At 67.1% G+C, this 444,341-nt stretch carries 414 protein-coding genes, 4 tRNA genes, 5 pseudogenes and 1 riboswitch (2 of these 424 only partly in view); of the genes and pseudogenes, 227 read left to right on the top strand and 196 right to left on the bottom strand.

Going from position 1 to position 444,341, the window contains the following annotated elements; all coding sequences use genetic code 11:
* The 3 genes from ACEOAB_RS26355 to lnt all read left to right on the top strand — a co-directional run.
* Nucleotides 1-727, top strand: the 3' portion of a protein-coding gene (locus ACEOAB_RS26355) for a GNAT family N-acetyltransferase (RefSeq protein WP_007836121.1). 2 nt of this gene lie to the left of the window's left edge; 727 of the gene's 729 nt are visible here — the last part of the coding sequence; the start codon is cut by the window's left edge — 1 of its three bases falls inside, at nucleotide 1; its stop codon occupies nucleotides 725-727.
* Between the two features lie 99 nt (nucleotides 728-826).
* The gene (locus ACEOAB_RS26350) at nucleotides 827-1,705 is read left to right on the top strand and encodes a CorC family transporter (RefSeq protein WP_007836122.1); all 879 of its coding nucleotides are present in this window, start codon (nucleotides 827-829) and stop codon (nucleotides 1,703-1,705) included.
* Nucleotides 1,705-3,270, top strand: a complete 1,566-nt coding sequence (gene lnt / locus ACEOAB_RS26345; RefSeq protein ID WP_413749193.1) for an apolipoprotein N-acyltransferase — start codon at nucleotides 1,705-1,707, stop codon at nucleotides 3,268-3,270. Before ACEOAB_RS26350 ends, lnt begins: the two co-directional genes overlap by 1 nt.
* Nucleotides 3,271-3,276: 6 nt before the next feature.
* Here lnt and ACEOAB_RS26340 read toward each other — a convergent pair whose 3' ends face one another.
* From ACEOAB_RS26340 to ACEOAB_RS26315, 6 genes are all read right to left on the bottom strand, one after another.
* Nucleotides 3,277-4,656 carry an FAD-binding oxidoreductase gene (locus ACEOAB_RS26340; protein ID WP_413749192.1) on the bottom strand — a complete coding sequence of 460 codons (1,380 nt, stop codon included), beginning with the start codon at nucleotides 4,654-4,656 and terminating at the stop codon, nucleotides 3,277-3,279.
* Between the two features lie 9 nt (nucleotides 4,657-4,665).
* On the bottom strand, nucleotides 4,666-5,472 hold the full coding sequence (locus tag ACEOAB_RS26335) for an ABC transporter permease (RefSeq protein ID WP_413749191.1): 807 nt from the start codon (nucleotides 5,470-5,472) through the stop codon (nucleotides 4,666-4,668).
* The gene (locus ACEOAB_RS26330) at nucleotides 5,469-6,299 is read right to left on the bottom strand and encodes an ABC transporter ATP-binding protein (protein WP_413749190.1); all 831 of its coding nucleotides are present in this window, start codon (nucleotides 6,297-6,299) and stop codon (nucleotides 5,469-5,471) included. The genes ACEOAB_RS26335 and ACEOAB_RS26330 overlap by 4 nt, the downstream gene beginning before the upstream one ends.
* 12 nt (nucleotides 6,300-6,311) lie before the next feature.
* A complete protein-coding gene (locus ACEOAB_RS26325; RefSeq protein ID WP_413749189.1) occupies nucleotides 6,312-7,295 on the bottom strand; it encodes an ABC transporter substrate-binding protein in 984 nt (327 codons plus the stop codon).
* Nucleotides 7,296-7,369: 74 nt separating this feature from the next.
* Complete coding sequence (locus ACEOAB_RS26320) at nucleotides 7,370-8,233, bottom strand: creatininase family protein (RefSeq protein WP_413749188.1); 864 nt, start codon at nucleotides 8,231-8,233, stop codon at nucleotides 7,370-7,372.
* Nucleotides 8,234-8,250: 17 nt separating this feature from the next.
* A complete protein-coding gene (locus tag ACEOAB_RS26315; protein WP_413749187.1) occupies nucleotides 8,251-9,522 on the bottom strand; it encodes an amidohydrolase family protein in 1,272 nt (423 codons plus the stop codon).
* A 409-nt stretch (nucleotides 9,523-9,931) separates the two neighbouring features.
* Between ACEOAB_RS26315 and ACEOAB_RS26310 the strand changes: the two genes are divergently transcribed.
* From ACEOAB_RS26310 to ACEOAB_RS26290, 5 genes are all read left to right on the top strand, one after another.
* Nucleotides 9,932-10,429: a Csu type fimbrial protein gene (locus tag ACEOAB_RS26310; protein WP_413749186.1), complete on the top strand. Its 498-nt coding sequence runs from the start codon at nucleotides 9,932-9,934 to the stop codon at nucleotides 10,427-10,429.
* A gap of 10 nt (nucleotides 10,430-10,439) precedes the next feature.
* The gene (locus ACEOAB_RS26305; protein WP_413749185.1) at nucleotides 10,440-11,168 is read left to right on the top strand and encodes a fimbrial biogenesis chaperone; all 729 of its coding nucleotides are present in this window, start codon (nucleotides 10,440-10,442) and stop codon (nucleotides 11,166-11,168) included.
* Nucleotides 11,119-13,527 (top strand): fimbria/pilus outer membrane usher protein, encoded by a 2,409-nt coding sequence (locus ACEOAB_RS26300; RefSeq protein ID WP_413749184.1) that lies wholly within the window; start codon nucleotides 11,119-11,121, stop codon nucleotides 13,525-13,527. Before ACEOAB_RS26305 ends, ACEOAB_RS26300 begins: the two co-directional genes overlap by 50 nt.
* Nucleotides 13,524-14,552, top strand: coding sequence for a Csu type fimbrial protein (locus ACEOAB_RS26295; protein WP_413749183.1), 1,029 nt, complete (start codon nucleotides 13,524-13,526; stop codon nucleotides 14,550-14,552). The genes ACEOAB_RS26300 and ACEOAB_RS26295 overlap by 4 nt, the downstream gene beginning before the upstream one ends.
* A gap of 252 nt (nucleotides 14,553-14,804) precedes the next feature.
* The gene (locus tag ACEOAB_RS26290; protein WP_495653201.1) at nucleotides 14,805-15,197 is read left to right on the top strand and encodes a hypothetical protein; all 393 of its coding nucleotides are present in this window, start codon (nucleotides 14,805-14,807) and stop codon (nucleotides 15,195-15,197) included.
* A gap of 76 nt (nucleotides 15,198-15,273) precedes the next feature.
* On the opposite strand, the gene ACEOAB_RS26285 is transcribed toward ACEOAB_RS26290, so the two are convergent.
* Nucleotides 15,274-15,951, bottom strand: coding sequence for a TetR/AcrR family transcriptional regulator (locus ACEOAB_RS26285; RefSeq protein WP_157609054.1), 678 nt, complete (start codon nucleotides 15,949-15,951; stop codon nucleotides 15,274-15,276).
* A gap of 150 nt (nucleotides 15,952-16,101) precedes the next feature.
* On the opposite strand from ACEOAB_RS26285, the gene ACEOAB_RS26280 reads away from it, so the two are divergent.
* Nucleotides 16,102-17,172: an asparaginase gene (locus ACEOAB_RS26280; protein ID WP_056595776.1), complete on the top strand. Its 1,071-nt coding sequence runs from the start codon at nucleotides 16,102-16,104 to the stop codon at nucleotides 17,170-17,172.
* 85 nt (nucleotides 17,173-17,257) lie between these two features.
* Here the strand turns inward: ACEOAB_RS26280 and ACEOAB_RS26275 are convergent, their stop codons facing one another.
* Complete coding sequence (locus ACEOAB_RS26275) at nucleotides 17,258-17,977, bottom strand: phosphatase PAP2 family protein (protein WP_495653200.1); 720 nt, start codon at nucleotides 17,975-17,977, stop codon at nucleotides 17,258-17,260.
* A 263-nt stretch (nucleotides 17,978-18,240) separates the two neighbouring features.
* Between ACEOAB_RS26275 and glyQ the strand changes: the two genes are divergently transcribed.
* The 6 genes from glyQ to ACEOAB_RS26245 all read left to right on the top strand — a co-directional run bounded on the left by glyQ (nucleotide 18,241) and on the right by ACEOAB_RS26245 (nucleotide 24,338).
* Nucleotides 18,241-19,149: a glycine--tRNA ligase subunit alpha gene (gene glyQ, locus ACEOAB_RS26270; protein ID WP_056595769.1), complete on the top strand. Its 909-nt coding sequence runs from the start codon at nucleotides 18,241-18,243 to the stop codon at nucleotides 19,147-19,149.
* Between the two features lie 25 nt (nucleotides 19,150-19,174).
* Complete coding sequence (locus ACEOAB_RS26265; RefSeq protein WP_056595765.1) at nucleotides 19,175-19,726, top strand: metal-dependent hydrolase; 552 nt, start codon at nucleotides 19,175-19,177, stop codon at nucleotides 19,724-19,726.
* Nucleotides 19,727-19,821: 95 nt separating this feature from the next.
* Nucleotides 19,822-21,954 carry a glycine--tRNA ligase subunit beta gene (glyS, locus tag ACEOAB_RS26260; RefSeq protein WP_056595763.1) on the top strand — a complete coding sequence of 711 codons (2,133 nt, stop codon included), beginning with the start codon at nucleotides 19,822-19,824 and terminating at the stop codon, nucleotides 21,952-21,954.
* Nucleotides 21,955-21,991: 37 nt separating this feature from the next.
* Nucleotides 21,992-22,570: a D-glycero-beta-D-manno-heptose 1,7-bisphosphate 7-phosphatase gene (gmhB, locus tag ACEOAB_RS26255; RefSeq protein ID WP_056595754.1), complete on the top strand. Its 579-nt coding sequence runs from the start codon at nucleotides 21,992-21,994 to the stop codon at nucleotides 22,568-22,570.
* Nucleotides 22,570-23,337, top strand: a complete 768-nt coding sequence (locus tag ACEOAB_RS26250) for a lysophospholipid acyltransferase family protein (RefSeq protein WP_007836158.1) — start codon at nucleotides 22,570-22,572, stop codon at nucleotides 23,335-23,337. The genes gmhB and ACEOAB_RS26250 overlap by 1 nt, the downstream gene beginning before the upstream one ends.
* 17 nt (nucleotides 23,338-23,354) lie before the next feature.
* Entirely contained in the window at nucleotides 23,355-24,338 is a 984-nt protein-coding gene (locus tag ACEOAB_RS26245) for a M48 family metallopeptidase (protein ID WP_413749701.1), read from the top strand.
* 18 nt (nucleotides 24,339-24,356) lie between these two features.
* On the opposite strand, the gene ACEOAB_RS26240 is transcribed toward ACEOAB_RS26245, so the two are convergent.
* The 4 genes from ACEOAB_RS26240 to ACEOAB_RS26225 form a co-directional block, all read right to left on the bottom strand.
* Nucleotides 24,357-25,127, bottom strand: a complete 771-nt coding sequence (locus ACEOAB_RS26240) for an SDR family oxidoreductase (RefSeq protein ID WP_413749702.1) — start codon at nucleotides 25,125-25,127, stop codon at nucleotides 24,357-24,359.
* Nucleotides 25,128-25,202: 75 nt separating this feature from the next.
* Entirely contained in the window at nucleotides 25,203-26,123 is a 921-nt protein-coding gene (locus tag ACEOAB_RS26235; RefSeq protein ID WP_413749703.1) for a pseudouridine synthase, read from the bottom strand.
* Complete coding sequence (locus tag ACEOAB_RS26230; RefSeq protein ID WP_413749704.1) at nucleotides 26,120-27,427, bottom strand: leucine-rich repeat-containing protein kinase family protein; 1,308 nt, start codon at nucleotides 27,425-27,427, stop codon at nucleotides 26,120-26,122. The genes ACEOAB_RS26235 and ACEOAB_RS26230 overlap by 4 nt, the downstream gene beginning before the upstream one ends.
* A gap of 9 nt (nucleotides 27,428-27,436) precedes the next feature.
* Nucleotides 27,437-28,507, bottom strand: coding sequence for an MBL fold metallo-hydrolase (locus tag ACEOAB_RS26225; protein WP_413749705.1), 1,071 nt, complete (start codon nucleotides 28,505-28,507; stop codon nucleotides 27,437-27,439).
* A gap of 107 nt (nucleotides 28,508-28,614) precedes the next feature.
* Between ACEOAB_RS26225 and ACEOAB_RS26220 the strand changes: the two genes are divergently transcribed.
* The 7 genes from ACEOAB_RS26220 (at nucleotide 28,615) to iaaH (ending at nucleotide 37,045) form a co-directional block, all read left to right on the top strand.
* On the top strand, nucleotides 28,615-29,034 hold the full coding sequence (locus ACEOAB_RS26220; RefSeq protein ID WP_056595736.1) for a MerR family transcriptional regulator: 420 nt from the start codon (nucleotides 28,615-28,617) through the stop codon (nucleotides 29,032-29,034).
* A 27-nt stretch (nucleotides 29,035-29,061) separates the two neighbouring features.
* Nucleotides 29,062-29,850, top strand: a complete 789-nt coding sequence (gene can / locus ACEOAB_RS26215; protein WP_413749706.1) for a carbonate dehydratase — start codon at nucleotides 29,062-29,064, stop codon at nucleotides 29,848-29,850.
* 29 nt (nucleotides 29,851-29,879) lie between these two features.
* A complete protein-coding gene (gene aceK, locus ACEOAB_RS26210; RefSeq protein WP_413749707.1) occupies nucleotides 29,880-31,700 on the top strand; it encodes a bifunctional isocitrate dehydrogenase kinase/phosphatase in 1,821 nt (606 codons plus the stop codon).
* A gap of 46 nt (nucleotides 31,701-31,746) precedes the next feature.
* Nucleotides 31,747-32,931, top strand: coding sequence for an acetyl-CoA C-acyltransferase (locus ACEOAB_RS26205; RefSeq protein ID WP_413749708.1), 1,185 nt, complete (start codon nucleotides 31,747-31,749; stop codon nucleotides 32,929-32,931).
* An 88-nt stretch (nucleotides 32,932-33,019) separates the two neighbouring features.
* Complete coding sequence (locus tag ACEOAB_RS26200) at nucleotides 33,020-34,267, top strand: glutamate carboxypeptidase (RefSeq protein WP_413315558.1); 1,248 nt, start codon at nucleotides 33,020-33,022, stop codon at nucleotides 34,265-34,267.
* 36 nt (nucleotides 34,268-34,303) lie between these two features.
* Entirely contained in the window at nucleotides 34,304-35,434 is a 1,131-nt protein-coding gene (locus tag ACEOAB_RS26195) for an acyl-CoA dehydrogenase family protein (protein ID WP_413751225.1), read from the top strand.
* Between the two features lie 90 nt (nucleotides 35,435-35,524).
* Nucleotides 35,525-37,045, top strand: coding sequence for an indoleacetamide hydrolase (gene iaaH / locus ACEOAB_RS26190; RefSeq protein ID WP_495653199.1), 1,521 nt, complete (start codon nucleotides 35,525-35,527; stop codon nucleotides 37,043-37,045).
* A gap of 10 nt (nucleotides 37,046-37,055) precedes the next feature.
* On the opposite strand, the gene ACEOAB_RS26185 is transcribed toward iaaH, so the two are convergent.
* Nucleotides 37,056-37,805 carry a helix-turn-helix transcriptional regulator gene (locus ACEOAB_RS26185; protein ID WP_495653198.1) on the bottom strand — a complete coding sequence of 250 codons (750 nt, stop codon included), beginning with the start codon at nucleotides 37,803-37,805 and terminating at the stop codon, nucleotides 37,056-37,058.
* A gap of 238 nt (nucleotides 37,806-38,043) precedes the next feature.
* On the opposite strand from ACEOAB_RS26185, the gene ACEOAB_RS26180 reads away from it, so the two are divergent.
* From ACEOAB_RS26180 to ACEOAB_RS26165, 4 genes are all read left to right on the top strand, one after another.
* Nucleotides 38,044-38,478 carry a YchJ family protein gene (locus ACEOAB_RS26180; RefSeq protein ID WP_007827801.1) on the top strand — a complete coding sequence of 145 codons (435 nt, stop codon included), beginning with the start codon at nucleotides 38,044-38,046 and terminating at the stop codon, nucleotides 38,476-38,478.
* 223 nt (nucleotides 38,479-38,701) lie between these two features.
* A complete protein-coding gene (gene thiC / locus ACEOAB_RS26175; RefSeq protein ID WP_495653197.1) occupies nucleotides 38,702-40,588 on the top strand; it encodes a phosphomethylpyrimidine synthase ThiC in 1,887 nt (628 codons plus the stop codon).
* Nucleotides 40,589-40,640: 52 nt separating this feature from the next.
* The gene (locus ACEOAB_RS26170) at nucleotides 40,641-41,333 is read left to right on the top strand and encodes an HAD family hydrolase (RefSeq protein WP_056595713.1); all 693 of its coding nucleotides are present in this window, start codon (nucleotides 40,641-40,643) and stop codon (nucleotides 41,331-41,333) included.
* 21 nt (nucleotides 41,334-41,354) lie between these two features.
* Nucleotides 41,355-41,684 (top strand): thioredoxin family protein, encoded by a 330-nt coding sequence (locus tag ACEOAB_RS26165; protein WP_413750549.1) that lies wholly within the window; start codon nucleotides 41,355-41,357, stop codon nucleotides 41,682-41,684.
* Nucleotides 41,685-41,699: 15 nt separating this feature from the next.
* Here the strand turns inward: ACEOAB_RS26165 and ACEOAB_RS26160 are convergent, their stop codons facing one another.
* Complete coding sequence (locus tag ACEOAB_RS26160) at nucleotides 41,700-42,728, bottom strand: AraC family transcriptional regulator (protein WP_056595711.1); 1,029 nt, start codon at nucleotides 42,726-42,728, stop codon at nucleotides 41,700-41,702.
* A gap of 139 nt (nucleotides 42,729-42,867) precedes the next feature.
* Between ACEOAB_RS26160 and ACEOAB_RS26155 the strand changes: the two genes are divergently transcribed.
* The 16 genes from ACEOAB_RS26155 (at nucleotide 42,868) to ACEOAB_RS26080 (ending at nucleotide 60,408) form a co-directional block, all read left to right on the top strand.
* Complete coding sequence (locus ACEOAB_RS26155; protein ID WP_413750550.1) at nucleotides 42,868-44,040, top strand: isovaleryl-CoA dehydrogenase; 1,173 nt, start codon at nucleotides 42,868-42,870, stop codon at nucleotides 44,038-44,040.
* 151 nt (nucleotides 44,041-44,191) lie between these two features.
* Nucleotides 44,192-45,865: an AMP-binding protein gene (locus ACEOAB_RS26150; protein ID WP_056595706.1), complete on the top strand. Its 1,674-nt coding sequence runs from the start codon at nucleotides 44,192-44,194 to the stop codon at nucleotides 45,863-45,865.
* Nucleotides 45,862-47,487, top strand: a complete 1,626-nt coding sequence (locus ACEOAB_RS26145; protein WP_056595704.1) for a carboxyl transferase domain-containing protein — start codon at nucleotides 45,862-45,864, stop codon at nucleotides 47,485-47,487. The genes ACEOAB_RS26150 and ACEOAB_RS26145 overlap by 4 nt, the downstream gene beginning before the upstream one ends.
* A gap of 36 nt (nucleotides 47,488-47,523) precedes the next feature.
* Complete coding sequence (locus ACEOAB_RS26140) at nucleotides 47,524-48,687, top strand: hypothetical protein (protein WP_413749692.1); 1,164 nt, start codon at nucleotides 47,524-47,526, stop codon at nucleotides 48,685-48,687.
* A complete protein-coding gene (locus ACEOAB_RS26135; protein WP_413749693.1) occupies nucleotides 48,684-49,475 on the top strand; it encodes an enoyl-CoA hydratase/isomerase family protein in 792 nt (263 codons plus the stop codon). The genes ACEOAB_RS26140 and ACEOAB_RS26135 overlap by 4 nt, the downstream gene beginning before the upstream one ends.
* 9 nt (nucleotides 49,476-49,484) lie before the next feature.
* Nucleotides 49,485-50,156, top strand: a complete 672-nt coding sequence (locus ACEOAB_RS26130; protein WP_056595695.1) for a DUF4126 domain-containing protein — start codon at nucleotides 49,485-49,487, stop codon at nucleotides 50,154-50,156.
* On the top strand, nucleotides 50,149-52,152 hold the full coding sequence (locus ACEOAB_RS26125) for an acetyl/propionyl/methylcrotonyl-CoA carboxylase subunit alpha (RefSeq protein ID WP_413749694.1): 2,004 nt from the start codon (nucleotides 50,149-50,151) through the stop codon (nucleotides 52,150-52,152). The genes ACEOAB_RS26130 and ACEOAB_RS26125 overlap by 8 nt, the downstream gene beginning before the upstream one ends.
* Before the next feature lie 69 nt (nucleotides 52,153-52,221).
* Nucleotides 52,222-53,184: a DUF4349 domain-containing protein gene (locus ACEOAB_RS26120; protein ID WP_413749695.1), complete on the top strand. Its 963-nt coding sequence runs from the start codon at nucleotides 52,222-52,224 to the stop codon at nucleotides 53,182-53,184.
* Between the two features lie 100 nt (nucleotides 53,185-53,284).
* Nucleotides 53,285-54,205, top strand: coding sequence for a 2-hydroxyacid dehydrogenase (locus ACEOAB_RS26115; RefSeq protein ID WP_056595689.1), 921 nt, complete (start codon nucleotides 53,285-53,287; stop codon nucleotides 54,203-54,205).
* Between the two features lie 92 nt (nucleotides 54,206-54,297).
* Nucleotides 54,298-55,047, top strand: a complete 750-nt coding sequence (locus ACEOAB_RS26110; RefSeq protein ID WP_413749696.1) for an IclR family transcriptional regulator — start codon at nucleotides 54,298-54,300, stop codon at nucleotides 55,045-55,047.
* Nucleotides 55,044-55,433 (top strand): cupin domain-containing protein, encoded by a 390-nt coding sequence (locus ACEOAB_RS26105; RefSeq protein ID WP_130428240.1) that lies wholly within the window; start codon nucleotides 55,044-55,046, stop codon nucleotides 55,431-55,433. Before ACEOAB_RS26110 ends, ACEOAB_RS26105 begins: the two co-directional genes overlap by 4 nt.
* A 27-nt stretch (nucleotides 55,434-55,460) precedes the next feature.
* On the top strand, nucleotides 55,461-56,480 hold the full coding sequence (locus tag ACEOAB_RS26100) for a Bug family tripartite tricarboxylate transporter substrate binding protein (protein ID WP_413749697.1): 1,020 nt from the start codon (nucleotides 55,461-55,463) through the stop codon (nucleotides 56,478-56,480).
* Between the two features lie 130 nt (nucleotides 56,481-56,610).
* Entirely contained in the window at nucleotides 56,611-57,837 is a 1,227-nt protein-coding gene (locus ACEOAB_RS26095; RefSeq protein ID WP_413749698.1) for a CaiB/BaiF CoA transferase family protein, read from the top strand.
* Entirely contained in the window at nucleotides 57,834-59,003 is a 1,170-nt protein-coding gene (locus tag ACEOAB_RS26090) for an acyl-CoA dehydrogenase family protein (RefSeq protein ID WP_413749699.1), read from the top strand. The genes ACEOAB_RS26095 and ACEOAB_RS26090 overlap by 4 nt, the downstream gene beginning before the upstream one ends.
* A gap of 10 nt (nucleotides 59,004-59,013) precedes the next feature.
* Nucleotides 59,014-59,319, top strand: coding sequence for an acylphosphatase (locus ACEOAB_RS26085; protein ID WP_495653196.1), 306 nt, complete (start codon nucleotides 59,014-59,016; stop codon nucleotides 59,317-59,319).
* Between the two features lie 168 nt (nucleotides 59,320-59,487).
* Nucleotides 59,488-60,408, top strand: coding sequence for a hydroxymethylglutaryl-CoA lyase (locus ACEOAB_RS26080; RefSeq protein WP_056595665.1), 921 nt, complete (start codon nucleotides 59,488-59,490; stop codon nucleotides 60,406-60,408).
* A gap of 15 nt (nucleotides 60,409-60,423) precedes the next feature.
* Here ACEOAB_RS26080 and ACEOAB_RS26075 read toward each other — a convergent pair whose 3' ends face one another.
* From ACEOAB_RS26075 to nirB, 4 genes are read right to left on the bottom strand one after another with little or no spacing between them, the layout of a single operon-like run.
* On the bottom strand, nucleotides 60,424-62,166 hold the full coding sequence (locus ACEOAB_RS26075; RefSeq protein WP_413749019.1) for a bifunctional protein-serine/threonine kinase/phosphatase: 1,743 nt from the start codon (nucleotides 62,164-62,166) through the stop codon (nucleotides 60,424-60,426).
* 10 nt (nucleotides 62,167-62,176) lie between these two features.
* Nucleotides 62,177-62,989, bottom strand: a complete 813-nt coding sequence (locus ACEOAB_RS26070) for a formate/nitrite transporter family protein (RefSeq protein WP_413749020.1) — start codon at nucleotides 62,987-62,989, stop codon at nucleotides 62,177-62,179.
* A 53-nt stretch (nucleotides 62,990-63,042) separates the two neighbouring features.
* Entirely contained in the window at nucleotides 63,043-63,384 is a 342-nt protein-coding gene (gene nirD / locus ACEOAB_RS26065; RefSeq protein WP_495653195.1) for a nitrite reductase small subunit NirD, read from the bottom strand.
* Between the two features lie 20 nt (nucleotides 63,385-63,404).
* Nucleotides 63,405-65,936 (bottom strand): nitrite reductase large subunit NirB, encoded by a 2,532-nt coding sequence (gene nirB / locus ACEOAB_RS26060; RefSeq protein ID WP_413749021.1) that lies wholly within the window; start codon nucleotides 65,934-65,936, stop codon nucleotides 63,405-63,407.
* Nucleotides 65,937-66,333: 397 nt separating this feature from the next.
* Here nirB and ACEOAB_RS26055 point away from each other — a divergent pair, with 397 nt between their 5' ends.
* From ACEOAB_RS26055 to ACEOAB_RS26035, 5 genes are all read left to right on the top strand, one after another.
* Entirely contained in the window at nucleotides 66,334-66,822 is a 489-nt protein-coding gene (locus ACEOAB_RS26055) for a YbaK/EbsC family protein (RefSeq protein ID WP_056515999.1), read from the top strand.
* On the top strand, nucleotides 66,819-67,076 hold the full coding sequence (locus ACEOAB_RS26050) for a DUF1289 domain-containing protein (protein ID WP_413749022.1): 258 nt from the start codon (nucleotides 66,819-66,821) through the stop codon (nucleotides 67,074-67,076). The genes ACEOAB_RS26055 and ACEOAB_RS26050 overlap by 4 nt, the downstream gene beginning before the upstream one ends.
* On the top strand, nucleotides 67,073-67,717 hold the full coding sequence (locus tag ACEOAB_RS26045) for a 2-hydroxychromene-2-carboxylate isomerase (RefSeq protein ID WP_413749023.1): 645 nt from the start codon (nucleotides 67,073-67,075) through the stop codon (nucleotides 67,715-67,717). The genes ACEOAB_RS26050 and ACEOAB_RS26045 overlap by 4 nt, the downstream gene beginning before the upstream one ends.
* Nucleotides 67,718-67,887: 170 nt before the next feature.
* Nucleotides 67,888-69,582, top strand: a complete 1,695-nt coding sequence (locus ACEOAB_RS26040; protein WP_007827871.1) for an MFS transporter — start codon at nucleotides 67,888-67,890, stop codon at nucleotides 69,580-69,582.
* A 119-nt stretch (nucleotides 69,583-69,701) separates the two neighbouring features.
* Complete coding sequence (locus tag ACEOAB_RS26035) at nucleotides 69,702-69,845, top strand: hypothetical protein (protein WP_413749024.1); 144 nt, start codon at nucleotides 69,702-69,704, stop codon at nucleotides 69,843-69,845.
* Between the two features lie 18 nt (nucleotides 69,846-69,863).
* Here the strand turns inward: ACEOAB_RS26035 and ACEOAB_RS26030 are convergent, their stop codons facing one another.
* Nucleotides 69,864-70,979, bottom strand: a complete 1,116-nt coding sequence (locus ACEOAB_RS26030) for an ABC transporter substrate-binding protein (protein ID WP_495653194.1) — start codon at nucleotides 70,977-70,979, stop codon at nucleotides 69,864-69,866.
* A 178-nt stretch (nucleotides 70,980-71,157) separates the two neighbouring features.
* Here ACEOAB_RS26030 and uvrA point away from each other — a divergent pair, with 178 nt between their 5' ends.
* Entirely contained in the window at nucleotides 71,158-76,989 is a 5,832-nt protein-coding gene (uvrA, locus tag ACEOAB_RS26025; RefSeq protein ID WP_413749026.1) for an excinuclease ABC subunit UvrA, read from the top strand.
* Between the two features lie 35 nt (nucleotides 76,990-77,024).
* Here the strand turns inward: uvrA and ACEOAB_RS26020 are convergent, their stop codons facing one another.
* The 7 genes from ACEOAB_RS26020 to gabT all read right to left on the bottom strand — a co-directional run bounded on the left by ACEOAB_RS26020 (nucleotide 77,025) and on the right by gabT (nucleotide 85,388).
* Entirely contained in the window at nucleotides 77,025-78,503 is a 1,479-nt protein-coding gene (locus ACEOAB_RS26020; protein ID WP_413749027.1) for an NAD-dependent succinate-semialdehyde dehydrogenase, read from the bottom strand.
* A gap of 296 nt (nucleotides 78,504-78,799) precedes the next feature.
* On the bottom strand, nucleotides 78,800-79,759 hold the full coding sequence (gene speB, locus ACEOAB_RS26015; RefSeq protein ID WP_413749028.1) for an agmatinase: 960 nt from the start codon (nucleotides 79,757-79,759) through the stop codon (nucleotides 78,800-78,802).
* 11 nt (nucleotides 79,760-79,770) lie between these two features.
* A complete protein-coding gene (locus tag ACEOAB_RS26010) occupies nucleotides 79,771-80,589 on the bottom strand; it encodes an ABC transporter permease (protein WP_056595636.1) in 819 nt (272 codons plus the stop codon).
* Nucleotides 80,590-80,611: 22 nt separating this feature from the next.
* A complete protein-coding gene (locus ACEOAB_RS26005; protein ID WP_413749029.1) occupies nucleotides 80,612-81,835 on the bottom strand; it encodes an ABC transporter permease in 1,224 nt (407 codons plus the stop codon).
* 54 nt (nucleotides 81,836-81,889) lie between these two features.
* Nucleotides 81,890-82,918, bottom strand: coding sequence for an ABC transporter substrate-binding protein (locus ACEOAB_RS26000; protein WP_495653193.1), 1,029 nt, complete (start codon nucleotides 82,916-82,918; stop codon nucleotides 81,890-81,892).
* A gap of 55 nt (nucleotides 82,919-82,973) precedes the next feature.
* Nucleotides 82,974-84,068: an ABC transporter ATP-binding protein gene (locus ACEOAB_RS25995; RefSeq protein ID WP_369648969.1), complete on the bottom strand. Its 1,095-nt coding sequence runs from the start codon at nucleotides 84,066-84,068 to the stop codon at nucleotides 82,974-82,976.
* A 27-nt stretch (nucleotides 84,069-84,095) separates the two neighbouring features.
* Entirely contained in the window at nucleotides 84,096-85,388 is a 1,293-nt protein-coding gene (gabT, locus tag ACEOAB_RS25990) for a 4-aminobutyrate--2-oxoglutarate transaminase (RefSeq protein ID WP_056595623.1), read from the bottom strand.
* Between the two features lie 163 nt (nucleotides 85,389-85,551).
* Here gabT and ACEOAB_RS25985 point away from each other — a divergent pair, with 163 nt between their 5' ends.
* The 4 genes from ACEOAB_RS25985 to ACEOAB_RS25970 all read left to right on the top strand — a co-directional run bounded on the left by ACEOAB_RS25985 (nucleotide 85,552) and on the right by ACEOAB_RS25970 (nucleotide 90,300).
* A complete protein-coding gene (locus ACEOAB_RS25985) occupies nucleotides 85,552-86,964 on the top strand; it encodes an aminotransferase-like domain-containing protein (protein WP_495653192.1) in 1,413 nt (470 codons plus the stop codon).
* 135 nt (nucleotides 86,965-87,099) lie between these two features.
* Nucleotides 87,100-88,149, top strand: a complete 1,050-nt coding sequence (ocd, locus tag ACEOAB_RS25980; RefSeq protein ID WP_056595617.1) for an ornithine cyclodeaminase — start codon at nucleotides 87,100-87,102, stop codon at nucleotides 88,147-88,149.
* Nucleotides 88,150-88,156: 7 nt separating this feature from the next.
* Nucleotides 88,157-89,197 (top strand): histone deacetylase family protein, encoded by a 1,041-nt coding sequence (locus ACEOAB_RS25975; RefSeq protein ID WP_056595614.1) that lies wholly within the window; start codon nucleotides 88,157-88,159, stop codon nucleotides 89,195-89,197.
* Between the two features lie 128 nt (nucleotides 89,198-89,325).
* On the top strand, nucleotides 89,326-90,300 hold the full coding sequence (locus ACEOAB_RS25970; RefSeq protein WP_056595611.1) for a Bug family tripartite tricarboxylate transporter substrate binding protein: 975 nt from the start codon (nucleotides 89,326-89,328) through the stop codon (nucleotides 90,298-90,300).
* A 36-nt stretch (nucleotides 90,301-90,336) separates the two neighbouring features.
* Here ACEOAB_RS25970 and ACEOAB_RS25965 read toward each other — a convergent pair whose 3' ends face one another.
* Nucleotides 90,337-91,176 carry an HAD-IIB family hydrolase gene (locus ACEOAB_RS25965; protein WP_413748768.1) on the bottom strand — a complete coding sequence of 280 codons (840 nt, stop codon included), beginning with the start codon at nucleotides 91,174-91,176 and terminating at the stop codon, nucleotides 90,337-90,339.
* Nucleotides 91,177-91,270: 94 nt separating this feature from the next.
* On the opposite strand from ACEOAB_RS25965, the gene ACEOAB_RS25960 reads away from it, so the two are divergent.
* From ACEOAB_RS25960 to ACEOAB_RS25950, 3 genes are read left to right on the top strand one after another with little or no spacing between them, the layout of a single operon-like run.
* Complete coding sequence (locus ACEOAB_RS25960; RefSeq protein ID WP_413748769.1) at nucleotides 91,271-92,266, top strand: ABC transporter ATP-binding protein; 996 nt, start codon at nucleotides 91,271-91,273, stop codon at nucleotides 92,264-92,266.
* Entirely contained in the window at nucleotides 92,263-93,114 is an 852-nt protein-coding gene (locus tag ACEOAB_RS25955; RefSeq protein ID WP_056595602.1) for an ABC transporter permease, read from the top strand. Before ACEOAB_RS25960 ends, ACEOAB_RS25955 begins: the two co-directional genes overlap by 4 nt.
* Nucleotides 93,115-93,119: 5 nt before the next feature.
* Nucleotides 93,120-93,923, top strand: a complete 804-nt coding sequence (locus tag ACEOAB_RS25950; protein WP_413748770.1) for an ABC transporter permease — start codon at nucleotides 93,120-93,122, stop codon at nucleotides 93,921-93,923.
* 65 nt (nucleotides 93,924-93,988) lie between these two features.
* Here ACEOAB_RS25950 and ACEOAB_RS25945 read toward each other — a convergent pair whose 3' ends face one another.
* From ACEOAB_RS25945 to phaP, 3 genes are all read right to left on the bottom strand, one after another.
* Entirely contained in the window at nucleotides 93,989-95,662 is a 1,674-nt protein-coding gene (locus ACEOAB_RS25945; RefSeq protein ID WP_495653191.1) for a peptide chain release factor 3, read from the bottom strand.
* 111 nt (nucleotides 95,663-95,773) lie between these two features.
* The gene (locus ACEOAB_RS25940; RefSeq protein WP_235508035.1) at nucleotides 95,774-97,708 is read right to left on the bottom strand and encodes a serine protease; all 1,935 of its coding nucleotides are present in this window, start codon (nucleotides 97,706-97,708) and stop codon (nucleotides 95,774-95,776) included.
* Between the two features lie 231 nt (nucleotides 97,709-97,939).
* Nucleotides 97,940-98,434, bottom strand: a complete 495-nt coding sequence (gene phaP, locus ACEOAB_RS25935; protein ID WP_056595593.1) for a TIGR01841 family phasin — start codon at nucleotides 98,432-98,434, stop codon at nucleotides 97,940-97,942.
* A gap of 196 nt (nucleotides 98,435-98,630) precedes the next feature.
* A riboswitch (S-adenosyl-L-homocysteine riboswitch) is annotated at nucleotides 98,631-98,699 on the top strand.
* 65 nt (nucleotides 98,700-98,764) lie between these two features.
* Here phaP and ahcY point away from each other — a divergent pair.
* From ahcY to ACEOAB_RS25915, 4 genes are all read left to right on the top strand, one after another.
* A complete protein-coding gene (gene ahcY / locus ACEOAB_RS25930; RefSeq protein WP_413748772.1) occupies nucleotides 98,765-100,204 on the top strand; it encodes an adenosylhomocysteinase in 1,440 nt (479 codons plus the stop codon).
* 10 nt (nucleotides 100,205-100,214) lie between these two features.
* A complete protein-coding gene (locus tag ACEOAB_RS25925) occupies nucleotides 100,215-101,009 on the top strand; it encodes a TlyA family RNA methyltransferase (protein ID WP_056595587.1) in 795 nt (264 codons plus the stop codon).
* Between the two features lie 10 nt (nucleotides 101,010-101,019).
* Nucleotides 101,020-101,844: a methylenetetrahydrofolate reductase [NAD(P)H] gene (gene metF, locus ACEOAB_RS25920; protein ID WP_056595584.1), complete on the top strand. Its 825-nt coding sequence runs from the start codon at nucleotides 101,020-101,022 to the stop codon at nucleotides 101,842-101,844.
* Nucleotides 101,845-101,906: 62 nt separating this feature from the next.
* A complete protein-coding gene (locus tag ACEOAB_RS25915) occupies nucleotides 101,907-102,527 on the top strand; it encodes a septal ring lytic transglycosylase RlpA family protein (protein ID WP_056595581.1) in 621 nt (206 codons plus the stop codon).
* A 12-nt stretch (nucleotides 102,528-102,539) separates the two neighbouring features.
* Here the strand turns inward: ACEOAB_RS25915 and ACEOAB_RS25910 are convergent, their stop codons facing one another.
* A complete protein-coding gene (locus ACEOAB_RS25910; RefSeq protein ID WP_413748773.1) occupies nucleotides 102,540-103,490 on the bottom strand; it encodes a 23S rRNA (adenine(2030)-N(6))-methyltransferase RlmJ in 951 nt (316 codons plus the stop codon).
* A 197-nt stretch (nucleotides 103,491-103,687) separates the two neighbouring features.
* Here ACEOAB_RS25910 and rplM point away from each other — a divergent pair, with 197 nt between their 5' ends.
* From rplM to mdtD, 4 genes are all read left to right on the top strand, one after another.
* On the top strand, nucleotides 103,688-104,119 hold the full coding sequence (gene rplM, locus ACEOAB_RS25905; RefSeq protein ID WP_007827946.1) for a 50S ribosomal protein L13: 432 nt from the start codon (nucleotides 103,688-103,690) through the stop codon (nucleotides 104,117-104,119).
* A 12-nt stretch (nucleotides 104,120-104,131) separates the two neighbouring features.
* Nucleotides 104,132-104,524 carry a 30S ribosomal protein S9 gene (gene rpsI, locus ACEOAB_RS25900; RefSeq protein ID WP_007827948.1) on the top strand — a complete coding sequence of 131 codons (393 nt, stop codon included), beginning with the start codon at nucleotides 104,132-104,134 and terminating at the stop codon, nucleotides 104,522-104,524.
* Nucleotides 104,525-104,739: 215 nt separating this feature from the next.
* On the top strand, nucleotides 104,740-105,105 hold the full coding sequence (gene erpA, locus ACEOAB_RS25895) for an iron-sulfur cluster insertion protein ErpA (protein WP_007827949.1): 366 nt from the start codon (nucleotides 104,740-104,742) through the stop codon (nucleotides 105,103-105,105).
* Nucleotides 105,106-105,186: 81 nt separating this feature from the next.
* The gene (mdtD, locus tag ACEOAB_RS25890; RefSeq protein WP_413748774.1) at nucleotides 105,187-106,611 is read left to right on the top strand and encodes a multidrug transporter subunit MdtD; all 1,425 of its coding nucleotides are present in this window, start codon (nucleotides 105,187-105,189) and stop codon (nucleotides 106,609-106,611) included.
* A 6-nt stretch (nucleotides 106,612-106,617) separates the two neighbouring features.
* Here the strand turns inward: mdtD and ACEOAB_RS25885 are convergent, their stop codons facing one another.
* Nucleotides 106,618-107,742: an anhydro-N-acetylmuramic acid kinase gene (locus ACEOAB_RS25885; protein ID WP_413748775.1), complete on the bottom strand. Its 1,125-nt coding sequence runs from the start codon at nucleotides 107,740-107,742 to the stop codon at nucleotides 106,618-106,620.
* Nucleotides 107,743-107,777: 35 nt separating this feature from the next.
* A complete protein-coding gene (locus ACEOAB_RS25880) occupies nucleotides 107,778-109,124 on the bottom strand; it encodes a M23 family metallopeptidase (protein WP_007827955.1) in 1,347 nt (448 codons plus the stop codon).
* A 160-nt stretch (nucleotides 109,125-109,284) separates the two neighbouring features.
* Here ACEOAB_RS25880 and tyrS point away from each other — a divergent pair, with 160 nt between their 5' ends.
* Nucleotides 109,285-110,517, top strand: a complete 1,233-nt coding sequence (gene tyrS / locus ACEOAB_RS25875) for a tyrosine--tRNA ligase (protein ID WP_413748776.1) — start codon at nucleotides 109,285-109,287, stop codon at nucleotides 110,515-110,517.
* A gap of 7 nt (nucleotides 110,518-110,524) precedes the next feature.
* Here tyrS and ACEOAB_RS25870 read toward each other — a convergent pair whose 3' ends face one another.
* The gene (locus ACEOAB_RS25870; RefSeq protein ID WP_413748777.1) at nucleotides 110,525-111,145 is read right to left on the bottom strand and encodes an OmpA family protein; all 621 of its coding nucleotides are present in this window, start codon (nucleotides 111,143-111,145) and stop codon (nucleotides 110,525-110,527) included.
* Nucleotides 111,142-111,648: a FecR family protein gene (locus ACEOAB_RS25865; RefSeq protein WP_056595561.1), complete on the bottom strand. Its 507-nt coding sequence runs from the start codon at nucleotides 111,646-111,648 to the stop codon at nucleotides 111,142-111,144. Before ACEOAB_RS25865 ends, ACEOAB_RS25870 begins: the two co-directional genes overlap by 4 nt.
* A gap of 151 nt (nucleotides 111,649-111,799) precedes the next feature.
* On the opposite strand from ACEOAB_RS25865, the gene ACEOAB_RS25860 reads away from it, so the two are divergent.
* Both ACEOAB_RS25860 and dtd read left to right on the top strand, forming a co-directional pair.
* Nucleotides 111,800-112,717, top strand: a complete 918-nt coding sequence (locus tag ACEOAB_RS25860; protein ID WP_056595558.1) for a cation diffusion facilitator family transporter — start codon at nucleotides 111,800-111,802, stop codon at nucleotides 112,715-112,717.
* Complete coding sequence (gene dtd / locus ACEOAB_RS25855; protein ID WP_413748778.1) at nucleotides 112,714-113,157, top strand: D-aminoacyl-tRNA deacylase; 444 nt, start codon at nucleotides 112,714-112,716, stop codon at nucleotides 113,155-113,157. Before ACEOAB_RS25860 ends, dtd begins: the two co-directional genes overlap by 4 nt.
* A gap of 10 nt (nucleotides 113,158-113,167) precedes the next feature.
* Here dtd and ybeY read toward each other — a convergent pair whose 3' ends face one another.
* The gene (gene ybeY / locus ACEOAB_RS25850; protein WP_413748779.1) at nucleotides 113,168-113,635 is read right to left on the bottom strand and encodes an rRNA maturation RNase YbeY; all 468 of its coding nucleotides are present in this window, start codon (nucleotides 113,633-113,635) and stop codon (nucleotides 113,168-113,170) included.
* Nucleotide 113,636: 1 nt separating this feature from the next.
* The gene (locus tag ACEOAB_RS25845; protein WP_413748780.1) at nucleotides 113,637-114,593 is read right to left on the bottom strand and encodes a PhoH family protein; all 957 of its coding nucleotides are present in this window, start codon (nucleotides 114,591-114,593) and stop codon (nucleotides 113,637-113,639) included.
* 20 nt (nucleotides 114,594-114,613) lie between these two features.
* Here ACEOAB_RS25845 and ruvA point away from each other — a divergent pair, with 20 nt between their 5' ends.
* Nucleotides 114,614-115,186 (top strand): Holliday junction branch migration protein RuvA, encoded by a 573-nt coding sequence (ruvA, locus tag ACEOAB_RS25840; RefSeq protein WP_007827972.1) that lies wholly within the window; start codon nucleotides 114,614-114,616, stop codon nucleotides 115,184-115,186.
* A 278-nt stretch (nucleotides 115,187-115,464) separates the two neighbouring features.
* Here the strand turns inward: ruvA and ACEOAB_RS25835 are convergent, their stop codons facing one another.
* Genes ACEOAB_RS25835 through ACEOAB_RS25805 form a run of 7 tightly spaced genes read right to left on the bottom strand, consistent with a single transcriptional unit; the run spans nucleotide 115,465 to nucleotide 121,935 of the window.
* The gene (locus tag ACEOAB_RS25835) at nucleotides 115,465-116,058 is read right to left on the bottom strand and encodes a YdeI/OmpD-associated family protein (protein ID WP_413751291.1); all 594 of its coding nucleotides are present in this window, start codon (nucleotides 116,056-116,058) and stop codon (nucleotides 115,465-115,467) included.
* On the bottom strand, nucleotides 116,055-117,011 hold the full coding sequence (locus tag ACEOAB_RS25830; RefSeq protein WP_413751290.1) for a phosphatidate cytidylyltransferase: 957 nt from the start codon (nucleotides 117,009-117,011) through the stop codon (nucleotides 116,055-116,057). The genes ACEOAB_RS25835 and ACEOAB_RS25830 overlap by 4 nt, the downstream gene beginning before the upstream one ends.
* Nucleotides 117,008-117,685: a lysophospholipid acyltransferase family protein gene (locus ACEOAB_RS25825; protein ID WP_056595915.1), complete on the bottom strand. Its 678-nt coding sequence runs from the start codon at nucleotides 117,683-117,685 to the stop codon at nucleotides 117,008-117,010. Before ACEOAB_RS25825 ends, ACEOAB_RS25830 begins: the two co-directional genes overlap by 4 nt.
* A 44-nt stretch (nucleotides 117,686-117,729) precedes the next feature.
* The gene (locus ACEOAB_RS25820) at nucleotides 117,730-118,176 is read right to left on the bottom strand and encodes a hypothetical protein (protein WP_495653190.1); all 447 of its coding nucleotides are present in this window, start codon (nucleotides 118,174-118,176) and stop codon (nucleotides 117,730-117,732) included.
* Nucleotides 118,166-119,515 carry a phosphatase PAP2/dual specificity phosphatase family protein gene (locus tag ACEOAB_RS25815; protein ID WP_495653189.1) on the bottom strand — a complete coding sequence of 450 codons (1,350 nt, stop codon included), beginning with the start codon at nucleotides 119,513-119,515 and terminating at the stop codon, nucleotides 118,166-118,168. The genes ACEOAB_RS25820 and ACEOAB_RS25815 overlap by 11 nt, the downstream gene beginning before the upstream one ends.
* A complete protein-coding gene (locus ACEOAB_RS25810; protein ID WP_413750865.1) occupies nucleotides 119,512-121,278 on the bottom strand; it encodes a bifunctional alpha/beta hydrolase/class I SAM-dependent methyltransferase in 1,767 nt (588 codons plus the stop codon). The genes ACEOAB_RS25815 and ACEOAB_RS25810 overlap by 4 nt, the downstream gene beginning before the upstream one ends.
* Before the next feature lie 39 nt (nucleotides 121,279-121,317).
* On the bottom strand, nucleotides 121,318-121,935 hold the full coding sequence (locus ACEOAB_RS25805; protein WP_413750864.1) for a CDP-alcohol phosphatidyltransferase family protein: 618 nt from the start codon (nucleotides 121,933-121,935) through the stop codon (nucleotides 121,318-121,320).
* A 99-nt stretch (nucleotides 121,936-122,034) separates the two neighbouring features.
* Between ACEOAB_RS25805 and ruvB the strand changes: the two genes are divergently transcribed.
* The 3 genes from ruvB (at nucleotide 122,035) to ACEOAB_RS25790 (ending at nucleotide 125,144) form a co-directional block, all read left to right on the top strand.
* Complete coding sequence (ruvB, locus tag ACEOAB_RS25800; protein ID WP_413750863.1) at nucleotides 122,035-123,099, top strand: Holliday junction branch migration DNA helicase RuvB; 1,065 nt, start codon at nucleotides 122,035-122,037, stop codon at nucleotides 123,097-123,099.
* 4 nt (nucleotides 123,100-123,103) lie between these two features.
* Nucleotides 123,104-124,072 (top strand): CDF family Co(II)/Ni(II) efflux transporter DmeF, encoded by a 969-nt coding sequence (gene dmeF, locus ACEOAB_RS25795; protein ID WP_413750862.1) that lies wholly within the window; start codon nucleotides 123,104-123,106, stop codon nucleotides 124,070-124,072.
* A 202-nt stretch (nucleotides 124,073-124,274) separates the two neighbouring features.
* Nucleotides 124,275-125,144 carry a UDP-2,3-diacylglucosamine diphosphatase gene (locus ACEOAB_RS25790; protein WP_495653188.1) on the top strand — a complete coding sequence of 290 codons (870 nt, stop codon included), beginning with the start codon at nucleotides 124,275-124,277 and terminating at the stop codon, nucleotides 125,142-125,144.
* A gap of 9 nt (nucleotides 125,145-125,153) precedes the next feature.
* Here the strand turns inward: ACEOAB_RS25790 and ACEOAB_RS25785 are convergent, their stop codons facing one another.
* Nucleotides 125,154-125,390, bottom strand: a complete 237-nt coding sequence (locus ACEOAB_RS25785; RefSeq protein ID WP_413751314.1) for a hypothetical protein — start codon at nucleotides 125,388-125,390, stop codon at nucleotides 125,154-125,156.
* Nucleotides 125,391-125,646: 256 nt separating this feature from the next.
* Between ACEOAB_RS25785 and ACEOAB_RS25780 the strand changes: the two genes are divergently transcribed.
* Both ACEOAB_RS25780 and ACEOAB_RS25775 read left to right on the top strand, forming a co-directional pair.
* The gene (locus ACEOAB_RS25780; RefSeq protein ID WP_495653187.1) at nucleotides 125,647-126,759 is read left to right on the top strand and encodes a CaiB/BaiF CoA transferase family protein; all 1,113 of its coding nucleotides are present in this window, start codon (nucleotides 125,647-125,649) and stop codon (nucleotides 126,757-126,759) included.
* Nucleotides 126,760-126,792: 33 nt separating this feature from the next.
* Entirely contained in the window at nucleotides 126,793-127,941 is a 1,149-nt protein-coding gene (locus ACEOAB_RS25775; protein ID WP_413749628.1) for an acyl-CoA dehydrogenase family protein, read from the top strand.
* 9 nt (nucleotides 127,942-127,950) lie between these two features.
* On the opposite strand, the gene ACEOAB_RS25770 is transcribed toward ACEOAB_RS25775, so the two are convergent.
* From ACEOAB_RS25770 to ACEOAB_RS25755, 4 genes are all read right to left on the bottom strand, one after another.
* Entirely contained in the window at nucleotides 127,951-128,328 is a 378-nt protein-coding gene (locus ACEOAB_RS25770) for a hypothetical protein (RefSeq protein ID WP_413749629.1), read from the bottom strand.
* A 73-nt stretch (nucleotides 128,329-128,401) separates the two neighbouring features.
* Nucleotides 128,402-129,190: an AP2 domain-containing protein gene (locus ACEOAB_RS25765; protein WP_413749630.1), complete on the bottom strand. Its 789-nt coding sequence runs from the start codon at nucleotides 129,188-129,190 to the stop codon at nucleotides 128,402-128,404.
* Nucleotides 129,191-129,351: 161 nt separating this feature from the next.
* The gene (locus tag ACEOAB_RS25760) at nucleotides 129,352-130,158 is read right to left on the bottom strand and encodes an AP2 domain-containing protein (protein ID WP_056595508.1); all 807 of its coding nucleotides are present in this window, start codon (nucleotides 130,156-130,158) and stop codon (nucleotides 129,352-129,354) included.
* 209 nt (nucleotides 130,159-130,367) lie between these two features.
* Entirely contained in the window at nucleotides 130,368-133,037 is a 2,670-nt protein-coding gene (locus tag ACEOAB_RS25755; protein WP_413749631.1) for a winged helix-turn-helix domain-containing protein, read from the bottom strand.
* Nucleotides 133,038-133,139: 102 nt separating this feature from the next.
* Here ACEOAB_RS25755 and ACEOAB_RS25750 point away from each other — a divergent pair, with 102 nt between their 5' ends.
* Together ACEOAB_RS25750 and ACEOAB_RS25745 are read left to right on the top strand one after the other, a co-directional pair.
* Nucleotides 133,140-133,922, top strand: coding sequence for an SDR family NAD(P)-dependent oxidoreductase (locus ACEOAB_RS25750; protein ID WP_413749632.1), 783 nt, complete (start codon nucleotides 133,140-133,142; stop codon nucleotides 133,920-133,922).
* Nucleotides 133,923-133,954: 32 nt separating this feature from the next.
* On the top strand, nucleotides 133,955-135,133 hold the full coding sequence (locus ACEOAB_RS25745; protein WP_495653186.1) for an acetyl-CoA C-acetyltransferase: 1,179 nt from the start codon (nucleotides 133,955-133,957) through the stop codon (nucleotides 135,131-135,133).
* A gap of 87 nt (nucleotides 135,134-135,220) precedes the next feature.
* Here ACEOAB_RS25745 and ACEOAB_RS25740 read toward each other — a convergent pair whose 3' ends face one another.
* Genes ACEOAB_RS25740 through ACEOAB_RS25725 form a run of 4 tightly spaced genes read right to left on the bottom strand, consistent with a single transcriptional unit; the run spans nucleotide 135,221 to nucleotide 138,480 of the window.
* Entirely contained in the window at nucleotides 135,221-136,120 is a 900-nt protein-coding gene (locus ACEOAB_RS25740) for a DMT family transporter (RefSeq protein WP_413749634.1), read from the bottom strand.
* Nucleotides 136,121-136,156: 36 nt separating this feature from the next.
* Nucleotides 136,157-136,933, bottom strand: coding sequence for a helix-turn-helix domain-containing protein (locus ACEOAB_RS25735; RefSeq protein WP_413749635.1), 777 nt, complete (start codon nucleotides 136,931-136,933; stop codon nucleotides 136,157-136,159).
* Between the two features lie 24 nt (nucleotides 136,934-136,957).
* Nucleotides 136,958-137,752 carry a phosphodiesterase gene (locus ACEOAB_RS25730; protein WP_413749636.1) on the bottom strand — a complete coding sequence of 265 codons (795 nt, stop codon included), beginning with the start codon at nucleotides 137,750-137,752 and terminating at the stop codon, nucleotides 136,958-136,960.
* A 56-nt stretch (nucleotides 137,753-137,808) separates the two neighbouring features.
* Nucleotides 137,809-138,480, bottom strand: coding sequence for a nitroreductase (locus ACEOAB_RS25725; RefSeq protein WP_413749637.1), 672 nt, complete (start codon nucleotides 138,478-138,480; stop codon nucleotides 137,809-137,811).
* A gap of 121 nt (nucleotides 138,481-138,601) precedes the next feature.
* Between ACEOAB_RS25725 and ACEOAB_RS25720 the strand changes: the two genes are divergently transcribed.
* A complete protein-coding gene (locus ACEOAB_RS25720; protein ID WP_413749638.1) occupies nucleotides 138,602-140,242 on the top strand; it encodes a 3-(methylthio)propionyl-CoA ligase in 1,641 nt (546 codons plus the stop codon).
* Nucleotides 140,243-140,531: 289 nt separating this feature from the next.
* On the opposite strand, the gene ACEOAB_RS25715 is transcribed toward ACEOAB_RS25720, so the two are convergent.
* The 3 genes from ACEOAB_RS25715 to ACEOAB_RS25705 all read right to left on the bottom strand — a co-directional run bounded on the left by ACEOAB_RS25715 (nucleotide 140,532) and on the right by ACEOAB_RS25705 (nucleotide 143,019).
* The gene (locus ACEOAB_RS25715; protein ID WP_495653185.1) at nucleotides 140,532-140,978 is read right to left on the bottom strand and encodes a hypothetical protein; all 447 of its coding nucleotides are present in this window, start codon (nucleotides 140,976-140,978) and stop codon (nucleotides 140,532-140,534) included.
* 395 nt (nucleotides 140,979-141,373) lie between these two features.
* Nucleotides 141,374-141,450 (bottom strand) — tRNA-Met (locus ACEOAB_RS25710).
* Nucleotides 141,451-141,504: 54 nt separating this feature from the next.
* Nucleotides 141,505-143,019, bottom strand: coding sequence for a VWA domain-containing protein (locus ACEOAB_RS25705; RefSeq protein ID WP_495653184.1), 1,515 nt, complete (start codon nucleotides 143,017-143,019; stop codon nucleotides 141,505-141,507).
* Between the two features lie 135 nt (nucleotides 143,020-143,154).
* On the opposite strand from ACEOAB_RS25705, the gene ACEOAB_RS25700 reads away from it, so the two are divergent.
* The gene (locus ACEOAB_RS25700; RefSeq protein WP_007828902.1) at nucleotides 143,155-143,820 is read left to right on the top strand and encodes a sigma-70 family RNA polymerase sigma factor; all 666 of its coding nucleotides are present in this window, start codon (nucleotides 143,155-143,157) and stop codon (nucleotides 143,818-143,820) included.
* Complete coding sequence (locus tag ACEOAB_RS25695) at nucleotides 143,817-145,013, top strand: hypothetical protein (RefSeq protein WP_495653183.1); 1,197 nt, start codon at nucleotides 143,817-143,819, stop codon at nucleotides 145,011-145,013. Before ACEOAB_RS25700 ends, ACEOAB_RS25695 begins: the two co-directional genes overlap by 4 nt.
* 21 nt (nucleotides 145,014-145,034) lie before the next feature.
* Here the strand turns inward: ACEOAB_RS25695 and ACEOAB_RS25690 are convergent, their stop codons facing one another.
* The 4 genes from ACEOAB_RS25690 to ACEOAB_RS25675 all read right to left on the bottom strand — a co-directional run bounded on the left by ACEOAB_RS25690 (nucleotide 145,035) and on the right by ACEOAB_RS25675 (nucleotide 149,638).
* Nucleotides 145,035-145,814 (bottom strand): enoyl-CoA hydratase, encoded by a 780-nt coding sequence (locus ACEOAB_RS25690; RefSeq protein WP_413332466.1) that lies wholly within the window; start codon nucleotides 145,812-145,814, stop codon nucleotides 145,035-145,037.
* A gap of 107 nt (nucleotides 145,815-145,921) precedes the next feature.
* Nucleotides 145,922-147,748 (bottom strand): M61 family metallopeptidase, encoded by a 1,827-nt coding sequence (locus ACEOAB_RS25685; RefSeq protein ID WP_413750695.1) that lies wholly within the window; start codon nucleotides 147,746-147,748, stop codon nucleotides 145,922-145,924.
* The gene (locus ACEOAB_RS25680) at nucleotides 147,748-148,470 is read right to left on the bottom strand and encodes a DsbC family protein (protein ID WP_413750696.1); all 723 of its coding nucleotides are present in this window, start codon (nucleotides 148,468-148,470) and stop codon (nucleotides 147,748-147,750) included. The genes ACEOAB_RS25685 and ACEOAB_RS25680 overlap by 1 nt, the downstream gene beginning before the upstream one ends.
* A 40-nt stretch (nucleotides 148,471-148,510) precedes the next feature.
* Nucleotides 148,511-149,638 carry an FAD-dependent monooxygenase gene (locus tag ACEOAB_RS25675; protein ID WP_413750697.1) on the bottom strand — a complete coding sequence of 376 codons (1,128 nt, stop codon included), beginning with the start codon at nucleotides 149,636-149,638 and terminating at the stop codon, nucleotides 148,511-148,513.
* A 117-nt stretch (nucleotides 149,639-149,755) separates the two neighbouring features.
* Here ACEOAB_RS25675 and ACEOAB_RS25670 point away from each other — a divergent pair, with 117 nt between their 5' ends.
* Entirely contained in the window at nucleotides 149,756-150,634 is an 879-nt protein-coding gene (locus ACEOAB_RS25670; protein WP_413750698.1) for an MOSC domain-containing protein, read from the top strand.
* A 22-nt stretch (nucleotides 150,635-150,656) separates the two neighbouring features.
* Here ACEOAB_RS25670 and rbsD read toward each other — a convergent pair whose 3' ends face one another.
* Genes rbsD through ACEOAB_RS25640 form a run of 6 tightly spaced genes read right to left on the bottom strand, consistent with a single transcriptional unit; the run spans nucleotide 150,657 to nucleotide 156,708 of the window.
* Nucleotides 150,657-151,049: a D-ribose pyranase gene (gene rbsD / locus ACEOAB_RS25665; protein WP_413750699.1), complete on the bottom strand. Its 393-nt coding sequence runs from the start codon at nucleotides 151,047-151,049 to the stop codon at nucleotides 150,657-150,659.
* A complete protein-coding gene (rbsK, locus tag ACEOAB_RS25660) occupies nucleotides 151,046-152,011 on the bottom strand; it encodes a ribokinase (protein ID WP_495653182.1) in 966 nt (321 codons plus the stop codon). The genes rbsD and rbsK overlap by 4 nt, the downstream gene beginning before the upstream one ends.
* Nucleotides 152,008-153,105, bottom strand: coding sequence for a LacI family DNA-binding transcriptional regulator (locus ACEOAB_RS25655; RefSeq protein ID WP_413751120.1), 1,098 nt, complete (start codon nucleotides 153,103-153,105; stop codon nucleotides 152,008-152,010). Before ACEOAB_RS25655 ends, rbsK begins: the two co-directional genes overlap by 4 nt.
* A gap of 32 nt (nucleotides 153,106-153,137) precedes the next feature.
* Nucleotides 153,138-154,127, bottom strand: coding sequence for an ABC transporter permease (locus ACEOAB_RS25650; protein WP_413751121.1), 990 nt, complete (start codon nucleotides 154,125-154,127; stop codon nucleotides 153,138-153,140).
* On the bottom strand, nucleotides 154,124-155,716 hold the full coding sequence (locus ACEOAB_RS25645; RefSeq protein ID WP_495653181.1) for a sugar ABC transporter ATP-binding protein: 1,593 nt from the start codon (nucleotides 155,714-155,716) through the stop codon (nucleotides 154,124-154,126). The genes ACEOAB_RS25650 and ACEOAB_RS25645 overlap by 4 nt, the downstream gene beginning before the upstream one ends.
* Nucleotides 155,717-155,754: 38 nt before the next feature.
* Nucleotides 155,755-156,708, bottom strand: coding sequence for a sugar ABC transporter substrate-binding protein (locus tag ACEOAB_RS25640; RefSeq protein WP_413750012.1), 954 nt, complete (start codon nucleotides 156,706-156,708; stop codon nucleotides 155,755-155,757).
* Between the two features lie 208 nt (nucleotides 156,709-156,916).
* Between ACEOAB_RS25640 and ychF the strand changes: the two genes are divergently transcribed.
* Together ychF and ACEOAB_RS25630 are read left to right on the top strand one after the other, a co-directional pair.
* Nucleotides 156,917-158,008, top strand: coding sequence for a redox-regulated ATPase YchF (gene ychF / locus ACEOAB_RS25635; RefSeq protein WP_007838310.1), 1,092 nt, complete (start codon nucleotides 156,917-156,919; stop codon nucleotides 158,006-158,008).
* Nucleotides 158,009-158,189: 181 nt separating this feature from the next.
* The gene (locus tag ACEOAB_RS25630) at nucleotides 158,190-158,864 is read left to right on the top strand and encodes a glutathione S-transferase (RefSeq protein WP_413750011.1); all 675 of its coding nucleotides are present in this window, start codon (nucleotides 158,190-158,192) and stop codon (nucleotides 158,862-158,864) included.
* Here the strand turns inward: ACEOAB_RS25630 and ACEOAB_RS25625 are convergent, their stop codons facing one another.
* Complete coding sequence (locus tag ACEOAB_RS25625; RefSeq protein ID WP_007838306.1) at nucleotides 158,865-159,329, bottom strand: YqaA family protein; 465 nt, start codon at nucleotides 159,327-159,329, stop codon at nucleotides 158,865-158,867.
* Nucleotides 159,330-159,504: 175 nt separating this feature from the next.
* Between ACEOAB_RS25625 and dusB the strand changes: the two genes are divergently transcribed.
* From dusB to purH, 3 genes are read left to right on the top strand one after another with little or no spacing between them, the layout of a single operon-like run.
* Entirely contained in the window at nucleotides 159,505-160,569 is a 1,065-nt protein-coding gene (dusB, locus tag ACEOAB_RS25620; protein ID WP_056595435.1) for a tRNA dihydrouridine synthase DusB, read from the top strand.
* 17 nt (nucleotides 160,570-160,586) lie between these two features.
* Nucleotides 160,587-160,823: a Fis family transcriptional regulator gene (locus ACEOAB_RS25615; protein ID WP_007838304.1), complete on the top strand. Its 237-nt coding sequence runs from the start codon at nucleotides 160,587-160,589 to the stop codon at nucleotides 160,821-160,823.
* A gap of 16 nt (nucleotides 160,824-160,839) precedes the next feature.
* Nucleotides 160,840-162,447, top strand: coding sequence for a bifunctional phosphoribosylaminoimidazolecarboxamide formyltransferase/IMP cyclohydrolase (gene purH, locus ACEOAB_RS25610; protein ID WP_413750010.1), 1,608 nt, complete (start codon nucleotides 160,840-160,842; stop codon nucleotides 162,445-162,447).
* A 116-nt stretch (nucleotides 162,448-162,563) separates the two neighbouring features.
* On the opposite strand, the gene ACEOAB_RS25605 is transcribed toward purH, so the two are convergent.
* The 3 genes from ACEOAB_RS25605 to thiD all read right to left on the bottom strand — a co-directional run bounded on the left by ACEOAB_RS25605 (nucleotide 162,564) and on the right by thiD (nucleotide 165,470).
* A complete protein-coding gene (locus ACEOAB_RS25605; protein WP_413750009.1) occupies nucleotides 162,564-163,037 on the bottom strand; it encodes a hypothetical protein in 474 nt (157 codons plus the stop codon).
* 168 nt (nucleotides 163,038-163,205) lie between these two features.
* Nucleotides 163,206-164,492: a glutamate-1-semialdehyde 2,1-aminomutase gene (gene hemL / locus ACEOAB_RS25600; RefSeq protein WP_413750008.1), complete on the bottom strand. Its 1,287-nt coding sequence runs from the start codon at nucleotides 164,490-164,492 to the stop codon at nucleotides 163,206-163,208.
* A 21-nt stretch (nucleotides 164,493-164,513) separates the two neighbouring features.
* Nucleotides 164,514-165,470 (bottom strand): bifunctional hydroxymethylpyrimidine kinase/phosphomethylpyrimidine kinase, encoded by a 957-nt coding sequence (gene thiD, locus ACEOAB_RS25595; RefSeq protein WP_413750007.1) that lies wholly within the window; start codon nucleotides 165,468-165,470, stop codon nucleotides 164,514-164,516.
* 111 nt (nucleotides 165,471-165,581) lie between these two features.
* Between thiD and ACEOAB_RS25590 the strand changes: the two genes are divergently transcribed.
* From ACEOAB_RS25590 to ACEOAB_RS25565, 6 genes are all read left to right on the top strand, one after another.
* Nucleotides 165,582-165,752 (top strand): rubredoxin, encoded by a 171-nt coding sequence (locus ACEOAB_RS25590; protein ID WP_007838397.1) that lies wholly within the window; start codon nucleotides 165,582-165,584, stop codon nucleotides 165,750-165,752.
* Between the two features lie 84 nt (nucleotides 165,753-165,836).
* Nucleotides 165,837-166,235: a response regulator gene (locus ACEOAB_RS25585; protein ID WP_007838399.1), complete on the top strand. Its 399-nt coding sequence runs from the start codon at nucleotides 165,837-165,839 to the stop codon at nucleotides 166,233-166,235.
* Nucleotides 166,235-166,600 (top strand): response regulator, encoded by a 366-nt coding sequence (locus tag ACEOAB_RS25580; RefSeq protein WP_007838401.1) that lies wholly within the window; start codon nucleotides 166,235-166,237, stop codon nucleotides 166,598-166,600. Before ACEOAB_RS25585 ends, ACEOAB_RS25580 begins: the two co-directional genes overlap by 1 nt.
* Before the next feature lie 19 nt (nucleotides 166,601-166,619).
* Nucleotides 166,620-167,153, top strand: coding sequence for a chemotaxis protein CheW (locus tag ACEOAB_RS25575; RefSeq protein WP_495653180.1), 534 nt, complete (start codon nucleotides 166,620-166,622; stop codon nucleotides 167,151-167,153).
* A gap of 42 nt (nucleotides 167,154-167,195) precedes the next feature.
* The gene (locus ACEOAB_RS25570; RefSeq protein ID WP_413750921.1) at nucleotides 167,196-169,502 is read left to right on the top strand and encodes a methyl-accepting chemotaxis protein; all 2,307 of its coding nucleotides are present in this window, start codon (nucleotides 167,196-167,198) and stop codon (nucleotides 169,500-169,502) included.
* A 31-nt stretch (nucleotides 169,503-169,533) separates the two neighbouring features.
* Entirely contained in the window at nucleotides 169,534-175,641 is a 6,108-nt protein-coding gene (locus tag ACEOAB_RS25565; RefSeq protein WP_495653179.1) for a hybrid sensor histidine kinase/response regulator, read from the top strand.
* A gap of 29 nt (nucleotides 175,642-175,670) precedes the next feature.
* Here ACEOAB_RS25565 and ACEOAB_RS25560 read toward each other — a convergent pair whose 3' ends face one another.
* A complete protein-coding gene (locus tag ACEOAB_RS25560; protein ID WP_413750600.1) occupies nucleotides 175,671-176,753 on the bottom strand; it encodes a helix-turn-helix transcriptional regulator in 1,083 nt (360 codons plus the stop codon).
* Nucleotides 176,750-177,865: a helix-turn-helix transcriptional regulator gene (locus tag ACEOAB_RS25555; RefSeq protein WP_495653178.1), complete on the bottom strand. Its 1,116-nt coding sequence runs from the start codon at nucleotides 177,863-177,865 to the stop codon at nucleotides 176,750-176,752. Before ACEOAB_RS25555 ends, ACEOAB_RS25560 begins: the two co-directional genes overlap by 4 nt.
* 233 nt (nucleotides 177,866-178,098) lie before the next feature.
* Between ACEOAB_RS25555 and ACEOAB_RS25550 the strand changes: the two genes are divergently transcribed.
* The gene (locus ACEOAB_RS25550; RefSeq protein WP_413750598.1) at nucleotides 178,099-179,730 is read left to right on the top strand and encodes a hypothetical protein; all 1,632 of its coding nucleotides are present in this window, start codon (nucleotides 178,099-178,101) and stop codon (nucleotides 179,728-179,730) included.
* Nucleotides 179,727-180,125 (top strand): hypothetical protein, encoded by a 399-nt coding sequence (locus ACEOAB_RS25545; RefSeq protein WP_413750597.1) that lies wholly within the window; start codon nucleotides 179,727-179,729, stop codon nucleotides 180,123-180,125. The genes ACEOAB_RS25550 and ACEOAB_RS25545 overlap by 4 nt, the downstream gene beginning before the upstream one ends.
* Here ACEOAB_RS25545 and ACEOAB_RS25540 read toward each other — a convergent pair.
* Nucleotides 180,076-181,623 (bottom strand): cryptochrome/photolyase family protein, encoded by a 1,548-nt coding sequence (locus ACEOAB_RS25540; protein WP_413750596.1) that lies wholly within the window; start codon nucleotides 181,621-181,623, stop codon nucleotides 180,076-180,078. The two genes, ACEOAB_RS25545 and ACEOAB_RS25540, sit on opposite strands and share 50 nt — an antisense overlap.
* On the opposite strand from ACEOAB_RS25540, the gene ACEOAB_RS25535 reads away from it, so the two are divergent.
* The 6 genes from ACEOAB_RS25535 to ACEOAB_RS25510 all read left to right on the top strand — a co-directional run bounded on the left by ACEOAB_RS25535 (nucleotide 181,624) and on the right by ACEOAB_RS25510 (nucleotide 186,703).
* Entirely contained in the window at nucleotides 181,624-182,223 is a 600-nt protein-coding gene (locus tag ACEOAB_RS25535) for a YqgE/AlgH family protein (RefSeq protein ID WP_413750595.1), read from the top strand.
* Nucleotides 182,224-182,341: 118 nt separating this feature from the next.
* Complete coding sequence (ruvX, locus tag ACEOAB_RS25530) at nucleotides 182,342-182,776, top strand: Holliday junction resolvase RuvX (RefSeq protein ID WP_495653177.1); 435 nt, start codon at nucleotides 182,342-182,344, stop codon at nucleotides 182,774-182,776.
* Nucleotides 182,777-182,915: 139 nt separating this feature from the next.
* Nucleotides 182,916-183,416 (top strand): bifunctional pyr operon transcriptional regulator/uracil phosphoribosyltransferase PyrR, encoded by a 501-nt coding sequence (gene pyrR / locus ACEOAB_RS25525; protein WP_413751244.1) that lies wholly within the window; start codon nucleotides 182,916-182,918, stop codon nucleotides 183,414-183,416.
* Entirely contained in the window at nucleotides 183,416-184,378 is a 963-nt protein-coding gene (locus tag ACEOAB_RS25520; protein WP_056595398.1) for an aspartate carbamoyltransferase catalytic subunit, read from the top strand. The genes pyrR and ACEOAB_RS25520 overlap by 1 nt, the downstream gene beginning before the upstream one ends.
* A 139-nt stretch (nucleotides 184,379-184,517) precedes the next feature.
* Nucleotides 184,518-185,804, top strand: a complete 1,287-nt coding sequence (locus ACEOAB_RS25515; protein WP_495653176.1) for a dihydroorotase — start codon at nucleotides 184,518-184,520, stop codon at nucleotides 185,802-185,804.
* A 152-nt stretch (nucleotides 185,805-185,956) separates the two neighbouring features.
* A complete protein-coding gene (locus tag ACEOAB_RS25510) occupies nucleotides 185,957-186,703 on the top strand; it encodes a lysophospholipid acyltransferase family protein (RefSeq protein WP_413750363.1) in 747 nt (248 codons plus the stop codon).
* A gap of 312 nt (nucleotides 186,704-187,015) precedes the next feature.
* On the opposite strand, the gene ACEOAB_RS25505 is transcribed toward ACEOAB_RS25510, so the two are convergent.
* A complete protein-coding gene (locus ACEOAB_RS25505; protein ID WP_056595394.1) occupies nucleotides 187,016-187,375 on the bottom strand; it encodes a hypothetical protein in 360 nt (119 codons plus the stop codon).
* 283 nt (nucleotides 187,376-187,658) lie between these two features.
* Here ACEOAB_RS25505 and ACEOAB_RS25500 point away from each other — a divergent pair, with 283 nt between their 5' ends.
* From ACEOAB_RS25500 to ACEOAB_RS25470, 7 genes are all read left to right on the top strand, one after another.
* Nucleotides 187,659-188,015, top strand: coding sequence for a cupin domain-containing protein (locus ACEOAB_RS25500; RefSeq protein ID WP_413750362.1), 357 nt, complete (start codon nucleotides 187,659-187,661; stop codon nucleotides 188,013-188,015).
* A 239-nt stretch (nucleotides 188,016-188,254) separates the two neighbouring features.
* Entirely contained in the window at nucleotides 188,255-189,916 is a 1,662-nt protein-coding gene (locus tag ACEOAB_RS25495; protein ID WP_413750361.1) for an ABC transporter substrate-binding protein, read from the top strand.
* A gap of 12 nt (nucleotides 189,917-189,928) precedes the next feature.
* Entirely contained in the window at nucleotides 189,929-190,882 is a 954-nt protein-coding gene (locus ACEOAB_RS25490; RefSeq protein ID WP_413750360.1) for an ABC transporter permease, read from the top strand.
* 19 nt (nucleotides 190,883-190,901) lie between these two features.
* Nucleotides 190,902-191,801 (top strand): ABC transporter permease, encoded by a 900-nt coding sequence (locus ACEOAB_RS25485; RefSeq protein WP_413750359.1) that lies wholly within the window; start codon nucleotides 190,902-190,904, stop codon nucleotides 191,799-191,801.
* A 4-nt stretch (nucleotides 191,802-191,805) separates the two neighbouring features.
* Entirely contained in the window at nucleotides 191,806-192,846 is a 1,041-nt protein-coding gene (locus ACEOAB_RS25480) for an ABC transporter ATP-binding protein (protein WP_413750358.1), read from the top strand.
* Nucleotides 192,847-192,863: 17 nt separating this feature from the next.
* Entirely contained in the window at nucleotides 192,864-193,853 is a 990-nt protein-coding gene (locus ACEOAB_RS25475) for an ABC transporter ATP-binding protein (RefSeq protein ID WP_413750364.1), read from the top strand.
* A 31-nt stretch (nucleotides 193,854-193,884) separates the two neighbouring features.
* Entirely contained in the window at nucleotides 193,885-195,063 is a 1,179-nt protein-coding gene (locus tag ACEOAB_RS25470; RefSeq protein ID WP_495653175.1) for an amidase, read from the top strand.
* Nucleotides 195,064-195,073: 10 nt separating this feature from the next.
* Here the strand turns inward: ACEOAB_RS25470 and ACEOAB_RS25465 are convergent, their stop codons facing one another.
* Nucleotides 195,074-195,589, bottom strand: a complete 516-nt coding sequence (locus ACEOAB_RS25465) for an ureidoglycolate lyase (RefSeq protein ID WP_413748949.1) — start codon at nucleotides 195,587-195,589, stop codon at nucleotides 195,074-195,076.
* Nucleotides 195,590-196,640: 1,051 nt separating this feature from the next.
* Nucleotides 196,641-196,715, bottom strand: a tRNA-Arg gene (locus ACEOAB_RS25460).
* A gap of 236 nt (nucleotides 196,716-196,951) precedes the next feature.
* On the opposite strand from ACEOAB_RS25460, the gene ACEOAB_RS25455 reads away from it, so the two are divergent.
* The 3 genes from ACEOAB_RS25455 (at nucleotide 196,952) to ACEOAB_RS25445 (ending at nucleotide 200,157) form a co-directional block, all read left to right on the top strand.
* Complete coding sequence (locus tag ACEOAB_RS25455) at nucleotides 196,952-197,971, top strand: Bug family tripartite tricarboxylate transporter substrate binding protein (RefSeq protein ID WP_413748950.1); 1,020 nt, start codon at nucleotides 196,952-196,954, stop codon at nucleotides 197,969-197,971.
* A gap of 107 nt (nucleotides 197,972-198,078) precedes the next feature.
* A complete protein-coding gene (locus ACEOAB_RS25450; RefSeq protein ID WP_413748951.1) occupies nucleotides 198,079-198,600 on the top strand; it encodes a tripartite tricarboxylate transporter TctB family protein in 522 nt (173 codons plus the stop codon).
* 24 nt (nucleotides 198,601-198,624) lie between these two features.
* A complete protein-coding gene (locus ACEOAB_RS25445; protein WP_413748952.1) occupies nucleotides 198,625-200,157 on the top strand; it encodes a tripartite tricarboxylate transporter permease in 1,533 nt (510 codons plus the stop codon).
* A gap of 297 nt (nucleotides 200,158-200,454) precedes the next feature.
* Here ACEOAB_RS25445 and ACEOAB_RS25440 read toward each other — a convergent pair whose 3' ends face one another.
* A complete protein-coding gene (locus tag ACEOAB_RS25440; protein WP_056595369.1) occupies nucleotides 200,455-201,063 on the bottom strand; it encodes a Crp/Fnr family transcriptional regulator in 609 nt (202 codons plus the stop codon).
* 152 nt (nucleotides 201,064-201,215) lie between these two features.
* On the opposite strand from ACEOAB_RS25440, the gene oxc reads away from it, so the two are divergent.
* The 11 genes from oxc to ACEOAB_RS25385 all read left to right on the top strand — a co-directional run bounded on the left by oxc (nucleotide 201,216) and on the right by ACEOAB_RS25385 (nucleotide 213,472).
* On the top strand, nucleotides 201,216-203,048 hold the full coding sequence (oxc, locus tag ACEOAB_RS25435) for an oxalyl-CoA decarboxylase (protein ID WP_413748953.1): 1,833 nt from the start codon (nucleotides 201,216-201,218) through the stop codon (nucleotides 203,046-203,048).
* Nucleotides 203,049-203,076: 28 nt separating this feature from the next.
* Nucleotides 203,077-204,351 carry a formyl-CoA transferase gene (gene frc / locus ACEOAB_RS25430; protein WP_007831046.1) on the top strand — a complete coding sequence of 425 codons (1,275 nt, stop codon included), beginning with the start codon at nucleotides 203,077-203,079 and terminating at the stop codon, nucleotides 204,349-204,351.
* A gap of 154 nt (nucleotides 204,352-204,505) precedes the next feature.
* Nucleotides 204,506-204,952 (top strand): PAS domain-containing protein, encoded by a 447-nt coding sequence (locus tag ACEOAB_RS25425; protein WP_413748954.1) that lies wholly within the window; start codon nucleotides 204,506-204,508, stop codon nucleotides 204,950-204,952.
* A complete protein-coding gene (gene frc, locus ACEOAB_RS25420) occupies nucleotides 204,949-206,196 on the top strand; it encodes a formyl-CoA transferase (protein ID WP_413748955.1) in 1,248 nt (415 codons plus the stop codon). The genes ACEOAB_RS25425 and frc (ACEOAB_RS25420) overlap by 4 nt, the downstream gene beginning before the upstream one ends.
* 198 nt (nucleotides 206,197-206,394) lie before the next feature.
* Nucleotides 206,395-206,712, top strand: a complete 318-nt coding sequence (locus ACEOAB_RS25415) for an HAD family hydrolase (protein ID WP_056595361.1) — start codon at nucleotides 206,395-206,397, stop codon at nucleotides 206,710-206,712.
* A gap of 35 nt (nucleotides 206,713-206,747) precedes the next feature.
* Nucleotides 206,748-207,920, top strand: a complete 1,173-nt coding sequence (sucC, locus tag ACEOAB_RS25410; RefSeq protein WP_413748956.1) for an ADP-forming succinate--CoA ligase subunit beta — start codon at nucleotides 206,748-206,750, stop codon at nucleotides 207,918-207,920.
* 326 nt (nucleotides 207,921-208,246) lie between these two features.
* Nucleotides 208,247-209,146, top strand: coding sequence for a succinate--CoA ligase subunit alpha (sucD, locus tag ACEOAB_RS25405; protein WP_413748957.1), 900 nt, complete (start codon nucleotides 208,247-208,249; stop codon nucleotides 209,144-209,146).
* A gap of 52 nt (nucleotides 209,147-209,198) precedes the next feature.
* Complete coding sequence (locus ACEOAB_RS25400) at nucleotides 209,199-209,975, top strand: fumarylacetoacetate hydrolase family protein (protein WP_413748958.1); 777 nt, start codon at nucleotides 209,199-209,201, stop codon at nucleotides 209,973-209,975.
* A 52-nt stretch (nucleotides 209,976-210,027) separates the two neighbouring features.
* Nucleotides 210,028-211,041: a 2-dehydropantoate 2-reductase gene (locus ACEOAB_RS25395; protein ID WP_056595354.1), complete on the top strand. Its 1,014-nt coding sequence runs from the start codon at nucleotides 210,028-210,030 to the stop codon at nucleotides 211,039-211,041.
* Nucleotides 211,038-212,459 carry a pyruvate kinase gene (pyk, locus tag ACEOAB_RS25390; RefSeq protein WP_056595352.1) on the top strand — a complete coding sequence of 474 codons (1,422 nt, stop codon included), beginning with the start codon at nucleotides 211,038-211,040 and terminating at the stop codon, nucleotides 212,457-212,459. Before ACEOAB_RS25395 ends, pyk begins: the two co-directional genes overlap by 4 nt.
* A 65-nt stretch (nucleotides 212,460-212,524) precedes the next feature.
* The gene (locus ACEOAB_RS25385; protein WP_413748959.1) at nucleotides 212,525-213,472 is read left to right on the top strand and encodes a LysR family transcriptional regulator; all 948 of its coding nucleotides are present in this window, start codon (nucleotides 212,525-212,527) and stop codon (nucleotides 213,470-213,472) included.
* Nucleotides 213,473-213,514: 42 nt separating this feature from the next.
* On the opposite strand, the gene ACEOAB_RS25380 is transcribed toward ACEOAB_RS25385, so the two are convergent.
* On the bottom strand, nucleotides 213,515-213,676 hold the full coding sequence (locus ACEOAB_RS25380; RefSeq protein WP_007834182.1) for a hypothetical protein: 162 nt from the start codon (nucleotides 213,674-213,676) through the stop codon (nucleotides 213,515-213,517).
* Nucleotides 213,677-214,354: 678 nt separating this feature from the next.
* On the opposite strand from ACEOAB_RS25380, the gene oxlT reads away from it, so the two are divergent.
* From oxlT to ACEOAB_RS25350, 6 genes are all read left to right on the top strand, one after another.
* Nucleotides 214,355-215,647: an oxalate/formate MFS antiporter gene (oxlT, locus tag ACEOAB_RS25375; RefSeq protein WP_413748962.1), complete on the top strand. Its 1,293-nt coding sequence runs from the start codon at nucleotides 214,355-214,357 to the stop codon at nucleotides 215,645-215,647.
* 286 nt (nucleotides 215,648-215,933) lie between these two features.
* A complete protein-coding gene (locus ACEOAB_RS25370; protein ID WP_413748960.1) occupies nucleotides 215,934-216,461 on the top strand; it encodes a formate dehydrogenase subunit gamma in 528 nt (175 codons plus the stop codon).
* Nucleotides 216,458-218,017, top strand: coding sequence for a formate dehydrogenase beta subunit (locus ACEOAB_RS25365; protein WP_413748961.1), 1,560 nt, complete (start codon nucleotides 216,458-216,460; stop codon nucleotides 218,015-218,017). The genes ACEOAB_RS25370 and ACEOAB_RS25365 overlap by 4 nt, the downstream gene beginning before the upstream one ends.
* A gap of 353 nt (nucleotides 218,018-218,370) precedes the next feature.
* Nucleotides 218,371-221,247, top strand: coding sequence for a formate dehydrogenase subunit alpha (gene fdhF, locus ACEOAB_RS25360; protein WP_413750981.1), 2,877 nt, complete (start codon nucleotides 218,371-218,373; stop codon nucleotides 221,245-221,247).
* Nucleotides 221,248-221,251: 4 nt separating this feature from the next.
* The gene (fdhD, locus tag ACEOAB_RS25355; RefSeq protein WP_413750980.1) at nucleotides 221,252-222,112 is read left to right on the top strand and encodes a formate dehydrogenase accessory sulfurtransferase FdhD; all 861 of its coding nucleotides are present in this window, start codon (nucleotides 221,252-221,254) and stop codon (nucleotides 222,110-222,112) included.
* Nucleotides 222,113-222,143: 31 nt separating this feature from the next.
* Nucleotides 222,144-222,452, top strand: a complete 309-nt coding sequence (locus ACEOAB_RS25350; protein ID WP_056595343.1) for a formate dehydrogenase subunit delta — start codon at nucleotides 222,144-222,146, stop codon at nucleotides 222,450-222,452.
* 9 nt (nucleotides 222,453-222,461) lie between these two features.
* Here ACEOAB_RS25350 and ACEOAB_RS25345 read toward each other — a convergent pair whose 3' ends face one another.
* The 6 genes and pseudogenes from ACEOAB_RS25345 to ACEOAB_RS25320 form a co-directional block, all read right to left on the bottom strand.
* The gene (locus tag ACEOAB_RS25345) at nucleotides 222,462-222,761 is read right to left on the bottom strand and encodes a hypothetical protein (RefSeq protein ID WP_056595341.1); all 300 of its coding nucleotides are present in this window, start codon (nucleotides 222,759-222,761) and stop codon (nucleotides 222,462-222,464) included.
* Nucleotides 222,762-222,859: 98 nt separating this feature from the next.
* On the bottom strand, nucleotides 222,860-226,951 hold the full coding sequence (locus ACEOAB_RS25340) for a translocation/assembly module TamB domain-containing protein (RefSeq protein WP_495653174.1): 4,092 nt from the start codon (nucleotides 226,949-226,951) through the stop codon (nucleotides 222,860-222,862).
* Between the two features lie 8 nt (nucleotides 226,952-226,959).
* Nucleotides 226,960-228,891, bottom strand: a pseudogene (locus ACEOAB_RS25335) (autotransporter assembly complex protein TamA).
* Between the two features lie 62 nt (nucleotides 228,892-228,953).
* Entirely contained in the window at nucleotides 228,954-230,141 is a 1,188-nt protein-coding gene (locus ACEOAB_RS25330; protein ID WP_413750434.1) for a vWA domain-containing protein, read from the bottom strand.
* A 17-nt stretch (nucleotides 230,142-230,158) separates the two neighbouring features.
* Nucleotides 230,159-230,746 carry a GNAT family N-acetyltransferase gene (locus ACEOAB_RS25325; protein WP_413750433.1) on the bottom strand — a complete coding sequence of 196 codons (588 nt, stop codon included), beginning with the start codon at nucleotides 230,744-230,746 and terminating at the stop codon, nucleotides 230,159-230,161.
* Nucleotides 230,747-230,762: 16 nt separating this feature from the next.
* On the bottom strand, nucleotides 230,763-231,617 hold the full coding sequence (locus ACEOAB_RS25320; RefSeq protein WP_007835007.1) for an AAA family ATPase: 855 nt from the start codon (nucleotides 231,615-231,617) through the stop codon (nucleotides 230,763-230,765).
* 160 nt (nucleotides 231,618-231,777) lie between these two features.
* Between ACEOAB_RS25320 and ACEOAB_RS25315 the strand changes: the two genes are divergently transcribed.
* Nucleotides 231,778-232,470 carry a c-type cytochrome gene (locus ACEOAB_RS25315; protein WP_413750432.1) on the top strand — a complete coding sequence of 231 codons (693 nt, stop codon included), beginning with the start codon at nucleotides 231,778-231,780 and terminating at the stop codon, nucleotides 232,468-232,470.
* 69 nt (nucleotides 232,471-232,539) lie between these two features.
* On the opposite strand, the gene pcaG is transcribed toward ACEOAB_RS25315, so the two are convergent.
* Nucleotides 232,540-233,151, bottom strand: coding sequence for a protocatechuate 3,4-dioxygenase subunit alpha (gene pcaG, locus ACEOAB_RS25310; protein ID WP_413750431.1), 612 nt, complete (start codon nucleotides 233,149-233,151; stop codon nucleotides 232,540-232,542).
* Between the two features lie 174 nt (nucleotides 233,152-233,325).
* Nucleotides 233,326-234,051 carry a protocatechuate 3,4-dioxygenase subunit beta gene (pcaH, locus tag ACEOAB_RS25305; protein ID WP_495653173.1) on the bottom strand — a complete coding sequence of 242 codons (726 nt, stop codon included), beginning with the start codon at nucleotides 234,049-234,051 and terminating at the stop codon, nucleotides 233,326-233,328.
* Between the two features lie 107 nt (nucleotides 234,052-234,158).
* Here pcaH and ACEOAB_RS25300 point away from each other — a divergent pair, with 107 nt between their 5' ends.
* On the top strand, nucleotides 234,159-235,148 hold the full coding sequence (locus ACEOAB_RS25300; protein WP_495653172.1) for a LysR substrate-binding domain-containing protein: 990 nt from the start codon (nucleotides 234,159-234,161) through the stop codon (nucleotides 235,146-235,148).
* A 104-nt stretch (nucleotides 235,149-235,252) separates the two neighbouring features.
* Here the strand turns inward: ACEOAB_RS25300 and ACEOAB_RS25295 are convergent, their stop codons facing one another.
* Nucleotides 235,253-235,687 (bottom strand): DUF1841 family protein, encoded by a 435-nt coding sequence (locus ACEOAB_RS25295; protein WP_007838777.1) that lies wholly within the window; start codon nucleotides 235,685-235,687, stop codon nucleotides 235,253-235,255.
* A 305-nt stretch (nucleotides 235,688-235,992) separates the two neighbouring features.
* On the opposite strand from ACEOAB_RS25295, the gene ACEOAB_RS25290 reads away from it, so the two are divergent.
* From ACEOAB_RS25290 to ACEOAB_RS25260, 7 genes are all read left to right on the top strand, one after another.
* Complete coding sequence (locus tag ACEOAB_RS25290) at nucleotides 235,993-239,307, top strand: hypothetical protein (protein ID WP_495653171.1); 3,315 nt, start codon at nucleotides 235,993-235,995, stop codon at nucleotides 239,305-239,307.
* An 85-nt stretch (nucleotides 239,308-239,392) separates the two neighbouring features.
* Nucleotides 239,393-239,899, top strand: coding sequence for a peptidoglycan-associated lipoprotein Pal (gene pal, locus ACEOAB_RS25285; RefSeq protein ID WP_413751195.1), 507 nt, complete (start codon nucleotides 239,393-239,395; stop codon nucleotides 239,897-239,899).
* A gap of 109 nt (nucleotides 239,900-240,008) precedes the next feature.
* Nucleotides 240,009-243,119: a glutamate ligase domain-containing protein gene (locus ACEOAB_RS25280; RefSeq protein WP_495653170.1), complete on the top strand. Its 3,111-nt coding sequence runs from the start codon at nucleotides 240,009-240,011 to the stop codon at nucleotides 243,117-243,119.
* On the top strand, nucleotides 243,116-243,283 hold the full coding sequence (locus tag ACEOAB_RS25275; protein WP_413749233.1) for a hypothetical protein: 168 nt from the start codon (nucleotides 243,116-243,118) through the stop codon (nucleotides 243,281-243,283). Before ACEOAB_RS25280 ends, ACEOAB_RS25275 begins: the two co-directional genes overlap by 4 nt.
* Before the next feature lie 75 nt (nucleotides 243,284-243,358).
* Nucleotides 243,359-245,176 carry a peptidase domain-containing ABC transporter gene (locus ACEOAB_RS25270; protein ID WP_413749232.1) on the top strand — a complete coding sequence of 606 codons (1,818 nt, stop codon included), beginning with the start codon at nucleotides 243,359-243,361 and terminating at the stop codon, nucleotides 245,174-245,176.
* A gap of 45 nt (nucleotides 245,177-245,221) precedes the next feature.
* Complete coding sequence (locus ACEOAB_RS25265) at nucleotides 245,222-246,538, top strand: HlyD family type I secretion periplasmic adaptor subunit (protein WP_413749231.1); 1,317 nt, start codon at nucleotides 245,222-245,224, stop codon at nucleotides 246,536-246,538.
* A complete protein-coding gene (locus ACEOAB_RS25260; protein ID WP_413749230.1) occupies nucleotides 246,535-248,097 on the top strand; it encodes a TolC family protein in 1,563 nt (520 codons plus the stop codon). The genes ACEOAB_RS25265 and ACEOAB_RS25260 overlap by 4 nt, the downstream gene beginning before the upstream one ends.
* A gap of 122 nt (nucleotides 248,098-248,219) precedes the next feature.
* Here the strand turns inward: ACEOAB_RS25260 and ACEOAB_RS25255 are convergent, their stop codons facing one another.
* The 16 genes from ACEOAB_RS25255 to ACEOAB_RS25180 form a co-directional block, all read right to left on the bottom strand.
* Nucleotides 248,220-249,638, bottom strand: a complete 1,419-nt coding sequence (locus ACEOAB_RS25255; RefSeq protein ID WP_413749229.1) for a sigma 54-interacting transcriptional regulator — start codon at nucleotides 249,636-249,638, stop codon at nucleotides 248,220-248,222.
* A 53-nt stretch (nucleotides 249,639-249,691) separates the two neighbouring features.
* Nucleotides 249,692-251,587: a TadG family pilus assembly protein gene (locus ACEOAB_RS25250; protein WP_413749228.1), complete on the bottom strand. Its 1,896-nt coding sequence runs from the start codon at nucleotides 251,585-251,587 to the stop codon at nucleotides 249,692-249,694.
* A gap of 13 nt (nucleotides 251,588-251,600) precedes the next feature.
* A complete protein-coding gene (locus ACEOAB_RS25245) occupies nucleotides 251,601-252,092 on the bottom strand; it encodes a TadE/TadG family type IV pilus assembly protein (protein ID WP_413749227.1) in 492 nt (163 codons plus the stop codon).
* 5 nt (nucleotides 252,093-252,097) lie between these two features.
* Entirely contained in the window at nucleotides 252,098-252,568 is a 471-nt protein-coding gene (locus ACEOAB_RS25240) for a TadE/TadG family type IV pilus assembly protein (protein WP_413749226.1), read from the bottom strand.
* A gap of 30 nt (nucleotides 252,569-252,598) precedes the next feature.
* Nucleotides 252,599-252,988, bottom strand: coding sequence for a DUF3613 domain-containing protein (locus ACEOAB_RS25235; protein ID WP_413749225.1), 390 nt, complete (start codon nucleotides 252,986-252,988; stop codon nucleotides 252,599-252,601).
* A complete protein-coding gene (locus ACEOAB_RS25230) occupies nucleotides 252,985-253,920 on the bottom strand; it encodes a tetratricopeptide repeat protein (protein ID WP_413749224.1) in 936 nt (311 codons plus the stop codon). The genes ACEOAB_RS25235 and ACEOAB_RS25230 overlap by 4 nt, the downstream gene beginning before the upstream one ends.
* On the bottom strand, nucleotides 253,917-254,876 hold the full coding sequence (locus ACEOAB_RS25225; protein ID WP_413749223.1) for a type II secretion system F family protein: 960 nt from the start codon (nucleotides 254,874-254,876) through the stop codon (nucleotides 253,917-253,919). The genes ACEOAB_RS25230 and ACEOAB_RS25225 overlap by 4 nt, the downstream gene beginning before the upstream one ends.
* Nucleotides 254,873-255,877: a type II secretion system F family protein gene (locus tag ACEOAB_RS25220; RefSeq protein ID WP_413749222.1), complete on the bottom strand. Its 1,005-nt coding sequence runs from the start codon at nucleotides 255,875-255,877 to the stop codon at nucleotides 254,873-254,875. Before ACEOAB_RS25220 ends, ACEOAB_RS25225 begins: the two co-directional genes overlap by 4 nt.
* Complete coding sequence (locus ACEOAB_RS25215; protein ID WP_413749221.1) at nucleotides 255,870-257,186, bottom strand: TadA family conjugal transfer-associated ATPase; 1,317 nt, start codon at nucleotides 257,184-257,186, stop codon at nucleotides 255,870-255,872. Before ACEOAB_RS25215 ends, ACEOAB_RS25220 begins: the two co-directional genes overlap by 8 nt.
* Nucleotides 257,187-257,192: 6 nt before the next feature.
* Nucleotides 257,193-258,476 carry a CpaE/TadZ family protein gene (locus ACEOAB_RS25210; protein ID WP_413749220.1) on the bottom strand — a complete coding sequence of 428 codons (1,284 nt, stop codon included), beginning with the start codon at nucleotides 258,474-258,476 and terminating at the stop codon, nucleotides 257,193-257,195.
* 41 nt (nucleotides 258,477-258,517) lie between these two features.
* Nucleotides 258,518-259,891 (bottom strand): type II and III secretion system protein family protein, encoded by a 1,374-nt coding sequence (locus ACEOAB_RS25205; protein WP_413749219.1) that lies wholly within the window; start codon nucleotides 259,889-259,891, stop codon nucleotides 258,518-258,520.
* A 51-nt stretch (nucleotides 259,892-259,942) separates the two neighbouring features.
* Nucleotides 259,943-260,941: a Flp pilus assembly protein CpaB gene (gene cpaB / locus ACEOAB_RS25200; protein ID WP_413749218.1), complete on the bottom strand. Its 999-nt coding sequence runs from the start codon at nucleotides 260,939-260,941 to the stop codon at nucleotides 259,943-259,945.
* An 82-nt stretch (nucleotides 260,942-261,023) separates the two neighbouring features.
* A complete protein-coding gene (locus ACEOAB_RS25195) occupies nucleotides 261,024-261,527 on the bottom strand; it encodes an A24 family peptidase (protein WP_413749217.1) in 504 nt (167 codons plus the stop codon).
* On the bottom strand, nucleotides 261,524-261,706 hold the full coding sequence (locus ACEOAB_RS25190) for a Flp family type IVb pilin (RefSeq protein WP_413749216.1): 183 nt from the start codon (nucleotides 261,704-261,706) through the stop codon (nucleotides 261,524-261,526). The genes ACEOAB_RS25195 and ACEOAB_RS25190 overlap by 4 nt, the downstream gene beginning before the upstream one ends.
* Before the next feature lie 421 nt (nucleotides 261,707-262,127).
* Nucleotides 262,128-263,552, bottom strand: a complete 1,425-nt coding sequence (locus ACEOAB_RS25185) for a L,D-transpeptidase family protein (RefSeq protein WP_413749215.1) — start codon at nucleotides 263,550-263,552, stop codon at nucleotides 262,128-262,130.
* Nucleotides 263,552-264,649 (bottom strand): nuclear transport factor 2 family protein, encoded by a 1,098-nt coding sequence (locus ACEOAB_RS25180; RefSeq protein WP_495653169.1) that lies wholly within the window; start codon nucleotides 264,647-264,649, stop codon nucleotides 263,552-263,554. The genes ACEOAB_RS25185 and ACEOAB_RS25180 overlap by 1 nt, the downstream gene beginning before the upstream one ends.
* A 127-nt stretch (nucleotides 264,650-264,776) precedes the next feature.
* Between ACEOAB_RS25180 and ACEOAB_RS25175 the strand changes: the two genes are divergently transcribed.
* The 10 genes from ACEOAB_RS25175 to ACEOAB_RS25130 all read left to right on the top strand — a co-directional run bounded on the left by ACEOAB_RS25175 (nucleotide 264,777) and on the right by ACEOAB_RS25130 (nucleotide 274,919).
* Nucleotides 264,777-265,739: a LysR family transcriptional regulator gene (locus tag ACEOAB_RS25175; protein WP_413751144.1), complete on the top strand. Its 963-nt coding sequence runs from the start codon at nucleotides 264,777-264,779 to the stop codon at nucleotides 265,737-265,739.
* 129 nt (nucleotides 265,740-265,868) lie between these two features.
* On the top strand, nucleotides 265,869-266,381 hold the full coding sequence (locus ACEOAB_RS25170; RefSeq protein WP_413751142.1) for a cupin domain-containing protein: 513 nt from the start codon (nucleotides 265,869-265,871) through the stop codon (nucleotides 266,379-266,381).
* A gap of 19 nt (nucleotides 266,382-266,400) precedes the next feature.
* On the top strand, nucleotides 266,401-267,408 hold the full coding sequence (locus ACEOAB_RS25165) for a hydroxyquinol 1,2-dioxygenase (RefSeq protein WP_413751141.1): 1,008 nt from the start codon (nucleotides 266,401-266,403) through the stop codon (nucleotides 267,406-267,408).
* A 131-nt stretch (nucleotides 267,409-267,539) separates the two neighbouring features.
* Nucleotides 267,540-269,003 (top strand): aldehyde dehydrogenase family protein, encoded by a 1,464-nt coding sequence (locus ACEOAB_RS25160; RefSeq protein WP_413751127.1) that lies wholly within the window; start codon nucleotides 267,540-267,542, stop codon nucleotides 269,001-269,003.
* 44 nt (nucleotides 269,004-269,047) lie between these two features.
* Nucleotides 269,048-270,301, top strand: a complete 1,254-nt coding sequence (locus tag ACEOAB_RS25155; RefSeq protein WP_413751125.1) for an ABC transporter substrate-binding protein — start codon at nucleotides 269,048-269,050, stop codon at nucleotides 270,299-270,301.
* 12 nt (nucleotides 270,302-270,313) lie between these two features.
* Complete coding sequence (locus tag ACEOAB_RS25150; protein WP_413751126.1) at nucleotides 270,314-271,033, top strand: ABC transporter ATP-binding protein; 720 nt, start codon at nucleotides 270,314-270,316, stop codon at nucleotides 271,031-271,033.
* Between the two features lie 130 nt (nucleotides 271,034-271,163).
* Nucleotides 271,164-271,880, top strand: a complete 717-nt coding sequence (locus tag ACEOAB_RS25145; protein WP_413750621.1) for an ABC transporter ATP-binding protein — start codon at nucleotides 271,164-271,166, stop codon at nucleotides 271,878-271,880.
* Entirely contained in the window at nucleotides 271,873-272,736 is an 864-nt protein-coding gene (locus ACEOAB_RS25140) for a branched-chain amino acid ABC transporter permease (protein ID WP_413750620.1), read from the top strand. The genes ACEOAB_RS25145 and ACEOAB_RS25140 overlap by 8 nt, the downstream gene beginning before the upstream one ends.
* A gap of 14 nt (nucleotides 272,737-272,750) precedes the next feature.
* Entirely contained in the window at nucleotides 272,751-273,764 is a 1,014-nt protein-coding gene (locus ACEOAB_RS25135) for a branched-chain amino acid ABC transporter permease (protein WP_413333660.1), read from the top strand.
* 147 nt (nucleotides 273,765-273,911) lie between these two features.
* Nucleotides 273,912-274,919 (top strand): Bug family tripartite tricarboxylate transporter substrate binding protein, encoded by a 1,008-nt coding sequence (locus ACEOAB_RS25130; protein ID WP_413750619.1) that lies wholly within the window; start codon nucleotides 273,912-273,914, stop codon nucleotides 274,917-274,919.
* 129 nt (nucleotides 274,920-275,048) lie between these two features.
* Here ACEOAB_RS25130 and ACEOAB_RS25125 read toward each other — a convergent pair whose 3' ends face one another.
* Nucleotides 275,049-275,834: an IclR family transcriptional regulator domain-containing protein gene (locus tag ACEOAB_RS25125; RefSeq protein ID WP_413750618.1), complete on the bottom strand. Its 786-nt coding sequence runs from the start codon at nucleotides 275,832-275,834 to the stop codon at nucleotides 275,049-275,051.
* A 129-nt stretch (nucleotides 275,835-275,963) separates the two neighbouring features.
* On the opposite strand from ACEOAB_RS25125, the gene ACEOAB_RS25120 reads away from it, so the two are divergent.
* The 5 genes from ACEOAB_RS25120 (at nucleotide 275,964) to ACEOAB_RS25100 (ending at nucleotide 280,645) form a co-directional block, all read left to right on the top strand.
* The gene (locus ACEOAB_RS25120) at nucleotides 275,964-276,665 is read left to right on the top strand and encodes a 3-oxoacid CoA-transferase subunit A (protein ID WP_056520167.1); all 702 of its coding nucleotides are present in this window, start codon (nucleotides 275,964-275,966) and stop codon (nucleotides 276,663-276,665) included.
* Nucleotides 276,662-277,309: a 3-oxoacid CoA-transferase subunit B gene (locus ACEOAB_RS25115; protein ID WP_413750617.1), complete on the top strand. Its 648-nt coding sequence runs from the start codon at nucleotides 276,662-276,664 to the stop codon at nucleotides 277,307-277,309. Before ACEOAB_RS25120 ends, ACEOAB_RS25115 begins: the two co-directional genes overlap by 4 nt.
* 48 nt (nucleotides 277,310-277,357) lie before the next feature.
* Entirely contained in the window at nucleotides 277,358-278,563 is a 1,206-nt protein-coding gene (gene pcaF, locus ACEOAB_RS25110) for a 3-oxoadipyl-CoA thiolase (RefSeq protein WP_495653168.1), read from the top strand.
* On the top strand, nucleotides 278,563-279,540 hold the full coding sequence (locus ACEOAB_RS25105) for a Bug family tripartite tricarboxylate transporter substrate binding protein (protein WP_413748581.1): 978 nt from the start codon (nucleotides 278,563-278,565) through the stop codon (nucleotides 279,538-279,540). The genes pcaF and ACEOAB_RS25105 overlap by 1 nt, the downstream gene beginning before the upstream one ends.
* Nucleotides 279,541-279,643: 103 nt before the next feature.
* Entirely contained in the window at nucleotides 279,644-280,645 is a 1,002-nt protein-coding gene (locus ACEOAB_RS25100; protein ID WP_413748580.1) for a Bug family tripartite tricarboxylate transporter substrate binding protein, read from the top strand.
* A 6-nt stretch (nucleotides 280,646-280,651) separates the two neighbouring features.
* Here ACEOAB_RS25100 and ACEOAB_RS25095 read toward each other — a convergent pair whose 3' ends face one another.
* A complete protein-coding gene (locus tag ACEOAB_RS25095) occupies nucleotides 280,652-281,230 on the bottom strand; it encodes a DinB family protein (RefSeq protein WP_413748579.1) in 579 nt (192 codons plus the stop codon).
* Between the two features lie 102 nt (nucleotides 281,231-281,332).
* Here ACEOAB_RS25095 and ACEOAB_RS25090 point away from each other — a divergent pair, with 102 nt between their 5' ends.
* Nucleotides 281,333-282,034, top strand: a complete 702-nt coding sequence (locus ACEOAB_RS25090) for a TetR/AcrR family transcriptional regulator (RefSeq protein WP_413748578.1) — start codon at nucleotides 281,333-281,335, stop codon at nucleotides 282,032-282,034.
* Between the two features lie 12 nt (nucleotides 282,035-282,046).
* Nucleotides 282,047-282,409 carry a hypothetical protein gene (locus ACEOAB_RS25085; RefSeq protein ID WP_413748577.1) on the top strand — a complete coding sequence of 121 codons (363 nt, stop codon included), beginning with the start codon at nucleotides 282,047-282,049 and terminating at the stop codon, nucleotides 282,407-282,409.
* A 26-nt stretch (nucleotides 282,410-282,435) separates the two neighbouring features.
* On the opposite strand, the gene ACEOAB_RS25080 is transcribed toward ACEOAB_RS25085, so the two are convergent.
* From ACEOAB_RS25080 to rtcR, 7 genes and pseudogenes are all read right to left on the bottom strand, one after another.
* Nucleotides 282,436-282,666 carry a hypothetical protein gene (locus ACEOAB_RS25080; RefSeq protein WP_056595272.1) on the bottom strand — a complete coding sequence of 77 codons (231 nt, stop codon included), beginning with the start codon at nucleotides 282,664-282,666 and terminating at the stop codon, nucleotides 282,436-282,438.
* A gap of 134 nt (nucleotides 282,667-282,800) precedes the next feature.
* Entirely contained in the window at nucleotides 282,801-283,748 is a 948-nt protein-coding gene (gene lhpI / locus ACEOAB_RS25075) for a bifunctional Delta(1)-pyrroline-2-carboxylate/Delta(1)-piperideine-2-carboxylate reductase (protein ID WP_413748576.1), read from the bottom strand.
* An 8-nt stretch (nucleotides 283,749-283,756) separates the two neighbouring features.
* Nucleotides 283,757-284,617: an alpha/beta hydrolase gene (locus tag ACEOAB_RS25070; RefSeq protein ID WP_413748575.1), complete on the bottom strand. Its 861-nt coding sequence runs from the start codon at nucleotides 284,615-284,617 to the stop codon at nucleotides 283,757-283,759.
* A complete protein-coding gene (locus ACEOAB_RS25065; RefSeq protein ID WP_413748574.1) occupies nucleotides 284,614-285,186 on the bottom strand; it encodes a 3'-5' exonuclease family protein in 573 nt (190 codons plus the stop codon). The genes ACEOAB_RS25070 and ACEOAB_RS25065 overlap by 4 nt, the downstream gene beginning before the upstream one ends.
* Before the next feature lie 6 nt (nucleotides 285,187-285,192).
* Entirely contained in the window at nucleotides 285,193-285,522 is a 330-nt protein-coding gene (locus ACEOAB_RS25060; RefSeq protein ID WP_413748582.1) for a low molecular weight protein tyrosine phosphatase family protein, read from the bottom strand.
* A 60-nt stretch (nucleotides 285,523-285,582) separates the two neighbouring features.
* Nucleotides 285,583-286,050 (bottom strand): annotated as a pseudogene (locus ACEOAB_RS25055) (2'-5' RNA ligase family protein); the annotation flags it as partial.
* Nucleotides 286,051-286,066: 16 nt separating this feature from the next.
* On the bottom strand, nucleotides 286,067-287,677 hold the full coding sequence (rtcR, locus tag ACEOAB_RS25050) for an RNA repair transcriptional activator RtcR (protein WP_413748573.1): 1,611 nt from the start codon (nucleotides 287,675-287,677) through the stop codon (nucleotides 286,067-286,069).
* A gap of 214 nt (nucleotides 287,678-287,891) precedes the next feature.
* Between rtcR and ACEOAB_RS25045 the strand changes: the two genes are divergently transcribed.
* The 7 genes from ACEOAB_RS25045 (at nucleotide 287,892) to ACEOAB_RS25015 (ending at nucleotide 296,275) form a co-directional block, all read left to right on the top strand.
* Nucleotides 287,892-289,445, top strand: a complete 1,554-nt coding sequence (locus ACEOAB_RS25045; RefSeq protein ID WP_413748572.1) for a vWA domain-containing protein — start codon at nucleotides 287,892-287,894, stop codon at nucleotides 289,443-289,445.
* Between the two features lie 787 nt (nucleotides 289,446-290,232).
* The gene (locus ACEOAB_RS25040) at nucleotides 290,233-291,456 is read left to right on the top strand and encodes an RtcB family protein (RefSeq protein WP_413748571.1); all 1,224 of its coding nucleotides are present in this window, start codon (nucleotides 290,233-290,235) and stop codon (nucleotides 291,454-291,456) included.
* 96 nt (nucleotides 291,457-291,552) lie between these two features.
* A complete protein-coding gene (locus ACEOAB_RS25035) occupies nucleotides 291,553-292,197 on the top strand; it encodes a zinc-ribbon domain containing protein (RefSeq protein WP_413748570.1) in 645 nt (214 codons plus the stop codon).
* A 5-nt stretch (nucleotides 292,198-292,202) separates the two neighbouring features.
* Complete coding sequence (locus tag ACEOAB_RS25030) at nucleotides 292,203-293,162, top strand: ribonuclease Z (protein ID WP_413748569.1); 960 nt, start codon at nucleotides 292,203-292,205, stop codon at nucleotides 293,160-293,162.
* Nucleotides 293,163-293,188: 26 nt separating this feature from the next.
* Nucleotides 293,189-294,037: a nucleotidyltransferase domain-containing protein gene (locus tag ACEOAB_RS25025; protein WP_413748568.1), complete on the top strand. Its 849-nt coding sequence runs from the start codon at nucleotides 293,189-293,191 to the stop codon at nucleotides 294,035-294,037.
* The gene (gene rtcA / locus ACEOAB_RS25020; protein ID WP_082572134.1) at nucleotides 294,030-295,067 is read left to right on the top strand and encodes an RNA 3'-terminal phosphate cyclase; all 1,038 of its coding nucleotides are present in this window, start codon (nucleotides 294,030-294,032) and stop codon (nucleotides 295,065-295,067) included. The genes ACEOAB_RS25025 and rtcA overlap by 8 nt, the downstream gene beginning before the upstream one ends.
* Nucleotides 295,068-295,213: 146 nt before the next feature.
* Entirely contained in the window at nucleotides 295,214-296,275 is a 1,062-nt protein-coding gene (locus ACEOAB_RS25015; protein ID WP_413748567.1) for a maleylacetate reductase, read from the top strand.
* 27 nt (nucleotides 296,276-296,302) lie between these two features.
* On the opposite strand, the gene ACEOAB_RS25010 is transcribed toward ACEOAB_RS25015, so the two are convergent.
* Both ACEOAB_RS25010 and ACEOAB_RS25005 read right to left on the bottom strand, forming a co-directional pair.
* Complete coding sequence (locus ACEOAB_RS25010) at nucleotides 296,303-296,659, bottom strand: hypothetical protein (protein ID WP_056595258.1); 357 nt, start codon at nucleotides 296,657-296,659, stop codon at nucleotides 296,303-296,305.
* 111 nt (nucleotides 296,660-296,770) lie between these two features.
* Nucleotides 296,771-298,429 carry an adenylate/guanylate cyclase domain-containing protein gene (locus ACEOAB_RS25005; RefSeq protein WP_495653167.1) on the bottom strand — a complete coding sequence of 553 codons (1,659 nt, stop codon included), beginning with the start codon at nucleotides 298,427-298,429 and terminating at the stop codon, nucleotides 296,771-296,773.
* A gap of 29 nt (nucleotides 298,430-298,458) precedes the next feature.
* On the opposite strand from ACEOAB_RS25005, the gene ACEOAB_RS25000 reads away from it, so the two are divergent.
* Nucleotides 298,459-299,208, top strand: coding sequence for a Crp/Fnr family transcriptional regulator (locus tag ACEOAB_RS25000; RefSeq protein WP_413748566.1), 750 nt, complete (start codon nucleotides 298,459-298,461; stop codon nucleotides 299,206-299,208).
* A 12-nt stretch (nucleotides 299,209-299,220) separates the two neighbouring features.
* On the opposite strand, the gene ACEOAB_RS24995 is transcribed toward ACEOAB_RS25000, so the two are convergent.
* The gene (locus ACEOAB_RS24995) at nucleotides 299,221-299,688 is read right to left on the bottom strand and encodes a DoxX family protein (protein ID WP_413748565.1); all 468 of its coding nucleotides are present in this window, start codon (nucleotides 299,686-299,688) and stop codon (nucleotides 299,221-299,223) included.
* Nucleotides 299,689-299,803: 115 nt separating this feature from the next.
* Nucleotides 299,804-300,733: a LysR family transcriptional regulator gene (locus ACEOAB_RS24990; protein ID WP_413748564.1), complete on the bottom strand. Its 930-nt coding sequence runs from the start codon at nucleotides 300,731-300,733 to the stop codon at nucleotides 299,804-299,806.
* A 171-nt stretch (nucleotides 300,734-300,904) separates the two neighbouring features.
* On the opposite strand from ACEOAB_RS24990, the gene ACEOAB_RS24985 reads away from it, so the two are divergent.
* Nucleotides 300,905-301,744 carry an intradiol ring-cleavage dioxygenase gene (locus ACEOAB_RS24985; RefSeq protein ID WP_413748563.1) on the top strand — a complete coding sequence of 280 codons (840 nt, stop codon included), beginning with the start codon at nucleotides 300,905-300,907 and terminating at the stop codon, nucleotides 301,742-301,744.
* 74 nt (nucleotides 301,745-301,818) lie between these two features.
* Nucleotides 301,819-302,577, top strand: coding sequence for a sulfite exporter TauE/SafE family protein (locus tag ACEOAB_RS24980; protein WP_007833149.1), 759 nt, complete (start codon nucleotides 301,819-301,821; stop codon nucleotides 302,575-302,577).
* Between the two features lie 100 nt (nucleotides 302,578-302,677).
* Here ACEOAB_RS24980 and ACEOAB_RS24975 read toward each other — a convergent pair whose 3' ends face one another.
* The 4 genes from ACEOAB_RS24975 to ACEOAB_RS24960 all read right to left on the bottom strand — a co-directional run bounded on the left by ACEOAB_RS24975 (nucleotide 302,678) and on the right by ACEOAB_RS24960 (nucleotide 305,506).
* Nucleotides 302,678-303,037, bottom strand: a complete 360-nt coding sequence (locus tag ACEOAB_RS24975; RefSeq protein ID WP_007833150.1) for a DUF1428 domain-containing protein — start codon at nucleotides 303,035-303,037, stop codon at nucleotides 302,678-302,680.
* A 73-nt stretch (nucleotides 303,038-303,110) separates the two neighbouring features.
* Nucleotides 303,111-304,580, bottom strand: a complete 1,470-nt coding sequence (locus tag ACEOAB_RS24970; protein WP_413748562.1) for a DHA2 family efflux MFS transporter permease subunit — start codon at nucleotides 304,578-304,580, stop codon at nucleotides 303,111-303,113.
* A gap of 35 nt (nucleotides 304,581-304,615) precedes the next feature.
* Nucleotides 304,616-305,035: a VOC family protein gene (locus ACEOAB_RS24965; protein ID WP_056595237.1), complete on the bottom strand. Its 420-nt coding sequence runs from the start codon at nucleotides 305,033-305,035 to the stop codon at nucleotides 304,616-304,618.
* A gap of 33 nt (nucleotides 305,036-305,068) precedes the next feature.
* Nucleotides 305,069-305,506 carry a VOC family protein gene (locus ACEOAB_RS24960; protein WP_056595235.1) on the bottom strand — a complete coding sequence of 146 codons (438 nt, stop codon included), beginning with the start codon at nucleotides 305,504-305,506 and terminating at the stop codon, nucleotides 305,069-305,071.
* Nucleotides 305,507-305,638: 132 nt separating this feature from the next.
* Here ACEOAB_RS24960 and ACEOAB_RS24955 point away from each other — a divergent pair, with 132 nt between their 5' ends.
* Entirely contained in the window at nucleotides 305,639-306,292 is a 654-nt protein-coding gene (locus ACEOAB_RS24955; protein WP_056595233.1) for a TetR/AcrR family transcriptional regulator, read from the top strand.
* A 21-nt stretch (nucleotides 306,293-306,313) separates the two neighbouring features.
* Here the strand turns inward: ACEOAB_RS24955 and ACEOAB_RS24950 are convergent, their stop codons facing one another.
* The 10 genes from ACEOAB_RS24950 to ACEOAB_RS24905 form a co-directional block, all read right to left on the bottom strand.
* Nucleotides 306,314-306,805 (bottom strand): MarR family winged helix-turn-helix transcriptional regulator, encoded by a 492-nt coding sequence (locus tag ACEOAB_RS24950; RefSeq protein WP_007833157.1) that lies wholly within the window; start codon nucleotides 306,803-306,805, stop codon nucleotides 306,314-306,316.
* Nucleotides 306,806-306,864: 59 nt separating this feature from the next.
* A complete protein-coding gene (locus ACEOAB_RS24945; protein WP_413748561.1) occupies nucleotides 306,865-308,589 on the bottom strand; it encodes an acyl-CoA dehydrogenase family protein in 1,725 nt (574 codons plus the stop codon).
* 14 nt (nucleotides 308,590-308,603) lie between these two features.
* Complete coding sequence (locus ACEOAB_RS24940) at nucleotides 308,604-310,343, bottom strand: tannase/feruloyl esterase family alpha/beta hydrolase (protein WP_495653166.1); 1,740 nt, start codon at nucleotides 310,341-310,343, stop codon at nucleotides 308,604-308,606.
* Between the two features lie 33 nt (nucleotides 310,344-310,376).
* Entirely contained in the window at nucleotides 310,377-311,114 is a 738-nt protein-coding gene (locus ACEOAB_RS24935; RefSeq protein WP_413748560.1) for an ABC transporter ATP-binding protein, read from the bottom strand.
* 1 nt (nucleotide 311,115) lies between these two features.
* Nucleotides 311,116-312,927, bottom strand: coding sequence for a branched-chain amino acid ABC transporter ATP-binding protein/permease (locus ACEOAB_RS24930; protein ID WP_413748559.1), 1,812 nt, complete (start codon nucleotides 312,925-312,927; stop codon nucleotides 311,116-311,118).
* A 345-nt stretch (nucleotides 312,928-313,272) separates the two neighbouring features.
* Complete coding sequence (locus ACEOAB_RS24925) at nucleotides 313,273-314,313, bottom strand: branched-chain amino acid ABC transporter permease (protein ID WP_413749403.1); 1,041 nt, start codon at nucleotides 314,311-314,313, stop codon at nucleotides 313,273-313,275.
* A gap of 28 nt (nucleotides 314,314-314,341) precedes the next feature.
* On the bottom strand, nucleotides 314,342-315,481 hold the full coding sequence (locus ACEOAB_RS24920; protein WP_413749404.1) for an ABC transporter substrate-binding protein: 1,140 nt from the start codon (nucleotides 315,479-315,481) through the stop codon (nucleotides 314,342-314,344).
* A gap of 32 nt (nucleotides 315,482-315,513) precedes the next feature.
* Nucleotides 315,514-316,299, bottom strand: coding sequence for an SDR family NAD(P)-dependent oxidoreductase (locus ACEOAB_RS24915; protein WP_413749405.1), 786 nt, complete (start codon nucleotides 316,297-316,299; stop codon nucleotides 315,514-315,516).
* A gap of 22 nt (nucleotides 316,300-316,321) precedes the next feature.
* A complete protein-coding gene (locus ACEOAB_RS24910; protein ID WP_413749406.1) occupies nucleotides 316,322-318,190 on the bottom strand; it encodes a feruloyl-CoA synthase in 1,869 nt (622 codons plus the stop codon).
* Between the two features lie 28 nt (nucleotides 318,191-318,218).
* Entirely contained in the window at nucleotides 318,219-319,004 is a 786-nt protein-coding gene (locus ACEOAB_RS24905; protein WP_413749407.1) for a crotonase/enoyl-CoA hydratase family protein, read from the bottom strand.
* Nucleotides 319,005-319,161: 157 nt separating this feature from the next.
* On the opposite strand from ACEOAB_RS24905, the gene ACEOAB_RS24900 reads away from it, so the two are divergent.
* Genes ACEOAB_RS24900 through ACEOAB_RS24890 form a run of 3 tightly spaced genes read left to right on the top strand, consistent with a single transcriptional unit; the run spans nucleotide 319,162 to nucleotide 323,247 of the window.
* A complete protein-coding gene (locus tag ACEOAB_RS24900; protein ID WP_413749408.1) occupies nucleotides 319,162-320,373 on the top strand; it encodes a thiolase family protein in 1,212 nt (403 codons plus the stop codon).
* A 3-nt stretch (nucleotides 320,374-320,376) separates the two neighbouring features.
* Nucleotides 320,377-321,624 (top strand): thiolase family protein, encoded by a 1,248-nt coding sequence (locus tag ACEOAB_RS24895; protein ID WP_413749409.1) that lies wholly within the window; start codon nucleotides 320,377-320,379, stop codon nucleotides 321,622-321,624.
* 51 nt (nucleotides 321,625-321,675) lie between these two features.
* Nucleotides 321,676-323,247 (top strand): acyl CoA:acetate/3-ketoacid CoA transferase, encoded by a 1,572-nt coding sequence (locus ACEOAB_RS24890; RefSeq protein WP_056595215.1) that lies wholly within the window; start codon nucleotides 321,676-321,678, stop codon nucleotides 323,245-323,247.
* A gap of 64 nt (nucleotides 323,248-323,311) precedes the next feature.
* On the opposite strand, the gene ACEOAB_RS24885 is transcribed toward ACEOAB_RS24890, so the two are convergent.
* The 7 genes from ACEOAB_RS24885 to kefF all read right to left on the bottom strand — a co-directional run bounded on the left by ACEOAB_RS24885 (nucleotide 323,312) and on the right by kefF (nucleotide 330,686).
* The gene (locus tag ACEOAB_RS24885) at nucleotides 323,312-323,815 is read right to left on the bottom strand and encodes a MarR family winged helix-turn-helix transcriptional regulator (RefSeq protein ID WP_056595213.1); all 504 of its coding nucleotides are present in this window, start codon (nucleotides 323,813-323,815) and stop codon (nucleotides 323,312-323,314) included.
* 127 nt (nucleotides 323,816-323,942) lie between these two features.
* Nucleotides 323,943-324,410, bottom strand: a complete 468-nt coding sequence (locus ACEOAB_RS24880; RefSeq protein ID WP_413749410.1) for a MarR family winged helix-turn-helix transcriptional regulator — start codon at nucleotides 324,408-324,410, stop codon at nucleotides 323,943-323,945.
* Nucleotides 324,411-324,483: 73 nt separating this feature from the next.
* Nucleotides 324,484-325,449, bottom strand: a complete 966-nt coding sequence (locus ACEOAB_RS24875) for a PDR/VanB family oxidoreductase (protein WP_056595211.1) — start codon at nucleotides 325,447-325,449, stop codon at nucleotides 324,484-324,486.
* Nucleotides 325,446-326,501 (bottom strand): aromatic ring-hydroxylating dioxygenase subunit alpha, encoded by a 1,056-nt coding sequence (locus ACEOAB_RS24870; RefSeq protein ID WP_413749411.1) that lies wholly within the window; start codon nucleotides 326,499-326,501, stop codon nucleotides 325,446-325,448. The genes ACEOAB_RS24875 and ACEOAB_RS24870 overlap by 4 nt, the downstream gene beginning before the upstream one ends.
* A 41-nt stretch (nucleotides 326,502-326,542) precedes the next feature.
* Nucleotides 326,543-327,880 carry an MFS transporter gene (locus ACEOAB_RS24865; protein WP_413749412.1) on the bottom strand — a complete coding sequence of 446 codons (1,338 nt, stop codon included), beginning with the start codon at nucleotides 327,878-327,880 and terminating at the stop codon, nucleotides 326,543-326,545.
* A 223-nt stretch (nucleotides 327,881-328,103) separates the two neighbouring features.
* On the bottom strand, nucleotides 328,104-329,966 hold the full coding sequence (gene kefC, locus ACEOAB_RS24860; protein ID WP_056595205.1) for a glutathione-regulated potassium-efflux system protein KefC: 1,863 nt from the start codon (nucleotides 329,964-329,966) through the stop codon (nucleotides 328,104-328,106).
* Nucleotides 329,967-330,686, bottom strand: coding sequence for a glutathione-regulated potassium-efflux system oxidoreductase KefF (gene kefF / locus ACEOAB_RS24855; RefSeq protein ID WP_413749413.1), 720 nt, complete (start codon nucleotides 330,684-330,686; stop codon nucleotides 329,967-329,969).
* 93 nt (nucleotides 330,687-330,779) lie between these two features.
* Here kefF and ACEOAB_RS24850 point away from each other — a divergent pair, with 93 nt between their 5' ends.
* Together ACEOAB_RS24850 and ACEOAB_RS24845 are read left to right on the top strand one after the other, a co-directional pair.
* Nucleotides 330,780-331,400 (top strand): ParA family protein, encoded by a 621-nt coding sequence (locus ACEOAB_RS24850; protein ID WP_413749414.1) that lies wholly within the window; start codon nucleotides 330,780-330,782, stop codon nucleotides 331,398-331,400.
* An 80-nt stretch (nucleotides 331,401-331,480) separates the two neighbouring features.
* Nucleotides 331,481-331,942 (top strand): MaoC family dehydratase, encoded by a 462-nt coding sequence (locus ACEOAB_RS24845; protein WP_056595199.1) that lies wholly within the window; start codon nucleotides 331,481-331,483, stop codon nucleotides 331,940-331,942.
* A gap of 19 nt (nucleotides 331,943-331,961) precedes the next feature.
* Here ACEOAB_RS24845 and trmL read toward each other — a convergent pair whose 3' ends face one another.
* Both trmL and ACEOAB_RS24835 read right to left on the bottom strand, forming a co-directional pair.
* The gene (gene trmL, locus ACEOAB_RS24840) at nucleotides 331,962-332,423 is read right to left on the bottom strand and encodes a tRNA (uridine(34)/cytosine(34)/5-carboxymethylaminomethyluridine(34)-2'-O)-methyltransferase TrmL (protein ID WP_413749415.1); all 462 of its coding nucleotides are present in this window, start codon (nucleotides 332,421-332,423) and stop codon (nucleotides 331,962-331,964) included.
* Nucleotides 332,424-332,454: 31 nt separating this feature from the next.
* Nucleotides 332,455-333,159 carry a ComF family protein gene (locus ACEOAB_RS24835; RefSeq protein WP_056595196.1) on the bottom strand — a complete coding sequence of 235 codons (705 nt, stop codon included), beginning with the start codon at nucleotides 333,157-333,159 and terminating at the stop codon, nucleotides 332,455-332,457.
* 53 nt (nucleotides 333,160-333,212) lie between these two features.
* Between ACEOAB_RS24835 and ACEOAB_RS24830 the strand changes: the two genes are divergently transcribed.
* From ACEOAB_RS24830 to ACEOAB_RS24795, 8 genes are all read left to right on the top strand, one after another.
* On the top strand, nucleotides 333,213-334,127 hold the full coding sequence (locus ACEOAB_RS24830; RefSeq protein ID WP_495653165.1) for a class I SAM-dependent methyltransferase: 915 nt from the start codon (nucleotides 333,213-333,215) through the stop codon (nucleotides 334,125-334,127).
* 199 nt (nucleotides 334,128-334,326) lie between these two features.
* On the top strand, nucleotides 334,327-334,803 hold the full coding sequence (locus ACEOAB_RS24825) for a DUF2244 domain-containing protein (RefSeq protein ID WP_056595854.1): 477 nt from the start codon (nucleotides 334,327-334,329) through the stop codon (nucleotides 334,801-334,803).
* Nucleotides 334,804-334,862: 59 nt separating this feature from the next.
* On the top strand, nucleotides 334,863-336,041 hold the full coding sequence (gene coxB, locus ACEOAB_RS24820; RefSeq protein WP_056595193.1) for a cytochrome c oxidase subunit II: 1,179 nt from the start codon (nucleotides 334,863-334,865) through the stop codon (nucleotides 336,039-336,041).
* A 43-nt stretch (nucleotides 336,042-336,084) separates the two neighbouring features.
* Nucleotides 336,085-337,725: a cytochrome c oxidase subunit I gene (ctaD, locus tag ACEOAB_RS24815; protein WP_056595191.1), complete on the top strand. Its 1,641-nt coding sequence runs from the start codon at nucleotides 336,085-336,087 to the stop codon at nucleotides 337,723-337,725.
* 14 nt (nucleotides 337,726-337,739) lie between these two features.
* Nucleotides 337,740-337,856, top strand: coding sequence for a cytochrome oxidase small assembly protein (locus tag ACEOAB_RS24810; RefSeq protein ID WP_007836360.1), 117 nt, complete (start codon nucleotides 337,740-337,742; stop codon nucleotides 337,854-337,856).
* 29 nt (nucleotides 337,857-337,885) lie between these two features.
* Complete coding sequence (locus ACEOAB_RS24805) at nucleotides 337,886-338,539, top strand: cytochrome c oxidase assembly protein (RefSeq protein WP_413749607.1); 654 nt, start codon at nucleotides 337,886-337,888, stop codon at nucleotides 338,537-338,539.
* Nucleotides 338,536-338,751 carry a DUF2970 domain-containing protein gene (locus tag ACEOAB_RS24800; RefSeq protein ID WP_007836356.1) on the top strand — a complete coding sequence of 72 codons (216 nt, stop codon included), beginning with the start codon at nucleotides 338,536-338,538 and terminating at the stop codon, nucleotides 338,749-338,751. Before ACEOAB_RS24805 ends, ACEOAB_RS24800 begins: the two co-directional genes overlap by 4 nt.
* A 63-nt stretch (nucleotides 338,752-338,814) precedes the next feature.
* Nucleotides 338,815-339,696: a cytochrome c oxidase subunit 3 gene (locus ACEOAB_RS24795; protein WP_056595187.1), complete on the top strand. Its 882-nt coding sequence runs from the start codon at nucleotides 338,815-338,817 to the stop codon at nucleotides 339,694-339,696.
* Nucleotides 339,697-339,776: 80 nt separating this feature from the next.
* Here ACEOAB_RS24795 and ACEOAB_RS24790 read toward each other — a convergent pair whose 3' ends face one another.
* A complete protein-coding gene (locus tag ACEOAB_RS24790) occupies nucleotides 339,777-340,007 on the bottom strand; it encodes a twin transmembrane helix small protein (protein ID WP_056595186.1) in 231 nt (76 codons plus the stop codon).
* Between the two features lie 27 nt (nucleotides 340,008-340,034).
* Here ACEOAB_RS24790 and ACEOAB_RS24785 point away from each other — a divergent pair, with 27 nt between their 5' ends.
* From ACEOAB_RS24785 to ACEOAB_RS24760, 6 genes are read left to right on the top strand one after another with little or no spacing between them, the layout of a single operon-like run.
* Complete coding sequence (locus tag ACEOAB_RS24785; RefSeq protein WP_413749608.1) at nucleotides 340,035-340,886, top strand: SURF1 family protein; 852 nt, start codon at nucleotides 340,035-340,037, stop codon at nucleotides 340,884-340,886.
* Nucleotides 340,873-341,553: a redox-active disulfide-containing membrane protein gene (locus ACEOAB_RS24780; protein WP_413749609.1), complete on the top strand. Its 681-nt coding sequence runs from the start codon at nucleotides 340,873-340,875 to the stop codon at nucleotides 341,551-341,553. Before ACEOAB_RS24785 ends, ACEOAB_RS24780 begins: the two co-directional genes overlap by 14 nt.
* 17 nt (nucleotides 341,554-341,570) lie before the next feature.
* Complete coding sequence (locus ACEOAB_RS24775; protein ID WP_413749610.1) at nucleotides 341,571-342,791, top strand: COX15/CtaA family protein; 1,221 nt, start codon at nucleotides 341,571-341,573, stop codon at nucleotides 342,789-342,791.
* Nucleotides 342,788-343,693, top strand: a complete 906-nt coding sequence (cyoE, locus tag ACEOAB_RS24770) for a heme o synthase (RefSeq protein WP_413749611.1) — start codon at nucleotides 342,788-342,790, stop codon at nucleotides 343,691-343,693. Before ACEOAB_RS24775 ends, cyoE begins: the two co-directional genes overlap by 4 nt.
* A 10-nt stretch (nucleotides 343,694-343,703) precedes the next feature.
* Entirely contained in the window at nucleotides 343,704-344,321 is a 618-nt protein-coding gene (locus tag ACEOAB_RS24765; protein ID WP_413749612.1) for an SCO family protein, read from the top strand.
* Between the two features lie 10 nt (nucleotides 344,322-344,331).
* Nucleotides 344,332-345,159 (top strand): DNA alkylation repair protein, encoded by an 828-nt coding sequence (locus tag ACEOAB_RS24760; RefSeq protein ID WP_413749613.1) that lies wholly within the window; start codon nucleotides 344,332-344,334, stop codon nucleotides 345,157-345,159.
* A gap of 44 nt (nucleotides 345,160-345,203) precedes the next feature.
* Here the strand turns inward: ACEOAB_RS24760 and rpoH are convergent, their stop codons facing one another.
* Together rpoH and ACEOAB_RS24750 are read right to left on the bottom strand one after the other, a co-directional pair.
* Nucleotides 345,204-346,145, bottom strand: a complete 942-nt coding sequence (rpoH, locus tag ACEOAB_RS24755) for an RNA polymerase sigma factor RpoH (RefSeq protein WP_413749614.1) — start codon at nucleotides 346,143-346,145, stop codon at nucleotides 345,204-345,206.
* 97 nt (nucleotides 346,146-346,242) lie between these two features.
* Nucleotides 346,243-346,707, bottom strand: coding sequence for an Mpo1 family 2-hydroxy fatty acid dioxygenase (locus ACEOAB_RS24750; protein WP_056595170.1), 465 nt, complete (start codon nucleotides 346,705-346,707; stop codon nucleotides 346,243-346,245).
* 182 nt (nucleotides 346,708-346,889) lie between these two features.
* Between ACEOAB_RS24750 and ACEOAB_RS24745 the strand changes: the two genes are divergently transcribed.
* From ACEOAB_RS24745 to ACEOAB_RS24735, 3 genes and pseudogenes are all read left to right on the top strand, one after another.
* Nucleotides 346,890-347,609: a response regulator transcription factor gene (locus ACEOAB_RS24745; protein WP_413749615.1), complete on the top strand. Its 720-nt coding sequence runs from the start codon at nucleotides 346,890-346,892 to the stop codon at nucleotides 347,607-347,609.
* Nucleotides 347,606-349,440, top strand: a pseudogene (locus ACEOAB_RS24740) (ATP-binding response regulator). Before ACEOAB_RS24745 ends, ACEOAB_RS24740 begins: the two are co-directional and overlap by 4 nt.
* A 169-nt stretch (nucleotides 349,441-349,609) precedes the next feature.
* On the top strand, nucleotides 349,610-350,662 hold the full coding sequence (locus ACEOAB_RS24735; RefSeq protein WP_495653164.1) for a hypothetical protein: 1,053 nt from the start codon (nucleotides 349,610-349,612) through the stop codon (nucleotides 350,660-350,662).
* 87 nt (nucleotides 350,663-350,749) lie between these two features.
* Here the strand turns inward: ACEOAB_RS24735 and ftsY are convergent, their stop codons facing one another.
* Nucleotides 350,750-351,970: a signal recognition particle-docking protein FtsY gene (ftsY, locus tag ACEOAB_RS24730; RefSeq protein ID WP_495653163.1), complete on the bottom strand. Its 1,221-nt coding sequence runs from the start codon at nucleotides 351,968-351,970 to the stop codon at nucleotides 350,750-350,752.
* 29 nt (nucleotides 351,971-351,999) lie between these two features.
* Between ftsY and ACEOAB_RS24725 the strand changes: the two genes are divergently transcribed.
* The gene (locus ACEOAB_RS24725; RefSeq protein ID WP_495653162.1) at nucleotides 352,000-353,439 is read left to right on the top strand and encodes a M16 family metallopeptidase; all 1,440 of its coding nucleotides are present in this window, start codon (nucleotides 352,000-352,002) and stop codon (nucleotides 353,437-353,439) included.
* 18 nt (nucleotides 353,440-353,457) lie between these two features.
* Nucleotides 353,458-354,828 (top strand): M16 family metallopeptidase, encoded by a 1,371-nt coding sequence (locus ACEOAB_RS24720; protein WP_413750969.1) that lies wholly within the window; start codon nucleotides 353,458-353,460, stop codon nucleotides 354,826-354,828.
* 10 nt (nucleotides 354,829-354,838) lie between these two features.
* On the opposite strand, the gene ACEOAB_RS24715 is transcribed toward ACEOAB_RS24720, so the two are convergent.
* The gene (locus ACEOAB_RS24715) at nucleotides 354,839-355,753 is read right to left on the bottom strand and encodes a LysR family transcriptional regulator ArgP (RefSeq protein ID WP_056595159.1); all 915 of its coding nucleotides are present in this window, start codon (nucleotides 355,751-355,753) and stop codon (nucleotides 354,839-354,841) included.
* Nucleotides 355,754-355,828: 75 nt separating this feature from the next.
* On the opposite strand from ACEOAB_RS24715, the gene ACEOAB_RS24710 reads away from it, so the two are divergent.
* The 7 genes from ACEOAB_RS24710 (at nucleotide 355,829) to pcp (ending at nucleotide 360,950) form a co-directional block, all read left to right on the top strand.
* Nucleotides 355,829-356,464 (top strand): LysE/ArgO family amino acid transporter, encoded by a 636-nt coding sequence (locus ACEOAB_RS24710; RefSeq protein ID WP_413750970.1) that lies wholly within the window; start codon nucleotides 355,829-355,831, stop codon nucleotides 356,462-356,464.
* A 34-nt stretch (nucleotides 356,465-356,498) separates the two neighbouring features.
* Nucleotides 356,499-357,152: an RsmD family RNA methyltransferase gene (locus ACEOAB_RS24705; protein ID WP_495653161.1), complete on the top strand. Its 654-nt coding sequence runs from the start codon at nucleotides 356,499-356,501 to the stop codon at nucleotides 357,150-357,152.
* Between the two features lie 43 nt (nucleotides 357,153-357,195).
* Nucleotides 357,196-357,699, top strand: a complete 504-nt coding sequence (gene coaD / locus ACEOAB_RS24700; RefSeq protein ID WP_007836315.1) for a pantetheine-phosphate adenylyltransferase — start codon at nucleotides 357,196-357,198, stop codon at nucleotides 357,697-357,699.
* Between the two features lie 147 nt (nucleotides 357,700-357,846).
* Nucleotides 357,847-358,494, top strand: a complete 648-nt coding sequence (gene pxpB / locus ACEOAB_RS24695) for a 5-oxoprolinase subunit PxpB (protein WP_495653853.1) — start codon at nucleotides 357,847-357,849, stop codon at nucleotides 358,492-358,494.
* Complete coding sequence (locus ACEOAB_RS24690) at nucleotides 358,491-359,489, top strand: 5-oxoprolinase subunit C family protein (protein ID WP_495653160.1); 999 nt, start codon at nucleotides 358,491-358,493, stop codon at nucleotides 359,487-359,489. The genes pxpB and ACEOAB_RS24690 overlap by 4 nt, the downstream gene beginning before the upstream one ends.
* A 35-nt stretch (nucleotides 359,490-359,524) precedes the next feature.
* A complete protein-coding gene (pxpA, locus tag ACEOAB_RS24685; protein WP_413751333.1) occupies nucleotides 359,525-360,265 on the top strand; it encodes a 5-oxoprolinase subunit PxpA in 741 nt (246 codons plus the stop codon).
* Between the two features lie 25 nt (nucleotides 360,266-360,290).
* Nucleotides 360,291-360,950: a pyroglutamyl-peptidase I gene (gene pcp, locus ACEOAB_RS24680; RefSeq protein ID WP_056595148.1), complete on the top strand. Its 660-nt coding sequence runs from the start codon at nucleotides 360,291-360,293 to the stop codon at nucleotides 360,948-360,950.
* A gap of 14 nt (nucleotides 360,951-360,964) precedes the next feature.
* On the opposite strand, the gene ACEOAB_RS24675 is transcribed toward pcp, so the two are convergent.
* Nucleotides 360,965-361,675, bottom strand: coding sequence for an alpha/beta fold hydrolase (locus ACEOAB_RS24675; RefSeq protein ID WP_495653159.1), 711 nt, complete (start codon nucleotides 361,673-361,675; stop codon nucleotides 360,965-360,967).
* 41 nt (nucleotides 361,676-361,716) lie between these two features.
* Between ACEOAB_RS24675 and ACEOAB_RS24670 the strand changes: the two genes are divergently transcribed.
* Nucleotides 361,717-362,418, top strand: a complete 702-nt coding sequence (locus ACEOAB_RS24670; protein WP_413751181.1) for a histidine phosphatase family protein — start codon at nucleotides 361,717-361,719, stop codon at nucleotides 362,416-362,418.
* A 16-nt stretch (nucleotides 362,419-362,434) separates the two neighbouring features.
* Here ACEOAB_RS24670 and ACEOAB_RS24665 read toward each other — a convergent pair whose 3' ends face one another.
* From ACEOAB_RS24665 to ACEOAB_RS24655, 3 genes are all read right to left on the bottom strand, one after another.
* Nucleotides 362,435-364,030, bottom strand: coding sequence for an N-acyl-D-amino-acid deacylase family protein (locus ACEOAB_RS24665; RefSeq protein ID WP_413751180.1), 1,596 nt, complete (start codon nucleotides 364,028-364,030; stop codon nucleotides 362,435-362,437).
* A gap of 149 nt (nucleotides 364,031-364,179) precedes the next feature.
* The gene (locus tag ACEOAB_RS24660; protein ID WP_495653158.1) at nucleotides 364,180-365,556 is read right to left on the bottom strand and encodes a tetratricopeptide repeat protein; all 1,377 of its coding nucleotides are present in this window, start codon (nucleotides 365,554-365,556) and stop codon (nucleotides 364,180-364,182) included.
* Between the two features lie 43 nt (nucleotides 365,557-365,599).
* Nucleotides 365,600-365,998 (bottom strand): tautomerase family protein, encoded by a 399-nt coding sequence (locus ACEOAB_RS24655; RefSeq protein ID WP_413751003.1) that lies wholly within the window; start codon nucleotides 365,996-365,998, stop codon nucleotides 365,600-365,602.
* A 112-nt stretch (nucleotides 365,999-366,110) separates the two neighbouring features.
* Here ACEOAB_RS24655 and ACEOAB_RS24650 point away from each other — a divergent pair, with 112 nt between their 5' ends.
* A complete protein-coding gene (locus ACEOAB_RS24650) occupies nucleotides 366,111-366,971 on the top strand; it encodes a LysR family transcriptional regulator (RefSeq protein ID WP_056595139.1) in 861 nt (286 codons plus the stop codon).
* Between the two features lie 44 nt (nucleotides 366,972-367,015).
* Nucleotides 367,016-367,642, top strand: a complete 627-nt coding sequence (locus ACEOAB_RS24645; protein ID WP_413751002.1) for a YitT family protein — start codon at nucleotides 367,016-367,018, stop codon at nucleotides 367,640-367,642.
* Between the two features lie 9 nt (nucleotides 367,643-367,651).
* Here the strand turns inward: ACEOAB_RS24645 and ACEOAB_RS24640 are convergent, their stop codons facing one another.
* From ACEOAB_RS24640 to ACEOAB_RS24610, 7 genes are all read right to left on the bottom strand, one after another.
* Complete coding sequence (locus ACEOAB_RS24640; protein WP_495653157.1) at nucleotides 367,652-369,052, bottom strand: amidase; 1,401 nt, start codon at nucleotides 369,050-369,052, stop codon at nucleotides 367,652-367,654.
* Nucleotides 369,043-370,530 (bottom strand): ABC transporter substrate-binding protein, encoded by a 1,488-nt coding sequence (locus tag ACEOAB_RS24635; RefSeq protein ID WP_413751089.1) that lies wholly within the window; start codon nucleotides 370,528-370,530, stop codon nucleotides 369,043-369,045. Before ACEOAB_RS24635 ends, ACEOAB_RS24640 begins: the two co-directional genes overlap by 10 nt.
* Before the next feature lie 214 nt (nucleotides 370,531-370,744).
* The gene (locus tag ACEOAB_RS24630; RefSeq protein ID WP_413751090.1) at nucleotides 370,745-372,238 is read right to left on the bottom strand and encodes an ABC transporter substrate-binding protein; all 1,494 of its coding nucleotides are present in this window, start codon (nucleotides 372,236-372,238) and stop codon (nucleotides 370,745-370,747) included.
* 111 nt (nucleotides 372,239-372,349) lie between these two features.
* The gene (locus ACEOAB_RS24625; RefSeq protein ID WP_495653156.1) at nucleotides 372,350-373,177 is read right to left on the bottom strand and encodes an ATP-binding cassette domain-containing protein; all 828 of its coding nucleotides are present in this window, start codon (nucleotides 373,175-373,177) and stop codon (nucleotides 372,350-372,352) included.
* Nucleotides 373,174-374,163 carry an ABC transporter ATP-binding protein gene (locus ACEOAB_RS24620; protein ID WP_413748133.1) on the bottom strand — a complete coding sequence of 330 codons (990 nt, stop codon included), beginning with the start codon at nucleotides 374,161-374,163 and terminating at the stop codon, nucleotides 373,174-373,176. Before ACEOAB_RS24620 ends, ACEOAB_RS24625 begins: the two co-directional genes overlap by 4 nt.
* Before the next feature lie 8 nt (nucleotides 374,164-374,171).
* The gene (locus ACEOAB_RS24615; protein ID WP_413748132.1) at nucleotides 374,172-375,050 is read right to left on the bottom strand and encodes an ABC transporter permease; all 879 of its coding nucleotides are present in this window, start codon (nucleotides 375,048-375,050) and stop codon (nucleotides 374,172-374,174) included.
* Nucleotides 375,047-375,997: an ABC transporter permease gene (locus tag ACEOAB_RS24610; RefSeq protein WP_413748131.1), complete on the bottom strand. Its 951-nt coding sequence runs from the start codon at nucleotides 375,995-375,997 to the stop codon at nucleotides 375,047-375,049. Before ACEOAB_RS24610 ends, ACEOAB_RS24615 begins: the two co-directional genes overlap by 4 nt.
* A 103-nt stretch (nucleotides 375,998-376,100) precedes the next feature.
* Between ACEOAB_RS24610 and ACEOAB_RS24605 the strand changes: the two genes are divergently transcribed.
* A complete protein-coding gene (locus ACEOAB_RS24605; RefSeq protein ID WP_056595128.1) occupies nucleotides 376,101-376,376 on the top strand; it encodes a YfhL family 4Fe-4S dicluster ferredoxin in 276 nt (91 codons plus the stop codon).
* On the opposite strand, the gene ACEOAB_RS24600 is transcribed toward ACEOAB_RS24605, so the two are convergent.
* The 8 genes from ACEOAB_RS24600 to ACEOAB_RS24565 all read right to left on the bottom strand — a co-directional run bounded on the left by ACEOAB_RS24600 (nucleotide 376,373) and on the right by ACEOAB_RS24565 (nucleotide 382,922).
* Entirely contained in the window at nucleotides 376,373-376,789 is a 417-nt protein-coding gene (locus tag ACEOAB_RS24600) for a hypothetical protein (protein ID WP_413748130.1), read from the bottom strand. The genes ACEOAB_RS24605 and ACEOAB_RS24600 overlap by 4 nt on opposite strands.
* 120 nt (nucleotides 376,790-376,909) lie before the next feature.
* Complete coding sequence (gene pth, locus ACEOAB_RS24595; RefSeq protein ID WP_007834381.1) at nucleotides 376,910-377,542, bottom strand: aminoacyl-tRNA hydrolase; 633 nt, start codon at nucleotides 377,540-377,542, stop codon at nucleotides 376,910-376,912.
* A gap of 79 nt (nucleotides 377,543-377,621) precedes the next feature.
* Entirely contained in the window at nucleotides 377,622-378,305 is a 684-nt protein-coding gene (locus ACEOAB_RS24590; RefSeq protein WP_007834380.1) for a 50S ribosomal protein L25/general stress protein Ctc, read from the bottom strand.
* Between the two features lie 86 nt (nucleotides 378,306-378,391).
* Nucleotides 378,392-379,366, bottom strand: a complete 975-nt coding sequence (locus ACEOAB_RS24585; RefSeq protein WP_056595121.1) for a ribose-phosphate pyrophosphokinase — start codon at nucleotides 379,364-379,366, stop codon at nucleotides 378,392-378,394.
* Nucleotides 379,367-379,506: 140 nt separating this feature from the next.
* Nucleotides 379,507-379,583 (bottom strand) — tRNA-Gln (locus ACEOAB_RS24580).
* 70 nt (nucleotides 379,584-379,653) lie between these two features.
* On the bottom strand, nucleotides 379,654-380,550 hold the full coding sequence (gene ispE, locus ACEOAB_RS24575) for a 4-(cytidine 5'-diphospho)-2-C-methyl-D-erythritol kinase (protein ID WP_056595119.1): 897 nt from the start codon (nucleotides 380,548-380,550) through the stop codon (nucleotides 379,654-379,656).
* Nucleotides 380,547-381,068, bottom strand: a complete 522-nt coding sequence (locus ACEOAB_RS24570; protein ID WP_056595117.1) for a lipoprotein insertase outer membrane protein LolB — start codon at nucleotides 381,066-381,068, stop codon at nucleotides 380,547-380,549. Before ACEOAB_RS24570 ends, ispE begins: the two co-directional genes overlap by 4 nt.
* Nucleotides 381,069-382,922 (bottom strand): tetratricopeptide repeat protein, encoded by a 1,854-nt coding sequence (locus ACEOAB_RS24565; RefSeq protein WP_056595115.1) that lies wholly within the window; start codon nucleotides 382,920-382,922, stop codon nucleotides 381,069-381,071.
* Nucleotides 382,923-383,003: 81 nt separating this feature from the next.
* Here ACEOAB_RS24565 and mutM point away from each other — a divergent pair, with 81 nt between their 5' ends.
* From mutM to mutY, 3 genes are all read left to right on the top strand, one after another.
* Nucleotides 383,004-383,816: a bifunctional DNA-formamidopyrimidine glycosylase/DNA-(apurinic or apyrimidinic site) lyase gene (mutM, locus tag ACEOAB_RS24560; protein WP_056595113.1), complete on the top strand. Its 813-nt coding sequence runs from the start codon at nucleotides 383,004-383,006 to the stop codon at nucleotides 383,814-383,816.
* Between the two features lie 89 nt (nucleotides 383,817-383,905).
* Complete coding sequence (locus ACEOAB_RS24555; protein ID WP_413314418.1) at nucleotides 383,906-385,867, top strand: dynamin family protein; 1,962 nt, start codon at nucleotides 383,906-383,908, stop codon at nucleotides 385,865-385,867.
* Between the two features lie 34 nt (nucleotides 385,868-385,901).
* A complete protein-coding gene (mutY, locus tag ACEOAB_RS24550; protein ID WP_413748129.1) occupies nucleotides 385,902-386,936 on the top strand; it encodes an A/G-specific adenine glycosylase in 1,035 nt (344 codons plus the stop codon).
* Between the two features lie 4 nt (nucleotides 386,937-386,940).
* Here the strand turns inward: mutY and rapZ are convergent, their stop codons facing one another.
* From rapZ to ACEOAB_RS24530, 4 genes are read right to left on the bottom strand one after another with little or no spacing between them, the layout of a single operon-like run.
* Complete coding sequence (gene rapZ / locus ACEOAB_RS24545; protein WP_056513372.1) at nucleotides 386,941-387,819, bottom strand: RNase adapter RapZ; 879 nt, start codon at nucleotides 387,817-387,819, stop codon at nucleotides 386,941-386,943.
* A complete protein-coding gene (gene recN, locus ACEOAB_RS24540; RefSeq protein WP_413748128.1) occupies nucleotides 387,816-389,498 on the bottom strand; it encodes a DNA repair protein RecN in 1,683 nt (560 codons plus the stop codon). Before recN ends, rapZ begins: the two co-directional genes overlap by 4 nt.
* A 1-nt stretch (nucleotide 389,499) precedes the next feature.
* Nucleotides 389,500-390,411 carry an NAD kinase gene (locus ACEOAB_RS24535; RefSeq protein ID WP_007834361.1) on the bottom strand — a complete coding sequence of 304 codons (912 nt, stop codon included), beginning with the start codon at nucleotides 390,409-390,411 and terminating at the stop codon, nucleotides 389,500-389,502.
* A 10-nt stretch (nucleotides 390,412-390,421) separates the two neighbouring features.
* The gene (locus ACEOAB_RS24530; RefSeq protein ID WP_413748127.1) at nucleotides 390,422-390,685 is read right to left on the bottom strand and encodes a hypothetical protein; all 264 of its coding nucleotides are present in this window, start codon (nucleotides 390,683-390,685) and stop codon (nucleotides 390,422-390,424) included.
* Between the two features lie 133 nt (nucleotides 390,686-390,818).
* Here ACEOAB_RS24530 and ACEOAB_RS24525 point away from each other — a divergent pair, with 133 nt between their 5' ends.
* The 15 genes from ACEOAB_RS24525 to ACEOAB_RS24455 all read left to right on the top strand — a co-directional run bounded on the left by ACEOAB_RS24525 (nucleotide 390,819) and on the right by ACEOAB_RS24455 (nucleotide 401,075).
* Nucleotides 390,819-391,130, top strand: a complete 312-nt coding sequence (locus tag ACEOAB_RS24525; protein WP_413748126.1) for a single-stranded DNA-binding protein — start codon at nucleotides 390,819-390,821, stop codon at nucleotides 391,128-391,130.
* Between the two features lie 11 nt (nucleotides 391,131-391,141).
* Nucleotides 391,142-391,333, top strand: coding sequence for a hypothetical protein (locus tag ACEOAB_RS24520; protein ID WP_413748125.1), 192 nt, complete (start codon nucleotides 391,142-391,144; stop codon nucleotides 391,331-391,333).
* Nucleotides 391,334-391,380: 47 nt separating this feature from the next.
* The gene (locus ACEOAB_RS24515; protein WP_495653155.1) at nucleotides 391,381-391,560 is read left to right on the top strand and encodes a hypothetical protein; all 180 of its coding nucleotides are present in this window, start codon (nucleotides 391,381-391,383) and stop codon (nucleotides 391,558-391,560) included.
* Between the two features lie 112 nt (nucleotides 391,561-391,672).
* On the top strand, nucleotides 391,673-391,822 hold the full coding sequence (locus ACEOAB_RS24510; RefSeq protein ID WP_413748123.1) for a hypothetical protein: 150 nt from the start codon (nucleotides 391,673-391,675) through the stop codon (nucleotides 391,820-391,822).
* Nucleotides 391,823-391,928: 106 nt separating this feature from the next.
* Complete coding sequence (locus ACEOAB_RS24505) at nucleotides 391,929-392,927, top strand: rolling circle replication-associated protein (RefSeq protein ID WP_413748122.1); 999 nt, start codon at nucleotides 391,929-391,931, stop codon at nucleotides 392,925-392,927.
* Nucleotides 392,928-393,031: 104 nt separating this feature from the next.
* Nucleotides 393,032-393,187 carry a hypothetical protein gene (locus ACEOAB_RS24500; protein WP_413748121.1) on the top strand — a complete coding sequence of 52 codons (156 nt, stop codon included), beginning with the start codon at nucleotides 393,032-393,034 and terminating at the stop codon, nucleotides 393,185-393,187.
* 185 nt (nucleotides 393,188-393,372) lie between these two features.
* Entirely contained in the window at nucleotides 393,373-393,603 is a 231-nt protein-coding gene (locus tag ACEOAB_RS24495; protein WP_413748120.1) for a hypothetical protein, read from the top strand.
* A 1,288-nt stretch (nucleotides 393,604-394,891) separates the two neighbouring features.
* Nucleotides 394,892-395,152, top strand: a complete 261-nt coding sequence (locus ACEOAB_RS24490) for a hypothetical protein (RefSeq protein ID WP_413748119.1) — start codon at nucleotides 394,892-394,894, stop codon at nucleotides 395,150-395,152.
* Nucleotides 395,152-395,505 carry a hypothetical protein gene (locus ACEOAB_RS24485; RefSeq protein ID WP_413748118.1) on the top strand — a complete coding sequence of 118 codons (354 nt, stop codon included), beginning with the start codon at nucleotides 395,152-395,154 and terminating at the stop codon, nucleotides 395,503-395,505. Before ACEOAB_RS24490 ends, ACEOAB_RS24485 begins: the two co-directional genes overlap by 1 nt.
* Entirely contained in the window at nucleotides 395,502-396,395 is an 894-nt protein-coding gene (locus ACEOAB_RS24480; protein WP_413748117.1) for a zonular occludens toxin domain-containing protein, read from the top strand. Before ACEOAB_RS24485 ends, ACEOAB_RS24480 begins: the two co-directional genes overlap by 4 nt.
* A gap of 460 nt (nucleotides 396,396-396,855) precedes the next feature.
* Nucleotides 396,856-397,449, top strand: a complete 594-nt coding sequence (locus ACEOAB_RS24475; protein WP_413748116.1) for a recombinase family protein — start codon at nucleotides 396,856-396,858, stop codon at nucleotides 397,447-397,449.
* A 50-nt stretch (nucleotides 397,450-397,499) separates the two neighbouring features.
* On the top strand, nucleotides 397,500-398,507 hold the full coding sequence (gene hrcA / locus ACEOAB_RS24470) for a heat-inducible transcriptional repressor HrcA (RefSeq protein ID WP_007834354.1): 1,008 nt from the start codon (nucleotides 397,500-397,502) through the stop codon (nucleotides 398,505-398,507).
* A gap of 30 nt (nucleotides 398,508-398,537) precedes the next feature.
* Nucleotides 398,538-398,614: transfer RNA gene (locus ACEOAB_RS24465), tRNA-Ile, on the top strand.
* 508 nt (nucleotides 398,615-399,122) lie between these two features.
* Nucleotides 399,123-399,887, top strand: a complete 765-nt coding sequence (locus tag ACEOAB_RS24460; protein WP_413748115.1) for a DUF5677 domain-containing protein — start codon at nucleotides 399,123-399,125, stop codon at nucleotides 399,885-399,887.
* A gap of 138 nt (nucleotides 399,888-400,025) precedes the next feature.
* Nucleotides 400,026-401,075, top strand: a complete 1,050-nt coding sequence (locus tag ACEOAB_RS24455) for a CHAT domain-containing protein (protein ID WP_413748114.1) — start codon at nucleotides 400,026-400,028, stop codon at nucleotides 401,073-401,075.
* A 104-nt stretch (nucleotides 401,076-401,179) separates the two neighbouring features.
* On the opposite strand, the pseudogene ACEOAB_RS24450 reads toward ACEOAB_RS24455, so the two are convergent.
* From ACEOAB_RS24450 to ACEOAB_RS24425, 6 genes and pseudogenes are all read right to left on the bottom strand, one after another.
* Nucleotides 401,180-401,275 (bottom strand): annotated as a pseudogene (locus ACEOAB_RS24450) (aminotransferase class I/II-fold pyridoxal phosphate-dependent enzyme); the annotation flags it as partial.
* Between the two features lie 880 nt (nucleotides 401,276-402,155).
* Nucleotides 402,156-402,776: a TetR/AcrR family transcriptional regulator gene (locus tag ACEOAB_RS24445; protein WP_413748113.1), complete on the bottom strand. Its 621-nt coding sequence runs from the start codon at nucleotides 402,774-402,776 to the stop codon at nucleotides 402,156-402,158.
* A 9-nt stretch (nucleotides 402,777-402,785) separates the two neighbouring features.
* Nucleotides 402,786-403,418 carry a TetR/AcrR family transcriptional regulator gene (locus ACEOAB_RS24440; RefSeq protein ID WP_413748112.1) on the bottom strand — a complete coding sequence of 211 codons (633 nt, stop codon included), beginning with the start codon at nucleotides 403,416-403,418 and terminating at the stop codon, nucleotides 402,786-402,788.
* Nucleotides 403,415-404,884 carry an AdeC/AdeK/OprM family multidrug efflux complex outer membrane factor gene (gene adeC / locus ACEOAB_RS24435; protein ID WP_495653154.1) on the bottom strand — a complete coding sequence of 490 codons (1,470 nt, stop codon included), beginning with the start codon at nucleotides 404,882-404,884 and terminating at the stop codon, nucleotides 403,415-403,417. The genes ACEOAB_RS24440 and adeC overlap by 4 nt, the downstream gene beginning before the upstream one ends.
* A gap of 10 nt (nucleotides 404,885-404,894) precedes the next feature.
* Nucleotides 404,895-408,056 (bottom strand): efflux RND transporter permease subunit, encoded by a 3,162-nt coding sequence (locus ACEOAB_RS24430; RefSeq protein ID WP_413748110.1) that lies wholly within the window; start codon nucleotides 408,054-408,056, stop codon nucleotides 404,895-404,897.
* An 18-nt stretch (nucleotides 408,057-408,074) separates the two neighbouring features.
* Nucleotides 408,075-409,283 (bottom strand): efflux RND transporter periplasmic adaptor subunit, encoded by a 1,209-nt coding sequence (locus ACEOAB_RS24425; RefSeq protein ID WP_413748109.1) that lies wholly within the window; start codon nucleotides 409,281-409,283, stop codon nucleotides 408,075-408,077.
* A 143-nt stretch (nucleotides 409,284-409,426) separates the two neighbouring features.
* Here ACEOAB_RS24425 and ACEOAB_RS24420 point away from each other — a divergent pair, with 143 nt between their 5' ends.
* Nucleotides 409,427-410,053 (top strand): TetR/AcrR family transcriptional regulator, encoded by a 627-nt coding sequence (locus ACEOAB_RS24420; RefSeq protein WP_413748108.1) that lies wholly within the window; start codon nucleotides 409,427-409,429, stop codon nucleotides 410,051-410,053.
* Nucleotides 410,054-410,109: 56 nt separating this feature from the next.
* On the opposite strand, the gene ACEOAB_RS24415 is transcribed toward ACEOAB_RS24420, so the two are convergent.
* The 13 genes from ACEOAB_RS24415 to mdlC all read right to left on the bottom strand — a co-directional run bounded on the left by ACEOAB_RS24415 (nucleotide 410,110) and on the right by mdlC (nucleotide 422,200).
* Nucleotides 410,110-410,817: an SGNH/GDSL hydrolase family protein gene (locus ACEOAB_RS24415; RefSeq protein ID WP_413748107.1), complete on the bottom strand. Its 708-nt coding sequence runs from the start codon at nucleotides 410,815-410,817 to the stop codon at nucleotides 410,110-410,112.
* A 743-nt stretch (nucleotides 410,818-411,560) separates the two neighbouring features.
* Nucleotides 411,561-411,815, bottom strand: a complete 255-nt coding sequence (locus tag ACEOAB_RS24410) for a hypothetical protein (protein ID WP_413748106.1) — start codon at nucleotides 411,813-411,815, stop codon at nucleotides 411,561-411,563.
* Between the two features lie 15 nt (nucleotides 411,816-411,830).
* The gene (locus tag ACEOAB_RS24405) at nucleotides 411,831-412,148 is read right to left on the bottom strand and encodes a sensor histidine kinase (RefSeq protein ID WP_413748134.1); all 318 of its coding nucleotides are present in this window, start codon (nucleotides 412,146-412,148) and stop codon (nucleotides 411,831-411,833) included.
* Complete coding sequence (locus tag ACEOAB_RS24400; protein WP_413748105.1) at nucleotides 412,145-412,912, bottom strand: histidine kinase dimerization/phospho-acceptor domain-containing protein; 768 nt, start codon at nucleotides 412,910-412,912, stop codon at nucleotides 412,145-412,147. Before ACEOAB_RS24400 ends, ACEOAB_RS24405 begins: the two co-directional genes overlap by 4 nt.
* A 2-nt stretch (nucleotides 412,913-412,914) precedes the next feature.
* Entirely contained in the window at nucleotides 412,915-413,610 is a 696-nt protein-coding gene (locus ACEOAB_RS24395) for a response regulator (protein ID WP_413748104.1), read from the bottom strand.
* Between the two features lie 201 nt (nucleotides 413,611-413,811).
* Entirely contained in the window at nucleotides 413,812-414,063 is a 252-nt protein-coding gene (locus ACEOAB_RS24390) for a dehydroquinate synthase/iron-containing alcohol dehydrogenase family protein (RefSeq protein WP_413748103.1), read from the bottom strand.
* A 58-nt stretch (nucleotides 414,064-414,121) separates the two neighbouring features.
* On the bottom strand, nucleotides 414,122-414,430 hold the full coding sequence (locus ACEOAB_RS24385; RefSeq protein WP_413748102.1) for a Dabb family protein: 309 nt from the start codon (nucleotides 414,428-414,430) through the stop codon (nucleotides 414,122-414,124).
* 38 nt (nucleotides 414,431-414,468) lie between these two features.
* Nucleotides 414,469-415,317, bottom strand: coding sequence for an intradiol ring-cleavage dioxygenase (locus tag ACEOAB_RS24380; RefSeq protein ID WP_413748101.1), 849 nt, complete (start codon nucleotides 415,315-415,317; stop codon nucleotides 414,469-414,471).
* Nucleotides 415,318-415,328: 11 nt separating this feature from the next.
* Nucleotides 415,329-416,294: a Bug family tripartite tricarboxylate transporter substrate binding protein gene (locus ACEOAB_RS24375; protein WP_413748100.1), complete on the bottom strand. Its 966-nt coding sequence runs from the start codon at nucleotides 416,292-416,294 to the stop codon at nucleotides 415,329-415,331.
* Between the two features lie 70 nt (nucleotides 416,295-416,364).
* Entirely contained in the window at nucleotides 416,365-418,053 is a 1,689-nt protein-coding gene (locus tag ACEOAB_RS24370) for an FAD-dependent oxidoreductase (RefSeq protein WP_413748099.1), read from the bottom strand.
* A 32-nt stretch (nucleotides 418,054-418,085) separates the two neighbouring features.
* Nucleotides 418,086-419,051 carry a Bug family tripartite tricarboxylate transporter substrate binding protein gene (locus tag ACEOAB_RS24365; protein ID WP_413748098.1) on the bottom strand — a complete coding sequence of 322 codons (966 nt, stop codon included), beginning with the start codon at nucleotides 419,049-419,051 and terminating at the stop codon, nucleotides 418,086-418,088.
* A 20-nt stretch (nucleotides 419,052-419,071) separates the two neighbouring features.
* Entirely contained in the window at nucleotides 419,072-420,523 is a 1,452-nt protein-coding gene (locus ACEOAB_RS24360; RefSeq protein ID WP_495653153.1) for an aldehyde dehydrogenase, read from the bottom strand.
* Nucleotides 420,524-420,571: 48 nt separating this feature from the next.
* Nucleotides 420,572-422,200, bottom strand: a complete 1,629-nt coding sequence (gene mdlC / locus ACEOAB_RS24355; protein WP_413747676.1) for a benzoylformate decarboxylase — start codon at nucleotides 422,198-422,200, stop codon at nucleotides 420,572-420,574.
* An 86-nt stretch (nucleotides 422,201-422,286) separates the two neighbouring features.
* On the opposite strand from mdlC, the gene ACEOAB_RS24350 reads away from it, so the two are divergent.
* The 11 genes and pseudogenes from ACEOAB_RS24350 (at nucleotide 422,287) to ACEOAB_RS24300 (ending at nucleotide 431,626) form a co-directional block, all read left to right on the top strand.
* The gene (locus ACEOAB_RS24350; protein ID WP_413747677.1) at nucleotides 422,287-423,192 is read left to right on the top strand and encodes a LysR family transcriptional regulator; all 906 of its coding nucleotides are present in this window, start codon (nucleotides 422,287-422,289) and stop codon (nucleotides 423,190-423,192) included.
* 80 nt (nucleotides 423,193-423,272) lie between these two features.
* Nucleotides 423,273-424,187: a LysR family transcriptional regulator gene (locus ACEOAB_RS24345; protein ID WP_413747678.1), complete on the top strand. Its 915-nt coding sequence runs from the start codon at nucleotides 423,273-423,275 to the stop codon at nucleotides 424,185-424,187.
* Between the two features lie 153 nt (nucleotides 424,188-424,340).
* The gene (gene madL / locus ACEOAB_RS24340; protein ID WP_413747679.1) at nucleotides 424,341-424,757 is read left to right on the top strand and encodes a malonate transporter subunit MadL; all 417 of its coding nucleotides are present in this window, start codon (nucleotides 424,341-424,343) and stop codon (nucleotides 424,755-424,757) included.
* Nucleotides 424,758-424,762: 5 nt separating this feature from the next.
* The gene (gene madM, locus ACEOAB_RS24335) at nucleotides 424,763-425,527 is read left to right on the top strand and encodes a malonate transporter subunit MadM (RefSeq protein ID WP_413747680.1); all 765 of its coding nucleotides are present in this window, start codon (nucleotides 424,763-424,765) and stop codon (nucleotides 425,525-425,527) included.
* 9 nt (nucleotides 425,528-425,536) lie between these two features.
* Nucleotides 425,537-427,219, top strand: coding sequence for a malonate decarboxylase subunit alpha (mdcA, locus tag ACEOAB_RS24330; protein WP_413747681.1), 1,683 nt, complete (start codon nucleotides 425,537-425,539; stop codon nucleotides 427,217-427,219).
* A 14-nt stretch (nucleotides 427,220-427,233) separates the two neighbouring features.
* Nucleotides 427,234-427,566 carry a malonate decarboxylase acyl carrier protein gene (mdcC, locus tag ACEOAB_RS24325; protein ID WP_413747682.1) on the top strand — a complete coding sequence of 111 codons (333 nt, stop codon included), beginning with the start codon at nucleotides 427,234-427,236 and terminating at the stop codon, nucleotides 427,564-427,566.
* On the top strand, nucleotides 427,563-428,441 hold the full coding sequence (locus ACEOAB_RS24320) for a biotin-independent malonate decarboxylase subunit beta (RefSeq protein WP_413747683.1): 879 nt from the start codon (nucleotides 427,563-427,565) through the stop codon (nucleotides 428,439-428,441). The genes mdcC and ACEOAB_RS24320 overlap by 4 nt, the downstream gene beginning before the upstream one ends.
* A gap of 14 nt (nucleotides 428,442-428,455) precedes the next feature.
* Entirely contained in the window at nucleotides 428,456-429,157 is a 702-nt protein-coding gene (mdcE, locus tag ACEOAB_RS24315) for a biotin-independent malonate decarboxylase subunit gamma (protein ID WP_413747684.1), read from the top strand.
* Nucleotides 429,158-429,164: 7 nt separating this feature from the next.
* The gene (mdcG, locus tag ACEOAB_RS24310; protein WP_413747685.1) at nucleotides 429,165-429,857 is read left to right on the top strand and encodes a malonate decarboxylase holo-[acyl-carrier-protein] synthase; all 693 of its coding nucleotides are present in this window, start codon (nucleotides 429,165-429,167) and stop codon (nucleotides 429,855-429,857) included.
* A pseudogene (locus ACEOAB_RS24305) lies at nucleotides 429,854-430,718 on the top strand (triphosphoribosyl-dephospho-CoA synthase). The gene mdcG and the pseudogene ACEOAB_RS24305 overlap by 4 nt, the downstream one beginning before the upstream one ends.
* Nucleotides 430,715-431,626, top strand: a complete 912-nt coding sequence (locus ACEOAB_RS24300) for an ACP S-malonyltransferase (RefSeq protein WP_413747687.1) — start codon at nucleotides 430,715-430,717, stop codon at nucleotides 431,624-431,626. The pseudogene ACEOAB_RS24305 and the gene ACEOAB_RS24300 overlap by 4 nt, the downstream one beginning before the upstream one ends.
* Nucleotides 431,627-431,687: 61 nt before the next feature.
* On the opposite strand, the gene ACEOAB_RS24295 is transcribed toward ACEOAB_RS24300, so the two are convergent.
* The 9 genes from ACEOAB_RS24295 to ACEOAB_RS24255 form a co-directional block, all read right to left on the bottom strand.
* Nucleotides 431,688-432,464: an enoyl-CoA hydratase/isomerase family protein gene (locus tag ACEOAB_RS24295; protein WP_413747688.1), complete on the bottom strand. Its 777-nt coding sequence runs from the start codon at nucleotides 432,462-432,464 to the stop codon at nucleotides 431,688-431,690.
* Nucleotides 432,465-432,489: 25 nt separating this feature from the next.
* Nucleotides 432,490-433,482 (bottom strand): Bug family tripartite tricarboxylate transporter substrate binding protein, encoded by a 993-nt coding sequence (locus tag ACEOAB_RS24290; RefSeq protein ID WP_413747689.1) that lies wholly within the window; start codon nucleotides 433,480-433,482, stop codon nucleotides 432,490-432,492.
* Between the two features lie 61 nt (nucleotides 433,483-433,543).
* Nucleotides 433,544-435,121: an AMP-binding protein gene (locus ACEOAB_RS24285; protein ID WP_413747690.1), complete on the bottom strand. Its 1,578-nt coding sequence runs from the start codon at nucleotides 435,119-435,121 to the stop codon at nucleotides 433,544-433,546.
* Between the two features lie 201 nt (nucleotides 435,122-435,322).
* Entirely contained in the window at nucleotides 435,323-436,108 is a 786-nt protein-coding gene (locus ACEOAB_RS24280; protein ID WP_413747691.1) for an IclR family transcriptional regulator, read from the bottom strand.
* Nucleotides 436,109-436,266: 158 nt separating this feature from the next.
* Entirely contained in the window at nucleotides 436,267-437,265 is a 999-nt protein-coding gene (locus ACEOAB_RS24275) for a transketolase family protein (RefSeq protein ID WP_413747692.1), read from the bottom strand.
* On the bottom strand, nucleotides 437,265-438,104 hold the full coding sequence (locus ACEOAB_RS24270) for a transketolase (RefSeq protein ID WP_413747693.1): 840 nt from the start codon (nucleotides 438,102-438,104) through the stop codon (nucleotides 437,265-437,267). Before ACEOAB_RS24270 ends, ACEOAB_RS24275 begins: the two co-directional genes overlap by 1 nt.
* A gap of 143 nt (nucleotides 438,105-438,247) precedes the next feature.
* Nucleotides 438,248-440,137 carry a TRAP transporter large permease gene (locus tag ACEOAB_RS24265; protein WP_413747694.1) on the bottom strand — a complete coding sequence of 630 codons (1,890 nt, stop codon included), beginning with the start codon at nucleotides 440,135-440,137 and terminating at the stop codon, nucleotides 438,248-438,250.
* Nucleotides 440,138-440,260: 123 nt separating this feature from the next.
* Nucleotides 440,261-441,289 (bottom strand): TRAP transporter substrate-binding protein, encoded by a 1,029-nt coding sequence (locus ACEOAB_RS24260; protein ID WP_413747695.1) that lies wholly within the window; start codon nucleotides 441,287-441,289, stop codon nucleotides 440,261-440,263.
* 40 nt (nucleotides 441,290-441,329) lie between these two features.
* Complete coding sequence (locus tag ACEOAB_RS24255; RefSeq protein ID WP_413747696.1) at nucleotides 441,330-442,079, bottom strand: SDR family NAD(P)-dependent oxidoreductase; 750 nt, start codon at nucleotides 442,077-442,079, stop codon at nucleotides 441,330-441,332.
* Between the two features lie 184 nt (nucleotides 442,080-442,263).
* Here ACEOAB_RS24255 and ACEOAB_RS24250 point away from each other — a divergent pair, with 184 nt between their 5' ends.
* A complete protein-coding gene (locus tag ACEOAB_RS24250; RefSeq protein ID WP_413747697.1) occupies nucleotides 442,264-443,148 on the top strand; it encodes a LysR substrate-binding domain-containing protein in 885 nt (294 codons plus the stop codon).
* Between the two features lie 86 nt (nucleotides 443,149-443,234).
* Here ACEOAB_RS24250 and ACEOAB_RS24245 read toward each other — a convergent pair whose 3' ends face one another.
* Nucleotides 443,235-444,341 carry the 3' portion of a porin gene (locus ACEOAB_RS24245; RefSeq protein ID WP_413747698.1) on the bottom strand. 12 nt of this gene lie beyond the right edge of the window, so only the last 1,107 of its 1,119 coding nucleotides appear in the window; the start codon falls outside the window, past its right edge — the gene reads right to left on this strand; its stop codon occupies nucleotides 443,235-443,237.

Here is a 444,341-nt window from a genome sequence, read left to right as displayed (position 1 = left end):
GCTTACCGCCAAGACCCTTCTCAAAGCGTCTCTCGGCCTCGGCTCTTTCCTGAAGGCGCCGATGGTTGAGGCGCAACCACGCGCAGTCAGCGCGCCTCAGCCCGTCATGGTGCCGATCCGCTCGATCGGCCCGCGCGAACGCGAGCGCATCGCCCGCCACCTGCTCGAACTCTCCCCGCACGACCGCTATTTGCGCTTCGGCTATGCAGCGGGCGACGAGCAGGTCCAGAGCTACGTCGATGGGCTCGACTTCGAGCGCGACGAACTCTTCGGCATCTACAACCGCCGCCTCGACCTGATCGCGATGGCGCACCTGGCCTTCGCGCCCGGCGACCAGCACAGCGACTGCGCCGAATTCGGCGTGTCGGTCTCGGCGCATGCCCGCGGCCGGGGCTACGGCGCCCGCCTGTTCGAGCGCGCCGTGGTCGTGGCCCGCAACGAAGGCGTCGGCATGCTCTTCATCCATGCGCTCAGCGAGAACGCCGCCATGCTGAAGATCGCTCGCAACGCCGGCGCGACTGTGGTGCGCAGCGGCTCGGAAGCCGAGGCCCACCTCGAACTGCCGAGCGCCACCTTCGACAGCCGGATGAGCGAGATCGCCCTGGAGCACTACGCCGCGGTCGACTTCGCGCTCAAGAGCCGCGCCAAGCAGTTCTGGGCCTTCCTGGCGAGCGTGCAGGAAGTGCGCAGCGGCATGCGCGACGCCCGCAAGAAATCCGCCCCCTGAGGCTTGGCGGCGGCCCCAACGGCCGGCGGGGGCCATGCGGTAGAGCGTGTCACACGCAATCCGGTATCCTTGTCCCTTCCTCAACTAAGCCCTCCCGCAGTGGCCGACCCTCACCCTGAACGCGCTCCCGTCGAACGGGAAGACAAGCGCGGCTTTCTCCAGAAGCTCGCCGAATTCATCCACCCCGGTCCCGACTCGCGCGACGAGCTGATCGAAACCCTGGCCGATGCCGAGGACAACGAGGTGATCGGCGCCGAATCGCGCGTGATGCTCGAAGGCGTGCTGCGCATGGCCGACATGACCGCGGGCGACGTGATGGTTGCCGCGCCGCGCATGGACCTGGTGAACATCGACGCGCCGTTCGACGCACTGCTGCACCTCATCATCGACACCGCGCACTCGCGCTTCCCGGTGTACGAGGGCGAAAAAGAAAACATCATCGGCATCCTGCTCGCGAAGGACCTGCTCAAGCTGCAGCGCGCGCCGGGCCTGAACATCCGCGCCCTGCTGCGCCCGGCCACCTTCGTGCCCGAGAGCAAGGGCCTGAACGACCTGCTGCGCGAGTTCCGCGGCAACCGCAACCACCTGGCCATCGTCATCGACGAGTTCGGCCGCGTGGCCGGCCTCATCACCATCGAAGACGTGCTCGAGCAGATCGTCGGCGAGATCGAGGACGAGTTCGACATCGCCGAGGACGAAGGCGACATCTTCGGCCTGGCCGACCACACCTACCGCGTCTCGGGCGACACGCCCATCGAGCGCGTGGCCGAGGCCTTCGGCATCGTGTTCGACGAAGAACAGCTGAGCGAAGACTTCGACACCATCGGCGGCCTGATCGCGCACGAGATGGGCCATGTGCCCAAGCGCGGCGAGCACCACGCCATCGGCGGCTTCGACTTCGTGGTGCTGCACACCAAGGGCGGCGCGGTGCGCTGGTTCAAGGTGTCCCCGGCCCGCGGCGGCGACGCGGCCGACTGATGCGCGGCGCGCCGGCTTCTCCTTCCGCCAACCTGTTCCGCCTGCTCGGCTTCGGTGCCGCCGGGCTCGCGCAGGCGCTTTCGATGGCATCGCCCGTGGGCGGCAAGCCGCTGTGGTGGCTGCAGCTGCTGTCGCTCGGCGCGTTCGTGTGGCTGCTCGACGGCCTGCGCGCGCAGGGCGCGGGCTGGCGTCGCGCAGGCCTGCATGGCTGGCTGTTCTCGACTGCCTGGCTTACCGGCAGCTTCTGGTGGCTCTTCATCTCGATGCACACCTACGGCGGGCTGCCGGCGCCGCTCGCGGCCATCGCCGTGCTGGCACTGGCCGCGGCGCTCGGGCTGTACTACGCGGTTGCGGCTGCGTGGTTCGTGGTTCGCGGACCGCAGGGGCGGGTGACAGGCGCGCTCGTCTTTGCGGCGTTGTGGACGCTGGCCGAGCTCGTGCGCGGCAGCTGGTTCACGGGTTTCCCGTGGGGCGCCGGCGGCTACGCGCATGTCGAAGGTCCGCTGGCCGCGCTGGCGCCGTGGGTCGGCGTCTACGGCATCGGCGCCGCATCGGCGCTGGTCGTCGCGCTGGTCGCGCTGCACCGGCCGCCGCGCGCCGCCGAGCTCGTGCAGGGCCTGGTGCTGATCGCGCTCGTGTTCGCGGCGCCGCAACTGGTTGCGCCGCTGCGCAGTGACGTACAAGGCGCCAAGGGCTCGGCCGGCAATCTCCAGCTTGCGCTCCTGCAAGGCAACATCCCGCAGGACGAGAAATTCATTCCCGGCGGCGGCATCGAAACCGCGCTGCGCTGGTACGGCGAGCAATTGCGCGATGCCAAGGCATCGCTCGTCGTGACGCCCGAGACTGCCTTGCCGCTCTTGCCGCAGCAGCTGCCGGCCGGCTATCTCGAAGCGATCGAGGCGCGCTACAGCCAGGGCACGCAGGCCGCCATCGTCGGCCTGCCGATGGGAGGGCAGGGCACGTACAGCAATGCAGTGCTCGGCTTCCAGCCCGGCGCCGCGCGGCCCTACGTCTACAGCAAGCACCACCTGGTGCCCTTCGGCGAATTCATTCCCCCGGGCTTCCGCTGGTTCATCCAGATGATGAACATCCCGCTCGGCGACTTCGCACGCGGCGGGCTCGCGCAGGCGCCGTTCGTCTGGCAGGGCCAGCGCATCGCGCCGAACATCTGCTACGAAGACTTGTTCGGCGACGAGATCGGCGCGAACTTCACGGACGAGGCCACGGCCCCCACCATCCTGCTCAACGTGAGCAACATCGCGTGGTTCGGCGACACGGTGGCCATCGACGAGCACCTGTCGATCTCGCGCATGCGCGCGCTCGAATTCGCGCGGCCCATGGTGCGCGCCACCAACACGGGCGCCACGGTCGTGATCGACGCCGAAGGCCGCGTGGCGCACGAACTGCCGCGCCTCACGCGCGGCGTACTCGAAGCCAGCGTCGAAGGCCGGCGAGGCCTCACGCCCTATGCCCGCTGGGTGGCGCCGTTCGGCCTCTGGCCGCTCTGGTTGCTGGCCATGGCCATCGTGGCGGTGGCCTGGGTGCAAGGCCGCCGCCAGCGCTGAAGCTCGTCAGGCGGCCGGCGCAGCCTTCACAGGCCAGTCGCGCAGCTTGCCCGGGTTCAGCAGCCCCAGCGGGTCGAAGCGCTTCTTCACCTCGATGACCTCCGGCGGCAGCGGCCCGCCGGCCTTGCCGTCTTCCACGATGTTCACGTGCGGGTTGTTGATATGCACGCTGTGCTCGCGGTGGATGCGCATGATCTCCTGCAGCCGCTCCTCGGTGCTGAAGCGCACCAGCTGCAGGCCGCTGCAGGTCATGAGGCCGGCCACGTTGCGCAGGAACTCGACATGCATCATCACCTCGCCGTGCTCGCCGCCCAGCAGCTTCTCCATCTCGATGACCTGCTCGACATGCCTGCCGGGGATGAAGCCGCTCTGCAGGTAGGTCAGGTTCGGGTCGATCTTCAGTGCGTGCAGCGTCGTGTGGTTCCAGGTGAATTCCATCAGCGTGCGGTTGCTCTTCTGCACCTCGGCCGCCGTCTTGCGGTAGCTCACCGTGCCGCCGTGCGCCTCCGCCAGCTGGAGCATCGCGGGCTCGCACGATTCGGCCACCAGCGACAGCACCGTGTGGCAGCCCTTGGGCAGATGCGCGGCCAGCTGCGCGAGATGGTCGGAGATGGGCGCCGCGAAGAAGGTCACGCCGCGCTTCACGATGCCCGGCGCGTGCGCCAGCTTGTCGGCGAAGTTCAGCGCGCTTTCGAAGTCGTCGAAGGTCACCAGCGTTTCCAGCCACGGATGCGCCGGTGCCAGCGTGATCTCCAACTCCAGCACCAGGCCGTTGGTGCCCCACAGGTGGTGCATGCGCATCGCCTCGGCGCCGCGCAGCTCCACCACTTGCGGCTCGGCCTCGATGGTCATCGCGCGGATGCCGATCACGTTGCCCGGCGCGCCCAGCGGCCCGTAGTTGATGGAGCCCACGCCGCCGAAGCCGCCGCCGAAGAGGCCGCCCAGCGTGGCGCTGCGGTAGGTCGATGGGACGCAGCGCAGTTCCTGCCCCGTGGGCTTTGTCTGCTTCTCCAGCTCGCCCAGGCGGATGCCGGCCTGCGCGCGCGCCACGCCGGGGCGCACCCACAGGCAGGTGTTGTAGCCGGTCATGTCGAGCACCACGCCGCCGGCCAGCGGCGTGGTCTGGCCGTAGTTGCCGGTGCCGCTGCCGCGGATGGTGATGGGCACACAGCGGCGCGCGCAGGCGCCGACCACCGCGCGGATCTCTTCCTCGGTGCGCGGGCGCACGACCACGTCGGCGCGCTTGTCCTTGAGCTGGCGCACCAGGACGGGGCTGAACCACGAGAAGTCGGAGGACAGCCGGGTGACGCGGCTCTCGTCCGTGATCCAGTCGAGATGGGGCAGTTCGAGCAGCAGTTGCTCGATGGCGGAAGCAGGGGCATTCATGGTCAAGGTTCAATCCTGTGAAAGTTCGCTCGCATGCCACGAGCCCAGCGCCACCTTGGAGAGCCAGGCCATCAGCACGAAGAGCGCGACACCGGTGAGGGAAATGAGCAGCAGCGCGGCGAACATGCGCGGGATGTTCAGCTGGAAGCCCGCCTGCAGGATCTGGTAGGCCAGCCCCGCGCCCGAGCCGCCCGTGCCCGCGACGAATTCCGCCACCACCGCGCCGATCAGCGCGAGGCCGCTCGAAATGCGCAGCCCGCCGAAGAAATACGGCAGCGCGCTCGGAATGCGCAGCCGCACCAGCTGCTGCCAGCGCGTCGCGCGGTTGAGCTTGAAGTAGCTCTGCAGGTCGGGGTCGATGCTGCGCAGGCCAAGCGTGGTGTTGCTGATGATCGGGAACAGCGCCACCAGTGCCGCGCACACCGTCATCGCCGCGACCGGGTTCTTCACCCAGATGATGATCAGCGGCGCGACCGCCACGATGGGCGTGACCTGCAGCAGCACCGCGTACGGAAAGAGCGCGGTCTCGATGCGCTTGCTCTGCACGAACAGGAACGAGATCAGAACGCCCGCCACCGTGGCCAGCAGGAACGACAGCACCGTGATCTTCAGCGTGACCAGCAGCGCATTGCCCAGCGGCGCCCAGTCGGTCACCAGCGTCTGCATCATCAGGTAGGGCGAGGGCACAAGATAGGGCGGCAGCTCCATGGCCACCACCATCCATTGCCACAGCGCGACCAGCACCACACCGATCAGCACCGGGTACAGAACGCGCTGCACGCGCGGCTGGCTCAGGAGGGGAGTGTTCTTCTTCATCGTGCGGTCTCCTCGTCGGCACTGCTGGCGCGCAGCAGGCTGTCCTGCAGCTGCTTCGCGTAGCGCGCGAACTCGGACGTCACCATGAAATCGGCGCTGCGCGGATAAGGCTCGTCGATGCGGAACTCCTCCACCACCCGACCCGGCCGCGCCGCCATCATCACCACGCGGCTCGACAGGAACACCGCCTCGTGGATCGAGTGCGTCACGAAGATCACAGTGAGCTTCTTCTTGCGCCACAGCTCCAGCAGATCGGCATCGAGCTTGTGGCGAGTGATCTCGTCGAGCGCGCCGAAGGGCTCGTCCATCAGCAGCATGTCGGGCTGCGTGACGAGGCCGCGCGCGATCGACACGCGCATCTGCATACCGCCCGAGAGCGCGCGTGGCAGCGCATCGGCAAACTTTTCGAGCCCCACCAGCGCGAGCGATTCCGTCACCCGCGCATCGGCTTCCTTGCGCGGCACGCCGGCCAGGTCCAGCGGCAGGCGCACGTTGGTCTGCACGCTCGCCCACGGCATCAGCGTGGGCGACTGGAACACGAACGACAGCTTGTGCGGGCAGCTGTGGATCTGCGCCACCGGCTTGCGCCACACCAGCAGTCGGCCGTCGCTGGGTTCGAGCATGCCTGCGACCATCTTCAGCAGCGTGCTCTTGCCGCAGCCCGAGGGACCGAGCAGGGTGACGAATTCGCCTTCGGCGATGGACAGGTCCACCGGCAGCAGCGCCTGCGTGCCGTTGGGGTAGGTCTTCTCGGCCGAGAGAACTTCCACCGCGGGCACGGCGGGCTCCGTTGGCGGCGCGAGGGTGTTGGGTTCGATGCGATTCATGAAGCGGAAGACTCAGGGCAGAACCTTGGCGTCCTTGACGAATTCGGTCGTATAGGTCTTCGCCAGTTCCACCTTGGCCGGGTCGAGCAGCTTGGCCGTCACGAGGAAGTCGTAGCTCGCCTTGGAGCGCGCATCCGTCATCACGCCGATGCCCAGTTTGGCCGCATCCCCGCCGGTGACCATGCCCATTTCCTTGAGCTTGGCGACGCTGTACGCCAACTGGTCGTCGGTCATGTTGGGGTTGTCCTTCTTGATCAGCGCGTTGGCGGGTGCGGGGTCGGCCAGGTAGCTCTTCCAGCCTTCGGCCGAGGCCTTCACGAAGGCGGCGACCTGCTTGCTGCGCTCCTTCACCGTCTTTTCCATGCACGACACGGTTGTGGCGTACGCCGGGAAGCCGTGGTCGCTGAACATCAGCACGGTGCTCTTCACGCCGGCCTTCTGGATGGCGTAGGGCTCGGAGGTCAGGTAGCCCTGCTGCGCCGCATTCTTGTCCGCCACGAAGGGCTGGATGTTGAAGGTGTAGGGACGCGTCTGCTCATCGGTGAAGCCGAACTTCGCTTTCAGCCACGGCCAGTAGCCGCGCTGCGCCTGCGCGCCGATCAGCAGCGTCTTGCCCTTCAGGTCCTCGAACTTCTTGACGTCGTCGTGCGCGATCAGCACCTGCGGATCTTTCTGGAAGAAAGCCGCCACGTTGACCACCGGCACGCCGCCTTCACGCACCTGCATCATCTGGATGTCGCTCGAACCCATGATGCAGTCGGCCTGCCCGGCGGCCATCATCTGCGTGATGTTGACCTGCGGGCCGCCCATCTTGATGGTCACGTCGAGGCCGTATTTCTTGTAGATGCCCAGCGCCTGCGCCTGGTAGAAGCCGCCGTGCTCGGCCTGCGCGTACCAGTTGGTCATGTAGGTGAACTTGTCCTCGGCCTGCGCGGGCGCGGCGGCGAGGAAGGCGATGGCGGCGGCGCCGGCCAGGGACAGTGCGAAGGAGCGCATGGTGGGAACCTCTCGAAGGCTGGGGAGTTGAAGAAGAAGCGAGAAAAGCGGAGGGGCCGTTGCAAGAAGCAGGCTCAGGCGGGTTCGAAGCTCTGCTGGATGAAGCCCTGCTGGTGCCCACGCTCCCAGGTGGCTTCTTCGCGCACCAGCCAACGCAGCGCATGCAGTTCGGTCAGCGCCTGTGCCCAGCTGTCGGAGAGCGTGTCGAGGATTTCTTCGCCCTGTTCGCGCGTGGCGGTGGTGGGGTCGCCGATCACGCCGCTCGGGCCGAAGTCGCGCGAGGTCCATGCGCAGGCCGGGCGGCCGTCGGCCGACAGCAGCTTGATCGGGAAGGGCGGCGGAAAGTTGGCAACCGCGTGCTCCATGTGCACCGTCTCGGGCGCGAGCGCGAGCATCAGCGCGGTCTCGGAATGGCCCGCGTGCATCGCGAGCTTCTTCTCCTGCTCGCTCACCTGCTTGCTGGCCGCGCTCGGCAGGCGCGACACGCCGTGCGGCACCACCACGAAGTCGCCATGGCGCAGGCGCAGCTCGCGCGCTGCCATCTCCAGCACCTGCGGCTGCCCGCCGTGGCCGTTGGCGAACAACAGCTTGCGAAAGCCCGAGCGATAGACCGACTCGCCGATCTCGATCACGGTCGAAAGCAGCGTGGTGCCGGTCAGCGTCATCGTGCCGGGGAAGTGCAGATGCTCCTCCGATTTGCCGTAGGTGATGGTCGGCAGCGCGAAGGCGCGCACCTCGGCGGGGAGCTTTTCGAGCGCCTTGCCCATCACGCCCGAGCAGATCACGCTGTCGACCGAGCAGGGCAGGTGCGGCCCGTGCTGCTCGATGGCGCCGCAGGGCAGCACGATGACGGTGTTCTCGCGGTCGGGCAGCGCGGCGATTTCGGTCCAGCTCAGGTAGGGCAGGAAGCGATGGGGCGGGATGTATCCGTGGAGCATGGGAGTCCTTGTGTGCGTTACCGGGGAAGGAAGGGCGTCGCGTCGCCGCGCGTCACGCGGCCATCGCGCAGCACCACGCGGGTGGCGGTGCGCGACGGCCAGCCATGGCGGTCGGCCTGCGTGAACAGCACCAGGTCGGCGGGGCGGCCGACCAGCGTGGGCCTGGCTGGTGTGGGCGCGCGCTGCAGCCAGTCGCTGCGGCACAGCGCCTGCGACCAGGTGTCGAAGGGCTCGTCGAGCTGCGCCACGAGTGCGGCCGTGCCCAGCGCCTCTACGGGGTCGAAGCTGCCGAGCCGGCAGAAGGGGTCCTGCACGTTGTCGCTGGCGAACAGCAGCGGAATGCCGCGCTCGCGCGCTTCCTTCACCAGCGTGATGCCGCGTTGGCGCGGCGTGCGGCCGGTCACGGCGTCCTGCAGCAGAAGGTTGGTCGCGGGCAGCGAGACGACCGTGATCGGCGCGCGCGCCACCGCATCGAGCGTGGTGAAGGCCTGCGCCTCGGGCTGTGCCGCGAGCGCGCAGATGTGGCCGCAGACCACGCGGCCTTCGTAGCCGATCTCGCGCAGGATGCGGGCCGTGGTCTGCAGGCCCACGGCCGACGCGTTGAGTTCCTCGTCCACGTGCAGGTCGATGTCGAGCTCGCAGGCCTGCGCCGACAGCAGCAGGTTGCGCAGCGCGTTCTCGCTCCAGTTGGTGGAGTGAACGAAACCGCCGAGCAGCGCATGCGGCCCGGTGGCCTTGACCTGCTTCGCGAGCCGCATCGCCTGTGCCGCGTCTTCGAACAGCGGCAGCTTGATGAGGCTCACCTGTTCCAGCCGCAGCCTGCCGGCCCATTCCTGTGCCAACTCGGCCATCACCGGCCAGGCCATCGGCACGGTATCGGGCTCCCACCAGTCGACGTGCGTACGCAGGTGTGTGGTGCCGCATTCCCAGGCCCACTGCAGGCCGCGCGCGGCGCGTTCGCGCACATCGGCGGGCGTCCAGTGCACACGGTCGCCCAGCATTGCGTCGATGGCACCGAGCAGGCCGGGCTGCACCTGCTTCATGCGTGGCAGGGTGAAGGCCTTGTCGAGGTGCGTGTGGGCGTCGACGAAGCCGGGCAGCGCCAGCGTGCCGGCGAGATCCCAGCCCGTTGCCGGGGCGTCGATCCCCATCGCAGGGCGCACCGACTGCACGCGGCCGGCCTCGATCGCGATGCGCGCCAGCACGGGCACACCGTTGCCTTGTGGCCAGTTCACCGGCAGCAGCCAGCGCGGCAGGCGCACGTTGTCGAGCAGGGCGGGAGCGTTCATGCCACCTCGTGCGCGGCGGCGCGCAGATTCGGCACCTCTTGGTGCGGCGCAGCATGGAAGCTGGTTTCGACCGGGTGGCCGCAGGCGATGAGCACGTGCATGTTGTGTTTGACCGATTAATCAGAGCAAGTGGTCAGGTAATGCAAGCGACGTGCCAGTGCGGGCGCACCGGTTTGGTTCTATGGGTGGTCGAGTTGCGCGATGGCCTCAAAAATCGGCTCCACCTCAGTTGTGTTTCGTAACAGAAGTCACATAAATCGGCGAAAACGCAACGGATCAGCGGGCGGCCTCGACTCTTTACGTAACATCGGCGCACTCTTTTTATAGTTTGTTAACTAAAATCCACATTTCCAAAAATGTGAACTTTGGACCTCAGTTACTCTTCTTCATTGATCTGTAGGCACTCCTCATGAAAAAACTTTCTTACATCTTCGCAGCCATTCTTGCCGTCACGGCCACCAGCGCAGTTCTGGCAGCCACGAGCCCGGCCACTGCCACGTTCCAGGTCCTCATCACCGTGGCAAAGGCCTGTTCGGTCACCGCGGGTGCGACGTCGAACATCAACTTCGGCACGGTGGATTCCACCGCCACTGCCCTGTCCGCTACCAACAACATCAGCGTGACCTGCTCCAAGTCGACGCCCTACAACATCGGGATGCTGCCGTCGAACAACCTCACCCTCGGCGCCGGCGTGATGAGCCCTCTCGTGGCCGGCCCGGACACCATTCCCTACCAGCTCCGCTCGGTGAGCCCGACGGGTGCGATCTGGGGTAGCACCGGTACGGACACCGTGGCCGGCACCGGCACCGGCGCGGCTCAAACGATCCCGGTGTACGCCACGGTCGCAAGCGTCAACGTGACGCCTGGTGCCTACGCTGACACCGTGACCGTCCAGGTCAACTACTGATCGATTGCCCATGCGACACCTGCTGCGTTGCACCGTTGTCCTCGCGCTTGCCTTCGTGCATGCGGTCGCCTCGGCGAGCGGACTGCAGGTTTCTCCGGTCACGCTGACGCTGCAGGCCACGCAGAACGCCGATGGTCTCTGGCTTAGCAACAGCGGCGACGACGTGGTGCACGCCCAGGTGCGGGTCTATCAGTGGTCGCAGGAAAACGGTGCCGAAAAGCTGACGCCCTCGCGCGAACTCCTCGTGAGCCCGCCGGTGGTGCAGTTGGCCCCGTCAGAACGACAGCTGATCCGTGTCATCCGCGCCGCAGCTCCTGCCGGGGCGGTCGAAAACTCGTATCGGGTCATCATCGACGAGCTGCCGGTCGAGGTGAAGGAAAAGAAGGGCCTGCAGCTCGTACTGCGCTATTCGGTGCCGATCTTCATCGCCGCCGCGGGCGCGCAGCCGACTGCGCCTCAGCTCAAATGGTCGCTGCGCGCCGAGGGCCGCCAGGCGGTGCTCGAAGTCGCCAACAGCGGCGGCATGCACGCCCAGCTTGCCGATCTGGATTTTGTCGATGCCACCGGCCGACGCACCTCGGTGCATGCCGGCCTGATGGGCTATGTGCTCCCGGGCGTGAGCATGCGTTGGCCCCTGAAGACACCCGCGGAAGCCTTTGCTTCCGGCGGCGTTCTGGAAACGAAGATCAATGGCAACGCGACGCAGGAAAAAATTCCGCCGCTTCAACGCGTCCGCTGAGCACCTGTTGCCACTGCTGCTTCTTTCCGGTCTGATGCCGCTGGCTGCTCAGGCCCAGAGCGCCGCAGCCGGATCGGGCTCATGGCTGGTCGCATCCGCTGCGGAAGGCGACCTTTCCGGGCCTAGCGGCAGCGAGCTCTATCTGGAGTTGAGCCTCAACGGCAACCCCCAGGGACTGGTGCATTTCGGCCTGCGCAGCCGGGAGCTCTGGGCCAGCGCCACCACGTTGCGGCAGCTGGGCTTCGTGCTGCCGGCGGGCGTGTCCGATCCGGTGAGGCTCAAAAGCCTCCCCGGGGTGCAGGTGAAGTACGACGCCGCAAACCAGAGCGTCGCGATCAATGCTTCCGCCGATGTGCTGCGCCTGCCGACGACGGTGGTTGACACGTCGACGGTCATCGCGCCGAAGGCCAGCGCTTCGCCCGGCTTGTTGCTCAACTACGACCTCTATGGCACGCAGGGCCGCAACAACACGTCCAGCTTCAACGCACTGACTGAACTGCGCGCGTTCAGCGGAAGCTCGGTGTTCAGCAGCACGCAAATGACGCGCGCCACCCGCCTCGACGGCGAGGCCTGGCAGCACGACTCGGTCCGGCTCGACACCACCTGGAGCAAGTCATTCCCCGATGACATGCTGACCCTTCGCGTGGGCGACACCACCACGGCCTCGCTGCCGTGGTCGCGCTCCACGCGGATTGGCGGTATCCAGCTGTCGCGCAATTTTGCGCTGCAGCCCTATCGCACTACCACGCCGCTGCCGGCTTTCCTGGGAGCGGCCGCGCTGCCTTCGCAAGTGGAGCTCTATATCAACGGCCTGCGCCAGTACACGGGCCAGGTCCCGGCGGGGCCCTTTCAGCTCAACACGGTTCCGAGCATCAGCGGCGCGGGCAATGCCCAGGTGGTTCTGACCGACGCCTTCGGCCGCGCGACGACGCTGGACTTCTCGCTGTACGACACGCAGCGGCTGCTGGAGAAGGGCCTGTCCGACTGGTCGATCGACCTAGGCATGGTGCGCAAGAACTACGGCCTGCGCTCGTCCGACTACGGCAACGATCCCGCCGCCACTGGCACCTGGCGCTACGGTGTGAGCAACAGCTTCACGCTGGAGACGCATGGCGAAGCCACCAAGGGACTGGTCAAGGGCGGGGTCGGCGGCGCATGGCTGCTCGGCCAGAGCGGCGTGCTGACGGGCGCCGTGGCGCGCAGCAGCTACCAAGGCCAGACGGGCTCGCTGCTGAACCTAGGGTACAGCTGGCGCGACAACCATTTCAATTTCGCGGTCGAAGGTACCCGCACGCGCGGCGAATACCGCGATGTCGCATCGCTGTACGGCAGTGCGCCGGCAAGCGGCTCGGGCCGTGCATCCGTCGGCTACACCACCAACGGCCTCGGTAGTTTCGGTCTCAGCTACCTTTACCTGCGCTATCCCGCGCAGCAGCCGACGCGCCTGGCCAGCGTCTACTGGTTCACCGCACTGGGACGCGGCGCCTCGGTGAATGTGAGTCTCAACCAGAATCTCGATGACCGGCGAGAGCGCAGCCTCTTCGTCGGCTTCACCTGGGCGTTGGACGGCAAGGTCACGGCCAGCACCGGGATGCAGCGCGACCGCGACAGCACCATCTACACCGCCGACGCGCAAAGCTCAATGCAGGGCGATGGCGGCATCGGCTGGCGCGCCGGCCTGCGTCAGGGCGGCGGCCAGAGCGGCGGGCAGGCCCAGGTCGACTACCTGGGCCGCTACGGCCGCGCCATGGCGGGCATCAGCGTGCTTGGCGACAGCCGCTACGCCTACGCCGGCGCCACCGGGTCGATCGCGTTCATGGGCGGCCAGCCCTTCGCGGCCCGGCACATCGACGACGCCTTTGCGGTGGTCTCCACCGACGGCATCGCCGGCGTGCCGGTGAGGCTGGAGAACCGGGACATCGGCACCACGGACGACCATGGCATGCTGCTGGTGGCGCCGCTGCGCGCCTACCAGAAAAACCAGCTGTCCATCGATCCGATGCAATTGCCCGCCGACGTGAGGATCGAACGCGTGAAAACCATTGCTACCCCGAGCGACCGTGCCGGCACCCTGGTGCGCTTCGGCATCACGCCGGTGAACGCGGCCGCGCTCCTGCTGGTGGACGAGGCGGGCAAGCCCCTGCCGGTGGGCAGCCGGGTGCGCATCAACAGGCAAGGCGAGCCGGCGCTGGTCGGCTTCGACGGCGCGGTGTACCTCGAGTCGGTCGAGGCGCGCAACACGCTCGACGTGCAGACGCCCGGCGGCCACTGCCGGGCCAGTTTCGACTATCGCAAGGACGGCGCCGGAATTCCACAGATCGGCCCGCTGCGCTGCGCCACGGAGGCCAAGACGCCATGAGTCATTTTCTGACCCGCACGTTGCAGGCCCTGCGCCTGCCCTTGTTCTGCGTGCTGCTGTGGTGGCTGCCGGTGGGCACCGCGCAGGCGCAGGTCAGCTGCACGGCGACGATGACAAACGTGGCTTTCGGCACGGTCGATCTGGTCGATGGGAGTGCGCCATCCACCACCGCCACGCTGAGCTACACCTGCACCAACACCGGCAGCACCGCCACGTTCGCCAGGGTCTGCTTCAACATTGGCGACGGCGACGAAGGCCTCACCAACTTCAATCCGCGCGTCATGAGAGACAGCGCCTTGAACGGCTTGAGGTTCCAGCTCTACCAGGGGACGACGGGCGGCACGATCTGGGGTTCGATTGGCAACACGACGGTGCCAAGCCCCTTCGCGGTCAACATAAGTATTCCTCGCCGCAGTGGTGGCGTTTCGGGAACCACGTCGGGAAGCGCCACCATGGCCGGGCAAATACTCGGCCTCCAGAGCACGGCACCTCCAGGCGCGTACCAGGACAACTTTGGCACCGTGCACACCTCGATCACGCTCACGTCGAACACGGGCTCCGCGCCGACGACCTGCGGCACAGCAGTGTCGGACACCTTCCCCTTCGTGGTCAGCGCAACCATCGCCAAGAGCTGCCTGGTCACGGCCAATCCGTTGAACTTCGGCACCGTCGAAGGCCTGCCGGGCGCCGCCAATTCCGATCAGACCAGCACGATCAGCGTCACCTGCACGACACCCACCGCCTACACGGTCGCGTTGTTGCCATCCAATGGCGCGACGACCGGCGCAGGGGTGATGTCGCCGACGGGGGGCGTGCCCGGCAACACGGACACGGTGGCTTACCGGCTCTACCGCGATGCCGCCCGCTCGAGCCCCTGGGGCAGTGTCACGGGCACCAACACCGTCGCCGGAACCGGCACCGGAGCGGCCCAGACGCTGACCGTGTACGGCCGCGTTCTGGGCACCAGCGCCAACGTGCGGCCGGACAGCTACCGTGACGTCGTGACGGTCAACGTCACCTACTGAGCTGAACTCAGCTGCGCCGGCGGCTGCACCGGCACGAAAAAGCCTGCTGGCAAATTGCGGGCAATGCGCGAAGAATAGCGCCCGGGTTACCCTCATTTTCCCGCGACTCTGCCGATAGACCAGGCTGGGCATCGATGCGATGCTCTCCACCAGGCTGCGACGAGAGGAGTTCTCATGTCCGGAAACATGCGTCCTGCAAGGGCGACTGCGTTGCGGTCGCCGCGAACGGCTCCATCACTGGCCGCCGTTGGCATGCTGCTCTTGCTGTCCTTGCAACCGCGGATCAGCTCCGCGGAGCCGATGCGCCCTATGAACAGCGCGACGGGCCGGTTTAGCCTCACGATGGTCGTTCTTCCGACCTTCAAGGTGCTCGAGGTCACGCCAGCGAAGGGCGGGTATGAGTACCGCGTCTGGACCAACATGGCGTCGGTGCTCATCAAGGGTCGCGAGTACCGGTTCGACAGGATCGGAGAAACGAGGTTCACGGTGGCCGGCAACGATGCCGATGGCCGCGACAGCCTCAGCCCAGCCTGGCGCGGGGCGGTCGGTGCGATGGCTGCGGCCGCCGGCGGCGCTCCGCCGCAGGCGGCAACGGCGGCGACCGGCGACGGCAGCAATGCGATGCGGGTGATGGTGACTTACTAGGCAGCAAGCAAAGCGAAAGCACCGATTCGGGTGATTGGCATCGAGCGCCCAGCCAACCTTGACCTGTGCGCGGCGCTCAGCCCTCGATGCCGCACCCGTTCAACACGAAGGCCACGAGTTCCCGCGCGATGGGCTCGCGATCGATCGGCGCGTCGGGCGGCAGGCCGAGCATCACGCGCGTCTGGATCGCGTAGTCGGCATAGCTCTGGGTCATGGCCCAGATGTGCATCAGCAGGATGCGCGCGTCGAGCGGGCGCATCTGCCCGCGCGCGATCCAGCCGTTGATCACGTCGATCTTCTTCTGCGTCCAGGCCCGTGCGTTGGGCCAATAGCGGTCGAGGTTGCGCCCGCCGTCGAGGATCTCGCGCGTGAAGATGCGCGACATCTCGGGGCTGTCGAAGGCGTGGTCGAGCTTCTTGCGGATGTAGCCGCCGAGCACCGTGGCCGGGTCGCTCGCGTCCTCGAAGGAGAACACCACCTTCCACGCGTGCAACACCTGCATCAGCAGTTCTTCGTAGAGCTCTTCCTTGCCGGCGATGTAGTAGTGAAGCTGGGGCTTGGTGAGGCCGGCGCGCGCCGCGATGGCCTGGGTCGAGGTGCCTTTCAGCCCGTGCAGGCTGAACTCGGTGACCGCCGCGGCGCGGATCGCCGCCATGATGCGTTCGCGCCCGGGCCGCGCGCGCGACAGCGGGCCGTCGGGGGCGGGCATTTCCTGGGCGGTCGAAACGGGGAGGGCGGCTGGATCGGCGGTCATGGTGGCGGGAAGGCGCGGTGCGCGCGGCCGATGGTAATCCCTCGCGCATGACCACATGCCATGCCGGCATGAACGCGCAGGGCATGCGGGCACGATTCATGTATCTTCCTCGCCGCCTCGAAAGATTCCACTTCAACACAGGAGTTCTCCATGTACCTTTCCCCCCGTTTCCGTGCCTTCGCGGCCGGCGCCGCAATGCTGGCGGCCAGCGCGCTCGCGCAGGCGCAGCAGGCATTGCCCAACGTGGTGATCCTCGCCACCGGCGGCACCATCGCCGGGGCCGGCGCCTCGGCCGTCAACAGCGCCACGTACGCGGCCGCCAAGGTCGGCGTCGAGAAGCTGATCGCCGGCCTGCCGGAGCTCTCCAAGGTGGCGAACGTGCGCGGCGAACAGGTGTTCCAGGTCGCATCGGAAAGCCTCACCAACGACAACCTGCTGACGCTGGCCAAGCGCGTGTCGGCACTGTCGAAGCAAGCCGACGTGGACGGCATCGTCATCACGCACGGCACCGACACGCTCGAAGAAACCGCCTACTTCCTGACGCTGACGGTCCATACCAGCAAGCCGATCATCGTGGTCGGCTCGATGCGTCCGGGCACGGCGCTGTCGGCCGACGGCGCGCTCAACCTGTACAACGCGGTGAACGTGGCGGGCAGCAAGGACGCGATGGGCAAGGGCGTGCTGGTGACGATGAACGACAACATCGACACCGGCCGTGACGTGAGCAAGAACGTCAACATCAAGACCAACGCCTTCTCCAGCCAGTGGGGTCCGCTGGGCATGATCGTCGAGGGCAGGAACTACTGGTTCCGCGCACCGGTCAAGCGCCACACCATGAACTCGGAGTTCGACATCGACAGCATCAACGCGCTGCCGCCGGTCGAGATCGCGATGGGCTACGAAGGCGTGTCGTCGGTGGCCATCGACGCGATCGCCAAGAGCGGCGCCAAGGCGCTGATCCACGGCGGTACGGGCAATGGCTCGGTGGCCGACCGCATCGTGCCGAACCTGCAGAAGGCGCGCGCCGACGGCGTGATCGTGATCCGCAGCGCCCGTGTGCCCGACGGCTTCGTGATCCGCAATGCCGAGCAGCCCGACGACAAGTACGACTGGGTGGTGGCGCACGACCTGCGTCCGCAGAAGGCCCGCATCCTGGCAATGGTCGCGCTGACCAAGACCAGCAACACCAAGGAACTGCAGCGCATCTTCTGGGAGTACTGATCTCTCCCCAGGGCGCGTTCGGTGCCTTGGCTGAATCGGGCCGCAGCGGTGAAAGCCGCTGCGGCCTTTTCGTTGGCGGGTCCGCTCAGCGCGGGCCGCGATGGTGCCGCGCGTACTCGATGCTCGCGATGCAGATTGCCAGCCACGCGCCGCCCGAGCACAGCCCTGCGAGCACGTCGCTCGGGAAGTGCGCCCGCACGAAGATTCGGCTGCAGGCCACGGTGATCACCACCGCCGTCGCCGCCATCACCGACGGCACCCGCCAGCGCGGCGACAGCATGCGCAGCCCGAGGTAGCCCAGCATGCCGTAGAGCACCATCGCGCCCGAGCTGTGGCCGCTCGGAAAGGAATAGCCCGACACCTGCGCGACGCCGAAATCGTGCACCGGCCGCGTGCGCTCGAAGATGAGCTTGAGCGTGTGGTTCAGCCCTGCGTTGCCGACGACGGCCGCGACCCAGCCGACTGCGAAGCCGCGGTGCTCGCGCAGCCACAGCGCCACCGCCACGACGGTGCACAGCAGCACCGCGACGATCGGGTCGCCCACGTGGGTGAGCCACGAGAACATTTCCCGCACGCCCGCCGGTGTGTACGTGCCCACGGCGCGGCTGATCGTCTCATCGAGCAGGCCCATCGGCCGGCCATTGCCGAGGCCTTCCGCCACTTCGGCGAACATCCAGGCCAGAGCGACCACCGACGCCGCGCCGATGGCCAGCCCGCCGAACAGCAGGCCCGTGCCCGGTTCGGGCTGTGCCGCATGCCGGCGCCGCAGGTGCTCGAAGCCCCAAGCCGCGAGGCCGGCTGCCACGGTCAGCACCGCCAGAAGAACAGGAATCCGGGCCAGGCCTGGGCGCCGAGGTGCTCTCCCAGGGCGATCAATGCGGCATCTTCAACGGACATGGGCGGGGCGGGCGGACGGCAGGTGCAGGCGAATCACGGCGTGTCGGCGGGGGTTTCAAAGGGGAGGTCGAGCATAGCGGGCCGTTCCTGACCGTCCACTGCCTCGTAAAATAGCCGGTTCGTTGCGCCGCGGGTCCTTCTCCCGCCGGGCGGCCGCCTTCACGCAGAGCCATGCTGACCTTCCAACAAATCATTCTCAAACTGCAGTCGTACTGGGCCGACAAGGGCTGCGCGCTGCTGCAACCGTACGACATGGAAGTGGGCGCGGGCACCTCGCACACCGCCACCTTCCTGCGCGCGCTCGGCCCCGAACCCTGGAAGGCCGCCTACGTGCAGCCCAGCCGCCGCCCCAAGGACGGCCGCTACGGCGAGAACCCCAACCGCCTGCAGCACTACTACCAGTACCAGGTGGTGCTCAAGCCGGCGCCCAGCAACATCCTCGAGCTCTACCTGGGCAGTCTCGAAGCGCTGGGCTTCGACCTGAAGAAGAACGACATCCGCTTCGTGGAAGACGACTGGGAGAACCCCACGCTCGGCGCCTGGGGCCTGGGCTGGGAGGTGTGGCTCAACGGCATGGAGGTGACGCAGTTCACCTATTTCCAGCAGGTCGGCGGTATCGACTGCAAGCCCATCACCGGCGAAATCACCTACGGCCTGGAGCGCCTGGCGATGTACCTGCAGGGCGTGGACAACGTCTACAACCTCACGTGGACGGATGGCCTCAGCTACGGCGACGTCTACAAGCAGAACGAGGTCGAGCAGTCGACCTACAACTTCGAGCACAGCGACGCCGAGTTCCTGTTCACTGCCTTCGCCGCGCACGAGAAGCAGGCCAAGAACCTCATGACCGAGCAGCTCGCGCTGCCGGCCTACGAGCAGGTGCTCAAGGCTGCGCACAGCTTCAACCTGCTGGACGCGCGCGGCGCCATCAGCGTGACCGAGCGCGCCGCCTACATCGGCCGCATCCGCAACCTCGCGCGCGCCGTCGCGCAGAGCTACTACGACAGCCGCGAGCGCCTGGGCTTCCCGATGGCGCCTCGCGAATGGGTCGCGCAGATTCCTCCGAAGAAGGCTGCCTGAAGCAGCTTCGCGCACCTCCTTTCCCATGCCCACCGTCTTCACCCACGTCGCCGTTCCCGTCTGCGCAGCCATTGCGCTGGGCACGCGGCGCGTGCCGGTGTCGGCGCTGCTCGCGGGCATGCTCGCGTCCATCGTGCCCGACTTCGACGGCCTGGCCTTCAAGCTCGGCATCGCCTACGGCGGCATGGCGGGCCACCGCGGCTTCACGCACACGCTGGTGTTCGCGCTGCTGTTGGGCCTTGCGGGCTGGTGGCTCGCGCCGCGCTGGGGCATGCGCCGGGCGGCGGGCTGGGCGTGGATTGCGCTGTGCACCGTGTCGCATCCGCTGCTGGACATGCTGACCAACGGCGGCATCGGCATCGCCTTCTTCTGGCCGTTCAGCGACGTGCGCTATTTCAGCCCGTGGCGGCCCATCGAGGTGTCGCCGATCGCCCTGAAGAAGTTCTTCTCGCCGCGCGGCGCGCAGGTGCTGTTCAACGAGATGGCCACCGTGTGGGCGCCGCTGCTGGCGACCGCGGTGCTCGCGCTGGTTGCGCGTCGTTCCGTGGAGCGGCGCCACGGCGCCGTTGCCGCATGAATTCGGTCTTTTCTTCTTTCCCCTCCACGGTGCCGCTTCGCTGCGTGCCCGTGACCGGTGCCGCTCGCGGCCCATTTCCAACAACGCTCTGAGCCATGTCGTCTGCCAGCCTTCTTGTCGAACTGTTTGTCGAGGAATTGCCGCCCAAGGCGCTGAAGAAGCTCGGTGATGCCTTTGCCGGCGTGCTGCGCGACCAGCTCGTGGCGCAAGGGCTCGCCGCATCCGGCGCCGTGCTCACCGCCTATGCCTCGCCGCGCCGCCTGGCTGCGCACCTCACGCACGTTGCCGAGCGCGCCGCCGACAAGGCCGTGTCGCAAAAGCTCATGCCTGTGGCCGTGGGCCTCGATGCCTCGGGCCAGCCCACGCCCGCGCTGCTCAAGCGCCTGGGCGCATTGGGCGCCGATGCTTCCGCCGTGCCCGGCCTGAAGCGCGCCATGGACGGCAAGGCCGAAGCCCTGTTCTACGAAAGCACCGCCAAGGGCGCCACGCTGGCCGAAGGCCTGCAGAAGGCGCTGGCCGAAGCCATTGCCAGGTTGCCGATTCCCAAGGTCATGAGCTACCAGCTCGAAGAAGGCAGCGAGCTGCCCGGCTGGACCAGCGTGAGCTTCGTGCGCCCGGCGCACGGCCTCGTCGCGCTGCACGGCGACACCGTGGTGGCCATCGAGGCGCTGGGCCTGAAGGCCGGCCGCGAGACGCACGGCCATCGCTTCGAGGCGGCGGTCGATCCGGTCGTGCTGCGCGATGCCAACAGCTATGCGCTGCAGATGCAGGAAGACGGCGCCGTCATCGCGAGCTTCGAGGCGCGCCGCGCCGAAATCGCGCGCCAGCTGGCTGCGGCGGCAGTGGAGGTCGGCGGCGGCTCGGTGCCGATCCACGACGACGCGCTGCTCGACGAAGTGACCGCGCTGGTCGAGCGCCCCAACGTGCTGGTCTGCAGCTTCGAGCGCGAGTTCCTCGAAGTGCCGCAGGAATGCCTGATCCTCACGATGAAGGCCAACCAGAAATACTTTCCGCTGCTCGATGCGTCGAGCAAGCTCACCAACAAGTTCCTGGTGGTCAGCAACATCAGCCCCGACGATGCGAGCGCGGTCGTCGAAGGCAACGAGCGCGTCGTGCGCCCGCGCCTGGCCGACGCCAAGTTCTTCTTCGACCAGGACCGCAAGAAGTCGTTGGCCTCGCGCGTCGAGTCGTTGGGCAAGGTGGTCTATCACAACAAGCTTGGCACGCAGGGCGAGCGCGTGCAGCGCGTGATGCACATCGCGCGCGGCATTGCAGAGAAGCTCGGCGATGTATCGCTGGCCGCGCACGCCACGCAGGCCGCTCAACTCGCCAAGGCCGATCTCGTGACCGACATGGTCGGCGAGTTCCCCGAGCTGCAGGGCACCATGGGCCGCTACTACGCGCTGCACGACGGCCTGGACGCCTCGGTGGCCGACGCCATCGAAGACCACTACAAGCCGCGCTTCGCCGGCGACGAGCTGCCGCGCAACAGCGTGGGCCTCGTGGTCGCGCTGGCCGACAAGCTCGAGACGCTGGTCGGCATGTTCGGCATCGGCAACCTGCCCACCGGCGACCGCGACCCGTTCGCGCTGCGCCGCCATGCGCTGGGCGTGCTGCGCATGCTGATCGAGAAAGACCTCGCGCTGGGGCTCGACGCCCTGCTGCAGGACGCCGCCGCGCAGTTCAAGGCCATCGACGGTTTCGACGGCGGCAAGGCCACGGTCGAGCTGCAGGACTTCATCCTCGACCGCCTCGCCGGCAGCCTGCGCGAGCAGGGCGCCAGCGCGCAGGAAGTCGATGCCGTGCTGGCACCGCGCCCGCAGCGCTTGGGCGAAGTGCCCAAGCTGCTGGCCGCTGTGCGCGCTTTTGCCGCCTTGCCCGCCGCCGCCGCGCTGGCCGCCGCGAACAAGCGCATCGGCAACATCCTCAAGAAGGCCCCCGAGGCCGACGCGCATGTCAGCGAACTGCTGCTGCACGAGCCGGCTGAGAAGGCGCTGCATGCGGCCATGGCGCAGGTCGTGCCCGCCGCCAACGCGCAATTCGAGGCCGGCGACTACACCGCCTCGCTGCAGACGCTGGCCGCGCTGCGCGAGCCGGTCGACGCCTTCTTCGACGGCGTGATGGTCAACGCCGAGCAGGCCGACCTGCGGCTCAACCGGCTGGGCCTGCTGATGTCGCTGCACGCCGCGATGAACCGCGTGGCCCAGCTCGAGCGGCTGGCTGTCTGACCACATCCACGGCGTCTCCCAAAGGAGCGGCACTGCCATGAAACTCGTCATCCTCGACCGCAACGGCACGATCAACGTGCACCGCGAAGACTTCGTGAAGAGCGACATCGAGTGGACGCCGCTGCCTGGTGCGCTCGAGGCCGTGGCGCGGCTCAACCATGCGGGTTGGCACGTGGTGGTGGCTTCCAACCAGTCGGGCCTGGGCCGCGGCCTGTTCGACATGGCCTCGCTCAATGCGATGCACGCCAAGATGCACAAGATGCTCGCGGCGGTGGGCGGCAAGGTCGATGCCGTGTTCTATTGCCCGCACAGCCCCGACGAGGACTGCGACTGCCGCAAGCCCAAGCCGGGCCTGTTCCTGCAGATCGGCGACCGCTACGGCATCGACCTCAAGGGCATCCCGACCTGCGGCGACAGCCTGCGCGACCTGCAGGCGGGTGCGGCCGCCGGCTGCGAGCCGCACCTGCTGCTCACGGGCATGGGGGCGGCCTGCCGCGGCATCGATCCGCTGCCTGCCGAATATCCGGCGAACACGTTGGTCCACGACGATCTCGCCGCTTTTGTCGATTTCTTGCTTGCGCGCGAAGCGCGGGCCGTACTGCAGGTGACTGTCTGATGGCGTTTTTTCGTTCCGTTCTCCACGCGCTGTGGATGCTCGTCACCGTGATCCCGTGGGGCATCATCATGTGCGTCAGCTCGCTGTGGAAGCGCGGCATTCCGCTCTACTGGATGGCGGAACGCTGGCTCGGCTGGGCCATCGGCGGCGCGCGCGTGCTGCTGGGCATCAAGACCCGCGTGAGCGGCATGGAAAACCTGCCGACTGACAAGCTTGCGGGCGCGGTGCTGCTGGTGAAGCACCAGTCCACGCTCGAGACCTTCCTGATGCCCACGCTGATGCCGCACCCGCTGGCCTACGTGTTCAAGAAGGAGCTGATCTACGTGCCCTTCTTCGGCTGGGCGATGGCGCGGCTGGACATGATCCACATCGACCGCAGCCAGCGCGCGCAAGCCTTCAACAAGGTGGTGAACCAGGGCCGCAAGCTGCTTGCGCAGGGCATCTGGATCATCATGTTTCCCGAGGGCACGCGCATCCCGCGCGGGCAGAAGGGCACCTACAAGAGCGGCGGCACGCGGCTCGCCTGCGAGACCGGTGTACCGGTGATTCCCGTTGCAGTGACTTCGGCCAAGGTGTGGCCGCGCAAGGCCTTCATCAAGCGCCCGGGCGTGGTCGACGTGTCCATCGGCCCGGCCATTTCGAGCGTGGGCCGCAAGCCCGACGAGCTGATGCGCGAGGTCGAGGCCTGGATCGAGGCCGAGATGCGCCGCCTCGATCCAGAGGCTTATGTCGACAGCCCGCAGTCTGCGCAAGAAGCGGTGAGCTGAGGAACAGAGAGCCCGGCATGGGAGGACTGCTTCAGTTCACGATGGACCTGTTCGAGGGGCTGGGCAGCGAGTTCGCGTCGCCGGCACCCGCCCCGGCGCGGCCGCGCAGGGCGAAGAAGCCGAAGCCTGCGGCACCGCCCGCGACTCTTCTGGCTCCTCCTGCCATGGCGCCTTCGGCGCTGGACGATGAACACGCCGTACCCTCGCCGCCGGCGGTTCCGCTTGCCGAGACGCTGGCGCTCGCGAACTTCGCGCACCCTCAAGCCTCGCGCGAGGTGGTGCTCGGCTCTGCGCGCGTGGCCTATGAATTCAAGCGCGGCAAGCGCAAGACCATCGGCTTTCTCGTCGGTGCCGAAGGCCTGTCGGTGCGCGCGCCGCGCTGGGTGGCGCTGCGCGATGTCGATGCGGCCATCCGCGAGAAGTCCGACTGGATCCTGCGCAAGCTCGCTGAAACGCAGCAGCGTCATGCGCGCGTCGAAGCCACGCGCATCGAGTGGAGGGACGGGGCCGGTTTTCCGTTCCTTGGCGAGCCGGTGGTGATCCAGCTCGACCCGAAGCACGGCTTCGCCAGCGTCGGCGGCACGCTCGATGCCGGTGACGGCACGGAGCCGCGCATCCTGCGGCTGGCGGTGGCACAGAACGCGGCGCCTTCGCAGATCCGCGATGCGGCGCAGGCCTGGCTCATGCGGCAGGCGCGGCGCCTGTTCATCGAGCGGCTCGATCATTTCGCGCCGCTGCTGGGCGTGCGCTGGCAGAAGCTGTCGCTGTCGAACGCGGCCACGCGCTGGGGCAGCGCAAGTGCGGACGGGTCGATCCGGCTCAACTGGCGGCTCATTCATTTCCGCATGCCCGTGATCGACTACGTGGTCGCGCACGAACTGGCCCACCTGCGCGTGATGGACCATTCGCACCGCTTCTGGGAAACGGTCGGGAGCGTGATGCCTGACTACGACCTGCTGCGCCAGCAGCTCAAGGACGAAGCGGTTCCCCGCTGGTCCTGAGGCATTTCTCGGGCGCGCTCAGCGCGCGTGCGTAACGCCTCCGTCCACCACCAGCGTCGACCCCATCACATAGTCCCCAGCCCGGGAGGCAAGGTAGATGGCCGCACCCGCCATGTCTTCCGGCGTGCCGATGCGCCCCGCGGGGATGCGGCCCTTGACCTCGTCCCCGTGGTCGCGAGCGTCCTTGTTCATGTCGGAGGCGAATGCGCCGGGTGCAATTGCACTCACTGCGATGCGGTCCTGCGCCAGCCGCAAGGCCATGCGGCGCGTCAGCTGGATCAGCCCCGCCTTGCTCGCCGCATAGGAGTACGTCTCCTGCGGATTCACGGAAATCCCGTCGATCGATGCGATGTTGATCACCTTCGCCAGGTGATCCGTGGCGGCCTTCTTCAACATCGGCGTCAACGCCTTCGTCAGGAAGAACGGCGTCTTCAGGTTGAGGTCTACCACCTTGTCCCAGCCGTTTTCGGGAAACTCTTCATACGGCGCGCCCCAGGCGGCCCCGGCGTTGTTCACCAGGATGTCCAGCGAGCCTTCGTGCTTCGCATAGGCCTCGACCAGCGCCTGCGCGCCTTCGAGCGTCGACACGTCCGCCGGCAGCGACACGCAATGCCCGAAGGCCGACAGCTCCTTCGCCGTCTGGTCGCAGGCCGCGGCCTTGCGCGCCGAGATGTACACGCGCGCGCCCTGGGCCAGGTAGCCCTCGGCGATCATGCGGCCGATGCCGCGCGAGCCGCCGGTGATCAGCGCCGTGCGGCCCTTCAGCGAGAAGAGTTGGGTGGTGTCCATGGTGCGGGTGTCTCCTGAATGAATGAGCGATCGGGTCCAGGAAACGAGCTTAGTGCGCGCCGCGCCGCGCGGGCGTCACCTCGGTGTCAGCGTCAGGCTTCGGGGGCTCGTGAAGCTGCGCAGGTCGCCGCTCACCGGGTCGAGGAACGCGACCGACCTCGCCAGCAGCTGCAAGGGCTTGCCGAAATCGTCTGCGCCTTCGGGCAGCAGCACGGGATAGATCGGATCGTTCACGATCGGCATGCCCAGCGCCATGCAGTGCACGCGCAACTGGTGCTTGCGGCCCGTCACGGGCGAGAGCTTCAGCAGCGCGCGGCCGTCGCGCACCTCTTGCACCTCGATGCGGGTTTCGGAGTTGGGCTCGCCGGGTTCTTCGCGCACGCGCATGAAGTGGTCGTCGTCGACCAGCCGGCTGCGGTAAGTGGCGGGCACCGACGAAACGCCTTCGCGCCACGGCACCACGGCTTCGTAGTGCTTGGCGATGCGGCGCTCCGGAAACATCTGCTGGTAGGCGCCGCGCGTGGCGGGCCGCACCGAGAACAGCACCAGCCCCGAGGTGCTGCGGTCGATGCGGTGCAGCGGCACGAGGTCGTCGAGCGCCAGCTTGCGCTTGAGCCGCACCAGCAGGCTCTCCTGCAGGTATTTGCCGGTGGGCGTGACGGGCACGAAGGGGGGCTTGTCGACCACCAGCAGTTCGTCGTCCCGGAACACGACCTGCTCTTCGAACGGGATGCGCGCTTCGTTGTCGAGCGTGCGGTAGTAGTACACGCGCAGCGGCGATTGATAACGGCGCGCCACCGTCACGGGCACGCCGTGCTCGTCGATGACGTCGTTCGCCTCGATGCGTTCGAGCCAGGCTTCGCGCGTGATCGCGGGAAAGCGCTCGATCAGGAATTCGGCAATGGTCGGCCAGGGGCCGTGGACCAGGCCCACGCAGCTCGGTCCGACGCCGTCGCGCGTGGGCAGCGGCAATTGGGGCGGTCGGCGCCGGGTCATTGCGGGAGTGCTCGCCGCAGCACGGATAGGGCTTCGGCGAACGAAGGCCTCGACGCCGCGTCGGGCTGCAGGCAGCGGTCTTTCAACGTCGACACGGCCTGCGGCGGTGCGTCGTTGCAGCGTTCGAGCAGCTCTTCCAGCAGGCAGCCGAAGGCGCGCATCTCCAGGCCTTGGAACGCACGCGCCTGCGCTGCATCGGGCGCGCCCGTCATCCACGCCGCGCCGAAGTCGCCGAGCCGGCCGCCATCTTCCGGATGCCAGAGGATGTTGTGCGCATAGAGATCGCCGTGAAGAATTCCTTGCGCATGCAGATGCTGCATGGCCGACGCGATGTCGCGTGCGATGCGCAGCGCCACATCGGACGTCCACCGCGCTTCTTCTGCATAGACATCGCGCGTACACGACGCAAGGCTCGGCGGCCCCGCGAGCGTGGCGAACGATGGATCGACCAGCGCCATCACCAAGCCTTCGATGCCTTCGGGATGGCCGTCGATGCGGCTCTGCGCGGCGATCAGCGTGGGATGCACGCCAGCGGCGATGCAGGCCGCCATCTCGCTGTGCGGCCAGCCGTCGCTGGTGACCACGCCCTTGAAGAGCTTGACCGCCACCGGCTGCGATGCGGTGCCGAGCGTCGCCTGATGGATCACGCCCGATGCGCCTTCGCCGAGCTTCCTGCCCAGCGCCAGTTCACGCCAGTCGACGTGCGGCACCGACTGCGCGGTGATCGCCGCGTCCTCGGCCTGCGTGTCGAAGGGGTTGCCCGCGCAGGCGAGCCACGACAGGCGCGGCAGCGAAGGCAGCCATGCGGGCAGCGTCTCGAAGCGGTTGGCCGAGATGCGCAGCAGTTCGAGCTGCCCGAGGCTGGCCATCGAGGGCGGCAGCGCGCGCAGGCGGTTGCCCGCGAGCATCAGCTTCTGCATTCGCGTGCAGTTGCCGAGCGAATCGGGCAGTTCATCGATTTGATTGTCCGTGAGGATCAGCCAGCGCAGCGAGGGCGGCAGCGAGGCCGACGGCACGGTGCGGATCCGGTTGGCCTTGAAGCCGACGATGTCGAGGCCATGGCACTGGCCGATGGCTTCAGGCAGCGTGGTGAACCGGTTGTCCGAGCAGAACAGCACGCGCAGCCTGTGCAGCCGGTGGAGGTCGTCGGGAAGCGTGTCGAGTGCATTGCCCGACAGGTTCAGCACCTCGAGCGAATCGGCGAGTTCGAAGATCTCTCGCGGGAACTCGGTGAGTCCGCTCGAGAGATCGATTCTTCTTGCGCCTGCCAGCCGGCCCGCGCGCAGCTGAGCCAGCGTGTCCATCCGGCGAGTCTAAGCCGTCGCGGCCTTGGGTCCGAAGCGGTAGATGCCGTCTTTGCCGAGTTCGCGCTTCACCTGGCCAGCGAACCACAGCAGGTGCAGGTGGGCCACCGTTTCGCCCATGGCGAAGGTCATCTGGTGCAGGTCGAGTTCGCGCTTGAACAGGATCGGCAGGCCTTCGGCAGCGGTCAGGGCGCGCGCCGTGCAGGCTTCGAGCAATTCGGCCAGCCGGTCGCGGTGGTGCTCCTGCAGCTGGTCGACGCGGCGGTGGATGCCGCGGAACGGCTTGCCGTGCGAGGGCAGGCCCAGCGTGTCGGCCGGCAGCGCCTTGAACTTGTCGATGCTGTCGAGAAACAGGCGCAGCGAGTTCGCCTCGGGCTCGCCCGCGTGCACGCTCACGTTGGTGGAAATGCGCGGCAGCATCATGTCGCCGCCCAGCAGCAGCTTGAGTTCGTCGCAGTACAGCGCGATGTGCTCGGGCGCATGTCCGTAGCCGCTGATGCAGCGCCAGGCGTGGCCGCCGATCACGACGTCGTCGCCGTCGAGCATGCGAACGAAGCGGTCTGGCACCGAGGGCACCATGTTCGCGTAGTAGTTGGTGCGTGCGCGGATCTTGGCGAGCGACTCGGCGTCGGTTAGGCCGTGCGAGCCGAAGAAGGTCGCGGCCGCATCGCCGCCCGCCAGGGTGTCGCCATTGGTGCTGAGCACGCGGGCCACGTGGTAGTCGGTGGAACTGATCCACAGCGGCGCGTTCCAGCGCGAGCAGAGCCACTCGGCCAGGCCGATGTGGTCGGGGTGCATGTGGGTGACGATGACGCGCAGGATCGGCATGCCCTGCAGCTGCGTCTCGAAAATCTGCTCCCACTGCGCGCGGGCTTCGTCGTGCGCGATGCAGCAGTCGACCACTGTCCAGCCCTCGACGCCGTCGAGACTGTCGCGCAGCAGCCAGAGGTTGATGTGGTCGAGCGCAAAGGGCAGCCGCATGCGGATCCAGCGCACGCCGGGCGCCACTTCCAGGGCTTCGCCGGGCTCGGGGAGCGTGTCGCCGAGGGGGTAGTGGAGTTCGCGTTCGAGGAGGTTCATGTAAGATTGACGTTTACGTAAACGTCATAGGTTGGTGGCACCATTGTAGGGATCGCCGCGCAAACCTGCTGTCGCCCCCGTAACGCCCTTTCGCCACCACCGCCGCCATGCCTGCGCAAACCTTCACCATCAGCCAGCTCGCGAAGGAGTTCGATCTCACGACGCGGGCCATCCGCTTCTACGAGGACATGGGCCTGCTCACGCCCGAGCGCGCCGGCCTGCAGCGCGTGTACAGCGCGCGCGATCGGGCGCGGCTCACGCTCACGCTGCGCGCCAAGCGCCTCGGGCTGAGCCTGACGGAGGCGAAGGAAATCCTCGACATGTACGACAGCCCGCGCGACACCGTGCCGCAGCTGGAAAGATTCCTCGGCGTGCTGGGCACCCACCGGGCCCAGCTCGAAGCGCAGCTGACCGAATTGCAGGCCAACCTCGCGGAAGTGCGCGAGCACGAGAAAAAGGGACGGGCCACCCTGGCCAAGGCACAAAAGGCGAACAAGGCGGTCAAGCCCGCGGAAGCCAAGGCCTGAAACACGACTCATCGACAATAGCCGACTATGTCCGACAACACCGATAACCTCGACGACCTCTTTGCCCACAACCGTGCCTGGTCCGCGCAGATGGAGCGCGACCGGCCCGGTTTCTTCACCAGCCTGGTCAAGCAGCAGACGCCGCGCTACATGTGGATCGGCTGTTCCGACAGTCGCGTGCCAGCCAACCAGATAACCGGCCTGGAGCCGGGCGAAGTGTTCGTGCACCGCAACGTGGCCAACATCGTGGTGCACTCCGACCTCAACGCGCTCTCGGCGATCCAGTTCGCGGTCGAGCACCTGAAGGTCGAGCACATCATGGTCGTGGGCCACTACGGCTGCGCCGGCGTGAAGGCCGCACTCAGCGGCGCGCGCATCGGCCTGGCCGACAACTGGATCCGCCACATCCAGGACGTGCGCGACCGCCACGCCGTGATGCTCGAGAGCCTGCCCGAAGATGCACGCGTCGACGCGCTGTGCGAACTCAACGTGGCCGAGCAGGTGGTCAACGTGGCCGTCAGCACCGTCATGGTCGACGCCTGGGCGCGCGGCCAGAAGGTCCGCATCCACGGCTGGACCTTCGGCGTGCACGACGGCCTGCTGCAGGACCTCGGCCTGAGCGTCGACGGCGCCAAGCCGCTCGATGCGGTCTACAAGGCCGCGGTGCAGCGCATCCGCTACAAGTGGAGCAAGCCCGGCGAAGTGATCCAGTCGCTGACGCTGCAAGGCACGCAGGTGAACCAGGCGGTGCAGGAGGCGCAGGCCATGACGCCGCAGCCCGAGGCCGACGGCACGGCCGACCCCGCCGTGGCCTGAACGGCCGTCCTCCATCGGCTCGCGTCGCCATGTTTCCGCAGCGCCTCGATTCGCCGCTGGCCTATGACATCGCGAAGGCGATGATGGACGGCTTCAACCGGCACTACCGGTTGTTCCGCGCTGAATCGGCGCGCGCCAAGCACCGTTTCGAAACCGCCGACTGGCACGGCCAGCAGCGCGCGCAGCGCGAGCGCATCGAGTTCTACGACCTGCGCGTGGGCGAAGCCGTGGCCCGGCTCGAAAAGGAGTTCAAGGCCGGCGAGCAGCCGATGGACGTTTGGCACCAGGTCAAGCTGCACTACATCGGCCTGCTGGTGGACCACCACCAGCCCGAGCTGGCCGAGACCTTCTTCAACTCGGTGACCACGAAGATCCTGCACCGCGCGTACTTCCAGAACGACTTCATCTTCGTGCGCCCGGCCATCAGCACCGAATACATCGAGCCGCGCGGCGCGCCCACCTACCGCCCGTACTACCCCAAGCCCGACACGCTGGCCGACACCATCGAGCAGATGCTCGACGACTTCGAGCTGCTCGGCAGCTATGCCAACAAGCGGCGCGATGCGCAGCGCGTGGCACACGTCATCCTGAACCGCTTCCACCAGGTCAAGCTGCGCGCCAACTTCCAGCTGCAGGTGCTGTCGGGCCTGTTCTTTCGCAACAAGGGCGCGTACGTGGTCGGAAAGATCATGAACGGCTTCACCGAGATTGCGTTCTCGCTGCCGATCCTGCACGACAGCCACGGCAAGTTCTACATCGACGCGGCGCTGTTCGGCGAGGACGACATGCAGATGCTGTTCAGCTTTGCGCGCGCCTACTTCATGGTCGACATGGAAGTGCCCTCGGCCTGGGTGCAGTTTTTGCGCTCGCTCATGCCGCGCAAGCCGCGCGCCGAAATCTACAACGCGCTCGGCCTTGCCAAGCAGGGCAAGACGCTGTTCTACCGCGACTTCCTCTCGCACCTGAACTATTCGAGCGATCGCTTCCGCATTGCGCCGGGCATCAAGGGCATGGTCATGCTGGTGTTCGACCTGCCGTCGTTCCCGTTCGTGTTCAAGGTCATCAAGGACTTCTATCCGCCGCAGAAGGACACCACGCGCGAGCAGATCAAGGGCAAGTACATGCTCGTGAAGCAGCACGACCGCGTGGGCCGCATGGCCGACACGCTGGAGTACAGCGACGTGGGTTTTCCGCTCGACCGCTTCGAGCCCGAGCTGATCGAGGAGATCAGGAAGTTCGCGCCCAGCCAGCTCGAGCTCGGCGACCGCGACAGCAACGGGGAAATGGAAGTCGTGCTCAAGCACGTCTACATCGAGCGGCGCATGATCCCGCTGAACATCTACCTGCAGGAAGCCTTCGACACGCTGGCCAGCCCCGAAAGCCCGGCACACGCCACGCGTGCGAAGGACCAGCTCGAGCGCGCCGTGATCGAGTACGGCAACGCCATCAAGGACATGGTCGCCGCGAACATCTTCCCGGGCGACATGTTGTGGAAGAACTTCGGCGTCACGCGCGGCGGCAAGGTCGTGTTCTACGACTACGACGAGATCGAATACGTCACCGACTGCAAGTTCCGCAAGGTGCCCACACCGCGCAACGAAGAGGACGAGATGAGCGGCGAGGTCTGGTACTCGGTGGGCCCGAAGGACGTGTTCCCCGAAACCTTCGAACCCTTCCTGCTCGGCAACGACGACGTGCGCGCCGCCTTCATGGCGCACCACGCCGACCTGCTCGACGCCGCCTTCTGGCAGCACCACAAGGAACGCATCCAGGCCGGGCAGATGCTCGACGTGTTTCCGTACGAAGAGTCGCAACGCTTCCAGCACGAGGGGCACGCGACGCATTTTTGACCGATCGTTTTTCGATTCCGCTTTCACATACCTGAAGGAGAACTCCATGTCCGAATCCATCGTCATCGTCGGCGCCGCCCGCACCCCCATGGGCAGCTTCCAGGGCGACTTCTCTTCCCTTGCCGCGCACGACCTCGGCGGCGCCGCCATCAAGGCCGCCGTCGAGCGCGCCGGCATTGCCCCGGACAGCGTGGGCGAAGTGCTGTTCGGCAACTGCCTGATGGCCGGCCAGGGCCAGGCGCCGGCGCGTCAGGCGGCCTACAAGGGCGGCCTGCCCGACAGCGCGGGCGCCGTCACGCTCAGCAAGATGTGCGGCTCGGCCATGAAGGCCGCGATGCTCGCGCACGACCTGCTGCTCGCTGGCACGCACGACGTGATGATCGCGGGCGGCATGGAAAGCATGACCAACGCGCCCTACCTCATGCTCAAGGGCCGCGGCGGCTACCGCATGGGCCACGACCGCATCTTCGACCACATGATGCTCGACGGCCTCGAGGACGCCTACCAGCCGGGCCGCTCGATGGGCACCTTCGGCGAAGACTGCGCGGCCAAGTACAAGTTCACGCGCGAGCAGCAGGACGCATTTGCCATCGCCAGCGTCGAGCGCGCCAAGAAGGCCACCGACACTGGCCTCTTCAAGGACGAGATCGCGCCCGTCACCGTCAAGGGCCGCGGCGGCGACACGGTGATCTCCATCGACGAGGGCCCGGGCAAGGTCAAGCTCGACAAGATCCCCACGCTCAAGCCCGCGTTCAAGAAGGAAAACGGCACCATCACCGCCGCATCGAGCTCGTCGATCAACGACGGCGCCGCCGCGCTGGTGATGATGACCGAGTCGCATGCGAAGAAGATCGGCGCCAGGCCCATCGCCCGCCTCGTCGGCCATGCCACGCACGCGCAGCAGCCCGAGTGGTTCTCCACCGCACCCGTCGGCGCGGTCGCCAAGCTCTTCAAGAAGACCGGCTGGACCGTGAAGGACGTGGACCTCTGGGAGGTGAACGAAGCCTTCGCCGTGGTGCCGATGGCGCTGATGCACGAACTCGACGTGTCGCACGAGATCGTCAACGTGAACGGCGGCGCCTGCGCGCTGGGCCACCCGATCGGCGCGAGCGGCGCGCGCATCATGGTCACGCTGATCCATGCGCTGAAGGCGCGCGGCAAGAAGCGCGGCGTGGCCACGCTGTGCATCGGCGGCGGCGAAGGCACCGCCGTGGCACTCGAATTGCTATAAGGGCAATGGCCGGCAGGCGCCCGGGGGACGGGCGCCTGCCGGCTTTCTCGTTCAAATACTTCAAACAATGCGTAGAGCAGGAGATTTCATGCGCCCATCCATCCACCGTACCGCCATTGCCGCCGTGCTGGCCACCGCTTTCGTGGCGAGCGCCGCCTGGGCGCAGAAGCGCGACAACGTGTTGTTCCAGGCTGCCACCGACGAGCAGCCCGCGGTGATCAAGACGCTGGAGAAGCTCGTCAACATCGAGACCGGCACCGGTGATGCAGAGGGCATCGCCGCCGCCGGCAACTACCTCGAGGGCGAACTCAAGAACCTGGGCTTCACGGTCACGCGCAGCAAGTCGGCCGGCCTCGTGGTGGGCGACAACATCGTGGGCAAACTCAAGGGCCGCGGCGGCAAGAACCTGCTGCTGATGTCGCACATGGACACCGTGTACCTGAAGGGCACGCTCGCGAAGGCGCCGTTCAAGATCGAAGGCGACAAGGCCTACGGTCCCGGCATCGCCGACGACAAGGGCGGCAACGCCGTCATCCTGCACACGCTCAAGCTGCTCAAGGACTACGGCGTGCGCGACTACGGCACCATCACCGTGCTGTTCAACACCGACGAAGAGAAGGGCTCCTTTGGCTCGCGCGACCTGATCCAGGAAGAAGCCAAGCTGGCCGACTACGTGCTGTCCTTCGAACCCACCAGCGCCGGCGACGAGAAGCTCTCGCTCGGCACCTCGGGCATCGCCTACGTGCAGGTCAACATCACGGGCAAGGCCTCGCACGCCGGCGCCGCGCCCGAGCTGGGCGTGAACGCGCTGGTCGAGGCGTCGGACCTCGTGCTGCGCACCATGAACATCGACGACAAGGCGAAGAACCTGCGCTTCAACTGGACCATCGCCAAGGCCGGCAACGTGTCGAACATCATCCCGGCCAGCGCCACGCTGAACGCCGACGTGCGCTATGCGCGCAACGAGGACTTCGACGCCGCCATGAAGACGCTGGAAGAGCGCGCGCAGCAGAAGAAGCTGCCCGAGGCCGACGTCAAGGTGGTCGTCACGCGCGGCCGTCCGGCCTTCAACGCGGGCGAAGGCGGCAAGAAGCTGGTCGACAAGGCCGTGGGCTTCTACAAGGAAGCCGGCGGCAACCTCGGCGTGGAAGAGCGCACCGGCGGCGGCACCGACGCGGCCTATGCGGCGCTGTCGGGCAAGCCGGTGATCGAAAGCCTGGGCCTGCCAGGCTTCGGCTACCACAGCGACAAGGCCGAGTACGTGGACATCAGCGCCATTCCGCGCCGCCTGTACATGGCCGCGCGTTTGATCATGGACCTGGGCGCCGGCAAGTAAGCGCGACTCGAAAAAAGACAGACAGGAGACAACGCCATGCTGCTCAGCCCCGACCAGGAAGCCATCCGCGACGCGGTACGCGACTTCTCGCAAGCCGAACTGTGGCCCCACGCCCCGAAGTGGGACCGCGAGCACAGCTTTCCCAAGGAGGCTCACCAAGGCCTTGCGGCACTGGGGGCTTACGGCATCTGCGTGCCCGAGGAAGACGGTGGCGCCGGCCTCGACTACCTCACGCTCGCGCTGGTGCTGGAAGAAATCGCGGCCGGCGACGGCGGCACCAGCACCGCCATCAGCGTGACCAACTGCCCGGTCAACGCCATCCTCATGCGCTACGGCAACGCGCAGCAAAAAAAGCAGTGGCTCGAACCGCTCGCGCAAGGGGAGATGCTTGGCGCCTTCTGCCTTACCGAGCCGCAGGCCGGCAGCGACGCATCGAGCCTGCGCACCACGGCGCGCAAGGACGGCGATGCGTACGTGATCGACGGCGTGAAGCAGTTCATCACCAGCGGCAAGAACGGCCAGGTCGCCATCGTCATCGCGGTGACCGACAAGGGCGCGGGCAAGCGCGGCATGAGCGCCTTCATCGTGCCGACCGACGCGCCGGGCTACAACGTCGCGCGCCTGGAAGACAAGCTGGGCCAGCACAGCAGCGACACCGCGCAGATCAACTTCGACGGCTGCCGCATTCCGCGCGAGAACCTGATCGGCGCCGAGGGCGAGGGCTACAAGATCGCGCTCGGCGCGCTCGAGGGCGGGCGCATCGGCATCGCCGCGCAGAGCGTGGGCATGGCGCGCAGCGCCTTCGACGTGGCGCTGGCCTATGCCAAGGAGCGCCAGGCCTTCGGCGGCTCGATCTTCGACCAGCAGGCCGTGGGCTTTCGCCTGGCCGAATGCGCGACGCAGCTCGAAGCTGCGCGCCAGCTGATCTGGCATGCCGCGAGCCTGCGCGATGCGGGTCGGCCCTGCCTGAAGGAAGCGGCCATGGCCAAGCTGTTCGCGAGCGAGATGGCCGAGCGCGTGTGCAGCGCCGCTATCCAGACGCTGGGCGGCTACGGCTACGTGAACGACTTTCCGCTGGAGCGCATCTACCGCGACGTGCGCGTGTGCCAGATCTACGAAGGCACGTCGGACATCCAGAAGCTGTTGATCCAACGCGCGCTCGCGTGAGCGACGCCGCCTGTCTGTCATCGGTTTGGATGACAGACAGGCGCCCCGCGCCAGCGCACCATGGCTGCCTCTTTCACGGAGTGCCTTGCCATGACTTCTGCCACCCCTGTCTTCCGCGCCGCATGGCTTGCGGCATTGCCGCTCGCCGCCGCGCTCGGCCCCTGCGCCAATGCCCAGCCCGCCGCCACCGATATCGCCACGCTGACCGCGACCGAAGCCGTGCGGCAGTTGTGCGCCGGCACCGTCACCAGCGAGCAATTGGTGTCGGCCTACCTCGCGCAAGCCAAGGCCAAGGCGAACCTCAACGCCTTCGTCACGCTCGACGAAGCCGGCGCCCTGGCGGCCGCGCGCGCCGCCGATGCACTGCGCAAGCGCGGCGGCGCCTGCACGCCGCTGGCCGGGCTGCCGGTGGCCATCAAGGACAACATCCAGGTGCGGGGCCTGCCCGCGACAGCCGGCACGCCCGCACTCAAGGGCTTCGTGCCGACCGCCGACGCGCCGGTGGTCGCCAGGCTGCGCGCGGCCGGCGCCGTCGTGCTCGGCAAGACGAACATGCAGGAGCTGGCCTTCGGCGTCACCGGCTACAACCCCGCGTTCCAGACCGGCCCCGAGGTGGGCGTGCGCAACGCCTACGACCCGAGCCGCATCGCGGGCGGCTCGTCGTCGGGCAATGGCGCCGCGCTGGGCGCACGCATGGCGCCGGCCGCGCTGGGCACCGACACGGGCGGGTCGGTGCGCATTCCGTGCGCGTTCAACGGCTGCGCGTCGCTGCGCCCCACGGTGGGCCGCTATCCGCAGCAGGGCATTGCGCCGATCTCGCACACGCGCGACACCGCGGGGCCGATGGCGCAGTCGATGGCCGACGTGGCGCTGCTCGACAGCATCATTGCCGGCGGCGCTCCGCTGAAGCCCGCCGATCTGAAGCGCGTGCGGCTCGGCGTGGTGCCCGCCTTCCAGGCCGGCCTCGATGCCGACACGCGCACCGCCACCGACGCCGCTTTCGAGAAGCTGCGCGCGGCCGGGGCCACGCTGGTGGACCTGGACATGCCCGGGCTGATGGAGCTCAACGGCGCGGTCGGCTTCCCGCTCGCGCTCTACGAGGCGTACGACGACATGGCGGCCTACCTCGCGAAGTACCGCACGGGCATCGACATCGCGCAGCTCACGGCCGGCATTGCGAGCCCCGACGTCAAGGGCACCTTCGAGGCCTTCGTTGTCCCGCGCAAGCTGCCCGCCGCCAATGGCGTGGTCGACGCCAGGCCGGCCTACGAGCACGCGATGCGCGTCGCTCGCCCCGCGCTGCGCAAGCTCTACCGCGACACCTTCGCGAAGCACAAGCTCGATGCGCTGGTGTTCCCGACGGTGCCCGGCGTGGCACTGGCCGCGACGCCCGAAGCCAGCAGCCCCGAGAACTTCGGCGCGCTGATCCGGAACACCGACCCCGGCAGCAACGCCGGCATTCCGGGCGTGCAGCTGCCCTCCGGCCTTGGCGCCAACAGCGGCCTGCCCGTGGGCCTGGAGCTGGACGGGCCGGCCGGCAGCGACCGCAGGCTGCTGGCCGTGGGCCTCGCGGTGGAAAAAGTACTGGGCCGCCTGCCGGCGCCGAAGTAAGCGCGCCGGGTCAGCGCGCGGGCGGCACCGCCCAGCCCGCCAGCGCCGAGCGGCGCTCGATGCCCAGCTTGTCGAAGATGCGCCGCAGGTAGGTTCGCACCGTGGGCACGCCCACTGCGAGGCGACGCGCGATCTCCTTGTCGGTGAGCCCTTCGCGCACGCAGCGGGCCACCTCCTGCTCGCGTGCGCTGAGCAAAGTCCATGCGGCGGGCGCGGGCACTGCCGTGGCCGAAGCCGCCGCGCGCTGCGCCCGCTGCAGGGCGCCCGCGAACGCCGGCTCGATCAGGTCCAGCAGCGCCTTCTCGTGGTCGCCGAAATCGCCCCGGCCCTTGCGGCGCCAGATGCGCAGGTCGCCCAGTGCGCGCCCGCCCTCGAAGGCGTGCAGGTTCATGCCCCAGTGCAGCCCGTCGCGCGCGAGAAAGTCGTTGAAGAAGGGGGTGCGCATCAGTTCGCGCTGCGGCATCACCTCCGTCACGCGCGTGGCGCGGCGGCGCGACTGCAGCACGAAGGTGATCGGGTCGTGGTGCTGGTGCCACTGCGCGTAGCGATCGAGGTTGGCAGGATCCATGTGCAGCGCCACGCGCGCGTCGAAGTTGCCGCTCCCGGCATCCCATACGAAGGAGGCGAACTGGTCCGCGTGCAGCAAGTCGAGCAGGGCCCGGCCCAGGCGCTCGCGGATCTCCTGCTCGCCGTGGTCGTCTTCCGCCAGCAGCGCGAAAACGCCGCGCAGGGCGTGCTGTTCAGTGCCTGTGAGGTACATCGCCGGCTTTCTCGATGGGGTCGTTGCAACGCTGCGTTCAGGGCGCCTTGCACTGCACCGCGCAGCAGGGGTTCGCGAGGGCGTTTGATTGATGACAGACCCTAGCGTCCAGCAAGCGCCGCGCCAAGGGTGAATGCCCGCAGGAACCCCGCGCGGCAGGGCAAACGCGCCTGATCGACCCGTTTCGGGGCTTGCCCTGTCGGCACCCGGGCCGCGAGGTGTTCCAATAGCGGTCTCCATGAGCGCCATCGATCCCACCACCGGACCTTGCCCCTGCGGCCGCACCGACCGCCGCGACAAGCCCATCGGCTACGCCCTGTGCTGCGGCCGCTACCTCGACGATTTCCAGAATACGCCCGCGCCCGACGCCGAATCGCTGATGCGCTCGCGCTATTCGGCCTTCGTGCTGGAGCGCGGCGACTACCTGCTCGCCACCTGGCATGCATCGAAGCGGCCAGCCTCGATCGAGTTCGAGCCGGGCGTCAAATGGCTGGGGCTGGACATCCGCTCGCGCTCGGTGCTCGACGCGGACCATGCCGAGATCGAGTTCGTCGCGCGCCAGCGCAGCGCGGCCACGGGCGCCGCCACGCGCCTGCACGAGCGCAGCCGCTTCGTGCGCGAAGATGGTCGCTGGTACTACCTGGACGGCGACCTGCAGCAGCCCCTGGGTTGACGCGACGAGCCCAGGCCCGCACAATCGGCCCCGCTCCGGGGTGTACGCATGAGGCGTGCTGAGATGGCAAAGCAGCCGACCCGCGAACTTGATCCGGGTCATACCGGCGTAAGAAGAGCTGCACTCCCTGGCTTCGGTCCGTCACTCCCCCTTCCGTGACGGGTTCCTCCAAAGCCCACCGAGCGATTGCGGAGCACCCTTTCCTCAACAAGGAGTGCCCGCCATGAATGCCCCCGACAAGTTCACCTCCCTGCTTTCGCTCACGCGCGAACCCTTTCCCGCGTCGCACAAGTGCCTGATCCCGGGCAGCCGGCCCGACCTGAACGTGCCCGTGCGCGACGTGCTGCTGACCAACGGCGAGACCGTGTCGCTCTACGACACCTCCGGCCCGTACACCGATGCCAAGGTCGAGATCGACGTGCGCCGCGGCCTGCCTGGCGTGCGCGATGCGTGGATCGCCGAGCGCAACGACACCGAGATCTACGAAGGCCGTTCGCACCAGGCGCTCGACGAAGGCCTGAAGCACGCGCATGACCACGACGCCCAGCGCCTGGCCGAACTGCGCGCCGGAGCTTCCGCGCTGCAGCGCACGCCGCGCCGCGCCAAGTCGGGTGCCAATGTCACGCAGATGCACTACGCGCGCCGCGGCATCGTCACGCCCGAGATGGAATACGTGGCACTGCGCGAGAACGGCAAGCGCGAGTGGATGGCCGAATACCTCGCCAACGAGGCGCGCGCGAAGCGCGTGGCCGGCAACCCGATGGGCGCGCAGATTCCGCGCATCATCACGCCCGAGTTCGTGCGCGACGAGGTGGCGCGCGGCCGCGCGATCATTCCCGCGAACATCAACCACCCCGAAGTCGAGCCGATGGCGATCGGCCGCAACTTCAAGGTCAAGATCAACGCCAACATCGGCAATTCGGCCGTCACGTCGAGCATCGAGGAAGAGGTCGAGAAGCTCGTGTGGGCGATCCGCTGGGGCGCCGACAACGTGATGGACCTTTCGACCGGCAAGAACATCCACACCACGCGCGACTGGATCGTGCGCAACTCGCCGGTGCCCATCGGCACCGTGCCGATCTACCAGGCGCTCGAGAAGGTGGGCGGCGTAGCCGAGGACCTGACCTGGGAGATCTTCCGCGACACGCTGATCGAGCAGGCAGAGCAGGGCATCGACTACTTCACCATCCACGCGGGTGTGCGGCTGCCGTTCATCCACCTGACGGCCGACCGCATGACGGGCATCGTCTCGCGCGGCGGCTCGATCATGGCCAAGTGGTGCATCGCGCACCACAAGGAGAGCTTTCTCTACGAGCGCTTCGAGGACATCTGCGACATCATGAAGGCGTACGACGTGAGCTTCTCGCTGGGCGACGGCCTGCGGCCGGGCTCGGGCGCCGATGCCAACGACGAAGCGCAGTTCGCCGAGCTGCGCACGCTGGGCGAGCTCACGCAGGTCGCATGGAAGCACGACGTGCAGACCATGATCGAAGGCCCGGGCCACGTGCCGATGCACATGATCCAGGCCAACATGGACGAGCAGATCAAGCACTGCCACGAGGCGCCGTTCTATACGCTCGGCCCGCTGACCATCGACATCGCGCCGGGCTACGACCACATCTCGAGCGCCATCGGCGCCGCGATGATCGGCTGGGCCGGCACCGCGATGCTTTGCTACGTGACGCCCAAGGAACACCTGGGCCTGCCCGACCGCGACGACGTGAAGCAGGGGATCATTGCCTACAAGATCGCCGCGCATGCGGCCGACGTGGCCAAGGGGCACCCGGGCGCGCGCTGGCGCGACGACGCGCTGAGCAAGGCGCGTTTCGAGTTCCGCTGGCAGGACCAGTTCAACCTGGGCCTCGATCCGGACACGGCGCGCGAATTCCATGACGAGACGCTGCCGAAGGACTCCAGCAAGGTCGCTCACTTCTGCTCGATGTGCGGCCCGAAGTTCTGCTCGATGAAGATCACGCAGGAGGTGCGCGAGTACGCCGCGAAGAAGGGCGTGGCCGAGGCCGAGGCCCTGGCCGACGGGATGGAGCAGAAGTCCAGGGAATTCATGGCGGGCGGGGGCGAGATCTACATCCCGATCAAGCCGGCGGCCTGAGCGCGCCCGGGGTCGTTGCTACCATGGGGAACTCCTCGAACCTTGCAGCGCAATGACCCCATTCCCCTTCTCCGCAGTTCTCTTCGACTGCGACGGCGTTCTCGTCGATTCCGAACCCATCACCAACCGCGTGCTCGCCGAAATGCTCGGCGAGCTCGGTTGGCACATCACCACCGAAGAGTCGATGAACACCTTCACCGGCAAGGCCGTGAAGGACGAAGCCGCCCTCATCGAATCGAAGACGGGCTTCGCCATCACCGCCGAGTGGCTGAAGACGTTCCGGGCGCGCCGCAACGAAGCCCTCGAACGCACGCTCACGGCGATACCCAACGCCCCTGCGGCCATCCGGGACATCCATGCAAGGCTCAAGGGCCGCATTGCCTGTGCCTCGGGTGCCGACCGCCACAAGGTCGAGCTGCAGCTGGCCAAGGTCGGCCTGCTCGACTGCTTCGAGGGCCGCATCTTCAGCGGCCACGAGATGCCGCGCTCCAAGCCGCATCCCGATGTCTACCTTGCCGCCGCCGAAGCCCTCGGCGTCGATCCGAGGCGCTGCGCCATCGTCGAAGACACCGTCACCGGTGCCATGGCGGGCGTGGCCGCCGGTGCCACGGTGTTCGGATACAGCACGGGCGAATCGGGCCACAGCGGCCCCGGCCCGTTGCTGAGCGTCGGCGCGGTCAAGGTGTTCAGCGACATGGCCGAACTGCCGGCGCTGCTTTCGGGCTATGGCCTGCAGGCGGCCTGAGTTTCTGGTGGAATGAAGGGCATGAATTCCGAATACAAGACCGAGCAGCCCGATCGCAGCGAAATCGATGCACTCACCGGCCCCGCCGTGGTCGAGTTCGGCACCAACTGGTGCGGCATCTGCAAGGCCGCGCAGCCGAACATCGCCGAGGCCTTTGCCAAGTACCCGAGCGTGCGCCGCATCAAGGTGGAAGACGGAAGCGGCCGTCCGCTGGGCCGCTCGTTCAACGTGCGGCTGTGGCCCACGCTGGTGTTCATGCGCGACGGCAAGGAGGTTGCGAAGCTGGTGCGACCGGAGGACAGCCAGTCGATTGCCGACGCGCTCGCACTGATCGACGCTCCGGCCACCTGAGCACGGCAGGGCTGTCTACAGCCCCTGCTGCCGGAAGTCGCGCGGCGCGTGCCCTGTCCATTGCAGGAATGCGCGCGAAAAACTCTTCTCGTTGCGAAACCCCACTGCCAGCGCCACCTGCTTGATGGGGCGCGTGGTGCGTCGCAACTGTTCGACGGCGACCTCGTGGCGCACCTCGTTCTTGAGCACCTGCAGCGACGTGCCTTCCTCGTGCAGCTGCCGGTGCAGCGTGCGGCTCGACACGTTGAGCAGCGCGGCCAGCGCCTCGGCCGTGGTGGCCTCGCTCGCGCGCGAACGCAGCAGCTCGCGCACGCGCTGGCCCAGCAGGCGGTCGCGCCGGTACTGCAGGATGGTCAGCGGCAGCGCCCGCTTGAGCATGGTGCGTAGCGCGCGTTCGTCGCGCTGCAGCGGCAGGGCGAGATAGCGTTCGTCGAAGCTGATGCCGGCCTTGGGCGCGTCGAAGCGAACCTCGGGCGTGAACATCGGCGCGTAGGCGTCGCGATGCGGCGGCGCGGCGAACGGAAAGGTCGCGCTGCGCAGCGAGATGCGCGAGTCGATGGCCCAGCACATGTAGCCGTGCATGAAGCGCAGGCTGGTCACGAGGCAGAACTCGCGGAAGGCATCGTCGAGCGGGCGGTTCTCGGTGATGCGCAGCGTGGCCACGCCGCCGGCCACTTCGAGCGCCAGGCCGATGTCTTCGGTCAGCAGCCGGTGGTGGCGGCACCAGCGCTTGATGGCCACGCCCAGGTCGGGCGAGGTCAGCGAGGCGCGGCACAGCATGCCGTAGCTGCCCCAGGGCAGGCGCCGCGAAAACCAACCCAGCGCCTCGTCGTCGAGTTCCTGCATGGCGTGCTCCGACAGCGCCTCGAACTGCGCGGCCGTCACCCGCGCGCCCGGCCGGGCCAGATCGCGCGGCGTGATCTGTGCCGCTTTCAGGGCCTCGGCCGGGTCCTTGCCGTATCGCTCGTAGCCCTGCACGATGGCTCGCACGAAGGCCATCGGCGTGACGGCGCGGGCAGGTCTCAGGAAGGACGGGGACGACATGGATATGCGGATCAGGTGTGGCGCAATTTGCAACCATTGTGGCGCCAATTGCGGAACAGCGAGGCGTAAGCTGCGATCTTTCGCAAGCGCCATCCAGCGCGGATAGCACTGCGCAGACCCTTCAGAGGAGACAAGACACATGCACGATCCCGGCCTGAACTTCGACCTGGGCGAGGACATCGACTCGCTGCGCAGCGCGATCCAGGACTTCGCCGCCCACGAGATCGCACCCCGCGCCGCCGACATCGACCGCGACAACCTGTTCCCGCACGACCTCTGGCAGAAGCTCGGCGAGCTCGGCCTGCACGGCATGACGGTGAAGGAAGAGTACGGCGGCACCGAGCTGGGCTACCTGGCGCACATCGTGGCCATGGAAGAAGTCTCGCGCGCCTCGGCCTCGGTGGGCCTGTCGTACGGCGCGCACTCCAACCTGTGCGTGAACCAGATCCACCGCAACGGCAGCGACGCGCAGAAGAAGAAGTACCTGCCCAAGCTGGTGAGCGGCGAGCACGTCGGCGCCCTGGCCATGAGCGAGCCCAATGCCGGCTCCGACGTGGTGAGCATGAAGCTCAAGGCCGAGAAGAAGGACGGCTATTACGTGCTCAACGGCGGCAAGATGTGGATCACCAACGGCGGCGACGCCGACACGCTGGTCATCTATGCCAAGACCGAACCCGAGATGGGCGCGCGCGGCATGACGGCCTTCATCGTCGAAAAGAACTTCAAAGGTTTTTCGGCCGGCACCAAGCTCGACAAGCTCGGCATGCGTGGCTCCAACACCTTCCCGCTGTTCTTCGACAACTGCGAAGTGCCCGAAGAGAACGTGCTCGGCGGCGAAGGCATGGGTGCGAAGGTGCTGATGAGCGGCCTCGACTACGAGCGCGCCGTGCTCTCGGGCGGCCCGCTCGGCATCATGGCCGCGTGCATGGACGCGGTGCTGCCCTTTGTGCACGAGCGCAAGCAGTTCGGCCAGAGCATCGGCGAGTTTCAGCTGATGCAGGGCAAGCTGGCGGACATGTACTCGACCTGGCAGGCCACGCGCGCCTATGTGTATGCCGTGGGCAAGGCCTGCGACCGCAACGACCATGCGCGCACCTTCCGCAAGGACGCGGCCGGCGCCATCCTGTACTCGGCCGAGAAGGCGACGTGGATGGCCGGCGAGGCGATCCAGGCGCTGGGCGGCGTGGGATACACGAAGGAGTTTCCGGTGGAGCGGCTGTGGCGCGATGCGAAGCTGTATGAGATTGGGGCGGGGACGAGCGAGATCAGGCGGATGCTGATCGGGCGCGAGTTGTTCGCGGAGACTGCATAGGCTGTTTTTCTCCCTCCCCTTCCGGGGGAGGGCAGGGGTGGGGGCAAGCGGCGTTCGATGAAGCACTGCGCCGAACAGGCGCCGCCAGCCCCCATCCCAACCTTCCCCCAGAGGGGGAAGGAGCAAGACAAGGAGACAAGGAAATGAACACATGACCGCCGCACTGACCGAGAGCTACGGCAAGGGCGCCACAGACGTCCCCCTCATCGAACAACCCATCGGCGACTTCTTCGACGACATGGTCGCGAAGCAGCCCGAGCGCGAAGCCCTCGTCAGCCGCCATGAAGGCCAGCGCTTCACCTACCGCGAGCTGCAGACCGAATCGAACCGCCTCGCCAGCGCCTTGCTGAACCTCGGCCTCGCCCCCGGCGACCGCGTCGGCATCTGGTCGCACAACAACGTCGCGTGGGTGCTGATGCAGATCGCCACCGCCAAGGTCGGCCTGATCCTCGTCAACATCAACCCCGCCTACCGGACCTCCGAGCTCGAATACGCGCTCAACAAGGTCGGCTGCAAGGCGCTGGTGACGATGGCGCAGTTCAAGACCAGCGACTACCTCGGCATGCTGCGCGAACTCGGCCCCCAGCGCCTGCCGCAATTGCTGCACACCTTCTGGATCGACAAGCCCGGCCAGGGCGACGAGCAGCCCGGCATGCAGCGCTTCTCGCAGCTGCTCGCGAGCGGCGATGCCGCCGACCCGCGCGTGGCACAGGCGCAGAAGACGCTGAAGGCCGCCGACCCCATCAACATCCAGTTCACCAGCGGCACCACGGGCTTTCCCAAGGGCGCGACGCTCACGCACCGCAACATCCTGAACAACGGCTTCTTCATCGGCGAGTGCATGAAGCTGTCGCCCGTCGACCGGCTGTGCATTCCGGTGCCTCTCTATCACTGCTTCGGCATGGTGCTGGGCAACCTCGCCTGCCTCACGCACGGCTCGGCCATCGTGTACCCGAACGACGGCTTCGACCCGCTCACCGTGCTCGAGACGGTGCAGGCCGAGAAGTGCACCGGCCTGCACGGCGTGCCCACGATGTTCATCGCCGAGCTCGACCATCCGCGCTTCAAGGAGTTCGACCTGTCCACGCTGCGCACCGGCATCATGGCCGGCTCGCCGTGCCCGATCGAGGTGATGAAGCGCGTGGTCAGCGAGATGCACCTGAGCGAAATCACCATCGCCTACGGCATGACCGAGACCAGCCCCGTGAGCTGCCAGAGCAGCACCGACACACCGCTGGACCGCCGCGTGTCGACCGTGGGTACCGTGCAGCCGCACCTCGAAGTGAAGATCGTCGACGCCGAGACCGGCGCGATCATGCCGGTCGGCAAATCGGGCGAGCTCTGCACGCGCGGCTACTCGGTGATGCACGGCTACTGGGAAGACGAGCCGAAGACGCGCGAAGCCATCGACGCCGAGCACTGGATGCATACCGGCGACCTCGCCACCATGGACGCCGAGGGCTACGTCAACATCGTCGGCCGCATCAAGGACCTGGTGATCCGCGGCGGCGAGAACATCTACCCGCGCGAGATCGAAGAATTCCTGTATCGCCACCCGAAGGTGCAGGACGTGCAGGTGGTCGGTCTGCCCGATAAAAAGTACGGCGAAGAACTCTGCGCCTGGATCATCGTCAAGCCCGGCCAGACCGCGACCGACACCGAGATCCGCGATTTCTGCAAGGGCCAGATCGCGCACTACAAGGTGCCGAAGTACATCCAGTTCGTCACCGAGTTCCCGATGACGGTGACCGGCAAGATCCAGAAATTCAAGATCCGCGACGCCATGACCGAGCAACTCGGCCTTCAGCAAGAAAAGACAGCATGAGCCAACTCGAAACCAAACTGAATGCCCGTTCGGCCGACTTCCAGGCCAATGCCACCGCCATGCGCGCGCTGGTCGACGACCTGCGCCAGCAGTTCGCCAAAGTGGAGCAGGGCGGCGGCGAAGCCGCGCGCGCCAAGCACACGTCGCGCGGCAAGCTGCTGCCGCGCGACCGCGTCGCAGAGCTGCTCGACCCGGGCACGCCCTTCCTCGAGATCGCGCCGTTGGCCGCGCATGCGATGTACCTTGACGCCAAGGGCGTCGAATCGGCGCCGGGCGCCGGCCTCATCGCCGGCATCGGCCGCGTGAACGGGGTCGACTGCATGATCGTGTGCAACGACGCGACGGTGAAAGGCGGCACCTACTACCCCATGACCGTCAAGAAGCACCTGCGCGCACAGGAGATCGCCGAGCAGAACCGCCTGCCGTGCATCTACCTCGTCGACTCGGGCGGCGCCAACCTGCCGAACCAGGACGAGGTGTTCCCCGACCGCGACCACTTCGGCCGCATCTTCTTCAACCAGGCCAACATGAGCGCCCAGGGCATCCCGCAGATCGCGGTGGTCATGGGCTCGTGCACGGCGGGTGGCGCCTACGTGCCGGCGATGAGCGACGAATCGATCATCGTGAAGAACCAGGGCACCATCTTCCTGGGCGGCCCGCCGCTCGTGAAGGCTGCCACCGGCGAGGTCGTGACGGCCGAAGACCTGGGCGGTGGTGACGTGCACACGCGTCTGTCTGGCGTGGTCGACCACCTCGCGCAGAACGACCTGCATGCGCTGGCGCTCGCGCGCTCGGCGGTGGCCAACCTCAATGCGAAGGCCGCGGCGGCAACGCCCACGAACACCCCGGTGCGCGCACCTGCATTCCCGCGCGAAGAACTCTACGGCGTGATCCCCACCGACACGCGCAAGCCCTTCGACGTGCGCGAGATCATTGCGCGCATCGTCGACGTCAGCGAGTTCCACGAGTTCAAGGCCCGCTTCGGCGCCACGCTGGTCTGCGGCTTCGCCGAGATCGAGGGCATGCCCGTGGGCATCGTCGCCAACAACGGCATCCTGTTCAGCGAGTCGGCGCAAAAGGGCGCGCACTTCATCGAACTGTGCTGCCAGCGCAAGATCCCGCTGGTGTTCCTGCAGAACATCACCGGCTTCATGGTGGGCCGCAAGTACGAGAACGAAGGCATCGCGCGCCACGGCGCCAAGATGGTGACGGCCGTGGCCACGGCCAACGTGCCCAAGTTCACCATCATCATCGGCGGCAGCTTCGGCGCCGGCAACTACGGCATGTGCGGCCGCGCGTACAGTCCGCGCTTCCTCTGGATGTGGCCCAACGCACGCATCAGCGTGATGGGCGGCGAACAGGCCGCGAGCGTGCTGGCCACGGTGAAGCGCGACGGCATCGAGCTCAAGGGAGGCAGCTGGAGCAAGGAAGAAGAAGAAGCCTTCAAGGCGCCTATCCGCCAGCAGTACGAAGACCAGGGCCATCCGTACTACGCGACCGCGCGGCTGTGGGACGACGGGATCATCGATCCGGCGGATACGCGGCGCGTGCTGGCGCTGGGCCTCGCGGCCGCGCGCAACGCACCTGTTCCAGAGCCGAAATTCGGTATCTTCCGCATGTAAGTTGGCCTCCGCCGGCTTCGAACAGGAAGTGATCCCATGATCTCGAAACCCCTTGGTACAAGTCAGCTGGGAGTCGGCTTTCTCGTGCTTTCTGCTTGCCTGGCGACATTGGCCATGCCCGCGCTTGCCCGCGACACGCGGCTGGTGTTGCCCATCTATCCGGTGATGCAGCAGCCCGCCACGCGCGAAGCGATAGGCAACGACGTGCAGCTTCGCTTCGCGGCCACGCCGCAGCCCCTGGTATCGCAGTCGCCGATGCTCAAGGCCGAAAGCTATGCCCGGCCGTACTCCACCACGCAGCGCTACGGCGACGGCCGGCCGGTGATCCGCAGCGACGAAGAGACCTGCCGCGAGGCCATGCGCAATACGCTGGTGGCGCTGGCCCAGGCGGCACGGGCGCGTGGCGTGCACACGGTGACGCAGGTCGAGAGTTTTTACGAAGGCGCCGTGCTGTCGACGCCCGGTGCCTATGAATGCCATGCGGGCACCGGCAGCGCTGAAGTGCATCTGCGAGGCGTGGCGGGGGGCGATGGCGGTGCGGTGGCGACAGCAGGTGTCGGGGTCGACGACGTCGATGCCGTTCCGGGGCTGAACGCGGAAGGTCGTGCGGCGTATCAGAAATTCCTGCAGGCCAAGCCGCCGCGGGTCCTTGTCATCCGGCGGTCCGGCGACAGTTCCTGGGTCCACTGGGCCGATGGCCTGGTGCCGCGCGACATCAACCGGCCGTCGGACCCGACGCAGCGGGCGCTGGAATATTGCACAGAGCGCCACCAGGGCGAGTGCAGTGTCTACGCGGTGGATTACACCGTGGTCTATCAGAAGCCCAAGCCTGCTGCCGCTGATCGCAAAGTGGCAACCGAGGGTCCTGTCGCCAACCTCTACAGGTTGCCGACCGACAGCCACTTTGCCGACGTCAACGATCCCTCCGTGGTGCCCGTGCGTGAGCAGAGCAGGGACCGCTACCTTGGATTCCTTGCCTTGCCCATGCCGCGCGCCTTTGCCGTTGCGGCCGATGGCAGCGCGGCCTTCGCTTCCGGTGGCGCGGCGATGGCCGATGTCCTGAACACCTGCGAACGCGAAGGAAAGACCTGCTGGCTCTATGCCGTGGACGATCGCGTGGTGTGGAAGTCCGACCCGCGCCAGCGCATCGGCCGCGTCAACCAACTCTCCAGGATTCAACAGGACGCACGTACTCCATGAGTGATTTCGAAAAACTCGATCTCCAAATAGAAGGCGCCGTCGCCCGCATCTGGCTCGACCAGCCCGACGCCCGCAACGCCTTCGACGATGTCGTCATCGCAGAGCTGACGCAGGCCTTCACCGAAGCCGGCGCCGCGCCGCAGGTGAAGGCCATCGTGCTCGGCGCGAACGGCCCGGCCTTCTGTGCGGGCGCGAACCTCAACTGGATGCGCCGCATGGCCGACTACACGCGCGACGAGAACATCGCCGACGCGGGCAAGCTGGCCGCCATGCTGCGCACCATTGCCGAGTGCCCCAAGCCCACCATCGCGCGCGTGCAGGGCGACGTGTACGCGGGCGGCATGGGGCTGGTCGCGGCCTGCGACATGGCCGTGAGCGTGGACAGCGCGTGGTACTGCCTGAGCGAAGTGAAGATCGGCCTCGTGCCCGCGACCATCAGCCCGTACGTGCTGCGCGCCATGGGCACGCGCGCGTCGCAGCGCTACTTCCTCACGGCCGAGCGTTTCACCGCGGCCGAAGCGCATCGCATCGGTTTCGTGCATGAAGTGGTTGCCGCCGATGCGCTCGATGCCAAGGTCGACGAACTCGTGAAAGCGCTGACCGGTGCAAGTCCGGCCGCCGTGCGCGCGTGCAAGCAACTGATCGCCGACGTGGCCGGCCGCGAGATCGACGACGCGCTGATCGCGAAGACCGTCGAAGGCATTGCCGGCATCCGCGCGAGCGAGGAAGGCCGGGAAGGCGTGCAGGCTTTCCTGCAGAAGCGCAAGCCGTCCTGGCTGGGCCGCTGAGCACACGCGATGAACGCACTCGACATGCCCCAACTGCTCGCACTGGCCGCCGCCATCGGCTGGGCGAGCGGCGTGCGGCTCTACCTCGTCGTGCTGCTGACCGGACTTGTCGGCTACTTCGGCTGGGTGCCATTGCCGAGCGGGCTGCAGTTGCTGGCGCACCCGGTGGTCATCGCGGCCAGTGGCTTCATGGTGTTCGTCGAATTCTTCGCCGACAAGATCCCCGGCCTCGATTCGCTGTGGGACGTGGTGCACACCGCCATCCGCATCCCGGCCGGCGCGGCGCTCGCGGCCAGCGTGTTCGGCGCCGACCATGGCGTGATGGCCATCGTCGCCGCGCTGCTGGGCGGCAGCTTCGCGGCCACGGCGCACGCGGCCAAGGCGACGACGCGCGCGGCCATCAACACCTCGCCCGAGCCGTTCTCGAACGTGGGTGCTTCGCTGGTCGAAGACACGATGGTGCCGGCGGGGCTGTGGCTCGCGGTGGCGCATCCGCTGGTCTTTCTGGTGCTGTTCGTCTTCGTGCTGGTGCTCAGCGTGTGGCTGATCCGCAAGAGCTGGCGTTTTCTCAAGGCGCTGTTCACCCGCGTGGCCCGCATCTTCAGCGGCCGACCCGATCCGGGCGTCGTGCCCGCGTTTCAACTGAAAAAGAATCCTCCGGGAGACACTCCGAATGTTTAAGAAGATCCTCATTGCCAACCGTGGCGAGATCGCCTGCCGTGTCGCTGCAACGGCCCGCCGCATGGCCATTCGCACGGTCGCCGTGTACTCCGATGCCGACGCGCATGCCAACCACGTGCGCGCCTGCGACGAGTCGGTGCATCTCGGCGGCAGTGCCCCGAAGGACAGCTACCTGCGCTGGGAAAAGATCCTCGAAGCCGCCAAGGCCACGGGCGCCGAGGCCGTGCATCCGGGCTACGGCTTCCTGAGCGAGAACGAAGAGTTCGCGCAGGCCTGCACCGACGCCGGCCTGGTCTTCATCGGCCCGCCGCCTTCGGCCATCAAGGCGATGGGGCTGAAGGCCGAGTCGAAGCAGCTGATGGAAAAGGCCGGCGTGCCGCTGGTGCCCGGCTACCACGGCCACGACCAGAACCCGCAGCTGCTGCAGCGCGAGGCCGACCGCATCGGCTACCCGGTGCTCATCAAGGCCAGCGCGGGCGGCGGCGGCAAGGGCATGCGTGCGGTCGACAAGGCGGAAGACTTCGCCGCCGCGCTCGCCTCGTGCCAGCGCGAAGCCATCAACAGCTTCGGCGACGACGCGGTGCTGATCGAGAAGTACGTGCAGCGCCCGCGCCACATCGAGATCCAGGTCTTCGGCGACACGCACGGCAATTACGTGTACCTGTTCGAGCGCGACTGCTCGGTGCAGCGCCGCCACCAGAAGGTGCTCGAAGAAGCGCCCGCGCCGGGCATGACCGAGGCGATGCGCAAGCAGATGGGTGAGGCCGCCGTCGCTGCGGCGCGCGCCGTGAACTACATCGGTGCCGGCACGGTCGAGTTCATCGTCGAGCAGCGCGAAGGCGGCGAGATGAACTTCTTTTTCATGGAGATGAACACGCGGCTGCAGGTCGAGCATCCCGTCACTGAAGCGATCACCGGCCAGGACCTCGTCGAATGGCAGCTGCGCGTGGCCTCGGGCGAGACGCTGCCCGCGAAGCAGGCGGAGCTGCAGATCCACGGCCACGCCATCGAGGCGCGCATCTGCGCCGAGAACCCCGACAACAACTTCCTGCCCGCCACCGGCACGCTGCGCGTGTACCGCAAGCCGCAGGCGACCGCCTTCCAGCGCAGCCGCGTGCGCATCGACGACGGCGTGCGCGAGGGCGGCGAGATATCGCCTTTCTACGACTCGATGATCGCCAAGCTCATCGTGCACGGCAGCACGCGCGAAGAGGCGCTGGCCCGGCTCGACGCCGCGCTGGCGCAGGTGCAGATCGTGGGCGTGTCGACCAACGTGCAGTTCCTGCGCGGCATCCTGGCGACCGAATCGTTCTCGAAGGCGAACCTCGACACCGCGCTGATCGAGCGCGAGCGCACCGTGCTGTTCGACCGCGAGCCGCTGGGCCTGCCGCTGGCCGCAGCCGCCGCGATCACGCGCACGCTGATCACCGAGTGGCCCGCGAAGATGCCCGATCCTTTTGCGCGGCGCGACGGCTGGCGCTCGCTGGGCGAGTACCGGCGCCACTTCGACTTCGAGTTCCGCGGTGCCGAACAGACGGCGCTGCTGACCTACAAGCGCGACGGCGGCCTGTGGCTCGAAGCCGGCGGCGCCGAAGGCCCGCTGGTCATCGGCCAGTTCCCCAGCGGTGAATTCGAGGTCGAATTCGGCGGCACGCGCCAGACGCTCGACGTGCACGTCGACGGCGCCACCGCCCACGTCTTCGCCTCGAAGGGCGCGACGAAGATCACCGCCATCGACCGCCTCGCGCACGCGGGCGACACCCATGCCGAAGGCGGCCGGCTCACGGCACCGATGCCCGGCAAGGTCGTGTCCTTTGCCGTCAAGGCCGGCGACAAGGTCAGCCGCGGCCAGCCGCTCGCGGTAATGGAGGCCATGAAGATGGAGCACACCATCGCGGCACCGGCCGACGGCACGGTGGATGAACTGATGTTCGCGCCAGGCGAGCAGGTGGCCGAAGGCGAGGAATTGTTGCGAATGAGTGCCGCCGCAGCCTGAAAAATAGTTAACCCCCTTTCGGGCGCCCGCCCGTATCAGCCGCGGTAGTCATCACTCAAGGGATATCCCATGACCTATCGCACGCTGTCCGGCGCGCCTCGTTTGCTGTCTGCCCGCCACCGCTCGGGCATCGTCTTGCTGGCCCTGGCGGCCGCCTTGTCGCTCGCCGGCTGCAACCGCACCCACGACGAGGCGGCCACGCTCGCCGAGCCGGCTCCGCCGCCCGCGCCGATGCAGGCCGTAGCCAGCTATGCCGGCGGCATGGCCAGGAAGGAGCAGCGCATGCGGGCGGCCGAAACGGCTTCCGCGGATCAGGCCCAGGGCGGTCAGGACACCCCGCTGCAGCGCTTCCTGGCCGTGCGGCAAGACCTGAACGTCGAGGTGCCGTCCGAGCAGCTGGCCGATGCCTGGGGCAAGGTGCGCGACCTCTGCGGCTCGCTGAAGTGCGAGCTGCTGTCGTCCTCCCTGCTGCGCGAGACGCCGCAGCAGCCCGGCAACGCCATGCTCGAGATGCGCGTGGAGCCCGCCGACGTCGACAAGCTGCTCGGTGGCTTGGCCGGCGTGGCGAACGTGGTCTCGCACACCACCACCAGCGAGGACAAGACCGCCGAGGTGATCGACGTCGAAGCCCGCATCAGGAACCGTACCGAGTTCCGCGACAGCCTGCGCGTCATGCTGCGCGACACCGTCACCAAGCGCACCATGGCCGACCTGCTGGCGATCCAGCGCACGCTGTCGGACACGCAGGCCGAGCTCGACGCCATTGCCACGCAGCGCAAGGTGCTGGCGCAGCAGACCAGCAAGCAGCACATCCAGATCCAGTTCACGCCCAGGCGCGCACTGGTGAGCGGCGGCGACGGCTACAGCCCGATGGGGAGGGCGCTGCGCAACGCGGGCGCGGTGCTGGCGGAGAGCGTCGGCTCGCTGATCACCTTCATCGCGGCGGTGTTGCCCTGGCTGGTGCTGGTGGTGCTGCCGATGGGATGGCTGGTGCGGGTGCTGTGGCGCCGTCGCCGCATCAAGGCGGGTTGACCCCCGGGGTCAGCCCACCACCACGTCGCTGACGTCGTCCCTGATCTCCTTCGCGGGCGGCCCGAACGCCGCGCCAGCGCCTTCACTAAGATTCGTCCCCATGCGAATCACCGTCTACCTCACCGACAACCGCCCCGACCCCTGGATCGAGGGCCTCAAGGCCGAATTACCCGATGCCGTCATCGAGGCCTGGAAGCCCGGCGCACCGCAGGCCGACCATGCCGTGGTGTGGGCGCCACCGCAGGAGTTTCTCGACGAGCAGCCGAAGCTGCGCGGCATCTTCAACATCGGCGCGGGCGTCGATGCGCTGCTCAAGCTGAAGGTGCCGGCGCACACGCGCATCGTGCGGCTCGACGACGCGGGCATGTCGGTGCAGATGGCGGAGTACGTCTGCCACACGCTCATTCGCCACTTCCGCGAGTTCGACGCCTACGAAGCCGATGCGAAGCAGGGCAAGTGGAGCTACCGCAAGCCGAAGCTGCGGCGCGACTTCCCGGTCGGGATCATGGGTCTGGGCGTGCTCGGCGAGCGCGTGGCCAAGGCGGTCGCGCAGTTCGAGTTTCCGGTGCTGGGCTGGAGCCGTTCGCCGAAGGAGATCGACGGCGTGCGCGTGTTCAGCGGCGAGGCGCAGTTCGACGAGTTCCTGTCGTCCACGCGCGTGCTCGTGAACCTGCTGCCGCTGACGGAGGCGACGCGCGGCATCCTCAACCGCAGCACGCTGGGCAAGCTGAAGCCCGAGGGCTACCTGATCAGCATCGCGCGCGGCGCGCACCTCGTGGAAGGCGACCTGATCCCGATGCTCGACGCCGGCCAGCTCGCGGGCGCGACGCTCGACGTGTTCCAGGTCGAGCCGCTGCCGGTCGACCACGCCTTCTGGCGGCATCCCAAGATCACCGTGACGCCGCACGGCTCGGCGCGCACGCTGCGCGAGGAGTCCATTGCGCAGATCGCCGGGAAGATCCGGGCGATGGAGCAGGGCTTGCCGATCGCCGGCGTGGTCGATCCGGCGCGCGGGTACTGACGCCGGCGTCACCTTTTGCGAGCCCGCCGTGGCGCAAGGCGGGCAGGGGAAACCCCGAAGCGCCGATTTTTCATAAGCATGAAAATATTTTCATGACTGTGAAAACTGCATTCCGCGTGATCGAGATCGTCGAGCTCTTCGCTCGCGAGAAGCAGCCGCTGGCGCTGTCCGAGATGGCGCGCCTGCTCGACATGCCGGTGTCGAGCTGCCTGGGCCTGATCCGCACGCTCGAAGAGCAGGGCTACATGTACGAGACCGGCCGCCGCCAGGGCTACTACCCGACGGGCCGGCTGCTCGCGATGGCGCAGGTCATCGCCGCCCACGACCCGGTGCTCGACCGGGTGAAGGCCACGCTCGAGGAGTTGCGCGATGCTGCGCGCGAAACCGTGGTGTTCGCCAAGTTCCGCGATGCGGGCCTGGTGGTGTACCTGGAAGTGCTGAGCGCGCCGCAAAGCATCCGCTACACGGCCGAGTCGGGCGAGACGCGCCCGGCATACGCCAATTCGCTGGGCCGTGCGTTGCTCTCCACGCTCGCGCCCGAAGCGCGCCGCAAGCTGCTCGACGGCATGGTGCTCGCGCCGCTGACCGACGCCACGCTCACCACCGCCGATGCCATCGAAGCCGAACTGCAACGCTCCGCCGCGCGCGGCTGGTACGGCAACCTCGGCGAAAGCATTCCCGACCTGATCGGCCTCGCCTGGCCGCTGCACATCGGCGGCGAGGCCTATGCGATCTCGGTCGCCGGTCCGCGCTACCGCATGGAGGCGCGCATCGAGGAGATCGCGGCGATGCTGCGCTCGGCCTGCCTCGCCATCGAACCCAAGACCGAAAGCACCCGATGACCGCAAGCACCCCCCGCTACTTCGTCCGCGAGGATGAGATCGCCGGCTACCACCCGGCCAACCACACCGGCACGCTCAACAAGCGCCTGATCGGCCCCGAGACCGTGGGCGCGAAGCAGCTCGAAGTGCTGGTCGGCCACATCCAGAAGGGCAAGGGCGCGCTGCCGCACGCGCACCCGGGCATCGAGCAGGTCTGCTACATGCTCGAAGGCCGTGCAGTCGCCGAGGTGGGCGGCCAGCGGCAGGAGCTGCACCCTGGCGACAGCTGCTTTTTCCCGGCCGACGCGATGCACACCTTCACGGTGGTGAGCGACGAGCCGGTGCGCGTGCTGGTGATCTACAGCCCGCCGTACGAGGAATTGCCGGAGCGCGTGATCCGGCCCTGAAGCGACAACAACCCGGAGACAAACCACATGCAGACGACGAAGAACGCGACTGAAGAAAAAACAGTCGCGGTGGCGAACCGCCGCCGTTTCATTTCCATCGGTGCCGCCACGGGCCTCGCCAGCGCCGTGCCCTGGGCCTTCGCGCAGGACGGCTACCCGAAGCAGCCGATACGCATCGTCGTGCCCTTCGCGGCCGGCAGCGGCACCGACGCTGTGGCACGCATCACCGCGCAGATGCTCGGCGAGGCGCTCAGGGGCTCGGTCATCGTCGACAACAAGGCCGGTGCCAACGGCGTGATCGGCGCGGAGGCCGTGGCCAAGGCACCGCCCGACGGCTACACGCTGTTCATGACGACCAACACCACGCACTCGGCCAACCCGAGCCTGATGAAGTCGCTGCCCTACGACCCGGTGAAAGATTTCGCGCCCGTGAGCCGCATGGGCAACCTGCCGTTCATGCTCGTGGTGAACAACGACCTGCCCGTGAAGAGCGTGGCCGAGCTGCTGGCCTGGGGCCGCGCGCATCCAGGCAAGCTGACCTATGCGAGCGGCAACAGCACGGGCATCGTGAGCGGCGCCACGCTGTCGCGCATGAGCGGCGTGCCGATGCTGCACGTGCCCTACAAGAGCACGCCGCCGGCCATTGCCGACCTGATCGGCGGGCAGGTGTCGATGATGGTGGTCGACCTGGCCGCGGGCCTTGCGACGGTGAGGGCCGGCAAGATGCGCGCGATTGCGGTCACGACGCAGGAGCGCACCAAGCTCTTCCCCGAGCTGCCGCCGCTGGCCGATACGCCCGAGCTGAAGGGCTTCGACATCACCTCGTGGAATGGCGTGTTCGCGCCGGCCGGCACGCCGCGCGACATCGTGCTGAAGCTCAACAAGGCGCTGTCGGAGATGGCGAACGGCGCGGCCTTCCGCGAGCGCGTGAGCAAGCTGGGCTTCGATGCATTCGGCAGCACGCCCGAGGAGCTGGGGGCGTTCACGGTGTCGGAGCTGGCGAAGTGGAGGAAGCTGATCCAGGCTGCGGGGATTCAGCCCGAATGAACCCGCTTTCGAGTTTGTATTTCTCCCTCCCCTCCCGGGGGAGGGCAGGGGTGGGGGCAAGCGGCGTACCCATGGGGCGCTCTGCCTGCCCCCATCCCAGCCTTCCCCCAGCGGGGGAAGGAGCGAAGACATGAACACCTCAGGACCTCTCCAAGGCATCCGCATCCTCGACCTCACGGCCGTGGTGATGGGCCCCTACGCCACGCAGACGCTCGGCGACCTCGGTGCCGACGTCATCAAGGTCGAGCCGCCCGGCGGCGACAACCTGCGCGCTGTCGGCCCGATGCGCCACCCCGGCATGGGCGCGATGGCGCTGCACCTGAACCGCAACAAGCGTTCGATCGTGCTCGACCTCAAGCAGCCCGAAGGGCGCGAGGCCTGCCTGAAGCTCGCGGCCGGCTGCGATGCATTGATCTACAACACGCGGCCGCAGGCGATGGCGAGGCTCGGGCTCGGCTATGACGCCGTGGCCGAGGCCAATCCGAAGATCGTCTACCTCGGCGCGTTCGGCTATGGCGAGCAGGGGCCCTACGCCGGCAGGCCCGCCTACGACGACCTGATCCAGGGCGCGGCAGGCGTGGCCTCGCTGTTCGCGCAGCAAAGCGGTGGCGAACCGCGCTATGCACCCGTCACGCTCGCCGATCGCGCCGTCGGCCTGCAGGCCGCCATCGCGCTGCTCGCTGCCGTGCTGCACGCGCAACGCACGGGCAAGGGCCAGGCGGTCGAGGTGCCGATGTTCGAGGCGCTTTCGCAGTTCGTCATGGGCGACCACCTCGGCGGCCGCAGCTTCGAGCCGCCGCTCGGCCCCACTGGCTACGCGCGCCTGCTCGCGCCGCATCGCAAGCCCTATGCAACATCGGACGGCTACCTCAGCGTGCTCATCTACAACGACAAGCACTGGCAGGCCTTCTTCGACCTGATCGGCCGGCCCGAGCTGCACAGCTCGCCGATGTTCGGCACGCACACCGCGCGCGCCGCGAACATCGGCGCGGTGTACGCCTTCGTCGCCGAAGCGATGGCCACGCGCACCAGCGACGAATGGTTCGCAGCGCTCGATGCCGCCGACATCCCCGTCGCGCGCCTTCACAGCACCGAGAGCCTGCTCGACGACCCGCACCTGCGCGCCGTCGATTTCTACCCCGAGCTCGACCACCCGACCGAGGGCCGCATCCGCACCCTCGCGCCGGTCGGCCGATACGGCGCCACGCCCACCGCCATCCGCCGGCCCGCGCCGCGCATCGGCGAGCAGAGCGTGGAGCTGCTGCGCGAAGCGGGATATGGCGACGAAGCCATTGCCCGCATGCTCGAACGCGGCGTCACGCTGCAACCCGACCCACCGACGGACACCGAAGAATGAACTTCTCCCTGAACGAAGACCAGCGCTCGCTGGTCGCGGCCATCGAACGCCTCTGCGAAGACTTCCCCGCCGACTACTGGCGCGACCACGACGATCGCGCCGTGTTCCCGCACGAATTCCACCGCGCCGTTGCAGAGAGCGGCTGGCTCGGCATCGCGATGCCCGAGGCGCAGGGCGGCGCGGGGCTCGGCATCACCGAGGCGGCGCTGATGATGCGTGCCATCAGCGCGTCGGGTGCGGGCATGTCGGGTGCGTCGTCGGTGCACATGAACATCTTCGGGCTCAACCCGGTGGTGGTGTTCGGCAGCGAGGCGCAGCGCCAGCGCTTCCTGCCGCCACTGATCGCGGGCGCCGAGAAAGCCTGCTTCGCCGTGACCGAGCCCGACGCGGGGCTCGACACCACCAGCCTCAAGACGCAGGCGGTGCGCCAGCCCGGCGGCAGCTACCTGCTGCACGGCCGCAAGATCTGGATCTCGACCGCGCAGGTCGCCGACCGCATGCTCATCCTCACGCGCACCACGCCGATCGACCAGGTGAAGAAGCCCACGCAAGGCCTCACGCTGTTCTACACGGCGCTGGACCGCAGCAAGGTCGAGGTGCGCGAGATCCACAAGCTCGGCCGCGCGGCAGTGGACTCGAACATGCTCTTCATCGACGGGCTCGAAGTGCCGGAGGAAGACCGCATCGGCGAGGAAGGGCGCGGCTTCGAGTACATCCTGCACGGGCTCAACCCCGAGCGCATATTGATCGCTGCGGAAGCCATCGGCATCGGCCGCGCGGCGTTGCGCATCGCCTCGCAGTACGCGCAGGAGCGCATCGTGTTCGGCCGGCCCATTGGGCAGAACCAGGGCGTGGCGCATCCGCTGGCGCGGGCCTGGGCCAACCTCGAGGCGGCCGACCTGATGATGCTCAAGGCCGCCACGCTGTACGACGCGGGCGAGCCCTGCGGCATCGAGGCCAATGCCGCCAAGTACCTCGCGGCCGAGGCGGCGCACGATGCCTGCCAGAACGCGATCCTCACGCTGGGCGGCATGGGCTATGCGAAGGAATACCATGTGGAGCGCCTGCTGCGCGAGAGCTACATTCCGCGCATCGCACCGGTGAGCCCGCAGATGATCCTGAACTTCATCGCGGAGAAGGCACTGGGGCTGCCCAAGTCGTACTGATCGCAATGCCATGAACAACGACGCCATCGTCACCCGCCACCTCGTCATCCGCGGCCTCGTGCAGGGCGTGGGCTATCGCTGGTCGATGGTGCAGGCTGCGCAGCGGCTCGGCGTGCACGGCTGGGTGCGCAACCGCCGCGACGGCAGCTTGGAAGCGCTGGCGATCGGCGAGGCTGGCGCGGTCGAGGCGCTGGTCCGTTGGGCGCAGCAGGGGCCGGACGGCGCGCGCGTGGATGCGGTCGATGTGGACGAGCGCCTCGACGCCGTTGCAGCGGGCGGCATGCCCGGCGGTTTCGAGCAAAGGGGAACCGTCTAGCGCCCGCTTCGGTCTGCGTCCGAGCCCGGGCGCCGTGCGGTTGGCACCATTTGCAACCCCGCAGGCGCGCATTGCTACCTTCCGCGGCCTGTGTGCCCGGCAGGGCATTTCCATGTGTCGGACAATGGCCGACGGTCTTTCATCCTCCCGCGACACAAGAGACATGCCATGAAACTCCCCACCCGCGTCAAGCTCGTCGACGTCGGCCCGCGCGACGGCCTGCAGAACGAAAAGCAGCCCGTCTCGGCCGAAGTCAAGATCGGCCTCGTGCACCGCCTGCAGGACGCGGGCCTGAAGGAGATCGAGGTCACCAGCTTCGTCTCGCCCAAGTGGGTGCCGCAGATGGCCGACAACGCCGAGGTGATGCATGGCATCCAGCGCAAGCCCGGCGTGCGCTACTCGGTGCTCACGCCCAACATGAAGGGCTTCGAGGCCGCCATCGCGGCGCCGCGCGAGGAATGGCCCGACGAGATCGTGGTGTTCGGCGCCGCGAGCGAGGCCTTCAGCCAGAAGAACATCAACTGCTCGATTGCCGAGAGCATCGAGCGCTTCGCCCCCGTGGTGGCCGCGGCGCTGGAGAAGGGCATCCACGTGCGCGGCGCGATGTCGTGCACCGTGGGCTGCCCGTATGAAGGCGAGATCGCGCCGGCCAAGGTCGGCTACCTCGCGCAGCTGATGAAGGGCATTGGCGTGCAGCGCGTGGACGTGGCCGACACCATCGGCGTGGGCACGCCGCGCAAGGTGCAAGGGGCGATGGAGGCCACGCTGGCGCACTTCGATGTGGACGCCATTTCCGGCCACTTTCACGACACCTACGGGCAGGCGCTGGTCAACACGCTGGCGGCGCTCGAGCTGGGCGTGTGGAACTTCCAGTCGTCCTCGGCCGGCCTCGGCGGCTGCCCCTACGCGAAGGGCGCAACGGGCAACGTGGCGACCGAGGACGTGGTCTACATGCTGCACGGCATGGGCATCGAGACCGGCATCGACCTCGACAAGCTGATCGACGCGGGCGTCTACATCAGCGAGGCGCTGGGGCGCGAACCGAACTCGCGCGCTTCGAAGGCGATCCGCACCAAGCGCGCCGACTGAGCGGTTTCGTCTTCTTCAGTGCCCGAAGGCGCGCAGCCCGAGCAGTACGATCACCGCCGCGGCCAGCAGCACCGTCGTGCATTGCCAGAACAGCACCGGCCGGCGCTCGATCAGTGCGGGTGAGCGCGCGCGAAGAAACTCCGGCCCCGGCGCCCTGAGGTCGTGCGCGAATTCGGACACCGCCTCCTGCCGCTTCGCCGCCTGCGGGTGCAGTGCCTTCTGCAGCACGGCATCGACCCACGCGGGCAGGTCGGGACGGAAATGCCGCACCGGCACATAGCGCAGCCGGCCGACATCGGCGGGTGAGCGGATGCGCGACGCCTGCAGCCCGTAAGGCAGCTGGCCGGCGAGCATCTGGTAGGCGATCACCGCCAGCGAGAACAGGTCGGAGCGGGCCGTGCCGCCATGGCCGATGAAGTATTCCGGCGCGGTGTATTGCAGCGTGCCTTCGATGGCGAGCGCCCGGCGCTCGCCGCTGCCGTCGGACAGGCCTGCGACGTGGGTGGCGGCGAGGTCGATGATCTTCACGGTGCCCGTGCGGTCGATCATCACGTTCTCGGGGCGCATGTCCTGGTGCAGCATTTCCTTGCCGTGCAGCGCCTGCAGGCCCCGCGCCAGCTGCTCGACGATGCCGCGCACGCTGTCCAGCGCGGGCCGGGGGTGGTCGACCATCCACTGCGCCAGCGTCTGGCCGTCCACGTACTCCATGGCCACGTACAGGTGGCCGCGCGTGCGCTCGACGGCGCTGGCCTTGAGCACGTGCGGGCTGTCGATGCGCCGCGCCACCCATTCCTCGAGCACGAAGCGGTCGAGGTAGTCGGGGTCGCCGCGCAGGTCGATTGACGGGAGCTTCAGCACCGCCGGCTGGCCGGTGGCCTCGTCGGTGGCCAGGTACACGTGGCTGCGCGCGCTCATGTGGATCTCGCGCACGAGCGTGAAGCCCTCGAAGCGGTCCCTCGGCGCGAGGGCCGGCGGCAGCGCCAGGCCTTCGCGCTGCAGCTGCGCATGCGGCGCGTCGGCTTCGGGAAGCTCGTCGATGCGCAGCAGCTGGACCGTGCTGTCGTCGTCGCTGCCCTTGGCCTGCGCGGCTTGCGCCAGCAGGCGGGCCGCCGCGTCGAAATCGTCCCCGCAGCGGCCGAGCACGTCGTTCACCGTGCCGATGTCGAGATGCGCGTACGCGCCATCGGTGGCCAGCAGGTAGACCTCGCCCGCCTCCGCCTGCCAGCAGCGGTAGTCGATCTCCACATTGGCGCCCGCGCCCAGCGCGCGGCCCAGGTACGACTCGGCCGACGACACGTTGACGCGGTGGTCTTCCGTAAGCTGTTCCAGTGCGCCGGCGTGCAGCCGGTAGATGCGCGCATCGCCGACGTGCAGCAGGTGCGCGTCGCGGCCCTTGAGGATCAACGCGCTGAAGGTGCAGACGTAGCCGCTGTCCTTGTCGAAGCGCGCGTCGCTGCGCATCGTCTGCGCATGCAGCCACGAGTTGGTGGCGTCCAGCACCCTCTGCGCGGAGCGGCGCACCGACCACGCGTCGGAGGTTGCGTAGTAGTCGTCGAGAAAACCCCGCACGGCCGCCGCGCTCGCCACCTGGCTCACGCGGCTGGAGCCGATGCCGTCGGCGAGCGCCACCGCGATGCCCTTGGAGGCGCGCAGCGCTCCCTCGGGCAGCATGGCGCCGTGGAAGTCCTGGTTGACCGGCGATTTGCGCCCTGCCAGCGAATGCTGGCCAAGCGTCACGCGCAATGCCTTGCGCGGCATCCAGGCCGGCTCAGCTGGCGGCGCGCTTGGGCGCCGTCTTGTAGTGCGTGGAGTAGAGCGTCAGCCCGACGAAGGTCAGGCCGCCGACGAGGTTGCCCAGCACCGTGGGCAGCTCGTTCCAGATCAGGTAGTCCATGATCGTGAACTTGCCGCCCAGCATCAGGCCGGTGGGGAACAGGAACATGTTGACGATCGAGTGTTCGAAGCCCATGTAGAAGAAGACCATGACCGGCATCCACATGCCGATCGCCTTGCCCGACACGGTGGTCGACATCATGGCCGCCACCACGCCGGTCGACACCATCCAGTTGCACATCACGGCGCGGATGAACAGCGTGAGCATGCCCGCGGCGCCATGCGCGGAGTAGCCGATGGTGCGACCTTCGCCGATGTGGCCGAGCTTCTCGCCGATGGCGTTGGGCGCCTCGCTGAAGCCGAAGGTGAAGATGACGGCCATGAACACCGCGACCGTCATCGCGCCCGCGAAGTTGCCGGTGAACACCAGTCCCCAGTTGCGCATGACGCCGCCCCAGGTGGCGCCGGGACGCTTGTCGAACACGGCCAGCGGTGCCAGCGTGAACACGCCGGTCAGCAGGTCGAAGCCCAGCAGGTACAGCATGATGAAGCCCACCGGGAACAGCATCGCGCCAACGAGCGCATTGCCGGTGTTCACGGTGATGCTCACGGCAAAGGCCGCCGCCAGCGCGAGGATCGCGCCCGCCATGTACGAGCGGATGAGCGTGTCGCGCGTGGACATCAGCAGCTTGGATTCACCGGCGTCGACCATCTTGGTGACGAACTCGGCGGGGGCTAGATAGGCCATTCTGGTTCCTTGGAAGCGATAAAGACGAAACTGAAAAAAGGGAGACTGGGACCTCAAGCCAGCGCGACGAGCACGCGGCCTTCCTGCACGCGCACGGCATGCGCGCGCACCGAGTGCTCGGGCGCTTCCAGGCATTCGCCGCTGCGCAGGTCGAAGTGGTTCTTGTAGCGCGGCGAAGCCACGACGATGCGCTCGCCCAGGCTGCCGACCAGCCCGCGCGACAGCACGCTGGCCCCCGCCTTCGGGTCGACGTTGTCGATGGCGAACAGCGCCTGCTCATGGCCCACGCTGAAGATCGCGACATGCACGCCGTCGACCAGCGCGCACACGCCGGTGTCGGGCAGGATGTCGGTGGCCGCGCACACCGGGGTCCACTGGAGGTTGTCTTGGGTCATGGGATTTCCTTGGATGTTCTTCAGGCCATCGAGACGTCGGAGGCGGCTTCGCCGCGCTCTTCCGCGCGGGCGGGGCGGATCTGGCCGCGCTCCTGCACGAACACGATGTGCTCGTCCGGCTTCTCGCTGTTGACGAAGGAGCGGAAGCGCTGGCGCGTGACCGGGTCGTTCACCGCGGTCTTCCATTCGCACTGGTAGGTGTCGACGACGCGCTGCATCTGCGTTTCCAGCTCGTCGCCCAGGCCCAGCGTGTCCTGCAGCAGCACGCCCTTGAGGTAGTCGAGGCCGCCCTCGAGGTTCTCGCGCCACGTGCTGGTGCGCTGCAGGCGGTCGGCCGTGCGCACGTAGAACATCAGGAAGCGGTCGATCAGCCGGATCAGCTCGGCCTTGGTGAGGTCGCTCGCGAGCAGTTCGGCATGGCGCGGCTTCATGCCGCCGTTGCCGCACACGTAGAGGTTCCAGCCCTTGTCGGTGGCGATGATGCCGACGTCCTTGCCTTGCGCTTCCGCGCATTCGCGGGTGCAGCCCGACACGCCGAACTTGATCTTGTGCGGCGCGCGCAGGCCCTTGTAGCGGTTCTCCAGTTCCACGGCCAGGCCCACGCTGTCGTCCACGCCGTAGCGGCACCAGGTGGAGCCGACGCAGCTCTTCACCGTGCGCAGCGACTTGCCGTAGGCATGGCCCGACTCGAAGCCGGCCGCGATCAGTTCTTCCCAGATCGCGGGCAGCTGCTCGACGCGCGCACCGAACATGTCCACGCGCGCACCGCCGGTGATCTTGGTGTACAGGCCGTATTTCTTCGCCACCTGCCCCACCGCGATCAGCCCGTCGGGCGTGACCTCGCCGCCCGGCATGCGCGGCACCACCGAGTAGGTGCCGTCCTTCTGGATGTTGCCGAGGAAGTAGTCGTTGCTGTCCTGCAGGCTGGCCAGGTCCTTCTTCAGCACGAACTCGTTCCAGCAGGACGCGAAGATGCTCGCGGCCGTCGGCTTGCAGATGTCGCAGCCCAGGCCCTTGCCGTGCTTTGCCAGCAGGTCGGCGAAGCTGCGGATCTCGCCCACGCGAATCAGGTGGTACAGCTCCTGGCGCGAGTAGGGGAAGTGCTCGCACAGGTGGTTGTTGACCGCCATGCCGCGCTTGGACATCTCCATCTTCATCACCTGCGTGACCAGCGGCACGCAGCCGCCGCAGGTGGCGCCGGCCTTGGTGCAGGCCTTCAGCTCGGCGACGGTGCACGCGCCCTCGCCCACGGCCTCGCAGATCCGGCCCTTGGTGACGCTGTTGCACGAGCAGATCTGCGCGCTGTCGGGCAGCGCATCGACGCCCAGGCCCGGCTTGGCCTTGCCGTCGCTCGACGGCAGGATCAGGAACTCGGGGTCGGCAGGCAGCGCGATGCCGTTGAGCGCCATCTGCAGCAGCGTGCCGTACTCGGTGGCGTCGCCGACCAGCACCGCGCCCAGCAGCTGCTTGCCGTCCTCGCTGACGACGATCTTCTTGTAGATCTGCTTGCGCTCGTCGACGTACTGGTAGGCGCGCGACTTCGGCGTCTTGCCGTGCGCGTCGCCGATGCTCGCCACGTCCACGCCCATCAGCTTGAGCTTGGTGCTCATGTCGGCGCCGGTGAAGGCGGCGTCGTCCTGGCCGGCGATGTGTTTGGCGGCCACGCGGGCCATGTCGTAGCCCGGCGCGACGAGGCCGAAGGTCTGCTCGTTCCACGACGCGCATTCGCCGATCGCGTAGATGTTGCGGTCGCTGGTGCGGCAGTGGCTGTCCACCGCCACGCCGCCGCGCGGGCCGACGGCCAGCACGCTCTGGCGCGCCAGTTCGTCGCGCGGACGGATGCCGGCGGAGAACACGATCATGTCGGTTTCCAGGTGCGTGCCGTCGGCGAACACCATGCGGTGGCGGGCGGTCGCACCGTCGGTGATCTCCACCGTGTTGCGGCCGGTGTGCACGTGCAGGCCCATCGCCTCGATGCTGTTGCGCAGGGCGCGGCCGCCGCCTTCGTCGACCTGCACGGCCATCAGGCGCGGCGCGAACTCCACCACGTGGGTTTCGAGGCCCATGTCGCGCAGCGCCTTGGCGCATTCCAGGCCCAGCAGGCCGCCGCCGACGACCACGCCGCTCTTCGAGCGGGCGCCGCAGGCCTTCATGGCCTCGAGGTCCTCGATGGTGCGGTAGACGAAGCAGTTCGGGCGGTCGCGGCCCGGCACGGCGGGCACGAAGGGGAAGGAGCCCGTCGCAAGCACCAGCTTGTCGTAGTGCACCACTTCGCCGTCGGCCGTGGTGACGGTGTTGTTGCGCCGCTCGATGGCCACCGCCCGCGCGGCCAGGCGCAGCGTGAAGCCGCTGCGCTCGAAGAAGCCCGGCTCGACGAGCGACAGGTCTTCCGCCGTCTTGCCGGCGAAGAACTCGGAGAGGTGAACCCGGTCGTACGCCGGGCGGGGCTCCTCGCAAAGCACGGTGACTTGTGCGTTCGCGACGCCGAGCTCGTGGAGCTGCTCGAGGAACTTGTGGCCGACCATGCCGTGGCCGATGACTGCGATCTTCATTGGGGGTCCTGCACGCAGCCGGCCCTGGAAGCTGCGGCCCGCCGGTCACTGTCTGGGCAGACAGCGGCAGTGGGCCTCCGCGACGGAACGGATGCGAAATTGGGTTGGAGCAGACGAGCTCGCGGCTTGCCGGCCGCCAGCTCGCTTGAACCCCGCCGTCGTTAGCGGAGGCACTGTGAACCGGGGGATGAGCAATATCCATGCCGGATCAAAAAAGCGCCGCGGCCACCCTGGCCGGCCGGTTGCGCACCGAAACCGCCCCGGGCCCGGCGCCGGACGCACGGGCGTCGTGCGCCGTGGCGTCGCGAGGCTCTCCGCATTGGTGCGCCCGGGCGGCGGCGCAGGCTTTTCCGTATGCTCTGGGACCTCGATGAACCCTGAACCTGCTGAACCTGCCATGTGCGGCTCCGAACTCCATTCCCTTCCCGACGGTGTCCAGCGCGTCTCGCGCGTACTCCAGGACGCCGGCCATCCCCATTCGCCGCGCATGCTCGACGACGCCTGCCGCACCGCGCAGCAGGCGGCCGACGCCCTCGGCATCTCGGTCGGCCAGATCGCCAAGAGCATCATCTTCCGACGCAAGAGCGACGAGGCGGCGGTGCTGGTCATCACCTCGGGCGACAAGCGCGTCGACGAGAAGAAGGTCGATGCGCTGGTCGGCAAGACCGGCCGCGCCGACGCCGACTTCGTGAAGGCGCGCACCGGCTTCACCATCGGCGGCGTCTCGCCGGTCGGGCACGTGACCAAGCCCGTGGTGCTGATCGACCGCGAACTGTTCCGCTTCGAGGAGATCTGGGCGGCCGCGGGCCATCCGCATGCGGTGTTCCAGCTGCGCCCGCACGATCTCGAGAAGCTCACCGGCGCGCCGGTGGCGGACGTGGTGTGAACTTCGACGAGGCCGAGACCTTGGCCGAGCGCGCCGTGGCCGTGCAGGCCATGGCCGAAGACGTGCCCTCGCCGTGCTCCTCCGTGTGCCGAATGGACCGCCTCAGCGGCTTCTGCGAAGGGTGTTTGCGCACCATCCCCGAGATCGCCGGCTGGAGCCGGATGGAAGACGAAACGCGGCGCCACGTGTGGCGCGCGATAGAGTTGCGTGCGCGGGCCGGCATCTGGCGCGCTCCCGGAGACAACACCGCATGAAGCACATCGACTTCTATCTCGACTTCATCTCGCCCTACGCGCACCTCGCGTTCGAGCACCTGCCGGAGGCGCTCGAAGGCCTGAGCTGCAGCGTGGCCTACAAGCCCGTGCTGCTGGGGGCGCTGCTCAAGCAGCACGGCCAGCTCGGGCCGGCGGAGATTCCGTCGAAGCGCAGCTGGACCTACCGCCACGTGCTCTGGCTGGGCCACACGAACGGCATCGAGATCGAGATGCCCGCCTCGCACCCTTACAACCCGCTGCCTCACCTGCGGCTGGCGGTGTCGACGAGCGACGACGGCAGCATCAGCCGCCTCGTGGCGGAGACCATCTTCCGCCATGTGTGGCGCGGCGGCGAAGACGCGGGCGACGCCGCGCGCCTTGCCGCGCTCGCCGCGCAGCTGGCGCCGAAGCGCGACGCGAACAGCGACGAGAGCAAGGCCCTGCTCAAGCGCAACACCGACGAGGCCCTGCAGCTCGGCGTGTTCGGCACGCCCGCCTATGTGGTCGACGGCCGCCTGTTCTGGGGCTTCGACGGCCTGCAGATGCTGCGCGCCTACCTGTCGGGCGATGCGTGGTTCGACGGCCCGCAATGGACGTCGGCGGACCAGCGCCCGTCCCTGCTGCGCAGCAGCAAAAACTGAGCGACCCCCGGATTTCTTACAACCTGAAACGCGCCCCACGGGTTTCACCTTAAACCGTAAGCGCCGGTTCAGTTTCGCGCAAGGCTCGGGTCAGTCGCGCCTCCAAGAATGCCTCACGGTCCCGAAACTGTCGGGCGCCGCATGAACGCACACACACAGGAGACGACGCAATGGCAGCCACACTAGATTCACGGGGAGTGCCGCATCCGGCCCCCCGGCCCATGTCCTCGGAGGAGAAGAAGGTCATCTTCGCCTCCTCGCTCGGCACCGTGTTCGAGTGGTACGACTTCTATCTCTACGGTTCGCTCGCCGCGATCATCGCGAAGCAGTTCTTCAGCGGCCTCGATGCGGGCGCGGCCTTCATCTTCGCGCTGCTGGCGTTCGCCGCGGGCTTCCTGGTGCGTCCGTTCGGCGCCATCGTGTTCGGCCGCCTGGGCGACATGATCGGGCGCAAGTACACCTTCCTGGTGACGATCCTGATCATGGGCCTGTCGACCTTCATCGTCGGCCTGCTGCCCAGCTACGCGACCATCGGCGTCGCTGCGCCGGTGATCCTGATCGCGCTGCGCATGCTGCAGGGCCTCGCGCTCGGCGGCGAGTACGGCGGTGCCGCCACCTACGTGGCCGAGCACTCGCCGCACGGCAAGCGCGGCGCCTACACCTCGTGGATCCAGACCACCGCCACGCTCGGCCTGTTCCTGAGCCTGCTGGTGATCCTGGGCGTTCGCGAAGGCATGGGCGAAGCGGTGTTCAACGACTGGGGCTGGCGCATTCCGTTCCTGGTGTCGATCCTGCTGCTCGGCGTGTCGGTGTGGATCCGCCTGTCGCTGTCCGAGTCGCCGGCCTTCCAGAAGATGAAGGCCGAGGGCAAGACCTCGAAGGCGCCGCTGTCCGAATCCTTCGGCCAGTGGAAGAACCTCAAGATCGTGATCCTGGCGCTGGTCGGCCTCACGGCAGGCCAGGCGGTGGTCTGGTATTCGGGCCAGTTCTATGCGCTGTTCTTCCTGACGGCGCAGCTCAAGGTCGATGCGACCACGGCCAACCTGATGATCGCCGCCGCGTTGCTGATCGGCACGCCGTTCTTCGTGGTCTTCGGAACGCTGTCCGACAAGATCGGCCGCAAGCCGATCATCATGGCCGGCTGCCTGTTGGCCGTGGTCACCTACTTCCCGGTCTTCAAGATGCTGACCGAAGCCGCCAACCCCGACCTGGCCCGTGCACAGGCCACGGCCGGCGTCACGGTGACGGCCGACCCGGCGACCTGCTCGTTCCAGGGCAACCCGGTGGCCCGCGAGATCGACTTCAGGAGCTCGTGCGACATCGCCAAGCGCTACCTGGTGCAGAACTCGGTGAGCTATGAGAACGTGGCCGGCGCGCCGGGTTCGAAGGCCGTCGTGAAGATCGGCGACAAGTCGGTCGAGGCGCCCGTCGGCAACGTCGTGAACTCCAAGTTCGACGAGGGCTCCGCCAAGGAAATCGCCGCCTTCAAGAAGAGCGTGGCCGAAGACCTGAAGGTCGCGGGCTACCCGGCCAAGGCCGACCCCGCGAAGATGAACAAGGTGCTGACAGTGCTGCTGCTGTTCTGGCTGGTGCTGTTGGTGACCATGGTCTACGGCCCGATCGCCGCGATGCTGGTGGAACTCTTCCCCACGCGCATCCGCTATACCTCGATGAGCCTGCCGTACCACATCGGCAACGGCTGGTTCGGCGGCCTGCTGCCGACCACCGCTTTCGCCATCGTGGCCTCCACCGGCAACATGTACAACGGCCTCTGGTATCCGATCATCATCGCCGGCGTCACGCTGGTGGTGGGCACGCTCTTCATTCGCGAAACGAAGAACGTGGACATCTACGCCAACGACTGATCGCTGCTCGCGCAGAGGAGGGCGCCATCCGCCCTCCGTTCAACAAAGAGGCTTCATGCCAACCGCATGAAGCCTTTTTCTTGAGCCCCTTGAATCAACCTCGTCAGGAGACAACACCCATGTGGAAACTCGTCGTCGGCTTCATCGTCTTTGCCGCCATCGCTCTGTTCGTGATTTCCAAGGCCGGCGACAAGGTCGACATGTCGGGCGAGAAGCACGGCGGCGACGCGGCGCACGAAACGGCGCCAGCCGCGCCGAAGTAAGAAGGCGCCGCGCGGCGGTCAGCGCTTGAACTTGCCGTCGCTGATGATCGACAGGTCCGCGAAATCGATGCCGCTGTGGTCCTGCGGCGAGTAGCTCACTTCGAGCCCGCCGCCGAGGTCGTAGCCCCGCAGGCTGTCGAGCGCCGCCACGATCTTTGCGCGCGTGGGCTTGGGCCCCGCGCGGCGCAGCGCCTCCACCAGCACCTTCGCCTCGGCGAAGCCTTCGAGCGTGGCCGGCGACAGTTCGGCCTGGCCCTTGGCCTGCGCGAGGGCCAGGGCTTCCTTCACCATCGGCTGGCCGAGTGAGCGCTCGTTCGGGAACACCTGCGTCACGATCACGCCGCGGCTCGCGTCGCCCAGCTGCTTGATGAAGCCCGACGAAGCGTTGTTCGACAGCGTGACCACCTGCGCCGCGGAGCCCGCGGCGCGCAGCGCCTTGATGCCGTCCACCACGGCGACGCCCGAGCCGATCCACACCACGGCCTGTGCATCGGCATCCTTGATGGCCGGCACGATGGACTTGTAGTCGGGCTTCTCGCGGTCGGCCGGAATGGTCACGACCGGCTTGGCCTTGCCCTTGGTGAAGCCGGTCATCGCGCCCTCGAGCGCGTCCGCGCCGAACGAGTCGGTCACATGCACCACCGCGATGCGCGTGAGGCCGATGGTCAGCAGGTGCTGCACCGCCTTCTCGGCCTCGCGCTGGTAGGTGGCGCGCACGTTGAACACGTGCTTCTGCAGCGGCTTGTGCAGCACCATCGCGCCCGTCGAGGGGCCGATGAGCGCCACGTCGTACTTGTCGAGCCACGGGATGATGGCCTGCGAGTGCGGCGTGCCGCGGCTCATGAAGAGCGCCAGCACCTTCTTGTCCTCGATCAGCACGCGGGCGTTCTCGCTGGCGCGCTTGACGTCGAAGGCGTCGTCCATGCGGATCATCTCGATCTTCTCGCCGTGGATGCCACCCTGGGCATTGACCGCATCGATCACCAGCTGGGCGCCGCCGATGGTCTCGTTCACGCCCGCGGCCACCGAGCCGGTCATGCCGGCGGTCTGGCCGATCAGGATCTGCGCCGGAGCTCCGGCCGCCGACAGTGCCAGCAGCGCGGCGGCACACAGCGTGCGCGTCATCTTCTTCATGAAAACGTCTCCTCTCGACATGCTTGGAAGCAATCGAAAACAAATGTGCTATTTGTTTCTAAAAGTGTCTTCGACTCCATCCGGACAAACCCCTGCGAAGCCACCGACCTTGTGAAGTAGTGCACGAACCCGTCATGGGCCACTCCCTAGAATGTTTGCCCCACCCCCCAAGGCACTCATGACACAGGGCTCCATCCGGATTCGCGGCGCGCGCCAGCACAACCTCCAGAACCTCGACCTCGACATCCGCACAGGCGAGATGACCGTGGTCACCGGGCCCAGCGGCTCGGGCAAGTCGAGCCTCGTTTTCGACACCCTCTATGCCGAAGGCCAGCGGCGCTACGTGGAGACCTTCTCCGCCTACGCGCGCCAGTTCCTGGACCGCATGGACAAGCCGGCCGTCGACAAGGTGGAGGGCGTGCCGCCCGCCATCGCCATCGACCAGACCAACCCGGTGCGCTCCTCGCGCTCCACGGTCGGCACCATGACCGAGCTGAACGACCACCTGAAGCTGCTGTTCGCGCGCGCGGCCGACCTGTTCGACCGCGAGACCGCGCTGCCGGTGCGCCACGATTCGCCCGACAGCATCTACGCGCAGATCGTCGAGCGCGCGGCCGCGGCGGGCGATCCGCGCCTCGTGGTCACCTTTCCGGTCGAGCTGCCCGCGAGCACCACGGCCGAGGAAGTGACGCAATGGCTGTCGGCCAGCGGCTTCACGCGCGTGCAGGCCGAGCGCGAGGTGGCCACGCCCACCGGTCCGCGCAAGGTGCTCGACGTGGTGGCCGACCGCTTCCGTGCATCGGGTGCCGAGCGCGCGCGCGTGGTCGAGGCGATCGAGGTGGCGCTCAAGCGCGGCAGCGGGCGCGTCACCGTGCATGCGACCGGTGCCGAAGAGAACGCACCGACCGACGTGTGGAAGTTCTCCACCGGCCTGCACTGCCCCGAGAGCGACATCCGCTACGCCGACCCGATCCCGTCGATGTTCTCGTTCAACTCGGCCGTGGGCGCGTGTGACACCTGCCGCGGCTTCGGCCGCGTGATCGGCGTCGACCTGGGGCTCGTGATTCCGAACGACAAGCTCACGCTGCGCGCCGGCGCGATCAAGACCATCCAGACGCCCGCGTGGAAAGAAGCGCAGGACGACCTCATGCGCCACGCCGAGGCGGCAGGCATTCCGCGCGACACGCCGTGGAACAAGCTCACCGAGGAGCAGAAGCACTGGGTGATCGAGGGCACGCCCAACTACAAGGAAGGCAACTGGAACAAGCAGTGGTACGGCGTGCGGCGCTTCTTCGGCTACCTGGAGAGCAAGGCCTACAAGATGCACATCCGCGTGCTCTTGTCGAAGTACCGCAGCTATACGCAATGCCCGACCTGCAGCGGCGCGCGCCTGAAGCTCGACAGCCTGATCTGGCGCATCGGCAGCAAGGAAGATGCAGACGCGGTGTTGCCGCCCGAGAAGCGATTCATGCCCACGGGGGCGAAATGGACGCGGGCGCAGCTGGAGGCACTGCCGGGGTTGTGCCTGCATGACCTGATGCTGTTGCCGATCGAGCGGCTGCGGCGGTTCTTTGACAGGCAGCAGCCCTCACCCCAACCCTCTCCCGCAAGCGGGAGAGGGGGCAAGACCGAACAGCCGGCCGAGGGGGGCGATTTGCTCCCTCTCCCGCTTGCGGGAGAGGGTAGGGGTGAGGGCGAAACCCAGGCCCTCAAACTCCTCTTCGAAGAAATCACCACCCGCCTGCGCTACCTGCACGACGTCGGCATCGGCTACCTCACGCTCGACCGCCAGAGCCGCACGCTGAGCGGCGGCGAGGTGCAGCGCATCAACCTCACGACCGCGCTCGGCACCTCGCTGGTCAACACGCTGTTCGTGCTCGACGAGCCCAGCATCGGCCTGCATCCGCGCGACATGAACCGCATCACCGAGGCCATGCTGCGCCTGCGCGATGCGGGCAACACGCTGGTCGTGGTCGAGCACGACCCGGCCGTGATGCTCGCGGCCGACCGCGTGATCGACATGGGCCCCGGCCCCGGCGCACGCGGCGGGCAGATCGTGTTCGACGGCACCACCGACCAGCTGCGCGACGCCGACACGCTCACCGGCCAGTACCTGGGCGGGCGCAAGAAGATCGGCATGGGCTTCAAGCGGCTCGTGAGCGAGAACACGCACCGGCTCATCCTGGAAGGTGTGCGCGAGCACAACCTGAAGAACGTCACGGTCGAGTTCCCGCTCGCGCGGCTGGTGTGCGTCACCGGTGTCAGCGGCTCGGGCAAGTCGACGCTGATCCAGGACGTGCTGGCGCCTGCACTGATGCGCCACTTCGGCAAGGCCACGGAAACGCCCGGCGCGCACGACCGCTTGCTTGGCGCCGATCACCTCGGCGACGTGGTCTTCGTCGACCAGTCGCCGATCGGCAAGACCGCGCGTTCCAACCCCGCGAGCTACGTAGGCGCCTGGGACGCGATCCGCGAGATCTTCGCGACGGCCACGCTGTCGCGCCAGCGCGGCTACACCGCGAGCAAGTTCAGCTTCAACTCCGGCGACGGGCGCTGCCCGACCTGCGGCGGCTCGGGCTTCGAGCACGTCGAGATGCAGTTCCTGTCCGACGTCTACTTGCGCTGCCCCGACTGCGACGGCAAGCGCTACCGCCCCGAGATCCTCGAAGTGCGCGTGGAGCGCAAGGGCAAGAGCTACAACGTGGCCGACGTGCTCGACCTCACCGTGGCCGAAGCGGCGGCAGTGTTCGAGGCCGACCGCGACGTGCTGCGCGTGCTGCAGCCGATCTCCGACGTGGGCCTGGACTACGTCAAGCTCGGCCAGCCCGTGCCGACGCTCTCCGGCGGCGAGGCGCAGCGCCTGAAGCTCGCGGGCTTCCTGGCAGAGGCGGCGAAGAGCGCGACCGCGAGCAAGCAGTCGGTGGCGCGCCGGGGCACGCTGTTCCTGTTCGACGAGCCGACCACCGGCCTGCACTTCGACGACATCGCGCGCCTGATGCGCGCGCTGCGCAAGCTGCTCGACGCCGGCCATTCGCTGATCGTGATCGAGCACAACCTCGACGTGATCCGCGCCAGCGACTGGTGCATCGACCTTGGCCCCGAAGGCGGTGAGGGCGGCGGCATGGTGGTGGCCCAAGGCACGCCCGAGCAGTTGCGCGAGAACCGCGCCTCGTTCACCGGCGCCGCGCTCGCCGACTACGAACTCGCGATCGGCCCCGATGCCTACAAGGTGGCCGAGCGCGCAGCGCGCCGCTACATCGCCAACGCGAAGAAGGCGCCGGGCGCCGATGCGGTGCAGATCGTCAATGCGCGCGAGCACAACCTGAAGAACCTCAGCGTCGACATTCCGCGCGGCAAGTTCAGCGTGGTGACTGGCGTGAGCGGTTCGGGCAAGTCGACGCTCGCCTTCGACATCCTGTTCAACGAAGGGCAGCGCCGATACCTTGAATCGCTCAACGCCTATGCGCGCAGCATCGTGCAGCCGGCGGGCCGGCCCGAGGTGGACGCGGTCTACGGCATTCCGCCGACCGTGGCCATCGAGCAGCGCCTGTCGCGCGGTGGCCGCAAGAGCACGGTGGGCACCACCACCGAGGTCTGGCACTTCCTGCGCCTGCTGTACGTGAAGCTGGGCATCCAGCACTGCATCCACGACGGCGCCGCGGTGCAGCCGCAGACGCCCGACAGCATCGCCGCGCAGCTGATGCGCAACTTCAAGGGCCAGCACATCGGCCTGCTCGCGCCGCTGGTGAGCAACCGCAAGGGCGTGTACACCGAGCTGGCCGACTGGGCACGGCCGCGCGGGTTCACGCACCTGCGCGTGGACGGCGACTTCCTGCCGACGACAGGATTCCCGCGCATCGACCGCTTCAAGGAGCACAGCATCGAACTGCCGGTGGCCAGCCTCGACGTGCTGCCCGCGAAGGAAACCGAACTGCGCGAGGCGCTTGCAAAGGCGCTCGAACACGGCAAGGGTGTGGTGCATGTGCTGAGCGAACTCGACGGACTCAAGGCCGCGATGATGGCCGGCGTGTCGGCCTCGGGCATCGGCCGTGTGAACGTGTTTTCCACGCTGCGCGCCTGCCCCGTGTGCAGCACCAGCTACGCCGAGCTCGACCCGCGCCTGTTCAGCTACAACAGCAAGCATGGCTGGTGCCCCGACTGCGTGGGCACTGGCGTCAAGCTCAGCAAGGACCAGCGCAAGGTCTTCGACGATTCCATCCGCGACGACGACAACAAGGGCCGCGAACAGACCTTCGCCGAGCCCGAGGTGGAAGACCTGGCCGACACCGCCTGCCCGACCTGTGAGGGCACGCGCCTGAACGCCACGGCGCGCGCCGTGAGCTTCGGCGCATCGCCGGCCGACGGCCTGAGCGGCATCGGCATCACCGAGCTTGCGCGCATGAGCGTGACCGAGGTGCGGCAATGGTTCGAAGGGCTGGCGCTCGCGGGCCGTGAAGCCGAGATCGCGCGCGACCTCGTGCCCGAGATCAGGAGCCGTCTGGAGTTTCTGGAAGAGGTGGGCCTGGGCTATCTCACGCTCGACCGCGGTGCGCCCACGCTCTCCGGCGGCGAAGCGCAGCGCATCCGCCTGGCGGCGCAGCTCGGCAGCAATCTCCAGGGCGTGTGTTACGTACTCGACGAGCCGACCATCGGCCTGCACGCGCGCGACAACCAGATCCTGCTCGACGCGCTGCACAAGCTCGGCGACAAGGGCAACACGCTGGTGGTGGTGGAGCACGACGAGGACACCATCCGCCGCGCCGACCACATCATCGACATCGGCCCGAGCGCGGGCAAGCGCGGCGGGCGGCTGGTGGCCGAGGGGACGGTGGCCGACATTCAGCAGGCGAGCGATTCGCAGACCGGGCGCTACCTGCGCGATGCGATCAAGCATCCGCTGCACGAGCGGCGCCTGGTTCCATCGCCCGACCCGAAGGCCGAAGAGAGCGGCCAATGGCTCACCGTGCACGGCGCCGACCTGCACAACCTGCAGGACGTGACGGCCACGCTGCCGTTGCACCGCCTCGTGGTGGTCACCGGCGTCAGCGGCTCGGGCAAGTCGACGCTCGCGCGCGACGTGCTGCTCGCCAACGTGCAGGGCATCGTGGTGCAGCGCATGACCAAGGCGGGCCGCGACGCCGATGCGGCGGGCAAGCGCCCGGCCTGGGCCGGCTGCAACAGCGTCGAGGGTTACGAGACCATCGACCGCGTGCTCGAGGTCGACCAGACCCCCATCGGCAAGACGCCGCGCAGCTGCCCGGCCACCTACATCGGCTTCTGGGACACCATCCGCAAGCTCTTCGCCGACACGCTCGAAGCGAAGGCGCGCGGCTACGGCCCGGCGCGCTTCAGCTTCAACACCGGCGAAGGCCGCTGTCCAGGCTGCGAGGGCGCAGGTGTGCGCACCATCGAGATGAGCTTCCTGCCCGACGTGAAGGTGCCCTGCGAGGTGTGCCACGGCGCGCGCTTCAACCCGGAGACGCTGGCCGTGAGCTGGCGCGGCAAGAGCATCGGCGACGTGCTGAAGATGGAAGTCGACGAGGCCGTCGAGTTCTTCGCGAGCATGCCCAACATCGCGCATCCGCTGCAGCTGCTGAAGGACGTGGGGCTCGGCTACCTCACGCTGGGCCAGCCCTCGCCCACGCTGTCGGGCGGCGAGGCGCAGCGCATCAAGCTGGTGACCGAGCTCAGCAAGGTGCGCGACGACATCACCCGCCGCGGCCAGAAGGCGCCGCACACGCTGTACGTGCTCGACGAGCCGACCGTGGGCCTGCACATGGCCGACGTCGAGAAGCTGATCCACGTGCTGCACCGGCTGGTGAACGGCGGCCACAGCGTGGTGGTGATCGAGCACGACCTCGACCTGATCGCCGAGGCCGACTGGATCCTCGACCTCGGGCCCGAAGGCGGCAACGCCGGCGGGCGCATCGTCGCGGCGGCGCCGCCCGAAGAGGTGGTGCGGCTCGGCACGCACACCGGGGTGGCCCTGGCGCCGGTGCTGGCGCGATAGGGCAGGGCGGGGCCTGCCCCCGCCCTCCTCTCTTCCTACTTCTGGATGTCGCCCAGGCAGAGGTACTTGATCTCCACGTAGTCGTCCATGCCGTGGTGCGAGCCCTCGCGGCCCAGGCCCGACTGCTTCACGCCGCCGAACGGCACATGCTCGGTGGCGATCACGCCGGCGTTGATGCCGACCATGCCGTATTCCAGCGCTTCCGCCACGCGGAAGATCCGGCCCACGTCGCGGGTGTAGAAGTAGCTCGCGAGGCCGAACTCGGTGTTGTTCGCCGCGTCGATGCCGTCCTGCTCGGTCTTGAAGCGGAACACGGGCGCGAAGGGGCCGAAGGTTTCTTCGCGCGCGCACAGCATGTCGGAAGTGGCTTCGGCAACGACGGTCGGCTCGAAGAACTGGCCCTGCATCCGGTGGCCGCCCGCGAGCACCTTGCCGCCCTTGGCGACGGCATCGTCGACGTGGCGCTGCACCTTGTCGAGGGCCGCATCCTCGATCAGCGGGCCCTGCACCACGCCGTCCTCGAAGCCGTTGCCGACCTTGAGCGCCTTGACCTTGGCCGCGAATTTCTCGACGAAGGCGTCGTAGATGCCGTCCTGCACATACAGCCGGTTCGCGCACACGCAGGTCTGGCCGGCATTGCGGTACTTGCTGGCCATGGCGCCCTCGACCGCAGAGTCCACGTCCGCATCGTCGAACACCAGGAAGGGCGCGTTGCCGCCCAGTTCGAGCGACAGCTTCTTGACCGTCGGCGCGCACTGGCTCATCAGGATGCGGCCCACCTCGGTGGAGCCGGTGAAGCTCAGGTGGCGCACGACGTCGCTCTCGCACAGTGCCTTGCCGATCGCGATGCTGTTCTGGCTGTCGGCTGTGAGCACGTTGAGCACGCCCGGCGGAATGCCCGCGCGCATAGCCAGTTCGGCCGCAGCCAGTGCGGTGAGCGGCGTGAGTTCGGCCGGCTTGATGACCACCGTGCAGCCTGCGGCCAGCGCCGGTGCCACCTTGCGGGTGATCATCGCGAGCGGAAAATTCCACGGCGTGATGGCCGCGCACACGCCGATGGCCTGCTTCATCACCAGCAGGCGGCGGTTGTTGTCGAACTGCGGCAGCACCTCGCCGTTCACGCGCTTGGCCTCTTCGGCGAACCACTCGACGAAGCTCGCGGCGTAGGCGACCTCGCCCTTGGCCTCGGCGAAGGGCTTGCCCTGCTCGGCGGTCATGAGGCGGCCGAGGTCTTCGGTGTTGGCGGTCAGCAGGTCGAACCATTTGCGCAGCACGATGCTGCGCTCCTTGCCGGTCTTGCCGCGCCAAGCGGCGAGCGCCTTGTCGGCCGCGGCAATGGCGAGCTCGGCGTCCGCGCGCGTGAGGTTGGCCACGTCGACCAGCTTCAGTCCGGTGGCGGGGTCGTTCACGTCGAAGCGGGCCGCGCCCTTTGCCCACTCGCCCGCGATCAGGGCGTCGGTCTTGAGCAGGGTCGGGTCGTTCAGCAGTGCGAGGGGGGATGTTTTCATGTTCATGGTTGTCTACGTTCTATTTGGGTTGAAGTGAGGTTGGAGGTGCGATCACGCCGACGGGGTACCTTGCTCCGCGAATGTCCTCCGGCCTGCGGCCTCCCCCTTTATTTCGCTGCGCAAGGCACCCCATCGGCGTGATCGTGTTCGGAGCGGTCGTTGATCGGCTGTACACCAGCAGCGCGTCCAGTGCGCAGGGCACCGGGTACTCCCCGCAGCGAAATAAAGGAGGAGGCCGAAGGCCGGGGGACATTCGCGGAGGGGAGTACCCGGTGTCCTGTGCACGCCCCCCGAACAGTCCCTCACCGAAACGGCACCCCCGGAAGCACACACAGCATTTCATAAAGCAGATTGGCCCCGAGCAGCGCAGTGTTCCCACTGATGTCATAGGGCGGACTGACCTCCACCAGATCGGCGCCCACCACGTTCAGGCCACGGCAGCCGCGCACGATCTCCAATGCCTGCGGCACGGTGAGCCCGCCGATCTCGGGCGTACCGGTGCCGCCGGCAAACGAAGGATCGATGCCGTCGATGTCGAAGCTGATGTAGACCGGCTGCGTCGGCCCGATGCGCTCGCGCACCTGCGCCATCAGCGGCGCGAGCGACTGGTACCAGACCTCGTGCGCCTGCACCACCGTGAAGCCTTGCTCGCGCGGCCAGTCGAAATCGTCCGCTGCGTAGCCGGTGCCGCGCAGGCCGATCTGCCAGACCTTGTCGCAGGCCAGCAGGCCCTCCTCGACGGCGCGACGGAACGGTGTGCCGTGCGCGATGCGCTCACCGAACATGTCGTCGTTCACGTCCGCATGCGCATCGACGTGCACCAGCGCGACCGGGCCGTGCTTGCGCGCCACCGCGCGCAGGATCGGCAGCGCGATGGTGTGGTCGCCGCCCAGCGTCAGTGGCGCGCAGCCGGCGGCCAGCACCGAGTCGTAGAAGGTCGAAATGATGTCGAGCGATTTGTCGAGCGAATAGGTGTTGATCGGCACGTCGCCCAGGTCGGCCACGTTCAGCTTGTCGAAAGGCGCCGCGCCGGTGGCCATGTTGTAGGGCCGCAGCAGCGCCGATTCGGCGCGGATCTGGCGCGGCCCGAAGCGTGCACCCGGGCGGTTGGAAGTGCCGATGTCCAGCGGCACGCCGATGAACGCCGCGTCCAGCCCCTCCGGCGAGGTTGCGGCCGGCAGCCGCATCATCGTGCCAGGGCCGGCGAAGCGCGGCATCGTGTTGCCGCCGAGCGGCTGGTTCGGTGTCGTGGTGATCGGCATGGCGTATGGGTTCAGCGCCGCCGCCCGCGCAGCCATTCGAGCGCGAGCAGCAGCGTGGTGGTGAAGATGATCAGCAGCGTCGCCACGGCGGCGATGGTGGGCGAGATGTTCTCGCGGATGCCCGTGAACATCTGGCGCGGCAGCGTGACCTGGTCGGGCCCCGCGAGGAACAGCGTGACCACCACTTCGTCGAATGAGGTGGCGAAGGCGAACAGCGCGCCCGAGATCACGCCCGGCGCAATCACCGGCAGCGTGACGCGCATGAAGGTCCGCAACGGCGTCTCGCCCAGGCTCAGCGATGCGCGCACCAGGTTCTGGTTGAAGCCGGCCAGCGTGGCGAGCACCGTGGTCAGCACGAAAGGTGCGCCCAGCGCCGCGTGCACCACGATCAGCCCGAAGTAGGTGTCGGCCAGCCCGATGGGTGCGAAGTAGAGGTACGTGGCGACGCCCACCACCACGATCGGCACCACCATCGGCGAGATCAGCACGCTCATGAGCAGGCCCTTGAAGGCGAAGCTCGTGCGCGACAGGCCCACCGCCGCCAGCGTGCCCAGCACGGTGGCCAGCACCGTGGCGGCCGGCGCGACGATGAAGCTGTTGCGCGCCGCGCGCGCCCACTCGGGCGACTCGAAGAGGTTGCGATACCACCGCAGCGACCAGCCCGGGATCGGGTAGGCCAGAAACGAGCTGTCGGAGAACGACAGCGGAATCACCACCAGGATCGGCGCCAGCAGGAAGGCCAGCACCGCGACGCAGCCGGCGCGCACCAGCCACCAGCCGAGCTTGTCGGCGAAGGTGGCATAGGCCGGGAATTGGGGAAGCTTGAACATGCTTGTCTGTCTTTCGTGCCGCTCATCCGAGGCTCAGCTCGGCCTTGCCGATGCGGCGGTAGACGGCGTACAGCAGCAGCGTGGCGACCAGCAGCACGGCGCCCAGCGCGCAGGCCATGCCCCAGTTGATTTCCACGTTGGTGTAGCGCGCGATGTAGTAGCTCAGCATCTGGTCGTCCGCGCCGCCGAGCAGCGCCGGCGTCACGTAGTAGCCGATCGCCAGGATGAAGACCAGCAGCGCGCCGGCTCCGATGCCTGGATAGGTCTGCGGCACGTACACGCGGAAGAAGGCCGCCAGCGGCGAGCTGCCCAGCGAGACGGCCGCGCGCAGGTAGGTGGGCGGCACGCTCTTCATCACGCTGTAGAGCGGCAGGATCATGAAGGGCAGCAGGATGTGCACCATCGCGATGATCACGCCGGTGCGGTTGAACAGCAGCGCCAGCGGATGGTCGGTCAGGCCGATGCCCATGAGGCCGCGGTTGACCAGCCCTTCGGATTGCAGCAGCACGATCCACGCCGCCACGCGCACCAGGATGGAAGTCCAGAACGGCACCAGCACCAGGATCATCAGCACGTTGGCCTTGCGCGCCGGCAGCGTCGACAGCCACCAGGCCAGCGGATAGGCCAGCAGCAGGCAGAAGAAGGTGACCACGGCACTGATCTGGAAGGTGCGCAGCAGGATGCCCGCAAAGGCGCGCTGGTCGGCGGGCATGCGCTCCACCTCGCCGGCCACGTCGCGCCGCAGGTCGACCGAGGCTAAGAGGTAGTCGGGCGTCCAGCGGGAGCCGTTCTTGGCGATTGCCTGCCAGTACGGCGCCTCGCCCCAGCGCGGGTCGAGCTCCAGCATGCGCGCCTTGACTTCTTCCGGCGTGCCGGTGATCGGCAGCGCCCGGAAGGTGCCCATCACCAGCGAGCGGGCGCCTGCGATCTCGGTGTTGAGGCGGCGCGCCAGGGCGCCGGCGTCGGAGCTGTCGGGCAGCTGGCCGAGGTCGGCCGCGATGGCGGCATAGGCCGCCGGCGCGGGCGCCTCCTTGCGGTTCCAGCCGTCGAGCGCACGCACGGTGCGCGGCAGCGCATTGGCCACCTCGGGGTTCTCGACCGCGCGCTGCAGCAGCGCCACGATGGGCACCAGCAAGGTCAGCAGCAGGAACACCAGCAGCGGCACCGTGAGCGCAAAGGCGCGCCATTTGCGGCGGGCCTCGGCGCGCGCCAGCGCACGCCGAAGCTCGCCGGGCGGAGCCTGCATCGAAACCTGGGGGACAGACGTTGCCGCGTGCATGGCCTTTTTCGCGCCGCTCGTTTACTGCGTGGCCCAGGAGGCGAAGCGCTTCTCGAGCGCCTCGCCCTGATCGGCCCAGAAGCTGACGCTGAACTGCAGCGCATCCTTGGCGTTGGCCGCCGAGGTCGGCAGGTCGGCCAGCACCTTGGGGCTGAGCGAGGCCAGCGCCTTGGTGTTGGTGGGGCCGTAGGCGATGCTCTGGGCATAGACCGCCTGGTTGGCCGGCTGCATCGTGAACTGGATGTACTTCAGCGAGGCTTCCTTGTTCGGCGCGCCCTTCGGGATCACCAGGTAGTCGAGGTCGTAGATGCCACCCGGCCAGTAGATCTTGAGGTCGCGGCCTTCGCGGTTGGCCGCGTCGATGCGGCCGTTGTACACCGTGGTCAGCACCACGTCGCCGGCCACCAGGAACTGCGGCGGCTGCGCACCGGCTTCCCACCACTGGATATTCGGCTTGAGTTCGGTGAGCTTCTTGAACGCGCGGTCGGCGCCTTCCTTGGTGGCGAGCACCTTGTAGACATCGGCCGGCTTCACGCCGTCGGCCATGAGCGCGAACTCGAGGTTGTAGCGCGCACCCTTGCGCATGCCGCGCTTGCCGGGGATCTTCTTCACGTCCCAGAAGTCGGCCCAGCTGGTGGGCGCGGTCTTGAGCTTCTCGCCGTTGTAGGCCATCACGGTCGACCACACGAACAGGCCCACGCCGCAGTCGGTGACGGCGGCCGGCAGGAAGTCGGCCTTGTTGCCAATCTTGGAGTAGTCGAGCTTCTCGAACAGGCCCTCGTCGCAGCCGCGCACCGCGTCGGGCGATTCGACCTCGACGACGTCCCAGGTGACCTTCTTCGTCTCGACCATGGCCTTGATCTTGGCCTGTTCGCCGTTGTATTCGACCGGGATGATCTTGGTGCCGGTCTTCTCGTAGGGCTCGTAGTAGGCCTTCTTCTGGGCATTGGCGTTGGCGCCGCCGAAGTTGACCACGGTGAGCTGCTGCTGGGCGAGGGCCGGCAGCGCGAAGCTGGCGGCGACGATGCAGGCGAGGAATGTCTTTTTCATGATGGAAATCTTCCTGGGTGATGAAAGGAAACGAGGAAACAACAACGGACCGGGATCAGGGGGCGTAGATGCGCGCATGCGCGGTGGGGAATTCGAGCACCACCGCTTCGCCGGCCCGCGGCGCAGCGGCGCCGTCGAGGCCGTCCAGCGGCAGCTTCACGGTGGCTTCGGTCTGGCCGCCGCCGACGCTGCACAAGAGCCGCAGGTGGTCGCCGTAGTAGATGACGCGTGCCACCTCGGCGGCGAGCATGTTGGTGCCCTGCGTCTCCGGGCGGCGGTGCAGCACCACGCGTTCGGGGCGGATGCAGGCCTCCACGGCCGCACCCGCGGCCGCGCCGCCGACGTTGAGCCCGCGCAGCACGCGGCCGTCGGGCAGCTTCATCTCGGCGTGCTCGCCGCCGCGGTCCAGCTGGCCCTTGAGCACGGTGCTGTCGCCGACGAAGCCGGCCACGAAGCGGTTGGATGGCGTCTCGTAGAGCCTGTCGACCGTGTCCAGCTGCTGGATCACGCCTTCGTTGAACACCGCCACGCGGTCGCTCATGGTGAGCGCCTCGCCCTGGTCGTGCGTCACGTAGACGAAGGTCACGCCGAGCTGGCGGTGCAGGTCCTTGAGCTCGAGCTGCATGTGCTCGCGCAGCTGCTTGTCGAGCGCACCGAGCGGCTCGTCCATCAGCACCAGCTGCGGCTCGAACACCAGGGCGCGCGCCAGCGCCACACGCTGCTGCTGGCCGCCCGAGAGCTGGCCGGGCAGGCGGTCGGTCATGCCGCGCAGCTGCACCATGTCGAGCGCGCGCTGCACGCGGCGCTGCTGCTCGTCTTTCGAAACCTTGCGCACGGTGAGCGGATAGGCCACGTTCTGGCCCACGCTCAGGTGAGGAAACAGCGCGTAGTTCTGGAAGACCATGCCGAAGTTGCGCTTGTGCGGCGGCGTGCGGGTGATCGGCTTGCCGTCGAGCAGGATCTCGCCCGAGGTCGGCGACTCGAAGCCCGCCAGCATCATCAGCGTGGTGGTCTTGCCCGACCCCGAAGGCCCGAGCAGGCTCAGGAACTCGCCGCGGTGGATGTCCAGGTCGAGCTGGCGCACCACCAGGTGTTCGCCGTCGTAGGTCTTCTGGACGCGCTGGAAGCGCACCAAGGGTTCTGCTGTCATGGAGGATTCCGGGAAAGGATCGGTCGATCAGCGCAGCGCGGCGAAGCTGTCCGCGAGAAGCGCCAGGCCTTCGTCCACAAGCAAGTCGGATGCCGTGAGCGGCACCAGTACACGAATTACATTGCCGTAGGTGCCGCATGACAGCAGGATTAACCCGCGCCGCGCCGCCTCCGCGACCACCTGGCGGGTCAGTGCGGCATCGGGCCGCGCGGTGTCGCCCTCTTCGAACAGCTCGATGGCCACCATGGCGCCGAGCCCGCGCACGTCGCCGATGGCCGGCTCGCCGGCCGCGATGCGGCGCAGGCCGGCCGTGAGCCGTTCGCCCAGCGCCCGGCTGCGCGCGAGCAGCTGCTCGTCGTCGAACACTTTCAGCACCGCGAGCGCTGCGGCGCAGCCGATGGGGCTGCCGGCATAGGTGCCGCCCAGGCCGCCGGGCGCGGGAGCGTCCATCACCTCGGCGCGGCCCACCACGCCGGAGATCGGGAAGCCGCCCGCCATCGACTTGGCGGTGGTGATCAGGTCGGGCGCGACGGGCCACTGCTCGCTGGCGAACCAGGTGCCGGTGCGGCCGGCGCCGGTCTGCACCTCGTCGGCAATGATCAGGATGCCGTGGCGGTCCGCCAGCGCGCGCAGGCCTTCGATGAAGTCGTTGGGCGCCACGTAGAAACCGCCCTCGCCCTGCACCGGCTCCAGGATGAAGGCCGCCACGCGTTCGGGCTCGATATCGTTCTTGAACAGCAGCTCGACCGAGTGCAGGGCATCGTCCACGCTCACGCCGTGCAGCGCGTTCGGGTACAGCGCATGGAACACCTCGCCCGGGAAGGGGCCGAAGCCGATCTTGTAGGGAGCCACCTTGCCGGTCAGGCCGAGCGTCATCATCGTGCGGCCGTGGTAGCCGCCGGTGAAGGCGATGACGCCGGGGCGCCGCGTGTGGGCGCGGGCGATCTTGACCGCGTTCTCCACCGCCTCGGCACCGGTGCTCAGGAAGATCGACTTCTTCGCGAACGCGCCGGGCGCCAGCGCGTTCAGGCGCTCGGCCAGCTCCACGTAGGGCTCGTAGGCCACCACCTGGAAGCAGGTGTGCGAATAGAGATCGACCTGCGCCTTCACGGCGGCACTGATCTCCGGGTGGCAGTGGCCGGTGTTGAGCACCGCGATGCCGCCGGCGAAGTCGATGTAGCGGCGGCCCTCGACGTCCCACAGTTCAGCGTTGGCGGCGCGGCTGACGAAGATTTCATGGGCCTGGCCGACGCCGCGGGCGACGGCCGCGCTGCGGCGGGCCATGAGGGCGGCATTGCTGAGATGGGGTTCGCGTTGCATGGTACGACCTGTGCTTTGAAGGAGGAATGCCGGCACTCTAGGTCGCGCGAATCGATCCAGCCATGTACACCGGAAGTGATCGCCCGGAAGACTGTACTGGTCTTGTATCCTGTACATACTTTCCTCAATATGGTGCAGCCCGGACTGCCGGAGACGCCCCCCGATGCTCATTCTTCGTCCCGAACAGCCGACGCCGCTGGTAAGCCAGATCGTGGAAGGGCTGCGCGGACTGATCGGCTCCCAGAAGCTCAAGGCCGACAGCAAGCTGCCGTCGATCCGCGCCTTTGCCGCGGCGCACGGCGTCAGTGTTTTCACGGTGGTCGAGGCCTACGACCGGCTGGTGGCGCAGGGCCTGCTGGTCTCGCGCGCCAACGCCGGTTTCTTCGTCAAGCGGCGCAGCGACGAGAGCGCCGCCGGTGCGGCCAGCACGCCCCGCCCGGACCCGCGCTTCGACGCCCGCTGGTATCTGCAGCAGATCTTCGAGAACCGCAACCTGCCGCTCAAGCCCGGCTGCGGCTGGCTGCCGCACGACTGGCTGTTCGAGGACGGCATGCGCCGCAGCCTGCGCCACCTCGCCTCCGAAGGCACCGACATCGGCGGCTACGGCCTGCCCTTCGGCCACATGGCGCTGCGCATGGCGACGGCCGAGGCGCTGTCGGAGCAGCAGATCGTGGTCGATGCCGCCCAGGTCCTGCTGACCCAGGGTTCCAGTCAGGCGCTGGACCTGGTCGCGCGCCGGCTGCTCAAGCCGGGCGATGCGGTGCTGGTGGACGACCCGGGCTATCCGAACCTGATGTTCATGCTGCGCTTCCTGGGCGTGGAGATCATCGGCGTGCCGCGCATCCCTTCGGGCTACGACATGCCCGCGCTCGAGGCGCTGCTCGCGCAGCACCGGCCCAAGGCCTTCTTCACCCAGCCCCGGCTGCAGAGCCCGACCTGCTCGATGGCCTCGCTGCCGCAGCTGGTGCAACTGCTGCAGCTGGCCCAGGCGCACGACTTCACGCTGGTCGAGAACGACATCTACGCCGAGATGGACGCGTCGATGCGCCCCTCGCTCGCCAGCCTGGGGCAGCTGCGCCGCGTGGTCTACGTGGGCAGCTATTCGAAGACCATCTCGCCGAACATCCGTGTCGGCTACGTGGTCGCGCAGCCGGAGCTGCTCGACGAGCTGGCGCAGCTCAAGATGGTCTCGGGCCTCACGTCGTCCGACATCACCGAGCGCCTGGCCTTCGGCACCGTGACCGACGGCCGCTGGCGCAAGCATCTCAAGGCGCTGCGCGAGGCGCTCGCGCAGGCGCATGGCAGTGTCGCGCGGCGGCTGAGCGGACTGGGCTTCGAGCTGTTCCATGAGCCTGCGGCCGGCATGTACCTGTGGGCCCGGCACCCCGACATTGCCGACAGCTCCGAGCTCTCGCGGCGCGCCGCGGCCGAGGGAATCATGCTCGGCCCGGGCCAGCTGTTCCTGGTCAACCCGCATCCCACCGGCTGGCTGCGCTTCAACGTGGCCTTCAGCGAGGACGAGCGTCTCTGGCGCTTCCTGGAGCGCAGCATCGAAGAACAGCGCAGGTACGACTGACGTTGCTCGCAATGCCGCGCAAGCAGGCGCACAATGGCTTCAACCCTTGGCGCAGGCGCATCCTGAACCAGCCATGGTGGAGTAAACATGTGAGGGGATGAAGCGCCGCGACAGGGCTACGCAAGGAGCCATGTCATGACCCGCTTCATCGATGTTCACAGCCTGGTCCGCCTGGTGGACGAGACCGGCGTTCCGCAGTTCCTCACGGCCCTGGCCGACGCGCTGCGCGACGACTTCCTGCGGTGGCGTGAGTTCGACAAGAAGGCGCGCGTGGCCAGCCATTCGCACCTCGGCGTGATCGAACTCATGCCGGTGGCCGACGACGGCGCCTATGCCTTCAAGTACGTCAACGGGCATCCGAACAACACCCAGCTCGGGCTGCCGACCGTCATGGCTTTCGGTGTGCTGGCGGAAGTCGATACGGGCTACCCGGTGCTGCTTTCGGAACTCACGCTCACCACCGCATTGCGCACGGCCGCAACTTCGGCGATGGCGGCCATGGCACTGGCGCGACCCGGTTCGCGCAGCCTCGCGCTGATCGGCAACGGCTCGCAGAGCGAGTTCCAGGCGCTGGCCTTCCATGCGCTGCTGGGCATCGAGCAAGTGCGCGTGTACGACACCGACCCGCACGCCACCGACAAGCTGGTGCGCCACCTGTCGGTGTGCACGCCGCTGGACATCGTGCGCGCCCGCTGCGTGGCGGATGCCGTGCGCGGCGCCGACATCGTCACCACCGTCACCGCCTGCCAGGGGCGCGCGACCGTGCTCACGCCCGAGATGATCGAGCCGGGCATGCACATCAATGCGGTGGGCGGCGATTCGCCCGGCAAGACCGAGCTGCACCCCGACGTGCTGCACAAGGCGCGCGTGTTCGTCGAGTACGAGCCGCAGACCCGCGTGGAGGGCGAGATCCAGCAGGTGGGGGCCGACTTTCCGGTGCACGAGCTGTGGCGCGTGCTGCTCGGCGAAGTGCCCGGCCGCGAAACTCCCGAGCAGGTCACGCTGTTCGACTCGGTCGGCTTCGCGCTGGAAGACTACACGGCGCTGCGCTACATACAGCGCATTGCGACCGAACGCGGCGTCGGCCAGCAGATCGCGCTGGTGCCCGAGCTCGACGACCCGAAGGACCTGTTCGGCCTCACGGCCTCGGGTCGGCGCCGTACAGTGCTGCGGCGTGCGGCATGATGGCGGCATGCTCACGATCTACAACGACCAGCACGTTCTTCACCATGGCAAAGTCGAAATGTTCCGCGGCGAACTCGTGCCGTGCTTCGAGGTTCCGGCCCGCGTCGACCATGTGAAACACGAGCTGGAGCGCCGCCGCCTCGGCGCGCTGCAGGCGCCCGATGCCTTCGACGAGGCGCTGCTGGCGAAGGTGCATGCGCCGCGCTACCTGGACTTCATTGCGCATGCGTGGGATGAGTGGGTGGCGCTCGACCCGTCCAACGTGTCGCGCGATGCGCTGCCTTCGTACTGGCCCACGCGCGGCATGCGCACCGATGTGCTGCCCAAGAGCTTTCCGGCGCGCATGGGGCTGTTCTCGTTCGATGCCGGCACGCCGCTGATGGCGGGCAGCTGGGCCGCGGCGCGACACGGTGCGGCCTGCGCGTGGACCGCGGCGCAGCGCGTCGTTGGCGGCGAGCGCGCCGCCTTCGCGCTCACGCGGCCACCGGGCCACCATGCGGGCGCCGATTTCTTCGGTGGCTACTGCTTTCTCAACAATGCCGCGGTCGCGGCGCAGGCGCTGCGCGATGCGGGCGTCGAGCGCGTGGCCGTGCTCGACGTGGACTACCACCACGGCAACGGCACCCAGGCCATCTTCTACGAGCGCAGCGACGTGCATTTCGCCAGCCTGCACGGAGATCCGCTGACCGACTATCCGTACTACCTGGGCCATGCCGACGAGCGCGGCGCGGGGCAGGGCAAGGGCTTCAACCACAACCTGCCGCTGCCGCGCGGCACGGACTTCACAGCGTGGCGCGCGGCGCTGAAGACCGCGCTCGACCGCATCGCGGCGGTGAAGGCCGGCGCGCTCGTGGTCTCGCTCGGCGTCGACACCTTCGAGGGCGACCCGGTCGCGGGCTTCAGGCTCGGGAGTGACGACTATCTGCGCATGGGCGAAGACCTCGCGCGCGCGGGCCTGCCCACGGTGTTCGTCTTCGAGGGCGGCTATGCGGTGGCCGAGGTGGGCATCAACGCGGTCAACGTGCTCGAAGGCTTCGAACAGGCGTAGCTGACGCGCAGGCGACTCCGGTGTGACGATGGCCCGGGTTTCCCCGGGGAAATCAGGGGAGCCCCGATTGCCTTCGCCAACGGGGCGAGGCCCAATTGGCGGTTTCAAAGTCAGGACCCCCGTCAGCCATGCTCCGCCGCTCCACCTTTCTCCGTACCGCCGCCACGCTCACCGCCTGCGGCCTCGCCTTTCCGATGGCGGCCTTCGCGCAGGGTTTTCCCACCAAGCCCATCAAGCTGATCGTCGCGTTTCCGGCCGGCGGCCCGACCGACATCACCATGCGCCAGCTCGCCGACAACGCGAGCAAGATCCTCGGCCAGCCGGTCATCGTCGACAACAAGCCCGGCGCCGCCGGCACGCTGCCCGCGCAGGCGCTGCAGACCTCGCAGCCCGACGGCTACACCGTCGCGCAGATCCCGCTGGGCGTGTTCCGCATGGGCTACACCACCAAGATCAACTGGGACCCGCTCAAGGACATCACGTACGTCATCAACGTCACGGGCTATGCCTTCGGCATCGTGGTGCCCGCCAACAGCCCCTTCAAGACCTGGGCCGACTTCGTCGCCTACGCCAAGGCCAACCCCGGCAAGCTGACGTACGGCTCCACCGGCAACCTCACCAGCCCGCACCTGACGACGGAGATCGTCGCGCAGAAGGCCGGCATCGAGCTGCAGCACGTGCCCTACAAGGGCAGTGCCGACCTGATGCTCGCGGTGGTCAGCGGCCAGCTCATGGCTGCCGCCGACAGCACCGGCTTTGCGCCGCAGGTCGAGGCCGGCAAGCTGCGCGTGCTGAACACCTGGGGCGAGAAGCGCCTGGCCAAGTTCCCCGATGCGCCCACGCTCAAGGAGCTTGGCTACGACGTGGTGCAGAACTCGCCCTTCGGCATCGGCGCCCCCAAGGGCACGCCGCCCGAGGTGGTGAAGAAGCTGCACGACGCGTTCAAGCAGGCGATGGAAGAGCCGAGCTACGTGGCGGCGCTGGGGCGCTACGACATGCTGCCTAACTACATGAGCTCGGCGCAGTACACCAAGTTTGCGCAGGACACGGTGGTGCGGGAGAAGGTGGTGATCGAGAAGCTGGGCTTGGCGAAGGAGAAGTAAGCCTGCGGCTTTAGTCCGGATCGCCCGTCAGCCGGGTCAGCCAGCCGTGTCGAGGCGCGGGCGCGCCAGGATGATCGCGCGCGCTGCCTCGGCAAACCCCGCACCGCGCTCGCCCTGCGTCACATAGCGCGGCAGGTGTTCCAGCTGCGGCACGAAGCGCGCGACGTTCGCCACGCCAATGCTGTGCGCGAAGCTGCGGAACATCAGCTGGTCGTTGGTGGAGTCGCCCACGTAGGCCCAGCGGTCCATCTCGCCGTCGAGCGCGCGGCCCCACAGTTCGCGCACGATCCAGCGCGCGCCTTCCAGCTTGTCGTTGTCGCCGTACCAGCCGTTGACGTGGATGCTGCTGACGGTGGCGTGCATGCCCTCGCCGCGCATCAGCGCCACCACCTGCGCGATCGTGGCGTCGCTCAGCTGCACGAATTCGCTGTGGTCGATGGCGATGTCGGTCTCGCGCCCCGGCGAGTCGGTGGCGCGGCCCACGCCCGGCAGCTCGCGCTCGATGCGTTCCAGCACCGCCTGCATGCGCGCGAAGTTGGCGACGCGCGTGGGCTCGTCCTGCTGGTAGCGCTTCTCGACGCGGCCGTCGGCCGAGGGCAGCAGCGCCACCGCGCCGTTCTCCGCCACGATGGCATCGACGGGCCAGGCGTTGACGAAGGGCAGGCTCCAGCCCACCGGCCGGCCCGTGATCGCCACCACCGAAAGCCCCGCCGCCTTGAGATCGCCCAGCGCGCGCAACGCATCGGGCGTGATGGCGCCCTCGTGCGTCAGCGTGTCGTCGATGTCGGTGAAGACGCCGACGAGCGCGCCACGCGCGGCCTCGGGCCATCGGGTCAGCGGAAGAAGATGGTGCGGCGAGGAGGGCAGGGAAGGCATGGAGCGGGGAATGCTGGGAGAGCGGCGATCGTACCGGCGCTTTCGTGTAGCATCCCGCCCCCGCCGCGCCATCGAGGCCGGAGCGGCGCCTTCCATGCCTCACATCCTCGTCGACCACCTCCGCAAGACCTATCGAATCTCCGAGCGCGATCCCGGCGTGATGGGCGCGCTGCGCGGGCTCGTGCAGCGCCGGCACCGCACGGTGGAGGCGCTGTCGGGCGTGTCGTTCTCGCTGGAGCGCGGCGAGCTGCTGGGCTTCATCGGGCCGAACGGCGCGGGCAAGTCGACCACCATCAAGATCCTCTCGGGCATCCTGCGGCCAGACGGCGGACGCGTGGAGATCGACGGCCGCGATCCCTTCGCCGACCGCGAGCGCCACGTGGCGCGCATCGGCGTGGTCTTCGGCCAGCGCACGCAGCTGTGGTGGGACCTGCCCGTGGGCGACGGCTTCGACCTGCTGCGCGACATCTACCGCGTGGACCCCGCGCGCTACCGCCGCATGCGCGACGAGCTGGTGGCGCTGCTGAACCTGGAGCGCGTGCTCGCGCAGCCGGTGCGCCAGCTCTCGCTGGGCCAGCGCATGCGCGCGGAGATCGCTGCGGCGCTGCTGCACGAGCCCGACATCCTGTTCCTCGACGAGCCGACCATCGGGCTCGATGCACCGTCGAAGCTGGCGGTGCGCGACTTCGTGCGCCGCGCCAACCGCGAGCGCGGCACCACCGTGCTGCTGACCACGCATGACATGCACGACATCGAGGCGCTGGCCCGGCGCGTGATCATCATCGGCCACGGCCGCGTGCTGGCCGACAGCCCGGTCGAGGCGCTGCGCGCGCAGGTGATGGCGGAGCGGCGGCTGGTGGTCGATTTCGCGCAGGATGCCGAGCTGCCGGAACAGGTGGCCGGCGCGAGGGTGCATTCGCGCGACGGGCAGACGCTGGTGCTCGACTTCGATCCGGCGCAGACCGCCGCGCCAGCCTTGATCGCGCGCATCGCGGCCGCGCACGCGGTGGAAGACATTCGCCTGGAAGGCCTGGCGATCGAAGCCGTCATCGCGCGCTTCTATGCCATGCACGGAGCGGCCGAGGCATGACGGCGACCAGCCCGCGCGATCTTGCGCGGCCCTACCTCGCGGCCTTCGCGTCGCGCTTCCTGCAGATGCTGCAGTACCGCACCGCCGCGCTCGCCGGTTTCGCCACGCAGTGCTGGTGGGGCGGCATCAAGGTGATGGTGTTCGCGGCCTTCTACGGCCACGCGGCCACCACGGGCGCGAGCAGTTCGATGTCGCTCGCGCAGGCCATCACCTATACGTGGCTCGCGCAGGGATTGCTCGTGCTGCTGCCCTGGCTGGGCGACCCGGAAGTGGGGCAGGCGGTGCGCACCGGCGCCGTCGCCTACGACCGGCTTCGGCCCGTCGATGCCTATGCGCTGTGGTTCGCGCGCAGCGCCGGGTGGATTGCGGCGCGCGTGCTGCCGCGTATTGCGCTGATGGCGGTCTTCGCGATGGTCGCGCTGCCGCTGGCCGGCCTGGGCGAATGGGCATGGCAGCTGCCGGCGGGTGTGGCAGCGGGGCTCGCCTTCGCGCTGTCGGCCGTCCTCGCGCTGCTGCTCTCGACGTCGATGGTGATGCTGCTGAACGTGGCGGCCACCGCCGCGCTCAACGAACGAGGCATCAGCGCGGTGGCCACGCCGGTGGTCATCGTGCTCTCGGGCAACCTGCTGCCGCTCGCGATGCTGCCCGATGGCTGGCAGACCGCGCTGCTGATGCAGCCGCTGGCCGGGCTGATGGACATTCCGGCGCGCTTGTACTTCGGGCAGCTGCAGGGCTGGCAGGCCGTCGGCGGGCTGGGGTTGCAGGCTTTCTGGATCGCGTTACTCGTGTCCTTCGGCCATTTCGCGATGGGACGCACGATGCGCGGCCTCCAGGTACAGGGCGGGTGAGCGCGATGGGATCGCTTCCGCTCTTCTTCCGGCTGGTGGGTGCGTCCATCGGTGGACAGGCGCGCTACCCGGCCTCGGCGCTGATGTTGACCGTTGGCCAGTTCCTCGGCACCGGCATCGAGGTGATCGCCGTGTGGGCGCTGTTCCACCGCTTCGGCGACGTGCAGGGCTGGCGCATCGGCGAGGTGGCGCTGTTCTACGGCCTGGTGAACTGCATGTTCGCACTGGCCGATGCTCTGGGCCGCGGCTTCGACGTGCTCGGCACCGAGTTCCTGCGCACCGGGGCCTTCGATCGCCTGCTTCTGCGTCCGCGTCCGCTCGCGCTGCAGCTGATGGGCAACGACTTCCGCTTGAGCCGCATCGGCCGCTTGCTGCAGGGCCTGGCGGTGGTCGCGTTCGCCACGCACCAGGCCGGCATCGCGTGGACGCCGGGCGCCGTAGCGATCGCGCTGTTCGCCATGGCCGGTGGCGTTGCGCTGTTCCTCGGCATCCTGGTGCTGCAGGGCACGCTGTCGTTCTGGACCGTGGAGAGCCTGGAGATCGCCAATGTGCTGACTTACGGCGGTGTGCAGGCGGCGCAGTACCCGCTGGCGCTGTATGCGCAGTGGTTCCGCCGCGTGCTGACCTTTATCGTGCCGCTGGCCTGCGTGGCCTATTACCCGGCGCTGTCGATCCTGGGCAAGCCCGATCCGCTGGGCGCGCCGGTGTGGGTGGGCTGGGTGTCGCCGCTCGCGGGGTTCGTGTTTCTCGCGGCGGCGTTCGGGGTGTGGCGCTTCGGGTTGCGCCGCTATGCGTCGACTGGCAGCTGAGTGGATCTTTGCGTACTTCGCGGGACCTTAGCGTCCCCTCTGCGTCCGAAGTCCGCTCTCGCCTTCTACCCCGCGCTCTGCAGCGCCAGCCCCGCGTGCTCGCGCAGCGGATGGAAGTGGATCTTCGGAAAGCGCTCCTGCGCCAGCCGCACGTCGTAAGGCGAGGTGCACAAAAAGGCCAGCGTGTCGGCCGCATCCTTGGCCATGCGCACCGGGTAGGCATTGACGAACTCGCGCAGCTCGGCCGGCGTGTCGGCCGTGATCCAGCGCGCGCCTGTGTACTGGCAGCCTTCGAGCCGCACGTCGGCGTCGTACTCGGCCTTCAGCCGGTGCTGCACCACTTCGAACTGCAGCTGCCCCACGGCACCCAGCAGCATCGGCCCGCCGACCTCGGGACGGAACACCTGGATCGCACCTTCCTCGCCGAGCTGGGCCAAGCCCTGCTGGAGCTGCTTGGTGCGCAGCGGGTTCTTGAGGATCACGGTCATGAACAGCTCGGGCGCGAAGAAGGGCAGCCCGGTGAACTGCAGGCTCGCGCCGTCGGTGATGGTGTCGCCCAGCTGCACGCCGCCGTGCGTGGTGAAGCCCACGATGTCGCCCGCGTAGGCCTCTTCCACCGCCTCGCGGCGCTGGCTCATGAAGGTCACGACGCTGGTGGGGCGCAGCTCCTTCGCGGTGCGCTGCACCTTGAGCTTCATGCCCGGCGTGTACTTGCCCGAGGCCATGCGCACGAAGGCGATGCGGTCGCGGTGGTTGGCGTCCATGTTGGCCTGCACCTTGAAGACCACGCCCGCGAAGTCCTTGTCCTCGGGCTGGATCTCTTTCACCACCGGCTGGCGGTTGACCAGCGTGGTGCTGGTGCGCGACTGCGGCGAGGGGGCCAGGTCGACCAGCGCGTCGAGCACTTCCATCACGCCGAAGTTGTTCACGCCCGAGCCGAAGAACACCGGCGTCTGCTTGCCGGCCAGGAAGGCCTCGCGGTCCCAGGTGGGGGAGGCGCCGGTGGCCAGTTCCATGCTTTCCATGGCGTGCTCGAAGTCGGCGCCGAAGCGCTTGACGAGCGTGTCGCGTTCGCTCAGCGGAATGGTCTCGAAGTCGTGCGGCAGCCGCTCGCTGCCCGACTCGAACACCGTCATCGCCTGCGTGCGCAGGTTCATGATGCCGCGGAAGCTCTTGCCCTGGCCCACGGGCCAGGTCATGGGCACGCAGGGCATGCCGAGTTCGCGCTCCACCTCGTCCAGGATGTCCAGCGGCTCGCGCACTTCACGGTCCATCTTGTTGACGAAGGTGATGATGGGCGTGTCGCGCTGGCGGCAGACCTCGATCAGCCGGCGCGTCTGCGCTTCCACGCCGTTGGCCGCGTCGATCACCATCAGCGCCGAGTCGACGGCGGTGAGCACGCGGTAGGTGTCTTCCGAGAAGTCCTTGTGGCCGGGCGTGTCGAGCAGGTTGATCACGTGCTCGCGGTACAGCATCTGCATGACCGACGAGGCCACCGAGATGCCGCGCTGCTTTTCGATTTCCATCCAGTCGGAGGTGGCGTGGCGCGAGGCCTTGCGCGCCTTGACCGAGCCGGCGATCTGGATCGCGCCGGAGAACAGCAGCAGCTTTTCAGTCAGCGTGGTCTTGCCGGCGTCAGGATGGGAAATGATCGCGAAGGTGCGGCGGCGGCGGGTTTCGGCAAGGAAGGGGGATGACACGGGAACTCCAGGGAACCCGCGATTTTCGCAGATGTGCATCTGCCAGCGGCGAGCCCGTGCTGGATTCCCCGCTCAAGGCCTGCCGTGGCAGTGAATTTCATGATCGAACACCCGATCCGGTGGCGCCGCGTAGCCGCGGCGCTACGTGGATCAAAGGTTCGTCCAACCGAAATACGCAATCCCTTCGTAGGTGTACATCGGAAGATTCTGTTGGACGCTGTCCCGCTCGCTTGCGTTGATTGTGTAGAAGTGAGTTTGGACCTTCGTTTGGTAGAACCGGAACATCGGGGTGGCACCGCCGGCCTGCGAGGTGTTGGCGTACCAGGCCACGCCCTCGTACGAATACCAGGGCAAGGTCGCCTGCACATTAGCGCGCTCCTGCTCGCTGATCGTGTAGAAGTGCGCGCCGGTGCGCGTGTTGTAGAACCTATAAACCGGGCTGGTGCCTGATGCTGCGGCAGCAAACGCGAAGAAGGCAGGACCTTCGTAGTTGTACTCAGGCAGCTTTGTGATGACGAGGTCGCGCTCCGGCACGTTGGAGGTGTAGAAGTGCGCGCCTGTTCTGGTGTTGTAGAAGCGGTAGATGGTCGTACGCACCGTCGTGGAAGGTGCGTTGAGCCACGGCTGCAGCGCGGCGTTGAAGGGGAGATCGAAGCGCCCGTAGAAGTCATACCCGCCGGGCTGGCTGCACGAAGACGCTCCGCCCCACAATTGCCCGACGAGATAGTCTTTGCCATTGAGTCTCCGGAACAGCCCCGACCCACTACTGCCGCCCTCGGTCACGCCCCGATTCCATCTCACTGCCAGAAACTTGCCGTTGCTTCCTGTTGAAGAAGAGCAACTCGAATTTGCACAAGCCGCGGTTCCGAGATAGTCGCCTTCACTGTACTTCTGCAAATCACCTTTAGGGTGATGCACGCCATAGACGCCCTGAATGCCGTCGAATGAACTGGGGTCGAACGGGCTTGAACCGGCAAACAGCGCACCGGCCGGCGGTTGCGAATTCAGCCGCATGAAGGACGTGTCGGTCGTCGACTCCGCATAGAGCAGCGTGGCGCCGGAGGTCATGGCGGTCAGCGCAGGACTGACCTGCGTGCTGTTGCAGCTGGCGGACTTGTAGGACCAGTAGGTGTAGAGAGTCGATGCGACCGTCTGGTTGGAAATGCAATGGTTTGCGCTCAGGAAATATGGCGTGCCGGTCGACATGCGGTCGTTGAGCAAGGTGCCGGTGCATACATAGTTGCTCCCGTTGTCGATGAAGTCCATCAACGCCACGGACTTGCTGAGGGTGTTGTATTGGGAGGCGCAGGTAACGTCCTGATTGCATGAGCCGGCTTCACCCACTTTTTCCAGCGAGTCCTGCTTGGTGATGTCGATGGACACATGCGACAGCATGGGCACCGCCACCTTGACCGCTTCGAGCACGGCGTTGGGTGGGACCTCGATCTCGACGGTGAGAGCTTCACCGCCCATGTTGGGCGACCAATAGGTGCGCGCGTTGTCGCTCGAATCGCCTGCGTCGAGATTGCGCTGAATGGCCGTGAGGATTTCCTGCGCGGACACCTCGTAGATCTTTGGACTCGCGTCGCCGTAGAAGCGCACCATGGTGCCCGGGGGAAGGCTCTCGACACGCAGGCCGATGCGAACACCTCTTGCATTCGGTGATGCGAATCGCAAAGCGGCCACTTTGCCTCCCCGTTCCGAAGGCGTCCAACTCATCATGCTGGACACCGCCTGGACGTTCGCAGTTTCAGCGATCCGGCGTGCAACACCGATCTTGGTGGGAGTGCCGAAGATCGCGGGGGCCGACTTCAGGGGAACGGCGCTCTCTGGCGGAAGTGCTGGCAGAACCACATGCCGTGGCGTCGGGGCGCGTCCCACGGGACGGTCCTTGAAGGGGCTGACGTCGGTTGCCGCGAGTTCCGGCGACTGCACCCTCGACTCGATCAGTGCGGGGGCAGCGCTGGCGGGAGGGCTCGGCTCCGCAGTCTTGACTGCCGTGTCGGAGCCCGACACCGCGGCGGATGGGACAGATCCACCGCCGCTGCTTGATCCTCCACATGCGGTCAGCAGAACTGACAGCATGACCGTGCTCAAACTTATTCCGACGCTTGCGCGCATACCTTGCCTCCCTGGACGTTACGTATTGACACGCAATTGTCCGGTAAGGCAAGGCCTTTCTTTAAAATTCGCTGTGTGTCTGCTGTGCAAATGGCACGGAAATGCGAAATTTCGCCACAAATCCGTGCTTGGATCGCCCGATCAGGTGGCGCTGTCTAAAAAGAACCAAAACTAAATAATTACTACATCAAGGTTCTATTTGCGCTGAAGCATCTTGGTTACTTCGTCCACATTGGCCTGTATGCGCTGGCGCACCAGGTCGAAGGCATCGGCCTGCGACTTGGCGGCGAGATTGGCCAGTTCCTTGATGTCGTCGATCGCGCGCTGGAACGATTGGCGGCCGAGTTCGTCGAGCTTGGCGAGGTTGGCCTTGGCATCCTTGCCGGGCATTTCCTTGGCGGCCGTCTGCCACTCGGCAATGGCGCTCTTGATCATTTCCGTCTGTCGCTGCACCACGGTCTGCAGTCCCTGGTAGGACTTCTCATTCGCCTGCATCAGCGCCTGAAGGTCCTTTTGTCCGCTTTCGAGCAGTTTGCTCGCGCCACCGGTCAGATTGAGTTCTTGCAGGCGGTCGGTCATGGCCTTGAGGTTCTTCAGCGGGTTGAGCATCTCGGCGGCATTGGGAGCCTCCTTGGTGTTGCTGCTGCTGGCAGTGGTCTTCTTCGCGGCGGCTTTCTTGGCAGTGGCCATGGGCGCTATCTCCTGGTGTCGTGTGAACGGGGAAGGGTGACAAGAACCGGTGCCACGATACGCCGGGCAGGCATCGCGGGGGGGGCCAGTCAGGAATATTTGCCTGCGGGATTTCCCTTGGTCGTGGCGAACGTGCTTTACCTGATGTGGGATACCCGAGCGGTTGGCTGGCCCTGTTGCCCCGTCTACAATCCGCCGTTCCGAGGAGCGTTGCAGCGCCGTCAGGCGTGAGGCTCGGACCACATCGCAACCACGCTCACCCGCTGTTCTCGCGGTGAGTCTTTCCCCGTAGGCAGTGGCATCTTTCAAACCAGTTTTGTTGGAGTTCCCATGAGCGCTGTTCTCAAGCCCACCCCCGTTTCGACCGCCGACCAGGCGATTGCCGACCTGTCCCTCGCTGCCTGGGGCCGCAAGGAAATCAAGATCGCGGAAACCGAGATGCCCGGCCTGATGGCCATCCGCGAGGAGTTCTCGAAGGCGCAGCCGCTCAAGGGCGCGCGCATCACGGGCTCGCTGCACATGACCATCCAGACGGCCGTGCTGATCGAGACCCTGCAAGCCCTGGGCGCCACCGTGCGCTGGGCCTCGTGCAACATCTTCTCGACGCAGGACCACGCCGCCGCGGCCATCGCCGCCGCAGGCACGCCGGTGTTCGCCATCAAGGGCGAGTCGCTGAAGGACTACTGGGACTACACGCACGCCATCTTCGACTTCGGCCCCAAGGGCTCGAAGGGCGAAGGCCCGAACATGATCCTGGACGACGGCGGTGACGCCACGCTGCTGATGCACCTGGGCCAGCGCGCCGAGAAGGACCTGGGCGTGCTCGCCAACCCGACCAGCGAGGAAGAGCGCATCCTGTTCGCCGCCATCAAGGCCAAGCTGGCCGTGGACGACACCTGGTACACCCGCAAGTCGGCCGAGATCATCGGCGTGACCGAAGAGACGACCACCGGCGTGCACCGCCTGAACGAAATGTCGGCCAAGGGCACGCTGCTGTTCCGCGCCATCAACGTGAACGACTCGGTCACCAAGAGCAAGTTCGACAACCTGTACGGCTGTCGTGAATCGCTGGTCGACGGCATCAAGCGCGCGACCGACGTGATGATCGCCGGCAAGGTGGCCTGCGTGGCCGGCTACGGCGACGTGGGCAAGGGCTCGGCCCAGGCGTTGCGTGCATTGAGCGCGCAGGTGTGGGTGACCGAGATCGACCCGATCAACGCGCTGCAGGCCGCGATGGAAGGCTACAAGGTCGTGACGATGGAATACGCCGCCGACAAGGCCGACATCTTCGTGACCACCACGGGCAACAAGGACGTCATCACGCACGACACCATGGTCAAGATGAAGGACCAGGCCATCGTCTGCAACATCGGTCACTTCGACAACGAGATCGACGTCGCTTCGATCGAGAAGTACGAATGGGAAGAGATCAAGCCGCAGGTCGACCACATCACCTTCCCGGACGGCAAGAAGATCATCCTGCTGGCCAAGGGCCGCCTCGTGAACCTGGGCTGCGGCACGGGCCATCCGAGCTTCGTGATGTCGTCGTCGTTCGCCAACCAGACCATCGCCCAGATCGAGCTGTTCACCAAGCCCGATGCCTACCAGGCCGGCAAGGTCTACGTGCTGCCCAAGCACCTCGACGAGAAGGTCGCGCGCCTGCACCTGAAGAAGGTCGGCGCCATGCTCACCGAGCTGACGGACGCACAGGCCGCCTACATCGGCGTGAGCAAGAGCGGTCCGTACAAGCCGGACACGTACCGCTACTGATCGACAGCGCATGCGCGCCGATCAACTGTTGGTAGAGCGCGGCCTGGCCGCGTCGCGTTCGCAGGCCGTCCGGCTGATTGCCGGCGGCTTGCGCTGGCGCGACGCAGGCACCAGCGACGCGTGGCGCTCCGTCGCCAAGAACAAGGACGACGTGCCCGAATCGGCCGAGCTCGAGCTGGTCGATGCGGCCGAGGCCCGGTATGTGTCGCGCGGCGGGCTCAAGCTCGAAGGTGCGCTCGCCGTGAGCGGCGTCGATCCCTCCGGCAAGCTGTGCCTCGACGTGGGCCAGTCGACCGGCGGGTTCACCGACTGCCTGCTGCAGCGCGGTGCCGCCAAAGTGGTCGGCGTGGATGTCGGCCACGGGCAGCTGCATGCGAAGCTGCGCGAGGACGAACGCGTGGTCCCCATCGAAGGCGTCAATGCACGCGCGCTCTCGGCCGACGACTTGCAGGAGGAGGGCGGGGAACCATTCGATCTGCGCTTCGACCTGATCGTCGGCGACCTGTCGTTCATCTCGCTCACGCTGGTGCTGCCGGCGGTCGTCGAGTTCCTGGCCGACGACGGCCACCTGCTGATGTTGGTGAAGCCGCAGTTCGAGCTGCAGCCCGGCCAGGTCGGCAAGGGCGGCATCGTGCGCGACGAGTCGATGTACGCGGTGGTCGAGAAGCGCCTGCACGATGCCTGCGAGGCGCTGGGTCTGCGGGTGCTGCAATGGTTCGACAGCCCGATCGCCGGGGGCGACGGCAACCGCGAGTTTTTCATTCACGCCGTTCGCGCTGTTCACGACGCGAACGACGGTTCCTAAGGAGACGCAGGTGCGCCTTCCGTTGAGTTTCGAATTCTTCCCGACCAAGACGCCCGAGGGCGCAGTCAAGCTGCGCGCTGCGCGGCAGCAGCTGTATGTGCGCAAGCCGCAGTTCTGCTCGGTCACGTACGGCGCGGGCGGTTCCACGCACCAGGGCACTTTCGGTGCGGTGCAGGAGATCCTGTCCGAAGGCGTGGACGCTGCGAGCCACTTCTCGTGCATCGGCGCCACGCGCGCCACGGTGCGCGAGCAGCTCGCCGAACTCAAGGCCATGGGCGTCAAGCGCCTCGTGGCCCTGCGCGGCGACCTGCCGAGCGGCTATGGCATGGGCGGCGAGTTCCTGTACGCGAGCGACCTCGTTGCCTTCATCCGCGAAGAGACCGGCCGCGACTTCCACATCGAGGTGGCCTGCTACCCCGAGGTCCATCCGCAGGCACGCTCGCCCGAAGCCGACCTGCAGGCCTTTGCGACGAAGGTGAAGGCGGGCGCCGACTCTGCGATCACGCAGTATTTCTTCAGCCCCGAGGCCTACTTCCGCTTCGTCGACGACGTGCGCAAGCTGGGGCTCGACACGCCGATCGTGCCGGGCATCATGCCGATCACGAGCTCGACGCAGCTCATGCGTTTTTCCGACGCCTGCGGCGCCGAGATTCCGCGCTGGGTCCGTTTGCGGCTGCAGGGCTTCGGCGACGACACGGCGTCGATCAAGGCCTTCGGCCTCGACGTGGTCACCGACCTGTGCGCGCGTCTGCAGGAAGGCGGCGCGCCGGCGCTGCACTTCTACACGATGAACCAGTCGGCGGCCACGCTGGCTGTGCTGGAGCGCCTCGATTGAGTGGGGGCGCGGGACTTCGTGCCGTCCTCGTCGCTGCGACCTGCGTTCTCGCGGGTTGCGCCATGCCACCGGCGACCGACGCCGAAGGCGGGGCGACGGCGAAGCTGACGCCCTTGCGTCGCGCCATCGCGGTACCGCCGGGCGCGGCGGCGCGTTCGAGCGTGCCGTCGGTGCGCTATGACCTTGCGGTGTCCGGCACGGGCGAACTGCCGCCGGACGACGGCGTGCCCGGCGATGAGGGCACGCGGGAAATCTTCGAGCGCGGCGGTGCCTCCTGGTACGGCATTCAATTCCATCAGCGCAAGACCGCCAACGGCGAGCGCTTCGACATGGCGGCCATGACGGCGGCCCACAAGACCCTGCCCTTCAACACGCGCGTGTGCGTGCGCAGCCTCGTCAACGGCAGCGAGGTGCTGGTGCGCATCAACGACCGCGGACCGTACGCGGCGGGTCGCGTGATCGACCTGAGCCGCGCGGCGGCCGACCGCATCGGCCTGACGAGCATGGGCATCAAGCAGGTGGCGTTGACGGTCGTCGATCGCGAGGGGATGCGTTGCGGCGGATTGCCGGTGGAGGCGGGCGACGTGCTGGCGTCCGCAACAGTACCGGCTGCGCCGCAACGGGCGAGGGCTCCGGCGCCCGCACGCCGCAAGGCGGTCGTGCCGCCCCGCCGCCAGAGATAGGGGCCGGAAGGCTCAGCCGCCCGAATCGAGCGAGAAGGCGGCGTGCCGGTCTTGCGCCAGGCGCTCTGCCAACTGCGGCAGCGCGGCCGCCAGCAGCGGCTTCAGCGTGTACGGCGGATTGATCAGGAACATGCCGCTGGCCGGCAGCCCCGGCCGGTGCGTTTCGCCCGATGCGTCCGTCGTGATCTTGCTGGACTTGACCGTCAGCGTGGCGTGCAGCCACGACTTACCGGCTTTCGTTGCCATGGTCTTGAGCCGGCGCGGCAGGTCGTGCGCCTCGGGGCGCGGAATGATCGGATACCAGACCGCGTAGGTGCCGGTGGCGAAACGCTTGAGTGCCTCGGCCGCGAAGTCGAGCACGCGGCCGTAGTCGGTCTTCATCTCGTAGCTCGGGTCCATCAGCACCAGCGCGCGGCGCGAGGGCGGCGGCAGGAACTTGGTGGCGCTGCCGAAGCCGTCTTCGTTCAACACGGCGATCTGGCGGCCGGCCTCTAGCTGGGCGATGTTGGCGCTCAGCGCGCGGGCGTCGGTCGGGTGCAGCTCGAACAGCTTGAGCTTGTCGTGGTCGCGCAGCAGGTGCTGCACGATGAATGGCGAGCCGGGATAGACGCGGGCGCCGCCGTTGGGATTGAAGTCGTGAATCACTTCCAGGTAGCGCGCAATGGCGTCGGCGACTGGAATTTCGGCTTCTGGCGCTACTTTTTTGGTAGCGGACTTCGCAGCAGGGGTTGGCGCATCGGGCGTTTTCTTGCCCGAAAGAAGCCGCAGGATGCCGTCGGCCGCTTCGCCGCTGGTGCCGGCGTAGTCGCCGTCGAGCCGGTACAGGCCGGCGCCGGCGTGAGTGTCGACGACCGTCAGGGCTGCCTCTTTTTCAAGCAGATGGTCGAGCGTGGCAATCAGCACCGTGTGCTTGAGCACGTCGGCGTGGTTGCCGGCATGGAAGGCGTGGCGGTAACTGAACATAGGGGGAGGATGGTAACGGTGTTGGGCCCTGCATATGCGAATTTGCCAGCACAGGGCCATTCTTTATATAATCGCGGGCTTCGCAGCGTTTTTGTGGCCCCGCGGCGAGGACTTTAAACCCACCTAAGAGATTCCCGTCAGAGGAACGCCGACCGTGGAAAAGGGCCCGCCAAACCCTCTTTTCAAGAGAAAAACTCATGACCAAAACGTTCAGCGCCAAGCCCGCTGACGTGACGCACGAGTGGTTTGTGATTGACGCGACCGACAAGGTCCTCGGACGAGTAGCCAGCGAAGTTGCTCTCCGTTTGCGCGGCAAACACAAGGCCATTTACACGCCTCACGTCGATACCGGTGACTTCATCGTCATCATCAACGCCGCGCAACTGCGCGTCACCGGCGCCAAGTCGATCGACAAGGTGTACTACCGTCACTCGGGCTACCCGGGCGGTATCACGGCGACGAACTTCCGCGACATGCAGAACAAGCACCCAGGCCGCGCCCTGGAAAAGGCTGTCAAGGGCATGCTGCCCAAGGGCCCGCTCGGTTACGCGATGATCAAGAAACTCAAGGTGTACGGTGGCGCTGAGCACCCGCATACCGCCCAACAGCCCAAAGTGCTGGAACTGTAAGGAGCCTTGAGAATGATTGGTGAATGGAACAATGGCACCGGCCGTCGCAAATCCAGCGTCGCCCGCGTGTTTCTGAAAAAAGGCACCGGCAAGATCACGGTCAACGGCAAGGACATCCAAGAGTTCTTCGGCCGCGAAACCTCGATCATGATCGCCAAGCAGCCCCTGGCGCTGACCAACAACCTCGAAGCTTTCGACGTGATGGTCAACGTGAACGGTGGCGGCGAATCGGGTCAAGCCGGCGCCACGCGCCACGGCATCACCCGTGCGCTGATCGACTACGACGCGACGCTCAAGCCCGTGCTGAGCCAAGCCGGCTTCGTGACGCGCGATGCGCGTGAAGTCGAGCGTAAGAAGGTCGGTCTGCACTCCGCCCGTCGCCGCAAGCAGTTCAGCAAGCGCTGATCTGTTCACTGCGAACACAAAGCCGCCTTCGGGCGGCTTTTTCGTTGCCGGGGCCGCCTTCGGGTGGCTTTTCGCTGGAGCTGCCTCTTGGTGCAGGGGGCGTCCGACCCCACTTGCATTGGGGTACACGCCACACCCGGCCTGCCGGGAATGCGGCATTGCAGTAGCATTCGTTTCATTGGCCGCATGTCCGGCCCCCTAGGAGTTATCACCCCATGAGCGCCGTTGCCGAAAACATCCAGACCCAGATGCCCGAGCCGATCGTCTTCACCGACAGCGCGGCCGCCAAGGTCGCCGACCTGATCGCCGAGGAAGGCAATCCCGACCTGAAGCTGCGCGTGTTCGTGCAGGGCGGCGGCTGCTCCGGTTTCCAGTACGGTTTCACCTTCGATGAAATCACCAACGAAGACGACACCACCATGACCAAGAACGGCGTCTCGCTGCTGATCGACGCCATGAGCTACCAGTACCTGGTCGGCGCCGAGATCGACTACAAGGAAGACCTGCAGGGCGCCCAGTTCGTGATCAAGAACCCGAACGCCACCAGCACCTGCGGCTGCGGATCGAGCTTCTCGGCCTGATGCCTGGATGCTGCTGACCCGGCTTCCCCCCAAAAGCCGCCTTCGGGCGGCTTTTTAATTCCTGCTTCTTTCCTCTTGCCCATGACCCTCAAGGCCGAGGCCGCCGTCGATCCCGTTCGAAAGAGCCTGCTGTGGCTCGTCGCCGTCGGCTTCTTCATGCAGACGCTGGACGCCACCATCATCAACACGGCGCTGCCGTCAATGGCCGCGAGCCTCGGCGAAAGCCCGCTGCGCATGCAGTCGGTGGTGGTGGCCTATGCGCTCACCATGGCGATGTTGATTCCCGCCTCGGGCTGGATCGCCGACCGCTTCGGCGCCCGGCGTGTCTTCTTCTCGGCGATCGTGCTGTTCGCCGCTGGATCGGTGCTGTGCGCGCTCTCGCACGGGCTGGGCCAGTTGGTGGCTGCGCGGGTGGTGCAGGGCCTGGGCGGCGCGCTGCTGCTGCCCGTGGGGCGTCTGGCGCTGCTGCGCACCGTGCCGCGCGGAGGGTTTCTGCAGGCGATGAGCTTTGTCGCCATTCCGGGGCTCATAGGGCCCCTGCTGGGCCCCACGCTGGGCGGATGGCTGGTGCAGTACGCCTCGTGGCACTGGATCTTCCTGATCAACGTGCCCGTGGGGCTGCTGGGCTGCATTGCCACGCTCAAGTACATGCCCGACCTGCGCGGTGCCGTGCAGAAGCGCTTCGACGGTGTTGGCTACGCGATGCTGGCCTTCGGCATGGTGGCGATTTCGCTCTCGCTCGACGGTGCGGGCCTGCGCCAGGGCGGCGTGATGGTCCTGCTGATCTTCGGTTTCGCCAGCATCGTCGCCTATTGGCTGCGCGCCGCGCGCACGCCCGAGCCGCTGTTCGCGCCCTCGCTTTTCCGTGTGCCGACGCTCAGCATCGGCCTGATCGGCAACCTGTTCTCGCGGCTGGGCAGCAGTTGCATGCCCTTCCTGGTGCCGCTGCTGCTGCAGGTGTCGATGGGCTATTCGCCGGTGCGCGCCGGTCTGATGATGCTGCCGATCGCCCTGGCGGGCATGGCCATGAAGCGCTTCGCCACGCAGCTGATCACGCGCCACGGCTACCGCAAGGTGCTGGTGGCCAACACCATCCTCGTGGGCTGCACGATGGCCAGCTTCGGGCTGACGGCGCCGGGCCAGCCGATGGCGCTGCATGTGCTGCAGCTGCTGGCTTTCGGCGCGGTCAATTCGCTGCAGTTCACTGCGATGAACACAATTACGCTGAAGGACCTGGACGGCAGCATGGCCAGCAGCGGCAACAGCCTGCTGTCGATGGTGCAGATGCTCGCGATGAGCCTGGGCGTTGCCGCCGCGGGCGCCGTGCTGACGGGCTACAACGGCATTTTCGGCACTGAGACGCCGGCGCACACGCTGGATGCTTTTCAGGCTACTTTCGCAAGCATGGGGCTGATCACGGTGGCTTCTGCACTGATCTTCTGGCATCTGCCGTCGGAAGTGCGCGCGACACGCCCTGCGCAGCCGGAGGTTTCCGGCCAGGGCTGATCTGTTTCAGGCCGGGTAGATCGCGCCGAGCACCCGCGGCCCGCGGGCGCCGGTGACGCTGGCCAGGTTGCCCGCCTCGCGCCGGAGGGTGGCGCGGGCCAGCCATGCAAATGCCGCCGCCTCGACCTGCTGGGGCGGCAGGCCGTGTTCGGTCGAGGCCGCTACGTCGACGCCGGGCAGCAGCGCGCGCAGGCGGTCCAGCAGGTGGTCGTTCAGGGCACCGCCTCCGCAGACGATCAGCAGCTCGCTATCTTTTCCATAGCTACTTACATCTGCTGCACAGGCACGAGCGGTCAGTTCGGCCAATGTCGCCTGCACATCTGCAGGCGCCATCGCCACCGTGCCCAGCTGCGCGGCCAGCCAGGTCGGATTGAACAGGTCGCGCCCGGTGCTTTTCGGGGGTGCCTTGGCGAAGTACGGGTCCGCCAGCATTTGCGCCAGCAGATCGGGCAGCACCTGTCCGCTGGCGGCCCATTGGCCGCCACGGTCGAAGGGCTGGCCCTGGTGGGTCTGGCACCAGTGGTCCATCAGCGCATTGCCCGGACCGCAGTCGAAGCCGAGCACGCTGATGCCGCTGGCCGCATTGGTGGCCGGCAGCAGGCTCAGGTTGGAAATGCCGCCGATGTTCAGCACCGCGACCGTCTCGTCGGCCCGTGCGAACAACGCATGGTGGAAGGCCGGCACCAGCGGCGCGCCCTGGCCGCCGGCCGCGAGGTCGCGGCTGCGGAAATCGCCGACCACGTCGATGCCGGCCAGTTCGGCCAGCAGCGAGGGGTTGTTGACCTGGAGGGTGTAGCCGACCTCGTCGAACTCGAGCGGCTGGTGGCGCACCGTCTGGCCGTGCGCGCCGATGGCGGCGACGGCGCTGGCGTCGGTGCGGCTGTCCGCCAGCAACTGGGCGACGACGTCGGCGTACGCCCGGGCCAGTCCGTTGCCCGCCAGTGCCGCACGGTGCAGTTCGTTGTCGCCGGGCGTGTTCAGCGCGAGCAGTTCGGCACGCAGGGCCACGGGAAATTGCGCCGTGGCGTAGGCCCGCACCGCGATGCGGCCGCCGGAAAAGTCGGCCAGCACACCGTCGACGCCGTCGAGCGAGGTGCCCGACATCAGGCCGATGAAGAGTTTGGCGGCCATCTCTGGATCAGGTCTCGAGATGCCGCCCGGCGGAATCAGTCGGCGCTGGCCTGGATGACCGAGAAGGCGGCTGCCAGCTCGGTGCGCGCGCCCACGGCGATGCGTTCGAAGGCCGGACGCAGCGCCGCGGTGATCGGCGCGCCGCCTTCCTGGGCGATGGATGCCGGGTCTTGATAGACGCCGCCCACGCGGAATTCGAAGTGCAGGTGCGGGCCGGTGGCCCAGCCGGTGGAACCCACCGCGCCCACCGTCTGGCCCTGGCTCACCGCCTGGCCGGCCTTGACGTCGATGCGGCTCAGGTGCGCGTAGGCCGTCTGCTGGTTGTTGCGGTGATTGATGATGACGATGTTGCCGTAGCCGTTCTGCGTGCCGGCGAAATCGACCGTGCCGTCGCCGACCGAGCGCACCGAGGTGCCCGTGGGCGCCGCGTAGTCGACGCCGTTGTGCTGGCGCCAGCTGTTCAGGATCGGGTGCATGCGCATCGCGAAGCCGCTGGACACGCGCGAAAACTCGACCGGCGTCGCCAGGTAGGCCTTGCGCAGGCTGTCGCCGTTCGGGCGGTAGTAGCTGCCCTTTTGGCCCGCGCCCGGGGGCTGGAACCAGACGGCCTGGTGGATCTTGCCGTTGTTCTCGAACTCGGCCGACAGCACGCGGCCGCTGCGCAGCGCCTGCCCGTCGGCCTCGAAGGTCTCGTACACCACGGCGAAGCGGTCGCCCTTGCGCAGGGCGCGAACGTCGACGTCGCCCGCGAAGATGTCGGCCAGCTGGCTCGCCACCGCATCGGGAATGCGCGAATCGTCGGTGGCGGCGAACAGCGAGGTGCGGATGGTGCCGCTCGCCAGGCGCGTACCCGGCGTGAGCGTGTCGCGCTCGGTCACGCCGGCGAAGCCGGTGGGTGTGCGCTCGATGACGAAGCGCTTGAAGCCGCCGTCGCCGTCGGGAATCCAGCGGGCGCTGAGCTTCTTGAGCTGGTTTTCCTGCGTCGCCTCGGCCGTCACGGTGCGGCCGGCGCGCGAGAACAGCGCGTTGCGGGCTTCGACGCTGCCGCGCACGAAGGCGGTGGCCGCCGGGTCGGAGATGCCGAGGCGCTTCATCAGGGCTTCGGCAGTGTCGCTCGAACGTGTAACGTCGGTGCGGAACAGGGTGAAGCTGAAGTTTTCGAGCGATTCGCCCTGGTCGGCGAACGACACCGGCGCCGTCGCTTCGAGGATCTGGTGGACCGGGAGGTCGGAGGCGTCAGGGCCCAGCGATGCCACCGCGAGGGTGCCGGCGCTCAGCAGCGCCGCCGCGATGAGCGCGGTGATCTGCTTGGGATACGTCCGGAATGTATAGGCCACGCGAGAAGCGAGAAGCTCCTCGGCGGCAAGGATGCCGTTGATCAAACTTTGAATTCCAGCTCAGGTTCTGCAAATCCGCCCTGCAAGGCCCAGTACGTTCAGGGCGGCAGCAGACGGTGCGGAAAAAAGCGCCGCTTAGAATTCGGCGCTTGACAAGTCGGGCTGAGTATAGCTTCGGCACCCCCAAAGTCAGCTAAAAAAGCCCATGAACGCCGAATCTGTTACATCCACCACCCTCTCAAATAGTGTAGGACGCGCGCTCGAAATATCCCTCCGGGGCGCCGACGAGCTGCTGCCGCAGGACGAGTGGGTGCGCAAGCTGCAGCGTTCGGAGGCCACCGGGACGCCGCTGCGGATCAAGCTGGGGCTGGATCCGACCGCTCCGGACATTCATATCGGCCACACCGTGGTGCTCAACAAGATGCGCCAGCTGCAGGACCTGGGCCACCGGGTGATCTTCCTGATCGGCGACTTCACCACCACCATCGGTGACCCCTCCGGCCGCAACAGCACCCGTCCGCCGCTCACCCGCGAGCAGATCGAGGCCAACGCCCAGACTTACTACAGGCAGGCCAGCCTGGTGCTGGACCCCGAGAAGACCGAGATCCGCTACAACTCCGAATGGAGCGACCCCCTGGGCGCCCGCGGCATGATCCAGCTCGCCGCCAAGTACACGGTGGCCCGGATGATGGAGCGCGACGACTTCAGCAAGCGCTTCAAGACCGGCCAGTCGATCTCGGTGCACGAATTCCTCTACCCGCTGATGCAGGGCTACGACTCGGTCGCGCTCAAGAGCGACCTCGAGCTGGGCGGCACCGACCAGAAGTTCAATCTGCTCGTCGGCCGGCATCTCCAGCAGGAATACGGGCAAGAACCGCAGTGCATACTCACTATGCCGCTGCTGGAAGGGCTTGATGGCGTCGAAAAGATGTCCAAGAGCAAGAACAACTACATCGGCATCAGCGAGGACGCCAACACCATGTTCGCCAAGGTGCTGTCGATCTCCGACGACCTGATGTGGCGCTGGTACACGCTGCTGAGCTTCCAGTCGCTGGAGCAGATCGCGGCGCTGAAGGCCGAGATCGAGGGCGGCCGCAATCCGAAGGACGCCAAGGTCGCGCTGGCCAAGGAAATCACCGCGCGCTTCCACAGCGCGGCGGCGGCCGATGCCGCCGAGCAGGATTTCATCAACCGCAGCAAGGGCGGCGTGCCGGACGAGATTCCCGAGGTGGCGCTGTCGGGCGCTCCACTGGGCATTGCCCAGCTGCTCAAGCAGGCAAACCTCGCTTCTTCGGCGTCGGAAGGCAACCGCCTGATCGACGGCGGGGGCGTGCGGATCGATTCCGCCGTGGTCAGCGACAAGGCCCTGAAGCTGCCCGCGGGCAGCTACGTGGTTCAGGTCGGCAAGCGCAAGTTCGCCCGCGTGACCTTGAGCTGAGCGCCGCTCAGCGCACCTCGATGGTGACGCGCCGGTTGCGCGGCTCGTCCACCTCGTCGGCGGTGGGAATGGCGAGGTCGCGCTCGCCTCGGCCCACAGCCTCGATGCGATTGGCCGGGAACTGGCGCTCCACGAAGAGCTGGACCACTTCCTGCGCCCGGCGGCGCGACAACTGGTCGTTCTGCTCGCCGCTGCCCTTGGTGTCGGTATGGCCCGTGACCACGATGTCGCCGCCGCTGCGCGCCAGGGCAGCTGCCAATGCCTCGGTCATGATCTGCTGCGATGCCGGGGTCAGCGTTGTGCCGCCGACATCGAAATACACCGTGTAGCGCTGCGGCGGGGGCGGACGCATGTCGAACAGCGGCTTGTTTTCGGCCTGTACCTTGGCCGGATCGACCTGGTCGACCGTCGGGGCGCCGCTCGCGCCCACTGCGGCCGTGGCGCGCTGGTAGGGCTTGGAGAGCACTTCCTCGCCATCCTTGGCGCGCACCACCACCGCCGACGGCTTGCCGTCGGCCTGCGACAGCAGCACCACCCGCGTGCCCGGCGTCGAGCAGGCGGCAAGAAGCGCGGCTGCCAGCGTGGCGATGAAGAGGGATGCGGGGCGGGACCTGGAGGCGATGCTCATGGCTTGCCGTCGGCTTGCACGATGAAGTCGGTGCCGCGAATGCCGATGGTGGCCGTCTGCGTTTCGACCCGGACCGCGTCGGGGTTGGTCTTGCCGATCAGGCCCGTGATCATGCGCATGGAGCCGCGCAGCAGCGAGACCAGCATGCCGCCTTCGTACGTCGTGCCGTCGAAGTGGAATTCCTTCAGGTCGAGGCGCGACGAGGGACCGACCACCAGCGTCGTGTCGTCGCGCAGCACCACGGAGGCCGACGAATCGGGGCCGGTCACGATGCGGTCCACGGTGCCCAGCGCATCGCCCGGGCTGGCGGGGCGCGTGGCGCCGGTGCCACTGAGCAGTTGCACGTTGCCGCGCACGGATTTCACGAAGCCCGCCTGGGGATCGGCCTTGGCCGGGGCCGCCGGCGCAACCGCGGGCGAGGCAGCGGGAGTCTGGGCTTGTGCCAGAGCGGCCGAGCCCACAATGGCCAGGCCGCTCAAGGCGGTCACGAGTTTTTTCATCATCAGGGGCTCTCTGCGAAACGGTGTTCCGCAATGGTCGCGAATACTAATGCGAAGGCGTTACATGAGGACACGAGGCCGATAATTCAGGCAGTTCTTGCGGCCTTTTACCGCTTTTCGTGTGGCCTATTGCCCAATTCTCGATGGTTTTTACATGACGTTTACCCCTAAGACGCTGCTGCGCGTTTCTGTCGCCGTGGCCTTGATCACCATCGTGCTCAAGGGCCTGGCAGGCTACATGACGAACTCGATGGGCCTGATCTCCGACGCGATGGAGTCCTTCGTGAACCTGGCGAGCGCCATGTTCGCGCTCGCCATGGTGACCATCGCCGAGCGGCCAGCCGACGACGACCATCCCTACGGCCATCACAAGGCCGAATACTTCTCCTCGGGCTTCGAGGGCATCCTGATCGTGGGCGCGGCCATCGCGATCCTCTGGGTCTCGGTGCAACGGCTGCTGACGCCGCAACCGCTCGAGCAACTGGGCTGGGGCCTGGCTCTGTCGGTGGTCAGTTCGGGCTTCAACGCCGGCCTGGCCTTCCTGCTGTTCCGCGCGGCCCGCACGCATCGCTCGATCGCGCTGGAGGCCGACGGCCGCCACCTGATGACCGACGTGTGGACTTCCGCCGCGGTGGTCGTCGGCATCGTCTGCGTGCAGTTCAGCGGCTGGCTCTGGCTCGATCCGGTGCTGGCCATCGGCGTGGCGCTCAACATCGTGCGCGAGGGCGTCAAGCTGGTGTGGCGCTCGTCGCAGGGGCTGATGGACGAAGCGCTCGACCCCGAGACCCTCGCCACCGTGCGCGCCACGCTCGACGCCTTTGCTGCCCGCATGCCCGAAGGCACGCGGCTGCGCTTCGACGACATGGTGACGCGCAGCGCCGGCCAGCGCCGCTTTGCCGACCTGCACATGCACGTACCCGGCCACTGGACCCTGCAGCACGCCGCCAGCATGCGCGACGAACTGGAGCAGGCGCTGATGGACGCGGTGCCCGGCCTGCGCGTCACGATCCAGCTCCTGCCCCTGACCATGGAAGCCCGCGCCACCCAGGCCGGCGAACATCACCCTCTATGAAAGCTGTTCTTCAACGCGTGGCGAATGCGCGCGTCGACATTTCCGGCCGCACCGTCGGCGCCATCGATTCGGGCCTGCTCGTGCTGTTGTGCGCCGAGCGCGGCGACACCGATGCGCTGGCCGACCGCATGCTCGCCAAGATCCTCAAGCTGCGCATCTTTTCGGACGAGGCCGGCAAGATGAACCTCAGCGTGCAGGACATCGGCGGCGGCCTGCTGGTGGTGAGCCAGTTCACGCTGGCGGCCGATGCCAGCGCCGGCAACCGCCCCAGCTTCACCCAGGCCGCGCCGCCCGACGAGGGGCGCCGGCTCTACGAGTATTTCGTGGCGCAGGCACGCGCCGCGCACCCGGTGGTGGCCACCGGCGAGTTCGGCGCCGACATGCAGGTGCACCTGCTGAACGACGGGCCTGTCACCATCCCGCTGCAGATGGCGGCGTAGCGGACGCCGTCTACCTGCCGTACGGACTGCGGATGCCCAGCTCCGCGAGGATCTCGATCTCGTAGGCTTCCATCTCGTCGGCGTCGGCCTCGCTGGTTTCGTGGTCCCAGCCCTGCGCATGCAGCGTGCCGTGCACCAGCAGGTGCGCGTAGTGGTCGGCGAGCGTCTTGCGGTTTTCCTTCGCCTCGCGCGCCACCACCGGCGCGCACAGCACGAGGTCGGCCATCACCAGCGGGCTTTGCGCGTAGTCGAAGGTCAGCACGTTGGTCGCGTAGTCCTTGCCGCGGAACTCGCGGTTCAGGCGCTGGCCCTCGTCGGCGTCGACGATGCGCACGGTGATCTCGCCGTCGATGTCGAGCGCGTGGCGGATCCAGCGCGTCACGCTGTGGCGCGGCAGCGCGGCGCGGTGGCGCTCCACGCCCTTGAAGCGCCCGAACTGCAGCGAGAGCGAAAGTGCGGGGAGCCTGGAGGCGGCCATCTCAGTGGACTCCCGCGCGCTTGCGCTGGCCGTCGTAGGCATCGACGATCTTCGCCACCAGCGGATGCCGCACCACATCGGCACTCGTGAAGTGCGTGATCGCGATGCCGTTCACCCGCTTGAGCACGCGCTCCGCATCGATCAGGCCGCTCAGCTGCTGCTTGGGCAGATCGATCTGGCTCACATCGCCCGTCACTACCGCCTTGGCACCGAAGCCGATGCGCGTGAGGAACATCTTCATCTGCTCGACCGTGGTGTTCTGCGCCTCGTCGAGGATCACGAAGGCGTTGTTCAGCGTGCGTCCGCGCATGAAGGCCAGCGGCGCGATTTCCAGCGCGTTGCGCTCGAAGGCCTTCTGCACCTTCTCGTAGCCCATCAGGTCGTAGAGCGCGTCGTACAGCGGGCGCAGGTAGGGGTCGACCTTCTGCGTCAGGTCGCCCGGCAGGAAGCCGAGCCGCTCGCCCGCTTCCACCGCGGGCCGCGTCAGCACGATGCGCTGCACGGTAGCGCGCTCGAGCGCATCGACAGCGCAGGCCACCGCGAGATACGTCTTGCCCGTGCCCGCAGGGCCGATGCCGAAGGTGATGTCGTGCTTCGCGATGTTGTCGAGGTAGATCGCCTGCGTGGGGGTGCGCGCGCGCAGGTCGGTGCGGCGGGTGACGAGCATCGCGAGGTCGTCGTCGCCGTCGAGCATCGAGCCGTCGCCGGCCAGCGTGAGTTGCACCACGGCCGGATCGATGACGCGCTGGGCGATTTCGTACAGCGCCTGCAGCACGTCCATTGCGCGCTGCGCGGAAGCCTTGGGGCCGTCGACCTTGAACTGTTCGTGGCGGTGCGCGATCTTCACGCCCAGCGCTTCTTCGATGCGGCGCAGGTGCGCGTCCAGAGGTCCGCACAGGTGGCCGAGGCGCGAGTTGTTCAGTGGGGTAAAGGTGTGTCGCAGAATCACGCCGGACATTTCAAGGAAAAAGGGCACCCATGATAGGCAAACTGACCGGCACACTCGCTGAGCGCAATCCGCCGCAGGTGGTGGTGGACTGCAACGGCGTCGGCTACGAGGTCGATGTGCCGATGAGCACGTTCTACAACCTCCCCGGCACCGGCGAGCGCGTGTCGCTGCTCACGCACTTCGTCGTGCGCGAGGACGCGCAGATTCTCTATGGCTTCGGCACGGCCGAGGAACGGGCGGCTTTTCGCCAGCTCATCAAGATCACCGGCGTGGGGCCGCGCACGGCCCTGGGCCTGCTCTCGGGCATGAGCGTGGGCGAACTGTCGCAGGCGATCACGACGCAGGAGCTCGGGCGGCTCGTGAAGATCCCGGGCATCGGCAAGAAGACCGCCGAGCGGCTGCTGCTCGAGCTCAAGGGCAAGCTCGGCGCCGACATCGGCCTGCCTGCGCACGCGGCGTCGGACGCGCAGGCCGACATCCTCCAGGCGCTGGTTGCGCTCGGCTACAGCGACAAGGAGGCTGCGCTCGCGCTCAAGGCGCTGCCGAAGGATGCGACCGTGAGCGAAGGGATCAAGCTGGCGTTGAAGTCGCTGGCTAAGTGAGCGCGATTCAGGGCGCGTTCACGCCGACGGGGTACCTTGCTCCGCGAATGTCCCCCGGCCTGCGGCCTCCTCCTTTATTTCGCTGCGCAAGGCACCCCATCGGCGTGAGCGATGGACGCAGCGGTCGAACCGCCGGCATAAGCAGAGCGTCCATGTGCGAATGGCACCGGGTGCTCCCCGCAGCGAAATAAAGGAGGAGCCGAAGGCGGGGGACATTCGCGGAGGGGAGTACCCGGTGCCATTCGCACGCACCCTGAATCAAGCACACGCCAAAACACTCAGGGATGGATCTTCTCGCCCTTGGCCAGCATCTCCACGAACTGCGCAATGCGTCGCGCCCGCGTCTCGGGCTTCTTCGCGCCCTGCGTGCGGAACAGCACTGCGTAGCGGTTGCGCGAATCGAGCGTGGCGAAGAACTTCGCGGCCTTCTTGTTGGCATCGAGCGCAGCCTGCAGGTCGGGCGGCACCGTCGCCGCGCTGACGCCCTCGTAGGCCGCGTCCCAGCGGCCGTCGGCCTTCGCGCGCTCGATCTCGGCATGGCCGGCCGGCTGCATGCGGCCTTCCTCGATGAGCTTCAGCACCTTGGCGCGGTTGATCTGCGACCAGATGCTGCGCTTGGTGCGCGGCGTGAAGCGCTGCAGGAAGTACTGCGCGTCCTCGCTCTTGCGCTGGCCGTCGATCCAGCCCCAGCACAGCGCTTCTTCCAGTGCGGTGGGGTGGTCGATGGAGGCGAGGCCGCTGTCTTTCTTCGCGATGCGCAGCCACACGCCGGCGGCGGTGGCATGGTGGCGCTTGAGCCAGCGCGCCCACGAGGCGGCATTGGTGCATTCCACGGGCGTGTCGTGCGCAACACGCTCTTCCGCCTTGCTCACGGCACCCACCAATAGCGCAGCGCGTGAAAGTAGATCGGCGCCGCGAAGATCACCGAGTCGAGCCGGTCGAGCATGCCGCCGTGGCCCTCGATCATCGAACCCCAGTCCTTCACGCCGCGGTCGCGCTTGATGGCCGACATAACGAGGCCGCCGAAGAAGCCCATCAAGCAGATGGTGAGCGCCATCAGCGCCGCCTGCCACGGGTTGAACGGCGTGGCCCAGTACAGCGCCGCGCCCAGCGCGGTGGCGCTCGCCACGCCGCCGACCAGGCCTTCCCAGGTCTTGGAGGGCGACAGCTCCGGCGCCACCTTGCGCCTGCCGAAGAGCTTGCCCCACACGTACTGCAGCACGTCGCTGCCCTGCACCACGATCACGAGGAACGCGATCAGCAGCAGGTTGCGGCCCTCGAAGCCCGGGATCTGCAGCGTGAGCAGCGCGGGCACGTGGCTGATGCAGAACACGCACACCATCAGCCCCCACTGGATCTTCGAGGTGCGCTCCAGGAAGCGCTGCGTGTCGCCGCCCATCGCCGCCAGGATGGGCAGCAGCAGGAAGGCGTAGACCGGGATGTAGATCGAATACAGCCCGTACCAGTCGATCCAGATCAGGAAGTACTGCCCCGGCAGCGCGACGAAGAAGGCCAGCGCGATCGCCGCGTGGTCGCCGCGCCGCGTGTAGGCCAGGCTGATGAACTCGCGCAGCGCATAGAACGAGATCAGGTAGAACAGCACGATCACGCCGCCCTTGCCGAAGGCGAAGGCAACGCCGATCACCGCCACCATCACCCACCACGCATTGACGCGCGAGTTGAGGTTGTCGATCACCGAATGCGGCTGGCCGCTCGCCACGCGCCACTTGAGCAGCGCGCCGATGGACGAGGCCAGCACCAGCACCCCGAAGACGCCACCGAAGAGCCTGAGCGTGGTCCACGCGAAAGGAGAGAGCTCGATCATGCGGCCGTCCCTCCGTCTTGCCGGCCGTTGAGTTCGACGCGGTCGTATTCGGGTCGCAGGTCGAGCATTGCCGCGCGCGCGCGGGCCAGGAACGACACCTTGTCTTCATCTTCCGCCAGCGTGATCGGCGTGCCGAAGCGCACCGTGCAGGCCAGCGGAATCGGCACCAGCACGCCCTTGGGCAGCACACGCTTCAGGTTCTCGATCCACACCGGCACCAGCCGCACGTGGGGGCAGGCGCGCGCCAGGTGGAACAGCCCGCTTTTCAGCGGCAGCAGGATGTCTTCGCCCGTGTTGCGCGTGCCCTCGGGGAACATGATGAGCGAGTCGCCGCCCTCCAGCGCCTCCTTCATCTGGTCGACCGGGTTGCCGCCCTGGCCCGAGCCGTCGCGCCGGATCATCAGCGCGTTGAACACGTCCTTGCCGATGAAGTTGCGCAGCTTCGAGGCCTCCCAATAATCCTGCCCCGCCACCGGCCGCGTGAGTCCGCGCAGGTCGGGCGGCAGCGTGGCCCACAGCAGCACGAAGTCGCCGTGGCTCGTGTGGTTGGCGAAGTACAGCGTCTGCTCGGCCTTCGGCGTGGTGCCCGACCAGATGGCGCGCACCCCGGTCAGCAGCCCGGCGGCGCCGATGATGAGCTTGCCGGCCACGACGGCGAGGCCGCGCCGCAGCACCGTGCTGTCGGGAGTGTTGTCGTTGTTCTTGTTTTCTTCTGTGGTCAAGACAAGTCCTGTGTCATCAAGGCAAGTAGGAACAGGGCGCTCTGGCAGGCCACCACGATGGCGTGGCGCTGCATGAGCTGGCGGGTGCCCTGCACGCGGTCGTCGAGCGGGCGGGGGGCGTGCTGCGACGGCGGCGGCTCGCGCAGCCCCAGCGCCGAGAGCGCGCGGTCGAGCGCATCGAGCGAGGCGACGGTGCCGCGCGCGAGGCCGTCGAACAGCGCCTCGTCGAAGCGCAGCCGGAACGCGAAGTAGCGCTCCAATGCGCCGAGGATCACGACCGCGCCGAAGCCCATGATGGACGTGGTCGAGAGCGAGCGCAGCGTCAGCGCGAGCACCAGCGCCGAGATGCAGGTGAGCGCGAAGCCCCAGAGGGCCAGTAGCGCGATGGCGCGCAGCAGGCCCGCCAGCGCGGTGCAGGTGGTTCGTTCGTTGTCATCGGTCATGGGGCGGCACCTCCGGCAAAGGCTTGAAGGGCTCCAGCGACAGGCGCCACGCACCTCGCAGTACGATCTGCGGCCGTGCGCGGCGCACCGCGTCTTCGGCCTGGGCGACACCGCCGGCCGCGCCATAGCGGCCCAGCCAGGCAATCGCCGCAGCCGCGCTGCGCGAGAAGCCGAGCGCGCAGCAGACCCACACTGTCGCACCATCCGCACTGCGGCGCTGGCTTTCGATGACGGACGCCGCGCGCTGCAGGCGCACGGTGGGCGGCACCGTGAGGTCGAGCAACGGCACGCAGCGCGCATGCGGCACGCCGGCCGGCATCTGCAGCTCGGCGCACAGGCTCACCAGCCGGGGCTGCCCGGCGGCCAGCCATTCGGCGTGCGTCGGGCGGCGGCCGAGCCGCAGGCCGGGCACCACTTCGACCGAGGCCGGCAGCCTGCGCGTCCAGAGCCAGGCGTTGACGGCGGCGCCGAGCCGGTAGGGCGCCAGCATCCAGCGCGCTGGCCAGCCCATGCGGCCCCGGCCGTCCATTTGAAAGCCGCGTGCGCCGAAGCCGGCGTAGTTCAGTGCCACCAGCGCGAGCGATGCGGCCGGCCATGCGAGCCACAGCGCGACGCCGCCGCCACGCAGCGCGGCAGCCAGGAACAGCGCCGCGCCGGCCGCATAGAACCCCGCCAGCTTCCAGCGCTGGGCGTCCCGCGTGCAGCGCCATGCGCGCGGCATCGACACCACGCGTTCCAGCGGCCACAGCCACACGCAGAACAGGCCGAGCAGTGCGCCGGTCGGAATGTCGATGAAGTGGTGCTGCCACGTCGTGAGCACCGAGGCACAGATGGCGAAGGCCCACAGGTGCAGCACCAGCCGTGCCCACAGGGGCCGAATGAACTGGCGATACCAGTCCCACAGGATCACCGCCAGCGCGATGTGCAGCGAGGGTGCCTGGTTGAACGGCTGATCGAAGCCGCGCAGCGCATTGAACAGGAAGGCCGGTGCCCCCTCGACCGGCGGCTGCCCGAAGCTGAAGTGCAGCGGCCAGACGATGAAGCAGCTGCAGGCGATGAGCGTGGCAGTCACCAGCCGCAACGCATGCCGGTCCAGTGTGTGCTTGCTGCGCGCGAGGAACAGCGACAGCGCGTAGAAGACGTTGATCGTCCAGTACGGAAAGATCGTCCACGGCCAGAACGGCACCTGCCGCTCCCACTCGAAAGCCATCGACGGCACGTTGGCGCGCGTGGTGGCCCACCAGTTGGCGAGGCCATAGGCCGCATAGAACAGCGGCCCCAAGAACACCAGCCATGCGGCCGCGCGCTTCCAGGGCCGTCGTGCCGCAGGGGCGGTCATTGCGCGACGCGCACCGCCAGCGACACCGTGAAGATGCCCCACTCGTCGACCCGCTGGTCGATCTTGCGGAAGCCCGCTTCCTCCACCAGCTGGTCCATCTCGTGCTGCGTGCGGCGGCGCATCACCCAGGCTTCGCCCTGGCGGTGGCTGGTGAGGGCGCGCGCGATCATCTCGAGCTGCGGGTGCCAGGGCTGCCCGGTGTAGACGAGATAGCCGCGGTCTTCCACCGCATCGCCCACGCCTGCCAGCGAGCGGCGCACCATCTCGTTGTCGGGGAACAGCTCGTACAGGCCCGACACCACGGCCAGCGTGGGGCGCGGCGCCACGGTGGCGAGGCTCATGCGGTCGAAGGCGTCGGCCTGCACGAACTGCGCGACGTCTTCCAGGCCCTTCTCGGCGATGAGTGCGCGGCCGTCGCGCACGTTGATGTCGCTGTAGTCGCGCAGCAGGATCGAGCTGGCCTTCACGGGGCTTGCGAGCACCGCATCGAGCACGTAGCGGCCATGGCCCGCGGCGATGTCCATCACGCGCACCTCGCGGTGCATTTCGGCCAGGCGCTCCATGGAGATGCGGATCAGCTCCTCGACGTGGATCTTGCGCTGGCGGATGCCGCGCCAGCCGATGGAGTTCAGGTAGGTGTTGTCGATGGAGCGGCCGATGGCCGAGCTGCCCTGCGGGTGGTTGCGGTACACGTAGTCGAGCGTGCTGCCCGAGTCGAAGCCGGTGGCGTGGCCCAGCTTGATGCCTTCGGACATCGTGCCGCCCAGCTTCAGCCCGGCGCGGGTCATCGCCCAGTAGGCGCCGCGCGGCGACAGGGGCGACAGCGGCTCGGCCAGCGCGCGCGACTCGTCGGCCGTGTCGCCGCTCAGGTGCGCCTCGCGGCGGTCGACCGGAACGGCCGGCTCGTCGAAGCGCTGCAGGATGAATTCGCGGATCGAGGCCACCGCCGGCGCACGGTCCTTCTCGCCCAGCGTGTCGTGGAAGAAGCCCGGCAGCTCGGTCTTGGTTTTCACCGCGCTGCCCAGCCGCTCGAAGAACTGGTGCTGCGGCTTGTGGTGCACCACCCAGTCGGCGCCCGAGATCAGCAGCTGCACCGGCAGCGTGATCGCATTGGCGTCGGCCACCACGCGGTCGGCCGCCTCGTACAGGCCGAGCAGGATGTTGACCGCGATGGGGCGGGAGATCAGAGGGTCGCTCTCGTAGCTCGCGATGCGTTCCGGGTCGTGCGTGAGGAACTTCGCCTTCACGTAGCTGTTGACGAAGAACAGGCCGCGCAGCTTGTGCATCAGCCCGAGCCCGGCGCGCGCGAACGGCACGTACAGCTTCACCTTGAAGGCCGGCGAGGCGAGCGTGAGGCCGCGCACCTTGGGTGCGTAGTCGTGCGCCCAGGTGGCGATCAGCACGGCGCCCACGCTCTGCGCGACGACGTGGATGTCTTGCTCGGGCACGCCGTGCGCGCTGCCGATGTGCTGCACGAAGGTCTGCACGTCGCGCACCGAGGTGCCGAAGCTGGGGCTGTAGCCGCGCTGCCCGGGCGAGCGGCCGTGGCCGCGCGCGTCCCAGGCGAAGAAGTCGAAGTCGGGCAGGTTCAGCTCGTCGACCAGGTGCGCCATGCGCGCACCGTGCTCGTGGCCGCGGTGAAACAGCACGATGGCGCCGCGCCGCGTGGCGCCGGTGGCCGGCCAGTGGCGGTAGAAGAGCGATTCGCCGTCGTGCGTCTGGAAGTGATGCTCGGCGGCAAGGCGTGGAGTGGTTTCGGTCATTGAATCCCTGTGGTCCTTGGTCCTTGGTTCTTGTCTTGTTCAGTGGCGGCCGGCCGTGTCGGCCTCGGCCAGCGCGCGGCGGATGCGGTTGACGGTGGTCCAGGCCACCAGCGCGGCCAGCAGCGGCATCAGCCAGGCCGTCCAGCCCGGCAGGGGCCAGCCCAGCGCCACGTAGAGGCCGAGCGCGCCGAACACGAAGGCCCGGTCGCTCTTGCCCAGCGGGCCGTCGTAGCGGCGCGAGGCGCCCACCGTGGGGCCCAGTGCGCCAGCGAATTCGCTCAGCCCGGCCAGCACGATCACCGCGCCGACCCAGAACGGGCTGAACGGCGCCACCAGCGCAAAGGGCAGGTAGAGCGCGGCGTCGGAGACCACGTCGGTCAGTTCATTGAGGAAGGCGCCCAGCCTGCTCTGCTGGTTGTGCTCGCGCGCCAGCATGCCGTCGATGGCGTTGAAGGCCATGCGCAGGAACATCCACAGCGGAATGAGCGCGAAGGCGCGCAGAGAAGGCGCTGCGAAGAACAGCCAGAGCCCGAGCGCGACCGACACCACGCATGCCGCCAGCGTGACCTGGTTGGCGGTGACGCCCATCGCATGCAGGCGGACCACCAGCGGCCGCAGCAGGGCCTGGAAACGCGGCTTCAGTTCGTAGATCGACACGTGCTGGCTTCCCCTCGTTTGTTATATGGCCGGATACACGGCCGGAGCATTCTGCCAGTGTGGCAGGCACTAAACTCGCCTTCGAAGAACCCCCTCGCAATGACCATCCAGACTGACGACTTCGCGCCCGCCCCCCAACGCGTGGTGTCCGCTGCCCCCGCTTCGCCCAACGAAGAGGCAATCGAACGGGCCCTGCGCCCGAAGCTGCTCGACGAGTACGTCGGCCAGGCCAAGGTGCGCGAGCAGCTCGAGATCTTCATCGGCGCCGCGCGCAAGCGCCAGGAGGCGCTCGACCATGTGCTGCTGTTCGGCCCGCCCGGCCTGGGCAAGACCACGCTGTCGCACATCATCGCGGCCGAGCTGGGCGTGAACCTGCGCCAGACCTCGGGCCCGGTGCTCGAGAAGCCCAAGGACCTGGCGGCGCTGCTGACCAACCTCGAGCCGAACGACGTGCTCTTCATCGACGAGATCCACCGGCTGAGCCCGGTCGTCGAGGAAATCCTGTACCCCGCGCTGGAGGACTACCAGATCGACATCATGATCGGCGAGGGCCCCGCGGCGCGCAGCATCAAGCTCGACCTGCAGCCCTTCACGCTGGTGGGCGCCACCACGCGCGCCGGCATGCTGACCAACCCGCTGCGCGACCGCTTCGGCATCGTCGCGCGGCTGGAGTTCTACACGCCCGAAGAGCTGGCGCTCATCGTGCATCGCAGCGCCGGCCTGCTCAAGGTCGAGACCGACGCGGCCGGCGGCTTCGAGATCGCGCGCCGCTCGCGCGGCACACCCCGCATCGCCAACCGCCTGCTGCGCCGCGTGCGCGACTACGCGGATGTGAAGGGCAATGGCCGCATCACCGAAGACATCGCGCACAGGGCGCTGGCCATGCTCGACGTCGACCCGCAGGGCTTCGACCTGATGGACCGCAAGCTGCTCGAAGCCGTGATCCATCGCTTCGATGGCGGTCCGGTGGGGCTCGACAACGTCGCGGCCAGCATCGGCGAGGAGCGCGACACCATCGAGGACGTGATCGAGCCCTACCTCATCCAGCAGGGCTACCTGCAGCGCACGCCGCGCGGGCGCATCGCCACGCTGGCCGCGTACCGGCACCTGGGCGTGGCGCCGCCTTCGGGCCGCGCCGAGGGCCCCGATCTTTTCGGAGCTTGAACTCATGCACACCCATGACCTGAGCGCCTGGCAGCACGACCATCATTTCGGCGCCGACACCGCTTCGGCCGAGCGCAGCACGCGCCTCGTGATGTGGATCACCGCCGTGATGATGGTGGTCGAGATCGGCGCCGGCTGGTGGTTCAACTCGATGGCGCTGCTGGCCGACGGCTGGCACATGAGCTCGCATGCGCTGGCCATCGGGCTGAGCGCGTTTGCGTATGCGGCCGCACGCCGTTATGCGCGCGACCCGCGCTTCGCCTTCGGCACCTGGAAGATCGAGGTGCTCGGCGGCTTCGCGAGTGCGCTGGTGCTGCTGGGCATCGCGGCGCTGATGGTGGTGGGCTCGCTGGAGCGGCTGTGGTCGCCTTCGGCGATCCACTACCCCGAAGCCATTTCGGTGGCGGTGCTGGGGCTGGCGGTCAACCTGGTCTGCGCGCGGCTGCTGGGCGGGGCGCATCACCACCATCATCACGGGCACGACCACGGACATGGGCATGACCACGACCACGACCATGCACACGGCGATCACGGCCACGATCTGAACCTGCGCTCCGCCTACCTGCATGTCGTGGCCGATGCCGCCACTTCGGTGCTGGCCATCGCGGCGCTGCTCGGCGGCTGGTTCTACGGCTGGGCCTGGCTCGACCCGGCGATGGGCATCGTCGGCGCGGTGCTGGTGGCGGTCTGGGCCAAGGGGCTGCTGAAGCAAACCGGCAAGGTGCTGCTCGACCGCGAGATGGACCACCCCGTCACCGAAGAAATCCGCGAAGGCGTCGAGACGATGCTGGCCGATTCGGAGACGCGCGTGGCCGATCTGCATGTGTGGCGCGTGGGGCGCGACGCGTATGCCTGCGCGCTGACGGTGGTGACGCATTCGATGACGCTGACGGCCGACGAGGTGCGCGCCTGCTTCTCGATGCACGAGGAAATCCGCCACTCGACGGTCGAAATCCAGCGCTGCGTGGATTGAGCAGGTCTTACTCCTTCCCCTTTCGGGGGAAGGTTGGGATGGGGGCAGGCAGAGCGTGCCCGGTGGTGGCGCCGCTTGCCCCCACCCCGGCCCTCCCCCAGCGGGGGAGGGAGAAATGCGAAGTCAACGTCCGGCCACGCGTCACCGGAATGTCACGGCAGCGCCATCATGCGGTCACGCCGCGGTGGGAGCCTACCCGTCCATGCAACGCGACGACGCTTTCCTCCGCGCATGGCGCGACACCGCGACCCGGGCCCTCGACCCGGAGGACGACGATCGCGCTCGTCCACCCCTGCAATTCCGCACCCTGTGGATCTCCGACCTGCACCTGGGCACGCCCGGCTGCCAGGCGCGTGCGCTGCTCGACTTCCTGAAGCACACCGAGTGCGAGACCCTGTTCCTGGTCGGCGACATCATCGACGGCTGGCAACTCAAGCGGCACTGGTACTGGCCGCAGGCGCACAACGACGTGATCCAGAAGCTGCTGCGCAAGGCGCGCAAGGGCACGCGCGTGATCTTCATCCCGGGCAACCACGACGAATTCGCGCGCAAGTACCTGCACCACAACTTCGGCGGCATCGACGTGGCCGAGGAATGGATTCATGAAACCGCCGACGGCCGAAAGCTGTGGATCATCCACGGCGACCTGTTCGACGGCGTGATCCAGTGCGCCAAGTGGCTTGCCTACGTGGGCGATTCGCTCTACGAGTTCACGCTCAAGCTCAACCGTCACCTCAACTCGCTGCGCGCGCGCATGGGGCTGCCGTACTGGTCGCTCTCGAAGTACCTCAAGGGCAAGGTCAAGCGCGCGGTGAGCTACGTGGGCGACTTCGAAATGGCCGTGGCCCGCGAGGCCCGCAAGCGCGGTGCGCAGGGCGTGGTCTGTGGCCACATCCACCACGCCGAGATGCGCGACATCGACGGCATCCTCTACTGCAACGACGGCGACTGGGTCGAGAGCCTGACGGCGCTGGCCGAGCATGCCGACGGCACGCTGGAAATCATCGACTGGGCGAAGCACATGCCCGTGCCGGCGAAGGCCGTGCCGCAGCGCGAAGCCGTCGCGGCCTGAGCGACGCGCTCAGCCCTTGCGGGCCGGACTGCTCGCCGTGTGACCGAGCTGGTCGCGCCAGGTGTCGTAGTGCCTGAACATGCTCTTGCCCAGTTCGTCCATCCACAGCCACCAGGCCAGGGCGAGGTTCTCGGGCCCAGGGGGCTCCGCCGCTTCCCGCAGCGCAGGGGCCGGCGGTTCGGGCAGTTCGTAGTCGCACAGCCGTTCGACGCTGGCGTGCGAGAAGCCGGGAATGACAGAGCTCAAGGTTGCTTCCTTCGAAGGGGGCGCACTTTCTGTGACGCCCGGAACACTCCCGTACGAATTGAAACATCGGCCTGCGCGCCGGACCATCGGACTATCCCGAATAAATGAAAACAAAAGTCTTTGCTGAGGATTGACGCGAAGCGCGGCTCGTCGCGTGCGCATTCGTCGCTTCCGACGATGCCTGCAGGGCGCCTGCGCGCCAAGATGGCGCTACACGGCAGGCGTTCGTTCCGCGCGGAGCCGAAGGAGACGAGGCATGGCGGGTCCACTGCAGGGGTTGCGGGTCATCGAGATGGCGGGCATCGGCCCCGGGCCGTTCTGCGCGATGCTGTTCGCCGACATGGGCGCGGAGGTGATCCGCATCGCCCGCCCGGGCACGCAGCCCGATGCGCACGACATCCTCGCGCGCGGCCGCAGCACGCTGCAGGCCGACCTGCGCGCGGAAGGCGCGGCGCAATCCGTGCTCGACGCCGTCGAGAAGGCCGACGTGCTCATCGAAGGCTTCCGCCCCGGCGTCATGGAGCGGCTGGGCCTCGGCCCCGCGCCCTGCCACGCGCGCAACCCGCGCCTGGTCTACGGCCGCATGACCGGCTGGGGCCAGCACGGCCCGCTGGCGCATGCCGCGGGGCACGACATCAACTACATCGCCATCAGCGGCGCACTGCATGCCATCGGCCGCGCGGGCGAGCCGCCCGTGCCGCCGCTCAACTACGTGGGTGACTTCGGCGGCGGCGCGATGCTGCTGGCCTTCGGCATCCTCGCCGCGCTGCATGAGGCGAAGCAGTCGGGGCAAGGGCAGGTGGTCGATGCCGCCATGACCGATGGCGCGGCGCTGCTGTCGGCCATGATGTACGGCCTCAAGTCGGCCGGCCGGTGGAGCAACCAGCGCGGCGAGAACATGCTCGACGGCGGCGCGCACTTCTACGACACCTATGCCTGCGCCGACGGCAGGTACGTGGCGGTGGGCGCCATCGAACCGCAGTTCTACGCGCTTCTGCGCGAGCGCTGCGGCATTGCCGACGACCCCGCCTTCGACGCGCAGATGGACGCCGACCGCTGGCCGCTGCTCAAGCTGCGCATGGCCGACCTGTTCCGCACCCGCACGCGCGACGAGTGGTGCGTGCTGCTCGAAGGCAGCGACGCCTGCTTCGCACCCGTGCTCGACTGGGACGAGGCCCCCAAACATCCGCACAACGTGGCGCGCGGCACCTTCGCCACAGTGGGCGGCGTGGTGCAGCCCGCGCCAGCGCCGCGCTTCAGCCGCACCGCGCCGGTCGTGCCGCCGGCCGCCGCGCGCGACGACGGCGAGACCGTGCTGCGCCGATGGGGTGTGGCGGCCCACGCCATCGCACCGCTGTGCGCTTCCTGACGAAGCAAACCGACGACAACGAAGAAAGGCGACATGGCCATCGATTTCCGCCGCTCCTGGAGCGATGAAGACCTGGAGCTGTACCGCGACAACGTGGTGCGCTTCATCGAAACCGAAGTGCTCCCGCACGACGAGGAAGCGCGCAGGCGCGGCCACGTGGGCCACGAGGTCTGGCGCAAGGCCGGCGCGCTCGGCTTGCTGTGCGCGGACATTCCCGAGCAATACGGCGGCGCCGGCGGCGACTTTCGCCATGAAGCCGTGTTCTACGAGGAGATGTCGCGCCGCGCGCTCACCGGCATGGCGACCTCGGTGCACAGCATCGTGGCGCACTACTTCCTCAACCACGGCACCGAGGTGCAGAAGCGCAGCTACCTGCCGCGCATGGCGCGCGGCGAGCTGGTCGGCGCCATCGCCATGACCGAGCCCGGCGCCGGCTCCGACCTGCAGGGCGTGCGCACCCGTGCCGGGAAGACGGACGGCGGCTACCTCATCAACGGCTCCAAGACCTTCATCACCAACGGCTTCCTTGCCGGCGTGGTGCTGGTGGTGGCCAAGACCGATCCGTCGCAGGGCGCCAAGGGCACGTCGATCCTCATCGTCGAGACCGAGGGCTGCCAGGGCTTTCGCGTGGGCCGCGTGCTCGACAAGATCGGCATGAAGGCGCAGGACACCTCGGAGCTGTTCTTCGACGACGTGCGCGTGGGTGCCGACGCCCTGCTGGGCGGCGTGGAAGGGCAGGGCTTCTTCCAGCTCATGGGCGACCTGCCGTACGAGCGCACCATCATCGGCCTGAGCGCGCTGGCCACCATGGAGGGTGCCTACCAGGCCACGCTGGACTACGTGCGCGACCGCAAGGCCTTCGGCAAGCCGATTGCCGAGTTCCAGAACACCCGGTTCAAGCTGGCCGAGATCGCCACGCAGATCAAGGTGGGCCGCGCCTTCATCGACCGCTGCGTGGAAGACCTCGTGGCCGGCAGGCTCGACACCGCCACTGCCTCGATGGCCAAGCTCTGGGGCTCGGAGGCGCAGGGCCGCGTGGTCGACGAGTGCCTGCAGTTGTTCGGCGGCTACGGCTTCATGAACGAATACATGGTGGCGCGCATGTACGCCGACGCGCGGGTGCAGCGCATCTACGGCGGCACCAACGAGATCATGAAGGAGGTGATTTCGAGGGCGCTGTGAGCAGCGCGTTCAGGACAGCCGCCGGATCTCCGCCCGCGCAATTTCGCGGTGGTGGTACGACGGCGAGAGGCCGATGAACTGCGTGTACTTCTCGCGCGCCGCATCGGGATGGCCCGCGTCTTCCAGCTCCAGCGCTTCCAGCGTGAACTGGGTGAAGAGCCGGTTGGAATCGTTCTCGCGCGGCGAAGCGGCCAGCGACCCGGGCTGCAGCTCGGGCTGCGCGGTGTAGATCTTCCGCTGTACCTCGATCACCTCGATCAGCGCGCGGCCGATACGCTGGATGTTCTCGTCCACGGGACCGAGATCGGTCGTCCGCACATCCGCCGCGGCCTGGTCCAGCAGGTGCGAGGCCACGCGCAGCAAGCGGTGAAGCTGCTTGTATTTCATGGGTGGGCAGCTCCGTGCATGCGGCTGCTACCGGTCTTCGCCGCTTTCGCCAAGCCGTTTTCTTGCAGGACTCTCATCCGCCGGCCCGTTTCGCGCCGGAGGCCGTGCGCTGCGAGGCCGCAGTCGCCGCGGCTTCCTCGGCGCGCTGCTTGTCGGCGAGCTGGCGCTCCCGCTCGGCGATGGCCAGGCTCTTGGCCACGTCGGTGCCGTGCACCTTCACCGAGAACGCCTTGCTCACGCTGCCCTTGCCCGTGGTGTAGGTGATGGCCAGCCAGTAGCCGGGATGGCTCGGCTTGGGTGTCTTGAAATGGACACCGCTCACGCCGCTGGTGTTGTTGCGCCGGGTGATCTCCGACTTCGAGCGCTTGGCCGTGCGCGGCCCGGGCGCATGGGCCGACAGCCCCATGCGGATCGCCTCCTCGGCCGGGTGTATGCGCGCCAGCCCCGTCATGCGCTTGAGCTGCTGCGCGCGCTCCTGGACCGCCAGCGCCTGCGCGGAGTCGCCCAGCTCCGCAACCGGGAAGTCGGTGCGAAGGATCTCGTCCGGCGCGATGTAGGTCTTGGCCATCCACGCCCGCACCCGGCCGCCCGGCGCCAGGTGGTGGAACACGCCTGGCACGCCGGTGCTGTTGTTGACGCGGCGCTTCTCGGCTCGCACGCGGCGCGCCTGTGGCGGCACGTTGCGCACGATGAAGTCGCGCCAGTCCTGCGCATGGAGCAGCGCCTGCTCCGCGCCGCCATAGCTGGCCTTGCCGAACAGCCTGTGGTGGCGAACACCGTTGCGTACGATGGAAACTTCGAAACCCCAGGACCTGGAGTAAATGCCGTACATGGCTGCCGGATTGGGGATTCCTTTGGGCATTCTCGACGTGATGCTGCTGCTCTCAGCGGTGCTGATTCCGATGGACTCCCCGAGTTGCCTGCCGCTCCTTGGCGCACGCATTTCGCAGCTATTTTGGCCGAAGCGCAATGACAACTCCGCGGAGGCAGTCATGCACGGGACAATGCAGTAAAAGGGCCTCATCACTGCTGCGGCCTCGTCTCGACGGCCGCCTGGCCGTGCCGGCTGGCCTCCCGCCGGCGGGAAGGGGCGAGCGTGCCGGTATCAGGCATCAGCTTCTGCTCGAGCTGGCGCTCGCGCTCCTCGATGGCCAGCAGCTTGGCCTTCTCGGGGCCGTGCTCCTTGATGGAGAAAGCCTTGCTCACGCTGCCCTTGCCCGTGGTGTAGGTGATGGCGAGCCAGTAACCCGGATGGCCGGGGTTGGGCACCTTGAAATGCACGCCACTCACGCCGCTGGAATTGGTGCTGCGCTTGATCTCGGACTTCGAGCGCTTGGGCGACAGCAGCCCGGCGGGAAAGGCCGGCGGGCTCTTGCGGATCGTTTCCTCGGCCGGATGCAGCCTGGCCAGCCCGGCCATGCGCTCCAGCTGCCGTGTCCGCTCCTCGACGGCCAACTCCTGCGCGGCCTCACCCACCGCGTTCACCGGAAAGTCGGTGCGCAGGATCTCGTCGTGCCCGATGTAGGTCTTGGCGACCCAGGCCCGCACCCTGCCGTCCGAGGCGACCTGGCGGAAGACGCCGGACACGCCGGTGGTGTTGTTGATCCGCAGCTTCTCGGCCCGGGTGCGCCGCGGCACCGGCGGCACGCTGCGCACGATGCCGTCGCGCCAGTCCTGCGCCTGCAGCAGCGCCTGCTCCTCGCTGCCGTAGCTGGCGCGGCCGAACTGCTTGTAGTAGCGCGTGCCGTTGCGCACGATCGACACCTCGAAGCCCCAGGCACGGCGATAGATGCCGTACATGGCGGCAGGATTCGGGGTTCCTTTGGGCATGGTGGCTCCGGCTTTCGCCGCTCCCTTACTCGCTATCTGTTGCCTGCCGTCGCGGCAGTTGGAAGACTCTGACCTCTGGAGGAATCCTAGGGATTGGCCAATGGCCGGGGAATCACCGGAATCGGTAGTAATCGGGGGCGCCGGCGTGAGTCATGCTGGACAAGGTTGCCGGCCCTGCAAAACGGCGGCGACGGACGGGCAGTGTCCGCCTAGCGGATCACCCCGAGCTTGCGCGCAATCGCCACCGCCTGCGTCCGGCTCTTCGCATCGAGCTTCATGTTGATGTTGCGCAGGTGCGTGCGCACCGTGCTGTCCGACACGAACAGCTTTTCCGCCATCGCGTTGTTCGAGTACCCTTCGGCCAGCAGCTGCAGCACGCGGATCTCCTTGCGGGTCAGCGGCTCCTTCATCGCATCGGCCGCGGGTGCTTCCACCTCGCCACTGCCGGCCGGCCCGGCCGCCTGCAGCAGCCGTTGCAGGTGATCGGCGAGTATCGGATCGCTGCTGCCGCGCGTGCTCTCCTGCATGGCCGCCGCATACCGGTGCAACAGCGTGCCCACCACCGGGCCTTCGTCGAGGATCAGCCGCATGAATCCTTCCTGGCTCGCCGCCTGCAGCACCTCGCCGATCTGCTCGATCGCGGCGGCCGCATCGCCGATGCGTTGCAGCGCCAGCGCGCGCAGCACCCTGAGCTTGAGCGCGCGCCGGTTGCGGGCCGAGGCCAGCGCCGCATGCAGTTCCGCGTCGAGCGCGCCCAGTGCTGCGCGCGCATCGCCGAAGGCGATTTCCCAGCGGGCCTTTGCCAGCGCGAGGTAGTCGAGGTCGTGCGCAGGCAGGCGCTGCCGCCGCTCGCTGTCCCACAGCGCGGGGTCGTCGGCGCGCAGCAGTTCGTCGCGCGATGCGGGACCGTTGCCCTGCAGAAGCAGCATGCGCGAGCGCTCCAGCTTCGCGCCCGCCACCACGCGCGGCAGCTGGCGGTGGTGGCCCAGGTATTCGAGCTCGGTCAGCGCCTGGAACGCGGTGTCGATGTCGCCCGCATGGAACGCGAGCCGCGAGCGCATCACGTGGCTCAGGATCATGTGGTCAGGCAGGCCCACGTCGCGCGCCAGCGGCAGGTACACGTTCAACAGATGCTCGGCCTGCACCAGCTGGTTGGTCTCGTACACGGCGCCCGCGTACAGCACGCCCGCCCATGCATTGCCATGGCTGTGGTTGTACGACACCGCATGCGTGGAATCGACCGCCATGCGCAGCCGCGCGGTGGCCTGCCGCAAGCGGCCTTCCTGCAGGTCGAACAGGCCGGCCAGCGACTCGGTGTACATGCGGTTGAAGGTGCTGTTGCCCTGCTCGCGCCGCGCCGCGTCGAGCAGGCGCCGCGCCTCATGCGGGTCGCCGCGCACGGCCAGGATATGGGCCATGGCGTTGAGCAGCACGCTGTCCGCGAAGGCCAGGCCGGTGGGCAGGCGCGCCAGGCTCTGTCGGCCGGCCTCGTAGGCTTCGTCGTGGCGGTCCTGCATGGCCAGCAGCAGGGGCACCAGCGTGTGAGCGCTTGCGCGCACCTCGGCAATGGGGCTGTCGAGGCAGCCTGACTTTTCGAGCTGCCGCATCGCGTCCCACGGGCCGTGCGTGAAGCAGGTGGCCCACAGCGAGATGGGCTGCAGGAACGGATGCTCGCGCAGCTGGTGTTCGGGAATGGCGGAGAACCAGCGTGCCAGCATGCGCATGCGGCCCTGCTCCAGGAACTGCGTCGCGTAGCTGTCGAGCAAGGTCAGCGCATACGGATGGTCGCCGCCTTCGATCGCGTGATCGATGGCGGGCACGGGGCGGTCGTGCGACTCGTACCAGCCCGAAGCCGCGAGGTGCAGACGCTCCAGCTCGCCGGGCAGTTCGCGCGCCAGTTGCGCGCGCAGGAAGTCGGCAAACAGGCTGTGATAGCGCCATGCACCGCCGTCGCCGCTCACGGGCGTGAGGAACAGGTTCGACGCGGCCAGCCGTTCGAGGATGGCTGCGCAGTCCACGCGCGGGCACAGCGCCTGGCACACCGATGCATCGAGCTGCCGCAGGATACTGGTGCGCAGCAAGAAGTCGCGGATGTCCTGCGGCTGGTGCGCGAGCACGTCTTCGGCCAGGTAGTCGGCCACGGCGCGGTCCGAGCCCGAGAAGCGTTCGACAAAACCGGCGCCGGTGCCATGCCGCTCCAGCGCCATCGACGCGAGCCAGATCGCGGCCACCCAGCCTTCGGTCTTGCGGTGCAGCTGCGACAGCATCTCGGCCGGCAGCGCCTGGGCCGCATGGGGCCGGCGCAGGCCGAAGAAGGCGCTGGTCTCCTCGAGGCTGAAGCGCAGGCGGTCGGTGTCGATCTCCATCAGCTGGCCGCGCGCGCGCAGCCGCCCCAGGCCCAGGTCGGGCAGGCTGCGCGAGCCGATCACGATCTGTCCGCCGCGCGGCAGGTGCTCGACGATCTCGCGCACCACGCCCAGCACCGCCGGCTCCTGCACCCTTTCGAAGTCGTCGAGGAACAGCGTGAAAGGCGAGTCGTGCGCGGCCAGTGCGGCCACCGCATCGAAGGGCGCGTTGGCGCGCGGCTCTTCCACGCCCATGCGCTGCACGGCTTCGGCCAGGCAGTGGAGAAAGCGCGAGACGTCGTTGTCGGCGCGGTCCAGCGTGAGCCATGCCGTGGCCACGCCCTGCGCCTCCCTGCGCTCACGGATCTGCGCCATGGCCGTCGTCTTGCCGAAGCCGGCCGGCGCCCGCACGAGCACCAGCTTCACGGCCGCCGCAGCGATCTCCTCGCCGATGGCTGTGCGCTGCACCTGCGTGGCGACGAAGGCCGGCGGGTTGAGCTTGGTTTCGAGAATCCGGGGTGTGGGGGACTGCATGCGGAGGCGAAATCCCGTCGTTTCCGACGATGTGTGCGGTCGATTCTGCTTCCTAAACTGGCGGGGGACAAACCCGAAAAGACACCTCAAGGACACCCAGAGATGCAACTCGATTTCAGCATTGCCGCCATCGTCACCGGCGGTGCCTCGGGCCTCGGCGCCGCCACCGCGCGCCGCCTTGCCGGCCATGGCGTGAAGGTCGCCCTGTTCGACCTCAACGCCGAACAGGGCGAGGCCCTGGCGAAGGAACTGGGCGGCGTGTTCTGCAAGGTCGACGTCACCTCCGAAGAGCAGGTCGATGCAGCGTTCGCCAGGGCGCGCGCGGCACACGGCCAGGAGCGCGTGCTCGTCAACTGCGCCGGTACCGGCAATGCGGTGAAGACCGCGAGCCGCGACAAGACGACGGGCGAGATCAAGCACTTTCCGCTCGCGAACTTCGACCGCATCATCCAGATCAACCTCGTCGGCACCTTCCGCTGCATCGCCAAGTCGGCGGCCGGCATGCTCACGCTCGACATGCTGGAAGACGGCGAGCGCGGTGCCATCGTCAACACCGCCTCGGTGGCCGCGCAGGACGGGCAGATGGGGCAGGCCGCCTACACCGCATCCAAGGCCGGCATCGTCGGCATGACGCTGCCCATCGCGCGCGACCTCATGGGCGAGGGCATCCGCGTGAACACCATCCTGCCGGGCATCTTCGACACGCCGCTGCTGCAGGGCGCACCCGACAACGTGAAGGCCGCGCTGGCGGCTTCGGTGCCGTTTCCCAAGCGGCTGGGCAAGCCGGCGGAATACGCGACGCTGGCGGAGCTGATGATCACCAACGGCTATTTCAACGGCGAGAGCGTGCGGCTCGATGGGGCCATTCGCATGGCGCCGCGCTGACCCGAACCACCTTGAGAACACAGGAGAACCCCATGCCCGAAGCATTCATCGTCGCCGCCGCCCGCACCGCCGGAGGCCGGCGCAACAGCCGCCTTGCCGGCTGGCACCCGGCCGACCTCGCCGCGCAGGTGCTCGATGCCCTGGTGGCGCGCACCGGTGCCGACCCCGCGCTGGTCGAGGACGTCATCATGGGCTGCGTCGGACAGGCCGGCGAGCAGGCATCGAACATCGCGCGCAACGCGGTGCTGGCCTCGCACCTGCCCGAATCTGTGCCGGCCACCTCGGTCGACCGGCAGTGCGGCTCGTCGCAGCAGGCGCTGCATTTCGCGGCGCAGGCCGTGATGTCGGGCAGCATGGACATCGTCATCGCCGCCGGCGTGGAAAGCATGACGCGCGTGCCGATGGGCCTGCCCACCACGCTGCCGCTGAAGAACGGCCTGGGCTTCTACGTGAGCCCTTCGATGCAGAAGCGCTACCCCGACGTCCAGTTCAGTCAGTTCACCGGCGCCGAGATGATCGCCAGGAACTACGGCATCGAGAAAGACGAGCTCGACCGCTATGCGCTCGAAAGCCACCGGCGCGCCATCGCGGCCACCCGGGCCGGCCACTTCGAACGCGAAATCGTGCCCGTGGCGGTGCGCCTGGCCGACGGTTCCGAGACCGGCGAGCAGCACACCACCGACGAAGGCATCCGCTACGACGCCACGCTGGAGAGCATCGCGGCCGTCAAGCTCATCGCCGAAGGCGGGCGCTGCACGGCGGCCACCGCCAGCCAGATCTGCGACGGCGCGAGCGGCCTGATGGTGGTGAACGAGAACGGCCTCAAGACGCTGGGCGTGGAGCCGCTGGCGCGCATCCACCACATGAGCGTGATGGGCCACGACCCGGTCATCATGCTGGAGGCGCCGCTGCCCGCCACGCAGCGCGCGCTGAAGAAGGCGGGCATGAAGATCGACGACATCGATCTCTACGAGGTGAACGAGGCCTTCGCGCCGGTGCCGCTGGCCTGGCTGCAGGTGCTCGACGCCGACCCGGCCCGGCTGAACGTGAACGGCGGCTCGATCGCGCTGGGCCATCCGCTCGGCGCATCGGGCACCAAGCTGATGACCACGCTGGTCCACGCGCTGGGCCAGCGCGGCAAGCGCTATGGCTTGCAGACCATGTGCGAAGGCGGGGGGATGGCCAATGTGACCATTGTCGAGCGGTTGTGAATGCGAAGGCGATAAGACAGGACCAGGAGGTTGGCGGCTTGGCGGCCTTGGTCATCCGAGGCGCCGGGGGAAAGCTGGCTCAGGTTTTCATGCCTCCTTCGCACCCCATCGAACCACACCACTCGCCAGCACGATTCCCGGCACCACCAGCGCCAAAGCCAGCAGCACCGCACCGGTGACCGGCTCGTTCATGCAGGCCGCCGCGCCCAGCGTGGTCAGCACCGGCACCAGCGCCGCCGATAGCGAGGCACGTGGTGCCCCCAGCCGCACGACGGCCACCATGTAGACAACCAGCCCGAGCAGTCCCGCGACCACGCCTTGCGTCGCGGCTTGCAGCGCGACATCGGGCCATGGCGCACTGAGCAGCCGCGGCGCACCGACGGTCGACAGCAACAGCACAGGCAACAGCAGCAGCGCCGACCATCCGTTCACGAACGCCGCGCCCTGCCACGGCGTGAGCCTGCAGTGCGCGAACGCGAGCGAGTGCACCGCCCACAGCATGGCCGCGGTCAGAAAGAGCAGGTCACCGCGCCAGTCGAGCGAGCCGCCGCGAAAACTCCCTGCGGCAAACAGCGCCATGCCGATGGCAATGCACACCAGCCCGGCCAGCCTGATGCCTTCGACCTTCTGCCCCTTGTGCACCCACGCGCCGATGGCGGTGAAGAGCGGCAGGCTGCCCGCCATGAAGATGCCCATGTGGCTCGCGGGCGCCCATTGCGCACCGGCCAGCACCAGCAGCCCGAAGGGCAGGCCGCCGCCGACGACGAGCAGCACGAGCGCAACGCGCGAGGCCTTCGGTGCGATGCGCCTCTTCTTGCCGAACCACAGCGGCGCCAGCAACAGGGCAGGAATGCCATAGCGCATCAGCGCCAGCTCCATTGGCCCGAGCGTGGTGGTCACGCCGTGGCGCGAGACGAGTTGCCAGGCGCTGCCGATGACGGCTGCGGCCAGCGCGGCGAGCAGGCCGGCGAAAAGATTGCGATCCATCGCGGCGAGTCTCGCGATCGCGCCGCGCGGCGGCTATCAAATTCGTGCGCTGGCCAGCATGCGGCGGGCCTCGCCCAGCGTGACGCCCACATCGCGCCGGAACACCGCGCCCAGGTGGCTCTGGCTGCAATAGCCGAGGTCGTGCGCGATGCCCGCGAGGTCGCGGTCGCCATCGGCCAGCCGCTCCATGGCGGCTGCGAGCCGCAGATGCTGCCGGTACTGATGAAGGCTCAAGCCAGTCTGCTGCCGAAAGCTGCGCGCCAGGTGAAACGGCGAGAGCGAGACCGCATCGGCCACATCGCGCATCGAAAGCTTCGCCTCGCAGTCGGCGGTTTCCGCGAGCAGCCGCTTGACGCGTGCGATCGCACCCGTCAACGGCGCCTGCCGGAGCGATATGCCGAGTTCATCGACCAGCGAAACGATGGCATCTGCACCCGCATCGCCCGCGCGAAGCTGCCGCTGCGCCGAATGAACGCGGTACAGCGACCGAGGCGACAGCAGACAGAACGTCGGCGCTGCATCCGCGCGGGACAACTGGTGACGGCTGACCACCATGCTGTGCCTGGCCGCGCGTGCCGCGAGCCGCAGCTGATAGACCATCGCGTCGCCGAAGTGCATGGCGGTGAGTCCGTCGACCAGCCATGTGCTGTCGCCCGAGCGTACGTCGAGCACGGTGCGGCCTGTCGGGAAAATGATGCGTCGCGATTCCAGGGTGTAGGGCGCGCTCCAGTCGGGCCCCTGCTGCGAATGGGAACGCACGTGCTCGACCGTGAATTCGTGTCCGGTGTAGAGGAGGGTGCGTTCCTGGGGCATGGCGGGATTTTGCGCGCCGAGCCATCACGCAAACGGAAACGGTCCCTCCATCGTCCCGATGTGGCTCACATGGCTCACCATGCCGTGCGCTTCGCTCCACAGATGCAGCATGCAGCCCGGTCGGCCCATGTACGAGGCCGGCGCCGCGCTGGCGTCCAGCTGCAGCGCGATCTCCGTCGTGCTGCTCGGGCACGAACACACGACCGTACCCGCCCAGCGCCGCAGCATGGTGCGGTGCACGTGGCCGCACAGCACCAGCTCGATGTTGTCGACGCTGCGCACGATGGCTTCGAGCGGCGCGGTGTCCATGTAGCGGTACGCGTCCATGTAGGGAATGCCGCTCGCGAAGGGCGGGTGATGGAGCATCAGCAGCGTCGGCTTGATGCGGTCGGCTTCGAGCGTGCGGCGCAGCCACGCCAGGCCCTGCGCATCGACATTGCCATGGTGAAGCCCGGGAATGCACGAATCCAGCGCCACGATGCGCACGGGATGGTCGTCAATGCAGTAGTGCAGCGCACCTTCGGCCGGCAGGTAGGCATGGTCCGCGAAGGCTGCACGAAAGTTCTCGTGGTGGTCGTGGTTGCCGGGGATCACGAGATACGGAATCGACAGCTTCGCGAGCAGGCGCCGCACCTGCGCGTATTCCTCGGGCCGGCCTTCGTCGACGAGATCGCCTGTCAGCAGCACCAGGTCGGGCCGGCGATCGAGCGCGTGCAGGTGGTCGATGGCTTCCTCGAACATGCGGTTCGAATCGGCCACGCCCTGGTAGAGCTGGCCGGCGGGGCGGACGTGGGGGTCGGAGATCTGTGCGATGAGCATGCGGCGCCTTGCTTGCGGATGCCACATCATCAAGCACGATCCGTTCCCCCGCGGATTCAGATACCGACGAACTCCGCCACGTCGGCCAGCGGCGCGCGTTCGGTCACCAGCGCATCGAGCGGCCGGCTGCGGTTCGCATAGCCGATGGCCATGCCCGTGAACAGCATGCGTTCGGGCGGCAGCGCGATGAAGCGGCCGACGGTCTGCGGGTAGATCGCCCAGCATTCCTGCGGGCAGCTGTCGAGCCCTTCGCCGCGCAGCAGCAGCATCACGTTCTGCAGCATCATTCCCAGGTCCGACCACTGGGGCGGGCCCATGCGGCGGTCGACGCTGCAGAACAGCGCGAGCGGCGCGCCGAAGAACTGGTAGTTGCGCGCAAACCATTCGCGGCGCGCGGCCTTGTCCTCGCGCGGAATGCCCAGGCGCGCATACATCGCCTCGCCGACGGCGAAGCGGCGGTCGCGGTAGGGCGCGACGAGCTCGCGCGGGTAGATGTCGTACTCGCTGCCTTCGCCGGCAGGTGCCTCCTGCACGCGCGTGCGCATGATCGCCTTGAGTTCGGCAAGCCTTTCGCCGCCCACCACGTGCAGGTGCCAAGGCTGCAGGTTGCCGCCCGAAGGTGCGCGCAGCGCCTGTTCGACAACGCGGCGGATGACGTCGCCGGGCACCGGCGTGTCGAGAAAATCGCGCACCGAGCGGCGGGTGGCGATGGCGTCCTGAACGTTCATGCAAAGGTCCTCTTGAGGGATGGTAGGGGCAACCTTCGAACGCCCTCAATCGTCCGTTTCGACGATGCGTCGCGGCATGGCGCCTGCCTAGCATCGCCACCGCGTACAGGAGACAAGACCCATGTTCGGATTGATGCAAGACCGCCCGCTGCTGATCTCGTCGCTCATCGACTACGCAGCGACGTTTCATCCGAAAGCCGAAATCGTCGGCCGCACCGTGGAGGGGCCGGTGCACCGCACCAACTACGCGGAAATACAGCGCCGCGCCAAGCAGGTGGCCAATGCGATGAAGGTGCTGGGCATCGAACCGGGCGACCGCGTCGGCACGCTCGCGTGGAACACCTGGCGCCACCTCGCGCTGTACTTCGGCGTGTCGGGCACGGGCGCGGTGCTGCACACGGTGAACCCGCGGCTCTTTCCGGAGCAGATCGACTACATCGTCAATCACGCCGAAGACAAGGTGATGTTCTTCGACACCACCTTCGCGCCGCTGGTCGAGAAGCTGGCGCCGCAACTCAAGTCGGTGCGCGCCTTCATCGCGATGACCGATCGCGCGCACATGCCTGTCATCGATGTGCCCAATCTGCTGTGCTACGACGAGCTCGTCGGCGCGCAGAGCGAGACCTATACCTGGCCCGAGTTCGACGAGCGCACCGCCTCGTCGCTTTGCTACACCTCGGGCACCACCGGCAACCCGAAGGGCGTGCTGTATTCGCATCGCTCGACCGTGCTGCACTCGCTGATGGAATGCGCGCCGGACACCTTCGGCGTCAACTCGCAGATGACGCTGCTGCTCGCGGTGCCCATGTTCCACGCCAACGCATGGGGCATGCCCTATGCGGCAGCCATGACCGGCATGAAGCTCGTGATGCCCGGCCCGCACATGGACGGCCAGAGCCTGTACGAGCTGATGCGCGACGAGAAAGTCGGCTTCTCGCAGGCCGTGCCCACCATCTGGCTCATGCTGTTCCAGTACTTCGATGCGCACCCTGAAATCGACACGCGCGCCATCGGCCTGAAGCGCATCGGCGTGGGCGGCGCGGCCACGCCGCGCAGCATGATCGAGCGCTTCGAGCGCGACTTCGGCGCTGACTTCGTGCAGGGCTGGGGCATGACCGAGACCAGCCCCATCGGCGTGATCGGCAACCTGCTGCCCAAGCACCTGTCGTTGCCCAAGGATGAGCAGACGCGCGTGAAGATGCGCCAGGGCCGAGGCGTGTGGGGCGTGGAACTGAAGATCGTCGGCGAGGACGGCCAGCGCCTGCCGCACGACGGCAAGGCCTTCGGCCACCTGCACGTGCGCGGCCCGTGGATCGCGAGCGGTTACTTCAAGAGCGAGGGCGGCCCGGTGCTCGATGCCGAGGGCTTCTTTCCGACCGGCGACGTCGCCAACATCGACGAGGACGGGTATGTGCAACTGGTCGACCGCGCGAAGGACGTCATCAAGTCCGGCGGCGAATGGATTTCTTCCATCGAACTCGAGAACGCCGCGAGCACGCACCCGGCCGTTGCCGAGGCGGCCGTGATCGGCATCGCGCACCCGAAGTGGCAGGAGCGACCGCTGCTCATCGTGGTCAGGCGCGCGGGTGTCGAAGTCACTCGCGAGGAACTGCTTACTTTCCTCGCGGAGCGCGTCGTGAAGTGGTGGCTACCGGATGACGTGGCTTTCGTCGACAGCCTGCCGCATACAGCCACCGGCAAGCTGCTGAAGACGAAGCTGCGCGAACAGTTCAAAGGTTACGTCGCGACGACATCTCTTTGACAGTTCGATGACTTGTTCGGGTTTTCTGTGGACAACTCTGTGAGTTGTGGGTGGAGGTGAAGAGGCGAAGCGAGAGCTGGCGTGGGTTCCCATCACGTTGCCTGTTGAATAGGCATCGCGCTGGCGGGGAAGAGGAAAGGGCGCGGATGCATGCAAAGAGAGACGGGCATGCGAGGGGCGATGCGCGCGGCGTTAGGCATTTCGTACTGATTTGACGAGGAGGGCTCGCGCCGCCGCCTTCGATTGACAGCGGATGCCACTCACCCTGCGTATTCCCGATACCGCGAAACTACTTGGTGCCCCGCGCAAGCTGCGCTCGTCCGAACGGCGTGATGCGCCGGATCACCGCCAGCTCCTGCGGCTCGCTGCCGCTCTTCCACGCCAGCGCGGGGCTGATCGCCGCATCGATGAACCCGGCCTGCTTCAGCGCTTCGATACAGTCGATCTCCTGCGGGTCCTGCACGCGAAGCGGGAATGTCGAGCGTTCGATCGTGCGCAGGTAGTCCAGGGGCTCGAGGCCCGTTCTTGCGGACCTCGGCGCGGCCGCTGCCTTGCCGCGGCCGCGCAGGTTGCCGATCTCGGCATGCCCCTCGTCGGTGATGCAGACCACCAGCGCCGCCTGCGCCAGCCTGTAGCTGCCCCCGGTGTCGAAAGCCGGGTCGATGGAGGCCTCGATGAGGCCGGTCGCTTTCAGGACGGAAACGCGTCGCACGTCCTGCGCGTCGGTCACATGCATCGGCAGGCGAGCATGCTCCAGCTGGAGAAGGTAACTGAGTGGCACCGAAGATCCCCTGTCTACGTCCCCCTCCGCTATCGATGCCGCGTCATGCCGCCCAGAACAGGGACTGCAAGAACTTCCCCTGATTCCTGGACAACTCAAGCGCCCCCGAACAAACCACCCCTTCGGGAAGGTGGTGGCCGAGAAGGGTTTGATTGTGAATATTTATTCTTTCCGGCGATTCTTGTGGACTACCCGTGCGGGCGCCATCACCGAAACTGGGTATGCCCATTGGCCAGCTGGCGGGCATCCGGGGGCGTCCGCAGCCGGCGCTGCCGGGCTGGAGAATCAGGCGTGCCCCACAAGGAAAAAAGCCTTGCAAGTCGTTGACTTGCAAGGCTTTTCCGTTTTGTTGGTGGCTCTTCACGGACTCGAACCGCGGACCTGTGGATTATGATTCCATCGCTCTAACCGACTGAGCTAAAGAGCCGTCAGTGCAGTTTTGCACCGAGCCCAAAATTATAGCCCAGGCTGAGGGCCAAGTTCAACCACCCGCGGGCAACCTGCCCAATTCTTCGGAAACGAGCCTCACGATCAGCTTGTCCAGCGTCTGCACCGAGTAGTTGCCGACGTCGTGCACGGTCTGCGTTCCGGGGCCGCTGGCCGGGTTCGCCGCCTCCTTGTAAGTGAGGAACACGAAGCGCCCGCCGGTGTACTGCGCGATCTGGCGCTGGATGTATTCCCCCTGCGGGTCGAGCCCAGAGGCGCCTACGCTGAACACCTTGATGCCCTTGCCCAGCGCGGCGACCATGTCGTCGTCGTATTGCGGGCCGCCGTAGTCGAGGTGCGGCGGTGCATCGGCCAGCAGCACCACGAGGCGGGTGGTGCCGCTGCCGCGCCAGCTCAGCTTGTGAACCGTTTCGTTCAGGGCTTCGTTCATCGCCTCGGGGTAGTCGCCGCCGCCCGCGGCGCGCAGGGCGTCGAGCACGCCCTGGAAGGCGTTCAGGTCATTGGTGAAGTCGTGGCGGCGCACCAGGAAGTCGTCGGTGCGGTCGCGGTACGCCACCAGGCCGAAGCAGGTGTCGGGGCGGCTCGGCAGCCTGGCCACCTGGTCGGCGATGGTGCGCAGGGTGGTCTTCAGCTTGGCGATCTCGTCGTCCATCGAACCGGTGGCGTCGATCAGGAAGACCAGGTCGAGCCGGGCTCGCGCGGGTGCGGCGCCCGGCTTGCCAGGGAGCACGACGTCGACGGCATTCTTTTGGCCGCGCTGCAAGAAGGCGGTGCTCTGGCGGCCGTTCTTGCGCACGGTCACTTCGTACACCTCGCTCCGGGCCTTGTCGAAGGCGTTCGGATGCAGCCATGCGCGCCCGCCCGCGTCGGTGCGCGCCCACATGGCGGCGCCGTTCGCGGCCTGCACGGCCACTTCGGCGTCGGGCACGACGGCGCCGCGCGCATCGCGCACCTGGAGCAGGTAGCGCGCGCTGATGTCGCGCTCGCGGTGGACGACCTGGGTGCGGCCGCGGAAGGCCAGGTATTCGCCGAAGTCGGCGTTGTCGTCGACCATGCCGGCGGTGACGGGTTCGTTGGCGGGGCGCGGTGCCTGCGCAGGCGGCTGGATGGCGATGCGCGGCGCGGCAGGTGCAGCAGGCGAGGGCATGGCCGAAGCCGCGGGTGGGGCTTCGACGATCGGCGCGGGAGAGGCGGCCAATGCGCCCGCGGCTTCTGCGCGCGACGGCTTGCGCAGTGCATCCGGCGGCGTGGCCGCGTCGGCGAGTGCGCGTCTCTCCCGCAGCGCGTGGCCTTCGAACTGGGCGTTGCGCTGCAGGCCCGGCGTCTCGTGCGTCTGGATCGGCCGGGCGCAACCGGTGGCCGATGGCGCCTCGAAATTCGGCACGGCAAGCGTTGCCTGCGTGCGGCTGTCGGGCGCGGGCGTCGGCCATCTGACAGGGCCATCGGCCATGGCCGGGGGCTCGGTGGCGCCGCAGGCCGTCAGGAGCAGTTGGGCGCACAGCAGCACGACGAGCGGGCGGCGGAAGCGGGGAGCGAAGGCGTGGATCATGGAAGGACTCCGGGTGGTTGGGTGCAGGCTGATACGGCGGGCCGCCGCCAACGGGGTTGAGCCCCGCCGCTTTTTTTGCCGCCCTGAACCCCGATGCCTTCCGCCGCCCGTACAAGCTCGGGTGAAAATCCGCCGATGTCCGCGCTTCCCCGCGCCCCTTCCGCCAAGAACGCCCCCGAGCGCCAGGCCATGCCCGACGACCAGTTGATGCTGGCCTACGCGCAGGGCGACGCCGCGGCGTTCGATGTGCTCTACGCGCGCCACGAAGGTGGGCTGTTCCGCTTCGTCAAGCGGCTGCTGGGCGCGCGGCTGGCGGCGCAGGCCGACGAGGTGTTCCAGGACACCTGGGTGCGGATCATCTCGGCGCGCGAGAGCTTCTCGCCGCAGGGCGCGACGTGGCGCACCTGGGCCTTCACCATCGCGCACAACCTCGCGATGGACCGGCTGCGCGTGAGCGGGCGCGAAGTGGCGCTCGATGCGCATGCGGACGACGACAGCGACCCCGTCCCCACGCTCGACCGCGGCGTGCGCGGCGCGGTCGATGCGGCCGCGCATCCGTCGGCCGAAGAGCTCGCGTTCTGGCGCGCCGCGGGCCGCCGCCTGCTGGCCTGCCTCGACGAACTGCCGCCCGAGCAACGCGCCGCGTTCCTGCTGCACCATGAAGACGGCCTGACCGTCGAGGCGCTGGCCGCGAGCCTGGAGATCGGATTCGAGACCGTGCGCAGCCGCCTGCGCTACGGCCTGCAGAAGCTGCGCGCCTGCATGGAGCGCTACCTGTCGGTGCTGGAGCAACGGGCATGAGCGGCAACACCACCGGTTTCGAAGACGGCCGCGATGACGACCTGCGCGACCCGGCGCTGCGCCGTGCGCTGGACCACGCGCCCGACGGCGAGGCCACGCCCGATCCGCGCACGCGCGACGCGATCCTGAAGATGGCGCACAACCTGGCTGCGGCGCCGGTGTCGACTGCGGGCACGGCCGCCAACACCGCGAGTGCTCGGCCGTGGTGGCGCCGCCTGTTCGGCAGTGGCGCAGAGCCGCATCCGCGCATGCCGTGGAACGCGGCCTTCGCGACGGTGCTGGTGGTCGCGTTCATCACCGTGCTGTGGCGCAGCGAACCGGTGCCCGATGCGCGGCTCGACGGGGAGGCGCGCGTCGGCGGGGCCGCCGCGCCCGCGGCCGACGCACCTGCGGCTCCTGCAGCGCCTGCACCCGCGACGGCTGCCGCACCTGAACCCGCGGCGGCGCCGCCGGCCGCGGCGAAGCAAGCCCCGCCGGCACCGGCCGCGCCTGCTGCCGAACAGCGTGCCAAGGTGCCGCGCGACGCGGCGCCTGCCAAGGAAGCGGCACGCGCCCAGTCATCGCGCAGGGAGGCGGCGCCCGCGCCCACGCCCGTGGCACCGGCGCCTCCCGCCATCGTCGCCGAGCAGGCCGTACAAGCGCCCACGCAGGACGAGCGTCGCGAAGAGCGCATGGAAAGCGAACGCCGGCGCGCCTACGCCCCCGCACCGGCCGCGCCCGCTCCATCCGTTGCATCGCCACCGGCCGCCGCCCCGCTCTCCCGCCAGTCGCAGGACGCCTCGGCGCTTGCCAGCCAGAGCGGTGCCGGCGGGCAAGCCTCCGGCGCGTTGCAGGACGCTTCGCCGCGCGCGGCGAAGGCAGCGGCGTCTCGGGTCGACGGGCCGCCGTCCTTCTCCGCGCTGGAGCGCTGGACATCGTTCAGTTCGGACGCCGGCGCGCGGCGTGCGCGGGGCGACGTCGAAGGCTTGCCTGCCCTGGTGGGCACGGTGGCGCGCTCGGCCACGACACCCGATGCACCGCTCGGTGCCCCGGTGGAGGCGCGACTGTCGCTCTATCGCGGCGACACGCTCATCGCCGTGCTCGAGATTGCGGGCGACCAGGTGCGCTGGACGCCGCAACCCGGCGGCACTGCGCTGGTCGGCACGCCGCCGGCGCAGGCGCTCGATGCGCTGCGCGCGCTGCTGGCGCGCTGAACCGGAGGCCCGATCGGGCGATCAGGCGTTCTTGAAGTCCGGTGCGCGCTTGTTCAGGAAGGCGTCCATGCCTTCCTTCTGGTCGGCCGTGGCGAACAGCGCGTGGAACAGCCGGCGCTCGAACATCACGCCGTCGCTCAGCCCGCCCTCGAAGGCGCGATTGACCGATTCCTTGGCCGCCATCACCGAGACCTGCGAGTAGCCGCAGATGATCAGCGCCGCGCCCAGCGCCTCGTCGGCGAGCTTCTCGAACGGCACCACGCGGCTCACGAGGCCGGCGCGCTCGGCTTCCGCGGCGTCCATCATGCGGGCGGTGAGCACCATGTCCATGGCCTTGCTCTTGCCCACCGCGCGCGGCAGGCGCTGAGTGCCGCCGGCGCCGGGGATCACGCCGATCTTGATCTCGGGCTGGCCGAACTTGGCGTTGTCGGCCGCGATGATGAAGTCGCACATCATCGCCAGCTCGCAGCCTCCGCCCAGCGCAAAGCCGGCCACCGCGCCGATCACCGGCTTGCGGATCGAGCGGATGGTTTCCCAGTTGCGCGTGATGTAGTCGCCCTTGTAGGTGTCGATGAAGCTGTACTTGGCCATCGCCGCAATGTCGGCACCGGCCGCGAAGGCGCGCTCGCTGCCCGTGAGGATGATGCAGCCGATGGCGTCGTCGGCATCGAAGGCCTTGAGCGCCTGGCCCAGCTCGGTCATGAGCGCGTCGTTCAGCGCATTCAGGGCCTTCGGGCGGTTGAGGGTGATGATGCCGACCTTGCCAGCTTCGGTCCGCACTTCGATGTTTTCGTAGCTCATGGTGTCTCCGGGGGAAGGGAAAAAACGCGTTTCACTATACCCAGCATGGCCCGGAGTTCCCGATGCGGGAACGCCGACCCAGCGCGGGGGGAGGACAAAGAGGCGAGTTAACTGCCCAGCCAGTTCGCCACCTTGGCGGCGTCGTGCGAGAACAGGCGCCAGGTAGTCGCACCGACGGGCAGCACCAGCGGCAGCCTGATCAGCTTGCGGTCGCGCGCCACGATGGCCGTGCACTTCGTCGCATCGCCCAGGTACAGCGCGAGGTCGTCGAGCTTCGCGATGCGCCAGGCCTGCGCCGGCCGCTGCTGGCCCTTCCTGCCGACGGCGGGCAGCTCGATGCCGATCCACTCGTCGTTCGCGGAAAAACCGGCCTTCTCGGCCGCGCCACCGCGCAGCACCACCTTCACCTGCACGCTGCCATTGGCCTCGGCCACGCGCAGGCCCAGCGCCTGCGCCTGCTGCGAGGGGTCTTCGAGCGTGGCCACGCCGTGCGCGCGCAGCAGCTGCGCGAGCGGGAGATCCTCGGTCGAATGCACCCAGCGCGCGAGTTCCGCCGCATACGAGCGGCCGCTCACAGCCTCGAGCGCGGCGGCAATGTCGGCCTCGCTGATCGGGCCGCCGCCGCTGTGGGTCCACAGGTGGCGCATCACGTCGTCGAGCGTGCCCTTGCCTTCATGGCGCAAGGTGAGGTCGAAGCACAGCGCCACCAGCGCGCCCTTCGTGTAGTAGCTCACCGTGCTGTTGGGCGTCTGCTCGTCCTGTCGGTAGTACTTGACCCAGGCGTCGAAGCTCGCGTCGGCCACCGGCTGCACCAGCCGGCCCGGCGTCTGCATGACCTGGTTGATGGTCTTGTTGAGCAGGCGCAGGTAGGCCGCATCGTCGATGCGCCCGGCGCGGCGCAGCAGCAGGTCGTCGTAGTAGCTGGTGAAGCCCTCGAAGAACCACAGCAGCTGCGTGTAGTTTTCCTGGCTGTAGTCGTAGCGCACGAACTCGGCCGGCCGCATGCGCTTGACGTTCCAGGTGTGGAAGTACTCGTGGCTGATGAGCCCCATCAGCGTGATGTAGCCATCGGGCTGCTTCTTCTTCTCGCCGCGCTGCGGCAGGTCGCGGCGGTTGCAGATCAGCGCGGTCGAATGGCGGTGTTCGAGCCCGCCGTAGCCGTCGTCGACCGCATTGAGCATGAACACGTAGCGGTCGATCGGCGGCTTCGGCCCACCGCGCTTGCCGACCTTGTCGCCGTGCCAGAAGCGCATCTCGGCTTCGCAGATGGCCTTGGTGTCGGCGATCAGCTTGTCGCCATCGAACGAGGCCGCGGCACCCGCGATCACGAAGCGGTGCGGCACGCCGCAGGCTTCGAACTCGGCGCTCCAGAAGGCGCCCAGCTCGACGGGGCTGTCGGCCAGTTCGTCGTAGCCCGAGGCCTGGTAGCTGCCGAAGCCTTGCTTGTCGGCCTTCAGCGGCACCAGGGCCGTGGCGCACGACCAGCGTGCGGCGTCATCGGCCAACACGGGTGCGACGATCTCCAGCGCATGCGGCGCCTCGGTCTGGCCTTCGACACGCAGGCACACGCTGGTGCCGTTGAAGAAGCCGCGCTCGGCATCGAGCCAGGCGGTACGCACCGAGTTGTCGTAGGCGCAGACCCGGTAGTGCAGCACCAGCGGCTGCCCGGGCGTGCACTCGACGAGCCAGCTGCATTTGTCGAGCTGCGTGAGTGCCGGCTTGCGTCGGCCCTGCGTGGCGCGCAGGCCCTGCAGGTTCTTGGCGAACTCGCGCACCAGGTAGCTGCCCGGAATCCACACCGGCAGCGACACGCGCTGCTGTGCCGCGGGCGCATCGATGGTGAGCGTGATGTCGAAGAGGTGTGCGTGAAGATCCGCACATTCGACGCGATAGCGCACGCCTGCGGCGCGCTGCGCGGGAGCCTTCGCCGCCATCAGCTGGACGAAGCGGCGAGCTGCTTCTCGACCTGCTCTGCGGGAATGGCGCCGGGCGTGCGGGTGCCGTCGCTGAAGATCAGCGTGGGCGTGCCGGTGATGTTGTACTTGCGGCCGAACTCGACGTTGCGCTGCAGCGCGGTCACGTCGCAGCTGCTGGCCGCGGTGGTGGGTTTGGTGCTGGCTTCCATCCAGTCGCCCCAGGCCTTGCCCTTGTCCTTGCTGCACCAGATGTCGCGCGACTTGACGTTCGAGTCGGGGCCCAGCACCGGGTACAGGAACAGGTACACGGTCACGTTGTCGACCGTCTTCATGTCCTTCTCGAAGCGCTTGCAGTAGCCGCAGTTCGGGTCTTCGAACACCGCGAGCTTGCGCTTGCCGTTGCCGCGCACGATCTTGATCGAGTCTTTCAGCGGCAGCTGGTCGAAGGCGACGGCGCTGAGCTTCTCCACGCGCTCTTCGGTCAGGTTCTTGCGCTGCTTGACGTCGATCAGGTTGCCCTGGATCAGGTAGTTGCCCTGCTCGTCGGTGTAGAAGATCTGCGCGCCGTTCACGCGCACTTCGTAGACGCCCGGGATCGGCGACTTCGAGACTTCGTCGATCGCCGGGAACTGCGGAATGCGCGCCGGCAGGTTCTTGCGGATCTCGGCTTCGCCGGCGGTGGCGGCCACGACCGCGCCCAGCGTGCAGGCGGCGAATAAGAGGTTGCGTACGAGTGTCATCGGGAGATCCGTTGGTTCGATTCGAGAATAAGTGGGAGCGTCAGGCCTTCAGGCCCATGGCTTGCGCCGTGATCCAGTGCTTGACGAGGCGCGTGCGGTCGAAACCGCGCATGCCCCAGTTGCGCAATGCAGGAAGCGGGCCGAGGTTGTGCGAGAAAAGCTGCTGCAGTCCGTCGGTCGCAAGGCTCATCTGCAGCACATCGGAGCGGCGGGCGCGCTCGTAGCGGCGCAGCAGGCGGGCATCGCCCACGCTGCGCCAGTAGTCGCGGTTCCTGATCACCTCGGCCAGCTCGGCCGCGTCGGCCAAACCCAGGTTCAGGCCCTGGCCGGCCAGCGGGTGCACCGTGTGGGCGGCGTCGCCCGCCAGGGCCCAGGAGCGGGTCGGCTGGTCGGGCATGGCACCGGTCCAGCGGTCGGCGATGGCGCGCGCCAGCGGCCATGCGCCGCGCTCGCTCGTGAGCTTGAGCGCGCCGAGCGCGTTGTGGCTGGCTTCGGTGACGGCGGCGTTGAATTCGTCGTTGCCCTGTGCGAGCAGGTCGGGCGCGCGCAGCTGGTCGATCGACCACACCAGCGCGACCGTCTTGCCGTGCGTGCCGCCGAGCGGCAGCAGCGCGAGCACCTCGCCCCTGTCGTTGAACCATTGGCGCGCTATGCCGTCGTGCGACTGCTCGGCCTCCATGCGCGCCGCGATCGCGTGCTGCGGATAGCGCGTGACCTCGTAGCTCACGCCGAGGGCCTCGCGCGTGGTGCTGGCCTTGCCTTCGCACACCACGGTGAGCGGGGCGGCGACGGGCTCGGCCACGACCTCGATCTGGGGCTGGAAGCGCACCGCGTCGGCCAGTTGCTGCTCGAGCGCGGGCACGTCGACGATCCAGGCCAGCGCATCGACCTTCTGGCGTGCGGCGCTGAACTGCACCCGTCCGCCTTCGTCGCCGTGCACCAGCATTTCGCGCACAGCGGTGGCGTGGGCCGCGTCGGGCCAGGCGCGCAGCGATTCGAGCAGCGCGCGCGAGGCGGTGTTGAGCGCATACGCACGGATGTCTTCCTTGCCCTGCGTGGCCGGCGGCACCACCAGCGCGACGCGCACGCGTTCGCGCGCGAGCAGCAGGGCCAGCGTGCGGCCGACGATGCCGGCGCCGCGAATGCAAACTTCAGGAGGGAGGGCCATCGAACGATTGTAGGAGTTGCCCGTCCAGGGCGGGGCGTGGGCCTTTTCCTGCGGCGGGGAGTTTTCGGGGCGCCTCGATGCCGGACAATTGCCGCCGAATTCCAAGGAACCCCCACCGTGTCCCAGTCTTTCGACCTCGAAGCCACCATCGCGCGCCTGTTCATCTACCCGGTCAAGTCCTGCGCCGGGGTCGAGCTTCCCGAAATGCTGCTGACCGAGACCGGGCTGGAGTTCGACCGGGCCTGGATGGTGGTCGATGCCCAGGGCGAATTCGTCACCCAGCGGCAGCTGCCGCGCATGGCGCTGATCAAGCCGCAGATGAAACAGATGGAAGTGGTGCTGCGCGCCCCCGGCATGCTGGCGCTGCACCTGGCCTTCGACCGGGTCGAGAAGCCGGTGCGTGTGCGCGTATGGAAGGACGAGGTGGCCGCCTACGACATGGGCGACATCGCCGCCCAGTGGTTCAGCGATTTCCTCTCGGAGCCCGGCAGGCCGCAGACCCTGCGCCTCGTGCGCTTCGATCCCGAGCACAAGCGCCTGTCGAGCATGAAATGGACCGACGGCGTCGAGGCGCAGACCCAGTTCGCCGACGGCTACGCGCTGCTGGTGGCGAGCGAGGGCTCGCTGGCCGAGCTCAATGAACGCCTCGCGGCGCAGGGCCACGGCGCCGTGGGCATCGAGCGCTTCCGTCCCAACGTTGTGCTGGGCGGCATCGAGTCGCACGACGAGGACCGCATCGACGCGCTGCACATCACGACCGGCGAAGGCGAGGCCGAACTGCGCCCCGTCAAGCCCTGCACGCGCTGCCCGATCCCGGACATCGACCCGGCCACCGCCCTCAGCAGCCCCGAGGTCGGCGACACGCTGCGCACCTACCGCGCCGACGCGCGCGTGGATGGCGGCATCACCTTTGGCATGAACTGCATCGTGATCCAGGGTGTGGAGCACATGCTCAAGGTCGGCCAGTCCGTGGGCGCGAACTACAAGTTCGAATGAGCGAAGGCGCTCGAGCGGCGCCTCAGAACTTCACTCCGGCGATCAGGATGATGTTCGCGTAGGGCGTGCATTCGCCCGTGCGCACCATGGCGCGGGCCTTGGCGGTGCGGCGCTTGAATTCCTCGTGCGACACGGTCTGGGGCTCGATGCCCAGCGACTGCGGATACCAGGCCGGCAGCTTCTTCGCATCGCCCAGCGCCTCGTCGGCCACCACGATGCTCTCTACCTGCATCTCTGACAGCACGGCATTCAGCACGTCGGTGAGCAGCGGCACGCCGCGCGCCACGGCAAGGTCGATGCGGCGCGGGCCATCCGGAATCGGCAGGCCGGCGTCGCCGAGCACCAGCATGTCGCCGTGGCCCAGCGAGGCGATCACATGGGAGAGTTCGGCGTGCAGCAGGGCGGTGCGTTTCACAGCGTGATCCAGTCTGGAGGCAAGGGGCTGCGCAGCACGGCGTCGCGCTGCGGGATGGAAGGCTGGGCGCCGGGCTGCTGGATGCACAGCGCCGCGGCGCGGATGCCCAGGCGCACGGCCTCGTCGAAGGACTGGCCCTCGCCCAGCGCGACCGCGAGCGCACCCAGGAAGGTGTCGCCGGCGGCCGTGGTGTCGACCGCCTGCACCTTCGGCGCGGGATGGTGGCGCGCGCCGTCGGCATCGACGGCCACGGCGCCGCGCGAACCCAGCGTGACGACCACGCGCGCGATGCCCTTGGCGCGTAGCGCCTGGCCAGCCTGCGCCGCTTCCTGCGGGCTGTCGGCGGACTGGCCGCACAGCGTCTGCGCCTCGATCTCGTTGACCACCAGCGTGTCGATCAGCGGCCACAGCGGCTCGGCGATCGCCTGCACCGGCGAGGGGTTCAGCAGCACCCTGCAGCCCGCGCCGTGCGCTACGGCGATGGCGCGTGCGACCTGTCCCATGGGGGTCTCGAATTGCGTGACGAGGAAGGCGGCGCCCTGCACCTGCTGTTTCAGCGCGGCTTCGTCCACCTCGACCCGGGCGTTGGCGCCGGGAATCATCACGATGCGGTTCTGCCCGCTGTCTTCCACGAGGATCAGCGCCGTGCCGGTGGGCTCGCCGGCCACGGTGCGCAGCGCGGCGGTGTCGATGCCGTCGTTCTGCAGCGCGTTGCGCAGCGCCGTGCCGTGCGCGTCGTCGCCGACGCAGCCGATCATCTGCACTTGTCCGCCTTCACGCGCGCAGCTCACCGCCTGGTTGGCACCCTTGCCGCCGGGAATGGTGGCGATCGAATGGCCGAGCAGGGTTTCGCCCGCGGCTGGCGCATGCGGTACGCGCAGCACCAGGTCCATGTTGAGGCTGCCGAGCACCACGATGCGCGGCGCCGGGGAGGGGCTGCTGGAAGAAGGCTTCGGGCTCACGGGGTGCGGGACTTTCGGGTTGGCGTTGCAGGCGTTTCGGTCGCAAGGGGCGCGGCGGGCTCGCGGAAGCTCGCATGCCGCGCGGTCGAGGCGCGCACGCGCAGCTCGGGCTGCAGCACCACCTTGCGCGCGTCGCGCCGCTTGCCACCGACGCGTTCGAGCAGCATGTCCACCGCCAGTGCGCCGATGCGCTCCTTGGGCTGCGCCACGGTGGTGAGCGGGGGGCTTGTGTAGGCGGAGAGTTCGATGTCGTCGAAGCCGACGATCGAGAGTTCGTCGGGCACGCGCACGCCGCTTTCATGCGCAGCGCGCAGCGCGCCGATGGCCATCAGGTCGTTGCAGACGAACACGGCCGAGGGCTTCTGCTCGGTGCGCAGGATGGCGTGCATGGCCTCGTAGCCGCCCTGGCTGGTGAAGCCGCCGCGCCACAGCAGCGCGTTGGCGTTCGCGATGTCGGGCGTCGCGCCGGTCTCGGCCAGCGCCATGCGCCAGCCTTCGATGCGCTGCTCGCTCGGCATCACGCCCGCGGGCCCGCCGATGCAGGCGATGCGCTTGTGGCCCAGCGACAGCAGGTGCCGCACCGCGAGCAGGCCGCCCTGCATGTGGGCGGTTTCCACCAGGTCGCAGGCCGGGTCGTCGATCTCGCGGTCGACCAGCACGGTCGGAACGCGCAGGCCGTGCAGCTGTTTCGCCAGCGAATCGTCGTCGGCGGTGCCCGCGCCGGTCGACACCACGATCAGCCCGTCGATGCGGCGCTCGGCCAGCACCTTCAGGTAGACGCTCTGGCGGTGCGGTTCGTCATCGGTGTTGCACAGCACCAGCGTGTAGCCGGCGCCGAAGCAGCGGTCTTCCACGATGCGCACGATCTCGGCGAAGTAGGGGTTCGAGCTGTTGGGAATCAGCATGCCCAGCGTCGAGGTGGTGTTGCTCTTCAGGCTGCGCGCCATCGCATTGGGCACGTAGCCCAGTTCGCGGATGGCAAGCTCCACGCGCTCGCGCACCTTGGCGCTCACGTGGCGCGTGTCGTTGACCACGTGCGACACGGTGGTGACGGAAACGTCCGCCTTCAGTGCGACGTCCTTGATGGTGGCCATGGCTTTTGTGTTCCTCGTGAGGCGGGATGCTGTCAGGCCAGGCGGCGATCCGCGCGGCGCTGGCGCAGCGTGTCGATGATCACGGCCACCACGATCACGGCGCCGGTGATGATGCGTTTGCTCGGCTCGCTGGCGCCCACCTGCGCCAAGCCGGCTTCGAGCACCGCGATGATCAGCACGCCGAAGAAGGTGTTGATCACCGAGCCGCGCCCGCCCATGAGGCTGGTGCCGCCGATGACCACGGCCGCGATCACCTGCAGCTCGATGCCGACGCCGGCGTTGGGGTCGGCCGCTTCGAGCCGGGCCGACTGCATCAGGCCCGCGAGCCCGGCCAGCAGGCCGGTGGCGGCGAACACGATGATGCGGATGGGGCGCGGGTCCACGCCCGCCAGGCGCATCGCTTCTTCGTTGGTGCCGATGCCCACCACGTGGCGTCCGAACACCGTGCGCGTGAGCACCATCTGCGCGACCACCACCAGCACCACTGCGAGCACGAAGGCGGCCGAGATGCCGCCGATCCACGGGGCGGCCAGGCCCGAGATGGCGTCGCCCACGTACTGCGTGCGCGAATCGGTCACGAGGTAGGCGCCGCCGCGCACCGCTTCGAGCATGCCCAGCGAGACGATGAAGCTCGGCAGCCGCCAGGCGACCGACACCGCGCCGGTGACCGTGCCGCAGACGAGCCCGGTGGCGAGGCCGAGCACGGCGGCCAGCGGCACCGAGAGCTTCCATTCGAGGATGGCGGCCGCGGTGACAGCCGCGCTGAGCGCCAGCACGGAGCCGACGGACAGGTCGATGCCCGCGATGATCAGCACGAAGGTCATGCCGACGGCCATCACGGCCAGGGCGGGGATTTCATTCGCGATGGAGACGAAGGTCTCGCGCGTCAGGAAGTATTCGCTGAGCGTTCCGAACAGCGCGATCATGCCCACGAGCACGACCGTCAGGCCCAGGTAGGTGCCGAGCTGGCCCTTGAGCGCGGACGGCGAAGCGGAGGAGGTCGGGGTGGCGGCAGCGTTCATGGTGTGTCGGCGGTGGCCGGGGTCGGATCGGAAACGGCGGATACCGTCGGCGGGTTGGCGGCGCGTCCTGTCGCGTCGCTGAATGCGGCGGCCAGCAGCGATTGCTCGCTCCACGCGCCGCGCTCGAACACCGCGACCAGCCGGCCCGCGCTCATCACGCCGATGCGGTCGCACATGGCCATCAGTTCGCGCAGGTCGCTCGACACCATCAGCAGTGCCTTGCCGGCGTCGGTCATGCGGTCGAGTTCGGCGTACAGGTCGGCGCGCGCGCCCACGTCCACGCCGCGCGTGGGTTCGTCCAGCAGCAGCACCTTGCATTCGCGGTGCAGCCAGCGCGCGAACACCACCTTCTGCTGGTTGCCGCCGCTCAGCGTGGCAACCGGTTGTTCGATGCTGCGCGAGCGGACGCGCAGCAGCTCCACCAGCTTCTGCGCAATGCTGCGCTCCTTGGCGCGCTGCAGCCAGCCGGCATGGGAGATGGCGCCGAGGTCGCTCAGCGTGGCATTGACGCGGATCGACTGCGGCAGCAGCAGTCCCTGCGACTTGCGGTCTTCGGTGACCAGCCCGATGCCGGCGCGGATGGCCTGCATCGGCGAGCGCCAGCCCTTGCGCGCGTGCTGCGTGGGCTGGCCGTTTTCATAAAGGGAGATCTCGCCGCGGTCCGCGCGGTCGGCGCCGAACAGCAGGCGCACCAGTTGGGTCCGGCCCGAGCCGACCAGGCCGGCCAGGCCCATGACTTCGCCCGCGCGCAGGTCGATGTCGACGTCGCGCACGGCCTGCGCCCGGCCGATGCTGCGCGCGCTCAGCAGCACCGGGCCCGCCACGCGGCGGTCGCGGCCTTCATGCTCGTGCACCGCGCGGCCCACCATGCGCTGCACCAGCTCGGATTCGCGCACGCCGGCCATGGCGCGCACGTCGACCAGCCGGCCGTCGCGCAGCACCGCCACGCGGTCGGCGATGCGCTGCAATTCTTCAAGACGGTGCGACACGTAGACGATGGCCACGCCGCGCGCCTTCAGCAGGTCGATCTGCTCGAACAGGTGCGCGGTTTCGCGTGGCGTGAGCATGGCGGTGGGCTCGTCGAGCACCAGCACGCGCGTGTCGTCCTGCAGGTTGCGCGCGATCTCGACCATCTGCTGCTGGCCGATGCCCAGCCGCGCCACGGGCGTGGCCGGGTCGATGTTCTGCATGCCGATCTTGGCCAGCTGCTGCGCGGCCAGCTCGTGCAGCTTGCCGCGGCGGATCCAGCCGGTCTTGTTGGGCAACCGGTCGAGCAGCAAGTTCTCGGCCACCGACAGCGTGGTGACGAGGCCGAGCTCCTGCATGACCATGCGCACGCCCAGCCGCTCGGCATCGCGGCGCGAGCCGGGCGCAAAAGGCTGGCCGTCGAGCAGCATCCGGCCGCGCGTGGGCTGCACCAGGCCGCAGACGATCTTCGACAGCGTGCTCTTGCCGGCGCCGTTCTCGCCCGTGAGGGCCAGCACTTCACCGGCGTTGAGCACGAGCGAGACGTCGTCCAGCACCGGCGCCGCATAGTCCTTGCCCATGGCGCTCAGCGAGAGCACGGGCTGGGCCGTTGTGAGGTTCATGGCGGCGGATGCTGTCAACGTCTGCTCTTTCTGGTTTCTTACTTTGAGTCTTTGGTGACGAGCACGACGTCGGTCTTCACCTCCGCAGGCATCTCCGACTGTTTCTTCTTGTCGGCGATGGCCTTCAGCGCGGTCTCGATGCCGAACACGGCCTGCTTGGCGGCGAACTGGTCGGCGGTGGCGAGCACGCGGCCGTCCTTGAGCATCGGCTTGATGGCGCCGATGTTGTCGTAGCCCACCACCAGCACCTTGCCGGTCTTGCCCGCAGCCTTGACCGCGGCCACGGCGCCGAGCGCCATGCTGTCGTTGCCGGCCAGCAGCGCCTTCAGGTCGGGGTGCTCGCGCATCATGCCGGCGGCCACCGTGTTGCCCTTGTCGATTTCCCACTGGCCCGACTGCACGCCCACCACCGTTGCGCCGGCGGCCTTCATGGCATCTTGATAGCCCAGCGTGCGCTGCTGTGCATTGAAGGTGGTCGACACGCCCTCGATGATGCCGACCTTGTCGCCGGCCTTCAGCTCCTTGGCGAGCGCGTCACCCACCAGCTTGGCGCCGGCGCGGTTGTCGGGGCCGACGAACGGCACCTGGATGCCCTTTTCCTTGAGCGCGGCCGCGTCGAGCTGGTTGTCGATGTTGACCACCAGGATGCCCTTGTCGATGGCGGCCTTGATCACCGGCACCAGCGCCTTCGAATCGGCCGGCGCGATGACCAGTGCATTGATCTTCTGCGCCACCATCTGCTCGACCATCTTGATCTGGGCGGCGGTGTCGGTCTCGTCCTTGATGCCGTTGGCCACCAGCGTGTATTCGGAGGCATGGGCCTTCTGGTGCGCCTTGGCGCCGTCTTCCATGGTGCGGAAGAACTCGTTGGCCAGCGACTTCATGACCAGCGCGACCTTGGGCTTGTCCTGCGCGAAGGCGGGGGTTCCGGCAATGGCGCCCAGCAGCGTGAGGGCGGCAGCGCTTTGCAGGGTACGGCGGGTGAACTTCATGGTGAATGTCTCCTGGGATGGTTGATCAGAGCGGTACGCCGGTCTTTGCCGGGGGCTCCGATGTTAGCCGAGGGAAACGTTTGCGCAAACGTTTGCTAATCGGGGCTAACCCTGATGTTTTGGGGTAGGGAAGGAGGGCCCGAAGCCCTGCCGGACCGGCCTGCAATCCCGCTCGCCTAAAATTGGCGGTTACCCAAGAGGACCCCCCATGAGTTTGCAATGCGGCATCGTCGGCCTGCCCAACGTCGGTAAATCCACCCTTTTCAATGCGCTGACCAAGGCCGGCATCGCGGCCGAGAACTATCCGTTCTGCACCATCGAGCCCAACGTGGGCGTGGTGGAAGTGCCCGATCCGCGGCTCGCGCAACTGAGCGAGATCGTCAAGCCCGAGCGCATCGTGCCCGCCATCGTCGAGTTCGTCGACATCGCCGGCCTGGTGGCCGGTGCCAGCACGGGCGAAGGCCTGGGCAACAAGTTCCTGGCGCACATCCGCGAGACCGACGCCACCGTCAACGTGGTGCGCTGCTTCGACGACGAGAACGTGATCCACGTGGCCGGCAAGGTCGACCCGATCTCCGACATCGAAGTGATCCAGACCGAACTCTGCCTGGCCGACCTCGCCACGGTCGAGAAGGCGCTGCACCGCCACACCAAGGTGGCCCGTTCCGGCGACAAGGACGCGCAGAAGCTGGTGGGCCTGCTCGAACGCTGCCAGGCCGCGCTGAACGAGAACACGCCGGTGCGCGCGCTGGAGTTCACCAAGGAAGAGCAGCCGCTGGTCAAGAGCTTCACGCTGATCACCGCCAAGCCCGCGATGTTCGTGGGCAACGTGGCGGAAGACGGCTTCGAGAACAACCCCTACCTCGATCGCCTGCGCGAGTACGCCGCCAAGCAGGGCGCGCCCGTGGTCGCCATCTGCGCCAAGATCGAAGCCGACCTGGCCGAGATGGACGATGAAGACAAGAAGATGTTCCTCGCCGAGATCGGCCAGGAAGAGCCCGGCCTGAATCGCCTGATCCGCGCCGCCTTCAAGCTGCTGGGCCTGCAGACCTACTTCACCGCCGGCGTGAAGGAAGTGCGCGCCTGGACCATCCATATCGGCGACACCGGCCCGCAGGCGGCCGGCGTGATCCACGGCGACTTCGAGAAGGGCTACATCCGCGCCCAGACCATCGCGTTCGAGGACTACATCGCCTTCAAGGGCGAGCAGGGTGCGAAGGACGCGGGGAAGATGCGTTCGGAAGGCAAGGAATACGTTGTCAAGGATGGCGACGTGATGAACTTCCTGTTCAGCTCGTAATAGGGCTCGCCCCCAGGCTGCGCGCACTTCGTGTCGCTTCGCCTTCCCCCTGCCGGGGGCGACACCTGAGGCCCGGCGGAGCCGGTTCCTCGGTGTCTCGCGAAAGGGCTCCGTGGGCTTTCGAGGATGTTGTTGGATAGACTCCGCGCGCCCTCTCTTTCCTCCACAAGGCCCGCCCCCCATGTTCACCGTCCACCACCTCAACAACTCCCGCTCGCAGCGCGTGCTCTGGCTGCTCGAAGAGCTCGAGCTGCCCTACGAGATCGTCCACTACCAGCGCGATCCGCAAACCAGTCTGGCGCCTGCTTCGCTGCGGGCCATCCATCCGCTGGGCAAGTCCCCGGTCGTCACGACGCAGGACGGGCTCACGCTCGCGGAGTCGGGCGCGATCATCGAGACGCTCATCGAGCGCCATGGCAATGGCCGCCTCGCGCCCGCGGCGGGTTCGCCCGAGGCGATGCGCTATCGCTACTGGCTGCATTTCGCCGAAGGCACGGCGATGTCGCCGCTGCTGCTGAAGCTGGTGTTCGACCGCATCGAGACGAGCAAGATGCCCTTCTTCGCGAAGCCCATCGCCAAGGCCATCGCGGCAAAGGCGAAGTCGGCGTTCATCAACCCGAACATCGCGAACCACCTGAACTACATGGAGGCCGAGCTCGGCAAGAGCGAGTGGTTCGCGGGCGATGCCTTCACAGGCGCCGACATCCAGATGAGCTTCGTGGTCGAAGCCTCGCAGGCCCGCGGCGGGCTCGATGCGAAGCGACCGAAGCTGATGGCGTACCTGGAGCGCATCCACGCGCGTCCCGCGTACAAGCGCGCGCTCGAGCGCGGCGGCCCCTACGCTTTGTTGAACTGATCAGAAGACCTGCAGCAGCGCCACCGTCATGGTGATGTAGCGCAGGAATTTCCCGATCGCCATGTAGGCCACGCAAGGCCAGAACGGCAGCTTGAGCCAGCCCGCCACCGCGCACAGCGGATCTCCCACCAGCGGCAGCCAGCTCAGCAGGCAGGCCTTCGGGCCGAGCCGCTCCAGCCAGCCCAGAACTCGCACATGGTGTTTCGAGTGCGAGTATTTGTCGGCCACCTTGTGCGCGCCGTAGCCCATCCACCAGTCGACCGCGCCCCCCAGCGTGTTGCCGATGGTGGCCACAGCGATGGCTGGCCAGAACATGTCGGGGTTGAGCTTGAGCAGCCCGAAGAGAAAGGGCTCGGAGCCCACCGGCAGCAGCGTGGCCGAGACGAAGGCCGCGACGAAGAGGGTCGACAGACCGTACTGCGGCAGCGCCAGCAGCGCCATGAGGGAGTCGAGCCACGCTTGCATAAGGTGGGCGAAGTATAGGCAGTGCTCACCTCGCAATTCCGTGGGAGAAAGCCCCGGATCGCACCGGTGTTTACACGGGTACCCAGGCCGCAAATCGTTTCAGTCGCTGAAATGCGGCGTGGCTACAATCGTGCCTCATTTTTCAGCAGCCGAACTCGCACCGCTCCCCTTCCAAATGACCTTGCAGATCGGCACCCACACGCTGGAAAACCGCCTGTTCGTCGCGCCCATGGCCGGCGTGACGGACCGGCCCTTCCGCATGCTGTGCCGCCAACTCGGCGCCGGCTACGCGGTCAGCGAGATGGTCACGTCGCGCAAGGAACTCTGGGGCACGCTCAAGACATCGCGCCGTGCGAACCACGACGGCGAACCCGGCCCCATCGCGGTGCAGATCGCCGGCACCGACGCGGCCATGATGGCCGAGGCCACGGTCTACAACATCGAGCGCGGCGCACAGATCATCGACATCAACATGGGCTGCCCGGCCAAGAAGGTCTGCAACAAGTGGGCCGGTTCGGCGCTGATGCGCGACGAGCCGCTGGCGCTTGAAATCGTGCAGGCCGTGGTCGATGCCGCGCAGCCTTTCAACGTGCCGGTCACGCTCAAGATGCGTACCGGCTGGAGCGAAGAGCACCGCAACGCGGTGAAGCTCGCGCGCGATTTCGAATCGGCCGGCGTGCAGATGCTCACGGTGCACGGCCGCACACGCGAGCAGGGCTACAAGGGCTTCGCCGAGTACGACACCATCGCCGCCGTGAAGGCCGCGGTGCGCGTGCCGGTGGTGGCCAACGGCGACATCCGATCGCCCGAGAAGGCACGCGACGTGCTTGCGGCCACTGGCGCCGACGCGGTGATGATCGGCCGCGCCGCGCAGGGCCGGCCGTGGATCTTCCGCGAGATCGCGCATTTCCTGGAGACCGGTACGCACCGCGCGCCGCCGCTGGTGGCCGAAGTGCGCCGCTTGCTGCTCGACCACCTGGTGGAGCACTATGCGCTGTACGGCGACTACAGCGGTGTGCGCACGGCGCGCAAGCACATCGGCTGGTACGTGCGCACGCTGCCCGACGGCGAAGCGTTCCGCGCACGCATGAACACCATCGAGGACTGTGCCGAGCAGCTGCGCGCGGTCGGCGGCTATTTCGACGGGCTGGCGGACCGCATGGACCGCATGCCCGTGCAGCACCTGGCGGACGAAGAGGCGTCGTCGGGTGAAGAGGAGGCGGCTTGCGCCGTCGATTGAGAAAAAGAGAAGAAGCAATGAGCAAGAAACATATCGAGGACTGCGTACGCACCAGTCTGGACAGCTACTTTCGCGACCTGCGCGGCACCGAACCCGACGGCATGTACGAAATGCTCGTGCGCGTGGTCGAGAAACCCCTGCTCGACGTCGTCATGACGCGCGCGGAAGGCAATCAATCCAAAGCCGCGCAATGGCTGGGCCTGAATCGCAACACGCTTCGCAAGAAGCTGGTCGAACACAAACTTTTGAAATAACTCCACGGCATATCCCATGGCCCAGACCGCACTCATCTCCGTTTCCGACAAAACCGGCATCCTTGAATTCGCCCAGGCGCTGCATGCGCTGGGCATCAAGCTGCTGTCCACCGGCGGCACCGCCAAGCTGCTGGCCGATGCCGGCCTGCCCGTCACCGAAGTTGCCGACCACACCGGCTTTCCTGAGATGCTCGACGGCCGCGTGAAGACGCTGCACCCGAAGATCCACGGCGGCCTGCTCGCGCGCCGCGACCTGCCCGCGCACGTGGCGGCCATCAAGGAACACGGCATCGACACCATCGACCTGCTGGTGGTCAACCTGTACCCGTTCGAAGCCACCGTGGCCAAGCCCGGTTGCACGCTGGAAGACGCGATCGAGAACATCGACATCGGCGGTCCGGCCATGGTGCGCAGCGCGGCCAAGAACTGGAAAGACGTGGGCGTGCTGACCGACGCATCGCAGTACGCCGTGGCGCTGGCCGAACTGAAGGCCGGCGGCAAGCTCAGCGACAAGACCAAGTTCGCGTTCTCGGTGGCCGCGTTCAACCGCATCGCCGACTACGACGGCGCCATCAGCGACTACCTCTCGGCCATCGACTTCGAGGCCAGCATCGGCCAGCCAGCGCCCAAGCGCTCGTTGTTCCCGGCGCAGAGCAACGGCCGTTTCGTGAAGGTGCAGGACCTGCGCTACGGCGAGAACCCGCACCAGCAGGCTGCGTTCTACCGCGACCTGTACCCGGCACCCGGTTCGCTCGTGTCGGCCAAGCAGCTGCAGGGCAAGGAGCTCAGCTACAACAACATCGCCGACGCCGATGCCGCATGGGAATGCGTGAAGAGCTTCGACGTGCCTGCCTGCGTGATCGTGAAGCACGCCAACCCGTGCGGCGTCGCCATCGGCAAGGATGCGGCCGAGGCTTACGGCAAGGCCTTCAAGACCGACCCGACCTCGGCCTTCGGCGGCATCATCGCCTTCAACCGCCCGGTGGACGGCGCGACCGCGCAGGAAATCGCCAAGCAGTTCGTCGAAGTGCTGATGGCGCCCGGCTACACGCCCGAGGCGCTCGAAGTGTTCCAGGCCACCAAGGCCAAGCTCAACGTGCGCGTGCTCGAAATCGCGCTGCCCAAGGGCGGGGCCACCGACTGGGACAACGGCCGCAACGCCATGGACGTGAAGCGCGTCGGCTCGGGTCTCCTGATCCAGACCGCCGACAACCACGAGCTCGCCGCCAGCGACCTGAAGGTGGTCAGCAAGAAGCAGCCCACGCCGCAGCAGCTGCAAGACCTGCTGTTCGCCTGGAAGGTCGCGAAGTACGTCAAGAGCAACGCGATCGTGTTCTGCGCCAATGGCATGACCATGGGCGTGGGCGCGGGGCAGATGAGCCGCCTCGATTCTGCGCGCATCGCCAGCATCAAGGCCGAGCACGCCGGCCTGTCGCTGAAGGACACGGCCGTGGCGAGCGACGCCTTCTTCCCGTTCCGCGACGGCCTCGACGTGGTGGTCGATGCGGGCGCGAGCTGCGTCATCCAGCCGGGCGGCTCGATGCGCGACCAGGAAGTGATCGATGCCGCCGACGAACGCGGTGTCGTGATGGTGCTGTCGGGCGTTCGTCACTTCAGGCATTGAAGGGCTTCTTCAGCTTCTTCGAAAACACCGCGGAACCGGCTTTGCCGGGCCGCAGGTGTTGCCTCCGGTAGGGGGGTGGCGAAGCGACACGAAGTGCGCGTAGCCTGGGGGCGAGCCTATTCTCCGAACCGGTACTTCAGCTGGAAGGTGAGCGCGCCGTACAGCCGGTTCTTGATCGTCGGCACGTAGGCGATGTTCAAGCCCCAGTTCCTGCCTTCGATGGCGGCCACCGGAAGGATGGCCGGGAACCAGTTGCTGTTGCGGTAGTTGGGGTAGCCGTCGAAGCCGCCGACCACGGCGCCGAACTTCACGCCGTAGAACTCGAAGGGCAGCACGTACAGCCCGAGGTAGTTCGATTGCCTGCGGTCGCTGTTGTGGAAGGTGCCCGCCGTGATGCGGTACGTGTCGTTCAGCGGGTACTCGAAGCCGAGGCCTTGGTTGACGTTCTCCAGCCCCTTGCTGCGGTCGAAGTGCGCCGAGTAGAAGCCGGGGTTGACCCAGATGTTCTTCGGCTCGAAGGCGTCCTGTGCGCACGCGAGTGCCGGAAGAAGAAGGGCCGCCAGCATCGGCAGCGTGCGCAAGGGGATCATGGGCCGGAACGTCTTCGGTGTCTGTGTGCGCGGGCCACTTCGATGGCGGGCGCACTTTTCTTGGAATCCCTGGTGCCGCAACCCGAGAAGCCGCCTTCGCCGAGTGCCGGCGCAATATACCCGGCGCACTTACGAAATTCGTGACACCGCGCCGCGATGCGCGCGGCCTCAGCGCTTCCTGAAGATGTCCCGCGCGGCCTCGACGGTGGCGGCGATGTCGTCGTCGGTGTGGGCCGCGCTCACGAAGCCCGCTTCGTAGAGTGCTGGCGCGATGTACACGCCGCGGTCGAGCAGGCCGTGGAACAGCGCATTGAATTTGGCGTTGTCGGTGGTCATGACGGTCGCGTAGTTCTGCGGCAGGTCCTTCATGAGGAAGAAGCCGAACATGCCGCCTTCGCTGTCGGCATTGAAGGGCTGGCCTTCGGCCGCGGCTGCGGCCTTCAGGCCGTCGACCAGCGAGCGCGTCTTCTTGCCGAGCGCTTCATAGAAGCCGGGCTTGGCGATCTCCTTCAGCGTGGCGAGGCCGCAGGCCGTGGCCACCGGATTGCCCGACAGCGTGCCGGCCTGGTAGACCGGGCCCAGTGGCGCGAGCTGTTCCATGATCGCGCGCGGACCGCCGAAGGCCGCGAGCGGCATGCCGCCGCCGATGACCTTGCCGAGCACCGTGAGGTCGGGCTTGATGCCGAGCACGCCCTGCGCGCCGTACAGGCCCACGCGAAAGCCGGTCATCACTTCATCGAATATCAGCAGCGCGCCGTGCTGGGTGCACAGCTCGCGGCAACGCTGGGCGAATTCGGGCGTCGCGCGCACGAAGTTCATGTTGCCTGCGATGGCCTCGATCATCAGGCAGGCGATGTCGTTGCCGTGCAGCGAGAAGGCTTCTTCGAGCTGCTGCAGGTTGTTGTACTCGAGCACGATGGTGTGCTGCACCACCTCGGGCGGCACGCCGGCCGAGGTCGGGTTGCCGAAGGTGGCGAGGCCGGAGCCGGCCTTCACCAGCAGCGCATCGGCATGGCCGTGGTAGCAGCCTTCGAACTTGACGATGCTCTTGCGGCCGGTGGCGCCGCGCGCGAGGCGCAGCGCGCTCATGGCGGCCTCGGTGCCCGAGCTCACGAGCCGCACCATTTCCATCGACGGCACCAGAGCGAGGATGGCCTCGGCCAGCTCGATCTCGCGCTCGGTCGGCGCGCCGTACGAGAAGCCTTCGAGCACGGCTTTCTGCACCGCCTCCACCACGGCGGGGTGGCCGTGGCCCAGGATCATCGGACCCCAGGACCCGATGTAGTCGATGTAGCGCTTGTCGTTGGCGTCCCAGAAATAGGCGCCCTGCGCGCGCTGGATGAAGCGGGGCGTGCCGCCCACGGCCTTGAAGGCGCGCACGGGCGAGTTCACGCCTCCGGGGATCACGGCGCGGGCGCGCTCGAAGAGGGTGTCGTTGCGGTCAGTGTTGGGCATCGGAGGCAAATGGGTGGTTATTCAGTGTCGGGTGTCGTGGGGTGGGAGGGCGAAGTCCGGTTCGGCGTCCGGGTCTTCATCATCGTCCTCGGGCTCGGCCCAGAACAGGCGGTCGGGCAGCACATGGCCCATGCCGGGTCGGAAGCCCGCGTCGAGGCATCGGTCCATGTAGGCCAGCGCTTCGCTGGTCGCGGCCACGAGGTCGGTGCCGCTGGCCAGCAGGGCGGCCAGGGCGGCCGACAGGGTGTCGCCGGCGCCGGCGAAGACGGCCTCGAGCCGCTCGTATTTTTCGCTGGCGAGCACTGACTGCGGGGAGGCCAGCACGTTGTCGATGAACTGCTCGGGCAGCATCAGGCCGGTCACGAGCGTATAGGGCACGCCGAACTCGCCGGCGGCCTTGGCAATGTCGCGCGCAGTGGGTGGCCGCTCCCCGTTCCAGTCCGGAAGCAGCCAGCGCCACAGCGTACTGTGGTTTCCTACCAACACTGTGGTTTGCGGCAAAACAAGTTCCCGAAAAGCGTCCAGATAGGGCTCGATCAGGTTCTCGTCCCACCACGAAAGGTTGGGCATGTAGGCCACCACGGGCACCTCGGGATAGTCGGCGGCGGTCTCGGCGATGGTGCTCAGGGCCTCGGTGGTGCCGGCAAAGCCCACCTTGATCAGCTGGACTTCCACGTCCTCCAGGATGGCGCGCGCCTGCTCGGCGATGGCCTCTTCATCGAAGGGAAAGTGGTCGAAAATCTCGGCCGTGTCCCTGGCGTAGGCCCCTGTGACAACGGGCAGGATGTGTGCGCCCACCGACGCCATGGCGAGGGCGTCGGCGCCCAGTCCGCCCGCCCCGCTGGGATCGCTGGCATTGAACACCAGCACGCAGGGGGGATTCAGGTCGCGTTCGGCGATCGATTCGTCGTCCTGCGAGGGGTCGTTAAGATCGCCCGGTTTGCGGGTGTTGTCTGCGGAATGTAAGTAGATGGTCATAAGCCGGGCGGAATCCCCTGGATGGTGGCATAGGCGCGACGTTTACCGTCCGTCAGTGAGATACGCATAGATACACTCGTTGCATTTAATGAACAAGGACTTTAAGCTCCGATGAATACGAAAACTTGGATGTGCCTGATTTGTGGGTGGATCTATGACGAAGCAGTGGGTGTACCGGAAGACGGTATCGCGGCAGGCACGGCCTGGGCCGATGTGCCGATGAACTGGACCTGTCCTGAGTGCGGTGCGCGCAAGGAAGACTTCGAAATGGTTGAAATCTGAAAGCATGGCATAGATAGAGCTACGCGGTCTGCGTCGGTGTTCGGCGCGGCGGGCTTCCAAGTCTCATGAGCAGGAGCGTTTGCAATGGGCCCGAATGGATCAGGTTACAAGGTGCTTGTCATCGACGACAGCAACACCATCCGGCGCAGTGCCGAGATTTTTTTGAAGCAGGGTGGGCATGAGGTTCTTCTCGCGGAGGACGGCTTCGACGCGCTCTCCAAGGTCAATGACCACAAGCCGCATCTGATTTTCTGCGACATCCTGATGCCGCGGCTCGACGGTTACCAGACCTGCGCCATCATCAAGCGCAACGCCAATTTTTCCAACGTTCCGGTCGTCATGCTGTCTTCGAAAGACGGTGTCTTCGACAAGGCACGCGGCCGCATGGTCGGTTCGCAAGACTACCTGACCAAGCCTTTCACCAAAGACCAGCTGCTGCAGGCCGTGCAGCAGTTTGGCATCGTTCAACAGGAAGCGCAGTAATGCCCATTCGAAAAATCCTCGTCGTCGACGACTCCAAGACGGAACTGATGTTCCTGACCGACCTCCTCCAGAAGAACGGCTTTGCCGTCAAGACGGCCGAAAACGCCGACGACGCCATGCGTCGCCTGGAGGAAGAGCAGCCCGACCTGATCCTCATGGACGTCGTGATGCCCGGCCAGAACGGCTTCCAGCTCACGCGCGCCATCGCCCGCGACCCGAAGTACGCAGCCATCCCGATCATCCTGTGCACCAGCAAGAACCAGGAAACCGATCGCGTCTGGGGCATGCGCCAGGGCGCGCGCGACTACATCGTGAAGCCGGTCAACGCGACCGACCTGATGTCCAAGATCAGCGCGCTGGCCTGAGCGGAAGTCTGCTGAACCCATGGCGAATCGCGACGCTCTGAGAGCCTTCCAGTCCCGGCTGGCGAGCCGCCTGCAGGCGGCTCGCACGACGGGCGTGGCCGCCACGTGGCTGGCGGTCGAGGCGGGCGAGGGCAAATACCTCTTCCCGCTGGGACACGCCGGCGAAATCTTTCCCTGGACGCCGCCACAGCCCGTGCCCTACACGGAGCCGTGGTTCCTCGGCGTTGCCAACCTGCGCGGCGGCCTCTATGGCGTCGTGCAGCTGTCGGCATTCGCCACCGGCGTTCCGGGCGCGCTGGCCGCCACCGAGGCGGCCCGCATCCAGTCGCGGCGCGTTGCTTTCAACGAGCTGCTCGAAGTCAACTGCGCTTTGCTGGTCGATCGACTGGCGGGGTTGCGGGGTGCGGAGGCCTTCACGGCCTCCGAGCCTCCTGGCGCAGAAGCACCTGCCTGGCATGGGCATCTGTTTACCGACGCGGCGGGAGAACGCTGGCAGGAAGTCAACCTGCAGGCGCTTTCCCAGCAACCCCAGTTTTTGAGCATTGGTGCGTAGTGCCCCCGCACGCCGTACCGGAAACTATCTGAAGGACCGACCGTGAGCTCGATCGCCGACAAGTTCAAGAAATTACTGCCCGTGACCAACGGGAACGACAATGCCCGCGTCGATGGCTCCGGTTCCACGTTGTCTATCGACGACGTAGACACCGTCCAGGTCCCGGACGAGAAAACCGTGCGCCTCGCCAAGAAGGGGGCCGCGCCCGCGGACACCGGCTTTAGCGACCTCGACCTGTCGGGCGACGCCGCCAACGAGCCGGGCGCTGCGGCTGCCGAAGCGGTGCCCGACACCACCGGCGGCCGCGCGGGCTCCAATCCGGCGCGGCAGCAGCGTATCCTGGCCATCATGCTGGCCGTCGCGGTGCTGTTGCTGTTGCTGGTGGCCGGCTCCGCCATTCTTCGCGCGGACCGCCTGGCGCAGCAGGTGGCTGCCACCGGCCAGTCGCTGATGCAGTCGCAGCGCCTTGCCAAGTCGATCTCGCAGGCCCTCGTCGGCAGCGCCTCGGCGTTCGTCGAAGTGAAGGACAGCGCCGACGACCTCTCGCGCCGCGTCGCGGGTCTGACCAACGGCGACGACTCGTTGCACCTGGAGCGAGTGGGCAACCAGTACGACGAGGAGATGAACAAGATCAATCCCCTCGTCACTCGTGCCGATGCCAGCGCCAAGGCCGTGCTGGCCCAGCGCCAGATCCTGACGCAGGTGGGTGCCGCCTTGCGCGACATCAACCAGCAGTCGTCCACGCTGCTCGAAATGACGGAAACCGTCGCGTCGCTGAAGATGCAGCAGAACGCCACGCTGCCCGAGATCTCGGCCGCCGGCCAGCTCGTGATGCTGACGCAGCGCATCGGCAAGTCGACCAACGAGTTCTTCACGGTCGAGGGTGTGAACCCCGACGCCGTGTTCCTGCTCGGCAAGGACCTGAACACCTTCCAGGAAACCACCCGCGGCCTGCTCGACGGCAATGCGCAGCAGCGCTTCCCCGGCTCGAAAGACCCGCAGACGCGCCAGCAGCTCGAAGCCATCCTGAAGACCTACGAGCAGATGCGCACGCAAGCTTCCGCCATTCTGGGCAACCTGCAGGGCCTGGTGGCGGCGCGCGAAGCGCAGGCTTCGATCCTGACCGACAGCGAGCCGCTGCGTAAGTCGCTCGGCGACCTGCAGGACAAGCTCTCCGCACGCACCGGCCTCGGCGCCGGAACGATCGTGCTGCTGTTCGTGCTGTCGCTGGCCGCCCTGGCACTCGCCGGTGCCATCGGTTTCGTGCAGGTGCGCGAAGGCCGCGAACGCGCCGCCAACGCCGAGCGCGAACGTCTGGCTGCCGAGCAGTCCTCCGAAGAGGTGGGCCGCATCAACAACGCCAACCAGGCCGCCATTCTTCGCCTGATGAACGAACTGCAGACAGTGGCCGAAGGCGACCTGACGCAGGAAGCCACCGTGACCGAGGACATCACCGGCGCCATCGCCGACTCGGTGAACTACACGGTGGAAGAACTGCGCTTGCTGGTGGGCAACGTGCAGAACACGGCGACCCGTGTGGCGCAGACGACGTCTCAGGTGGAAAGCACCTCGACCGAACTGCTGGCCGCCTCGACCGAACAGCTGCGCGAAATTCGCGAAACCGGCCAGTCGGTGCTGACCATGGCCGAGCGAATCAACGGCGTGTCCACGCAGGCGCAAGAGTCCGCCACGGTGGCGCGCCAGTCGCTGCAAGCCGCGTCCTCGGGCCTGCAGGCCGTGCAGAACGCCATCGGCGGTATGAACTCCATCCGCGACCAGATCCAGGAAACCTCCAAGCGGATCAAGCGCCTGGGCGAGTCGTCGCAGGAGATTGGCGAAATCACCGAGCTGATCTCGGACATTACCGAACAGACGAACGTGCTGGCGCTGAACGCTGCCATCCAGGCCGCATCGGCCGGTGAAGCCGGCCGAGGCTTCTCGGTGGTGGCGGAAGAAGTTCAGCGACTGGCCGAACGCTCCGCAGACGCCACGCGCCAGATCTCGGCGCTGGTGAAGGCGATTCAGACCGACACGCAGGATGCGGTGGGCGCCATGGAGCGTTCCACGCAGGGTGTGGTCGAAGGGGCCAAGCTGTCCGACAACGCGGGTACCGCGCTGTCCGAGATCGACCGCGTGTCGCGCCGTCTTGCCGACCTCATTGAGCAGATTTCGCAATCCGCCTCCCGCGAAGCCGATTCGGCCAACGTGGTGGCCGCGAACATCCAGCACATTTTTGCCGTGACGGAACAGACCGGCGAAGGCACGCGCACCACCGCCCAGCAGGTGCGCGAGCTGTCGCAGATGGCCGAAGAACTGCGCCGTTCGGTGGCCCGTTTCAAGATTGCCTGACCCCGATAGATAAGAACGGCGAGCACCCAACGTGTCGATTCAAACCCCTGCCACGGCCCCCCCCGCCGGCAACATGCCGGCCACCGAAGACCTCGGGCCGCTGGCCTGGGTGCTGGGAGAAATTCAGAAATCCCTTGACGGTGTAGGCAAGTCGCTGCGGCGCATCGTTCGCGACGTGGACGCTGCTGCGGCCGAGCCCGAGAGCGGCCCGCTGCAGATGGCCCGCCAGCAACTGCACCAGGCCGTTGGCGCCCTCCAGATGGTGGGACATCCCTCGCCCGCTCTGGTGCTTGGCGCCATCGAGTTCGCGGTGCAGGGCTTCATTGCCGAACCGCAGCGCTGCACCGATGCCGCAGTGCTCAAGATCGAGCGTGCCGGCTTCGCCGTCGTCGACTTCCTGAACGCCTTGCTGGCTGGCAAGCCCGTGTCGTCGGTGGCGCTGTTTCCCCAGTACCGCGACGTGCTGGAACTGGTCGGCAACGAGCGCGTGCACCCCGCCGACCTGTGGAGCACCGCGTGGCGCTGGGTCGAGATCAAGCCCGCCCTCACGCAGGCCGCCGTGGCCTACGACCCGGCCGTGCGTTCGCGGCTCGACCGCGAAGTGCTGCAGCTGGTCAAGACCGGCGACGTGCACGCCGCGCGCCGGCTGCATGCGCTGTGCCTGGGACTCGGACGCGGCGCGCTGCTGCCCCGCGTCGCCAGCTTCTGGACCCTGGCCGCCGGCTTCTTCGAAGCCCTGGCCACCGGCCTGATCGCGCCCGACGCCTACGTCAAGCGCGCCGCCTCGCGCGTGCTGCTGCAGTACGCCACGCTCGCGCGCGGCGACAGCCTCGTGTCCGACCGCCTCGGCCAGGACCTGCTGTTCTTCTGCGCCCAGGCCGTGCCCACCGGCAGCGACGACGCCGCCACGCTGCGCACCGTGCGCAATGCCTGGGGCATCGCCAGCGAGCCGCGCGTCGACTACACCGTCGAGCAGTTCGGTCGCTTCGATCCGCTGGTGCTGCAACAAGCCCGCAAGCGCATCGAGACCGCCAAGGAAATGTGGTCGGCGCTCTCGGGCGGCGACATCACCCGCACGCGCCAGGTGGCCGACACCTTCGCGCAGCTCGGCGAATCGCTGCAGAAGCTGCATCCGCCGAGCCTGCCGATGGTGCTGGCCCTGACCCACGCGGTCGAAGCCTCCGTGCGCACAGGCCAGGCGCCCGGTACCGAACTCGCGATGGAAGTCGCCACCTCGGTGCTGTACCTGGAAGCCGCGCTCGAAGACCTCGACCCGAGCGATCCGCAGCTCACGGCCCGCACGCTGCAGCTGGCGGGGCGCATCGAACGCGTGCGCGCGGGCGGCCATTCCGAGCCGCTCGAGCCGTGGATGGAAGACCTCTACCGCCGCGTGAGCGACCGCCAGACCATGGGCACCGTGGTCGACGAGCTGCGCAGCCACCTGAGCGAGCTCGAGAAATCGCTCGACCAGTATTTCCGCCGCCCGGCCGAAAAAGGCCTGCTGCGCACCGTGCCGACGCAGCTCCTGCAGATGCGCGGCGTGTTCTCCGTGCTCGGCCTCGACCAGGCCGCGCTCACCGTGCAGCGCATGCGCGACGACGTCGAGGCGATGCTCGTCAGCACCTCGCCGGCCGAGGAAATGGCCGGCTTCGACGCGCTGGGCAACAACCTCGGCGCGCTCGGCTTCCTGATCGACATGCTGGGCTACCAGCCCGCGCTGGCCAAGCGCCTGTTCGTGTTCGACGCCGAAGCCGGCGAACTCAAGCCGCTGATGGGCCGCCAGGCCACCGACAGCACGGCCGCCGCCCCGAGCCAGGCTCCGGCCGCCGAAGCCGTGCTCAGCATCGAGGAAGTCGACGCCCAGATCGCCTCGAAGCTTGCCGCACTGGCCACGCCTAACCGCAAGGCCAAGGTCTCGCCGATCGAGGAATTCAGCAACAAGGCCGACAGCTGGACGAACAAGATCACCGGCCCGAGCGCGCTGCCCGACACCGAAGTCACCGAGCTCGAAGAAGACGACCTGCAGAACATCTTCCTCGACGAAGCCCGCGAAGTGGTGGAGAACGGCCTGGCCGCCATCGCCGAACTCGCCAGCTACCCGGACGACACCGAAGAACTCACGATCCTGCGGCGCGCCTTCCACACGCTCAAGGGCAGCTCGCGCATGGTCGGTCTCACCGACTTCGGCGATGCCGCCTGGTCGCTCGAACAGGTGCTCAACACCTGGCTGGCCGACCAACGGGCCGCTACGCCGGAACTGCTGTCGGGCACCGAGCGCACGCTGAAGGAATTCGGCCAATGGGTCGAAGCCATCGCTTCGGGTTCCGCGCACGGCTGGCAGTCCACGCAGTTCAGCCGCGTGGCCAACGCGCTGCTGGCTGGCGAGCCCGTGCCCCCGCCGGTGCGCATGGCCGACGCCGAGGCCCTGGCGGTCGCCGCGCGCCACATCGCAGCCGAAGAACCCGTGACCGCGCCCGCACCCCTTCTCGAGGTTCCGGCGCCGGTGGCGGCGGAGTTGCCGCCGCTGCAGCTGCCGGATCTGCCCGATCTGTCGCTGGCCCCGGAAGTACCTGCGCCCGCACCCGCTGCGGCGCCCGAAGCGCCGCTCGAAACCGTGGCGTGGCAGGAGCCCGCTGCGCCGGCCGCGCCCGCCGCGCCCGAGACCGACGACGATTTCGCGTCGACCGATTTCATCGACTTCGAGTCGAAGCAGACCACCGAGCCCGCGGCGCTGACAGCCCTGCCGAGCGGCGAGGAGTTCGATTTCCTCTCGCCCGCGCAGACGCCCGTGGCCGCCGAGCCGAAGCTGGCGGAAGCGGAGCCCGTGATCGAAGTCGTCGAAGCGGTCGAGGCCACCGTGCCGACCACCGCCGGCCTGCCCGACCTCGATTGGGAGCCCGCGCCGCTGCCCGTGCAGGCTGCCGCCGAGCCGGAAGTCATCGAAGCCGCGGCGCTGCCGTCGCTCGAGGAAGAACCGGTCGTCGAGCCCGAGCTGCAATCGGTCGCCGAACCGGAACCCGAACTGCCCGCCCCGGCGGTTGCCGAGGTGATCGCGCCCATCTTCGAAGCGCCGGTGGCGCCTGCCGAAGCCCAGATCCTGGTCGCCGACGAAGCGCCCGAGCCCGTCGCTGCAGCGGCCACGCCTGTCGTGTCCGCCGAACCGCAGGAAGAAGCCGCGGAAGACATCGCAGCCGCGGCTGCGAGCGCCGAAGACCAGGTCAAGGTCATCGGCCCGCTGCGCATCGGCATCCAGCTCTACAACGTCTACCTCAACGAGGCCGACGAATGGTCGCGCCAGCTCGCCACCGACGTCGGCGAATGGGCGCTCGAATCTCACGAACGCCTGCCCGACTCGACCGTCGCGCTGGCCCACTCGCTGGCCGGCAGCTCGGCCACGGTCGGCTTCCACAGCCTGTCGGGCATGGCCCGCCTGCTCGAAGCCGCGCTGCAGCACCTGCAGATGCTGGGCAGCGGCACGCGGGAGCAGGGCATGGTGCTGGTGGCCGCGGCCGACGAGCTGCGCCGCCTGCTGCACCAGTTCGCCGTCGGCTTCCTGCGCGACCCGGCCGAAGGCACGCTGCAGGCGCTGCGCGACATCGCCAATTCGCCGATGCCGACCGAACTTGCCATGCGCGCCGAGACCCGGCCGCTGCACCAGGTGGTGGCTGCCGAATCCGTCGCCGACGTGGCGCTGGACGATTCCGAAGACGCCATCGACCTGGCCGACGCGGTCGACGTCGACCTGTTCCCGATCTTCGAGGAAGAGGCGGCCGAACTGCTGCCGCAGCTCGGCGAGGCGCTGCGCCAATGGGCGCACCACCCCGACGACGCTGCTCCGCGCGCCTCGGTGCTGCGCACGCTGCACACGCTCAAGGGCAGCGCACGGCTGGCCGGCGCCATGCGCCTGGGCGAGCGCGCGCACCGCATGGAGTCCGAGATCGAAATCCTGGGCTCCCAGGGAGCGGTACGCGCCGACATCGAAAAACTGCTGGCGCGCCTCGACACCCTGCAGGCCACCTTCGACGCATTGCGTGCGGCCGACGACGCCACGCAGGTCGAGCTGGCCCAGATCGTGGCCGCAGCCACCGCCACCGCGCCTGCCGCCCAGCCGCTGCAGGTTGCGGCCGAAGCCGGCGTGCCCGCGAACGACGAAATCGCCGCTCCCGTGGCGAGCCTCGAAGACCAGCCTGGCGTCCCCGCGACGCTACAGCCGCGCCCCGCGCCCGCGCTGCTCACGCCGCTGCGCGCCGCAACGGGCCAGGCCGTGCGCATCCGCACCCAGCTGCTCGACCGCCTGGTCGCGCAGACCGGCGAGGTCATCATCACGCGTTCGCGCCTGGAGGCCGAGCTGGGCCAGCTGCGCGGCTCGCTGTCCGACCTCACGGGCAACCTGGACCGCCTGCGACAGCAGCTGCGCGACATCGAAGTGCAGGCCGAAAGCCAGATGCAGTCCCGACTGGCGCAGGCCAAGGATTCGCAGCAGAGCTTCGACCCGCTCGAGTTCGACCGCTTCACCCGCGTGCAGGAACTCACGCGCATGATGGCCGAGTCGGTTAACGACGTGGCCACCGTGCAGCGCACGCTGCAGAAGACGGTGCAGGCCACGGAAGACGACCTCAGCGTGCAGGCGCGCCAGACGCGCGAACTGCAGCGCGGCCTGCTGCGCACGCGAATGGTGGAGTTCGAGGGCATCTCCGACCGCCTCTACCGCGTGGTGCGCCAGGCCTCGAAGGACACCGGCAAGCAGGTGCGCCTGGACATCGTCGGCGGCTCCATCGAAATGGACCGCGGCGTGCTGGACCGCATGACGCCCGCCTTCGAGCACCTGCTGCGCAACTGCGTGGCGCACGGCATCGAGAGTGCGGCGGTGCGCGAGAAGGCCGGCAAGGACGCCAGCGGCCTGATCGTCATCGACCTGCACCACGAAGGCAACGACGTCTCGGTGAGCTTCCGCGACGACGGCGCTGGCCTCGACAACAAGCGCATCGCAGAGCGCGCCCGCGTCCTCGGCCTGCTCGAACACGACAAGGAACTGTCGGCCGAGGAAGCCACCGAGCTGATCTTCAAGCCCGGCTTCTCGACGGCAGGGCAGGTCTCCGAACTGGCCGGCCGCGGCATCGGCATGGACGTGGTGCGCGCGCAGATCGCGGCGCTCGGCGGCCGCATCGAAACGCACAGCAACCCCGGCCAGGGCACCACCTTCAAGCTGGTGCTGCCGTTGACCACCGCCGTGACGCACGTGGTGATGCTGCGCGCGGGCGAAGTGTCGATCGGCGTGCCGTCGAACCTGGTGGAACTGGTGCAGCGCGTGGGCGGCACCGACCTCGAGGCGGCCTACCTGCACAACAGCCATCCGTTCGGCAGCGAGCAGGTGCCGTTCTACTGGGCCGGCGCGCTGCTGCAGGCCTCGACCCGCAGCGAACACGCGGCGGCCAGGAACAACACGATCGTGGTCGTGCGAAGCGCGGCGCAGCGCGTGGCCCTGCACGTGGACGAAGTGCTGGGCAACCAGGAAGTCGTGGTCAAGAACCTCGGCCCGCAGCTCGCGCGGCTGCCTGGCCTGGCCGGCATCTCGGTGCTGGCGTCGGGTGCGGTGGCGCTGATCTACAACCCGGTGGCGCTGGCCTCGGTGCATGGCGAACAGGCGCGCGAGCGCCAGGCCGCCGCGCTGGCAGCGCCGGCGCACGGTGCCGCGGCCGAACACGGCGCGCCGCAGCAGCCGCTGCCGACGCTGGCCCCGGTGGCACCGCAGGTCCCGCTGGTGCTGGTGGTGGACGACTCCATCACCGTGCGCCGCGTCACGCAGCGCCTGCTGCAGCGCGAAGGCTATCGCGTGTCGCTCGCGGCCGATGGCCTGCAGGCGCTCGAACGGCTGCAGCAGGAGCGTCCGGCGGTGGTGCTGTCGGACATCGAGATGCCGCGCATGGACGGCTTCGACCTGGCCCGCAACATCCGCGCCGACGATTCGATGACCGGCCTGCCGATCATCATGATCACCTCGCGCATCGCCGAGAAGCACCGCGAATACGCGCGCACGCTGGGCGTGAACCACTACCTCGGCAAGCCGTACTCGGAAGAGGAACTGCTGCGCCTGGTGCGTGCGTACACGAGCGAGCCCGCCGCATTGGCGGCGGCCTGAGTCCCGCCCCGCGGCCGGTCTTCCGAAGCCTAGGGCGCGAGCAGCGCCTTGCGCACGAGGTCGACCTGCCGCGTGCAGTCCATCTTCGCCATCAGCGAAGTGACCTGGCTGCGCACGGTGTGCACCGACACGCCCTGTGCGCCGGCATGCTGCTTGGGTGATTGGCCCGCCACGAGTGCAGCCAGCACGCGCGCCTCGGCGGGCGTGATGCCAAAGGTGCTGCAGAGACTGTTCATGGAGGGTGCTTCCTGCGAACGGCCGAAGCGGATGCGTGCCAGCACCAGTACCTCTTCACCCAGGCTCAGTTGCGGCGCGGCGCGTGCCAACTCCAGATGTTCCCGGCCGGCCGGTCCACCGGGAATGGAGAGGCAGATCAACTGAGGCGATTGCGCGGCCTGTGCAAGGCCGGCTGCCAGCACCTGCTGCGCCTGCGCCGACGGATGCCAAAGCCGCTGGCCGCGCAGACGCAGCGAGCGGTTCGTGCCGAAGAACTCCTGCGCGCCGGCCGAAGCGCGCAGCACCGTGCCCATGGGTGTCGCAAGAAAGATCGCTTCGCCGAAGGCAGCGAATGCAGATTCGGCGTCTCCGAGCCACTGCCGGGCCCGCACGTCGCGCCGCACCAATCCTTGCCACAGCGCGTGGGTGACGCGCCGGATCCGCGTGCTGTCCAGCAGTTGGCGCGCGGAGGCGGCCGTGTTGCGTTGCACCGTCAGGCCGCCGCGGCGCTGGGGACCCTGGTCGACGATGCAGGCCAGCATCTGGCGCGCGTCGTGGCGGCACATGAAGTCGGCGTAGTAGGCATTGCGCGAGAGAAAAGTCGACGAGAACAGCTCGTGCGTGTCGAACCAGCTTCCCGGCGGCGCGCCGAGGGTCGGAGGAATCAGGATGTCGTGTGCGCAGAAATGCTGCGCATATTCGCGCTGGGCGGCGGCCGAGACGTTGACCTGCTGAAAGCTCAGCAGTTCGTTGCCGTTCTCCAGCAGGATGAAGGTGGCGCTGTCGCCGCCTACCACCTGCTGCACGCCTTGCAGCAGATCGGTCCATGGCGGATGAGGATCGTCCAGGTGCGCGATCGCATCGAGCGCGCGGCGCAGCGCGACGTCCCGGCTCACTCGGTCCTCCCGGTATCCAGCAACGGCGATGGCGCGAAAAGGCCCTTGCGCACGAGGTCGACCTGCCGTGTGCACTCCATCTTGGCCATCAGCGAAGTGACCTGGCTGCGCACGGTGTGCACCGACACGCCCTGTGCGCCGGCATGCTGCTTGGGCGACTGGCCCGCCATGAGCGCCTTCAACACGCGTGCCTCGGCGGGGGTGATGCCGAAGGCGCTGCAGAGGCTGTCGACGGCTGGCAGCAAATGCATGCCGTCGTCGTGCATGCGGATGAAGACCAGCGACTCCTTGCCCAGGCTGAGCTGGGGCACGGCGGGCACGAGTTCCAGGCGGCAAAGGCCGCCCTTGTCATCGGGGATGGAAAGGCGGACCGGCTGACGGGCCTGTGGCGCTCGCGCAAGCGCCGAGCGCAAGGCGCGCTGTACCTCGGCGCGCGGATGCCAGAGCCGGCCACCGCGCAGGCGCAGCGAGTGCCCCCGGCCAAAGAGCTCCAGGGCTCGGCCCGAGGCGCGCAGCACCGTGCCCAGCGGCGTGGCCAGGCAGATGGCTTCGCTGAAACCATCGAACGCCGACTCGGCGGTGTCGAACCACTGGCGCGACATCGCATCGCGCTGCGCGATCCCCTGCCGCAACGCACTGGTGGCCCGATGCACGGTGGTGCTTTCAAGCGCCCGCCGCGCGTGGCCGGCCGGCATGTTGCGCTGGACAGTCAAGCCGCAGCGCCGCTGGGAGTTGTCTTCGATGATGAAGGTCAGCAGCTGCCGCATCCGGTGCTGGGACATGAAGTCGACGTAGAAGGCTTCCTTCGACAGCAGGGAGGGGGAGAACAGCTCCTGCGTGTCGAACCAGGTTCCGGGCGCTGCGCCAGCGGTCAGTGATGCCGCGATGTCGTAGGCGAAGTAGTGCTCGGTGTACGCGCGTTCGGTGGCCGGAGAGACGTCGTGCTGCTGGAAATCCAGCAGCTCACCGCCGCCATCGAACAGGATCAGCGTGGCGCTGTCACCGCCGATCAGCTGCTGCATGCCCTGCAACAGAGCGGTCCACGGTGGCTCCCGATCACTCAGATGCGCGATCGCATCGAGCGTGCGCTGCAGCGCGAGATTCCGATTCATGCGATTCCCCCCTGGCGGAAACGAGCGTGATCTTTTAGTTATCTTTTGTTTGCATGATGCGCGCCCCCTCAGCCGGGTGTCAACGCGAGGGTTACCTGCTACGGCTTTGCAGGTCGCCGTGCATCGTGCATTTGCACGATGCGCCGTGCAGAACGTCCTCCCACACTGCAGAGAACAAAGGTTCGCTTTTCGGTCGGACCTTGGCACTCGACACAACCTGGAGGAAAAAGACCATGTCCATTCGATTCACCAGAGCGGCCGTTCCTTCGGCCTGCGCAGGCCTTCTGCTGGCGTTGTCCGCCTGTGGCGGCGGGGGCGGCGGCTTGCCGCCGTTCGGCCCCGGCGGCGCCAACCCGCCATCGTCGCCATCGTCGCCATCGTCGCCATCGCCAGTCGCCGTATCAGGCAAGGTGATGGTGCAAGGCCCGGTCACCGGAGCGCTGGTCTGCGTGGACCGCAACCGCAGCGGAACCTGCGACGACAGCGAGCCTGCGGCGGCCAAGACCGGCGACGACGGCGCCTACAGCATCGGCTACACGCCGGCCGACGAAGCCGAGGCGGCCGAGCTCGCCGCCGCGCCGCTGCTCGCGCAGGTGGACGGCAGCAATCCCTCGCTGCCGACCTTCTCCAAGGCCTTCACCATGAGCGCGCCTGCCGGACACCGCGCGCAGGTCAATCCGCTGACCTCGCTGCTGCAGGCCGGTGTGGCGGCGGGCCTGTCGCTCGAGCGGGCCGAGGCGCTGGTGCTGCAGCAGCTGGGGCTGCCGGAAGCAGCCCAGTTGTACGACTACCAGGGCGTGACCGTGACCGATCCGGCCCGCTTTGAAGACAACGCCTTCACCGCCGCGCTGATCACGGCCGACGCGCTGCACAGTGGGGTGACATTGCGCGTGGTCGATCCGGCCACCATCACGCCGGTGGCCTCGGATCAGCTGGCGCGGCTGGATTTCGCGCGTGCCGACCACTACATCGCGCGAACCTATCCGACCGACGGGGTGCCCGATCCGGCCACCGGCAAGGTGAAGCTCACCGACCGGCGCGAAGGTTTGACCAACGGCGCGCCGACCACCCACGACACGCTCTACGGCCTCATGCAGCTGGGCGCCAACGGCTGGGTGCGCTGCGACGAGAACGCGGCGTTCACTACCACCCTCGGCACGCCGAGCCGCAGCGACTATTGCGCGGGCACCACGCGCACCTTCGGCCACACCGCAGTCACCGACATCTCCGGCCGCAAGATGGCCGAGGTGGTGGCCGAGATGCAGGCGGCCGACGGCAACAGCATCTTCGGCGTCGTTCCGTCGGTGGCTTTCGCCAACCCTGACGCCACCTTCCCGGCCGGATCGCAGCTGCGCCACCGCCGGGGGGTGGACCTGACGCAACCCCTTTCGATCAATCTCGCCAACCCCAACGAGAAGACCGGCTTCACCTCGCTGGAGGCGTTGATGGCGGCCTTCCCGGCCGCCGGCGTCAGCCTGCCCGCCGGCACGGGCACCACCAGCATGGGGGTGCTGGACCAACAGCAGACGCGCATCCTGCGCGTGGCGTTCACCGGTGTCGGCACGGTGCAGTACTACGCCTGCAACTTCCATCCGGCCACCAGCACCTACGACACCTGCGCCGCCACCGAGACTGGCACGGTGGAGGTCCGCACCGAGGGCGGTGTGCGCGTGCTGGTCTTCAACGGCGGCCATCCGCCGACCGCCGTGGGGTCGCTGCGCACCTTCGGCGAGTACGGCGGTGCGGTCTATGTGGTGCGCGGAACCAAGTCCGACGCCCGATACAACGTCAACACCGCCCGCCGCCTCAATGGCGTGGCGTGGGAGGCGATGAAGCCCCAGCTGGGCATCGGGAGCGCCGCATGACGCGCAGCTTGTGGCGTGCCGCGGCCTGCGCCGGCGCGCTGGCGACCGCAATGGCCACCGGACCTGCCGCCGCGCAGGCGGGCGAAGGCCTGGAGGGCGAATGGAAGGGGCGCATCACGATCAAGAGCGGCCGCCAGTTCGATGCGGACCTGCAGTTGCAGGCCACAGGCGGAATCTGGCGAACCATCCTGCAGAGCACTAGCGACCCCTGCATCGGCATCCCGACGCCGATGCAGTGGCGGCGCCTGGACAGCGGCGCCTACGAGCTGCACTTCCAGTCGAGCAAGGCGCTTACAGGGTGCCGTGACAACGTCATCACCTTCCAGCGCATCGATGCGACCACGCTCAAGGGCCGTTCCGACGCCGGCGTGGAGATCGTGCTGACGCGCCGCTGAGCGGCGGCTGGTCCGTGCCGCGCGCCGCCGCGTAGCGCTGCAGTGTCTTCTCGCGCGCCTCGGCGTGATCTACCACCGGCTTGGGGTAGGTTTCGCCGAGCGTGATGCCCGCCGCCTCCAGCTCCACCGGCGATGCCAGCCACGGCGCATGGATCGCCGCATTCGACAGCCCCGCGAGCTGCGGCAGGTAGCGCCGGATGAACTTGCCGTCGGGGTCGAAGCGCTCGCTCTGCGTCACCGGGTTGAAGATGCGGAAGTAGGGTTGCGCGTCGCAGCCGCTGGAGCTGGCCCACTGCCAGCCGCCATTGTTCGAGGCCAGCTCGAAGTCGTTCAGGTGCAGCGCGAAGTAGGCCTCGCCGCGCCGCCAGTCCAGCCCCAGGTCCTTGCACAGGAAGCTGGCCACTACCATGCGCAGGCGGTTGTGCATGTAACCGCTCTGGTTGATTTGCAACATGGCGGCGTCCACCAGCGGATAGCCGGTGCGGCCCTCGCACCAGGCGTCGAACAGCTGGTCGGCGTGCTTGCCGTGGTGCCACTGGATCCGGTCGTACTCGGGCCGGAAGCTCTTCGACTCGCCGCCCGTGTGCACGTGCGGAAAGTGCGCCAGGATCTGGAAGTAGAACTCGCGCCAGATCAGCTCGCTCAGCCAGACCGCCGCCCCGGCATTGCCCTGCAGCGAGAGCTGGTGCGCCAGGCTCGCCAGCTGCCGGATCGACACCGTGCCGAAGCGCAGGTGCACGCCCATGTAGCTGGGCCCGCGCACCGCCGGGAAGTTGCGCGCCTCGGCGTAGCGGTCGATACGCTCGAAGAAGTCCTCGAACAGCAGGCCCGCGCCGCGCGTGCCGGTGGGAATCTCCAGCGCCGAGAGGTTGCTTTTCTTGAAGCCAATCTCCCGCAGCGCGGGCACTGGCTCTCCGTAGGCCTGAGGCGAGGGCGCCAGCGCGTCGGCGTGGCTGCGCACCGGGTACGGCTTGAGGAAGAACGAATCGACCTTCGCCAGCCAGGCCCGCTTGTAGGGCGTGAACACCGTGTAGGGCTGGCCGGTCTGGGTCAGGACCTCGTCGCTGTCGAAGACGGTCGAGTCCTTGTAGGTGTGGAAGGCCACGCCGGCATTGGCCAGCGCCCCGAACACCCTGGCGTCGCGCTCCAGCGCGTCGGGCTCGTCGTCGCGGTTGGCGAACACCGCCTGCACGCCGAGCTCGCGGGCCAGCGCCGGAATCTCCTGCACCGCCGCGGCATGCCGCACGACCAGCCCGCCGCCCAGTGCGCGCAGCTCGGCTTCGAGCTCCACCAGCGATTCCCGGATGAATTCCACCCGGCGGTCGACCGAGGGCAGGGCGTCGAGGATGGCCTTGTCGAACACGAAGGCGCAGACCACCTGGCGGCAGGCCCGCAGCGCCCGATACAGGGCCGCGTTGTCGTCCACCCGGAGGTCGCGGCGGAACCACATGAGCCCTTTGGGATAGGTCTTGTCGACGGCCAGTAAAATCGGGGGCATATGGCCGCCGATTCTGCCCCGATGAACCTCACGCATCACTTTCTGATAGCGATGCCCGGGATGGAAGACAAAACTTTCAACCGCAGCGTCGTGTACCTCTGCGAACACAGCGAGCGCGGAGCGCTCGGCCTCGTGATCAACAAACCCAGCGACATCAACCTCAAGGTGCTGTTCGAGAAAATCGAGCTCCACCTGGCCCGCCCCGAACTGGGCGAGGCCCCCGTCTTCCAGGGCGGCCCGGTGCAGACCGAACGCGGCTTCGTGCTGCACGAGCCGGTCTTCACGCAGGCCGAGAAGCCCGAGGAATCGGTCTACGCCTCGACCATGACCATTCCCGGCGGGCTCGAGATGACCACCTCCAAGGACGTGCTGGAGGCCCTGGCCACCGGCGCCGGTCCGCGCAAGGTGCTGGTCTCGCTGGGCTATTCGGCCTGGGGCGAAGGCCAGCTTGAGTCCGAACTGGCCGAGAACAGCTGGCTCACCGTGGGCGCCGACCCGGCCGTGATCTTCGACACCCCGGTCGAGCAGCGCTACGACAAGGCGCTGATGCTGCTCGGTCTGGAGGCCTGGAAGCTTTCCCCGGACGCGGGTCACGCATGATGAACCTGGCTCGCCCCCAGGCTGCGCGCACTTCGTGTCGCTTCGCCAACCCCCTACCGGGGGCGGGCCGGCCGCTTCGGGCGGCCGTGCGCGGCGGCCCCCTGTGAGCGGACCGGCGATGTCTGACAGCGCTCGGCCCCCAGCACCTGCCGTTGTCCCCGCCAATTTCCAGAGCTTCCTGGGCTTCGACTTCGGCGCCAAGCGCACCGGCGTGGCCAGCGGCAATCGGCTGCTGCGCACCGCCAGCCCGCAGGCCACCATCAAGGCCGAGGGCGCCGATGCCCGCTTCGCGCAGGTCGAGGCGCGCATCAAGGAATGGCAGCCCGACGCGCTGGTGGTCGGCGTGCCGTACCACCGCGACGGCGCCCCGCACGAGAACACCCGCCGCGCGCAGAAGTTCGCGCGCCAGCTGCGCGGGCGTTTCAATCTGCAGGTGTTCGAGGTCGACGAGCGCTACAGCACCACCGAGGCGCTGGCCTCCGGTGCGCGCGATGCCGATGCCGCCTCCGCCTGCATCATCCTGGAGCAATTCTTGAGGAGTCTCCCGGAATGAAGCTCTCCCCCAGGCTTCGCGCACTTCGTGTCGCTTCGCCAACCCCCTCGCCGGGGGCAACACCGGTGGCCCGGCAAAGCCGGTTCCACGGTGTTCCCCGAACTTTCCATTCCCCTTGCCTTGCCGTGGAGCAATCATCGTGAGTCCTGTCGTTCCTGACGCCGAGGCGTTGTATCTCGATCTGCTGGCCGGCGTGAAGCCGCTGATGCGCCCCGAAACGAAGCTGGTGGGCGTCACTTCCGGCGGCGCCTGGCTGGTCGAGCGGCTGCAGAAGGACCTGGGCCTGCCCGGTGCGCCCGGCATCATCTCGTCGGCCATGCACCGCGACGACTTCGCGCGCCGCGGGCTCTCGGCCAGCGCGCAGACCGCGCTGCCCTTCGACGTGAACGGCGCCGACGTGCTGCTGCTCGACGACGTGCTCTACACCGGTCGCACCATCCGCGCGGTGCTCAACGAGCTGTTCGATTTCGGCCGTCCAGCCAGCGTGCGGCTCGCGGTCCTGGTGGATCGCGGCGGGCGCGAGCTGCCGGTGGCGGCCGACTTCGCCGCCACCACGCTGACCCTGCCGAATACGCAACTGCTCGCCCTTGCACGCGCCGAAGATGGCGCCTTCAGCCTCAAGGTGGAGGAAAACCGCTGATGCTCTACAAGCGAAACCCCCAGCTCAACAAGAACGGCGAGCTGATCCACCTGCTGTCGATCGAGGGCCTGCCCAAGGACATCGTCACGCACATCCTCGACACGGCCGCCAACTTCACCAGCGTGAGCGATCGCGAGGTGAAGAAGGTGCCGCTGCTGCGCGGCAAGAGCGTGTTCAACCTGTTCTTCGAGAACAGCACGCGCACCCGCACCACCTTCGAGATCGCGGCCAAGCGCCTCTCCGCGGACGTCATCAACCTCGACATTGCGCGCTCCTCGGCCACCAAGGGCGAGTCGCTGCTCGACACCATCGCCAACCTGAGCGCCATGGCCGCCGACCTGTTCGTGGTGCGCCACAGCGAGTCGGGCGCGCCGTACCTGATCGCGCAGCACGTCGCGCCGCATGTGCACGTGGTGAACGCCGGCGACGGCCGCCATGCGCACCCGACGCAGGGGCTGCTCGACATGTACACGATCCGCCACTACAAGAAGGACTTCGCGAACCTCACGGTCGCGATCGTCGGCGACGTGCTGCACTCGCGCGTGGCGCGCTCCGACATCCATGCGCTCACCACGCTCGGCTGCGCCGAAGTGCGCGTGGTCGGCCCCAAGACGCTGGTGCCCGGCGACATGGCCGGCATGGGCGTGCGCGTGTGCCACACGCTCGAGGAAGGCATCAAGGACTGCGACGTCGTCATCATGCTGCGCCTGCAGAACGAGCGCATGAGCGGCGCGCTGCTGCCCTCGTCGCAGGAGTTCTTCAAGACCTTCGGCCTCACGCAGGAAAAGCTGCAGCTGGCCAAGCCCGACGCCATCGTGATGCACCCGGGTCCCATCAACCGCGGCGTGGAGATCGACTCCGCCGTGGTCGACGGCAAGCAGAGCGTGATTCTGCCGCAGGTCACCTTCGGCATCGCGGTCCGAATGGCCGTCATGAGCATCGTTGCAGGTAACGAAGCATAGACATGTTGCTCGTCCCCAGTCTTCGCGCACTTCGTGTCGCTTCGCCAACCCCCTACCGGGGGCAACACCGGTGGCCCGGCGAAGCCGGTTCCACGGTGTTTCCCGAAAAGGCCATGACTGTCACCGGAAGTACAGACGCATGAACATCCACATCACCAACGGCCGCGTCGTCGACCCCGCATCGGGCACCGACAAGAAGGCTGACATCGCCATCGCCGACGGCAAGATCGCCGGCATCGGCAGCAGCATTCCGGCCGGCTTCAAGGCCGAGCGCACCATCGACGCCACGGGCTGCATCGTCGCCCCCGGCCTCGTCGACCTCGCCGCGCGCCTGCGCGAGCCCGGCTACGAACACGAGGGCATGCTCGAAAGCGAAATGGCCGCGGCCATCGCCGGCGGCGTTACCAGCCTCGTGTGCCCGCCCGACACCGACCCGGTGCTCGACGAGCCCGGCCTGGTCGAGATGCTCAAGTTCCGCGCCGAGAAGCTGCAGCGCGCGCGCCTGTTCCCGCTCGGTGCGCTCACGCGCGGCCTGGCCGGCGGCGTGCTGACCGAGATGGCCGAACTCACCGAAGCCGGCTGCATCGGCTTCAGCCAGGCCGACGTACCGTTGGCCGACACGCAGGTGCTGCAGCGCGCGCTGTCGTACGCCAGCACCTTCGGCTACACCGTGTGGCTGCGCCCGCAGGACCGCGACCTCGGCAAGGGCGTCGCGGCCAGCGGCCCGTTGGCCACGCGGCTGGGCCTTGCGGGCGTGCCCGTGTCGGCCGAGACCATCGCCATCTTCACCATCGTCGAGCTCATGAAGGCCACCGGCGCGCGCGTGCACCTGTGCCGCATCTCCAGCGCGCGCGGCGTGGCGCTGGTGCGCGAAGCCAAGGCGCAGGGCCTGCCGCTCACCTGCGATGTCAGCATCAACTCGTTGCACCTGGCCGACACCGACATCGGCTACTTCGACAGCCGCGCGCGCCTGAATCCGCCGCTGCGCCAGCAAGGCGACCGCGATGCGCTCTCTGCTGCGCTGGCCGACGGCACCATCGACGCGCTGGTGTCCGACCACACGCCGGTCGAGGCCGACGCCAAGACGCTGCCCTTCGCCGAGAGCGAACCGGGCGCGACGGGCCTCGAACTGCTGCTGCCGCTCGCGTTGCAGTGGGGCGAGCGCAGTGGCGCGGGCACGGCGCGCGCCATCGAGGTCATCACCTCGGCGCCGGCGCGCCTGCTGGCCGCCGCCGACGCGGGCACCGGCATCGGCCGCCTCGTCGAAGGCGGCGTGGCCGACCTGTGCGTGTTCGACCCGGCGCTCGAATGGCAGGTGCAGCCCGACGCGCTCAAGAGCCAAGGCAAGCACACGCCGTTCGCCAGCTACCCCATGCAGGGCCGTGCGCGCCACACGCTGGTGGCAGGCCGCGTCGTCCACGGCTAGAAATGAAGCTCACCCCCAGTCTTCGCGCACTTCGTGTCGCTACGCCAACCCCCTTGCAGGGGGCAACACCAGCGGCCCGGCAGAGCCGGTTCCGCGGTGTTCCGCGACCATGCGTCGACACTGAAGCAAGCAGCTGAGAGGGCGCACGTCTGATGTTTCATTCGCTGAAAGCCTGCTGGCGTCTCCTGCATGCGATTGCGCATGCGCTGGCCGGCTGGTGGACGATCCGCTTCACCTTCCCCGGCCTCTCGCAGCCCGAGCGCAATGCACGCGTGCAGGCCTGGTCGAAGCGCATGCTCGAGATCATGGGCATCACGCTCAAGGTGCAGGGCGCGCCGCCGCCCGAGGGTCCGGTGCTGCTGATCTGCAACCACCTCTCGTGGCTCGACATCACCTGCATCCACGCGGCGCGCCACGTGCGCTTCGTGTCGAAGTCGGACGTCAAGAACTGGCCGCTGATCGGCACGCTGTCGAATGGCTCCGGCACGCTCTACATCGAGCGCGAACGCCGCCGCGATGCGCTGCGCGTGGTGCACCACATGACCGAGGCCCTGTGCAACGGCGACCTGATCGGCGTGTTCCCCGAAGGCACGACCAGCGACGGCCGCGGGCTGCTGCCGTTCCACGCCAACCTGCTGCAGGCGGCCATTTCGTCGGGCGCACCCGTGCTGCCCGCCGCACTGCGTTTTGCCGATGCGGCCACCGGCGAGACCAGCCAGGCCCCGCGCTACATCGACGACGACAGCCTCGCTGCGTCGTTGTGGAACACGCTGCGTGCGCCGCCGCTGCTGGCCATCGTGCGCTTCGGCGAACCGCAGCATCCGCACGGCCGCGAGCGCCGCGCCTGGGCCCAGTCGCTGCATGAAGATGTGCAGCAGCTGCGCCGCGAGACGCACTGACGAGAAAGACAAAAAAAGCGCCCCGCGAGGGAGGCGCTTAACGGCGCACGGATGCGCCGTGAGGAGGAACCGATCCGTTTCTTCTTCGGCTTCGCTTTTCTTCTTGTTTCGTCAAAGAATCCCGAAGATCTTCAGGCCGATGATCACGACCAGGGGCACGCCGCACAGCCAGAGGATGATGCTTTTCATGATCAGGTCTCCTTGAAACAAGCAGGCCTGCAGATTGGCCGCGGCGCAGCCTCACCGGTGCGGGAGAAAGCAAACCATGCGCGTGGGCGGGTGCCTACACGACGAACACCCCGGTCGGATCAGTTAGCGTTCTTCGTAATAGCGGCGGCGCTGTTCGCGCTCCCATTGCCGGCGACGCCATTCACGGCGCTCGGCGCGGCGTTCTTCCCAGCGCGAGTCGGGCTCGTAGTAGACCGGAGGCGGAACCGAGTACGCGGGCTGCTGGTAGCGCACCGGCGGCGGGGCTTGGTAGTAGGTGGGCGGCGGCGTATAGACGGGCGCCGGCTCGTAGTAGACCGGCGGCGGCTCGCTGACGACTGCGCCCGGCACGCCGATGCCGATGGACCAGCTTGTTTCTGCATTGGCTGATGCGGCCATGCCCAAGGTACCTGCGGCGACGACGCCGGCAGCGGCCAGCTTGAGAACAGTTCTGCGAAAAGTCATTGGGGACTCCTGGAGGGCGGGAAAAATAAGCCCTCATGGGTGTCCAACGCGCCGCCCCCCGCTACCGCGCACGTCGCTGCTGTGAAGAACGTTCCCAGATGTGACGAGCCGTCGCGATCGATGCAGCGGTCGTCAGTCCGTAGCCGCTGCGTGCAGGCAGATCGCGCTGCAGCGGGCCGCCGATCGCGCATTTGCCACCGAATCCGGTACCGACTTCGGCACCCACGCGGAAGCGCACGACCCTAGCATGAAGGATCCCGTGTTCAACTTCACCAGACTTTTCATGTCAAACAATCTGCTCGTCAACTTCAACCTCGACCAACTCGGCGAACCGCGCGAATACCGGCCGCCGGCCGAACGCGTCATCGAAGGCGACATCGTGTGCCGCAACTGGGACGTCGACAGCGCCAAGGACGGCAAGGTGCGCGCTGGCGTGTGGGAGTCGACACCCGGTGTGAACCACTCCATCAAGGGTGAGACCTGGGAGTTCTGCCTGATCCTGTCCGGCCTGATCGAGATCACGGAGGAAGGCCAGAGTCCAGTGACTTATGGAGCCGGCGACTGCTTCATCATGAAGCCCGGCTACGTCGGCACCTGGCGCACCATCGAAACGGTGCGCAAGGTGTGGGTCATGGCTTGAGGGGGAGGGAGCCGAGCGTGTGGATTGCGGCAATCTTTGACGCGATACCACCGCCGCCCAGTGCGAACCAACGTGTGCCCGCGCGTAGGCGCACGGCCACGCACTCACCACCCGCCTGACCCGGCACCTCGCGCGCCCGTCGGTCGTGGACATGGATCCAGGGACTGATCGCCTGTTGGCACATGTCGTGCTTGGGCGTTTCTTTCGTCCTTTCGCCATTCCACCCAACGGAGTTCCATGTGAAGCGTGCTGCCCCTGCCCTGTTCCTGAAGCCCCTGGCCGCCTGCGCGGCAATCGCGACCCTGGCCCTGGCCGCCCCCCATGCGATGGCCCAGGAAAAGACGCTGCGCATCGCCATGACGGCAGCCGACATTCCGCGCACGCTGGGCCAGCCCGACCAGGGCTTCGAGGGCAACCGCTTCACCGGCATTCCGATCTACGACTCGCTCACGCAATGGGATCTGTCGAAGGCCGACGCACCGAGCGTGCTGACTCCCGGCCTCGCCATCTCGTGGGCGGTAGACGCCAAGGACAAGACCAAGTGGGTCTTCAAGCTGCGCCCCGGCGTCAAGTTCCACGACGGTTCGACCTTCACCGCCGACGCCGTGGTGTGGAACGTGCAGAAGGTGCTCGACAAGGACGCCCCGCAGTTCGACCCCAGCCAGGTCGGCGTGACGGCTTCGCGCATGCCCACGCTCAAGTCGGCGCGCAAGATCGACGACACGACGGTCGAGCTCACCACCAGCGAGCCCGACGCCTTCCTGCCGATCAACCTCACGAACCTGTTCATGGCTTCGCCCGCGCAATGGCAGAAGAAGTTCGATGCCGCCGCAGGCGCCACGCCCGCAGACAAGGCCAAGGCCGCCTGGACCGCCTTCGCCGCCGACCCCGCCGGCTCGGGCCCGTTCAAGGTCGCGCGCTTCGTGGCACGCGAGCGGCTGGAGCTGGCCGCCAACAAGGCCTACTGGGACGCCAAGCGCCTGCCGAAGATCGACAAGGTCGTGATGCTGCCGATGCCCGAAGCCAATGCGCGCACCGCTGCGCTGCTGGGCGGCCAGGTCGACTGGATCGAGGCGCCCGCGCCCGACGCCATGGCGCAGATCACGCAGCGCGGCTTCAAGATCTATTCGAACGCGCAGCCGCACGTGTGGCCATGGCAACTTTCGTTCGCCGAAGGCTCGCCCTGGCTCGACAAGCGCGTACGCCAGGCCGCCAACCTGTGCATCGACCGCGGCGGCATGAAGCAGCTGCTGGGCGGCATGATGGCCGAGCCCAAAGGCACGGTGCCGCCGGGCCACCCGTGGTTCGGCAAGCCGAGCTTCGACATCCGCTACGACGTGAAGGCCGCGCAGGCCCTCATGACGCAGGCCGGCTACTCCGCGGCCAAACCGATCAAGGTGAAGGTGCAGATATCGGCCTCGGGCTCGGGCCAGATGCAGCCGCTGCCGATGAACGAGTTCGCGCAGCAGTCGCTCAAGCAGTGCTACTTCGACGTGCAGTTCGACGTGATCGAATGGAACACGCTCTTCACCAACTGGCGCAAGGGCGCGAAGGACCCCTCGGCCAATGGCGCCAATGCGGTCAACATCAGCTTCGCAGCGATGGACCCGTTCTTCGCGATGGTGCGCTTCGTGAGCACCAAGGCCTTCCCACCGGTGTCGAACAACTGGGGCTACTACGGCAGCCCCGAGGTCGACAAGCTGGTGGCCGATGCGCGCACCAGCTTCGACGACAAGGTGCGCGACGCCGCGCTCGCAAAGCTGCACACGCACATCGTGGACGACGCACCGTTCGTGTGGATCGCGCACGACGTGGGGCCGCGCGCACTCTCGTCCAGGATCAAGAACGTGGTGCAGCCGAAAAGCTGGTTCATCGACATCGCCACCATGACGATGGACTGACCCCAGCCACCCATGTTCGCCTACCTCCTGCGCCGCGTGATCTACGCCGTGCCGATCATGATCGGCGTGGCCCTCGTGTGCTTCCTGCTCGTGCACATCGCGCCCGGCGATCCGCTGGTGTCGATCCTGCCGCCCGACGCCTCGGCGGACCTGCAGGCGCAGCTGCGCGAGCTGTACGGCTTCAACCGATCGCTGCCCGAGCAGTTCGCGATGTGGCTGTGGCGCGCGCTGCATGGCGACCTGGGCGTGTCCATCGCGAGCAATCGCGCGGTGGCCGGCGAGGTGTTCACCGCCGTGGGCAACACGCTGCGGCTCGCGGTGGTGGCCACCTTCATCGGCTTCGTGCTGGGTTGCCTCTTCGGCTTCGTGGCGGGCTACTTCCGCGGCTCGTGGGTCGACCGGCTGGCCTCGATGTTCTCGGTGCTGGGCGTGAGCGTGCCGCACTACTGGCTGGGCATGGTGATGGTGATCGTGTTCTCGTCGCAGCTCATGTGGCTGCCGGCCACCGGCGCGGGACCCAGCGGCTCGGACGACTGGGCTTGGGACTGGGCGCACCTGCAGTTCCTGCTGCTGCCGGCGCTCACGATGTCGGTGATTCCCATGGGCATCATCGCGCGCACGGTGCGCGCGCTGGTGGCCGACATCCTCGACCAGGAGTTCATCGTGGGCCTGCGCGCCAAGGGGCTCACGCAGCTCGGCGTGTTCCGCCACATGGTGAAGAACGCGGCGCCCACGGCGCTGGCGGTGATGGGCCTGCAGCTGAGCTATCTGCTCGGCGGCTCGATCCTCATAGAGACCGTGTTCTCGTGGCCGGGCACCGGTTTCCTGCTCAACTCGGCCATCTTCCAGCGCGACCTGCCGCTGCTGCAGGGAACGATCCTCGTGCTGGCGCTGTTCTTCGTGCTGCTGAACCTGCTGGTCGACGTGCTGCAAACCTTGCTCGATCCACGCATCGCGCGTGCCTGAAGAAGAAAGCCGCCAAGCAATGTCCACCGTGCTTCCCATCTCTTCCGCCGTTGCCGTCGAACCCTTGCCGGCCCAGCGCTCTCGCGGCTACTGGGCCTCGGTGTGGCTGCGTCTGCGGCGCGACCCGGTCGCCGTCGGCGCGGCCATCGTCGTGTTGCTGCTGATAGCGCTCGCCGTCTTCGGCCCATGGCTCGCGCCGTCCGACCCGTACCAGTCGTCGATGCTCAAGCGCCTCAAGCCCATAGGCACCGAGGGCCTTCCGCTGGGCAGCGACGAGCTGGGCCGCGACATGCTCTCGCGCCTCATCGTCGGCGCGCGGCTGTCGCTGTTCATCGGCATCACGCCCGTGCTGTGCGCCTTCGTGCTGGGCACGATCATCGGCATCGTCGCCGGTTATGCGGGCGGGCTGACCAACACGCTGATCATGCGCACCATCGATGTGTTCTACGCCTTTCCCTCGGTGCTGCTGGCCATCGCTCTGTCGGGCACGCTGGGTGCGGGGGTCGTCAATTCGTTGATCTCGCTGACCATCGTGTTCATTCCGCAGATCGCGCGCGTGGCCGAGAGCGTCACCACGCAGGTGCGCACTCGCGACTACGTGGAAGCGGCGCGCGCTTCGGGCGCCAGCCCCTTCACCATCGTGCGGGTGCATGTGCTGGGCAATGTGCTCGGGCCGATCTTCGTCTACGCCACCAGCCTGATCGCGGTGTCGATGATCCTGGCCTCGGGCCTGTCGTTCCTGGGCCTGGGCGTGAAGCCGCCGGAACCCGAATGGGGCCTGATGCTCAACACGCTGCGCACTGCGATCTACGTGCAGCCATGGGTCGCTGCGTTGCCGGGCGCGATGATCTTCATCACTTCGATCTCTTTCAACATCCTGTCCGACGGACTGCGCTCGGCGATGGACAACAAGGGGTGAAGCCATGGACGCACTGAAGGACCTCGGCGGTCCCGCCCAACCGCTCCTCACCATCAAGGGCCTGGTCAAGCACTTTCCGCTCAAGAAAGACCCGCTCGGCCGCGGCGGTGGTGTCGTGCGCGCGGTCGACGGCGTGGACTTCGAGGTGCTCAAGGGCGAAACACTCGGCGTGGTCGGCGAGTCGGGCTGCGGCAAGTCGACCACTGCCCGCCTGCTGATGCAGCTGATCGAGCCGACGCGCGGCGAAGTCGTGTTCGACGGCCGTGAAGTCGGCAGCCGGGACTTGCCGCTGAAAGAATTCCGCCGCCAGGTACAGATGGTGTTTCAGGACAGCTACGCCTCGCTCAACCCGCGCCTCACCATCGAAGATTCGATCGCCTTCGGGCCGCAGGTGCACGGAGTGTCGCGGCGCGAATCGGTGGAACGTGCGCGCGACCTGCTCGCCCGTGTGGGCCTGTCGCCGCAGCGCTTTGCCGAGCGCTACCCGCATGAACTCTCGGGTGGCCAGCGGCAGCGCGTGAATATCGCGCGGGCCCTCGCATTGCAGCCGCGCATGGTGATTCTCGACGAGGCCGTCTCCGCGCTCGACAAATCGGTGGAGGCGCAGGTCATCAACCTGCTGCTCGACCTGAAGGCCGAGTTCGGGCTGACCTACGTGTTCATCAGCCACGACCTCAACGTGGTGCGCTACGTGAGCGACCGCGTCATGGTGATGTACCTTGGCCAGGTGGCTGAGATCGGCCCGGCCGATGCGCTGTACGACGCACCCGCTCACCCCTACACGCGTGCGCTGCTTTCGTCCATGCCGTCGATGGACCCGGACCACCGCACCGAAGAAGCCGCGCTCGCGGGCGATCCGCCGAACCCCATCAACCCGCCCTCGGGCTGCCGTTTTCATCCGCGCTGTGCGCTGGCCGCACCGGTGTGCGGCAAGGTCGTTCCCGAGCGCATCGTCACCAGCTCGCGGCACGCGGTGAGCTGCCTGATCCACGAGGCGGGCAGCGGGCATCCGATGGCCACTGAAGCCCGGAGGGAAGCAGCTTGAGCGACAACACCGAACCGATGGTCCGCCTGCGCGACCTCAGCGTCACCTTCAGCGGCGGCCGCAAGCCGGTGCACGCCGTCAGCGGCGTGAGCCTCGAAGTGCAGCGCGGCGAGGTCGTCGCACTGATCGGCGAATCGGGCTCAGGCAAGAGCGTGACCATGCGCACGCTGCTGCGCCTGCACCCCGAGCGCCGCACCCGCATGGGCGGCACGGTGCAGGTGGCCGGGCGCGACGTGCTCGCGATGTCGCAGCGCGAGCTGGCCGACTTCCGCGGCAAGGTCGCGTCGATGATTTTCCAGGAGCCGCTGCTGGCGCTCGACCCGGTGTATTCGGTGGGCGCGCAGATCGTCGAGTCGATCCGCCGGCACGAATCGGTCACGCAGGCCGAGGCGCAACAACGCGCGCTGGCGCTGTTCGAGCGTGTGCGCATTCCGAGCCCCGAACGGCGCCTGCAGGCCTATCCGCACGAGATGTCGGGCGGCATGCGCCAGCGCGCCATGATCGCGCTGGCACTTGCCTGCAAGCCCCAGCTGCTGCTGGCCGACGAGCCCACCACCGCGCTCGACGCCACGGTGCAGATCCAGATCCTGCTGCTGCTGCGCGAGCTGCAACGCGACCTGGGGCTGTCGGTGATCTTCGTCACGCACGACATCGGCGCCGCTGTCGAGGTGGCCGACCGCATCGCCGTGATGTATGCGGGCCGCATCGTCGAGGAAGGCACTGCGCGCGAGCTGATCCGCTCGCCGCGCCATCCGTACACGATTGCACTGCTCAAGAGTCGCGCGCATGGTGCGCTGGCGCGTGGCACGCGGCTGGAAACCATCGGCGGCGCGCCGCCCGACCTGTCCGCGTTGCCGCCCGGCTGTGCCTTTGCCGAACGCTGCGCGCTCGCGAGCGATGCCTGCCGCGCGGCGCAGCCGCCGGTGCTCGAGCTTGCACCCAGTCATCGCGTGCGCTGCATTCATACCGATGCGGCGGCGGCCATCGCGCCGGTGCTCGTCGCCTGACTGACAACCTCCACACGTCCCATCCATCGCCATGCCCCTGCACGACCCCGCCCACGCCTTCGTTCCGTACCCCGATGCGCCAGTGCCGCGCGCTGCGACCGGTCCGCTCGTCGACCTGAGCTTTGCAGCAAAAGACCTGTTCGATGTGGCCGGCTACCCCACGGGCGGCGGCAACCCCATCGTGCTGGCGATGTCGGGCATCAAGACCCGTACCGCGCCCACGGTGCAGAAACTGCTCGATGCCGGTGCGCGCTTCGCCGGCAAGACCGTGACCGACGAACTCGCGTTCTCGATGAACGGCAACAACGCGCACTTCGGCGCACCGGTCAATGGCGGCGCGCCGCTGCGCATCACGGGCGGCTCGTCGTCGGGCTCGGCCTCGGCGGTGTCGTCGAATCTGTGCGACTTCGCGCTCGGCACCGACACCGGCGGCTCGGTGCGTGCGCCGGCCAACCACTGCGGCCTGTACGGCCTGCGTCCGACGCACGGCCGCGTGAGCCTCGAAGGCGCGCTCGACCTGGCGCCGAGCTTCGACACCTGTGGCTGGTTTGCGCGCGACGTCGGCACATTCGCGCGCGTGGCCGATGTGCTGCTGGGTGCCGATGCGGCCGCCTTGCCCGAGCGCGTGCGGCTGCTGCGGCCCGATGACGTGTGGGCGCTGGCCGTGCCCGCCGCGGCCGATGCGCTCCAGGGCGCGGCCGGCCGTGTGCAGGACCTGCTCGGCCCCGCGCAGGGCACGACGGTGGCGCTGGAATCCTTCGACGCGATGTACTGGCACTTCCGCTACCTGCAGTCGCGCGAGGCCTGGCTCACCGACGGACCAATGATCGAGCGCTACGCGCCGCCGCTCGGCCCGGGCGTGGCCGAGCGCTTTGCGTGGTCGCGCGAAGTGACCGACGCGCAGGTGACGACCGCGCGCATTTTCCGTACGGCCTTTCGCGCGCACCTGACCCACCTGCTCGGCACCGACGGCGTGCTGCTCCTGCCGACCATGCCCGACATCGCACCGCTGCGCAGCGACAGCGAGGCTTCGTTGGAGGACTACCGCAACCGCGCGATCCGCATGTTGTGCATTGCGGGCCTGGCGGGCTTTCCGCAGCTGTCGATTCCGCTGGCCACGCGCGAGGGTGCGCCGCTGGGCATTTCGCTGCTCGGGCCGGCCGGGTCGGACCGGTCGCTGGTTGCGCTGGCACAGCGCATCGTGGGCTGAAGCCGGGGCTTCAGAGCCGCACGCTGCCGCTCTGCCGAAGAAGGCAGATGTCGCAATCGATGCCGACCCCTGCGCGTTCGATCACCACGAAGTCGCCCGCATCCACCGCCAGCAGCGCGTGATGCCAGGTGCCGGGCGCAAGCACCACGCCCTGGCGCCCGTCGGTGACGAAGGCCGCGAGTTGCTCCGCTGACGTGGGCGCCTCGCCCGCGCGGGCGACCACGATCACGAAGCGCCTGTCGCCGAGCGGCACGAAGGTCTGGCTGCCGAGCGCGTGGCGCTCCATCTCCGATACCTCGTGCGGAAAGCGCCGCGCCTGCGCGCGGAACAGCGCCAGCATCGGCCGGCCGCCTTCGGCGTCGAGCCGCAGGTCGTCGAGCAGGTCGAAGCGCCGCGCATTGCCGCCGTTGATGGGTCGGCCTTCGACGGCGGGCGCCTCGATCACGATGCCATACGGCGCGAAGGCTTGGGCATTCAACGGCTTCGCCACGAGTGCCACGGCGCCTGTTGGGAGGTCATTGTTCATGTCTCGATTGCAGCAGAAATGTGGCCCACGCAGGTCATGTGCCGGGTGACGAGCGTGCCTGCCAGCAACGCAGAAGCGTTCGAGCGCTTCGACTTGGAACTCATACAAGGGGCCTGCGACGGAAGCGCCGCCGCGCCTTTTCCCAGATGCGCCAAGCAAGGTAGAGGGCCATGACAATTCCTGAGGACCGGCACGGTGCCGACTGCGCCCAACATGGCATTCGGGGAGGCGCCCGGTATCCTCAAAAAGCGATTCCGGCTGAGAGGGACTTTCCTACGATGCCCGGCGGCAGGCGCTTTGTCATGAGCGGTAGCAGGAGCGGCGGGACGTTTGTCTCCGTGGAGAAGGGGCGAATCGCTCATGTGCGCATGTGGTGCAGCTTCTACAGTGACTTGACGGCGAAACGCTCTGTGCCCAGACGGTTGAAAGCGGTGCCGGTTCGTCGACACATTGGAGAAGCGCATGGAATCGCACAGTCTGCCACCAGGAACTTTCTTCATGAACCTGCTGCGTGAAGACGCAGGCATGTCGTCCACGGAGTTCGCCATCGCCGGCGCGCTCGTGGTGTTTATCTGTTTGCTCCTGCTATTGGTTGTGCGGCTCAGCAGCTGGGCGTAAAGCCGTCTTGCTTGCGCCCACGGATTGCAAGGCTTCGATCTAGAGACCATGCCCGCTGTCTTGATGGATTCCGATTTGCCCGAAGGCTGGAGCTGCTCGGTAGAGCTCGAGATTTCTCTTGATGGCGCCTACACCGCACGGGCCGAACTCCGGCACGAAATCACGCGATGCTGCGTGCTGTTGGTTACCCAGCAGCCGACACGTGAAGCCGCACTCGAATGCATGAAGTCGCGTGCCTCTCGCTTCATAGAGGAATGGAATGCAAGATCGCCATAGCATGGTGTTACGCGACGCGGCATCCGAAGGCGGTAGCACGTACCGCTGAAGCGTGGGAACGGGGGGCTTTCGAGAAGGCAGGTGGAGGCAACGGAGTGGCTGTTCGTCCCCCGTCTGTCCCGCCAAACAAAAAAGCCGTTGAAAATCAACGGCTTTCTGGTGCCTTCGACAGGAATCGAACCTGTATCTGAGTCTTAGGAGGACCCCGTTCTATCCATTGAACTACGAAGACGGATGGAGGCGCAGGAAGCTGAAAGCCCGCTGCGCGCTGCGCGCTGCGATTTTATAGGGTTCCCGATGACGGGATGCGCCGGCCCCGCCAGCGCGGGCTTACCCCGATACGAAATCTTCGAAAAGTTGACCGCGATCAAGCCGGCGTGAATCGGTGGCGCGCACCATCGTGCCCGTTGCATCTCTGCTCAGATCCAAGAACAAAAAAGAGCGAAACACTACACAGGAGACAACCTGATGAAGAAGTTCGCTTCGCACGTTCTGGGTCGCGCGACAGCCGCTGCCGCGGCGGTCCTGGCGCTGGCAACCGCCGCGCCTGCCCTCGCATGGGAACCCACCAAGCCGGTGGAGTTCGTGATTCCCGCTGGCACCGGCGGCGGCGCTGACCAGATGGGGCGGCTGCTGCAGGGCATCGTCATCAAGTACAAGCTGATGAAGGAGCCGCTGATCGTCGTCAACAAGTCGGGCGGCGCGGGCGCCGAGGGCTTCCTGGCGGTGAAGGAGGCCAAGGGCGATCCGCACAAAATCGTCATCTCGCTGTCGAACCTGTTCACCACGCCGATGGCCACCGGCGTGCCCTTCAACTGGAAGGACATGACGCCGGTTGCGATGCTGGCGCTCGACCAGTTCGTGCTCTGGACCAACGCGGCCGAGCCCTACAAGAACGCCGGCGAGTACGTCACGGCGGTGAAGGCCGCGGGGCCGAGCAAGTTCAAGATGGCCGGTACCGGCTCGAAGCAGGAAGACCAGATCATCACGGTGGCGCTCGAGAAGGCCACCGGCACCAAGTTCATCTACGTGCCGTTCAAGGGCGGCGGCGAGGTGGCGGTGCAGCTGGTGGGCGGGCATGTGCAGTCGACGGTGAACAACCCGATCGAGGCGGTGGCGCAGTGGCGCGCGGGCAAGCTGCGCGCGCTGTGCGTGTTCGACGACGAGCGCATGCCGTTCAAGGCCAAGGTCACCGACACGCAGTCGTGGAACGACATCCCCACCTGCAAGGAGGCGGGCGTGCCGACCCGATACACGATGCTGCGCGGCATCTTCATGCCGCCCGGCGTCACGCCCGATCAGCTCACGTTCTACAAGGACCTGCTGACCAAGGTGGCCGCGACGCCGGAGTGGAAGGAGTACATGGAGAAGGGCGCCTTCAACCCGACCTTCATGACCGGCGACGCCTTCGCGAAGTGGCTCACCGAGGCCGAGGCCACGCACCGCACGCTGATGTCCGAGGCGGGCTTCCTCGCGAGCGCCAAGTAGGCCGCACCGGCAGCGCACGCTGCCGCCGGAGGCCGGCGGCCCGACGGACTGCGGGCGTGCCGCATCCGTCCCTTCCTTCTCTCACACACAACCACGATGGGGGCTCCATGGAGCACGACGAAACATCCGAGGGCGCGGCGCGTCCGGGCATCTCCACGCACCTGGTCGAAGCAGCGGTGGCGTTGCTGCTGCTGGTGATCGGCCTGGTGGTGGTCTTCGAGGCGCGCAAGCTCGGCGCGGGCTGGACGAGCGACGGTCCCGGTGCGGGCTACTTCCCGTTTTTCATCGGCGTGATCATCACGATCTCCGGCGCCGGCATCCTCTACCAGTCGTTGCTCGGCAAGAACCGCAACACCGCGGTCTTTGTCGACTCGGTGCAGCTCAAGCGCGTGCTGTCGGTGCTGGTGCCGGCCACGGTCTACGTGCTGGCGATCTCCGTTCTCGGCATCTATGTGGCGTCGGCGGTCTACATCGCGCTGTTCATGGTGGTGCTCGGCAAGTACGCATGGACCAAGAGCGTGCTTGCCGCGCTGGCTGTCAACACGCTGTTCTTCTTCATGTTCGAAGTCTGGTTCAAGGTGCCGCTGTTCAAGGGCGCACTCGATCCGCTTCGGTTCCTCGGCTACTGAACCCGTTCAAGGAGCACAAGCGAAATGGAAGAAATCGGTGCCCTCATGCAGGGCTTCTCGGTGATCCTCACGCCGATGAACATCGGACTGATGTTCGTCGGCATCATCCTCGGCGTGTTGATCGGCGTGCTGCCCGGGCTGGGCGGCGCCAACGGCGTGGCGATCCTGCTGCCGCTCACCTTCACGATGTCGCCGACCTCGGCGATCATCATGCTGTCGTGCATCTACTGGGGGGCGCTGTTCGGCGGTGCCATCACCTCGATCCTGTTCAACATACCGGGCGAGCCGTGGTCGGTGGCCACCACCTTCGACGGCTATCCGATGGCGCAGAACGGGCAGGCCGGCGCCGCGCTGACGACAGCCTTCACCTCGTCGTTCGTGGGCGCCTTTCTCGCGGTGGTGATGATCACCTTCCTTGCGCCGCTGGTCGCGAAGTTCGCTCTCAAGTTCGGCTCGCCCGAGTTCTTCGCCGTGTACCTGCTGACCTTCTGCAGCTTCGTCGGCATGGGCAAGGGCTCGCCTTTCAAGATCCTGGCGTCGATGGCGCTGGGCTTCGCGCTCGCGAGCGTGGGCATGGACACCGTCACCGGCCAGCTGCGCCTGACCTTCGGCCAGCCCGAGTTGATGCGCGGCTTCGACTTCCTGATCGCGGTGATCGGCTTGTTCGGCATCGGCGAGATCCTGCTGTCGATGGAAGAGGGCCTGAAGTTCTCGGGCAAAAGCGCCAAGATCGATCCCAAGGTCGTGTGGCAGACCTGGAAACAGTTGCCCAGGTACTGGCTGACCTCGATCCGCAGTTCGCTGATCGGCATCTGGATGGGCATCACGCCCGGCGGCGCAACGCCGGCCTCGTTCATGAGCTACGGGCTCGCGAAGAAGATGTCGAAGAAGGGCGCCAGGTTCGGCACCGGCGAGATGGAAGGCGTGGTCGCGCCCGAGACCGCGGCACACGCGGCGGGCACGAGCGCGCTGCTGCCGATGCTGGCGCTCGGCATTCCCGGTTCACCGACCGCCGCGGTGCTGCTGGGCGGCCTGCTGATCTGGGGCCTGCAGCCAGGGCCGCTGCTGTTCGTGGAGCAGAAGGACTTTGTCTGGGGCCTGATCGCCAGCATGTACCTCGGCAACATCGTCGGCCTGATCGTGGTGCTCAGCACGGTGCCGCTGTTTGCGTCGATCCTGCGCATTCCGTTCTCGATCATCGCGCCGGTGATCATCGTGATCTGCGCCATCGGTGCCTACACCGTGCACAACGCGATGCTCGACATCTGGTTCATGCTCGGCTTCGGCGTGATGGGCTATCTCTTCAAGAAGCTCGACTTTCCGCTGGCGCCGCTGGTGCTTGCGCTGGTGCTCGGCGACAAGGCCGAAGACTCGTTCCGCCAGGCCATGCTGGTCTCGCAGGGCGACGTGATGGTGATGTTCTCGAACCCGCTGGTCGGCGGCATCACGACGCTGGCGCTGGTGCTGCTGTTCTGGCCGCTGATCTCGAAGGCGCTGGCCGTGATCAGGAAGCCGAAGAAGCCCGACGAGTTTGCGGTCGAGCGGCCGGTGGACTGACCAGCAACTTGTCTGTGATCGCGCTGACCCAGGTTCGGGGCGCGCTCACGCCGACGGGGTGCCTTGCTCCGCGAATGTCCTCCGCCCTTCGGGCTCCCCCTTTATTTCGCTGCGCAAGGCACCCCATCGGCGTGATCGATGGACGCAGCGGTCGAACCGCCGGCACGAGCAGAGCGCCCATGTGCGAATGGCACCGGGTGCTCCCCGCAGCGAAATAAAGGAGGAGCCGAAGGCGGGGGACATTCGCGGAGGGGAGTACCCGGTGTCATTCGCACACCCCCCGGACAACCGAGAGGGCTAAATCTTTCCGCGTTTCCGAAGCCGACTAAGGGTTTCCGCCGAGAGATTGAGATAAGAAGCCAGCTCCTTGCTCGGAATCCGGTCCTCCAGCTCAGGGTGCTTTCTCATGAACCGGTGCACCCGCCCCGCGGCATCGAGCAGGTGCAGCGTGATCGTGTGAGCCATGATCTCGCTCATGCCACGCATCACCAGGAACTCGAACAGCTCCTTGGTTTCAGGATGCTTGTTCAGGAAGGCGATCCATTCCTTCAGCGGCAGGCTCGCGACCCGCGCCTTCGTCACGCAGACGATGCCGTAGGGCGTCGGCGTGCCCAGCCGCAGCGCGGCGTAGCTCGTCTCCATGTCGTTCTCGTCGGCGAAGCGCAGGATCATTTCCTTGCCCTCCGGGTTGCTCACCACCCGCTTGAGGATGCCGTCGAGGATGAAGTACTGCTCCATCTCGCGCACCCCCTGGTGCAGAAGGAACTCGCCCTTGTTGCCGTCCACGATGACGAGGTGGGCTTCCAGTTCGGCGCGGTCGGCTTCGCTCAGGTCCTTGAGCAGGACGTTCTGCCGGAGCTGGGCACGAATGATGTTTTTCTCCGGATGGTTTTCCAACAACGTCATGGTCACCGTCTTGCTCGATTTCGCTGCCGCCGCCGTTCATCGGGGTCGGCGCCGTTTTCGGGAAAGTTGACCGAGGTCAACGGCCGAAAGCTTGGGCCCGAATCATAGTCGCGGCTCGGGCCTTGGCCATTCACCCATGCAGAAGGAGAGACATGTCTTCAGTCAGAACAGAGAAAGAGGCAGCCACCACGCTGGAAGATGCCCTCAAGCCCACGAAAACCCGCGATGCCGACGGCGAAGCGGTGGTTCGCGCCTTCAAGGGCGGCGCGACCGAAGACAGCGCGCCGGCGGCCGAGACCATCGACGGCTTCCACCTGGTCATCGACGCGCTCAAGCTCAACGACATCGACACCATCTTCGGCCTGCCCGGCATCCCGATCACCGACCTCACGCGCATGGCACAGGCCGAAGGCCTGCGCGTCATCTCCTTCCGCCATGAGCAGCACGCCGGCAATGCCGCCGCCGCCGCTGGCTTCCTCACGCAGAAGCCCGGCATCTGCCTGACCGTGTCGGCCCCCGGCTTCCTCAACGGCCTGACCGCGCTGGCCAATGCCACCACCAACTGCTTCCCGATGATCCTCATCAGCGGCTCCAGCGAGCGCGAGATCGTCGACCTGCAGCAGGGCGACTACGAAGAGATGGACCAGCTCGCCATCGCCAAGCCGCTGTGCAAGGCCGCCTTCCGCGTGTTGCATGCCGAGGACATCGGCGTGGGCATTGCGCGCGCCATCCGTGCGGCGCTGTCGGGCCGCCCTGGCGGCGTGTACCTCGACCTGCCGGCCAAGCTGTTCGCGCAGACCATGGATGCCGCAGCCGGCAAGAAGTCGCTCATCAAGGTGGTCGACCCCGCACCGCGCCAGATCCCCGCGCCCGACGCCGTGAAGCGTGCGCTCGACCTGCTCAAGGGCGCCAAGCGGCCGCTGATCCTGCTCGGCAAGGGTGCTGCCTACGCGCAGGCCGATGCCGACATCCGTGCGCTGGTCGAGAAGACGGGTATTCCCTATCTGCCGATGTCGATGGCCAAGGGCCTGCTGCCCGACACGCACGTGCAGTCGGCTGCAGCCGCGCGCTCCTACGTGCTGCAGGAGGCCGATGTGGTGCTGCTGGTCGGTGCGCGCCTCAACTGGCTGCTCTCGCACGGCAAGGGCAAGACCTGGGCGCAGGACAAGGGCGCCAAGAAGTTCATCCAGATCGACATCGCGCCGACCGAGATCGACAGCAACGTGGCCATCGAGGCGCCGGTAATCGGCGACATCGGCTCCTGCGTGGCCGCGTTGCTGGCCGGCATCGACGCCAAGTGGGCCAAGCCCCCGGTCGAGTGGACCGGCGCCATCGCCGATCGAAAGGACAAGAACCTCTCGAAGATGGCCGCGACGCTGGCCGCGCGGCCCTCGCCGATGAACTTCCAGAGCGCGCTCAGCGTGATCCGCGACCAGGTGAAGGCGCGGCCCGATGCCATCGTCGTCAACGAAGGCGCCAACACGCTGGACTTCGCGCGCAGCATCGTCGACATGTACGAGCCGCGCAAACGCCTCGACGTGGGCACCTGGGGAATCATGGGCATCGGCATGGGCTTCTCCGTGGCCGCGGCGGTGGTCACCGGCAAGCCGGTGATCGCCATCGAGGGCGACAGCGCCTTCGGCTTCAGCGGCATGGAGGTGGAAACCATCTGCCGCTACAACCTGCCGGTGTGCGTCGTCGTCTTCAACAACAACGGCGTCTACCGCGGCACCGACGTGAACCCGAGCGGCACCGCCGACGTGGCGCCCACCGTGTTCGTCAAGAACGCGCGCTACGACAAGCTGATGGAAGCCTTCGGCGGCGTGGGCGTGCACGCCACCACCGCCGACGAGCTGCAGAAGGCCCTGGCCGAGGCCGTCGCCTCGGGCCGGCCGACTCTGATCAACGCCGTCATCGACGAAACCGCGGGCACGGAAAGCGGACGCATCACGAGCCTGAACCCCAGCACGGCGAAGAAGAAGTAACTCAATTCCATCCAAGGAGATTTCCCAAATGAGCAGCATCAAACCCCTCAACGGCATCAAGATCATCGACTTCACGCACGTGCAGGCCGGTCCTGCCTGCACGCAGATGCTGGCCTGGTTCGGCGCCGACGTGATCAAGGTGGAGCGTCCGGGCGCCGGCGACGTCACCCGCAGCCAGCTGCGCGACATTCCGAACGTCGACGCGCTTTACTTCACCATGCTCAACAGCAACAAGCGCTCGATCACGCTGGACACGAAGAAGCCCGAGGGCAAGATCGTGCTGGAAAAGCTGATCCGCGAATCCGACGTGCTGGTGGAAAACTTCGGCCCCGGCGCGCTGGACCGCATGGGCTTCACCTGGGAACGCCTCCAGGAGCTGAACCCGAAGATGATCGTCGCATCGGTCAAGGGCTTCAGCGAAGGCCACCACTACGAGGACCTGAAGGTGTACGAGAACGTGGCGCAGTGCGCCGGCGGCTCGGCCTCCACCACCGGCTGGTGGAAGGGCGAGAACTCCGCCCCGACGATCTCGGCCGCCGCGCTGGGCGACTCCAACACCGGCATGCACCTGGCCATCGGCATCCTGACCGCCATCATCGGCCGCCAGCAGACCGGCAAGGGCCAGAAGGTGGCCTGCTCGATGCAGGACGCCGTGCTCAACCTGTGCCGCGTGAAGATGCGCGACCAGCAGCGTCTGGACAGCGTGGGCTACCTCGAGGAATACCCGCAGTACCCGCATGAAATGGGGGCCTTCGCCGACAAGGTCGTGCCGCGGGGCGGCAACGCCGGCGGCGGCGGTCAGCCCGGCTGGATCCTGAAGTGCAAGGGCTGGCAGACCGACCCCAACGCGTACATCTACTTCACGGTGCAGGGCCACGCCTGGGAGCCGATCTGCGAGGCGCTGGGCAAGCCCGAGTGGAAGACCGACCCCGACTACATGACGGCCAAGGCCCGCCAGCCGCACATCGAGCAGATCTTCGCGACCATCGAGGACTTCATCAAGGACAAGACCAAGTTCGAGGCGGTGGACATCTTCCGCAAGTACGACATTCCCTGCGCCCCGGTGCTGTCGATGAAGGAGCTGCTGCATGACGAGTCGCTGCGCAAGAGCGGCTCGATCGTCGAAGTGCCGCACAAGGAACGCGGCAGCTACTGGACCATCGGCAGCCCGATCAAGTTCTCGGACCTCAAGCCCGAAGTCACCGCCTCGCCCCTGCTGGGCGAGCACACCGACCAGGTGCTGGCGGAACTGGGCTACACCCAGCAGCAGATCGACAACCTGAAGGAATCAAAAGCCGTGTAGTTGGCTCACCCCCAGGCTTGCCCACTTCGTGTGGCAGCGCCTACCCCCTTCGAGGGGGTGACACCTGCGGCCCGGCGGAGCCGGTTCCGCGGTGTCTCTGGAAGGGCAGTGGCACTGCGGGGTTCTGGATTGAAATGAAGCGCCAGAGGTAAACATGCAAGCGAACGTCGATTTCAAGCAGCTCGTCGAAGGCGCCGGCGATGCCATCATGGTGTGCGATGCGCAGGGCGCTATCACGCTGTGGAACCGGGCCGCCGAGCGCATCTTCGGTTTCACCGAGGCCGAGGCGCTCGGCCAGTCGCTCGACCTGATCATTCCCCAGCGCCAACGCCAGCGGCACTGGGACGGCTATCACAAGACGATGGACACCGGCATCACCAAGTACGGCGCCGACCTGCTGCGCGTTCCCGCGCTGCACAAGGACGGGCACACGCTGTCGATCGCCTTCACGGTGTCGATGCTGTTCTCCGACGCTCGCGAGGTCACGGGCATCGTCGCCATCGTGCGGGATGAATCCGTGCGCTTTGCCGAGGAGCGCAAATTGCGCGCCCGTCTGGTAGAAGTCGAAGCCGCGATGGTTAAAGAAGGAGACAGTCAATGAGCAAGGCACTCGAAGGCGTTCGCATCCTCGACTTCACCCACGTGCAGTCGGGCCCCACCTGCACCCAGCTGCTGGCGTGGTTCGGCGCCGACGTGATCAAGGTCGAGCGTGCAGGTGAAGGCGATGCCACGCGCGGCCAGCTGCGCGACATTCCCGGCGCGGACAGCTTGTACTTCACGATGCTGAACCACAACAAGCGCTCGATCACGCTGGACACCAAGAACCCCAAGGGCAAGGAGGTTCTCGACAGCCTGATCAAGACCTGCGACGTGCTGGTCGAGAACTTCGCGCCCGGCGCGCTCGACCGCATGGGCATCACCTGGGCCCACATCCAGAAGATCAACCCGCGCATGATCGTCGCTTCGGTCAAGGGCTTCGGGCCCGGCAAGTACGAGCACTGCAAGGTCTACGAGAACGTGGCCCAGTGCGCCGGCGGCGCGGCCTCGACCACCGGCTTCGAGGACGGCCCGCCGCTGGTGACCGGCGCGCAGATCGGCGACAGCGGCACCGGCCTGCACCTCGCGCTCGGCATTCTTGCCGCGCTGTTCCAGCGCAACTCTTCCGGCCGCGGCCAGCAGGTGCTCGCGCCGATGCAGGACGCCGTGCTCAACCTCTGCCGCGTGAAGATGCGCGACCAGCAGCGGCTGGAGCGCACCGGCACCATGCACGAATACCCGCAGTACCCCGACGGCAAGTTCGGCGACGCCGTGCCGCGCGCGGGCAATGCCTCGGGCGGCGGCCAGCCGGGCTCGATCCTCAAGTGCAAGGGCTGGGAGACCGACCCCAACGCATACATCTACTTCATCACGCAGGCGGCCGTGTGGCCTGCGGTGTGCAAGGTGATCGGCGAGGAGGGCTGGATCACCGACGAGGCCTACGCCACGCCAGCCGCGCGCCTGCTGCACCTGAAGCCGATCTTCGCGCGCATCGAGCAGTGGACCATGACCAAGGACAAGTTCGAGGCCATGGAGATCCTCAACGAGTACGACATTCCCTGCGGGCCGATCCTCTCGATGAAGGAGATCGCCGAGGACGAGTCGCTGCGCGAAACCGGCACCATCGTCGAGGTCGACCACCCGGTGCGCGGCAAGTACCTGACGGTGGGCAATCCCATCAAGATGTCCGACAGCCCGACGGTGGTGACGCGCTCGCCGCTGCTCGGCGAACACACCGAGGAAGTGCTCAGGCAGCTCGGTTACGACGCGGATGCCCTGGCGACCCTGCGGGCCGAACGCGTGATCTGAGGCGCGGCACAGGCCCGCCACCGGAGTTGTGAGAGCGCTGCCTGCGGGTGGCGCGGTAGGCCCCTGGGCGCGTGTATTCCTGGCCTCCATCTATAACTCTTGATGAATGATTTCTATAAATTAGTTTAATTTTTATTAATTCATCGACAGTCCTACATTTGAATCTGCCGAGTCCGGCATCAATTCAAGGAGAAGGTCATGGAAAACCATTCGCCCGTTCAATACTGGCGCGACGAAATCGAGCGTAATGCCTATAACGCGGCATTTTTCGAATTGGGGCTGCGCTGGCATTGGGACGGCGAAACCTACGACCGCCTGATGGACCTGAGCCAGAACGCCAACGAGCGGATCGGCCATTACCTGAAGACCCATCAGCCGCACCTCCTGAGGGCATACGACGCCGAATTCCTGGCGGTGGTGATCGAGCAGAAGAAGGAAATCCACAGAAAGCGGGAAATGGCTTCGTCGAGCTATTTCAATTGGGCTGAAAGCCACGGCGTCGAGCTCGGTGCCTGAAATAAATACATTCAATCCAGCAGTCGAGCTCGGCCATGAACATCCACGAATACCAGGGTAAAGACGTCCTGCGCCAATACGGCGTGGCAACGCCCCGCGGATTCGTCTGCCGCTCGCCCGACGAGGCGGCGGATGCGGCTACCCGGCTCGGTGGCCGGGCCTGGGTGGTCAAGGCGCAGATTCATGCGGGCGGCCGGGGCAAGGGCGGCGGCGTGAAGCCCGCATGGTCCGTCGCCGAAGTGCGGCGGCACGCGGACCAGATGCTCGGCATGACGCTGAAGACCCACCAGACCGGCCCCGAGGGTCGCGTGGTGAAGCAGCTGCTGGTCGAGGAGAGCGTCGAGATCGACAAGGAGCTGTACCTCGGCTTCGTGGTCGATTGCAACTCGCAGCGCGTGGCGTTGATGGCTTCGAGCGAAGGCGGCACGGACATCGAGGAGGTGGCTGCGCGCACGCCCGAGAAGATCCACAAGCTCTTCATCGATCCGGACGCCGGCCTGCGCATTGCCGAGGCCGACGGCATCGCGCGCCGCATCGGCATCGACGAGCGTTCGGTGGTGCAGGCGCGCGTGTTCATGCAGAACCTCTACCAGGCCTTCGATGCCAGCGACGCGTCGCTGGCCGAGATCAATCCGCTGGTGCTGACCCGCGACGGCCGCGTGATGGCGCTCGACGCGAAGTTCGACTTCGACGCCAACGCCCTGTACCGCCAGCCCGGGATCGCCGCGATGCGCGACTTCGACGAGGAAGACCCGGTGGAGGTCGAAGCCTCGAAGTTCGACCTCTCGTACATCGCGCTCGACGGCGACATCGGTTGCCTCGTCAACGGCGCCGGCCTCGCGATGGCGACGATGGACGCGATCAAGCTCTACGGCGGAACGCCCGCCAATTTTCTCGACGTGGGCGGTGGTGCGACAGCCGAAAAGGTGACCGAAGCCTTCAAGCTGATGCTGCGCAACCCGAAGCTCAAGGCCGTGCTGGTCAACATCTTCGGCGGCATCATGAAATGCGATGTCATTGCGCACGGCGTGGTTGCTGCAGCGCGAGAAACCGGGCTCACCGTGCCGCTGATCGTGCGCATGAAGGGCACCAACGAGGACCTGGGCCGGACCATCCTCGCGCAGTCGGGCCTGTCGATCATCAACACCGACGACATGGCCGAGGCTGCGCAGCGGGCCATTGGGGCTGCTCGGAACTGGGAGCGCTAGGAAATGAGCTCCTGTCTCTTGATGCGATGCATTTCGGGGTGCGATCACGCCGACGGGGTGCCTTGCTCCGCGAATGTCCCCCGCCCTTCGGGCTCCTCCTTTATTTCGCTGCGCAAGGCACCCCATCGGCGTGATCGTTGGACGCAGCGGTGGTTGATCGGCGAGCACCGGCAGCGTGTCCTCGTGCGCAGGGCGTCGGGTGACTCACGCAGCGAAATAAAGGAGGAGGCCGCAGGCCGGGGGACATTCGCGGAGGGAGTTACCCGATGGCCTGCGCACGCACCCCGAAACAGGAGCACAGGCAAACGCACGATGGAGCAAACGGCATGTCCATCCTGATCAACAAGCACACCCGCGTGATCACGCAGGGCATCACCGGCAAGACTGGCAGCTTCCACACGGCCCAGTGTCTCGAATACGGCAACGGCCGGCACTGCTTCGTCGCGGGCGTGAACCCTCTGAAGGCAGGCGATTCGCTGGCCGGCATTCCGATCTTCGGCACCGTGAAAGAGGCCAAGGCCCGCACCGGCGCCACCGTCTCCGTGATCTACGTGCCACCACCTTTCGCCGCTGCGGCCATCGACGAAGCGGTCGATGCCGAGCTCGAACTCGTCATCTGCATCACCGAAGGCATTCCGGTGCGCGACATGATCCGCACGCGTCACCGCATGCAGGGCCGCAAGACGCTGCTGCTCGGACCCAACTGCCCCGGCCTCATCACGCCAGGCGAAATCAAGATCGGCATCATGCCCGGCCACATCCACCAGCGCGGCCGCATCGGCGTGGTCTCGCGCTCGGGCACGCTCACCTACGAGGCCGCAAGCCAGCTCGCGAGCTTCGGCATCGGGCAGTCGACCGTGGTCGGCATCGGCGGCGATCCGGTCGGCGGGCTGCGGCACATCGACGTGCTGCGGATGTTCAACGACGACCCGCGCACCGACGCCGTGATCATGGTCGGCGAGATCGGCGGCGATGCCGAGGAGCAATGCGCGTACTGGATCCGCGACCACATGCGCAAGCCCGTCGTCGGCTTCATCGCGGGCGCCAGTGCGCCGCCCGGCAAGCGCATGGGCCATGCGGGCGCCATCGTTTCCGGCGGCCGCGGCACCGCGCAGGAAAAGTTCGCGGTCATGAAGGAATGCGGCATCCACGTCACGCGCAATCCGGCGGAGATGGGAAAGCTGCTCGCCTCGCTCGTGATCCCCGACTACCTGCCGTTCGACTGACTGACTGACTGACGGCCGGCCCGAATCCTCCATCCAGAAAGCAGACAACAACATGCAACAGCCACAGAAGAAATGGGTCCGCTTCGAACACGCCGGCGGCATCGGCTTCGGCACGCTCGAAGGCGATGCGGTGCACGAGCGTCGGGGCGACATGTTCGGCAGCTCCGAGCCCACGGGCCGCGTGTTCGCGCTGGCGGGGCTCCAGCTGCTCACGCCCACCGAGCCGACCAAGGTGATCGCGCTGTGGAACAACTTCCATGCGCTCGGCGCCAAGCTGGGCCTGCCGGTGCCGGCGGAGCCGCTGTACCTGCTGAAGACGCCCAACTCCTACCTCGCTCCCGGCGCGCCGATCCGCAAGCCGCTGTGCGACGGCAAGGTGGTGTTCGAGGGCGAGCTCGGCATCGTGATCGGCAAGACCGCCACCGCCGTCTCCGAGGCCGACGCGCTCGACCATGTGTTCGGCTACACCTGCGCCAACGACGTGACCGTGGCCGACATCCTGAACCGCGACGCCTCGTTCGCGCAGTGGGTGCGCGCCAAGGGCTTCGACACCTTCTGCCCCATGGGCCCGGTTGTGGCCACCGGCCTCGACGCCGCAACACTCACCGTGACCACGCTGCTCAACGGCGAGGTGCGGCAGAACTATCCGATCAGCGACATGCGCTTCTCGGTGCAGCAGCTCGTGAGCCTGATCTCGCAGGACATGACGCTGCACCGCGGCGACGTGATCCTCTGTGGCACATCGGTCGGCGTCGGCTCGATGAAGCCTGGCAGCCTCGTCGAGATCGAGATCGGCGGCATCGGAAAACTCAGCAACCGCTTCGGCTGACAACGCGCATGCCGAAGCGGCCGCGCAAGGAATTCAACTCTTGGGGATCGATATGAAGATTGCAATCATCGGCGCGGGCGCCATCGGTGGACTGGTCGGCGCGAAGCTCGCGCTGGCCGGCGAGGACGTGACGTTCATCGTGCGCGGCGCCAACCTCGAAGCCATCGGCAGGAACGGCATCAAGCTGGTCTCGGCCGAGGGCGAAGAACAGGTGGCGCGCAACGTCAAGGCCACCGACCGCTACGACGAGGCGGGTCCGCAGGACATCGTCGTGCTCGCCATGAAGGCCCACCAGGTCGAGGCGGTGGCGAACGACGTGCCCAAGCTGTTCGGCCCCGACACCGTTGTCGTGACGATGCAGAACGGCATCCCGTACTGGTACTTCCACCAACATGGCGGCGCTCTCGCAGGCACGCCGGTGCGCAGCGTCGATCCCTCGGGGCTCGTGGCCGCGAAGATCCCCGCGCAGCGCGTGATCGGCTGCGTGGTCTACCCGGCCTCGGAGCTGATCGCGCCCGGCGTGGTCAAGCACATCGAAGGCGAGCGCTTCCCGGTCGGCGAGCTCGACGGCTCGGCCAGCGAGCGCGTGAACCGCGTTGCCGCCTGCTTCACCGGCGCCGGCTTCAAGGCGCCCGTGCTCGACAACATCCGCGCGGAGATCTGGCTCAAGCTCTGGGGCAACCTGACCTTCAACCCGATCAGCAGCCTCTCGCATTCGACGCTGGTCGACATCTGCCAGTACCCGCCCTCGCGCGATCTCGCCGCCGCGATGATGCGCGAGGCCCAGGCCGTCGCGCACAAGCTCGGCATCGAGTTCCGCGTGACGCTCGAAAAGCGCATCGCGGGCGCAGAGAAAGTCGGCAAGCACAAGACTTCGATGCTGCAGGACGTGGAAGCCGGGCGCGCACCGGAGATCGATGCGCTGGTGGGCGCCGTGGTCGAACTGGCCCGGCTGACCGAGACCTCGACACCGCACATCGACACCGTCTACAGCCTGGTCAAGCTGCTCGCGCGAACGATGGAAGACCAGCGCGGCCGCGTCAGGCTCCACGAAATCGCAGCATGAGACGCACACGCAGCGCCAAGATCGTCGCGACGCTCGGCCCGGCCACCACCGACGAGCCGGCCATCCGCGCGCTGTTCGAGCGTGGCGTGGACGTGTTCCGGCTCAACTTCAGCCACGGCACGCAGCACGACCATGCGCGCCGGCTGGAAACCATTCGCCGCCTCGAGAAGGAATTCGGCCGGCCCATCGGCATCCTGCTGGACCTGCAGGGGCCGAAGCTGCGGCTGGGCGCTTTCGAAGGCGGCCGCGCGCAGCTCGATGCGGGCGCGCGCTTCCGGCTCGACATGGACAGCAAGACCAGCGGCAGCGCACGCCGCGCGCCGCTGCCGCATCCGGAAATCTTCGCCGCGCTGCAGGAAGGCACCGAGCTGTTGCTCGACGACGGCAAGCTGCGGCTGCGCGTGGACAGCCACGGCGCCGACTTCGCCGAGACCACGGTGCTGGTCGGCGGACCGATCTCGGATCGCAAGGGCGTCAACGTGCCCAGCGTGCTGCTGCCGATCTCGCCACTGACGCCGAAGGACCGCGACGACCTGGCTTTCGGCCTGTCGATCGGTGTCGATTGGGTTGCGCTGTCGTTCGTGCAGCGGCCCGAGGACATCGAGGAGGCGCGCGCCATCATCGGCACGCGCGCCTGGATCATGGCCAAGCTCGAGAAGCCCGCGGCCATCGAGCATCTCGACGCCATCGTCGCGCTGTGCGACGGCATCATGGTGGCGCGCGGCGACCTCGGCGTGGAGCTGCCGCCCGAGCAGGTGCCCGAGCTGCAGCGCCTGATCGTGCGCGCCTGCCGCAAGGGCGGCAAGCCGGTGGTGGTGGCGACGCAGATGCTCGAATCGATGATCGCATCGCCGGTGCCCACGCGCGCCGAGGTGTCCGACGTTGCAACGGCCATCTACGACGGCGTCGATGCGGTGATGCTCTCGGCCGAATCGGCCTCGGGCAGGTACCCGCTCGAGGCGGTCGCGATGATGGACCGCATCATCGCGCGCGTCGAAGCCGATCCCTCGTACCGCGCGGGCATCGACGCCACGCACGACGCGGCGCTGTCGACCACGGCCGACGCGGTCTGCGCCTCGCTGCGCCAGGTGGCCGCGCTGCTCGCGCCGGCCGCCACCGTGACGTATACCTCTTCGGGTTTCACAAGCCTGCGCGCTGCGCGCGAGCGCCCGGCCGTGCCCATCCTGAGCCTCACGCCCGACACCGCCGCAGCACGCCGCATGGCGATGGTCTGGGGCGTGCATGCGGTGCTCGTCGACGACGTGCATGACGTGGCCGAGATGATCGAGTGCGCCTGCCGCACGGCCCGCGCCGAAGGTTTTGCGAAGGCGGGCGACGACGTGGTGGTGGCGGCGGGCCTGCCCTTCGGTCAATCGGGCACGACGAACCTGCTGCACGTCGCGCGGATACCCGACTGAGCGCAGGCCATCGGCGCAGGCGCGCTGTACGATGCCGCTCGACTGCAGCCACCTGTTCTCCCCCGATGAAGCATGCGACCCTGCGCCAGTTGAAGGTCTTCGAAGCCGTGGCGCGGCTGCTGAGTTTTTCGCGAGCGGCCGAGGAGCTCCACCTCACGCAGCCCGCCGTCTCCACGCAGGTGCGCAAGCTCGAGGAACACGCCGGCAATGTGCTGTTCGAGCAGTTCGGCAAGAAGATCTACCTCACGCCCGCTGGCACCGAGCTGCTGCAGATCAGCCGCGCCATCATCCAGCAGTTCGAGGCGGCCGAGAACGCGATGATGCAGTTCAAGGGCGTCTCCGGCGGCAAGCTCAACGTGGGCGTGATCAGCGCGGGCGACTACTTCTTTCCGCGCCTGCTGGTCGAGTTCGCGAGCCGGCACCAGGGCGTGACGCTGAACTTCACGGTCCACAACCGCGCGCAGCTGCTGACGCACATCGCCGAGAACCTCACCGACCTCGCGATCATGGTGCGCCCGCCGACCGATCTCGACACCGTCAACCAGCCGTTCGCTCCGCACCCCTACGTGATCGTCGCGGCGCCGGGCCATCCGCTGGTGGGCGTGAAGAAGATCCCGCTCCAGCGGCTGATGCGCGAGCCCTTCGTGGTGCGCGAGAAAGCGTCCGACACCTGGCATTCGATGGAAGACGGCTTCGGCGGCGATCTCAGCGGCATCAACATCGCGATGGAAATCCGCAGCACCGAGACCATCAAGCAGGCCGTGATCGCAGGCATGGGCGTGAGCTTCGTGTCGGCGCACACGGTGAGCCAGGAGCTGCGCGCCGGCAGCCTCTGCGTGCTCGATGTCGAGGGCTTTCCGCTGATGCTCAACTGGTACGTGGTGCACCGTCGCAGCAAGCGCCTGCCGCCGGTGGCGCAGGCCTTCAAGGACTTCCTGCTGAGCGACGGACCGTCGCTGATCGCGCAGATCGTTCCATTCGAAAGCCCCAAAAGCAAAGAGCGCGGCGAGTAACTCGCGCGCGCTCTTCGGAGAGGATCGGTTCGGTGTGGAAGCTCAACGCCGTGCAGCCGGCGAACGCTGCATCAGCGCGGCACGCGCGGCCTTGTAGAAGATCACGATGGGCATTGCGGCGATGAGGTCGCGCAGTGCATCGTTGGCAGTGGACGAAGAGGCGGGAGTGCGCAGGGCGCTGGAATTCAGGGTGGTGTGGCTCATTGAGGGCTCCAAAGGTTTGAAACTGAAAGACCGAAGGGATTACCCTGAATTTTAGGGTTTACCCTAGACGAGAGCAAACGCCATTTTCGCGTTTCTTGACCTAGGTCAATTTTTTCAACACCAGGCAGGTTCTCGCACAACGCGCAGCGTGGCCGTACGAGCGCTTCGCAAGCGGGCCTGCACCAGCGCAGAACGCGCATCGCGAAAGTCATCGCACGAGCCGTCGAAGTTCCGCGAAGACCTTTGCGATCCAGCTGGGCAATTTCTCTTCCATGCACACCATGCCGCGGCATCGCGAGATGCATGTCGGATGCAACGCAATGCGCGCGTGCGAAGAGGCCTCCTGCTAGGGATATCACGGGGGTCTTGCGAGTCCGCGATTCGTGTGAACTTGACTGAGGTCAAGAGTTTTTGAGTCGCTCCGACCGACAGTCATTCACGCGCAAAACCAGGTGATCTTCATGCGGTGTATCGATGTCAAGGAAGCCTCGTTGCCTGTCGATGCGTACCGATCGCGTGGCGTGTGTGGCGCATGGCGCAGCACCCCGTTTTACTTCCGCTGTTTGCACCGATCGCTCGATTGATTTATCTGCATTCGAAGTCTGTCGGACCTCACCGAAAACCAAGGACAACACCATGAATCGGCCCACCTCCACGATCGCAGGTTCCACCCCCGCGATGTTCCCTCCCTCCGAAACCCATGGCGCCACCGCGAGCCGATCCGAGGCATACCGATGGGGCCAGCTGCTGATCGGCATCGTCTGCATGGCGATGATCGCCAACCTGCAATACGGCTGGACGCTCTTCGTCAATCCGATCGCCGAGAAGCACGGCTGGAGCCGCGCCGCGATCCAGGTGGCGTTCACCATCTTCGTGCTCACCGAGACATGGCTGGTGCCGATTGAGGGCTACCTCGTCGATCGCTTCGGACCGCGTCCCGTGGTGCTGGTGGGCGGCCTGCTGTGCGGCCTCGGCTGGGTGCTCAACTCGGAGGCCGATTCGCTCACGTTGCTCTACATCGCGGCGGCCGTCGGCGGTATCGGCGCGGGCGCGGTCTACGGCACCTGCGTGGGCAATGCGCTCAAGTGGTTCCCCGATCGCCGGGGGCTTGCTGCGGGCATGACCGCCGCGGGCTTCGGCGCGGGCTCGGCGCTCACGATCATCCCGATCTCCGCGATGATCAAGTCGAGCGGCTACGAAGCGGCCTTCCTGTATTTTGGGATCGGGCAGGGACTCATCGTGTTCCTGCTCGCATGGATGCTGACCCGTGCGCCCCACCATGCCAAGGCGTCGAACAGCCGCAACGTGCAGCAGGCAGGCCGCGACTATGCGCCCTCGGAAGTGCTGCGCTCGCCCGTGTTCTGGGTGATGTACGCGATGTTCGTGATGGTGGCCGCCGGCGGCCTGATGGCCACGGCGCAGCTCGCGCCCATCGCGAAGGACTTCAAGATCATGGACGTGCCGGTCAACATCATGGGCCTGGTGCTGCCCGCGCTGACCTTCGCGCTCGCCATCGATCGCGTGCTCAACGGCCTCACGCGGCCCTTCTTCGGCTGGGTGTCCGACAAGATCGGCCGTGAGCAGACGATGTTCATCGCCTTCGCGATGGAGTCGGTCGGCATCCTGATGCTCTACCACTACGGCCAGAACCCGATTCTCTTCGTCGTCCTGACCGGCATCGTGTTCTTCGCCTGGGGCGAGATCTACAGCCTGTTCCCCTCGACCTGCGCCGATACCTTCGGCTCGAGGTATGCGGCATCGAACGCCGGCATGCTCTACACCGCGAAGGGCACCGCCTCGCTGCTGGTGCCGCTGTCGAGCGTGCTCGCCGCCGCCACCGGCAGCTGGCAGGCCGTCTTCATCGCCGCCAGCGCGGTCAATGCGCTTGCTGCGCTGATGGCGTGGTTCGTGTTGCGGCCGATGCGCCGCAAGCACATCGAGGCCAGCCGCGCTACCACCACCATCGAGTAAGCCGTCGTTCTTCCGATGCACGCGGCCCTGCCATGAAGATGGCAGGGCTTTTTGCCGATGGGGCCGCAGGGTTTGTGCGCATTGGCACCGCGCTTGTTTCCGCGGAAATTGACTTGCGTCAAGGCCCCTATCGCTCGATTCATCGACATTGATCCTCAAGCGGATGAGCGCGGGATTCACGTCGGATTTCATGACGGCGGCCCGTGACGAAACCACGATGAAAACGGCTCCGCCGGCAGCAAGACAACGGCGGCGCAGGCGGCAACGGACCAGACCGGACGGGACCATGAAACTACAACAGGCGCAGCAGGGACACGAGGTACCGCATCCGGCCTCAGCTCCCATCGACAAGGACAAGGAACTCGCCGCCGTGCAGCGCAGCCTGCTGCAGCATGCGGACGAACCCGGCGCGCTGCTGCCGATCCTGCACGACGTGCAGGACGCGCTGGGCTACATCCCCGCCCACACGGTGCCGGTGATCGCCGAGGCGCAGAACCTCTCGCGTGCGGAGGTGCACGGTGTCATCACCTACTACCACCACTTTCGTGCCGAGCCCGCGGGCCGCCACGTGATCCAGATCTGCCGCGCCGAGGCCTGCCAGTCGATGGGCGCCGATGCGCTGCTCGCCCACGCGGAGCTGCGCCTCGGATGCAGCGCGCACGGCACCTCGAAGGACGGCGCCTTCACGCTGGAGCCCGCGTTCTGCCTCGGCCTGTGCGCCTCGTCGCCCGCGATGACGCTCGACGACCAGCCGCATGCACGCATGACACCCAGGGCATTCGACGCGCTGATCGCGCAGGACAACAACCCATGAGCACCATCACCGTCTACGTCCCGCGCGACTCGGCCGCGCTCGCAGCCGGCGCCGACCGCGTGGCCCAGCGCATCGCGAAGGAGGCCACGGCGCGCGGCATCATGCTCGAGCTCGTGCGCAACGGTTCGCGCGGCATGTTCTGGCTCGAACCGCTGGTCGAGGTGAACACCCCGACCGGCCGCATCGCCTACGGACCGGTGACGCCCGACGACGTGGCCGGCCTGTTCGACGCCGGCTTTCTCACGGGCGGCAAGCACCCGCTCGCGCTCGGTCCGACCGAGGACATTCCCTACCTCAAGAAGCAGGAGCGCCTGACCTTCGCGCGCATGGGCGTCACCGACCCGGTGTCGCTGACCGACTACCAGGCCTACGAAGGCTTCGCCGGCCTGCGCCGCGCGCTGGCGCTCGCGCCCGAGGAGATCGTGCAGCAGGTGCTCGATTCGGGCCTGCGCGGGCGCGGCGGTGCGGCCTTTCCCGCCGGCATCAAGTGGAAGACGGTGCTGGGCACGGCCGCCGCGCAGAAGTACATCGTCTGCAACGCCGACGAGGGCGACTCGGGCACGTACTCCGACCGCATGACGATGGAGGGCGACCCCTTCATGCTGATCGAGGGCATGACCATCGCGGGCCTCGCCACGGGCGCGACGCAGGGCTTCATCTACGTGCGCTCCGAGTACCCGCATGCGATCGCCACGCTGAACGAGGCCATCCGCATCGCCGAGGCGGCGGGCTTCCTCGGCGACAACATCCTGCGGTCGGGCAAGCGCTTCTCGCTCGCGGTGCGCAAGGGCGCTGGCTCGTACGTGTGCGGCGAAGAAACGGCGCTGCTCGAAAGCCTCGAAGGCAAGCGTGGCATCGTGCGCGCCAAGCCGCCGCTGCCGGCCATCGAGGGCCTGTTCGGCCAGCCCACGCTGATCAACAACGTCATCACGCTGGCCAGCGTGCCGCTGATCCTGGCGCGCGGCGCAGCCTTCTACCGCGACTACGGCGTGGGCCGTTCGCGCGGCACGCTGCCGATGCAGCTGGCCGGCAACATCAAGTACGGCGGCCTGGTCGAGAAGGCCTTCGGCGTCACGCTGCGCGAGCTGCTGTACGACTACGGCGGCGGCTCGGCCTCGGGTCGGCCGATCAAGGCGGTGCAGGTGGGTGGACCGCTGGGCGCCTACCTGCCCGAATCGCAATGGGACCTGCCGCTCGACTACGAAGCCTATGCGGCCGTCGGCGGCACGGTGGGCCATGGCGGCATCGTGGTGCACGACGACACGGCCGACCTGTCGAAGCTCGCGCGCTATGCCATGGAGTTCTGCGCGCTCGAATCCTGCGGCAAGTGCACGCCCTGCCGCATCGGATCGACGCGCGGTGTCGAGGTGATCGACAAGATCCGCGCGGACCAGAACCGCGTACAACAGGTCATCCTGCTGCGCGACCTCTGCGACACCATGGTCCACGGATCGCTGTGCGCCATGGGCGGCATGACGCCGTTCCCGGTGCTTTCCGCGCTCGACCATTTTCCGCAGGACTTCGGTCTTGTGGTCCCCGATCGCAAGGCTGCTTGAGATGACGCCTTGCTTCCTGATTCTTCATGGGTGTTCGGGGCGCGCTCACGCCGACGGGGTACCTTGCTCCGCGAATGTCCCCCGGCCTGCGGCCTCCTCCTTTATTTCGCTGCGCAAGGTACCCCGCCAGCGTGATCGATCAGAGCACTTGTTGATCGGCCAGCACAAGAGCAGCGCTGGTTGTGCACAGGGCATCGGGTGCTCCCCGCAGCGAAATAAAGGAGGAGCCGAAGGCGGGGGACATTCGCGGAGGGGAGTACCCGGTGGCCTGTGCACGCGCCCCGAACGCAAATGCTCCGAACGCCAGCCCACTGAATAAAAGCCCACCGAGGCACAGAGAGAAAGCAAAAGACATGTTGGACCATCTGAAAGAAACCGACTACGGCACCCCCAAGCGCGAATCGACGCGCGAGGTCACGCTGGAAATCGACGGTACCGAAGTCACCGTGCCCGCCGGCACCTCGCTGATGCGCGCCGCGGTGGATGCCGGCATCAACGTGCCCAAGCTCTGCGCCACCGACAGCCTGGAGCCCTTCGGCTCATGCCGGCTGTGCCTCGTCGAGATCGAGGGCCGCAAGGGCTTTCCGGCCTCGTGCACCACGCCCGCCGAAGCCGGCATGAAGGTTCGCACCCAGACGCCGAAGCTGCAGGACCTGCGCAAGGGCGTGATGGAGCTCTACATCTCCGACCATCCGCTCGACTGCCTCACCTGCTCGGCCAACGGCAACTGCGAACTGCAGGACATGGCGGGTGTCACCGGCCTGCGCAACGTGCGCTACGGCTTCGACGGCGCCAACCACCTGAACGACCAGAAGGACGAGTCCAACCCGTACTTCAGCTATGACCCCTCCAAGTGCATCGTGTGCAACCGCTGCGTGCGCGCCTGCGAGGAAACGCAGGGCACCTTCGCGCTCACCATCAGCGGCCGCGGCTTCGAGTCGCGCGTGTCGCCGGGCCAGGACGAAGCCTTCATGGATTCGGAATGCGTAAGCTGCGGCGCCTGCGTCGAGGCCTGCCCCACCGCCACGCTGCAGGAAAAGTCGGTCATCTGGCTCGGCCAGCCCGAGCACAGCGTGATCACCACCTGCGCCTACTGCGGCGTGGGCTGCGCCTTCAAGGCCGAGATGAAGGGCAACGAGGTCGTGCGCATGGTGCCGTGGAAGGACGGCAAGGCCAACGAAGGCCACTCCTGCGTCAAGGGCCGCTTCGCCTGGGGCTACGCCACGCACCAGGACCGCATGCTCAAACCGATGATCCGCAAGAACATCAGCGACCCATGGCAGGAAGTGAGCTGGGACACCGCGCTGAACTACGCCGCGAGCGAGTTCAAGCGCCTGCAGGCCAAGTACGGCAAGGACTCGATCGGCGGCATCACCTCCTCGCGCTGCACCAACGAGGAAACCTACCTCGTGCAGAAGCTGGTGCGCGCCGCCTTCGGCAACAACAACGTCGACACCTGCGCGCGCGTGTGCCATTCGCCCACGGGCTATGGCCTGAAGCAGACGCTGGGCGAATCGGCGGGCACGCAGACCTTCGCATCGGTGGACAAGGCCGACGTCATCATGGTGATCGGCGCCAACCCGACCGACGGCCACCCGGTGTTCGCGTCGCGCATGAAGAAGCGGCTGCGCCAGGGCGCGAAGCTGATCGTGGTCGATCCGCGCCGCATCGACATCGTGAGGTCGCCGCACATCAAGGCCGCGCACCACCTGCAGCTGCGGCCCGGCACCAACGTGGCGGTGGTCACGGCGCTGGCGCACGTCATCGTCACCGAAGGCCTGATGGCCGACGACTTCGTGGCCGAGCGCTGCGACCTGGCCTCGTTCAAGGAATGGAAGTCGTACGTCGAGCGCCCCGAGCAGTCGCCCGAAGCCACCGAAGCCGCCACCGGCGTGCCGGCCGCCGAACTGCGCGCGGCCGCGCGGCTGTTCGCCACGGGCGGCAACGCCGCCATCTACTACGGCCTCGGCGTGACCGAGCACAGCCAGGGCTCGACGACCGTGATGGGCATCGCCAACCTCGCGATGGCCACCGGCAACGTCGGGCGCGAGGGCGTGGGCGTGAACCCGCTGCGCGGCCAGAACAACGTGCAGGGCTCCTGCGACATGGGCTCCTTCCCGCACGAGCTGCCGGGCTATCGCCACGTGTCGGACAGCACCACGCGTTCGGCCTTCGAGGCCGCATGGGGCATACAGATCGACCCCGAACCGGGCCTGCGCATTCCCAACATGTTCGATGCCGCGATCGGCGGCAGCTTCAAGGGCCTGTACTGCGAGGGCGAGGACATCGTGCAGTCGGACCCCAACACCCAGCACGTGGCCGCCGCGATGATGGCCATGGAATGCGTGGTGGTGCAGGACATCTTCCTCAACGAAACCGCCAAGTACGCGCACGTGTTCCTGCCGGGTTCCTCGTTCCTTGAAAAGGACGGTACCTTCACCAACGCCGAGCGCCGCATCTCGCGCGTGCGCAAGGTGATGCCGCCGAAGGCCGGCTATGCCGACTGGGAAGTGACCGTGAAGCTCGCGCAGGCCCTCGGCTATCCGATGGACTACAGCAGCCCCGAAGAGATCATGGACGAGATCGCCGCGCTGACGCCGACCTTCCACGGCGTGAGCTACCAGCGCCTCGACGAGCTCGGCAGCATCCAGTGGCCCTGCAACGACGCCGCGCCCGAGGGCACGCCCACCATGCACATCGACCGCTTCGTGCGCGGCAAGGGCAAGTTCATCGTCACGCAGTACGTGGCGACCGACGAGAAGGTCACGCGCATGTTCCCGCTGCTGCTGACCACGGGGCGCATCCTCTCGCAGTACAACGTGGGCGCGCAGACCCGGCGCACCGAGAACAACCAGTGGCACAGCGAAGACCGGCTGGAGATCCATCCGCACGATGCCGAGGAGCGCGGCGTGAAGGACGGCGACTGGGTCGGCATCCAGAGCCGTGCGGGCGAGACGGTGCTGCGCGCGACGGTGTCCGAGCGCATGCAGCCGGGCGTGGTCTACACCACCTTCCACTTCCCCGAGTCGGGCGCCAACGTCATCACCACCGACAACTCCGACTGGGCCACCAACTGCCCCGAGTACAAGGTGACGGCCGTGCAGGTGGCGCCGGTGATGCAGCCCTCGGCCTGGCAGCAGGAGTACAGCCGCTTCAACAAGGTCCAGCTGGACCTTGCGACGGCCGGCTCGGCGCAGGCTCCGCGCAACGAGACGATCCCCGCCAAGTAGCGCCATGGACATCGCCACCTTGCCCGCCGCGGACGGCGCCGACACCTTCTGCGAGGGCGCGCGCCTGCTGCCCGTGCACGGCGTGCGCGGCGGCGAGGCCTATGCGGTGCAGGACTGGGTGGCCGAGGAAGTGCCGGTGGCGCTGGAGTTCAACGGCATCTCGCATGCGGTGATGCTCGCGACGCCGCTGGACCTGGAAGACTTCGCGCTCGGCTTCTCGCTCAGCGAGGGCATCCTCGACCACGCGCACGAACTCTATGCGGTGGAGACGGGCGAATCGGAGCTCGGCATCACGGTGCGCCTGCAGGTGGCGAGCGCCGCCTTCGCGCGCCTGAAGCAGAGGCGCCGCACGATCGCGGGCCGCACCGGCTGCGGCCTGTGCGGCACCGAGAGCCTGGCGCACGTCTCGCGCGAGCTGCCGGTGCTCGCGGATCCGGCAGGGCTGCTCGAACGGCAGGCCATCGCGCGCGCGATGCTGCAGGTTCAGTCGTTGCAGACGCTGCAGCAGGCCACCGGTGCGGTGCACGCCGCGGCCTGGTGCTCGGCCGATGGCGAGGTGCAGTGGCTGCGCGAGGACGTGGGCCGCCACAACGCGCTCGACAAGCTGATCGGCGCACTCGCGAACAACGACGTCGACGCATCCGCCGGCTTCATCGCCGTGACCAGCCGCGCCAGTTTCGAGATGGTGCAGAAGACGGCGATGGCCGGCGTGCCGCTGCTGGCTGCGGTGTCCGCGCCGACTTCGTTCGCGGTGGCCACGGCCGAGCGCGCGGGGCTCACGCTGGTCGGTTTCGCGCGCAAGGACGACCTGGCGGTCTACAGCCACCCCGGGCGCCTGGCGGCGGCCGGGTACGGCGCGCACTGAAGCAGTCATCCAATCATTCCAAAGGCAGTGCATGCACGATCACGATCCGACGGCGCAACTGGTCAAGATGGCCAACCAGATCGGCACCTTCTTCCAGGCGCAATCGCCGAGCGACGCCACCATGGCCACGAACGCGATCGCCGCGCACCTGAAGTCGTTCTGGGCGCCGAGCATGCGCGTGCAGCTGATCCGCGCGCTCGAAGCGGGCGCTGCAACGGGACTGCTGCCGATCGTCGCATCCGCGGTTCGCGGCCACCGCGCGAATCTGCTGCCCGGCGGGGCGCGCGAGGCCGGCGAGGCGAAGGAGCAGTTTCCGCAGGGCGGCGGCGACGCGGGTTGAGCGCGAGGCCTAGACGCCCCAGCTTCGGCCGGCCATGCGTTCTGCCTGCGACTTGAGCAGCGCCTCATAGCACAGGCACAGCGGCATGGCGACGAACACCATGCCCGCGACGTAGATCACCAGGCTCATCACGGGGAACTCGTTGCCGCCCCAATGAGGGATCGACGTGGCCAGTGCCGCGAGGGCGACGGCCGCGATCACCGCATGCAGCGCGCTGCGCACGAGCGTGATCCGCGCCGACGCTGGCGGGCTGGATGTCTGACGGTCCGCTGCCGGGCTGTGGTCGCCCTTGTCTCCATCGTTGTTCATCGTCGCTCCTCGGTGAAGGCGTCGGCGATTCTTGATCGCGGCCGGGGCCGGGTCAAGATCGAAGTCCCTTGCCCGGCCGCTCGCGGCAGGCTCGGTCGTCAGTCGTACTTCACCGTGTAGATCAGGTCCAGCCCGCTCGTCTGCCCCGCCTGGCCCCGCAGCGTGAGCCGGGTCGTCAGGTCGTAGAAGATGAAGAGCGTGCCGAAGGTCCCGCCGATGCTGCGTTCGTAGGTGAGGTAGAAATCCTTCGACAGCCGCTTGCCCAGCGTCACGGCCGACTCGCGCAGGTCGCCGCCGCTGCCCGGTCCCTTGAAGCCGAGCTCGTCCAGCCCGAAGCGGCTGGCCAGGCTGCCGCCGCTGCTGCTGCTGCCGATCTTGCCGATGAGCGAGAGCGCGGCCTGCTGCAGCAGCGCCGATTCGCCACCACTGGTGGCCGAGGCCCGGCCCAGGATCACCCACGACAGCGTCTCGGCGTCGGACAGCGCGGGCTCCGAGTAGAGCTTCACGCGCGGCGATTGCGCGGTGCCGGTGATCTGCACGCCCGCGCGCTGCGACAGGTTCGGTCGGATCGCGAGGATGTCCAGTGCCGGGTTGTCGAACGGTCCGTTGAAGCGCGCGAGGCCGGTCTCCACGTCGAGCTGCTGGCCGTAGGCGCGGTACTGGCCCTTCACCGTCTTGACCTCGCCCGTGATGCGCGGCGGCGCATTGAGCCTGGTGCTGCGGATCTCCAGGTTGCCTTCGAGCCGCGTGGTGATGCCGCGGCCCTGCACGGCGAAGTCGTCGCCCAGGTCGAAGTCGACGGCGATGTCCGGCGGCTTGGCGGTCTGGGGCTTGGCAGCCTGTGCGTTGGCGCTGGCGGATTCGCGCTGCGCCGCCTCGGCCGCCTCGGCGGCCTCGCGGTCCTTGGCGGCGGAGCGCACGACGACGTCGCTGCCCAGGCTGGGCGCGGTCTCGTCGGGCAGGATGATGACGGCGCGGTCGGTCTTGAGCTTGCCGCGCACCCGGAACTGGCCGTTGTCGAGCTGCGCCTGCAGGTCGCCCGAGAGCGTGACCTGCCGGTCGGTGCTCACCAGCACGCGCAGCGCGCGCAGCTGGCCCTGCAGGGCCATGCGGATGCCCGAGGCGCTGCCGCTCGCGGGGCCCCAGCCGAGGTTGCCGCTGGCCGAGAGGGTGCCGCCGTCGGTGCGGGCCTCGCTGGCGGCGGTGCTGCGGTTGCCGCTCTGGCCGCCGATGCGCACGGAGCTGCCGGCGCCGCCCTTGAGCGTGAATTCGGTGATGTCGACGCGCTCGCCCGAGAGCGTGGCGCGCAGGCGGCCGTCGTGCAGGTCCAACCCTTCGACCGGCGCGCGCAGTGCGAGCTTGTCGGCGCCCATCGTGCCGTTCCAGCGCGGCACGGCGCGGTTGCCCGACAGCGTGGCGCTGGCGTCGAGCGTGCCCGCAATGCGCCAGCCCGGCGGCGCGAGCATCGACCACACACCGAGGTTTGGCAGCGCGGCCTTGATGGTGCCGCCCAGCGGTGCGTCGGGTGCCCACTGCCAGCCACCGGCGCGCTGCTGCACGCGGGTGTCGATGGCGGCGTCGATCTTGCCGGCGCGTTCGCTGTCCCACACGAGGACGGCGCGCACGGCGTCACCTTCGGCATCGAGCCGCAACTCGGCCTGGCGCAGGCCGGCCGGCGTGCTGGGCGCGTCGCCGCTCGCGGAAGCCGCGTTCATCGTGCGCTCGCTCGCGGTGCCCGTGCCGGTGCTGGTGATGCGCGTGACCAGCGCAGCCTCGCCGGCCTGCACGCGGATGTCGCCGCTCTGGCGCGCGAGGCGGGCCTTGGCGTGCAGCGTGTCGCCGGCGTCGATGTCCCAGTCGCCGTTGAACAACAGGTCGCCGCTGATGCCGTATTCGCCCAGCGTGGCGTTCGCGCCGAACGCGCCGGCCCAGGCCATCGGCAGGCCCTGCAGCTGGCCCTTCGACTGCACGCGGAACACGCGGTTGGGCGCGGCGCCGCTCTGGCTGAAGCGCAGCGGCTGCCAGTCGATGCGCACGGTGCCGGGCACGGGGCCACGCAGCGTGGCCGCGGCGGCGGAGGCTTCGACGTCGAGGCGGGGTGATGCGTTGCCGGTGCTGCTGCGGATGGTCGCGGTCACTTCGCGGCTCAGTTCCAGCATCCAGGGAGCGCCGGGGCGGGCGCTGTCCTGCGCCTGCAGCTTCAGGCTGGCGAGCGCCGCGCGCCATTGGCCGGTGCCTGCGATGCCGCCGCTGGCGCGGGTGTCGATGGCGAACTTCTGCGTGCCGGTGGCGGCTTCGCCCTTCAGCGTGAGCGCGGCCTGCGCGAGGCTGCCGGCGAGGTCGGCGTGCAGGTCGCGCAGCTGCAGGTTGGTGGCGGTGCCGCCGGGTTGCTCGGAGGGCAGGCTCAGGTCGAGTCGCGGCACGCCGAGCACGGCCTTGATGCTGGGTTCGATGCTGCCGCGCGGCGCAGGCGCGTTGGGGCTCTGCAGCCGGCGCTGGAACGTTCGCCAGCCGCCCTGCCAGTTCGCATCGAGTTTCGCGGAGCCCTTGGCGCCCGCGTTCGCGAACACGCCGGACAGCCCCGGCAGGCTCTGCACCCAGCGCTGCACGGCGTCGGCGTCGTCGATGGCGGCCTTGATCTCGCCGCCGCCCGAATCGGGCGCGATGCGGCCTTCGACCTGCGCGCCGCCGCCCGGCAGCGCGAGGGCCAGCTTGCCGCTCGCAGCCTGCTCGGCCACGCGCACCTGCAAGCGGCCGTTGACGCTGGCGCGCTGGGCCTCGATGCGCAGCGTGCGCAGGTCGAGCACCTGGTCTTTCCACTGGCCCTGCGCCAATGCGCGGTCGAGCGCGAAGCCGGGCAGGGCCTTGCTGCCGGCGCCGCCTTCGGCGCGCAGGGCGGCGTCGAAGGTGATGGTGCTTTCCTTCTGCTCGGCCTTGAGCGTGCCGCTCACGGGCGCACCCGAGAGTTCGCTGTACAGCGCGCCCGGCCGCACGCCGCGCACGGTGGCCTGGGCCTGCCAGGGCGAGGGCGCGGGGCTCCACTTGCCGGCCGCGTCGATGCGGCCGCCGCCCGCGCGCACGGTGGCCTCGGGAACGGTCCAGTTCGTGCCGTCGAAGCCCACGCGGGCCTGCACCTGTTCGAGTGGCAGCTTCTCTTTGTCCCACGGGCCGGGCACGGCGTTGCGGATGTCGGCCGAGGCCTTCCACGCGGCGGGGCCGGTGTCGGCGTCGGGCTGCAGTTCGACCATACCGGTGAGCCGCGTCCCCGGCGCATCGGGCCAAAGGCTCGATGCGTCGACGTTGTGCAGATCGGCCTTCGCGTCGATCACCGGCTGGGGCAGCCAGGGCGCGATCTGTGCCTGCAGTTTGGCTTCCATCGGCGCGTCGGCGTTCTCTTCGGCAGGCTTCAGTTCGGCAGCCACCTGCAGCCGCGCGGCCGTGCCGGCGAGCGTGCCTTTCACCGTGGCGGTGGCCAGCACGTCGATGTTGCGGTCTTCGGCCAGCGGCGCCTTCACGCGGCCGTCGAGCGCCGCGTCGATGGCCATGGGCGCGGGGCCTTCGAGCTTCACGCGGGCGCTGTAGTGGCCGTCGGCAACGTCGACGCCCTTGATCTCCAGCGCGTGCTCGGCGGCCTTGTTGTAGCTGTAGTTGCCCGAGAGGTTGAGCGCCCGCAGCACGGGTGGGCCGGCCCAGCGCACTTCGTCGATGCGAAAGGGCAGCTCGACCTCGACCGGCAGCACGAGCTGTTCGAGCGGCTTGGTGGGCTCCTCGCTCGGCGGGCCGCGCTTTTCGATCAGCACCTGCTTCGCGTGCACCTCGCCGAGGTGCACCTTGCGCTGGAACAGCGGGGCTAGTGTCCAGCCGATGGTGGCATCGTTCACCTCGACGGCGATGCTCTCGCTCTGGTACTTGAGCCAGCCGATGTGGCCGCCGGTGCGCAGCGAGCCGGTGACGTCGCGGCTCTCCAGGGTCTGGCCGGCCGGCAGCCGCTGCGCGGCCTGCGCGAGCGCGAAGGCGAGCGACTTGTCGGAGCCGATGTACCACCAGGCGCCGGCAGCGAGCAGCATCACCATCATCACCAGGCCGGCCGCGGTCCAGGCCAGGGCAAGCGCGGCGCGCCGTGCGCGCGAGCGCCGCACGGCAGGAGGCATGGGCGTCGGCGTCGGCGTAGGTTCGGTGTCGGTCTGCATCGGAAGCATCAGAAGGTGAAGCCGAGGCGAAAGTGCAGGCGGAACTTCTTCGAGTCCACGCCGTAGGCCAGGTCGGCCTGCACCGGCCCGACCGGGCTGCGCCAGCGCGCACCCACGCCGACGCCCACCTTGGGCTTGAGCTCGCCGGGCTTGTCGGCCACGGCGCCGGCATCGACGAACACCACGCTCTCCCATTCGGTGAGCTTGTCGTTGTAGACGAAGGGGCGCTGCCACTCCACGCTGGCCACGCCGAGGTAGCGGCCCGCAACGGTCTGGCCGTCGGCGCGCACGGTGCCGATCTGCTTGTAGCTGTAGCCGCGCACGGTGGTGTCGCCGCCGGTCAGGAACATCAGCGTGGAGGGGATCTGCGCGCTGTCCTTGGCCGACACCGCGCCGGCCTCCACGCGCAGCTGCAGCCGGCTGCGGCGCGCGCGCGTTTCCTTGTCCTCGGCCGAGCCCAGCGGCAGCACGCCGAGCCAGCGTGCGTAGGTGCGCGTGAAGGGCATCTGCTCGCCGGTGAGCGTGTAGCCCGCGGCCACTTCGAGCGCGAGGCCGAAGCCGCGCGAGGGCGCTGCGTTGTCGTCGAAGTAGCGCCCGGTCCAGCCCCAGTTGGCCGTCACGGCCGAGGCCGAGGGCGGCGCGTTGGTGCCGCGGTTTCGCGCGTAGTCGTACTGCAGGAAATAGCTGCGGTCGATGTGGTCGCTCGACTTGCTGCGACCGCCACGCAGGCGTCCGCTGTCGACCACGTAGCTGCCCGATTGCTCGCTCTTCAGTTCGGCGCCCGAGAACCAGCGCCAGCCGCGGTCGTCGGGAATCGCCTTCCATTCGGTGCCGAGCGACTTGATGTCGCGGTCGACCGACAGCCGCGAGACGGCGCGCCAGCCCAGCAGCGGGATCTGGTTGTGGATGTGGTCGATCGACAGGCGCGGGCCGTTGTCGGTGGTGAAGCCCACGCCGAGCACCACTTTCTGCAGCGGCGCCTCGCGCAGCTGCGCGATGACGGGCGCGGCCAGCGGATTGCCGCTCTCGGTGTCGAGCGTGAGGAACACCGAGTCGTAGTAGCCGCTGCTGGCCAGGCGCTGCTGGGCATCGAGCAGCTTCTGCTGGTCGTAGTCGGTGCCGCTGGGCAGGCGCGCGATGCGGCGCGCGCCGTCGGGGTCGTAGCGCTGGATGCCGTTCAGCACCAACGGGCCGAACTTGTAGGCCGGGCCCGACTGGTAGGTGACGCTCAGGCGGGCCTCGCTGCGGTCGGCGTCCACTTCGGCACGGCTGATCTCGATGCTGCCGGTGGGAAAGCGGTTGGCCGTGAGGCTGCGCAGCGCCGTGGTCTTGGCGCTGTCCCAGGCTTGCTGCGTGAAGGGCTGGCCGGCGCGCAGGCTCCAGTTGGTGCGGATCGAATCGCGCTGCGGCTCGGCGGCTGCGTCGTCGGCGATCGGGCCGCCGTAGCTGATCTGCACGTTGCTCACCTTGGTGGGCTCGCCCGGCGACACGGTGATGACGATCTCGCGCGGGGCCTTGGTGCTCTCGGGCGTCTCGTTGAGTTCGAGCGTCAGCGTGGGCGTGAAGTAGCCGAGGGTGCCGAGCAGTTCGCGGGCGTTGGCCTCGGCGGCCACCATCAGGCGCGAGATCTCGGTCGCGCCGAGGTCGTCGAGCTCGCGGTAGCGCTGGATTTCGAGGTGGAGCCTGAGGTAGTCGCGCACGGCCTCGGGGCCGCGTACATCGACGGTGAAGGCGTCGCGCTTGTCGGCCTTGGCCTTGTCGTCTTTTTACTTGTCGTCATCCGCGGTGGCGGCGCCGCCGCTGCGCACGAGGCCGGCCGCAGGCTTGCTTTCAGTGCTTTCCTTTTTCGGCAGCAGGCTGCAGCCTTGCAGAAGCAGGACGCCGGAAAAAAGCAAAGCCGGCCACCACGCCGGCGAGGAAACTGGAACCACCCTGACCATGGGCGGATTCTGACAGCAAGCTCTTCCGGTTCCCGAAGGCCCCGGCGACAGGCGCTTTCGTCCTACTTCGAGAGCATGCGCATGGCCTCTTCAAGGCCGCGCAGGGTCAGGGGGTACATGCGGTTGGACATCAGCTGCTGCATCACCGCGATGCTCTGGCGGTACTGCCACACGCCCTGCGGCTCGGGGTTGATCCACGCGAACTTCGGGAAGGTGTGCGTGAGGCGCTGGATCCACTCGGCGCCGGCCTCCTCGTTGTTGTATTCGACGCTGCCGCCGGGCTGCAGGATCTCGTAGGGGCTCATGGTCGCGTCGCCGACGAAGATGAGCTTGTAGTCCTTGTTGTACTTGCGCAGGATGTCCCAGGTCGCGAACTTCTCGGAGAAGCGGCGCTTGTTGTTCTTCCACATGAAGTCGTACACGCAGTTGTGGAAGTAGAAGAACTCCAGGTGCTTGAACTCGGTCTTCACGGCCGAGAACAGCTCTTCCACGCGCTGGATGTGCTCGTCCATCGTGCCGCCCACGTCCATGAGCAGCAGCACCTTGACGTTGTTGTGGCGCTCGGGCCGCATCTTGATGTCGAGGAAGCCCGCATTGGCCGCGGTCGAGTGGATGGTGTCGTCGAGGTCCAGCTCTTCGTCGTGGCCTTCGCGCGCGAACTTGCGCAGCCGGCGCAGCGCGACCTTGATGTTGCGCGTGCCGAGTTCCTGCGTGTCGTCGTAGTCCTTGTAGGCGCGCTGGTCCCACACCTTCACGGCGCTCTTGTTCTTGCCGGCGCCGCCGATGCGCACGCCCTGCGGGTTGTAGCCGCCGTGGCCGAAGGGCGAGGTGCCGCCGGTGCCGATCCACTTGCTGCCGCCTTCGTGGCGTTCCTTCTGCTCCTCGAAGCGCTTCTTGAGCGTTTCCATGAGCTCGTCCCAGCCCATCTTCTCGATCTTGGCTTTTTCTTCGGCGGTGAACTCGCGCTCGAGCGTTTTCTTGAGCCAGTCGAGCGGCACTTCCTTGGTGAAGTCGGTGAGCATCTCCACGCCCTTGAAATAGGCGGCGAAGGCACGGTCGAACTTGTCGTAGTGCTTCTCGTCCTTCACGAGCGCAGTGCGCGAGAGGTAGTAGAAGTCGTCGATGCCGTAGGCGCCGTCGGAATTGGGCCCCACCACGTCGGCCTGCAGGGCTTCGAGCAGCGTGAGGTATTCCTTGACCGACACCGGCAGCTTGGCCGAGCGCAGCGTGTAGAAGAAGTCGATGAGCATGGGGCGCTCCTTGTGTGTCAGCCGCGTGGCTTGTCGAGCAGGTACAGCAGCTGCGCCTTCACCTCGGGCCATTCGCCCGCGCGCAGGCTGTACATGACGGTGTCGCGGATGGTGCCGTCGCGGCGCATCGCGTGGCCGCGGATCACGCCGTCCTTCTTCGCGCCGAGCCGCTCGATGGCGCGCTGCGATGCGAAGTTGAAATTGTCGGTGCGCCAGCCCACGGTGTTGCAGCCGAGTGCGTCGAAGGCATGCGTGAGCATCAGCAGCTTGCAGGTGGTGTTGACGTGCGTGCGCTGGCAGCGCGCGGCGTACCACGTGTAGCCGATCTCCACGCGCTTCACGCCCGGCAGGATGTCATGGAAGCTGGTGGTGCCGAGCACGGTGCCGGTGGCCTCGTCGGTCACGGCGAAGGCGAAGCGGTCGGCGGTCTTGAGCGCGGTCTCGATGTAGGCGCGCGTGTCCTGCGGCTCGGGCACGGAGGTGACGCGCAGCTTCCACAGCTCGCCGTCCGCGGCCGCGGCGCGCAGGCCTTCTTCGTGGGCCAGCGACAACGGCACCAGCGCGATGCCGCGGGCCTTCAGCGTGGCAGGTTCGATGAACGCCATGGCGAAGCCTGTGCAGTTATCTGTTGTTGCGCTGCATGAACACGAGCTTCTCGAACAAGGTCACGTCCTGTTCGTTCTTGAGCAGCGCGCCCACCAGCGGCGGCACGGCGACCTTGTCGTCCTTGCTCTGCAGCGCCTCGAGTGGAATGTCTTCGGCCACCAGCAGCTTGAGCCAGTCGAGCAGCTCGGAGGTCGAGGGCTTCTTCTTCAGGCCGGGCAGGTTGCGCACGTCGTAGAAGGTCTTCATCGCGGACGTGAGCAGCTCCTGCTTGAGGCCGGGGAAGTGCACGGCGACGATGTGCTTCATCGTCTCGGCATCGGGGAACTTGATGTAGTGGAAGAAGCAGCGGCGCAGGAAGGCGTCGGGCAGCTCCTTCTCGTTGTTGGAGGTGATGAACACCACCGGCCGGTGCTTGGCGCGGATGAGTTCGCGCGTCTCGTAGCAGTAGAACTCCATGCGGTCGATTTCGCGCAGCAGGTCGTTCGGGAATTCGATGTCGGCCTTGTCGATCTCGTCGATCAGCAGCGCCACCGGCTGGTCGGCCGTGAAGGCCTGCCAGAGCACGCCCTTGACGATGTAGTTGTTGATGTCGCTCACGCGCTCGCCGCCGTCGAGGTCCTTGAGCTGCGAGTCGCGCAGGCGGCTCACGGCGTCGTATTCATACAGGCCCTGCTGCGCCTTGGTGGTCGACTTGATGTGCCATTGCAGCAGCGGCAGGCCGAGCGACTGGGCCACTTCCTCGGCCAGCATGGTCTTGCCGGTGCCGGGTTCGCCCTTGACGAGCAGCGGACGCTTCAGGGTGATGGCCGCATTGACCGCGAGCATCAGGTCTTGCGTGGCGACGTAGTTGTCTGAGCCCTGGAATTTCATGAGTGAGATGAGTGAGGCGGAGGCTGGGGTGGAGAAAAGAACACACTCGACACGCGTTGTGCAGCCTCAGGGTTGGCCTGCACAGGGTTCCGGAGGACCCCTGCATATAATCGAATGTTGATTCGAAAAACTGTACTCTCCACGAGATTGTGCGCGCAAAATGAACAAGTTGTTGACCACGATGTTTGCCCTTGCTGTCGCTTGCGTGACGCTCTCGGCACAGGCCCAGCAAGTCACTGGCAAGGCCCAGGACGGCGCAAAGAAGGTTGCGATGTGCGTGGGCTGCCACGGCATCATCGGCTACCAGGCCAGCTTCCCTGAGATCCACAAGGTGCCGATGATCGCCGGCCAGAGCGCCACGTACATCACGGCGGCGCTCACCGCGTACAAGGGGGGCGACCGCAAGCATCCCACCATGCGCGCCATCGCCGACACGCTCACCGAGCAGGACATCGCCGACGTCGCCGCCTACTACAGCCAGCTGGGCGTGAAGCAGGACGAGGCACCGCCGGCCACGCTCGCCAAGGCCACGCCCGAGAACATCCAGGCGCTGATCTCCCGCGACAAGGACAACAACTGCACCAAGTGCCACGGCGCCAACTTCAACACGCCGAACGACGGCACCGTGCCCAAGCTGGCCGGCCAGCATGCCGACTACCTGTTCGTCGCGCTCAAGTCCTACCGCGTGAAGAACAACCCGCACCTCGGCCGATCCAACGCGGTGATGGGCCAGCAGGTCGAACCCAAGAAGTTCACCAACGCCGAACTCAAGACGCTGGCCAGCTACATCAGCTCGCTGCCCGGCGAACTGAAGACGGTGCCCGAGTCGCGCATTCACCACGGCGCCGAATAAGCGCTTCGAAGCCGGCAACAAAAAAACCCGCTGCGAGCGGGTTTTTTTACGTCCGGGATTTCCCTGAGATCAGACGTCGAAGAACGCCGTCTCGTCCGTGCCCTGCATGCGGATGTCGAAGCGGTACGTCACCGCGCCGCCTTGCTCCACGCGCTCGGCGATCAGCGTGTGGCGGCGCTCGGCGGGCACGCTCTGCAGCACCGCGTCCTTCGCGTTGGCCTCGGCCTCGTCGCTGAAGTACACGCGCGTGAACGCATGCAGCAGCAGCCCGCGCATCAGCACGATCACGTTGATGTGCGGCGCTTCGCCGGGCGCCTGCGCGCCGGGCTTCACGGTGTGGAACACGAAGCGGTTGCCCTCGGCGGTGCCGGTACCGACACGGCCGAATGCGCGAAAGCCCATGGCGCGCGCTTCTTCGGGCGTCTGCGGGTAGCGGCCTTCGCCGTCGGGCTGGCTGATCTCGACCAGCGCGTCGTTGATCGGGTTGCCGTCGCCGTCGATCACGCGGCCTTCGAGGCGAATGCGATGGCCGGCGGCGGTGTCGAGCGCCAGCACGGCGTCGAAGGGCTGGTCGAAGTCGTAGCCGTACTGCGTGGCGGTGAGGCCGTAGGCGAAGTAGGGGCCCACGGTTTGCGAGGGGGTCTGGCCGTAGTCGGCTTCCTGTGCGGTCATCAATGACATGGGTAGTTCCTTTCAGTTTTCCACCAGGCAATTGCGCGGGGCGCGACGCATGACCCCAACACGGCCGAGTTCGGGAACACCGCGGAACCGGCTTTGCCGGGCCGCTGGTGTTGCCCCCGGCGAGGGGGTAGGCGAAGCGACACGAAGTGCGCGAAGCCTGGGGGAGTGTTTCATTCAGCGGTTCTCGAAGGGCGTTTCGTCTGCGCCGCGCAGCACGATGTCGAACTGGTAGCCCAGTGCGTAGCCTTCTTCGGTGATGTCGAGGCTGAAGTCGGCAATGAGGCGGTTGCGGTAGCGCTCGGGCGTGCCGGTGACCATGGGGTCGTACTGCAGCAGCGGGTCACCGGGGAAGTACATCTGCGTGACCAGGCGGCTCGCAAAGCTCTGGCCGAACAGCGACAGGTGGATGTGCTGCGGACGCCAGGCGTTCGGGTGGTTGCCCCAGGGATAGGCGCCGGGCTTGATGGTGAGGAAGCGGTAGCGGCCTTCGCTGTCGGTCAGGCAGCGGCCCGCGCCCAGGAAGTTGGGGTCGAGCGGCGCGTCATGCTGGTCGACCTTGTGCACGTAGCGGCCCGAGGCGTTGGCCTGCCAGAGTTCGACCAGCGTGTTGGCCACAGGGCGGCGTCGCTCGTCGAGCACCTGGCCGGTGAGGATCATGCGTTCGCCCAGCGGCTCGCCGTTGCGGCGCGCATTGCGCGTGAGGTCGTGGTCGAACTCGCCGATGCTGTCGTGGCCATACACCGGCTGCTGCAGCTCGCCGAGCGAGGCCTTCAGCGGGATCAGCGGCTTCTGCGGGCCGCGCTTCGCGGTGGACTTGTAGCCCGGATAGACGTAGCTGGGATGGGCTTCCCAGTCGCGCGGGGTGAGGGTGGGCTGGGGCCCTGGGGTCTTGGTCGACATGTGCGTTGTCTCCTGCTGTCGTGGGACGAATCGGGAAGCCGCCACTTTAGAAGCGCCATTCGATGATGTAAATTGAAGAATTCTCCGTTCTCAATAACCAGCAGGAATTGAAAGACTCCGCCGATCTTCGACAGGATTTCGTGCGCAGCGTGCAGCTGCGGCACCTGCGCTGCCTCGTGGCCGTGGCGCAGGAGCGCCATCTCGCGCGCGCCGCCGAGCGGCTGGCGCTGAGCCAGCCGGCGGTGTCCAAGACGCTGTCCGAGCTGGAGGCGATCGTCGGCACGCGGCTGGTCGAGCGCAGCAAGGCCGGCCGGCGCGGCGTGCAGGGGCTCACGGCGGCCGGCGAGCAACTGCTGGCGCATGCCCTGCGCGTGCTGGAAGCGCTCGATGCCAGCGCGCAGGCGGTGGCGCCGGCAGATGGCGGGCGCATCGAGCGGCTGCGCATCGGCGCGCTGCCGAGCGTGGCGCCGGCGCTGCTGCCGGTGGCGCTGGCGCGGCTGCGCGACAGCCGGCCATCGGTGCAGATCGTGGTGAAGAGCGCCGCCAACGCCGTGCTGCTCGACGAACTGCGCGCCGGCGAGCTCGACCTCGTGGTCGGCCGCATGAGCGATCCGCGCCTGATGGGCGGCCTGAGCTTCGAGTTGCTGCACACCGAGCCGCTGGTGTTTGCCGTGCGAGCCGGCCATCCGCTCGCGTCGAAGGCTGTGTCGGTGCAGGCGGTGCTGGCCTATCCGCTGGTGGTGTACGGCGAGGGCACGATCCCGCGCCACAACACCGAGAGCTTTCTGTCGGCGCGCGGCCTCGTGCTGCCGTCCAATGCATTGCAGACGCTCGACGTGGCGGTGGCGCGGGCGCTGGTGGCGGTGTCCGATGCGGTGTGGATCACGCCGCTGGGTGCCGCGCGCGGCGAGCTGGCGGACGGGCGCCTCGTGCGGCTGCGCATCGAGACCGCCGGCACCGAGGAGCCGGTCGGGCTGCTGCAGCGCAGCGATGCCGAGCCTTCGGCCCTGCGCGGTGCCATGGCCGCGCTGCTGCGCGAGGCCGCGAAGCAGCAGGGGGCGGTGCCGCCGAAGTCCCGGAGCAAGCCCAGGGCCTAGCCGACGTCTTTCGCGAACACCGCGGAACCGGCTTTGCCGGGCCGCAGGTGTTGCCCCCTGCAAGGGGGTTGGCAAAGCGACACGAAGTGCGCGAAGCCTGGGGGTTAGTCCTTGGTCGCTCGCCGCTGCACGCAGGCGACGTAGCCCTCGCCATCCGGCGGCCTGCCCGCCCGCTGGCTCTCCCACATCATCTGGCCCAGGCAGTCCATTGCCTCGTGATGCGCATGCAGCAGCGAGCCGCGGCGCGCGGCCAGCAGCTCGACGGCCTGGCGGATGCCGCGCGGCTGGTCGATGGAGCACTGCTCGCTGATCGACAAATGCATCGACAGATGAAGGAACGGGTTTTCGCGCCCGTTCGATCCGTCGTAGACCCGCGCCACCGCCGCGTCTGCGTCGGCGAGATCCTCGTGGTACTCGGGATGCTCGTCGATCCAGCCGGCGGCGATGGTCTCGAGCGCTTCCATCGGCAAGCCCTGCCGGTGCTTGGCGTACACGTCGCAGAAGAAGCGGCGCACGTCTTCCTGGGAGGGATTGAACATATCTATAGAAGAGGAAGAAAGAAAAAAGAAGGAAGTGGGATCCTGCGCAAGAGCCAGTACGCAAGCCCGGAGCAAGACCTCGGATGTGTCGGACGTTCCGGGTACAGGGGGTTACGTCGTTACGTAACGAATCGCTGAATGACCTTCCTGCGGGCTGTTTCCGAACTCCCTTGGCAGGCCGGTTAAAAGAAAAATTTCCATACGAATCAACAAGTTGCAGCGCCTGGAGGCGGTCTGGCAAGGGGCGCGCAAAAAGCGGCACGCTAGTTGCCCCTGAGTAGGCATCTTTTGTCACAGAGGCTGCCATGACCGCTCAACAAGCATCGACGAATTCGACCGAAGGACTTGCCGCCGCAGGCGTTGCTCCCGTGGTCATTGCCCAGGCCACCGTTACTCCGCTAGGCGCTCCTGCCATGGCGAGTTCGGCGGCGCCCGCTGCAGCTGGCCCGTCCAGCATCGGCACATTATCGAACGCCACGCCGGGTGTCGCCGTGATGCGCGACGGTGTCCGCATTCCGGTCGATGGCAATCAGACACTGGTGGCCGGCGACCGCGTGATCGTTCCGCAGGACGGCCACGCCAACGTTCTCTTTCCCGGATCGGCGACCAACAAGGCCCCGCTGGCCGGCGTGTTCACCGGCGGCACCGACGCCACCATCGGCTCGACCAAGCTGCCGGGCGGCCTCGAACAAGTGAATGTGGATGTCGCTTCGGGCGACCTGCAAGTGACCCCGCCGGACAGCGATGCGGATGCCGCTGCCCTGGCCGTGACCAAGAAGCTCGCTGCCGGCAGCGGCATCGGGCTGGGTGAATTCGCACTCGGTGCCCTGGGCGCCGCCGCACTCGGCGCCGCGCTCGGCGGCGGTGGCGGCGGCAGCGACAGCGCCGTCCCGCTGCTCCTTTCGGGCGTGGGCGACTCCGATGCGGATGCCGACGCCGATGCGGACGCTGATGCGGATGCGGATGCGGACGGTGATGCCGACGCTGACGCTGACGCGGATGCGGATGCTGACGCCGACGCCGACGCCGACGCCGACGCCGACGCAGATGCCGACGCAGACGCCGATGCCGATGCCGACGCAGACGCAGACGCAGACGCAGACGCCGATGCCGACGCAGATGCCGATGCCGATGCCGATGCCGATGCCGATGCAGACGCAGACGCAGACGGCGATCACCTGCTCGATCCGGGCGACGGCCTCGTCGGTGGCGCGGTCGGTGCGGTCGATAGCACTGCTGGCCTGGGCGGCGCGCTCGCTCCCGTGGCCCCGGTGGTCGACGGCGTGACCGACGTGGTCGACAGCGTGCTGGCACCGCTGCTCGGCTCCGAGTTCACCCGCGATGATCCCAACGCGCTGGACCCGGTCGACGAGGTCGTCGGCAACATCACCGACCCGCTCGGCAACAGCCTGAGTCCCATCGTGGACACCCTGCTCGGCGAGGGCGTGACCGATGCGCTGCTCAATCACCTGAACGGCCAGGTGGACTACCTGACCGACGGCCTGAACAACCTCCTTTCCAATGAAGGCCCGCTCGGTGGCCTGACCTCCAGCCTGGGCCTCGACAGCCTGCTGGCTGACGGCGGCGTGGTTGGCAACACGCTCGACGGCCTGCTCGGCGACAACGGGTTGGTCGGCAACCTGCTGGCAGACGATGGCCTGGTTGGAGGCCTGCTCGGTGAAGGCAGCCTTGTCGGCGACCTGATCGGCCAGGGCAGCGCCCTCGACGACCTGCTTGGCGGAGTGGTCGGCGACGGCGGAGCCCTGGGTGGCGTGCTCGGCAACGACGGTCTTTCCGGTGGCCTGCTCGGCGGCGTTCTGGGTGAGGACGGCCTGGTCGGAAGCCTGCTCGGCGAAGGCACGCCCGTGGGTGACTTGCTGGGTCCGGACGGCGTCGTCGGCTCGCTGCTCGGCACGAACGGCGCGCTCTCCGACGTGCTGGGCGAAGACGGCCTTGCGGGCGGCCTGCTCGGTACCACCGGCCTGCTCGGCAGCTTGCTTGGCGAAAACGGCGTGTTGGGCGGCGTGCTCGGCGAAGAAGGCCCGTTGGGCGGCGTTCTCGGCGGCGAAGGTGGCGTGCTCGGCGGTGTGCTCGGCAACGGCGGCACCCCGGGCACGGGCGCTGGCCTGTTCGACCCGGCCGACGGCATGGCCGGCAACTTGGCCGATGGCCTGAACACCGGCCTGGTGGGCGAGCTTGGTCTCGCGAACACGCTCGGATCGGTGGTCGGCCTCGCGGACGGTCTGACCGACGCTGCCGGCGGCCTGCTGGCTCCGGTGCTCGGCAGCAGCTTCTCGGAGAACAACCCCAACGTGCTCGACCCGGTCGATGGCGTCGTGGGCGAAGTGGCGGCCGGCGCCGGTAGCCTGCTGAGCCCGCTGACCGATCAACTGCTCGGTGAGGGCACGACGACAGCGCTGCTGAACGGTGTCACGGCGCAGGTCGACTACCTGACCGACGGCGTGGCCCACCTCCTGTCCGGCGATGGCCTGCTCGGCGGGACCGATGGCGGCACAGGTGGCCTGCTCGACGGCGTGCTCGGTAGCGACGGCCTTCTGGGTGGCGTCCTCGGCGGCGTGACCGATGGCGGCACTGGCGGTCTGCTCGACGGCGTGCTCGGCAGCGACGGCCTTCTGGGCGGTGTCCTCGGCGGCGTGACCGATGGCGGCACCGGTGGCCTGCTCGACGGCGTGCTTGGCAGCGACGGTCTTCTGGGCGGCGTCCTCGGCGGCGTGACCGATGGCGGCACGGGTGGCCTGCTCGACGGTGTGCTCGGCAGCGACGGCCTTCTGGGCGGCGTCCTCGGTGGCGTGACCGATGGCGGCACAGGTGGCCTGCTCGACGGCGTGCTCGGCAGCGATGGCCTTCTGGGCGGCGTCCTCGGCGGCGTGACCGATGGCGGCACCGGCGGCCTGCTCGACGGCGTGCTCGGCAGCGACGGCCTTCTGGGCGGCGTCCTCGGCGGCGTGACCGATGGCGGCACCGGCGGCCTGCTCGATGGCGTGCTCGGCAGCGACGGTCTTCTGGGTGGCGTCCTCGGCGGCGTGACCGATGGCGGCACCGGCGGCCTGCTCGATGGCGTGCTCGGAAGCGACGGCCTTCTGGGCGGCGTCCTCGGCGGCGTGACCGATGGCGGCACGGGCGGCCTGCTTGACGGCGTGCTCGGCAGCGATGGCCTTCTGGGCGGCGTCCTCGGCGGCGCGACCGGTGGCGGCACCGGCGGCCTGCTCGACGGCGTGGTCGGCAACGACGGCCTCGTCGGCAGCCTCCTGGGTCAGGACGGCCTGGTGGGCAGCCTGCTCGGCGGCTTGTCGGGTGGCAGCAGCCCGGTGGCAAACATCCTGGAGCCCGTCACCAGCGTGGTGAGCGGCGTGACCGATGCTGCTCCGGTGGCATCGAACCCGACGAGCGCGGTTTCCGACCTGCTCGCCCCGGTGACCGACATCCTGGCCGGTTCGGGCGCCGCTTCTCCGGCCGGCGACCTGGTGGGCAGCGTCACGCATGCGGTCACTCCGCTGGTGACCGACGTCGTGACCCCGATCACCAGCCTGGTCGATCACAGCCCGACCGGCACCGCCCTGTCGCCCGTGACGAACGTGCTGCACGGCCTGCTGGGCTGAACGGCAACAAGAACGCAGAAGGAGCAGTGGGGGAGCGCAGCACCAGGGACAGGCCGCCACCGGCCTGTCCCCCGAAAGGATCGATATGAAGAAGAATTTCCAGACACTGACCATCGTCGCCCTCGGCGCAGTCCTCGTGGGCTGCGCGGCCCCGAAGACGGGCCGCGACGACGCGACCTACTACTACTCGAACAAGGGCGTGGCCGCTCCGGTGGCCAAGGTGGAGCCGCCCCCTCCGCCGCCGGTGCAGAACGGACCGGCCGGCGTGGCGAAGATCGTCTATTTCGACTTCGACAGGTACAACATCCGGACCGGCGACCGCAACGTCGTCGAGGCGCACGCGGGCTTCATGCGCAACCGGCCGGCGAGCCGGATCGTGATCGAAGGCCACACCGACCAGCGCGGCGGGCGCGAATACAACCTCGCGCTCGGACAGCGCCGCGCCGACGCCGTGCAGCGCGCGCTCACGCAACTGGGCGTGCCCGCCGAGCGCATCGAGGCCGTCAGCTGGGGCGTGGAAAAACCCGCGTCCACCGAAACCACCGAGGAGGGCTATCAGCTCAATCGCCGAGCCGAATTCAGCTACCGCTGAAGCCGGATCACCGCGATGACTTCGACGGCAGTTCCCGGTCTGCGCACACGTCCTCGAAGCGAGAGCAGATGACGGGCGCGGCCGGTCTCCCGCATTGGATCGGGGCCGAATGATGTCCTTCACAGACCAGCTCCACGCCTGCCACGAACGCCTGGCTTCGCTGTGCGCGGCGCTGCCGGCCCCCTACCCGGCGTTCACGCTGTTCTTCTCCGTGAGCGATGGCGCGCAGCGCGCACACGTCGTGCACGCGCGGGCCGCCGAATTCGAAACCGCCTGGCGCGAAGGCGCCGGGCGCGTCGAGCGCTGGGTGCGCGAGCGCGGCGTCGTGTCGCCGTGGCTGCGCATCGACTGGGTCGAGGGCGCGAGCCCGATGGAGTGGGTGCAGTTCAAGACGCAGCTCACCGCCGTCAAGCGCAACTACTTCCGCCTCGGCCTGGCCTTCGACCAGGACTTCGCGCTCGCCTTCACCGAGCAGGAGCTCAACGCCAACGCCATGCTGTGCGGCGACTCGACCATTGCGCATTCGGTGGTGAACCCGCGCAACTTCGAGGTCTACGGCCGGGAGCGCTTCCAGTGCTCGCCGCCGCTGGACAGCATGCCCCCGGAGCAGCCGGTCTACCTGCTGGCGACGGTGGGCGTGTTCTGCCAGCCCGACGGCGTGGTGCACAAGCTCGTGGGTACGGGGCTCGACGCGGGCCGCCGGCAGCTGCCGGCGCTGAACCCGCAATCGGTGCTCGACCTCGTGCGCAGCGGCTCTTCGTATCTCGCGCGCCAGGTGCAGAGCGACGGCCTCTTCGTGTACGGCTATTTCCCGTGCTTCGACCGCCGCATCCCGACCTACGACGCGGCGCGCCACGCGAGCGCGCTCCACGCCATGCTCGAGGCGTGGGAGCTCACGCGCGACGAAACGCTGCGCGCGGCCATCGACCGCTCGCTCGACCATCTCACGGCCTCGCTGATCCGCGATTACACGCTGGCGGATGGGCGCGCGGTGTCGTTCCTGGTCGACACCGGCGGCGAGATCAAGCTCGGCGGCAACGCGGCCTGCGTGCTCGCGCTGGTGAAGTATTGCGAGCTGATGGACACGCGCCACTGGCTGCCGCTGCTGGAAAAGCTCGCGCTCGGCATCGTGTCGCTGCAAGACGCGGCCACCGGCCGCTTCAACCACGTGCTGCATGCGGCCGACCTCACGCTCAAGCAGGCCTCGCGCATCGTCTGCTACGACGGCGAGGCGGCCTACGGCCTCATGCGCCTGTACGGCCTCACACGCGAGCCGCAATGGCTGGCCGCGGTCGAGAAGGCCTTCGATCATTTCATTGCCAGCCAGCATTGGCAGGTGCACGACCACTGGCTCAGCCGCTGCGTCCACGAACTCACGCACTGGAGCCCGCAGGAGAAGTACTTCCGCTTCGGCCTGCAGAACGTGGCGGGGTATCTCGACTTCGTGCTCGACCGGAAGACCACCTTCCCGACGCTGCTCGAACTCATGCTGGCCGCGCAGCAGATGCTCCAGCGGCTCGAAGGCATGCCCGCGATGCGGCACCTGCTCGACGAGCTCGACACCGAGAAGTTCTATCGCGCGCTCGACTACCGCGCGCACTACCTGCTCAACGGCTTCTTCTGGCCCGAGATGGCGATGTACTTTCGCCGGCCGTCGAGCATCGTCGGCTCGTTCTTCATCCGCCATCACTCGTTTCGCGTGCGCATCGACGACGTGGAGCATTACCTGTCGGGCTTCGCCGCCTACCACCGCTACCTGGTGGAACGGCGCACCTTGCCCGGTACGGGCGGCGGCGGGAGTGCCGGCGTGGGCGGCGTGCGCGACGACGGCGCCGCCTGGACCGCGAGCGAGATGGCGCACGTCACCGGCGGCGAATGGGTCGTCAAGCCCGAGGACGGCTGGCGCGCCACCGGCGTGGCGCAGCGCTCGTTCATGCGCAAGGGCCGCGTGGTGTTCGACCACCAGGCGCGGCCGTCGAAGACGCCGCTGGCCGCCGTCACGCTCAAGGGCGTGCTGCAGCCGGCCGCCGCCGTGCTGTGCACCGACCCCAAGCCGCACCTCGACAAGCGCGTGCCCGTGCTCAAGGTGCCGAACGTGCTGCAGGCCGTGCTGGAGCTGGGCGACCATGCGCGCGCCGAGTTCACCGGCCGCGTGTGCGGCGTGCTCGGCAGCGGCGCGGCGAACGGCGTCGCCAGCGGCACCGTGGCCGCCATGCTGGCCGGCGCGCTGACCGTATGGGGCGAGGTCGGCCAGCCCGAGGGCAACGTCAGCCTGCCATCGGGCATCGCCTGGAACATGACCTGCATGCCGCGGCACGCCGCCTACTGGGTGCTGGAGATGGGCACATCGCACATGCCGGCCTCGGCGCAGCTGGTGCGGCCCTCGCTGCTGGTGGTGACGGGGCTCTCGGCCGCGTCGCAGAAGCACCGCGGCCCGACCGACGCCGCCGCGCGGCTCGACAGCCGGATCCTGCAGGCCATGGCGCCGGGCGGCAGCGTGGTGCTCAACCGCGATATGCCCGAGTTCGCGACCTTCGCCGAAGCGGCAACGGCGCGGCAGTTGCAGATCGTCACCTGCGGCGAGCACAAGGACGCCGACGTGCGCCTGCTCGCCTTCGACCACGGCGAGGTGCAGGCGCTGGTGGCGGGCGAGCCCTTCCAGCTGCGGCTCAATGCACCGGGGCGACACATGGGCGCGAGCGCCATCGCCGCGCTTGCGGCCCTGCAGGCCATGCGACTGCCGCTGGCCGCCGCGGTCGAGCCCTTTGCGCACTTCGAGCCGCCGGGCGGCCGCGGTGCGCTGCACACCATTCACATCGGCGGCGGCAGCTTCAAGCTCATCGACGAGACCTACGACGCCAACCCGAGCTCGATGCGCGCGGCGCTCGAGATGCTGTCGCAGGCCCCCTGCGAGCCGGCGCGGCGCGTGGCGATCCTCGGCGACATGCAGGAGCTCGGCCCCGCCGCGCAACGCCACCACCTCGACCTTGAGGCCGAGCTGCTGGCCTCGCAGCCCGACCGCGTGTTGCTGTGCGGCCCGCTGATGCGGGCACTGCACGCGCGCATTCGTACAAAGGTTCGCTCGCACTGGTTCGTCGATGTGTCCGACCTGTCGACCGCGCTCGGCGGGCTGCTGCAGCCCGGCGACTGGGTGCTGGCGAAGAGTTCCGCAGGCGTAGGCCTGTCCCGGTTGGCCCGGGTTTTGAAAGCGCTGCCATGAGCACGAGATGGGATGTACTTCCGCAATCGCCGTTCGACCATGAGGCACCGCTGCGGCGGCGGCCGACGCGGCGCTGGTGGCTGGGCTGGGCGCAGCTGCTGTGCGCCTGGGTGCTCTGCATGTTGCTGTGCGCCAACGTCGCGCTGGTGCTGGCTGGAGCGTGACTTTTTGCCTTGTAACAGTTGGGTAACAGTTGATAATGACTCAGGCGTCATTGCACGACGGATCGGCTTTTTCCCATGATCAAGTTTCTCTTGCCCAGCCAGCTGGTTGCCGAAACGCCGGACGAGCCAGGTGCCAGTCCTTATGCCGGGGCACTGAACGCCGCGTTCCGCGCGGCCTACCCGCTCGTGAAAAGCGCGGCATGGCGTTCGCTGCCGATCAGCCTGTTCGGGCTGCTGCCCTCCATCTTCCTGCTGCAGGTGTATGACCGCGTGCTGTCGCGCAGCGGCTTCTCGACGCTCGCTGCGCTGGTGAGCGGCATCCTGTTCTTCCTGTGCATCGAGTTCTGGCTGCGCACGCGCCGTTCGCGCCTGCTGCGCAACGCGGGCGCCATCATCGACCACGGCGTTTCCGGTGCCCTGCTGCAATCGATGCTGGCCCGGCCGCTGCGCGCGCTCGAGGCACGTCCCGCCTCGGTGTGGCAGCAATACTTTCGCGACGTGGGCTCGGTGCGCGGCACCGTTACCGGCGGCCTCGCGCAATCGATCTTCGACCTGCCGATGGCGATCTTCGCGCTCGCCGTGATCGGCATCGTCGCCTTGCCGGTGCTGCCCGTGGTGGCGGCGTTTCTCGCCATCATGTCGTTCCTGGCCTGGTGGTGGGCCGACGAGGTCCGCGCCGGCCGCGTGGAAGAAGTGCAGCGCGGCCGCGGCCTCGACCGCGTGACCGCCGAGATCTGCCATGCGCGCGAAACGCTGAAGACGCAGGCCAACGACGGCCCCATCAGCGACATGTGGCGCCAGACCTACAACGCCTGGCTCACCGAGAGCTTCAGCAAGAACGGCCAGATCGAAACCGCGCGCGACGGCACCACCGTGCTGCTCACGGTGTTCTCGGTCATCGTGGTGACCGTCGGCGCCGTCTCGGTGATGGAGCAGTGGATGACGGTGGGCGGCCTCGTCGCCTCGAACATGCTGGCGCTCAAGGCGCTGCAGCCGGTGGCAGGGCTGGTGTCGAACTGGCGCTCGCTGGCCACTGCCAAGGAAGCCGCCAAGCGGCTCGAGAGCGTGCTGTGCGAACCGGTCGAGAAACCGCCCACGGGCATGACCCTGCCGCAGCCGCTCGGCCGCATCACCCTGAAGGACGTGAGCTTCAGCTTCACCGACACCGCGCAGCAGCCGGTGCTGGAAAACGTCGACCTCGACATCGGCCCGGGCGGGCTGCACGTGATCGTCGGGCGCAACGGCGCGGGCAAGTCGACCATGGTGAAGCTGCTGTCGGGCCTGTACACGCCCACGCGCGGCATTGTCAGCATCGGCGAGTACGACCTCTCGCAGTTCGGCCGCGAAGAGCTGTCGCGCTGGATCAGCTACCTCTCGCAGGAGGTCTACTGGTTCGGCGGCTCGCTGATCGACGTGATGCGCCGCACGGCGCCCGGCCAGAGCGACGAGCAGATCGTCGCGGCCTGCAGGCTCTCGGGCGCGCACGACTTCATCTCGCGGCTGCCGGACGGCTACCGCACCATGATCGGCGAAGGCGGCACCGGCGTGTCGGTGGGCGAGCGGCGCAAGCTCGCGCTGGCCATGAGCTTCCTGCGCAAACCTTCGGTGCTGGTGCTCGACGAGCCCAGCAACGACCTCGACTTTCAGAGCGAGCGCAACCTGCTCGCCACGCTGCTCGCGGTTGCCAAGGTGCGCACCGTGGTGGTGGTCACGCATTCGCTGCGCATCGTCTCCGCCGCCAACGTGGTCTATCACGTCACGGGGCAGGGCAACGTGGAGCAGGGCGCGGCGGCGGTGATGGTGCCGAAGCTGTTCGGCGTGAAGAAGCCGCTGGTGGCGCTGGGCGATGCGGAAGACGGCGCGGGCGCCGCTGCCTCCCGTTCGATGGCGTGACGAAGAACGAACGAAGAGCGAATAACGAGTGATCGGGGAGGCGACTTGAAATCAGATTTGCCGCAGATTCTTCAGGACGAGAACGACAAGCGTGCGGCCCAGGCCTCGCCGCAGGGGCGGCGGCGCCAATGGATCATCGGCGGCGCAATCGGCGTGCTGGCGCTGGTCGGCCTCGGTTTTCCGATGGAAACGGTGGTCGTCGCACCCGGTCGCGTGATCCCCTCGGACCGCGTCAAGTCGATCCAGCATCTGGAAGGCGGCATCGTCAGCAACGTGCTGGTGAAGGAAGGCGAGAAGGTCAAGCAGGGCCAGTCGCTGGTGGAGATCGATCTTGGCGGCAGCGGCCTCAACTTCGAGGAGCTCTCGGCCCGCTACGCGGCCACGCAGGCCACGCGCGTGCGGCTCATGGCCGAGAGCCGCGGCCAGCCGCTCAAGCGTGAATCCTTCGCCGCCGACATCGACGAAAGCGTGTTCGAAGGCGAGACCGGCGCCTACCAGGCGCGCGCGCTCGAACAGCGCGGCGTCATGGCCGGCGCCGTGTCGGGCCTGGAGCAGGCGCGCAGCAAGCAGCTGGAGCAGCAGGCCAAGGTCAAGGGCCTGAGCGACCGGCTGGCGCTGATGCAGAAGGAACTCGAAATCTCCGAGCAGCTGTTCAGCGAGAAGCTGGTCGGCCAGGTCGAGGTGCTGGAGAAGCGCCGGCAGGCCGAAGGCGTGCGCAGCGAACTTGCCGTGTCGCGCCAGGGCGTGATCTCCGCCAACGCGTCCATCACCGAGGCGCAGGCCAAGATGGCCGAGGCCGAAGGGCGCTTTCGCCGGCGCGCGTCGGACGAACTGGCCACGGTGGAGCGACAGTTCGCGAGCCTGAGCGAAGACCTGGCGCGCGCGCGCACCCAGCGCTCGCGCACCGTGGTGAAGGCGCCGTCGGACGGCATCGTCAAGGGGCTGCGCAACTCCAGCCCGGGCTGGGTCGTGAAGCCCGGCGAATCCATCCTCGAGGTGGTGCCCGACGAGGACGAGATCATGGTCGAGGCGCGGCTCAACCCCAACGACCGCGGCTTCATCGAAGTGGGCCAGCCGGCGCGCGTGAAGATCACCGCCTACGACTACCTGCGCTACGGTGCCGTCGACGGCAAGGTCAAGCTGGTGGCGGCCGACGCCGACCGCGACCCCGCCATCGCCAGCGGCGCGCCGTACTACCGGCTGCTCATCAGCATGTCGCAGTCCCATGTGGGCCGCGACGAGAACCGCATCACGTCCGGCATGGAGTCCGAAGTGGACTTGCGTGTGGGCACCGATCCGTTCATCTGGTACATCCTGCGACCTGTGCTCAAGCTGCGGCGCGAAGCCTTCCGCGAACCATGAAGTACCGCCAACCGGCCGACCGACGCCGCATGGGCGCCGGCGTTGTCTGTGCAGCGTTGTGCGCGAGCTTCGTCCTGCCGCCCGTCGCCTTCGCGCAGGAGCAGCAGGAGGCGGGTGCCAGGCTGATGCTCGCGCGCCGGCTGTCCCCGCCCTCGCTCGGCGCCGCGAGCTACACCCAGCAGGTGAAGCAGGCCCTGATCGCGCTGTCGCAGGACTACCCCGAGGTGCAGACCGCGCAGGCCGCGGCCAACACCAGCAGCTACGGCGTGGACGCGGCCAAGCAGGCGCGCTACCCGCGCTTCAAGTTCGGCACCTCGTCCGGCAACTACAACAGCGGCGCGGCCAACGCCAAGACGCAGAGCTACACCGTGCTCACCGCCGAGGCGCGCGTGAGCCTTCTCGACGGCGGCGCCATGAGCGCGGCGCAGCGCGCCGCCGAAGCGGCCAACCAGGCAGACGACGAGGCCGTCGTCACCACCTCGCAGAAGGTGGTGCTGGATGCGCTCACCGCCTACCTGCAGGTGCAGCGCTTCGACCTGAAGAAGCAGATCGCGCACAAGGCCACCGAGGTGGTGGCCGAAATCTCCAAGGCCGAAGCGCGCCGCGTGGCATTGGGCGTGAGCGGCGACAACGACCTCAACATGGCGGCCTCGCGGCGCGCGCTGGTGGCTGCACGCGAGTCCGACTTCGAGGCGCAGCGCGACGAGGCCCTTGCCAAGTTCCGCAACTACTTCAAGTTCTCGCCCAATGCCGAGTCGCTGCCCGTGCTTGCGGCGCCGGCGCAGTGGCGCATCTCCTCGCAGGAAGAGGCGCTGCGCCGCGCCGAGTCGCGCAGCACCGAGATCGCCGAGGCGCAGGGCCGCATCGACCGCGCCAAGGCGCTGGCCGACCAGCAGGACGCGAGCCTCTACCCCTCGCTCGACGCCGTGCTCGTGAAGAGCAAGGACCCGCGCGGCGTGTCGCCCCAAGACCCGACGCGCGCCGCCTTCGAACTCAACTGGAACTTCGGCAACGGCTTCGATCGGCAGCTGCGCCTGAAGTCGGCGCTGGCCGAAGTCGCCAACCAGGAAGCCAAGCTCGAAAGCGTGAAGCTCAACCTGTTCGAGCTCACATCGGCATCGTGGGCGCGCACCGTGTCGGGCCGCGAGCGCGAGCGCCAGCTGATGGAAGCCGTGAGCACGGCAGGCCAGGCCTTCCGCGGCCGCCGCCGCCTCATGGAGTTCGGCCGCGAGACCCTGCCCAAGGTGCTCGACGCCCAGCTCGACTACTACACCCTGCTGTTCGACTACATCGACGGCGTGTTCGACCTGCGCATCTCCGAGCTGCGCCTGGCACGCACCACCGGCGAACTGCGCATCGACCCGGCCGGCCCCAACGGCTGGATCGACCGCCTCTTCGGCGCGCCGAGGCGGCAGGTGCTGACCGAAGACGGGCTGCTGGGTGCGCTGTGCATCTCGAGCAACACGGCGTGTGCGAGCGAGCCCGTTGCCGAACGCACTGTGGGCGCGGCAGGAGCGAACCCGCCGCTGCGCAAGGCCACAAGGCTCGGCACCAACTAATCCACGAGGCAAGCGAAGCCCCTTCGTGAAACACCGAGGAACCGGCTTTGCCGGGCCTCAGGTGTTGCCCCCGGTAGGGGGAAGGAGAAGCAACACGAAGTGCGCGAAGCCTGGGGGCGAGCCTATTCAGTTTCGGGGATGCCTGGCTCGCCGTCGAGAATCTGGTACTTGCGCATCTTCTCCCACAGCACCTTGCGGCTGATGCCCAGGTGCTGCGCGGTGTCCTGGCGCTTCCAGTCGTTGATCTCCAGCGCCGCGATGATGCGGTTGCGCTCGCTGCTGTTCCAGCCCTTGCGGTCGCCGCTGCCATCGAGCGAGCCGTTGCCGTTGCCCATGCCGTTGCGCTCGCTCGGAGTCGCCGGTGCCGGCGTGCCGCGCGTGAGCGCAATCGCGCGCTGGATCAGGTTCTGGTCCCAGCCGTGCAGCTGCCGCGCGATCACGCCCACGCGCTCCGCGAGGTTGCGCAGCTGCCGCACGTTGCCTGGAAAGTAGGTCTCCGCCACCGCATCGCTGAGCCAGTGCGGCGTTTCGCCGAGCGCTTCGAGTTCGTCGCCGAGCACGTTGCCCAGCAGCGCCTTGAAGATCGCGATCTTGTCGACCTCGCCGCGCTCCTCGAGGCTGGGCACATGCAGCTCGATCACCGCGAGCCGGTAGAACAGGTCGGCGCGAAAATCGCCGCTCGCCACCATCTCGCGCAGGTTGCGATTGGTGGCCGCCACTAGGCGGAAGTCGACCCGCACCGGCGCCGTTGCGCCCAGACGCGTGACCGCGCTGTCTTCCAGCACGCGCAGCAGCTTCACCTGCTGGTAGCGCGGCAGGTCGCCGATCTCGTCGAGAAACAGCGTGCCGCCCGTGGCCTGCTCGAAGTAGCCGCGGTGCGCGTGCACCGCGCCTGTGAACGAGCCCTTGGTGTGGCCGAAGAACAGCGACTCGAAAAGCCCGTCGGGAATCGCGCCGCAGTTCACCGCCACGAACGCGCCCTTGCTGTAGTGCTGGTGCCCGAGGTGCAGCTGCTGCGCGATGCGCTCCTTGCCCACGCCCGTTTCGCCGCGCACCAGCACGCTGTGGTTGCAGTCGGCAAAGGCGCCCACCTCGGCCAGCAGCGCCTTCATCGCTTCCGAATGTGCAACAAGCACGTCGGGCGCCTGCGGCGCCACGTCGCGCGCGCGCAGCTGCCGCACCAGCTTCGCGACCATCGTGCGCAGCTCGGCGCAGGTGAAGTCGTAGGGCAGCACGTGCAGGTACTCGGGTGGATAGGTGCGCGAGTCGCGCTCGCGCGACCCTGCGGCGACCCAGATCACCGGCATGCCCTGCAGCAGCTCGGTCGCATGCGCCAGCCCGCCGCTGTCGATGACCGTGACGCTGATGATCGCCACCGACGGGCGCAGCGCCGTGCCGCGGTCCTGCGGCGGAGGCGGCATGCCGTCGGCCCTGACAACCTCCACGTCGAAGCTCGCCATACACCGCGCGATGCGGTCGAGGATGTCGGCTTTGCCTTCCCAGACAAAGAGGTCGAGTTCGTCGAAGTTGGAGGAGCTCATCGAGGCGCTGTTCTCAAATTTCACAGTTGCTTGGCGCAAGTTGGTACGCAAACTCAATAAACCAAGCGTGCATTGCCGTCACAGCTGGCAGAGAGTAGCTGTACATCTGCGTACCCGATTTGAATACCAAGCGCCTTGAGAAGGGGGGCGAGCAATGCACTGTCGAGCTGTGTGAGAACCGGTACTAGTACGACGTTAAGAACTCCCAATACGCCGGCAATGACGGTAATCAGGCCGTTGGCGACAGTATCCAAAATGGGGACAGACGTAGCGAGTTCTATCTTGAGCATTCCCGAGCCGATGGCGCTTACGATTGCTGCGCCAAGGTTTTGCTCCGTACCAACGGTGCGCGTCAGATCCTGCTGCGACACGGGGATTGTGGGATCGAATCGATAGTTCAGCATCTGTCTCGTAGTGACTTCGTTCCCCGGGATAGATAGATCCATTTTCGCCAGTAGCTTGACGTTAATCGGTATTCCGCCTCCGAGGATGCTAAGAAGGGTTACCTGAATATTTAGTAGATCGAACTGCTCCTTTGGCAGGTCTTTCCACGCGCTCGTTCTGTTAGTGAACGCTGTTGGAACTTTTCCCAAGAAAATATGGGCAAGGCCGGGGGTCGCTGCGATCTTGACGTCGTATTTGCCATCAGGTGCATTGCATTGAATCGAATCGAGTTCGGCGTCTCCTGACGCAACTTCTGCATAGATAGGCAGCCTGATAAGCTGGCCCGATGGCAATGAAACTCTAACAACAAGCGGGATGTTTAATAGGTCGCTTCCGGCAATCGGAGTCAGCATCTGGGTGTCCAGGAGTATCCGAATCTGGCCGGTGTGCGCCCGAGTTTTTGCCGTACCGTCCGGATAGTAGCCCGGCGGCCCGACCGCAATGCTAGGTGGCTCGATGACTTTCGCTTGGAGTTGTACATTTGCGAGCGGTTGGAGGGGGATCGCAACCCCCGCCGAAACAACTGATTGACTGTCCGCGATCTGCAATGCGACCAGCAGAAGATTCAATGCATTGACGTTTCCGTTCAAGGCGGTGCGTGGATCTGCGGTGTTGAGATCGACGCTGAGAAGACCAGCTCGCTCGGCGGTACTCAGAAGATTAATTCGTACGGCGTTTAGATCGAGCCCGCCACTCAGATTCAGAAGGCCATTCAACACCCCGGCGGCGAGCCCAGCCGTGGCACTGTCGTTGTTTTGAGGTAGTACGTCGATTGCGGCGCTGAGCAAAGCGGCTAAGGTGACATTGGCGCTCGCCAACTGCTCATATGTGCCCACATTGAGGTTCAAGGCATCCGCGATCCCAAGCAGGTTGAGTTTGGTATTGAGTAAACCCGTATAGTCGCCAACGCTCAGGTTGACGGTCGTGCCTAACAGCATGCCTAGCACTTGATTTAGCAACCCTCCATTCAGCCGCGCGACCCCACTTCCGATCGATATTGCACCGAGCGGTTCGTTAAGCGAAGCAACCGCCTGGACGCAGATGGTGCGATTGCCCTGAAAGAAGGGGAGCAACGTCGGTGGAGCTTGATCTATTCGCACACGAATAGCGTTCTTCGTTGGCGCATCGGGAAGAAAGTGGTCGTCCACATTGGAAAAGCAACCTGCATTAGCTGGCGTTGTATTCGAGGAAGCCCAATGACCGCATTCTGGTTGCCGAAGCACGATGCCCGACATGTTTTGACCTGCATTGGCAACAGCAGCTCCTTGCGCGGCGACGCATGCGTCAGCCCCTGCCGAAGGCATAAGCTTCTGCGCACCAGCCAATGCGGCCAGATCCGCAGTCTTCTGAAACTCGCGCTTCATGTAGAAGAGGTAGCCCAACTCCGTGCCAACGAGTGTGATCACGATGAGGCTTAGCGCTATGGCCGTGTTGATGAGGACGGAACCGCGGGCGCGTCGGCGATCGCTCGGTTGAAAAGCTTTGCGCATAGTGGATGCGTTCATGCCGAGAATCGTTTCATGAGGCTTTGAGCGCCGCGGTGGCGCTGCTGCGTAAGTTGTCCGGTACCCAACTGGAATCCAACAACGACACAGAAGGTAGGATGCGATTGTTCTTGTAGAGGTAGGTGACAGTCACTACGCAACTCGTAGCGCCCGGCGCTGCCGAGCAAGGGGCGACCGTGACATTGGCGGAGAGCCAATTCTTTCTGCTGGCCGTGTCCGTATTGGCGGAGATGGGAACGACAAGTGAGCGCGCGAGCGAATCGAGAACGACCTGGCGCACACTCTCCTGATCCGGTGGCTGAGGTAGCAGCACCGCTGCGCGCGCCCCGTCTTCTGCGGCGCGCGAGACGGCTTGCTGCGTATAGAAGATCGCGCCAAAGGTCACCAGCCCGTACATCACAAGAAAGAGGAATATGAAAACGAAGGCGAACTCGATGGCGGCAATGCCGCGCTGGAGCCTGAGAGCGGGGGGGCTGGTACGCAGTCGGATGCTTGTGACGGACATGGTTCTCACCTCAACTCAAGCAGCATGCTGGCTTTGCCGGAGATCTGAGTCGGGACGGCGAAACTCGGCAAGGGAGGCAGTAGCGATCCAAGGTTGCTGGCTTGTACGAGAACTTCGACTTGGCATCGTTGACTCCATGACGGTCCGCAGTTGATTGGGGCGCATTGGTTGGTTCCCTCAACACGACAGATTTTTGCCAGCACGGTGGGTTTAATCACTTGCGGCATCCAATCACTTTGAGCGGTTGCGACATCTGATGCACGCTTTCTTCGGCCCTCCAGACTGCTCTGATATTGAAGTGCCGCCCTTGCGCCATCTTCGGCCGCGTTTTGCAATCCGAGCCGAAACGCGAACAGCATCCCGTAGCAGATGACTGCATAAAGAATGCTGAAGAAGGTCATGAACACCATCGCGAACTCAATCGCATACACGCCGCGCTGACAGCGCGGTGGTGAGAGGGTGCGGATGGTCTTCATTTGGGGCGATGGGTCAGGTGTTGTCGTTGCCTACTTGGCGCCGCTACTACCTGGGGACGATTTGACCGTCGAACTCAAGCGCTCTGGAATTGGAAACTCGAAACTCTTCAAGTAGCGCTCATAGCTGCGCTGTGCGACGCTTCCCATGATGGGGCGGGGTGTTCGAGACGCAATGTCGCCATTGCGTTGCCAAGCTAGCAAGCCTTGGGTGGCATCGCCTACCTGTAGCGGCACGTAATCCACCTCTTCTTGAATTTCCATGGCGTCGGCCGGTGCCTGCACGCTTTCAGGTGGAGTGATTGCAGAAGGCTCAACCGGCGCCTTGCTTTGCGCCAGCACGATTGAGGAGGAAGCAAGGAGGGCGACGACCCACACGCACGCGGACGAGGTGCGGAAAATGATCTTGAGTTTTTCGTTCATGGTGTACCTCGTGGAGTCGAGATCGGATACAAGGATGTCGAGGCAGCTTTTGCTGCTGGACTCGACTGGATGGCGGTGCGCACACCAATCAGGTTGGACCCGCGAGAAGCCTTGAGCACGAGTGGGGGGGAGGTTTCATCACGGGCTGACATCCCGGAAGAGGAGTACGTTGGAGAAGTCGCGGCTCCGCCGTCGCGGAGTTGCTGCGCGGCTTCTCTTATCGCTGAACGCGCCGCGGGAGATATGCGATTTGCATCCATCATGGCCGCTGCCTGCCCTTGCTGATTGGTGAGTTCGAGATACAGAGCGAGATTGGCCTGAGCCTGCGCACTGTCAGGGCGCAACTGCAGCGCCTGCATCAGTGGAAGCCTGGCTTCGTCGGTCGAGCCTGCGCGCAACTGGGCATAGCCCAGGTCGCTTAGCAGCAGGGCGTCCGTTGGTGCATGGCGCTGGGCTTGTTTCAGAAGCTGTACGGCCTCGACGTAGTTGCCACGCGCGCCAGCCAGCAGGCCCAGTCCCCGATAGCCGGCACCTTCGAGTGGTGTGCCCATCAGTCGCTTGTAGGCCGTTTCACTTTGCGCCGCCTGCCCTGTTTGCCTCAAGGCATCGGCTCGCAGGCGTGTGGATTCGGGCGAGACTCCCCAACGCTGCTCAAGCGCGTCGATGTGTGCCAGCGATGCGAACCACAGGCTCTCCCGTTGCATTTGCTCGACGAGCTTCAGGTAGGTCTCCTTCGTATCGACAGAGGTACCCGCCTTGTTGTCGGCCGCGGCGTCGGCAGCCATACGCTGCTGGGCATCGGCACTTGCAGCATATTGATCTTTGGGAGTGGAACAGCCGAGGATCGCAAATGCGGTAAGGCAGATCGCTGCGCGTGCCGCGACGAGGCCATTTGTGCGCCGCGTCCTTTTTGTGAATGGATGAATGTTCATTTGGCTACTGTCCCCAATGAGCGGAAGATGGCGATGAAGCCTGGCCCCGCGGTCACGATGACGAGCGCGGGCAGCAGCGTGCTCACCATGACGCCGGTCATCTTCACGGTGATCTTTCCGATGCGCTCCTTCATTTCCGATCGACGCCGTTCACGCAGCCGCTCACCGAAGATTCGGAGGGGCTCTTGCACGGCGCCCCCATGGCGATCGACCTGTACGAGCAAAGAGACCAGGCCGCGCAGGTCTTCGTTTCCGTGGAGGGTTGCGAGACGATGAAGCGAATGCTCGCGCGTTCGCCCTTGGCTGTATTGACGATTGGCAATCGTCAATTCATAGCCGAGTACATGTAGCACGTGCGAGAAATCGTCGGCCATGATCTGCAGGCTTTGATCGAGGCTCAAGCCCACGCCCTGGAGGAGCTTCAGCAGATCGACGAAGAGTGGGAGTTCGCGCCCGATGCGCTCACGCCTGCCGGAGGCGATGCGGCCAAGCACCCATTTAGGAGCCATGAATCCGAGCACGAAAGCCGCCGCCAGAATCGGGAGAACTGTGCGTTCGGTCAGATGGCTTTTCCAGATGATGTATCCAATCATCGGCAAGAAAAGCGCGAGCAATAGACGGGTGACAAGGAAGACTAATTGCGTCTGCTTGGACGCAAATCCGCATTGATCGATGAGGCGCCGGTCTTCGTCGGCCACGAGGGCTCGACCGATCCGTGAGTCGAGCCAATGAAACGGGAGTTCGATGTCGGCGCGTAGAGACTTACTGGACTCGGCATCGAAGGGCGTCTGGAGATCGATCTGGGCTGTCGTATCCCGTCGAAGAGCACGGCCAATCACCTGGCCACTGCGAGCGCGACGCAACTCCGCCGCGATCAGTGCGCCGGCTGCGATCATCAGGCCCAACGCAAGCAGCGCAAGGCTTATGGTCGCCAACTGATTGGATGTGAAGGTCATGCCAGTTTCGCCAGTCGATACAGGAAGAAGGCGCCCAACAGCTGCAGCCCGGCCGAAGAGAAGATCAGCAAGCGTCCGGTCTCATCGTTCCACATGCTCAAGAAATAATCAGGGTTGACCAGAACTAGAAATGTGCCCACACCCAGTGGAAGAAGACCCAGTATCCAGGCGGAGAGTCGCGTTTCTGCGGACATCGCGACCAGTTCGTGCTCAGCCTGTTCGCGGTCTCGCATGAAGTTGGCGACCCGCTCGAGCAGAAGGTCGGAACGGCCACCGTAACGCACGCCCAGCCCGAGGATGGAGGCCAGTAGGAACATTTCTTCCACGCGCACATTGCTCGCCGTCTGGTGCAGCGCGCGATCGAGATCCACACCGGCGCGGACCAAGGCGGCGGAGCGCTCCATGTGACCGCGCAGCGGGGCCTGTGTCGTCGCAATCGCGAGTTGGAATGCCGCCTGCGTGGAGTTCCCGATGGTGATCAGGCGCACCATGGCGTCAATGTAGGCCGGCAGTTGGCTGATCAGTTGACGGCGAACTTTCTGGAGTCGCAGCCATACCGCGAACACCGAAGCCAGAATGAGCAGAAACAGCACTCCCGCGGCCGCGATCGCTCCCCCAAAGAGTCCCGCCAGCATGCACAGAACGAAAATGCCCATCACAGCCAGCGTGGCGATCTTGTGTGGAATGACGCCAAGCAGCCACTCGGGTAGGACGGTCTCCATCAAACTCTTCCGAGGAACCGCGTCAGCGGCAGTCTCGGTATGGAGCCATGGGTCCGAGGTGACACCGGGAACGAAGCCTTCCGACGGCGCAACATGCAAAGGGATTGGCACGTTCGCCGGAATCGGCGCCGCATCGGCACTGCTCGCCAGAATCTGCTGCTCAAGGTGACGTCCGGTCGCCTGGTGGGACTGCCGATTTCTCGCCCATTGCCAGAGCAACAGGCCACCGGCCGCCAACAGCAGCGCGATGCAGGTCACGATGAGCAGTGCTTCACGCACGGCTTTCTCCGTTCTGCGCACGCGCCATGGACTGGCGGAAGCGGGTGATCTTTGGCGAATGTGGCGCAATACCCAGAGAGATCCACCGATCACGCTCTTCGCCATCCGGCGAAACGATCGGCTCGTAGCGGTAAAGCTCTTGCATCGCCACCACGTTGTCGTTGACACCGGTGACTTCGCTGAGCGAGATGATGCGTCGCTGTCCGTTGGAGAGTCGGCCGATCTGAACGATGAAGTCGATGGCGTTGGCGATCTGGCGGCGCAAACTAACTTCGCTGCCCTGGTAACCGGCGAAACCAGCGAGCATTTCCAGGCGATACAGGCATTCGCGTGGCGAGCTGGCGTGGATGGTGCCCATGGAGCCCTCATGCCCGGTGTTCATTGCCTGCAGCATCTCGATGACTTCGGCACCGCGCACTTCGCCGACGATGATCCGGTCGGGCCGCATGCGCAGGCTGTTGCGCAGCAAGTCGCGGATCGACACCACACCTGTACCGTCGAAGCCGCCGGGTCGGCTTTCGAGTCGCACCACGTGGCTGGTGCTGAGCGAAAGTTCGGCCGTGTCTTCGATGGTGATCACACGCTCGCGCGAAGGAATGAAGCTCGCAAGCGCGTTCAGGAGCGAAGTCTTGCCGGAGCTGGTGCCGCCGCTCACCAACACGTTGCAACGGGCGCGCACTGCAATTTCGAGCAACTGGGCCATGCCAGCGTCGAAGGTGCCGAGCTTCACCATCTCGGCCGGCGTGAGTGGCTCCTTTCGAAACTTGCGGATCGACACCGACAGGCCATCGATGGCCAGGGGCTCGATGATGACGTTGATGCGCCCTCCGTCGGGGAGGCGCGCGTCGACCATGGGGTTCGATTCGTCGAGCCTGCGCCCAAGCGGCGCCAGGATGCGGCGCACGATCCGCATCACATGCTCGGAGTCCGAGAAGCGCAGCGTTTCGCGCTCGAGAATCCCGTGCCGCGACACGTAGACATTCTGGTAGCCGTTGATCAGGATGTCTTCGACGGCGGGATCGTTGAGCAGGTCTTCCAATGGACCGAAACCTGCGAGTTCCTTGGTCAGCGCGTCGGAGATGAGCTGCATCTCGTGGTCGTTGATCGGCACGCGGCGCAGGCGCACGAAACTGTCGACTTCGAGCTCGACGAATTGCTGGATAGACGCCCTCGACCAACGTCCGAACTCCGCACCGAGTTCCTCGATGCGGCTCAGCAGGTGGTCATGCGTCCAGCTCTTGATGTCCTGGAACTGCTGGGAGTTGATGAACGCCTGATCGTCGTCGGCAAATTCGATATCGTTGGACATATGGGCTCAACCTTCGTTTGAACTCTTCCAGAGGCCGGTGATTTGCGACATCAGCGCAGTCCAGCGTGGATCCTTGGGTGGGGGTTGGCCTGTGACGGACATGTATTCCTGATGCAGGGTGCGGGCTAGGCCGCCGACGGCCTGCGCATAGGGGTCATTGCGAGCGGTGCGCACCAGCATTTCGCCGCGACAGCCGGCCGCCAGCAGTTGGGTGCCGCGGTCAGGTAGCACGTGCTGCAGCGGCAGTTCGAGGCGCTCGGCAATGTCCTTGGCCGACAGGCCCACCTGACGGTCGAACTTGTTCACGACCAGCACCAACCGCTCGGTTTCGACGTTACGTGCGCGCAGTTCCTTGAGCATGTTGGCCGTCGACACAATCGCGCCGATGCTCTGGTCGCATACGACCCAGGTGTTCTGCGCTTCGCGAACGGTCTGGGCCATGAAGTCGATGGTCGAGAAGCCGCCCAGGTCGGCGATCTGAAAGTCGAAGAAGTCGGCGAGGCGTCGGATCAGCGAGACGGAGTCGGCATGTGATATTTCACGCACCTGCGCCAGGTTCGTCGGCAGCGGCAGCACGGCTACGCCGCTGGTGTGATGTGCCAGCGCCGTGTGTAGCAGGGTTTGGTCCAGCCGCCGCAGGTTGCGCACGCCATCCACGAAGCTGAAGCTGCTTTGCGCGTTCAGGTACAGCAGGCCATCGCGCGCGGGGAGGCCCAAGTCGAGCAGTGCGACGCCATGGCGTCCGCTGCGGCCCGGCGGCCGTGCAGGCGCTTGCGCCAAGTGATCGTGCAATGTGAGGGCCAGACTCGTGGCCAGCGTGGTGACGCCCAAGCCGGCGCGCGCGCCCAGCAGGGCCAGGGTACTGCCACGCATGCCTCCCGGTAGCGAGCGCCGCTTTTCGAGGAGCGCGCGCAACGTGCTCACGGCCTCGGCGGGCGAGGCCGAGATGTCGATGAAGTCGTCTACGCCGGTGCGAAGGGCCGCAAGCATCGCTGCGGGCTGCGAAGAAACGCCGGCGGCCAGAACGGGCAAGGTCGGCCAGTCGCGCTTGAGCCGTTGGTGAAGCTCGCTGGCCGCTACGCTTTGTTCGGGCGAAAAGTCGATGAACACTGCCACCGGGCCAAGCAGCGAGATGCGCTCGTCGATCGACTTCGTGTCCTGGCTTAGAACGACGACCGAGCCTTCATGGCTCAGCGCGTCGGTCAGCCAAGTGATGTGGCCGCCGTTGGCTGACGCGAAAAGATATGTTTCGCTGCCTGTTTCCGGGAGGTTGTCGCGAGGTGCGTTCATGGTGTCGCTCTGCGCTGCGGGGTTCGCATGACTTCTATCCATCAGCGAGAGAAGCCCGGCACCGCCGTGTTGGCCGCACCGCCAAGGAAGTGCGAGCGCCACACGGCGCCGTCGCGTTGTTCGGCGCCGCCGGGGAGATAGGGCGTCAGATCAGTGTTGCGCGCAATGGGCTTGACCAGATGGGGTGTGACGAGGATCACCAGCTCCTTCTCGTTCATCTGGTACTTGTTCTGACGGAAGAAGGTGCCCAGGATCGGGAGGTCGCCGAGTAGCGGGACCTTGTCGACGTTCGAAGTCGTGGTGCGGCTGACGAGTCCGCCGATGATGAAGCTTTCTCCGTCGCCCAGTTCCACCGTGGTGTCGGCGCGTCGGGTGGTGATCGCGGGCACGGCAACGCCTCCGATGCTGAGCGAGTTGGTGTAGTCGAGATCGCTGGCTTCCGGTGCCACCTTGAGCACGATGCGGTCGTTGGACAGCACAGTAGGCGTCAAGGTCAAGCCAATGCCGAAAGGCTTGTATTCGATGCTCGTGGTACCCAACCCCTGGGGGGCGGGCACGGGCAGTTCTCCGCCGGCCAGAAAACTGGCGCTCTGGCCGGACATAGCGACCAGTGTGGGCTCCGCGAGCACACGGGCCATGCCGTTGCCTTCAAGGAAACCGACGTTCAGGCCGACGCCGGCCTTGCCGAAGTTAAACAACAGGCTGAAGGCCTGCGCCAGCGGATTGTGGTAGTCGCCGCTGATAGCGCCGTTTGAAGCGAAGGTGGTACTGCCGAGCGAAGACGGCCCGAAGACCCCGAAGCTGAACCCGTTTGAATTCGCGCGCGTGCTGAAGATGTTCAAGCCGGCTTGCTTGAGCACACTTCGGTTGAACTCCACCACCTTCACCTCGACCTGGACGGTGTTACTGCGAACATTAACGACAGAGCGGTCGATGAGTTCTGCCTTGTCGGGCGCGCTAGCCATTGCTGTATCGCGCGCCTGCTGATGCGCCGCCATGCTGTCCAGTGTTCCGGCAAGGGTGGTGCTCCGGCGCCGCACTTCAATGGCGTAGGTGGTCGCTGCCGCGCTGCCCTTTTCCCAGACCATCAACGTGGTGCGCCCTGCAGCCTTGCCAGTGATGATCAGCCGCGCCGCGGGAGAACTCGGCGCCTTGCGTGTGACCGCGACCGCCGCCACCGCTTCATCGGCGATGGCCATTCGTTCGATGCCCCTGTCGATCAGCAGTTCTTGCTGGGTACCGGCGTTGAGGATCAGCGGTCTCTGAGGCTGTGCGCGCATGGGCTGGGCGTCCGCTGCGTTGGTGGCGAGCGGCCAGGCCGCGGGGGCCAGCACGCACAGGGCGATCAGCGAGAAACGCAGCAGCGACGAAGCATCCGAAGGGTTGCTCAACGGCTTGCTTGGCGTGTAGGGCATGTGTGGCTTCTTTCCTGGATGACGGACGAGGCGACGGGTAGAGCGCCGCACTCAATAACTCATGGTTTCGCTGCGGTCGCCACGAATGACTTCGACTTGAAGACCGCCGCGGGCGATGCCTGGCTGGGGCGTCCGTGTGCCGCCGGAGGTAGCGCGTGCTTCGGTCAAGGCCGGGCGACCAGCGATGGTCTTGCCGCCGGTCACGAGATCCACTGTTGTCAAGCCTGCCTGCGCGCGGTCTAGACCTTCCAGAGGAGCCCGGCGAGGCTCGCCGGGCCGGATCGATGCAGGCTGCAATGCCGACGGGAGATCGGCGAACAGCTTGGAGTCAGGTTCCGCCATATCGTTGGGATTGCGCAGCGCCAGTATCAGTCGACCGGTCGCGTCGCCGATCGTGAGACGGTTCACGTCATCCACGGTTATGGCCAGCACCGCCGTTCGGGCCGTTTCGCTCCGCTGGCCTTGCTGTTGCTGCTTGTCCGCTGTGTTTGAAGGAAGTCCGTCGACGGATGCAGAGCCGAAGGCGAGTACACGTTTGCGGGAGAGAAGCAAGCGAGCCTGGCTGCGGTCTACATCCTTGCCGTCCGACTTCAGCGTGATGAACACGTCGACGAAATCGCCGGGCTGAATCTTGTTGCCGACGCCCATGATTTCGTCCGCCTTGATGGCGACCGCGCGCTCGCCTTCTCCTACGCGGAGGGCGAGGCCTGAAACCAGTTGGTTCTCCATCACGGGCGAGCCCTCGGAAAGATCGAGGACCGGGACGCGGCCGGCGGCCGTTGCCACGTCCTGGAAGGCTCCAGTCGGATTGACGGTGAGGCGCTCGACGCGCAGGGCGTCGGCGGGAATGGTCTGACCTGCAGGCAGTGGTTTGGCTGCGACCACCACGGGATGGGTAAGCGCCTGCTGGCTCTGGGGCTGATTGGATGCCGGTGCCGTCGTCACCGCAGTCCTCGGCGGCGCCTGTCGACCGAGCATCCAAGCATAGCCACCCAGCGCGATGGCCAGAAGAACCAGGATGGCGGCGACGATTTTGGTGAGATTGATCATGGGCGGCGAACTGAAGATGGAAGGCAAGCGTTCATGGAGAAAGAGATGAAGGGCCTGCGAGACGGAGCAGAGTTAGTTGTGGCTAACTCTGTCGGCCCCAAACCATCCACGCCGCGGTGGCCAAGGCGAGGTAGGCCGCGTACGGAATGGAGCGAACCCGGCCAGAGGGTGCGCCGGATTCGGGCGCGCGCGACGGGCCGGCAAGCATCAAAGCGAGTCGCGGAAAAAAGGGCCAGCGCTTGAGGACGAACCAGAGAACGCTGTGGGCGCCGGCGATCAAACTGGCGACGATCCAAATCGACGCCAAAGCTGGCAAACCGACCCACAGCCCCAGGGCGCTGGCGAACTTCACGTCGCCCGCTCCCATGAGGCCGGTGGCGTAGAACAGCAAGAGAACACCAAACCCTGCTCCTGCGCCGAGAAGTGCAGCACGCCAATCGCCTCCAAGAGGCCCCGCTCCCAACGCCAGGGCTGTGAGTGCAAGGGCGGCCCCTGCGAGCACAAGCCAGTTAGGAACGCGGCGCATCCGGAAGTCATGAACGACAACAAGAATCAGCCACAAGAGAAAAGCGATGTTCAAACTCAAAGGGTGCTGGGAAGCTTGCCGGCAATAGCTGCAAACATGTTTGTAAGTGCGAGGCCAATCCCGGTGGTCTTGCTAAATGCGGCTACCAGAACGATAGCCATCAACCCCGCAATAATTCCGTATTCAATTGCGGTAGCACCTTCTTCATCGCGCAGAAAACGAGCAATAGATCCAAGCATGATTTCCCTTTCCAGGAGTGTTAACAAAGACTTGCAGGTCAATGTTATACAGCGTAACTCTGTGTATCAACAGGGAAGTAGCTAGTACTTTTGTCTAGTGGGTACTGAGCGAAAGAGATAAAGCAGGATGGCGGCCAGCCTCCTGCCGGCCGGAATCAGAAACGGCCTGCCCAACCGATTGACAGTTTGGAAACGAATATTTCCCTCTGTACGACACATGTCACCTCCCATAAAGATGGGATGTGTCGTTACGTCGCTGGGAACGCGCGAATGGGAAACGTTACGGGAACAAATGCGTTACGTGTTACGTAGCGCAGGCCCCCAACGGGCCAGATGTAACATCGAAAAAAGGCCTATCTCGTGAGCAAAAAGTCACGAGATTGCGAGGTTGCCTCGCCGCCGGGAGGGCTTCAACCGGGCCTCAGCCCAGGATTTCTTCGTGAAACAGCTTCCAGTCGGTACCCTGGCGTAACCAGTACTGGCGCCGGGAGCGTCCACTCTTTTCGCCTTCGAACACTTCGCCGAAGGTAACAATCATGGTGTCGTCACCGTCCCGCCAGTGGAGGTAAGACATGTCCTTGAGCTGCACGCGCTTGCCCTGCGCGTATTTCACTTCTTCGTCGACAGCCGAAATTCCTTCGGTGGATTTCTTGCTGCTGCGCTGGAAATCGGGCAAATAGAATTTCTTCAATTGCGCTTCATTTCCATTGGCTCGCGCATCTTTCCAGCCATTGATTGCGCCGGTAATCGATTGCGACTCTTTTTCCGCCTGCGGCTGCGAAATCCATTGCAAGCTGCGCGCGGTCACCACCGGGGTGGCGCCAATCTGCACTTTCCGCAAAAGCTGCTTCAGGTCGGGATTGGCCATGACCACGCAGCCGTCGCTCGCCAGCGGCGCCCGGGCGAACTGCTGGGGCGGGGTGCCGTGCAGCCAGATGCCGCCGCCGGTCTTGCCGCGCCGCAGGTCGTATGGGTTGGGGTAGTTGATGGGAAGAGCGCCCGCGCCGTAGAAGTCTTTCAGCGACTTCGGATCGAGGCTGCTGGTGATGTAGTACACGCCCAGCGGAGTGCGCGCATCGCCTTCGGTGGTCTTGTCGGTGCCCGACTTGCCGACCGAGATGTAGTAGTCGGCCGTGAGCTTCAGGCCCTTGTCGGAGTTCTCGAACAGGTACAGCCGCGAGCGCGAGGCGTCGACGGCAATGGCATAGCGGCTGCGGGTGGAGAGCGCCAGGAACTGCGACGGCACGGTGTTGGCCGGCGGCCGTTCGCGCAGGGCCTGCAGGCGGCGCTTCGATTCCTCGTGCAGCTCGGCCATGGCCGGGTTGCCGCGCATCTTCGCGATGCTGGCGGTGTCGGGCAGCGCGTTCGACGGGGGCACCTGCGCCGCGAGCAGGTCGCCGTAGACGAGCTGCGCGAGCTGGAAGTTCGGGTAGTCGCGCACCAGGTCGCGGGCCTTGGCCAGCGCGGGGCGGGCCTGGCCGCGGCCGAACATTTCGTAGACCGCGATCAGGCGTGCCTCGGCGTTGCCGGCTTCCTGGATGGGGGCCGCGTTGGAGGCGGGCTTTCGTGCGGGCCTTGCCGTTGTTGCGCCAGCCGTTCGGGTCTCTGCGGCAACCGCGCCTTTCCTGCTCTTGGGCTGGGCCTTGGCGGAGCGGCTGCCTGCGTGGCTGCCCATTGCGGCCTTGGCCTTGGCGCTGCTGCCTGTCTTGGTGTTGTTCGATGCCAGTGCCGCACCGGGCGCCACGAGCATCAGCGCGGAAGCGGTCGTCAGGGCTGCGAGCAGCTGTCCGCTGCGCAGGCGGAACGGGGGATTCTGAAGCCGGCCGTGCCGGACGATGTCTGCCACTAGCCGCCGACGCTTTCCTTGCGAATTTGCCAATGATTGCCTGAGCGCTGCATGTCCAGCGTCTTGCGGCTCGTGACGTTGAGGTTGTCCGCGCGATAGATCTGGCGGAACTTGGCGGTCGCGGTCTGTCCGTCGACCTTGATCGCGAGGTTCTCGATGTTCACGCTGATGCTCGACTTGCCGACGATGCGGGCGCGGCGGTCTTCTTCCCAGCTCTTGCGGCTCTGGCCGCCTGCGGGCGCGAAGTCGGGGCCGTAGGCCGCGAGGTAGCGCTCCATGTCCTGGCCGGCCCAGGCCGAAGCCCAGGCGCGCACGGCCGATTCGACTTCGGCATTGGACGCGGTGCTGGCCGCAGGCGCCGGTGCGGGCGCTGGCGCCGGCGTTGCCTCGGGCGCCTTGGGCGCGGCGGCCACCGGTGCAGGGGCGGCCGCGACCTTGGCCGGCGGCGGCGCGGCAGGGGCTGGCGCGGGAGCAGGCGCCTTGGCCACGGGTGCCGGTGCCGGCGCTGGCGCCGCCGAAGCGACCACGGCCGTCGGCTTGCCACCCACCGGCGTCGGCGTGAAGAGGGTGCGGATCACCGCCAGCTTGGGCTGCACGGCGGTGTTGTTCTGGTCGAGCTGCAGGGCCTTGCTGTAGGCCTGGCTCGCCAGCCGCGCATACACGTCACCGAGGTTTTCCTGGGCGGTGGCGTAGCTGGGGTTGGTGCGGATCGCGCTTTCGAGCGCGCTGCGCGCCTTGTCGAACTGGTTCTGGCTCGCGTAGATCACCGCGAGGTTGTTGTACGGCTCGGGCAGCTCGGGCGCATCTTGCGTGAGCTGCGTGAAGGCGGAGATGGCCTCTGCGCGCTTGCCGGTGTCGAGCTGGATCACGCCCTTGAGGAAGCGCATCTGCGGGTCGCGCGGCTTGTCCTTGAGGAAGGCGTCGGCCTTTGTCATGGCCTCGTCGAGCTTGCCGGCCTGCATGAGCTTGTCGACTTCCTCGTGCTCGATGGCGGCCAGTGCCGGCAGCACGGCGCCGCAGGTTGCCGCGGCCAGGAACAGGGCGCGAACGGCGGGAGAGAAGCTGAAACGGGCGCGTGGCCGGGGGCTCTTGGGCATTGCGGACAAGACCTCGTAGGGGGTGGGAGATGCGGCAGGCATTGTAAGTGGTGGTTAACCTTCAGACACAGTGATGACGGTCTTTCGAGCTGGCCGCAACACCGGGCTCGCGCAGTACAGTGCGGCCGTGGACCGTCTCCAAAGTATTGAAACCTTCGTTCGCGTCGCGCAGACCCAGAGCTTCGCGGAAGCCGCTCGGCAACTGCGCGTGGCCAACTCGGTCGTCACCACGCGGGTCAAGCAGCTGGAAGAGTTCCTGGGCGCGCCGCTGTTCCACCGCAGCACGCGCGTGGTGCGGCTCAGCGACATGGGCCAGGCTTTTCTGCGCGACTGCACGGAGCTGGTCGTGCGTGCCGAGAGCATCGTCGACCAGATGCGCGAAGCGCGCGGCACGCCCTCGGGCACGCTGCGCGTGCATGCGCTGACGGGCATGGTGCTGGGCCGCTTTGCCTCGCTGCTGCGCGAGTTCCAGACGACCTATCCCGACATCCACCTCGAACTGATCGTGAGCGATGCGGTGGCCGACCCGGTGAAAGCCGGCGTCGACTGCGCGCTGCAGATTTTTCCCGCGGCCTCGCAGGAGCTGGTGTCGCGGCCGCTGTTTCCGGTGCGGCGGGTGCTTTGCGCCACGCCGGCGTACCTCGAGGCGCACGGCATACCCGCCACGCCGCGCGAGCTGCATCGCCACAAGCTGGGCTTGTATTCGGGCTACCCCACGCGCGACCGCTGGACTTTTCACCACCAGGGCGAGCAGACCACCATCTACCTGAACGCCGCGCTGCTGACCAACAGCGTGCATCTGCTGCGCGAATACGCACTGGAGCATGCGGGCATCGTCTGCCTGCCGACGCTGGTGGCGGGCGATGCCATTGCGCGCGGCGAGCTGTGCGTGGTGCTGGCCGAACACCAGCTGTCGTCGTTTTCGCTCAGCGCGGTGTATGCGGGCACCTCGCGCAATGCGCTGAAACTGCGCCTGTTCATCGAGCACATCGCCACCCGCTTCACACGCGTGCCGCCATGGGACGCGGCGCTGATCGAGCGCGGGCTCATCCCGGCGGAACTCATCGAGTTCAGCCGGACCAGCGGCTAGGGCTGGTGCCCGAACGGGGGTAAACCCCAGCGATTATTCGGAAGCGCCGAATAATCCTCTTCCAAACTGATCCCTACCGGCGGCGCCGGTTGACTCCTAGAGTTCGCTCATCACAGGAGACACCCCGCCATGACCGCAACCGCCTACCAAACCCGCTTCGGGTCGCTCAAGCACTTCGAGAAGGGCCACGTCGAACCGATTGACGACGACGTGCGCCACTACGCGTTTTCCAACTGCTTCGAGATCGCGAGCATCAGCAAACCTTACGAGAAGGTCGTGTTCGGCCAGAACCAGATCTACGTGCTGGAGACGCTGCGCGCCGAAGGCACCTCGCCCTGGTACACCTGCGCGCACGACGAGTTCGCGCTCGTGATGGACGGCGATGTCGAAGTGCACCTGGTGCAGCTCGATGCCGCGCAGACGGTGGCCGACAAGGACAAGAACGGCGCCGTGCTGGTCAAGGGCGAACCGCAGGGCAGGAAGATGGGCTGGATGAAGCTCTCTCGCGGCCACCAGGGCCTGCTGCCGAAGAACACCGCCTACCAGTTCCGCAGTGCCGGCGAGCCGGGCGTGATCGTGCTGCAGAGCTGCAAGGGCGATCTCTCGGTGGAGAAGTGGGCCGACATCTGCCAAACCCATTGAACAGGACAGGAGCCACACCATGAACGCACCCGCAGAACTCGCCAAGGTGATCGCGTCGCAGCCCGACGCCACACTGGGCTACAAGGACTTCTCGCTCGGCAGCTTCAGCTTTCACCGCGACGAATACTTCGTGCACATCGGCTGGAAGACCCGCGACGGCCGCCCGATGAGCCACACCATGGACGCCGGCAGCTACCTGCGCGCGCTGATGCGCGACGTGGCCTGGGGCTTCTTCTACGGCTGGGTCAACTTCGACGACGTGTTCGGCACCGTCAACCACTACGAGTCGGTCGACCTGTACGCCGGCAGCTTCAACGGCACGATGAAGGACGCGGGCATCGACCTGCTCGAGAACTTCCCCACGGCGCAGATCCGCGCCACCTTCGAGGCCATGCTCGACGACTGGACCAACGAGGCTTTCGACCCGTTCGCAGCGCCGCAGGAAACCGGCTCGCCCTACGGCCGCAAGAAGGGCAACAACACCGCCAAGATCACGAGGGCGCGCGAACTGGCCAAGCGCTGCGTGGGCCTGAAGGGCGACCTCGACCTGCGCAGCGACGAACGCGGCGCACCGGTCAACCGCGCCTTTGCCGACGTGCCGCAGGGCCAGCCCGAGCTGCACCCCGAGCCCGGCTTCGAGAACGAGGTGCATGCCTTCAATCTCTTCGGCTTCCTGAGCCGTTCGCAGGTTACGTGGAACCCGAGCTTCACCTCGGTGGTGAAGCACAGCTACATGTGCCCGACGACCGAGGAGCACATTCTGCCGATCATCCATGGCAACGACCGCGTCGAGTGGTTCTTCCAGATGACCGACGAGATCCACTGGGACTGCGGCGACAAGAACACCGGCAGGCCGATGGCCCGCGTGATCATGAAGGCCGGCGATATGGCGGCCATGCCTGCGTACTGCCGGCACCAGGGCTTCAGCCCGAAGCGCTCGATGTTGCTGGTTTGGGAGAACGGGTCGCCGAGCCTGGTGTACGAGATCCAGAAGGGCGAGTCGCCCGAGATTCCGGTGCAGTTCTGATGCATTACTCCCTCCCCCTCTGGGGGAGGGCAGGGGTGGGGGCTCTCCGAGCCCGCGCCCTCTTCGAAGAAGCCCCCACCCCAACCCTCCCCCAGCGGGGGAGGGAGAGGAAACCCATGCCTGCCTCCATCATCCGCCACCAGCTCTTCATCGACGGCCGCTTCGTCGACGCCGAGTCCGGCGAGACCCTCGCCACGCTCAACCCGCACGACAACACGCCCATCGCCAACGTCGCGCTCGCCGGCAAGGCCGACGTCGACAAAGCGGTTGCGGCTGCGAAGCGCGCGTTCCCCAAATGGAGTCGCATGGCCGCCGCAGACCGCGGCCGCATCCTGCTGAAACTCGCCGACCTCATCGAGGCCAACGGCGAGGAACTCGCGCGCCTCGAATCGCTCGACACCGGTCACCCGATCCGCGATTCGCGCCGGCTCGACGTGCCGCGCACCGCCGCATGCTTCCGATACTTCGGCGGCATGGCCGACAAGTTCCAGGGCGAGACCATTCCGGTCGAAGAGGGCTTCCTCAACTACACGCTGCGCGAGCCGGTCGGCATCGTCGGCCAGGTGGTGCCGTGGAACTTCCCGCTGATGTTCACGAGCTGGAAGATGGCGCCCGCGCTCGCGGCCGGCAACTGCGTCGTGATGAAGCCGGCGGAGATCACGCCACTCAGTTCGCTGCGCATCGCCGAGCTGATGGCCGAGGCGGGCCTGCCGCCCGGCGTGGTCAACATGCTGCCGGGCCTGGGCAGCGTGGCGGGCCAGTACATCGCCGAACATCCGGAGATCGCGAAGATCGCCTTCACCGGCAGCACCGCCACGGGCCGGCGCATCGTGCAGGCCAGCGCGGGCAACCTGAAGAAGGTGCAGCTCGAACTCGGCGGCAAGGGGCCCAACATCGTGTTCGAGGACGCGAACCTGCAGGCCGCCGTCAATGGCAGCGCCTGGGCCATCTTCCACAACCAGGGGCAGGCCTGCATTGCGGGCTCGCGGCTGATGCTGCACGAGAAGATCGCCGATGCCTTCCTGGAGCAGTTCATTCCGCTCGCCAGGTCCATCCGCCTCGGCAACCCGTTGGACGACGCGACGGAGATGGGGCCGCTCACCAGTGCACAGCATCGCGAGCGCGTGCTGAGCTATGTCGATGTGGCGCAAGGCGAGGGCGGTGAACTGCTCGCGGGCGGCAAATCGCCCGGCGGCGATCTCGCGAAGGGCTGCTACGTCGAGCCGACCGTGATGCGTGCGAAGTCGTACAGGGACCGCGTCGCGCAGGAAGAAGTCTTCGGCCCCTTCGTCACAGTGCTCACCTTCAAGAACGACGAAGAGGCGATGCAGATCGCCAACGGCACCGACTACGGCCTGGGCAGTGGCCTGTGGACCAACAACCTGCAGCGCGCCCACAAGGTGGCGCGCGACCTGCACGCCGGCATGGTCTGGATCAACAGCTACAAGCGCGTGAATCCCGGCTCGCCCTTCGGCGGCGTGGGCCAGAGCGGCTACGGCCGCGAGATGGGGTTCGACGCGATGCGCGAATACACGCAGGTCAAGAGCGTGTGGGTGAACGTCGACGCGCAGATACCGCCGCACTTCGTGCGCTGACCCCGGTCGTTGCGGCAACACAAACACAAGAGACGGAGACAACCATGGCATTCAATCGCAGACAGTTCACACAGGCCACGGCCGCACTGGTCGCCTCGGGCGCAAGCCCGTTGGTGTTCGCGGCCGACACGCTGAAGATCGGCTATGTCTCGCCGCAGACCGGCCCGCTCGCACCTTTCGGCGAGGCCGACAAATGGGTCATCGACCAGATGAAGACCGCCTTCAAGGACGGCATCACGGTCGGCGGCAAGAAGTACGCGGTGCAGATCGTGCTGAAGGACAGCCAGTCGAACCCCAACCGTGCGGGCGAGGTGGCGAACGACCTGATCCTGAAGGACAAGGTGGCGCTGGTGCTCACCGCCGGCACGCCCGAAACCGCCAACCCGGTGAGCGATGCCTGCGAACTCAACGAGGTGCCCTGCATTTCCAGCGTGGTGCCGTGGCAGCCGTGGTTCTTCGGCCGCAAGGGCGATCCGGCCAAGGGCTTCAACTGGACGTACCACATGTTCTGGGGGCTGGAGGACGTCATCGCCAACTTCACCAACGGCTGGAAGACACTCGCCACCAACAAGAAGGTCGGCGGCCTGTTCCCGAACGACGGCGACGGCAACGCATGGGGCGACAAGGAGCTCGGGTTTCCGAAGCCGCTTGCGGCAACGGGCTTCGCGCTCACCGACCCCGGCCGCTTCCAGAACGGCACGCAGGATTTCAGCGCGCAGATCGCGGCCTTCAAGAAGGAGGGTGTCGAGATCGTCACCGGCGTGGTGATTCCACCCGACGCCAAGACCTTCCTCACGCAGGCGCGGCAACAGGGCTTCAAGCCGAAGGTCATCACGCTGGGCAAGGCGCTGCTGTTCCCCGGCGCGATCGAGGCGTTGGGCGACCTGGGCGACGGCCTCTCGACCGAGGTGTGGTGGAGCCCCTCGCATCCGTTCACGTCGAGCCTTACGCAGCAGAGCGCGAAGTCGCTGGCCGATGCCTACGAGGCCGGCACGAAGAAGCAGTGGACGCAGCCCATCGGCTTCGCGCACGCGCTGTTCGAGGTGGCGACGAATGCGCTCGGGCGGGCGAAGTCGCTGAAGGCTGCCGACGTGCGCGACGCGGTTGCGTCGACGTCGATCAACTCGGTGGTCGGTCCGGTGAAGTGGGGCGGGCAGGGGCCGTTCAGGAACGTCAGCAAGACGCCGCTGGTGCTCGGCCAGTGGGGCAAGGGCAGCAAGTACAAGGTGGAGCTGACCATCGTGAACAACGAGGCGGCGACGAACATTCCCACCGGCGGCAAGCTGCGGCTGCTCTGAAGAGCGAATGCAATGACGCTGCTGGCACTGCATGCCGTGAGCAAGTCCTACGGCGCGCTCAAGGTCACCGACGACATCACGCTGTCGGTAACCGAGGGCGAGACGCTGGGCATTCTCGGGCCCAACGGCGCGGGCAAGACCACGCTGTTCAATCTGATCTCGGGCGACGTACGTGTCGACGCGGGGCGCGTGGAGTACGCGGGTCGCGACGTGACACGGCTGAAGCCGCACCAGCGCTGCCATGCGGGCATCGGCCGCAGCTACCAGGTGCCGCAGCCCTTCGGCAACATGAGCGTGTTCGAGAACCTGGTGACCGCCGCCTGCTTCGGTGGGCAGCAGACGGAGCGCGAAGCGTGGCACACCGCACACGAGGTGCTGGATCAGACGGGCCTGATGGCGCATGCGAACAAGCAGGCGGGTGGGCTGACGCTGCTCGACCGCAAGCGGCTGGAACTGGCGCGCGCGCTGGCGACGCGGCCGCGGCTGCTGCTGCTCGACGAGATCGCGGGCGGGATGACGGAGCCCGAGGCCGCGGTGCTGGTCGGCGAGCTCAAGCGCATCAAGGCGCGCGGCGTGACGATGATCTGGATCGAGCATGTGGTGCATGCGCTGCTGTCGCTGGCGGACCGGTTGTTCGTCATCAACTTCGGGCAGAAGCTGGCGGAAGGCGAGCCGCGCGCGGTGATGAACGACCCGGAGGTGCGGCGGGTGTACATGGGGATGGAAGCATGAGCGCGCGGCGCCTTCGAATTGCTCCTTCCCCCTCTGGGGGAAGGTTGGGATGGGGGCACGACAGCGCTACCACTCCAACGCCGCTTGCCCCCACCCCAACCCTCCCCCAGAGGGGGAGGGAGCAAAGACCATGACAGCCCTGCTCGACACCCACGCACTCAAGGCCTTCTACGGCGACGCCCAGGCCCTCTTCGGCATCGACTTCTCGCTGACCCAGGGCGAGCTCGTCGCCATCATCGGCGCCAACGGCGCCGGCAAGTCGACCTTCCTCAAGAGCCTGACGGGCCTCGTGCGTGCGCCCGGTGAGGCGATCCGCTTCAAGGGCGAGCCCATCGGCGGCCTCCCTCCCGGCGACATCGTGCGCCGCGGCCTTGCCATGGTCCCCGAAGGCCGCAGGCTGTTTCCCAGCCTCAGCGTCGAGGAGAACCTGCTCATGGGCGCTACCGCCGCGCGCAAGGGACCGTGGAACCTGCAGCGCTTGTACGCCCTGTTCCCCATCCTCGCCGAAAAGCGCCACCAGCCGGGCACCTCGCTGTCGGGTGGCCAGCAGCAGATGGTCGCGCTCGGCCGCGCGCTCATGAGCAACCCCGAGGTGCTGCTGTGCGACGAGCTCTCGCTCGGGCTCGCGCCCATCGTCATCCGCGAGATCTACGCCGCCATGCCGGCCATCACCGCGGAAGGCATGACCGTCGTGATCGTCGAGCAGGACGTGACCATGGCGCGGCAGGTCTCGCGGCGCATCTACTGCTTCCAGGAAGGTCGCGTGTCGCTCGAAGGCAACTCCGCCGACCTCACGCGCGAGCAGATCTCGCAGGCCTACTTCGGCATGGAGGCTGCCCATGCTTGAGACCCTCGTTCAGGGTGTGCTGCTCGGCGGCCTCTACACGCTCTTCGCGCTGGGCCAGTCGCTGATGTTCGGCGTGATGCGGCTCACCAACACGGCGCAGGGCGACTTCATCATCCTCGGCGCGTTCGCGGTCATCGCGGGCGTGTCGTTGACGGGAGATGTGGCGCCGTGGCTGGTCGCGCTCGCGGTGCTGCCGGTGGCCTTCGGCTTCGGCTACGCGCTGCAGCGCTACGTGCTCAACGGCACGCTGGGGAAGGACCCGCTGCCTTCACTGGTCGTCACCTTCGGTTTGTCGATCGTCATCCAGAACCTGCTGCTCGAACTGTTCTCGGCCGATCCGCGCGCCATTGAGACCGGCGGGCTCAATACGCAGGGCATTGCGCTGGGCGATGCAATGTCGCTGGGCGTGCTGCCGCTGATCGTGCTGGCCATCGCGGTCGCTGCGACGGGGTCGCTGCAGTGGCTGTTCGCGCGCACGGCGCTGGGGCGGTCGTTCCGTGCCGTGTCCGACGACCGCGAGATCGCGGAGCTCATGGGGCTCAATGCGAAGAAGGTCTATGCGCTGGCAACGGCGATTGCCTTCGTGCTCATCGCCATCGCAGGTGCGCTGCAGGGCATGCGCACCACGGTTTCTCCTTCGGACGGCCCGCTGCTGCTGCTCTTCGCATTCGAGGCCGTGATCATCGGCGGCATGGGCTCCTTCTGGGGCACGCTGGCGGGCGCGATGATCCTCGGCGTCACGCAGCAGATCGGCTTCCGGCTCGATCCGGGCTGGGGCATCTGGTTCGGGCACATCGTGTTCCTGATCGTGCTGGTGCTGCGGCCGCAAGGCCTTTTCCCCAAGACACGTGGATGAAGCAGATGACGAACATGCCCCCACCCCTCATTGCCGTCGAGCGCGCCACCGCCGCGAGCCGAGCCGCACTCTTCGCCGGCATCGCCCTCGTGCTCGTCGCCGCCAGCCTGCCGTGGTGGGGCGAGTCGAGCTGGATGCGCGAGTTCGTCGAGATCGCCTGCTACTTCATCTTCGCGATGATGTGGAACCTGCTCGCGGGCTACGGCGGCATGGTGAGCATCGGGCAGCAGGCCTTCTTCGGTTTCGGCGGCTACGTGATGCTGATGCTCGGCAACTTCGCGGGCGTCAATCCTTTCGTGGCGATACCGCTGGGGGCGCTGGCGGCGGGGCTTGTGGCGATACCGGTGTCCTTCGTCGCGTTCCGGCTTTCGGGCGGCTACTTCGCCATCGGCACCTGGGTCATCGCGGAGGTGTTCCGGTTGAGCTTCGCCAACGTGTCGGCAGTGGGCGGCGGCTCGGGCACCACGCTGACCGCGCTGCGCGGCATCGACAAGGCGACACGCGAAAGCACCACCTACTGGATGGCGCTGGCCTGCGTGGTTGCGGCGGTCGCGCTGGTGTATCTGTTCCTGCGCAGCAAGCGCGGGCTGGCGCTGCTGGCGATCCGCGACAACGAAGTGGCGGCCGAGTCGCAGGGCATTCCGGTCGCGCGCATGAAGCTCGCGGTGTACGTGGTCGCGGCCTTCGGCGCGGGCCTCGCGGGGGCGCTGTACTTCGTGGGCAACCTGCGCATCAGCCCCGATGCCGCCTTCAGCGTCAACTGGACCGCCTTCGCCATCTTCATGGTGGTGATCGGCGGCATCGGCCGCATCGAAGGGCCGCTGGTGGGAGCGCTCATCTTCTGGGCGCTCAACAAGTTCCTGAGCGACTACGGCACGTGGTATCTGCTCGGACTCGGCCTGATGGCCATTCTCGTCACTCTGTTCTTCAAGCAGGGACTCTGGGGCTACGCGCAGCAGCGCTGGGGCTGGTCGCTGTTTCCCACGCAGCGCAAGTTGCTGCACGCGCCCGGCAAGCCCGCGCGATAGACGCCATCCGATGTGAAAACCCCAGCGGCGGGTCCGTTGGGACTTGCGCAACACAGCCCGGTCCTGTAACGTGTTGTAAGTGCGATGGTCAGCTGGCGTTCAGCCGGCGTTCCGCATTTCCTGGTTTTCACTCTCTCTGGAGTCACCTTGACAATCACCAAACGCCGCTTGCTCGAAGGCGGCGCGGCAGCCGTTGCCGCCTCGCTCTTCGCGAAAGCTTCGTGGGCCCAACGCACCGCTCCCGCCGGCGAAGCCGCCTGGCCGACCAAGCCCGTGCACATCCTCGTGGGCTTTCCCGCCGGCGCCTCGCCCGACCTCGCGGCCCGTGCCATCGCCGAACCCCTGTCGAAGATCCTGCGCCAGCCGGTGGTGGTCGAGAACAAGCCCGGCGCCAGCGGCAACACCGTGGCCGACCTGGTGGCCAAGGCCACCGACGACCACACCGTCGGCGCGCTGATCAACGGCAACCTCACCATCGCGAAGCTGCTCAATCCGTCGCTGCCTTTCGACCCCGAGAAAGACTTCGCGCCGATCGGCCTCATCGGCACCGCGCCGCTGGTGCTCGTGGTGTCGGGCAGCGCCTCGGGCAAGACCGCGGCCGAACAACTGCTGTGGGTGCGCAACCTCGGCACCAGCGCCAGGTACGGCACGCCGGGCGTGGGCACGGTGGGCCACCTGGGTATGGAGCTGCTGAAGAGCCGCGCCGCCATCACGGCGCAGCACAAGCCCTACACCGGCAATCCGCAGGTCATTGCGGGCCTGCTGGCCAACGAGATCCAGCTGGCGCTGCTGCCGCCGGGCCTGGCCTTGCCGCACATCAAGTCGGGCAAGGTGAAGGCCATCGGCGTGACCTCGCCCGAGCGCAGTCCGCTGGCCGGCGAACTGCCCAGCATCCGCGACGCCGACGTGCGCGGCGCCGACCTCGAGATCTGGACCGCGCTGGCCGCGCCCGCCGGCATGAAGCCCGCGGCCGTCACCAAGCTCAACGCGGCGCTGGTCGAGGTGATCAGTTCGCCCGATGTGAGCCAGGCCTTGCTCAAGACCGGCTGGCAGGCGCAGCCCGGTTCGCCCGACACACTGGCCAAGCGCATGCGCGCCGACACCACGCGCCTGGGCGGCGTGATCATCATGAAGGGCATTCACTCCGAGGGCTGAACTCGCCCCCAGGCTTCGCGCACTTCGTGTCGCTTCTCCTACCCCCTACCGGGGGCAAGCAACACCAGCGGCCCGGCGAAGCCGGTTCCGCGGTGTTCCTGGAAAGGGCCAACGGCTGCGTGCGGTTGCCTAAAGAAGCTGCGAGACTTTCTTCGCGGCATCGACCAGGGCCGGCAGCATCGTCTCCTGCATCACCTTCGCGCTGGTGCGGTTCGCCTGCCCGCTGATGTTGAGCGCGGCCACCATGCGGCCGTGCCGGTCGACGATAGGGGCGGCCACCGAGATCAGGCCTTCTTCCAGTTCCTGGTTCACCAGGCACCACTGCTGCTTGCGCGCCTGCGCCACCTTGGCCATGAGCACGTCGATGTCGGTCACCGTGTGCTTGGTCAGCGCCTGGATGTCGGAGGCTTCGAGCCGTGCGCGCACCTCGTCGTCTTCCAGGTCGGCCAGCAGCAGCCGGCCCAGCGACGTGCAGTAGGCCGGCAGGCGCGAGCCCACGCCCAGGCTGATGCGCATGATCTTCTGCGTGGGCACGCGCAGCACGTAGATGATGTCCGTCGCATCGAGCACGGCGGCCGAGCATGACTCCTGCACCTGCTGCACCAGCGCTTCCATCACCGGCTCGGCGCGGTTCCAGATCGGCATCGACGACAGGTACGCGAAGCCGAGGTCGAGGATGCGCGGCGTGAGCGTGAAGAGCTTGCCGTCCGTCACCACATAGCCCAGCGTCTGCAGCGTGAGCAGGATGCGCCGCGCGCCCGCGCGCGTGAGCCCGCTGCCGGCCGCCACCTCGCTGAGCGTCTGGTGCGGCGCTTTCGCGCTGAACGAACGGATCACCTGCAGCCCCCGCGCAAAAGACTGGACGTAGCTGTCGCCGGGCGCGGGTGTGTCGGTTTGTGCGGGGTGGGTTGCCATGGTGGTCGATCCTCTTTAGAATTCATTATACGAACAAATGTTCTTTAGACGAACAAATCGGCGGTTCGCAGAATCGATCGGCGTGTTCAGGTGGTTCGGTTTCTTTCCTCACTCCCGGAGACAAGCTTCATGATCAACAAGATCGCGCGCTCGGTCGCCGATGCCCTGGCAGGCATCCAAGACGGCGCCACGGTTCTCATCGGCGGTTTCGGCACCGCCGGCATTCCCAACGAACTCATCGAGGGCCTCGTCGAACAGGGCGCCAAGGACCTCACCGTCGTCAACAACAACGCCGGCAACGGCGAGACCGGCCTCGCGGCGCTGCTCAAGGCCGGACGCGTGCGCAAGATCATCTGCAGCTTCCCGCGCCAGGCCGACAGCCAGGTGTTCGACGGGCTCTACCGCAGCGGCAAGCTCGAACTCGAGCTCGTGCCCCAGGGCAACCTTGCCGAGCGCATCCGCGCCGCGGGCGCCGGCATCGGCGCCTTCTTCTGCCCCACCGGCTACGGCACGCAACTCGCCGGCAACCGCGAAACCCGCGAGATCGACGGCGTGCAGTACGTGCTCGAGTACCCCATACACGGCGACGTGGCGCTCATCAAGGCCGAGCGCGGCGACCGCTGGGGCAACCTGGTCTACCGCAAGGCCGCGCGCAACTTCGGCCCGGTGATGGCCATGGCCTCGACGAAGACTATCGCCACCGTGCACGACATCGCCGAACTCGGCACCCTCGACCCGGAGACCATCGTGACCCCGGGCATCTTCGTGCACCAGGTGGTGCGCATCGAACGCGTGGCCACGCAGGCCGGCGGCTTCAAGAAGGCAGCATGACCATGAGCTACACACGTCGCACCAAGGACCAGCTCGCAGCGCGAGTGGCACAAGACATCTTCGACGGCGCCGTCGTCAACCTCGGCATCGGCCAGCCCACGCTGGTGGCCAACCACCTGCCCGAGGGCCGCGAGGTCATCCTGCAGAGCGAGAACGGCATCCTCGGCATGGGCCCCGCGCCCGAGGCCGGCGAGGAAGACTACGACCTCATCAACGCCGGCAAGCAGCCCGTCACGCTGCTGCCGGGCGGCTCGTTCTTCCACCACTCCGACAGCTTCGCGATGATGCGCGGCGGCCACCTCGACATCTGCGTGCTCGGCGCGTTCCAGGTGTCGGCCACCGGCGACCTCGCCAACTGGCACACCGGCGAGAAAGACGCCATTCCCGCGGTGGGTGGCGCGATGGACCTGGCTATCGGCGCCAAGCAGACCTGGGTCATGATGGACCTGCTCACGAAGCAGGGCGCGAGCAAGCTGGTGAAGGAGTGCACCTATCCGCTGACCGGCATCGGCTGCGTCAAGCGCGTGTACTCCGACCTGGCCACGCTCGAATGCACGCCCGAGGGCCTGAAGCTCGTCGACCTGGTCGATGGCCTGAGCCGCGAGGAACTCGAGAAGCTCGTGGGTTTGCCGATCGCCGCGTAAGGCGGACTTCCGGTACCCGAATCAACATCCTTCCAAAAGAGACAGACCATGACCAACCAAGCCTTCATCTGCGACGCAGTCCGCACCCCCTTCGGCCGCTACGGCGGCTCGCTCAGCAGCGTGCGTGCCGACGACCTCGGCGCCGTGCCCCTGCGCGCGCTGATGGAACGCAACAAGAACGTCGACTGGCAAGCCGTGAGCGACGTGCTCTACGGTTGCGCCAACCAGGCTGGCGAAGACAACCGCAACGTTGCGCGCATGTCGGCGCTGCTCGCGGGCCTGCCGCTCGAAATCGGCGGCGGCACCATCAACCGCCTGTGCGGCTCGGGCCTCGATGCCGTGGGCACGGCGGCACGCGCCATCCGCGCCGGTGAAGCCGGCCTGATGATCGCCGGTGGCGTCGAAAGCATGAGCCGCGCGCCCTTCGTCATGCCCAAGGCCGAGAGCGCCTTCAGCCGCAACAACGCGGTGTACGACACCACCATCGGCTGGCGCTTCGTCAACAAGCTCATGAAGGCGCAGTACGGCGTCGACTCCATGCCCGAGACGGCCGAGAACGTGGCCACCGATTACAAGATCGAGCGCGAGGCGCAGGACCTGATGGCGCTGAACTCGCAGCTGCGCGCTGTGGCCTCGCAGAAATCGGGCTTCTTCGACGCCGAAATCGTGCCCGTGACCGTGCCGCAGAAGAAGGGCGACGCGATCATCGTCAACAAGGACGAGCATCCGCGCGAGACCAGCCTCGAATCGCTCGCCAAGCTCAAGGGTGTGGTGCGCCCCGACGGCACCGTCACCGCCGGCAACGCCAGCGGCGTGAACGACGGCGCCTGCGCGCTGCTGCTGGCCGACGAAGCCAGTGCCGCCAAGCACGGCCTCACGCCGCGCGCCCGCGTGGTCGGCATGGCCACTGCCGGCGTTGCGCCGCGCGTCATGGGCATCGGCCCCGCGCCGGCCACGCAGAAGGTGCTGGCGCTGACCGGCCTCACGCTCGACCAGATCGACGTCATCGAACTCAACGAAGCTTTTGCTGCACAAGGCCTTGCCGTGCTGCGCCTGCTGGGCCTGAAGGACGACGACGCGCGCGTCAACATCAACGGCGGTGCGATCGCGCTGGGCCATCCGCTCGGCGCCAGCGGTGCGCGCCTGGCCACCACTGCGGTCAACCAGCTGCACAAGGGCGGCGGCCGCTATGCGCTGTGCACGATGTGCATCGGCGTGGGGCAGGGCATTGCGGTGATTCTCGAACGCGTCTGATGGGTCTCGCTCGACGCGAGCTGCTGCTGGGGCTGCTGGCAGCAGCGGGCCAGCCCGCGCATGCGCAGCAGGCCGCCGGCAAGCCGATCCGCATCGTCGTGCCTTTCGCGGCCGGCGGCGGCAACGACGTGTTCGCACGCCAGATGGCCAAGGGCCTGGGCGAGGTGCGCAAGTCGGGCGTCATCGTCGACAACAAGCCCGGCGCGGGCGGCAACCTCGGCACCGAGCAGGTGGCGCGCAGCACGCCCGACGGCAGCACGCTGCTGCTGGGCCACACGGGCACCGTGTCGATCAACCCGGCGCTGTACAAGGGCCTGAAGTTCGACGCCCGCAAGGACCTGCTGCCCGTGGCCATGTTCGCGTCGTCCGCGCTCGTGCTCGTGGTGCCCGCGTCCTCGAAGGTGCGCACCGTGGGCGACCTCGTCGACGAGGCGAAGGCGCGTGCCGGCCTGCTCGACTACGCATCGAGCGGCAGCGGCACTGGCGGCCACCTCACCGGCGAACTCTTCGCGCAGCGCACTGGCACGAAGATCAATCACATCCCCTACAAGGGCACCAACCCCGCGCTCACCGACCTCGCGGGCGGCCAGGTGCAGATGATGTTCAGCGTCATCCCGCCTGCGCTCGCGCTGGTCAAGGGCGGGCGGTTGCGCGCCATTGCCGTCACCAGCGCCCAGCGCCTGCCGTCGCTGCCCGACGTGCCCACCGTGGCCGAGTCGGGCCTGCGCGAACTCGCGGGTTTCGAGAGCACGCTCACCTACGGCATCCTCGCGCCGCGCGGCACGCCCGACGCGTTCGTGAAGACACTGTCGGCGCAGATGCTGCAGGTGGCGGGGGAGAAGGAATTCCAGTCGCGGCTGGATGTGGAAGGTGCCGTGCCCTTGCTGGGCGGGCCTCCCGACTATGCAGCGCTCATTTCGCGGGAGAGCGAGAAGTGGGCGCGGATCGTCAAGAGTTCGGGCGCGGTGGCGGAGTAGCCGCGAAAGCCGACAGGGAATTGCCGGAAGAGGTGCCCTAGCGCACATCGGGCAGGCCCGGAGAGTTTTAAAACCAAGAGAACCGAAACAAGAGGATCAGAGAATGAAGAAGACAAACGCAACACGCCGCAACGTCGCCCTGGCCGCACTCGCGCTGGCCACGGCCGCGCTGGTGCCCACCACCGCATCGGCGCAGCAACCCGCCTTTCCGACCAAGCCCGTGCGCATCATCACGCCGTTCCCGGTCGGCGGTGGCCCCGACGGTGTGGCTCGCCTCGTGGCCGACAAGCTCTCGCGCGCCTGGGGCCAGCCGGTGGTGGTCGAGAACCGCCCGGGCGGCAACGGCTTCATCGCCATCGATGCCTTCAAGCGCGGCGCCAAGGACGGCCACGACATCATCGTGCTCGACAACGTGCACCTGGCCGCGTACCCGGCGCTGTTCAAGAAGCTGCCCTACGACGCGTCCAAGGACTTCGATGCACTGCTGCCGCTGTTCAAGACCTACTTCTTCTTCACCGTCGCCACCAACAGCAAGTACAAGAAGGTGGGTGACCTGATCGCCGACGCGAAGGCCAACCCCGGCAAGCTCGACTACGGCTCTTGGTCGGTGGGCAACCCGGTGCACCTGGGCTCGGAGCTGTTCGAGTCGGCCACCGGCACGCAGATGGAGCACGTGATCTACAAGGAGACCACGCAGCTGTACACGTCGGTCGCCACCGGCGAGCTGGCCTTTGCATTGGGCAGCAGCGCCACCGCCGGCCCGTTGCAGCGCGCCAACAAGCTGCGCTTCCTGGCAGCCGCCGCGCCCCAGCGCGTGGCCGCCTTCCCCGACGTGCCGACCGTGGGCGAGTCGGGCGGCCCGAAGGGCTTCGAGGTGATCGGCTGGAACGCCATCGCCGTGCCGAAGGGCCTGCCCGCCTCGGTGACCGACAAGATCAAGCGCGACATCGAGAAGGGCCTGGCCGAACCCGACGTGCTGGAGAAGTTCAAGAGCTTCGGCTACGAGCCCTTCCCGACCACGCGCCCGCAGTTCGACCAGTTTGTGGCGACCGAGACCAAGCGCTTCACGGACGTGATCCGCAAGGCGAACGTGTCGCTGGACTGATCGCGCTCAGCGCAGCATCCGCAACGAACTAGGCACCCGCGAGGGTGCCTTTTCTTTTGGGGCGTGTCGTGCGTTCAGGTGTGCCGTCCGGCGCGCGGGCTCGGCCTGGTGCAGATAGCCGGTGAAGGTATCGGGCGGCGACGATCCCGTGAGCCGGGTCATGATCTGGCCGACCTCGCCCCGGTGATAGCCGCCATGGGCCACCACGTGGCCCAGCATCTCCTCGCGCGACATGCGGCCCGGGCTGCCGTCGGTGAATGTGAACTCGATGCTTTCCGCAAGCTCCTCTGGACTCAGGCGCGCGACGTAGTCGACGTACCAGCGGTCCGTTTCCCTGACCGATTCGGCCAGCGCTTCCAGGGCTGGCGGCTCGCGCGAGCCTGTCGCCGTGTATGCGTGCGCCTTGCGCTGGAGATTCGCAACGAAGATGCGGTCGACGATGCAGGCGTGGTTGAACACGCGCATCGCGCAGCGGTACTCGTCGGCCGGGCCCTTCGCGGCCAGGTCTGCGAGACCTGCCAGGAGCCCTTCGTCGGCCCAGGCCTTGTACCGGAACAGCGAAGCCAGAAGCGTCTGCGTACTCATCACAATCTCCCCTTGAACGGTTGAATGCACGCGTTGCGTGCGGTCCTATTCTTGAATGGAGCCTCGAACTTGGGTACTCGCATTCCCCCACAGCGCCGGACCATGCGCAAAGCACCGCGCCAGCAGCGTTCGCGCGTCACGGTGGACGCGATCGTCGAGGCCGCGACTCGCGTTCTGGCGCGCCGCGGATGGGACCGGTTCACCACCAACGAGATCGCGGCGGTGGCCGGTGTCAGCGTCGGCTCGCTCTATCAGTACTTCCCGGACAAGCTGGCCATCGCCGAGGCGATCCGGCAGCGCCACCTCGACGAAGTGCTCGTGGCGCTGTCCGGCGCCGACGATGAAGGCGAGCAAGAGGGCGATGCAGTGGCCATGCTGCCGCGCCGGGTGGAGCGCTTCGTCGATGGCGTCATCGCAGCCCACTCGGTCGACCAGGCGCTGCACCGCGTGCTGATGGGCGAGGTGCCGCTCGCCGCGCGTTCGAGCTACCCCGAGTTCGAGGCGCAATACCAGCGGCGCTACCGGGCCCTTGTCGCCGAAAGCCAGGGACCGGGAGAAAGCGCCGATACCGAGGTCGCGGCCCGCATGCTCTCGTCCGCGGTCGAAGGGGCGGTTCATGCAGCAGCACGGCGTGGTGACCTGGAGACTCCCGCGATGAAGACCGAACTCGTCAGGCTGGTTCTCGCCTACCTGAGCGACCGCCAGTGCGCGGGCCGAGGCTCCATCGGCATGCGGGTTGCCGGTGTGGACACAGCCTCGGACCCTGACCACAATGCCCCGGCCCCGCGCCTTCGCGGGTGTTGAAAGGTCGTCGCTATGAAAAATATGCTTGTGCCGGTTTGCCTGGCCCTGGCTCAGATGATGGTCGTGCAGGTGGCGTCCGCCCAGTCTTCCGGCGAAGCCGACCCGGCGCAGGGCAAGGCGCGGCCCACGGCGCCCACCACCAAGGCGGAACGCGCCGAGGCCCGCAAGGAACGCCGCGCGGACGGCGCCGCCGCCGCACGCGGACCGCAGATGCAGGAAGGCGAGGTCCGCCCGACGACCGCGCCGAAGATGTCGAGGGAAGAGCGCCGCGCCGCGGCGGCCAAGCGTCGCGCGGCGAACCGCGAAGCGATGAAGGCGGGTCAGCTCTCGCGCGGCGGCAGCAACGACGCGCCGGAAAAGCAGAAGAAGCCCTGAAGCTGAGCGGGTGCCTGGCCGGGCCGTCAGGCCCAGGCCTTGGCCGAGCGCCGCTGCAGAAGCGCCAGCATCCGCGCCTCCTCCGCGTCCCGCAGGCTCTTGGCGGCGCGCCTGGCGGAGTACGACACGTAGAGCGTGTCGATCGCCTTCTCCCAGCATTGGGCCGTCTGGTGGATGCAGTCGGCACTCCCCGGCTCGGCCGGCACGGCGTATCCGGCCTTGCGGAGGATGTTGGCTTTGTGTTGGGTGCTGAGCATGTGGGCCCCCGTCGGTAGTTCAGGAGCACGATAGCCCCAATGCACAATATTTACTATTGGCTACAAGGCGTATCTGGATGTTGGGAAAAACCGTCCTGACGGAGGTTTTTTCGCCGAAGACTAAGCCATAAGGCTTAGGCTGTGTCTCTCGATTGCCACACCAGGGTGGCGGCGGCCAGGTCTTCCAACGCGCTTCCGACGGCCTTGAACACGGTGCGTTCCTCGCCGCCGGAGCGGCCCGGGCGCTCTGTGCGGCAAAGGGCGGCGAGGGTGCCGCCGACGTCTTCCGCCCGCAGCGTGCCGGCCGCCATCGCATCGAGCAGGTCGCCGGCTTTCTGCAGCGCCTCGTCGGTGTCGACGAAGGTGCGGGCCCCCGCGAAGCACTGCGCATCGGCCTCGCGCATGGCCGGCGTGAAACTGCCGATCAGGTCCAGGTGCGAGCCCGGTGCCAGCCATTCGCCGCGCACCAATGGCGCGGTGGCCAGCGTGGCGCAACTCACGATGTCGGCCTGGCGCACAGCCGCTTCCAGGTCGGTGGCGGCTTGCGCGTTCCAGCCCTCGGCGCGCCACTGCGCGGCCAGCGTCTCGGCGCCTTCGGCCCGGTGGTTCCACACCCACAGCTCATCGATGGGCCGCACGCTCGCATGCGCGGCAGGAAGCATGCGCGCGATGCGGCCTGTGCCCAGCACCAGCAACCGGCGCGCATCCCGGCGGGCCAGGAACGACGCGCCAAGCGCCGAGGCGGCCGCCGTGCGGCGCGCGGTGATCTCGTTGCCGTCCATCATCGCCAGCGGCACGCCGGTGTGCGCGTCGTACAGCACATAGGTCGCATGCAGGCCGGGCAGGCCGCGCGCGCTGTTGCCCGGAAAGATGTTGATGGTCTTGATGCCCAGGAAGCCCGCATCGCTCCACGCCGGCATGATGAGCACCGTGCCCTTGTTCCCGCCGCTCGAGGCGGTCTCGATGCCGTGCACATGGCGCGGCGGCACCTGCGCCCCGGCAACGAAGGCCGCGTGCAGCGCGGGCACCAGCCGCTCGAAGTCCAGGGGTGCGCGGGTGGCGGCTTCGTCGAAGTGCTTCATGGCGGTTGTCATTGCTGCAGCGGATGTTGCGCGGCCTCGAAGAATGCGGTCAGCGCCTTCCGGTAGGCGGCACCGTAGCGCAGGGCCGTCATCGGTTCGAGGTGGCTGGCGCCCGGTACTTCGATCAGCCGGCGGGGCTCGCGCGCATCGGCCAGCAGGCGCTTCGAATGCGCGAGCGGAATCACCTGGTCGGCCGTGCCGTGGATCAGCAGCAGCGGAACGGGCGACACCGCCGCCACGTACTTCGATGCCGCGTACTCGTCGCTCACGAGCAAGCCGGCGCCCCAGAGCTTTTCGTTGGCAATCGACGAATAGGAATAGAAGGTCGACTCGACGGCCACCGCTTTCACGCCCGCCCTGTTGCCCGAGCCCATCACTGCGATCGCGTTGGTGCCGCCCAGGCTCTGCCCGAACAGAAACAGCCGCTCGGGGTCGAGGTCGCCGCGCGAGCGCACATAGTTCAGCGCGGCGTGGGAGTCCTCGAACACACCCTTGGGCTCGGGCTTGCCTTCGGACTGGCCGTAGCCGCGATAGTCGAACACGAACACGTTGTAGTCCTGCTTCGGCAGCCAGGCCACGAAGCGCCAGTGCGTGCTCATGTTCTGCGCATTGCCATGGAAGTGCACCACCGTGCCCTTGGCTTCCTTTGGGTTCTGGCGGTTCTCCGCGGGCAGGAACCAGCCGCTCAGGCGCGTGCCGTCGGCACTGGCGAACTGCACGCTCTCGTAGCGCAGGCCCAGCACGTCGGGTGTTTCGTAGCGCACGCTGTCGGGGTAATAGAACAGCGATTGGACGCAGCCCGCCAGCATGAGCGGCAGCGCACACAGCGCCAGCCTCTTGCACCATCGGCGGACCGAGTGGTTCGTCATGACTGTTTGCCCGAGGCGGTCGCTCGATTTTCTGCAAGCATGTTGCAGAAGAGGGCACCCTGCTCGATGGCGTCGTCGAGCGCGACGTGCGTGTGCGGCAGCTTGTCGAACCAGCGGCGCGGCATCGCGCGCTTGGTGCTCTCGCGGTAGTCGAGCCCAAGCATGGCCATCGCGAACGACTTGACGTCGAGCGCCGAGTGGCTGAACGGGCTCTCGCCGGCGAAGCGCATCAGGTACCAGTAGACGAACAGGAAGTCGAAGCCCGCCGGGTAGGCGACGAACACCGGCCGCGCCGGCAGGCCCTTGAGCCAGCTCACGTAGTTCTTCATGGCGTGGGCCGGGTCCTGCAGTTCGGTGCGACAGGCGGCCCATGCATCGGGCTGGGTCTTCCACCACGCGGCAGTCTTCGGATCGGCCTCGGCGCCCGGCAGGGTGTGCAGGTTCGCGCTGAAGGTGGATATGAGCTGCTTGTCGGCCGTGTAGGCGGCCGAGCCGAAGCTGAGCATCGAGTTCGGCCCGGGGATGGGGCCGTCGGATTCGATGTCCGTGCTTATGTAGATTTCTGACATTGGGCGCTAGTCGATTTCAAGGATGGACCCCACCGAGCGTTCGAGTTCCTCGATCAGCTCCGGGTCCATGTACTTGTAGTCGTCGGGAATGTCGAGCACGTGGATCGGCTTGCCTTCGAGCATCCGCGTGAACTCGGCCACCAGCCGCGACTTGTGTTTTTCTTCCATCACGAGGATGACGTCGGCCCATTCGATGTCGTCGACGGAAACTGTATGCCGCGCATTCGGACTGGTGCCGGCGGAGCGCGCGGAGATCAGCGGGTGCTTGCGCCAGATGCGTTCTGCGGTCGGGCTGCGCCACTGGTTGCGGCTGCAGATGAAGAGGACGTTGCGCATGGGTGCCGGTGCTTTGGGCAGTCGGAAGACGTGCATGTCCTGCCAGCGCCCCGACGAGTTTTCGATCAGCGTGACTTCGGTGCAGTTCGCATGCGCGGCGCCCGATGCGAGAAGGCGCGCCTCCAATTCGGCAACCGCCGCGTCCGCATCGAGCGCGTTGCCGTGCGCCACCGACAGATGCGGAATGACACCTTCGTGCTCGCCGCCATACGGCGGGAAATCGAGAAATGCATGCGCGAGCGCCAGTGTCATTTCGATGAAGGGGGCGGCCGGTTCCGGTGCGAGGTATGCGGTTTCGGGAAAGCGCCCGACCTTGCCCAGGGAGAAGGCAAACGAAGGCGTCCGATTCAGAGCCTGCCGCGCGTGCTCCAGCACTTCGGGTGTGATCAGCGCAGGGTCCATGAAAGGAACGAGCACCGTGACGTGCGCCGGCACACCCAGTGCGACGGTCGCGTCGTAGCGGCGGCGCAAGTCCTCGACGAGAGGCTCGGCGGCGGGGACTTTCACGGCGAATGCAGAGATGGCCATCGCGGCGGAGGATAGCTCAGGCGTCGGCGATCCGGCCCCACTCGAGCCCGTGCTTGGCGAGGTACTTGCGCAGCCTGTCCGCGTCGTTCACCACGCTGCGCTGCGCGCGTGAGGCCTGGAACAGCTGGCGGCCCGCATCCGACAGGCTGCGCGACTGCCGGCACACGTGCATCACTGCCTCGAGCTGGAGCCGATCGAACAGGTCGAGCGCCGCCGCGCGTTCCTCGCCGAGCAGCGCATCCAGGTCGACGCCGTTGCCCTCGGCCGGTGCGGCGGCACCGGCATGCTTCCACAGCCACCGCAGCCGCGCGATCTCCGCCTCGACCAGTGCCACCGGGATGCGTCCGCCATCGGCCAGCGTCGCCAGCCGTGTCACGCTCGCGGAGAGATCGCGGAAGTTGCCGCTCCAGATCGCCTCGCCGCTCTGCGCAAAGCGCAGATAGGCCGCGCGCGCCTCGGCGTTGAAGCGCACCACGCGATGGTTCTCCGCCGCGTGAAGGGCCAGCAGGTGGTCGACGTTGGGCTCGATGTCTTCGGGCCGCTGCGCGAGGCCCGGCAGGTCGTAGGTCCAGAGGTTGATGCGCGCGAACAGGTCTTCGCGGAAGCGCCCCTCGGCCACGTCGCTGCGCAGGTCGCGGTTGGTGCCGGCGATCAGCTGGAAGTCGCTTTCCACCTCCTTGTCGGCGCCCACGGGGAAGAAGCGCTTCTCCTCGATCGCCTTCAGCAGCATTGCCTGCTCGTCGGGCCCGAGCTCGCCGATCTCGTCGAGGAAGAGAGCGCCCTGGTGCGCGGTGCGCAGCAGGCCCGCGCGGTCGGCCGCGGCGCCGGTGAATGAGCCCTTCTTGTGACCGAACAGTGTCGAGGCCGCGCCGTCGCCGCGCAGCGTCGCGCAGTTCACTTCGACGAACGGCCCAGTCATCTGGTGGCGCGCCTGCTTCAGCTCGAACATGCGCCGCGCCAGGAACGACTTGCCCGCACCGGTGGGCCCGACCAGCAGGATCGGCGCGCGCGAGCGCACGGCCACGCGCTCGATCTCGTCGATCAGCGCATTGAAGCGCGCATTGCGCGTGGCGATCCCGCTCTTCAGGAACGCGACCGCATCGCGCTGCTCGGCATCGAAGCGCCGCGCGATCACGTCGTAGCGCGAGAGGTCGAGATCGATCAGCGTGCACTTGCCGGCCTCGCCTTCGCGCTGCTTCTTCGGCGGCGAGGTCTGCGCCAGCACGCCGGGCACAACGCGCGATTCGGACAGCAGGAACATGCAGATCTGCGCGACGTGCGTGCCGGTGGTGATGTGCGTCCAATACTGCTCGCGCTCGGTGTCGAAGGGGTAGCCGCGCGCCCAGTCGTACAGGCGCGTGTAGACCTCGCCGAAGTCCCACGGGTCCTCGAGATCGATCGGCACGAGATTGACCGTGGTCTCGGGCGACACGGTGGCGATGTCGGCCTTCACCACCTCGGCCAGCGCCTTGTGCCGCAGTGTGTAGAGCAGCTCCATGCGCGCGACGACCATGTCCTCGTGCTGTGCGAGCGAGACCGTGGGGCGCCACTTGTTCCAGCGACCCGCGCCCTGGCCGGCGTCGAGCTGGGTGCCGAGGAAGCCGATGACGACGATGGGTTTCTTCATTAATTGGATAAATAGCTATCCAAAATTATAAGAAATGAATGTGATCCAGAGGCCGGTTTGCCGCGCTCGGATGTTCGAAAGTGGAAAAATTTCAATCAAATCAACAGCTTGAAAGATTGATTCGTCGAGGGCGAGTGCGCTGGCACACCCGTTGCAATAAGGATCACAACTCAAGAAGACAACCGAACAAAAGAACCGAACAAGGAGAAGTCACATGGCCAACCTTCAACTCTTCCAGACGCTGCGCGGTGCCCTGCAACCCGCTGCCGATGTCCGCAACGAAGCCGGTGGCGCCGCCTATGCGCTGTCGCCCAAGCACCGTCTGGCGCAACTCGCGGCCACCGGTTGCCTGAACAACACGTTCTACGCGCAGGCTCAGGATCAGCTCGACGCCGTGCTGGCTCTGGCCCGAGAAGTCGATCCGCTGTTCGTGGCCAAGACGGCCGTGTACGTCCGCCGCGCAGGCCACATGAAGGACATGCCGGCACTGCTGGCCGCCACGCTGGCGGTGCGCGATGTATCGCTGCTGGCCAAGGTGTTTGGCCGCGTGGTCGACAACGGCAAGATGCTGCGCAACTTCGTGCAGATGCTGCGTTCCGGCGCGGCGGGCCGGAAGTCGCTCGGTACACGTCCGAAGAAGCTGGTGCAGCAATGGCTGCTCGAAGCGACCGAAGCGCAACTGCTGAACGCTGCCGTGGGCAACACGCCGTCGCTGGCCGACGTGGTGAAGATGGTTCACCCGAAGCCCGCCGAAGCCTGGCGTGCCGCGTGGTTCGCATGGCTGATCGATCGTCCGTATGCATTGGAGGCGCTGCCTCCGGTCACGCAGGCCTTCGAACGCTTCAAGCGCGATCGTACGCAGGATGTGCCCGACGTGCCCTTCCAGATGCTGACCGCGCTGGAACTGGATACGCAGGCCTGGGCGCAGATCGCGCAGCGTGGTTCGTGGCAGATGGTGCGTCAGAACCTGAACACCTTCGCTCGTCACGGCGTGTTCGCATTGCCCGGCCTCGCCGAAGCGGTGGCCGCCAAGCTGCGCGATCCGCTGGCGGTGGCAAAGGCTCGCGTGCTGCCGTACCAGCTGATGGCCGCTTGGAAGGCCGCCGGTGCCGATGTGCCGCATGTGGTGAAGGAGGCGCTGCAAGACGCGATGGAACTCGCGCTGGCCAATGTGCCGCAGTTCGAGGGCCGCGTGGTGGTGTGTCCGGACGTGTCGGGCTCGATGAGCTCGCCGGTGACGGGTCACCGCGGTTCGGCTACCACGACGGTGCGATGCATCGACGTGGCCGCGCTGGTTGCTGCTGCTGTGCTGCGCCGCAATGCGGATGCGCGTGTGCTGCCTTTCGAGACGAAGGTGGTTTCGCTGCAACTGAATCCTCGCGATTCGGTGATGACCAACGCGGCCAAGCTGGCGGCGGTGGGCGGCGGCGGTACCTCGTGCAGCGCGCCGCTGGCGTTGCTGAACCGCGAGAAAGCGCATGCCGATCTGGTGGTGCTGGTGTCGGACAACGAGTCGTGGGCCGACCCTGCACGTGGCCGCGGTACCGCAACCATGCAGGAATGGGCAGCGTTCAAGAAGCGCAACCCGAAGGCGCGGATGGTGTGCATCGACATCCAGCCTTATGCGACCACTCAGGCGCAGGAGCGTGACGATGTGCTGAACATCGGTGGCTTCAGCGACGAAGTGTTCAAGCTGCTGGCGGTGTATGCCGCGGGCGGCCTGGGCGCCGACCATTGGGTGGGTGTGATCGAGGAAACCTCGGTCTGAGAGTGCGAGGGCGTCGCGGGTCTTGCTCGCGGCGCTCCCCGCCGATCGAATTGATGTCGTCGTCCGGCGAATGCAGATGTGAGTACATCCAACCATGTTCTCCTCACATCGATCGTTAGTCGCCGGACGGGGACGCGAAGTTGAAGTGCGAATGCAAGCAGGACTACATCTGGCACGGCCGGGGTTCGAATCCCAGCGCCAGCGTGCTGGCGTGGCCTATGTCTTGTCATCCTTGTCGCACTGTTTTTTTCAGCGAATGCTGGTGGAACTACAGAGTCTTAATCTCGTGGTCGCGGGTTCGAATCCCGCCGGTCGAAAGACCGTAGCTCAGTGGTTAGAGCACGACGTTTCGCCGACTCTTGTCGCTGCTTTTTTGTTTCGAGGTGAATGCAGGTGGGTTTACAGGTAAGAGCGTCATGGTCTTGGCCATGAAGGTCCCGGGTCCGAGTCCCGGTCTGTTTCGGCAGATAGCTCAGTTCAGAACCCGCCGCTCCTGGTCACCTCTTTTTTGGTTTTTGGGCACGCAGGCACAGAAGGGAGCGCCACTGCCAAAAATGTTGATATTGCCGGCAGTCCGGGTAGCACCGGATGCGGCGGGAAAGTCGGTCGACGAGCAAGGTTGAGGATGCAGGTGCTGGCTCCGATGACGGGTCTGTCACTGGCGCGCGTTTCCAATCGTCGACTGGGCCGCTGGATTGAAACACCACGGTCGCCGTATTGATGCGGGTTCGAATCCCGCCGTGTCCACCATTGGTGAGAAAGTACAGATAGAGAAAGAGAGATGGAAATGGAAAAGAACTACAACCTGCACGAAGTCGAGAATGGCGTGCCCGTGAAGATGTGGACCCGCGGCGTGCCCGTGGAAGCCGAAGCGCAGAAGCAGCTCGAGAACGCCGCCCGCCTGCCGATCGTGTTCAAGCACATCGCGGCCATGCCCGACGTGCACTACGGCATCGGCGCGACCGTGGGTTCGGTGATCCCGACCTTCAAGGCCATCATCCCGGCCGCGGTGGGCGTGGACATCGGTTGCGGAATGATGGCGTGCAAGACCACGCTGCACGCCAACGACCTGCCCGATAACCTGGGACCGCTGCGCTCCGCGATCGAGAAGGCCGTGCCGCACGGCTCGAACCCCAAGCGCATGGGCCGCGACAAGGGCTCGTGGGAGACGCCTCCCAACGAAACCGACGTGGCCTGGGCCGGGTTGGTGGACGAGTTCGATGCGATCTGCGAGAACTACCCGCGACTGAAGAACACCAACAACCACAAGCACCTGGGAACGCTGGGTACGGGCAACCACTTCATCGAGGTGTGCCTTGATGAAGCGGGTTCCGTGTGGTTCATGCTGCACTCGGGTTCGCGCGGCGTGGGTAACGCCATCGGTACGCACTTCATCGAGCTTGCCAAGAAGGATGCCGAGCTGCACCAGCGCAACCTGCCCGATCAGGATCTGGCGTACTTCGAGGAAGGCGCCAAGTACTTCGGCGACTACGTGCGTGCGGTGGGCTGGGCCCAGAAGTTCGCGCGAGCGAACCGCGAAGTGATGATGCAGCGCGTGGTCGCGGCCGTGCGCAAGGTCATCACCAAGCCTTTCGAGGCACACGTGGAAGCGGTGAACTGCCACCACAACTACGTGAGCCGCGAGACGCACTTCGGTGAAGACGTGCTCGTGACCCGCAAGGGCGCGGTGAGCGCGAAAGCCGGCGAGCTGGGAATCATCCCCGGCAGCATGGGCGCCAAGAGCTTCATCGTGCGCGGAAAGGGCAACCCCGAGAGCTTCATGAGCTGCAGCCACGGCGCCGGTCGAAAGATGAGCCGTACCAAGGCCAAGAAGCTCTACACCGTGGCCGACCAGATCGCCGCGACCGAAGGCGTGGAATGCCGAAAGGATGCCGACGTGATCGACGAGATCCCAATGGCCTACAAGGACATCGACGCGGTGATGGACGCGCAGAAGGACCTGGTGGAAGTGGTCTACACGCTCAAGCAGGTCGTATGCGTGAAGGGGTGAAAACGAGGCCGATCCGCGGCCTCATGGGTGCGGTGTTGTAGGAGGAAGGGTTCGGCCCGCTTTCGCAACACCGTACGTATTGCGAAGGTTTGAAAGATGAAGAAAAGCAACAAGCAACGCCGCGCCGAGATCAAGGCGCGTCGCCTCGAACGCGCCGCCGCGTCGGCTGCACGTCTGCGCTTGCCGGATGTCCGCCTGCCGCAGCCAGCCTTCGCATTTGCGATCGGCTGCGAGCCGGCGGATCAGCACGTCCTGCAGCAGTACAACAACACTTACGGATTGCTGCCGGACTTCTATGTTGCGCGTCCCTTCACCTGCCGCGATTGCGGGGCTGAAGAACTGTGGACGGCGAAGCAGCAGAAGTGGTGGTACGAAGTGGTGCACGGACATATCGACAGCCGCGCCGTGCGATGCCTGGCATGCCGCCGCGCGCGACGCGAGCGCCTGTTGAATGCGGCACCGGGTGCAAACCTCCTGCGCGAGAAGACGGATCGTCTTCGCGCGTTGGGCGCGGTGAAACCGAATGCGCGAGCTGTGGCCGAAGTCGATGCCGCGCTTGAAAGCAAATGGTGGAGCCTGCGCGTCGTGGCGATCCAGACGATGGGCCGCTGGGGAGGTGCGGAGAATCTCGAAAGGCTCAACGCATTCATGGCGGCCCGTGCGGAAGGCGGGCGCCGATACTTCAGTTGGGAGCGCGTCGCCGCGGACGCCGCGAAGAGTGCATTGATGCGCAGGGAGTGATTGAGATGATGATGAAACTGACTTTCCTGGGGACCTCCTCCGGTACCCCCACGCGCCACCGCAACGTCTCCGGCCTCGCGGTGCAGACGGTGCTCGGCGCCGACTGGTTCCTGGTCGACTGCGGCGAGGGCACGCAGCATCGCGTGCTGCAAACGCCGCTGTCGCTGAACGACCTGGCCGCCGTCTGCATCACGCACGTGCACGGCGACCACTGCTATGGCCTGCCGGGCCTGCTCGCGAGCGCGGGCATGAACAAGCGCACGAAGCCGCTGAAGCTGATCGCGCCGCTGCCGGTGTGGGAGTGGTTCGAAGCCACGCGCCAACTGACCGACCTGCACCTGCCCTACGAGGTGGAGCACGTCGATCTGGAGAACCAGGCGCTGGTGTACGAAGCGCCCGGCGTGCGCATCGAGCGCCACCTGCTGCGGCATCGCGTACCGAGCCACGCCTATCGCGTGCAGGTCGAGACGCGGCGCGTGCGGCTGAAGGCCGATGCGCTGCGGGCCGTCGGCCTTCCGCCCGGCCCCGCATGGCGCGCGCTGCAGACCGGCGAGGACGTGCCCTTCAACGGCGATGTGCTGCGCAGTGCCGACTACACGGAAACGCAGATCGACACGGCCGTCGCCGTGCTGGGCGGCGACAACGCCGAGCCCGCGCTGCTGCGCGATGCCTGCCAGGGTGCGCAGCTGCTGGTGCACGAGGCCACCTTCACGCAGGACGCGCTCGACAAGGTCGGCCCCGGGCCGATGCACAGTTCCGCGCGCATGCTGGCCGAGTTCGCGCAAGCCGTGGAGGTGCCGAACCTGGTCCTCACGCATTTCAGCGCACGCCATCAGAACGAAGAGGGCATGGCCGCATTGATGGCGGAGACGCAGGCGCACTACCGCGGCCACGCGTTCCTGGCCAACGACCTGGACGTTTACGAACTCGACAGTGCCGGCAACGTGGCCGTCACCCGAGCCTGATGAGAGAAGAAGAAAAGAAGAAAGTCATGAGCACCGAAAAGGAATTCCTGCGCTCCGCCCACCCCATCGAGCCCGCCATGCGCGCGCAGATCATGGACGCCCTGCGCGACATCGAAGCGAAGAACGACGTGAGCGTGCTGTTCGCCTGCGAATCCGGCAGCCGCGGCTGGGGCTTCGCCTCGCCCGACAGCGACTACGACGTGCGCTTCATCTACGTCAACCGGCTGCCGTGGTACCTCACGGTGCAGCCGCGACGCGACGTGATCGAGGTGCCGATCAGCGGCGACCTCGACATCAACGGCTGGGACCTGCGCAAGGCGCTGGGCCTGATGCGCGAGTCGAACCCGACGCTGCTCGAGTGGCTGCGCTCGCCCATCGTCTACCGCGACGACGTGGTGGCGATGCCGCGTTTCCGCGCGCTGTCGGAGGCGGTGTTCTCCAACGCGCGCGGCTGGCACCACTACAGCTCGATGGCGAAGAAGAACTTCCGCGAGCATCTGCAGGCCGACGAGGTGCGCTACAAGAAGTACCTCTACGTGCTGCGCCCGCTGCTGGCCGCGCGCTGGATCCGCTCGCAGCCCGGCGTACCGCCGATGCGCTTCGCCGACCTGGCGCAGCGCACGCTCGATGCGGCGCGCGACGCCACGCTGATCGACGAGATCAACGCGCTGCTCGAGGTGAAGATGCGCGCCGGCGAAGCCGCGACCAGCCCGCGCTGGCCCGGCATTCATGCGTTCATCGAGTCGGAGCTGGCGGCCAACGCGGCCGAGCCGGTGACGCCGCTGCCGCAAGCCGAAGAGGCCGGCCTCGACGCGTTCCTGCACGAGACGGTGCTGCGTTTCGACAAAGAAGAACAGGAGGCCGCGCATGGTTGAACTCGACGGCTCGCAGGGCGAGGGCGGCGGCCAGATCCTGCGCACCAGCCTCGCGCTGTCGGTGGCCACGGGCCAGCCGCTGGCCATCGAGAAGATCCGTGCCGGCCGCGCCAAGCCGGGCCTGATGCGCCAGCACCTCGCGTGCGTGAACGCGGCCGCTGAAATCAGCGGCGCGAAGGTGGAGGGCGCGGAGCTCGGCTCGCAGTCGCTGCGTTTCGCGCCCGGCCCGGTGCGCGCGGGCGAGTACCGCTTCTCGATCTCCAGCGCGGGCAGCTGCATGCTGGTGCTGCAGACCGTGCTGCCGCCGCTGCTGCTTGCCGGTGCGGCCAGCCGCGTGCACCTGAGCGGTGGCACGCACAACCCGATGGCGCCGCCGTTCCATTTCCTGGAGCGTGCCTTCGCGCCGTTGGTGCGCAGGCTGGGTGCCGACCTGCAGCTGACGCTGCGCCGCTGCGGTTTCTATCCGGCCGGTGGTGGCGAGGTAGAGGCGACGATCGTTCCGGCGGCCGGCGCGCTGCAGCCCTTCGACCTGATGGCGCGTGGCGAACATCGGTCGAGCCATGCCGAATGCCTGGCGCCCGGGCTGCCGCGCCATGTACCGACGCGCGAGCTCGACACGTTGGGCGGCGCGATGGGCTGGTCCGGCGAGCAGCTGCGTTTCGGCACGGCGCGCCAGAACGAAGGCCCCGGCAACGCGTTGCTGGCCACGCTGGCGTACGAGCACGTCACCGAGGTGTTCACGGCGTTCGGCGAGAAGTCGCTGAGCGCCGAGCAGGTGGCGCATGGCCTGGTGAAGGAGCTGCGCGAATTCCAGAAGAGCGAGGCCGCGGTCGGCCCGCATCTCGCGGATCAGTTGGCGCTGCTGCTGGCGCTCGCCGCCTGGCAAGGCAAGAAGGCCTGCGCCTTCACCTGCAGCGAGGTGACGGAGCACACGCGCACCAACTGCGCGGTGATCGAGCGCTTTCTGCCGGTGCGCTTCGCGATCGTCGAGAGCCGCCAGGTCTGCACGGTGCGGGTCTCGCCGGCCTGAGGAAGAGAACGCCGGCGCCGCTGGCTCGGGCAAGCGGAAAAGTCCTTTCCACTCCTGTTGTTGAACAGGGAGCGGCCCGGCGGGATACTCGCGCGATGGGCCGCCGGCACCGGCTGCCTCATGAACATTCGAGAGACAGCAAAGCCATGACCATCCCCCCGTTTGTCTACAACAGCGTGCCGCAGCGCGTGGTGTTCGGCGCCGGTTCGCTGCAGCACCTGGCGCGCGAGATCGATGCGCTCGGTGCGCGCCGGGCGCTCGTGCTGTCCACGCCCGAGCAGCGCCCGCAGGCCGAGCGCGTGGCCGACATGCTCGGCAGCCATGCGGCCGGTGTGTTCGACCGCGCCGTGATGCACGTGCCCATCGAGACCGCGCGCGAGGCGCGCGAGGTGGCGGCCCGGCTGGGCGCGGATTGCGCGGTGGCCATCGGCGGCGGTTCGACCACCGGGCTGGGCAAGGCCATTGCGCTCGATTCGGGCCTGCCGATCCTCGCCATCCCGACCACCTACGCGGGCTCCGAGATGACGCCGATCTACGGCATCACGGAAGCCGGCATGAAGAAGACGGGCAAGGACTTCAGGGTGCTGCCGCGCACGGTGATCTATGACCCCGAGCTGTCTTTGAGCCTGCCCGTGGGCATCAGCGTGACCAGCGGCATCAACGCCATCGCGCATGCGGCCGAAGGGCTCTACGCGGTCGATTCGAATCCGATCATGGACCTGATGGCGCAGGAGGGCATTGCCGCACTGGGCCGCGCGTTGCCCGCCATCCGCGCCACGCCGCACGATCCGGGCGCGCGCAGCGATGCGCTCTACGGCGCATGGCTCTGCGGCACGGTGCTCGGCAACGTCGGTATGGCGTTGCACCACAAGCTGTGCCACACGCTGGGCGGCAGCTTCAACCTGCCGCACGCCGAGACCCACACCATCGTGCTGCCGCATGCACTCGCCTACAACGCCGAGGCGGCGCCGCAGGCCATGGCGCGCATCGCGAAGGCACTGGGGGGGAGCAGCGCCGCGCAGGCCGTGTACGACCTCGCGCGCGACAACGGCGCGCCGGTCGCGCTGCGCGACATCGGCATGAAGGAATCGGACCTCGACCTGGCCTGCGAGCACGCGCTCAAGAACCAGTATCCCAATCCGCGCCCGCTGGAGCGCGCTGCGATCCGCGCCTTGCTGCAGGACGCCTGGGAAGGTGCGCGGCCCTGAACCGGCGGAGCAGGGCCGCGCCGCTGTTTACAGGCCGGCCTGGCGCGTGAACGACACCGTCGGCTTCTTGTAGGCCGAGGGCACTTCGTCGCGGTAGAAGGCGCGGCGGTCCAGGCTTTGCAGCGGGTTGTGTGCGGCGGCCACGGCCTGGTCGCGCACGGCGCTGCGGTCGAGCGTGGAGTTGACGGCCACGGTGCCTTCGGCGGCGCTGTCCGAGTACGGGTTGCCCTCGCGCGCGGCGGCAATGGCTTCGGCCTTCACGTCGGCACGGCTGGCGAATGGGGTGATGGCCTGCACGCCTTCGTAGCTTTCGGCATGTGCGCCGGCAGCGCCCAGCAGGGCGAGAGCTGCGGCGGAAACGGCGATGAGTTGCTTGGTGTTCATGGGAGTCCCTTTGGATGTCTGTGTGGGCGGCGGACATTCGTCGTTGCCACGAGATGCAGTGTGAAACCGCATCGTGGTTTGCGCTGTGCGTTTGCGCACCGCTTTCGGCGATCACGCAGGTGCGCGGAGCACTTCGAGCGGTTCGGAGCGGCCGCGCACGGTGAGCGTTTCGACTGCGCCCATCGCATCCGCCACGCCGGCCTGCTCGGCCGCGAACAGCGACACGACGAGGCGCGATGCCGCGGTCTTCGAGTGGTCCTGCAGCCGGCTCGCGGTGTTGACCACTTCGCCGATGGCCGTGAAGGTCGTGGTCTCCAGGTAGCCCACTTCACCCACCGCCGCGCGCCCCGCGTGCAGGCCCATGCCGAACTCCAGCCGCTGGCCGAACTGCGCCTCGAAGCCTTCGCTCCATGCGTCCATGCGCTGGCCGATCAGCTCGGTGGCGCGCAGCGCCTGCCTGCAGGCGGTGGGAAGGTCGCACTCGAGTCCGAAGATCGCCATCACGCTGTCGCCTATGAACTGGTTGGGCACGCCGCCGCTTTCGCGCACGGCTGCGCCCACGGTGGCGAAGTAGCGGTCGAGCACATAGGCCAGGTCGAAGGGCCACTGCCGCTCTGACAGGCCCGACCAGCGCCGCAGGTCGACGAACAGGATCGCCACGTCGCGCTCGCGCCCGAAGCTGCCGACCGGAGCGGGCCGGCCTTCGTTGGGCAGCGGCGCGAACAGCGGCGTGACCTCGATGTCGCCGCGTGGGCGCAGCTGGCAGGCCAGGCGCACGTCGGCCGGTGCGCGCACGCGTTCGAGCGTGCGCTGCTCGTCGCGGCCGGGCTCGCCGATGTGCTCGGCCGGGCCGGCCACGCGCACGCGGCAGGTCGAGCAGCGCGCCCGGCCACCGCAGATCGAGACGTGCGCGATGCCGTGCGAGCGGCACGCCTCCAGCACGCTCCAGCCGCGCGGCACCTCCACCGTGCGACCGGGGTAGCGCAGCGCCACGGACGGTTGCCGCGACCAGCGCGCCAAGCCGTTGCGTCCCCAGCGCGCCGCGAGCAGCGCGACCAGCGCCAGCCCGTAGAACCACTTGATGCCGCCTTCGGCCGCATTGAGCGCCTTGCCCTGCTCAGGCGTCGGCAGCGTGACCGGTGGCACGCCGGTCCACTGGAACTCGCGCCCCATCGACACGAAGCCCATTGCCGCCATCAGCGGCAGCGCCACCGCGATGGCCAACAGCAGATGGGAGAAGCGCCGCCAGGCCGGTTTCGCCCGCAGCGCGAAGTGCAGGCCCAGGCAGCCGTGGGCCCAGGCCGCGAGCATCATCACGAGCTGCGCGGCCGCGCCTGGCCAGTCCCACAACCCCCAGACCACGCGCACGTACGAGCCCTCGATGCCATAGGCCAGGTAGGCGCCGCGCATGGCCGTGAGGTGCGTGGCCAGCAGCAGCGGCAGCGCGAAGCCGAGCAGCACGCGCAGGCCTTCGAGCGGCGGCATGCGCAGCGTGCGGCGCTCCCACAGGGCGACCACGGCCAGCGCCAGGTGCACAGCGGCCGCCCCATACAGCAGCACCGTGCCCGGCAGGCTGTGCCAGAACTTCTGCACGCCGCGCAGCACGGTCTCGGCTGCGGCAAAGGAATAGATGCCCAGCGAATGGTTCAGCAGGTGCGCCGTGACGTAGGCCATCAGCACCAGCCCGCTCGCCCAGCGGAGATTGCGCCGTGTCGGCGGTCTCAGCGGAAAAATGGGGCCCGAAGGGGTGCGGGGGGAACGTCTGTCCATGAACGGGTTCGAAGCGGCACCCGAGCATAATGCGCGCGCCCCCACCGACCCCCGGCATGGCCAAACCTGAACCTTCCTCTCCCCGCTCCAGCCTTGCACTGCGCCAGATCGCGCTGCTCGAAGGCCTTTCCGACCAGCGCCTGGACCTGCTGGCCCAGCAATGCCTGTGGCACAGCGTGGAGGCCGGCAAGCCCTTGCTGCTGCGCGCCGAGCAGCAGGGCGAGGTGTTCCTGCTGGTGTCGGGCCGGGTGCGGGTGACGACCTATTCGGCCAACGGCCGGCAGGTCACCTTCCGCGATTCCGAAGCCGGCGAGCACTTCGGCGATATCGCCGCCATCGACGGCGGCCCGCGCTCCGCCGACGTGGTCACGCTGGAGCCCAGCGTGGTCGCCAGCCTCGACCGCGCCGCTTTCATGGCCCTGCTGCGCGACGAGCCGCTGGTGGCCGAGCGGGTGATGCTGCGGCTGGCGTCATTGGTGCGCCAACTGTCGGAGCGCGTCATCGACCTGAGCACCCTCGGCGTGCAGAACCGGCTGCATGCCGAACTGCTGCGCCTGGCCCGCGCAGCCGGCGTGGAGGGCAACCAGGCCCGGCTCGACCCGGCGCCCAAGCACGCGGCGCTGGCCAGCCAGATCAGTACCAACCGCGAGCAGGTGACGCGCGAGCTCAATGTGCTGGTGCGCAGCGGCGTGCTGCGCAAGGACGACAAGGCGCTGCTGGTGGCCGATGCCGCCCGCCTCGAAGCTATGGTCTCGCAGGTCAGGGGCGACGCCGGCTAAGCCGGAAAGCGATCAGTTCCAGCGGCCCTTGACGCCACCGATGGAGAAGCGGCCGGCGCCCAGCAGCACCACCGTCAGCGCGCCGAACAGGTACAGGCCCTGCAGTTCCAGCGCCCAGCCGCCCTGCTTGGTCATTGCGAACAGGTCGGCCATGTGCACGAGGCCGAAGGCCACCAGCATGTTGATGACCACCACCGCGGCCGCCGCGCGGGTGAAGACGCCGGCAATCATCAGCAGCGGCGCGGCGATCTCGCCCACGTACACGAGGTAGGCCAGCCCGCCCGGCAGGCCGGCCTTGGCCAGCATGCCGCCGATGAAGCCCACGCCGGCCGACAGCTTGAAGATGCCGTGCAGCAGCACCAGGAAACCGACCGTCACGCGGATCAGCAGCTTGCCGGAATCGTCCAGCGTGGAGGGGGAGAGGGCGGACAGCGGCGATGCGATCGGCGATTGCGCGAGGTTGGCGGCCTGGGTGTTCATGGCGGGTCCTTGGAAATGGAAGGCCGCCGCGGAATGCGACGGTTGCGGTTCCAGTGTGCGGAGCCGCCGAAAACCCGGATGTGCGTTTACGCACATGTTTTGGCAGAAAGGCCCGTCAGCGCATGCCGAAGTGCCCGGTCCATTTCCGCTCGTACTCCATCTTTGCGAAGTGCGCGGCCATGAAGTCGATGAAGCTGCGCACCTTCGCCGACAGGTGCTTGCGGCTGGGATACGCGAGGTTGATCGTCAGGTGCGGGAGGTCCCAGTCTTCCAGCGTGGGTACCAGCCGGCCGGCCACGATGTCCTCGTACACGATGTAGGTCGGCTGCACGAGGATGCCCATGCCGTCGAGCGCGGCGGCGCGCAGCACCTGGCCGTCGTTCGATTCGAGCAGCCCCGTCACCGGCACCGTGTGCGTTTCCCCATTCCGGCTGAAGCGCAGCTCGTTCGGGTTGTTGGCATGGGTGTAGATCAGCAGCTTGTGCTGCTTCAGTTCGTCCAGCGTCTTCGGAAATCCATGCTGCGCGAAGTAGCGCGGCGAGGCCGCGAGGATGCGCCGCGTCTCGCCGAGCCGGCGGATCGTCACGTTGGAGTCGGGTTCGTACTCGCGCGTGCGGATCGCCACGTCGATGTTGTTGTCGATCAGGTCGAAGTAGCGGTTGGCGGCTTCCACGTGCACCCTCACGCCGGGGTAGCGCTGGGTGTACTCGCGCAGCAGCGGCGCGATGTGGTGGACCGAGAACGAGAGCGAGGCCGTGACGCGCAGCGTGCCCGTCGGGTTGAGCGCGGTGGCGTTCACCGTCGATTCGGCATCCGAGAGGTCGGCCAGGATGGTCCGGGCGCGGGCGCAGAACTCGCGGCCGGTGTCGGTCAGGTACAGGCGGCGGGTATTGCGCTCGACCAGCCGCGCGCCGAGCCGGGCTTCGAGCGCGCCCAGGTGGCGGCTCGCGGCAGCGTTCGACAGGCCCAGCGCCTCGGCTGCGCGGCTCAGGCTGCCGGCATCGGCGATCTGCACGAGCAGGGCGATTTCGGTCCAGCGGTCCATGGGGCGTTGTTTCCGGGGCTTGTCTTTGGTCGGGCCGGGCGATTTTGGCGCAGGGCGGGCGCGACCGTTCCGCTGGCCGGAAAAATCATTTGCGCCCAGGTGCTTTCAGGGCAGCGGTGCGCGACCTACAGTGCGTCGTACCCGACGACCAGACCCCATGGAGACATCACGATGCGCAACCTCGACCAGGACAACATCACCCAGGCTGTGCTCGCGCGCTTCGCCGACACGCCCGACCCGCGCCTGCACGAGATCATGACCAGCCTGGTGCAGCACCTGCACGCCTTCGCGCGCGAAGTGAAGCTCACCGAGGAAGAGTGGTTTCAGGGCATCCAGTACCTGACCGCCACCGGGCAGAAGTGCGACGACAAGCGGCAGGAGTTCATCCTGCTGTCGGACGTGCTGGGCCTGTCGATGCTCACCATCGCGATGAACAACGACAAGCCGGCGGGCTGCACCGAGGCCACCGTGTTCGGCCCCTTCTACTTCGACGGCGCGCCCGAGTACGAGCACGGCGACGACGTGGCCAACGGCGCCGAGGGCGAACCCTGCGACGTGTTCGCTACGGTGCGCGGGCTCGATGGCGAGCCGGTGCCCAACGCCGTGGTCGACGTGTGGCAGGCCGACGCGGGCGGCCACTACGACGTGCAGCACCCCGGGCTCGACCATGCCGAGAACCGCGGCACGCTGCGCACCGGGCCCGATGGCTCGTTGCATTTCCGCAGCGTGGTGGCGGTGGCCTATCCAATCCCGGTCGACGGCCCCGTGGGCGACCTGCTGCGCGCCACCAGGCGCCACCCGTGGCGGCCCGCGCACCTGCATTTCAAGATCGAGGCATCGGGCTACGAGCGGCTCATCACCCACGTGTTCCGCGACGGCGACGAATGGCTCGACTCCGATGCGGTGTTCGCGGTGCGCCAGTCGCTGGTGGCGCCATGGACGAAGCAGGCCAACGGCCGCTGGCGGCTCGATTTCGACTTCGTGCTCAACCCGTTGAAGCAGCCCGCCTGATCGAGCTGCGCCCCGTCCTGCTACGCTCGCGAAGCCTGCCACCCGGCAGGCTTTTTTCTGCGCTTTCCCTTCCCATGGCCTTTCCCCTGATCACCGACCCGCATTTCTACGCGGTCGCCATTCCCGCCGTGCTGCTGCTCGGCATCAGCAAGAGCGGCTTCGGCGCGGGCTTCGGCTCGCTCGCGGTGCCGATGATGGCGTTGGCCGTCACGGTGCCGCAGGCTGCGGCCATCCTGATGCCGCTGTTGCTGCTGATGGACGTCCTGGGCATTGCCGCGTTCAGGCGCGACTTCGACCGTTCGCTGCTCAAGTTCCTGATTCCGTTCGGGCTGCTGGGCACGGTGATCGGCACGCTGTTGTTTCGCGCGCTGCCGGCGCACACGGTGGCGGGCATCGTCGGCGTGTTCACGCTGCTGTTCCTGGCGCAGCGGCTGCTGTTTCCGCCGAAGCCCGACGACCCGCTGCCTTCGCGCGGCGTGGGTGCGGTGCTGACCACGGTGTCGGGCTTCACCAGCTTCATCGCGCATGCGGGCGGGCCGCCGATCAACGCCTACGTCATCCCGCTGCGGCTCTCGCCGGTGATCTTCACGGCCACCATGGCCTATTTCTTCTTCGTGGTGAATCTCAGCAAGTGGATTCCCTATGCGTGGCTCGGCCTGCTCGACTTCCGCACGCTGGCCACGTCGCTGGTGCTGATGCCGATCGCTCCCTTGGGCGTGTGGGTCGGCATCCGCATTGCGCGGCGCATCGATGCGACGTGGTTCTATCGCTTCGTGTACCTGGGGATGCTGCTGACGGGCCTGAAGCTCGTCTATGACGGGTTCATTGGCTAATCCCCAGGCTTCGCGCACTTCGTGTCGCTGCGCCAGCCCCCTTGCAGGGGGCAACACCTGCGGCCCGGCAAAGCCGGTTCCGCGGTGTTCCCGAAAGGGGTCAAAACTCGACTATGGATTTGAAGCCGCCGAAGATCATCCGCTTCGCGTCGAAGGGCATGGTCTTCGGGTCCATCGCCGTGATGCGCGGGTCGGCCATGACCTTCGCGTTCACCGTGTCGCGGTGCTTGCGCGATTTGTAGGTGATCCACGAGAAGGCCACCGTCTCATCGGGCTTCTGCTTCACGCTCTGCGGAAACGAGGTCAGCTTGCCGGGCTTCACGTCGTCGGCGATGCATTCCACGTATTCAAGCGCGCCGTATTCCATCCAGACCTTGCCGGCCTTGCGTGCGAGCTTGCGGTAGGCCTCTACGTTCGCGGTGGGAACGGCGACGATGAAGCCGTCTACATAACGAGCCATGAGTGTTCTCCTGAACAAAGAGTGGAAGCGTTGAAGAAAGAAAACAGGCGGTTGCGGCATGGCATGCGGATGTTCACGACGCCGTGCCGCCCGCCGTGCCACGGGGTGCCGCTTCTTCGTTGTTATGCGCCTGCCCCGGCATGGCGGTGCGAAGCAGCAAGGCCCCGATCAAGCCCGCCGCCGCCGCGAACACGGCACCGACGAGAAACGCAAGGTTGTAGCCCCCGGTGAGTGCCAGCGGCATCTGCGCACCGGCGGCTTCCATCGATGCGGAGCGCGCGGCCGCAGCGCTGGCCAGTACGGCCAGGCCCAGCGCGCCGCCCATCATGAACGAGGTGTTGACCACGCCCGAGGCCAGGCCCGAATCGGCCGGGCTCACCTCGCTCATGGCCGCCAGCAGCACCGGGTTGAAGGCCATGCCCGCGCCGAGGCCCAGCAGCATCATGCCGGGCAGCACGTCGACCACGAAGCTGCCGTTGACCGGCGCACGCGCGAACAGCGCCAACCCGACGGCCGCGAGCCAGAGCCCGGCCGCCAGCGGCTTGCGAATGCCGAAGCGCATCACGATCTTCGCGGAGAGGCCGAGCGAGAACACCGCCATGATCACGTTGGCCGGCAGGAAGGCCAGCCCGATCTGCATCGGCGTGTAGTTCAGCACCAGCTGCATGTAGAGCGCCGAGATGAAGAACCACGCGAACATGGCCGCGGCCCACAGCACGCCGACCACGTTGGCCACCGACACGCTGCGCAGCTTGAACAGGCCCAGCGGCATCAGCGGATGCTGCACGCGCGACTCGATGGCGATGAAGATGGCCAGCAGCACCACGGCCGCGCCGAGCAGGCCGAGCGTCTGCGTGGAACCCCAGCCGGCCTCGTTGCCGTTGACCACGCCGTACACGGCGAGCATCAGCGACAGCGTGACGGTGACGGCGCCGGCCACGTCGAGCTTCTCGCCGTGCGCATGGCCGCGCGCGCTGGGCAGCAGCGCCACGCACAGCGCGTACACGGCCACGCCGATCGGCAGGTTGACCAGGAAAATCCAGTGCCAGCTCAGCGTGCTCGTGAGCAGGCCGCCCAGCAGCACGCCGATGCTGCCGCCGCCCGCGCAGACGAAGCCGTACACGCCCATCGCCTTTGCGCGGTCGGCCGGCTCGGTGAAGAGATTCATGATCAGCGAGAGCGACACCGCCGAGACCACCGCACCGCCCAGGCCCTGCACCGCGCGCGCTGCCACCAGCAGGCCCTGCGAGGTCGAGATGCCGCAGGCCAGCGAGGCCAGCGTGAAAAGCACCAGGCCCGCGAGGAACACGCGGCGGTGGCCGTACAGGTCGCCGAGCCGGCCGCCCAGCAGCAGGAAACCGCCGAAGGTCAGCATGTAGGCGTTCACCACCCAGACCAGCGAGGTTTCGGTGAAGCCGAGGTCGGTGCGGATCGAGGGCAGCGCCACGTTCACGATGGTGGTGTCGAGCACGATCATCAGAACGCCCAGGCACAGCACCATCAATGCGAGCCAGCGCTTGCGGCTGTCGAGTTGGTTGGTCATGGGAAGCGAAATTCCTTTGAAACGTTGGGGGCGGCTCAGACCAGCGGCTTGCCGCCGTTGATGAGCCACGGAGTGCCGAAGCGGTCGGTCACCATGCCGAAGCCTTCGACCCAGAAGGTTTTCTCGAAGGGCATTCCGACATGGCCGCCTTCGGCGAAGGCGTCGAAGACGCGGCGGGCCTCGGCCACGGTCTCGATGGTCAGCGCGACGCCGAAGCCCTTCATTCCTTCGTACGGCTGGCCGGGCATGCTGTCGGAGGCCATCAGGATGCCTTCGCCGTAGGCGAGCGAGGCATGCATGATGCGCTTCTTCGCCTCGGGCGGGAACTGCTCGGTGTCGGGAGCTTCGCCGACGGTCATCATCATCTGCATGGTTCCGCCCAGCGTCTTCTCGTAGAAGCGCATGGCCTCGGCTGCGTTGCCGTCGAAGGTCAGGTAGGCGTGGATGTGGGGCATGATTTTTCCTTTCGGGAATTACTTTTCGGTGGCTCAGCCCGCGTGCTCGACCACCAGCAGCCAGCCGACGCCGAAGCGGTCGGTCAGCATGCCGAAGTTCGAGGTGAAGAAGGTCGGGATCAGCGGCTGCGTGACCTGCCCGCCCTCGGACAGCGCGTTGAACCACTTGACGACTTCGGTGTCGGTCTTGGCGGTGAGCGCGAGCATGATGCCCTCGAACTTCGCCTGGCCGGAGCAGCGGCCGTCCGAGGCCATCAGCTCGGTGTCGCCGATGCGGAACACCGCGTGCATCACCTTGCTGGCATCGGGCATCGCGCCGCCGCAGCTGGCGTCCGCGTTGTCCGAAGGGGCTCCGGCAGGCGCTTCGCTGTAGCGCATGAGCCGCACGACCTCGGCGCCGAGCGCCTTCTTGTAGAAGCCGAGCGCTTCGTCGCAGCGGCCTTCGAAGGAGAGGTAAGACTGGACTTTCATGGCGGTTCCTTTGAACTGAAGAGGTGATTCGGGAAGCCCCCGGTGTCATGGGCCGCAAACAATCGGATTACTTTGTGTACACCGTCCACAAAGAATAGCAGGGATAATGGACAGTGTCCACATGGAAATGAAATGAAGCTCAACAACGTCCCCGAGAGCCTGCCTCCCGCCCGCAGCACCTACCGGCACGGCGACCTGCGGCGGGCGCTGCTCGACGCAGGCATCGAACTGGCGCGCGACGGCGGCCCGGGTGCGGTGGTGCTGCGCGAAGCCACGCGGCGTGTGGGGGTCGTGCCGAACGCGGCGTACCGGCACTTCGGCAGCCGGCAGGAGCTTTTGCTGGCGGTGCGCGAGGCCGCCCTGGCCGCGGCTGCGATCGCGATGGAGAAAGAATTGGCAGTGCTGCCTTGCGACCAGCCTCCCGCCGATTTCGCGCGCGCACAGCTGCGCGCCATCGGCACTGCCTATCTGCGCTTCGCGCAGGCTGAGCCCGGCTTGTTCCGCACGGCCTTCGTGTTTTCAGATGAAGGCAGCGGCGAACTCGGCGCCGGGAAAGCCGGCGCGAGCGGGCTGGACCCGTTCCAGCTGCTGGGCAAGGCCATCGACCGGCTGGCGGACGCGGGTGTGCTCGACCCGGCGCGGCGCCCGAATGCCGAATACCTCGCATGGAGCGCGGTGCACGGGCTGGCGCTGCTCATCATCGACGGGCCGCTGCGCGGCATGGATGCCGAGGCGGCCCATGCGCTCGGACAGCAAGTGATCGATATGGTCGGGCGAGGTCTCTGAAGCCTCGGAGGCCTTGGAAGCCTAGAGATAGATCTTCTGCAGCAGCCTGATCAGCGTCTCGCGCTCGCGGGAGGTGAGCCTGGCGCTGGCGTCGGCTTCCAGTTGCACCACGGTCTGCTCGGCCTCGCGGATCAGCGTTTCGCCGGCCGCCGTGAGGTGCAGGCCGACGGCGCGGCCGTCGTGCGGGTGGGGACGGCGTTCGATGAGGCCCCGGCTGTCCAGCGTGGCCACCAGGCTCACGAGATTCGGCGGCAGGATGTCCAGCGTGTTGCACAGCTGCCGCGACGTGGCGCCCGGGTTGTGCGCCAGCAGCGAGAGCACCGAGAAATCGATCTGCTTGAGGCCGTAGGGCGCCATGCGCTCCGCGAAGAAGGCGCTGACGATCAGCCACGCCCGGCGTGCGTTGTAGCCGACCAGCGTTTCGAGCATGCGGGCATCGAGCCGCTCAGGCCTGCCCTGCGGCGCCGCGGCCTGCTCGCCTTTCGCGGAGACGGATTTCGAGGAGGAAGCCATGGGACTAGAGCGTAACCGCCTGCGCGCGTACGGGGTGCCTACCGTGCGACACCTTGCGTTTACGCCGCTTGGGTGTGCGCCACGGCCTCGCAGGCCCGCTTGACGATGCCCAGCCGCATCTCGAACTCGGGCAGCACCCAGCGGCGGAAGGCGCCGGCTGTGCGCGCCCGTGCGGCGTCTTGCGGGGCGACGGCCTCGATGCGGGCCCAGGCCCACGCCATCATTGCGAGCATCGTCACGCGCAAGTAGTCGTCGGCGATTTCGTACGGCAGCACGGTGTTGGCTTGCGCGGCAATCGCCACCGTGGTGCCCAGGTAGCGCAGCTGCGCCAGCCGGCGCTGCGCGTCGGCATCGGCCTCGCGCGAGGCATCGAGCATGTCGCGCAGTTCGAGCAGCACGGCCGACATGGCGGCGCCGCCGTCGGGCAGCACCTTGCGCACCAGCAGGTCGATGGCCTGGATCTCGTTGGTGCCCTCGTAGATCATGGTCACGCGCGCATCGCGCACGATCTGCTCGATGCCCCATTCGCGCACGTAGCCGTGGCCGCCGAACACCTGCAGGCATTCGCTCGCGCCGTGGAAGGCTTGCTGCGTGCATGCGGCCTTGAGCACCGGCGTGACGAGCGAGCACCAGCGCTGCGCTTGTTCGCGGGCCTTGGGATCGGCGTCGTGCGTGGCCACGTCGAGCATCAGCGCGCTGCGGTAGGCGAGGGTGCGCGCGCCGTCGATCCAGGCGCGTTGCGTGTCGAGGATGCGGCGCACCGCGGGGTGCTCGGCGATCAGATCGGCCGGCTCGCCGCCGCGGCTGGCAGGCACGGGGCCGGGCGCACGCATCTGGCGGCGTTCGGCGGCGTAGGCGTCGGCCTTCTGCCAGGCGGCGTCGAGCAGGCCGATGCCCTGCAGCGCCACGTGCAGGCGCGCGGAATTCATCATCACGAACATCGCGGCCAAACCGCGACCGGGCTCGCCGACCAGCCAGCCGGCGGCATCGTCGAAGCGCATCGTGCAGGTGGGGCTGCCGTGCAGGCCCATCTTTTCCTCGATGCGCTCGCAGTGCACCGCATTGCGTGAGCCGTTGGGCAGCAGCTTGGGCACGAGCACCAGCGACAGCCCCTTGGGGCCGGCAGGCGCATCGGGCAAGCGGCACAGCACGAGGTGCACGATGTTCGGCGTCAGGTCGTGCTCGCCGCCGGAAATGAAGATCTTGCCGCCGTTCACCCGCAGGCTGCCGTCGGCCTGCGGCACGGCGCGCGTGCGCACCTGGCCCAGGTCGCTGCCTGCATGCGCCTCGGTGAGGCACATCGTGGCGAGCCATTCGCCGGTGGCGATCTTCTGCAGGTAGCGTTGCTTCAGTTCGTCGCTGCCATGGTGCTTGAGGCAGGCATACGCGCCGTGCAACAGGCCGGGCGCCATCGTCAGGCCGTGGTTGGCGGCGGCCAGCCATTCGTAGAGCACGGCTTCGAGCACCGCGGGCAGGCCCTGACCGCCGTCTTCCGTCGCGGCGGAAAGCGCGGGCCAGCCACCGTCGACGAAGGCCTGGTACGCCTCGCGAAAGCCTGGAGGCGAAACGACCTCGCCGTCGGCGAAGCGGCATCCGATTTCGTCGCCGCCGCGGTTGATGGGCGCCACCACTTCGCCGACGAAGCGGCCCGCTTCTTCGAGCACCTGCGACTGCAGCGCCTCGTCGACTTCTGCAAAGGGCGCGAGCGCGGCCAGGCGCGCGGGCGCGTCGAGGACGGCATTGAGCAGAAAACGGACGTCTTCGGGGCGGGGTTGATAGTCCATCGGGGAGCGGAAATCTAAGGGGCAGGGGGCTTGCAGGCGAAGCTGCTCGCGCGCTCCGTGTCGCCGCCGGTGTAGGTGGCGACCTGTGGGTAGGGGCACAGCGGCCGCGTGCGCTGCGCCGACCAGTTGGCCGGCACTTCGGTGTTGGGCACCGGCGTGCCCGTACCGCGCGCGGCGGCCGTGACCGATGCGGGCGCCTTGCCCTGCTCGACCCAATCGACCAGCGCGCTCAGCATGTCGAACTGGTCGGTGGCCGGGCCGCCTGCGCAGTGGTTCATGCCGGGCACGGGGAAGTAGCGCGCGAACGACGAGGCATCGCCGCCGTTCGCAGCCTGCACGCGCTCGTACCAGGCGGCGGTGTCGTCGGACGAGAACACCGGGTCGCTGGTGCCGTGGTAGACGATCATGCGGCCGCCCCTGTCGCGCAGCGCGCCCAGGTTGGCCGCGTCCGGCGGCGTCATGAACGAGAGCGCCGAGTCGCGGAACACACCGTCGGTGGCCGCGATGCGCGGTGCGTCGCGGTCCATGTCAAAGCCCAGCGCGAAGGGCAGGCCCTGCGGCCGGTCGGCCAGCGGCGGCGTGGTGAAGATGAAGCCCACGGCACCCGCGTCGCGCGTCGGCGGACTTGCGAACTTCCACTCGCGCCAGTTGCTGCCGCTCACGCCCGCGTCGAACGGGAAGCTGCTGTAGAGCGCCTGGCCTGCGCTGTTGCGCGCACCCTTGACGAACACATTGGCGAGTGCGTTCTTCTGCGGCGCGCTGAGGCACATGCCATCGCGCGTGCCGGCAGCGCAGGTGGGCACATCTGCCTGGATGTCGAAGCGCGCCTGGCAGGCCTGCACGTTCGACACGATGCCGTCAGCCAGGCCATCCAGTGCATCGCAGCGCTGCAGCACCTTGTCGGCCACGAGCTTCATCTCGGCCGGGGTGAAGGCGCTCTGCAGGTCGGGCTGGCCGGCCGGCGTCTTCGCGCTGGCCACGGCCGCGTATTGCTGCGCGCCGTAGAGCTGTGCCACCGCCGCCTTCGGCAGGTTGAAGCCGGGGTCGCCCGCGAGGATGCCGTCGTACTGCTGCGCCGAACGCACCGCGGCCACCATCGCATGCCGCCCGCCGTTTGAGCAGCCGCCAAAGTACGAGCGGTCGGGTCCGCGGCCGTAGGCCTTGGCGATCAGGTTCTTCGCCATCGGCGTGAGCTGCGCGACGGCGTTGTAGCCGTAGTCGAGCCGTGCCTGCGGGTCGAGCCCGAAGCGCGGCCCCATCGATCCCGCGTGGCCGGCGTCGGAACTGATGACGGCAAAGCCCATCTGCAGCGCGCTGCTGCGCGGGCCGCCACCACCGATGCCGCCGAGCGCGGGAACCACCACGCCGTCGAGCCCGCCGTTGGCCTGGTAGAAGAAGCGGCCGTTCCATGCCACGGGCAGCCGCATCTCGAAGCCGACGGCGTAGCGCTGGTTGTCGACCGGGCTCGTGCGTTCGTTCATGCGGCCCTGCACGAGGCAGTGCGCGGGAGCGCTCATCGCCACGCCGCCAATCGTGACGGTGCCCGCAGGCACTTCGGTGGCCGAGGTGTAGACCGTGCCCGGCAGCACGGCGCGCGCGGCGAGGTCGGTGCAGGCCTGCAGCGTGCCGGGACGCGCGCCGGCCAGCGGTGCGTGCGCTGCTGCGGGTGGACGCCCCGCGCAGGCCGCAAGCAAGGCGGCAACGCCGAGCGCGGTCGCGCACAGGCCGAGGGGAAGGGGACGCTGTCGGTTCATGTTGTCTCCTTGCCGCAGGCCGCGGCGCTGTCTTCAGGCGGCTTTTCTTGCCGCGCCCAGGTAGGTGTCGATCACGCGCGAATCGACCGCCAGCTTCTTCGCTTCGCCTTCAAGGCTCACGCTGCCCATCTCGAGCACATAGCCGTGGTCGGCCACTTCGAGGGCGGCGCGCGCGTTCTGCTCGACCAGCAGGATGGTGACGCCCGTGGCGCGCAGCGCATCGACCGTGCGGAAGATCTCCTGCACCACCAGCGGCGCAAGGCCCAGGCTGGGTTCGTCGAGCATCAGCAGCGTGGGGCGCGACATCAGCGCGCGGCCCACAGCGAGCATCTGCCGTTCGCCGCCGGACAGCGTGCCGGCCAGCTGCGCGCGGCGCTCCTTCAGGCGCGGGAACAGCGTGTAGACCTCGTCGATGCGGTCGCGCCACTGCTTGTTGCGCAGCCGCACCTGGCGAAAACCGCCGAGCACGAGGTTGTCTTCCACCGGCATGGTGCCGAACAGCTCGCGCTTCTCGGGCACGAGCGCGATGCCGAGCATCACGCGCTCTTCGAGCGTCATCGTGGAGATGGGCTGGCCCTTGAACTCGATGACGCCCTTCGAAGGCAGCACGCCCATCAGCGCATTGAGCAGCGTGGATTTGCCGGCTCCGTTCGGGCCGATGACGGTGACGACGCTGCCCTGGCCGGCTTTCAGGTCGATGCCGTGCAGCACTTCGGCACGGCCGTAGCCGGCGTGCAGGTCGCGGATGTGGAGCAGGGGGGTTGTGGTCATCTCAATGCTCCGTTCCGAGGTAAGCCGCGCGCACCTTGTCGCTGTTCTGCACCTCGGCAGGCGTGCCCTCCATCAGGTGCGTGCCGAATTCCATCACCACGATGTGATCGCAGATGTCCATCACCAGCCCCATGTCGTGCTCCACCAGCAGGATGCTCATGCCTTCGCTGCGCAGCTGCCGCAGCACCTTGCCCAGCGCTTCCTTTTCCTTGTGGCGCAGGCCGGCCGCGGGCTCGTCGAGCAGCAGCAGGGCCGGGTCGGCGCACAGTGCGCGCGCAATCTCCAGCAGGCGCTGCTGGCCCATGGCGAGGTTGCCCGCGATCTCGTGCAGGTAGTCGCCCATGCCCACGCGCTGCAGCTGGCGCTCGGCCTCGCGGAACAGCGCGCGCTCTTCCGTGCGGTCGATGCGCAGCATGGCCGCGACGGCGCCCTTGTGGCCGCGAAGGTGGGCGCCCAGCGCCACGTTCTCGAGCACCGTCATGTCGGCCACCATCTTCACGTGCTGGAAGGTGCGCGACACGCCGCGCTGCGCGATCTGCCGCGCGCCCAGCCCGCCGATGGCCTCGCCACGGAAGCGCACCGCGCCGCCCGAAAGCCCGAGCACGCCGGTCACGAGGTTGAAGGTGGTCGACTTGCCCGCGCCGTTCGGCCCGATGAGGCCGACGATCTGGCCGGCGCGCGTCTGGAAGCTGATGTCGTTCACCGCCACCAGTCCGCCGAAGGTCTTGCGGATGGCCTGCACGTCGAGCACCACCTCGCCGGCGGCCGGCTTGGCGCGTGCGGGCAGGTCCTTGGCGTCCTGCCAGTCGACGCTGCGGCGCGGACGCGGCAGGCGCCGGTCGACAAAGGCCCACAGCCCGCTGGGCAGGTACTTGAGCACCAGCACGATCATGATGCCGAAAACGATCAGCTCGTAGCTGCCGGCCGTGCCGATCAGCTTGGGCAGCAGCACCTGCAATTGATCTTCGAGCAGCTTGACCACGCCGGCACCTGCGATGGCACCCCACACGTGGGCCGCCCCGCCGAGCACCGCCATGAACAGGTATTCGATGCCCATCTTCAGGCCGAAGGGCGAGGGGTTCACCGTGCGCTGGAAGTGCGCGAACAGCCAGCCCGAGATCGATGCGAGCATGGCGGCCAGCACGAAGATGCCGATCTTGAAGCGCAGCGTGTTCACGCCCATGGCCTCGGCCATCTGCGAGCCGCCGGCCAGCGAACGGATGGCACGGCCGCTGCGCGAATCGAGCAGGCGGATCACCGCGAACGCCGCGAGGATCGCGAAAGCCCAGACGACGCCGTAGAACAGCCGCTGCTGGCCGAACTCGAAACCGAACAGCGACAGCCCCTTCACACCCAGGATGCCGTCGTACTTGCCGAGCGCATCGAGGTTGCCCATGAGGTAGTACAGCGACAGCGCCCACGCGATGGTCGCCAGCGGCAGGTAGTGGCCCGACATGCGCAGCGTGATCGCGCCGATGAACGCGGCGCTGAGGCCGGTGAGCGCCAGGCCGATGAACAGCGTGACCCACGGCGACAGGCCGGTGTTCACCGTGAGGTAGGCGGTGGTGTAGGCGCCGATGCCCACGAAGGCCGCCTGCCCGAAGGAGGTGAGGCCGCCGACGCCGGTGAGCAGCACGAGGCCGAGCACGGGCAGCGTGTAGATGCCGATGTAGTTGAGCTGGATGATCCAGAAGTCGGGCAGCGGCAGGAATGGCAGCGCGACGAGCACCAGGATGAGTGCGAGCGGGCCCCAGGTGCGCAGCAGGCTCTTGTCCGGCGCATGGGTTGAAGAAGGGTTCAGGAGCGCTTCCATCTCAGTGATCCATCGCGTGTTGTGTTGCAGGGCGCTTGTGTTCGCTTCGGGTGCATTCGGGGCGCGTGCACAGGCCACCGGGTACTCCCCTCCGCGAATGTCCCCCGCCTTCGGCTCCTCCTTTATTTCGCTGCGGGGAGCACCCGATGCCCTGTGCACGAGGGCACGCTCTGAGTGCACGGCTGATCAACGACGGCTCTATCCAACGCTCACGCCGGCGGGGTGCCTTGCGCAGCGAAATAAAGGAGGAGGCCGCAGGCCGGGGGACATTCGCGGAGCAAGGTACCCCGTCGGCGTGAGCGCACCCCGAATGCCCCCTGGAGCGGCAAAAAGAACGCGTGCTCATCAATGCTCCTCGTCCGAATGCCCGCTGCGCAACGAGCGCCACAGCAGCACCGGCAGGATGATGGTGAACACGATCACTTCCTTGAACGAACTCGCCCAGAAAGAACCGAAGGACTCGATCACGCCCACTGCCAGCGCACCGAGCAGTGCACCCGGGTAGCTTGCAAGCCCGCCGACCACCGCAGCCACGAAGCCTTTCAGGCCGATGAGAAATCCCGAGTCGTAGAACACGGTCGTGGTCGGCCCGATCAGCAGGCCCGAGAGCGCACCGATGAGTGCCGTCATCGCGAAAGTGAGCTGCCCCGCCGCCTGGGTGGAAATGCCCATGAGCCGCGCGCCCAGCCGGTTCACGGCCGTTGCCCGCAGCGCCTTGCCGTACAGGCTGCGCTCGAACATCAGGTACAGCAGCACGATCAGCGCGGCCGACATGGCAAAGATGATCAGCGCCTGCCCGCTCACGTTCAGCGGGCCCAGCGCCATGCGCTCGTCCCAGAACGGTGGGTTGCGAAAACCTTCAGCGCCGAAGAACAGCAGGCCCAGCCCCGTCATCGCGAAATGCACGCCGACCGAGACGATCAGCAGCACCAGCGAACTCGCACCGGCCAGCGACTGGTACGCCACGCGGTACACCAGCGGCCCGAAGGCCGTGACGATGAACACCGTGAGCAGCGCCTGCACGCCGATCGGCAGGTTGCGCGGGCCGGCCCATGCCGACACCGCGCAGATGATGGCCGGCAGGGCGAAGGTGCGCGCTGCCGCCTTCAGCCCGCCCGCCGCGCTGCCGCTGTGGCGCCAGGTCGTGACCAGGTCCATCAGCGCGGCAACGCCGGCCAGTATGAGCAGCAGCCACACCGTGCCCGGCGTCTTGCCGGTCTGGAAGATCGCCAGCGTCAGCGCGCCGTACGCCACGAATTCGCCCTGCGGGATGAAGATGACGCGGGTCACCGTGAAGACGAGCACGATGCCCATGCCCAGCAGGGCATAGATCGCGCCATTGGTGAGGCCGTCCAGCGTCAGGATGCTGGCGATTGATAAGTCCATGGCGTGAGGCTGCGATTGAAGAGAAGGTTTACTGCTCGACCTTGAACGCGCCGTTCACCACCTTGAGCATCACGCCGGTCTCGGTCGTGTAGCCCCAGTGGTCCTGCGCCGTCCAGTTGAGCACGCCGTGCGCGAGTACCGTGCGGCCCATGCCTTCGAGCGCATCGCGCAGCGCGGCACGGAACTCCGGTGTGCCGGGCTTGGCCTTCTTGAGCGCAATCGGCACGGCCTTTTCGAGCACCGTGAGCGCGTCGGCCGAGTGGCCGGCGAACTGGTTGCGCGAGCCGGGGCCGTAGACCTTCTCGTAGCCCTGCACGAAGGCCACCGCGGCGGCCTTCGAGGGATGGCTGTCGGGCAACTGCTCGGCCACGGTGGCGGGGCCCGACACCACGAAGGTGCCTTCGGCGTCCTTGCCGGCGGTGCGCATCAGGTCCTGCGTGGCGGCGGCGTGCGTCTGGTAGACCTTGCCCTTGTAGCCGCGCTCCATCACCGCCTTCTGCGGCATGCCTGCGCCGCTGCCCGAGGCCACGATCAGGATCGCGTCGGGGTTGGCCGACGTGAGCTTCAGCACCTGGCCGGTCACGCTGGTGTCGGAGCGCGCGAAGCGCTCGGTCGCGACGATCTTGATGCCGTTCTTGGCGGCCTCGGCGGTCAGCGCCTTGAGCCACAGCTCGCCATACGCGTCGGTGTAGCCGAGAAAGCCGACCGTCTTCACGTTCTGCTTCTTCATGTGAGCGACCACCGCATAGGCCATCACGTCGTTCGACTGCGGCATGCGGAAGAACCACTTGTCCTTGCCCGGCGGCAGGCTGGCGGGCGAGGTCGCGATTTGCGGCGTGCCGGCTTCGGCGGTCACGTCGGCCATCGGAATGGCGACCGGCGTGGCGCTGGAGCCGATGATCACGTCGGCCTTGTCTTCCGTCACCAGGCGCTGCGCGTCCTTCACGCCGGTGGTCGGGTCGGTGGCGTCGTCGAGCACCACCACCTTGAGCGTCTCGCCCGCGATGGTCTTGGGCCAGATCATGATGCCGTTCTTCACCGGAATGCCCAGGCCGGAGGCCGGGCCGGTGAGGGGCTGCACCACGCCGACGGTGATGTCGGCATGGGCCATGCCCATGGCCATGAGCGCCAGCACGGCGGCGAGGGTGGTCTTTTTCTTGAATGTCATCGATGTCTCCTGAAGGAAGCGGGTTTGAAGAGTCAGCGCGGTGCCATGCGCAGTGCACCGTCGAGGCGGATCACTTCGCCGTTGAGGTGGCCGTTGGTGACGATGTGGCAGGCCAGCTCGGCAAACTCCGAGGGCTTTCCAAGGCGTGGCGGGAACGGGATCGACGCGGCCAGCGATTGCTGCACGGCTTCGGGCAGTTCCTTCATGAGCGGCGTGGCGAACAGGCCGGGCGCGACGGTGCACACGCGGATGCCGTGTTGGGCCAGGTCGCGCGCCATGGGCAGCGTCATGCCCACGAGTCCGCCCTTGGAGGCGCTGTAGGCCTGCTGGCCCACCTGGCCGTCGAACGCGGCGGCCGAGGCGGTGAACATCATCACGCCGCGTTCGCCGTTGTCCAGCGCGGGCAGCTTGGCGCAGGCGGCGGCGAACAGGCGGCTCACGTTGTAGCTGCCGATCAGGTTGATGGTGACCACGCGAGTGAAGTCTTCCAGCGGCGCGGCACTGCCGTCGCGCTGCACGATGCGCTTGGCGCTGCCGATGCCGGCCACGTTCATGAGGATGCGTGCGGGGCCATGGGCGGCGGCGGCCTTGTCCAGTGCGGCGGTCACGCTGGCGGCGTCGGTGATGTCGCAGGCGCAGGCCACGGCGCAGCCGTTGCCAAATTCTTTGCCGATCTCGGCCGCGACCTTCTCGGCCTGCTCGGCATTGCGGTCGAGCACGGCCACCTTCGCGCCCAGGCGCGCCAGTTCGCGTGCGGTGGCTTCGCCGAGGCCGGAGGCGCCGCCGGTCACGATGGCGGCTTGTCCTTGGATGTGCATGGTGGATTCCTTCCGGTGAAATTCAGTGTTGGGGAACGATGGTGAAAGGCAGGCTGCCGTCGTGCAGCGCGTTCACCAGGTCGGCGCGGTGCAGGAGCACGGCGCGCTGGTTGATGGAGCCCTTGTCGGTGATCTCGCCCTTGTCGAGCGATGGCGGCTCGGCCATCAGGTGGGCCCGTGCCACGCGCGTGGCGCTGCCGGTGGCCTGCGCCGAAAGCTGGTTCAGCACCTTCTGGAAATGCTGCTGCACCGGCGCGCTCTGCACCACTTCCTGCAGGCCGGCGGTGGCGGGCAGGCCGCTCAGGGCGCGGCAGGCGGCCGTGGGCAGCAGCAGCGCACCGACTTCCTTGAGGTTGATGCCGGTGAGGACGGCGTCCTGCACGTAGGGCGCGCAGGCCGCGATGATCTTGGCGCGCATGGGGCCCACGCTCACGAAGGTGCCGGTGCTGAGCTTGAAGTCCTCGGCAATGCGGCCGTCGAACTTCAGGCCCTTGTTGAGGTCGTTCTCGTCGATCCACTTCACGGCGTCGCCCGAGCAGTAGAAGCCCTCTTCGTCGAAGGCCTCGCGCGTGGCCTCGGGGTTGCGCCAGTAGCCGGGGGTGATGTTGGGGCCGCGGTAGCGCACCTCGATTTTTCCGTCCACGGGCACCAGCTTGAGCTGCAGCCCCGGCGTGGGCACGCCGATGTCGCCGGCCTGCACGAAGGGGCTGTTCACGGCCAGGCAGAACGGCGTACCTTCGGTCATGCCCAGGCCGGTGTTCATGACGATGCGCTCGCCCACCTCGCGCTCGGCGCTTTCAAACAGCGCGTCCCAGATGGGCTGCGACAACGCGGCCGCGGCAAAGAAGAACATCTTCACGCGGCTGAGCAGGTTCTTGCGCAGCTGGTCGTCGGTCTTCATCGCCTGGGCGATCACCTCGAAGCCCGTGGGCACGTTGAAGTACACCGTGGGCGCGATCTCGCGCAGGTTGCGGATGGTCTCGGCCATGCCGTTGGGCGTGGGCTTGCCCTCGTCCAGGTACAGCGTGCCGCCGTTGTAGATGACGATGCCGAAATTGTGGTTGCCGCCGAACGTGTGGTTCCACGGCAGCCAGTCCACCAGCACCAGCGGCTCCTCGGCCAGCACGGGCATGGACTGGTTCATCTGCTGCAGGTTGGCGGCCCACATGCCATGCGTGACGATCACGGCCTTGGGCAGCTTGGTGGAGCCCGAGGTGAACATGAACTTGGCCACGCTGTCCGCGGTGATCGCGCTGTGCGCCGCATCCACGGCGGGCGTGGCGGGGGTGGCCAGCAGCTCGCTGAACGGCGTGGTGCGGCGCCCTTCGAGGCTGCCGCTGCCCAGCACCACATGCACATCGGAGGCCACCGTGGCGTCGATGGCGCGGGCAAATCGCTTGGCGTCGCTTGCGAACACCAGGCCCGGCGTCAGCGTGTCCATCACGTGGCGCAGCTTGTCGTAGTCCTGGCTGATCGTGGAATACGCGGTGGACACCGTGCACTGCGGCACGCCGGCCACCAGGCAGCCCAGCGACAGCAGGGCGTGGTCCAGGTCGTTTTCGCTCAGGATGGCCACGGGCCGCTCGGCGCTCAGGTTCATGCCCAGCAGCGCCTGTGCAATGCTGCGGGCCGCGGCCCACGCCTGGCCGTAGCTGATGTGGCGCCATTCGCCCAGGCTGCCATCGGCGTTCTTCACGCGCTGGGCCATCCACGTGCGGTCGGGCGCCACCTGCGCCCAGTGCGCCAGCCGGTCGGTGAGGCGCACGGGGTGCGGCTGCAGGGCCTGCGCGGCTTCGACATAGACCACGCCGTTGTCCGCAGCGCGGGTGCGCACTTCGGTGACACCGAAACGCAGGGGGCGGTAGCGGGGGGTGGAGGGGTTTGCAGTCATCAGGGGCTTTCCGTGCGCGCGATGTGCATCAGTCCTTCTTGACCTTGGCCGCCTTGCCGTCGAGGAAGGCGCGCACACGGGCCTTGGCCTCGGGTGCGCTCTGTGCGATGGCGGCCATCATGGCTTCGGTCATCAGGCCCTGGTCGGAAGGCTGCTCGGCGATGCGGGGCAGCGCGTGCATCAGCGCGTAATTGGTCAGCGGGGCGTTCTGGGCGATGCGCTGGGCCAGCTCGAAGGCCTTGTCGAACGCGGTGCCGGTGGGCACGAGGTACTGCGCAAAGCCGACTTTCTCGCCGTCCACGGCGTTGTAGACGCGGCCGGTCATCATCATGTCGGTCATGCGGGCCGTGCCGATCAGGCGCGGGATGCGCACCGCGCCGCCACCGCCCACGAAGATGCCGCGCGAGCCTTCGGGCAGCGCGTAGAAGGTGGATTCGTCGGCCACGCGGATGTGGCAGGCGCTGGCCAGCTCCAGCCCGCCGCCCACCACGGCACCGTGCAACGCAGCCACCACGGGCACGGGGCCGAACTGGACGCGGTCGAGCGCGGCATGCCACATGCGCGAGTGATGCAGGCCCTGGCCGGCATCGCGCTCCTTGAGTTCGGAGAGGTCCAGGCCCGAGCAGAAGTGCTCGCCCTCGCCATCTATCACGGCCGCGCCGACGGTGGCGGGCAGCGTCTCCATCACATCGCGCAGCGCGAGGATCAGGCCGTCGTTCAAGGCGTTGCGCTTGGCGGGGCGGGTCAGGCGGATGACCGCGATTTCCTCGCGTTCGCCGCGAATTTCCAGGGAGATGTCGGTGGACTGGGTCATGGTGATGTGGGTGAGTTGGCGGAATTATGGTTATTGAAAATAACTAAAACAAGGTCGAAGTAGGGCTCTTTTCTAGGTGCTTTCCCTAGCTTTTTCAGTGGGTCATATGGTTATGATAAATAACTAAATGCAGACCTCAGGAACAAGGAACCCAGCCGTGAACGCCTTCATCCCCTACGGTATCTACTGGTCTTCCCCCTTTGCCAAGTGGCAGGGCTCGCTGGCCAACCTCAATGCACTGCCGCTGGCCGCCAAGGTGGGCCAGCAGGCGCTGGCGGCGCGCGGCTACGACCTCGCGGCGGTGGACCTGGCCATCCTGGGCATCACCAATCCGCAGAAGGGCAGCTTCTACGGTCTGCCGTGGGTCACGGGGCTTATGGGCATCGACCGCGTGGCCGGCCCCACCGTGCAGCAGGCCTGCGCCACCAGCGTGCGCGCACTGCAGATGGCCGCGCAGGAAGTGGCCTGCGGCACCGCCAGCAGCGCGCTGCTGGTGATGGCCGACCGGCAGTCCAACGGGCCGGTCGTGTACTACCCCGATTCGAGTGGCACCGGCGGCTACGGCATCACCGAGCACTGGGTGCCCGACAACATGGCGCACGACCCCTACGCCAAGAACGCGATGCTGCAGACCGGCGAGAACGTGGCCGCGCGCTATGGCATCAGCACCGAGGAACAGCACGCGCTGAAGCTGCACCGCTACACCCAGTACCAGCAGGCGCTGGCCGACGACCGCGCGTTCCAGAAGCGCTACATGGCCGACGTGCCGCTGAGCGACTCGAAGTTCCGCAAGCAGACCGGCACGCTAGCCACCGACGAAGGCATCTTCCCGACCACGGCCGAAGGCCTGGCCAGGCTCAAGCCCGTGAAGGAAGGCGGCACCGTGACCTTTGGCGGGCAGACCCATCCGGCTGACGGCAACGCGGGCGCCATCGTCACCACGCGCGACCGTGCGCGCGCTGCGTCCATCGATCCCGGCATCGAGATCGAGATCCTGGGCTTCGGCATGGCGCGCGTGGAAGCGGGCTACATGCCCATGGCGCCGGTGCCCGCCACCTTCAATGCCCTGAAGCACGCGGGCCTCGCCATGAAGGACGTGGACGCCATCAAGACCCACAACCCGTTCGCCGTGAACGACATCGCCCTGGCGCGCGACACCGGCTTCGCGTGGGAGCGCATGAACAACTACGGCAGCTCCATCATCTGGGGCCACCCGCAGGCGCCCACCGGCCTGCGCGCCATCATCGAACTCATCGAAGAGCTGGTGCTGCGCGGCGGCGGCGTGGGCCTCTTCACCGGCTGTGCCGCAGGCGACACCGGCTATGCCACCGTGCTGCGCGTGACCGACAGCAGAACCCAGAAAGCTTGATCCATGACCACTGAACATTCCTTTTCCGCTCCCCTGAATGCCTGGCTGATCGACGGCGTGCGCACGCCGATGGTCGACTACTGCGGTCCCCTGGGCCATGTGTCGCCCACCGACATGGGCATCAAGGTCGCCCGTGCGGTCCTGGAGCGCAGCGGCGTGCCTGCCGCAGATGTGAACTCGGTCATCACCGGGTCGATGGCGCAGGCCGACTTCGACGCCTTCGTGCTGCCGCGCCACATCGGCCTGTACGCGGGCGTGCCGCAGAGCGTGCCGGCCATCCTGGTGCAGCGCATCTGCGGCACGGGGTTCGAACTGCTGCGCCAGGCCGCCGACCAGGTCGCCCTGGGCTATGCCGACGTGGCGCTGGTGGTGGGCACCGAGTCCATGACGCGCAACCCGATTGCCGCCTACACGCACCGCACCGGCTTCAAGCTGGGCGCGCCGGTGGAGTTCAAGGACTTCCTGATGGAGGCGCTGATCGACACCGCGGGCCCGGTCACGATGATCGAGACCGCCGAGAACCTGGCGAAGAAATACGGCATCACCCGCGAAGACGTGGATGCCTACGCCGCCCGCTCGTTCGAGCGAGCGCTCAAGGCCCAGGCCGATGGCTTCCTGGCCGGCGAGATCGTGCCGGTGACGAGCGAAAAATTCGCGCTCGAAGGCTATGCCACGCGCGGCATCACGCTGCCGCGCAAGGTGGCGCAGCTCGACCGCGACACCCACCCGCGCCCCTCGCCCATCGAGGCCCTGGCGGGCCTGCGCACCGTGTATCCCGGTGGCGTGCAGACGGCCGGCAACAGCTCGGCCCTGGTCGATGGCGCCGTGGGCGCGGTGGTGGCCAGCGATGCGTATGTGCAGCAGCGCGGCCTCAAGCCGCTGGCACGCCTGCGCGGTGCGGCGGCGGTGGGCGTGGCGCCCGAGTACATGGGCATCGGCCCGGCCCCCGCCATCCGCGCGCTGCTGGCGCGCACCGGGCTCGCGCTGGACGACATCGGCCTGTTCGAAATCAACGAAGCCCAGGGCGCGCAGACCCTCGCGGTGGAGCGCGAGCTGGGCCTCGACCGCGACAAGCTCAACGTGAACGGCGGCGCCATCGCGCTGGGTCACCCGCTGGCCGCCACCGGCGTGCGCCTCACGGTGACGCTGGCGCGCGAGCTGCGCCGGCGCGGCCTGCGCTACGGCATCTCCAGCGCCTGCGTGGGCGGCGGGCAGGGCATGGCGCTGCTCATCGAAAACCCCGAGGCCTGAGAGCCCCGGAACACGCCTGAACCCGCACACCCGATACCCGGAACACACACCATGAAAATCATCACCGCCGCCCAAGCCGGGGCCCTCATTCCCGACGACGCCACCATCTTCCTGGGCGGCCTGGCCGTCTCCAGCCTGCCAGAGGAAGTACTCAAGGGCGTGGAAAAGAACTTCCTCGACACGGGCCACCCGCGCAACGTGACCACCTGGGCCTGCGGCGCCATCGGCAACAGCAAGGACGCGGGCATGGTGCACTTTGCCCACCCCGGCATGATCAAGCGCACCGTGGCGGGCCACTTCGGCCAGACCGGCGCCGAGATGATGAAGATGGTGTTCGACGGCGAGGTGGAGGCCTACAACTTCCCGCAGGGCAGCCTGTCGCACCTCACGCGCCATATCGCCAGCCGAAGCCCCGGGCTGCTGACCAAGGTGGGCCTGGGCACCTTCGTGGACCCGCGCATCGAAGGCGGCAAGCTCAACAGCAAGTCCACCGAAGACCTGGTGAAGCTCGTGGAGTTCAACGGCGAGGAGTGGCTGTTCTACCCCTCGCCCAAGGTCGACGTCGCCATCATCCGCGGCACGCTGGCCGATGAGAACGGCAACATCACGCTCGACAAGGAAGGCGTGCTGCTGGAGCAGATCAGCATCGCCCACGCGGCCAAGGCCAGCGGCGGCATCGTCATTGCGCAGGTGGAGCGCATCGTCAAGGCCGGCAGCCTGCACCCCAAGTCGGTGAAGGTGCCCGGCGTGTCGGTGGACTACGTGGTGGTGGGCCAGCCCGAGAACCACATGCAGACCATCACCACGCAGTTCAGCCCCGCGTTGTGCGGCGATGTACGCGTGCCGCTCAATTCGCTCGCGCCCATGGAGCTGGACGAGCGCAAGGTCATCGCCCGCCGCACCGCGCTGGAACTCACGCCCGGCGCCATCACCAACCTGGGCATCGGCATCCCGGCCGGCGTGCCCTCGGTGGCGGCGGAAGAAGGTGTGTCCGACCAGCTCATCCTGAGCGTGGAAAGCGGCATCACCGGCGGCATCCCGGCGCAGCTCGGAGACTTCGGCACCGCCTACAACGCCGACGCCATCATCGAGCAGTCGCTGCAGTTCGACTTCTACGACGGCGGCGGCCTGGACGCGAGCTTCCTGGGCCTGGCGCAGGCCGACAACCACGGCAACGTGAACGTGAGCAAGTTCAACGGCCGCCCCGTGGGCTGCGGCGGCTTCGTGAACATCACGCGCTCCACGAAGAAGCTGGTGTTCTGTGGCACTTTCACCGCCGGGGGCCTGCAGGTGAAGGTGGCCGACGGCCAGCTCGCCATCGTCAAGGAAGGCAAGTCCCGCAAGTTCATCGAGAAGGTGGAGCAGATCACCTTCAACGGGCTGGATGCCGCGCGGCGCCAGCAGAACGTGCTGTTCGTCACCGAACGCGCGGTGTTCCACCTGACCACCGACGGGCTGGAACTGATCGAGATCGCGCCGGGCATCGACCTGGAGCGCGACGTGCTGGCGCACATGGGGTTCAGGCCCCTGATGCGCGACGTGAAGACCATGGACCCGGGGCTGTTCCGCGCCCAGTGGGGTGGCCTGGCCCAGGCCATGGCCGAAAAGTCGCGCGCCGAGTGAAATACCGCCAATAGCCCGCGTCAGCCCGCGTCGTCCTCGGCCGTGCCGGCGCCGCAGGGGAGCTTCAAATCTCCTGCGAATACACCTTCTGCAGCAGCCGGATCAGCGTCTTGCGCTCGGCGGCCGTCAGGCGCCCGGTGGCTTCCACCTCCAGGTCGGCGGCGGTCTGCTCTGCCTGCGCGGTCAGATCCATCCCTGCCGGCGTCAGGTGCAGGCCCAGGGCGCGGCCGTCGCTCGGGTGCGGGCGGCGTTCGATCAACCCACGCCGCTCCAGCGCGGCGATCAGTCCCACCAGGTTGGGCGGCAGCACATCGAGCGTGGCGCACAGCTGGCGCGAGGTGATGCCGGGGTTGTGCGCCATCAGCGACAGCACCGAGAAATCCACCACCTTCAGGCCGTAGACCGCCATGCGCTCCATGAACACCTCGATCACGGCCAGCGAGGCGCGGCGCGCGTTGTAGCCCACCAGCGTGCGAAGGAAGGCGGTGTCCACGGACCCGGTCATGGGCGCCGGGGTGGCTGTGACCGCGGGGGCTGTCTTTTTCTTGATGGGTTGGACGCTGGGCATGGGGTGATTGTGCCGAGGCGACGCGTTCGCACCGCGTTCCATGTCCGATTACAACAGTCGGCTTGCGAAGCCGCCGCGGCGCTCGTGGACAACCCCACCATCCCGAAGAGGGGACCCGCCGCCCGCATTAAGCGCGCATCGGCGCGCGGCTCTTCTCGTTGTTGACGGTGACGAATTTCCTGAGCAACGCCATGAAATCTCCGCGCTCCTTCTCGCTCAGCGAGCCCAGGAGGGTGTCTTGCATCTGTGCCATCGCGGGCACCATCTCTGCAAGCAAATCCTCGCCGGCGGCCGTGAGGCGCAACTCGCGCTGTCCGCGCGCCAGCATCTTGCGGGTGATCAATCCCTTCGTTTCCAGCCGCGCGGCGATGTCGGCAGCGCTGGAGGTATCGAGGGCCACCTGCTGGGCCAGGGTGATCTGGTCGATGCCCGGCTTGTCCTGCAAGACGCGCATCGCGGCATATTGCACCGGCGTGACGTCGCGCCCCAGCGTCTCGTGGAATACCGACACTGCGATCTGATGGGCGCGCCGGATGAGGTGACCCGGCTGGTCGTTGATGTCGATCGCGGCGGTATTGGACTTGCTGAGGGACATGATGGAGAAAACAGATCGGCTTCGGCGGCGCGGAAGCCCGCGATCTTACCGAGACCCTCTCGCTCCAAGCGCTCTACAGGTCGAGCACGAGGATCGGCGAACGCGATCGCGAACAGCAGGGCGTGAACTGATCGTTGGCTGCCTGTTCCTCGGGCGTCAGATACATGTCCTTGTGGTCGGGCTCGCCTTCGAGCACGCGCGTGAGGCATGTGCCGCACACGCCCTGCTCGCACGAAGTGGCCACCTCGATACCCGCCGCCGCAAGGGCCTGCACCACCGTCTTGTCCTTGGGCACCGCAACGATGCGGCCGGAACTCGCGAGCTTGACCTCGAAGGCTGCATCGGCGTCCGACTTGACCACCTCGGCCGAGAAGAATTCGTAGTGGAGCTGGTCGACGGGCCAGCCAGCGGCGCGTGCAGCGTCGAGCACCCAGTCCATGAAGCCCTTGGGCCCGCACACGTACAGATGAACGCCCGTCTTCGGAGTCTGGACAATGGCCGGAAGCGACAACTTCTGCGTTTCATCCCCGTCATCGAAGTGAAATTGCACCCGGGAAGCGAATGGCGCTTGCGCGATGCGCTCGACAAACGCAGTGCGTTCCTGCGAACGCGTGCAGTAGTGCATTTCAAAGGCCGCGTTGGCGACCGCCAGTCGCTCTGCCATGCACAGAATGGGCGTCACGCCGATGCCGCCGGCAATCAGCACGCTGTGCGCGGCGCCGTGCGCCAGCGGGAAGTGGTTCTTCGGTGCGCTGATGCGAAGCGCGTCGCCCTCCTTGACGAAGTCGTGCATCGTTTGCGATCCACCGCGGGAGTTCGGGTCGCGCAGCACGCCGATCAGATAGCGATGGCTCTCGCTCGGGTCATTGCACAGCGAGTACTGGCGCGTGACACCGTTCGGCATGTGCACGTCGATGTGCGAACCGGCCGAGAACGCCGGCAGGGCGCCTCCATCTTCCCGCACCAGTTCGAATGTGCAGATGTCCAGCGCTTCGACGTGCTTGCGTGCAACGCGCACGCTGAGTTCGGAGGCGTTCATGCTGCGGCTTCCTGCTTGCTGGAAGCTTCGTCTTCCTGTGCGATCAGGCGTTCGATGACACGGCGCGACTGCACGCCGCCGGAATCGATGTTGAGCTTGAGCAACTGGCGTTGCGGGTGCGCGAGCAGATTGCGCTGCTGCGACTCGAGCATCTCGAGGTCTTCGCTGAAGATCTTGCCCTGACCCTCGCGGATCGATGCGGTGAGCGCCTTGTCGTGCGGCTGAAAATTGCGCGCCATGCCCCAGAAGTACCAGATCGAGGTTTCCGTTTCGGGCGTGATGAAGTCGACCACGATGCTCGACACCTTGTGCGCCGGGTCGGCGTGATAGCCGCCTTTGCCGGCGTGCGCGACGCCGACTTCGATCAGCACGTGACTCGGCGGCGTGAAGCGGCAGATTTGCCAGCGGTCGACCGGCACGTCGTCGGCCAGGTGGTTGCCGCGCAGCGCCATGCGCCAGAAAGGGGGCGCCATGATGTTTTCCATGTGGCGGGCGGTGGTGACGGTGTCGCCTTCGGTGACGGTCTTGGTCGGCGTCTCGTCGATTTCCTTCTGGCCGATGCTGGTCGCATGCACGTAGGTCTCGTGCGTCAGGTCCATCAGGTTGTCGATCATGAGCCGGTAGTCGCACTGGATGTGGAAGAGGCCGCCGCCGTAGGCCCAATCCGGGCTTTCGGCCCACTCGAGGTGATGCAGCTTGGCCGGGTCGGCCAGAGCCGGGTCGCCGGGCCACACCCAGACAAAACCGTAGCGCTCGATCACCGGGAAGGACCGGATCGCGGGGAATCCACGCACGCGCTGGCCGGGCATGGCGACCGTCTTGCCGTCGCAGCCCATCTCCAGGCCGTGATAGCCGCACACGAGCTTGCCTTCGACGACCGAGCCGAGCGAGAGCGGCGCACCCCGATGCGGGCAAAAATCCTCCAGCGCCGCAGCCTTGCCCTCAGCCGCACGGTACAGCACGAGCTTCTCGCCGCAGATCATCCGGCCCAGCGGCTTGTCGTCGATTTCGTTGGCGGTGCAGGCCACGTACCAGGCATTTTTCGGGAACATGTGTGTCTCCTTGAGATTTCCGGGAAAGAAAAAGAAACCGCTCAGTGCGCACTGATCATGGCGCCTGTGGACTGCCGCGCGGCGCTTTGGCGCAGCGCCAGCACTGCCGCCATCGCAGCGACCAGCGGCAGCGCATAGGCGTAGTACAGCCTCGGTGCCTGCCAGCCGCCGTCGAGCAGCATGCCGGCAATCAGCGGCGCGAGAATGGCACCGATGCGGCCGATGCCGATGGCCCAACCCATGCCGGTCGTGCGCACCGCCGCCGGATAGATGACCGGCGCGAACGCATAGAGGCCGGCCATCGAGCCGAAGATGAATGCGCCGATCAGGAAGGCAATCGCGAACGACGCACCGAGGTGACCGGTAGAGGCGCCGAAGGCAGCCATGGCGACGGCTGTCATCGTCAGGCTGGCAGCCGTCAGCCGGCCGAGGTCCAGCCGGGCGGCCAGCAGCCCGAACAGGCTGCCGCCGACGATGCCCCCGATGTTCAGCAGCACGCCGCCGGTGATCCCCTGGCGGGCCGAGAGCCCCGCCGAAACCAGCAGCTTCGGCGTCCAGCTGAGCGCGAAGTAGAAGCTGAACATGAGCAGGAAGAAGGCGGCCCAGAGCAGCAGCGTCGAGCGGGCCAGTCCGCCGTTGAACAGGCCCGGGATCGTGTTGGAAGGGCGTTCGCCAACGGCCGGGAGCGGCGGGAGTTCGGCCAGTTCGGCGCGCTGCATCTTTCGCAGCAGGGCGTTGAGCTTTTGCAGCGCGCCAGCCGGTCGCCTCGAAGTGAGGAAGTCGACGGATTCCGGCAGCCGCCGGAGCACCAGCGGAATCATGGCGACGGTGGCGAGGCCGCCGAAGACGAAGACCGAGCGCCACCCGTAGGCCTCGAGCAGCACCGCGGCGATGCTGCCACCGATGGTCGCGCCGATGGGATAGCCCGTCGCCTGCAGCGCGACAGCCGTGCTGCGCCACTTGTTCGAGGCGAATTCAGCCGTGATGACGCCGACGCTGGCCAGCATTCCGCCGATGCCGAGCCCCGTGAGCGCGCGCAGGGCCGCCAGTTGGGTGCTGCTTTGCGCCAGCGCCGAAAGCCCCATGCCGAGCGCGATCACGACGAGGCACAGGAGGATGATGGCCTGGCGCCCGAATCGGTCGGCGAGGGGCGCGAGAAACAGCGAACCGGCGGCCATGCCAAACAGTCCGGCACTGAACAGCACGCCGAGCTGGGCGCCGCTGAGCTTCCATTCGGCCGAGACGCTGGCGGCGGTGAATGCCATCACCAGCACGTCGAAGCCGTCGAGCATGATGAGCGTGACGCAGATGGCGATCGCGCTCCATTGGAATCTGCTCATGGGACCTTCGTCCAGGTCACGGCGCAAGGCGTGTTTCATCGTTGTCTCCTGAAGGGAAATACAAGCGCAGTCGCACGAAGCTTTTCTTGAGTGCGAAATGGCATTCAGCACACTGAATATGACAATCAGTGTACTGAACGAAGGGCCGAAGCTTGCTGAGGGGAAACCCTGATAGAGATCGATAGGTGTCCAGCCCTTCCTGGCTGGGGCGTTCCAAGCCCGACGTGATGTCGGGCCCCCTGAAGGCGCGAGCGGAGGGGCGCTACGCGTCCGCCTCTTCCTTCGTTGCCTCGTCTTCGTCGATCCGCTCCCAGTCGCGCCCCGAGCGCCGCTGCCGCTCCTCGCGCTCGCGCGCCATCTGTTCCTCGAACTGCTGGCGGCCCGCCTTGTTGGCCGCGATCAGCTTGGCGCGGTCCTTGTAGTGCGGATAGATCTCGTCGCTGAGCTTGATATTCCGGCGGCGAAAGCGCATGGCCGATTCGCGCGCTTCATGCGCCGGCCAGCCCAGTGCTTCGAGCGTGGTGCGGGCGCTGCGCAGCGATGACTCGAACACCTCGCGCTCCACGTCCGTCACGCCGCGGTCGCGCAGCTGGAACAGGTGGGTCACGTTGCGGGCCCGCGCGATGATGCGCGCCTGCGGAAAGTTCTCCCGCACGAGATCGACGATTTCGAGCGACTGCTCGATGTCGTCCACCGCCACCACGATGGCCTTGGCCGAGCCGGCGCCCGCAGTGCGCAGCAGGTCGAGCCGCGTGGCATCTCCGTAGAACACGCGAAAGCCGAACTGGCGCAGGCCTTCGACGGTGTCGGCGTCGTGGTCGAGCACGGTCACGCGCAGGCCCTGCGACATCAGCATGCGGCCGACGATCTGGCCGTATCGGCCGAAGCCGCAGATCAGCACCTTGGCGTCCTGCTGCTCCGAAATCTCTTCCAGCTGGGTGCCGCCGTTGCGGCTGTAGCGCGGCAGCACGAACTTGTCGAGCAGCACCAGCAGCAGCGGCGACAGCAGCATCGACAGTGCGACCGCGCCGATCAGCAGCGAGGTGATCTCGGGCGGCAGCACGTCGGGCCCCGCGGCCTGGAACACCACGAATGCGAACTCGCCGCCCTGCGCCAGCAGCAGCGTGAACACCGGGCGCTCCTGGTAGGCGATGCCCATGGCCTTGGCGAGCGCGTAGATCACCACCAGCTTAACGGCCATGAAACCGACCACCAGCATCGCCATGACCCAGGGGCTCGCGATCAGCACGCCGAAGTTGATCGACATGCCCACGGCGATGAAGAACAGGCCCAGCAGCAGGCCCTTGAAGGGCTCGATGTCGGTCTCGAGCTCGCGCCGGTATTCGCTCTCGGCCAGCAGCACGCCGGCGAGGAACGCGCCGAGCGCCATCGACAGGCCGACCGCCTGCATCAGCGCGGCGATGGCCACCACCAGCAGCAGGGCGGCGGCGGTGAAGATCTCGGGCGTGTCGCTGCGCGCGATCCAGCGCAGGATGGGACGCAGCAGCAGCCGGCCGCCGAGGATGATGCCGCCGATCACGCCGATGATCTTCGCGGCTTCCAGCGCGCGTTCGAGGCCGGTGATGGACTGCTCGGCCGCGGTGGCGCCCGCGAGCAGCGGCAGCAGCGCGAGGATCGGAATCGCGGCCACGTCCTGGAACAGCAGGATCGAGAAGCCGGCCTGGCCGCTGGGCGTCTTCAGCAGGTTGCGCTCGCCGAACACCTGCAGCGCGATGGCGGTGGACGACAGCGCGAGGCCCAGCGCGGCCACCAGCGCCACGCGCCATTCGGCGCCCACGGCCCAGCCCGCGGCGAACAGCACGGCGGCGCAGCTCAGCACCTGCGCGGCGCCCCAGCCGAAGATGGGACGGCGCAGGTTCCACAGGCGCTTGGGTTCGAGTTCGAGGCCCACGAGGAACAGCATCAGCACCACACCGAACTCGGCGAAGTGCAGCACGTCCTCGACGCTGGACACGAGGCCCAGTCCCCAGGGGCCGATGGCGATGCCGGCCACGAGGTAGCCGATGATCGAGCCGAGGCCCAGGGCCTTCGACAGCGGCACCACCAGCACGGCGGCGCCCAGGTAGATCAGGCTGTTGGTCAGCCAGGCGGGTGCGTGTTCCATTCAGGCCGCCTTGCTGTTGTCTGCGGCCGTGGCCGCGAGGCCGTGGGCCATGGCAGCCTGGAGGGCGCTGGAGACCACTTGGCCGATGTCGTCGGTGTCGGCTGGCCGGTCGCTCTCGGGCACGGGGCAGGCCACGCAGGCGTCGATCTCCTCGATCTCCGGCCAGTCGGGGTAGCTGCCGAGGCGCTGGGCAAAGGTTTCGACGTGCGACGCCACGTCCGCCTCGCTGGCGCTGCGCGCGCCGTAGAAGACCAGCGGCGGCAGGAAGCGCATGCCGCACAGCGCGGCGGTCTGCTCGTAGGGCGGCAGGAAGGCGTCGAAGAAATAGCGGTGGTAGTTCTGCGGGTGGTACGCGGCCTCGGGGCTGCCGGTGGTGGCGACCAGCCAGAGGTCCTTGCCCTGCAGCGCCGTGCCGCCGGGGCCGTAGGCCCAGCCGTAGGCGAGCACGTCGTCGACCCAGAGTTTTTGCAGCGCGGGCATCGAGTACCACTGGATCGGATGCACCAGCACCACCAGGTCGGCCTTGGCGAGCCGGGCCTGCTCGGCTTCGACGTCGATGGCGAAGTCGGGGTAGCTGCCGTAGAGGTCGTTGACGTCGATGCCCGGCACGGCGCGTGCGGCGGCGAGCATGCGGCGGTTGACGCGCGAGTCGCGCCAGTGCGGGTGGGCCGCGAGCACGTAGATGCCGCCGGAATTTCCCGTGGGTGTTGTTGTCGTCATGCCGCGAACATAGCGCAGTCAAGGCCGGTTCGTCGGGCGAAAGGGCGCCGGCGACTACCATTCCCGCTGTCCCTGTTCCGGAGGAGAGCTTTTATGCCGGTGGTTCTGGTCGCCAATCCCAAGGGTGGCGTAGGCAAGTCGACGATCGCGACCAACGTCGCGGGCTACTTCGCAAGCCACGGCCATGCCGTGATGCTGGGCGACGTGGATCGCCAGCAATCCTCGCGGCTCTGGCTGGGCCTGCGTCCGCCGATGGCCCGGCCCATCGCCACCTGGGAGGCCATCGGCGACAGCACGGTGGTGCGGCCGCCTCGCGGCACCACGCACGCGGTGCTCGACACGCCGGCCGGCCTGCACGGCTGGCGCTTCAAGGAAGTGCTGGCGCTGGCCGACCGGGTGATCGTGCCGCTGCAGCCGAGCATCTTCGACATCTACGCGACGCGCGACTTCCTCGACCGGCTGCTGGAAGACCGCCGCGCCGAAAAGACGAAGATCGGCCTCGTCGGCATGCGCGTGAACGCCCGCACGCTGGCGGCCGACCGGCTCCACGAATTCATCGCGGGGCTCGGCGTGCCGGTGATCGGCGAACTGCGCGACACGCAGAACTACGTGCAGCTCGCGGCGCGCGGGCTCACGCTGTTCGACATCGCGCCGGGCCGCGTCCAGCGCGACCTGGAGCAGTGGCAGCCGATCCGCGAATGGCTCGACGCCTGATCCAGGCTCCCGGTTTTCCCTGAGCCCGGTTGTCGCAAGCCCGACAGCCGGGCGAACACCCTGCACGCCAGAATGCCCGGATGACCAAAAAGACATTCCAGACCCTTCAGGATCTCGCCGCCTGCGTTGGCCAGGAGGTCGCCGTGAGCGACTGGATCACCATCACGCAGGCGCAGGTCAACCAGTTCGCCGAGGCGACGGGCGACCACCAGTGGATCCATATCGATGTCGAGCGGGCCAAGGCCGGCCCCTTCGGCGGGCCGATCGCCCATGGTTTCCTCACGCTGTCGCTGCTGCCGCGCTTCTTCGAGACGGCGATCGACGTGGTCGAGTCGCGCATGGGCGTGAACTACGGCATGAACCGGGTGCGCTTCATGTCGCCGGTGCCGGTGGGCAAGCGGTTGCGGGCGCGCATGAAGCTGCTGAGCTCGGAGCCGATCGCCGACGATGGCTTCCAGATGACCTGGGAAGTCACCATCGAGCTCGAAGGCGCGGCCAAGCCGGCGTGCGTGGCCGAGTCGGTGGTGCGGCGCTACCGCTGAGGCGTCGGGCTTTTTCGTTTCAGCCGAAGCCGTTCTGTCGCCAGGCCTCGAACACCGTCACGGCCACCGCATTCGAGAGATTCAGGCTGCGCTGGCCCTCGCGCATCGGCAGGCGCAGGCGCTGCGGCTCGGCGAAGCCGTCGCGTACCGCGGATGGCAGGCCGCTGGTCTCCGAGCCGAACACCAGCCAGTCGCCGGGCTGGAAGCGCACGTCGTGCACGGCCCGCGTGCCGCGCGTGGTGAGGGCGAACATGCGGTCGGCGGCCGGTTGCTCCGTGGCGAGCAGCGCTTGCCAGTCGGCATGGCGCTTCACTTCGGCGTACTCGTGGTAGTCGAGCCCTGCGCGGCGCAGCAGGCGGTCGTCCATCGAAAAACCGAGCGGCTCGACCAGGTGCAGCGTGCAGCCGGTGTTGGCGGCGAGCCGGATCACGTTGCCGGTGTTCGGCGGGATTTCGGGGTGGACCAGGACGATATGGAACATGCGCCGATTGTCGGCGGGCCGCGTCGGAGGTTCAGCGCGGCGGATCGGTCCGGGCCAGCACGATGGCCGTGACATGGGCCGCGCCCGCCAGCCGCAGCACTTCGGCGGCCGCGAACAGCGAGGCGCCGCTGGTCATCACGTCGTCCACCAGCACGAGGCGCCGGCCGCGCAGCTTCTCGGCGCGCAGCGGCTCCACGGCGAAGGCGCCGCGCAGGTTGTGCAGCCGGTCGGCGCGCGAAAGGCCGCTCTGCGCGGGCGTCTCGCGGGTGCGCAGGAGCAGGGTGGCGTCGGTCTTGGCAGGCGACAGCCGCCGCGCCAACTCGTGCGCCTGATTGAAGCCGCGTTCGCGCAACCGACCAGGCGCCAGCGGCATCGGCAGCACGCTGTCGCAAGCCTCCAGCGCCGGCTCCACCCATGGCGTGCTGCGCAGCAGCGTGGCGAACGGGTCGGCCCAGCCGGCCTCGCCCTGGAACTTGAATGCCGTGATGGCGTCCGGCCACGGCCATGCGTAGGTGCAGGCCGCGAGGCAGGCGTCCAGCGGCGGCGGGTGCTTCACGCAGTCGCCGCAGCGGCTCACGCCTTCGGGCACGGGCAGGGCGCAACTGCTGCAGCGCGCGGTGGGCGGGGCGAAGCGGGCCACGCAGGCATCGCACACCGGGCGCGACGGCCAGGCGCGGCAGACCGCGCACTGGCTGGGCAGCCGTGCGAGCAGCGAGGCGAAAGACCCGAAGGGCATGAAAGGCCACAAGGCCCGATGGCTGGACATGGCCTCAATATACTCACGGCCCCATGGCCACCGACCCCTCACGACGACCGCCGACCATCGATGCCACGGCGGCCGCCCGCTGGCGCCAACTCGCGCCTGCCGACGGCTCCCCCTGGCTGCACGAGGAAATCGGCCGCCGGATGGAAGACCGGCTGCAATGGATCAAGGCCCAGCCCCGCACATGGGCCGATTGGGCACCGCTGCGCAGCGGCCTCGAGGCGCATGAACTCGTCGCCCGCCGCTACAAGGACGCGGCTTCCTTCGTGATCGAGCCGGAGCCCGCGCTGGCCGCCGCCACCGGCCAGGCGCTGGCCGCCCCATGGTGGAGCGCGCGCCGCTGGCAGGCCGGCAAGGCGCGCTTCGACGCGCCGCCGGAAGACGGCGTCGACCTGCTCTGGGCCAACATGTCGCTGCACATGGCGGCCGACCCGGAAGCGCTGATCGCGCACTGGCACAAGCTGGTGGCAACCGACGGCTTCCTGATGTTCTCCTGCCTCGGGCCCGACACCGTGCGCGAGTTGCGTGCGCTGCATGCCCGGCTCGGCTGGCCGGCCGCGGGCCACGAGTTCACCGACATGCACGACTGGGGCGACATGCTGGTGCACGCCGGCTTCGCCGAACCGGTGATGGACATGGAGCGCATCGTGCTGACCTGGGCCACGCCCGAGGCGGCGCTGGCCGAGCTGCGCACGCTGGGCCGCAACCTGCACCCGGCGCGCTTCCCGGCGCTGCGCGGCAAGGCCTGGCACCAGTCGCTGAAGAAGGCGCTGCCCGAGCTCGCTCCGGCCGAAGAGGGCGCCGGGCGCATCGCGCTGACCTTCGAGGTCATCTACGGACACGCGTTCAAGCCGGTGCCGCGCGTGTCGCTGTCGGCCGAAAGCGCGGTGTCGCTGCGCGAGATGCGCTCGATGCTCCAGCGCGGCCGACCGGGTGCCTGATACTGGCCTTTTTGCCTAGTTAGTAGTGACCCGTAGGCGTCCTCCACGCAACGCGGGCGCCGATATCTACCCGCTACAATCCGCCGTTGCGTGGAACCCGCGGGTATTGTCCCGCGATCGACGGGTGTCGGATCCTGTTTGTACGAAGGTGTACGAGGGGTTGGGCGACCATCGACGCACCGATTTGCTGAACTCGCCCGTGTCGAATTCCGTGTTTCGATTTGCCACCGTTTCAGGCCAGAGCATCCACTGGTTCCTGAAGCGGAACTGCTCGGTGACGCCGAGCCAGCTGGGCTGGCTCTACGCCTCGCTGTGCGTGGTATCGCTCGGCACCGGCACCCTGTTCTGGCTGCACGGTGCGCCGCTGGTTCTGCCTTTTGCCTGGCTCGAGCTGGCCGCTGTCGGGTTTGCGTTCATGGTCTATGCACGGCATGCGACCGACGGCGAGAAGATCGCGCTGCAGGAGGGGCGGCTCGTCGTGGAGCTCGAAAACGGCGGGCACTACGAACGCACGGAATTTCTTCCGCACCAGGTGCGGATCGAACCGCAGACCGGCGATCGCTCGCTGATCGAGGTCTCGGGGCAGGGTCGATCGGTCAGGGTGGGGCGCTATGTACGCCCGGAGTTGCGTGCGGCTTTGGCCCGCGAGATTCGCATGGCGTTGCGTGGCGCCTGAGGGGGCTCGCGCAGTGCTGCACGGTTGGGTTGTCGATAAATTGAAGAAACGTGAACACGATGAAGAGCATTTGGCGCAATAAGTACAGGCCGGCGAATCTGTTGCTGGCGGCCGGCGCGGCTTTCAGCAGCGCGGCGCACGCAGTCAACGATCTGCCCGGCGGCCCTTCGGTTCGCCAGTTGAATCTTCCGGTCGGTGTGACCAAGATCGCGCAGGAGCAGCATCTGCTCCACACGATCATGATGATTCTGTGCACGGTCATCTTCGTCGCCGTGTTCGCGGTCATGTTCTATTCGATCTGGAAGCACCGCAAGTCGGTCGGCCACAAGGCCGCCAACTTCCATGAATCGGTGGTGGTCGAGGTCATCTGGACCATCGTGCCCTTCCTCATCGTGATCGTCATGGCGCTGCCCGCCACCAAGGTGCTGGTGGCCCAGAAGGACACCACCAACGCCGACCTCACGATCAAGACCACCGGCTATCAGTGGAAGTGGGGCTACGACTACCTGAACGGCGAAGGCGAGGGCCTGGCTTTCATCTCCACGCTCGACAGCTCGCAGCGCGCCATGTCCGACGCCGGCGCCAAGGGCGCGGTGCCCGACGACTACCTGCTCAAGGTCGACAACCCGCTGGTGGTGCCGGTCAACAAGAAGGTCCGCATCATCACCACCGCGAACGACGTGATCCACGCCTTCGCCGTGCCGCAGCTGGGCTTGAAGCAGGACGCGATTCCCGGCTTCGTGCGCGACACCTGGTTCCGTGCCGAGACCGTGGGCGACTACTACGGCCAGTGCCAGGAACTGTGCGGCAAGGAACACGCCTACATGCCGATCCACGTGAAGGTGGTCTCGTCGGCCGACTACACGACCTGGGTGGCCGCCAAGCGCAAGGAAGCCGCCGCCAAGCTCGACGACCCGACCAAGGTCTGGACCCTGCCCGACATGCTCGTTCGTGGCGAGAAGGTCTATGCCGCCAACTGCGCCGCCTGCCACCAGGCCAACGGCAAGGGCGCGGGCCCGATCAAGGCGCTCGACGGCGACGCGAAGGTGCTCGATGCCGACCACTCGGTGCAACTGCATGTGCTGCTCAACGGCCAGAACAACGGCGCGATGCCGTCCTGGAAGCAGCTGAGCGATACCGACCTCGCGGCCGTGGCCACGTACACCAAGAACAGCTGGTCGAACAAGACCGGCCAGCTGGTGCAGCCGGCCGAAGTGCTGGCCCTGCGCGGCAAGTGATGCGACAGCGTCCCGCGACGAAGAAATTGCAAGGAACAACGAAATGAGTGCAGTCCTCGACCCCCACGGTCACGCCGCCCACGGCGACCACGCACACGACGAGCATCACGACCACCACGCGCCCACCGGCTGGCGCCGCTGGGTCTTCGCGACCAACCACAAGGACATCGGCACGCTCTACCTGCTGTTCAGCTTCACCATGCTGATGGTGGGCGGCGTGCTCGCGCTGCTGATCCGCGCCGAGCTGTTCCAGCCCGGCCTGCAGCTGGTGAACCCCGAGCTGTTCAACCAGTTCACCACCATGCACGGCCTGATCATGGTGTTCGGCGCCATCATGCCGGCCTTCGTGGGCTTCGCGAACTGGATGATCCCGCTGCAGGTGGGCGCCTCCGACATGGCGTTCGCGCGCATGAACAACTTCAGCTTCTGGCTGCTGATTCCCGCGGCGCTGATGCTTGTCGGTTCGTTCTTCATGCCCGGCGGCGCACCCGCTGCCGGCTGGACGCTCTACGCACCGCTCACGCTGCAGATGGGCCCCTCGATGGACGCCGGCATCTTCGCGATGCACATCATGGGCGCCTCGTCGATCATGGGTTCGATCAACATCATCGTGACCATCCTCAACATGCGCGCGCCCGGCATGACGCTGATGAAGATGCCGATGTTCTGCTGGACCTGGCTCATCACCGCCTACCTGCTGATCGCCGTGATGCCTGTGCTCGCAGGCGCCATCACGATGACGCTGACCGACCGCCACTTCGGCACCAGCTTCTTCAATCCCGCCGGCGGCGGCGACCCGGTGATGTACCAGCACATCTTCTGGTTCTTCGGCCACCCCGAGGTCTACATCATGATCTTGCCGGCTTTCGGCATCATCAGCCAGGTGGTGCCGGCCTTTGCCCGCAAGCGCCTGTTCGGCTACGCCTCGATGGTGTACGCCACCTCGTCGATCGCCATCCTGTCGTTCATCGTGTGGGCGCACCACATGTTCACGACCGGCATGCCGCTCACCGGCCAGCTGTTCTTCATGTACGCGACCATGCTGATCGCGGTGCCCACGGCGGTGAAGATCTTCAACTGGATCGCGACGATGTGGCAGGGCTCGATGACCTTCGAGACGCCCATGCTGTTCGCGGTCGGCTTCATCTTCGTGTTCACGATGGGCGGCTTCACCGGCCTGATCCTCGCGGTCGCACCGATCGACACGCAGCTGCAGGACACCTACTACGTGGTGGCCCACTTCCACTACGTGCTGGTGGCCGGCTCGCTGTTCGCCATGTTCTCGGGCTTCTACTACTGGGTGCCCAAGTGGACCGGCGTGATGTACAACGAAACGCGCGGCAAGGTGCACTTCTGGTGGTCGCTGATCTCGTTCAACGTGACCTTCTTCCCGATGCACTTCCTGGGCCTGGCGGGTATGCCGCGCCGCTACGCCGACTACCCGATGCAGTTCGCCGACTTCAACGCCGTGGCGTCGGTCGGTGCCTTCTTCTTCGGCTTCGCGCAGGTGTACTTCTTCCTGTTCGTCGTGCTGCCCACCATGCGCGGCAAGGGCGAGAAGGCTGTTCAGAAGCCGTGGGAAGCCGCTGAAGGCCTCGAGTGGGAAGTGCCGTCGCCGGCGCCGTTCCACACCTTCGAGACCCCGCCCAAGCTCGACGCGACCGCCACCAAGGTGATCGGCTGACAGGCCGCACGACGATGACGACGCCTGAACAAAGAAAGAACAACCGGCGCATGGGGCTCACGCTGGCCTCCATCGCGGTGATCTTCTTCATCGGCTTCATCGTCCGCATGGTCTTCTTCAGCGGCCGCTGACCGCCAACCGAACGGGAGCAGCACGCACCATGAGCCTCGGCCCACGCATTCGCCGCGCCAATGTGCGCATGGTCGGCAAGCTGGCCGTCGTGGCTTGCGGCATGTTCGCCTTCGGCTATGCGCTGGTGCCGATGTACCGCGCGATCTGCGAAATGACCGGCATCAACATCCTCGCGCTCTCCGAGCTCGAAGTGCCGGGCGGCGCCAGTGGCGGCAAGAACGTGCGCGTGCCCGACAACACGCAGGTCGACATGACCCGCACCATCACGGTCGAGTTCGACTCCAACGTGCGCGGCGGCCTCTGGGACTTCAAGCCCGCGGAGCGGACCATCCAGGTGCACCCCGGCCAGCTCAACACGGTGATGTACGAGTTCCAGAACGTGCAGAACCGCCGCATGGCCGCACAGGCCATCCCGAGCTACGCGCCGCAGCAGGCTGCGCCCTACTTCAACAAGCTCGAGTGCTTCTGCTTCAACCAGTACACGCTCGATCCGGGCGAGAAGAAGCAGTGGCCGGTCGCATTCGTGATCGATCCCAAGATTTCCAAGGACGTGAAGACCATCACGCTGTCGTACACCTTCTTCGAGGTGGGCGGCAAGACGCCCGCGGCCCCGGTGGCCGCCGTTGCGAATACTGCACCGGTGGCCGCCGTTTCCAGGACTTCCGATGAGCCGCGCTCGTGACCGATCCCTCGTCGAACCGGCCGAAGGCTTCACTGTGGGACACGGTGAAGGCGGTGGGCTGGTCGTTCTTCGGTGTTCGCAAGAACAGCGCCTACCAGGAAGACCTGGGCAAGCTGAATCCGCTGCACATCATCGCGGTGGCGTTCGTTGCAGTGATCGTCTTCGTGGTCGGGCTGGTGCTGCTGGTGCGCCACGTGGTCGCAGCAGCCTGACGGTGAAACCCCCGACAAGCAGAATCCATTGAATCGAGAGAAGAAAGAAAGCCAGGAGCTGATATGAGTTCAACCACCCACGGCACCACGCCCTACTACTTCGTGCCCGGACCATCGGCCTATCCGGTCTCGGCCGCGATCGGCCTGTTCTTCGTGATCCTGGGCGCCGCGCAATGGATCAACGGCCACGAGTGGGGCGCATGGTCCCTGCTGGCCGGCATGGTGATCTGGCTCGGCACGCTGTTCGTGTGGTTCCGCGCCGCCATCGGCGAAAGCGAGAGCGGCCAGTACGGCCACAAGGTCGACCTCTCGTTCCGCTGGAGCATGAGCTGGTTCATCTTCTCGGAAGTGATGTTCTTCGGCGCGTTCTTCACGGCGCTTTGGTGGGCCCGCACCCACGCGCTGCCGGCGCTCGGCGGCCTGGACAACGCGATCCTCTGGCCCGACTTCAAGGCCGTGTGGCCCAGCGCCGCTGCCGGCGCCACCGGCTCGCCGGCCGGCATCGTCGAACCCTTCCAGACCGTTGGCCCGTTCTGGCTGCCGACGATCAACACCGCGTTGCTGCTGAGTTCGGGCGTGACGCTCACCATCGCCCACCACGCATTGCGTGCCGGCCACCGCGCACAGACGATCCGCTTCATGTGGCTCACCGTGCTGCTCGGCCTGACCTTCCTGAGCGTGCAGGGCTACGAGTACCACCACCTGTACACCGAGCTGAACCTCAAGCTCAGTTCGGGCGCCTACGGTTCGACCTTCTTCATGCTGACCGGCTTCCACGGCCTGCACGTGTTCATCGGCATGCTGATGCTGCTGTTCATCACGCTGCGCCTGCGCAAGGGCCACTTCACGCCGGAGCGCCACTTCGGCTTCGAGGGCGCGGCCTGGTACTGGCACTTCGTGGACGTGGTCTGGCTCGGCCTCTACATGCTGGTCTATTGGCTTTGAGCGAAGAATCTCGTCCCGGCATTCCAGAAAAAAGGCGCCGCAAGGCGCCTTTTTCATGGTTCTCGTGGAACGAGCACCATCTACTTGCCGACCGGGAGCCCGGTGGGCTGGATGTAGCCGAGTTTCCAGGCCAGCAGCAGGCAGAGGAACAAAAACACCGAGAGGCCGATCCGAACGGTGAGCGCGCGCGCCATGCCGCCGCTCTTGGCGCGCCCGTTGCGCCCGTCCTTCAGCATGAAGAACAGGGCAAACGCGAGGCTCGCGAAGATGCCCAGGAACACCAGGGCGACGAAATATTTCATGACCCCCATTATCGGCCGCACGCCCCGTTCCCTCCAGTGACTCCTGAACCCCTGTATTCCGAAGACCGGCGCCGGCCGGGCCGTTTCTGGCTCATCACCATCGCTGCCGTGCTGACGGCGGCAGCCACCGTTTCGCTGGGCCGCTGGCAGTTGTCGCGCGCCGCGCAGAAAGAATCGCTGCAGGCCGACATCGAGGCCCAGAAGCTGAAGCCGGCGCTGACCCAGGCCGAGTTTTTGGCGATGGCGAAGCCCTCCGACGCGATGCATCGCCCGGTGCGCCTGCGCGGCCTGTGGCTGACGCCGCAGACCGTATTTCTCGACAACCGCCAGATGCACGGCACGCCAGGCTTCTACGTGCTGACGCCCTTCGCCCTGGAAGGCACCGAACAGACGGTGATGGTGCAACGCGGCTGGATCCAGCGAAATTTCGTCGACCGCACGCAGCTGGGCGCGGTCGAGACGCCGGCCGGCATCGTCGAGGTCACGGGCCTGGTCGAGCCGCCGCCGAGCCATCTGCTGGAATTGGGCACGCCCGCATCCGCACCGGCCGCGGCTGCTTCGGCGCCTGCCCCGGCGGCGTCCGCACCGGCCGCTCCGGCATCGGCCGCCAAGGGGTATTCGCCCATCCGGCAAAATCTCGACCTGGAAGCCTTCCGCGCCGAAACCAAGCTGCCGCTGCGCACCGACGTGTCGCTGCAGCAGAGCGGACCGGCTTCCGAGGGCCTGCAGCGCGACTGGCCGGCCCCGGCGCTGGGCCTGGAGAGGCACTACGGTTACGCATTCCAGTGGTTCGGCCTGTCGGCCCTCGTCGTCATCCTCTATGTCTGGTTCCAATTCATCACACCCCTCCGCCGCTCGAGGCGCCGCGCGCGCGATGGCCGCTTCTGACGAGCCGCTGGGCCTGACGGTGCATTCGATGCCGTCGCCCAACCAGGCGCTCGACGGCGCGGAGGGCCGGCGCACGGTCATGGGGCGCTGGAAGATGATCGCCGTGATGCTGATGTGCGCGGCGCCCGTCATTGCCTCGTACTTCACCTACTACGTGATCCGGCCCGAAGGCCGCAGCGTCTACGGCGAACTGGTCGACCCGCAGCGCGAGCTGCCGAAGCTGACGGCCACCGACCGCAACGGTGCGCCGGTGGACATCGCCACGCTCAAGGGCCAGTGGCTGCTGGTGGCCGTGGCCGATGCAGCCTGCGATGCGCTCTGCGAGCAGCAGCTCTACCTGCAGCGCCAGCTGCGCGAGAGCCTGGGCCGCGAGAAGGACCGCATGGACCGTGTCTGGCTCGTGAGCGACGCCGCGCCCGTGCCCGAGCGCCTGAACAACGGCCTGCATGGCGCGACGGTGCTGCGCGTGCCGGCCGACCAGCTGGCCAAGTGGCTTGCTCCCATGCCGGGCCACTCGCTGGCCGAACACCTCTACGTGGTCGATCCGATGGGCAACTGGATGATGCGTTTCCCCGCCCGCATGGACGCGGCCGGTGCCAGCCGCGCCAAACGCGACCTCGACCGCCTGCTGCGCGCCTCGGCGTCGTGGGACGAACCGGGCCGCTGACCGCCTCCGACTTGCCCATGGACACGACCACCTCGCTCTACGATCTGACGCCTATCGCCTGGCTCATGGCGGCGGGCGTGCTGATCGCGCTCGGCCCGCTGGTGTGGGTCTGGCGGCGCAACGCGGGCGCGGGTCCGGCGCGGCGGCTGCATGCGTTGACCGTGCTCACGCTGTTCCTCACCTTCGACCTCACGCTGTTCGGCGCCTTCACGCGGCTCACCGACTCCGGCCTGGGCTGCCCCGATTGGCCCGGCTGCTACGGCAACGCCAGCCCGGCCGGCGCGCGCCACGAAATCGCGATGGCGCAGGCCGCCCAGCCGACCGGCCCCGTCACGCACAGCAAGGCATGGGTGGAGATGGTCCACCGCTATCTGGCGACGGGTGTCGGCGTGCTGATCCTCACGCTCGCGGGTGCCACCTGGATCGTGCGCCGCCGCCAGCGCCGCGCGCCGCCGCCGTCGAAAGACGGCGAGCACCACGCCACGCTCAGCGCATGGTGGCCGGCATTTACCTTGGTCTGGGTCTGCCTGCAGGGCGCCTTCGGTGCACTCACGGTGACCTGGAAGCTCTTCCCCGCCATCGTCACGCTGCATCTGCTCGGTGCCGTGGTGTTGCTGGCGCTGCTCTGCATCCAGGCCGCGCACTACCGGCAGACGGCTGCGCAGCGGCTGCCCACCGCCGTATCGCCCGCACTGCGCAACGGGCTCATTGCGACCACCGTGCTGCTGGGGCTGCAGATCGCGCTCGGCGGCTGGGTCAGCACCAACTATGCGGTGCTGGCCTGCACGCAATTCCCCATCTGCCAGGACAGCTGGTGGCCGGCCATGAACTTCGCGCAGGGCTTCGAGATCTGGCGTCACCTCGGTGTGACCGGCGAGGGCCAGCCGCTCGATTTTTCCGCGCTCACCGCCATCCACTACGCGCACCGGCTGATGGCCTATGCGGTGTTCGTCGCGCTCGGCGTGCTCGCATGGCACCTGCGCCGCATCGCGGCGTTGCGTCCGCAGGCGCGCTGGCTCGCGGGGCTGGCGCTGCTTCAGCTCGCCACGGGTCTTGGCAACGTGCTGCTGGGCTGGCCGCTGGCCGCGGCGGTGCTGCATACCGGCGGCGCCGCTGCGCTCGCCGTGGTGCTCACCTGGGCGCTGTGCGAGAGCCGGCGCGATCCCGCGGCGCTGATCGTGCGTGCCGGTGACAATGCGTCCGCCAACAACAATAGCCAGAGGAAGGCCCCCGCGTGAGCACCCCGATCCCCGTTCAGCAAACCAGCACCGCGAACGTGCTGCGCCAGTTCTACGCGCTGACCAAGCCGCGCGTGGTGCAGCTGATCGTGTTCTGCGCGCTGATCGGCATGGTGCTGGCCGTCCCCGGTCTGCCTTCGTGGGCCGATGTGCAGCGCGCGGCGCTGGCCTGCATCGGCATCTGGCTGGTGGCCGGTGCCGCTGCCGCGTTCAATTGCCTCGTCGAGAAGGGCATCGATGCCAAGATGAAGCGCACCGCGTGGCGTCCTACGGCGCGCGGCGAACTCAGTGACAGGCAGGCGCTGGTTTTCTCGGCGCTGCTGTGCGCGGCGGGTTCGGCGCTGCTGTGGTTCACGGTCAATCCGCTCACCATGTGGCTCACCTTCGCCACCTTCGTCGGCTACGCGGTGATCTACACCGTGATCCTCAAGCCGCTGACGCCGCAGAACATCGTGATCGGCGGCGCCTCGGGCGCGATGCCGCCGGTGCTGGGCTGGGCCGCGATGACGGGCTCCCTCGACCCCGGGGCGTGGATTCTTTTCCTCATCATCTTCCTGTGGACGCCGCCGCACTTCTGGGCGCTGGCGCTCTACCGCGTCGAGGACTACCGCAAGGCCGGCCTGCCGATGCTGCCGGTCACGCATGGCAACGAATTCACGCGGCTGCAGGTGCTGCTGTACACCTTCATCCTGTTCGCGGCCTGCCTGATGCCCTTCATCTACGGCATGAGCGGTTGGCTGTACCTGGCGGTGGCCGTCGCGGTGAGCGTCGGCTTCACCGGTTATGCGTTTGCGCTGTGGCGCAACTATTCCGACACGCTGGCGCGCAAGACCTTCCGCTTCTCGCTGATCCACCTGAGCGTGCTGTTCCTGGCGCTGCTCGTCGATCACTACCTTCACTGACCAAGTCTTCATGAACAAGCGCAACGCTCTTCGACTGATGGCCACGGGCGCCGGCTGGGTGGGCGTGGCCGCTGCCCTGGGCCTGGGCATCGCGGGCTGCGGCGAGACCAAGCAGAACTTCAACGCCGTCGACATCACCGGCGCGGACTACGCCAAGGACTTCTCGCTGAAGGACGCCGACGGCAAGGTCCGCACCATGGCCGACTTCAAGGGCAAGGTGGTCGTGCTGTTCTTCGGCTATGCGCAATGCCCCGACGTCTGCCCGACCACCATGACCGAGATGGCGCAGGTCAAGCAGCAGCTCGGCAAGGACGGCGACAGGCTGCAGGTGCTGTTCGTCACGGTCGATCCGGCGCGCGACACGGCCGAGGTGCTCAAGGCCTACATGGGCGCGTTCGACCCGAGCTTCGTCGCGCTGATCCCCACGCCCGACGAGTTGGCCGCTGTCGCGAAGGACTACAAGGTCTACTACAAGAAGGTCGACGGCAAGACGCCCACCAGCTACTCGATGGACCACTCGGCCGCCAGCTATGTCTACGACACGCAGGGCCGGCTGCGGCTCTATGCGCGCTATGGCGCGGGCGTGCCGTCGATGGTGTCGGACCTGAAGACGCTGCTGGCTTCTTGAGGAAGACCGCTTGTTGGCCGCCGTGGACTCGGTCGAGCACCTGAAAGGGCGCAAGGGCGCCTTCCGCATCGCGCTGATCCCGCCCGAGGTGCTCAGCGCACTCAACGACGGGCTGCTCGAAACCGTCAACCTCAACGAATTCATGGCGCTGGAGCTGCCCCGGCTGGCGCGCAGCGTGGCGGGGCACATCGGGCTCGACGCGCAGGGCGAGCGGCTGGTCGACACGCTCGCGATGCTGGGCGCTTTCAAGCCCATGCGGCGGCACGGGCACATCGCGCGTGCGCTCTACGACATGGCGGCACTGCACGGCGAGCGTGACGCTGTCGCGCATCGGCTGGCCACGCACGCGAGCGACGTGGCCCGCTGCTGGGCCGCGCAGTGGGTCACGTTGTCGGGCCTGCCGCTGGCGGCGCAGCTGGAGGCGGTGCGCCGCTTCGCCGCCGATTCGCATTTCGGCGTGCGCGAGATCGCCTGGATGGCGGTGCGCGACGAGGTCATTGCGTCGCTCGACGAAGCGCTTGCGCTGCTGCAGCCGTGGGTCTCCGATGCCGACCCCAACATCCGCCGCTTTGCGAGCGAACTCACGCGACCGCGCGGCGTGTGGTGCGCGCAGATCGATGCGCTCAAGACCGAGCCGTGGCGGGCCTTGCCGCTGATCGAGCCGCTGCGCGCCGACCCCAGCCGCTACGTGCAGAACTCGGTCGCCAACTGGCTCAACGACGCAAGCAAGAGCCAGGGCGAGTGGGTCGACAAGCTCTGCGCGCGGTGGGTGGCAGAGTCGGACACGGCCGAAACCCGCTACATCGCGAAGCGGGCGCTGCGAACGCTCTCCAAATGAAGAAAGCCCGGGAATGCCGGGCTTTCTTCTGGATGGGGCAAGGCTTACGCGTAGTCCGCAAGCGCCTTTTTCATCTTCTTCATGGCCGCCACTTCGATCTGGCGGATGCGCTCGGCGCTCACGCCGTACACCGCGGCCAGGTCGTGCAGCGTCATGCCGCCCGAGCCGTCGTCGTTGACCTTGAGCCAGCGCTCTTCCACGATGCGGCGGCTGCGGTCGTCCAGCGCTTCGAGCGCGGTAGCGATGCCGTCGCTCGACAGGCGGTCGCGCTGCTGCGATTCGAGCAGTGCGGTCGGTTCCTGCGTGGCATCGGCCAGGTAGGCAATCGGGCCGAAGGCTTCATCGCCGTCGTCGGTGGGGCCCGGATCGAGCATGACGTCGCCGCCCGACAGGCGGGTTTCCATCTCGAGCACTTCCTCGGGCTTGACGTTCAGCCGGGTCGCCATCTGCGACACCTCGTCGGGGCTCAGCGTATCGCGGTGCGTGCCGTTGTCGGCCGCGGCCGAGTCGGCCTTGAAGCCCTGCTTCATCGAGCGCAGGTTGAAGAACAGCTTGCGCTGGGCCTTGGTCGTCGCGACCTTGACCATGCGCCAGTTCTTCAGGATGTACTCATGGATCTCGGCCTTGATCCAGTGCATGGCGTAGCTCACGAGCCGCACGCCCTGGTCGGGGTCGAAACGCTTCACGGCCTTCATGAGGCCGACGTTGCCTTCCTGGATCAGGTCGCCGTGCGGCAGCCCGTAGCCCAGGTACTGGCGGGAAATGGACACCACGAGGCGCAGGTGCGACAGCACCAGCGCGCCGGCGGATTCGAGGTCGTTGTGGTCGCGCAGCTTGCGTGCGAAGCCCTGCTCTTCTTCGAGCGTGAGCAGCGGCAGGCGGTTGGCAGCCGAAATGTAGGCGTCCAGGTTGCCCAGCGGGGGAACCATCGACCATGGGTTGGCGACGGCCAGCTGGTTGGCAGAGACTCCAGACAGCGTTGTCATCAGGGAAACTCCTTTGTGTGGGCCATATTAGCACTCGATTAGAGGGAGTGCTAAACCAAGGGTTCCCTTGAATTTCTATCGTCGTGATAGAGCAGGGCTACCAGCGTACTCCCAGCTTTAGGAAAAGCTTGGACAGCACGAACAACGGTCCGACCCAGAGATATTGGAGGTCTTCGAAGAACGAAGGCTTCTTGCCCTCGATCTTGTGGCCCACAAACTGGAAGATCCAGGCCACCACAAAGATAGCGGCTGAAATCGGCAATACAAGTCCGTCCATCGCATGCACCAGCGCCAAGGCCAGCGCGGTCAGGGCGAGCATGGCCAGCAGGAAGGCCGGCGAGCGCAGCAGGACGTAGTAGACGAGGCTGGCGGCCACGAAACCGTAGGCCACCCAGGGATGGAGCGCGAACAGCAGGCCGACGATGCTCAGCATGATGGCCGGGATGGCCACGAAATGGATCAATTCGTTGGTCGGATTGCGGTGGCTCTCCTCGTAGTGGGCGAGCAGCCGGTCGACTTTGCGGTCGCTCGATCCAAGGGGGGCGGCGGCGGTGTGCGTCATGGCGAGTCTCCGGGGCGCCGTGGGATGCGGCGAGATATTCGATGGTGCCCACGGCAAAGCCCGATGGCAAGCGCGCCTGCCACGGAATTGCTATGAAAAATGTAGCATCAAGAACCACGGCTGCTGCGCACGCCGTGACTTTGTGCACTGTCGCCAAAAGGCCCCGTCGCTAAGATCGGCACGTGCCGTCCTTCGACTCTCCATCCGCATCTCTGTCACCGGCCGCGGAGGCCAGCGCCTCCACCCGCGCACCCGGGGCGATCCTCGTCGTGGACGACCACGACCTGCTGCGTCTGGGCGTCTGCGCGCTGGTCCAGGCGCAGGCCGCCTCGTCCGGCGCGAGCATCGAGGTCTTCGAGGCTGCCAACGCCGCCGATGCGATCGCGCTGTACGAAACCCACCAGGCCTCCATCGGCCTGGTGCTGCTCGATCTGGCGCTGCCCGACACGCACGGCCTGAGCGGACTGGCGGAGTTCCGCCGGCGCTTTCCGGTCGCGCGCATCGTGGTGCTCTCGGGCACCGGCAGCAGCACGCTGGCGCAGGGCGTGCTCGCGCTGGGCGCCGCCGCTTTCCTGCCGAAGTCGGCCGACCTGAAGGAAGTGGTGAGCTTCATCCGCGCCTGTGGCCTGCTCGATCCAGCTTCGCCCGACGCGGCGGAACTGCCGCCCCCGGCAATGCCCAAATCGCTCGCCGGTTATGCGGAATTCGCGCACGCCAGCGCCTGGCGGGAGCTCACGCCGCGGCAGATGCAGGTGCTGCAATGGGTGCTCGAAGGCAAGGCCAACAAGGAAATCGCACAGCTCGCAAACCTGAGCGAGGGCACGGTGAAGAACCATGTCTCGACCATCCTGCTGCTGTTCGGCATGCGTTCCCGCGCCCAGTTGATCAGCACCCTGCATTGAGCGTGCAGTCCGTCGCGCCGAACGACCCGCCCGCCGATCAGGCGCTCGCCCAGCGCGTGCTGCGCGAGCACGTCGCCTCGGTCTACGACACCTACCGCACTTCGACGCTGACCCACATGGCCTTCGTGGTGGTGTTCGGCGCCATCATCTATTCGCAGCTGAAGAACCCGAACCTGCTGTTCTGGCTGGCCGGTCTGCTGATGGCCGACGTCTATGTCTTCTTCACGCCGCGATGGAACCCCTCGCGCCCCGCGCGCGAAAGCGCGTACTGGGCGCGCAAGATTTCGCGCATGGTCACGCTCGTCAGCATGATCACGGCGGTGGTGCCCTGGCTCATCGTTCCGTACGACAACCTGCCGATGACCTCGCTGCTGATGGCCGTCGTCGTGGGCAGTTGCTCTCGCGCCGCACAGTCGCTGTGGCCGCTGAAGGCCGCGCTGTTCGGCTACACGCTGCCCATGTCGCTGGGCCTGCTCACGGCGCTGGCGTGGCAGGGCGACGGCCTGCATCTTTTTCTGGCTGCGGCCGGCGCGGCCTACCTGCTGCTGACGCTGCGCGCGGGCATCGGCCAGCACAAGCTCCTGACCGAATCGCTCATGCTGCGCTTCGAGAACGAGGCGCTGGCCGCGCGGCTCGGCGAGCAGATCGCCGCGACCGAGCGCGCGAGCGAAGAAAAACGCGCTTTCTCGGCGCCGCCAGCCATGACCTGCGCCAGCCGCTGCACGCCATCGCCCTGTTCGGCGCCGCACTCGAGAACGAATTGCGCGGCCGCCCCGAAAGCCGCAACGCCGAGCGCCTGATGCGCGCGGTGAACGCGCTGGGTGCTTCGCTCGACACCATGCTCGACGTCTCGCGCCTCGACGCCGGCGTGATCACGCCCGTGCCGCAGCCGGTGCAGCTCGACGCGCTGTTCCTGCCCCTCAATCACACCTTTGCGGCCCGGGCCGAACAGAAGCAGCTGCAGCTGCGCGTGCGCGCCAGCGGCCTGTGGGTGCACAGCGACCCGCAGCTGCTGCACCGCATGCTGTCGAACCTGATGGACAACGCGCTCAAGTACACCGCACGGGGCGGCGTGACCGTCACGGCCCGCGAGCGCGGCGACGCGGTGTGGATCGAGGTGCGCGACAGCGGCATCGGCATCGCGCCCGAGCAGTCCGGCCGGATCTTCGAGGAGTTCTACCAGATCAACAATCCGGGCCGCGACCGCTCGCGGGGGCTCGGCATCGGGCTGTCGATCGTGCAGCGGCTGTCGCTGCTGCTCCGGCATCCGGTGCAGATGCGTTCGCGGCTGGGGCGGGGCACGCACTTTCGCGTGGTGGTGCCGGCCGTGAGTGCGGCGGAGCGCGCGCTGGCAGGGGTGCAGGCACCGGCCGCCATGGCCGGAGCGACCACCGAGAAGCGCAGCAGCCCCGCGCCGGTCCTGCCCAGCCGCGTGCTGCTGCTGGACGACGAACTCGAAATCCGCGAAGCCATGACCGGCCTGCTGCGTTCCCATGCCATCGACGCCCATGCCGTGGCGGACGAGGCTGGCGCTGCCGCCGCCCTGCAGCAGGCGATCGGCGCGGGCTGTCCCTTCGATCTCCTGCTGTGCGACTACCGACTGGCCGACGGTGCCGATGGGCTCGACGCGGGCCTGCGATTGAGCCAGGGGCAGGGCGGCAGCGCCGGAGTGCCGCTGCTGCTGATCACCGGAGAAACCTCGCCCGATCGGCTGCAGCGCGTGCGCGAATCGAAGGTGCCGGTCTTGTTCAAGCCGGTGGTCGCAGCATCGCTGCTCCAGGCCATGGCGGAACTCGTCATGGCGAAGCAGGCGCGGCGCCCCGACGCCTGAATCCATCGCCATGCACTGAGGCCGCTTCGCGCACCTGACTCGCGAATGCAATGACTTTCGGCACTGGCGAGAGTCAACCTCTCGCCCTACCTTCGATGGAGTCCCCTTGCGGCATGCCAATCCAGGCCGCAGCGGTGCAATTCGAACAATCGACAGCGGAGGTTCTTCAATGAAATTCAAACGAGCGGCGGTCGCGCTTGCAGTGGCGGGCGCCCTTGCCCTGGTCGCATGTGGGGGTGGTGGTGGAGGCGGTGGAGGCGGCGGCGGATTCCCGCTGCTGCCCGGTGACGGCGGCACGCCACCCCCGCCGCCGCCAGCGCCACCGGCACCACCACCACCCGCGCCGCCAACGCCGCCAGCGCCGGCTCCCGTGCCGGCCACGCGCACCTTCATGTACGAGGCGCTGCCGTTGGCAGGCGACCGCGGGGCATTCGCCGCCAACCTCAATGCGCAGGGCGCACGCGGTTTCCGCTTCCTGAGCGGCTTCGCCTTCACGACCAGCCCAACCACCGCCGAACAGGTCGAGGGCTACGTGCGCGACGCCGACACCACCTACAGCTACGAGCTGCATCCGATCACAGCGAACAACGCCGCCTTCCTGACCCAGGCCAACGAGGTCGGCGGGCGCGGTTTTCAGTGGGTCGGTGCGTACATCATCAACGGCGACCAGTTCTACATCTATCGGAAGAACAACGGCACGCCGGGCGTCTTTAGCTACCGGGTCGAGCCGCTGTCGGCGAACAAGGCGGGGTTCCTGGCCCAGGCCAACGGGCAGGGCGCGGAGGGCTACTACAACGTGGCGCCCGCGTTCCTCGTGGGCGATCCCAGTGCCGTGTCGATCTACGAGAGGAACGCGGCCGCCGGCGCTACCTATGCCTACGAGATCGGCGACATCGCCGGCAACGACACCGCCTACCTGGCCCAGCTCAACGAGCGCGGTGGGCGCGGCTTCCGCTCTCGCACCGAGTACCTGTTCGGCGATGGCGGCGGCGTGATCTACGCAAAGGACTTGTCGCAGTCGGCCACCTTCAGCTTCTACACGCTGGAACCCCAGCCCGGCAGCACGGCCTTCATCCAGCAGGCCAACACCGAAGGCGCCAAGGGCAGCGGGCTGGTCGGCGGCATAGGGCTGCCCAGCGGCGCGATCAAGACGCTCTATTTCACGCCGCTCAATTGCGCAACCGGCTCGCTGTGCGTTCCGGTGTCGCTGTTCGGCCTCTGAACCTCCAGCAGCCGGTCAGGGAGCAAGGGAGAGAAAAAGTAGAAAGCGAAAGCGGCCCCGGCGCAAGCAGGGGCCGCTTTTTCCTTTCTATCCGAGCAGCGCCTGCGCGAATTCGCGGGCGTTGAAGGTCTCGAGGTCTTCGAGCTTCTCGCCCACGCCGATGAAATAAACCGGAATCGGCCGCTCGCGCGCAATGGCGCACAGCACGCCGCCCTTGGCGGTGCCGTCGAGCTTGGTCACGACGAGGCCGGTCAGGCCCAGCGTCTCGTCAAAGGCCTTGACCTGCGCGAGCGCGTTCTGCCCGGTGTTGCCGTCGATCACGAGCAGCACCTCGTGCGGCGCCGTGGCGTCGGCCTTGGTGACGACGCGCTTGATCTTCTTGAGCTCGTCCATCAGGTGCAGCTGCGTCGGCAGCCGGCCGGCCGTGTCGACCAGCACCACGTCCTTGCCGCGCGCCTTGCCGGCGTTCACAGCGTCGAAGCTCACGGCCGACGGGTCGCCACCCTCGTTGCTCACGATCTCGACCGTGTTGCGGTCGGCCCAGACCAGCAACTGCTCGCGCGCCGCCGCCCTGAACGTGTCGGCCGCGGCCAGCAGCACCGAGGCGCCTTCGTCGGCCAGGTGCTTGGTGAGCTTGCCGATGGAGGTGGTCTTGCCCGCGCCGTTGACGCCGGCCACCATGATGACGGTGGGCGTGAACCGGCCGATGACCAGTGGTTTCTCAAGCGGGCGGAGCAGGTCGGCGATGGCCTCGGCCAGCAGCACCTTGACCTGCGCCGCGTCGGTGGCCATCTGGCGCTTGACGCGGCCGCGCAGGTCGTCGAGCAGGTACTCGGTCGCTTTCACGCCGGTGTCGGCCATCAGCAGCGCGGATTCGAGTTCTTCATAGAGTGCGTCGTCGATCTGCGCATTGACGAACACGGCCTGGATACCGGTGCCGGTCTTGCGCAGGCCGGTCTTGAGCTTGTCGAACCAGCCCTTGCGCTCGGTGGCGACGGCGGCTTCGATCGCTGGCGCTGGCGCTGGCGCTGGCGCAGGAGTCGGCGCGGGCGCGGGGACCGGTACGGGCGCCGCCACGACCGGCGGCGCGGCAATGGGCGCAGGCGCCGGGGACGGCACGGGTGGCGTCGCAGGCGGGGGCGCAGGAGGCGCTTCTTCAGCCGCCGGCTTCGAACCGAACCAGCTCGAAGGCGAGAACACGGAGCGTGCCGGTGCGGGCTCCGGGGCGGGCGCCGGCGCGGCCGGCGGGTTGGCCGCCGGCGTATCGGGGGTCTCGGCAGGCGGTTTTTTCTTGAAGAAACTGAACATCGGGAGCTTTTTACAATCCGACCCATTCTATGAAACACCTCCCGCCACGCCGTGCTGCGTCTGGTGCGGTGCTGGCGATGGCGCTTCTGGCGCCATGGGCCATGCCTGCGCAGGCCCAGACCGATTCGACTTCCGCCGCCGCAGCCGCGGCGCCCGGCCCCCAGCAATTCACGCTTGCCAACGGCATGACACTGATCGTCCAGCCCGACCGGCGCTCGCCCACGGCGGTGCAGATGGTCTGGGTCCGCGTGGGCTCGATGGACGAGGTCGACGGCACCTCGGGCGTGGCACATGCGCTCGAACACATGATGTTCAAGGGCACCAAGGACATCAAGCCCGGCGAGTTCTCGCGCCGCGTGGCGGCCCTCGGTGGCCAGGAAAACGCCTTCACCACCCGCGACTACACCGGCTACTACCAGCAGATCCCGGTCGGCAGCCTCGAGCAGGTGATGAAGCTCGAATCGGACCGCTTCGCCAACAACCAGTGGGCCGACGACGAGTTCAAGCGAGAGATCGAGGTCGTCAAGGAAGAGCGCCGCCTGCGCACCGAAGACCAGCCGCGCGCGCTGCTCGGCGAGCAGCAGAACGCCGCCGTCTTCACCGCCTCGCCCTACCACCGCCCCGTGGTCGGCTGGATGAGCGACCTCGACGCCATGACGCCCGAGGACGCACGCGCCTTCCTCAAGCGCTGGTACGTGCCCGCCAACGCCGTGCTCGTGGTGGCCGGCGATGTCGACGTGGCCCAGGTGCGCGCCATGGCCGAGAAGTACTACGGCCGCATCGCCTCGCGCGCCGTGCCCGTGCGCAAGCCGCGCCCCGCGCCGGCGCAGCGCGGCAGCCGCCGTGTCGAATTGAAGGCGCCGGCCGAGCAGGCGTACGTGTCGCTGGCCTTCCGCATACCGCAGCTCGCCAACATCGACGACGCGAACAGCGACGCCTGGGCGCTGGTGGTGCTGTCGGCCGTGCTCGACGGCTACGCCGGCGCCCGGCTCGACCGCGCGCTGACGCAAGGCCCCGACCGCGTCGCCGATTCGGCGGGTGCCTATTCGGGATTCATCGGCCGCGGCCCGCAGCTCTTCATGCTCGACGGCGTGCCGGCCGCCGGGAAAAGCGCCGAGGCGGTCGAAGCCGCATTGCGCGCACAGGTCGCGCGCGTCGCCAGGGACGGTGTGGGTGAAACCGAGCTTGCCCGCGTCAAGACCCAGTGGGTGGCGAGCGAGACCTACAAGCGCGACTCGGTGATGGCCCAGGCGCGCGAACTCGGCAGCAACTGGATCCAGGGCCTGCCGCTCGACGCCAGCGAGCGCATCGTCGCCCGGCTGCAATCCGTCACGGCCGCCCAGGTGCAGGCGGTGGCCGCCAAGTATTTCGGCGACGACCAGCTCACGGTCGCCACGCTGCGCCCCCTGCCGCCCGAGGCCAAGCCGCGTGGCCGTGGCTTCGCGGCGCCCGTAGGCGAAATGCGCTGAAAGACAGGTCCCGATTCCATGAAAACTCTCAAGAAGATCGCGCAATGCGCCCTGTTCGCAGGCGCGGCCCTCGTGGGCATCACCAGCGCGCAGGCCGCGCTGCCCATCCAGCAATGGACGCTGGCCAACGGCGCGAAGATCTACCTCGTGTCGACCAACGCGCTGCCGATCGTCGACGTGCAGGTCGACTTCGACGCCGGCAGCCGCCGCGACCCCGCGGCGCAGGCCGGCCTGGCCAGCGCCACCGCGACCATGGTGGAGAAGGGCGTGCAGGCCGGCAAGGGCGGCGAGCCGGCGCTCGACCAGAACGCCCTCGGCGAAGCCTGGGCCGATCTGGGCGCCAGTTTCGACGTGAGCGCGGGCACCGACCGCACCAGCTACTCGCTGCGCACGCTGTCCGATCCCGCGCTGCTGAACAAGGCGGTCGCGCTGGCGTCGCGCGAGATCGGCGAACCTGCCTTTCCGGACGACGTTTGGCAGCGCGAACGCGAACGCATCAACGCGGCCATCAAGGAAGCCAACACCAAGCCCGCGACCATCGCGGGCCGCGCCTTTGCGCTCGCGGTGTACGGCGTGCACCCCTACGGCCAGGAAGTGACGGAAGAGACGCTCGCGCGCATCGACATCGCCGCCATGCGCCAGCGTTACCAGCAGCTCATCGTGCCGTGCCGCGCCAAGCTCAGCATCGTGGGCGCCGTCACGCGCGCCGAGGCCGAGACGCTGGCGACCACGCTGCTGTCGCGGCTCCCGGCGTCGGAGTCCTGCACACCGCTGCCGCCCATTGCGCCGGTGGCCGCGCTGGCGGCGCCGAAGGACGAGCGCATTCCCTTCGACTCGGCCCAGGCCCACGTCTTCGTCGGCCAGCCCGGCTATCCGCGCAAGGACCCGGACCACTTCGCCCTCACGCTCGGCAACTACGTGCTCGGTGGCGGCGGTTTCGTCTCGCGCCTGATGAACGAGGTGCGCGAGAAGCGCGGCCTGACCTACAGCATCTACAGCGGCTTCGCGCCGGGGCTCGATGCAGGCGCCTTCCGCGTCGGCTTCCAGACCCGGCCCGACCAGGCCGAAGAGGCGGTGAAGATGTCGCGCGAAGTGCTCGCCAGGTTCGTGGCCGAAGGGCCGACCGCCAGCGAGCTCAAGGCCGCGAAGGACAACCTGATCGGCGGTTTTCCGCTGCTGCTGGACAGCAACCGCAAGCTCATCGGCAACGTTGCCAACATCGCCTGGCACGACCTCCCGCTGGACTATCTCGACACCTGGACCGCGCGGATGAACGCGGTCACGGCGGCCGACGTCAAGGCAGCCTTCCAACGCAAGCTGCAGCCCGAGCGCATGGTGACGGTGGTGGTGGGCGGCAAGGACGCCAAGACCGCCAAGGCGCAGCCGTAGCCGTAGCCGGTCAAGCCAGGGCGTGCGGGCCTCGGCGGGCGGCTGCGCGCACCGCCGCTCCCAGCCTTTCGAGCAGCCGCGGCGCTGCGCGCGCCTGCTGCCAGTAGAGCGGCACCGGCAGCGTCGAGCCGGGCACCAGCTCCACCAGTTTCCCTTCGCGAATGGCATCGGCCACCATGCTGGCCGGATGCATGCCCCAGCCCATGCCCGCGCACGCCGCCTCGACGAAGGCATTGGGCGAGGGAATCCAGTGGCGCGGCGTCTCCACGTTGCGGTGGCAGATGCGGCGCACCCAGCGTGCCTGCAGCCTGTCCTTGCGGTCGAACACCAGGCTCGGGGCGCTCGCCAGCGTGCGGGCGCCCACGCCCTTGGCGAAATGCTCGCGAACGAACGCGGGGCTGGCCGCCGCCACGTAGTGCATCGTGCCCAGCGCCTCGCTGTTGCAGCCCGCCACGGGCTGGGCCAGCGCGGTGACCGCCGCGAGCACCGCGCCGCTGCGCAGCCGTTCGGCCGTGTGGTCCTGGTCGTCCACCGTGAGGTCGAGCAGCGCGGCCGGCTCCTGCGCGGCGAAGGCCGCGGCAGCCGCCATGAACCAGGTCGCAAGGCTGTCGGCGTTGACGGCCACCCGCACCGTGACGCGCTCGCCGCCCGCCTTGTCGCCGGCCGTGCCGAGGGCAGGCAGGGCATCGCGCAGCTCGTGCTCCAGCATACCCACGCGCTCGACATGCCGGCACAGTTGCAGCCCGGCCTGCGTTGCGACGCAGGGCTGGCCGCGCACCAGCAGCGCACCGCCGGTGCGTTCCTCCAGCTGCTTGATGCGTTGCGACACCGCCGAGGGCGTGACGTGCAGCGCGCGGGCGGCGCGTTCGAAGCTGCCCTCGCGCACGACAGCGGCGAGGGCATTCAGGGCGGCGTAGTCGAGCATGGTGATGAAGAGAAACTGAACTGGCGTTAGAAAGTTTAGTTTGAGTTAACTGGCGTCCAGCGGCAAGCTCGAAGCATGCAAGCCGTCCACGCCACCACCGCCTTCGTCAACGGGCTCTTCATGAGCCTGGTCCTCATCGTTGCCATCGGCGCGCAGAACGCCTATGTGTTGCGCCAGGGCTTGCGCCGCGAGCATGTGGGTGCGGTGGTGCTGTTCTGCGCGGCCAGCGACGCGGTGTTGATCGGCGCGGGGGTGGCCGGCATGGCGCAGGCGCTGCAAGGGCGGCCGATACTGGCCACGGTGCTCGCGGGGCTCGGCGCGGCGTTTCTTTGCGGCTACGGATTGAAGGCGCTCTGGCGCTCGCGCCGGTCCGCCGCGCTGCAGGCCACGGCGCGGGGCGTTTCGCTGTCGCGTGCGGCCGTGGTGGCGCAGGTGGCCGGCTTCACGCTGCTGAATCCGCATGTCTATCTCGACACGGTGCTGCTCGTGGGCAGCGCGGGGGCGCAGTACGCGGGGCTGCTCAAGCTGTGGTTCGTGGCGGGTGCGGCCACGGCAAGCGCGTTGTGGTTCACCTCGCTGGGCTTCGGCGCAAGGCTGCTCGCGCCGGTGTTCGCACGTCCGCGCGCCTGGCGGATGCTCGACGCACTCGTGGGCGGAACCATGCTCGTGCTGGCGGCCATGCTGGCGCGGCGCGCACTGGCTGGAGTCTGAGAAGGTGCCTGGACGGCGGCGTTAAGCTCGCCGCATGCCCCAGAAAGCCGCCCCCGCCAAACGTCCTTCCGCACCTGCTGCACCCAAGCGTCCGTCGCGGCCCAGCGAAGTGCGCATCATCGGCGGCGAATGGAAGCGCACCCGCCTCGCCGTGGCCGACAAGCCCGGCCTGCGCCCCACGCCCGACCGCGTGCGCGAAACGCTGTTCAACTGGCTCGCAAGCCTGGCCGGCGCCGGTGGCGGCGAACTGCCCGGCTGGCAGTGCGTCGACGCCTTCGCGGGCACCGGCGCGCTCGGCTTCGAGGCCGCCTCGCGCGGCGCTGCGAACGTGCTGCTGTGCGAGCAGGACGCCGCACTGGCCGCCCAGTTGCAGGCCACGAAGACCAAGCTGGCCGCCGAGGCCGTGCGCATCGGGCGCGGCAACGGGGTGACCGCGCTCGAACGGGTGCCGGCCGGCAGCCTCGATGCCGTGTTCCTCGATCCGCCATTCGACAGCACCGCGCTCTACGAGCCGGCGCTGCGCGCCGCCGCGCGCGCGCTGCGTGCCGGCGGCTCGGTGTACCTCGAAGCGCCGCGCCGCTGGAGCGACGAAGAACTTGCCGCCTTCGGCCTTGTCGGTTTTCGTTACCTCAAGGCCGGCGCCGTTCACGCCCATCTGCTGCAGCGCGCGGCGGATAGGACTGCATAATCCGCCGAACAAGCCGCACCGGCAGCATGAGGAAGAAGCAACCATGGCCAGCAACGTGATCGCGGTTTACCCCGGCACTTTCGACCCCATCACCCTCGGTCACGAGGACGTGGTGCGGCGCGCAACCCAGCTCTTCTCCAAGGTGATCGTCGCGGTCGCCGCGGGCCACCACAAGAAGGCGCTGTTCACGCTCTCCGAACGCATGGACATGGCCCGCGATGCCGTGAAGCCCTACAGCGACCAGGTCACCGTCGAAAGCTTCTCGGGCCTGCTGCGCGACTTCGTCGTGGCGCGCGGCGGCAAGGCCATGGTGCGCGGCCTGCGTGCCGTGACCGACTTCGACTACGAGTTCCAGCTCGCGGGCATGAACCGCTCGCTGATGCCCGATGTCGAGACCGTGTTCCTGACGCCCAGCGACAAGTACCAGTTCATCTCCAGCACTTTCGTGCGCGAAATCGCCATGCTCGGCGGTGAAGTCCACAAGTTCGTCTCTCCCAATGTGGGGCAGCAACTGGCGGCCAAAGTCCGCAGCCTCGGGCGTGAATAGGCTCTCCCCCAGGCTGCGCGCACTTCGTGTCGCTTCGCCAACCCCCTCGCCGGGGGCAACACCGGTGGCCCGGCAAAGCCGGTTCCACGGTGTTCCGCGAAAAGTCCAGCCTGAACTGCGGGCCGGCGTGAGGTGAGCGACATCCCCTTGCCCCGGCTGCACCTGCTGGGCGATGCAGCGCTGCTGTGCGAGCTGCCCGCGCCGGCCACGCTGGTGCAGCAGCAGCGCATCTGGGCGCTGGCCCGGCAGGCGCAGCAATGGCCGGGCGTCGGCGAAACGCTACCGGGCATGAACAACCTCACGCTCACGTTCGACCCGACGGTGATCGATCTCGACACGCTCACCGCGCAAGTCCTCGAAGCCTGGCCCAGGCTGCCGAGCGGTGCCGTCGAGGGCCGGCTGGTCGAGATCCCGGTGGCCTACGGCGGCGAGCACGGGCCGGACCTTGCCGACGTCGCGGCCCACACCGGCCTCACGCCGGCCGAGGTGGTGCGGCGGCACAGCGGCGCCGAGTACGTCGTCTACCTGCTGGGCTTTCTGCCGGGCTTTGCCTTCATGGGCGGGTTGCCGCCCGAGCTGGCCACGCCGCGCCGGGCCGAGCCGCGCACCGCCGTGCCCGCGCGCTCGGTCGGCATCGGCGGCGAGCAGACCGGCATCTATCCGCTGGTGTCGCCGGGCGGCTGGCAGCTGATCGGCCGCACCCCGCTGGAGCTGTTCGATCCGGCGGCCGAACCTCCCACCTTGCTGCGCCCCGGCGACCGCGTGCGCTTCGTTGCAGAAAGCGTGCAGGCATGATCGCCGTGCGCAAGCCCGGCGTGCTCGCCTCGGTGCAGGACCTGGGCCGGCATGGCCATCGCCAGCTCGGCATCTGCCCGGGCGGCGCGCTCGACATGCTGTCGCTCACGCTGGCCAACCGGCTCGTCGGCAATGCCGACGGCGCGGCGGGCCTCGAACTCACGATGGGCGGCTGCGAGCTGCAGTTCGAAGCCGCCACGCGCATCGCCCTCACCGGCGACGGCTTCGGCGCCAGCCTCGACGGCGTGCCGCTGTGGCCCTTCTGGAGCGTGCCGGTCGCGGCCGGCCAGACGCTCAGGCTCGCCGGTGCCAACGCGCCCGGCGTGAAGAAGACCGGCCTGCGCAGCTGGCTCGCGGTGGCGGGCGGCATCGACGTGCCCCCGGTCCTCGGCTCGCGCAGCACCGACCTCAAGGCCGGCTTCGGCGGCCTCGAAGGCCGTGCGCTGCGCAAGGGCGACCGGCTCCCGATGGGTGCCTCCTCTCTCGATGCAGCACAACGTGAACGCCGTGCCTTCGGCCTGCGCGGTCCCGACTGGGGCCCCGACGAAGACGACGGCGCCATCGTCCTGCGCGTGCTGCCCGGCCCCGAGTTCGAGCTGTTCACGCCGGCCGCACGCGAGCTGCTGTGGGGCGAGCGCTGGCGCATCACGCCGCAGAGCAACCGCATGGGCAGCCGGCTCGCGGGCGCCGAACTCAAGCGCAAACACAGCGGCGACATGCTCTCGTCGGGCGTGATTCCCGGCACGATCCAGGTGCCGCCCTCGGGCCAGCCGATCATCCTGATGGGCGACGCGCAGACCACGGGCGGCTATCCGCGCATCGGCGTGGTCATCCGCGCCGACCTCTGGAAGCTCGCGCAGGCGCCGCTCAACGGCCAACTGCGCCTCGTGCAGGTCGACCAGCCGAAGGCGCTGGCTGCATGGGCCGCGCAGCAGCGCTACCTGTCGCAGGTGGCACAGGGGCTGGCCGCTGCAGGCTGGCCGAGCGCGACATAGACTTCGCGGGAAATCGCGAAAAGAGGAAGCCCACCATGCAAATCGACCTCAATGCCGACCTCGGCGAAGGCGCAGGCAACGACGAAGCACTGCTCGCGCTCGTGAGTTCCGCCAACATCGCCTGCGGCTGGCACGCGGGCGACGCGAAGACCATGCAGCAGTGCGTGCGCTGGGCGATGCGCAACGGCGTGGCCATCGGCGCGCACCCCAGCTTCCCCGACCGCGAGAACTTCGGCCGCAGCACCATGCACCTGCCGCCCGAGGAGATCGTGGCCAACGTGCTCTACCAGGTGGGTGCGCTGGCGGCCATCGTGAAGGCCGAGGGTGGCAGGCTCTCGCATGTGAAGGCCCACGGCCAGCTCTACAACCAGGCCGTGAAGGAGCCCGAGCTCGCCGAGGCGCTGTGCGAGGCCGTGCGCCGCTTCGATCCATCCCTCAGGTTCTTCGGCCTCGCGGGCAGCAACATGATCGACGCGGCCCGCCGCGCCGGTCTCGTGCCCGTGGAAGAAGTGTTCGCCGACCGCGGCTACATGCCCGACGGCAGCCTCGTGCCGCGCAGCCAGCCCGGCGCGCTGATCGAGAGCGAGGAGCAGTCGATCGCGCAGACGCTCTCGCTGGTGCGCGACCGCCGGGTGACCGCCATCGACGGCAGCGTCGTGCCCGTCAATGCGCAAACCGTGTGCCTGCATGGCGACGGCGCGCACGCGCTGGCCTTTGCGCGCCGCATCCGCGAACGGCTGGAGCAGGAAGGCATCGCCGTCCGGGCGCTGGCCTGACGGCCGCGGACGCGAGCATCAGGCCGTGGCAAAGCCCGTCGATGTCCTGCTGACCGGTTTCGATCCGTTCGAGCGGGAAGCCATCAACCCCTCGTGGGAAGCCGTGCGCGCGCTCGACGGCTGGAAGATCGGCCGCGCGACGGTGCATGCGCGCCAGATGCCCTGCGTGTTCGGCGAGGCCATCGACGCACTCGCCAGCGCGATGGACGAGCTCCAGCCGCAGCTGGTGCTGTGCATCGGCCAGGCCGGTGGGCGCGCGGAGGTCACGCCGGAGCGCGTCGCCATCAACGTCGACGATGCCCGCGTGGCCGACAACAAGGGCCGCGAACCCGTCGACATGCCCGTGGTGCCCGGGGGGCCTGCGGCGTACTTCTCGACGCTGCCGATCAAGGCCATGGTGCGCGAATTGCGCGCGGCCGGCGTACCGGCCTCGGTGTCGAACAGCGCCGGCACCTTCGTCTGCAACCACATCTTCTACGGCCTGATGCACCGCATCGCAATGCACCCGGTGCCGGGGCTGCGAGGCGGCTTCATCCACATTCCGTACCTGCCCGAGCAGGCGGCGCGCTTTCCGGGGGCGCCGAGCATGTCGCTGGAAACGATGATCGCGGCCCTGCGCGTCGCCGTGGGCACCGCGCTCGCGGTGAAGCGCGACATCGCCGAAACCGGCGGCCAGCTGCACTGAACCGCCGAGGCGGCTCAGGGGCCCGGGAAGTGCTTCGCCAACCAGCCGTTGAGCGCGGCGTTGACGAACTTGGGCTTCTCCATCGTCAGCATGTGGCCGCAGTCGGGCACCCACGCGACTTGCGCCTGCGGCAGCAGCGCCGCCATCTCGCGCGTGCACTCGGGCGGCGCGAGCCGGTCGTCGTCCCCGCACACCAGCAGCACCGGCACGCGCAGAGACGCAAGATGCAGCCGCGCATCGGGCCGGTGCATCACCGCGCGGTTCTGGCTGATGAGCTGCTGCGCGCCCGCGCCGAGCACGATGTCGAGATAGCGCTGCACCAGCACCTGATCGGCTGCCTGCGCGGGGTGGAAGGCGAAGTAGACGTTCGGCTCGATCACGTCGCGCACCTCGCCGCGCTCGAAGTATTCGATGGCACCTGCGCGCAGCCTGGACATGTCGGGCGTCTCGGGCCGCGCGCTGGTGCCGAGCAGCGCGAGCCCCGCGATGCGCCCGGGCGCCTGGCGGGCAGCTTCCATGGCGACCATGCCGCCCATCGAGGCGCCGCACAGTACCAGCGGGCCGTCGTTGTCGCGCAGCACGGCGGCGGCCATGCCCTCGATGGTGTCGTGGTGCCGCTGGGCGTCGCTCACGCGGGCGCCGAAGGCGGGGGGAAGTGCGGACAACTGGGCCTCCCAGATGCGCTCGTCGCAGGCGAGGCCGGGCAGCAGGATGAGATTGGGCATGGAGAGAGATTCTGCGCGAATGCGGTGGAAAATGGACGCCGATGCCAACGCCCAAGCCCGACACCACCACCGACCTGATCCTCATCCGCCATGGCGAAACCGCCTGGAACCGCGAACTGCGCTTCCAGGGGCACGCGGATGTCCCGCTCAACGACATCGGCCACGAGCAGGCGCGCCGCATCGGCCTGCGGCTGGCCGGCGAGAGCGCGGTGCAGCACATCATCAGCAGCGACCTGATGCGCGCGCAGCAGACGGCCGCGCCCGCCGCGTCGCAGCTGTCGCTGCCGGTGGTGACCTCGGCGGGACTGCGCGAGCAATTTTTCGGCGTGGTCGAGGGCATGCGCTCCGACGAGATCCAGAGCCTGCATCCGCGTGCCTGGGAAGAGTGGCTGGAGTTCCGCGAGGATCACGCCATGCCCGAGGGCGAGACGGCGCGCGAATTCCACACGCGCATCATCGCGGCGCTGGGCAGCATCGCTGCCACGCACAGGGGGCAGCACCTGATCGTCGTCACGCATGGCGGCGTGCTCGACATGGTGTGGCGCACCGCCAGGGGCCTGAGCCTGAGCGGGCCGCGCCGCAGCGACATTCCCAACGCGGGCTTCAACCGCATCCGCATCGCCGATCCGGCCGAGCCCGAGGCGATCGAGATCGTCGAATGGGCCGACACGCGGCACCTGGCCGACCTGCCGGCGCAGCCGACCTACGACCAGACGCGCCACCTGAAGGACAAGAAAGACTGAGGCCGGGCAAGCGGCCTCAGCCGCAGCTGCCCGCCTTCGGCGTGCGCAGCAACGGCAGCCCGGCGCCAACGCCCGTGGGCTTGCCGCCGTCGACCGCGAGCTGGCCGTTCACCAGCACCGTGCTCACGCCTTCCGACAGCAGCGCAGGCTGCGTGTAGGTGGCCTTCGCCGCATAGCGCGCCGGGTCGAACACCACCACGTCCGCGTAGTAGCCCGGGCGCAGGTGCCCGCGCTGCTTCAGCCCCAGCGTGTCGGCCGTGAGGGACGAGCTGCTGCGGATGAACTGCGCCAGCGAGATCGTGTGCTCCTTCACCACGTACTGGTCGTACTTGCGCGCGAAGGTGCCGTAGGCGCGCGGATGGCCCAGCGACGAGTCGGACGAGGTCATGACCCACGGCCGCTTCATGAAGGCGCGCACGTCGTCGTCGCTCTGGTTGAACGACGCGATCATCAGGTCGCCGTCGCGCAGCACCGCGATGGCGGCATCCACCGGATCGGCATTCGACGCCTTGGCCACGTCGGCCAGCGTCTTGCCCACGTACTTCGTGCTGCCGGCCGAGAACAGGATGGTCTCGGGGCCGCCGCGCAGCCGCAGGTTCTCGCGCATGTCCTTGCGCAGCCGCTCCTGCTGAGAGGCGTCGTCGAAGCGCTGCAGCGTTGCCGCGCGGCCGCCTTCGTTGGCCCAGGGCGGCAGCAGCGCGGCCGAGAAGCGCGTGCTCGACGCAGTCCACGGATAGTGGTCGGCCGTGATGTCCAGCCCGCCCGCGCGTTCCTTCTCGATGCGTTTGATGATGTCGCCGCTCTGGCCCTGCACGTCGACGCCCAGCGCCTTGATGTGCGCCACGTGCACCGGCAGCTTCGCCTCGTGGCCGATGCGGATCACCTCGTCGATGGAGCCCTTGAGGCCGATGTTGTACATGGACTCGTCGCGGATGTGGCTGTCGTACAGGCCGCCGTGCCGCGCCGCCACCTTCGCGAGCTCGATGACCTCCTCGGTCTTCGAGAAGTTCTGCGGCGTGTAGAAGAGCCCCGTCGAAAGGCCAAGGGCGCCTTCGCACATGCCCTGGCTCACGCGCTTCTTCATCGCCTCGAGCTGTTCGGGCATCGGAGCCCGGTTGGCCTCACCCAGCTCGCTCATGCGCACGGGGCCGAAGCCCACGTACATGGCCACGTTGGTGCCCACCGGCGCGGCGCGCAGCTTCTGCGTCTGCGCGGCGATGTCGAAGCCGCCGAAGCCGTCGTTGCCGATCACCGCGGTGGTCACGCCCTGCGTGATGAACGGGATGTTGAGGCGCTTCTTCGGGTCGTTCGAGTGCAGGTCGGCATCCGCGTGCGTGTGGGCGTCGATGAAGCCTGGCGCCACCACCATGCCCGTGGCGTCGATCACGCGCCTTGCCGTGAACTGCGCCGGCGCCGCCTTGCCCGCGAACACGATGCGGTCGCCAGCGATGCCGACATCGCCCACCACCGGCGTGTCGGAGTCGCCCGTGTAGACGGTGCCGCCGCGCAGCAGCAGGTCGAGGGCGACGGGCGTTTCGTCGGCGGCGTGCAGGGTGGGTGCGAAGGGGGCGAGGGCCGAGAGAACGGCCAGCGTGACGAGAGACTTGTGCATGGGCATTGGGGCCTTGATGAGGCCTTGAGGGCGTCTTGTCGATATGGAGCGGCCAGTTTAGGAGCCGCCTCCACGCCATCGCCAATTCCTTTTGCACCGTGCCCCATGACCTGAAGGCATGGGCTGCCGGGCCATGCTCGCAGGAGCGCTCAGGCGTGCGTCGTAAGCTGTCCGAGGCCTAGGCGCTCATACACCGCCGCTGTCTGCCGACGCAGCCGCAGCGACTCGGGCTGGCCGTTGAGCTGCTGCTGCAGGATGCCCTGGGCTGCGGACAGCGAAGCCTCGGTGCCGCTGCGCACCAGCGCATCGAGGTACAGCTGCTCGAACAGATCGCGCTGCGCGTGGCTGCCGCCGATCTCGATCATGCGCGGCAGGGCCGTGCCCAGCCCTTCGATGGCCGCCGCGAGATCGCCGCGCGCGTGCGCCACCAGCCCGTGCGCGGCCGGCACGCAGACGCGCTGCCATGCCGCTCGAGTCGATGCCGGCGCATGCGGCGCGAAGGCCACGATGTTGCGCAGCAGGACTTCGGCCTCGGGTCGGCCGGCGCGCGCCAGACCGTAGAGGTATTGCAGGTCGAGAAAGGGCAGCACGTGGTCGGCCTGGCGTTGCAGCAGATAGCCCGCCACGTCGTCCCAGCGGGCGCCCACGTCGATACCCGCGAGCTCAAGCCGCGCGAGCAACGAGACGGCGCCGATCTGGTCCTGCGAGTAGTCCTTCACCACGCCCCAGGCGTGCTCGTCGTACACCGCGAGCGCATCGGCATCACGGCCCAAGTCGATGAGGAACAGCGCCACGTGCCACCAGTTGTGCGTGACCATGAAGGAGTTGAGGCCGGTCCATGTGTCGCTCACGCTCTCCATGAACGCCAGGCCTTCCGAGAGCCGGCCCTCGGTGAGCATCACGTGCGCCAGCGCATGGTGCGCCCACGGCTCCTTGCGGCACATGGCGATGGCGCGGCGCGCGCTCGCCTCGGCCTCGCGCATCAGGTGGCACTGCTCGTAGCCGAAGGCCGCCATGCCGTGCACGTAGGGCACGTCGGCTGCATGTGGCAGCACCGCCAGCGCGAGCCTCAGCATGCCGGGGCAGTCGCCGGTGTTGAAGCAGTGGTACTGGCCGAGCTTGACCGACACGAGGTCGCGCGGATGCTCGCGGGCCTGCTCGGCATGCAGCGCGATGGCTCGGGCGATGTCGCCCTCGGCCCATGCCTCGACGGCCGCGATGTAGCGCTGCTCGCGCGGCGTTGCGTGAGCAGCGCCGGCGCGGGACGTCACGAGGAACGGCCGCGCGTTGGCAGCAGCCTCGCTCGATTCGGCGAACAGGTGCAGCGTGGCGCAGTAGGCCTGCACGATGGGGCTCGCGTCGGTGTCGGCTGCCGCGAGCAGGTTGACGGCGCGTGCCTCGCTGGAGATGAAGCCCATGACGAAATCGTCGACCAGCGGCAGGCTGGCGGCCTCGTCGAGGGTGAGAGCATTGCCGAGGCTGTCGGCGAAGTGCAGGGCGTTGTTCGTGGGGGTTCCGGAGGGCATGGTGCATGGTGCCATGCCCTCCGGGATGCTTCAACGACGGGCTCTAGACACCGGCCTGCTGGTGCCGGTACTCCTGCGTCTTGCCGCCGTAGCCGTAAGCTGCGCCGCGCGCGTCGATCACGTGGATGTACGACACCTCGTGCAGGTCCGGCCGGATCTTCGCCATGGCCGCGTGCACCTCGCGCAGGTAGCGCGCCTTCTCGGCCTTGGTGTTGGTCTCGTCGGTGATGCTGATGTCGAGATGGAAGGCTGACTTTCCCTGCGAGGCCATAGACTGGCCGCCGATGAACCATGCGTCGGCGGCGATGTACTGCACGGTGATGGCGATCACCGGCAGCTGCTTGCCGAGCACGCTCTGGGTGAGTTCGGCGACCACGTCGACGGTCTTGCGGGTGAGGTCGGCGTCGGGTTGGCCGGAGAGGTGGACGACGATGTGGGGCATGGCGGACTCCTTGGATGAATGGGTTGTCGATGGGGTGATTGTGGGAGCCTGCTGGTCATCGGAAAAGCGGGAAGATATGATGAATTCCATCGGATAAACGGATGGATTGACCATGCAGGGATTCGACCTGGAGCAATTGCGCACGCTGGCCGCCGTCGTCGACGCCGGCAGCCTTACGGCGGCCGCGCCGCGCGTCTTCCTCTCGCAGTCGTCGGTGAGCGAGCAGATCCGCAAGTTGGAAGAGCGGGCAGGGCAGTCGCTGCTCACGCGCAGCAAGGCGGGCGTGGCTCCCACCGAGGCGGGTGTGCGGCTGCTGGGCTATGCGCGGCGCATCCTGGCGCTGAGCGACGAGGCATTTCGCGACCTGCATGGCGAAACGCTGCAGGGCGAGCTGCGCCTCGCGGTCACCGACTACTTCCGCCCCGGCGACCTGACGCGGCTGCTGGGGCGGCTCGGCGAGAGCTATCCGCAGGTGCGGCTGCACGTCAGCATCCTGAAGAGCGATGCGCTGCGGGCGGCCTATGCGCACGGCGATTTCGACGTGGGCCTTGCGATGAACATCGCGGGGGCTTCCACGCCGGAGGCCCGGGGCGCGGTGCTGCGGCGCGAATCGCTGGTGTGGCTCGGCGCGGAGGGCATGCGGCTCGCGCGCGGGGAGCCGGTGCGGCTGCTGGCCCTGCCGGACACCTGCTCGCTGCATCAGTTCACCGTGGCGCTGCTGCGGCGCCGGCGCGTGCCCTATGCGCTCGCGCACGTCGCGTCGGGTGTCGCGGGCCTGCAATCCGCGCTGGCCGCGGGGCTGGGCGTTGCCTGCCTCAACGAGTCCTCGATCAGCGACGGCGTGACGCGGCTGGCGGCACCGCATGGCCTGCCGGCCCTGCCGCGTGTCGCTTTCCAGCTTCTGGCGGGGCGCAAAGGGGAAACCGCGTTCGTGACCCGGGCGAGGGAGATGCTGGCGACCCACCTGATGTGAAGAATCTCTCCAGGGGTGGCGCGGGATTTGCGTCAGCCCCTGTCATGGATGCGCCACCTCCCACAACTGCGCCGAATCTGCTGCGCCACTCCCGCTTCGACGACGCACAGGCCATTTTCTCGGGCACGCTGTTCGTCGCCATCGCGATGATGCTGTTCGGCCAGGCAGGGCTGCTTACAGGCGGCACGGCCGGCCTCGCGTTTCTCCTGCACTACGCCACCGGCCTGAGCTTCGGAAAGCTGTTCTTCCTGGTCAACCTGCCGTTCTACTGGTTCGCCTGGCGCCACGTGGGCCGCGCGTTCACGGTCAAGACCTTCTCGGCCATCGCATTGCTCTCGGTGATGGCCGACCTGGCGCCGCGCTACCTGTCCATCGACTCCCTGCACCCGGCCTTCGCGGCCGTGCTCGGCGGCCTGCTGCTGGGCACCGGTTGCCTGTTTCTCGCCCGCCACCGCGCCAGCCTGGGCGGCGCGACGGTGCTCACGCTCTACCTGCAGGAAAAGCGCGGCTGGCCCGCGGGCAAGGTGCAGATCGGTATCGATTGCACGGTGGTGCTGCTCGCCCTGTTCGTGATTCCGCCGCAGCGGGTCGGGTGGTCGGTGCTGGCTGCCGTGGTGATGGGGCTTTTTCTCTGGATCAACCACAAGCCGGGGCGGTATGCGGCGACCTGACGCTTCCCGTCAGCGGCCGGGCGGCAACGGCCAGGGCCGCTGCGGTTCGCGGATCTGCTCGAAGGCGCGCGACACGCGCAGCACTCCGAGGTCGTCGAATCGCTGCCCCGCAATCTGCAGCCCGATCGGCAACCCGCTCGCCGAGTAACCGCAGTTCACCGAAGCCGCCGGTTGCTCCGACATGTTGAACGGCACGGTGAAGCCGATGTGCTCCAGCGGCCGCAGAGGGTCGTTGGTGGGCGAGGGCGCCTCGGCTGCCGCAGGCATGTTCGGCGACACGGGCGAAATCACGTAGTCGAAGCGCGCGCATGCAGCCACGGCGGCGACGCGCGTGGCGTGGAACTGGCTGAAGCCGCGGAACACGTGCTCGCCGCTGAACTCGGCCGCACTCTCCGCCCATTCGCGGATGTACGGCAGCACCTTCGCGCGCTGGTCCGCGCGCAGGCCCTTCATGTCCACCAGCGAGCGCATGCGCCAGAAGTGGTCCATGCCGTCGAGCATGGCCTGCGACATGAACGGCTGCATCGGCTCGATCACCGCGCCGGCCTTTTCGAGCAGCCGCGCGGCGTTTTCCACCGCCGCCTGGATCTCGGGCTCGACCGCCAGTCCGCAGCCCGCGTCGAGCAGCAGCCCGATACGCAGGCCCCGCAGATGGTCCGGTGCCACGTCGAAGCTCGCCCAATCGATGTCCTGCGGCGGCAGGCTCATGCTGTCGCGCGCGTCGGGCCGGGACAGCGCCTGCATCAGCAGCGCGGCGTCGCCCACCGTGCGGGTCATCGGCCCTGCCGCACGGCCCATGTAGGGCGGGTCGATCGGAATGCGCCCCAGGCTCGGTTTCAGCGTGAAGATGCCGCACCAGCTCGCGGGCAGGCGCAGCGACCCGCCGATGTCGGTGCCCAGGTGCAGCGGGCCGTAGCCGGCAGCCGCCGCGGCGCCAGCTCCTGCGCTGGAGCCGCCCGGCGTCAGGCGCAGGTCCCACGGGTTGCGCGCCAGCGTGTGAAAGCTCGACAGCCCCGAGGACAACATGCCGTAGTCCGGCATGGTGGTCTTGCTCACGATCACCGCACCGGCTTCCTTGAGGCGCGCGGCCGGCGGTGCATCGGCCGCAGCGGGCTTCAGGTCGACCGCGGCGGTGCCGGCTGGCATCGGGTCGCCGCGCGTGGCGATGTTTTCCTTGATGGTCGCGGGCACGCCGTCGAGCGGGCCGAGCGCATCGCCGCGCTGCCAGCGTGCTTCCGACGCGCGCGCCTGTTCGAGCGCAGCCTCGGGGCGGAACAGCCAGGTGGCCTGCAGGTGCGGTTCCCAGCGTTCCACCTGCGCGATCACGGCCTGCGTGACCTCGACCGGCGAGAGTTCGCGGCTGCGGTAGGCAGCGGCAAGCTCCTGCGCGGACAGGTCGCTCAGCCCCATGAGAGTGCCGACAGGTCGTTCACGAAGATCGGGTTCTCTTTCCAGATGCCCTTGACGTTCTTCTTCGCGACAGTGGGGAACTGCGGCTGGTACAGGAAGCCGTTGGCCGCGTCGGTGGCCAGCATCTTCTGCGCGTCGCCGAGCAGCTTGTTGCGCTCGGCCGCGTTGCCGGTGGACTTGATCTTGTCGAACAGCGCGTTGAAGGCCTTCGACTGGTAGCCCCAGTAGTAGTCCGGCTTGGCGTAGTTGCCGAGGTCGAAGGGCTCGACGTGCGAAATGATCGACAGGTCGTAGTCCTTGTTGCCGTAGGTGCCGCTGAGCCATTGCGCCCATTCGACGTTCTGAATCTTCACCACGATGCCGATCTTGGCGAGCTGGGCCACGATCACCTCGCCGCCCTGGCGCGCATAGGGCGGCGGCGGCAGCGTCATCGTCAGTTCGAGCGGCGTCTTCACGCCGGCCTCGGCCAGCAGCTTCTTGGCCTTCTCGATGTCGAAGGGGTTGATGCCCGTGGTGTCGATATAGCCCGCCGCGCCCGGCACGTAGTGGCTGCCGATGGGCACGCCGAAGCCGTCGGCCGCGCCCTCGATCACGGCCTTGCGGTCGATGGCCGCGAGGATGGCGCGGCGCACGCGCACGTCGTCGAGCGGCTTCTTCCTGTTGTTGATCGACAGGATGGTCTTGGCGCGCGAACCCGCCAGGATCACCTGGAACTGCGGGTTCGCCTTGAACTGCGGCACCACGCGCGTGCCGATGCGTGCGAACACGTCGACGTCGCCCGACAGCATGGCGGCCGCCTGCGCGGCCGTGTCGGAGATGAAGCGGAACGTGACCTTGTTGATCTTCGCGGTGGCGGGGCTGCGGAAGCCGTCCCACTTGCTGAGCGTGAGCGACGAGCCCTTGGCCCAGTTGTCGAGCTTGTAGGGGCCGGTGCCGACCGGTTTGCTGGCGTTGGTCTCGGCGCTCTTGGGTTCGACGATCACGGCCGTGGCCTGGCCCAGCACGAAGGGCAGGTCGGGGTCGATCTCCTTGTTGATGACGACGACGGTGTAATCGTCCACCACCTGCGTCGCGAGGTTGGCGAAGGTGCGCTTGTCCTTGTTGGTGCTCTTCTCGCCGCCCGCACGGTCGAAGGAAAACTTGACGGCGGCGGCGTTGAAGGGCTCGCCGTTCTGGTACTTTACGCCACGCCGCAGCTTGAAGGTGTAGGTCTTCAGGTCGGGCGAAACTTCCCAGCTCTCGGCCAGCAGCGGCGTGACGCTACCGTCGGCGTTGATCTTGGTGAGCGTCTCGAGGATGTTGTAGTGCACGACCTCGGCGATGGCGGCGGCGGCGCCGGTGGTCGGGTCGAGCCCCGGCGGTTCGAGCGCCATGCCGATCACGATGGCGTCCTTCCGGCCCTGCGCCATGCCGGCGAGCGGGGTGGCCAGCGCAACGGTGGCACCGGCGGTGGTGAGAAGGGTGCGGCGGTTCAACATACGTGTGATCTCCGGATAGACAAGCCAGGTTCGAATGACGACTGCTCCGGCGTGTGCCATGCCCCGAAGGGAGGCGCGACGCCGCGAAAGACACGACACGCAGCACGAAAGATGCCACGTGCGCAGCCGGTCATTCTCTCGCAGCGGGTGCGCCGCCGCTCGGTCCGCGAGGCGGTTTTTCCTCGGGACGTTCCCGTAGGCAAGGCCGTCCGGATCAAGCCCAGGACAGGGCCGCGATGTCGTTCACGAAGATCGGCGTGTCTTTCCAAAGCCCGCGCAGGTTGCGCGCGGCGACGGTGATGAACTGCGGCTGGTACAGGAAGACGTTGGCCGCGTCTTCCGCCAGCAGCCGCTGCGCGTCGCCGAGGTAGCGCAGGCGGTCGGCGGGGCGCGCCGCGTTGCGCGCCTTGTCGAAGATCTCGTTGAACTTCGCCGACTGGTAGCCCCAGTAGTACTCGGGCTTGGTGTAGTTCACGAGGTCGAAGGGCTCGACGTGCAGGATCAGCGAGAGGTCGTAGTTCCTGTTGCCGTAGGTGCCGCTGATCCATTGCGCCCACTCGACGTTCTGGATCTTCGCAACGATGCCCACCTTGGCCAGCTGCGCGGCGATCAGCTCGCCGCCCTGGCGCGCATAGGGTGGAGGCGGCAGCACCAGTTCGAGTTCGAGCGGTGTCTTCACGCCGGCTTCGGCCAGCAGCTGCCTTGCGCGTTCGACGTTGTAGGGGTTGACGCCGGTGGTGTCGACATAGCCCGGCGCGCCCGGCACGTAGTGGCTGCCGATGGCCACGCCGCGGCCGTCCGCTGCAGCCTCGATCACGGCCTTGCGGTCGATGGCCGCGGCGATGGCGCGGCGCACGCGCACGTCGTCCAGCGGCTTGCGCCTGTTGTTGATGGCGAGGATGGTCTTTCCGCGCGAGGCGTTGAAGACCACCTGGAAGCGCTTGTCGTTCTGGAACTGCGGCAGGCTGCGGGACACCGAGGCGTGCGGAAACAGATCGACGTCGCCCGAGAGCAGCGCGGCGGTCTGCGCGGCCGGCTCGGAGATGAAGCGGAAGCTGGCCTTGCGGATCTGCACCGTGTCGGCATTGCGCCAGCTGTCCCACTTGGCGAGCACGATGCCCGATCCCTTGGCCCAGCTGTCGAGCCTGTAGGGGCCGGTGCCGACGGGCTTGGTGGCGTTGGCCTCGACGGTCTTCGGTTCGACCTGAATGGCGGAGGCCTGCCCGAGCAGGAACAGCAGGTCGGGCTCGATCTCCTTCGTGATCAGCACCACGGTGTGCTCGTCGACCACCTGCGTCGCGATGTTGGCGAAGGTGCGTTTGTCCTTGTTGGTGCTGTTGGCGGCGGCCGCGCGGTCGAACGAAAACCTGACGGTCTGCGCGTCGAAGGGCTCGCCGTTCTGGAACTTCACGCCGCGCTTGAGTTTGAAGGTGTAGGTCTTCAAGTCAGGCGAAATGTCCCAGCTTTCGGCCAGCAGCGGGGTGACGCTGCCGTCGGAATTGATCTTGGTGAGCGTTTCGAAGACGGTGTAGAGCACCACCTCGGCGATCTCGGCGCCGGCCTTGGCCGTGGGGTCGAGCCCCGTGGGCTCCAGCGTGAGACCGAGCACCAGCGCGTCCTTCTTCTTTTGCGCGAAGGCGTCGATCGGCACTGCGAGCGGGGCCAGGGCTGCGGCGCCGGTGGCGAGCAGGGTGCGTCGTTTGAGCATGAAGCGGTGTCCTCGGAACAGGGGGCAGGCATCATCCGCGAGACCGGTGCGTCTGCGCAACCAGATGCTTATGACCCACTCATCCTAGAGGCGGCGGACGACGCTTCGATGTCAGGCGGCCAGCAGCGTGCCGCCCGCGGGCGTGCGCGGCACCGCGTCGAGCAGCGTGCGCGTGTACTCGTGCTGCGCGTGGTGGAAGAGTTCGGCGGGCGGACCCTGCTCGACGATCTTGCCTTTCCACACCACGCACACTTCGTCGCACAGGTGGTTGACCACCGCGAGGTCGTGGCTGATGAGCAGGTAGCTGATGCCGAACTGCTGCTGCAGGTCCTGCATCAGATTGAGCACCTGGGCCTGCACCGACACGTCGAGCGCGCTGACGGGCTCGTCGGCGACGATGAGCTTGGGCCGCGTGATGAGAGCGCGTGCGATCGCAATGCGCTGGCGCTGGCCGCCCGAGAACTCGTGCGGGTACTTGTCCATGTCGGTGGTGCGCAGGCCGACTGCGGCGAGCGCCTCGGAGGCACGCTCGCGCTGCACGGCGCGGCTCGTTTCGGCCAGCGCCTCGAGCGGCTCGGCGACGATGCGCGCGACGGTCTGGCGTGGGTCGAGCGAGCCGTAGGGGTCCTGGAACACCATCTGGAAATCGCGCCGCGCGGTGCGCAGCTCGGCCTTCGACAGCGTGTGCAGGTCGCGGCCTTCGAGGCGCACGCTGCCCGAAGTCGGCGTGTCCAGCGCCATCACGAGGCGCGCGATGGTCGACTTGCCCGAGCCCGATTCGCCCACGATGCCGACGCTCTTGCCGGCGCGCACCTCGAAGCTCACGCCATTGAGCGCCTTCACGGTCGGCGGCGGGCCGAAGAGCTTTTCGCGCGGCAGCGCGTAGTGGCGCACGAGGTCGGTGACCTGCAGCAGCGGTGAAGCGGTGGTTGCACTCATGGTGCGATGGCCCCTTGCGCGGCGATTTCTTCGAGCCGGATGCAGCGCACCGCGTGGTCTGGCGGCAGCATCGTGGCTGGCGGCCGTGTGGTCTTGCAGGCGTCGATGGTGTAGCTGCAGCGGCCCGCGAACGGGCAGCCCGGCGGCAGGTCGACCAGTTCGGGCACGCTGCCCCTGATGGTGGCCAGACGCAGGCCACGCGGCGCGCCGATGGCGGGCCGCGCGGCGAACAGGCCTTGCGTGTAGGGATGCGCACGGCGCGCGAACACGGCCTCGGTCGGGCCGCTCTCGACCACGCTGCCTCCGTACATCACGAGCATCTTCGAGACCGTCTGCGCGATCACGCCGAGGTCGTGCGAGATCAGGATCAGCGCCATGCCACGCTCGGCCACGAGGCCCTGGATGAGTTCGAGGATCTGCTTCTGGATGGTGACGTCGAGTGCGGTGGTGGGCTCGTCGGCAATCAGCAGGTCGGGCCCGCAGGCGAGCGCCATCGCGATGCCGATGCGCTGGCGCTGGCCGCCGGAGAACTGGTGCGGGTAGGCATCGAGGCGCGAGGCCGCGTCGGGAATGCCCACGCGGTCGAGCAGTGCGAGCACTTCCTTGCGCGCGTCGGCTTGCGAGAGCCCGCGATGCAGCCGCAGCGGTTCGCCGACCTGGCGCGCAATCGTGTGCACGGGGTTCAGCGCCGTCATCGGCTCCTGGAAGATCATGCCGATGCGGTTGCCGCGGATCCGGCACATGGCCTTTTCGTCGCGGCCGACGAGTTCGGTGCCGTCGAAGCGGATGCTGCCCGTGACCTTCGCGGTCGAGGGCAGCAAGCCCATCAGCGACATCACGGTGATCGACTTGCCGCAGCCCGATTCGCCGACGATGCCCAGCGTCTCGCCGCGCTCCAGCGTGAAGTCGATGCCGCGCACGGCCTCGGCGGGGCCGCGCTGCGTCTGCAGTTCGATGTGGAGGTCTTCGACTTCGAGCAAGGGCATGGCGCTTCTTATCTTGCGCGCGCGAGGCGCGGATCGAGCAGGTCGCGCAATCCGTCGCCCAGCAGGTTCAGGCCGAGCACTGCGAGCGCGATCGCCATGCCGGGGAACACCGCGAGCAACGGCGACTGGAACATCATCGTCTGCGCCTCGCTGAGCATGCGGCCCCACGAAGGCTGCGGCGGCTGCGTGCCCAGGCCCAGGTAGGAGAGGGCGGCCTCTGCAAGGATCGCGATCGCGAAGCGGATCGTGATCTGCACGATCAGCACGGCCGAGATGTTCGGCAGCACGTGCTGCATCGTGATCGCGAAGCTGCCTTTGCCGCAGGCGCGCGCGGCGGCCACGTACTCGCGCGACCAGATGGCGTTGGCCGAGGCGCGCGTGATGCGCGCAAACGTGGGGATGTTGTAGATGCCGATGGCGATGATCGCGTTGACGATGCCCGCGCCGAACACGGCGGTCATCATGATGGCCGAGAGGATCGCGGGGAAGGCCAGCGAGAAGTCGGTGAACCGCATGATGGCTTCCTCGACCCAGCCGCGCTTGGCGGCCGCCAGCAGGCCCAGCGCCGTGCCGACCACGAGGCCGATGCCCACCGCGATCACGCCGACAAGGATCGACGCGCGCGCGCCGACCAGCAGCAGCGAGGCTACGTCGCGGCCGTAGGTGTCGGTGCCCAGCCAGTGCGCGCCTGTCGGCGGCTTCAGCTTGTTGGCCATGTCCATGTCGTAGGGCGACCACGGTGTCCAGACCAGCGAAATGGCGGCGGCGAGCAGCAGGAGCAGCGTCAGCGCGCCGCCCAGCACAAAGCTGCGGTGGTGCAATGCGCGGCGCCAGAAGCCCGGTACCTTGAGCGCCGCAGCACTCGGAGCGGTGATGACGGAGCTCATATGTCGCTGGCCTTGATGCGCGGGTCGATCACTGCGTACAGCACGTCGACCACGAAGTTCACGATCACCACCATGGCCGCCAGCAGCATCACGCAGTTGCGCACCACGATCAGGTCGCGGTTGCTGATGGCCTGGAAGATCAGCCGGCCCAGGCCCGGCAGGTAGAACACGTTCTCCACCACGATGGTGCCGGCCAGCAGCTCGGAGAACTGCATGCCCATCACCGTGATGACGGGGATCATCGCGTTGCGCAGCACGTGGGTCCACAGCACGGCACGCTGCGACACGCCCTTGGCACGCGCGGTGCGCACGAAGTCTTCCCGCATCACTTCGAGCACGGCCGAACGCGTGATGCGCGCGAGGATCGCGGCCTGCACCACCGCCAGCGACAGCGCAGGCAGCAGCAGCGACTTGATGCCCGCGAAGATGCCCTCGCCCCAGCCCTCGAAGCCCCCGGCGGAGAACCACTGCAGCTGCACCGAGAACACGAGGATCAGCAGGATCGCGAACCAGAAGTTCGGAATCGCGATACCGACCTGGGCCATGCCCATCAGGCCGACGTCGCCGAGCTTGTTGTGGCGTGCGGCAGCCGTCACGCCCACCAGCAGCGCGATCACGACGGTCAGGGCCATCGCCATCATGGCCAGCGGCACAGTGAGCGCGAGGCGTTCGAGGATCAGGTCGAGCACGGGCGAGCTGTAGGCGTAGCTGTCGCCGAGGTTGCCGGTGAGCAGGCCGCCGATCCAGTGCCAGTAGCGCGTCCACGCGGGCTGGTCGAGGCCGAGCTTGGTGGCAAGGGCGGCGACGGCTTCGGGCGCGGCGTCGGGGCCCATGAGCATCTGCGCGGCGTTGCCGGGCAGGATCTCGAGCACGAGGAACACGATGACCGAGGCGCCGATCAACGTGCCGATCAGCGTGGCGAGGCGCTTGAATAGAAACAGACTCATGGGGCGGGGCGCAGCATAACTGACTCGAGCAACAAGTGTGCCGCGGATGTGGCCTTTGTCATTCATCGGCAGCCCGTTCGTCCGGCCCCGCGATAATCGGGGGATGGCCCTCATGATCACCGACGAATGCATCAACTGCGATGTCTGCGAGCCCGAGTGCCCGAACGACGCGATCTACATGGGTGCGGAGTTCTACGAGATCGACCCGCACAAGTGCACCGAGTGCGTCGGCCACTTCGACGAGCCGCAGTGCGTGCAGATCTGCCCGGTGGCCTGCATTCCCGTGAATCCCGAGCACGTGGAAAGCCGCGAGACGCTGATGCAGAAGTACGAGCGTCTCACGGCGATCAAGGTGACGTCCGTGTCGAGCAGCGCTTAGGCGGCTGATTTCCGCTTCTTTTTCTTGCGCTCCGAGGCATCGCCGGCCGCCCTTGAACTCTGGCCGCCGCTGAAATTCAGGCTGGACCTGTGCGGATCGTTGGCCGCCTTGCGTGCGCGATCCCTCTCCCTTTGCTCGGACAGGGCAAGCCGTCTTTCCGCCAGCGCGGCGTTTCTGGCTTCCCGCGCGGCACGCTGATCGCGGTCGTTGGCCGCCTTTTCCTGGGACAGCCGGGTGCGTTCCAGGTGGTCGGCGTAGGTCTGGGCGCTGCGCGTGCCGGCATCGGCAGCCTGGCGGTCCTGGTCGCTGCGGTGGTCGTTCACCTTCACCGTCGTGCCGCCTTCACAAGGCTGGTCGGAATAGGTGTTGCCGCATCGCCAGGTTCTTGCGGCGTTTTGGGCGGACGTGCTCATGGAGAAAGCGCATGTTGCTATTGAAAATATAGCAATCCCGATACTCCCGGCTGTCGTTCTCTTTCTTTTCTTCTGCTGGCTCATTTTTTATTTCTCTCCCTCCTGCACTCCGATGGCCGGCTAGGTGGCGGCAGGCGTGCCTCCGTCGCCGGGCTCCCGCCGCGGCGGTTTGGGCCGGGGTGGTTTGCTCGTGTGAATGACCAGGGTCGCCTTTTCCATCTCGCCTGCCACCAGCGCAGGCAGCGCGTGCAGGGTGCGGACGATGGCGTCCTCTATCGCTTCACGTTGTTCCTTGAGCGGCTTCTTGAGCACCCAGTTGACGACCTCTGATTTCACGCCAGGGTGTCCGATGCCCAGCCGCAGCCGCCAGTAGTCGCCGGTGCCCAGTTGCGCGTGGATATCGCGCAGTCCGTTGTGGCCGGCATGGCTGCCGCCGAACTTGAGCTTGACCTGGCCCGGCACCACGTCGAGCTCGTCGTGCGCCACGAGGATTTCCTCCGGCGCGATCTTGAAGAAACGGGCGAGGGCGGCCACCGACTTGCCCGACAGGTTCATGAAGGTCTGCGGCTCCAGCAGCCAGATGCTCTGGCCGCCGATGTTGGCGCGCGCGGCAAGGCCGTGGTAGCTGCGCTCGGGCACGAGGTTGAGTTTCCACTCGCGCGCGACGGCGTCGATCCACCAGAAGCCGGCGTTGTGCCGCGTGGCTTCGTACTCTGGGCCCGGGTTTCCGAGGCCGACAAACAGCTTGATCATGGTCGTGGATTATCCGATCCGCCAAAAGCAAAAGGCCCGCACGGAGCGGGCCTTCGCAAAGACAGACGCGAGAAGTGGATTACTTCTTGGCGGTCTTGGCAGCCGGAGTCTTGGCGGCGGGAGCGGCCTTGCCACCCTTGCCTGCCGGTGCGGCAGCTGCGTCGGCAGCGACTGCGCCTTCGGCGGGAACATCGGCTTCTTCAGCAGCCGGCGACACGGCCGAAGCCAGCACCGGGTTGACCTTGCCGTGGCTGACCCACTTCACGCCCTTGGGCAGCTTGATGTCCTTCAACGTGACCGTGCCGTTCTTCTTCAGGCCCGACAGATCGACTTCGATGAACTCGGGCAGATCGCTCGGCAGGCAGTTCAGTTCGAGTTCGGTCGTCACATGGTTGACCAGGTTCAGGTCGATCTTGACGGCTTCGGATTCTTCCTCGCCCTTGAAGTGCACCGGCACCTTCATGGTCATGCGGGTCTTGGCATCGACGCGTTGGAAGTCGATGTGTTGCACCAGCTGGCGGAACGGGTGGTATTGCACGTCACGCAGCAGAACCTTGCTGACCGCGCCGCCGATTTCCATTTCGAGCACGCTCGCATGGAAGGCTTCCTTCTTCAGGGCGTGCCACAGCGCGTTGTGATCGATCTCGATCAGTTGCGGCTGGGTGTCGCCACCGTAGACGATGCCGGGGGTCTTGCCCGAGATGCGGAGACGGCGGCTCGCACCCGTGCCCTGCTTTGCGCGCTCAAAAGCGACGAATTTCATAACTAGCTCCTGTGAGAGTCCACCGCGACCAGTGCGACTCCGGTTCAAAAAGGCCTCCCGCAAAGGAGGCCCGCTTCATGCCCCGGTCAGAACAGGTTGTCCTGATCCGAGAACAAACTCATCACCGACTCGCCCTTGGCAATGCGCTGGATCGTTTCGGCGATCAGCGGTGCCACGGAGAGCTGGCGGATCTTTCCGCAGGCCATGGCGGCGTCGGAAAGGGGAATGGTGTTGGTCACGACCACTTCGTCGAGGGCCGAGCCCTGCGTGATGCGCTCGATGGCCGGGCCCGAGAAGATCGGGTGCGTGCAGTAGGCGTACACGCTCTTGGCGCCGCGCTCCTTCAGCACTTCGGCGGCTTTGACCAGCGTGCCGGCGGTGTCGATCATGTCGTCCATGATCACGCAGTTGCGGCCGTCGATCTCGCCGATCACGTTCATGACTTCGCTGACGTTGGCCTTCGGGCGGCGCTTGTCGATGATGGCGAGGTCGCAGTTCAGCTGCTTGGCCAGCGCACGGGCGCGAACCACGCCGCCGACGTCGGGCGAGACCACGATCAGGTCTTCGTAGTTCTTGGCGCGCAGGTCGCCGAGCAGCACGGGCGAGGCGTAGATGTTGTCGACCGGGATATCGAAGAAGCCCTGGATCTGGTCGGCGTGCAGGTCCATCGTGAGCACGCGCTCGACACCGACGGTTTCCAGCAGGTTGGCCACCACCTTGGCCGAGATCGGCACGCGGCTCGAGCGCGGGCGGCGGTCCTGGCGGGCATAGCCGAAATAGGGGATCACGGCGCTGATGCGTTCGGCCGAAGCGCGCTTGAGCGCGTCGACCATGATCAGCAGTTCCATCAGGTTTTCGTTGGTCGGAGCGCAGGTCGACTGCACCACGAACACGTCGCGTGCACGGACGTTCTGGTTGATCTCGACAGTGACTTCCCCATCGGAGAAGCGACCGACGCGTGCGGCGCCCAGCGTGGTGCCGAGGTTGTGCGCGATTTCTGCAGCAAGGCCCGGATTGGCGTTGCCGGTGAAAACCATGAAATCAGGGTGATTAGCCTGCATGAGCGCGTCCCGGCAGTGCGAATTGGCTTAGGAAGCCGCCAAAAGGTTTGTGATGCATGGCGGCCGGTGAGCCGCCGATTATTGCAGCGGGTGGGCTGCAAAAGAAGACTGCGGCCGTTGGGCCGCAGTCGTTGAAGATTTGGCAGGGGAGAAAGGATTCGAACCTTTGCATGCTGGAATCAAAATCCAGTGCCTTAACCAGCTTGGCGACTCCCCTACACGGGTCGATGGTTTTCACCATCAACCGATATATGTCGCATCGAACCGAATGAACGGTCCGATCATCTTCAGGTTGCCCACCCGCACAGCGGATGAACTTCCAGGTTGCTGCATTGACGAACCTGCCAGCCTTCGGGGGCTTCGAGCAGTTCCGCTTCCTGCGGCGCTTGCGGCATCTTCGCGAACACCGAACTTCCGGAGCCGGTCATCCGGGCCTTCAACCCCTGGGCGCCGAGCCATTCGATGGCGTCGGTGACGGCGGGGCAAAGTCGCTGGGCAACCGGCTGCAGGTCGTTGTGGCCGAAGTCGAAAACCGAAGCGCTCAGAACCGAGCTTTCCAGGTTTGTCGCTTCAGACAATTCGCTATCTGCAGCAAAGCCCGAGATTATAGCAACAGGTGTGGCGCGTTGAAGATCGGAAGCCGAAAAAATTAATCGGGTATCGAGTCCCTCGGGTGGTTTGACCACCGCGAAACGCGCCGACGGTAGTGTAACCGGTCGGATCTGCTCACCGATGCCCTCGACCCATGCGTTGTGCCCGCCAAGGAAGAAAGGCACGTCTGCGCCCAGCTTCAGGCCGATGCGGGCCAGCCGCGACAGGGGCAGGTTCAGCCCCCACAGGCGGTTCAGCGCGAGCAGGCAGGTGGCCGCATCCGAAGATCCGCCGCCCATGCCGGCCTGCGCCGGCACGTGCTTGGCCACGCCGATGTGCGCGCCCTGGCCGGGCGCGGCGAACGCTTGCAGCGCGCGGGCGGCGCGCAGGACCAGGTCGTCGGCGGGCAACTCGGTCGTCAGGTCCTCGCGGCTCAGCTGGCCATCGCGCCGCAGCTCGACGTGGAGCGTGTCGCACCAGTCGATCAGCATGAAGACCGATTGCAGCAGGTGGTAGCCGTCGTCGCGCTGGCCGGTGATGTGGAGGAAGAGGTTGAGCTTGGCCGGCGCGGGAAGGTCGTGGATCGCCTTCATGACCGCTCGAACACGATGCGCAGGTCAGCCCTCGGACTCGGCGATTCGCGCACGGCCTGCAGCCGCCCATTGCCGAGTTGCGCAAGATCGGGCTTCCAGCCGGGAACGGGATCGTTGCGGCCCGCGAGCCAGCCGAAAAGCGCGCCGACCGGGATGGCGGCGCCGGTGGCGGCCTCGATCAATGCATCGACGGAGTCGAAGCGCCGCGTCTTGCTGCCGTCTTTCAGCAGGGCCTCGCCCGGCGCCCAATGCAGTTGCGCCAGTGTGCTGCCGATGGGCGTCGTGAGCGTCAGGTCGCCGGTCTCGGCGGAGCCGCGCAGCTCGAACAGCGCAGCGAAGGTCTGCACCGGCTCGCTGTCGATGCGCAGCGACATGCGGCCGCTCCAGCTGTCCGAGGGTGTGCGGGTTGAAGGGCCGCCCGAAAGCTGGGCGCAGCCCGCCACCGCGAGCAGGGCCGCGCCACCCATCGCCAGAAGGGCGCGCCGGCCACCGTCGACCTGCCTGGGGGCGAGCATCATCTACGGCTTCACGCGCAGGCGCTTGAGCGTTTCCTGCAGCGTCTCGTTCTCGGCATCGCTCAGCAGGGCTTCCTTCCAGACCGTGACCGCGCGGTCCTTCTGGCCGGTGCTCCACAGGACTTCGCCGAAATGAGCACCGATTTCGGGATCGGGTCGCGTCTTGTAGGCCGCCTCGAGGATGCGGATCGCCTCGGTCGTGTTGCCGAGCCGGAACTCGACCCAGCCCAGGCTGTCGGCAATGAACGGATCTTCGGGCGCCAGTTGCACCGCCTTCTGGATCAGCGTGCGCGCCTCGTCGAGCCGGATCTTGCGATCGGCGAACGAGTAGCCCAGCGCGTTGTATGCGTTCTGGCTCTCGGGCTTGAGCTCGATGAGCCGGCGCAGCAGGCGCTCCATGTCGTCGAGGCGGTTGAGCTTCTCGGCGACCATGGCCTGGTCATAGACGAGGTCGCCGTCGTCCGGCGACTTCGCCGAGGCCTGGGCGAGCATGTCGTAGGCCGCCTGGTACTGCTTCGCGTCGCGCAGCAGCTGCACTTCGGCCAGGAATTTCTGCTTCTTGTCCTCGGGCGTGCGCTCGGGCAGGCTACGGATCATTTCACGCGCCTGGGGCAGCTTGCCCTGGCGGGCCAGCAGGGCCGCGCGGCGCGTCTGCGCGGCCACCAGCTCGTCGGCCCCATCGACGCGCGCGAGCCAGCGCTCGGCCGCCGTGAAGTCCTTGCGCCGCTCCGCCAGTTGCGACAGCGCAAAGTACGCCTGCGACACACCGCGCTTGCGATCGGCAGCGTCGTCGGCGTCCTTGTTGCCGCCGCGGTTGGCCGACAGTTCGATGAAGCGCTTGATCGAGGTCTCGGCCGCGGCATCCTGCCTGGCCTGCATCTGGAGGCTGCCGAGCAGCAGCCATGGCTCTGCAAGTTCCGGTCGCGACGTGGTCAGCACCTGGAGCTGCGCGGCGGAGTCGTTGAAGCGCCGGTTCTCGACCAGCACGCGCGCATAGGCAATGCGCAGGTCGGGCGCGGCCTTCGGGTTGCTGCTCAGGTAGCGCGTGACGATCGGCTCCGCGAGCGGCTGGCCGGGGTCGATCATCTCGAGCGCCAGCGCCGCGGGCGCATCGGAGGCAGGGTCGATCTCCTGGCCCTTGCGCGCAGCCTCCAGGGCGCCGGAGGCATCGCCTGCATTGAGGCGCAGACGGCCGACGGTAGCCCAGGCCAGTCCGCCGCCGGTCGGACTCTTCAGTTCGTCGACCAGGGCCTGCTCGACCACCGAGGCGGCCAGCTTCTTGTCCGAGGCGCGCGCGTAGTTGCGTGCGATCACAGCCATGAGCAGCGGGCGTTCGACTTGCGAGGTCGCAGCCACTTCGGCGCGCAGCGGCTCGACGGTTTCGCCGATGCGGTTCATCGCGATCAGGATCTGAAGCTCGATGCGGCGTGCGTCGCGCGAGGTGGGCAGGGCTTCCTGCCAGGCCCGCGCCGCGGCGAGCGCCGCATCGCCGGAGCGCGATTGCAGGGCGATCTCGACCGCACGCTGGAACAGCTTGCCGTCGCGCAGCCGTCGCGCGGCATCGAGCACCAGCGCGTAGCCGGAGCCGGGGTCGCCGGAGCGGGCGTTCATCTCGCCCATCAGGATTTCATAGAACAGGTCGGCCGTCAGCGCAGACGGCTGCGGTACGGGTTCGCTGGCCGCCTTGGCTGCAGTGCCCTTGGGCTTGACTGCAGGCTTCGGCTGAGCCGAGTGTTCGATGGTCAGCGCGGGGCTGCCGGGAGCTGCAGGGGCGGAGGATTGTGCGTGAACCGCACAGGCCAGCAAGGCGAGGGACGCGGCCGCCGCAAGGCGGTGTCGGCGGGGCGAAAGATTCATCCGACCATAATAATCGAGGCTCCCGAATGAGTGCCCCGTGGGGCCTCGTTGCCGCTGGCGTTTGCCGGAGATTTACTTTCCATGCCTGAACTACCCGAAGTCGAAGTCACCCGCCGTGGTTTTGCCGACCGCATCGCGGGCGCGCGCATCGACGCGGTGCGCATCGGCAAGCCCCTGCGCTGGGCGCTGATGGTGTTGCCCGAGGCGCTGGTCGGGCGGCAGGTGCGCGAGGTGCGGCGGCGCGGCAAATACCTGCTGATCGACCTCGACCGCGGCATCCTGCTGCTGCACCTCGGCATGTCGGGCAGCCTGCGTTTCGACGCAGCGCTGCCGCCGCCCGGGCCGCACGACCATTTCGACCTGGTCACCGACCGGGGCACGCTGCGGCTCAACGATCCGCGCCGCTTCGGCGCGGTGGTCTACGTGGACGACGAGGCCGCCCCGTGGGCCATCAAGCTGCTCGGCGGGCTGGGCATGGAGCCGCTGGGCGACGCCTTCGACCTCGATGCCTTCCATGCCGGCCTCAAGAAGCGCAGGAGCGCCGTGAAGCAGGTGCTGCTGGCGGGCGACGTCGTGGTGGGCGTGGGCAACATCTACGCGTCGGAGGCGCTGTTCCAGGCGGGCATCCGGCCGACGCTGTCGGCCGCGCGCATCAGCCGCCCGCGGGCGGCCCGGCTCCATGCGGCGGTGCGCGAGATCCTGGCCCGGGCGGTGGAGAAGGGCGGCAGCACGCTGCGCGATTTCTCCAATGTGGACGGCCAGAATGGCTATTTCCAGCTCGAAGCGACCGTCTATGGCCGTGCGGGCGAACCCTGTCGGGTTTGCGCAACGCCGATCCGCCTGCTGCGTCAGGGACAGCGCTCCACCTATTACTGCCCCAAGTGCCAGAAGTAAGCGTCACAATCCGACGAGAGAAACAATCTAGAAACGGTTGTTGCCACCTCCCGATGCTATATTTGTAAGTTGTTTCTTACATATTTCCCTTGAGCCGCTCCTTCAACCAACAACTCGATCAGCACGGTGCGTGGCGAAGCAATTTCGCCCACCGGCTGCAGTGGCTGTCCCGCTGGCTGACCGAGAACGAGCTGCTCGACCAGGCGGTGGCGGAGCGCCTGCGCGGCCTCGAGACGCAGATCCGCACCAGCAAGGTCATGGTCGCCTTCGTCGCCGAGTTTTCGCGCGGCAAGTCGGAGCTGATCAACGCCATCTTCTTCGCCGGTTACGGGCGGCGCATCATGCCGGCCAGCGCGGGCCGCACCACGATGTGCCCGACCGAGCTGGGCTACGACGCCGCGCTTGCGCCCAAGCTGCGCTTGCTGCCCATCGAAACCCGCCTGGAGCCGCATTCGTTGGCTCACTGGCGCGAGAAACCCACGCGGTGGACCGAGATCTCCATCGACGTCGGCGACGCCGAGCAGCTGGCGCAGGCCATGAGCAAGGTGGCCGAGGTGCGCTGGGTCACCAAGGACGAAGCGCGCACGCTGGGTTTCTGGGACGACGACACCCCCGACGACAACCCCGCGCAGGACGCGCAGGGCCGCGTCGAGATCCCGCGCTGGCGCCACGCTGTGCTGAACATGCCGCATCCGCTGCTGGAGCAGGGGCTGGTGATTCTCGACACCCCGGGCCTGAATGCGATCGGCGCCGAACCCGAACTCACGGTGAGCCTGATTCCGCAGGCCCATGCGGTGGTCTTCATCCTGGGTGCTGAAACCGGCGTGACGCGCTCCGATCTTTCGATCTGGCGCGAGCACCTGATCACCGAGGACGAAGGCAACGACACGCGCTTCGTGGTGCTCAACAAGATCGACACGATGTGGGACACGCTGAGCCAGCCTGCGCACATCGAGCAGCAGATCGAGCGCCAGCGCGAAGGCGCGGCCCGACTGCTCGAAGTGCCGCTGGCGCAGGTGCTGCCGGTGTCCGCGCAGAAGGGCCTGCAGGCCAAGATCCAGCACGACGGCCAGCTGCTGGAGGCCAGCCGCCTGCCGGCGCTCGAATCCCTGCTGGCCGAAGGCGTGCTCGGCAAGCGCGAAACCATGCTGCGGCTGGCGGTCGACGCGGGCATGACCGCGCTGCGTGCCGAGGCCGAGCGCATCCTGAAGGTGCGCCAGCGCGACCTGTCCGAGCAGGCGCTCGAATTGCAGGGGCTGCGCGGCAAGAACGTCTCGGTGATCCGCCACATGCGCGCGCGCATCGACCAGGAGCACACCGAGTTCGAAGGCAGCAACACGCGCATCCTGGCGCTGCGATCGGTGCAGGGCAAGCTGCTGCGCGAGGTGTATGCCGTGCTCGGCCGTACCGCGCTGAAGGCCGACATGGTGCGGCTGTCGGCCGCGCTCAAGCGCCCTGGTGTCAAGTTCAACGTCCGCAAGGTGTACGCCGAGACCTTCGACTCGCTGCGCAACAACCTGCGCGAAGTGCAGGCGACCACGGCGGAGATCCAGTCGATGCTGCACGCCACCTTCCGCCAGCTCAATGCCGAGCAGGGCTTCACCCTGCAGGCGCCGGCCGAGCCCGATCTCACGGGCTTCGAACAGGAGCTGGGCCAGATCGAGCGCAGCCATATCCACTACCTGGGCGTGGGCAACCTGCTGAAGCTCGCGCAGGCCGACTTCTGCGACAAGCTGGTGCGTGCGCTGGCCAGCCGGCTGCGGCTCGTCAACGAGGCGGCCATGACCGAGGTCGAGCGCTGGAGCAAGGGTGCGAGCGCGCAGATCGATGCACAGCTCAAGGAGCGCCGCCGCAATTTCAGCAAGCGCATCGAGGCGATCGAGCGCATCCAGAGCGCGGCGGGCAACCTCGACGAGCGGTTGGTGGAGCTTGCCTCTCAAGAGAGCAACCTCACCGAGCTTCATGTGCAGCTGCGCGAGTTCACATCGATGATCGCGCAGCACGGAAGGCCGCAGGCCGCGGCCACTGTCGGCGAGCTGCGTGCGGCCTGAAGTTTCCGTCTCCACGGCGGCTGCAACCCTGCCATTGCCCCCCGATTTCGCCTCGCAGATCGTGAGCTGGCAGCGCAGCCACGGGCGAAGCCAGCTGCCGTGGCAGAACACCCGCGACCCGTACCGCGTCTGGCTGTCGGAGGTGATGCTCCAGCAGACGCAGGTGTCGACGGTGCTCGGCTACTTCGCGCGCTTTCTCGAACGCTTTCCCGACGTGAAGGCGCTGGCCGCCGGCACCGAGGACGAGGTGTTCGGGCTCTGGAGCGGGCTCGGCTACTACAGCCGGGCGCGCAACATGCATCGCTGTGCGCAGGATGTCGTCGCGCGCTTCGGCGGCGAGTTTCCGCGCACCGCCGCCGAGCTCGTCACCTTGCCCGGCATCGGCCGTTCGACCTCCGCGGCCATTGCGGCGTTCTGCTTCGGCGAGCGCGTGGCGATCCTCGACGGCAACGTCAAGCGCGTGCTGACGCGCGTGCTCGGCTTCGCGGGCGACATGTCTTCGGCGGCGCAGGAGCGTGCGCTGTGGGACCTCGCGACGCAATTGCTTCCTCCGGCCGACCAGAAAGAAGCCATCGCGCACTACACCCAGGGCGTGATGGACCTGGGCGCCACGGTCTGCCTGCCGCGCAAGCCGAGCTGCATGATCTGCCCGGTCAACAAGACCTGCGCGGCCCTGCGGGAAGGCGCACCGGAGCGCTATCCCGTCAAGACGCGCAAGCTCAAGCGCAGCGCCCAGTCGCTCTGGGTGCTGCTGGCGCGCGATGCGCGAGGCCGCGTATGGCTGGAGAAGCGGCCGTCGAAAGGCATCTGGGCGGGGCTTTATTGCCTGCCTGTGTTCGACAGCCGCGAAGACCTCCTGGCCGTGCTGCCGACGACCGCGCAGCGCGGCGTGCAGGACCTGCCGGCCTTCGTGCATGTGCTGACCCACAAGGACCTTCACCTGCATCCCCTGCAGCTCCAGGGTGGCCAGCCGCAAGGCGATGGCGCGCGCTGGGTCGATGCGGACGAGTGGGGCCGGCTGGGCCTGCCGGCGCCGATGCGCAAGCTGCTCGAGAGCAGCGAGGCTTAGACAGTCAGATCGCGTCGAGCTCGCGGTGCCGCTTGAGCGCACCCCAGCGCGCACCGAACGAGCGCGCCAGCTGCTCGACCAAGAACACCGAACGATGCTGCCCACCCGTGCAGCCGATGGCCACCGTCACGTAGCTGCGATGGTCGCGCGCCAGCGCGTCGAGCCAGTGCGCGAGGAACTGCTCGATGTCGTCGTACATGCGCGCCACGTCGTCGTGCTCGCGCAGCCATTCGATCACCGGCTCGTCGCGGCCCGTGAGCGGGCGCAGCGCGGGCACGTAGTGCGGATTGGGCAGCATGCGCACGTCGAACACGTAGTCCGCGTCGAGCGGTACGCCTCGCTTGAAGGCGAATGACTCGAACACCAGCGTCAGCGCGCTCTGCGGCGCGGAGATCAACGACTTGATGTAGCTCTGCAGCTGCGCAGGCCGGATCAGGCTGGTGTCGATCACGTCGGCGCCGTCGCGCAGGTCGGCCAGCAGCTCGCGTTCGAGCTCGATCGCCTGCATCAGCACGCGATGCTGCTCGGGCACGTCGGTGCGGCCTTCCTGGCGCGAGAGCGGGTGGCGGCGGCGGGTTTCCGAATAGCGGCGCAGCAGGGCGTCGGTGGTTGCGTCGAGGAAGAGCGAGCGCAGCGAGATCTCGCCGTCGCGTTGCAGCGCGTCGAGCTGATGCGGAACGATCGGCAGCGAGACGCCGCTGCGCACGTCCATCGCGATGGCCACCCGCGTGGCCTGCTGCTCATGCTGCAGCGCGATGAACGGGGTCAGCAGTTCGGGCGGCAGGTTGTCGACGCAGTAGTAGCCAGCGTCTTCCAGCGCGTGCAGGGCCACCGACTTGCCGGAGCCCGACATGCCCGTGATGAGCACGAGGTCGAGGCTCATGGCGCGGTCGCCGGGGTCTTGTGGCCGAGCATCTCGCGTGCATGCGCGAGCGAGGTCTGCGAGACCTTCTCGCCACCCAGCATGCGGGCGATTTCCCTGGCGCGGTTGTCGTCGTCGAGGCGCGACACGCCGCTTTCGGTGCGTGGGCCGTCCTTGCCCGCCGCCGCCGTCTGGCGCTTGGCCACCACGAGGTGATGGTCGGCGCAGGCGGCCACCTGGGGCAAGTGGGTCACGGCGAGCACCTGGCGGTCGCGGCCGAGCTGTTTCATGAGCCGGCCGACCGTCTCGGCCACGGCCCCGCCGACGCCGGCATCGACCTCGTCGAAGATCAGCGTCTGCGCGGCGCCGAGCTGGCTGGTCGTGACGGCGATGGCCAGCGCAATGCGCGACAGTTCGCCGCCCGAGGCCACCTTGCCGATGGCCCGCGGCGTGCTGCCGGTGTGGCCGGCCACGAGGAAGGCCACGTCTTCGAGGCCGGCGCGGCTTGGTTGTGCCAGCGGTTGCAGTTCCACGTCGAAGCGTCCGCCCTGCATGCCGAGGCCCTGCATGGCGTCGGTGACGGCCTGGGCGAGGCGCGGGGCGGCCTGCTTGCGGGCCTTGCTCAGCGCCTTGGCTTCTTTCAGGTAGGCCTGTTGCGCGCCGTGCTCGGCACGCTCCAGGCCTTCGAGATCGCTTTGTGCATCGAGCGCCTGCAGCTCGGCCTGCCAGCCGGCCAGCAGCGCCGGCAGCTCGGCGGGTGTGCGCTTGTAGCGGCGCGCGAGCGACATCCACAGGCCCATGCGTTCATCCAGCTCGGCCAGGCTTTGTGGATCGGTGTCGGCGTTGCGCAGGTAGCCGTGCAGCGTGTGGGCCGCGTCGGAAGCCTGCGCCACGCAGGAGGCGAGCACCTCGCCCAGCGCGCGGAACTCGGGCTCGATGTGCTCGCAGTTCTGCAGCAGCGTGGCCGCCCGCGAGAGCGCGGAGAGGGCGCCGCTGTCGTCGTCTTCCAGCGCCTGGCTGGCGCCCTGGGCTGCGTCGATCAGCGCTTGCGCGTTGGAGATGCGCGAGTGGTTGGTCGACAGCTCTTCCCACTCGTCGGCGCCCGGCGCGAGCTTGGCGACTTCGGAGATCTGCCACTGCAGCCGCTCGCGTTCGCGCTGCAGCGAGTCTTGCGCCGAGCGCGCATGTTCGAGCGCCGAAAGAGCCTGCCGCCAGCCCTGCCATGCGGCGTCGAGCGCGTCGGTGCGCACGCCCGCGTAGGCGTCGAGCAGGCCGCGCACGGCTTCGGGCCGCGTCAGGCTCTGCCAGGCGTGCTGGCCGTGGATGTCGAGCAGCCGGTCGCCGAGTTCGCGCAGCTGCGTGGCCGTGGCCGGGCTGCCGTTGATCCAGCCGCGGCTGCGGCCCTGCAGGTCGACGGTGCGGCGCAGCAGCAGCGCGTCGCCGGGCTCGAAGCCGCCCTCGTCGAGCCACGTGTCCAGGGTTGCGTCGGCGTCGAATTCGGCGCTCACGTCGAGCCGCTCGGCGCCTTCGCGCACGGCGCCCGCGTCGGCACGGTTGCCCAGCGCCAGCTGCAATGCGTCGATCAGGATGGATTTGCCCGCGCCGGTCTCACCGGTCAATACCGTGAAGCCGCCGGACAGGTCGAGTTCGAGTGATCGCACGATCACGAAGTCGCGCAGTGCGATGCGTCGCAGCGCCATTTCAGGAGCCCCCTTCGTTCCAATGAAGTTTCTTGCGCAGCGTGTCGAAATAGCTCCAGCCGCGCGGGTGCAGGAAGCGCACCCGGAAGTCGGAGCGGCGCACCACCACGCGGTCGCCGATCGCGAGCGAGGCCAGCGACTGCATGTCGAAATTGGCGCTGGCATCGCGCCCGCCCACCAGCTCGATGACGATCTCGTCGGCGTCGGGCAGCAGCACGGGGCGGTTCGACAGGGTGTGGGGTGCGATCGGCACCAGCACCCAGCCCGGCACCGCCGGATGCAGCAGCGGCCCGCCGGCCGACAGCGCATAGGCGGTCGAGCCCGTGGGCGTGGCGATGATCAGGCCGTCGGCGCGCTGGTTGGCCACGAAATGCCGTCCGACGGAGACGCGTAGCTCGACCATGCCGGAAGTGGCGCCGCGGTTCACGACCACGTCGTTCATCGCAAGCGCGTCGAACACCGAGGCGCCGTCGCGCACGACCTGCGCATGCATCAGGCTGCGGTGGTCTTCCTCGTACTCGCCGGCCAGCATCGGGATCAGCGTGGCCTGGTAGTTGTCGAGCGGAATGTCGGTGATGAAGCCGAGCCGGCCGCGGTTGATGCCGATCAGCGGAATGCCGTAGCTGGCAAGCTGCCGGCCGATGCCCAGCATGGTGCCGTCGCCGCCGACCACCAGGCCGAGGTCGCAGCGCTGGCCGATTTCCTCGACGCTCAAGGCTTCGTAGCGCGGATGGGCGGGGGCGCCGTCATCGTCGTCTTCGCAGGTCGAGCGCTCGACGAACACCGTGCAGCCTTGCGATTCGAGGAAGGTGCCGATGCCTTCCATGACGCCGTCGCGCGCATCCGCCTGCGCTCGGGCGCCGGAAGCCTGGTATTTGCCGATCAGGGCGACGTGACGAAAGCGAGAGGTCATATCTCACAAATTACAACATCAAAACCTTGGCCATCTTCTTGACCATGCGGGTTTTGCATGCGCTATCCCGCTCGGATTCGAGGGCCGCCACCACGATCCATTCTTTCGGGTCTTGGCCGAGTTCTTCGGCCAGCGCACCAGCAATTGCCGGGCTCAGGTGGCCGCGAGCTTTTGCCGTGTGCAATGCGCCGCGCGAGAGCTTCAGTTTCTCGGTCCAGAACGGTGCGGGTTGCTTCGAGAGGGCGGTGTCTAGCAGGTTGAGTGTGGTTTGCATATCAGTTCATGCCTACATGTTGTATTCATGCCTACAAGGTGAAGTTATGGTACTTCCCTAGTTGACTACAAGGTGTAGGCATTGGCGTAATCCTGTCTGACTACATGTTGTAGTCAATCTTACAGGAGCCACCATGATCAAAGTTTCGGTTACCAGCACCTCGGTGCGTCGTATGCAGGGCAACGCTAAGGCCACGGGCAAGCCCTACGACATGTCTTTTCAGGACGTGTGGATGTTCCTCTCGGACCGCGAAGGCAATCCCGATCCACACCCGACGAAAGTCGAAATCTCGTTGCCCAAGGACAAGGACGGCGCAGCGCTGTTCTACGCGCCGGGCGACTACCTCCTGCACCCCTCCAGCATCTACGTGGACAGCAAGGGAAAGCTCTCGGTGGCTCCGAGGCTGGCACGCGCTGTCGCGCCGGCCCCCAAGTCCAATAGCTGAAGGGGTGCACCATGCATTCGCGTGAAGCGATGCAGGCCGCGCACCTCGCCACGCTGGAAGGTGCGCTGCTCGCGCTCCTGCGTTCGGCGCAGGAAGATGGCATGGACGGCATCAGCGTCGAAGCCTCTGCCGATGACGGCCAGATCGTCATTGATGTGACCTACACGGCCAACGGCGTGCCGCTCTCGGGAGAGTCGCTGTGAACGCGTCGGCTCAACTCTCCATGTTCGAGCCGGAGGGTGCTGAGGCTGTGAACCTTCTCCGCTCGCATCTGTTGGAGGCCAAGCGCCACCGTGATCGCGTGGAGTACTACGAGGTTCTGCGCATGCCTGGCGCTGCGCGTCGTGAAGCCGTGATGGCTGAGCAAGCCGAAGCCGCTGCTTTCGTGCTGGCTGTGCTGCTCGACCTCGAAGCAGAGGCGGGCCTGTGATGAGCGCCGTTGAAGTTTCCCCCTGGCCGTGGCTCGTGGTGAACGCGCTGACGTGCGTCGTGATCGTCGCGTGCATGTGGATCGACGTGCGCCGCGAACTGAGGTCGTGGAAATGAGCGCCTACGCCCGCAACTTCCTCCGCCTTCGCTACTGGCTCGAAGGCCTCGACGGCGGCGATCAGCGCTCGCTCTCTCCTTACGAGCGTGTCCTGGCCGCGAACCTGCGCGCCCAGGCTGCTGCGCTTATCGAGGCCACGCTATGAAGCCAGCTGTTCTGACCTGGGGCCTCGGCTGCTGGTATCGGCATTGCGGAGCGATTCGGCAGATCGTGCATTACCCGCTGCCGGACACGGCGGAAGAGAAGCGCGCATGAGCTACCTCGGCGTTCGTCAAGCTGAAGTCAATGCCGCGCGTGCGTCCTCGATGGATGCACTGCGCGCGTTTTCGCAGCGTCAGTTCGCACGCGATGCGGAGGCTGCAGAAGCGCGCGCAGCGCGCGGGCTTGTCTCAGTATCAACAAGTGGTTTTGCAGTGCTTCCTACCGCTCTGCGGTGGGCAGAGCAGTGCATAACCATCGACCGGGCGCAAGCCCGGGTCACCCGGCTTCGCAAGGCCATCGGCGTTGGTGCCAAGTGCCTGATGAATCTGGTCGAGGCACCGCCGACGAATAACGTGATGGTCACACTCACGTACGCCGACAAGAAGGACGGCGGCACCGGCCAGACCCTGTGGAAGCCGCGCCACGTCTCCGACTACATCCGCAAGGTGCGCGAGTGGTTCAAGGACCGTTGCCCGGGCCAGCGCCTGCGCTACGTGTGGGTTGCCGAGATTCAGGACGGCAGCAAGCGTGCTGACGGCATCGGCCGTGGCGTCCTGCACTACCACTGCATCTTCTTCCTGCCTGACGGCGTTTCCATGCCGTATGCAGATCGTCGCCGCAAGGTGAAGGGCGTCTATCAGGCCGCGTGGTGGCCCCATGGCGCATCCAACACCAAGAAGGCAACTCAGCCCATCGGCTACCTCATGAAGTACGCCAGCAAGCTCGAAAGCAAATCAATCGGAGGGTTCCCCCGTGGTGCTCGAATCTCTGGTGTCGGTGGCCTTGACAAAGCTGGTGCTGCTTTCAAGCGCTGGGTGCTGTGGCCTGCTTATGTGCAGGGCAATGCTTCGGTGCAAGACCGCTTCCGACCTGCGGAGGGAGGCGGCTATCTCAATGCTCAGACCGGAGAGTTTCTCGCGTCTGAATTCGCACCAACAGGCGGCGGCTTTTCAAGCTTTATGCGAGTGCGGACTACCCCACGGGCTCTCGATGCGGCAGGCCCGTTCTCGTGGTGGTCACGACCCGATGACCAGCCTACGTATCACTGAGAGCAACGCATGACAGCAGATCAACTCGATGCACTCATTAGTGCCATCTACGGTGTCGGAACCGTCGTCATCTTCGCGCTCGGCTACATCGGAGGGCACCAGCAATGACCACACGCATCATCGCTTGGGTCGTGTTCCTCGGCGTCTGCTGGGGCGTCTATTCGTGGGCACGCACCATCAAGAACCCGTTCAACCCTGGGCCAGACGTCACGGCTGTCATGCCTGCGATGACCCAGTGCAAAGAGGACTGCAAGCAATGACCGGAATCGTCTCCGCCATGTTCGGTGTCTGGATGCTTGGCTTCGTCTGCGGCTGGCAGATGCGGCAGATCAAGAACACCCTCTACGCAGCTTGAGGTTTCAACTGCTAGCCCATTGCCTCGGCGGTGGGCTTGCGGGTGCAACCCCGACTTTTCGGGACCACCAGTTCAACAGAGGAGTTAGACATGAACAAGCAATTCCGTTCGCAATTCGCCAAGAAGGCCGCTGCCGCTGCTGCTGGTCTGGGTGCCAGTGCTGCTGCCCTGGCGGCCGATCCGGGTACTGCGCTGGAAGGTTTCCAGCAGGCCGCAGCGAACAACACCGGTTTCGGTCCCGGCATGTGGGGCCTCGCTGCCGTGTCGGTCGGCATCTTGATCGGCGTGAAGTGGATCAAACGCAGTCGCGGTGCTGCCTGATCTTCGGGCCTTTTCTGCTGTGCACCCTTCGGGGTGTGCAGTGGTAAACGTCTGGAGCCACTATGGACCGCATTGCGCTTGTTTTTTTGGCCTTGGCCCTCGTGGCTTGTGCTTCCACCAACCGGCCCGGCGATCCGTTCAAAGATCGTATTCGGGCTTGCGGCACGGTCATCGGTACGTGCGGGAGTCAGGTGTGGTAGCGCTTCGTCGTTGGTTCATTGCCTTGCTCTCTTTCTGCTTTTTCGGGGCTGCTTGGGCGCAGTCGGCGTGTCAGGTCGAGTACCGTGGCACGCATGGTCAGAAGTCGGGCTATGTAGTCGTTCCTGGTCGTTCGGTGGAGAACCTTTCGGCGGTGTGTTCATGGGGGAACTCGGTGTATCCGCTTGCTGCGGGTGCACCGGCTTACTCTCTGGTGGGCGAGGGTGCGACTTCTGTGTGTGGACGTTGGAACGGGTCCACGTGGGAGCAGTCTGGTATTGGGGTCACTGTTCAAAAGTGGTATCTCAAACCGGACGGTACAGCTACTCAGACGGACCCGGGGAACATCTGTCAGGCTCCAAACTCTTGTACGTCGAAAACTGGTGTGGTCGGTGTGCTGAGTTGGACCGAGGGCTACACGCGGACGCCGGATGAGGGCGATAGGTCGGCTGTGGGGCCAATCATGTCGCCGCCGGCCAGTGGTGAGGTGTGCGACAGCGGATGTGCTGTGTCTTTGCAGACCAGCGGGCCCGGTGTACAGCCATACGTGAGCCAGTCTCCAACGGCCAATGGCCTTTACAGGCGGTCGGTCGATTACCCGAGCTTGGGTCTAGGTAGAGAGTGCACGATGGGGACGGCTGACGCTGGGGCGAAGAAAGACATTCCGCCTCCCGATTGTCCGGGGTCAGTAGGTGACTTGGGTAACGGAAAGCCCGTGTGCGTGGGTACTGCCGCCAAGCCGATCACGCCTACGCCGTTGGGTTCTGCACCTGGCGCGACGCCGATTGCGGGTAATCCTCCTGCGGGTGCTAAGCCGCCGTCTGGTGAGGGCTCTGGAACTGGCAGTGCGGGCCGTACTCCCAGCACGGGCAATGGTGGTCCTGCTGGCGGCCCTGCTGGTGCTGCGACAGGTGGCAAGGGTGGTGGTGCTGGTGGCACTGCATCCGGCTCCGGTGCTGGTAGTTCTGGCACGGGCGATGAACCTCATAAGCCTTGTGGTGGCCCTGGTGAGCCGACATGCAATGTTAAGGTCGATGAGAAGGGCGTCCCGTCTGGTGTTGGTACTACTTACGAGACTGCCAATGCCAAGATGGACGAAACCAAGGGCAAGAACGACGAGCAACTGGCCAAGGCTTCAGGCACTGCCGACAAGGGCTTTCTCGAACCTGTGCGTTCCATGTTGTGGTCACCTCCCATTGCGGCGTGCGAGCCCACAGAGCTACCGCCAGCGTTCAACGGATTGAAGATCGACGCCTGCGGCGTGGTCGATGGCGGTAGGGCCTTGATGGGCTTCCTGTGGGCCGCTGGCGGCCTGTTCTTGTGCCTCGGTATGGTTAAAAGGAGCATCTGATGCCGTTGCTTGCTGCATTCATAGGGTCCCTGGCGAGTGGTCTTGCTACCCTGCTCGCCACGCAGATGGCCTATACGACCGCGCTCAAGATCGCGGCCTACACAACGTGGATTGCGGTTGCAGCCGTGTTCTTTGCCTCGGTGTTCGTGTGCTGCTCTTCGCTCTTTTCGATGATGACGGGGGCCATCGGCGTCGGTGGCGGTCCTGGCAACTGGATTCGCATGTTCTGGGTCGGCCTGGGCATGTTCATCCCGGGCAACGCGAGTGCGGTGATTGCTTGTGTGGCTTCGGTGTGGATCGGCACGTCCGTTTGGCGTATCCAGCGCGTGGGCATTGAGAGTTTCTCGAAATGACTGACTACGCGTTGACCGGCAAGAAGGGCACCGGCAAGAGTAAGAACGCCGTTCGTCTGATCCGTGATCGCTACCTGTCTCACAAACGCAGGGTGGCTACGAACCTGGACATTGACCTCAGGGCGATGTTTGGCGATCAGTCCAAGGCAACCTATGTCCGCGTGCCTGACAAGCCTTCAGCGCTCGATCTCGTGTCCATTGGTCATGGCAATCCGGAGAGCTATGAGGAGGACAACAACGGCGGGCTTTTTCTCGATGAGCTCGGGACCTGGTTGAACACCCGGACCTTTGCCGACAAGGGACGTGCTGATGTGCTCGACTTCTTCGCGCACGGCCGAAAGTACGGGTGGGACACCTGGTACATCATGCAGAACGTCGCGCAGATCGATAAGCAGGTGCGTGAGTCGTTTATTGAGCAGACCGTACGCCATACCCGCTTCGACAAGGTGCGCGTGCCCTTCGTCGGTGGCTTGTTGTCGCTGCTGTTTGGCGAGAAAGCCGGCTTCCTGCCCAAGTTTCACATGGCCGTTTTCCGCATGGGCACCAATCCGCAGGATCTGGTCGCCAACCGTGCAACCTTCATCGGCAAGGATCTGGAGAAGTGCTACGACACCCGCCAGGTCTTCCTGATCGACTATCCCCACGGTACCCATTCGGTGCTGTCGCCCTGGCACCTCTACGGCCGCTTTCAGGCTCAGCCGAAGCCGTCGTGGTGGAGGCAGTTCTTTGCTGGCTTCAAGCGCGGTGCGAAAGCCGCCACGCAGGCCCGGCCGGCGTTGGGCGTGCCCGACGAAGGCTGGTCCCGGGTCGTTCGCCTGTGTCGTGAGCTGCCGCCTGCTCAACGTCTCGACGTGATGGCGCGCTATGCGAGAGCGAGTGCGGGGCGGTAGCCCTGCGTTAGCGGGGCGGACGGCTCGCACTCGCGTGGCTGTCCTGTCCATTCGTCGCTCATCTTCAAACCGCCCCCTTCATTGCTAAGCCGGAAGTTCGGGGACCCGCTTGCGGGGGGAAGACCTTCGCTCACCCTGTACCCGGTAGTTCGTCGCTGCGGTCAGTCTGCCCGCATGTCGGGAAGCTCTTGTGCTGGCGCTCTGCCTGGTTCTCGTCGACCGCCTGCCCTGCTCTGTGCCATTCCCTCTCTCACCCCGTCTCTCACTGCGGCTTTCACCACCAGATACAGCACGTAAAACATGATCGTTGTCACGATTGCTCCGACAGCGGCCTGGAAGATCAGTCCCTGCCAGATGGCGCTTTCGAGCTGCTGTAGATGCCTGTCCATTCCCGCTCCTCAACGTGTTGTAGCTAAATGTACTATGCTATGAAAAAAATAGCGCGGAGTGAGGCGGGCTAATGCTTGTTGGCTATGCGAGGGTGTCCACGAATGAACAGGAAACACGTATGCAGCTGGATGCCCTTCGGGGTGCTGGTGTGCGTTGTATCTATGCTGAGAAAACCAGCGGGGTAGGCCCGCGCCCGGAGCTGCACAAGGCGCTTGCGGCCCTGCAACCTGGCTACACGCTGGTCGTCTACAAGCTCGATCGATTGGCGCGCAGCCTGAAGGATTTGCTGCATCTTCTCGATCGTCTGAAGCTGGCCGGCTGCTCTGTCAAATCGCTCACCGAGCCCATCGATACTTCCTCGGCGATGGGTGAGTTTGTTCTCCAGATTCTCGGTGCCGTGGCGCAGCTCGAGCGAGCCATCATCCGGGAGCGATGTGAGGCCGGCCGCGTGGCCGCGCGTGCTCGAGGGGTGCTGTTCGGCCGTCAACCGTTGGTCACTGGCGACGTTGCTGACCTGGCTGCTCGACTCTATCGAGAGGGATTCACTTTGGGGGAGGTTGCCGTGCTGCTGGGCGTGTCGCCCACGGCGGTGAGGTCTGCGCTGATGCGCGGAGGGGTGGGGCGGCGTGCGTGGGGTGGCCCGCGCTTCCGAAGATTGAGCTAGCTTTGTCGTCGCCGACCGAATTTCTGAACGTACAACACTAAAATCTTGCAATGCTGGACGACCGTGCCAAGTTGCTGCTCAAGACGCTCGTTGAGCGCTACATCGCCGACGGGCAACCCGTCGGCTCGCGAACGCTCTCGCGTTCGTCGGGGCTCGACCTGTCGCCCGCGACCATCCGCAACGTCATGTCCGACCTCGAGGCGCTGGGGCTGATTGCCAGCCCGCACACCTCGGCCGGACGCATTCCGACGCACCGCGGCTACCGCCTCTTCGTCGACACCATGCTGACCGCCGAGCGCGAGCAGATGAGCACGCCGAGCCTGGCGCCCGACCAGCCGCAGAAGGTGATCGCCAATGCGGCGAACCTGCTGTCGAACCTGTCGCAGTTCGTCGGCGTGGTGATGGCGCCGCGGCGCGCCTCGGTGTTCAAGCAGATCGAGTTCCTGCGGCTCTCCGAGCGGCGGCTGCTGGTCATCATCGTCTCGCCCGATGGCGACGTGCAGAACAGGGTGATCTTCCCGGAGGCCGACTATTCGCAGTCGCAACTGGTCGAGGCCTCGAACTACATCAATGCCCACTATGCGGGCCTGACCATTGAGCAGGTGCGCGATCGGCTTCAGTCCGAAATCGAGAAGCTGCGTGGCGAGATCGCCGCCCTGATGCAGGCTGCGGTGCAGGTCAGCTCCGAGGTGCTGACCGAGGCGCAGGAAGACGAAGTCGTGATCTCCGGCGAGCGCAACCTGCTGTCGGTGAGCGATTTCTCCAGCGATATGGGACAACTGCGCCGCGCCTTCGAGCTCTTCGAGCAGAAGGCCCAGTTGATGCGTCTGCTCGATGTGTCGAGCAAGGCCGAAGGCGTGCGCATCTTCATCGGCGGCGAAAGCCAGGTCGTGCCGTTCGAGGAGCTTTCCATCGTCAGTGCCAACTACGAGGTCGATGGGCAGGTCGTGGGCACGCTGGGCGTGATCGGACCGACGCGCATGCCCTACGAACGCATGATCCAGATCGTCGATATCACGTCGCGGCTGGTCGGCAATGCGCTGAGCCACCGCAAGTAGGACGCGGCGGCGAATAGAATCGTGACCAGTGGGCCGTTAGCTCAGTTGGTTAGAGCAGCGGACTCATAATCCGTTGGTCGCTGGTTCAAGCCCAGCACGGCCTACCACCAAGAATGTTGTCATTGCAAAAGAGTTTGCTATCTTTTGGGTAGCAAACTCTTTTTCCTTGTTGCGCGTTTCGCTTGATGTAAGGGCCGATGTAAGGGAATTTGGGAGGTCGCTTGGCCGAAGCTTGCGGGTCCGGCCAGCGCGGAGGATCGAGGTCCTGCTGACCTTGCCCCCTGCCGCCCACGGTCGGGCTGCGCGAAACTCCTACGTGACAGCTAGCTACACCGATGCGGATCGTCTGACGCTGCTCGCAATGCGTCTCGCATTGCTCACGTGGTGTTGGGAGTGCAAACAAGCAGGGTTGAGGCCATATTGGCGAGCGCGGTGCATGACCGCGGTCTGGCGGCTGAAAAAATTCACCGGCGACAGCCGCTGCGCGGCATAGCGGGGCACTTGTTCAGCAGGACAAGGCAGTAAGGGCACTCGCCATGTCTCGCGGCACTCTTGCCGTACCCAGCGTTGACTCGGCTTTGGCCGCGCCCTGGGGATTCTCAGCACAATCTGGGGATGAACTACAACCCGAACTCCGACGCAATCGAACTCGCGGACCGTACCTGCCGTTTGACTGATCGGCTGTTGCGCAAACAGCGCACGGACCTTGCGGATCGCACGCGCGTGGTGATGTTGGCACACGCGCTCCGCATGCTGCGGTTTGTGCAGGGCGCGGTCACGCTGGCGCGCGCAGATAACTTGGAGCCGGCTTGCGTACTGACGCGAACGGTGCTGGAAATGGGCTGGGTGATGTTGTCCATTCAGGCTGACCCGGTGCAGATGGATGAATGGCTTGCGCAGGCCAATGGAGAGGCCATCAAGACTATTCGCAGATTGAAACAACTCGGTGAAGATGAACGGCTGCCCACGCTGAGCGACGCACACATCGATGCAGCCATAGCCAGCTTGCCCGCCGGCAAAAATTTCAACTTGAGATACTGGGCAACCGCCAGCGGCGCGCCGCAGGCATATCCGACGATCTACCAGCAACTGTCAGTATGCGCCCACGCTGAGATGCCGGCGACCATGGCTTATACGCGATGGAACGAAGCAACTGGGATTCCCGCCAGCGTTCAGGATGCCGATCTGGAAGAACTACCGGCGGACAGCTTGAACGTGTCCACTGCGTTGTTGCTCGACGCGCTTCGGTACTTGGCAGGTCCCACACTGACGGCGGAGGAACTGCTGGAGCTAGGGGGGCTCGAAGAACTGAGGCGAACGCAGACGGCCCGCTTGGACAAAATCCGTATGAAGCATATCGAGGAACAGCCCGACCCTTGATCTCGTGACTTGATATCCTGTGGCAACCGCCTCCGGGCGGCACCCGCGTGCGTCGATGGTCCTGTCGCCTTCAAGGGGCGTTCCTGTAACCGAGAAAAGAGTGCAGTTGTCTGCGCGCGCAAAAGCTATGCTCGAGAGATGACAACAGAGAGCTGCCGACGGGACGTGCTGAAGCATCAGCAAGAGATTGCCCGACTGCAAACAGAAAAGGCGCGAGAAACGTCCAAGGTGGCTGACGAGAAGAAGCGCGCAAATACCGCTGCCGACTCAGCGCGGCGAGCGACTAGCCTCTCCTCGATTCAATCGCGGATTCGTGATGTGCAAAAGCATGAGGAGGCCGGGGCGCGATCTCAGAAAAAGGTGGCTGATATCGAGACGAGGATTGCCCGTGAGCAGATTCGGTTGAACGATGCTCACAAACGACTTGCGTCAGCGGAGATTCAGGAAGGTCGTCAAAAAGGCCAAGAGCAGCAGCGCGCCGCGCAGGAGAATGCGCGTCGTATGGCATCGCTGGCGGGGACGGTAAGTCAGAATCATCAACTTACGATGTCGGCGCTGAAAAAGCTGGAACAGTTACCGCGCCGGATCATTGTGCTTTTTCTTGCTGCTAACCCGATTGATCAGCAGCAGTTGAGGCTCGACGAAGAGGTTCGCGGCATTGAGGAGATGATCAGAAAGTCGCAGCATAGGGATGCGGTCGACTTGAAGTCACGATGGGCGGTTCGACCCATGGACGTGCTGCAGGCGATAAACGAGATACGCCCAACCGTTGTTCACTTCAGTGGGCATGGATCGGATCAAGACGAGATCGTCTTCCAGGACAACGCCGGAAATGCGAAGTTGGTCTCAAAGGAGGCGATTGTGCAGACCATGGCCGCCGGCTCTGATGATATCCAGTTAGTGTTCTTCAACACGTGCTACTCCCGCGGCCAAGCAAAAGCTGTCGTCGAGCATGTTCCTGCTGCGATCGGAATGAACACCTCAATTGGGGACGATGCTGCTCGTGTCTTCTCCTCGCAGTTCTACTCGGCGCTAGGGTTCGGCTTGTCTGTTCGGCGGGCCTTTCAGCAAGCAAGAGCGGCGCTTATGCTGGAAGGAATTCCGGAGGAAGCGACTCCAGAACTGTTCACGACAGAAGGACTCGAGGCTGACAACCTGATACTCGTGCAATCGGTCGGCGCAGCTTAGGTTGAGGCTCCGAGAGCAGGAAGAGTGCGCAGCAGCAGCAGCAGCAGCAGCAGCGTGGCAGTGGAGGGCCCGTGCCAAGCCCCGACAGGCGCGCGGCGATCTTCGGTGACCCAATACGGCACGGAAACAATGACCTCGTCGCCTGGGTTGAGCGTGACCATGAGCGCATTGGAAATGATCTGCTTCCCGCCACTGGACACACTCTCCGCAAGAGAGTCAATAAAATCAATAAGTTAGGATGATTCTCTGAATTTGTCCCACATAAAATCCCACATAAAGCCGCAGTCAAAAAGAGACTGCGGCTTTTGTTTTTGGTCTTTCGACGCGTACCAAGAACTGAAGCAGGAACTGGTTGAACGCAGCCTGAAATCTGGTGCGTCGCTCGTGTCCATCGCGCCAGAGCGTGGGTCAATACGAACCTCCTGTTCAACTGGCGCCGGCTCCGCCTGCGCGAAGGCTTCAGGTGGAAGATGCAACGCCTTCACGCTATCGCCCGTCAAGGTGCAGAAGGACGCCGCGGTCAAACAAAGCCCTTCACGCTGCGTCCGTAAAGCGGCGTGATCGAGGCCAGTGTTTGTGCCACACGCGTGCGACTGCGAGGTGCAGTCGATGACGAGCCGAAGCGTCCAGAGGTTGCGCGAGCCATTTCATCCGCCCTTGATTCCTGGCGTTTTCGGCATCTCGAGACAAGATGCTAGGCCGCGAGTAGTTTCTTCAAGAGGAACAGTGCCCCAAGCAACCCGCCCAGCACTATGAAATATGCCAAAGGCGCGCCTGCCATCGTCTCCCACCATCTCGGTGGTCCGTATGGCTTCGGTTTGCTAGTCTGAATGTTCATCCTGGGTCCTTTAAAACTATGCCTAAGCTTTCATGCGCTCGGCCATGGGTCTGCACGGAACGGCAAAGTGCAATTTCAGGGTCTGGGCATTCCCGGGATCTGCGCATGGGAAACGCTATCTGGAACAGGGGTAGGCTTGGCCCTAATCTGCGATGCGCAACTGTGACGATGGGGCGCCAGGATCAAGCCGGCAACCCCACCTCCTACCACCACGGTACGGCGTGGATGCCATTGAAGCGCGTTCATGGCGTTGACCCGATCAGGAGTCGTACTTGCTGGTTGGTCATGTTCACGACGGCGGCGCGGTCTCGCTGCAGATCGACCATGGAGCGAAGCGCCAAGCCGCTGAACAGCGCGGCAATCATGTCCATGCGCTTCACCAGCGTGGACTCGTCGAGGCCGTCAGGCAGACCGATACGTCGGGCCATGTCAAGAAAGCGTTTCTTGACCGCAAGATCAGTCCGTCGCAAGATTTTTGCCACGGCAGGGTTGCGCGCCGCTTCGGCTGCCAGCTCAAGCATCAGTCCGATGGATTCCGGAGCGCTGTTGCGTTCGACCATCTCTTGAGTCCGGCGAGTCAGACGGGTCGCAAGATTTCCACCGTCCAGATCCTGTTCCATACGTCGCAGCAGTTCAGCCATGTCGCTTTCTTCACGCTCGGCGATGGCTTCGACCATGGCTTCCTTGCTGCTGAAGTAACGATAGAGGCCTGCCGGGCTGATGCCGGCAACCTGGCAGATGGTGGCGGTGCTGCTGCCATGAAAACCCTCCCGACGGAAGCACTCCGCTGCGGCGTCCAGCACCTGATTTCGGCGCAGTTCATCCTTGCATGGTCTGAGATTGGGTTTTGTCGGGGAGCTCATTTGGTGATTTCACCTGTGTGAGGTGGCAGGAATGTCGCTGCAGGCTCCGGCCATGAACAGGTCGATGCACAACGACGATGCACCCCGTCTGCATCCTTCCCGTTGATCGGCGTGCTCGGTGAGAACGGCGATACCCACCGAATGCAGGCAATGCGCTACGCAAGTTGGCTGAAGTCCCTCCCGCAGCTGACGACGCTCGCGGGCCAGGGTCATCACTTGGCTAAGTCGTGCCACTGCGTCCTCCATCGTGCGCTTGATCCGAGCCGCCGCGCTTGCAGGCAACTCGGCTCGCGCCGGATGCCCGAGCACCAACTGCGCGGTGCGCCATTGATTCGGATCGTCCATGCAACGTGTCATCTTTCGCCACATGTGCTCGCGCAGGAGCTGGAGCGGCTTCGGGTGCGTTCGGTAGGCGGTAATGTCTGGTCCGATGTCCATCGGCCATTGAAGCTGCTCGATGATCGCGGCCACCAGTGCGGCCTTGTTCTCGAAGTGCCAATACACCGCTCCCCGCGTCACACCTGCGAGCGCCGCCACGTTTTCCAGCGTGGTAGCACGCACGCCGCGGGAAGAAAATGCTTCCAGGGCGGATCGCAGCACCCGGGAGCGGGTGATTTCGGTGGCAGCGCGACTGCATCTCATGACACTCGTTCCGTGGTGCGCGCGAGTGTTGCTGGCATCGAAGTTACCGAGGTTTCTGCCCATCCACCGCCCAGCGTCTTGTAGAAAGTCACCAGGTTGGTGAAGCGCGAGAGCCGCGTGCCGATCAGGTCCTGCTGCGCTGTGTAGAGCGAGCGCTGTGAGTCGAGCACGCTGAGGTAGCTGTCCACGCCGCGCCGGAAGCGCGCTTCCGAGAGCCGGTAGCTCTCGGCCGTGGCGTTCACCAGCGACTGCTGCGCATCGAGCTGGCGCCCGAGCGTGCCGCGCTGGGCCAGGGCGTCAGAGACTTCGCGGAAGGCCGTCTGTATCGCCTTCTCGTACTGCGCCACCGAGATGTCGCGGCTCACGGTGGCGATCTTCAGGTTGGCGCGGTTGGCACCGCCGTCGAAGATCGGCAGAGAGATCTGCGGCGCGAAGCTCCATGCGCCCGAGCCGCTCTTGAAAAGGCCCGAGAGTTCGTTGCTCGATGTGCCGGCCGACGCCGTGAGGCTGATGCGCGGAAACACGGCCGCGCGCGCCGCGCCGATGTAGGCGTTGGCGGCCTTCAGGTCGCGTTCGGCCTGCAGGATGTCGGGCCGGCGCTGCAGCAGCTCCGAGGGCAGGCCAGGCGGAATGGTGGCCAGCGGGTTCGCCGTGGCTGTCGCGCCGTCGGGCAGGGCCTGCGGCAGCAGTTCCTCGGGCAGCTCCGCGCCCACGAGCAGCATCAGCGCATTGCGGTCCTGCGCCACCTGCGCGGTGTAGCGTTCGACATCGACGCGCGCCGTGTCGACGCTGGTCTGCGCCTGGCTCAGCGTGAGCGCCGACGACACGCCCAGCTCGAAGCTGCGCTGGTTGAGGCGGTACGAATCGCTCTGGCTCTGCAGCGTGTCGCGCGCGAGCTTCAGCCGGTCCTGGTCGGCGGCGAGCGTGAGGTAGCTGGTCGCCACCTCGGCCACCAGGCTGATCTGCGTGCTGCGGCGCGCCTCGGCCGTCGACAGGAACTGCTGCAGCGCCTGCTCGCTCAGGCTGCGCACGCGGCCGAAGAGGTCGATCTCGTAGGAGCTGAACCCGAGCGAAGCGCTGTACTGGTGCGCGATGAGCGTCTCGCCGGTGGACGACAGGCTGGCCGGCGTGCGGCTGCCGCTGCCGCCTGCACTCGCGTTGACGGTGGGGAAGAGCGCCGCGTCCTGCACCCGGTACTGGGCGCGGGCCTTCTCGATGTTCAGCACCGCCACGCGCAGGTCGCGGTTGTTGGCGAGGCTCACCTCGATCACGCGCTGCAGCGACGGGTCGGTGAACACGTCGCGCCAGCCGAGATCGGCGACGGGCGTGGATGCCGGGTTGGCACCCGTCGTGTCGTCGGCGAACTTGCCAGGCACGGGCGTCGCAGGTTGCTGGTATGCGGGTATCAGGCTGCAGCCGGCCATCAGGGCAGCGAGCGCGAGAGGTGTAAAGCGGAAAAGGTTCATGGCAGAAGCCTCAGGATGCGGCCGCAGCCGGTTGTGCATGCGCGGCTGGAGCGGTGGAATCACCTTGCTCTTTGCCCTTGGAGAGCCCGCGCACCAGCACGAAGAAGAGCGGCACGAAGAAGATCGCGAGCACTGTGCCCGACAACATGCCGCCGATGACGGCCGTGCCCAGCGCATGCTGTGCGCCCGCCCCGGCACCGCTGCCCAGCACCAGCGGCAGCACGCCGAGAATGAAGGCCAGCGAGGTCATGAGGATGGGGCGCAGGCGCAGGCGCGCCGCTTCCAGCGCGGACTCGAGCAGGCCCTTGCCGTGGGCGTGCAGGTCCTTCGCGAACTCCACGATCAGGATCGCGTTTTTCGACGCCAGGCCGATGGTGGTGAGCAGGCCCACCTGGAAATACACGTCGTTCATCTTCCAGGTGAGGATGGCGCCGACGAGCGCGCCCAGCACGCCCAGCGGCACCACCAGGATCACCGAGAACGGGATGGCCCAGCTCTCGTAGAGCGCAGCGAGGCAGAGGAACACGATCAGGATCGACAGCGCATACAGCAGCCCGGTCTGGCCGCTCGATGCCTTCTCCTGGCGCGAGAGGCCGGTCCATTCGTAGCCGATACCAGCAGGCAGCTTGGCCACGGCCTGCTCGACGATGGCCAGCGCCTCGCCGCTGGAGGCCGCTCCCGGCATCGCCATGCCCAGGATCTCCACCGAGGGAACGCCGTTGTAGCGCTCCAGCCGCGGCGAGCCCGAGCTCCAGCCCGCCTTGGCGAAGGAGGTGAAGGGCACCATGCCGCCGGCGCTGTTGCGCACGTACCAGCGGTCGATGTCCCCGGGCAGCATGCGGTACTGCGCGTCGGCCTGCAGCATCACCTTCTTCACGCGGCCCTTGTCGATGAAGTCGTTGACGTAGCTGCTGCCCCAGGCGGCGGAGAAGGTGTCGTTGATGTCGCTCATCGACAGGCCCTGAGCCTGCGCCTTGTGCGGGTCGATCTCCAGCCTGAACTCGGGCGTGTCCTCCTGGCCGTTGGGGCGCACCGCCACCAGCCGCTTGTCCTGCGACAGCTCGGCGAGCAGCTGGTTGCGCGCCTTCATTAGGGCGTCGTGGCCGAGGTTGGCGCGGTCCTGCAGCATCAGGTCGAAGCCGGTCGCGTTGCCGAGCTCGGCCACTGCGGGCGGCGCGAAGGCGAACACCTTCGCATCGCGGATCGTGTTGAAGAAGGCGCCGGCCTTCGCCGTCACGCCGGTCACGCTCAGCGCCTCGCCCTTGCGCTCGTCCCAGGGCTTGAGCTTGACGAAGGCAAGGCCGGTGTTCTGGCCACTGCCGGCGAAGCTGAAGCCCGCCACCGTGAAGAGGCCGGAGACGGCCTCCTTCTGGTCGACCAGGAAGTGATGCTCCACCTGGCGGATCACGTCTTCCGTGCGCGCATTGGTCGCGCCCGGAGGAAGCTGGATCAGCGCGAATACCGTGCCCTGGTCCTCGTCGGGCAGGAAGCCCACTGGCAGCTTCATGAAGCCGAATATCACCGCCGCCAGCAGCACCGCGTAGACGGCCATGTAGCGCCATCCCTTGCCGATCATGTGCCGCACGATGCCCTGGTAGCGGTGGTTGCCGCGGTCGAAGCTGCGGTTGAACCAGCCGAAGAAGCCGGTGGTGGCAAGCTCATGGCCCTTGGGCACCGGCTTGAGCAGCGTCGCGCACAGGGCCGGCGTGAGCACCAGCGCCACCAGCACCGACAGCGTCATCGCCGAGACGATGGTGATCGAGAACTGCCGGTAGATCACGCCGGTGGAGCCGCCGAAGAAGGCCATCGGCACGAACACCGCCGCCAGCACCAGGGCCACGCCGACCAGTGCGCCGGTGATCTGGCCCATGGACTTGCGCGTGGCTTCCTTGGGCGAGAGGCCTTCCTCGGTCATCACGCGCTCGACGTTCTCCACCACCACGATCGCGTCGTCCACCAACAGGCCGATGGCCAGCACCATCGCGAACATGGTCAGCGTGTTGATGGTGAAGCCGAAGGCCGCGAGCACGCCGAAGGTGCCCAGTAGCACCACGGGCACCGCGATGGTCGGGATCAGCGTGGCGCGGAAGTTCTGCAAAAAGAGGTACATCACCAGAAACACCAGCACCACCGCTTCGACCAGCGTCTTGATGACCTCCTCGATGGAGATGCGCACGAAGGGCGTGGTGTCGTAGGGCTTCTGCACCTTCATGCCCTGCGGAAAGAACTTCTCGAGCTCGGCCAGGCGCGCGTCGACGGCCTTGACCGTGTCGAGTGCATTCGCCCCTGCGGCCAGCTTGATGGCCAGGCCGGCGGCCGGCTTGCCGTTGTAGCGGCCAACCGAGTTGTACGACTCGCTGCCCAGTTCGATGCGCGCCACGTCGCGCAGGCGGACCTGGGCGCCGCTGGTCTGCGTACGCAGCAGGATGTCCTCGAACTCCTGCGCAGTCTTCAGGCGCGTTTGCGAGGTGATGGTCGCGTTGATCTGCTGGTTGCCGGCCGCCGGCATGCCGCCGAGCTGGCCTGCCGACACCTGCGCGTTCTGCGCCTGGATCGCGGTCTTCACATCCAGCGGCGTGAGGCTGAAGTTGGCGAGCTTGTCGGGGTCGAGCCACACGCGCATCGCGTACTGCGAACCGAAGAGCGTGGTCTCGCCGACGCCCTCGACGCGGCTGAGCGCGTCCTGCACGTTCGCCGCCACGTAGTCCGACAGGTCGGAGCCATTCATGCTGCCGTCTTCGGATGTGAAGGCCAGCACGTTCAGGAAGTTGGTGGCCGACTTGGTGACGGTGACGCCTTGCTGTTGCACTTCTTGCGGCAGCAGCGGCGTGGCCAGCGAGAGCTTGTTCTGCACCTGCACCTGCGCGGTGTCGGGGTCGGTGCCGTTCTCGAAGGTGAGAGTGATGGTGACCTGGCCCGACGACTCGCTGGTCGAGGCCATGTAGCTCAGCCGGTCCAACCCCTTCATCTTCTGCTCGATGACCTGGGTGACGGTGTCTTCCAGCGTCTTGGCGGAAGCGCCGGGGTAGTTGGCGGTGATCGCGACGGCGGGCGGCGCGATGCTCGGGTACTGCGCGATCGGCAGGGTGGCGATGGACATGATGCCGCCCAGCATCACGATGATGGCGAGGACCCACGCGAAGATGGGGCGGTCGATGAAGAAGCGTGCCATGGATGTCTCTCGTGGCTGTCAGTTCGCCGCGCTGCCGGGCTCGGCATTCGCGGTCTTGGCTGTTGCGGTGCCTGCCTTGGGCCTGGGGCTCCACTGCACCGTCTTCACCTCGACGCCCGATGCGGCCTGCTGCTGGCCGTCCACCACGAGCTTGTCGCCGGCCTGCAGGCCGCTGCGCACAAGCCACTGGTCGCCGATGGCGCGTTCTGTCTCGAGCGCGCGCCGTTGCAGCTTGTGCTGGGCATCCACCACGTAGGCCAGCGGCTTGCCGGTGCTGTCGCGCGACACGGCCTGTTGCGGTACCAGCAGCGCCTGTTCCTTCACGCCTTCCTGAAGCACCGCGCGCACGTACATGCCGGGAAGCAGGTCGGCCTTGGGGTTGGGGAACACCGCGCGCAGCGTGATGGCGCCGGTGTTCTGGTCCACAGTCACGTCCGAGAACTCGAGCTTGCCCTCGAGAGGATAGGCGCTGCCGTCTTCCAGCAGCAGCTTCACCTTCGCGGCGTTGGTGCCGCTTTTCTGCAGGTCGCCGCGCGCCATGGCCTGCTTGAGCTGGAGCATCGCGGCACTGGACTGGGTTACGTCGACGTAGATGGGATCGAGCTGCTGGATGGTCGCGAGCGCGGTCGATTGGCTGGCCGTGACCAGCGCGCCGGGCGTGACCGACGACTTGCCGATGCGCCCCGAGATCGGCGCCTCGATGCGCGCGTAGGCGAGGTTGATGCGGCTGGTCTCGACGTTGGCCTTGGCCGAGGCGACGTCGGCCTCGCCCTGCTGCAGCGAAGCCGCCGCGTCGTCGTAGTCCTGCTGGCTGACGGCCTTGATGGCCACCAGTTCCTTGTAGCGTTCGGCCTTCAACCGCGTGGTGCGGAGGCTGGCCTGGGCCTTGGCGAGCGCGGCGAGGTTGCTGTCGTAGGTCGCCTTGTACGTGGCCGGATCGATCTGATAGAGCGCCTCGCCGGCCTTCACGTCGCTGCCCTCGCGGAACTTGCGCGCCTGCACGATGCCGCCGACCTGCGGACGGACATCGGCGATGAGGAAGGGGCTGGTGCGCCCGGGCAGTTCGGTCGTGATTGCCACGCTCTGCGGCTGCACCGTGACGATCCCGACTTCGGGTGTGCCGGGCGCAGGCGGCGGCCCGCCCGGCGGCTTGCCGCAGGCTACGAGCATGCAGGTGGACGCGAGGGCCGCGACGAAAGTCAGGCTGTAGGTAAGAGGGGGGCGCATTGCGGTTCTCCTGGGAAACGATGGGGCGCCGGTATGCGCCACATCAGCGTTTAAATAGACAGTGTTGTACTGGAATGTATTTTGACTTTGGAAGGCTGTCAATCAATAATGATCACATCTGTATAGAAATAAGGAGACGCAGAGTGCGAGTCAAGACCGAAGCAAAGCGCGACGCCATCGTTCAGGTGGCGTCGGAAGTCTTCAGGGAACTGGGGTTCGAGGGAGCCTCCATGGTGGAGATCGCCGCGCGCGTGGGCGGCTCCAGGGCGACGCTCTATGGCTACTTCAGTTCGAAGGAGGAATTGTTCGTCGCTGCAATCCACAGCGCAGCGAAGAAGCACTTCGAGCCGATCTTCGCGGCGCTGGGGCAGGAGGGCGACGACGATCTCGAGCGCGTGCTGCAGCGTTTCGGCGAGAAGGTGCTGGTCGCCGTGTGCTCGCAGGAAGTCATCCAGGCGCATCGGGCCGTGATCGCCGAATCGGGCCGCAGCGACATCGGGCGGCTCTTCTACGAAGGGGGCCCGAAAAGGGCCATCGAGGAACTGGGGGATTTCCTGGAGCGGCAAATGCGCAAGGACAGGCTGCGCACGGCCGATCCGTACGTGGCGGCTTCTCATCTGATGGCGCTGCTGGAGTCGGAAACCGTCAGGCCGAGCCTGCTCGGCATCCAGGGACCTTTGACGCGCAAGGAACTGCGCGAGGCGACGCGCCGCGCCCTGCGGGTGTTTCTCGGCGGCTATGCCGCGGGGAGCAAGACCGCGTCCGAATGAAGCCCCGCCTTTCATGGGTGGGCCGCGGTCGCCGGCATGTCGATGGCGTCACCTCTTCACGCGCATTCGGGTGCCAGTCGATCGAGGACCGCAACGATGCTTCGCACAAGCCTGTCCGAGTACTGCTTTGCGGGATGGAGAGGATCCTCCATTTCGTCAGGCGCGAATTTCACTGCATCCCAGTCCGCGAAGGGCACATGCAAATCGAACGCCAGCCGCCGAATCGACTGGTTCGCGGAGACCCGCCCGGGAATGGGCACCGGTTGCCGGGACAGCCCGGTCAGGATGGGCTCCCTGCCTTCCCGGCGTGCGATCTCGATCATCGGGCGCAGCGATGCTGCCAGCGGCAGTTGCTGCATCGTGTCGTTGATCCCGTGTGCGATGACCACGAAGCGTCCGTCGCGGCGTTCGCTTTCGAAAGTCGCCGCCCGCTGTGCAGCGGTCTCGCCGTTGAGCGAGAAGTCCTGCACGGAGTACCGCGGCCTCAGGCGCTTCAGGGTCGCCGCCGGCGGTTCTGCCAGGCGCAGATAGCCCTTGTAGCCGCCATGCATGATCGAGTCGCCGTACAGGTCGACACTGCAGACTGGGCTTCCGGTGCGTGCCCTGTAAGCCGATGATGGCGTGGCGACGACGGAAGTCGCGGAAACGGCGGTGCTGTTCTGAACGGGTACTTCGGTCCGCACGGAGCAAGCGGCAAGCCCCAGCAGCCCCGCGGCAACGACGGCGGTCTTGCGAAGGCGTGGAAATCCGGGATGGTCTGGCATCCTCCTACTGTTACGGGACGACGCGTTAAGCGATGTCTGCCGATGTCAAGAAGTGCAAAGATCCATCGCACCGGCTGCATGTCGAGTCCCTCCTGATCCTGGTTCTGCGTGCAGGCTGTTCATCGGCGGGAAAACCATCTGGCTGCCCATGAAACCAGCCACGGGTGCCGGCGGACTTTGTCCATGTCGTGAGCGTCGCGCTGCAAGCCTTGGAGGCGGCGCCCAATCCTGGACGAGGTGGATCGAGATGCAGGATCTTTGGGCGGGGCTTGCTCCTTTTCCATCCATCGCGCAAATGCCTCCCTGCCGTTTCCGCACCAGTGCAGATGAACACTTCGCATGTCCGCTGGCAAACGCATTGCGTTTCGCTCGAGAGTCCACGGGTAGAACTCCCTGAAGCCGCGCCGAAACAGGATCTCCAGTATCCAGTGAGAGTGGCGATCGGGTCGGCCATGCAGGACGAAGCGGCCGTCGGCCGCGAGCACTCTCGCGCCGTGCACCTGATGGGTGTGTTCGAAGAGACTCCTCTTCGGGTCGAGCTCGATGTCGTTCCACCGCCTGACGTAGCGCCCGTGCATCCCGAACAAGGCTTGCCTCGTGGCGACGTCGTCAAGTGCCGTGCCGAACTTGGCGCAGGACCACCGCTCGCCATCCAGAGGTTGCTCGCCTATCCAGTACGCCCCCGATTCGTCCATGGCGCCCGCTGTGGAACCGTGCGTGGGCAACGCTGTGTGCCTCGTCATTCAGCGGAAGCGTTCCGAATCCCGGCGGCCCGCCACCCAATGGCCGTCGATCCATACGCCGCCGGCGAACGGGGCTGCCGGCGGCGCAACGGCCACCACGGGAGGCAGCAGCGTCGCAACCATGGTCACGACGCAGAGCAAGGCATACAACTGGGTTTTGGACATCACTGCTTTCTCCGATCGCTCGAGCCCGACACCGGCAATCCGGTGGCTCGCCTCAAGCGCTTCAGGCATCGTACGAATGCCCTCGTTCACCGCGGTTCGGCAGAGTTAAGCAGGGTAAAAAGTTCGCAAGGGAGCAGCGCGCGCCGGCAGCGACAGCGTGACGATGAGCCCGCCACCTTCGCGCAGGGAGGCTTCCACACTGCCGCCGTGCAGCAGCATCGCGCGCCGGGCAATCGCAAGGCCGAGGCCGGTGCCGCGCACCGACTCGCTGCCCTCGACCCGCGTGAAGGGTTCGAAGATGGCCTGGAGCATTTCTGAAGGAACGCCCGGGCCGCGATCCTGCACGATGGTGACGAGCGTCCTGTCGGCTTCACGAATGCGCGCCTGCACTTCGATTTCGCTGCCTTGCGGGCTGAACTTCAGCGCGTTGCGGATGACGTTCTCGAACGCACGATAGACCAGCTCGCCGTGCGCCTCGGTGAGAAGCTGCCCGACGCATCGATGCGCAGCGTCCGCTGCGATGCATGGGCTTCGAAGTCGGCATCGTCGGCAATGGCCTGCAGCAGTTCGATGACGTCGACGCGCTGCTGCGGTGCGCCGCTGGCGCCGGCATCGAGCCGATGCAGTGTCAGAAGCTCTTCGATCAGGACGTCGAGTCGTTCGCTCTCGAGCGCGATGCGCTCGATCATCGCGGGTGCCTGGGGCGGGTCCTGCCGCAGCAGGCCGATGGCCGCCTGCTGTCGCGTCAGCGGCGAACGCAACTCATGCGAGATGTCGTGCATCAGCGCGCGATTGGCTTGCGCCAGTTGTTCGATCCGCGCCGCCATGCGGTCGAAGTCGTAGGCCAGGTCGGCGATCTCGTCGCGACGGCCGCTCATGAGCGGTTCGACCCGGGTGTCCAGGTGGCCTTCGGCGAAGCGGGCCAGACCCCAGCTCAGGTGGCGCAGCGGGCGGGACAGATACCACGCGAACACGAGGCTGATGATCAGCACCGCGGCGATGGCCGACACGAGCGGCACCATCGGCACCGGACCCCACATCACCAGTTCCTCCGGTGGCGGAGGAGGTTGCGTGTGTCCGGTCAGGCGCAGGTAGCCGATCGTGCCGCCAATGGCCAGCACCATGCACATGACGAGTGCAAGCAGCAACTTCCAGAAGAGCCGGCCTAGGCGGCGTTCGGTCGGCATGGCTAGTCTTCCAGCAACTGATAGCCCCTGCCGCGCACGCTTTGAATCCACGACTGGCCGTCCGGCCTGGTGCCGAGCTTCTGGCGGATGCTGCTGATGTGCACGTCGATGCGGCGGTCGAAGCGCGCCAGGGGGCGGCCAAAGGCCTGCTGCGAGATCGCGTCCTTGCTGATGAGCTTTCCGGCATGACGGGCCAGCACGTCGAGCAGGCTGAACTCCGTGCCCGTCAGCTCCAAAGGCTGTCCGGACCACAGAGCGCGCCGGCTGCCGGGCCACAGGGCGAGTTCGCCAACCTGCAGCACACGCGAATTGGCCAAGGTGCTGGCCGGCTCGCGCGATTCGGTCCGGCGCAGGATCGCGCGGATGCGCGCCGACAGCTCGCCGGGCGTGCAGGGCTTGGGTACATAGTCGTCCGCCCCCATGTCGAGGCCGACGATGCGGTCGATGTTCTCGCCGCGCGCGGTCAGCATCAGCACGGGCACCTGGCTGCTGGTGCGAATGCGGTGCAGCGCCTCGATGCCCGACATGCGCGGCATCATGATGTCCATCAGGACGATCGCGTAGCCGCCGCGGGTCGCCTCGGCAACGCCGCTCTCGCCGTCTTGCATGACGTGGACGTCGAAGCCCTCGCGCACAAGGTACAGCGACAGCATTTCGGTGAGGTCTACGTCATCGTCGACGAGAAGTACGCGAGGCATGGGGCAGTCTTCAATTCGGCTGCAAGTATCGTGCCGTTTGATCGGATTGCGTGCGCGGGTACTTGGGCTTTTACCCAACTTAACGCTGCCGAACCTTGGTAGATGCGACTGGTGGCGGCAGTTCGACCATCCCTTTGTCGCGGCGCGTGTCGGTTGACCAAGTGACTCTGTGGTCGGGCCAACGGGCTTACTGCAGAAAACCTATTCGGGTCGAACGCCATCGAAGGCACTTTGTAGTAGCTGCCTGATCTCGCTGCGCTGTGCCATGCTTATTTCTCGCGGGTTCCAGTACGGATTGCTTGCGACGATATCTGCGGCACGGTCAAGGTCATCTTCTTTCATGCCGATGTCGCGCAGTGCCACCGGCGCCCCGTTGTCTCGTGCCAGATCGAACAGGCCCGCGGCAGCGCCGCTTTGCCCTGTTACTCCAAGTGCGCGCTGGAGGCGCGACATGGCTTCAGCACCGGCCGTTGTAGACGAATTCCTTCATGCGATTTCCACTGCAACGAGTTCAACCGGCGTCGACTTCGTAGTCCACCTGATGCCTGGCGATACGGATGCCGCCGAGCGCGTCGCGCACTCGCAAGTGCTCCGGATGCCTTGCATAGGCATCCAGTGCCTCCCAGGATTCGAACTCGCTGTACAACACAACGTCGCAGGCATAGTCAACGCGGCTTGCATCCACGCCGACCTCCAAGTGAAGAAGCCCCGGAACACGGCCGCGCAAGCCATGGAAGCGTTCTCTCAAACGCTCGATGTTTTCCAGTTTCTCCTCGGCCGTGGCGCCACCCACGTTCCACATCACTATGTGCCGGATCACGATGCATCCTTCATGGGTTGTCGGTGGAGGACAGGATGTCAGGCATCCGCAGTGTCCTGCTGGGCGGGGTTCAGTACGAAGTCGTACTCAACAATGTACGAGCCATCGGCTTGCTGCCTCCAGTCGGCAATCAGCGACTGACGCACACCGAATACAGCATCCGAGTCCAGATACCGATCGTCGCTGCGGAACACGTGCGTGATCAGCTTCTCGTAGCCGTCCGCCTTGATCAGGAAATGCAGATGTGCAGGGCGCCAGGGATGTCGCCCGCAAGCCTTGAGCAGGTCGCCCACCGGACCGTCATGCGGAATGGCGTAGGGGACTGCCAGGATCGAGCGGAAATGGTAGCGACCGTCCCCGTCAGAGTGCACGATGCCGCGCGCCTGTGCATGGCCGATCTCCGGGTGCTGCACGTCGTACAGGCCGTCCTCGTCGGATTGCCACACGTCCATGTGTGCGTTGGCGACCGGCTCGCCGTCGATGCCCCGCACCGTGCCGCGCACTAGGCAAGCCACGCCCCGCGCGCCGTTGGAAATGTCTGCACCGAGCGCGTAGTGCGGCGCACCTTCCACATGGAAGGGTCCGAAGACGGTCGCCTCGGTGCAGCCGGCTGGCTTGTCGTTGTTCTGCGCCACCGTCAGCATCGACAAGCCCAGTACGTCGGAAAGCAGGATGAACTCCTGGCGCTTGTCATCCGTGATGCGGCCACAACGGGTCAGGAATTCGATGCCGCTGAACCATTCCTCCTCAGTCAGATCCACCTCACGCGCGAAAGCGTGCAGATGCTTGACGAGACTGTCCATGACGCGCTTGAGCCGCGGATCCGCCGTCTGCGCCTGTCGCGCAAGCACGGCTTCGGTGATGGTGTGCTGATCCAGATTGCGCATGTTCGCTCTCCTCAATCCAGCTCCAGCTTGGCTCGTTGTGCGACAGCCCCCCACTTGGCGAAGTCTTCCTGACTGCGCCGCTGGGCTTCCTGCGTAGTGTTGCCCTCCATGCGCAGGTCCATCTCCGCCAACCGAGCCTTGATGGCCGGTGTGTCCAGGGCACTGCGCACATCGCGCTGGATTTTCTCGACGATGGCGGCTGGCATCTTCGAAGGTGCCAGCAGGGTCTCGAAGAATGTGGCGTCGAAGCCTGGATGCCCGCTCTCGGCCACGGTCGGAACGTTGGGCAGCAGAACCGACCGTTCCTTCCCGGAGACGGCGACGGCCCGCAACCGCCCGACCTGGACATGAGGCAGGACTACGGAAGAGACGATGAAACCGCAGTCGACATGGCCTGCCAGCACGTCCTGCGCGGCGGGGCCCGGTCCCTTGTAGGGCACATGCGTGAGCTTCATGCCGGTTGTGGCCAGCAGCATTTCCATGGTCATGTGGCTTGGCGTCCCTGTCCCGCCGGAGGCATACAGCCTCGAGGAGGGCAGCCGGGTGAACTTGTCGAAGGACGTGATCTCGGCAGCCGGATTGCACACCAGCATCTGATTGAAGCTGGCGAAATAGGTGACTGGCTTGAGCGAGACTCGCAGGTCGAAGCTCAGCTTCTTGTACAGATGGGGGTTGATGGTGAGGATCGTGTCGGGCCCGACGAGCAGGGTGTGGTCGTCCCTGGCATGGGCTACATCCCCGGCGGCCACATTGCCGCCCGCTCCTGGCTTGTTCTCGACAATGACGGGCTGGCCCCATGCCGTCTGCAATGTCGGCTGGATCAATCGGGCGATCATGTCGCCGGGCGTGCCTGGCGGAAACGCCGCGACCAGGCGCACCGGCTTGGTGGGCCAGGCCTGCGCCCAGGCCGATGGAAGGATCGCCATGGCCATCGCCAAGGGCGAGAGCCGAAGAAGCAGGGCGGTAAGGGCTTTCATGCAGGATGTCCTCTCGTCTGATCGCTGGAAGTTCTTGTTTGTGTCGATGCGGGATGCGGCGCCAGAGCGCTTATCTGCCCGTGACGCGCGACAACACGCTGGCCGCGTTTTCCGCTGTCGGCCCGCGCCAGGCGACGATCTGGTCGGGTCGAATGAGCGCAAGCGGTGCTTCATAGAGTTCGTGCAGGGAGGCCTGCGGTAGCCGCACGACGCGCAGGTCGATCGCCAATGCCTGCGCCGCGGTTTCGAAAGCCTCGGTGGACGGTGCATGAGGTCCGAGCGCCAGCAAGGTCCATTCGGTGTGGAACAGGTCGAACAGCGAGCGCCCGTCATCCAGCCAGGCGTGCGGCGGACGGCCGCCCGGGCTAGCGGTCGGGGTGTAGACATTCGGCGCGTCTGGTGGCAGGGGCGCGCCATCGCCGACGACGATCGGGGAACCGTCGTAGCGGCCGCCGAAGGTCACTCCTGGAATGTTGAACTCGAGGCGGGCGTGCTCGTTGAAATGCCGGGCCGCGAGTTCGCGCTCGGCATCGCCTCGCTGCGAGGCCTCCTCCAACTCGTGCTTCGCGGCAAAGAGCCCCACCGAGTCGGCGAACTTGCGTGCATAGCCGGTATTGCGTTCGGCCAGCGGCCGACGTTCGGCCTCGTAGCTGTCGAGCAGCGACAGCGGTGCCTGGCCGCGGATCACGCTTGCAAGCTTCCACCCCAGATTGACCGCATCCTCGACGGCCGTGTTGTAGCCAAGGCCGCCGGTGGGTGTGAACAAATGGGCGGCATCGCCCGCGATGAAGACGCGGCCTTTCTGGAACTGCCGGGCCACCAGTGCGTGCCCGGCGAGCCAAGTGCCCATCGAAAGAATTTCCATCGGCACGTCGACGCCCACCGCCTCTGCAAAGACGCGGCGCGCATCGGCCTCGGTCCAGCCGTCAGCATCTTCTCCGGGGCGAAGCGCTGCATGAAAGGCGTATTCGGCCACGCCATCCACCGACGCCATGAAGGCGCGCCTCTGGTGGTTGACGGCGACGTACATCCAGGCCTTGGGCTGGCGCAGCACCGAGAGAAACTGGGGGGCGCGCAGGTAGATGGCGAACATCTTGCCGCCCATGAATTCCCGCTGAACTCCAGTTGAGCCTCCCCACTCGATGCCCAGCTGTTGTCTGACGGAACTGCGCGCGCCATCGGCGCCGATCAGGAACTTTGCGACCACGTCCTGTGCCGGAGAGCCTTCTTCGCTTGGGCGCACCGTGGCACTCACCGACGTGCCGTCGTCGTGGAAGCGCTCGAGCCGCCAGCCATAGCGCACCTCGGCGGTTGGCCACGCCTGCGCATGGCGGCGCAGGGTTTCCTCGACGAACTTCTGCGACACGCGATGCGGCAACTCGGCTGCGCTCCATGAGCCTGTCATCGACTTGATCTTGACAATGGCTTCTGCGGCGGTCGGCAGGCTGATGCGCGCCAGCTCGTGGCCGGTGTAGCGCGTGAAGTACGCGATGTCCGTCGGGTGGTCGGGCGGTAGTCCCAGCGCACGGATCTCATTCGCGAAGCCCAGTCTGCGGAAATGCTCCATCGTGCGGGCCTGTGTCGCATTGGCCTGCGGATTGAACGCCGTGCTGGCTTTGGCGTCGACCACCAGGCATCGGATGCCGCGGCGGCCGAGTTCGTTGGCGAGCATCAGGCCGCAGGGGCCGCCACCGGCGATCAGGACGTCCGTTTCGAGGGGAGGAGGGTGGCCGGCAGTGGGCCGCGCGGTTGCAATCATCGATCGTCCTTTTTCTTCTTGGTCTTCAAGCATCAGTCGGCGCGAATGCCACGCTCCCGGATCACGGCGCCCAAGCGCTTGAAGTCGGCCGCGCCCTTGTCGCCGAAAGCCGCAGGTGTCAGAGGCTCCGGCACGTTGCCCAGGGTTTCGATGTTTGCCCTTACCGCCGATATGGCCAGCGCGCGGTTGACTTCGGCGTTGACCCGCTGGATGACGGCCGGCGGTGTGCCGGCAGGGGCGTAGAGCCCGAACACTGCATCGGCGTCAAAGCCCTTCAGTCCAAGTTCGTCGAGGGTCGGCACCTCCGGCATCTGGGGGGCTCGCTTGAGGCTCGCCACCGCGAGCATGCGCAGCTTCCCGGTCTTGACGTGCTGGATGCTGATCCCCGGATCGAACAGGAAATCGATCTGTCCGCTCAGCAGGTCGGCCAACGCGGGTGCCGCGCCACGGTACGGGATGTGGATCGCCGTGGTCCCCGTCTGTCCCTTCATCATTTCCGCGGCGAGGTGAGGCGAACTCCCATTGCCGGGCGAACCGAAGGATCGCTTGCCGGGGTTCGCCTTGAGATCGGCGATCAGCCCCTTGAAGTCCCGGATTGGGCTGTCGGCGCGAACCACGAGGTAGAAGGGAACGCGAGCAACCGACGCCACCGGGACAAGATCCTTCGCAGGATCGAAGCTCATCTTGGCGTAGATGTGCGGATTGATCGACACCATGCCGCCGGAACTCATCAGGAGCGTGTAGCCGTCGTGCGCCGACTTGGCGACAAACTCGCCGCCGAGGTTGCCGCCGGCGCCGCCTTTGTTCTCGACGATCACCGGTTGCCCGAGCGCCTCATGCAGCGGGGCGCTGATGATGCGGGCCAGCTGATCAGCGGCACCGCCGGGAGCGAAGTTGGCGACGATCTTGACGGGCTGCTTTGGCCAGTCCTGGGCCTGGGCGATGCCGAACGGTCCTAGACCGAGCGCAAGCGTTGCGGTTGCCAGCAGGAATTTCATGAGACGTCTCCTGCTTTTCATCAGAACGGGTAATGGCGTTCAGTGGTCTGCACCGTGAGCCACCGCAATTCAGTGAACGCATCGATGCCGGCCTTTCCGCCGAAGCGGCCGTAGCCCGAGTCCTTCACGCCGCCGAAAGGCATTTGCGCCTCGTCGTGCACGGTCGGGCCGTTCACGTGGCAGATGCCGGAGTCGATGCGGTTGGCCACCGCCCAGGCGCGGGCGATGTCGCGCCCGAACACGGCCGCCGAAAGGCCGTACGGGTTGTCGTTGGCCACCCGCACCGCTTCGTCGACACCGTCGACGCGCACCACCGGCTTCACCGGGCCGAAACTCTCTTCGTAGTAGATGCGCATTTGCGGTGTCACGTGGTCGAGCAGAGTCGCCGGCATCAGCGTGTTCTCGGCCTTGCCGCCGCACACGAGCTTTGCCCCCTTGGCGAGCGCGTCGTCAATCAGCGCGTTGCAACGCTCGACGGTGCTTGCATCGACGACGGAGCCCAGCACCACGACGCCCTTGCGCGGATCGCCCAGCGGCAGCTTCGACGCCTTGGCGGCCAGCCTGTCGACGAAAGCGTCGGCGATGCGGTGGTCGACGACGATGCGCTCGGTGCTCATGCAGATTTGGCCGCTGTTGGCGAAGGCGCCGAAGGCCGCGCCGTTCACGGCGGCGTCGAGGTCGGCATCGTCCAGAACCACCATCGGTGCCTTGCCGCCCAGTTCGAGCACAGCGGGCTTCAGGTACTTCGCGCAGGTCTGTGCGATCAGCCTGCCGACGCGGGTCGAGCCGGTGAAGTTCACCCGGCGCAGCGCCGGGTGGGCCACGATCGCCTCGACCACTTCGGCCGCATCGGCCGGCGCGTTGGTCACGAAGTTGACGACGCCCGGTGGGAAGCCCGCATCTCTGAACGCCTCGACGATGAGCCCGTGGGTCGCCGGACTGAATTCCGAACCCTTGAACACCACGGTGTTGCCGCAAGCCAGCGGCGTGGCGATAGCGCGTACACCCAGGATCACGGGTGCGTTCCACGGTGCGATGCCCAGCACCACGCCGGCCGGACGCCGCACGCCCATGGCCAGGCTGCCGGGAACATCGGAGGGAATGACTTCGCCACCGATCTGGGTGGTGATGCCGGCGGCCTCCTGCAGCATGCCGGCCGCCAAGTGAACGTTGAAGCCGGCCCAGGGCGCAGCGGCACCTGTTTCCGCGGCCATCGCGGCGGTCAGCGCCTGCGCCTTGGCCTCGAGGGCGTGCGCCGCTTTCAAGAGCAGCGCGCGGCGTTCGCCGGGGCCGGTCTGCGACCAGGCGGGAAAGGCCGCAGCGGCAGCCTCGACGGCCGCCACCGCATCGGCGGCGGTGGCGGCCGGCGCCGTGGTCGCCACCGTGCCGTCGAGCGGGTTGCGGCGCTCGAAGGTGCCGCCGTGGCTGGCCTCGCGGGCCTCGCCGTTGATCAGCATGGATATCTTGCTCATGGCTTGTTGTCTCCTGTGGTCGTTATGGATGAGAAAAAGTCGGTGGATTCAGGCCACCTCGACCTCGACCAGCATGGGCCGGGTCGCGTGCAGCGCCTGCGAGAGCGCCGGGTGCAGCTGTTCGGCGCGCTCGACGCGCATGCCCTGCATGCCCTGGGCGGCTGCGAGTGCCACGAAATCCAGGTCGGGCAGTTCGGTGCCTGGCACCTGCTCGCCCGGGCGGTAGCCGAAGATCCTGGCGAACTCGTGCAGTGCTGCGTAGCGCCGGTTCTTCAGGATCACGATCGTCACCGGCAGGGCCATCTGCGCGGCGCTCCACAGGGCTTGGATCGCATACATCGCGGAGCCGTCGCCGATCAGAGCAATGACCTTCGCGCCCGGCTTGCCCATCGCCACGCCCACGGCTGCGGGAAGCCCGTAGCCCAGGCCACCGCTGCACATCGTGTAGAAGGTCTGCGACTCGAAGATCGGCAGGTGGCCGTGCATGACGGGCCGTGCGCTCGGTGCCTCCTCGACCACGATGCTGTCGCGCGCACGCAGGTCGTTCAGCGTCTGCAGCACCCAGGCGACGGGAAGCCGTTCGTCCGGAGCAGGCAGCACCACGCGCGGTGGCCTCGCATGGCGTGGCGGCATCTCCCGCCGCGGCGGCGTACTCAGCGCCAGCAGATCCAGCAATCCAAGGCGAATGCTGCTGACGATCGAGGTTCCTGTCGGAGCCCGCGCCGCGACCTGCGGGTCGTCAGTCAGCTGCACCAGTTCAGCGCCCTCCGGCATGTGGGGGCCGTGGCCTTCGACGTGGTAGGTGAAGGCCGGCGCGCCGACGGCGAACACCACGTCGTGCCCGGCAAGCCGCTCGACGATGCGCTCGCGCATGGGCGGCAGGAAGCCCGACCACAGCGGATGGTCCTCTGGAAAGCTGCAGCGACCCGACATCGGTGCGACATAGACGCGCGCGTTGTGGCGCTCGGCCAGTTGCACCGCCTCGTTCCAGGCGCCGTCGCGATCGACCGCGGCACCCACCACGAAGGCCGGCGCGCGGGCCCCGTCGAGGGCGCGGGCCATGCGTGCGAGCAGGTCGGGGTCGGCACGGACATGGCGGCTGACCTCTCGCGCGTCGACCGGCTGTGTCTGCACGCCCCAGTCGTCCGAGGGAATCGACACCAGTACAGGACCGCGCGGCGGCGTCATCGCGATGTAGTACGCGCGAGCGATGGCCAGCGGTACGTCTTCGGCCCGTGCTGGCTCGACGCTCCATTTCACATAAGGCCTCGGCAGTTCCGGCGCTTGCGTGGACCCGAGGAAGGGCTCGAAGGGAAGGATCGAGCGCGCCTGCTGGCCGGCGGTGATGACCAGGGGGGTCTGGTTGCGATGGGCCGTGAAGATGTTGCCCATCGCATGACCAACACCAGCCGCCGAATGGAGATTGACGAGCGCGGCGTTGTGCGTCGCCTGCGCGTAGCCGTCGGCCATGCCGACGACCACGCATTCCTGCAGCCCGAGCACGTAGCGGAAGTCGTCCGGGAAGTCCATGAACATCGGCAATTCCGTGGACCCCGGGTTGCCGAAAACGGTGGTCATGCCGAACGCGCGAAGCAGCCTGAAGACCGCCTCCCGCACCGTCATTGTTCCGTTCGCCGTTGCCGTTTCCATCGAGGCGAGCTCGACGCGTCGATTCATTGCTGCTCCTTTGTTGGTTGCAGGCAGTGTCACGACCAGAGTCATATTCATCAATAAGATGAACTGACTAAGTCAAAATGCATTGGATGAATAAAGATCCACTGGACCTGAATCTGCTTCGCCTGTTCGAAGCCGTGTATCGCCTGGGCAGCGTAAGCCTCGCGGCCGAGGCGCTGGGGCTGTCGCAGCCGGCGGCGAGCCAGGGGTTGACGCGCCTGCGCCTGACGCTCGGCGACGCCCTGTTCGTGCGTGCCCATGGCCGCATGCGCCCGACACTTCGAGCAGAGCGCCTGGCGGGCGTGGTACAGCCCTCCCTCACCGCCATCCAGGACGTGCTCAAGGAGGAGGACACCTTCGATCCCTCGCGCTCGAAGATGACGCTGCGCATGCACATGAACGACATCGGGGAAGCGAGGCTGCTGCCCGAGCTGATGGCCGCGCTGCACCCGGTGGCTCCCGGCATCCGGGTGCACACGGCACCGCTGCCGCACGCGGAAATCGCCGACGCGCTGGAGACCGGTGCGATCCACTTCGCGCTCGGCTTCCTTCCTTCCATCAGTGGTACGGAGCGCGTCGAACTGCTGCGTGATCGCTACGCGGTGGTGGTGCGCGCCGGGCACCCGATGGCTTCCGCCGCGAAGGGGAAAACGACGATCCAGGATCTGCGGCGGCTGGAGTACGTGGCCGTGCGCTCGCACTCGGAGACCCTGCGCATCCTCCAGCAACTGGGCCTCGACGGCCGCCTGGTGCTGACCTCGGCGCATTTCATGGCGCTGCCCGCCATCATTGCGCGCACGGACCTTGCCGTGGTGATGCCCCAGGCGATCGCGCGTCGCTTCCTCGATGCGAAGCGCTACGCGCTATTGCCCGCCGACCTGCCGCGCAGCACATTCACGGTATCGATGCACTGGAGCCGCAGGTTCGAGGCGGATCCCGCTCTGCAATGGATACGGAGGCTGTTCGTCGGGTTGTTCGAGGACAAGGAGCGTTGACGAGGGGTAAGCCCGCAGATGCGCCTGTAGGCGAGGGCTGCGCAGCTGCCGTACGATTCACGCGCACCTGCAAGCCGATCATGAACCTCCACGTCGACGAAGAGATCACATTCCGCAAGCTCGAAATCCTGCTGGCCTTCATGGAGACTGGTAACTTGGCACGAGCCGCCGAGCGACTGGACACCAGTACCGTGAGCGTGCACCGCGGCCTGCACTCGCTCGAAGCGGGCGTGCGATGTGCGCTGTTCCGGCACGAAGGACGTAGCCTGCATCCCACCGAGGCTGCACATGCGCTGGCAGAGGTGGCGCGCGAGGTGCTGCGCACAATGGCGCAGGGCATCCGCTCCACGCGCGAGGTGGCCGGGTACTCGGCAGACCGCATCCGCATCGGCTCGCTCTATTCATTGACCAGTCGTGTGGTGCCGACACTTGTGATGGCCATGAAGTTGCGCAAGCCCGAGCTGCAGACCGAACTCTTGCTTGGCTCCAATGCCGACTTGCTGCAGAGTCTTCGCGACGGAGCAATCGATGCCTCGTTGATGGCGATTCCCGAGGAAGCCTCCGACATTGAGTCACAAGCGCTTTTCGAGGACGACATCCTGTTTGCGGCACCCGTAGGCTCACGCTATGCGGAATTGAAGGAAGTGGACCTGAGTGCCTGTGCCGACGAGCGCTTTGTGACGCTCAAGGAAGGCTTCATCACCTACACCGGATTTCTCGATGCTTTCCGCGTGGCCGGCTTCACGCCGAACGTGGTAATGAAAACCGGCGACATCTTCTCGCTGATGAATCTGGTGAGCGGTGGCATGGGCTACACGCTGCTGCCGGGACGGGTGCGCGGGATCATGCCGCAGAGGGTGCAATTGATCCCGTTGCAGGCGCGATTTCTCATGCGACAGACCATCGCACTCAACTTCCTGCGCACGCGCGAACGCGATCCCAATCTGCTCGCCTTGCTGGCCGTGTGCCGCACGGCCGGTCCGGACCTAGCCTGACTTCTTGCTGACAAAGATCAGCCTTCAATCGTTTCGCCGAGCGTAATCATCATGCCCGGTCATTAATTGATCGGGCGTGAGCACGCCGATACCGTACGTCTCCAGGGAAGAAACCCCGCCATCGCGGGAGTACAACCCCAGGAGACAAAACCAATGATCATCTTCGGAACCGCGCTGCTGGCTGTCTGCCACCTGCTCGGAATCTTCATCGGCGACTTGTTGGGGCAGGCGCTCGGCGTCAAGACCAACGTCGGGGGTGTCGGCATCGCGATGCTTTTGCTGATCTTTGCGCGCCTCTACATGCAGAAACACGACAAGCTCCCCAAGCTGACTGAGCTCGGCGTGGAGTATTGGGGAGCGATGTACATCCCGGTCGTCGTGGCCATGGCCGCGCAGCAGGACATGGTGGCTGCTCTGCGTGGCGGCCCTGTGGCCCTGCTGTCGGCACTGGCAGCTGTGGCGGTCTGCGCCATCGTGATCGCAGCGATCAACCGAACCGAACGTCGATCCGAGGCTCCCGCTTCGCAGCCCACGCTGCACGACAACCCCTTGCTCACCGACGCGGAGTAAAGATCATGTTCGAGATCCTAGAAAAGGCTGCGGAACACAACGGGCTCGTCACCGCTTTCGCGGTGGTCGGTCTGATCGTCCTGATCTCTGGCCAGATCTCCAAGCACCTGACCTTTGGCCGCGTGCACGGTTCAGCCATCGCCATCGTCATCGGTCTGGCCTTGGCCTATTGGGGAGGTCTTCGCACCGGCGGCCACAAGGGTCTGGCGGACCTCTCCCTCTTCGGTGGCATCGGCCTGATGGGAGGTGCCATGCTGCGCGATTTCGCCATCGTGGCCACGGCCTTCGAGGTGCAGGCCACCGAGGCACGCAAGGCCGGGCTGATCGGCGCAGTCTCGCTGATGCTGGGCACCATCCTTCCATTCATCGTGGGAGCCAGCATCGCGTACGCATTCGGCTATTCGGACCCGGTGAGCATGACGACCATCGGCGCGGGTGCGATCACCTATATCGTCGGTCCGGTCACGGGCGCCGCCATCGGCGCGACGCCGGACGTGATGGCGTTGAGCATCGCCACCGGCTTGGTCAAGGCGATCATCGTCATGGTCGGCACACCGATGGCGGCGCGCTTCCTTGCCCTGAAGACACCGCGCTCGGCGATGGTTTTCGGAGGGCTGGCGGGCACCGTCAGCGGCGTGTCTGCGGGACTTGCCGCCACCGACCGCAAGTTGGTGCCCTATGGCGCGCTGATCGCGACCTTTCACACCGGACTCGGCTGCCTGATGGGACCGTCCGTGCTGTTCTTCACCACCAAAGCCCTGATGGGCTGATACACACCCATGGACCGTTTCAACTGGAATTCGAAGACGCAGGATCGCGCCGCCCGGCTGGCGCGTGCGGCTGAGGCGCTGGGATCACAGCTCGCCGGCAAACGTGTCGACACCGACGCCGTTGGCACGCTGCTCGAGGCGGTGCTCTCACCTGGCGATCGCGTCTGCCTCGAAGGCAACAACCAGAAGCAGGCGGACTTTCTTGCGCAGGCGCTGGTGAAGGTCGACCCTCGACGTGTGCATGGTCTGCATATGGTGCAGTCGGTGCTGGCGCTGCCGGAGCACCTGGACATCTTCGAGAACGGCATTGCCGCGCGGCTCGATCTCAGCTTCTCAGGTCCGCAGGGAGCGCGCCTGGCCAAGTTGGTGTCCGGCGGGCGCATCGAGATCGGTGCCATTCACACCTACCTCGAGTTGTTCTCACGCTACTTCGTGGACCTGACCCCCAAGGTCGCACTGGTTGCGGCGCACGCTGCCGACGCTCAGGGCAATCTCTACACCGGCCCCAACACCGAGGACACCCCCGCGATCGTCGAGGCCACGGCATTCTCGGGTGGCATCGTGATTGCGCAGGTGAACGAATGGGTCGACGGCAAGACTGCGACACTGCCGCGCGTCGACATTCCCGCCGACTGGGTCCACTTCGTGGTGAAGGCCCCGAAGCCCAACTTCATCGAGCCGCTGTTCACCCGCGACCCGGCGCAGATCAGCGAAGTCCAGATATTGATGGCCATGATGGCGATCAAGGGCATCTACGCCGAGTACGGCGTGCAGCGCTTGAACCATGGCATCGGCTTCGACACCGCGGCCATCGAGTTGCTGCTCCCTACCTACGGCGAATCGCTGGGTCTGAAGGGAAAGATCGGCAGGCACTGGGCGCTGAATCCCCATCCTGCGCTGATCCCCGCCATCGAGGCGGGCTGGGTCGAATCGGTGCATTCCTTCGGCTCCGAGCTGGGCATGGAGGAATACATCCGGGCGCGCTCCGACGTGTTCTTCACCGGCCCCGATGGCAGCCTGCGCAGCAACCGCGCCTTCTGCCAGGCAGCCGGTCACTATGCATGCGACATGTTCATCGGCTCGACCCTGCAAATCGACCTCGACGGCAACAGCTCCACGGCGACGCTGGACCGCATCGCCGGCTTCGGCGGTGCGCCCAACATGGGCGCGGATGCGCGTGGACGGCGGCACGCGAGTCCTGCCTGGCTCAAGGCTGGGCGTGAAGCGCGCGCTGGACGCGGCGGCGCCTCCGGCACGCCGCGCGGACAGAAGCTGGTCGTTCAGATGGTCGAGACCTTTCGCGAGCACATGCAGCCGGCATTCGTCGAGCGACTCGATGCCTGGACGCTGCAGGAGCGAGCCGGCATGGCGCTGCCGCCGATCATGATCTATGGCGAGGATGTCTCGCACATCCTGACCGAAGAGGGCATCGCCAATTTGTTGCTGTGCCGCAGCGACGCCGAGCGCGAGCAGGCGATTCGCGGCGTGGCGGGCTATACCGCCGTGGGCTTGGCGCGCGACCGGCGCATGGTGGAGAACCTGCGCGACCGCGGCGTGATTCGCCGGCCGCAGGATCTCGGCGTCGATCCCCGCCAGGCCACTCGCAACCTGCTGGCTGCGCGCAGCATGCGCGACCTGGTGCGGGCCTCGGGCGGCCTGTATCAGCCGCCCAAGCGTTTCAGAAACTGGTAGCCGGAGATTCGACGATGAGCGACGTTCCCGCAGGGCTTGAAACCCTGGATTTTTCTTTTTCCGGTGGCCGGCCGGCCGGCACCTTTGCCCCGGTGCTGGTCGGTGTGGTCGGCTCCGGCAATCTCGAGGTGATGCTCGAGCCGGTCCCCGGCCATGTTTGCGAGGTGCGCGTGGAGACATCGGCGCGCGGCTTCGGTGCAATCTGGCAGGCCGTGATGAACGATTTTCACGGTCGCCATCCGCTGACTGGTGTGCGTGTCTCAATCAACGACATGGGGGCCACGCCCGCGGTGGTGAGCCTGCGCCTCGACCAGGCTGTAGCCGAGATCACTGGAGGTCGGCCATGATCAGCTATGCCGAGTGCTCGGCGCGCGAGCGGCTGGCGCAACTGCTCGATGCGGGCAGCTTCAGGGAGTGGCTGCCACCGGCCGAGCGAGTCACCAGCCCGCACCTGGCACAGCTTGGCGTGCCCTGCGCCTTTGATGACGGCGTGGTCGTCGGCAGCGCCACGCTGGACGGCCGACGCGTGTTCGTCGCGGCGCAGGAGGGGGCCTTCATGGGCGGCGGAGTAGGGGAGGTGCATGGCGCCAAGCTGGTGGGACTCATGCGGCGCGCGCAGCGCGACCGCCCGACGGCCGTGCTGTTGCTGGCCGAATCCGGGGGCGTGCGACTGCACGAGGCCAATGCGGGGCTGATCGCGGTGTCGGAAGTGATGCGTGCGCTGCTCGATGTGCGCAGCGCCGGCATTCCCGTGATCGTCTTGATCGGTGGTGCCAACGGCTGCTTCGGCGGCATGGGCATCGTCGCACGTTGCGCTGACCACATCGTGATGAGCGATGTGGGCAGGCTGGCGATGTCGGGCCCCGAGGTGATCGAGGCCTCGCACGGCGTGGAGGAGTTCGATTCGCGCGACCGCGCTCTGGTCTGGCGCACCACCGGCGGCAAGCACCGTTGGCTGACGGGCGATTGCGACGCGCTTGTCGAGGATGACGTTGCGGCATTCCGTGAGGCAGCGATCGCTGCACTGGGCAAGGCACAGCCGGTGACTCTGGAGGCGCTGGAGAAGGAGCATGACCTGCTCACCCGGCGCCTGCGCGCGCTGCCCGCCGCAGATACCGTCGGTGACGATGCCACGCTGCTGTGGCGTGCGCTCGGCATCGTCGACGCGCAGCAGATCCCGGACCTCCCGGTGGAAGCCGTACGGGCCTTGCGCGCCCGCTGACACAGGAGCATCGCATGCAATGGAATTCCCTCCTCACCCAACTCTTCGGTCCCTATCACGGCATGCGCGCGGCCGGCGATTTCCTGCAGGGCGAGGTGATGTTCGACGGCGAGCCGATCACGGTCATCGGCACCACCAATCACGCGCCGATCGGGGTCGAGCTCGCGCTCGCGCAGGCACGCGTGGTGCTAGACACAATCACTCAGCATGTCGGCCGGCCGATCCTGCTGCTGATCGACACCCAAGGCCAGCAGCTGCGCAGGCGCGACGAGTTGCTCGGCATCAACCGTGCGATGGCGCATCTGGGCGCCGCCATCGATCTCGCGCGGCGCCGTGGCCACCGCGTGATCGGGCTGGTCTACGACCAGGCCCTGTCCGGGGGCTTCATCACGTCGGGCCTGATCGCCGATGCCTGTTACGCCTTGCCGGAGGCGGAGATCCGTGTGATGCGCATTCCTGCGATGGCGCGCGTCACCAAGCTGCCGGAGGAGAAGCTGCAGTTGCTGTCGCAATCCAATCCGGTGTTCGCTCCGGGCGTGCAGAACTACGTGGCCATGGGCGGGGTACGTTCCGTATGGCAGGACGACCTGAAGGGCGCGCTGCGCGATGCACTGGCGCATACGCCGAACGAAGATCTGCGCGCGCGGGATGGCGCTGAACGCGGTGGACGCCGGCTTGCCGCCGCTGTCGTGCAGCGGGTGCTGGACGCGACCTGAAGGCGGCATGGCCATCATGTTCCCCCTGCGCCGCCACCAACTCGCCCGGCTCTCCGCGCCGGGCTGGGCTCCCATCCTGCGCCGGTCCTGGGACAGTCAGGCGCTCGACTGCCTGGCGCATTGGGCGACGCATCAGCTGCCGCTGGTGGTAACGCGCCAAAGCATCGACGCCACCACCGACGGATCGATCGCTCTGGGCCTACCCGCGCCAGCGCTCTGGGGCCGCCGTCGGCTGGCACTGCAGGTGCCGCGCACGGCTGTGCTTCTTTTCGACGAGTTCCCGCACCTGGCCGAGGTGCGCAGGCTGTTACCGCAGCCGGCACGCCGCGCGGTGCGCGATCTGCTCGGTGCGCTCGACGCCTGCGGGGCAAAAGCGCGCGTCTTCGGCAGCTACGGATGGCAGGCCATCAGTGGCCTCGACCATGCGCGGCCGGAGTCCGACCTCGACCTGTCCGTCGCTGTGGAAGGTGTAGCGCACGCGGATGCGGTTGCGCGCGTGCTCCAGTCTTTCAGCAGCGCACGGCCTCGGTTGGACGGCGAGCTCCTGTTCGGGGATGGCGCAGCAGTCGCATGGCGCGAATGGGCGCAGTGGCGAGCCGGGCGAACGCAGGCGGTGATGGTCAAGCGCCTGGATAGCGTGAGCCTGCAGCGCGACATCACTTGGTGCGAGCGTGCGGCCTTGGAGGAACTGGCCGCATGAGAGCCTCTGCGCTCCACGTGCCAGCGCAGCCGCGGCTCACACCCGCGGCGATCGGACGCGCCGCCACACTTGCGTTGCATGACGAACTGTCGCTCGCACCCAAACCGGGCCTGGTGACATTGATCGACCGCGGCAGCCACAACGACATGGATGCGCACACATTCATGCGCAGCTTGTTCGCTCTGCGTCACTACTTCGTGCAGATCGCCGAGGCAGGCTCGGGCGGCGCAGCGTTCACCGTGCTGGAGCGCTGCGGCATCGCCGCGGAGGCGCGCATGTTCGCTGCTACTGGCGGCATCAATACGCATCGCGGCGCAATCTTCATGCTGGGCTTGCTGTGCGCCGCTGCCGGTGCCGCGCAACGTGAACACGGCGATGTCTTGCGCCCAAAGCAGCTGCGCGACGCACTGCGCCTGCATTGGGGCGACGCGTTGGCCGAGCGCAGCCGTCGCCCTCCCAGTCTCGCCCGGCGGCGTCGCCGCGAGACGCCATGGTCTTCGCAGCGCCTCCGAAGAGGCGGCGCTGGCCTTTCCGGTGCTGTTCGATACGGCGCTGCCCGCGCTCGCGACGGCATTGGCGCGTGGCCTGACGCCCCGACTTGCCCGGCTCGACACGCTATTCCACGTCATGGCGGTGCTGGAAGACAGCAACCTCGCGCATCGCGGTGGCCTCCCCGGATTGCGCTACGCGCAGCGCGTGGCACAAGATTTCCTGGCGCGGGGCGGCGCCGCGCAGCGTGGCGGCCTCGAAGCAGCGCAAGCCATCGCCGGCGAATTCGTGGCGCGGCGGCTGTCGCCCGGCGGCGCGGCGGACACGCTCGCCGCCGCCTGCTGGATCGTGCGCGTGTGCGGAGTCTCATGAGCTTCGCGCTGCTGTTTTCCGGGCAAGGCAACCAGCATCAGGCGATGCTGCCGTGGATCGACGAAGACGATGACATCGTGCGCGACATGCGCTCTCGCCTTGGGGTCGACGACTGGCGCGACGCATTGGCGCAGCCGGGCTGGGCCGAGCGCAACGCCAACGCGCAGACACTGCTGACGGGCCTTGCCCTGACGGCCTGGAAAGAACTCGCGCCCCTCGTGACGCCACCGACGGCCGTCGCGGGCTACAGCGTCGGGGAATTGGCGGCCTTCAGCGCGGCCGGGGTCATCAGCCCCGAATCGGCCATGGCGCTTGCGCAACGGCGCGCCGAGGCCATGGATGAATGCGCGATGCGCACCCCGGGCGGGCTGTTGGCCGTCAGCGGCCTTCCCAGCCTGGGAATCAAAGGCTTGTGCACGGAAACGGGCCTCGCGCTTGCGATTCACAACGGCGAAGACAGCGTGATCCTCGGTGGCCCTGTGGCCGCATTGGCACGCGCCGAACAAATGGCCCTGCGCCAAGGTGCTCAGTGCACGCGCTTGCGCGTCAACGTGGCGTCTCACACGCCGTGGATGCGTGACGCGGCAGACAGCTTCGCGCGCACGCTCGCGGATGTTCCGTTCCGCGCGCCGCAGGTTGCACTATTCAGCAATGCGGCAGACCGCGTGCGCGATGCGGCGTCTGCCCGGATCGCACTGGCCATGCAGATTGCCATGACCGTCCGCTGGGACGAATGCATGGAGAACGTCATGGCGCGACAGGTTCGCTGCGTGCTGGAGATCGGCCCCGGCCAGGCGCTGGCGCGCATGTGGAACAAGCGCTACCCCACGGTCCCGGCCCGCGCCTGCGACGATTTCCGGAGTACTGGCGCGATCGCGGTGTGGCTGCGCAGCCACGCCGCTGAGTGACACGCTTCGTCTGCAAGCCGGTGGCCGAGGCAGAAGGCCCCCCGAGGGCATCTCCGAGACCTCAGGCCTGCTTGCGCGAGGTGAATTTCCTCGCTCCCTCGGAGTAAGCCCCCGACGCGAAATTGGCTGCATGCCCACGCCGGGCCGTGGCGCATGCCTTGGCGAACAGCTCGTCGCCCATCTCCTTCCACCATGCCTTCGTGATCGCCACCGAGGTCGGCGACCAGCCGGCGATCAGCGTGCAGACCTCGGCCACCCGCTCGTCCAAGCGCTCGTCCTCCACCACTTCATGCACCAGCCCGAGCTCGAGCGCCGGACCGGCCGGAACGATCTCGGCCAGCAGCACCAGCCGCTTCATGGCCGCCTCGCCGAGGATCGGCCACAGCAGCGCGCTGCCGACGATGGCCGCCGAGCCGACCTTGAACTCGGTCATACCGAAGCGCGCCTGCGTCGAGGCGATGCGCAAGTCCGACATCAGCGCGATCTGCAGTCCCGCGCCAGCCGCGACGCCGTTGATGCGCGCGACCACGGGCTTGCGCAATGCGCGGAACACCTCGTACAGCTCCAGGTAGCTGTCGATCCGTGCGGCCGAGCCCGACGCGTCCATCGCGGCACTCTCGTACTGGTCCTGCCCTGCGCAGAAAGCCTTGCCGCGGCCGGTGATGACGATGGCGCGCACGGTGTCGTGCGCATCGGCCTCGAGCAGCGCCGCACGGAAGAGTTCGCGCTGCTCGCGGTCGAACGCATTCATCGCCTGCGGACGATCGAGGGTGATACGCGCCACCGTGCCGGAGATGTCGAGGGTCACGCAGCGTGGCGGGGAAGGTGTGTCGTTCATGGAAGGTTCCTGCATTCGTTCCTGCTTAGCGCGCCGCGGCCCTGATCGGCTCCACCACGCGCTCCCACTTGGTCGATTCGTTCTGGAGGAGCTCGCGCGCCTGTGCCGGCGTGCTGTGCACCACCTGCACGCCGAGCTGGGCGAAGCGGCGCTGGGTCGCCTCGTCATTCAGCGCCTCGTTCAGGGCCGTATTCAGCGCAGCGACGACCGGCTCGGGCGTTCCCTTGGGCGCGAGCACGGCATACACCGAGGAGGCAACGAACTGCGGCAGGCCCTGCTCCGCGAAGGTCGGCACGTCGGGCATCACACGCAGGCGCTGCGCGGCAGCAACGCCCACTGCGGCCACGCGGCCGGTGGCGAGGTTGGTGAGTGCCGTGGGCGAGGTGGTCACGATGAGCTGGATCTGCCCGGCGAACAGATCGGCGATCGCGGGCGCCGAGCCCCTGTAGGGCACGTGCAGCAGGTCGATGCCAGCCTGCTGCCTGAACCACTCGGTGACGATGTGCTCGGTCGAGCCGTTGCCGGACGAGCCATAGGCCAGCTTGCCGGGGTTCTTCCGGGCCGCCGCGCCCAGGTCCGCGTACGACGCGATCCCGCTTTGCTTCGACGCGAGCATCACCAGTGGCAGCTCGCCGACGGTGGCGACCGGCTTGAAGTCCTTGGCGATTTCGTAGCCGGCGGCCTCGGCGCCCATCATCTTTTCGGACATGACGTAGGAGGTGGTGGGCGCCATGAGCAGCGTGTACCCGTCGGGCGCAGCCCTCTTCACCGATTGCGCCGCGATGGCGCCTGACGCGCCCGCCTTGTTGTCCACGACCACCGGCGTCTTGATCCTCAGCGACAGGCCTTGGGCGATCGTGCGGCCCACCACGTCCACGCCGCCGCCCGCGGGAAAGCCGACGACGAGGGTGATCGGTTTGTCGGGGAATGGCGTGGAGGCTTGGGCGCACATGCCAAACAACAGCATCGCGCACGCCGCGCCCGCTCGCCACCATGAACTGGGTTCTGTTCGGTTCATGTTGTCTTTCCTTCCAAATGAATGAATGAGAAGCGAGGGAAAAGCAGGTGACTCGCGTGCGTCAGCGCCTGACCGGTCGGAAGTCGGTGGCGTCGAGGTCCCACACGCCAGCCACGTGGCGCGAGAGTTCCTTCTTCTGGATCCTCTGCGTGGGCGTCTTCGGGAATGCGTCGATGAACTCGACGTAGCGCGGGATCTGGAAGTAAGGCAGGCGCTGGCTCGACCACTGGATCAGCGCCATGGGGTCGATCCGCACGCTGTCGCGCGCGCGCACGAAGAGCTTCAACTCGTCCTCGCCGAGCTCGCTGGGCACGCCTACGAGCGCCACCTCGGCGATGGCCTCGTGTTCCGCGAAGACATGCTCCACATCCCACGCGGAGATGTTGACGCCCCTGCGGCGCAGCATGTCCTTCTTGCGCCCGGCATAGAACAGATTGCCCTGGGCGTCGGCATGCGCGAGGTCGCCGGTCATGAAGAAATCGCCGCGGCGCGCGCTGGCATCGGCCTGGGGGTTCCTGAAGTAGCCGAGAAAGCCCAGGCACGCGTTCCTGGGGCGTATCGCGATCTCGCCCTTGACGCCTTCCGGCACCAGCCGGCCTTCGTCGTCGAGCAGGACGATCTCGTAGCAGGACAGCGGCTTGCCGATGGAGCCCGGCGTACCGTCGACGTTCGCGGTCACGAAGGTGATGAGCTCGGACAGCCCGTAGCCCTCTCGCATCGCAACGCCGAAGCGCTCGACGAAAGCCTGCCAGACGTGCGCAGGGCAGCCGCCGCCCCAGGCGATGCGCACGCCGTGCTGCCGGTCGTCCGTGCGCGCCGGTTGCTTCAGCAGCATCGGCAGCACGCTGCCCAGGTAGTGGATGTGCGTGGCCCTGTGCCGCCGCGCGTCGTCCCAGAACCTCGATGCGCTGAAGCGCTCCAGCATCGCCAGCTGGAAGCCGCCGATCAGCGCCGCAATGGCCACGGCCACGCCCGAGCCATGGTGCAGCGCCTCCCAGAACAGGAAGATGTCGCCCGGGCCGGCTTCGGTCAGCCGCAGCACCGCAGTCGGGCCCGCACGCAGATGGCGGTCGGTCTTCAGCACGCCCTTGGAGGCGCCGGTGGTGCCCGAGCTGGGGCTCAGCGCAATGACGTCGTCGGCGTGCACCACAGGCGGCGCATCGTCTTCGGCGCAAGAGGCGAAGCTGTCGAATTCGCCATCCGTTCCGTTGCGCCAGATGAGTGGCGGCAGGCGCGCCCCGATGCCATCGAGCGCGGGTCTGTAGGCGATGTCGGCCACGAGCGCCTTCGGTTCGAGTTCGGTAAGCAGATGCTCCAGCTGTGCGCCAATCAGGTGCACGTTGATCGGCACTCTCACCATGCCCAGCCGTGCCAGCGCGAAGATCAGGTAGAGATGCTCCGGATGGCTGGGCAGCATGACCGCGACGCGGTCGCCGCGCGCCAGCCCCTGCGCCTTGAGCATGGTCGCGACCTGGTTGACCTTGCGGTCGAGCAGGCCAAGGCTGATGCGCTCGCCCTGGAAGGTGCAATAGGTTCCGTCCGGATCGAGACGCGCACGACGGGCCAGCAGAGTGCCGATCGTCTCGTCACCGACCTCGTCCATCGCGACCTGCGCCAGAAGTTTGTTTTGCAGAGACATCCCGTTCCCGATGAAAGCGCCCCAACATGGAAATTGCTATTCAATTATTGAAATTGATTTGCAATTTAATTTGACGCAAGGATGTGGCTTTGTCACGCCTTTGTCAATAAGGCGTGGATACGTAGATACGCTCATTCGCCCGGCAAGCAGACGAGCGCAGGCAGCCGCGGCAAGACGCGGCGCAAGCAAAGGGCAGGGGGCTCAGATCGACGCTTCGCGCGCCGCTTGCTCGAGCTTGGGCAGGATCAGCTGGCGCGCCTTCTTGAGATCAAAGCGCGCATGCACGGTCGAGACATTGATGGCCGCCACGATGCGGCCGGAGTCGGTGACCGGAACGGAGACGGACACGCCATCCTCCGCGAAGTTCTTTTCGGTGAACGAGTAGCCGTCTTCAGCCGTCTTGCGGAAGATGGCGAGCACCTCGGCACGGCTGCGCGTACCGAAGCGTGCGCGCACGGCGGGTGCCAGCGCGTCGAGCATGGCCGAGAGCTGCGTCTCGGGCGCATGCGACAGTAGCACCTGGCCGGACGACGACGTGAGTGCCGGAAAGCGGCTGCCGACCGGCAGGTTGACGGCCGTGATATGGCTTCCCGGAATGTTCTGCAGCACCACCACGTCTTCACCGTCGAGCTCGACCCAGGACACCGTCTCCAGTGTTTCTGCGGCCAGCGCCTGCAGCAGCGGATAGGCCAGATCCCTTTGCGATCGATGGCGATGGATGCCGCGCACCAGGCCGATCAGCTTCAGCGCGGGAAAGTACTTCTTCGACTCCGCATCCTTGTTCAGGTAGCCGAGCTGGTGCAGCGTGTAGACATAGCGCTGCGCCGCGCTGCGCCCCATCTGCGTCCGGTCGGCGATGTCGCCAATCGACAGCGGCATGGGGTGCTCGTTAAACAGCTCGAGCACGCGCATGCCCTTTTCCATCGAGCCGACAAACAGGCGCGGATCAGGCTCGGACAGATCAGGGGAGGGGAGAGGGCTATCCACGGGAGTTCCATAGCCGACAGCTGGCGAATATCAAGTGCACGGCGCTGCATATGTCGGCGCAGAGCGTTTCGTACAAAAGCTCGTCGAAAGTGTAGCGCAGCCATGGAGCGATGATCTCCGACGCCCGTGGCCCGTGGCCCGTGGCCCGCGCCCAGGGTTCAGATCCAGCCCTTGATCTGTCGGCTCATCGCCTGTGTCGAGATGCCGTAGCGATCGTGCAAGGTCGGCAGCGCCCCTGCGTCAAGGAAGGCATCCGGAAGGCCAATCTGGCGGAATGTCGTCGCAACGCCCGAGCGCATCAGGAGGCCCGCCACCGCCTCTCCCAGGCCGCCGATCACCGAGTGGTTCTCCGCCACCACGACCAGGCGCCCCAGTCGGCGGACTTCTGCGAGGATGGTCGCCTCGTCGAGCGGTTTGATCGTCGGGACGTGCAGCACGGCAACGTCCACGCCATCACTCTGCAGTTGCTGGGCGACTTCCAACGAGCGCATCGTCATGAAGCCGCTCGAGATCACCAGGACGCTCTTTCCATCGCGAATCAGCTTGGCCTTGCCGAGCTCGAACTTGTAGTCGTACTCGTCCAGAACCAGCGGGACGTTGCCACGCGGCAATCGCATGTAGACGGGGCCTGCATGGTCGGCCATCTGGGGCACAGCCTGTTCGACGTCGAGCGCGTCGCAAGGGTCGATGATCGTCATGCCCGGGATGCTCCGCATCAGTGCCAGATCCTCGGTGGCTTGGTGGCTCGGCCCATATCCGGTGGTCAGACCGGGCAGCGCGCAGCAGATCTTGACGTTGAGGTTCTCCTCGGCGATCACCTGGTGCACGAAGTCGTAGGCCCGCCGGGTCCCGAAGACGGCATAGGTCGTCGCGAAGGGAATGAAGCCCTCCTTGGCCATGCCTCCGGCGGCCGCCATCAGCAACTGCTCGGCCATGCCCATCTGGAAGAAGCGCTCCGGATATTCCTTCGCGAAGAGGTGCAGGTCGGTGTACTTGGCGAGGTCGGCCGTCATTCCGACGATCTCCGGCCGGTTTCGGCCCAGTTCGACCAGGGCCTTGCCGAACGGCGCCGCGGTGACACGCTGGCCCTCGCTGGCGATCGAGGCGATCATCGCGGAGGTGGTAAGCCTCGGCTTCTTTTCGGTAACGGCATTCATCAGAGGGCTCCTTCGGTTTGCGTGCTGTCGACATGGGCGATGGCTTGCTGCCATTCCGGCGGATCGACGCGGATGAAGTGATTCTTTTCGCGCGTCTCCAGGAACGGGACGCCCTTGCCCATGAGGGTGTCGAAGAGGATGACGCGGGGCTTGTCTTCCTCCAGCGCGCGCGCGGTATCGAAGGCCGCGACGACGGCCGGCAGGTCATTGCCGTCGACGCGCTGGACGTGCCAGCCGAACGCGGTCCATTTGTCGGCGAGCGGCTCGAAGCCCATGATCTTTCCGGACGGGCCGTCGGCCTGCTGGTTGTTGATGTCGACCAGGCAGATCAGGTTCGACAGGCGATGGTGGGCGGCGCCCATCGCGGCCTCCCAGGTCGACCCTTCGTCCAACTCGCCGTCGGACATCGAGTTGTAGACGAACGCGTGGCTGTTCTTCAGCCGCAGTCCCAGCGCCATGCCGACCGCGATCGAAAGCCCTTGCCCGAGCGATCCCCCGGACATCTCCATGCCTGGCGTGTAGGTGGCCATTCCGGACATCGGCAGGCGGCTGTCGTCGCTCCCGTAGGTCTCGAGCTCCTCCTCGGGAATGATGCCGGCTTCGATCAGCGCCGCGTAGAAGGCAATGGCGTAGTGGCCGTGGGACAGCAGGAAGCGATCGCGGCCCTCCCACTGAGGATCTGCGGGCTCGTAGGTCATTGCATGCTTGTAAGCCACCGCGAGGACGTCGGCCCAGCCGAGCGCCTGACCAATGTAGCCCTGTCCTTGAACCTCGCCCATACGCAGTGCGTAGCGGCGAATGCGATAAGCGCTTTGTTGAAGTGTCGATATGTCAGTCATGGGAATCTCCTGCGAGAGTGGGTAGCGAAGAGGATGGCGCGTGCGATCGATAGAGGCGCGACGGCAATTCCGCACGGCGAGTCGAGGGACGGAATTGCCAGAGATCGGTGTTCTGGGTGGCCATCAGTGCACCTGCATGCACGTCAGAGGAACCCGATTGATATCCACGGAATAGCGGCCACGAGCACCGTACCGAGGAACAGGGCGACCATGTAGCCAACGATCGGCCTCATGCCTTCATTCGGATGGATCCGGCTGATCGCGCAGGCCGCGTAGTACCCGACCCCGAAAGGCGGTGCGAAGAGGCCGATGCCCATGGCGAGGGTTACGACCATGGCGTAGTGCACCTCGTGGATGCCAACCTGCCGCGCGATGGGAAACAGCAGGGGACCCAGCAGAACGATGGCGGGAATGCCTTCGAGTACGGAGCCGAGAATGACGAAGGCAACAACCGACACCGCCATGAAGGTGATTGCGCCGCCCGGCAGCGCCTTCATCGCATCGGCCAAGGCGGTCGAGAATCCCGACTGCGTCAGCGCCCAGGCCATCCCGGTGGCCGCACCAATAATGAAAAGGATGGAGCCGGAAAGCGATGCAGTACTGACCAGCATCGGATAGATCCGCTTCCAGTCGAACTGCCGGTAGACCAGAAGCCCGGCAACCACCGCATAGAGAATGCCGATGGTGGACACCTCGGTCGCGGTAGCGACGCCTTCGACCACAGCCGCGCGGATCACCACGGGAAGCGCCAGCGCAGGGATTGCGATCACGAACGACTTGCCAATCTCGCGACCACTAGCCTTGCGAACGCCCGACAGGTCTTCGCCTCGATAGCGCCACCACACGAGGGCGGCCAAGGTGGCTCCGACCACGACGCCGGGCAGCAGGCCGCCGGTGAACAGGGCGGCAATGGAAACGCCCGTGGCAGAGCCGATCGTGATCAACACCAGTGACGGCGGGATCGTCTCGGTCTGTGCGCCTGTAGCGGAAAGCAGCGCAACCAGGTCGCCCGGCTTGGCGCCACGCTTGCGCATCTCTGGAAACAGGGCAGGCGCTACGGCCGCCATGTCAGCTGCCTTTGACCCCGAGATGCCCGAGACAAGATACATCGCGCCGATCAACACATACGAGAGTCCGCCACGAACATGTCCGAGCAGACTGGCCAGGAACGTGACCATGGCGCGCGCGATGCCGGTCATCTCGATGAGCAAGCCCAGCAGTACGAACAGCGGGACCGCGAGCAGGATCAGATGGCTCATGCCTTCATCCATCCGGCCGATGACGACGACCGTCGGCGTGGTGGTCGTCAACGCGATGTAGCCGAAGGTCGCCAAGCCGAACGAAAACGCGATCGGTAGGCCCAGCAGCACCATGGCGCCGACGCCCAGCACGAAGAAGAGGAAGAGATTCCAGTTCCCAAGCGACGTGAACAGCGGCCCCACCAGCGCCAAAGCGCTGATGACAGCGCCGACCAGACCCAGCGCCAGGAGAGCATCCTTCAAACGGCCGAGACGGAAGATCTGCATTACGCCGACCAGCAACATCAGTCCGAGGCCAACGGGCAGTGCGGAAGCCCGCCACGAGTTCTGGATGCCCATCGCGGGCGTTGTGACGAAGACCTCGTCTTGTGCGAACTCGTAGGCCGGGTGGAGGACAAAAGCGAGAAATGCCACTGCCGCGGCAATCGCGACGAGGTCTAGGAAGGCTCGATTGCGTGCATCGAGCTTGCCGACGATCGCTGTCATGCGCATGTGCTCGCCGCGCTGGAGCGCAACGATCGATCCCAGCATGGCCAGCCAGAGGAACAGGATCGACGCCAGTTCGTCAGACCACACGAGAGGCGCGTGAAGGATGTACCGGCTCGTCACCCCCATCAGCAGCACAACCACCTCGGCGAGCACCAGCAGTGCGGCGGGGACTTCTACCAGCGTGGCCAAAGCCTTGTTCAAGGTCTCGAGCCAAGCGATTGGCGCACGCCGCTCTGACGGATCCATGGTCCCGGCAGCGCCAGGCTCGTCACTGGAAATGTTCATGGGTTTCTTTCATACGACAGGTAGCCGCCGGCCTCCGGAATGGAGCGGCTCACCAGTCACATACTTCATTGAACGGTTCGTCTCGCCCCGGAGACCAGCGGACGAGCGAGTTGCCGCGGCCAGTCAGCCGAGCTTGCCGGCGACCTTCTCCAGGAGATCCCAGGGTGCTGCGCCGTACTTGGTCTTCCACTCGCCGTAGAAGCCCGTGCTCGCCAGCTTCTTGCGGAAGTCTTCCTGCTGCACGTCGACGAAAGTGATGCCCTTGGCCTTGAGATCGGCGATCAGGCTGGTGCTGAGCTTGGCGACGTCTGCTCGTTGATCGGTCGCGGACTTGTCAAGTTCACGCGTGATGACTTGCTGCACGTCCGCCGGCAGCTTCTGGAATGCGCGCTTGTTTCCGAGGACCCAGTAGCCATCCCAAACATGCCCGGTCAGGCTGCAGGTCTTCTGGACTTCATAGAGCCGCGCGGTTGCGATGATCGCGAGCGGATTCTCCTGGCCTTCCACCACCTTCGTTTGCAGGGCGGTGTAGACCTCGTTGAAATTGATCGGCGACGGTGCGGCATCCAGCGCCTTGAACAAGGAGGTAAGGGGAGGTGCGGCAGGCACCCGAACCTTGAAGCCCTTCAAATCGGCCGCGGATTTGACCTCACGTCCGGACGATGTAACGTGCCGGAAGCCGTTGTCCCAGATTTTCGAGACCGTGAAGATGGGTGTCTTCGCTATTTCGGCGCGAATGTGGTTGCCCAGGTCGCCGTCCATCGCCTTCCAGACGTCGTCGTAGTTCTTGAAGGCAAAGCCGACGCTCGTGATGCCCGAGACAGGCACGAAGGTCGAAAGGATCAGCGACGACAGGTTGAAGAACTCGACGGAGCCGTTTCGCACTTGTGTCAATAGGTCCGTGTCGCTGCCGAGCTGGTTGGCCGGGAAGAGCTTGATGTTGACGCGGCCCGACGTTGCTTCACGGATGCGGTCATGCGCCTCCTTGGCGCGCAAATTGACCGGGTGGGTCGGGTCTTGCCCGGTGGCGTACTTGAGCTCGAACTCGGCGGCATCCGCTCGATGCGTGACGATCGAGAACAACGGCAACGCCGCCCCTGCGGCCAGCACTTGGCGGCGGTTGAGTCTGGGGGTGAATTTGGGGCCGGTCATGTTTGTCTCCTGGTTATGAAAATAAAAGAGCAACGCCGATTCAATGAATCAACATGCCGCCATTGACGTCGAGCGTGATGCCCGTGCAGTACAACGACAGGTCGCTGACGAGGAACACGCAGGCCCCGCCGATGTCTTCGGCGCGGCCCAGTCGGGCGAGTGGAATCGTCTCGGCGATCTCGGCCTTTTTCTCTTCGGTGAGCTTGCCCTTGATGATGTCGGTACCGATCAGGCCGGGCGTGATGCTGTTGATGCGGATGCCCTCGGGGCCGAACTCCCGCGCCATGGCGCGTGCCAGCCCAAGGACGCCGGCTTTCGCTGCCGAGTAGTGCGGCCCCCCCAGGATGCCGCCGCCGCGTTGTGCGGAAACCGATGAGATGCACACGATCGATCCACTGCCCTGCTTCTGCATGGCAGGCAAGACCGCCTGCGACATGTAGAGCGTGCCGCGAAGACTGACATCGAGGATGCGGTCGTAGTCCTCGCCGCTGATCTGAAGCGTCTTGACTGGCTGGGTGATGCCCGCGTTGTTGATCAGTGCGTCGAGGCGCCCGAATGCCTTCAGCACGGACGCTGCGGCGGCCTCGCACGAGGCCTTATCGGTCACGTCGGCAACGATCCCGAGATGGTTGGCGCCCAGCTGGGCTACTGCTGCCATAGGGTCGGCTCGTTCTAGATCAAGCAACGCGATCCGGGCTCCGTGGGCTGCCATCAGGCGCGCCGTGGCGAACCCCAGACCGTTAAGGCCGGCGCCGCCGGTGATAACGACAACTTTGTCCTTGAGTAGCATCGATGTATCTCCAAAAGGGGTGCGAATGTGTGACGGCCGCGGCAGCCCCTTCTTGCCTTTAACCGTTGCAGCCGAAAGCGGATTTGCTGCTTCGGGTCGATGGTCGTTAGTTGTGGTCATGACGACAAGCGATATGTTTTCAGCCTAAGATGACAGATCTTCATTTGATGACCGGGTTGACCCTATGCCGACGCTGCCGTCCGTCACCAACCTTCAGGCCTTCGAGGCCGTTGCTCGCAGGAAGAGCTTTGCCTTTGCGGCATCGGAGTTGCATCTCACGGCCTCCGCCATCAGCCACCAGATTTCGCGACTAGAGGCCGATCTCGGCGTGAGACTGTTCGAGCGCAGCGCCCATGGCGTACGACTCAGCGCTGCTGGTGATCTGTACCTGTCGAAAGTAGGCGGCGCGCTTTCGGCCATTGCCTCGGCGACGGAGGACTTGCGCCAGGGTGTAAGCAACAGCTTGTACGTGCACTCGGCGCCGAGCATCGCCAGCCTTTGGCTGATGTCGCGGCTGCGCGGCTTCGCCCAGGCTCACCCGGATATCTCGCTCAACCTCTCGGCGGCGCACACGCCCAGCGATTTCGCACTCGGCCAGTCTGACATCGACATTCGCTACGGGATACCGAATTGGCCTGATCTGGTGGTGGAACCGCTGTTCGAAGAGCTGATCGTGCCGCTCGCCAGTCCTGCGTTCATCCGGCAGCATGGCTTGAAGCGCGTCGAGCAGTTGTCCAACGTCAAGTTGATTCAGAGCAATGTCAGCGTGGTGCAATGGTCCGATTGGTTTGGAAAGTTCAGCGAGAAGAGAGCGCCAGATTGGTTCGCAGTGCGATTCGATAGGGCCCAGATGTCGCTGGATGCCGCCACGCAAGGGCTCGGTGTTGCGCTTGAAAGTACGACGATTGCTGCGAAGCACATTGCCGAACGCAAACTGAAGCCTGTGTTCGGCCTAGACCAGGCCGTCAAGGTCAAGGCGCACTTCGCCGTGTACCCGCCACGGCACGCCAAGCGTTCATCCGTCGAAGCCTTCCTGGAATGGATCCACGGCGAAGCGGCCCGAGGTTGAACTCACTTCGATGCGGACCTTCGGCATCGAAAACTGAGCCTCCCTGAAGGCCGGCTTGTGTCCAATACAGAAGGAGGAGTGCGAACTCAGAACGAATGACTCATCCCCAGGGCATATCCGGTCGCGGACCGATGGCCCTTGTCGTCGGTGTACTTCCACCTGGAATGCGAGAGATCGGCAAACAGACTGGTTCGCTTGGACAGCGCATAGCTGTAGCCTAGGCTGGCCATGGTGATCGGCCCAGAGAATCCGGTGCCGGCATTCTTGAACGTGCTACCGATGTAGTTGAAGCCATTGGTCGCCCCTTGCCTGTCCCTGCCGAGCCCGACCTTGAGGGTCGATACACCGAAGGTGTAGGCCGCGCTCAGGGTCAGGCCCGTACGCGTGCTCTTCGGGTCGCTGGCACCGGCCCAGTTCGTCCACTCGGGCCCGAAGATGGCGCCATCGCGATTGAGCTTGACCTTGCTGTAGCCCCCCATGATCTGCAACTCGGAGAACTTGTAGCTGGCGCCTATGAATGCCAGCCGATCTTTCTGACTGTTTCGCTCCAGGCCCACCATCGCTGAGATGGGGCCGTCCTCGTAGCGAACGGTGCCGCTCACGCCGCGTGTCAGGTCGCCAGGGTCACGATCGACTGCCGCGGAAAAGTGTGCACTGAACCCTCCGAACTTCGGCGAGTCGTAGAAGACGCCGTTGTTGAGGCGCCCATACTCCCGCGTCTGTGGGTTGGACAGGTAGTCCGGCGCAAAGGCGTACCACTGGGGCGACGCAATGCGATCGAAGTTGTACCAGGCGTCGTAGAGCCAGGCAGCCTGCCAGACAGGGGTGAGGGCTCGTCCCAGGCGGATCGCACCGAAAGGGCCCTTTAGTCCGACGGTCGACTCGTCTTTCCAGAAGGGGCGCTGGGCGTCCGAGTTCTCGAGTGTCCCGGTGTCGATGTCGAAGCGGGTGCTCAGCTTGAATGTAGCCGCCAGGCCGCCGCCGAGATCTTCCGTGCCTGAGAACGAGATGTTGCTTCGGCCGATAGTTCCCAGCTGTGTCGGGCCGCCTGTCTTTCTGCTGATGCCGATGTCCAGCCAGCCCGAGATGCTGACGGTGGACTGGGCGTGGGCCCAGCCGGCCAGCGCCATGCCAGACAGAAGTACACCGAACGTGGGTATGAACCGGAGCAAGGGGCGGGTGGGGTGCGAAGG

This window comes from Variovorax sp. Varisp53, from assembly GCF_059491555.1.
The sequence above is the reverse complement of the archived record's forward strand: the minus strand, read 5'-3'. Positions and strand labels throughout refer to the sequence as shown.

Excerpts from the sequence above, each read along its gene's own strand:
- lnt (WP_413749193.1), top strand. The coding sequence starts at position 1,705 with ATGCGCGGCGCGCCGGCTTCTCCTTCCGCCAACCTGTTCCGCCTGCTC.
- ACEOAB_RS26340 (WP_413749192.1), bottom strand. The coding sequence starts at position 4,656 with ATGAATGCCCCTGCTTCCGCCATCGAGCAACTGCTGCTCGAACTGCCC.
- ACEOAB_RS26335 (WP_413749191.1), bottom strand. The coding sequence starts at position 5,472 with ATGAAGAAGAACACTCCCCTCCTGAGCCAGCCGCGCGTGCAGCGCGTT.
- ACEOAB_RS26330 (WP_413749190.1), bottom strand. The coding sequence starts at position 6,299 with ATGAATCGCATCGAACCCAACACCCTCGCGCCGCCAACGGAGCCCGCC.
- ACEOAB_RS26325 (WP_413749189.1), bottom strand. The coding sequence starts at position 7,295 with ATGCGCTCCTTCGCACTGTCCCTGGCCGGCGCCGCCGCCATCGCCTTC.
- ACEOAB_RS26320 (WP_413749188.1), bottom strand. The coding sequence starts at position 8,233 with ATGCTCCACGGATACATCCCGCCCCATCGCTTCCTGCCCTACCTGAGC.
- ACEOAB_RS26315 (WP_413749187.1), bottom strand. The coding sequence starts at position 9,522 with ATGAACGCTCCCGCCCTGCTCGACAACGTGCGCCTGCCGCGCTGGCTG.
- ACEOAB_RS26310 (WP_413749186.1), top strand. The coding sequence starts at position 9,932 with ATGAAAAAACTTTCTTACATCTTCGCAGCCATTCTTGCCGTCACGGCC.
- ACEOAB_RS26305 (WP_413749185.1), top strand. The coding sequence starts at position 10,440 with ATGCGACACCTGCTGCGTTGCACCGTTGTCCTCGCGCTTGCCTTCGTG.
- ACEOAB_RS26300 (WP_413749184.1), top strand. The coding sequence starts at position 11,119 with ATGGCAACGCGACGCAGGAAAAAATTCCGCCGCTTCAACGCGTCCGCT.
- ACEOAB_RS26295 (WP_413749183.1), top strand. The coding sequence starts at position 13,524 with ATGAGTCATTTTCTGACCCGCACGTTGCAGGCCCTGCGCCTGCCCTTG.
- ACEOAB_RS26290 (WP_495653201.1), top strand. The coding sequence starts at position 14,805 with ATGCTGCTCTTGCTGTCCTTGCAACCGCGGATCAGCTCCGCGGAGCCG.
- ACEOAB_RS26285 (WP_157609054.1), bottom strand. The coding sequence starts at position 15,951 with ATGACCGCCGATCCAGCCGCCCTCCCCGTTTCGACCGCCCAGGAAATG.
- ACEOAB_RS26280 (WP_056595776.1), top strand. The coding sequence starts at position 16,102 with ATGTACCTTTCCCCCCGTTTCCGTGCCTTCGCGGCCGGCGCCGCAATG.
- glyQ (WP_056595769.1), top strand. The coding sequence starts at position 18,241 with ATGCTGACCTTCCAACAAATCATTCTCAAACTGCAGTCGTACTGGGCC.
- ACEOAB_RS26265 (WP_056595765.1), top strand. The coding sequence starts at position 19,175 with ATGCCCACCGTCTTCACCCACGTCGCCGTTCCCGTCTGCGCAGCCATT.
- glyS (WP_056595763.1), top strand. The coding sequence starts at position 19,822 with ATGTCGTCTGCCAGCCTTCTTGTCGAACTGTTTGTCGAGGAATTGCCG.
- gmhB (WP_056595754.1), top strand. The coding sequence starts at position 21,992 with ATGAAACTCGTCATCCTCGACCGCAACGGCACGATCAACGTGCACCGC.
- ACEOAB_RS26250 (WP_007836158.1), top strand. The coding sequence starts at position 22,570 with ATGGCGTTTTTTCGTTCCGTTCTCCACGCGCTGTGGATGCTCGTCACC.
- ACEOAB_RS26245 (WP_413749701.1), top strand. The coding sequence starts at position 23,355 with ATGGGAGGACTGCTTCAGTTCACGATGGACCTGTTCGAGGGGCTGGGC.
- ACEOAB_RS26240 (WP_413749702.1), bottom strand. The coding sequence starts at position 25,127 with ATGGACACCACCCAACTCTTCTCGCTGAAGGGCCGCACGGCGCTGATC.
- ACEOAB_RS26235 (WP_413749703.1), bottom strand. The coding sequence starts at position 26,123 with ATGACCCGGCGCCGACCGCCCCAATTGCCGCTGCCCACGCGCGACGGC.
- ACEOAB_RS26230 (WP_413749704.1), bottom strand. The coding sequence starts at position 27,427 with ATGGACACGCTGGCTCAGCTGCGCGCGGGCCGGCTGGCAGGCGCAAGA.
- ACEOAB_RS26225 (WP_413749705.1), bottom strand. The coding sequence starts at position 28,507 with ATGAACCTCCTCGAACGCGAACTCCACTACCCCCTCGGCGACACGCTC.
- ACEOAB_RS26220 (WP_056595736.1), top strand. The coding sequence starts at position 28,615 with ATGCCTGCGCAAACCTTCACCATCAGCCAGCTCGCGAAGGAGTTCGAT.
- can (WP_413749706.1), top strand. The coding sequence starts at position 29,062 with ATGTCCGACAACACCGATAACCTCGACGACCTCTTTGCCCACAACCGT.
- aceK (WP_413749707.1), top strand. The coding sequence starts at position 29,880 with ATGTTTCCGCAGCGCCTCGATTCGCCGCTGGCCTATGACATCGCGAAG.
- ACEOAB_RS26205 (WP_413749708.1), top strand. The coding sequence starts at position 31,747 with ATGTCCGAATCCATCGTCATCGTCGGCGCCGCCCGCACCCCCATGGGC.
- ACEOAB_RS26200 (WP_413315558.1), top strand. The coding sequence starts at position 33,020 with ATGCGCCCATCCATCCACCGTACCGCCATTGCCGCCGTGCTGGCCACC.
- ACEOAB_RS26195 (WP_413751225.1), top strand. The coding sequence starts at position 34,304 with ATGCTGCTCAGCCCCGACCAGGAAGCCATCCGCGACGCGGTACGCGAC.
- iaaH (WP_495653199.1), top strand. The coding sequence starts at position 35,525 with ATGACTTCTGCCACCCCTGTCTTCCGCGCCGCATGGCTTGCGGCATTG.
- ACEOAB_RS26185 (WP_495653198.1), bottom strand. The coding sequence starts at position 37,805 with ATGTACCTCACAGGCACTGAACAGCACGCCCTGCGCGGCGTTTTCGCG.
- ACEOAB_RS26180 (WP_007827801.1), top strand. The coding sequence starts at position 38,044 with ATGAGCGCCATCGATCCCACCACCGGACCTTGCCCCTGCGGCCGCACC.
- thiC (WP_495653197.1), top strand. The coding sequence starts at position 38,702 with ATGAATGCCCCCGACAAGTTCACCTCCCTGCTTTCGCTCACGCGCGAA.
- ACEOAB_RS26170 (WP_056595713.1), top strand. The coding sequence starts at position 40,641 with ATGACCCCATTCCCCTTCTCCGCAGTTCTCTTCGACTGCGACGGCGTT.
- ACEOAB_RS26165 (WP_413750549.1), top strand. The coding sequence starts at position 41,355 with ATGAATTCCGAATACAAGACCGAGCAGCCCGATCGCAGCGAAATCGAT.
- ACEOAB_RS26160 (WP_056595711.1), bottom strand. The coding sequence starts at position 42,728 with ATGTCGTCCCCGTCCTTCCTGAGACCTGCCCGCGCCGTCACGCCGATG.
- ACEOAB_RS26155 (WP_413750550.1), top strand. The coding sequence starts at position 42,868 with ATGCACGATCCCGGCCTGAACTTCGACCTGGGCGAGGACATCGACTCG.
- ACEOAB_RS26150 (WP_056595706.1), top strand. The coding sequence starts at position 44,192 with ATGACCGCCGCACTGACCGAGAGCTACGGCAAGGGCGCCACAGACGTC.
- ACEOAB_RS26145 (WP_056595704.1), top strand. The coding sequence starts at position 45,862 with ATGAGCCAACTCGAAACCAAACTGAATGCCCGTTCGGCCGACTTCCAG.
- ACEOAB_RS26140 (WP_413749692.1), top strand. The coding sequence starts at position 47,524 with ATGATCTCGAAACCCCTTGGTACAAGTCAGCTGGGAGTCGGCTTTCTC.
- ACEOAB_RS26135 (WP_413749693.1), top strand. The coding sequence starts at position 48,684 with ATGAGTGATTTCGAAAAACTCGATCTCCAAATAGAAGGCGCCGTCGCC.
- ACEOAB_RS26130 (WP_056595695.1), top strand. The coding sequence starts at position 49,485 with ATGAACGCACTCGACATGCCCCAACTGCTCGCACTGGCCGCCGCCATC.
- ACEOAB_RS26125 (WP_413749694.1), top strand. The coding sequence starts at position 50,149 with ATGTTTAAGAAGATCCTCATTGCCAACCGTGGCGAGATCGCCTGCCGT.
- ACEOAB_RS26120 (WP_413749695.1), top strand. The coding sequence starts at position 52,222 with ATGACCTATCGCACGCTGTCCGGCGCGCCTCGTTTGCTGTCTGCCCGC.
- ACEOAB_RS26115 (WP_056595689.1), top strand. The coding sequence starts at position 53,285 with ATGCGAATCACCGTCTACCTCACCGACAACCGCCCCGACCCCTGGATC.
- ACEOAB_RS26110 (WP_413749696.1), top strand. The coding sequence starts at position 54,298 with ATGACTGTGAAAACTGCATTCCGCGTGATCGAGATCGTCGAGCTCTTC.
- ACEOAB_RS26105 (WP_130428240.1), top strand. The coding sequence starts at position 55,044 with ATGACCGCAAGCACCCCCCGCTACTTCGTCCGCGAGGATGAGATCGCC.
- ACEOAB_RS26100 (WP_413749697.1), top strand. The coding sequence starts at position 55,461 with ATGCAGACGACGAAGAACGCGACTGAAGAAAAAACAGTCGCGGTGGCG.
- ACEOAB_RS26095 (WP_413749698.1), top strand. The coding sequence starts at position 56,611 with ATGAACACCTCAGGACCTCTCCAAGGCATCCGCATCCTCGACCTCACG.
- ACEOAB_RS26090 (WP_413749699.1), top strand. The coding sequence starts at position 57,834 with ATGAACTTCTCCCTGAACGAAGACCAGCGCTCGCTGGTCGCGGCCATC.
- ACEOAB_RS26085 (WP_495653196.1), top strand. The coding sequence starts at position 59,014 with ATGAACAACGACGCCATCGTCACCCGCCACCTCGTCATCCGCGGCCTC.
- ACEOAB_RS26080 (WP_056595665.1), top strand. The coding sequence starts at position 59,488 with ATGAAACTCCCCACCCGCGTCAAGCTCGTCGACGTCGGCCCGCGCGAC.
- ACEOAB_RS26075 (WP_413749019.1), bottom strand. The coding sequence starts at position 62,166 with ATGCCGCGCAAGGCATTGCGCGTGACGCTTGGCCAGCATTCGCTGGCA.
- ACEOAB_RS26070 (WP_413749020.1), bottom strand. The coding sequence starts at position 62,989 with ATGGCCTATCTAGCCCCCGCCGAGTTCGTCACCAAGATGGTCGACGCC.
- nirD (WP_495653195.1), bottom strand. The coding sequence starts at position 63,384 with ATGACCCAAGACAACCTCCAGTGGACCCCGGTGTGCGCGGCCACCGAC.
- nirB (WP_413749021.1), bottom strand. The coding sequence starts at position 65,936 with ATGAAGATCGCAGTCATCGGCCACGGCATGGTCGGCCACAAGTTCCTC.
- ACEOAB_RS26055 (WP_056515999.1), top strand. The coding sequence starts at position 66,334 with ATGTGCGGCTCCGAACTCCATTCCCTTCCCGACGGTGTCCAGCGCGTC.
- ACEOAB_RS26045 (WP_413749023.1), top strand. The coding sequence starts at position 67,073 with ATGAAGCACATCGACTTCTATCTCGACTTCATCTCGCCCTACGCGCAC.
- ACEOAB_RS26040 (WP_007827871.1), top strand. The coding sequence starts at position 67,888 with ATGGCAGCCACACTAGATTCACGGGGAGTGCCGCATCCGGCCCCCCGG.
- ACEOAB_RS26035 (WP_413749024.1), top strand. The coding sequence starts at position 69,702 with ATGTGGAAACTCGTCGTCGGCTTCATCGTCTTTGCCGCCATCGCTCTG.
- ACEOAB_RS26030 (WP_495653194.1), bottom strand. The coding sequence starts at position 70,979 with ATGAAGAAGATGACGCGCACGCTGTGTGCCGCCGCGCTGCTGGCACTG.
- uvrA (WP_413749026.1), top strand. The coding sequence starts at position 71,158 with ATGACACAGGGCTCCATCCGGATTCGCGGCGCGCGCCAGCACAACCTC.
- ACEOAB_RS26020 (WP_413749027.1), bottom strand. The coding sequence starts at position 78,503 with ATGAACATGAAAACATCCCCCCTCGCACTGCTGAACGACCCGACCCTG.
- speB (WP_413749028.1), bottom strand. The coding sequence starts at position 79,759 with ATGCCGATCACCACGACACCGAACCAGCCGCTCGGCGGCAACACGATG.
- ACEOAB_RS26010 (WP_056595636.1), bottom strand. The coding sequence starts at position 80,589 with ATGTTCAAGCTTCCCCAATTCCCGGCCTATGCCACCTTCGCCGACAAG.
- ACEOAB_RS26005 (WP_413749029.1), bottom strand. The coding sequence starts at position 81,835 with ATGCAGGCTCCGCCCGGCGAGCTTCGGCGTGCGCTGGCGCGCGCCGAG.
- ACEOAB_RS26000 (WP_495653193.1), bottom strand. The coding sequence starts at position 82,918 with ATGAAAAAGACATTCCTCGCCTGCATCGTCGCCGCCAGCTTCGCGCTG.
- ACEOAB_RS25995 (WP_369648969.1), bottom strand. The coding sequence starts at position 84,068 with ATGACAGCAGAACCCTTGGTGCGCTTCCAGCGCGTCCAGAAGACCTAC.
- gabT (WP_056595623.1), bottom strand. The coding sequence starts at position 85,388 with ATGCAACGCGAACCCCATCTCAGCAATGCCGCCCTCATGGCCCGCCGC.
- ACEOAB_RS25985 (WP_495653192.1), top strand. The coding sequence starts at position 85,552 with ATGCTCATTCTTCGTCCCGAACAGCCGACGCCGCTGGTAAGCCAGATC.
- ocd (WP_056595617.1), top strand. The coding sequence starts at position 87,100 with ATGACCCGCTTCATCGATGTTCACAGCCTGGTCCGCCTGGTGGACGAG.
- ACEOAB_RS25975 (WP_056595614.1), top strand. The coding sequence starts at position 88,157 with ATGCTCACGATCTACAACGACCAGCACGTTCTTCACCATGGCAAAGTC.
- ACEOAB_RS25970 (WP_056595611.1), top strand. The coding sequence starts at position 89,326 with ATGCTCCGCCGCTCCACCTTTCTCCGTACCGCCGCCACGCTCACCGCC.
- ACEOAB_RS25965 (WP_413748768.1), bottom strand. The coding sequence starts at position 91,176 with ATGCCTTCCCTGCCCTCCTCGCCGCACCATCTTCTTCCGCTGACCCGA.
- ACEOAB_RS25960 (WP_413748769.1), top strand. The coding sequence starts at position 91,271 with ATGCCTCACATCCTCGTCGACCACCTCCGCAAGACCTATCGAATCTCC.
- ACEOAB_RS25955 (WP_056595602.1), top strand. The coding sequence starts at position 92,263 with ATGACGGCGACCAGCCCGCGCGATCTTGCGCGGCCCTACCTCGCGGCC.
- ACEOAB_RS25950 (WP_413748770.1), top strand. The coding sequence starts at position 93,120 with ATGGGATCGCTTCCGCTCTTCTTCCGGCTGGTGGGTGCGTCCATCGGT.
- ACEOAB_RS25945 (WP_495653191.1), bottom strand. The coding sequence starts at position 95,662 with ATGCACATCTGCGAAAATCGCGGGTTCCCTGGAGTTCCCGTGTCATCC.
- ACEOAB_RS25940 (WP_235508035.1), bottom strand. The coding sequence starts at position 97,708 with ATGCTGTCAGTTCTGCTGACCGCATGTGGAGGATCAAGCAGCGGCGGT.
- phaP (WP_056595593.1), bottom strand. The coding sequence starts at position 98,434 with ATGGCCACTGCCAAGAAAGCCGCCGCGAAGAAGACCACTGCCAGCAGC.
- ahcY (WP_413748772.1), top strand. The coding sequence starts at position 98,765 with ATGAGCGCTGTTCTCAAGCCCACCCCCGTTTCGACCGCCGACCAGGCG.
- ACEOAB_RS25925 (WP_056595587.1), top strand. The coding sequence starts at position 100,215 with ATGCGCGCCGATCAACTGTTGGTAGAGCGCGGCCTGGCCGCGTCGCGT.
- ACEOAB_RS25915 (WP_056595581.1), top strand. The coding sequence starts at position 101,907 with ATGCCACCGGCGACCGACGCCGAAGGCGGGGCGACGGCGAAGCTGACG.
- ACEOAB_RS25910 (WP_413748773.1), bottom strand. The coding sequence starts at position 103,490 with ATGTTCAGTTACCGCCACGCCTTCCATGCCGGCAACCACGCCGACGTG.
- rplM (WP_007827946.1), top strand. The coding sequence starts at position 103,688 with ATGACCAAAACGTTCAGCGCCAAGCCCGCTGACGTGACGCACGAGTGG.
- rpsI (WP_007827948.1), top strand. The coding sequence starts at position 104,132 with ATGATTGGTGAATGGAACAATGGCACCGGCCGTCGCAAATCCAGCGTC.
- erpA (WP_007827949.1), top strand. The coding sequence starts at position 104,740 with ATGAGCGCCGTTGCCGAAAACATCCAGACCCAGATGCCCGAGCCGATC.
- mdtD (WP_413748774.1), top strand. The coding sequence starts at position 105,187 with ATGACCCTCAAGGCCGAGGCCGCCGTCGATCCCGTTCGAAAGAGCCTG.
- ACEOAB_RS25885 (WP_413748775.1), bottom strand. The coding sequence starts at position 107,742 with ATGGCCGCCAAACTCTTCATCGGCCTGATGTCGGGCACCTCGCTCGAC.
- tyrS (WP_413748776.1), top strand. The coding sequence starts at position 109,285 with ATGAACGCCGAATCTGTTACATCCACCACCCTCTCAAATAGTGTAGGA.
- ACEOAB_RS25870 (WP_413748777.1), bottom strand. The coding sequence starts at position 111,145 with ATGAGCATCGCCTCCAGGTCCCGCCCCGCATCCCTCTTCATCGCCACG.
- ACEOAB_RS25865 (WP_056595561.1), bottom strand. The coding sequence starts at position 111,648 with ATGATGAAAAAACTCGTGACCGCCTTGAGCGGCCTGGCCATTGTGGGC.
- ACEOAB_RS25860 (WP_056595558.1), top strand. The coding sequence starts at position 111,800 with ATGACGTTTACCCCTAAGACGCTGCTGCGCGTTTCTGTCGCCGTGGCC.
- dtd (WP_413748778.1), top strand. The coding sequence starts at position 112,714 with ATGAAAGCTGTTCTTCAACGCGTGGCGAATGCGCGCGTCGACATTTCC.
- ybeY (WP_413748779.1), bottom strand. The coding sequence starts at position 113,635 with ATGGCCGCCTCCAGGCTCCCCGCACTTTCGCTCTCGCTGCAGTTCGGG.
- ACEOAB_RS25845 (WP_413748780.1), bottom strand. The coding sequence starts at position 114,593 with ATGTCCGGCGTGATTCTGCGACACACCTTTACCCCACTGAACAACTCG.
- ruvA (WP_007827972.1), top strand. The coding sequence starts at position 114,614 with ATGATAGGCAAACTGACCGGCACACTCGCTGAGCGCAATCCGCCGCAG.
- ACEOAB_RS25830 (WP_413751290.1), bottom strand. The coding sequence starts at position 117,011 with ATGATCGAGCTCTCTCCTTTCGCGTGGACCACGCTCAGGCTCTTCGGT.
- ACEOAB_RS25820 (WP_495653190.1), bottom strand. The coding sequence starts at position 118,176 with ATGACCGATGACAACGAACGAACCACCTGCACCGCGCTGGCGGGCCTG.
- ACEOAB_RS25815 (WP_495653189.1), bottom strand. The coding sequence starts at position 119,515 with ATGACCGCCCCTGCGGCACGACGGCCCTGGAAGCGCGCGGCCGCATGG.
- ACEOAB_RS25810 (WP_413750865.1), bottom strand. The coding sequence starts at position 121,278 with ATGACCGAAACCACTCCACGCCTTGCCGCCGAGCATCACTTCCAGACG.
- ruvB (WP_413750863.1), top strand. The coding sequence starts at position 122,035 with ATGACCATCCAGACTGACGACTTCGCGCCCGCCCCCCAACGCGTGGTG.
- dmeF (WP_413750862.1), top strand. The coding sequence starts at position 123,104 with ATGCACACCCATGACCTGAGCGCCTGGCAGCACGACCATCATTTCGGC.
- ACEOAB_RS25790 (WP_495653188.1), top strand. The coding sequence starts at position 124,275 with ATGCAACGCGACGACGCTTTCCTCCGCGCATGGCGCGACACCGCGACC.
- ACEOAB_RS25780 (WP_495653187.1), top strand. The coding sequence starts at position 125,647 with ATGGCGGGTCCACTGCAGGGGTTGCGGGTCATCGAGATGGCGGGCATC.
- ACEOAB_RS25775 (WP_413749628.1), top strand. The coding sequence starts at position 126,793 with ATGGCCATCGATTTCCGCCGCTCCTGGAGCGATGAAGACCTGGAGCTG.
- ACEOAB_RS25770 (WP_413749629.1), bottom strand. The coding sequence starts at position 128,328 with ATGAAATACAAGCAGCTTCACCGCTTGCTGCGCGTGGCCTCGCACCTG.
- ACEOAB_RS25765 (WP_413749630.1), bottom strand. The coding sequence starts at position 129,190 with ATGCCCAAAGGAATCCCCAATCCGGCAGCCATGTACGGCATTTACTCC.
- ACEOAB_RS25760 (WP_056595508.1), bottom strand. The coding sequence starts at position 130,158 with ATGCCCAAAGGAACCCCGAATCCTGCCGCCATGTACGGCATCTATCGC.
- ACEOAB_RS25755 (WP_413749631.1), bottom strand. The coding sequence starts at position 133,037 with ATGCAGTCCCCCACACCCCGGATTCTCGAAACCAAGCTCAACCCGCCG.
- ACEOAB_RS25750 (WP_413749632.1), top strand. The coding sequence starts at position 133,140 with ATGCAACTCGATTTCAGCATTGCCGCCATCGTCACCGGCGGTGCCTCG.
- ACEOAB_RS25745 (WP_495653186.1), top strand. The coding sequence starts at position 133,955 with ATGCCCGAAGCATTCATCGTCGCCGCCGCCCGCACCGCCGGAGGCCGG.
- ACEOAB_RS25740 (WP_413749634.1), bottom strand. The coding sequence starts at position 136,120 with ATGGATCGCAATCTTTTCGCCGGCCTGCTCGCCGCGCTGGCCGCAGCC.
- ACEOAB_RS25735 (WP_413749635.1), bottom strand. The coding sequence starts at position 136,933 with ATGCCCCAGGAACGCACCCTCCTCTACACCGGACACGAATTCACGGTC.
- ACEOAB_RS25730 (WP_413749636.1), bottom strand. The coding sequence starts at position 137,752 with ATGCTCATCGCACAGATCTCCGACCCCCACGTCCGCCCCGCCGGCCAG.
- ACEOAB_RS25725 (WP_413749637.1), bottom strand. The coding sequence starts at position 138,480 with ATGAACGTTCAGGACGCCATCGCCACCCGCCGCTCGGTGCGCGATTTT.
- ACEOAB_RS25720 (WP_413749638.1), top strand. The coding sequence starts at position 138,602 with ATGTTCGGATTGATGCAAGACCGCCCGCTGCTGATCTCGTCGCTCATC.
- ACEOAB_RS25715 (WP_495653185.1), bottom strand. The coding sequence starts at position 140,978 with ATGCATGTGACCGACGCGCAGGACGTGCGACGCGTTTCCGTCCTGAAA.
- ACEOAB_RS25705 (WP_495653184.1), bottom strand. The coding sequence starts at position 143,019 with ATGATCCACGCCTTCGCTCCCCGCTTCCGCCGCCCGCTCGTCGTGCTG.
- ACEOAB_RS25700 (WP_007828902.1), top strand. The coding sequence starts at position 143,155 with ATGTCCGCGCTTCCCCGCGCCCCTTCCGCCAAGAACGCCCCCGAGCGC.
- ACEOAB_RS25695 (WP_495653183.1), top strand. The coding sequence starts at position 143,817 with ATGAGCGGCAACACCACCGGTTTCGAAGACGGCCGCGATGACGACCTG.
- ACEOAB_RS25690 (WP_413332466.1), bottom strand. The coding sequence starts at position 145,814 with ATGAGCTACGAAAACATCGAAGTGCGGACCGAAGCTGGCAAGGTCGGC.
- ACEOAB_RS25685 (WP_413750695.1), bottom strand. The coding sequence starts at position 147,748 with ATGGCGGCGAAGGCTCCCGCGCAGCGCGCCGCAGGCGTGCGCTATCGC.
- ACEOAB_RS25680 (WP_413750696.1), bottom strand. The coding sequence starts at position 148,470 with ATGACACTCGTACGCAACCTCTTATTCGCCGCCTGCACGCTGGGCGCG.
- ACEOAB_RS25675 (WP_413750697.1), bottom strand. The coding sequence starts at position 149,638 with ATGGCCCTCCCTCCTGAAGTTTGCATTCGCGGCGCCGGCATCGTCGGC.
- ACEOAB_RS25655 (WP_413751120.1), bottom strand. The coding sequence starts at position 153,105 with ATGGCCACCATCAAGGACGTCGCACTGAAGGCGGACGTTTCCGTCACC.
- ACEOAB_RS25650 (WP_413751121.1), bottom strand. The coding sequence starts at position 154,127 with ATGAACGCTGCCGCCACCCCGACCTCCTCCGCTTCGCCGTCCGCGCTC.
- ACEOAB_RS25645 (WP_495653181.1), bottom strand. The coding sequence starts at position 155,716 with ATGAACCTCACAACGGCCCAGCCCGTGCTCTCGCTGAGCGCCATGGGC.
- ACEOAB_RS25640 (WP_413750012.1), bottom strand. The coding sequence starts at position 156,708 with ATGAAGTTCACCCGCCGTACCCTGCAAAGCGCTGCCGCCCTCACGCTG.
- ychF (WP_007838310.1), top strand. The coding sequence starts at position 156,917 with ATGAGTTTGCAATGCGGCATCGTCGGCCTGCCCAACGTCGGTAAATCC.
- ACEOAB_RS25630 (WP_413750011.1), top strand. The coding sequence starts at position 158,190 with ATGTTCACCGTCCACCACCTCAACAACTCCCGCTCGCAGCGCGTGCTC.
- ACEOAB_RS25625 (WP_007838306.1), bottom strand. The coding sequence starts at position 159,329 with ATGCAAGCGTGGCTCGACTCCCTCATGGCGCTGCTGGCGCTGCCGCAG.
- dusB (WP_056595435.1), top strand. The coding sequence starts at position 159,505 with ATGACCTTGCAGATCGGCACCCACACGCTGGAAAACCGCCTGTTCGTC.
- ACEOAB_RS25615 (WP_007838304.1), top strand. The coding sequence starts at position 160,587 with ATGAGCAAGAAACATATCGAGGACTGCGTACGCACCAGTCTGGACAGC.
- purH (WP_413750010.1), top strand. The coding sequence starts at position 160,840 with ATGGCCCAGACCGCACTCATCTCCGTTTCCGACAAAACCGGCATCCTT.
- ACEOAB_RS25605 (WP_413750009.1), bottom strand. The coding sequence starts at position 163,037 with ATGATCCCCTTGCGCACGCTGCCGATGCTGGCGGCCCTTCTTCTTCCG.
- hemL (WP_413750008.1), bottom strand. The coding sequence starts at position 164,492 with ATGCCCAACACTGACCGCAACGACACCCTCTTCGAGCGCGCCCGCGCC.
- thiD (WP_413750007.1), bottom strand. The coding sequence starts at position 165,470 with ATGACCATCTACTTACATTCCGCAGACAACACCCGCAAACCGGGCGAT.
- ACEOAB_RS25590 (WP_007838397.1), top strand. The coding sequence starts at position 165,582 with ATGAATACGAAAACTTGGATGTGCCTGATTTGTGGGTGGATCTATGAC.
- ACEOAB_RS25585 (WP_007838399.1), top strand. The coding sequence starts at position 165,837 with ATGGGCCCGAATGGATCAGGTTACAAGGTGCTTGTCATCGACGACAGC.
- ACEOAB_RS25580 (WP_007838401.1), top strand. The coding sequence starts at position 166,235 with ATGCCCATTCGAAAAATCCTCGTCGTCGACGACTCCAAGACGGAACTG.
- ACEOAB_RS25575 (WP_495653180.1), top strand. The coding sequence starts at position 166,620 with ATGGCGAATCGCGACGCTCTGAGAGCCTTCCAGTCCCGGCTGGCGAGC.
- ACEOAB_RS25555 (WP_495653178.1), bottom strand. The coding sequence starts at position 177,865 with ATGAATCGGAATCTCGCGCTGCAGCGCACGCTCGATGCGATCGCGCAT.
- ACEOAB_RS25550 (WP_413750598.1), top strand. The coding sequence starts at position 178,099 with ATGTCCATTCGATTCACCAGAGCGGCCGTTCCTTCGGCCTGCGCAGGC.
- ACEOAB_RS25545 (WP_413750597.1), top strand. The coding sequence starts at position 179,727 with ATGACGCGCAGCTTGTGGCGTGCCGCGGCCTGCGCCGGCGCGCTGGCG.
- ACEOAB_RS25540 (WP_413750596.1), bottom strand. The coding sequence starts at position 181,623 with ATGCCCCCGATTTTACTGGCCGTCGACAAGACCTATCCCAAAGGGCTC.
- ACEOAB_RS25535 (WP_413750595.1), top strand. The coding sequence starts at position 181,624 with ATGGCCGCCGATTCTGCCCCGATGAACCTCACGCATCACTTTCTGATA.
- ruvX (WP_495653177.1), top strand. The coding sequence starts at position 182,342 with ATGTCTGACAGCGCTCGGCCCCCAGCACCTGCCGTTGTCCCCGCCAAT.
- ACEOAB_RS25520 (WP_056595398.1), top strand. The coding sequence starts at position 183,416 with ATGCTCTACAAGCGAAACCCCCAGCTCAACAAGAACGGCGAGCTGATC.
- ACEOAB_RS25515 (WP_495653176.1), top strand. The coding sequence starts at position 184,518 with ATGAACATCCACATCACCAACGGCCGCGTCGTCGACCCCGCATCGGGC.
- ACEOAB_RS25510 (WP_413750363.1), top strand. The coding sequence starts at position 185,957 with ATGTTTCATTCGCTGAAAGCCTGCTGGCGTCTCCTGCATGCGATTGCG.
- ACEOAB_RS25505 (WP_056595394.1), bottom strand. The coding sequence starts at position 187,375 with ATGACTTTTCGCAGAACTGTTCTCAAGCTGGCCGCTGCCGGCGTCGTC.
- ACEOAB_RS25500 (WP_413750362.1), top strand. The coding sequence starts at position 187,659 with ATGTCAAACAATCTGCTCGTCAACTTCAACCTCGACCAACTCGGCGAA.
- ACEOAB_RS25490 (WP_413750360.1), top strand. The coding sequence starts at position 189,929 with ATGTTCGCCTACCTCCTGCGCCGCGTGATCTACGCCGTGCCGATCATG.
- ACEOAB_RS25485 (WP_413750359.1), top strand. The coding sequence starts at position 190,902 with ATGTCCACCGTGCTTCCCATCTCTTCCGCCGTTGCCGTCGAACCCTTG.
- ACEOAB_RS25480 (WP_413750358.1), top strand. The coding sequence starts at position 191,806 with ATGGACGCACTGAAGGACCTCGGCGGTCCCGCCCAACCGCTCCTCACC.
- ACEOAB_RS25475 (WP_413750364.1), top strand. The coding sequence starts at position 192,864 with ATGGTCCGCCTGCGCGACCTCAGCGTCACCTTCAGCGGCGGCCGCAAG.
- ACEOAB_RS25470 (WP_495653175.1), top strand. The coding sequence starts at position 193,885 with ATGCCCCTGCACGACCCCGCCCACGCCTTCGTTCCGTACCCCGATGCG.
- ACEOAB_RS25465 (WP_413748949.1), bottom strand. The coding sequence starts at position 195,589 with ATGAACAATGACCTCCCAACAGGCGCCGTGGCACTCGTGGCGAAGCCG.
- ACEOAB_RS25455 (WP_413748950.1), top strand. The coding sequence starts at position 196,952 with ATGAAGAAGTTCGCTTCGCACGTTCTGGGTCGCGCGACAGCCGCTGCC.
- ACEOAB_RS25450 (WP_413748951.1), top strand. The coding sequence starts at position 198,079 with ATGGAGCACGACGAAACATCCGAGGGCGCGGCGCGTCCGGGCATCTCC.
- ACEOAB_RS25445 (WP_413748952.1), top strand. The coding sequence starts at position 198,625 with ATGGAAGAAATCGGTGCCCTCATGCAGGGCTTCTCGGTGATCCTCACG.
- ACEOAB_RS25440 (WP_056595369.1), bottom strand. The coding sequence starts at position 201,063 with ATGACGTTGTTGGAAAACCATCCGGAGAAAAACATCATTCGTGCCCAG.
- oxc (WP_413748953.1), top strand. The coding sequence starts at position 201,216 with ATGTCTTCAGTCAGAACAGAGAAAGAGGCAGCCACCACGCTGGAAGAT.
- frc (WP_007831046.1), top strand. The coding sequence starts at position 203,077 with ATGAGCAGCATCAAACCCCTCAACGGCATCAAGATCATCGACTTCACG.
- ACEOAB_RS25425 (WP_413748954.1), top strand. The coding sequence starts at position 204,506 with ATGCAAGCGAACGTCGATTTCAAGCAGCTCGTCGAAGGCGCCGGCGAT.
- frc (WP_413748955.1), top strand. The coding sequence starts at position 204,949 with ATGAGCAAGGCACTCGAAGGCGTTCGCATCCTCGACTTCACCCACGTG.
- ACEOAB_RS25415 (WP_056595361.1), top strand. The coding sequence starts at position 206,395 with ATGGAAAACCATTCGCCCGTTCAATACTGGCGCGACGAAATCGAGCGT.
- sucC (WP_413748956.1), top strand. The coding sequence starts at position 206,748 with ATGAACATCCACGAATACCAGGGTAAAGACGTCCTGCGCCAATACGGC.
- sucD (WP_413748957.1), top strand. The coding sequence starts at position 208,247 with ATGTCCATCCTGATCAACAAGCACACCCGCGTGATCACGCAGGGCATC.
- ACEOAB_RS25400 (WP_413748958.1), top strand. The coding sequence starts at position 209,199 with ATGCAACAGCCACAGAAGAAATGGGTCCGCTTCGAACACGCCGGCGGC.
- ACEOAB_RS25395 (WP_056595354.1), top strand. The coding sequence starts at position 210,028 with ATGAAGATTGCAATCATCGGCGCGGGCGCCATCGGTGGACTGGTCGGC.
- pyk (WP_056595352.1), top strand. The coding sequence starts at position 211,038 with ATGAGACGCACACGCAGCGCCAAGATCGTCGCGACGCTCGGCCCGGCC.
- ACEOAB_RS25385 (WP_413748959.1), top strand. The coding sequence starts at position 212,525 with ATGAAGCATGCGACCCTGCGCCAGTTGAAGGTCTTCGAAGCCGTGGCG.
- ACEOAB_RS25380 (WP_007834182.1), bottom strand. The coding sequence starts at position 213,676 with ATGAGCCACACCACCCTGAATTCCAGCGCCCTGCGCACTCCCGCCTCT.
- oxlT (WP_413748962.1), top strand. The coding sequence starts at position 214,355 with ATGTTCCCTCCCTCCGAAACCCATGGCGCCACCGCGAGCCGATCCGAG.
- ACEOAB_RS25370 (WP_413748960.1), top strand. The coding sequence starts at position 215,934 with ATGAAACTACAACAGGCGCAGCAGGGACACGAGGTACCGCATCCGGCC.
- ACEOAB_RS25365 (WP_413748961.1), top strand. The coding sequence starts at position 216,458 with ATGAGCACCATCACCGTCTACGTCCCGCGCGACTCGGCCGCGCTCGCA.
- fdhF (WP_413750981.1), top strand. The coding sequence starts at position 218,371 with ATGTTGGACCATCTGAAAGAAACCGACTACGGCACCCCCAAGCGCGAA.
- fdhD (WP_413750980.1), top strand. The coding sequence starts at position 221,252 with ATGGACATCGCCACCTTGCCCGCCGCGGACGGCGCCGACACCTTCTGC.
- ACEOAB_RS25350 (WP_056595343.1), top strand. The coding sequence starts at position 222,144 with ATGCACGATCACGATCCGACGGCGCAACTGGTCAAGATGGCCAACCAG.
- ACEOAB_RS25345 (WP_056595341.1), bottom strand. The coding sequence starts at position 222,761 with ATGAACAACGATGGAGACAAGGGCGACCACAGCCCGGCAGCGGACCGT.
- ACEOAB_RS25340 (WP_495653174.1), bottom strand. The coding sequence starts at position 226,951 with ATGCAGACCGACACCGAACCTACGCCGACGCCGACGCCCATGCCTCCT.
- ACEOAB_RS25330 (WP_413750434.1), bottom strand. The coding sequence starts at position 230,141 with ATGCTCATCGACTTCTTCTACACGCTGCGCTCGGCCAAGCTGCCGGTG.
- ACEOAB_RS25325 (WP_413750433.1), bottom strand. The coding sequence starts at position 230,746 with ATGGCGTTCATCGAACCTGCCACGCTGAAGGCCCGCGGCATCGCGCTG.
- ACEOAB_RS25320 (WP_007835007.1), bottom strand. The coding sequence starts at position 231,617 with ATGAAATTCCAGGGCTCAGACAACTACGTCGCCACGCAAGACCTGATG.
- ACEOAB_RS25315 (WP_413750432.1), top strand. The coding sequence starts at position 231,778 with ATGAACAAGTTGTTGACCACGATGTTTGCCCTTGCTGTCGCTTGCGTG.
- pcaG (WP_413750431.1), bottom strand. The coding sequence starts at position 233,151 with ATGTCATTGATGACCGCACAGGAAGCCGACTACGGCCAGACCCCCTCG.
- pcaH (WP_495653173.1), bottom strand. The coding sequence starts at position 234,051 with ATGTCGACCAAGACCCCAGGGCCCCAGCCCACCCTCACCCCGCGCGAC.
- ACEOAB_RS25295 (WP_007838777.1), bottom strand. The coding sequence starts at position 235,687 with ATGTTCAATCCCTCCCAGGAAGACGTGCGCCGCTTCTTCTGCGACGTG.
- ACEOAB_RS25290 (WP_495653171.1), top strand. The coding sequence starts at position 235,993 with ATGACCGCTCAACAAGCATCGACGAATTCGACCGAAGGACTTGCCGCC.
- pal (WP_413751195.1), top strand. The coding sequence starts at position 239,393 with ATGAAGAAGAATTTCCAGACACTGACCATCGTCGCCCTCGGCGCAGTC.
- ACEOAB_RS25280 (WP_495653170.1), top strand. The coding sequence starts at position 240,009 with ATGATGTCCTTCACAGACCAGCTCCACGCCTGCCACGAACGCCTGGCT.
- ACEOAB_RS25275 (WP_413749233.1), top strand. The coding sequence starts at position 243,116 with ATGAGCACGAGATGGGATGTACTTCCGCAATCGCCGTTCGACCATGAG.
- ACEOAB_RS25270 (WP_413749232.1), top strand. The coding sequence starts at position 243,359 with ATGATCAAGTTTCTCTTGCCCAGCCAGCTGGTTGCCGAAACGCCGGAC.
- ACEOAB_RS25260 (WP_413749230.1), top strand. The coding sequence starts at position 246,535 with ATGAAGTACCGCCAACCGGCCGACCGACGCCGCATGGGCGCCGGCGTT.
- ACEOAB_RS25255 (WP_413749229.1), bottom strand. The coding sequence starts at position 249,638 with ATGAGCTCCTCCAACTTCGACGAACTCGACCTCTTTGTCTGGGAAGGC.
- ACEOAB_RS25250 (WP_413749228.1), bottom strand. The coding sequence starts at position 251,587 with ATGAACGCATCCACTATGCGCAAAGCTTTTCAACCGAGCGATCGCCGA.
- ACEOAB_RS25245 (WP_413749227.1), bottom strand. The coding sequence starts at position 252,092 with ATGTCCGTCACAAGCATCCGACTGCGTACCAGCCCCCCCGCTCTCAGG.
- ACEOAB_RS25240 (WP_413749226.1), bottom strand. The coding sequence starts at position 252,568 with ATGAAGACCATCCGCACCCTCTCACCACCGCGCTGTCAGCGCGGCGTG.
- ACEOAB_RS25235 (WP_413749225.1), bottom strand. The coding sequence starts at position 252,988 with ATGAACGAAAAACTCAAGATCATTTTCCGCACCTCGTCCGCGTGCGTG.
- ACEOAB_RS25230 (WP_413749224.1), bottom strand. The coding sequence starts at position 253,920 with ATGAACATTCATCCATTCACAAAAAGGACGCGGCGCACAAATGGCCTC.
- ACEOAB_RS25225 (WP_413749223.1), bottom strand. The coding sequence starts at position 254,876 with ATGACCTTCACATCCAATCAGTTGGCGACCATAAGCCTTGCGCTGCTT.
- ACEOAB_RS25215 (WP_413749221.1), bottom strand. The coding sequence starts at position 257,186 with ATGTCCAACGATATCGAATTTGCCGACGACGATCAGGCGTTCATCAAC.
- ACEOAB_RS25210 (WP_413749220.1), bottom strand. The coding sequence starts at position 258,476 with ATGAACGCACCTCGCGACAACCTCCCGGAAACAGGCAGCGAAACATAT.
- ACEOAB_RS25205 (WP_413749219.1), bottom strand. The coding sequence starts at position 259,891 with ATGCCCTACACGCCAAGCAAGCCGTTGAGCAACCCTTCGGATGCTTCG.
- cpaB (WP_413749218.1), bottom strand. The coding sequence starts at position 260,941 with ATGATCAATCTCACCAAAATCGTCGCCGCCATCCTGGTTCTTCTGGCC.
- ACEOAB_RS25190 (WP_413749216.1), bottom strand. The coding sequence starts at position 261,706 with ATGCTTGGATCTATTGCTCGTTTTCTGCGCGATGAAGAAGGTGCTACC.
- ACEOAB_RS25180 (WP_495653169.1), bottom strand. The coding sequence starts at position 264,649 with ATGCCCAAGAGCCCCCGGCCACGCGCCCGTTTCAGCTTCTCTCCCGCC.
- ACEOAB_RS25170 (WP_413751142.1), top strand. The coding sequence starts at position 265,869 with ATGACCGCAACCGCCTACCAAACCCGCTTCGGGTCGCTCAAGCACTTC.
- ACEOAB_RS25165 (WP_413751141.1), top strand. The coding sequence starts at position 266,401 with ATGAACGCACCCGCAGAACTCGCCAAGGTGATCGCGTCGCAGCCCGAC.
- ACEOAB_RS25155 (WP_413751125.1), top strand. The coding sequence starts at position 269,048 with ATGGCATTCAATCGCAGACAGTTCACACAGGCCACGGCCGCACTGGTC.
- ACEOAB_RS25150 (WP_413751126.1), top strand. The coding sequence starts at position 270,314 with ATGACGCTGCTGGCACTGCATGCCGTGAGCAAGTCCTACGGCGCGCTC.
- ACEOAB_RS25145 (WP_413750621.1), top strand. The coding sequence starts at position 271,164 with ATGACAGCCCTGCTCGACACCCACGCACTCAAGGCCTTCTACGGCGAC.
- ACEOAB_RS25140 (WP_413750620.1), top strand. The coding sequence starts at position 271,873 with ATGCTTGAGACCCTCGTTCAGGGTGTGCTGCTCGGCGGCCTCTACACG.
- ACEOAB_RS25135 (WP_413333660.1), top strand. The coding sequence starts at position 272,751 with ATGCCCCCACCCCTCATTGCCGTCGAGCGCGCCACCGCCGCGAGCCGA.
- ACEOAB_RS25125 (WP_413750618.1), bottom strand. The coding sequence starts at position 275,834 with ATGGCAACCCACCCCGCACAAACCGACACACCCGCGCCCGGCGACAGC.
- ACEOAB_RS25120 (WP_056520167.1), top strand. The coding sequence starts at position 275,964 with ATGATCAACAAGATCGCGCGCTCGGTCGCCGATGCCCTGGCAGGCATC.
- ACEOAB_RS25115 (WP_413750617.1), top strand. The coding sequence starts at position 276,662 with ATGACCATGAGCTACACACGTCGCACCAAGGACCAGCTCGCAGCGCGA.
- pcaF (WP_495653168.1), top strand. The coding sequence starts at position 277,358 with ATGACCAACCAAGCCTTCATCTGCGACGCAGTCCGCACCCCCTTCGGC.
- ACEOAB_RS25105 (WP_413748581.1), top strand. The coding sequence starts at position 278,563 with ATGGGTCTCGCTCGACGCGAGCTGCTGCTGGGGCTGCTGGCAGCAGCG.
- ACEOAB_RS25100 (WP_413748580.1), top strand. The coding sequence starts at position 279,644 with ATGAAGAAGACAAACGCAACACGCCGCAACGTCGCCCTGGCCGCACTC.
- ACEOAB_RS25095 (WP_413748579.1), bottom strand. The coding sequence starts at position 281,230 with ATGAGTACGCAGACGCTTCTGGCTTCGCTGTTCCGGTACAAGGCCTGG.
- ACEOAB_RS25090 (WP_413748578.1), top strand. The coding sequence starts at position 281,333 with ATGCGCAAAGCACCGCGCCAGCAGCGTTCGCGCGTCACGGTGGACGCG.
- ACEOAB_RS25085 (WP_413748577.1), top strand. The coding sequence starts at position 282,047 with ATGAAAAATATGCTTGTGCCGGTTTGCCTGGCCCTGGCTCAGATGATG.
- ACEOAB_RS25080 (WP_056595272.1), bottom strand. The coding sequence starts at position 282,666 with ATGCTCAGCACCCAACACAAAGCCAACATCCTCCGCAAGGCCGGATAC.
- lhpI (WP_413748576.1), bottom strand. The coding sequence starts at position 283,748 with ATGAAGCACTTCGACGAAGCCGCCACCCGCGCACCCCTGGACTTCGAG.
- ACEOAB_RS25070 (WP_413748575.1), bottom strand. The coding sequence starts at position 284,617 with ATGACGAACCACTCGGTCCGCCGATGGTGCAAGAGGCTGGCGCTGTGT.
- ACEOAB_RS25065 (WP_413748574.1), bottom strand. The coding sequence starts at position 285,186 with ATGTCAGAAATCTACATAAGCACGGACATCGAATCCGACGGCCCCATC.
- ACEOAB_RS25060 (WP_413748582.1), bottom strand. The coding sequence starts at position 285,522 with ATGCGCAACGTCCTCTTCATCTGCAGCCGCAACCAGTGGCGCAGCCCG.
- rtcR (WP_413748573.1), bottom strand. The coding sequence starts at position 287,677 with ATGAAGAAACCCATCGTCGTCATCGGCTTCCTCGGCACCCAGCTCGAC.
- ACEOAB_RS25045 (WP_413748572.1), top strand. The coding sequence starts at position 287,892 with ATGGCCAACCTTCAACTCTTCCAGACGCTGCGCGGTGCCCTGCAACCC.
- ACEOAB_RS25040 (WP_413748571.1), top strand. The coding sequence starts at position 290,233 with ATGGAAAAGAACTACAACCTGCACGAAGTCGAGAATGGCGTGCCCGTG.
- ACEOAB_RS25035 (WP_413748570.1), top strand. The coding sequence starts at position 291,553 with ATGAAGAAAAGCAACAAGCAACGCCGCGCCGAGATCAAGGCGCGTCGC.
- ACEOAB_RS25030 (WP_413748569.1), top strand. The coding sequence starts at position 292,203 with ATGATGATGAAACTGACTTTCCTGGGGACCTCCTCCGGTACCCCCACG.
- ACEOAB_RS25025 (WP_413748568.1), top strand. The coding sequence starts at position 293,189 with ATGAGCACCGAAAAGGAATTCCTGCGCTCCGCCCACCCCATCGAGCCC.
- rtcA (WP_082572134.1), top strand. The coding sequence starts at position 294,030 with ATGGTTGAACTCGACGGCTCGCAGGGCGAGGGCGGCGGCCAGATCCTG.
- ACEOAB_RS25015 (WP_413748567.1), top strand. The coding sequence starts at position 295,214 with ATGACCATCCCCCCGTTTGTCTACAACAGCGTGCCGCAGCGCGTGGTG.
- ACEOAB_RS25010 (WP_056595258.1), bottom strand. The coding sequence starts at position 296,659 with ATGAACACCAAGCAACTCATCGCCGTTTCCGCCGCAGCTCTCGCCCTG.
- ACEOAB_RS25005 (WP_495653167.1), bottom strand. The coding sequence starts at position 298,429 with ATGGACAGACGTTCCCCCCGCACCCCTTCGGGCCCCATTTTTCCGCTG.
- ACEOAB_RS25000 (WP_413748566.1), top strand. The coding sequence starts at position 298,459 with ATGCGCGCGCCCCCACCGACCCCCGGCATGGCCAAACCTGAACCTTCC.
- ACEOAB_RS24995 (WP_413748565.1), bottom strand. The coding sequence starts at position 299,688 with ATGAACACCCAGGCCGCCAACCTCGCGCAATCGCCGATCGCATCGCCG.
- ACEOAB_RS24990 (WP_413748564.1), bottom strand. The coding sequence starts at position 300,733 with ATGGACCGCTGGACCGAAATCGCCCTGCTCGTGCAGATCGCCGATGCC.
- ACEOAB_RS24985 (WP_413748563.1), top strand. The coding sequence starts at position 300,905 with ATGCGCAACCTCGACCAGGACAACATCACCCAGGCTGTGCTCGCGCGC.
- ACEOAB_RS24980 (WP_007833149.1), top strand. The coding sequence starts at position 301,819 with ATGGCCTTTCCCCTGATCACCGACCCGCATTTCTACGCGGTCGCCATT.
- ACEOAB_RS24975 (WP_007833150.1), bottom strand. The coding sequence starts at position 303,037 with ATGGCTCGTTATGTAGACGGCTTCATCGTCGCCGTTCCCACCGCGAAC.
- ACEOAB_RS24970 (WP_413748562.1), bottom strand. The coding sequence starts at position 304,580 with ATGACCAACCAACTCGACAGCCGCAAGCGCTGGCTCGCATTGATGGTG.
- ACEOAB_RS24965 (WP_056595237.1), bottom strand. The coding sequence starts at position 305,035 with ATGCCCCACATCCACGCCTACCTGACCTTCGACGGCAACGCAGCCGAG.
- ACEOAB_RS24960 (WP_056595235.1), bottom strand. The coding sequence starts at position 305,506 with ATGAAAGTCCAGTCTTACCTCTCCTTCGAAGGCCGCTGCGACGAAGCG.
- ACEOAB_RS24955 (WP_056595233.1), top strand. The coding sequence starts at position 305,639 with ATGAAGCTCAACAACGTCCCCGAGAGCCTGCCTCCCGCCCGCAGCACC.
- ACEOAB_RS24950 (WP_007833157.1), bottom strand. The coding sequence starts at position 306,805 with ATGGCTTCCTCCTCGAAATCCGTCTCCGCGAAAGGCGAGCAGGCCGCG.
- ACEOAB_RS24945 (WP_413748561.1), bottom strand. The coding sequence starts at position 308,589 with ATGGACTATCAACCCCGCCCCGAAGACGTCCGTTTTCTGCTCAATGCC.
- ACEOAB_RS24940 (WP_495653166.1), bottom strand. The coding sequence starts at position 310,343 with ATGAACCGACAGCGTCCCCTTCCCCTCGGCCTGTGCGCGACCGCGCTC.
- ACEOAB_RS24935 (WP_413748560.1), bottom strand. The coding sequence starts at position 311,114 with ATGACCACAACCCCCCTGCTCCACATCCGCGACCTGCACGCCGGCTAC.
- ACEOAB_RS24930 (WP_413748559.1), bottom strand. The coding sequence starts at position 312,927 with ATGGAAGCGCTCCTGAACCCTTCTTCAACCCATGCGCCGGACAAGAGC.
- ACEOAB_RS24925 (WP_413749403.1), bottom strand. The coding sequence starts at position 314,313 with ATGGACTTATCAATCGCCAGCATCCTGACGCTGGACGGCCTCACCAAT.
- ACEOAB_RS24920 (WP_413749404.1), bottom strand. The coding sequence starts at position 315,481 with ATGACATTCAAGAAAAAGACCACCCTCGCCGCCGTGCTGGCGCTCATG.
- ACEOAB_RS24915 (WP_413749405.1), bottom strand. The coding sequence starts at position 316,299 with ATGCACATCCAAGGACAAGCCGCCATCGTGACCGGCGGCGCCTCCGGC.
- ACEOAB_RS24910 (WP_413749406.1), bottom strand. The coding sequence starts at position 318,190 with ATGACTGCAAACCCCTCCACCCCCCGCTACCGCCCCCTGCGTTTCGGT.
- ACEOAB_RS24905 (WP_413749407.1), bottom strand. The coding sequence starts at position 319,004 with ATGACCCAGTCCACCGACATCTCCCTGGAAATTCGCGGCGAACGCGAG.
- ACEOAB_RS24895 (WP_413749409.1), top strand. The coding sequence starts at position 320,377 with ATGACCACTGAACATTCCTTTTCCGCTCCCCTGAATGCCTGGCTGATC.
- ACEOAB_RS24890 (WP_056595215.1), top strand. The coding sequence starts at position 321,676 with ATGAAAATCATCACCGCCGCCCAAGCCGGGGCCCTCATTCCCGACGAC.
- ACEOAB_RS24885 (WP_056595213.1), bottom strand. The coding sequence starts at position 323,815 with ATGCCCAGCGTCCAACCCATCAAGAAAAAGACAGCCCCCGCGGTCACA.
- ACEOAB_RS24880 (WP_413749410.1), bottom strand. The coding sequence starts at position 324,410 with ATGTCCCTCAGCAAGTCCAATACCGCCGCGATCGACATCAACGACCAG.
- ACEOAB_RS24875 (WP_056595211.1), bottom strand. The coding sequence starts at position 325,449 with ATGAACGCCTCCGAACTCAGCGTGCGCGTTGCACGCAAGCACGTCGAA.
- ACEOAB_RS24870 (WP_413749411.1), bottom strand. The coding sequence starts at position 326,501 with ATGTTCCCGAAAAATGCCTGGTACGTGGCCTGCACCGCCAACGAAATC.
- ACEOAB_RS24865 (WP_413749412.1), bottom strand. The coding sequence starts at position 327,880 with ATGAAACACGCCTTGCGCCGTGACCTGGACGAAGGTCCCATGAGCAGA.
- kefC (WP_056595205.1), bottom strand. The coding sequence starts at position 329,966 with ATGGAACACGCACCCGCCTGGCTGACCAACAGCCTGATCTACCTGGGC.
- kefF (WP_413749413.1), bottom strand. The coding sequence starts at position 330,686 with ATGACGACAACAACACCCACGGGAAATTCCGGCGGCATCTACGTGCTC.
- ACEOAB_RS24850 (WP_413749414.1), top strand. The coding sequence starts at position 330,780 with ATGCCGGTGGTTCTGGTCGCCAATCCCAAGGGTGGCGTAGGCAAGTCG.
- ACEOAB_RS24845 (WP_056595199.1), top strand. The coding sequence starts at position 331,481 with ATGACCAAAAAGACATTCCAGACCCTTCAGGATCTCGCCGCCTGCGTT.
- trmL (WP_413749415.1), bottom strand. The coding sequence starts at position 332,423 with ATGTTCCATATCGTCCTGGTCCACCCCGAAATCCCGCCGAACACCGGC.
- ACEOAB_RS24835 (WP_056595196.1), bottom strand. The coding sequence starts at position 333,159 with ATGCCCTTCGGGTCTTTCGCCTCGCTGCTCGCACGGCTGCCCAGCCAG.
- ACEOAB_RS24830 (WP_495653165.1), top strand. The coding sequence starts at position 333,213 with ATGGCCACCGACCCCTCACGACGACCGCCGACCATCGATGCCACGGCG.
- coxB (WP_056595193.1), top strand. The coding sequence starts at position 334,863 with ATGAAGAGCATTTGGCGCAATAAGTACAGGCCGGCGAATCTGTTGCTG.
- ctaD (WP_056595191.1), top strand. The coding sequence starts at position 336,085 with ATGAGTGCAGTCCTCGACCCCCACGGTCACGCCGCCCACGGCGACCAC.
- ACEOAB_RS24810 (WP_007836360.1), top strand. The coding sequence starts at position 337,740 with ATGACGACGCCTGAACAAAGAAAGAACAACCGGCGCATGGGGCTCACG.
- ACEOAB_RS24805 (WP_413749607.1), top strand. The coding sequence starts at position 337,886 with ATGAGCCTCGGCCCACGCATTCGCCGCGCCAATGTGCGCATGGTCGGC.
- ACEOAB_RS24795 (WP_056595187.1), top strand. The coding sequence starts at position 338,815 with ATGAGTTCAACCACCCACGGCACCACGCCCTACTACTTCGTGCCCGGA.
- ACEOAB_RS24790 (WP_056595186.1), bottom strand. The coding sequence starts at position 340,007 with ATGGGGGTCATGAAATATTTCGTCGCCCTGGTGTTCCTGGGCATCTTC.
- ACEOAB_RS24780 (WP_413749609.1), top strand. The coding sequence starts at position 340,873 with ATGGCCGCTTCTGACGAGCCGCTGGGCCTGACGGTGCATTCGATGCCG.
- ACEOAB_RS24775 (WP_413749610.1), top strand. The coding sequence starts at position 341,571 with ATGGACACGACCACCTCGCTCTACGATCTGACGCCTATCGCCTGGCTC.
- ACEOAB_RS24765 (WP_413749612.1), top strand. The coding sequence starts at position 343,704 with ATGAACAAGCGCAACGCTCTTCGACTGATGGCCACGGGCGCCGGCTGG.
- rpoH (WP_413749614.1), bottom strand. The coding sequence starts at position 346,145 with ATGACAACGCTGTCTGGAGTCTCTGCCAACCAGCTGGCCGTCGCCAAC.
- ACEOAB_RS24750 (WP_056595170.1), bottom strand. The coding sequence starts at position 346,707 with ATGACGCACACCGCCGCCGCCCCCCTTGGATCGAGCGACCGCAAAGTC.
- ACEOAB_RS24735 (WP_495653164.1), top strand. The coding sequence starts at position 349,610 with ATGAAATTCAAACGAGCGGCGGTCGCGCTTGCAGTGGCGGGCGCCCTT.
- ftsY (WP_495653163.1), bottom strand. The coding sequence starts at position 351,970 with ATGTTCAGTTTCTTCAAGAAAAAACCGCCTGCCGAGACCCCCGATACG.
- ACEOAB_RS24725 (WP_495653162.1), top strand. The coding sequence starts at position 352,000 with ATGAAACACCTCCCGCCACGCCGTGCTGCGTCTGGTGCGGTGCTGGCG.
- ACEOAB_RS24720 (WP_413750969.1), top strand. The coding sequence starts at position 353,458 with ATGAAAACTCTCAAGAAGATCGCGCAATGCGCCCTGTTCGCAGGCGCG.
- ACEOAB_RS24715 (WP_056595159.1), bottom strand. The coding sequence starts at position 355,753 with ATGCTCGACTACGCCGCCCTGAATGCCCTCGCCGCTGTCGTGCGCGAG.
- ACEOAB_RS24710 (WP_413750970.1), top strand. The coding sequence starts at position 355,829 with ATGCAAGCCGTCCACGCCACCACCGCCTTCGTCAACGGGCTCTTCATG.
- ACEOAB_RS24705 (WP_495653161.1), top strand. The coding sequence starts at position 356,499 with ATGCCCCAGAAAGCCGCCCCCGCCAAACGTCCTTCCGCACCTGCTGCA.
- coaD (WP_007836315.1), top strand. The coding sequence starts at position 357,196 with ATGGCCAGCAACGTGATCGCGGTTTACCCCGGCACTTTCGACCCCATC.
- ACEOAB_RS24690 (WP_495653160.1), top strand. The coding sequence starts at position 358,491 with ATGATCGCCGTGCGCAAGCCCGGCGTGCTCGCCTCGGTGCAGGACCTG.
- pxpA (WP_413751333.1), top strand. The coding sequence starts at position 359,525 with ATGCAAATCGACCTCAATGCCGACCTCGGCGAAGGCGCAGGCAACGAC.
- ACEOAB_RS24675 (WP_495653159.1), bottom strand. The coding sequence starts at position 361,675 with ATGCCCAATCTCATCCTGCTGCCCGGCCTCGCCTGCGACGAGCGCATC.
- ACEOAB_RS24670 (WP_413751181.1), top strand. The coding sequence starts at position 361,717 with ATGCCAACGCCCAAGCCCGACACCACCACCGACCTGATCCTCATCCGC.
- ACEOAB_RS24665 (WP_413751180.1), bottom strand. The coding sequence starts at position 364,030 with ATGCACAAGTCTCTCGTCACGCTGGCCGTTCTCTCGGCCCTCGCCCCC.
- ACEOAB_RS24660 (WP_495653158.1), bottom strand. The coding sequence starts at position 365,556 with ATGCCCTCCGGAACCCCCACGAACAACGCCCTGCACTTCGCCGACAGC.
- ACEOAB_RS24655 (WP_413751003.1), bottom strand. The coding sequence starts at position 365,998 with ATGCCCCACATCGTCGTCCACCTCTCCGGCCAACCCGACGCCGACCTC.
- ACEOAB_RS24650 (WP_056595139.1), top strand. The coding sequence starts at position 366,111 with ATGCAGGGATTCGACCTGGAGCAATTGCGCACGCTGGCCGCCGTCGTC.
- ACEOAB_RS24645 (WP_413751002.1), top strand. The coding sequence starts at position 367,016 with ATGGATGCGCCACCTCCCACAACTGCGCCGAATCTGCTGCGCCACTCC.
- ACEOAB_RS24640 (WP_495653157.1), bottom strand. The coding sequence starts at position 369,052 with ATGGGGCTGAGCGACCTGTCCGCGCAGGAGCTTGCCGCTGCCTACCGC.
- ACEOAB_RS24635 (WP_413751089.1), bottom strand. The coding sequence starts at position 370,530 with ATGTTGAACCGCCGCACCCTTCTCACCACCGCCGGTGCCACCGTTGCG.
- ACEOAB_RS24630 (WP_413751090.1), bottom strand. The coding sequence starts at position 372,238 with ATGCTCAAACGACGCACCCTGCTCGCCACCGGCGCCGCAGCCCTGGCC.
- ACEOAB_RS24625 (WP_495653156.1), bottom strand. The coding sequence starts at position 373,177 with ATGAGTGCAACCACCGCTTCACCGCTGCTGCAGGTCACCGACCTCGTG.
- ACEOAB_RS24620 (WP_413748133.1), bottom strand. The coding sequence starts at position 374,163 with ATGCCCTTGCTCGAAGTCGAAGACCTCCACATCGAACTGCAGACGCAG.
- ACEOAB_RS24615 (WP_413748132.1), bottom strand. The coding sequence starts at position 375,050 with ATGAGCTCCGTCATCACCGCTCCGAGTGCTGCGGCGCTCAAGGTACCG.
- ACEOAB_RS24610 (WP_413748131.1), bottom strand. The coding sequence starts at position 375,997 with ATGAGTCTGTTTCTATTCAAGCGCCTCGCCACGCTGATCGGCACGTTG.
- ACEOAB_RS24605 (WP_056595128.1), top strand. The coding sequence starts at position 376,101 with ATGGCCCTCATGATCACCGACGAATGCATCAACTGCGATGTCTGCGAG.
- ACEOAB_RS24600 (WP_413748130.1), bottom strand. The coding sequence starts at position 376,789 with ATGAGCACGTCCGCCCAAAACGCCGCAAGAACCTGGCGATGCGGCAAC.
- pth (WP_007834381.1), bottom strand. The coding sequence starts at position 377,542 with ATGATCAAGCTGTTTGTCGGCCTCGGAAACCCGGGCCCAGAGTACGAA.
- ACEOAB_RS24590 (WP_007834380.1), bottom strand. The coding sequence starts at position 378,305 with ATGAAATTCGTCGCTTTTGAGCGCGCAAAGCAGGGCACGGGTGCGAGC.
- ACEOAB_RS24585 (WP_056595121.1), bottom strand. The coding sequence starts at position 379,366 with ATGCAGGCTAATCACCCTGATTTCATGGTTTTCACCGGCAACGCCAAT.
- ispE (WP_056595119.1), bottom strand. The coding sequence starts at position 380,550 with ATGAAGGCGATCCACGACCTTCCCGCGCCGGCCAAGCTCAACCTCTTC.
- ACEOAB_RS24570 (WP_056595117.1), bottom strand. The coding sequence starts at position 381,068 with ATGATGCTCGCCCCCAGGCAGGTCGACGGTGGCCGGCGCGCCCTTCTG.
- ACEOAB_RS24565 (WP_056595115.1), bottom strand. The coding sequence starts at position 382,922 with ATGAATCTTTCGCCCCGCCGACACCGCCTTGCGGCGGCCGCGTCCCTC.
- mutM (WP_056595113.1), top strand. The coding sequence starts at position 383,004 with ATGCCTGAACTACCCGAAGTCGAAGTCACCCGCCGTGGTTTTGCCGAC.
- rapZ (WP_056513372.1), bottom strand. The coding sequence starts at position 387,819 with ATGAGCCTCGACCTCGTGCTCATCACGGGCATGTCGGGCTCCGGCAAG.
- recN (WP_413748128.1), bottom strand. The coding sequence starts at position 389,498 with ATGGCGCTGCGACGCATCGCACTGCGCGACTTCGTGATCGTGCGATCA.
- ACEOAB_RS24535 (WP_007834361.1), bottom strand. The coding sequence starts at position 390,411 with ATGACCTCTCGCTTTCGTCACGTCGCCCTGATCGGCAAATACCAGGCT.
- ACEOAB_RS24530 (WP_413748127.1), bottom strand. The coding sequence starts at position 390,685 with ATGCAAACCACACTCAACCTGCTAGACACCGCCCTCTCGAAGCAACCC.
- ACEOAB_RS24525 (WP_413748126.1), top strand. The coding sequence starts at position 390,819 with ATGATCAAAGTTTCGGTTACCAGCACCTCGGTGCGTCGTATGCAGGGC.
- ACEOAB_RS24520 (WP_413748125.1), top strand. The coding sequence starts at position 391,142 with ATGCATTCGCGTGAAGCGATGCAGGCCGCGCACCTCGCCACGCTGGAA.
- ACEOAB_RS24510 (WP_413748123.1), top strand. The coding sequence starts at position 391,673 with ATGAGCGCCTACGCCCGCAACTTCCTCCGCCTTCGCTACTGGCTCGAA.
- ACEOAB_RS24505 (WP_413748122.1), top strand. The coding sequence starts at position 391,929 with ATGAGCTACCTCGGCGTTCGTCAAGCTGAAGTCAATGCCGCGCGTGCG.
- ACEOAB_RS24500 (WP_413748121.1), top strand. The coding sequence starts at position 393,032 with ATGACCACACGCATCATCGCTTGGGTCGTGTTCCTCGGCGTCTGCTGG.
- ACEOAB_RS24495 (WP_413748120.1), top strand. The coding sequence starts at position 393,373 with ATGAACAAGCAATTCCGTTCGCAATTCGCCAAGAAGGCCGCTGCCGCT.
- ACEOAB_RS24490 (WP_413748119.1), top strand. The coding sequence starts at position 394,892 with ATGGACGAAACCAAGGGCAAGAACGACGAGCAACTGGCCAAGGCTTCA.
- ACEOAB_RS24485 (WP_413748118.1), top strand. The coding sequence starts at position 395,152 with ATGCCGTTGCTTGCTGCATTCATAGGGTCCCTGGCGAGTGGTCTTGCT.
- ACEOAB_RS24480 (WP_413748117.1), top strand. The coding sequence starts at position 395,502 with ATGACTGACTACGCGTTGACCGGCAAGAAGGGCACCGGCAAGAGTAAG.
- ACEOAB_RS24475 (WP_413748116.1), top strand. The coding sequence starts at position 396,856 with ATGCTTGTTGGCTATGCGAGGGTGTCCACGAATGAACAGGAAACACGT.
- hrcA (WP_007834354.1), top strand. The coding sequence starts at position 397,500 with ATGCTGGACGACCGTGCCAAGTTGCTGCTCAAGACGCTCGTTGAGCGC.
- ACEOAB_RS24460 (WP_413748115.1), top strand. The coding sequence starts at position 399,123 with ATGAACTACAACCCGAACTCCGACGCAATCGAACTCGCGGACCGTACC.
- ACEOAB_RS24455 (WP_413748114.1), top strand. The coding sequence starts at position 400,026 with ATGACAACAGAGAGCTGCCGACGGGACGTGCTGAAGCATCAGCAAGAG.
- ACEOAB_RS24445 (WP_413748113.1), bottom strand. The coding sequence starts at position 402,776 with ATGAGCTCCCCGACAAAACCCAATCTCAGACCATGCAAGGATGAACTG.
- ACEOAB_RS24440 (WP_413748112.1), bottom strand. The coding sequence starts at position 403,418 with ATGAGATGCAGTCGCGCTGCCACCGAAATCACCCGCTCCCGGGTGCTG.
- adeC (WP_495653154.1), bottom strand. The coding sequence starts at position 404,884 with ATGAACCTTTTCCGCTTTACACCTCTCGCGCTCGCTGCCCTGATGGCC.
- ACEOAB_RS24430 (WP_413748110.1), bottom strand. The coding sequence starts at position 408,056 with ATGGCACGCTTCTTCATCGACCGCCCCATCTTCGCGTGGGTCCTCGCC.
- ACEOAB_RS24425 (WP_413748109.1), bottom strand. The coding sequence starts at position 409,283 with ATGCGCCCCCCTCTTACCTACAGCCTGACTTTCGTCGCGGCCCTCGCG.
- ACEOAB_RS24415 (WP_413748107.1), bottom strand. The coding sequence starts at position 410,817 with ATGCCAGACCATCCCGGATTTCCACGCCTTCGCAAGACCGCCGTCGTT.
- ACEOAB_RS24400 (WP_413748105.1), bottom strand. The coding sequence starts at position 412,912 with ATGCCGACCGAACGCCGCCTAGGCCGGCTCTTCTGGAAGTTGCTGCTT.
- ACEOAB_RS24395 (WP_413748104.1), bottom strand. The coding sequence starts at position 413,610 with ATGCCTCGCGTACTTCTCGTCGACGATGACGTAGACCTCACCGAAATG.
- ACEOAB_RS24390 (WP_413748103.1), bottom strand. The coding sequence starts at position 414,063 with ATGTCGCGCCTCCAGCGCGCACTTGGAGTAACAGGGCAAAGCGGCGCT.
- ACEOAB_RS24380 (WP_413748101.1), bottom strand. The coding sequence starts at position 415,317 with ATGCGCAATCTGGATCAGCACACCATCACCGAAGCCGTGCTTGCGCGA.
- ACEOAB_RS24375 (WP_413748100.1), bottom strand. The coding sequence starts at position 416,294 with ATGAAAGCCCTTACCGCCCTGCTTCTTCGGCTCTCGCCCTTGGCGATG.
- ACEOAB_RS24370 (WP_413748099.1), bottom strand. The coding sequence starts at position 418,053 with ATGATTGCAACCGCGCGGCCCACTGCCGGCCACCCTCCTCCCCTCGAA.
- ACEOAB_RS24365 (WP_413748098.1), bottom strand. The coding sequence starts at position 419,051 with ATGAAATTCCTGCTGGCAACCGCAACGCTTGCGCTCGGTCTAGGACCG.
- ACEOAB_RS24360 (WP_495653153.1), bottom strand. The coding sequence starts at position 420,523 with ATGAGCAAGATATCCATGCTGATCAACGGCGAGGCCCGCGAGGCCAGC.
- mdlC (WP_413747676.1), bottom strand. The coding sequence starts at position 422,200 with ATGAATCGACGCGTCGAGCTCGCCTCGATGGAAACGGCAACGGCGAAC.
- ACEOAB_RS24350 (WP_413747677.1), top strand. The coding sequence starts at position 422,287 with ATGAATAAAGATCCACTGGACCTGAATCTGCTTCGCCTGTTCGAAGCC.
- ACEOAB_RS24345 (WP_413747678.1), top strand. The coding sequence starts at position 423,273 with ATGAACCTCCACGTCGACGAAGAGATCACATTCCGCAAGCTCGAAATC.
- madL (WP_413747679.1), top strand. The coding sequence starts at position 424,341 with ATGATCATCTTCGGAACCGCGCTGCTGGCTGTCTGCCACCTGCTCGGA.
- madM (WP_413747680.1), top strand. The coding sequence starts at position 424,763 with ATGTTCGAGATCCTAGAAAAGGCTGCGGAACACAACGGGCTCGTCACC.
- mdcA (WP_413747681.1), top strand. The coding sequence starts at position 425,537 with ATGGACCGTTTCAACTGGAATTCGAAGACGCAGGATCGCGCCGCCCGG.
- mdcC (WP_413747682.1), top strand. The coding sequence starts at position 427,234 with ATGAGCGACGTTCCCGCAGGGCTTGAAACCCTGGATTTTTCTTTTTCC.
- ACEOAB_RS24320 (WP_413747683.1), top strand. The coding sequence starts at position 427,563 with ATGATCAGCTATGCCGAGTGCTCGGCGCGCGAGCGGCTGGCGCAACTG.
- mdcE (WP_413747684.1), top strand. The coding sequence starts at position 428,456 with ATGCAATGGAATTCCCTCCTCACCCAACTCTTCGGTCCCTATCACGGC.
- mdcG (WP_413747685.1), top strand. The coding sequence starts at position 429,165 with ATGGCCATCATGTTCCCCCTGCGCCGCCACCAACTCGCCCGGCTCTCC.
- ACEOAB_RS24300 (WP_413747687.1), top strand. The coding sequence starts at position 430,715 with ATGAGCTTCGCGCTGCTGTTTTCCGGGCAAGGCAACCAGCATCAGGCG.
- ACEOAB_RS24295 (WP_413747688.1), bottom strand. The coding sequence starts at position 432,464 with ATGAACGACACACCTTCCCCGCCACGCTGCGTGACCCTCGACATCTCC.
- ACEOAB_RS24290 (WP_413747689.1), bottom strand. The coding sequence starts at position 433,482 with ATGAACCGAACAGAACCCAGTTCATGGTGGCGAGCGGGCGCGGCGTGC.
- ACEOAB_RS24285 (WP_413747690.1), bottom strand. The coding sequence starts at position 435,121 with ATGTCTCTGCAAAACAAACTTCTGGCGCAGGTCGCGATGGACGAGGTC.
- ACEOAB_RS24275 (WP_413747692.1), bottom strand. The coding sequence starts at position 437,265 with ATGAATGCCGTTACCGAAAAGAAGCCGAGGCTTACCACCTCCGCGATG.
- ACEOAB_RS24270 (WP_413747693.1), bottom strand. The coding sequence starts at position 438,104 with ATGACTGACATATCGACACTTCAACAAAGCGCTTATCGCATTCGCCGC.
- ACEOAB_RS24265 (WP_413747694.1), bottom strand. The coding sequence starts at position 440,137 with ATGAACATTTCCAGTGACGAGCCTGGCGCTGCCGGGACCATGGATCCG.
- ACEOAB_RS24260 (WP_413747695.1), bottom strand. The coding sequence starts at position 441,289 with ATGACCGGCCCCAAATTCACCCCCAGACTCAACCGCCGCCAAGTGCTG.
- ACEOAB_RS24255 (WP_413747696.1), bottom strand. The coding sequence starts at position 442,079 with ATGCTACTCAAGGACAAAGTTGTCGTTATCACCGGCGGCGCCGGCCTT.
- ACEOAB_RS24250 (WP_413747697.1), top strand. The coding sequence starts at position 442,264 with ATGCCGACGCTGCCGTCCGTCACCAACCTTCAGGCCTTCGAGGCCGTT.